We start from the raw sequence: 458,796 nt of genomic DNA, 5'->3' as shown, positions 1-458,796 counted from the left end.
GTTGGATCAAGTGATCGACCAAGGGGGTGCCGTGTGACTCGTAAGCTGGTCGCGGGCGTCTTGGTGCTCGGCCTCGTCGGTGGGCTGCCCACGCCTGCCAGCGCCGCGAGCTGGACGCCCGCCTATGACCTGGAGGGCGCTTGCGTCACCCTCCAGGCTTTCAACGGTTCGACCTCGATCGGCTATGTCTGGAAGGACTCGGTCGGGTACGGCTTCAAGAGCGCTGTCGCCAGTGCGGAGCCATTCCGGCTGGAGGCCACCCAGCTCGGCCGGTACACACTCCGCGACCAGGACGGCGCTCCGGCCTACCAGAGCGTGATGAACTGGGTGTGGGCCGGCTCCTCGTACGGCGACCGCGCCGACTGGACGGTCACCACCGACGGCAGCAGCTACAAGTTCGTCAGCACCGCGACCGGTCAGCAGGCCGGCTCCTACCTCGGTGGGCTCGGTGCCGGCAGCGCCACCTTCAAACTCGCCCCGGCCAGTGGCTGCGCCGCCAACCCGGACATCGCGACAGGCGTCAGCGGCACCCCGGCCCCCGGGGTCGACGCCAACGGCAAGCTGGTCGGCTGGATCGACGCGCACGCGCACATCACCGCCGGTGAGGCGTTCGGCGGGGCACTGCACTGCGGGGACGCGTACGCGCCGGGTGGTGTCACGGTCGCCCTCAAGGGCTGCGCCTCGCACGGCACTCTCGGCTGGGGTGCCCTGCTGGAAGCGATCATCGCCGGTACCGACCCGATCAACTCGGCCGAGGACGGCTGGCCCACCTTCGGCGACTGGCCGCAGTACGACACGCTGCTGCACGAGGCCTCCTACTTCCGCAGCCTGGAACGGACCTGGAAGTCCGGGCAGCGTGTGCTCAACGTGCTGCTGGTGGCCAACCGGGTGATCTGCGAGCTCACCCCCGAGCACACCTCCTGCAACGAGATGGACCAGATCCGAGCGCAAGCGCTCTATCTCCAGAAGATGCAGGACTATGTGGACGCCCGCAGCGGCGGTCCGGGTAAGGGCTGGTTCCGGCTGGCGAAGACCCCGGCCGAGGTACGCAGCATCGCCGCCCAGGGCAAACTCGCCGTCACGATCGGCGTGGAGAACTCCGAGATCTTCAACTGCCGGGAGATCAAGAACGTCCCGCAGTGCACCACCGCCGACATCGACGCCGGGCTGAACGAGCTGCAGAGCCTGGGAGTCAGCGGCCTCTACCCGGTGCACAAGTTCGACAACGCGTTCGGCGGCACCCGGTTCGACGAGGGGGTCACCGGCGCCGCGATCAACGTCGGCAACCTGATCTCCACCGGCCACTGGTGGCAGGCGACCAGCTGCACCGGCCCGTCCGACAACGAGCAGCCCCTGGTCAGCGACGACATCGCCAAACTCCTCGAACTCGGCGTCGGTCTGCCCGCCGGTACGGTTCTCCCGGTCTACCCGAGCGGCAAGATCTGCAACACCCGTGGACTGACCGACCTCGGCACGTACCTCATCAAAGCGATGATGAACCGCGGCATGATCATCCACATCGACCACATGGGTGTGAAGACCGCGTCAGCGGTCCTCGACCTGGCCGAGCAGGCGAAGTACCCGGGCGTCGCCTCCGTGCACACCTGGGCCGACCCGGCTCTGATCAACCGGACGCTCGGCGTCGGCGGCTTCGTCGCCAGCTACGCCTTCGCGGCCCACGACGACGGCCAGGGGACGCCGACCTTCCTGGACGAGTGGCGCACCCACCGGGCGCTCGCCAACGGCTCGAAGATCACCGGGTACGGCGTCGGCACCGACGTGAACGGTCTGGGCCCGCAGGCGGCACCCCGTCTGGACGCCGCGTCCAGCCCGCTCAAATACCCGTTCACCGCGACCAACGGCACCACGGTCGCCAAACAGGTCTACGGCACCCGCACCTTCAACCTCAACACCGACGGCGTCGCCCAGTACGGGCTCTACGCCGACTGGGTCACCGACCTGATCGACCAGGCCGGATCCGACGGCCCGCTGCTCAAGTCTCAACTGCTCAGCGGCGCCGAGGCGTACACGGTGATGTGGGAAAGGTCCCGTGCGTGACGCTTGTTGAAACACCGGTCCGCCGGTCATGGATGGTCGCTTACGCGCTCGCCATGATCGGCGTTGCCGCCGGTTGGTTCGGGCCGATCCAGATCCTGCTTCCCGAGCAGGCGGCCCACCTCGCCGGCGACGGCGGTAAAGAGGCGCTGCTCGCCCTGGTCACAGCCTGGGGCGCGGCAGCGTCCATGGTGGCCAATCCACTGTGGGGGATGCTGTCCGACCGCCTCGGCCGGCGCCGGCCGATCTTCGTGGCCGGCACCGCGATCGGTGTCGCCGGACTCGTCGTCCTCTCCGCGGCCGACACCACGCCACTGATGGTCACCGGCTGGATTCTGGTGCAGGTCGGCCTGAACGGCCCGATGGCCGCGCTGGCCGCGCTGATCGGCGACCGGGTGCCGGAGGGCCAGCGAGGCACGGTCGGCGCGCTCTTCGGCGTCGCCCAGATCATCGGCGTCATCCTCGGCACCGCGGTGGCGGTCGCCGCCGGTTCGACGACACTCGGTTACCTCGCGGTGGCCGTCGCCGTTCCCGCTCTCGGCGCCTGCCTGCTGATCATCAACCGGGAGCAGCCGCTCCGCGCCCCGGAGAAGCAGAAGTGGCACTGGCCGGGCGGGCAGTTCGCCTGGGCCTGGGTGATCCGCTTCCTGCTCAACCTGGTCAACGCCCTCGTCCTGGTCTACCTGCTCTACTACCTGTCGGACGAGGTGGGCGTCGACGACGCGGCCACCTGGGTGCTCATCGTGACCGTGGTGAACGTGCTGTTCGCCGGCGTCTTCGGCTTCGCCGGGGGAGTGTTCTCCGACCGCTGGGAGAAGCGGAAGGCCTTCGTCGCGGCCGGTGCGGTCATCCTCGCCGTCGGCACCACGCTGATGGCGTTCGTCCCGGTCGTGCCCGTGGTGCTGGTCGCATCGGTGCTGGTCGGCATCGGCTGGGGCGCCTACATCGCGGTCGACATGGCCGTGCTCACCCACGTACTCCCGGATCCCGACACCCGGGCCACCATGCTCGGCGTCGCCAACGTGGCCGGAACCCTGCCACAGATGCTCGCCCCGGTGCTGGCCGCGCCGATCGTCACCGCGCTCGGCGGCTACCGCACGCTCTACCTGGTCACCGCCGGTTTCGCACTGCTGGCGCTGGCTCTGCTACCCCGCCTCCGGGCGATCCACTGAAAGGAACCACCTTGTACCCCCAGTTCCCACCCGGATTCCGGTTCGGCATGTCCACCTCGGCCTACCAGATCGAGGGCGCGGCCGACGCGGGCGGCAAGGGCCCGAGCATCTGGGACACCTTCACCGCACAGGGCGGGACCGTTCGGAACGGCCAGGACGGCCGGGTGGCGATCGACCACTATCACCGGTACGAGGAGGACGTCGCGCTGATCGCGGCGGCCGGCGTGCAGGACTACCGGTTCTCCTTCTCCTGGCCCCGGGTGCTCGCCGGTGACCTCGACTTCTACGACCGGCTCGTGGACTCGCTGCTCGCCGCCGGGGTGCGGCCGGTGCCGACGCTCTACCACTGGGACCTGCCGCAGGAGTTCGAGGACGCCGGCGGCTGGATGAACCGGGACACCGCGCACCGACTCGCCGACTACGCCAGCACCCTCGTGCTGCGGCTCGGCGACCGGGTCCGGGACTGGATCACCATGAACGAGATGAACGTGCACACCCTTTACGGGTACGCGCTCGGCGATCACGCTCCGGCCCGCGGACTCGGACTCGGGGCGCTTCCCGCCGGACATCACCAGCTGCTCGCCCATGGGTTGGCGGTGCAGGTTCTCCGTACCCATGGAGCTCGCAGTGTGGGGATCGCCAACCAGCACTTCCCGGTGACGCCGGCCACCGACTCGCCGGAGGACGTCGCGTCCGCGACGCTCTTCTCCGACCTCACCAACTGGACCTTCTCCGACCCGATCCTGCTCGGCGACTACCCGAGTGAGCTGATCCGGGCCGGGGTCGGTGTGCCCGACGGGCAGCTCGACCGGGACCTCGAACTGATCAAGGCGCGGCTCGACTTCTACGGCGTCAACTACTACGAGCCGACGATGATCGAGGCGCCGCGAGCCGGGAAGGACTACAGCGGGGTACTGGAAGTGGACATTCCGGAGGGGATGCCGTTCTCGCCGGTGCCGGTCAAGAGCGACGAACGCACTGATTTCGGGTGGGCGATCGTGCCTTCCGGGCTAACTGAGATCCTGGTCACGCTCAAGGAGCGGTACCCGACGTTGCCGCCGGTGATCATCACCGAGAACGGGGCGTCGTTCCACGACGCCGCACCCGGGCCGGACGGCCGGGTCCACGACGAGCGGCGCATCGCTTACCTCGACGCTCACCTCTCCGCGGTGGTCTCCGCCATTTCCGCGGGGGTACGGGTGGACGGCTACTACGCCTGGTCGGCTCTCGACAACTTCGAGTGGGCAGCCGGGTACGACGAGCGATTCGGGCTCATCTACGTCGACTTCTCGGACTTGTCGCGCACGCCGAAGGATTCCTACTACTGGTACCGCGATCTGATCGCCGCTCAGGCGCGGAGCTGATCCACGAACTGGTTGGCGAGGCGGGACAGCCGGTCGGCGCGTCCCTCCTCGGCCCAACCGTCCACCAGGCTGAGCAGAGTACTGCCCTCGACCAGGATGATGAAGTCGTCGATCACCGCCTCGTCATCCACCCCGGCCCGCAACTCGCCCAGCTCCCGCGCCTCACGCAGGCAGTTGATCAGATGCACCCGGATCGCCCGATGTGAATCACGCCGCGACTCGGCCAGCCTCGGATGCGACAGTGCCGCCCCGGCGAACGCCACATTCACGTGCGCGTCCGCGGCCCGCTCCGAATCCAGCGGCAGCACCGCCTCCAAGGCCGCACGCAGACCGTCCAGCCCGAACAGGTCACCGCCTATCTCGAAGGCCCGCTCCACGATCCGGTCATAGATCGCCTTCTGCGCGGCCACCAGGATGTCGTCCTTGCCGCCCAGGAAATGCGCCAACACACTCAGCGAACAGCCCGCCTCGTCGGCTATCGCCCGGGTCGTGGTGCCCTCGACACCCCGCGCCCGAACCACACGCCAGGCGGCGGCCAGCAGCTCCGCCCGTCGCAGATCGTGGTCCACCAGCTTCGGCACGCGCACAGCTTAGCCACCGCCGAACCCCGGCCCGGCTGGACGCCGGTGCTGTCGTGGCGGGTGGGGGACGGCTCCCAGGGCCGGCCGGTGGTTCAGCCGACGGCCGGCTCGCGGGCGGTCAGGTGGCCCACGCGACGGGCCAGCGGGAGCGTCGCCACCACGGCGACCACCGGGATCAGGAACGCCCACTGCAGGCCGATCGGCTCGGACAGGGCACCCAGCAGCACCGCGCCGAGCAGTGCGCCGCCGTAGTTGAACAGGTTCACCTTGGCGATGACCTCGTCGCTGCTCTCCATCGCCGCCTCGCCGGCCGCGCTGAACGCCAGCGGCACCAGCACGCCGACACCGATGCCGGCGATCGCGAAACCGGTCACCGCGGCGCCGATCGCGGGCAGGGCCACCACCAGGCCACATCCGATCCCGCACACCAGCAGCGAGCCGATCGCGATCGGCGTCCGCCCGGCCCGCGGCACCAGATGATCGGCCACCAGGCGGCTGACCAGGACCGCGGCCTGATAGGCGGCGTAACCCAGCGGGGCCACCGAAGCGGCCGCCGCCAGCGAGTCCTGCAGGTAGACCGAACTCCACGTGCTGACCGCCGAGTCCACCAGGAACGCCGTGAAGATCAACATTCCACAGACGATCACGATCGGGCGTACGCTCCGCCCGCTCTCCGCGTGCGCGACACTGGATCGTCGTGTCCGGCCCGGCTCGAACAACCGCCAGCCGACCAGGCCGACCAGTACCGCGTACACCGCGGCCACGCCGACCGCCACGGCCGCGCCGGCGCCCGACTCCAGCGAACCCGACATGATCAGGGCGGCGGCGATGGCCGCGGCCGTGTAGGCGGCGAACAGTCGACTCATCACGCTGCGACCCAGCCGGGCCTGGACCAGGACGCCCTGCATGCTGAGTGACGCGTCGACCGCGCCGAGGCCGATCCCGTAGGCGAAGAGGATGACGGCGAAGACCGCGTTCGGTGTCCAGACGGTGGTTCCGGCCAGGCCCGCACCGGCCAGGAAGAGGCCCGACGCCAGGGCGTACCGGCTGCCCCAGCGGGCGGCCACCTGGTCGGCCAGGATCGACCCGCCGGCCGCCGCGACCACCACCAGGAGCAGGAGCGCGGACACGAACGTGTCATCGATGTGCTGTCGGTCCTTGAACGTCGGCAACGCGGTCACCACCGCGGCATAGCCCAGGCCCTGCGCGGCGTACCCGGCACCGATCAGCCGGGCCCGCGCGCCGGCCGACATGCCGCCCGCGCTCTCGTCGTCCATCGATGCCTCGTTTCGCTGTCAGCAGCACGTGGTCCCGATCACAGACCCGTCAGCGCAGCATGCCGTTCACGATCGCCGACAGCAACATTTTCCGTGTAAACGATTCGTCCAGGGCCGGAAGCGCCCAGCCAGTCCTCGCCCGGCCGTCGCCGAGGCGAAGGTCAGGGGACCGTGATCAAGGCCGGGGCGGCGGTGCGCAGGGCGGCGAAAGCGTCGCCCAGGCGCCAGGCGGCCCGGTCTCGGGGGCCGATCGGGTTGGAGACGGCACGGAGTTCGGCGAACGGGATGCCTGCTCCGGCCGCCGCGGCCGCTACGCCGTAACCCTCCATCGCTTCGGCGGCGGCCTGCGGGAAACGGGTGGCGAGGCGGTCGGCGGTCGCCGCGGTTCCGGTGACCGTGGCCAGCGTCAGGATGTCGCCGGACACCGCGTCGGGCAGGGCTTTCCGTAGGGCCTCGACCAGGTGCGGGTCGGCGTCGAGGACGCTGGTGCCGAAGCCGAGTTCCTCGATCGGCAGGAATCCGTCGGGGGACTCGGCGCCCAGGTCGGCGGCGATGCTGCGGGTGGCGATGACCAGGCTGCCGACGGGTGCGCGACCGGGGAAGCCGCCGGCGATCCCGGCGCTGACCACGGCACGGTAGGCGCGGCCGGCGAGCAGCCTTGCGGTTCCCGCGGCGGCGGCGGCCGGTCCGACCCCGACGGCCGCCACCACGACTGCGGCGGGGTCGAGGTCGGCCCGGACGGCATCGGCCTCAGCGTTCACCGCGGTCACGACCAACAGGGGGTACGCGCTCACATGTCCTCGTCTTTCGCGGGCTCGCCGTCCGGCCCGGCGGACGACGGCCGATACACGTGATACCCGGGTGGCGCGACCGGCGGCCCGGAATCCTCCCCGTCGCCGTGCCCACCGGCCCGGTCGCTGCCGCCCGACTCGCCACGAGCCCACTCCCGACCCCCGCCACCGGCCCCGCCCACGTCACGCGACCGTCCGCCGGTGCCGGGTCGGCCGCCGTCGTCCGGGCGACCATCACCGGCCCGGCTGCCGCCGGGCCCGCCGATGTCGTCGCCGGACCGGCGGGTGGTGCCGGTGACCCGGTCGACGGTTCCGGAGGTGCTCGCGGTGGGCCGGGTCCTGGTGGCCGTGCTCTTGCCCCTGCGCTGCCACCAGCGCTTGGCGTCGGGCTCGGGGTCGAGTCGCTGAGTGTCGCCGTCGCGGGACGACGTGTCGGCCGGGTGGCGCTGACCCGGAGCACCGCCGGAACGTGCGGTGCGATCGTCGCGGCGGCCGGTCCCATCGCCCGAAGCGGCGCGTTGCCGGTCCGAGCCGGCACCTGTGTGCGAGCCGGCGCGTCGCCGGTCCGAGTCGGCAGCTGTGTGCGAGCCGTCGCCACCGGCCGTCCAGGGGCCGTCGGACCAGGTCTCCTCGGCTTCCAGCCAGGCTTCCCGATCGACGTTGCGGCGGGTGCCGCGTAGGTCCGTGGTGTCGTCCGGGTTCGGGTTCGGCGTACCGCTGAGGTCGGTTGTCTCGTCCCGGTCCGCCGGGCCGGAGACGGGGGCGGTGGCCGTACCGCCGAGGGGGTCTTCGTCCGGGACCGGGACGTCGGGCCGGCCCGCCAACCTCTCGTTGTGCAGACGTGCCGCCGACCAGGCGGCTCGGGCCGCCGCGAGCACCGCGAGCAGTGCGGCGAAGGCTAGGCCGAGCCGTCCGTCGAAGGGGATCAGGCCGAGGCCGCCGCCGGCCACCCAGGCGAGCATCAGGGCCGTTTCGGAGTGGGCGAACGCGGTGGCGCGCTGACGTTCCGGGACACGTTCCTGGATGCTGGCGTCGACCGCGAGTTTGGCGATGCCGCTGAAGACCGCGGTGAGCAGGGCCAGCAGGGTGACCATCGCGAGGTTGTAGAAGATCGTGGTGAGCACCGCCACACCGGCGGTCACGATCAGGCCACTGGACTGCAGTGCCAGCGGCCGTCTGATGCGCAGACCGGTGCCGGCGGCGGTGGAGATGAACGTGCCGAGGGCCAGGGCGCCGCCGATCAGGCCGACCGCCACGTTGCGGCCGAGCTCGTTGCCGAGGATCTCGGTGGTCAGCTGGCCGCCCATGATCGCGAAGGTGAGGAAGAGCAGCAGGAAGCCGTAGAGCAGGCGCAGGCTGCTGCTGCCGATCAGGGTGGCGACGACCAGGCGGTTGGAGAGCGGACGGTCCGAGCCGCGGCCGATGCCGAGAACAGTGCGCCAGGCCCGGGGCATCGCCTCCGGCGGGTCCGAGTCGGCGCGTGGCGGCAGGCGCAGCGACACGACCATCCCGACCATGAAGATGACGGTGGCGACCCGCAGCGGCCACTGTGGCCCGAACTTGAAGGCGAGCAACCCGATCGGCGCGACCAGGGCCCCGGCGAACGTGCCGTAGACGCTGGCGCGTGCGCCCACCTGGGACAGTCCGATCCCGTCGGGTAGTAGGCGGGGTACGGCGGCGGAACGGGCCACACCGTACGCCCGGGAGAGCGCCAGCACCCCGAACGCCGCCGGGTAGAGGCCCCAGCCGAGCAGGTTGTCGGACATCACATAGGCGAGGAACGCCCGGCCCAGGAACGTGGTGGCCAGGGCGTAGCGGCGGCCGTGCCGGAAGTGGTCCAGCAACGGGCCGACGACCGGCGCCAGCAGCGCGAACGGCACCATCGTGATGAGCAGGTAGAGCGCCACCTTGCTGCGGGCCTCGCCGAGCGGGACGCTGAAGATGGTCCCGGCGAGTCCGATCGCGATGAGCGCGTCACCGGCACAGGAGACGGCGTGCAGGTCGAAGAGCCGGATCATGCCGATCTCGTTGGCCGCGCCCTTGGCACGGGCCAGGCCGACCCGGCGGGTGGCCCAGGCCCCGCCACGCACCGAGCCGCGCACCACCAGACGGCCCGCTTTGATGCCGGTGCCGACGATGCGTCCGAGCGCGGAGAACTGCGGCATGGGAACCATCCTGACTGATACGGGCGACCCTCGTCGCCTCTGACGCTCGGCTATCTGGGGAGTCGTTGCGGGTCACCCGGTTCGGTAGGCAACAATGGGCGGGTGACCTCCAGGACCACCTCCCGCGCCGCCCGACTCGACCAGGTCTGTGCCGATGCCGTCGGGGTGGCCCGTGGTGCCATCACCGAAGTGGACCCCACCGACATCGGCGAGCACCTCGAAGCGATCGCCGAAGGCGACCGTGTGGTTACCCACTTCTTCGAGAGTCATCTCGACGGTTACCGCGGCTGGCGGTGGGCCGTCACGGTGACCCGGGTGCCGCGCAGCCGCCACGTGACGGTCTGCGAGACCGTGCTGCTGCCCGGTCCGGATGCTCTGCTCGCCCCCGGCTGGGTGCCGTGGAACGAGCGGGTGCAGCCGGGCGACCTCGGCGTCGGCGACCTGATGCCGACGGCGCCCGACGACGACCGGCTCACCCCCGGTTATGTGCTGAGCGACGACGCCGCGGTCGAGGAGGTGTCGTGGGAGCTGGGTCTCGGCCGGTCCCGGGTGATGTCCCAGGAGGGCCGGATGGAGACGGCCCAGCGGTGGTATGACGGCGACTCCGGCCCGGAGGCGCCGATCTCGTCCGCCGCCCCGCGCAACGCCCGCTGCGGCACCTGCGGCTTCTACCTGCCGCTGGCCGGTTCGTTGCGGACCATGTTCGGTGTCTGCGGCAACCTCTACGCGCCCGACGACGGCCGGGCGGTCAGCGCCGACCACGGTTGCGGCGCGCACTCGGAGGCGCTGCTGAGCGCGGCCGAGCAGCCGGTCGACGAGCTGCCCACGGTCTACGACGACAGCGAGGTCGAGGCGGTGGCGGTCAGCCGTGGTCACGGCTCGGTCGAGTCGGGTGACCCGGCCGAGGATTACGGCCACAGCTAGGGCTTCTCCTCCACCACCTGGAAATCCGGGTGGGTCAGCGCCCGGCGTCGGGCGCGGCGCCGGTCGTGTAGCACCATCGTCAGCGTGCCCGGGATGCCCCACACCAGGCCCGCGACGCTGATCTGGACCCAGGACTGCGGCGCGTGGCCGAGCCAGGTGATCAGGGATGCGACGGCGAAGGCGGCGACACCGGCCAGCGCGAACGGGACCATGGGTGGGTCCAGCGGTTCGGGCCTCGGTTTCGTCCCGGTCACCACGGACAAAACCGGCAGGGGTTCGCCGGTTTGTGTGGCGGGAGACAGGTCACTCACTCCGACAGGGTACGACCATTACGGATCGCATCGGAGCAGCGCGTGAGAGTTGTAACATCACTTCGCTTTTGCGGATGTAGTTGCATCTGAAAGCATGCGCGCGTTCACCCCTGCGCCATCTTTCGGAAGGTCCCATGTCTGCTGATACCGAAGCGGCCTCCGCGTCCGGTTTCGACCGGTTCTTCGAGATAACCAAGCGCGGCTCGACGTTGAGCCGGGAGATCCGTGGCGGCTTCGTCACGTTCTTCACGATGGCCTACATCGTGGTCCTGAACCCCCTCATCCTGGCCGGCGGCGTCGACGCCGAGGGTCAGAAGCTCCCGATCACCGCTCTCGCCGCCGGTACCGCGCTGGTCGCCGGTGTGATCACGATCCTGATGGGCGTGGTGGGCCGCTTCCCGCTGGCCCTGGCCGCCGGTCTCGGTGTCAACGCGCTGGTGGCGTACGAGATCGCGCCCGAGATGACCTGGGCCGACGCGATGGGCCTGATCGTCATCGAGGGTGTGCTCATCCTGATCCTGGTGCTGACCGGTCTGCGGACGGCGGTCTTCAAGGCCGTTCCGACCCAGCTGAAGACCGCGATCGGCGTGGGCATCGGCCTGTTCCTGATGATCATCGGCCTGGTCGACGCCGGGTTCGTGCATCGCATCCCGGACGCCGCGGGCACCACCGTCCCGGTCGAACTCGGCCTCGGCGGCAAGCTGGTGACCTGGCCGACCTTCGTCTTCGTGATCGGCCTGCTGTTCACGCTGGTGCTGTTCGTCCGCAAGGTCAAGGGCGCCATCCTGATCGGCATCCTGGGCACCACGGTGCTGGCGATCATCGTGGAGGCGGTCGCGAACCTGGGCCCGGCCGTGATCAAGGCCGGTGGCTGGTCGCTGAACGTGCCGAAGCTGCCCGAGCAGATCATCGACACCCCGGACCTGTCGCTGCTCGGCAAGTTCAACGTGCTCGACTCGTGGAGCACGGCCGGCCCGCTGGTCGTGCTGATGTTCGTCTTCACGCTGCTGGTGACCGACTTCTTCGACACGATGGGCACGATGGTCGCGGTCGGACAGGAGGGTGAGCTGCTCGACGAGGAGGGCATGCCGCCGCGTACCAAGGAGATCCTGCTCGTCGACTCGGTCGCCGCGGTGGCCGGTGGCGCGGCGAGCGTCTCCAGCAACACGTCGTACGTGGAGAGTGCCTCAGGTGTCGGCGAAGGCGCCCGGACCGGTGTGGCCAGCCTCGTGACGGGCGCGTTGTTCCTGGTGGCGATGTTCTTCGCGCCGCTGGTGAAGGTGGTGCCGTTCGAGGCGGCGTCGACCGCGCTGGTCGTGGTCGGCTTCCTGATGATCACCACGGTTCGCCAGATCGACTGGTCGGACTACACCATCGCGGTGCCGGCGTTCCTCACCGTCACGTTGATGCCGTTCACGTACTCGATCTCCAACGGCATCGGCGCCGGAATCATCACGTACGTGGTCCTGAAGGCGTTCACCGGCAAGGCGCGCGAAATCCACCCGCTGATGTACGGCATCGCCGCGCTGTTCGTGCTGTACTTCGCCCGGGGTCCCCTGGAATCCTGGATCCTCTGAGGTTTCTCCAGCCGTCACCGGGTGCGCCAACGGCCCGGTGACGGCTGTCATATGGGTCAACAGATGTCGTTAGCCATGCTCATTAGCTAGGCTAAGGACCGTGACGGAGCGGGTGATGACGACGGAGCGCACGACAGCGGACACGCTGGCCAAAACGCTGCGGGACGCGATCATCCGGTTCAGCCGGCGAGTCCGGCAGGCCCGCCCGGTCGGTGACCTGACGTTCAGTCAGCTCTCCGCGCTGACCAGCCTCCAACTGGCCGGCGCGCTGACTCCGCGTGAGCTCGCCGACGTGGAACGGGTTCAGCCCCCGACGATGACCAAGATCGTGGGGAAGCTGGAGGAGCGCGGGCTCGTGGCGCGTACACCGCATCCGACCGACGGGCGCCAGGTGATCCTGGCCGCCACCGACGAGGGCCGGGCGGTCTACGCGTTGCACGAGCGGGCCCGCAACGAGTGGCTGGCCGCCGAGTTGGAGCGGCTCACTCCGGAGGAACGGGAAACCCTGGCGCAGGCCGCTGAGATCATGCAGCGAGTCGCCCGCGGCTGAGAAGCCCCTGGTCGTTCCGCTTCGTCACGTGTGTCTGACGCGTACGACGAATTAGGGGGCGGCTGCTCTGAACGCCATGTTCCGATCCCTACAGGTCAAGAACTACCGGCTCTTCACCGCCGGGCAGATGGTCAAGCTCATCGGCGTGTGGATGATGTTCACCGCCCAGGACTGGCTGGTACTCGAACTCTCCGACAACTCCCCGGGCGCCCTAGGTGTGGTGACCGCGCTCCAATTCGTACCGGTGATGCTCCTGACCCTCTGGAGTGGTCGCCTGGCCGACCGGTACGACAAGCGCAAGCTGCTGATCGCGGCGAACGCCGCCTTCGCGCTCTTCGCCATCGCCTTCGCGGTGCTGGTCGCGGCCGGGGTGGTCGAGCTCTGGCACGTGTTCGTCGCCGCGCTGTTCCTCGGCATCGCCAACGCCGTCGAGACCCCGGTCCGGCAGTCGTTCGTCTCCGAGCTCGTCGAGCTGCACCTGCTCCCGAACGCGCTGGCGCTCTCCGCGGCCACCTTCAACGTGGCCCGGATCAGCGGGCCGGCCCTGGCCGGGGTGCTGCTCGCGCTGCTCTCCACGCCGGGGGTGTTCCTGATCTCCACGGCGCTGGCGATCGCACCGGTCTTCACCTACCTGCGGATGCGTCCGGGCGACCTCTACCGGTCCGAGCGCAAGGCTCGCGGCAGCGCCCGGGTCATCGACGGCCTGCGGTACGTCGGAAGCCGTCACGATCTGCTGCTGCCGATCTGCATGATGGCCGTGATCGGCATGATCGGGTTCAACTTCCCGGTCACCCTGGCCGCCCTCGCGAAGATCGACTTCGGGGCTGGGCCGTCCACGTTCGGGCTGCTCACCACGTGTCTGGCGATCGGGTCGCTGGGTGGGGCGCTGGCCGGGACCAGGCGTCGGGCGCGCCCCGGGCCATACCTCGTGATCGGTGCCGCTCTCGCCTTCGGGGTCTTCGAGTTCGCGGTCGGGTTCGCGCCGAACTTCGTGACCGCCGCACTGCTGCTCGTGCCGACCGGCTTCTTCTCGATCTATCTCGCGCAGGGCTGCAACCACCGGGTGCAGATGGGTGTCGACGCCGAGTTCCGGGGACGGGTGATGTCGCTCTACGTGCTGGTCTTCCTCGGGACCACGCCGATCGGGGCGTCGCTGGCCGGCTGGTGGGGCGAGCGGTTCGGGGTGTCGTCGAGCATCTGGGCGGCCGGGCTGGTCAGTTTCGTGGCCGCGGTCGGCGCGCTGATCTGGCAGTTGCGGGTCAGCGGGGATCGGCTCCGGTTCTCGGTCCGCTCCCGGCCATGGGTGCGACTGGAAATCGCCCCGTCGTCGGAGGCCACCTCGTCGCCGGAAGCCACCTCGTCGTCGGAATCCGTCCCGCCGTCCGTTCTGTCCGGCCCAGAGTCGATGCGGCCCTCTCCTCGAGCGCATGCCGAACCGATGGCCCGGTCTGGTTCGGGCGTCGGCGTCTGAATCCGCACCTACCGTGATGTTGGCACGGCCGGCTCCACCGAACGGGTATTCCCGCCTGCCTGGTCAGCGCCTAGCGTCGAACCGTGGCGATCGCGCACATGGCTGTGCTGTCGGCGGCGCTGTCGGCGCTGCTCATCCTGCCGTGCGCCGCAACCATCATGATCACTGGCGGGACCGGGGATCTGCGCCGCCTGTTCACTCGCCGCGGTCGCAGCGAGTTGCGTGACGAGCATCACCGTGAGCGAGCATCCGGACGGCGGACGGTCCGGCGATACCGCCGCCGTGTCGACCGGGGTCCCCGCGGCCGCGACGACCGCGCCCACCGCCGCCTGGACCGCACGATGCGCGGGTGGGACCTCGCCTCACGCCTGGCGGCGCTGCGGATGCCACCGATCGAGCAGATCGCGTACGACCTGCGTCGCCTCGATCACCAGCGCCGCTCCGGGCCGCACGGGGAGGCCTACCGCGCGGCGGTGATGACCGCCTACGACGCCCGGTTGCGGCTGGCCTGCCGGTGCCTCGGTATCCGCGAGTTCCTGCACGGGCTGGAGGGCGTGGAGCTCGACTTCGAACGCGTCCGCGTCGAGACCCTCCTGGAGGCGGCCGGGCTGGCCGTGCGCCACGAGCCCGGTCCGGCGTTCTGACCCGCTCCGGCGATGAGCTGGTCCGCCGCGGCAGCCTTTGGTCTTGCGGTGGGCGGGCGTGGGCAGTGTGCGGGCGGGCGCGGCTGGTCACCGAGTCCAGCCCACCTCCAAAACACGCCTCGGATGGCCGCGCGTGGCGGGGTGGCGGTGAGCGGCGGCCTCAGCCCGGCGGTCGCGAATCGGCCGAGAGTGGGCAGCACCTCGCGTGGACAGCCACGGCAGGGATGGTTGTGGTTGTGGGGGACTACGGCGTACCAGATAGGGATTTTGACCAGATCGGCAGATAGTCGCCTTCGACGCTGTCGACCAGGGCGAATTCGGTCACCGGCCAGGAGGGGCCGGAGTAGCCGTCGAGGATGGCGGCCAGGCGGCGGTCGTGGCGGTAGGAGATCGTGAGATGCGGACGGAACGGGCGCGCATCGATCGGGAAGTCCGCGGCGGCCAGGGCGGTCCGGATGTCCTCGCGGAAGGCGGTCAGCTGTTCCAGTGAGCCGTGCACGCCGGCCCAGAGCACCGCTCCGAAGGTGCCCGAACCGGCCAGCCGCAGGTTGATCAGTCCGGGTAGTGGCACGTCGGCCAGGGCGGCTACGACGGACGGGACGTCAGGGCCCGGTACGTCGCCGAGGAAGGCCAGCGTGACGTGCCACTTCTCCGGGCGGCGGGCAGCCGAGGCCGGCAGATACCGACGCAGATGATCGACGGCCTCCTCGGCGGGGAAGACCGCGACGAAGAGCCGGCTCAGGAGGACTCGCGGGCCGCCGGGCCGCCGCCGAACAGCACGTCGTCCCAGCTGGGGAGCCGCTTGCGGGGCTTGTTGCTCTCCTCCACCTCGGGGCTCGCCTGGCTGTTGGCCTGGCCCACGGTGCGGCGCGGGCGCAGCACCGCGAGGGACGGCACGGCCGGCACCTCCTTGGGCAGGTCGGCGTCGTCATCGAAGGCCGAACCGGAACCGCCGCCGAGCAGGGCTGCGGCACCGCCGGCGACCGGTCGTCGGGCGGGTGACTCCAGGCTGCGGCCGGACGAACCCTCCAGCGGACGGTCCAGTGAGGCGAGCAGGGCGTCGCGGCTGGCCCGGATCGAGTCGCGGGTCGACCGTGCGGCGGCCGGGTCGGCGCTGGGCAGGCCGTGACCGCCACGGGTCGGCTCGGTGCTGCGGGCCGGGCCGGGCAGGCCGTGGCCGCCGCGCTCCGGAGCCGGCTCCTGACCGAGGATCTGGGTGGGCCGCTCGGCGCACAGATACTGCGCCATGTCGTCGTGCGGGGAGACCACCTGACGACCCTTGTCGAGGTCCCAGATGGCCTGCGCGGTGGCCTTGCCGGACGGCCAGGTGGCGACGATGCGCCAGGTGCCGTCGTCGCGGCGGAACGCATCCCACGAGATCTTCTCGGTGTCGATGCCGTGCTGCGCGAGCCGGCTGTCGACCACCTCGGCCAGCGGCTGACCGGAGTCGGACGTCTTCAGCCGAGTCCGGCGGGCGTGCTGCGCCAGCATGGCGCGCTCCTGCAGCACCGGGCCGGCGTAGCGGAGCACCCGGTCGACGGGCACACCCGCGATGCGGGCCACATCCTCCGCGGACTCGCCGGAGCGGATCCGGGCCTGGATGTCACGCGGCGACAGGCTGGGAGTGTTGGCGTCGGATGCGAGGACCGCGACCACGCTGCCGGGGGCCACAGGACCCTCGTGGAGCGCGCCCGAGATCCGGTCGTCGATGGGGAGAGCCAGGAGCCGGCCGACCTCATCGGCGAGCACCAGAGCCTGACCGTCCTCGGAAAGGGCGACGAAGCGTACCGGCCGCATGCGTTGCCTCCGTCCCGTCGCGTTGGCCTGGACATCCCGAGAGTCATCCACCCGGGCGCGTTTCGGAACACGGTACGCGCCTTGGTCACCCAATGGGGGTAAGCCACGCCGTCAAGATGCTGACCAGCGAAGATGATCTTCGTGGTGAAGACGGCGTGGCGCGTGAATCGGGCTAGCTGAGCCGTTCCACGACGTAATCGATGCAGGTGGTGAGAGCTGTCACATCGGACGGGTCGACTGTCGGGTAGAGCGCCACGCGCAGCTGGTTGCGGCCCAGTTTGCGGTACGGCTCGGTGTCGACGACGTCGTTGGCCCGCAGCACCTTGGCGATCTGTGCCGCGTCGATGCCCTCGGCGAAGTCGATGGTCGCGACGGCGGCCGACCGCAGCGCCGGGTCGGTGACGAACGGCTCGGCGAACGACGACCGGTCGGCCCAGCCGTAGATCGCCGCCGCGCTCTCCGCACTGCGCTTGACCGCCCAGGACAGGCCGCCCTGCGCGTTCATCCAGTCGACCTGCTCGGCGGCGAGGAAGACGGTGGCCAGCGCGGGCGTGTTGTAGGTCTGCTCCAGCCGGGACTGCTCGATGGCGGTCACCAGATCGAGGAACTGCGGAATGTACCGCTTCGTGGCCTTGATCTCGAACGCCCGCTCGATCGCGGCCGGCGACATCAGGGCCAGCCAGATCCCGCCGTCCGAGCCGAGCGCCTTCTGCGGCGCCAAGTAGTACACATCGGTCTCGCGGACGTCGACATCGAGGCTGCCGCCGCCCGACGTGGCATCGGTGAGCAGCAGCGCGCCCCGGTCGGCGCCCTCGACCCGCCGGACCGGGACCGCCACACCTGTCGAAGTCTCGTTCTGCACGGTGGCGTAGACGTCCACGCCGGCCTCGGCGGTCAGGTAGGCCGCCTGCCCGCCCGGCGCGCGGTGCACGGTCGGCTCGGCCAGGAACGGCGCGTCGGTGACGGCCTGCACGAACTTGGCGCCGAACTCGCCGAACTCGGCGAACTGCGCCTTCTCCCGGACCAGACCGAACGTGGCGACCTCCCAGAACGCGCTGGTGCCGCCGTTGGACAGGATCACCTCGTAGCCGTCCGGCATCGAGAAGAACTCGCCCAGGCCGCGACGCAGCCGGGCCACGTGGTCCTTCACCGTCGCCTGCCGGTGGGAGGTGCCCATGAACGTGCGGGACACCGCGGAGAGCGCCTCGACTCCCTCGGGACGAACCTTGCTCGGCCCGGAGCCGAACCGTCCGTCGACGGGTTTGATCGCGTCGGGAATCCGGATGTCAGTCACGGTCACACATTATGCGGGAGCTGATCCCAGCCCTCGACCTCCTGCGGCTTCCGCGGCTCCGGTCCCACATAGTGGAGACCGGGGCGCAGGATGCGGCCGAGCCTCTTCTGCTCCAGGATGTGCGCGCTCCAGCCGGCCACCCGGGCGCAGGTGAACATCGACGTGAACATGTGCGCCGGGACCTCGGCGAAGTCGAGCACCACGGCCGCCCAGAACTCCACGTTCGTCCACAGATGCTGATCCGGCTTGCGCTCGTGCAGCTCGGCCAGCGCGGCCCGCTCCAGTGCCTCGGCCACCTCGTACCGCGGGGCGCCCAGATCCTTAGCGATCTTGCGCAGCACCCGGGCCCGCGGATCCTCGGCCCGGTAGACCCGGTGGCCGAAACCCATCAGCCGCTCGCCGTTGTCCAGCGCGTCCTTCACGAACGCCTCGGCGTCACCGCTGCGCTCAACCGCTTCGATCATCTGGAGCACCCGGGTCGGTGCGCCACCGTGCAGCGGGCCGGAGAGCGCGCCGATGCCGGACGAGATGCAGGCCGCCGCGTCGGCCCCGGTGGAGGCGACGATCCGGGCGGTGAACGTGGACGCGTTCAGCCCGTGCTCGCAGGACGAGATGAAATACGCGTCGACGGCCTTGACGTGCCGCGGGTCCGGCTCACCGCGCCAGCGGCGCATGAACCGCTCCACGATGGTCTCGGCCTTGTCGATGTCCTTCTGCGGGACGGCCGGCAGACCCAGGCCGCGGGCCGCCTGCGCCACGAAGGAGAGCGCGGTCACCGACACCCGGGCCAGGTCACGGCGGGCCTGCTCGTCGCTGATGTCGAACATCTGGGACAGCCCCCAGTAGGGCGCCAGCATCGCGACCGCGGACTGCACGTCGACCCGGATGTCACCGGAGTGCACCGGCACCGGGAACGGCTCGGCGGGTGGCAGCCCCGGACCGAATCGGCCGTCCACCAGCAGGCCCCAGACGTTGCCGAACGAGACCTGCCCGATCAGATCCTCGATGTCGACGCCGCGATACCGCAGCGCGCCACCGTCCCGGTCGGGCTCGGCGATCTCGGTCTCGAACGCGATGACGCCCTCGAGCCCCGGCTTGAACTCGGTCACGGCACTCCCTGTGGAAACCGAACTGCGGTGGGTGATTCATATTGCCCGCCGGGTAACCGCACGGTCGACCCGTCGCGATTGTGCTCTCGATGACACCCATCCTGGTTCAACTGACGTTTCCGGGCGGGGGACTTACGGTCGTTTCCGCCCCCGGGGAGATCCCCGGAGGCGTCGAGCAGTCAGCGAAGGAGGCCGGCGTGGCCACCGAACCGCCGTCACCAGCCGGGATGCGTCGGGACTACACCGAGTGGCCGCCACTCGTCGAGGGCGGCCTGGCGACCACCTGGACCAGCCAATTCGCGGCGTGGTTCGCCGACGCGACGGCCTTCGGCCTGCCGGAACCCAATGCGATGATCGTGGCCACGGTGGGCGAGGGGGCTCGGCCGTCAGCGCGCACGGTCCTTCTCAAGGGGTACGCCGAGGACGGTTTCGTCTTTTTCACGAACTATGAGTCGCGGAAAGGTACGGAGTTGGCGCTTCACCCGTACGCGAGCCTGGTCTTTCCCTGGTTTCCGATGCAGCGCCAGGTGATCGTGACCGGGCCGGTCGAGCGGGTGAGCCGCGCGGAGACCGAGGAGTACTTCGGGTCCCGCCCGCGCGGGTCCCAGCTGGGCGCCTGGGCCAGTCCGCAGTCGCGGGTGCTGCCCGGCCCGGAAGCCCTCGACGAGGGGCTCGCCGCGGCCGCCGAGCGGTTCGGGGACGGGCCGGTGCCGGCGCCGCCGCACTGGGGCGGATTCCGGGTGCGGCCGGAGAACGTGGAGTTCTGGCAGGGGCGCAGCAGCCGGCTGCACGACCGGCTCCGATTCCGGCGCGACGGGCGGGACTGGGTCGTGGAGAGGCTCGCGCCTTGAGTCAACGCACCAGGGAACCCCGGTCCTGGATGATCGACACCCGTCCGCTGAGCGTGCCGACGTTCCGCCGGACGTGGATCGGGAACGGGGCCTCGTTCTTCGGGTTCCAGTTCACCGCGGTCGCGGTGCCGGTGCAGATGTTCGCCATCACGGGTTCGCCCACCTGGGTCGGGCTGCTCGGGGTCGCGGGTCTCGTACCCCTGCTGATCTTCGGGCTCTGGGGCGGCGCCGCCGCCGACGTGGTGGATCGCCGCAAGCTGCTGCTGGCCGGCTCGGTGATCACCTGGGTGACCACCGTGGCGCTGCTGGCGCAGGCGGTGGCCGGGGTGCGCAGCGCGCATCTGCTGCTGGCGCTGACCGCGATTCAGGCGGCCGGGTTCGCGGTCAGCTCGCCGGCCCGGCAGGCGATCGTCCCGCGGATCGTGCCGGAACCGCTGGTCCCGGCGGCGAACACGCTCAACTACACGGCCACCACGGCCGGTGGGGTGCTCGGCCCGCTCGCGGCCGGCGTGATCATGGGCGTCTGGTCGACGGGGGTCGGTGTCGAGGTGGCCTACGCGCTCGATGCCCTGCTGTTCACCGTGACGTTCTGGGCGACGTGGAAGCTTCCGGACATCCCGCCGGTGGTTCCGGATTCCGCCGAGGCGCCCGAGAAACCCGGCGTCGGCCTGCGTGGCATCGCGACCGGGTTGAAGTTCCTGGTCACCCAGCCGGTGCTGCTGCTGTCGTTCGCGGTCGACCTGGTCGCCATGGTGTTCGCCATGCCGCGAGCGCTGTTCCCGGCGGTCGCCCAGGAGCAGTTCGGCGGCGGCTCGGCGGTCGGCTGGCTGTACAGCGCCATCGCGATCGGCGCGATGATCGGCGGCCTCACCTCGGGCTGGATCGGCCGGGTCCGGCGCCAGGGGCTCGCCCTGATCGCCGCGGTGGTCGTCTGGGGGCTCGCGATCGGGCTGTCCGGCCTGGCGACGAGCCTGTGGCTGATGGTGCTGCTCCTGGCCCTGGCCGGAATGGCCGACCTGGTCAGCGCGGTCTACCGGCAGACGATCATGCAGACCTTCGCGCCCGACCACCTGCGCGGCCGGCTCCAGGGCGTGTTCACCGTGGTGGTCGCCGGCGGACCGCGCCTCGGCGACCTGCGTGCCGGCGCGACCGCCGACCTGACCAGCGTGACCACCTCGTGGGTGGGCGGTGGCCTGGTCGCCGCCGGACTGGCCGTGGTGCTCGGGCTCAGCTCGCCCGCACTCATCCGATACCGGCCCGAGCGGGACGAGGGAGACGACCGATAGTGTCCCGGGTATGAGCGCAGAGTCAGCCGCCCGGTCCGGCATTCAGTGGACGATCGAAGCGGACGGCCGCCGCGCCGTCCTGGTGGAGGTCGGCGGGACACTCCGGTCGTACTCCGTCGGCGGGGTCGAGATTCTGGACGGATTCGGTACGGACGAGATCTCCCCCGGATCGGCCGGCCAGATCCTCGCGCCCTGGCCCAACCGGATCCGGGACGGGCAGTACGAGTTCGAGGGGCAGGCCTACCAGCTCGCGCTCACCGAGCCGGCCAAGCGGACGGCCATCCACGGGCTGGTCAACTGGGCCCGGTGGCGGCTCGCCGAGCAGACCCCGGCCTCGGTCACCCTGGAGTACGAGCTGCCCGCGCAGGTCGGCTACCCGTGGTCGTTGCTGCTGCGCACCCGCTGGACGGTCTCGGCCGACGGGCTGCGGTGTGACCAGGAGGTGGTCAACACCTCGTCGGCCAACGCGCCCTGGGGTTACTCGGTCCACCCGTACTTCCGGCTGCCCGGTGTGTCGGTCGACGACACGGTGCTGCAGGTGTCGGCCAAGTCCCGGGTCCAGACCGACGCCCGCCTGCTCCCGATCGGCGCCACCAAGATCGCCGGTACCGAGTTCGACTTCTCCGAGCCGCGCCGGATCGGTGACCTGGTGATCGACACCGCCTTCGGCGACATCGACTTCGACGCCGACGGGATCACCACGCTCACTCTGGCCGACCCGGGTTCGGACCGGCGGATCGTGGTCTGGGCCGACGAGAAGTTCCGGTACTGGCAGGTGTTCACCGCCGACACGCTGCACGGCGAGCGGTTCCGCCGGTCGATCGCGGTCGAGCCGATGACCTGCCCGCCCGACGCCTACCGGACCGGCCGCGACCTCACCGTCCTCGAACCGGGTTCGACCTGGACCACGGCATGGGGCGTCCGGTACTGATGGAATTCGACGAGGTCGTCCGCCGCCGGCGGATGGTGCGCAGCTATGACCCGGATCGCCCGATCTCCCCGGAGCTGGTCGACAAGATCGTTCAGCACGGGCTGCGGGCGCCCTCGGCGGGATTCAGCCAGGGGTGGAGCTTCCTGGTCCTCACCGCCGCCCCGGACCGGGACCGGTACTGGACGTCGACCGCGGACGGCGACGGGCCGCCCGACGGCTGGCTGACCCGGATGCGGACGGCGCCGCTGATCATCGTGGCGCTGTCCAACAAATCGGCCTACCTCGACCGGTATGCCCAGGCGGACAAAGGCTGGACGGATCGGGACGAGGCTCGCTGGTCCGCGCCGTACTGGGACATCGACACCGGCTTCGCCGCCCTGCTCATGCACCTCACGGCGGTCAACGAGGAACTCGCGTCGTGCTTCTTCGGGCTGCCCGCGGTCCGGGTGCAGGCGTTCAAGGACGCGTTCGGGGTGCCCGAGGAGTTCCACCCGATCGGGGCACTCACTGTCGGGTACCCCGCACCCGACAAGAGGTCACCGTCACTGCGGCGTGGCCACCGACCGGTGGCCGATGTGGTGCATCATGGCCGGTGGGCTTCGTCTGGAGAGGCCTGACCGGCCCGCGGGTACGCTGGCTTACGGTTTTCACGGAAAGGGCGACCGTCGTGATCTTCAAAGCGGTCCGGGACGGAGCCCCGTACCCCGATCACCAGACCACGCTCAAGGAGTGGGCGGAGATTCCGCCGCGCCCGATCCGGCTCGCTGACCTGATCACCACCAAGCGTGAGCTCGCACTCGACAAGCTGCTCGCGGAGGACTCCACGTTCTACGGTGACCTGTTTCCGCACGTCGTGGAGTATCAGGGGCATCTCTACCTGGAGGATGGGCTGCACCGGGCGTTGCGGGCGGCCCTGCAGCAGCGTAACCAGATCCACGCGCGGGTCCTGGTCGTCGAGGACTGAGTCGGTCGCTCTTCTCGGTGCCTCACCTGGCCTCGACCTCGCTTCGTCCTGACCCGGTCTGACCTCGCCGGTGGCCGGCTCTTGGTAGCGCTTTGTGTGGTTTTGGATGGTTCAGCGCGGTGGGAGGCCGGTGAATGCTCTCCGGTCGCGAATTGTCGTACCCCCTCCGTACCGTTAGGGCATGGCCGAATCGCCCACCCCCGATCACCCCACCAGCGAGTACCCGGCCGTGCCCGATCGGCAGGCCGCTGTGGAGACCAGCCCCGAGCCTCCCACCAGCCAACTTCCGGCGGCCACCGACCGACCGGAGCCCGCACCCCGCCCGAGCGGTTTCGCGCGGCTGCTGATCTTCGTCGGTTTCGTCTTCGCGCTGATCGTCGCCTCCTGCCTCGGTCTGCGTGCGATGAACGTGTTGCCCACGTTCGACAACCCGTTCGCTGAGGAGACGACCGACCGCAGCCAGCCGGTCCTGCTCCAGTCCATGCGCGATCTTCAGCGTTACGTGGCGGCCGACGGCACGTTCCAGGTGATCGTCGACCTTCAGGAAAACCGTGACAACATCCCCGACTTCCTGATCAACCGACGGACGCTGTTCGTCGGCTCGGGCACCGTCGAGACCTACGTGGACTTCAGCGGCCTCTCCGGCGACGCGCTGAAGATCGACGAAGAGAAGAAGACGATCGAGCTGACACTGCCCGCCCCGCAGCAGTCGACCGCCGCGCTCGATATGGAGCGCAGCTACGTGGTGGCCGAGGAGCGCGGCCTGTTCAACCGGATCGGCGACGCGTTCCGCGACGATCCGAGCAAACAGCAGCAGGTCTACCAGCTGGCCCAGCAGCGGATCACCGAGGCGGCCCGAGCCAGCGAGCTGGACGAACGAGCCCGGGAGAATACTCAGCGAATGTTGGAGAGCCTTTTCGCCAGGCTCGGCTACACGACAGTGACGGTGTCCTTCGCCAGCCCATGATCACGGTGCCGGTCCGGAGGCGGTGGCGGTCTGGAGGCGGGCCGGTCTGGAGGCGGCGCGGGCCCAGAGGCGGTGGCGGTCTGGAGGCGGGCCGGTCTGGAGGCGGCGCGGGCCCAGAGGCGGTGGCGGTCTGGAGGCGGCGCGGGCCCGGAGACGGTGGCGGTCCAGAAACGGTGGCGGTCTGGAAGGGGACCGCTCCGGAACTGGGCCGTTCCGGCCGGTGGGGTCACGTTCATGAGCAGGTCCGGCTCTTGGGAGTTGTCTGAGTCCCTCAGCGGGGCCGGGTCCTGAAGTGCTCTGGGATCTTGAACGGGCAGGCTCCGGGGCCTGAGGCGGCTGTGCTCTCCACCGGACCGGGGCAGGATCTTGAAGCGGCTGCGCCGTCGACTGGTTCTTTGAGCGGGCCGCGCTCTTGAACGGGTCGGTTCGGGCCGCTGAGGTGGGCTGTGCTCTTGAAGGGCCGAGTCCGGGGTCTGAACGGGTCGCGCTCTTGAACGGGTCGCGCTCTTGAACGGGTCGCGCCCGGGCTAAACGGGGTCGGGCTCGGACTCCTGAGCCCAAAGGCGGGCCGCTCCCCAAGGCCTCGTTGCCCGGGGGAGCGGCCCGTCGTTTGGTTCCGGGCATCCCGTCACGGGGGCAGAGGACGGGATGCCCGGGGCTTCTGTGGCGCGGTACTTCACACCTGCCGGTTGCCGGCGGAATCTCGTCGGCTTGCAGCCAGCAGGAAGGCGCTCGGCCTCTCGCCCGGCGGGCAGCGCCTTCAGTCAGGCCGGGCTCGGCCAGGCGGGCGCCGGCCATTGAGGCCGGGCTCGGCCTGGCTCCTGCCGAAACAGGTGCGGTCGCCGGTGCCTGACTCCTGGTGGAGCGGGGCGCGATCACCGGGGCCCGGCTCCCGCCGGAACGGGCGCGGTTGCCGGTGCCTGGCTCCTGGTGGAGCGGGGCGCGGTCGCCGGGTCCTGGTTCCTGCGGGAAGGGCGCGATCACCGGGTCCTCGCTCCTGCCGGAACGGGGACGGTCACCGAGGGCCCGGATCTTGCCTGGCCTCGGTGACCGCCCGCCGACGGACTGGTGCCGGTGGGTGTCGGTCGCTCCTGCCCGCCGGAAATCAGGATCGGCTGGCCGGGTCGGGGTTACTCGCTAGGCATCAGGGCCCAGAGGATCAGGTAGATCAGGAACTGCGGGCCGGGCAGCAGACACGAGACGACGAACAGGAGTCGCACCGTCCCGGGGCTCATCCCGAAACGCTGGGCCAAGCCGGCGCAGACACCGGCGATCCGGCGGTTGTGGCGCGGGCGGGAGAACGAGCGGGTCCTGAGGGGGCTGGTCACTTCATCCACTCCTTCGGCGGTGGCCTCGGCTTTCTGCCGTTGCCACTTCGACGGTAGGTACGGGAGCAGCGCCGTCCCTCGTCCCCGAGGTGGATGCCGGCTGTTCGACTCCCGTAAGGGTCTCCCGTACCCGTCTGGGGTCCGCTGTTAACCTGACGCCGTTTCGGCCCTGGTAGCGGGCAGGATGTGGGCGTCCTCGAGCGGTCCGAGGTCGTTGAGGGACCGGGAGACTGCCTTGCGTGCGGGTTCCCGGAGCTTCGGCCGGCGCCGATGTCCGTTCGCAGCATTCGTGAGTTTCGCGGCGTTCGTCCGACAGCGACCGAAAGAGTAGCGGCCAGCCGAGCAGTGCCCGGCAGGAGCGGCACTCGGTCCGAGCGGCGTTCCGCCGGACGCGATGTTCGACAGGGCGGCCGTTCAACGTTCGACAGGGCGGCCGTTCAACCGGGCAGCGTTCAGCAGTCGGCGGCGGCCGCGTTCACGCTCGCCGCGGTGCGGGACTGGCGAGCCTCCCGCTGAGTTCCCGGCTGGTCGCCAGTGCTGTCTCGCGGGTCTCGAGACGGCTCTGAGCGCCGGCCGGGGGTTTCGGGGTGGCGGTGAGTCGGGCTACGCCCGTGAGACGCCTTGCGGTCTCGGGGTGGGACCGCGTCGCGGTGTGGTCCGGGCATGTGTGGATTGCGGTTGGATTCGGATGGTCGTACCGGATAAGGGTGTGAACGTGCACACGCTGGACCTGCAGCGTTCGGGTTCTGTAATCGATTGATCACTATGTGCGAATGGCACTTTCGTCCGATGGTGAACCATCGAAGGCACTCGCAGAGTTAGGGCCCGATCGCCGACCGTCGTGGGCTCGGGGTCGACACTCGATCGCGGGAGGTTGACGGTGTCCACCGTCGCGCTCAAAGACGTCACCAAGATCTGGCCAGACGGCACCTACGCCGTCGACAACGTCAGCCTGGAGGTGCAGGACGGCGAGTTCATGGTCCTGCTCGGGCCGTCCGGCTGCGGTAAGTCGACCGTGCTGCGGATGATCGCCGGGCTGGAGGATCCCACGCGGGGGGAGATCCTTCTCAACGGCGAGCCGGTGCTGGAACTGCCGCCGCGGGACCGGAGCATCGCGATGGTGTTTCAGGACTTTGCGCTCTATCCGCACATGACGGTGTCGGAGAACATCGGCTTCCCGCTGAAGCTGTCCGGGATCGAACCGTCGCCGCGGCAGGACCGGGTGGACGCGATCGCCGGCGCGCTCGGCATCGGTGAGGTGCTCGGGCGACGGCCCAGCCAGCTCTCCGGCGGCCAGCGGCAGCGGGTGGCGATGGGCCGGGCGATGGTGCGCCGGCCGGGGATCTTCCTGATGGACGAGCCGCTGTCCAACCTCGACAGCGGGCTGCGCGCCGAGTTGCGCGCCGAGATCAGCAGCATGACCCGTGAGCTGGGCGTCACCACCATGTACGTGACGCACGACCAGGCCGAGGCGCTGACCATGGCGGACCGGGTCGCGATCATGCGCAAGGGGGTGCTGCAGGACCTCGGCACGCCGACCGAGGTGTACCGGCGCCCGGCGACCCTCTACACCGCCGCCTTCCTCGGTTCGCCGAAGATGAACCTGCTGGAGGCGGCGGTCTACGTGCACCTGGACCGCTACATCGCGCTGAGCTTCGGCGAGCAGACCCTGTACCTGCCGTGGAGCGACCCACGCGCGCGGGCGGTGGCCCGCTATCACGGCGAGCGGATCGTGGTCGGCATCCGGGCCGAGGCGCTCACCCCGGTCACCCCCGATACACAGGGGCACGTCTTCCAGGGGCGGATCCGCTACCTGGAGCACCACGGACACGAGTCGCTGGCCTACCTCGACATCGGTGCCACGGCGATCGTCGTGGACGAGATCGGTGCCGCGGTCACCGACACCCGCGAGTCGGGTGGCGGCGCTTTCAAGCGGCTCGGCGGGGCCCTGCAGCGGCTGACGCGCCCGGGCGGCGAGAATGTGGCCCCGGAGGGCCTGGGTGGGGTGGCGACCGAAACCGCCCGGCACCATCGCAAGCCGGCCGAGTTGGCCGTTCGTCTCGCACCGTATCCGCAGGTCTCGCACGGTCACCCGCTCGCCGTGTCGGTCCGGATGGACGCCGTGCACTTCTTCGACCAGCGTGGTGATCGGATCGATGTCGGCTGGCGCTGAGCGCAACGACCCGCGCCACTTCCGGGCGCGTTCCATGATGCCTCCCGCCACCGGTCGGCCACAGCGCGTAGGCTGCACCACGGTGGAGGACAGGATCGGCCAGAGCGTGCGTTCGGCTCTCGACGGGGAGCCGAGGGTCGATGCCGCCCCGCCCCGGGAGTGGCCGGTGCTGCTGGACCGCGCTTTCGGCCCCGATGACATCGCCGTCCTACGACATGAGGCGACCCGTCTGCTCGCGGCGGTCGGCCTCGCCGGTGACCGGCAGGACGGCTTCGTGCTGGCGGTCAACGAGGTGCTCACCAACGTCGTGCTGCACGCCGGCGGCAACGGCCGGGTGGTCCTGAAGATCGAGGACGGTTCGGTGTGGTGCGTGGTGACCGACTCCGGTCCCGGCATCCCCGGCGCCTATCTGGACGACCTGCACACCCCGGAGGCGTTCGAGGTCGGCGGGCGCGGATTGTGGCTGGCACATCGGCTCTGTGACGAGGTCACCACGGCGACCGGGCCGATCGGTACGTCGATCGGTCTGCGGATCATCTTGGATTCCGCAGCTTGAACGACTTGTAAACCATCGTGGAAATGTGAAGCAGCCCTTCGCCTCTCGCCCGGGATCGGGTCCGGCTACATTGGGCGCGTGCTCGGACTTCCTTCACAGGTGACCGCTTGCTTATTCGATCTTGACGGCGTGCTTACGCAAACCGCGCTGGTTCACAACGCTGCGTGGAAACAGACGTTCGACACGTTCCTGAAATCGTGGGCCGAACGCCATGAGCTACCTTTCGTGCCGTTCGATTCCGCGACTGACTATCACCGATATGTCGACGGGCGTCAGCGTGCTGACGGGGTCCGGACCTTCCTGACCTCGCGAGGCATCACGCTGCCCGAGGGCGATCCTGATGACACCCCCGATCAGGAGACCGTCAACGGCATCGGCAATCGCAAGAACCTGCTCGTGCTACAGAAGATCAAAGAAGGCGCCGTTCAGGTCTACCCCGGATCGGTGGAGTATCTGAAGGCCGCCAAGGCCGCCGGTCTACGCCGCGCGGTCGTGTCGGCGAGCGCCAACTGCAAGGACGTCCTGGAGGCGGCTGGGATCGCCGACCTCCTGGAGGCCCGGGTGGACGGTGTCGTCGCCCGTGAGCTGGGCCTGCCCGGCAAACCGGCGCCGGACACCTTCCTCAAGGGCGCCGAGCTGCTCGGACTCGACCCGGCGAACTGTGCCGTCTACGAGGACGCGCAGGCGGGCGTGGCCGCCGGGCGGGCCGGTGGTTTCGGCATCGTGATCGGTGTGGACCGGGTGGGCCAGGCCGACGCGCTGCGGGAGCACGGCGCCGACATCGTGGTGCAAGATCTCAAAGACCTCCTCTGAAATCAGTTACGAGAGGCACGACCGTGATCCGTGAACGGGCTTATCCCGTCGACCCCTGGCACATTCGGGAGACCCGGCTCGACCTGGACCTGCTGGCCCAGTCCGAGTCGGTGTTCGCGCTCTCCAACGGCCACATCGGGATACGCGGAAACCTGGACGAGGGCGAGCCGCACGGCCTGCCGGGCAGCTATCTGAACTCGTTCTACGAGTTGCGGCCGCTGCCGCACGCCGAGGCCGGATACGGCTTCCCCGAGTCCGGCCAGACCATGGTCAACGTCACCAACGCCAAGCTGATGCGCCTGCTCGTCGACGACGAGCCGTTCGATGTGCGGTACGGCGAGCTGCGCTCCCACGAGCGCTGCCTCGACCTGCGGGCCGGCACGCTGGAGCGGGTCGTCGAGTGGGTGTCGCCGTCCGGCCAGGGCATCCGGGTGCGGACCGTGCGGCTGGTGTCGTTCACCCAGCGCGCCGTGGTGGCCTTCCTCTACGAGGTGGAGCCGCTGGACGCGTCCACCCGGCTGATCCTGCAGTCCGAGCTGGTGGCCAACGAGCAGTTGCCGCCGATGAGCAAGGACCCGCGGGTCGCCGCGGTGCTGGACCGTCCGTTGCAGGCCGAGGAGATGTTGGAGCAGCCCACCGGCGGCATCCTCGTGCACCGCACCAAGGCCAGTGACCTGCGGATGGCCGCGGCCATGGAACACCTGGTGGAGACGCCGGGCCGGCACGCCATCACCACCGAGGGCCACCCGGACTGGCTGCGTACCACCGTCGCCTGCCGGCTGGAGCCGGGGCAGAAGCTGCGGGTGGTCAAGCTGGCGGCGTACGGCTGGTCCAGCATGCGCTCGCTGCCCGCCCTGCGTGACCAGGTCGGGGCGGCTCTGGCCAGTGCCCGCCTGGACGGCTGGGAGGGACTGGTCCAGCAGCAGAAGGACTATCTCGACGCATTCTGGGACCACTCGGACGTCAAGGTCGAGGGCGACTCGGAGGTGCAGCAGGCGGTCCGGTTCGGGCTGTTCCACACGCTGCAGGCAGGCGCCCGGGCCGAGCAGCGCCCGATCGGCTCCAAGGGCCTCACCGGGCCGGGGTACGACGGCCACACCTTCTGGGACGCTGAGACGTTCGTACTGCCGGCTCTGACCTACACCCAGCCCTCCGCGGCGGCCGACGTGCTGCGCTGGCGGCACTCGACGCTGGACCTGGCCCGGGAGCGGGCTCAGACGCTCGGCCTGCAGGGCGCGGCGTTCCCGTGGCGGACCATCCGGGGCCAGGAATGCTCCGGGTACTGGCCGGCCGGCACCGCCGGGTTCCACATCGCCGCCGACATCGCCGACGCGGTCCGCCGCTACGTGCAGGCCACCGGGGACTACGACTTCGAGCGTGAGGTCGGCCTGGAGCTGCTGGTGGAGACGGCTCGGCTGTGGCGGTCGCTGGGCCACCACGACCGGCACGGACGGTTCCACATCGACGGGGTCACCGGTCCCGACGAGTACACCGCCGTGGTGAACGACAACATCTACACCAACCTGATGGCCCAGCAGAACCTGATGACCGCGGTCGAGGCCTGCAAGCGCCATCCGGACCTGGCCCGGCGGTTCGGGGTGGACGACGAGGAGACCGCGTCGTGGCGGGACGCGGCGGCCGCCGTGCACATCCCGTACGACAAGGAGATCGGGGTCCATCAGCAGTGCGAGGGCTTCACCCGGCTCCAGGAGTGGGACTTCGAGAACACCCCGCCGGAGGGGTACCCGCTGCTGCTGAACTACCCGTACTTCGACCTGTACCGCAAGCAGGTGGTCAAGCAGGCCGACCTGGTCATGGCGATGTACATCCGGGGTGACGCGTTCACACCGGAGGAGAAGGCGCGCAACTTCGCCTACTACGACGCCCGGACGGTACGGGACTCGTCGCTCTCCGCCTGCATCCAGGCCGTTCTCGCGGCCGAGACCGGGCATCTGGAGCTCGCGCACGACTATCTGGGCGAGGCCGCCCTGATGGACCTGCACGACCTGCACCAGAACGCCCGGGACGGGGTGCACGTGGCGTCCCTGGCCGGCACCTGGATCTCGCTGGTCGCCGGTCTCGGTGGCATGCGTGACTTCAACGGCCAGCTGTCGTTCGCTCCGCGTCTGCCCAGCCGGATCAACAACCTGGAGTTCTCGCTGCTCTGGCGCGGTCTGCGGCTGCGGGTGAGCGTGACCTCGGACGAGGTGACCTACTCGCTGCGCAACGGCGGCGGCCAGGCCCGGCTCACCTTGCTGCACCACGGCAAGGAGCTGGAGGTCACCCAGGTGCGCCCGGTGACGATGCCGATCCCGGCGGCGGTGCCGGCCGGTCCGGCGCCGGCCCAGCCGCACGGCCGGGCGCCGGTCCGGCGAGCGCTGCACTGAGTCGACATACGAAACGGCCCCCGTCCGTACGGACGGGGGCCGTTCTTTGTGATGTCTCTAAAGCATCGACACGTGCACGTGGTCGGTGTGGTCACTGACCCCGTGGTAGTTGCTCCAGCCGTTCGCCGGGAACCAGATCTGCTTGTTCCAGATCACGTAGTAGATGCCGAGGGCATCGGCGTTACGCACCAGGAACGCCATCAGGTTGTTGCCGTACCGGAATTCCTTGTCGGTGTCGAACGTCGAGAACCCGGATTTCTGCAGCGACCAGTCGCAGGCGCGGCCCTTGGGATGCTCGAACGGACCACCGTCGCGATGGCAGCCGACGAAGTTGTTGAAGCCGGCCTTCTTGACTTCCTTGTACATGTGCAGCGTGCGCTTGGTGACGCAGCCGTTCGTGGTCGGGTCCTTCTCGGTGCAGCCCTCGGCCGAGAAGCCGCCGCTGGAGTTGCGGGGTGCCGGGGCGGCCTCGGGTGAGTTCGCGACCACGAGACCCTTGGTCACGCCTTTACCGCCGACCAGGGCGAGCGCGTCGACCGCGGCGTCCTTCTGCTTCTTCATCGCGGCGGCGTCCTGCTGCTGCTGCTTCACCTCGGCGTCGAGCCGGACCTTGCTCTCGGTGATGGTCCGGAGTGCCTCGTTGAGCTCACGCAGCTTGGCGTCGTGCAGCCGGTTGATCTCCTCCAGGGAGACCGCCTTCTCCAGGAAGTCGCCCGAGGAGTTGGCGTTGAGCAGGTATCCGATCGAGCTGAGGTTGCCCGTCATGTACTGCTCTTTGGCGATCTTGTCGACCTCGGGGATCAGCACGTCGCGCCGGGCCTCGGCCTGCTTGATCTGGTTGGCCAGCTGAGCCTGCGCCTTCACCGACTTGTCCACGGCCGCCTTGGCGGACACATAGCGCCGGTTCGTGTTCTCGATCACATCGGAGAGAATCGCGTCTCCGCCGCCACCGTTCTGCTCCTGCTCTTGAGCAGTGGACGACGAGCCGCCGGGCTCGGCCGAAGCCGGAGCCGAGGGTGCCGCGAGCATCACGACAGCCACCAGCGGCGCCAGGGCGTGTATCAGCCACCGGCGGGGACTTGCGGTCATCAACAGTTCCTTCCGTGTCACCGCCGACCGAGTTAGCTGACGGGTTCGGGACGGAAGCAATCCCTACCGCAAACTGCGGATACACCCCAGTGACCTGGTTCCCCGGCTCGCCTTTCGACGATTGGGCGGCGGCCTGCCGGCAACTCGGGGGCGGTGCCGTCCTGGCAGGACCGGCGGTCAGTTTACCCGAGATATCGCCGTGGATCAGACCCTGGGAACGGCCAAAAGTGTTACATCGCAACGACTATCCGTAATTGCTGTCACCGCTCGTGTCGAGGCCATTGCGCGGCGTACGAGAACTGTCGATCTGTCGATCGAGTGGGTATGGTCGGTGCGGTTCCCGCACGGGAGCCGCCGCCTAATCGCCGTAAAAAGGCGAGCCGGGGAACCAATATTCCCTGGGGTGAATCCGCTCACCAGCGGTAGGGATTTCCTTCGTCCCGAACCCGTCAGCTAACCCGGCCGGCGGCCGACGGAAGGAAATGCCTGTGCAGCAGAACACTGCGCGGCGATTAGCGGCGTTGCTGGCGCTGCTCGTCGCCGCGTGCGGACTGGCCGTCGCCTCGACGCCGGCCACCGCGGCCCCCCGGCTGCTCGCCGCCCCCGGCGACTCCGGTGACGACGGTGAGGGCGGCTCCGGGTCACTGATCGACAAGCTCGAGAAGGCCTCCAAGGGTTTCGTGGAGGCGAAGGCCAAGCTCAAGACGTCCAAGGAACAGCAGGCCAAGCTGACCGCCGAGCTGAAGAAGCTGGACGGCGAGCTCGGACCGCAGCAGGACAAGCTCGACCTGCTCGCCACCCAGGCGTACACCGCGGGCCGGGGCGGGCCGATGGCCGCGCTGCTGAGCTCCGACTCTGCCGAGGGCTTCCTGGGTCGCGCCGAGACGCTGGCTCTCGTGGCCGCCGACCAGAACCGGGCGATCGAGGATCTCAAGAGCACCCGGGAGACCCGGCAGAAGGCCAAGGACTCCATTGACATCGCCATCAAGGACCAGCAGAAGCAGGTCACCGTGATGGCGAAGCAGAAGGAGCAGGCCGAGGCCGCACTGAAGGCGGCGAATCAGGGCAACGACGCCAGTTCGTCGTCCGACGGCGGCGACAGTGCCGACGCGTCGCCCGGACCGAGTGGCAGCAGTTGCAATCAGACCGACCCGACCGGCACCGGCGGCTGTGTGACCGCGACCCTCCTGCACGCCTACAAGGAGGCCCGCGCCGACGGCTTCACCAGGTTCACCAAGTGCTGGCGAACGCAGAACAGCGGTGAGCACCCCAAGGGCCGGGCCTGCGACTTCTCGGCCGAGAAGGGCACGTTCGGCGGCGACGCCACCGGAGCCGACAAGACGTACGGCGACAACCTGGCGAACTACTTCATCAACAACGCCGACAACCTGAACGTGCTCTACGTGATCTGGTATCGCCGGATCTGGCTACCGAGCAGTGGCTGGAAGTCGTACAGCGGGGCGGGCGGAGACCCGTCCAGCGACCACACCAACCACGTGCATCTGTCGGTCAACTAGCCCGGCGCAGCAGGAGTGCGGGGCCTCACCTGCGGGTGAAGGCCTCGTACTCCTTCATCACCTCGGAGGTCGGGCCGTCGGCCCGGATCACGCCTGCCTCCAGCCAGATGCAGCGCTCGCAGGTGTCCCGGATCGACTGCTCGCTGTGGCTGACCAGGAACACCGTGCCGGCCTCCTGGCGCAGCTCCCGGACCCGCGCCTCACTGCGCTTGCGGAATTTCGCGTCACCGGTGGCCAGCGCCTCGTCGATCAGCAGCACGTCGTGCTTCTTCGCCGCCGCGATGGAGAACCGGAGCCGGGCCGACATGCCCGAGGAGTAGGTCCGCATCGGCAGCGACGAGAAGTCGCCCTTGTCGTTGATGCCGGAGAACTCGATGATCGCGTCCCGCTTCGCCTCGACCTCGGCCGGCGACATGCCCATCGCGAGGCAGCCCAGCTCGACGTTGCGGTCGCCGGGCAGCTCGTTCATCAGGGCCGCGTTGACACCCAGCAGCGAGGGCTGGCCGGCCGCGTAGATCGCGCCACTGGACACCGGCAGGAGCCCGGCCACCGCGCGCAGCAGGGTCGACTTGCCCGAGCCGTTGGTGCCGATCAGGCCGATCGCCTCACCCTTGTAGGCGATGAAGCTCACACCCTTGACCGCGTGCACCTCGCGGATGTTCGCGTTCTTGCTGCGGGTGGTGAGGCGCTTGAAGCTGGCGAGCGGGCTGGCGCTGACCGAGCCGGCCTGGTGGATCTTGTAGACGATATGGGCCTCGTCGGCGATGACGGTGGGGATCCGCTCGTTGTCAGCCACGGCCGTAGCCCTTCTCTCCGCGCCAGAAGTAGAGGTAACCGAGGACGCCGACGACCAGACTCCAGACGGTCGCCTGGATCCACAGCACGGTCGGCGTGTTGGCCAGCTCCACGTCGGTGAGCAGCGCGTGCCGGGCCAGCTCGATGAAGACCAGCAGCGGGTTGGCCTCGACCACCTGGAGCTGCCAGCCGCTCAGCACGTCGCTGAACTTGGAGACCGGGTAGAGCACGGCCGAGCCGTACAGCCAGAACCGCATGATGAACGGGATCAGCTGCTTCACGTCGCGGACCTTGGAACCGTAGCGGGCGATGAACAGGCCCAGGCCGAGGTTGAAGATCGAGTGCAGGAGCAGCAGGGGCACCAGCAGCAGCCACTCCAGGTTGATCGGCACACGCGTGAGCAGCACGATCCCCATCAGGACGAACAGCGCCACGATGAAGTTGCGGATCTCGACCAGCGCGGCGGACAGCGGCAGGCTGGCCCGGGGGAAGTGCAGCGCCCGGATCAGGCCGAGGTTGCCGGTGATCGCGTTGGCGCCGGTCTGGACCACCGACTGGGTGAACTGGAAGACGAAAACACCGATGCAGAGGTACGCGATGAAGTTCGGCACGTCACGATGGCCGCCCAGGACCAGGCCGAAGATCACGTAGTAGACGCCGGCGTTGATCATCGGGGTGAGCACCTGCCACACCGCGCCGAGTTTGGTGTTGCCCAGCGACGAGGTGATCTTCGCGCTGGCGTGCGCCCGGATGAAGTGCCGGTACGACCAGAGGGTCCGCGAATACTCCGTCAGGCTGGGAAGCCGTCCGGAGGCGCTCAAACCGTGGCGCCGGGCCAGCTCCTTGAGGGAGAGGCCGGCGTCGGCCGAGGCGACCGCCGTCTCTGTCATGGGGTGGTGCTCCGATCTGGTCGGCCCTTGGGGCGCGGCGGGATCCGATGCCTGGTGCGAGGACACAGCATGCAGCATGACAGGCCCCCGGCCGCGCCGATGAAACGGGTTCGTATCGACGTCGCTGTGACGGTAGCTGACCAAACGGCGGAACGCAACCGTTACGTCGTAGCGCTATAGTGACCGGGTGGCGACGATTAAGCGCGCACCTGCCGGAGCGGCGGTGCTCCGAGGCGACATCACCGTGGCGATCCGCAACGCGGTCATGACCGAGCTGGCTGAGGTCGGTTACGGCCGGCTGTCCATCGAAGCGGTTGCCCGTCGTGCCGGTGTCGGCAAGACGGCCATCTACCGTCGATGGAGCAACAAGCTCGAAATGGTAATGGAGATAATCTCGGATGTCGCGGAACGAAAAGTTCCACTTCCCGACACCGGGAGTTTCGCCGGCGACCTGTCGCTGCTCCTGATGATCGTCAGCACGGCGCTGCGGCACCGGATGGCGTCTCAGATCATCCCGGACCTGATGGCCGAGGCCGCCCGTAACCCGCAGATCGCCGAGACGCTCCAGCGTGCCCTGCGCACCCATCAACAGGCGGTCGGCGAGAAGCTGATCGGTCAGGCGGTGGCCCGGGGCGAGCTGCCGACCGGTACCGATCCGGCCGTCGCGGTCGATCTGATCCTCGGGCCCCTCTACTGGCGCCTGGCCGTGGCCCGGGAGCCGATCGAGGAGGACTACCTGGAGAAGTTCACCGTCGCGGTCACGGCGGCGCTGCGGGCCACCGGCTGATCCCTCGCACCCGTACGCGCACCGGTTCGCTCCTGATCGCAACTCAGGAAACCCAGGAGCGCGGGCCGTCGGTGCCGACCGGAGAGGCCGACCCCGACCGAACCGGAGCCCGAAGATCATGCCCACCACCTGCGAAACCCACGTCGACTTCACCGTGCTCGACGCCGCCTCTCTGCTCGCCATCGCCCTGGGTGGCACGGTGGGCGCCCAGAACGGGCCGGCGGCCACCCGCCCCAGGGTGGTCACCGGTGCCGCCGTGGTGGGCGTCTGGCGCAGCCCGGACGGGACGGTCAAGCTTCAGCTGCGCCGGGACGGCACGTACGCGGGTGAGGTGGCCGGCCGCCGTCGCCCGGCTCGCGGCACCTACCTGGTCGACGGGGAGTCGGTGGTGCTCCGCGACGACTCCGGTCTGCAGACCCCGGTGCACGTACACGACGGCGAACTGGAGATGGCCGGGCACCGCCTCCGGCCGGCCGGTGTCTAAGGAGCCGCTCCGGCACGCCGATGGGTGGGGGACACCGACCCGGGGGGATGAATGCGGCACACCAGGATCGCGCTCGTGCTGGCGGCGGCCTCGCTGACGTTGGGCGGCTGTGCCGCGCTCGGTCTCGGCAAGGACGAGACCGGTGACTCGGCGGCGACCGTCGGCGGCGGCAAGCAGTGGATCGTGGTGGATCAGGGCCGGGCGACGCCATCGCCCTCGGAGAGTTTCGGCAAGCCGACCGCCACTCCGACGGTGTCGCTCTCCGCGCCGACGCCGGACCCGAGCTGCACCAGGATCTGGCCGCGGACCGAGCCGGTGATGATCCCGGTCGAGGTGACGCCGGGCGCCGGATCGCTGACCGTCGAATGGCCGACCCAGTACAACTCGAACTACCGGGTCACCGCGGTGCTGCAGGGTGTCGTGTCGGGCCGCCAGCCGGAGCCGGTGTGGCAGGCCGTGCCGGCCGGGACCGGATGCTCGGTGCGTACCACGATCACCGGGCTGACCTCGGGTGCCGCCTACATCGTCTGGCTCGACGCGCCGAACACCGGCCGCGAGCGGGACGGCACCAGGCACCTCTACAGCGGCCGTTCCGGCGTGGTCTACCCGCAGTAGCGGCTCACCACTGCGTGCCGGCCCGCTCGACCGTCAGCACCTCCAGACGGTCCGGGCCGAGCCGGTATTTGGTCATGCTGGTCAGCGCCGGGCCGTAGACGTGCACGCTCACCGCGGGGCGGCCGGAGCGGTTCTCGATGCGGTGGATGTGGTGGCTGCCGAACCGGCGGCTCGCGCCCTCGCCCAGTTCCCGCGACACGACACGTGGTGTGCCGCCGCCGACCGACACGGTGTCCTCGGCGAGAGTCCCGGCGTGCACGTGGAACGCGCCCGCCGAACCACCGTGGTCGTGGATCTCGGTGCCCTGCCCGGGCATCCAGGTGAGCAGCCAGACCTCATGGTCGTCGGCCACCGCGAGCCGGTGGTACCAGCGCTCGACCGGATCGAACCGGGGCGCGACGGCCCACTCGGCGGCGGCCGCGGAGAAGCGCTGAGCGATGGCGACGTGATCGAGCGTCACGGGGGTCCTCCTCTATAAACCCTATAGATCTGATAGGTTTTACCACATGATCGACCCCCGCGTGTGACGAACCCCGGGACCACGGTGTCGCGAGAAAGAAGCTTGTCGAGCTTTGCCTCTTTCAGGAGAGGGTGCGAAAAACTTCGTTCCGCAACGAGGGCGACACACTCCGTGCGCTAAATCGGTGGATGTGTCACCAGATCGGCCTAGGCCTATCAGCCGTTCCGCCGAAATACGCTGCTCAGACGGTCCCTGCCGAATAGTGAACGCTATATGGTGACCAGCGCGCCCGGAACCGGCCGCCGGAGGCCCCCTCCTCCGATGTCCCGACAACGAGGACGGACACGTGTTGAAGTCTCGCCGCGGACTGCTCGCCGCCGGCATATCCGCAGTCGTGATCGGCACCATCGGGATCGTCTCGACTCTCGACGCGGGCGCGGAGCAGATCCCGGAGAGCCCGGCCCCCGCTTCCTCCGCCCCGGCCGAGGAGCCGGCGTCGACCCCGCCGGCCCGCCTGCCGTGGGGCGCCGAGCCCGAGGACATCCAGACCGGCCGGGACGGGGCGAGCAGTGGATCGCTCAAGACGTCCGGCCTCGACGCGGCCGCTCCCGACGCGAGTGGCGCCGAGGCCGGCGAGGCGTATGCGCCGAAGGGCCGCACCTCCTCCCGCACCAGCACGCTCAAACGGGAGGAGACCAGTGTAGTGCCGCCGGCACCCCCGGGGATCAACTCGAAGGCGGCCGCCAACTCCGAGGTGCTCTACCACTACAACGTCGCCTCGCAGGACGTCGTGACCCAGGGCGCCTACGCCAACCTGACCATCCACAAGCCGACGCTGGCCAAGGACGACTTCCACACGCTCGCCGAGCTGGCCGTGGTGGCGAGCAAGGACAAGGTCGACCAGGCCGTCGAGGTCGGCTGGACGGTGGACCGGGTGGTCAACGGCGACGACGACCCGCACCTGTTCGTCTACTCCTGGGTCGACGGCGTGCCCCAGTGCTACAACGGCTGCGGCTTCGAGCAGTACAGCAAGAACATCCGGCCCGGTGACACGCTTCCGATGGACACCACGAAGCGGTTCGGCATCGAGTTCTACGACAACGCCTGGTGGATCGCCTACGACTCCGAGTGGGTCGGCTACTTCCCGGCCAAGCACTGGACCATCGACTTCTCCAAGACGACCACGGTCAAGATGTACGGCGAGGTCGCCTCGAACTCGATCAACACCGTGCCGTGTACCCAGATGGGCAACGGCACCACCGGGAGCCTGGCCAACACCACCGCCGCCCGGATCGGCAGCATCTCGCTGATCGGCACGACGACGGCGCCGGAACCGACCACCTACACCCTGGGCTCCCCCGAGTACACGCTCTACAAGCTGAGCGCCCGGACGCTGAGGTACGGCGGCGGACCCGAGACGGCGGACCGCAAGAAGGCCTGCCTGGCGTCCTGACCGACGTCCCCGTGAACAACCGATGCCCGGTCCCCGATTCGGGGGCCGGGCATCGACCTTTCCAGGTTTTCCGGGCCACGCTTGAACCGGTCCACATGCCACGATGTACATCCGGGTGGCCGGGCCGAACCCGAGGGGAGAGCTGGCGCCGATGAAGCGACGGGTGAACCCCGACGAGCAACTGATGACCGCGCTCTACACCGAACACTATGCCGTCCTGATCAACTTCGTCTCCCGGTACGTGAATGACCGGCACAAGGCGGAGGACCTGGTTCAGGAGACGCTGTTACGAGCTTGGAAGCACATCGACCACCTCGACCCGGAACCGGGACGGACCAGGTCGTACCTGCTCACCATCGCTCGCAACGTGGTGACCAACGCCTGGCGCGCCGAACAGCGCCGGCCGAAGCTGGTCGCCGATGAGAACGCGGTCAACTCGGTGCCGTCGGCAGACAATGTTGATCAGATGGTGGAAGGCTGGCTGGTGGCGGAGGCGCTGGAACGCCTGTCGCCGGAACACCGGGCGGTGATCCAGCAGATGTACTACGAGGGCCAGAGCGTGGCGGACGCGGCCCGAAGACTCTCGGTGCCGGAGGGCACGGTGAAATCGCGCGCGTATTACGCCGTACGCGCGCTGCGTACCGTCTTCGAGGAGATGGGGATGCTGCGATGAGCGACCTCGACGACCACCAGACACTGCACAGGTTGCTCGGCGGGTATCTCCTCGGTGGGCTGGACGAGACGGACACCGAACTGCTCGATGCCCATCTCGCCGACTGCGCGGAGTGCCGGGCTGAATTGGATCGGCTGTCACCCGTACCGGAGATGCTGCAGAAGATGCCGGACGCGCGGGATCTCGGTGGCAGCGCGGCGCTCGCGGTCGGTCCGGCCGCCAGGCCGAGTTCGCAGAACATCGAGACGCTGCTCAGCCGGATGCGGGCGGAGAAGTTCAAGGAGACCCGGGTCAACCGGGCCCGCTGGCTGGCGGTCGCCGCGGTGACGTTGGTCGCCGCCGCGGGTGTCACCTACGGCATCTTCACCAACGGCGCCAACCCGCCCGGCAACGACCCGGGAGCGCTGCCGACGGCCAGCGTGCAACTGCTCAACGCACAGTTCCAACCGGCACCCGGCAGCGGGCTGACCGGCGACGCCAAGATCACTCCGAAGGCGTGGGGGGTCGAGGTGTCGCTGGATGTGAGCCGGATCAGCGGCAACGGGCCGTTCCTGTGCCTGGTCCGCAACCGCAGCGGGCAGACCGAGCAGGCCGCGGTCTGGGGCGACACCCCGACCGGCGAGGCGAAACTGATCGGCTCCAGTTCGACGAAGGCGGCCGACGTCGAAGCCATCCTGATCACCGACAAGGACGGGAAGGTGCTCGGCACGGCGACGGTCTGACAGCGGAAACCCGGTTGCCGGGGCGGGTTCAATGACAGGCATGAAACTCAGCCCCGGTGACCGCGTCGCCGTCCTCTCGCCCTCGTTCGCCGCGCCGGCGCTCTTCCCGGCCGTGCACGAACTGGGCCTGCGCCGGATCCGTGACGAGCTCGGCCTGGAGCCGGTGGAGTTCCCGACCACCCGCGTGCACGGCGCGTCGCCGGCCGACCGGGCCGCCGACCTGACGGCGGCGTGGGCCGACCCGTCGATCCGGGCGGTTTTCGCCACGATCGGCGGCAACGACCAGATCACCGTGCTGCCGCACCTCGACCCCGAGGTGTTCCGGGCCGATCCGAAGCCGTTCTTCGGCTTCTCGGACAACACGAATCTGCTGAACTGGCTCTGGTTCCACGGGATCCCGGCGTTCCACGGCGGTTCGACCATGGTGCACCTGGCCCGTGGCGCCGGCGTCGATCCGGAGCACCTGACGTCCCTGCGGGCAGCCCTCTTCGAGAAGACCGAGCTGGAGATCCGCCCGGTCGAGGCGTTCTGCGAGGAGGAACTGGGCTGGGACCGGCCCGAGGCGCTCACCCGGTCACCGTCGGCGGTTCCGAGTCCGGGGTGGTTCTGGCACCAGCCGGATCGGGTGGTGACCGGCCCGTCCTGGGGCGGCTGTCTGGAGATCCTGCACTGGAACCTGGCCGCCGGCCGCTGGATCCACCCGGCCGAGCGATACGCGGAGTCGGTGCTGCTCCTGGAGACGTCGGAGGAGATGCCGTCGGCCAAGGAGGTCTTCACCATGCTGCGCAACGCGGGTGAGCGTGGGCTGTTGCGGCAGTTCCCGGCGGTGCTGGTGGCGACCGCGAAGGGCACCGCCCTGTTCGATCCGCGGCCGGTCGAGCAGCGTGCGACCTACCGTGCCGAGCAGCGGGACGCCGTGCTCCAGGCGATGGCCATGTACAACCCGGAGGCGATGGTGGTCTTCGGGGTCGATTTCGGGCACACCGCACCGCAGTGGGTGCTGCCCTACGGCGGCCGGATCACCGTCGACGGCCCGGCCCGGCGGATCACCGCGGCCTACTGATCAGGCGGTGTGCCGGTAGGGCACGGCCGAGGCCTCCTCGATGAGGGCGTGACGGGTCGCCAGCAGGGCGGCCCGAGCCGCCGCGGCCGATCGGGCGGCGGCACTCGGGCGGGTCTTCAGCAGCGCCTCCAGGCGGGCGGTGAGCTGGGCCCGACTGAACGGCTTGGGCAGGAAGTCGTCGGCGCCGGCGTGCAACGCGGTCATGATCTGGTGGCGGTGCACGTCGGCGCTGATCACCATGATCGGCAGCATCTCGGTCTCGGCCGAGCCGCGGATCTGGCGGCACAGCTCGATGCCGGAGCCGCCGGGCATCCGCACGTCGATCAGGGCGGCGTCGATGCCGCCCACGGCCAGCCGAGCCAGGGCGCCGGACGCGTCGCCGGCGGTCACCACGTCGTAGCCGAGCCGATGCAGGGCGAGTGTCAGTAACTCTCGATGGTCGACCTCGTCGTCGGCGATCAACACGGTGGGCACGGATACCTCCGAGAAATCAGCGGACTGCCGTTACTACTGTTCGGCAACCCGGCGGGGCCGCTGAGCGCGAATAGGGTGGGGGTATGCGTGCTGCCGTTTTCGCCGAACCGGGCCCCGCCTCCGTGCTGCAGATCGTCGACCGTGAGCTGCCGCTGGCCGGCGCCGGGGAGGTGCGTGTCCGGATCGTGCTGTCCGCGGTGAACCCGACCGACACCGGGACGAGGGCGGGCCGTGGCGTGCCGGACGGGGTGTCCCCACCCCGGGTGCCGAACCAGGACGGCGCGGGCGTGGTCGACGCGCTGGGGGTCGGCGTGGCCGACCTGGAGCCGGGCGATCGGGTGTGGGTGTGGGACGCCGGCTACGGCCGGGAGAACGGCACCGCCCAGGAGTACGTGGTGCTGCCCCGCCACCAGGTGGTGCGGATGAACGATGACATTCCGTTCGAGGTCGGTGCAGATCTGGGCATTCCGGCGCTGACCGCACACCGCTGTCTGACCGTGGCCGCGGACGGGCCGGACCGACTGGCGCCGGGCGCCCTGGACGGCTGGACCGTGCTGGTCGCCGGCGGTGCGGGCGCGGTCGGTAACGCGGCGATCCAGCTGGCCAAGTGGGCCGGCGCCACCGTGCTCACCACGGTCAGTTCGAAGGAGAAGGCGGTCCTCGCGATGGCCGCCGGAGCCGACACGGTGATCGACTACCGGGAGGAGGACGTGGTGGCCCGGGTACATGACGTCTGCCCGGCGGGGCCGCGCCTGATCGTCGAGGTGAACACCGACAACCTCGACACCGACCTGGACGTGCTCGCACCGGGTGGCAACATCGCGATCTACGTGGGCGGGAAGTTCAGTGTGCCCAGCTTCAAGGCGATGCTGAAGAACGCGAGCCTCGACTTCGTGCTGACCTACACGACCACGCCCGAGGAGAAGGCGAACGCGGTCGCGGCGGTCGCCGAAGCCGTCAACGCGGGCGCCTTCCGGGTCGGCGAGGAGGCCGGGCTGCCGATCCTCCGCTTCCCGCTGGAGCGGGTCGCGGAGGCGCACGAAGCCGTGGAGAACCACGCCGTCGGCAAGGTCGTCATCACCGTCACAAACCCCTGAGCAGGGCGTCCGCGACTCGTTCGACCCCACGGCCGTCGACTGCGGCCCATCCTCGGACGGCCAGGGCGGTCCGTTCGCCGGGCTTCAGCAGCAGACGACGCAGCGTGGTCACGGCGTTCTCGTCGAACGCGCCGAGACGGCCCAGGCCCGCCGCGTAGCCACGGGCGATCGTCCGCTCGTACCCCTGGATCTGATTGTCGACCACCTGGACCAGCGCGGCGGCCCGGCCCAGGCAGAGCAGTTCCCACGTCGAGGTGCCGCTGGCGCTGACCACCAGGTCGGCGTCGGCGAGCAGCTCGGGGAGCCGATCGGTCGGATCGATGATCTCGAACCGTTGGCCTTCGCCGGCCGGGACCGCGAGCAGTTCGGCGCGCAACGTCGCGTCAGCGGCGACGACGATCGCTTCGAAGGGCGCCGCGGCGGCCGTGAGCAGCCGCGCGATCTGCGGCGCGGCACGGTAGGCGTCGGTTCCACCGAAAAAGGCGACGACCTTGGGGGTACGGTCGAACGCGCTCACCGGTGCGGCCTGAGGTCGGAGCCGGCGCACCGATGAACGCAGAAGCGCATAGTCGAGCCCGGCCAGGCGGATCGTCCCGGAGTCGAGCACGGCATCGAGGTTCTGATCGACGTAGATGTCCGCGTCCTGGCCCCGCGGGTCACCGTCCACGATGGCCAGCACCGGTGTCCCGGCCGCCCGGACCGCCTTGCTGTGTGCCGGCGGCAGCGTGTACGAGTCGATCACCAGCGCGTCGAGCCCGAGCCGCTGAACCGCCGAGACCAGGCCGACCTCGTCGTACGGCGCCGGATGCCAGGGCAACCCACGCTGCTCGAGCTGCGCCTCGGCCCACGCCACCCCACCGAGATCGCTGAGGAAGTGCACGCCGACTCCGCGCGAGGTCAACTCCTCGGCGAGGGCCACACAGCGCACGAGATGACCCACCCCGGTCCGGGCCCCCGCATCACACCGGATCCCGACCGAGATCATGCTGTGCCTGCCTGGGCATGCTCTCCCGGCCCTCGTCTGCGGCGTTCAGGGATGGGTGCCGGAGGCTGCCACTCGGTGCAGTCGATCATGCCTGCTCCAGGTCCTTCTGCATGATGTGCGCGTTGAGCTCGGCCAGCTCCGGTTGGCCACCGAGCCAGTCGGCGATCTCCCGGATCGCGAGCGGCGCGTCACCGAAGTGGTCGACGATCGCCTCGATCAGCTGCCAGTCGTCCTCGGTGTCCAGGGTGAGCCGCAGGTACGACATGTCCGGCTGCACGGTCAGGCCGATCAGGTCGAAGTCCCCGGGGTGGGTGTAGATGTACGACGTCACGTGGGTGCGGTGGTGGTCGTACGCCAGCTTGTCGATCTCCTTGAGCACCGACGCCCGGACCACCTCGACGTCCAGGCCGCGCGGCAGGGTCCGCATGATCGACGTGGTCAGGTAGTCGACGTCGGCCGCCGCGAACACCCGGTAGGCCCGGGCGACCAGCCGGGGGTCGAGCAGCGGGCAGTCGGCGGTGAACCGGAGCACGTCGTCGACGGTCCGGGTCTCCAGCACGCCGAGGAACCGGGTGAGCACGTCGTCGACCGGGCCGCGGTAGCAGTCCACCCCGATCGCCGCACACTCCGCCTCGACCGCGTCGTCGTCGGCCAGGACCGTGGTCGCCACGACCAGGTCGTCGACGACCCCGCTGGCCCGGGCGGCCCGGACCACCCGGTCGAGGACGGAGCGTCCGCCCAGGTCGCGCAGCACTTTGCCGGGCAGCCGGGTGGAGCCCATCCGGGCCTGAATGATGCCGAGGGTGCTCATGATCGTCCTTTTCGGATGCGATTGCGGGCGGCGCGGGCCAGGACGAGCCCGGCCTTGGCGGCGCGATAGCCGAGGTTGCCGCTGAACGCGGCGATCTGTGTCTTGGCGCGGCCCAGTTCGGCCTCGCGCTTGGCCAGCTCGATCTCGAAGAACCGGCAGCGGTCCTCGGCGTCGGCGAGCCGTTCGCGGAGCGCGCTGAGCTGGGCCTCCTGCTCGCGCCGGCCGGGTGGTCCGGCGCTGCCCGACGGTTCCGGGACGGTGTCGAGTCCGGCCGCTCCGGCGAGCACGGCGATCATCCGGGCCACATCGGTGACGCCCGGCCACGGGTGGTGGTAGCCGCCGTCGAGGAGCGTGTGCGCGAACCGGGCCAGCGCGTCCGGCTGATCCGGTACGGCCGGGTCCAGCCGGACATACCGGTCGCCGTCCACCAGCACGTTGCCGGCGCCGGCCATCGGCAGTTCGGTCATCCAGCCGGTGAGCAGCCGGCGCAGCACCGGCAGGTCGTGCCCGAGCGCCGCGGTGAGCAACCGTTCCTCCAGCAGCCGCCCACCCGGAAGCGACCCGCCGACCACCTCGGTCACGGTGCCGGACGGGCCGGCGATCAGCGCGGGTGGCAGAGAGACGGCGGTCTGACCCGGGCGGGTGGACCGCTGGGCGACGACCAGCCAGGCCGGGGCCAGTTCGGCGCCGATTCCGCGGCGTACGGCCGCGGCGGCCAGCCGGCGTGGATCAGTGAGGACGGGTCGGCCCGGGTAGCCGGCGGAGACCGCCGCCGCGGCCAGGGCGGCGAGCGCATCGAGTGGCCCGTCGGCCAGCGCTTCCGGGGTGATCAGCAGTGATGGGCTCTGCGGGAACGGCCAGGCGGCGGCCAGGGCGGTGACCGGCAGACCCTCGGCGGCGAGCGCGGCGGCCAACCGGTCCGGGCGGCCGGGTGTGTCACTCAACTCGCCGAGGGTGTGCCAGGCGTCCGCGCTACGGGACGAGGCCGGATCGCCGGGGTCGACGAGCCGGTGCACACCCAGCTCGTTCTCGACGGTGAGCAGCAGAGTGCCGCCGGGGCGCAGGGCACGGGCCAGGACGCGTACCGATTCGGCCCAGTCGAGCGGGGTGTCCTCGGGGGAGCAGAGCCGGCCGACGCCGTCGAGGGCGATCACCACGTCGTACCGGTCGGCGTCGGTGAGCTTGGACAGGGTGCCGCAGAGCACCGGGACATCGGGGATCGCGGCGGCGTCCGGCTGGGACCGGACCAGGCAGGTCACGTCCCGGCGGCCGGCCAGCGCGCCGATCAGCGCGGGGTCGTGTGGGCCGGCGACCAGCACCCGGATTCCAGTGGGCAGGCGGTCCAGCAGGTGCCGCAGGAGGAGGCCGCCGACCGGTGGGTGCTCCTCGGCGTACTCCGGCATCTCGCCGCCGATCATCCGGATCATGCGGCCCATCCCAGGATCGCGCGCAGTTCGGCCGGCGAGGCCAGGTAGCCGTCACCCAGCTCGGCGAGCACGATCGCCCGGGCGGTCTCCGGATCGGGTGCCGCGCCGTGCAGCTCGGACCACTCCCGCCGGATCCGGTCAGCCGTGGGAGTGTCCTCTTCGTCCAGGTGCATCGGGTCGCCGTACACCGCGGGCTCGCAACCGGCCGCGACGCCGTAGAAGATCGCGGTGCTCAGCCGATTGGATGCCACCCGCCGGTGTCGCCGCAGTTCGGCGAGCTGGCCGCGGAGGAAGTTCGCGTCGGTCCGCATCCGCATGTACCCGCGGTAGCCGTGGCAGACGACTCGCCCGGCCCGTTCGTAGAGTGCCCGGATCCGGTTGTCCTCGAACTCGTTCCAGTACAGGCAGAACGTGATCGGGCCGCTCTCGTTCGCGGTGATCTCGTCGATCAGCCGGTGGTGGTCACCGCTGACCTTCTGTCCCTCCCACCCGTGGAACGGGTACCAGATCGTCCCCTCCCGGGTGCCCGTCGAGGCACCGTCCGGTTCGGAGCGCAGCAGGTAGAGGAAGGGGGCGCCGATCACGGTGGCCAGCGGACGGTTCATCGACCAGGCACGGCGGCGGGTCCGTTCGGACCACACGAAGATCGTGCTGCCCGGGGCGTACGGTGTGCCGCCGCCCAGCCCGTCGACCACGTTCCACCCGTGCTGGAGGTATCCGTCGATGCGCGGCGGACTGGCCGGGTCCAGTCCGCAGTACCCGGCCAGCACGTGCGCGTGCCCGTAGAAGTGGTTCCCGTGGTGCACCCGCTAGCTCCCGAGAATCCCGCGCAGTGTGTCGACGACGCGGTCCTGGTCGGAGTCGCTCAGGTCGTAGAAGAGGGGCAGGGACAGTTCCTCGGCGTAGAAGGCCTCGGCGACCGGGCACATGCCACGGCGGTATCCGAGGTCCTCGAAGACCGGGTGCCAGTAGACCGGGATGTAGTTGACCTGCACTCCGATCCCGGCGGCGCGCAGCCTGTCGTACACCTCGCGTCGGCGGCCGTCGAGTACTCGTACCGGATAGAGGTGTCGGATCGGGTCCACGTCGGGACGCCGCGCCGGAAGGCGCAGGCCGGGAACATCGGCGAGAAGCTCGTCGTAGCGTGCCGTCAGCCGCGCGCGCCTAGCCTTGAAGTCGCCGAGCCGGCGCAGTTGAGCCGAGCCCAGCGCGCACAGCACGTCCGGCAGCCGGTAGTTGAGGCCGAACTCCTGCACCTCGTAGTACCAGCCGCCCTCGTCGGTACGACGCAGGCGTTCCGGGTCGCGCACCGATCCGACGGTTCGGAAGTCCCGCAGCCGCTCGATCAGCTCCGGCCGGGTGGAGACGACCGCCCCGCCCTCGCCCGTGGTGAGGTTCTTGGTCGGGAAGAACGAGAACGTGGTGAGATCGGCGAGGGTGCCGACCGGGCGCCCGCGGTAGGTGGATCCGATCGAGTGTGCCGCGTCGCCGACCAGGATCGCTCCGGCGCTGTCGGTGATCTTCCGCAGCCGGTCGTAGTCGGCCGGCACACCGGCGTAGTCGACCGCCGTGATCACCTTCGTGCGGGTGGTCACCACGGCGTCGACCGCGGCCGGGTCGAGGTTGGCGGTGTCCTCCTCGATGTCCGCGAAGATCACCTCGGCGCCGAGCATGGCCGCGCCCGATGCGGTGGCCACGAACGTCATCGGCGTGGTGATCACCTCGTCGCCGCGTCCGACACCGGCCGCCGCGTACGCCGCGTGCAGCGCCGTGGTCCCGTTGGTGACGGTGACCGCGGGCGCCCCGGCGACCGCCTCGATGTCGGCCTCGAACCGCGCGACCCGGGGCCCGGTGGTGAGCCAGTCACTGCCCAGCGCCGCGACGACCGCCTCCACATCGGCGGCGTCGATCGACTGTCGTCCGTAGGGCAGCATCAGTCCTCCGCGAGGAGGTCGCGCATCTCGTCGACCGAGAGCCACAGGTCGTTGTTGTCCGAGCGGTAGTTGAAGCCGTCCGGAACCTCCTCGCCGCCGAGCGGGGTCTCGTAACCCCAGCTCGCGACGACCGGCTGGACCACGTAGCGGTCTTTGAACCGCAGCGTGCGGCGGCTGTCGTCGGCGGCGATCATCTCCTCGTGCAGTTTCTCGCCGGGGCGCATGCCCATCTCGTGGGTGCCGGCACCGGGCGCGACCGCCTCGACCAGATCCATGATCCGCATGCTCGGGATCCGCGGGACGTACAGTTCGCCGCCCTGCATCACGTCGAACGAGTCGACGACGAACTTGACCGCCTGGTCCAGGGTGATCCAGAACCGGGTCATCCGCTTGTCGGTGATCGGCAGGCTCTTGCCCTCCTCCGCGAGCTTGCGGAAGAACGGGACGACCGAGCCGCGGGAGCCCATCACGTTGCCGTAGCGGACCACGGCCAGCCGGGTCGGGTGGGTGGCCGCGTAGTGGTTGCCGGCGATCACGATCTTGTCGGCGGCGAGCTTGGTCGCGCCGTACAGGTTGATCGGGCTGGACGCCTTGTCGGTGGAGAGCGCGACGACCTTCTTGACCCCGTGGTTGATGGCCGCGTCGATCACGTTCTGGGTGCCGTTGATGTTCGTCGCGACGAATTCCGACGGGTTGTACTCGGCGGTGTCGACCTGCTTGAGGGCGGCCGCGTGCACCACGTAGTCGATGCCGTGCATGGCCCGGTCGAGACGCTTCTCGTCCCGGATGTCGCCGATGAAGAAGCGCAGACGCGGGTCGTCGCCGAACATCTGGCGGACCTCGTACTGCTTCAGCTCGTCACGGGAGAACACCACGATGCGGGACGGGTCGAGGTGAGTCAGCGCGTACTTCAGGAAAGCCTTGCCGAAGGAACCGGTCGAGCCGGTGACAAGGATCGAGGAGCCGGCGAGTTCAGACACGAGATTCTCCGGGGGTTCAGGGGGTTACGAGGCGGAAGCATAACCAGCCCGGAAGGCATTTCCAGAAGCGCGAAAAAATGCTGTGTGCAGTTCATTCTCAGTTCAACCGCGATTGGTCGAGATGACCGGGAAGCTGCGGGATCGTTGGCCTCCTCTGAACACCGCACCCTGGAGTAATACTGTGACTGAGCTGCAGAGACTACGCGAGGCGTTCCGTGCCGCCCTCGATCTTCCGGCGGACCAGCCCGTGGACGACCTGCGCTACCAGGACAACGAGAAGTGGGATTCCCTCGCCCACATGTCGCTTGTCGCGGCGATTGAAGATGAATTCTCGGTAATGATTGATACCGACGACGTCATCAATATGTCCAGCTTTACCGAGGCCGTGCGAATCCTCGGTAAATACGGAGTGGACGTCAAGTGAGCGTCGCCCTGGTCACCGGGGCGTCCCGCGGAATCGGCCGGGCGGTCGCGTCCCGCCTCGCCGAACAGGGCCACCATCTGGTGCTGCACGGCCACGACCCGGAGCGGATCGCCGCGACGGCCGGGGAGATCGCCGGCAAGTTCGGCGTCACCGTCGTGCACGCCGCGGGTGACATCGCCGACCCGGCCACCAGCAAGGCCCTGGCCCGGCTCGCCTTCGACACCTTCAAGCGGCTCGACGCACTGGTGGTCAACGCCGGCACGCACGCGGCCGGGATGCTCGGCATGACTCCGGACGCCACTGTCGAGCGGCTGTTCGCGGTCAACGCGGCGGGTGCGGCGTACACCCTGCAGAACGCGGTCCGGTTGCTCGCTCGCGGACAGCGCCCGGCGGTGGTCCTGACCGCCTCGATCACCGGCGACCAGGGTGTCGCCGGGCAGGCCGTCTACGCCGCCTCCAAGGCCGCGGTGGCCGGGCTGGCCAGGTCCGCGGCCAAGGAGTTGGGCCCGCGCGGCATCCGGGTCAACGCGGTCGCACCGGGCTTCATCGCCACCGACATGCTCGACACCCTGGACGAGGCGGGCCGCGCCGACCGGATCGCGCACACCGCGCTCGGCCGTCTCGGCGAGGCCGACGAGGTCGCCGACGTGATCGTCTTCCTCCTCTCCGAGCAGGCCCGATTCGTCACCGGCCAGATCATCGGGGTCGACGGGGGACTGACGCTGTGAACCTGCTCCACCCCTCCGCGCGGGTCGTCGACGCGGCCACCGGCGCGATCCTCACGCCGGAACTGATCGACGCGGCCGCCGCCGAGATCGCCGAGCAGCCGATCGTCTTCCTGCCGATGACGACCACGGTGGAGGCGGTGGCCCGCTATCTCGCGGCGCTGCGCCTCGCGAAGCCGGTCCTGCTGCTCGACCCGGATCTCGACCACACCGCGCTGATCGCCCGCTACACCACCGACGACGTGCACCCCGACCTGGCGCTGCTGCTCACCACCAGCGGTTCCACCGGTGATCCCAAACTGGTCCGGCTGTCCCGGGCGGCGGTGCTCGCCAACGCCGGGCAGGTGGCCGACAGCCTAGGCGTCACCGGCGAGGATGTGGCGATCACCACACTGCCGCTCTTCTACTCGTACGGGCTGTCGGTGCTGCACTCGCACCTGCTCCGCGGGGCGACCGTGGTGCTGGAACGTACCGGGATCATGCAGAAGGACTTCTGGGCCGCGATCGACGAGCACCGGGTCACCTCGCTGGCGTTCGTGCCGTCGCAGTACGAGATGTTGCGGCGACTCCGCTTCGACCCGGCCCGGTACCCGTCCGTGCGTACCCTCACGCAGGCCGGCGGCCGGTTGCGGACCGACCTCGTCACCGATTTCGCCGCCCGGATGGACGCCGTCGGCGGCCGGATGTTCGTGATGTACGGGCAGACCGAGGCCGGTCCGCGGATGGCCTGCCTGCCACCCGAGCGACTGGGCGACAAGCTCGGTTCGGCCGGCCGAGCGATGCCCGGTGGCGCCTTCACCATCGAAGACGACGAGGTCGTCTATAAAGGACCAAACGTCATGATGGGGTACGCCGAGACGGCCGCCGATCTGAGCCGAGGCGACGACCTCGCCGGCGTGCTGCGCACGGGTGACCTGGGCCACCTCGACGAGGACGGGTTCCTCTTCATCACCGGCCGGCTCAAACGGATGGCCAAGGTGTTCGGCGTCCGGATCAACCTGGACGACGTGGAGCGGCACTTCCCGGTCGCGGCCGTGGCCGGTGACGACAAACTGCACGTCTTCACCCTGGACGGCGACGTCCGTGCGCTGCGCAGCAAGATCGCGGAATGGCTCGGCACCCACTTCACCGGGGTCGACGTACGGACGATCTCGTCCCTGCCGCTGCTGCCCAATGGCAAGACCGACTATCGGGCGCTGGAGGCGTCGTTGTGAGTGTCTTCTCGCTGTCCCAAGCTGATCGAGAGAAGCGGCTGCTTCCTCAGCTGGTGGATCTCGTATCGCATCATCGTCGGCATTGTGTGCGTTATGACCGGATTCTTACCGCGGCTGGCGTTGGCTCCTTTTCGGACATCTCCGCATTACCGTGGTTGCCGGTTCGGCTCTTCAAGACGCTCGAGCTCAAGAGCATCCCGGACGACGAGGTCTTCAAGGTCCTGACGTCGAGCGGCACGACGGGTGAGGTGAGTCGGATTTATCTGGACAAAGCCGCGGCAGCCACCCAGACCCGGCAACTGGGCGCCACCCTGCAGACCGTGCTCGGCCCCCAACGCCTGCCGATGCTGATCGTCGACACCAAGTCGATCCTCAAGGACCGCCGTTCGTTCAGCGCCCGCGGCGCCGGCGTGCTCGGCATGGCCACCTTCGGCCGCGATCACATGTGGGCGCTCGACGAAGACGTCGACGGTCTTCGCAGCTTCCTGGTGAAACACGGCGACCAGCCGTTCCTGATCTTCGGGTTCACCTACCTGGTCTGGTTGCACCTCTACGAGATCGCCCGCGAGCACGGCCTGGACCTGGGCAACGGCATCCTGATCCACTCCGGCGGCTGGAAGAAACTGGTCGACCAGGCCGTCTCGCCGGAGGAGTTCCGCAACCGGCTGGCGGCCGTCGGCCTCACCCGGATTCACAACTTCTACGGCATGGTCGAGCAGATCGGAACGATCTTCCTCGAGGGCCCGACGGGTGGGTCGCTGTACTGCCCGGACTTCGCGGACGTCGTGGTTCGCGATCCGGAGACCTGGGCCGAACTACCACCCGGAAAACCCGGCCTCCTCGAGGTGGTGAGCACCCTGCCCACCTCGTACCCGGGTCACGTACTGCTCACCGAGGATCTCGGCGTCGTGCACGGTGTCGACGACGGGGACTGGCCCGGCAAGCGCTTCTCGGTGCTCGGCCGGCTGCCCCGGGCCGAGGCGCGTGGATGTTCGGACACGTATCGGAGTGCCGCATGAGGTTCCGCTTCGGTGTGGAGGGCGATCTGACCGCCCCGTCGGAGGACCGACTCACCGTCGGCGACCCGCGGATGGCCGACTTCCTCGCCAGACTGGCCCGCAGACTGCTCGCCCCCGCGGTCGCCCGGCGCCACCCGGAACTCGGGTCGCTCGGCTACTTCCTGCGGCCGGCCGAGCTCAAACGCTCGGTGGAGCGGATGACCGCCCGGCGGGACGCGCTGGTCTTCCCCAGAGGCAACGTCTTCCATCTGCCACCGGCCAACGTGGACACCATCTTCGTCTACTCGTGGGCGATCTCGGCGCTCGCCGGCAACCACAACGTGGTCCGGATCTCGTCACGGTCGGCCGGGGCGGCCGAGGTGATCCTGGACGCCCTCAACGAGACCGAAGCGGACCCGGTGATCGGGCAGACCCAGCGGATGGTCACCTACGGCCACGACGACGCGATCACCGCCGAGCTCAGCAGGTGGTGTGACCTGCGGGTGATCTGGGGTGGTGATCACGCGGTCGACACCATCCGCAAGCAGCCGCTGAGGCCGTCGGCCCGGGATCTGACCTTCCCCGACCGTACGTCGTGGGCCGTCCTGTCGGTGCCCGGCTGGCGTGCCGCCGACCCGGCCGCGCGCCGCAACGCGGTGGTCGGGTTCGCCAACGACGCGTACTGGTTCGACCAGGCCGCCTGCTCCTCGCCGCGGACCGTGTTCCTGGTCGGCGGCGGTGCGGACAGCGGCGAGGTCCGGGCCGAGTTCCTCGACCTGCTGCTCGACGTGGTCGACCAGCGCGGTTGGGTCGTCGACCCGGCGATGGCGGTGGAGAAGCGGGTCAACGCGTACGGGCTGGCCGCCACCGGAGCCGCCACGGCGCTGGACTTCCCGGACAACCGGATCACCGCGGTGACCCTGGCCGGCACCGGGCAGGCACCCCGGCGCTGGATCGGTGCCGGTGCGTTCCCGTTCGCCGAGGTGGACTCCCTGCTCGACCTGGTGCCGGCGATGAACCGGCAGGATCAGACGGTCAGCCACTTCGGGTTCACCCCGGCCGAGCTGCGCGCCTTCGCGGTGGAGCTGGGCGGCCGCGGGGTGGATCGGATCGTGCCGTTCGGCTCGGCGCTCACGTTCGGCGCCGTCTGGGACGGCTACGACCTGCCGAGCGAGTTCACCAGGCTGACCACGCTGCAGGCGTGAAGAAGGGCCCCGGCCGACCGGCCGGGGCCCTTCTCTCAGCTCCGGCGCCAGACCGCTATGTGGGCCTCTTCGCTCGCCTTGAGCAGGGTGAAACCGTGCTCGGCACCGTCCCAATGCATCTTCTCGCCCGGGTGGTAGCGGCCGATCATGACCTCGATGCCCGGCGGCGGCACGTCGTCCTCACCGACCGGCTTGAACTCGCTCCAGTACACGTCGTGGTAGAAGACGTAGTACGCCTCGTTGCTGATCCGTCTGGTGTAGGAGATCGTGTCCTCCGGCCCGACACCGAGTTCACCCAGGTCGATCGGCATGGTGAAGCGCCGGCCGATCGGCTCGACGAGCCGATCCCGCATCACCGCCATGGTCGCCAGGTTCGCCACCACGACGACGGCCATCACCGGGATGACCAGGCGGCGCACCCGGGTGGCGGCCAGAAGGACGGCCAGCGCGACCAGACCGATGGCGGTGGCGACATACGGCCGGAACTGCGACCAACCGGCGGTCATCGTCATCAGATCCGGGCCGCCGAACATGCCGTACGACAGCTGGTGGCCCCGCTCGGCGACGTAGCGCAGCCGGTAGGCGATCACCAGCCCGCCGACGACCAGGATCAGCACCGGGAGCACGGCGTACCGGGCCGGCGCACGCAGCCGCTGATCGGCCAGAACGGCGAAGCCGAAGAGGATCCAGAACGGGACGAACACCTGCACGTAGCGGGAGTAGAGCGCATCCGACTGGGTGTCCACCAGCCCGGCCAACACCACCGCCGCGCCGAGGCCGACGCCGACGGTGCTGAACAGCGCCAGCCCCGCGGTCCAGCGGAACGCCGCGTCGCGCGCCGGCCGGACCATCTCGATCGTGGTCACCACCCAGGCCAGTCCGGCCAGCCCGCCGGTGACCACGCACATGTACCAGACGTTGGTGCCGAACGAGGCGACGAAGACCTGGAGGCGCTGGATCTCGGTGAACACCGCCATGGTGCCGCCGCCGACGATGTCACCGCGCAGGTGCACGCGGTCGCCGATCAGCATGATGACCACCTGGTTCAGGATCACCGCGAACATCAGCGGGACCAGTGACAGGCCCGCGCCGGACCGCCCCACCCGCTTGCGGATCAGCATGAACGCCAGGAAGGCGAAGTAGACGATCACCAGGATCGTGCCGCGGATGTGCACCAGGTAGAGCACGCCGGTGAGCACGCCCACGCTGATCGCCGGCGCTTTGCGGTCCGGTGCGCCGACCCACCGGTGGACCGCCAGGAACCAGCCGAGCATGAGGGGCGCCATCACCGAGTCGGTCATGCCGACCAGCGACCAGAAGACACCGGCCGGCACGGTCGCGGCGACGAACGCGGCTGCCAGCGCAACCCGGGTGTTCAGCCCGAACATCCGGCGGCCCAGCAGATAGGCCAGCGGCAGCGTGAGCGCGCTGATCGCCGCGTTGATGACGTGCACGATCTTGTACGAGGTCGCGAAGTCCAGCCCGAACAGGAACGCGGGCGAGACGAGCAGCGGGTACCCGATCCGGCGGAACAGCGGCGTCTCCGAGCTGAACCCCTCGGGCCCACCGGCGATGGCCCGCGCCGCGTTCATGTAACTGTCCTCATCGGCGTGCGCGATGGGGTGGGTGATCGGGGCGCCGAGCCAGAGCCGCCACAGCACTCCCGCCAGCCAGCCCAGGGCGAGGATCGCGATGATGATCCGTCCGCGGTCGGTTCTCCCGGCGGTCGTCTCGGGCGGTGAATAGGGCAAGACCTCTGTCGGCATGGGCGTCGCTTTTCTTCCCTACTGGGGCGCCGGATGCCGGCGGCCGGCGGACAATCGGCGAAACGGTAGCAGCAACCGGAGATCATCGACGTCTCGATTTCCCGCATGACGCTCATCGACATTCTCTGGACATGTCATGTCCACATGGCACTCGCCGACTGCACACCGGCGGGCCGCATTCATCCCTGACTCTCGACCCCGCACCGAACGGGACTTCAGGGGAATCCGATGAGGCTTGTCTTCGTGACCGCGACAACCGGGCTGATCATGCTGGTTGTCATCATCGAGCTGCTGCGGCGGCGGCAACTGCGGGAGAAGTACGGCGCGTTGTGGCTGCTGGTGGCCATTGCCGTGCTCCCGCTGGCGTTCGTACCGACGCTGCTGGACGGGTTCACCTCGGTCCTCGGCATCGCGTCCGGCCTGAGTCTGTTCCTGTTTCTGAGCGTCGTCTTCCTGTTTCTCGTGGCCGTACACCTCTCCTGGGAGAGCAGCCGTCTGGAGGAGGAGACGCGCAGTCTCTCCGAGGAGATCGCGCTTCTCCGGGCGGATGTCGCCGAATTGCAGGAATCGCGGGAGAGAGTGACCACGCCGTGATGGCGACCGATGAGCGACTGCTGACCATCCTGCCCGCCTGGAATGAGGCGGAATCGATCGACGCGGTGATCAAAGAAATTCACCGGGAATTTCCCGGCACCGACATCCTGGTGGTCGACGACTGCTCGCGGGACGCCACCGCGTCGGTGGCCCGGTCGGCCGGCGCGAAGGTGGTGCGGCTGCCCTACAACCTCGGTGTGGGCGGGGCGCGCCGGCTCGGCTACCGCTACGCCGTCGAGCACGGATACGACATCGCCGTGCAGATGGACGCCGACGGACAGCACGATCCGCGGTACATCCGGGACATGGTGGCGGCACTGGCCGACGCGGACCTGGTGATCGGCGCCCGGTTCGCGGGTGAGGGCGAGTACCGGGTCCGCGGCCCGCGGCAGTGGGCGATGAAGCTGCTGTCGATGGCGCTGTCGTCGATCGCCGGCACCCGGCTCACCGACACCACGTCCGGGTTCCGGGCCTGCCGGGGCGAGCTGATCTCCTTCTACTCGACCAACTTCCCGGTCGAGTACCTCGGCGACACGGTCGACACGATCGTCCAGGCCAAGCGGTCCGGATACGTGATCAAGCAGATTCCGGTGTCGATGCGCCCGCGCCAGGGCGGCACACCGAGCGCCTCACCGGCGAAGGCGATGGTCTACCTGTTCCGTTCCGGCCTGGCGCTGCTGCTCGCCCTGGTCCGCCGGTGACCGCCGGCGCGCTCAGGTTGTACCGGAGCAGCGGTTTCCGGTTCCTGCTGGTAGGTGGCGCCAGCGTGGTGGTGGACGCCGGCCTGCTCTACCTGCTGCACGGTCTGGCCGGCCTACGCCTGGAGCCGGCCACCGCGCTGGCTTTCCTCGCCGGTTTTGTGGTCAACTTCGCCCTCAACCGGCAGTGGGCCTTCTCCTCGACCGGTCGGCTGCGTCGCCAACTGGTCGCCTATCTCGCGCTGGTGGGCGCAAACCTGCTGTTCACCGTCCTACTGATGCGGGCGCTCACGACACTGGGCGTGATGTACCTGGTGGCCAAGGTGTTCACCACGGCCGTGCTGTCGACGGTCAACTACTTCGCGTCCCGGAAGTGGATCTTCGTCTGACGGGGGTCGGGTTATCCCTACCATCGGTCCGGCAGTCCACCGGATCGTCCGGCTGGGCGCGGATGCCTAGGTTCAAGACATGACGACGACACACGCCGACACGGCGCCCACCCGGAGCCTGATCGGTCGCTACCTGCGCCAGCTGGCGATCGACACACAGTACGTGCTGCTCGGTTTCCCGCTCGGCCTGATCACGCTGGTCGTCGGCATCACCGGGTTCGCGGTCGGCATCGGCACCGCGATCATCTGGGTCGGCCTCCCGATCCTGGTCGGCACGCTGATGCTGTCCCGCGGGTTCGCCATGACCGAGCGGGCCCGGATCGGTCCGGTGCTGCGGCGCAAGAGTTCGCACCCGATCTACAAGAGCAACCGTGGCCAGGGCTTCGTCCGCCGTACGCTCGGGCCGCTGACCGACGGGCAGACCTGGCTCGACCTGGTGCACGCGATCTTCCGGTTCATCCCGAACATCATCGGGTTCTGCTTCGTCGTGGTCTGGTGGGCGATCGCCCTGGGCGGTCTCACCTACCCGTTGTGGGACTGGTCGCTGCCGCACCCGCCGGACAACTACGAACTGCACGAGCTGCTCGGCTTCCAGGACACGATGGTCAACCGGATGCTCCTCAACTTCTCCATCGGGGTGTTCTTCGCCGGCACGCTGTCCTGGGTGGTCCGTGGCGCCGCGCTGATGGAGGCGTGGTTCGCCCGTGGCCTGCTGGTCAGTGTGTACGAGCTGCGCCGGCAGGTGGCCGAGGCCGAGCAGGCACGCGATGTGGCCCAACAGCAGAAGGCGGCCGCGGTCTCCGCCGAGGCGGTGGCGCTGCGCAGACTGGAACGCGACATCCACGACGGCCCGCAGCAGCGGCTGGTCCGTCTCGCCATGGACCTGGGCCGGGCCGAGCAGCAGTTCACCGACGACCCGGAGCGGGCCCGGGCGATCGTGGCCGAAGCACTCACCCAGACCCGGGAGACCCTCGACGAGCTGCGCGCCCTGTCCCGCGGCATCGCCCCGCCGATCCTGGTGGACCGCGGTCTGCAGGCGGCGCTGACCGCGCTGGCCGGCCGGTGCACGATCCCGGTCGACCTGGACGCGCCGGAGATGGACCGACTGGACCCGGGTGTCGAGTCGACCGCCTACTTCGTGGTGGCCGAGGCGCTGACCAACGTCGCCAAGCACAGCCACGCCAGTGAGGTGCAGGTCAGCGTGCAGCGGATCGCCACCGGCCTGATCGTGACGGTCGCCGACGACGGGGTGGGCGGGGCGAGCCTGGCCAAGGGGCACGGTCTGGCCGGCCTGGACGACCGGGTGCGGGCGGCCGGCGGAGTCCTCGCGGTGGACAGCCCGGACGACGGCGGCACACGGCTCACGGCGGCGCTGCCCCTCTGACATCGAGGGGATCTGACAGCATGAGCGCATGCGGGTGGTCATTGCCGATGATGCGGTGCTGTTGCGGGAGGGCCTGATCCGGCTCGTCGAGGAGAACGGTCACACCGTCGTCTCGGCCGTCGGGGACGGGCCCTCTCTCGTTCAATCGATCAAGGACCATCGTCCGGACGTCTCCATCGTGGACGTCCGGATGCCGCCGTCGCACACCGACGAAGGACTTCGCGCCGCCGTCGAGGCCCGGGCCGCGGTGCCCGGCAGTCCGATCCTGGTGCTCTCCCAGTACGTCGAGGTGTCGTACGCCGACGATCTTCTCGCCGACCGCCGTGGGGCGATCGGCTATCTGCTCAAGGACCGGGTGTCGCTGGTCGCCGAGTTCCTCGACAACCTTCGGCGGGTGGCCGAGGGCGGCACCGTGCTGGATCCGGAGGTGGTCGCCCAGCTGCTGGTCCGGCGCCGCCGGGACGACCCGATGCGCAGCCTGACCCCGCGTGAGCGGGAGGTGCTGGGGCTGATGGCCGAAGGCATGTCGAACACCGCGATCGCCCGCAAGATGGTGGTCACCGACGGTGCGGTGGAGAAGCACGTCCGCAACATCTTCACCAAGCTGGGCCTGCATCAGGACGAGGAGCAGCACCGGCGGGTCCTGGCAGTGCTGGCCTACCTGCAACCGTAGGGCTAGCCCTACCCCCGACCGGGGTGTCCGCCGTATCGATCGGCTACTTCGGACTCCATAGCGTCTTACCCATGGAGAACAGGGAAAACGTCAAGGGGATCGCGGCTCGTGTCGCGATCTGGAGTGCCCGCCATCGGGCACTCGCGATCCTCGGCTGGATCGCTTTCGTGATCGCGACGGTGGTCCTCAGCGCCCAGATCGGCACCCGGCAGGCGGATGAGAGCACGGCCGGGCACGGCGACTCGGGTGACGCCGACCGGATCGTCGCGGCGGCCGGTTTCCCGGAGCAGCCGGCCGGTGAGATGGTGCTGATCCAGAACCGGGCCGGCACCGACCGGGTGGCCGCTGCGGAGGAGGTCACCCGGGCTCTGGGCACGATCCGGGACGTCATCGACGTGCAGGCGCCGATCGAGTCGCCGGACGGCCGGTCGACACTGATCACCTTCAACATCGCCGGTGACGCCGACACCGCGGAGGAGCGGGTCGGCCCGGCGATGGAGGCGGTCGCCCGGGTGCAGAGCGCCCACCCCGACCTGTACGTCGCCGAGGCCGGTTCGGCCAGCGCCGACCAGTTGGTCAGCGAGGAGCTGGACGGCGGCCTGAACCGGCTGGGGATGCTCTCCATCCCGGTCACTCTGGGCATCCTGCTGGTGGCCTTCGGGGCCGTGGTCGCCGCGTTCCTGCCGGTCCTGCTGGCGATCATGTCGGTGGTCGCGGCGATCGGCCTGATGGCGGCGGCGAGCCGGTACGCTCCCGCGGTCGACGAGACGACGCACGTCATGCTGCTGATCGGCCTGGCCGTCGGGGTCGACTACTGCCTGTTCTACATCCGCCGGGAGCGCGACGAGCGCCGCCGGGGCGCCGACCCGCACCGGGCACTGATGATCGCGGCGCAGACCTCGGGCCGTTCCATCTGGGTGTCCGGCCTGACCGTCATGATCGCCATGGCCGGCATGTTCTTCACCCAGGACGTCGTGTTCGTCAGCTTCGCCGCCGGGACCATCCTGGTGGTCGCCACCGCGGTACTCGGCTCGCTGACCGTGCTCCCAGCGCTGCTCTCGGCGCTGGGCGACCGGGTCGACTCGATCAAGATCCCCGGCCTGTACCGGCGCAACAGTGACGGCCGAGTCTGGAACGCGCTGCTCCGGGTCGTACTCGCCAAGCCGTTGATCTCGGCGATGGTCGCCATCGCCGCGCTTGCCGCGCTGGCCTACCCCGCGCTCGATCTGAAGACCCGTGGCCAGGCGATCCAGGACGTCTCGCCGAACGCTCCGGTGGTGCAGACCTTCGTCGCCATCGGCGAGGCCTTCCCGAGCAAGACCACCCCGGCGCAGATCGTGGTCAAGGACGACTCGGTGAAGACGCCCGAGTTCGAGCAGACGCTCGCGGCCTTCAAGACCGCGGTCGCCGCCAGCGGCGGGAAGCTGGTCGAGCCGGTCGACGTCGAGGTCAACCCGGCCGGGGATGTCGCGATCGTCTCGGTCGGCCTGGCCGGCAAGGAGAGCGACAGTGTCGCCGTCGACGCGCTGAACCTGCTGCGGGACCGGGTCGTGCCGGACACCTTCGGCCGGATCGGCGGTGCCACGGCGCTGGTCACCGGGTCCACCGCGGGTGGTGTCGACTACAACGAGCAGCTGTCGAAGACCCTGCCGCTGGTGTTCGCCTTCGTCCTCGGACTGGCCTTCATCCTGCTGCTGGTGTCGTTCCGGTCGGTCGTGGTCGCGGTCACCGGACTGCTGCTGAACCTGCTGTCGGTCGCGGCCTGCTACGGCATGCTGGTCTGGGTCTTCCAGTACGGCCACTTCGAGGAGCAGCTCGGCTTCGTCTCCGGCGGGGGCATCACGAACTGGATCCCGATGTTCCTCTTCGTGATCCTCTTCGGGCTCTCGATGGACTACCACGTCTTCGTGGTCAGCCGGATCCGTGAGGGCCACGACCGGGGCCTGTCGACCCGGGACGCGGTCCGCGAGGGCATCGGCCGGACCGCCGGTGTGATCACCAGTGCCGCCGTGGTGATGGTCGCGGTGTTCGCGCTCTTCGCCACCCTGCCGCTGACCGCCACCAAGGAGCTGGGTGTGGGCCTGGCCGCCGCGGTCCTGCTGGACGCCACGATCATCCGGGCGGTGCTACTGCCGGCGATGATGGCGCTGCTCGGCCGGGCCAACTGGTGGCTGCCGAAGTGGCTGGGCTGGCTGCCGGAGATCGCCCACGAGCCGCCCGCGCAGGACGGCCCGACCCGCGCCGAGGAGCGGGAGCTGGCCCCGGTCAGCTGAGCATGTGCCCGAGGGCGCCGCCGATCATGGCGGCGCCCATTCCGGCGGTGATGCTGAGCAACGCGTATCCGGTGGCGGCCAGGATCTCCCGCCGCCGGGACAGGGTCAGGATCTCCCAGCTGAACGTCGAATACGTGGTGAGGGCACCGCAGAACCCGGTGCCGAGCAGCGCCACCACCCCGGGTGCGAGCGGCAGCCCGAGGACCAGGCCGAGTACGAACGAGCCGGTCACGTTGACGGCGAGCGTGCCCCACGGGAAGGCCGCCCCGAACCGGGCCTGCATGATCCGGTCGGTGAGGAACCGCAGGGGCGCGCCGACCGCCGCGCCCAGCGCCACCAGCAGGACCGTCATCGGGCCAGGGCGCTTCCGGCGGCGACCGCCAGCACGGCACCGATCAGGGTGGCCGCCAGGTAGACCAGGCCGGCCTGAGAGACCTCGGCGATCGCGGTGGAGAACGTGGTGTAGCCGCCGAGGAACCCGGTGCCGAGCAGCAGCCGCGGAATCCGGCCCTGGATCCGGGTGTTGAGCACGCCGATCAGGAGACAACCGGACACGTTGATCACCCAGGTGGACCAGGGGAAACCGCCGGGATCGTGCGGCCAGGCGGTGGCGATGCCGAACCGGGCCAGGGCGCCGAGCACGCCACCGGCGGCGACCGCGGCCAGATCGGTGGGGTGCACGTCGAGATCCATCACCCGGGACGTTAGCCCACAGCCGGGTGGCCGGCCGGGGGGACGTGGCGGCGCCCACCCCGGCCGGTTCCAGGCGCTCCTGCTGGAGAGCGGGCCTGTCCGTCCACTTTAGAACACGATCTTGGGAATCGCCCACCGACCCCGGCGGGGGACGGTTGCCTGAATTCTGGTTGTCGAGGCGGTGACTTCCCGAAGGCATTGCTATCAAAAGCGCATAAAACGGCGTAGGAAAGGCTGATAACGTGCGGCTCCGCACGCGGACGGAGCGGAAGACGATGCACCACGCCAACCACCACTACGGCCACTCGCACATCCTGGCCCGCTACTGCGGGATGCCGGAACCGCTGCATCCGCCCCGGATCCAGGGGTACCTCCAGCACGGCTGGAACATCGGGGACGGGCTGGCGCCCGGTACGCCGTACGTCGACGGCGCCCGCCTCCTGGTCTGGTCCGAGGAGACCCGCCGCCGCTCCTGGTCGCAGGGCCGCCGCAATGTGGTGGTGGTCGGCGCCCCGTTCGCGTATCTGGTCGAGATGACGCCGCCGCCCGTCGAGCCGGGTGAGGGGACCATCTTCTACCCCTTCCACGGCTGGGAGGGCCAGCAGGTGCACGGCGACCACCAGCGGCTCATCGACGAGGTCAGAGAGACCGAGACCGGCCCGATCACCGCCTGCCTGTACTGGAACGAGTACCGGATGCGCCGGGTCCGGCACCTCTACGAGCGGGCCGGATTCCGGGTCATCTGCCACGGCTACCGCGGCTTCTGGTGGCGTGACCACCATCGTGACTTCCTCGTCGACCAGCTGGCCGAGCTACGCCGTCATCGCCGGGTCGTCTCCAACCGGCTGTGCAGCGCGATCTGGTACGGCCTGCTCGCCGGCCGGGAGGCGGCCGTCTACGGCGACCCGATGGTCCTGGACAACGCCGACATGACCTTCGGCGGCGAACCGCGTCTGCACCGGCAGTGGCCGGAGCTGTACGGCCGGGCGACCGACTTCGCGACCGGCCATCGACTCGCCCGGACCCAGCTGGGCGCCGACGAACTGGCCCGCCCCGACGAGCTGCGCAAGCTCCTGGGCTGGCCGAAGGAGGGGTACGTGTGATGCCGAACCTGATCCGCTCCGGCGGCGAGATGTTCAACTGGAGTGATCGGGTCGGCCGGAGCAACCCGCTGCTGCACCACCTGATCGCCGAGCTGGCCGGACCCGGGCGGACCGTGCTGGTCGCCGGTCCGCACCCGGCCGACCTGGTCGCCGCCCTCGACGCGGACGGTGCCGAGGTGACCTGGGTGCTGCGTTCGCTCACCGACGCCGAGCAGGCCGCCACCACCCACCCCACGATCACGATCCGGTCGGGCGCCTTCGGCAAGATCGATCTGACCGGGGGGTACGACCTGGTGGTCGCCACCGACGGCATCGGACGGCTCAACTCGGCCGAGGGCGATCAGCTCTCCGCCGACGAGTTGTTCCAGCTCCTCGCCGGGGCGGTGCGCCCGGGCGGCGCGCTGGTCCTGATGCACGACAACCAGCTCGGCGCCCACCACACGGTCCGTCTCGACCCGGGCGCCCGCTTCCGAGACTCCGCCGCGTGGAGCGTCGACGTCGACGGTCCGGCGTCCCGCGCCCAGCTGACCGCCCGGTTGACCGCCTCCGGCCTGGCCCCGGCCGGGGTCTGGGCCGCGTTCCCGGAGCCCGCCGATCCGGCCGTGCTGGTCGGCGGCGCAGCCCTCGGTGACGCCGCGTCCCCGCTGCGGTCCTGGCTGCAGACGGCCCTCGCGCACGCCTACACCACCGCGTTCCGCGGCCGTCCGGTGCTCGGCGACCCTCGTGAGCTCGTCGCCCGCGCGCTGCGGGCGGGCGCCGAGGAGACCGTGGCCGGTGGCTGGCTGGTCATCGCCGCCGCGCCGGGCGCCGAGGATCGCCTCCGGGTTCGAGACGACGTACTGGTCGCCGACGTCAACGGGGTCTACGCCGTCGACGCCGACGGGCCGCGGATGCTGACGCCCGCCGACACACCCCTGGAGTTCGACGGGCTGCGCCGGGTCCAGGTGCTCCAGCCCACCGCTGGATGCCTGCTGGAGGATCGGCTGCTGGCCCTCTGCGCGGCCGGCGACGTGCGCGGCCTGCGGCAGGAGATCGCCGGGTACGAGGCCTGGCTCGGAACCGGCCCGATCAGCGGCCCGGAGGCGCTCGCCGACCTCTCCGGCATCACGGTGACCGGCGACGGGCTCGCCGTGCTGTTCGCCCACTGGGCCCCGGTCGAGCCGGTCTCGGCGCAGATCGCGCTGGTCCGGGCGCTGTGGCAGTTCGCGGTCCGGCTGCTCACCTGGGGCCGCCCGCACCCGTGGCCGATCACCGCGAGCGCCGCCGACCTGGCCGCGATCCTGGTCGGGATGGCCGGTCGCAGTCTCGCCGACGAGGAGCTGCGGGCCGCGATCGACCTCCAGGTGGTGATCGACGGCGCCGAGTTCGGCCTCGACCCGGCCGGGCAGCAGGCGCACCGGCTCGCGCTGCGGGCGGTGCAGCCGGGTACCGCGCCGGTCGACGTGACGGGGTATCACCAGCTGGTGGAGGCCCTGTGGCGGCAGCGCTACCAGGCCTCGCACCTGCTGGCGATGATGGAGTGGACCGAGCGGATCATCCAGTCCCGGGACGCCGAGCTCAGCCGGATGGACTGGGAGCTCCAGCTCCTCCGCCGCGGCTGGGGTGGCCGCGGACTGATGTTGGCGAAGCGGGCGTACAAGATGGTCCGGAAGTGAAGGTCCTAGATCAGATCCCAGGTGAGCGGGGTGCCCTTGGCCGCGTCGGCGGTGAAGGTGCGCCCCAGCACCGTTCCGATCAGGTCCGGCTCGAGACCACCGGTCGGCCGGATCGAGCGCACGTTCTCCTCGGTGACCGGGTCGCCGGCCCGCACATCGGTGACGACGTAGAGCGAACGCCGGAACCGTAGGCTCTCCTTCTCCGCCTCGGTCGGGCCGATCGCCGTGGTGCCCAGCGCCTGCCAGGCCCGCTCCGACTCGGTGACCAGCAGTTTCAGCTCGGCCTGGTCGAGCGAGAAGGCCGAGTCCACCCCGCCGTCGGCCCGGTCCAGGGTGAAGTGCTTCTCGATCAGCACCGCGCCGTAGGCGACGGCGGCGATCGGCACCCCGATACCCATCGTGTGGTCGCTCAGGCCGATCGGCAGCTTGAGCGCCTCGGCCAGTACCGGGATGCGCCGTAGGTTCGTCTCCTCGGGCGGGGCCGGGTAGGAGGCGGTGCAGCTCAACACGGTGACGTCGGTGGCGCCGGCGCCCTGCGCGGCCTCGACCGCGGAGGTGATCTCGCGGAGCGTGGCCATGCCGGTGGAGATGATGATCGGCTTGCCGGTGGAGGCGGCCAGGCGGATCAGCGGCAGGTCGGTGATCTCCGAGGACGCGATCTTGTACATCGGTGCGTCCAACTTCTCCAGCAGCTCGACCGCGGTCCTGTCGAACGGGCTGGAGAACGGTGTGATGCCGTGCTCGCGGGCCCGCTCGAAGATCGGCGCGTGCCAGTCCCACGGCGTGTGGGCGCGCTCGAAGAGTTGGTAGAGGTAGTCGCCGCCCCACAGGTCGTGCCCGGCGGAGATCTGGAACCGCGGGTGCTTCACGTCCACCGTCATGGTGTCCGCGGTGTACGTCTGGATCTTGATGGCGTCGGCGCCGGCCTCGGCCGCGGCGTCCACCAGGGCCAGCGCCCGGTCGAGCGAACCATTGTGGTTGCCCGACATCTCCGCGACGATGTACGGCTTCCTACTGCTCATTTGCTTCTCTCCGTCCAGACGACCGTCTTCGGCACCCCGTCGACGAGCCGTTCGTATCTGCGTGTCTCGCGGAACCCGAATCGCCGGTGCAGCGCGAGGACCTGCGTGTTCTCGGCGAGCGTCTCGCCGCCCAGGGTGTCCAGGCCGCGTGGGCCGAAGGCGTGCGCGACGGCCTCGGACTCCAGCCGCATCCACGCGGGCAGCAGACGCCGGCCGAGCCCCTCCACGTCGAGGTAGAACGACCAGGTGGAACCGTCGAAGACGACAACTCCGGCCGGGACGCCGTCCTCCTCGTAGATCAGGATGTCGGCGCTGCGCCGGGCCCACCAGGCGGCGTGCTCGGCGGGCTGGATCTCGTGGGTGGTCAGGCTGACGGCCCGTACCGACGGATGGTTCCGCCAGGGCAGGACCAGGTCACGGTCGGAGTCACGGGCAGGTCGAAGCACGCCGTCAAGGTATGGAGGTGGTCTTGACCCGCTGTGGCGGCGAGGGGATGTCCCGGGAAACCGCAGGTGTCCGTTGGGTGCCCCGGCGGCGGAGACCGGCCACCCGGTAGCCGGTACGCAGGGCCGCGTACATCGTGTAGTTGTTCGCCGCGACCAGCCGATGCTTGAGCCCCGCGGCGCCGGCCGGCGGCAGGTAACCGGCCGGGCGGTGCCGTCGGTAGAGCGCGGCGATCTCCCGGAAGAACGCCCGGCGACGACTCGGGTGCATCCGGTTCTCGTTGCCGGCGACCACCAGCAGGTGACTGATCATCAGGGTGAAGATCCGGATGCGCAGCGCGGGGTCGACACCGGCGCCGTCCACCCAGGCGTAGAAGCGGTCCCACTGGGCGAACGCCTCGAAGTGCCGCTCACTGCGGGTCGCGGTGATCGCGCCGGTCCGGCCGATCCGGTAGTGGTAGCAGACCCGGTTCAGCACGTCGAGGTGCTCGGCGGCGATCAGTACCGGATTGCTGAACGGCACGTCCTCGTACCACCCGGCGGGGAACCGCAGGTCGTGCTTGTCGAGGAACTCGCGCCGCAGGATCCGGTTCCACGCGGTGTGCTGGAGGCCGATCAGCCGGTCCAGGTCGGGCGTGCCGGCCAGCAGCGCCGAACTCGCGTCGGTCTGGAGCCGGCCGTCCTCGTGCAACCGCAGGTGGTCGACGAGCAGCACGTCCGGCTCGGTGTCCCGGAGCCGCTCCAGCACCGCCCGGACCGAGCCGGACGGCAGGACGTCGTCGCTGTCGACGAACCAGACGTACCGGCCACGGGCCTCGGCCAGGCCGGCGTTGCGGGCCAGGCCCAGCCCGACGTTGCCGGGCAGGTGCAGGACGCGCAGATCACCGTGCCGGGCGGCGTACGCGTCGAGCATCGCGCCGCAGTCGTCAGGTGAGGCGTCGTCGACCGCGATGACCTCGACCGAGGCGCTCTCCTCCGGGGTCAGCCCGGCACGGATCGAGTCGAGGCACTGGTGCAGGTAGTCCTCGACCGCGTACACCGGCACGACGACGGTCAGCAGAACGTCCATGACGACCACCGTCGACCCCGTACGTGAACCCGAAGGGAACGCACGGGGTCGGGGGCCGGTCTACTGCTTGTCAGCCGGGAACAGCAGCTCCTGCATGGCGTCGGTGGTCAGCGGCTCGGCGAAGTAGTAGCCCTGGCCCAGCTCGCAGTTGCCGTCGGCGAGTTCACTGAGCTGACCGGCGTCCTCGATGCCCTCGGCGACGGTGGAGAGCTGGAGCGCCTGGCCGAGCTGAATGATTCCGAGCGTCAGGGCCGCGGCGGCCGGCACGTCACCGACGTCGTCCACGAACGACTTGTCGATCTTGATGATGTCGACCGGGAACCGGCGCAGGTAGGCCAGGGACGAATAGCCGGTGCCGAAGTCGTCGATCGCCAGCCGGACACCCAGGTCCTTGATCGCGTGCAGCCGCTCCAGGGTCTCCTGGCGGTGGTCCACCAGCAGCGATTCGGTCAGCTCGATGACCAGGCGGTGCGCCGGCAGCCCGCTGTCGGTCAGCGCCGCGTTCACCACGTCCGGCAGGTCGGTACGGTCCAGTTGTACCGCCGACAGGTTGACGCTCACGGTCAGCCACTGGTCCTCCGGGCGCTGCCGGTTCCAGTGGGCGGCCTGACGGCAGGCCTCACGCAGCACCCATTCGCCGATCGGGACGATCATCCCGGTCTCCTCGGCCAGCGGGATGAAGTCCAGCGGCGGAATCATCCCGCGCTCCGGGTGCTGCCACCGGACCAGCGCCTCCAGGCCGGAGATCTCCCCGGTGGCCAGCCGCACGATCGGCTGGAACCGCAGCTGGAACTCGTGCCGCAGCACGGCCCGCCGCAGGTCGGCCTCCATCTCCAGGTGCTTCTGGAAGGACTCGCGCATCGACGGCTCGAAGATCGCGTACTGGTCCTTGCCCTTCTTCTTGGCCTCGAAAAGCGCCAGGTCGGAGCGGACCAGCAGTTCCTGGGCGTCGAGTTCGCCGGGCTCGCCGAACGCCAGCCCGATGCTGCACGTCACGAACGTCTCGCGACCGTCCAGGTCGAACGGGTCACGCATCGCCGACACGATCCGCCGGGCCACCGGGACCGCGGCCTCCATCGAGCCGGTCTCCGGCAGCAGTACCGCGAACTCGTCGCCGCCCAGCCGGGCCGCGGTGTCGTCGGTCCGCAGGCAGTCCCGCAGCCGGTCGGCCACCAGGGCCAGCAACTGGTCACCGGCGGTGTGCCCGAGCGAGTCGTTGATCATCTTGAACCGGTCCAGGCCGATCAGCAGCGCGGCCACCCCACCGGGCCGGGCCGCCCCCAGGGTGTTCTCCATCCGGGTGACGAACAGCGAACGGCTGGCCAATCCGGTCAGCGCGTCGTGGAACGAGGCGTTCATCTCGCGCAGCGTCCGGGCATCGGCGACGGCCAGGCCGGCGTGTTCGGCGAAGGCCAGCAGCATCTCCTGCGAGGCCTTGTCCCAGACCCGCGGCTCGGTGTGCGATCCGGCGAACATCGCGCCGACGACCACACCGTTCTCGTGCACGGGTACGGCGATCACGCTCTGGATCCGGTTCTCCACCATCTCCGGCACGGCGATCGGGGAATTGGCGTAGTCGTCCACGGCGACCAGCTCGTCGCCCATGATCGCGAGCCCGGCGACGGCCAGCGAGGTGACCGGGATCCGCTGCATCCGGGCCAGCACCTCGTCCGGGATGCCGGCGCCGGAGACCAGGCTCATCCGGCCCGGCTCGTCGCTCTCCAGCACGGTCAGACCGGCGATGTCGACGTCCAGCAGTTCGGCGACCCCGGCGGTGACCCGGTCCAGGATCCGGCGCAGCGGCTCGCGCCGAGCGATGGCGCGCTGCACCGTGCTCAACTCGTCGAAAAGCCGCTGGCGGCGGCGCAGCGAGTCGATCAGGCGGTTGTTCTCCTCCGCCTGCCGGCGTTCGGCCTCGACCAGGTGCAGCGCCTGGAGGCTCAGCTCCAGCACCCGGGCCATGCCACGGAGCAGGCAGACCTCCTCGTCGGTGAAATCGCCGGACCGGCGGCCGAGGACCAGCATCCCGGAGGACGTCCCACCGAGCGGGGCCACCGCAAGGGAGTAGACCGTCTCTCCGGCACGCAGGGTCGCCGGACGGCCGACCTGGTAGCCGGCGGTGAGGGCGTAGACCGGGATCTCCTCGGCGGGAAGTCCGACCGCGGCGGCGATACCGCCGTCGACGGTGAGCACCGCGAGATCGGCTCCGAGGGCACGCGACGCGCACTCGACTGCCGCATGCTGGGCGGCAGCCTCGTCGGGCCGGTCGGCTACGACGGCGAGGAACTCCGTCAGTTGCTGGGTGGCGAGCACGTGGTTGCAGTCGGCCGGTAGACCGCTCAGCTGAGGGAAACGCGCAGGCGGTTCGCGGTTAGTGCCAACCTGGTCACGAACGGTCAGTGGGCCGACACGTACGGTTGTCAAAATCGATGGGCTGCGACTGAATAGATCCGTGGAGACATCCGACGCGGGTCTGGCATCCGGCCGGGTCGGCGCCGCGTCCATCGCCTTCGTCGGCCTGGCCGCGACCGCCCCGATCGTCACTCTCGTCACCGTCGTCCCGGCCGCGTTCGCCGCCGGTGCCGGCCCGTTCGTGCCCTGGTCGTTCGCCGTGGCCGGGCTGCTGCTCCTGATCTTCTGCGCCGGTCAGGCCGCGATGATCCGCCGGTTTCCCAGTGCGGGTTCCGCGTACTCACAGGTGGCGCACGGTCTCGGCCGACCCGGCGGGGTCGTCGCCGCCTGGCTCGCCCTCGCCGGCTACCACGCGATCCAGTTCGGTCTCTACGCGCTGGCCGGGCTCGCCGCCGCCCCGCTGCTGAGCGGCTTCGGGCCGGCCCCGCCCTGGTGGATGGTGGCCGCCGCCTGCTGGGCGATCGTCGCGGTCTGCGGGACGATGCGCATCGAGGTGTCCGCCGCGGTGATCGGCCTGTTCGCGGTGGCGCAGGCGGCCGTGCTGGCCGGGGTGGGCGCGGCGAACGTGCTGCAGCCCGCCGGCGGCCGGGTCACCGCCGGGTCGATCGTGGCCGCCTCCGGTCTCGACCGGCCCGCGCTCGGACTGCTGCTGGTTGTCGCGGTCCTCGCCTTCGCCGGCTTCGAGTCCTCCACCACCTTTGCCGAGGAGGGTTTCCAGCCGCGGCGTAGCGCCGGGTTCGGCGGGTACTGGGCGGTGCTGATGATCACCCTGCTGTGCGGCGGTCTCGCCTGGTCGATGATCGTGGCCGCCGGGCCGGACCGGATCACCTCGGCCGCCGGCCGGGGCCCGGAGCTGCTCTTCGATCTGGCCGACGAGCGGCTCGCCCCATGGGCGGTCACGCTCGGGCGGGCGATGCTGTTCACCGGCGTGCTGGCGGCGATCCTCGCGCTGCACACGGCCATCTCCCGGTACCTGTACGCGCTCGGCCGGGAACGGGTGCTCCCGGCCGTACTCGGAAGGGCCCGCCGACGGACCGCCGCGCCGCGAGCCGCCTCGGTGACCCAGTCGCTGATCGCGGGCGCCACCCTGGCCGGTGCCCATGCCGCCGGGGCCGACCCCGGCCCGCGTACCGCACGTTGGCTGATCACCGGCGGAGCCCTCAGCGTCCTGATCCTGTTGTTGCTGGTCGCGGTCGCGGCGCTGCTGCGGTTGAACCGGGTGCCCGGTCCGGAGGGGCCATGGGGTCGCTTTCTCGCGCCCGTTCTGTCCACAGTGTCTCTGGCCAGCCTGGCCTTCCTGGCGTTCCGCGACCTGCCCGCGCTGCTCGCCCTACCGGTCGGATATCCACTGGTCCGGGCGATTCCGGCGGCTCTCGCGGCATGCGTGCTGTCGGCCGTCGCGCACGCCCTGCTGCTGCGCCGGTTCCGGCCGGTGATCTATGCCGGCATCGGCCTGGCCGGCACTCCGGTCGTCATCACCCCGGTCACCCCACACGCCGAGCCCAAGCCCGCCACCATCCCCAGGCAACGGGATCCGGGCGCCCACCGCCCCGAGCGGGTCACCCAAAGAAGTCCTGGACCTGAGTGAGTGTCAGGTAGCCCTGAGGCTCCAGTTCGCGCGGGATCGAGGGCAGGCTCCGGGCGGTCACCGGGCCCTCGCCGGCGTCCTCGGGCGGGGCCGACGGCGTCGGGGTCGGTGGCAGATCGGCCAGCGCCATCGCCTCCCGGATCACCTCGAACATCGTGCGTACCTCGGTGGACGCCCGCCGGGCCAGCTCGTCACGGCCGGTTCCGTCGGGTGGCAGCGCGCAGGTGAAGTTGGCCCGGAGCTGATCGTCGACGCGGCGGATGTCGGCGCTCGGGCGCAGGTGGTCGAGCCGGCCTTCGGTGACGATGCCGAGCTCGCACCCGCGGTAGCCGGACTCCCGCCACCACTGCTGCCAGCGCGGGTCGGCGTCCAGGGTCCGTACGGCGTGCCGCAGCGCCCGCAGGTAGTAGCGGGGCTGCTGGCCGTCCCGAGTTGCGGTCCCCAGCCGTGGGTGGAGCCAGAACTCGTCCATGGTTCGCAATGGTCGCAAATCAGACGGCGCCCGGCAGGGATTCCGGGCTCGCGCGTCCGAGTGGATTACATAAGCACGTGATATGAATTCGGTCCGTGGACATTTTTCCAGGGGTGGCGCCGACCTTCGAACGCCTCTACGCCGGTCTGCGTCGGATCACCCCGCGCGATGAGCTCAGCCTCACCGCCGCCTCGGCCCTGGCCCGTCTGGAGCGTTACGGCCCGCAGCGCCTCAGCGACCTGCACGGTCCCGAGGGCGTCACCCAGCCGGCGATGACCCAGCTGATCACCCGCCTGGAACGGGACGGCCTGGCCGCGCGCGGCAGTGACCCCGCCGACGGACGGGCCGTGCTGGTCAGCGTCACCGACGCGGGCCGGGCCGCGGTGGCCCGCCGTCGTGCCGCCCGGGCCGAGACGATCGCGCACCGGCTCCGGCAGCTGTCCCCGGAGGACCAGGCGATCATCCTGACCGCGGGGCCGGCCCTCGACCGGCTGAGCGAGCTGATGTGAGCGACGACCACAAGTGGGTGGCGCTGTCCAACACCAGGCTCGGCAGCCTGCTGGTGGCCGGTCTCGTCGAATCGTTGCCGGTCGGATCGCGATGTGCGTACTCGGGGGATTTGCGTCTTTGATTCGTAAAAAGCACCTTATGGAGTGGAGCTCCGGCGTGGACCGGTGATCAGCCCCGTTAAGCCCTTGGAACATATGGGCTTAAACGGAAACAAGGGGCTTGGTATGAGAAGATTCTGGGCGGCCGCGACCGCGGTGGCGCTCTGTACGGCAGGTGTCGCGGTGACCGGGGCACAGGCCGGGACCGCGGCGCGCGGCGGACCCCCGTCGATCACTTGGGCCGCCTGTAGCGAGGGTTCACTGAAGGCGCAGGGCGCCGAATGCGGATACCTCGCCGTGCCACTCGACTACGCGAAACCGGACGGGGCGAAGATCGAGATCGCCCTCTCCCGGATCAAGTCCACCGTGCCCGCGGACAAGCGGCAGGGGCCGATCCTGATCAACCCGGGCGGACCCGGTGGCGCCGGCCGCGGGATGGCCGTGCTCGGTCAGCACGTGCCCAAGCAGGCGGGAGCTGCCTACGACTGGATCGGTTTCGACCCGCGCGGCGTCGGCGCCAGCAAGCCGAAGCTCACCTGCGACAGCAAGTACACCGGGTACAACCGGCCGCCCTACGTGCCGAGCACCCCCGAGATCGACAAGGCCTGGCACGCCCGGACCACGGCGTACGCGGCGGCCTGCGCCAAGGCCGGTGGCGCGCTGCTCGACCACATGCGCACCGACGACACGGTTCGGGACATCGACCGGATCCGCGAGGCGCTCGGCGTCGAGAAGATCAGCTTCTACGGCTTCTCGTACGGCAGTTACCTCGGCCAGATCTACGCCACCCGCAACCCGGAGCGGGTGCACCGGATGGTCCTCGACGGCGTCGTCGACCCGACCCGGGTCTGGTACCAGTCGAACCTCGACCAGGACATCGCCTTCGACAAGGCGATCAAGGTCTATTTCGCCTGGATCGCCAAGTACGACTCGGTGTACCACCTGGGCCGTACCGCCGCCGAGGTGGAGCGGCTCTACTACCGGCAGCTCGACGAGCTGGCCGAGAAGCCGGCCGGGCAGATCGGGCCGGCCGAGCTGACCGACGTGTTCCTGCAGCCCGGTTACTACGTCTTCGGCTGGGAGGAGACCGCCCGCGCCTTCTCGGCCTGGGTCAAGGACAAGGACCCGGCACCGCTCAAGCGGATCTTCGACGAGAACCACGAACAGACCGAGGGCGCCGACAACGGCTACGCGGTCTACCTGGCCGTCCAGTGCACCGACGCACCGTGGCCGGTCAACTGGAAGAAGTGGGCCCGGGACAACTGGCGGGTGCACCGCAAGGCACCGTTCGAGACATGGGGTAATGCCTGGTACAACGCGCCCTGCCGGCACTGGGCGGCCGACCCCGGCACCCCGATCGAGGTGGACGGCAGCAAGGCCCCGCCGATCCTGCTGATCAACGAGACGCTGGATGCGGCGACCCCGTACTCCGGCGCCCTGGAGACCCGCCGTCGCTTCCCGCGGTCGGTGCTGCTCGAAGGCGTCGGCGGCACCACACACGCCGGGTCGCTGTTCGGCAACGCGTGCGTCGACAACACGATCGCCGACTACCTGGCCGACGGCACGCTGCCCGGCCGGGTCAAGGCGGACCGCTCCGACAAGCAGTGCGAGCCGATCGCCAAGCCGACACCGTTGGCGAAGCACTCACTCGGCGAGCGCCTCCGGCTGGTCCCTCCGCTCCGGCCCTGAGGCAGCGGCCCGGTGGTGTACGCCACCGGGCCGCTGACCAGCATCTGAGGTAGGCTCGATCACGCGAAGGGGAGTAGCTCCCAATGTCGCGGTCGACATACTGACCCCGGTTCTCCGGGTTCCGGCCGCGCGGCCTCGTCATGAGGCGAGCGAGACCTTCGACCAGGCCGTATTCGTTATGGCCGGGTCGAGGTCGCCCTGCGCCAAGGCCCGGTCGTGTCACCGGGAGTTTCTTGTGGAAGCCTTCCTAGCCGCGCTGGCGATCAGCTTCGCGGTCATCTTCGTCGCCGAGCTCGGCGACAAGTCACAGCTCATGGCGATGACGTTCGCCACCAGGTTCAAGACCGTGCCGGTGCTGATCGGCATCACGGTGGCCACCGCGGTGGTCCACCTGGTGTCCGTCGGCATCGGCTACGGTTTCGGCGCCGCCATCCCGACCGGCTGGATCTCCCTGGTCGCCGGCATCGCGTTCCTCGGTTTCGGTGCCTGGACCCTGCGCGGCGACTCCCTCACCGAGGATGAGAAGGGCAAGGCCGAGCGCTCCACCGGTTCGGCGATCTGGGCCGTCGGCGGCGCGTTCTTCCTGGCCGAACTCGGCGACAAGACCATGCTCGCCACCATCACCCTGGCCACCCAGCACGGCTGGGTCGGCGTCTGGATCGGCTCGACCGTCGGCATGGTCGCCGCCGACGCCCTCGCCATTCTCGTGGGTCGATACTTGGGTAAACATCTACCGGAAAAGGTCATCAAGTACGGAGCTGCCGCACTCTTCGCTATCTTCGGCATCTGGTTGATCGCCGAAGGCGTGATCGAACTGCGATAAAAAGGAGCCGCCGTGCTGGACTACCGGGCCGAGTTCGACGCCGAAGTCACCCTCGACGGCGGGGGCGAACTGAGGGCGCGGGGCTTCCGCCTGAACATCCCGCACGCCGACGTCACCGAATCCGAGATCACCGCGCTGCTCGTCGCCTCCCTCGCTCCGCAACGGGTCGAGCACGCCGCCGTCAGCGACGTCCGGATCATCGCCGAACCGCACCCGCCGTCCGCCGACACGCAGGCCGAGCGGGTCCGGTTCGTCGAGCTCAGCCACATCATCACGGCCGGGATGATCACCTCGCCCGGCCTGCCCGGCCCGGAGATCACCCCGCACCTGACCCGGCTGGCATCCCGCGGCGTCTACGCACCGGGCACCGAGTTCGCCATCGACCGGATCAGCATGCTCGGCAACACCGGCACCTACCTGGACAGCCCGTACCACCGCTACGCCGACGGCGCCGACCTGGCCGGACTGCCCCTGGAGCAACTCGCCGGACTGCCCGCCGTGGTGGTCCGGGCGGTCGGTGGCGAACGCGGTGTCACCGCCGAGATGCTCGCCCACGTCACCGTCGCCGGACGGGCGGTGCTCCTGCACACCGGCGGAGACCGGCACTGGGCCACCCCCCGGTACGGTGTCGACGCGCCGTACCTGACCGCGGACGCGGCCCGGCTCCTGGTCGACCGCGGCGCGGCCCTCGTCGGCATCGACGCCGTCAACGTCGACGACGTCTCCCCGGCGGCCGCGGGCGCCCGGCCGGCACACACGCTGCTGTTGGCGGCCGGTATCCCGGTCGTCGAACACCTCACCAACCTGCGCGAACTGCCGCCGCTCGGCGCCCGCTTCACCGCCACCCCGCCCCGGGTCGCCGGATTCAGCACCTTCCCGGTCCGCGCGTTCGCCACCGTCCCCGCCGAGGAGCCAGAGGCGTGATGTTCCCCTTTCCGGAAAGGCTGCGGCCGTGACCGGCAATCCGGCGGCCGGCGCCACCGGCATCAGCCGCAACCTGGAACTGGCCCGGATCCAGCTCGGCCGGGGCGAACCGGCCGCCGCCGCGGAACTACTCGGCCCGGTCCTCGCCGCGGAACCCGACCACGTCACCGCGCTGATCCTGATGACCCACGCCCAACTGGCCCTCAAACGGCCCGACCTGGCCGACGAACTCGCCCGACGCGCTGTCGAACACGCCCCCGAATGGCCCGACGCACTGGCCGCGCTCAGCCGGGTCCACACCGAACTCGGTCGGCACGACGACGCCATCGCCACCGCCCGGGAGGCGGCGCTGCGGCAGCCGGAGAACCCGTACCGGCACCACCGGCTGGCCTGGGCCCTGCTGGAGGACGGCCGCCACGCCGTCGAGGCCGAACACGCCGCCCGTGAGGCGATCCGCCTCGACCCGGAGGAAGCCGACTTCCGGATCACCTACGCCATGGTGATGAAGCAGCTGAACCTCACCGACCGGGCCCGGCAGGCCCTCCGCGACGCCCTGGCCCTCGCCCCGGACAGCGCGGTGGCCCGCCACGAACTGGCCGCTCTCGACGTCGTCCACCACCATCCGTTCGCCCTCGGTCGCCTGGCCCGGGGCGCATCGGGACTGGTCGGAGCCCTGCGCGCGGACCCGAAGCAGGAGGCCAGCCGCTTCCTGCTGGACGTGGCGTTGCGGCAGTTCCTGGTCTACGCCGCGATCATCCTGGTCCTGCTGGCGTACCTGGGCTGGCGCACCGCCGAGTCGTCCCCGAACCTGGCCCGCCTCTTCGCCGCCTCGGCCGCGCTGGCCCCGGCCGCCTACGCCGGATACTTCCTCTCCCGGCTGGACCCGGCGCTGCGCACCTACCTGCGCGACCTGCTCACCCACGGCCGCCAGCGGATCGCCCTGGCCGCGGCCGTGATCGCGATCCTCCCCCTGCTGATCGCCCTACCCGCCCCGGCCGGGTGGCTGCCGCCTCTGCTGGCCACGGCGACGTTCGCGGGTTTCGCCGTTCGTCTACTGACCGCCCCGGTCGACGAGCCAGGCGAACCCACGAGAGGCCTGACCAGCCACTCCCTGCTGTTGGTCGCCGGTGTGTGCGCGGCCGTCGGGGTCGGCGTGATCACCACCGAGGCCCTGCCCCCGACCTGGCGTCTCCCGGTCGCGGTGGCCGCCTTCGCCGCCACGGCCACCTGCCTGACCGTGATAGCGCGCCGCCGCAAAACCACCCCACCCGACGCGGGCGTGTTCCTGCCGCTTTAACCCTTCCCCTGGTACGGCTTCATGCGGTGGCCGGGGGGTGGGGTGGCGGTGAGCAGGGGATTCCGCCCGAGAGTCGCCTTGTCGGGCGGGAGTGTCGCCTGCGTCGCGGTGACAGGCAGGGGGCTGCGGTGGCTCGTACCGGATGAAAGGGGTTGGGAGGCTCAGAAATCGTCTGATTCTGCCGATGTGACCCTTGTGATCCACACCCGTATCCCCGGAGCGGACCGATGACGGAATTGGGCATGAGCCTGAACCCCGGGGTCAGTGATGCGCCTGCCCGGGCGTTCGCTGATCCGAGCGACCTGGGCGTGGCGCGGGCCGCCGCCCTGTTCGAGCACATGCAACCGGAGAAGGCGGCCGAGATGCTGCACCCGGTGTTGGCCGGGCGGCCGGATTCGGCGCCGGGCTGGATTCTGATGGCTCGGATCCGGCTGGCGCTGGATCAGGTGGAGCCGGCTCTCGACGCGGCGAACCGGGCCGTCGAGCTGGCGCCGGAGGATCCGCGGCCGCTGGCGATCGCGAGCCGTGCGCTGACCCTGATGGGTCGGCACGAGGAGGCGATGAGCATGGCCTACCGGGCGGTGATCGTCGAGCCGAAGAATCCGCTGTGGCACGACCGGGTGGCGTGGGCGCTGCTGGCCGCCGACCGGCAGGTGGGTGACGCCGAGCAGGCGGCGCGAACCGCGGTCGGGCTGGATCCGAACGAGGCGCACTACTACTTCACGCACGGGGTGACCCTGGCCGCTCTCGGTCACGTCGACCAGGCCCGGCAGGCGCTGGAGACGTCGTTGCGACTGGAGCCGGAGAACCATGTGGCCCGGCACCGGCTGGACGTGCTGAACGGCGCGGCGCAGCCGGTGGTGGAGAAGAAGAAGCGGGGCTGGCGGCTGTTCGGACGCAAGGAGCAGGCCAAACCGGTTCGCCCGGAGGAGTTCCGCCCCTGAACTCCGGCCCCGGCAGAATACCGCACAAGTAATAATTCAGACATGCAATCACGGATGTCCGCTGCGGTTCTCGCGCTGGTGCCCGTCGTCGTCCCGCCCGCCCCGACCCGGGCCGGCGACCCGCCGATGGTGAGCGAGATGACCGCCCACTACGGCTTCAACGGCCGCTCCTCCAGCATCATCGACGAGTCCGGCAACGGACACACCCTCCGGGTGATCTCCTACCAGGGCGGCCGGGTCCGCGCGGTCGCGCACGGCCCGGGCACCGCGCTGGCCTTCCCCGGTAAGTGCACCCGCCGGGTCTGCCCGCACGTCGCCCTGCAGAGCGGCGACTCGGCCGACCTCAACCCCGGTGTCCGGGACATCGCCTTCGGCGCCGACGTGCTGCTCCCGCCCGGCCAGACCAGTCGCGGCCAGAACGTGCTGCAGAAGGGCTACTCGGCCACGAGCAGCCAATACAAACTGCAGATCGACGGTACGGCCGGTCACCCCAGCTGCGTGCTGGTCGACGTGGTGCGCCCGATCATCTGGATGGTCCGCAGCTCGGTGACGATCGCCGACGGCGTCTGGCATCGGGTGCGATGTCAGCGCACCGGCACCCGCCTGGAGATCCATGTGGACGGGGTGCTGCGTGGCCGCACCGCGGTCCCGGCCGACCTGAACGTCTCCAACGATCTGCCGCTCAGCATCGGGGCCAAGGGCGCCTACCGGGACAACGACCAGTTCAACGGCACCCTCGACAACGTCTGGGTACGGATCACCCGCTGAGCGTCGACTGTCCGGGTGTGCGATCGTCGGGAGGTGGCCATCAGCGGCGGAGTGCGTGCCCTGCTCAGACGAGTTCGCGCCGTGCTGCGCAGCGCCCTCACCACGTTCGTCGTACTGACGCTCACCCTGTGGCTGATGCCCGGGGTGGCCGCCTCCGACATCGTCGACACGCTCGGCCTGGTCGTGCTGGTCGCCGTGGTGGGCGCGGTGCTGCGGCCGCTGCTGCTGGTCGGCATCACGGTGCTCGGCGGCTGGGCGGCGATGCTGCTGGGTGTGGTGACGCAGATCGCCGTCATGGTGGTGGCGCTGCGTCTCGACCCGGGCAATCGGATCAGCGGCCTGCCCACGCTGGTCACCGCCGCGATCCTGGCCGTGATCGTGGCCGCCCTGCTGGACTGGATGGCCGACGCGGGCAGCGACGACACCTTCGTCCGGGAGTCGCGCCGGCTGATGCGCGGGGTGCGTCGCCGGGCCGCCGGTCGGCTGATCGATTTCCGCCGCGCGCCGGCCGGCACCGAACCGGGGCTACTGATCATGCAACTGGACGGGGTGGCCGAGCCGGTGCTGCGCTGGGCCATCCGCGCCGGGAACCTGCCGACGCTGGGCCACTGGCTGCGGACCGGCAGCCACACCGCCCGGAGCTGGCACACCGGACTGCCGTCGACCACCCCCGCGTCGCAGGCCGGGATCCTGCACGGCGCCTCCCGGCAGATCCCCGGCTTCCGCTGGTACGAGAAGGAGACCGGCAAGCTGATGGTCTCCAACCGGCCGCGGGACGCCGCGATCATCGAGTCCCGTCTGACCGACGGCCACGGCCTGCTCCGCGACGGTGGGGTGAGCATCAGCAACGCGTTCAGCGGTGACGCCACCACCAACCTGCTGACCATCAGCCACGCCGCGCTGCCCGGACGTACCGCCCGTGGCTGGGCGGCGTTCATGGCCAGCCCGTACGGCTTCACCCGCGCCCTGGTCCTGGGTGGCGCCGAGGTCGTCACCGAATTGCACCAGGCCCGCCTCCAGCGCCGCCGCAACCTGCGGCCGCGGGTCAGCCGCTCCGGCGCGTTCCTGGCCCTGCGCCCGGCCTCGATGCTGCTGCGTGACGTGAACATCTCCCTGGTCGCCGAGCAGATGGCCCGTGGCGCCCCGGTGGTCTACTGCGATCTGGTCGACTACGACGAGGTGGCGCACCACGCCGGCCCGGCCCGCCCGGAGTCGATGCGGCAGCTGGAGAGCCTGGACCGGATGCTCGGCGTGCTGGAGCGGCTGGTGCCGGAGGCGGCCCGTCACTACCACCTCGTGGTGCTCTCCGACCACGGGCAGAGCCAGGGCCCGACCTTCCGGCAGCGGCACGGCGAAACCCTGGACGAGCTGGTCGCGCGGCTCGCCGACGACGTGTTGGTGGTCTCCTCGGGCAACCTGTCGATGCTCTACCTGACCAGGTCCCCGCACCGGCTGCGGCAGGACGCGATCGAGCACGCCCACCCCGATCTGATCAGCGGACTGGCCGCCCATCCGGGTATCGGCATGGTGGTGGTGCAGGGCGGGGACGGCCCGATGGCGTACGGCTCCGGCGGCTCGCACCGGCTGCGCGACGGAGCGGTCGTCGGCCTGGACCCGCTCGCGCCGTACGGCCCGCACGCCCGCGCCGACCTGCTGCGCCACCAGAGCGCCGCACACGTCGGCGACCTCGTGGTGATCAGCTCGGTGGACCCGGAGACACAGGAGGTGTCCGCCTTCGAGGAACTGGTCGGCTCACACGGCGGTCTCGGCGGCTGGCAGACCGACGCGATGCTGGTGCACCCGGCGTCCTGGCCGGTCGCCGCCCACCTCGACGGACCGGACGCGGTGCACCGGCAACTCGTCGACTGGCTGATCATGCTGGGTCTGCGGAAGCCCGAGGTGACGTCGGTGACCACCCGGAAAACGGAACTTTCACCGGTCCGGGAGAGTTGAGCCGATGTGCGGTTCCTCCTTCTGGTAATGCTCTTCGTGCTGTCCCTGGCCACGCCCGCGCGGGCCGTCGAGTCGGAGGCTCGGGAGGCGCCGACCTTCAACGGCACCGTCCAGGCCATCGCCTACCTGGGCAGCACCGTCTATGTGGGTGGGTCGTTCACCAAGGCCGAATGGGGCGGCCGCAGCTACCCACGAAACCGGCTCGCGGCGTTCGACGGGCGCACCGGAGCACTGCTGAGCTGGGCGCCGGACGCCGACGGACCGGTTCGGGCGCTCGCCGTCACGCCGGGAGCGATCTACGTGGCCGGCGGGTTCCACCGGGTCGGCGGCGAGAAACGGGACTCGATCGCCCGGCTCAGCCTCACCGACAACACCGTGAGCGCCTTCCGACCGACCATCGAGGGCACCCCGTACGCGCTCGCGATCGGCCACGACCGGCTCTACCTCGGCGGCAGCTTCACCGCGGTGAACGGCCGGAAAGCACACAACCTGGTCGCGTTCTCGCTGCGTACCGGCAAGGTCGACCACGGTTGGCGGGCGACCGCCGACGACCGGGTGCACACCCTCGCGATCGCCGGTCACCGGGTCTACCTCGGCGGCGCCTTCGAGAAGGTCGACGCGGCGACGGGCCACCCACGGCTGGCCGCGGTGCACGCCACCACCGGCCGGCTCGACCGCCGCTTCCGGCCCACGGCACCGGCTGAGGTCAACGCCCTGGCCGTCGACGGGTCGGGGGTCTACACCGCGGGCGGCGGACAGGGTGGACGGGCTGCCGCGTACGCCGTCGACGGCGGCACCCGCTGGCAACGCGTCTTCGACGGGGACGCGACCGCGATCACCGTCGTCGGCGGAACCGCCTATGTCGGCGGCCACTTCGACCGGGTCTGCCTGACCGCCCGCAACGGCACCCAGGGCAGCTGCCTGGACGGCTCCGTTCCGCGCGTCAAACTCGCCGCGGTCACCGGCGACGGCCGCCTCACCGAATGGAATCCGCAGGCCAACGGTGTGATCGGGGTCCGCGTACTGAACACCGGACCGACCGGCGCCCTCGACGCGGGCGGCGACTTCACCATGATCGGTGGCCTGCTCCGGCCACGCTTCGCCCGATTCTGAACCCCTTCATTCGGTACGCCCGAACCCGCGCCCGGCGTTGATAAGCAGCGCCTATGGACCGCACAGCGGACGCATAGCCACGCTCGGCAATCTTCTCGTCGTCAGTGAACAACCGGACCGAGGAGAGCGCCGATGAGTCAGCACGATCCGTCCGCACCGGGCCAGCGGTACTCCCAGGGCCGGCCGCCCGGTGCACACCAGCGCACCACCCACGGGGAGACCGCGGCCTGGTCGTCCGAGGTGCCGGAACCCGCCTCGATACCCACCGACTGGTCACCGTCCGGTGCCTATGCCGGCCACCACTCCGCCGGTTACCACGGTGATCCGGGCGGCGCGCCCGCCGCCTGGCTCTCCACCCCCACGGAGCCAGGCGGCGCGCCCGTCGCCTGGGATCAGCCCAGCGGCTCGGTGCCCGGCTGGAGTGGACGGCACCCGGAACCCGACCCGGCCGCCTCCTGGAACGGCAACACCACCATGAGCAGCCACGGCTACCGCACCGACCCGGAGCCGACGGTCTGGAACGGTGGTCATGTCGACCCGGAGCCGGCCCGCCGCAGCACCGGATACACCGATGTCGAACCCACCGCCTGGAACGGCAGCTCGGTGCCCGACCGGATCCCGGCGGAATGGAACACCCCGTCCACGTCATGGCACACCTCGGCCGCCACCAGCGCCGCGCCCACGTCGCCGCCCACCGCGGCGTGGCACGCGAGCCCCGCACCGGTCGACCACAGCGCGGCTCTTCCCCGTACCGAAGAAAAGGGGGTGGCCCCGGACCGGACCGCCGGCCGTGCCCGGAAGAGCCCGAAGTTGATGATGGCGGCCGCCCTGACCGCCGCCGCCCTGGCCGGCGGGGGAGTGGGCGCGGGCCTGATGGCCGCGTTCGGGGAAGACCGCGCGGCGACCGCTCCGGCCGGCCCCGGAGCAGGCCAGATGCCGGGCGGCCAGCCGCCGGACGGGCAGGCGCCGGACGCGGCCCCGTCGCAGGCGGCCGACTGACGAAGACGTTGTTCGGGGGATGGAAGCGAGGGCGGTTCCCGCTGTGGGCGGCGGGAACCGCCCTCGTGCTCAGGCTTGCGTCTGTTCGCGGGGCTCGGCCTTCTGGATCTCGGCCGTCTCCGCCTTTTCCGCCGGCTGGATCTCGGCCACCCGGATCTCGGCGGCGACTCGCGCCCGGCGCCGCCGGATGTGCCGGACATGCAGGATCACGTAGGTGGCGACCGCGAGCACCAGCCCCCCGATGACCGGCCACTGGTAGTGGTGGATCTTGCCCATGATCGGCCCGAGATTGGCGCCCAGCTGATAGGCGAGCGTGCACCAGAACCCGACCCAGAGCGCCGCCCCGATCGCGTTGTAGAGCAGGAACGTCTTCCACGGCATCCGGGTGATCCCGGCGATCACGCCGTTGAGCTGCCGCAACCCGTCGATGAACCGGGCGATCACGATGACCCGGTTGCCGCGCTTGGCGAAGAACTGCTCGGCCTTGGCCAGCCGGGCCGGGGTGACCAGGATGTACTTCCCCCACCGGTTCACGATCTTGCGGCCGCCGCGCAGCCCGATCCAGTAGCCGATGTTGTCGCCGACCACCGCGGTCACGAAGCAGATCAGCGCGACGACCCAGATGTTCATCCGCCCATAGCCGGCGTAGACCGAGGCCGCCGCCATGATCGTCTGGCCGGGGGCGGGCACGCCGAAGCTCTCGACCACGATGATGCCGCCGATCGCCAGATAACCCCAGCGATCCAGGATCGGCGCCACGGTGTGCAGGAACCCGGGAAGTTCGGCTGAAGGTGGCATCCGTTACACGGTAGCCGCAGCGGTCATGGGCGGCCGAGCGGACCTTTCAATAAATGGCGACGGCGCCGCTCAGGCTGAGCGGCGCCGTCACTCGGCAGGGGTCGTAGCAGGGATCAGAGGACGTCCGGCGCGAGCTGGCCGCGCAGCTTGGTCAGCGCCTTGGTCAGCAGCCGGGAGACGTGCATCTGGGAGATGCCGATCTGGTCGGCGATCTGGCTCTGGGTCAGGTTGCCGTAGAAGCGCAGCGTCAGGATCTTCTGCTCGCGCTCGTCCAGGGTGGCCAGAGCGGGACCGAGCGCTACCCGGGTCTCGGCCACCTCGTACTCGTGGTCCTCACCACCGAGCGTCTCGCCCAGCTCGGTCGTCCCGTCCGCACTGATCGGCGTGGACAGCGAGGTCGCGTTGTAGGCCCGCGCGCCCTCCAGACCCTCCAGCACCTCTTCCTCGGTGATGCCGAGGTGGGTGGCGATGTCGGCGACCTGCGGGGACCGGCCCAGCGAATGGGTGAGCGTGGCGTTCGCCTCGGTGATGGCCAGGCGGAGCTCCTGCAGGCGCCGGGGGACGCGGACCGACCAGGTGCGGTCGCGGAAGTGGCGCTTGATCTCGCCGATGATGGTCGGGATCGCGTAGCCGGCGAAGTCGACGCCGCGCTCCGGGTCGAACTTGTCGACGGCCTTGATCAGGCCGACCGTCGCGGTCTGCACCAGGTCGTCGGTGGGCTCACCGCGGCCGGAGTAGCGGTGCGCGAGGTGGCGGGCGAGCGGCAGCCAGGCCTCGATCGCCCGGTCGCGAAGTGCGGCGCGGGACGGGTGGCCGGCCGGCATCGCGGCCATCGCGGAAAGCAGCTCGGCGGCACTGTCAGCCGGAGCCTGGGCGCTCGCCGTGGTCGACGGCGACACCGACGTCTTCGTCTCGGTGACGGTCATGTCGTGGTCCTTCCCTGACACCTGTTCCGGAGAGCCGGTCCCTGGTTTGGGACCCGGTCGGTCGGGCATCCATATCCGTGGGACAGGCGCAGACAACCTGTCCGGAGCACAGTTGGCCGTTCGGTTACGCAGACTCTATACGACAGGCCGAGAGAACACTAGCCGAAAGTATGATGTCTTTATCGTGACAAATCAGACATACGGCCTCACTTGCGGGCCTGATCTCGGCAAACCGGCCCGCTGGAGCGCTCAAGCCGGTAAAAGATCGGCCCTCTGCTTTTCCCCCGGGAGTGGGCAAGATAGGCACATGACGTCGCCGCCCGCCCCGGTTCCACACCCGGCAGCGACCGAGCTCCGCCACTGGGACCTCGACGACGTCGGCGCCCTGCGCGAGCTTCGGGCCGATCTGCGCGAGGCGGTCGCCGGCACTCCCCTCGACGACGAGGACGGGCTGGACCGGATCACCGTGGTCGCCACCGAACTGGCCACCAACGCGCTCCGGCACGGAGCGCCGCCCGCTCACATCCGTCTACTGCGCGAGCCGGAAGCGCTGATCCTCGACGTCGCCGACCACGATCTGGCCGGCGAACCCCGCTTCGATCAGGACCGCCCGATCGGTCTCGGCGGCCTCGGCCTTCGGCTCGCCCAGACCTTCGCGAGCGACCTGGGTTGGTATCGAACGGCGAAGACCAAGAACATCTGGGCGAGATTCGATTTCGTACGGGATTAGCGGCGCTCCCACAGAAGCAGCCACTACGCACGTCTCCACACCGCGACGTTCGCGGGCCCGGCCGCCCGGCCGCGACCGCCGGGCCGGTTGCCCGCGTCACCGCCCTACGTGTCGGTTGATGCGGGGGTGGCTCGCGCGTCGGATGTTCATTCCGTATCGGATCCACTTCGGAAGGTCATTGACCTCATTTGACCCGACGACCTCACCGGCAACGGGAGTGCGATCGCGTAGGGGGGCCGATTTGGCGTTGCGAGGACGACCGGGTAATGTTCTCCGAGCCGGCAGGGAAACGGACGAGGCAAGCGGGACCTGAAGTTAGGGCCCGGACCGGCCGTCCTGCCAAACCCCCAAGATCGAGTGGCACGAGACATCGTGTACTCTTCGCGGGTGCCTGGAACAGTTTCTGTTTTGGCGAATTCGGTTGCGAAACGCGGATTTGACACGGCGGAAACGGCGGGTAAAGTAGAGCGAGTGCCCCGGAGGGCGGGCCGCGAAAGCGGTTCGGTTTAAGGTGTGCGGTTGTTCTTTGAGAACTCAACAGGGTGCTTGATAAGCCAGTGCCAATTATGGCAATACCCCGGCTTGTCGTTTAGGCGATAAGTGGGAGATTCCTTTGGCAACATTTTTGTTGCCGGGATGAGTTTTTCAACAGATTTTGTTGGAGAGTTTGATCCTGGCTCAGGACGAACGCTGGCGGCGTGCTTAACACATGCAAGTCGAGCGGAAAGGCCCTTCGGGGTACTCGAGCGGCGAACGGGTGAGTAACACGTGAGTAACCTGCCCTGGACTTTGGGATAACCCTCGGAAACGGGGGCTAATACCGAATACGACACTCTACCGCATGGTGTGGGTGTGGAAAGTTTTTTCGGTCTGGGATGGACTCGCGGCCTATCAGCTTGTTGGTGGGGTAATGGCCTACCAAGGCGACGACGGGTAGCCGGCCTGAGAGGGCGACCGGCCACACTGGGACTGAGACACGGCCCAGACTCCTACGGGAGGCAGCAGTGGGGAATATTGCACAATGGGCGGAAGCCTGATGCAGCGACGCCGCGTGAGGGATGACGGCCTTCGGGTTGTAAACCTCTTTCAGCAGGGACGAAGCGCAAGTGACGGTACCTGCAGAAGAAGCGCCGGCCAACTACGTGCCAGCAGCCGCGGTAAGACGTAGGGCGCGAGCGTTGTCCGGATTTATTGGGCGTAAAGAGCTCGTAGGCGGCTTGTCGCGTCGAATGTGAAATCTCAGGGCTCAACTCTGACATTGCATTCGATACGGGCAGGCTAGAGTTCGGTAGGGGAGACTGGAATTCCTGGTGTAGCGGTGAAATGCGCAGATATCAGGAGGAACACCGGTGGCGAAGGCGGGTCTCTGGGCCGATACTGACGCTGAGGAGCGAAAGCGTGGGGAGCGAACAGGATTAGATACCCTGGTAGTCCACGCTGTAAACGTTGGGCGCTAGGTGTGGGGACCCTCTCCGGGTTTCTGCGCCGCAGCTAACGCATTAAGCGCCCCGCCTGGGGAGTACGGCCGCAAGGCTAAAACTCAAAGGAATTGACGGGGGCCCGCACAAGCGGCGGAGCATGCGGATTAATTCGATGCAACGCGAAGAACCTTACCTGGGTTTGACATGCACGGAAATCTCACAGAGATGTGGGGTCCTTCGGGGTCGTGCACAGGTGGTGCATGGCTGTCGTCAGCTCGTGTCGTGAGATGTTGGGTTAAGTCCCGCAACGAGCGCAACCCTCGTTCGATGTTGCCAGCGCGTCATGGCGGGGACTCATCGAAGACTGCCGGGGTCAACTCGGAGGAAGGTGGGGATGACGTCAAGTCATCATGCCCCTTATGTCCAGGGCTTCACGCATGCTACAATGGCCGGTACAAAGGGCTGCGAGACCGTGAGGTTGAGCGAATCCCAAAAAGCCGGTCTCAGTTCGGATCGGGGTCTGCAACTCGACCCCGTGAAGTCGGAGTCGCTAGTAATCGCAGATCAGCAACGCTGCGGTGAATACGTTCCCGGGCCTTGTACACACCGCCCGTCACGTCACGAAAGTCGGCAACACCCGAAGCCGGTGGCCTAACCCGTAAGGGAGGGAGCCGTCGAAGGTGGGGCTGGCGATTGGGACGAAGTCGTAACAAGGTAGCCGTACCGGAAGGTGCGGCTGGATCACCTCCTTTCTAAGGAGCATTCTTCCGCTGAAAGGCGGACAGAAATCCTGCACCAGCCGAATGTGTTGGTGAGGAGCTCACAGGCGGAGACACTGGCCAGTTTTAGCCGGCAACGGCCACATGGAGCTAGTACACGGGTTTCGGCCCGGCGGAACGTCCGGTGGTGCGGCTGGTGAGAGCGAAAAACAAGCATCCTGTTGGGTATCTGAAGGAACAACCGCCCCGGCTGAGGCCGGCGGACCAGGCGAGAGTCTGGGGTTGTTTTTCAATGCCAGGCACGGCCTGGACCTTGATATCGGCCACTGGGTGGTGCTGATTTTGGTCTGTGTGGGTTGTGGGTTGGTCGTTGGTTGAGAATTGCACAGTGGACGCGAGCATCTTGTTTTCTGTGGTTAAGTTGTCAAGGGCGAACGGTGGATGCCTTGGCACCAGGAGCCGATGAAGGACGTGGGAGGCCGCGATAGGCCTGGGGGAGCTGCCAACCTAGCTGTGATCCCAGGGTGTCCGAATGGGGAAACCTGGCACGAGTCATGTCGTGTCATCCATGCCTGAATTCATAGGGCATGTGAGGGGAACGCGGGGAAGTGAAACATCTCAGTACCCGTAGGAAGAGAAAACAACCGTGATTCCGTGAGTAGTGGCGAGCGAAAGCGGATGTAGCCTAAACCTTATACGTGTGATACCTGTCAGGGGTTGCGTATTCGGGGTTGTGGGACCTGCTCGAACGTGCTGACACGCGTTCAAGAAGTTACAAAGCTTGTGGTTAGTCGAATGGTGTGGGAAAGCCAGCCGTAGACGGTGAGAGCCCGGTAGGCGAAAACCTCAAGCCTTCTTGCAGTGTTCCCGAGTAGCAGCGGACTCCTAGAATCTGCTGTGAATCTGCCAGGACCACCTGGTAAGGCTGAATACTTCCTGGTGACCGATAGCGGACTAGTACCGTGAGGGAATGGTGAAAAGTACCCCGGGAGGGGAGTGAAATAGTACCTGAAACCGTTCGCCTACAATCCGTCAGAGCCTTTAGGGGTGATGGCGTGCCTTTTGAAGAATGAGCCTGCGAGTTAGTGGCATGTGGCGAGGTTAACCCGTGTGGGGAAGCCGTAGCGAAAGCGAGTCTGAATAGGGCGTTTTCAGTCGCATGCTCTAGACCCGAAGCGGGGTGATCTAGCCATGGGCAGGTTGAAGCGTGGGTAAGACTGCGTGGAGGACCGAACCCACCAACGTTGAAAAGTTGGGGGATGACCTGTGGTTAGGGGTGAAAGGCCAATCAAACTCCGTGATAGCTGGTTCTCCCCGAAATGCATTTAGGTGCAGCGTCGCGTGTTTCTTGCCGGAGGTAGAGCACTGGATGGTCTAGGGGGCCCACAAGCTTACTGAAATCAGCCAAACTCCGAATGCCGGTAAGTGAGAGCGCGGCAGTGAGACTGCGGGGGATAAGCTTCGTAGTCGAGAGGGAAACAGCCCAGATCGCCAGCTAAGGCCCCTAAGCGTGTGCTAAGTGGAAAAGGATGTGGGATCGCATGGACAACCAGGAGGTTGGCTTAGAAGCAGCCACCCTTTAAAGAGTGCGTAATAGCTCACTGGTCAAGTGGTTCCGCGCCGACAATGTAGCGGGGCTCAAGCACACCGCCGAAGCTGTGGCATTCACACATTAACTCCGCGACGCCCTTGAGGTTGTCGTGCAGGTGTGTGGATGGGTAGGGGAGCGTCGTATGGCGGGTGAAGCGGCGGAGTGATCCAGCCGTGGACGCCATACGAGTGAGAATGCAGGCATGAGTAGCGAATGAAGGGTGAGAACCCCTTCCGCCGGATGACCAAGGGTTCCAGGGCCAGGCTAATCCGCCCTGGGTGAGTCGGGGCCTAAGGCGAGGCCGAGAGGCGTAGTCGATGGATAACGGGTTGATATTCCCGTACCCGCAAAGAAGCGCCCAAGACGAACCCATCTGTACTAACTACGCAAAGCCGGCGAGGACTTCGGTCTGAGTCGGTGGAGTCTAGGACCTTGGGTGGTAGTAGTTTAGCGATGGGGTGACGCAGGAAGGTAGATGATCCCGGCCGGTGGTTGTGCCGGGGTAAGCGTGTAGGCCGTGCCGTAGGCAAATCCGCGGTGCATGTAGGCTGAGACGTGATGCCGAGCCGTTCTGGTGAAGTCATTGATCCTATGCTGCCGAGAAAAGCCTCTAGCGATGTTTCGAGCGGCCCGTACCCGAAACCGACACAGGTGGTCAGGTAGAGAATACCGAGGCGACGGGTGAACTGTGGTTAAGGAACTCGGCAAATTGCCCCCGTAACTTAGGGAGAAGGGGGGCCGGACGCGTGAAGCCCCTTGCGGGTGGAGCGTGGTATGGCCGCAGAGAGCAGGGGGAAGCGACTGTTTACTAAAAACACAGGTCCATGCCAAGTCGTAAGACGATGTATATGGACTGACGCCTGCCCGGTGCTGGAACGTTAAGGGGACCTGTTAGCTCTTCGGGGCGAAGCGGAGAACTTAAGCGCCAGTAAACGGCGGTGGTAACTATAACCATCCTAAGGTAGCGAAATTCCTTGTCGGGTAAGTTCCGACCTGCACGAATGGCGTAACGACTTCCCCACTGTCTCAACCACAGGCCCGGCGAAATTGCAGTACGAGTAAAGATGCTCGTTACGCGCGGCAGGACGGAAAGACCCCGGGACCTTTACTATAGCTTGACATTGGTATCCGAATTTAATTGTGTAGGATAGGTGGGAGCCGGTGAAGCTCGGACGCCAGTTCGGGTGGAGGCATTGTTGAAATACCACTCTGTTGGGTTTGGGTATCTAACTTGCGGCCCTGATCGGGTCGAGGGACAGTGTCTGGTGGGTAGTTTAACTGGGGCGGTTGCCTCCTAAAGGGTAACGGAGGCGCCCAAAGGTTCCCTCAGCCTGGTTGGCAATCAGGTGTTGAGTGTAAGTGCACAAGGGAGCTTGACTGTGAGACTGACGGGTCGAGCAGGGACGAAAGTCGGGACTAGTGATCCGGCACTTGCGTGTGGAAGCGGTGTCGCTCAACGGATAAAAGGTACCCCGGGGATAACAGGCTGATCTTCCCCAAGAGTCCATATCGACGGGATGGTTTGGCACCTCGATGTCGGCTCGTCGCATCCTGGGGCTGTAGCAGGTCCCAAGGGTTGGGCTGTTCGCCCATTAAAGCGGTACGCGAGCTGGGTTTAGAACGTCGTGAGACAGTTCGGTCCCTATCCGCCGTGCGCGTTGGATACTTGAGAAGGGCTGTCCCTAGTACGAGAGGACCGGGACGGACGAACCTCTGGTGTGCCAGTTGTTCCGCCAGGAGCATGGCTGGTTGGCTACGTTCGGAAGGGATAACCGCTGAAAGCATCTAAGCGGGAAGCTCGCTTCGAGATGAGGTATCCCACCACCTTGAGTGGGTAAGGCTCCCAATAGACTATTGGGTTGATAGGCCGGAGATGTAAGCACGGTAACGTGTTGAGTTGACCGGTACTAATAGGCCGAGGGCTTAACCACCCTATACATTGCGCTTGCGTCCACTGTGTGATTCACAGCAAACGAACGACCACCCTGAGGCTTGAGAGAGTCTGAAGGTTGCTGGTTGTACGTGAAGCTGATGGCTGTTTCGGTGGTCATAGCGGAGGGGAAACGCCCGGTTACATTCCGAACCCGGTAGCTAAGCCCTCCAGCGCCGATGGTACTGCACTCGGGAGGGTGTGGGAGAGTAGGACGCCGCCGGACTCATCGTATGGAAAGGCCCACCCGGAAACGGGTGGGCCTTTTCTTTGTCTCCATCCACTAGAGTGCTTCGCACCTACGTCGATGGAGAGAACCGTGCTCGTGTACCGGTCTTTGCCGAAGACCGCCGGCCTTCTGGTGGCCGCGTTCGCCCTGATCGCCGCCAGTGCATTCATGGCTTGGGCGAGCCGGCCCGGTCCATCCTTCAACGTGGTCCTCTTCGTGATCGGTGCCTTCGGGGTGCTGTTCTTCGGGTTCGGGGCGGTGCGGGTGGGACAGCAGTTGTTCCGGCGTGACCCGGTCGTCGAGGTGTCCACCGAGGGAGTGCGTGACGTTCGCCTGTCTTCGCAGGTCATTCCGTGGCACGTGGTACGCGGGGTGGAACAGTTGGTCGTACAGCGGCAGTGGTTTGTCGTGGTGTTGATCGACGAGGGTTTTGAGAAGCAGTATCTGACCGGCGGCAAACGGATGCTGCAGCAGGTCAACCGGCAGATCGGGTTCCTTGGCGTCAATATCGCCGTGGGCGGGCTGATGGTGTCCGTCGACGAATTGCAGCAGGCCATCGTCAAGTACTGGCAGGAGGCGACGTCCGGCCCCGCCTGGCATGAAGACCGGCGGTGAGCAGCATCGCAATGGGGTGCGGGCGCCCGGTCGGGCGCCGGTATGCTGAGGGTGGGCCGTGACTGGCGCGTTCGGATGGTTGACCATCGTGGAGCGGCTCCGTCGACATGACGTATGCCGTGCGCCTGGGCCTCTTCGCTACGTGATAGGGAGGTCCCATGCCTGAGTTGAACGCCGAGTCCATCGCTTTCCGCTCCGCCCTCGACGTGGTCCGTTCCGTCGAGCCGCGCATCGCCGACGCGATCGCGCAGGAGCTGACCGACCAGCGCGAGTCGCTGAAGCTGATCGCGAGTGAGAACTACGCTTCCCCGGCGGTTCTGCTCGCCATGGGTAACTGGCTCTCCGACAAGTATGCGGAGGGCACCGTCGGCCGCCGGTTCTACGCCGGCTGCCAGAACGTCGACATCGTCGAGTCGGTCGCGGCCGAGCATGCCAAGGCTCTGTTCGGTGCGCCTTACGCGTACGTCCAGCCGCACTCCGGGATCGACGCGAACCTGGTCGCCTACTGGGCCATCCTCGCCGACCGGGTCGAGGTGCCGTATCTCAAGAAGTTCGAGAGGCGGCAGATCAACGACCTCACCGACGCCGAGTGGGCCGAGCTGCGGCAGGCGTTCGGCAACCAGCGTCTGCTCGGCATGTCGCTGGACGCCGGTGGGCACCTGACCCACGGCTTCCGCCCGAACATCTCCGGCAAGATGTTCGACCAGCGCAGCTACGGGGTGGACCCGGCGACCGGTCAGATCGACTACGCGGCCCTCCTGGAGAGTGCCAAGGAGTTCAAGCCCGCGGTGATCGTGGGTGGCTATTCGGCGTACCCCCGGAAAGTGAACTTCGCGAAGATGCGCGAGATCGCCGACGAGGTGGGCGCGACCTTCATGGTCGACATGGCGCACTTCGCCGGCCTGGTCGCGGGCGGCGTGTTCACCGGCGACTACAACCCGATCCCGCACGCGCACATCGTCACCACCACGACCCACAAGAGCCTGCGTGGCCCGCGCGGTGGCGCCGTCTTCTGCCAGCCGGAGCTCGCCTCCCAGGTCGACCGCGGCTGTCCGATGGTGCTCGGTGGCCCGCTGCCGCACGTGATGGCGGCGAAGGCGATCGCGTTCGCCGAGGCCCGTCGGCCGGAGTTCTCGACCTACGCCCAGCAGATCGTGACGAACAGCCAGGCGCTGGCCGAGGGCCTGCTGAAGCGTGGTGTGCAGCTGGTCTCCGGCGGCACCGACAACCACCTGGTGCTGCTCGACGTGCACCCGTTCGGGATCACCGGCCGCCAGGCCGAGCAGGCCCTGCTCGACAGCGGCATCGTGACGAACCGTAACGCGATCCCGAACGACCCGAACGGCGCCTGGTACACCTCCGGCATCCGGGTCGGGACTCCGGCCCTGACCAGCCGCGGCCTCGGCGTCGCCGAGATGGACCAGATCGCCGACCTGATCCACACCGTGCTCGCGGCCACCTCGCCGGCCGAGGGTTCGAAGGCGAAGTTCAACCTGGACCCGTCGCTCGCCGACCGGATCAGCAAGCAGGCCACCGAGCTGCTGTCGCCGTTCCCGCTCTACCCGTCCGTCTCGTTGGCCTGACCCACCCGCCCTCGGCTGGTCTTCAGGGCTGTCTCGGTAGCCGCGAGACAGCCCTGGAGGCCGGCCGGGGGTTTTCGGTTTCTGGGCCGCCTTGACTGAACGGTGAAGTCAGGGGGTGCGGGGTGGGAGCCGGTGGACGATTACCTCGTGGAGGGCTCCGGCGGTGATGTCCGCGGTCATGTATGTGTGGTCGGGCTGGCGCCGGCGGTCGGTGGGTGAACCGGGGTTGAGCAGGCGCAGGCCGGTCGGGGCGGTGGTGTCCCACGGGATGTGCGAGTGGCCGAAGACGAGCACGTCAGTGTCGGGGAACCTGGCCGCGCAGCGTTTCTCGCGGCCGGCCGCCGGGCCGGTTTCGTGGATCACCGCTAGGCGGACACCGTCGAGGTCGGCTCGGGCTATCTCCGGGAGTCGGGCCCGCAACTCCGGACCGTCGTTGTTGCCGTAGCAGCCGATCAGGCGGGCGGCGCGTGTCTCGAGCCGGTCGAGCAGGCTGCCGTCGACCCAGTCGCCGGCATGGATGACCACGTCGGCCCGGTCGATCGCCGACCACAGTTCGGCGGGGAGGTCGCGGGCACGTTTCGGTAAGTGCGTGTCGCTGAGCAGAACGAGCCGCATGCTTTCCATCCTAATTGCCCGTTCAGGCGGCTCCTGGGTGTTCCTTCGTGCCCTGCCGGAACCGGTTCGAACGAGTGGTCATCGGGATCCGTCGAGATCACGTCGTCAACAGCACGGGCGGGACGGCGACCGTTCTGTCCTACGCCGGCAACTTTCCGTGACCTCCGGTTGACAGCCCGCTGACCTGAGCGTCTACTCCAAGGCAACGGTCTTCCTCGATGTCTTGGAGGGGGAATGCGCAGGTTCGTCGTGGCCGCGAGTGGTCTGCTACTGGTTTTCGCCGGTGCCGCGTGCAATCGCGGCACCGGTGAGCCCGTGGTCGGGCTGATCACCAAGACCGACACCAATCCCTTCTTCGTGACCATGAAGGTGGGCGCGCAGAGTGCGGCCGCCACCGCCGGGGTCGACCTGCAGACTTTCGCCGGGAAGGTGGACGGCGACAACGAGGCACAGGTGTTGGCGATCGAGAACCTGATCTCGTTCGGTGCCGTGGGCTTCATGATCACCCCGAACGACTCGAAGGCGATCGTGCCCGCGATCGACCGGGCACACGAGGCCGGGATGCTGGTCATCGCACTGGACACGCCGGTCGAGCCGGCCGAGGCCGCGGACGCCACGTTCGCCACCGACAACTACGAGGCCGGGCGTCTGATCGGGCAGTGGGCGAAGGCGAAGTTCGCCACCGAGGGTAAGGACGCCCGGATCGCGATGCTCGACCTCAACGCCAATCAGGTGTCTGTGGACGTACAACGTGATCAGGGTTTTCTTGAAGGTTTTGGCATCGACGTCGCCGACAAGGGGCGGATCGGGGATGAGAGTGACCCGCGGATCGCCGGGCACGACGTCACTGACGGCAACGAAGAGGGCGGGCGGACCGCCATGGAGAACCTGCTCCAGAAGGACCCGTCGATCAACCTGGTCTACACCATCAACGAGCCCGCGGCGGCCGGGGCCTACCAGGCGCTGAAGGCGGCCGGGCGGGAGCGTGAGGTCACCATCGTCTCGGTCGACGGTGGTTGTCCCGGTGTCGACAACGTCGCCGGCGGGGTGATCGGCGCGACGTCGATGCAGTTCCCGATCAAGATGGCCGAGCTCGGCGTCGCCGCCATCGCGGAGTACGCCAAGACCGGTGTGAAACCACAGAACACCGCCGGCAAGGACTTCGTCGACACCGGCGTGCAACTGATCACCGACCAACCGCAGGCCGGCGTGGAGGCGAAGGACTCCGCGTGGGGCAAACAGAACTGCTGGGGGTGAGATGACCGCCACCGCTGATTTCGAGGTACGGCGGCACGACTCGTTCGGGCTGCGACTGCAACACCTACTGCACGGCAACCCGGTCCTCGGGCCGCTCGCCGTGCTGGTCGTGGCGATCGTGGCGTTCTCGATCGTCAACGCCCGGTTCTTCTCGGCCGCGAACCTGTCGCTGGTGCTGCTGCAGGTCACCGTGATCGCGACGCTGGCGCTCGGGCAGACCCTGATCATCCTGACCGCCGGCATCGACCTGTCGGCCGGGGCGATCGCGGTGTTCTCGTCGATCCTGATGGCGCTCTTCGCGACCGACGCGGGGGTGCCGGCGCCGCTCGCGCTGCTGCTCGGGTTCGCCTGCGGCACGGCGATGGGTGCGATCAACGGATTTCTGGTGACCCGGATCAAACTGCCGCCGTTCATCGTCACGCTCGGCACGCTGACCATCTTCTTCTCGCTGAACTCGGTGGTCAGCAACAGCGAGACGGTCCGCGGCGCGGACATGCCGGGCCTGATGACGTGGACCGGTGAGGCGATCCCGATCGGGGACTTCCGGCTCAGCTACGGGTCGATCATCATGCTGCTCCTGTTCGGGTTCTTCGCCTACGCGCTGAGCTGGACGGCCTGGGGCAAGCACGTCTACGCGACAGGTGACGACGTGGAGGCGGCCCGGCTCGCCGGCATCCGGACCGGGCGGGTGCTGTTCTCGGTCTACACCACGGCCGGACTGCTCTATGCGGTGGCCGGCTGGATCCTGATCGGGCGGCTCGCCTCGGCCAGCCCGAACGTCGGCACCGAATACAACCTCGACTCGATCACCGCGGTCGTGCTCGGCGGCACCAGCCTGTTCGGTGGTCGCGGCGGGGTGATCGGCACGCTGATCGGGGCGCTGATCGTCGGGGTCTTCCGCAACGGCCTGCAACTGGCCGGCGTCGAGGTGGTCTGGCAGGGCTTCGCGATCGGCCTGTTGGTGCTGATCGCGGTCTCGCTCGATCAGTGGATCAGGAAGGTGCGGTCATGACCGACTGCACCGCAGCGGAGCACGGGCCGGGAGGGCACGACCAGGGGGGCGCAGCGTGACGACTCCGGTTCTTCAAGCAAAAGGCCTGACCAAGCGGTACGGCCGGGTGGTCGCGATCGACGGAAGTGACCTCGAGTTGCTCCCGGGCGAGATCCTCGCGGTGATCGGTGACAACGGGGCGGGCAAGTCCAGCCTGATCAAGGCGCTGTCCGGGGCGCTGGTCCCGGACAGCGGCGAGATCCTGCTGGACGGGCGGCCGGTGCACTTCCGTAATCCGATGGAGGCGCGGGCGGCCGGGATCGAGACCGTTTACCAGACGCTGGCGGTCGCGCCCGGCCTGGACATCGCCGACAACCTGTTCCTCGGCCGGGAGCAGCGGCGCCCCGGTCCGCTGGGATCGATCTTCCGAATGCTGGACCGCAAACGGATGCGGGAGGAGGCCGCCCGGCACATGAGCGAGCTCGGTGTCGCCACCCTGCAGAACATCGGCCAGCCCGTCGAGTCACTCTCCGGCGGCCAGCGGCAGGCGGTGGCGGTGGCCCGGTCGGCGGCCTTCGGCAGCAAGGTGGTGATCCTCGACGAGCCGACCGCCGCGCTCGGCGTGAAGGAGGGCAATCGGGTCCTGCAGCTGATCCGCGACGTCCGGGACCGGGGCCTGCCGGTGATCCTGATCAGCCACAACATGCCACACGTCTTCGAGATCGCGGATCGCATCCACATCCAGCGACTGGGTCGCCGGATCGCGGTGATCACCCCGGGTTCCCACTCGATGTCCGACGCGGTGGCGATCATGACCGGTGCGGCGCCGCCGCCGGAGGCACCCTGATTTCCTCAACCGGTCCCGGCCGGTGGCCGATCAGGGCCGTATGTGGAAACGCCCGGCACGGCCGCGAGTGCGGAGCACCGCCCGCCTGTTCGCGACGTTCGCCGCGGCGAGCCTCGTCCCCGTGGTCGCTCTGGGTGCCGTCGTGCTCCAGGACTACAGCCGGGACGCGGCCGAACAGGGCCGCGCCCAGGGCCTGTCCCAGGCCGAGGTCATCGCGCAGATGGTGGTCGCGCCGGCACTGAACAGCGGTGATTCGTCAGGTCTGGCCGGTGACGACCTGAGCCGGCGGGGCCTCAGCGCCGAGCAGCACGACCGGATGCGGGAGGCCACCCGGCTGGCCGTCTACAACGGGTCGGTCCAGCATCTGCGCCTGCGCGGATTCAGCGGCCGGGTGATCTTCTCCGACGACGGGTCGAGCAGCTCCGGCGTACCCGTCTCGGATCCGGATTTTCAGGCCGCCGCGAACGGTGAGCGGCGGGCGCGAGTGATCACCGGCCGGACCCAGACGATCCGGGTGATGCAGCCGATGATCGCCGGGGCGACCGGGCAGTCGGTCGGTGTGGTCGAGGTGTACCTGCCGTACCAGAAGATCGCCGACCGGCTGGAGGAGCAGGTCGAGACCACCTGGTGGCGGATCGGGGGCGGACTCGCCCTGCTCTACGTCGTGCTGGCGACGCTGGCCTGGCTGACCACCCGATCGTTGCGGCGCTATGCCGCCGACCAGCGGTACAACGCCCTGCACGACGCGCTGACCGGCCTGCCGAACCGGACCGCCTTCCGTGTCTGGGTCCAGGAGCGGCTCGACCAGGCCGCCCGGGACGGCGGTCACGGGGCCATGGTGCTCGTCGACCTGAACCGGTTCAAGGAGGTCAACGACACCCTGGGCCACCACGCCGGCGACGAGCTGCTGCGGGAGGTGTCGGCCCGCTTCCGGGCGGCGCTCGGCCCGGGCGACATCCTGGCCCGGCTCGGCGGCGACGAGTTCGCGCTGCTGCTGCCCGGCCGGGACCGTGCCGACGCGGTGGCCCTGCTGGAGCAGGTCCGGGCCCGGCTCACCGAGGAGATGGTGCTGGACGGTGTGCCGCTCAGCATCGAGGCGAGTTTCGGCATCGCGCTCTACCCGGAACACGGTCACCAGATCGAGGAGCTGAAGCAGCGGGCGGACGTCGCCATGTATCAGGGCAAGCGCGGCACGATGGACATCGTCGTCTACTCCGGCGAGCAGGCCACGCAGCCGCACCAATGGCTGGTGGTGCAGGCCGAGCTGCGGCACGCCCTGGAACGTGACGAGCTGATCCTGCACTACCAGCCGAAGGTGGGGGTGAACGACGGCGCGGTCCGTGCCCTGGAGGCGCTGGTCCGCTGGCAGCACCCGCAGCGTGGTCTGGTGCCGCCGAGCGACTTCCTGCCGGCCGCCGAGCACTCCGGGCTGATCGTCCCGCTCACCGAGTGGGTGCTGCGCCGGGCCCTGGCCGATCAGCTGGGCTGGACCGCGTCCGGACAGCCGTGGGCGGTGTCGGTCAACGTGTCCGCCCGCAACCTGGAGGTGGCCGGTTTCGCGGAGATGGTCGCCGCGCTGCTGGCCGAGCACGGCACCGCCCCGGATCGGTTGATGCTGGAGGTGACCGAGACGGCTCTGGCCGGGGACGTGGACACCGTGGCGCAGTCGATCGGTGAGCTGGTCGCGCTGGGGGTCGGCATCTCGGTCGACGATTTCGGGGCCGGTTACACCAGCTTCGCCCACCTGCGCGGATTCCCGGCGGCCGAGATCAAGATCGACCGGGCGTTCGTCAAGGACGTCGCGCACGATCCGCAGAGCCGGGCGATCGTCCGTTCGGTGATCGCGCTGGCACACGGCCTGGGCAGCCGGGTCACAGCCGAGGGTGTGGAGACGGCCGAGGTGTACCGCTGGCTCATCGACGCGGGTTGTGACGAGGCACAGGGCTACCTGATCGGGCGTCCGGTCCCGTGGCCGCAGGTGTCGCCGGACTTCTTCGTGCCGCAAACCGATTCAGAAGGGGTTGTCCGATGAGGCTTCTGCGCTATGGCATCGCCGTCCTCGGGGTCGCCGCCCTGCTGGGGGTGGGTGGATGCGCCCGTGCCGAGATGGCCGCCGAGGCCGGTCAGCTGGACGAGGTCGCTGCCGTCACCAGGGACGACGCGCTGCACAACCTGCTGCCCGACGAGATCAAGGCGCGCGGGTTCATCCGGCTGGTGACCGACGCCAGTTATGCGCCGATGGAGTACTTCGCGGCCGACGGGCGCACCATCATCGGCTTCGAACCGGATCTCGCGGCCGCTATCGGCCAGGTGCTCGGCATCCGGGTCGAGATGGTGGTGGGCACCTTCAGTACGGCCGTGGACGAGGTCAACGCCGGCACGTACGACGGAGTGCTCTCCTCGATGACCGACACCGTCGAGCGGCGGGGGCGAGTGGACTTCATCAACTACTTCTCCACCGGCTCGTCGATCCTGGTGCAGCGTGGCAACCCGCAGAAGATCGGTGGTCTCCGGGACCTGTGCGGCCAGGCGGCCGCCACCGAGAAGGGCACCTACCACGAGGAGATGCTGCTCCGGATCCAGAGCGAGTGCGGCGACCGGAAGCTGACCGTGCACAGCCTGCCGACCAACGCCGACGCCATGGTGGAGCTGCGTGGTGGCCGGGTGGCCGCCGTGCTCCAGGACTATCCGCCGGCCGCGTTCGTCACCACCGACCAGCGGACCAGCGCGTTCTACGAGCTCGCCACCGATGAGCAGTACGAGCCGGGTCTGTTCGGTCTCGCCGTGGACCGGGACAACGACGAGTTGCGGGACTGCCTGCGTGACGCACTGCAGCGGCTGATCGACTCCGGGGTCTACAACGACCTGCTGGCCCGGTGGGAGTTGACCGCGAGCGGAGTGAAGGCCGCCACCATCAACGCGGGATAGAAGGGCATGGTTTGCTACACGGGCGTGTAGTACGCTACACGCGTGAGTAGTGACAGCGACCTGACCGCCCGGGCCCGGATCCGGGACGCCGCGATCGCGCTCTTCACCGAGCGAGGCATCGCGGGCGCCACGATCCGCGACATCGCGCAGGCCGCCGGTGTCTCCTCCGGCCTGCTCCGGCACCACTTCGGGTCCAAAGAGGGGCTCCGCGACGCCTGCGACGAGTGGGCGATGGGCCGGATAGCGCAGCTGCAGATGGCGTTCACCGAGTCCGGCACGATCGGTGGCGCCATCGCCCCCGACGCCATGGCCCTCCAGCAATATCTGGTGCGGTCCCTGATGGACGGATCACCCCGGGGCGCGGCCATGTTCGAGCAGACCGTGCAGCGTGGCGAGCAGTGGCTGGCCTCGACCGGTCTGGAGACGTCCGACGGGCGTGCCTACGTGGCGGTCCTGGGCGCCATGAAGATGGGCATGTTCCTGATGCGCGACCAGTTGACGGCCGCGCTCGGCGAGGACGTCGGGACGATGCCGGGCTACCTGCGCATGATCCGGGCGTCCCTGGAGATCTTCTCGCAGCCACTCCTCACTCCTGAGCAGGCCGAAGAGGCGATGAAAGCGCTGGATCGGCTCGGAGATCAATTAGCGGGAGAGAAGGGGTCATGGCGGATGCCATCGATGTCGAAGGACTGATCAAACGGTTCGGGGCGGTCACCGCTCTGGACGGGCTCGACCTGCGGGTCGCGACCGGTGAGGTGCACGGCTTCCTCGGGCCGAACGGGGCCGGCAAGACCACCGCCATCCGGGTGCTGCTCGGGTTGATGCGGGCCGACGGCGGCTCGGTGCGGTTGCTCGGCGGCGACCCCTGGGCCGAGGCCACGGCACTGCACCGCCGGCTGGCCTATGTGCCGGGCGACGTCACGTTCTGGCCCAACCTGACCGGCGGCGAGGTGATCGACCTGCTCGGCCGACTGCGCGGCGGCATCGACCGGAGACGCCGCGACGACCTGATCGAGCGGTTCGAGCTCGATCCGCGTAAGAAGGGCCGGGCCTACTCCAAGGGCAACCGGCAGAAGGTGGCGCTGGTCGCGGCGCTGGCCTCCGATGTGGAGCTGCTCCTGCTCGACGAGCCGACCTCCGGGCTGGACCCGTTGATGGAGGAGGTCTTCCGGGAGGTGATCCTGGAGGAGAAGAGGCGCGGAGACCGTACGGTCCTGCTGTCCAGCCACATCCTCTCCGAGGTCGAGGCGCTCTGTGACCGACTGACCATCATCCGGGCCGGCCGGGCGGTGGAGACCGGCACCCTGGCCGACCTGCGGCACCTGACCCGCACCACGATCCGCGCCGAGCTGACCGGTCCGGTGAACGGGCTGGGCGCCATCGCCGGGGTGCACGACCTGATCACCGAGGACGGGCGGGTCGCCTTCGACGTCGACGCCGAGGCGCTCGAGCCGGCGCTGAAATCGCTGGTCGAGGCCGGGGTGCGCAGTCTGGTCAGCCAGCCGCCGTCGCTGGAGGAGCTGTTCCTGCGGCACTACACCGGTGACTCGGCGGCCGCCCGATGACCGGGACGGCCGGCCTGATCCGGCTGGTGCTGCGCCGCGACCGGATCATCATGCCGCTCTGGGTGCTCGTGCTGGGCATCCTGCCGTACGTCTACGTCACCGGGTTCGAGACGCTGTTCGCCACCGCGTCGGAGCGGATCCACTACGCGCAGATCAGTGCGGCCAACGCCGGGTTCATCGGTCTCTACGGCCCGCTGCACGGCGACAGTCTCGGTGAGTTGACCGTCTGGCGGGGTGGCTTCCTGCCGGTGATGATCGGTCTGGCCGCCCTGCTCATGGTCATCCGGCACACCCGGGCCGACGAGGAGGCCGGGCGCACCGAGCTGATCCGGGCCGGTGTGGTCGGCCGGTTCGCCCCACTGGCGGCAGCGGTGCTGGCCACCGTGCTGGCCTGCACGGTGATGGGTGTGATCGTGGCGGTCACGCTGATCGGCCAGGGGCAGCCGGCCGAGGGTTCGATCGCGCTGGCGGTGTCCTATGCGGTCAGTGGCTGGTTCTTCGCCGGTGTCGGGGCGGTCACCGCACAGATCGCCGACGGCGGCCGGCAGGCCCGGGTGCTGGCGGTGCTGGTCCTCGGCGTGTCCTATGTGCTGCGGATGGGCGGGGACATCTCGGCGCTCGGCGGCGGACGGCTGGACTGGATGTCCTGGCTGTCACCGATCGGTTGGGTGCACCGGGTCTTCCCGTTCGGGGCCGACGACTGGTGGCCGGTGGCGCTCGTCGTCGTCACCACCTTGGCCACGGTGGGCGCTTCGGCGTACCTCCTGACCCGCCGTGACCTGGGCGGCGGCCTGCTCGCCGGACGGCTCGGACCGGCGACGGCGGCCGCGTCCCTGCGATCGCCGATCACGCTGGCCTGGCGGCTGCACCGCGGTCTGCTGTTCAGCTGGACCGCCGGGTTCGCGGCGCTGGGCCTGGTCTTCGGCGGGGTGAGTACCAGCGTGGCCCAACTCGCCGAGGACTCCGACTCGATGAGCAAGATCTTCACCCAACTCGGCGGGACCGACTCGGTCATGGACGCCTACTTCGCGTCCATCGCACAGACCTGCGCGGTGATCGTCGCCTGCTACGCCGTGCAGGCCGCGTTGCGGATCCGTGACGAGGAGCAGACCGGCCACGCCGAGGCGGTGCTGAGCACCGTCGTGAGCCGGTGGGCGTGGGCGGCCGGCCATCTGATCTTCGCCCTGCTCGGCCCGGCCGTGGCACTGCTCGCCGAGGGTGTGGTGGCCGGAGTCGTGCACGGCGATCCCGGTCCGGTGGTGGCGTCGGCGCTGGCCCAGCTGCCGGCCGTCTGGGTGCTGGCCGGGGTCGCGATGCTGCTGATCGGGCTGGTGCCGAAACTGGCGGCGGCCGCCTGGGCGGTGGTCGCCGCGGCCTTCCTGATCCTGATCGTGGGACCGCTGGTGCAGGCCTCCCAGTGGGTGCTCGACCTCTCCCCGTTCACCCATGTCCCGCACCTGCCCGGTGGGGACTTCACCGTCGTACCCCTGCTGACCCTGACCTTGATCGCGGCCGTCCTCGGCGGCGCCGGACTGATCGCCCTGCGCCGTCGCGACCTCCCTGTGTAGCAATTCGGTGCGGCCTGGCCGAAAGGTCAGGTCGTTGCCGGGGAAGCCGACTGATGTGCTCGTGAACGCGAGTGCATCGACCGGCCGGACCGGACCACGAACGCGGTGGGGACGACTGCTGGCCCGCCGGTCCACCGCCCGGTCCGCAGTCGCGGGCACCGCCCTCGGCATCGTCACCCTGGCCGCCTCGGCCGTGCTCGCCGCGGGCGGCACGGCCGAGGCGACCCAGGAGGTCCGGCGGGCCCAAGAGGTCACCCGGGTGCTCAACGACGTGTCGGTACGCCTCAACACGCAGGACGCCGCACTGCGGGAGTACCTGGCCACGGGTGGCACCGAGTACCGCAGTGAACAGCTGGCCGAAACCCTCGACTCGGCCGGCGGGAGCCTGGACTGGCTGCAGGCGCACGGTGGGATCGACCGGTTCGAGCTGGACGCGATCCGCGGCGCGTACGCCAACTACAACCGGATCGTCGTCGAGATCATGACGCAGACCGAGCGAGGCGCGAAGGTGCAGGGCTACGCCGAACTGGCCGCCCTGGCGTTCGCCCCGCTGCGCGACGAGGTCCTCGCCAACGTCCGCCGCAACCAGGAGGCCCTGGCCGGATACCTGACCGACGTCGACCGCCAGGCCGTCACGCTCCAGCGGGTGGCCGAGGTGACCATCCTGATCGTCTCGGTGCTGTTCGCGGTGTGCGCGCTGGTGCTGGTCGGATACCAGCGCCGGGCCGAGCGGCAGGCCGCACGTCGCCTGCACGAGGCCACCCACGACTCGCTGACCGGCCTGGGTAACCGGGCCATGCTGCACGACGAGCTGGACGCCGCGGTGCACCACGGCGAGCAGACCGGCGAACCGTTCAGCCTGCTGCTCATCGACCTCGACCGGTTCAAGGAGGTCAACGACACCCTCGGCCACCACGCCGGCGACGACCTGCTGGTCGAGGTGGCCCGGCGACTCGACCAGGGCTGCCGGGGCGACGACGTGGTGGTACGCCTCGGCGGCGACGAGTTCGCGCTGATCCTGCCGACCACCCCCGACCAGCCGGAGGCGGTGGCGGCGGGCCACCGCATCCTGGACGCGCTGCGCCGGCCGATCCAGCTGAGCGGTCTGACCGTCGACATCGACGCCAGCATCGGCGTCGCGATGTACCCGGCCGACGGTGCCGACGCCGCCGAACTGCTCCAGCACGCCGACGTGGCGATGTACGCGGCCAAGCGTCGACACGGCGGAGTGACCGGCTACGACGCGTCGCTGGACGAGGGGGCCGCGAGCCGCCTGACCCTGCAGAGCGAACTCCGGCACGGCATCGAACGCGGTGAGCTGGTCGTCTTCTACCAGCCCAAGGTGGACGTGGCCACCCGGATGCCGTGCGGCGCCGAGGCTCTGGTGCGCTGGCAACACCCCACCCGCGGCCTGCTCGCGCCGGACGCCTTCATCCCGCTGGCCGAGGAGACCGGTCTGATCGACCTGGTCACCGCCGAGGTGCTGGACCAGGCCCTGGCCCAGATCGCCCGCTGGGCCGAGCTGGACCACGAGCTGCCGGTGTCGGTCAACATCCCGGCCCGGTCGCTGTCCGACGACGGGTTCCCGGCGACCGTCGCGGCCGCCCTCGAACGCCACCGGGTACGTCCGGAGCTGCTCACCCTGGAGATCACCGAGAGCGCCGTGATCGCCGACATGATGCGTGCCGGCGAGGTGCTCGGTGAATTGCGCGAACAGGGTGTCAACATCTCGATCGACGACTTCGGCACCGGTTACTCCTCGATCGCCCACCTGCGGGACATGCCGCCGCACGAGCTCAAGATCGACCGGAGTTTCGTGATGAAGATGTGTGAGAACAGCCGGGACGAGACCATCGTGCGGGCGGTCGTCGACCTGGCCCGGAACCTGCGGCTGCGGGTCGTCGCCGAGGGTGTCGAGACCGAGTCGGCTCTCCGGGCGCTGGACGAGCTCGGCTGCCACGAGGCGCAGGGCTATCACATCAGTCGTCCGCTGCCGGCCGCCGATCTCACCGCCTGGCTGGCCGGGGCCGGATCCGGAATGGCGATAAGCGCGGTCTGAGGTTTTCGGCTCGATTACCGTGGGGGCTGTGGATCGTCGATCCCTGCTTCTGCTGACGGCCGCCGGGCTGGCCGCCGGGTGCGCCCGGTCGAGCACGTCCACCGGGCCCGGCGCGTCGGTGGACGTGCAGCTCGCCGAGCCGGTGCAGCGGACCAGCCCGATGGTGACCGCCGAGCACTACTTCGCCGAGCAGTTGGCCGAGCTCACCGACGGGCGATATCGGGTGACCGTGATGCCCGGCGGTGTGCTCGGCGACGACAACCGGGTCACCGAGATGGTTCGGACCGGTCAGGTCGCCTTCTGCAAGACCCTGATGGCGAACCTCACGGCGTACGACAAACGACTCGGCGTGGCCAGCCTGCCCTACGCCTTCGCCAGCCGGGAGCAGTGTCTGCAGAGCCTCGACGGTGACCTCGGTAAACGCTGTGCCGCCATCCTCGCGGAGCACGGTCTCGTGGTGCTCACCTATTTCTATGGCGGCGACCGGAGCATCTACAACCGGATCCGCCCGATCCGTACCCCGGCCGACCTGACCGGGCTGCGCATCCGGGTGCCGCAGAACATCGTGTCGATCGACATGATCAACACGCTCGGCGCCGACGCGGTGCCGATGGCCACCAACGACATCATGTCCGCGTTGCAGCAGAAACTCGTCGACGGCGCGGAGAACAGCATCGTCTTCTACGTGACCGAGCAGCATCTGCCGTACGCGCCGTACTACTCCTGGACCCGGCACCAGCACGCCGTCGACGCTCTGATGGTGAGTCAGAAGTGGCTGTCCGAGCAGCCGTCCGCGGTGCGGGACGCGGTCGTCGAGGCGGGCCGACTCGCCGGAGAGGAGGAGCTGCGGTTGTGGGCGGCGGCCACCGATCAGAAGACCGATCTCGCGACCCGGCAGGGCGGGCACCTCGACGAGGTCGACGTCGAGGCGTTTCGGGCGGTGCTGGCCCCGGTGATCAGGTCGCATCGGGGAACCTTCGGCGACCTGACCGCCCTGCTGCCGGACGGGGGCTAATACTGCCGGTTGGGCAGTACGGCCTTCGCCGCCTCCCGGTCGAAGGCGGTCTCGTCGACGACCACCCGGCGCGGGATGGTCTGCCCGGTCGTCACCTTGCCGACCAGCTCCATCAGCTGCGGGCCGAGCAGGGGGTTGCACTCGATGACGTAGTTGAGCCGGCCCTCGGCCAGCGCGGTCAGCCCGTCCCGGCTGGCGTCCACAGTGATGATCTTGATGTCCTGGCCGGGGCGCTTGCCGACCGCCTCGATCGCCTTGACCGCACCGAGGCCCTCGTCGTCGTTGTGGGCGAACACCACGTCGATGTCGGGGTGTTGCTGAAGGAACCCGGCCATCACCTGCTCACCCCCGGCTCGGGTGAAACCGCCGTCCCGAGAGACGATCACCTGGAGGTCGGGATCGTCCTTGATGGCGTCGGCGAAGCCGGCCCGGCGTTGGTTGGCCGGCGCCGAGCCGGTGGTGCCCGCGATCTCGGCGATCCGGACCGCCCCGTTGAAGTCCCGGTAGTGCTCGACCAGCCACTCGCCGGCCTTGCGACCCTCGGCGGTGAAGTCGGAACCGAGCATCGTGGTGAACAGCGAGGTGTCGGTGGTGTCCACCATCCGGTCGGTCACGATCACCGGGATGTCGGCGTCCTTCGCCTCCTGGAGAACCTTGTCCCAACCCGATTCGACCACCGGCGAGAAGGCGATGATGTCGACCTTCTGGCTGATGAAGTCGCGGATCGCCGCGGTCTGGTTCTCCTGCTTCCCGTCCGCGACCCGCAGATCCAGCCGCACCCCGGCGTTCGTGGCCGCGTGCTCGATCGACTGGGTGTTCGCGAGCCGCCAGGCGCTCTCCGCACCGACCTGGGAGAAGCCGAGCCGGACCCCGTTCTCGGGGGTGGTCCTGGGGGCGGCGTCCTCGCCGCCCCCACACGCCGTCAGCAGGCCGACGAGGACCAGGGCCAGGAACGTCGGCGGTCTGCGCATTTTTTCAACCTAATACGGATGTATCAGTCCTTTGGTCGCTTCGGCAGGACCAGCTCCTCATGGTCCAGTTCCCGGTTGAGCACCCGCAGGCTCTCGTCGGCGAGCCGGCCGGCATCCCGCCAGCGCAGCAGCTCCTCACGCTCGGCATCGATGACCGCCTGCCGGACCATCAGCGCCGCCTCGTATTGCGGTGACTTCGGCAGCTCGGTCGACTCGACCTGTTCCAGCAGGTCCAGCCGCCGCCGGTAGCGGTCCAGCCGGAACTGGAGCTGACGCCGCATGGTCTCGATCGCCTCGTCCTCGACGTGGTCGTGCTGCTCCTCCTGGATGTCGTCCAGCCGGTTCAGAGCGGCCTGCACCGCGGCCGAGCGAGCCTCGTTCCGCAGCCGGGCCTTGTCCTTCTGGTTGGCGCGCAGGCCCAGCCAGCGGACCAGCGGGGCGAAGGTGAGACCCTGGCCGACCAGCGTGACCAGCACGACCACCAGGGCGCAGAGCACCATCAGGTCGTGGTTCGTCACGCTCTCCGGGATGATCCAGACCGCCGCCAGCGTGATCACGCCACGGGTGCCCGCCCAGCTCAGGGCGGTCACCTCCCGGCCGGAGAGCGGTTCCTCCTTGGTCTTGCCCTCGGGCACGTCCATGTCGTCGTCCTGCTGGCCACCCAGGCGCAGGTGCAACTGCCGGGGCAGGAGCTGGGTGAGGATCAGCCAGAGCGGGCGGACCAGCAGCACCACGCCGAGCGTGATGCCCACCGGGATGGCGATCTCGGCCCAGGTGTAGTCGCCGAGTCCCTTCAGGGTGTCGCTGACCTGCATGCCGATCAGCAGGAAGACCGCGCCCTCCAGGATGAAGTCGATCAGGCGCCAGACCGCGGCGGTCTGCAGCCGGCTCGCCCCGGTGGTGTAGCGCGGAGTGTCGTGGCCGACGATCAGACCGGCGACCACCACGGCGAGCACGCCGGACAGGTGATAGTGCTCGGCCAAGGCGAAGGCGGCGAGCGGAGTGATGATCGACAGAGCGTTGGCGTTCAGTGGATCGGCGCGGAACGGCTTCAGGAACCGCACGATGTAGGCGGTCGCGATACCGATGACCACGCCGCCCGTCGCGCTGGTGAAGAACTTGAGGATCGAGCCGCCGACCGAGAAGTTGCCGTCCTGGTGGGCGGCGATCGCCACGGTGAGGACGGTCAGCGCGGTCGCGTCGTTGAGCAGGCCCTCGCCCTGGATCAACGTGATCAGCTTGCCCGGCAGCCCGGCCTTGCGCCCGACGGCGAGCGCCGCGACCGGGTCGGGCGGGGCGACCACGGCCCCCAGCGCGATACCGCTGGCGAGCGTCGCCCCGGCCACCCAGAACGAGAAGCCGAATCCGACGAGCAGCGCGGTGACCAGCACCAGCACCACCGAGAGGCTGATCACCGTGCGAATGTTGCGTCGGATGTCGAGCAGGGACGAATCCAGCGCCGCGTTGTAGAGAAGCGGCGGCAGGAGGAACATCAGGACGATCTCAGGTTCCAGCCGGAGATTCTGCAGCTGGGGTATATACGAGTAGATGACGCCGACCACGGTCAGCAGGACAGCAGCGGGGAGACCGGTTTTCTCCGTGACCCAGTGGACCACGATGATCACCGCGATCGCCGCGAGCGCGAACAGCAGGATCTTCTCGTAGCTCATTCGATCATTGTCGCCGCTGCTCCTTGGCCAGTCGGTCGCGGGCTGCGGTCAGGGCGAGGCGGTTCTCCTCGATCACCGGGCTCGCGTTCTCGACGATTTTCGCGATCGACGGGTCGGTGCTGACCGCCGACACGAGCCTGGCGAGCTTGGCCGCCCGCTCATAGGCGGCCAGCTGGGTGTCGACGAACAGGGTGTCGAAATCGGCGACGGCCGCGGTCCGGTACTGCCCGACGAGCCCGAGCTGCTCCGAGTTCGGCTCCTCCGGCAGGCGCACGTCGAGAGCCTCGGCAGCCAGCTTGACCTGGGCATCAAGCTTCTTGTGGTACGCCGCGAACCGCTTGCCGAGCCGGCGTACGGTCCGGCTCTCGCTCCTGTGTGCGGCCAGCTTCCCGGCCGCGATCTGGGCCAGGTTGCCCTGGTGCACGGCGATCAGGAACTCGGCCTCCGGGCTGGCCGGGCGGGCCGCGACGCCGGTCGGCCGGGTGCCCTCCGGGTGGGTTGGTGCGGCGGTCGCGGGGCCGGCGGAGAGGCCGATGAGGGCCACCACACTGAACGTAAAAATCTTGTGACAGAAAGACATAATCGCAGCATAAACGGGCTAAAAGGGACGCGCCCGGCCATCGGGCGATGGTCGGGCGCGTCGTGGTACGGAAGATCAGTACCGGTAGTGCTCCGGCTTGAACGGGCCCTCGACGTCGACGCCCAGGTACTCCGCCTGCTTCTTGGTGAGGGTGGTCAGCCGGACGCCGAGCGCGTCCAGGTGCAGCCGGGCCACCTTCTCGTCCAGGTGCTTCGGCAGCACGTAGACCTGCTTCTCGTACGCCTCCGGCTTGGTCCAGAGCTCGATCTGGGCCATCACCTGGTTGGTGAACGAGTTCGACATCACGAAGCTCGGGTGACCGGTCGCGTTGCCCAGGTTCATCAGGCGGCCCTCGGACAGGACGATCACCGAGTGGCCGTCCGGGAAGCGCCACTCGTGCACCTGCGGCTTGATCTCGACCTTCTCGATGCCCGCGACCTTGGCCAGACCGGCCATGTCGATCTCGTCGTCGAAGTGGCCGACGTTGCCGACGATCGCGTTGTGCTTCATCGCCGACAGGTGCTCGACGGTGATGATGTCGGTGCCGCCGGTGGTGGTGATGAAGATGTCGGCCTCACCGACCACGTCCTCGAGCCGGACGACCTGCATGCCGTCCATCGCGGCCTGCAGCGCGCAGATCGGGTCGACCTCGGTGACCACGACACGGGCGCCCTGGCCACGCAGCGTCTCCGCCGAGCCCTTGCCGACGTCGCCGTAACCGCAGACCACGGCGAGCTTGCCGCCGAGCATCACGTCGGTCGCCCGGTTGAGGCCGTCGACCAGCGAGTGGCGGATGCCGTACTTGTTGTCGAACTTGCTCTTGGTGACCGCGTCGTTGACGTTGATCGCCGGGAAGAGCAGGGTGCCCTCCTTGGCGAGCTTGTAGAGCCGGGCCACACCGGTCGTGGTCTCCTCGGTCACGCCCTTGATCTCGGCCGCGATCCGGGTGAACCGGCCCTTGTCCGAGGCGAGGCTGGCACGCAGCGACTCCAGGATGATCGAGTACTCGTGGTTGTCCTCGGCCGTGGTGGCCGGAACCGCGCCCGCGCCCTCGAACTCGACGCCCTTGTGCACGAGCAGGGTGGCGTCACCGCCGTCGTCGAGGATCATGTTCGGGCCCTGGCCGTCACTGAACTCGAACAGGCGCATCGTCGCCCACCAGTACTCCTCCAGCGTCTCGCCCTTCCAGGCGAAGACCGGGACACCGGCCGGCGCGTCGACGGTCCCGTTCGGACCGACGACGACCGCGGCGGCGGCCTCGTCCTGGGTGGAGAAGATGTTGCAGGACACCCAGCGGACCTCGGCGCCGAGTGCGACCAGGGTCTCGATCAGGACGGCGGTCTGCACGGTCATGTGCAGCGAGCCGGCGATCCGGGCGCCGCTCAGCGGCTTGCTGTCACCGAACTCGGTGCGCAGCGACATCAGGCCGGGCATCTCGTGCTCGGCGAGACGGAGCTGGTGGCGGCCGGCCTCGGCCAGCGAGAGGTCGGCGACCGCGAAGTCGAGACCGTTGACGGATCGAAGTTTGTCGCTCATGGAAAGAGGGCTCCTCCCTCTCAGGAGGCGCCCTTGCGTCACGAAACCCGACCGAGCGTGGCGGGCTTCTGGAGCCCGTTGCAGCGCCTCTCGGCAGAGCCGGGAACTACTCTAACGCCCGCCCGGCAAGATCACATCCGCCGGAGTGTTCCGTCGGTGTCCGTAATCACGTACGTTCCGTCACCGAGCACATCCAGGTCGTATTGGTTGATCGTGGTGATCTCGAGTTCGCCGAGGACCTCGCCGGTGCGGGCGTCCACCCGGAAGTGCCGCCACCAGTCGGTGTCCTCCTCCTCGTCGACCCCGAGGACGACCGCGATGACCGTGTCGTCGTCCAGGAAGCCGGGACTCCACTCCAGGAACAGGTCGTCCTCGTCGTCGGCGAAACCGAAATCCGGCAGCGTGACCGTGAACAGGGTGTCCCCGCTCGGGAAGGCGTGCACGATCAGATCGTCGGTGTCGTGGCCGACGGTGACGAACCTGGTCTCGTCCGGGGAGACGCCGTGCAGCGAACGGTCGCCCCAGCCGTAGTCGTGTGGTGGGGTGCCCGGTCCGGCCAGGTAGATCTGGACACCGTCCTGCCCCTCGCCGACCTCCAGCAGCATCCGGCCGTCACTCAGCGCCACGTGGTCACCGCCGTGCCCGACGGTCGGCAACTCGTGCCGGGTGAGTGGCGCACCCGTCGCGGCGTCCAGCACGATCCACTCGTCGGGCCGGCCGCGATCGGCCATCGCGTTCGGCGCGTAGACCCAGAGCCGGGTGTCGTCGGCGGAGAGCGCCACGTCGGTGTAGGAGACCCCGCAGTTCGGGCCGCGGGCGCCGAGCTCGAAACGCCACTGTTCGCGCCCCTCCGGATCGACCTTCAGCACCGCCGTGTCGGTCGCGTAGAACAGCCGGTCACGCGAGGCGGGCACGGCGTGCCCCTCGCTACCCGGCTCCTTGTAGGTGCTCCGGGGCGGAACGGCGAACGTCCGGACCAGGTTCAGCTCGGCGTCGTAGACCTCGACACCATGGTCGTTCTTACGGGAGAACACGCGCACGCGGGCAGCGTAACGCGGGTTCAAAGGGTCACGCGAAGGGGCGAGAAAACATCAAGAACCTTCCATGCAACCTCAGAAAACCATCATTCTGTACGGCGTGAAGCACCCGTACCGGATCCGGGAGATCGCCGCGCGTGCCGGGCTCAGCCACGCCACCGTGGACCGCGTGCTGCACCAGCGCGGCGGGGTCCGGGAGAGCACCGTCCGCGCGGTGCACCAGGCGATCGCCGACCTGGACCGGCAGGAGCACGCCCGGTCCGGCCGCCCGTTCGTGATCGACGTGGTGCTCCAGACGTCCCGCCGGTTCAGTGCGGCGATCCGGGCCGCACTGGAGGCGGAGGCACCGGAGTTCGCGCCGGTGGCCGTGCGTACCCGGACGCACCTCACCGACGACCCGGCCGGCGCACTGGACCGGGTCGGCCGCTCCCGGTCGCACGGGTTGATCGTGCTGGTCCCGCCGGTGCCCGAGGTCGCCGACGCGGTGGCCCGGCTGAGTGTCCCGGTGGTCACCCTCAATCACGACCTGCCGGCCGGCAAACGCATCGCGCACGTCGGAGTGGACGGCTTCGACTCCGGGGCGACAGCGGCGTATCTGGTCGAGCGGCTGCTCGCGGACCGGGCCGGTGATGTGCTGCTGATCAACGGGCGGGGTGCGCGGGAGGAGGGGTTCCGCTCGGTCCTGCCGGCCCGGCGATTGCTGACCGTGGCGAGCGCGGAGGAGGGTCCGCTGCGGGCCGTCCTCGCCGCGAATCCCTCGATCCGGGCCGTCTACTCGGCCGGCACCTGCGGGAACGCGGCCGTGGTGTCGGCCTTCGCGGTCGAGCACCGCAACTACGACGTCTTCGTGGCGCACGGGCTGGACCGGGAGAACGCGGCGCTGCTGCGGGAGCACCGGATCTCCGCGGTGCTGCACCAGGATCTCCGTGCGGACGTCCGGCACGCCTGCCGGGCGATCCTGCGGGCCCAGGGTGTGCTTCCCGGCCCGATCGGTTCCCATCCGTCGGCGGTGCAGGTGATCACACCGTTCAATGTTCCACCCGCGCTGTTCTGAAGACGTTCATCTTCCGGTAACTCAATCCCTTCTCCGAAGCACCGATTGATCTTTATCGGGGACGAACGAGAAGAGGAACGGCCATGGCGGGTGGGCTGGGGCAGTGGGCCCGGAACCGGAAGGTCTCCACGAAGGTGCTCGCGGTCGCCGGGGTGGCGATCGCCGGCACCACCGCGATCGGAGTGCTGAGTGTCGTCGGCATCGATCAGCTCCAGCACGACCGCAACACCGAGATCGCCTCGACCCTGCCGTACAGCACGAACCTCAACCAGGTCGCGGTGAGCGCGAAGTCGGCCGCCAACGACGAGCGTGGCTTCCTCCTCAAGGGCAACCCGGACTTCAGCGAGGAGGCGCTCGGCCGCAAGGAGAAGATCGACGCCGCGCTCGCCGCGGCCCGGGCGGTGGCCGACTCCGGTGAGTCCGCCGCCCGTATCGACGCGATCCAGGCCGCGGTCGACGCCTGGTTCACGGCCTTGGAGTCCGAGTTCACCCTCTATCGGACCCGGCCCCAGGCGGCGATCGATCTCGCGCTCGGCGACAACCGGGACCTGCGCAAGACCTACGAGGGCCTGCTCAACGAGGAGATCGCCTACGCCGATACGGCGCTGCTCCAGGGCCGTGAATTCGACGCCAAGGCCGAGCGGACCCGGACCACGATCATCGCCGTGCTGGCCGGGGTGCTGCTGGTCGCGATCGTCGCCGCCCTCTACGTGTCCCGGCTGATCGTGCAGCCGCTGCGCCGGGTCGGCCGGGTCCTCGACCAGGTGGCCGAAGGAGACCTCTCCGGCGACCCGAGGGTCGAGCAGCGCGACGAGGTCGGGCAGATGGCGAGCGCGCTGCACCGGGCCAGCGACACGCTGCGGCAGACCGTCACCGACCTGACCGCGCACTCGCAGAAGCTCGCGGAGGAGTCCGACGGACTGGCCCGGACCAGCCGGAACAGCTCGCACAGCGCGGACCTGGGCGCCCGGCAGGCGGCCGAGGTAGCCGAATCGGCCTCGATCATGTCGTCGAACATCCACACGGTCGCGGCCGGTGCCGAGGAGATGGGTGCCTCGATCCGCGAGATCAGTGAGAGCGCCACCCAGGCCGCGCAGGTCGCGTCCCGGGCGGTGGACGTCACCGCGAACACCAGCACCGTGATGGCGAAGCTGGGGGAGTCCTCGTCGGAGATCGACAGTGTGGTCAAGACGATCACCGCGATCGCCGAGCAGACGAACCTGCTGGCGTTGAACGCGACCATCGAGGCCGCCCGCGCCGGTGAGCTCGGCAAGGGCTTCGCCGTGGTGGCGAGTGAGGTAAAGGAGTTGTCCCAGGAGACCGCCCGGGCGACCGAGGACATCGGTCAGCGGGTGGCCGCGATCCAGGCCGACACGGCCGGCGCGGTCGCGGCGATCGCCGAGATCAGCGAGATCATCGCGCGGATCAACGACTTCCAGACCACGATCGCCTCCGCGGTGGAGGAGCAGACCGTGACCACGAACGAGATGAGCCGCAACGTCACCGAGGCCGCGGACGCCGGTGCCCGGGTCTCGGACACCATCAGCGCGGTGGCCGCCTCGGTGCGGGAGACCACCTCGGGGGTGGCCGAGACCGACCGGGCCGCCACCGACCTGGCCGGGATGTCAGGCGACCTGCGCCGGATCGTGGACCGATTCAAGCTGTGAACTTGCGGGGCATTGCAATAACTCGGCAGGTTGACGAAAGATTGCGACAAGTCATTGTGAGTTAGATCTCGGTACATCTATCGTCGGCTCACTTCCTCAGAGAAAAGAGCCTTCGATGTCCTCTGACGAGAGGCGGGCCGGCGTTCCACCGCGCTGGTCCGTCCTTCTTCTCGGCGTGGTGCTCGGCGCCACCGGCATCCCGTACGCCGCCGAGGCCGCTCCCGCGGCCACCAAGGTCACCCGGGCCGCTCTCGACCCGGCCCTGGTCGCCGGGCGTGGCGCCGACGTCGCCTTTCTGGAGCAGGAGGCCGAGCACGCCGCCACCAACGGGACCGTGATCGGGCCGGACCGCACCGCGTACACCCTGCCCGCCGAGGCTTCCGGCCGCTCCGCGGTCACCCTCGACCCGGGCGAATGGGTGGAGTTCACCCTGCCCCGGGCAGCCAACGCGATCACCGTTCGGTACAGCATCCCGGACGCGCCGAACGGTGGCGGGATCACCGCGCCACTGACCGTCGGCACCAAGCACGGCACCCGCACGATGACGCTGACATCGCAGTACTCGTGGCTCTACAACCAGTACCCGTTCACCGACGATCCGGCGGCGGACCTGCTGCACCCGGACTGGTGGATCACCGAGTGCCAGTGTGTGCCGGCCGCCACCACCCCGGCCCCGGTGATCACCAAGCCGTTCCGTCCGGCCCACTTCTACGACGAGCAGCGGCTGCTCCTGGGGCACACGTACCGGGCGGGCGACAAGGTGCGGCTCACCGCCCGTTCCGTGCCGACCACCATCGACCTGCTCGACTCGGAGCTGGTCGGACGGCCGAAGGTCGATCTCCGCGGCGTCGACCCGGTGCTCTTCGGCGCCGACCCGACCGGGCGGCGGGACTCCGCCCCGGCCATCGAGCGCGCCATCGCGTACGCCAGGAAGGTCGATCGGAAGGTCTACCTTCCGCCGGGTGTCTTCCAGGTCAACCGGCACATCGTGGTCGACGACGTGACCATCGTCGGAGCCGGCAACTGGTACACGATCATCAAGGGCCGGCAGGTGGCCCTCGACGTGCCGGCCCCGGACGGCTCGGTGCACACCGGCGTCGGCTTCTACGGCCGGAGCGCGGCCGCGGGTGGTAGCCGCAACGTGCACCTGTCCGGTTTCGCCATCCAGGGCGACGTGCGCGAGCGGATCGACACCGACCAGGTGAACGGGGTCGGCGGTGCGATGAGCGACTCGACGATCGACGGCCTCTACATCCAGCACACCAAGGTGGGCCTCTGGTTCGACGGCCCGATGTCCAACACGAAGGTGACGAACAACGTCATCGTCGACCAGATCGCCGACGGCCTCAACTTCCACACCGGGGTCACGAACTCGCTGGTCCGCAACAACTTCATCCGCAACACCGGGGACGACGCGCTGGCCATGTGGGCGGAGAAGACCACGAACACCGGCAACACCTTCGACCGCAACACGGTTCAGTCGCCGACCCTGGCCAACGGCATCGCGATCTACGGCGGCCGGGACACCACGGTGTCGAACAACCTGGTCGCCGACCCGGTCCGGGAGGGCAGCGCGCTGCACGCCGGCACCCGGTTCTCGGCCGAGCCCTTCACCGGTTTCCTGCGGTTCACCGACAACACCACGGTGCGGGCCGGGACGTTCGAGCTGAACTGGCGGATCGGCCTCGGCGCGATCTGGTTCTACAGCCTCCAGGGCAGCTTCGACGCGGACATCCGGGTCACCGGCGACCACTACCTGGACAGCACCTACAACGCGATCATGCTGGTCGCCGAGTGGGGCGTGAAGGATCTCCACTCGATCGACGGAATCAAATTCAAGGACATCCGAGTCGACGGTACGGGCACCAGCGTGCTGAGTGCACGAGCAGGCGGCTCCGCGTCCTTCGAGAACGTCGACGCCCGTAACGTCGGCGCGGTCGGGGTGAACAACTGCGGCCGGTTCGGATTCCCCGCGACCGGTTCCGAGTTCGGCCTGACCGACCTCGGCGGCAACGACGGTGGCTGGCTCGCTCCGTTCGTGCCGAACACGATCACGTGTGACGACCGTCCCCCGGTAGTGGCGCCCCCGGCTCCCTCGAAATGGTGAACTGAGCCCGGCCATGGCGACCACAGAGTGTCGCCATGGCCGCTCCGGGTAATACCGGGTCGAGCGGTTGGTTTCCGGGCACCTACCACAGGTAGCCTGGTCGGCGCTGCGCGGACCGGAAGATGGGAAGTACGTTGAGCCGAACCCTGTTGGTCACCGGTGGTGCCGGATTCGTCGGTAGCTCCTTGATCAGGTCGCTGCTGAACGACTTCCCGGACGCCGCCGTCGTCTCGCTGGACAACTACTTCACCGGCACCCCGGAGAACCACGTCCACGACCCGCGCGTCACGTATGTCGACGGGTCGACCACCGACATCGCCAAGATCTGGGCCGACCGGGGTCTCCCGGGGCCGGAGCTGGTGTTCCACCTCGGTGAGTATTCGCGGATTCCCCAGTCGTTCGAAGACCACGACCTGACCTGGGACTTCAACCTCCTCGGGACCAAGGAGGTGGTCAAGTTCACGGCCGGGCACGGCGCCAAGCTGATCTACGCGGGTTCCAGCTCGAAGTTCGGCAACGACGGTGAGGACGAAAACCTCAACCCGTATGCCTGGACCAAGGCGAAGAACATCGAGTACATCAAGAACTACTCGAACTGGTACGGGTTGGACTACGCGATCGCGTACTTCTACAACGTCTATGGTCCCGGCCAGATCAGCCAGGGCAAGTACGCCACGGTGATCGGCATCTTCGAGCGCCAGTTCCTGGCCGGTGAGCCGCTGACCGTGGTGTCCCCGGGCACGCAGACCCGTGACTTCACCCACATCGACGACATCGTCCGCGGCCTGGTGCTGGTCGCCCATGGCGGCACCGGCGACGGCTACCTGCTCGGCACCGGCTGCGAGTGGCCGATGGCCAAGGTCGCCGAGCTGTTCGGCGCCGAGTTCACGCTCATCCCGGAGCGGCGCGGCGAGCGGGTGCGCGGCCAGGCCGACACCACCAAGGCCAACGGGCTGGGCTGGCGGCCGGAGAAGCGCCTCGACGAGTACATCGCGGAGTTCGTGGCGAACCACGCTCGCTGATCGGAGTTCCGGGCTTCGAGGAATGAATCGGCGCCGACTGGGCATGCGGGGGCCATGCGGAACGGGATCAGGATCGTAGTGGTGTCCGGCCATGCACCTCTGGTGCGTGGTCTTGAACAGTCGATTCCCGAGGTCACCGGGGGGCGGGCCGTCATCGCCGGAGCGGGCGACGGGTCGGATGTGGCCGGGCTGGTGCGGGAGCCCGTACCAGATCTGATCTTGGTGGATCTGATGTCACCGGCCGGAGTCGCGGCCGTTGCCGCCGCCCGAGCCGCGGCCCCGAAGACCCGGATCCTGGCGGTGGACGGCGACGGTGACCCGGCCGCCGAGCTGGAGGCCCTGCGAGCCGGCGCGTCCGGGATCCTGCCGCGCGGCGACGAGGCCATCCCGCCGCTGCTGGCGGCCCTGGAGGGCTGGGCCGTCGTGCCGCCCTCGCTGCTCGCCGCACTGGTGGAGCGGCCCGGTCAGAGCCGCCCGGCCGCACAGGCCGCGACGACCCAACTCGACGAGAGCGACCAACGACTGCTGCGGCTGATCGCCACCGGATCGTCGACCAGCGAGATAGCCGGCGTGCTGCACGTCTCGGACCGTACGGTCAAGCGCCTGACCGCCGCCCTGCTGCGGAAACTGCACGTCTCCAGCCGTACCGAGGCCGCCGCTGTCGCCGGCAGCGCCGGCCTCGTCTGAGCCGGGTCTCTCGGATCACCCGGTGGCGCGTGGCCGCGTCGTGACCGCCGACAGCGGCGTGGCCACCTCCTCCAGCGACTTCCCCTCGGCGTCGATGCCGATGACCGCCTCGACGATGCCGCCGACTGCCATCACCGCCGCGCCGATCAGGAAGCCGAGGAACAGCTTGTTCGGATCCTCGCCCTCGCCGATCAGCCAGCCGTAGAACACCGGCCCGATGGCGCCGAAACACTGCGCGATGGCGAAGAACACCGCGATCGCCTGCGCGCGGATCTCCAGCGGGAAGATCTCACTGACCGTGAGGTACGCCGAGCTGGCTCCCGCGGACGCGAAGAAGAAGATCACGCTCCACGCGATCGTCTGGGTGATCGCGTTCAGCGCCCCCTGCTGGAACAGCACCGCGGTGATCGCCAGCAACACTCCGGACAGCAGGTAGGTGCCGGAGATCATCTTGCGCCGTCCGACCGTGTCGAAGAGGCGGCCGATGGTGAGCGGCCCGATCAGGTTGCCGATCGCGAACGCCACCAGGTAGAGCGGCGCGGCTTTCTCGCTCACCCCGAAGAACTTCGTGAGCACCAACGTGTAGGTGAAGAAGATCGCGTTGTAGAGGAACGACTGGGTGATCATCAGGGTCGCGCCCAGCGTCGACCGGGCCGGGTAGACCCGGAACAGCACCTTCAGCAACGACAGATACCCGTGCGGTTCGGTGGGCCGGATCTCGATCGCCCGGGAGTCGTCCAACGGCTCCAGCGTCTGGCCGGACGCCTCGGCGGCCCGCTCGATCTGCGCGATGTTCTCCTCGGCCTCCGCCTCCCGCCCGTGCATGATCAGCCAGCGGGGGCTCTCCGGCAGGTGCCGGCGCAGGCCCCAGATGGCCAGGCCGATGACCGGGCCGATCAGGAAGCCGATCCGCCACGCCCAGTTCAGGTCCATGTTGTTCAGCAGGATGTAGGTGCCGAGCGTGCCGATGATCGCGCCACCCCAGTAGGTGCCGTTCACACCGATGTCGACCCGGCCGCGATACTTGGCCGGCATCATCTCGTCGATGGCCGAGTTGATCGCGGCGTATTCTCCGCCGATGCCGGCGCCGGCGATGAACCGGGTGAGATACAGGAAGACCAGGGCGGCCGTGCTGTTTCCCCAGGTCAGTGCGGTGAGTGCATTGCCCGCGAGGTAGACGCCGAGGGTGACGATGAACAGATTCTTCCGGCCGAGCGCGTCGGAGAGCCGGCCGAAGAACAGCGCACCGAACACCTCGCCGAGTAGATAGACGGTGGCGATCAGGCCGACCTGTGCCGAGCTCAGGGCCAGGGTCTCCTGCTCGGCCAGGACCGGGCCGACCGCGCTGGCCACGGTGATCTCGAGTCCGTCCAGCACCCAGGCGGTACCCAGGGCCAGAATGATGCGAGTGTGGAACGGCGACCAGCTGAGCCGGTCGATCCGCGCCGGAATGAGACTGCGGATGGTCTCCGATCCGGAGGCCGGGACGGTTTGCGCCATGGGCGCTGGATACCCAGCGATCTCACAGCTAGACCTCGATATTCATGATCCTCCCAGTCTCACGTCGCGTCGCTACGGGACCGACTCATCCGTTCGTATGATCAACAAACCTTCGTTTCCCGCTTAGGCTGCCGCGTGGGGCCATCTGCCGAAATCGATGTTCGGGGCCTTTGAGCGATCCAGGAAGTCGGGGGACTTTTGATGCGTACCAGGATTGCGGCCGCCACCGCGGCCGCAATGCTCGGCTCGGTCGTGCTCGTGACCGGCGCCACTCCGGCCCGTGCCGATTCGGCCGTGGCCCTCACCGCCAAGGGCGCGAGCGACCTCGTCGCCGACAGCGTCCACAAGCGACTGTTCTTCAACGACCACACCCGCGGCGAGATCGTGGCGATCGGCTACGACGGCACTCCGTTCGGCAGCTACTCGCTGCCGTCCCTCACCGACATCACGTTGGCACCCGACTCATCGGTCCTGTACGCCGCGGCGCCGAACTCCCACAAGATCGTCGCCCTCGATCCGGTGACCCTCGACCTCATCGGGGAGTACAAGCTCGGCGACACCATCTCGCCCTACTACCTGGCCGTGGTCGGGACGAAGGTCTGGTTCGGACACACCGACGGCTGGACCGGCGAGATCGGCTCGCTCGACCTGTCCGGCGAGAACCCGGTGACCACCCTGGAGACCGAGGCCGGCGACTGGCTGTTCCGGGCACCGCGACTGGCGGCGTCGGCCAACGGCCGGCTGGTCGCGACCGCCCGCGGCCAGTACGCCTCGTTCGACGTCAGCGACGGCACCCCGAAGCTGCTGTCCCAGCGGGCCCAGGACGACGACGCACCCTACGACGTGGCGATCACCGCTGATGGCGAGCGGTACGTGACCGTCGACTCCCGCGCCGTCCTCACCGTCCGGCAGGTCGCCGACCAGACCGAGGTGCGAACGCTCGGGGTCGACCACTACGCCGAGGCAGTGGACATCGCCGAGGACGGGACCATCGCGGCCGGCTCCGACAGCGCCTACGGCCCCGACATCGCGACGTTCGCGCCCGGCACGAACGAGAAGATCCGGGAGTACGACTTCCCGAACACCGGCTACAACAGCGGTGGCGACGGGATGGACGCGCAGGCGCTGGCCTGGGAGCCGGGTGGCAACCGCCTCTTCGTGATCACGTCCAACTCCGTGCAGCAGTACTCACTGCGGAGCTACGACCAGCCGCGGAGCAACCGGCCCGTCCTCACCCTGACCGGACCGTCCTCGGCGCCGCGGGCCCGGGCGCTGACGATCGGCGGCACCCTGAAGGCGACGGTCACGCTGCCGGCCGGCACCCCGGTCAGCGTCACCCGCACCGACATCGAGTCGCCGGCCGGCCGTTCGCTCGGCACCCGGACGATCAACGCGTCCGGCGGGTTCTCGTTCACCGACACCCCGCCCGCCGGTGGCAGGGTGGTCTACAAGGTCAGCTACGCCGGCGACGCGACGCACTACCCGGTGAGCGCCTCCCGGACCGTCAACGTGGCCCGCGCGACCACCTCGCTGACGCTGACCAACAACGGCAAGGTCTACAACTACGGCCAGACGGTCACCTTCACCGCGCATCTGGGTACCACCTACAAGAACCGGGTCGTCGAGATCTGGGCCGACCCGTACGGCGGCGACCTCGGCCGGCGCCTGCTGCGCCGGGCCACCGTCGACAGCCGGGGCGACGTCGTGGTCTCGCTCAAGCTGTACCGCAACACCGCGGTCCAGGCGGTCTTCGCCGGCGACGGTCGGTACACCGACCGCACCGTGGGGTCCACCGTGTACAGCCGGGTGCCGGTCTCGCTGAAGCTGGGCAAGTACTACAAGACCGGCAAGATCAGTGGTCGGACCTTCCGGTACTTCAAGAAGAGCAGCAAGCCGACGTTCACGGTCGCCATGCCCAGGTACCCGAACCGGGAGGCGTACCTGCACGTCGACATCTGGTACCAGGGCCGGTGGCGGACCGCGTTCTACGGTGACGTCCCGGTCAACAGCAAGGGCCAGGCCGTCGCGAACATCTCGGCCCAGGGGCTCACCGGGTACAAGTTCCGGGTCCGCGCCGCCTACCGCAAGGGCTACTCCGGCGACAGCGTCAACTACTCGACGTACACCACCTACCAGTACTTCACCGTCAACTGACAACCCACGGGGGACATATCACCATGCGAACCACGATTGCGGTCGCCTCGGCGGCCGCGGTTCTCGGGTCGGTCGTCTTCGCCGGCGCCTCGCCGGCGGTCGCCGACTCGACCAGGATCCTGCCGATCAAGGCCGCCGACAACCTGCTCGTCGACAGCGGACGCCGGCAGCTGCTGTTCAGTGACAAGACGACCGGGATCGTGGCCCTCGACTACGAGGGCGCGGTCCTCGGACGGTACGCGCTACCCGGGGTCAGTGACCTCTTCCTGACCCGCGACGCGGCCCGGCTCTACGCCGCGGTCCCGGCCGCACACAAGATCGTGGCGCTCGACGCGGCGACCCTGCAGCCGGTCGGTGAATACCCGGTCGGCGACACGGTCCAGCCGTACTACCTGGCCGCCACCAGCGGAAAGATCTGGTTCGGCTACAGCGACAAGCCGGCCGGCGGGTTCTCCGCCAAGGAGAACATCGGCTCGCTGGACGTATCGGGTGAGGCCCCGGTCGTCGCCCTGGAACTGGGCGACGAAAGGTGGGACGACCCGTGGTATGACAAGGCGCCCCGGATCGCGGCCGCCGCCACCGACACCACCCGGATCGCCGTCGCCGGTGTGCAGCAGGATGCCGTCTTCGACGTGTCCGACGGCACCGCGAAGCTGATCGCCCGAGTCAACGCCACCAGCAGCAGCAGCGAGAAACAGGACGTGGCGCTCTCCCCGGACGGCGAGGTGATGGCCACCACGGTCTTCGGCGATGGACACGTCAAGCTCCGGCGCACCTCGGACCTGGACGAGGTACGCCGGCTGACCCTCGGTGACCACGCCTTCTCGACCGCGATCGACATCGCCGCGGACGGCACGGTGGCCGCCGGCGTCGACGGCTGGTACGACCCGGACATCTGGGTCTTCCCGGCCGGGTCGAGCTCGGAGGTTCGCAACTACGACTTCCCGAACACCGGCTCCACCAGCGGTGCCGACACCCTGGCGGAGAACTCCCTGGCCTGGGAGAACGGCGGCAACCGGCTCTTCGCGATCTCCGGTAACTCCAACGGCGTCTACAGCCTGCGGGTCTTCACCGAACCGCGGATGTCGCAGCCCACCCTGACCCTGACCGGCCCGCAGTCGACGGCCCGGGCCACGGCGATCACCGTGAGCGGCACTCTGCAGGCGTCGCTGGCCCTGCCCGCCGGCACCCCGGTGACCGTCACCCGTACCGACGTCGAGGCACCGGGCGGCGTCTCGCTCGGCACCCGGACGATCAACGCGTCCGGCGGGTTCTCGTTCACCGACACCCCGCAGGCCGGTGGCCGGGTCACCTACCGGGTCGCCTACGCCGGTGACGCGACCCGCTCTTCGGTCAGCGCCACGCACGCCGTGGACGTCGCCCGGAGCACGCCGTCGCTCTACCTGAACAACAACGGCAAGGTCTACAACTACGGCCAGAACGTCACGTTCACCGCGTACCTCGGCGGCACCTACAAGAACCGGGTCGTCGAGTTCTACGCCGACCCGTGGGGCGGCGACCTCGGCCGGCGTCTGATCGGCAGGGCGACGGTCAACGCCAAGGGGTACGCCTACGCGTCCCTGAAGGTGTACCGCAACACCGGTGTGCAGGCGGTCTTCACGGGTGACGCCCGGTTCGCGGCGCGGAGTGTCGCGGCCACCGTGTACAGCCGGGTGCCGGTCTCGCTGAAGCTGGGCAAGTACTACAAGACCGGCAAGATCAGTGGTCGGACCTTCCGGTACTACAAGAAGACCAGCAAGCCGACGTTCACGGTCGCCATGCCCAGGTACACGAACCGGGAGGCGTACCTGCACGTCGACATCTGGTACCAGGGCCGGTGGCAGACCGCGTTCTACGGCAACGTCCCGGTCAACAGCAAGGGCCAGGCCGTCGCGGGCATCTCGTCGGTCAAGGGACTCGCCGGGTACAAGTTCCGGGTCCGCGCCGCTTACCGCAAGGGCTACTCCGGCGACAGCGTCAACTACACGACGTACACCGCCTATCAGTACTTCACCGTCAGTAAGTAATTTCGCGAAACGAAATGCGGCTCTCCCCGGCAGGGGAGGCCGCATTTCGGCTATCTGGAAGACGTCATGTCACTCGCCCGACAGGGGACCCCTCGATAGCGTTCACCTGAACGCGGCCTCCCTCAGCGAGGGAGGCTGTTGTTTGCTGGGAGTCGACCGGGTCAGGCCGGGAGAGGGGGACGTAGTGGGCGAGAAGATCTACGCCGCGTCGTTCGATGCGCAGGCTGCCGAGTGGCTCCGGTCCGGAGAGCCCGGCAAGGAGTATGTGGAGATCGCGCGTCTGCCGGACGGTGGCGCCGCGATGCGTAACTCGACCGATCCGGCGACGATCCTGTTCTTCACCAAGGCGGAGTGGGACGCGTTCACCGGCGGTGTGAACGACGGTGAGTTCGACCTCTGAGAAAGCCGCTGCGGGGTGGTAAGGAAAGGCGGACCGGCCGTGGTGACCGGCCCGCCTTCCTCAATGGACCGGATCGGCCGCGCTGCCTGGCGGGACGGCACGGCCGATCCGGGGTCTTCACGCCGGGTCGAGGGCCAGCGCGTCGAAGATGAAGTTCGGACTGAGGAACGTCTCTCCGCTGCTACCGCTCACCACCGAGATCGACAGGGTGTTGCTGCCGGCCTTCAGGGCGCTCGCCGGGATCGTGAAGGTGTAGGTGGTGTTGATGCCGCGCCACGTGCCCCGGGTGACGTTGCGCGAGTTCAGGTTGGCCGGGGCCGGCGACGCCGAGGCCGGTGAGGTGAAGCTCCCGATCGCCACGGCCGGACGCCCGCCGGCGAAACTCGACGTGGTGGCGATCCGCAGCTTGACGCCGCCGGCCGGCACCGACGCGAGGTTGAAGCTGAGCGCGGCCGGCGAGTTGACCGACTTGAACGCGGCCATCGGGAACTTCGCCGCACCGCCGCCGACCGAGTAGGAGCTCGACTTCCACGCCGACATCCGGGAGTCCGACGGGTGCATCGTCTCGATCTTGTCGGCGTTCAGGAAGCCGGCCGGGGTGCCGTCGAACGTGCCCAACTGGAAGAGCGTGCCGGCGGCCGGGACGCTACCGGTCATGGCCAGGGCGGTCGTGGCGCCGGCCGACACGGTGATCGACTTGGTGGCGCCGACGGCCAGCTCACCGGCGTAGAGGGTGGCCGTGTAGGTGCCCGGCTTGACGTGACCGATCACGAACTTGCCGGACTTCACCTGACCCCAGTACTGCCCGTTGGTCCCGGCCAGGGCGACCGTCGCGGGCAGGCCGTTCCAGGTGCCCGACGCGGTGCCACTGACCCCGCCACGCTGCGCGTTGGAGAGCATTCCGGGAATGAAGGCGGCCAGGAAGTCCATGCTGCGGGCGGTCGGTGCCGCACCGTCGGTGAGGGCGAGCGCGTACGGCCCGTGCAGCCCCAGGCGCAGCGCCTCGGTCTGCTGGTGTCCGCTGTACATGTAGTGCGTGATGTTGACGGCGCTGCCGGTGTCGTTCACCTCGATGTCCCGGAAGAACGGTCCGCCGGAGGTCATGTCGGTGTACGCGGGCAGGATGAACGCCCCGTGTCCGGAGCCGCCGGCGCCGAACGGTTTCTGCGCGATGAGCCGCTGCGAGCTGTAGAACTTCGACGCGGTCCGCCCGGAGCCGTCGGCGAAGACGTCCGAGCCCTCGACCGTGGTGCCGAATCCACCGGTCTTCGCCGCGGTCGGGGAGGTGGTCAGCAGCGACGGCTTGAGCCGGGCGATGAACCGGGCCTCACCCGGGTTCAGGGCCTTGCTGATGTTGGTCGCCATGTAGACGGTGTTGTCGTTCTTGCGGGCGAAGTAGTACTGCGTCACGCCCGTCGACGCGCTCGCCACACTGACCAGGATCGAGCTGCCGTTGTTGAAGGTCTTACTGGTCACGGTCGCGGTGGAGAAGCCGGATTCGAACTGGCCGGCGGCGAAACCGGAGGCGGTCAGCTCGGTGCCGTCGTGCTTCAACGACGTCATGTTCCCGTTGGTGCCGTTGATCGTGAACGCCATACCCGTGCCGGTGTCGAAGCTGACGTTCGCGGCCGCGTTCGCCCAGGGCTGGCCGACACCCAGGAGGCCGGCGCCGACCAGGACCGCCACGGACGCGAGGCCGGCGGCCAGGGCCTTGCGGGGCTTCCGGGAAGCGGGGCGACGGTGTGCGGGGAGGGACATGCGACCACCTATACAAGTCGGGGGGACATGGCATAGGTGATCGCCAAGCGCCGGAAGGTTGCTCGCGATCGGAAAGATTTTTTCAGAGCTGTTCTCGCGTTTGACAGGGATTTGGGAGCGCTCCTACATTGACGGCGCTTCCCCTTCCGGCCGGCTCTGCTCCACCCGGCACGAGCCGGTCGTGATTGTCGACAACCTGGTCGCCGCTGCGCCGATGACCTTTTCCGGGGGGTAAAGAAGAAGGGCCGCGGTGGCCATGCCGCGGCCCTTCTTTGTGTGTCCAGTCTGAGGAACCTGTCGATCTCCTTTGACCTCCGCCGGATCCCTTGTGCCACCTCTCCAGCTTTGTCAACAATCTTGTTGCGAATCGGCGGGGGCCTCATCGCAAGGGAGAAATGCGTGAAACTGAAGACCCGGTGGCGCGGAGCCGTCACCGTCGCCGCGGCCGTCGCGCTGGTCGGCGCCGGCATCGCCACAGCGAACGCGAGCACGGCGGACAAGGGCACCGGACCGACCCGGACGAACGCGATCAAGGACCCGACCGGCGGCCGGACCGGGCTGCCGGGCCTGGTCAACGCGGCCAACGCCTTCCTCGCGACACTCAGCGACGACCAGAAGGCCGAGGTACTGCTCGAGTTCACCGAGGAGAACGCGACGGCCTGGTCCAACCTGCCGTGCGCCGGAACCTGCCGGCCCGGGATCGAGCTCGGCAGCCTCACCGAGGAACAGCTCGCCGCGGCCGACGCCGTGCTGAGAGCGGCCGCGGGCACCGGCCAGGGGACCGGTTTCGATCAGCTGCAGGACATCGTGGCGGCGGACGACATCCTGGCCGCCGACTCCAGCGGCAGCGTCGGCGGCGGCGCGCCGCCCACCTCGACCGACCCCTCCGCGGCGCCGTCTGCCGACGCCTCCGCGGCCCCGGCACCCTCCGGCTCCGCCGGCGGCCCGCCCGCCGGTGGAGGCGGCATGACGCTCACTTACGGTAGCGGCTATTACTATCTCGCCTTCCTCGGTACGCCGTCCGTGGACGGCACCTGGCAGCTCGACTTCGGTGGTCACCACCTGGCCACCCACCTCACCTACACGAAGGGGCGCGCGGTCGGCGCCAGCCCGTTCTTCATCGGCGTCGAGCCGATCAGTTACACCGACGAGTCAGGAGCCACCGTCGAGTCGATGAGGGCGCAGAAGACCGCGATGGCCGCACTGACCGCGAGCCTCACCGAGAAGCAGCTGGCCACGGCCACGCTGGACCAGTCGTTCGGTGATGTGCTGGTCGGACCGGGCGAGGACGGTCAGTTCCCGGAGACGAAGGTCGGCATCTCGGTCAAGAGCCTCACCCCGAAGCAGAAGAAGCTGGTGCTGGCCGCGATCAAGCCGTGGGTGGCGAACGCCGACGACGCGACGACCCAGCAGCTGCTCAAGATCTACGAGAAGGAACTGGACCAGACCTTCGTGGCCCTGTCCGGCGGAACCGCGCTCGACACGCACGGTGACTATGTCCGGATCGACGGGCCGAGCGTGTGGGTCGAGTTCATCTGCCAGACCGGTGTGGTCTACAACGACCAGATCCACTACCACACCGTCTACCGCGACCACACCCGCGACTACGGCGGCGAATTCGATTTCTGAGGCCGACCGCTGCCGAGTCCGGCCGCTTTGAGGACCGGCCGCGGCCGGGGAACTGGTGTCCGCCTCCGCGGAGCCCACGCCGGCCTCGGGTGCGGCGCCGGCCGGTGACGCTCATGCCGGAGCGTCACCGGCTTCAGGCCTGCTGGTCGGGATGGGGGAGACGCGGAGAAGGGCTGCCTCGACGGCGGCGCGTGGACTGGTGAGAACCGGCAGGTCCGACAGCAGCGTGGCCGCCCCGGCCATGCCCGCCTGGGCGAGCACGATCGCGTCGGCCTCCCCGGCGAGGGCCCGGACGTGCTCGGCGATCTCCTTGTCGTAGGTGGCGATGTCACCGGCCTCGAAGTGCCGCCAGGCCGTCAGGCACGGCGAGGCGGTGACGACGACCGGCCGCCCGGCCGACGCGGCGGCCGCCCGGATCAGCGCGACCGTCGGCTCCAGAGTGGACTCGACGGTGGCGACCACGACGATCCGGCCACCGGTCGAGACCGCTGCCTCGGCCATCGGCCGGTCCAGGCGCATCACCGGCACGCCCACCTCGGGAGTCGCCTCCGCGTCGGCGCCGATCGTCGAGCAGGTGCAGACGATGAGGTCCGCGCCGGCGGCGGCCAACTCACCGAGTCGTTCGGCCAGGCCCGGTGCCGAACCGGTCCGGCGGGCGTCGGCGAGTAACGCCTCGTCCACCAGGTGCAGGTCGTCGAGGCCCGGCGGCGCCAGCTCGGCGAAGAGCCCTCGGAACGTGGCGACATGCACCTCGGCCGTGTGCAGGAAACCGATCGTGGTCACTCGTGGATCACCCGTGCCTCCGCCGCACCCCGTGCGCCCGCCACCCGAACCGCCTCCTCCTCGACCAGCGCGATCTGCGCCCTCGACAGTTTCTCGAACGCGGTCACCGTGAGATCGACCCGTTTGCGGCCGGCCATCCGGGCCCGCCACACCCCGGCGATCTCGCCGTCGACCAGCAGCGCCCCCGGATTGCCGAGGATGCGCCACACCTCCCTCTGCCGCTCCCGGCCGGGAACCAGCAGGTCACGGTCGCGAGCCTGAAGCAGCGGGTCCATCGGCGGCAGCCAGCGCACCCCACGCGGTGCCGGCGCCGACTCGAGAAGATCGGCCGCCGACGAGGGCAGCCAGGCCCGTCGCCCCGCCACCCGGACCTCGGTGAGCCGGTCGGACGGCCACACCGCCTTGATCACCGCGGTGGTGGAGCCCAGATATCTCGCCACCTCACCCGGACCGGCCGGGCCGAGGAAACGCAGATAGGTCTCGATCAGCCGGTCGATGCCCCGGTTGGCGGACGGGATCGGTGGTGCGTCGACAAGAGGGCCGAGCATCGCATCCCTGCCTCGGGACAGCACCTCGACACCGCCGGCCAGCCCGGCGTGCTGCCACACGCCGCCGGAGACGTGGCGGGCCGCGCAGGATCTGCAGTCGTAGGTGAGCTCGGTCGGGACCAGCCGGCTGACCGCCGTGCTGACCTCACCGCGGGGCATCGGGCCGCCGGTGAGCACCTCCCGGAAGGCGGTGGCGGTGGCGGTGAACGCCGACACTCCGAGCCGGGCGGCGTCGGGGATCTGGCCGCTCTTGATCCGGGCCGCGGCGTCGACGTCATCGACCGGCCACAGCTGCTCGACCAGCTCGGGCAGATCGGCGCGGCGATGCAGATGCGGGGCGCCACGGGCGGCCCACACGGTGATCAGCCGGTCGTCGTCGGGCTCGGCACCGCTGCGGGCGGCCAGGGCGATCCGGGTGGAGTCAGGTGTGTACTCCTGGACGCCGAGATCCAGCACGGGCAGGTCGGCGGGCCGGTCACCGGTGCGGTCGGCCAGGCTTTGAGCAGCGATCCGGTACGCCATGACGCGCTCACGATCCACGTCGATCATCAGCACCTCCTCAGCGCCGACCGTACCGCCGGGCTGCGACATTTTTCCGGCGATCCTCCTGTGGCCCGGAGCGGTTCTCCACGTACTCCCAGGTGTCCAGCGTGGCCGGCCCGTACGGCCCGTCCTGCTGAATGGGCGGCTCGGCCGCCGGCCGGTATCCGCAGCGGCGCGCCACCGAGGTGCTGGCGGTGTTGCCCCGGTCGATGCGCAGCAGCAGCCGGCGCAGCCCGAGGGTGTCGACCGCATAGCCGGTGAGCAGGGACAGCGCCGCCGTGGCGAGCCCGCGGCGCCGAAAGGGCAGGCCGACCAGGTAGCCGAGCTCGGCCTCGTGGGCCTCGGACCGAACGTTGAAGAGCAGCACCTCACCGAGCGGCGGGCCACCGTCGGTGGTGATCGCGAGCTGGATCCGGCTGCCGCCGATGCGGCCCTGCTGGGCGCGGCGCAGGTAGGCGAGCCCGGCCTCGATGTCGAACGGCGAGGGCATCAGCGTCCAGCGGGCGATGCCCGGTTCGTCGAGGAGCGCGACCAGGTCGTCGAGATCTTCCCATCGCCATTCCCGCAGGATGACGGCGGTCCCCGTCAACCTCAGCGGGTATGGCAACGGGCTGACGGTCACCTGTCCAATCGTGCCGGTAAGACCACCTTTGGTGCTAGTGGCGATCGATATGAAGCCGTGCACGATTCCTTACCGCGTGCCGGTCGGATCACGGACACCATTTCGCGGTGCAAAATCGCACCATGTCCACACCGATGCGCACTGATGAGCACTGGGCGAATTACAACTCGCGTCAGGCCGCCCGCCCGATCCGCGAGTCGTGCCAACGGGTGCTGGCGCTCGCCGGGCCGGGCGCCGGGCGTACCGCCGTCGATCTCGGCTGCGGCGCAGGCCGCGAGACCAGGGCGTTTCTCGACGCGGGCTGGCGGGTGCTGGCTCTGGACGGCGAGCCGGGGACCGAGGCCCGCCTGCTGCGCACCATCGGCGGCCGCCATGCGGCCTTGACGATCAAAACAAGCAGATTCCAGGATTTGTACGATCTACCGCCCGCCGATCTCGTCCATGCCGGTTACTCGCTTCCGTTCCAGACCCGCGCTGAATTCGATCGGGTGTGGACACTGATCCGGTCGGTGTTGCGTCCCGGCGGGCGGGTCGCCGTGGACCTGTTCGGTGACCGGGACAGCTGGGCCGGCGACCCGAACCTGACCTTCCTCACCGAACCGGAGGTACGCGCCCTGTTCGACGGTCTGACCATCGAGCGGTGGGAGGTGGAGGACGAGCCGGGCCGGGCGTTCAGCGGCCCGAAGCACTGGCACGTCTTCCACGTGGTGGCTCAGCGCCGCTGATCAGAGCCGCTGAGCCGTGATCTCGAACCCGGCGTCGCGCAGCCGCTTGACCAGGGCGTCACCGATCGCCGTCGCCGGGGTGAGCACACCACCCTCGACCTCCGGCAGCGCCTCGTCGTCGAAGGCGAGCGCGAGAGCCGATTCGCCGAGCATGACCGCCGTTGCGGCGTACCCCGGATCGCCTTTGGCCTTGACCCGCGCGCGATAGCGCGCACCGGACGTGGTGGTGGTGAACAGATCCATGGTGAAGTGACCGTTGCGCTGGGTGTCCTCGCTCGGCCCGGCACCGGGCGCGGGCAGGAAGCGGTCCAGGACGAAGCGCAGTGGCGGCACCGCGAAGCCGATGACCAGCGCGTTCATCCCCGTTTTGACGACCGTGGCGGCGACCTTGCTCTTCACCCGCAGGACCTCGCGGTACCGGAACGTGCGGCCGTAGGCCCAGCCGCGCAACGCGTTGCTACGCCGCACCACCCGGGTGTTGTAGGACGCCATCACGAACGGCGCGAGATGCCCGCGCACGCTGGTGTCCACGTCGGACCCCGGCAGGGTGAGCATGTCGGGCTGGCGGCCGAGGTCGGGCTCGGCCTGCCGGTCCGGGCTCAGCGAGTACGGGCTGGCGCCGACCTTGCGCAGCCGGGTGTCCTTCTTCATCACGTCGACCTGATGGCGCATCGAGTCGATGGTGCCGCCACTGACACCGCCGCGCATGCTGGTCACCACGAGTGTCGTGTCGGTGAGCTCACCGGCGCCGTCCCGGCTGATCTGTTCATGCAGGACGTGCACCCCGATATCGGACGGAATCGAGTCGAAGCCGCAGGAGTGCACGATCCGTGCGCCGGTACGCCGTGCGGTCTCATGGTTCTCGTCGATGCTGTCCCGGGCGAAGAGCACCTCACCGGTGAGGTCCACGTAGTGCGTGCCGGTTTCGGCGCATGCGCGGGCGAGCGGCTTGCCGTACTTCGCATACGGCCCCACCGTGGTGATCACCACTTTGGCGCGGCCGGCCATCGTGGTCAGGGCTTCCGCGTCGTTCGCGTCGGCGACGACGATGGGCTGGTCCAGGCCGAGACCCTCCAGTTTCGCCCTGGAACGGCCGCCGAGGGCCAGGCGTGCGCCCGCTGGAGCGTGTTCGGCGAGGTATCGCGCCACCAGCACACCGACGAAACCCGAGGCGCCGTAGACGATCACGTCGAACTCACGCTCTGACTCACTCATGGGTGAGGATTGTGCACCCTCGGTGGAGGGTTCCGCACCTGTTGCGCCACGCCGAATTCAGCACGTTAGCCGCACAAAGGAAGATCAAAGCGGCTAATTTGTGACTTACAACTCCATTGCCGCGTCTCGCATAACCAACCAGCAGCGCGGCATCTCGACAGCCCGCAACAGAGTGGGCACCGTGGTCGGAACGCCGAGTCCAGCCGCCGACCACGGTTCGACGAAACCCAAGGCATGGAGCGGGGGACCCAAGAGTTCCTCGGCGCTACGGCGCCTCGGGGTGAAGCCGCGAACGCGGCCGGGCACCTCTGCCCGAACCCGACAGCTGACCTCGTAGGCGTGGAGGACAAGCTCATGGCTCAGATCGGAAGACAACTCCATCGCGCGGTCGGGATGCTGGCCGTCGGACTCGCCGGAAGCGTGGCCCTCGCGGGGCCGGCGCACGCCGACATCAACTGGGAGGCGATCGCGCACTGCGAATCCGGGGGCAACTGGAGCATCAACACCGGAAACGGCTACTACGGGGGACTCCAGTTCAGCCGGAGCACGTGGCGCGCCTACGGCGGCGGAAAGTACGCAGACACCGCGAACCGGGCGTCCAAGTCCGAGCAGATCCGGATCGCCGAACGGGTGGTGCGCGGGCAGGGCATCGGTGCCTGGCCGACCTGCGGCCGGCGGCACGCCTACACGGCGGCGTCCCGCGGCAGCGTACGAAAGGTGCACCGGTCGACCGGACGCTACGTGGTCCGGCCGGGTGACACGCTGGCGCGGATCGCGGCGCGGCACGATGTGCGGGGCGGCTGGCGAGCGCTCTACCGGGCGAACTCGGATGTGCTGAGCAGCCCACACCGGCTGCGGGTGGGGCAGCGGTTGAAGATCTGAGAGTGGGCCCGGCGCGATTTGAACGCGCGACCTACCGCTTAGGAGGCGGTTGCTCTATCCACTGAGCTACGAGCCCGACGTTGCTGAGGGTACCAGCAGGCGAAGCCCGGGTCGGTGCGGCCGACCCGGGCCCGATGGAAACCGCCTGACCGGTCAGGCCAGGTCGAAACGGTCCAGGTTCGCGACCTTGACCCACGCCTTGACGAAGTCGGTGACCAGCTTCTCCTTGGCGTCGTCGCTGCCGTAGACCTCGGCCTGGGCACGCAGCACCGAGTTCGATCCGAAGATCAGGTCGGCCCGGGTGGCGGTCCACTTGACCGCACCGGTCCGGCGGTCGCGGCCCTCGAAGGTCTCGCCGTCGGAGTCGGTGGCCGTCCAGGTGGTGCCGAAGTCGAGCAGGTTGACGAAGAAGTCGTTGGTCAGCACGCCCGGGGTCTCGGTGAAGACGCCGTGCGGCGAACCGGCGGTGTTGGCGCCCAGCACCCGCAGGCCGCCGACCAGGACGGTCAGCTCCGGCGCGGTCAGGGTGAGCAGCTGCGCGCGGTCGACCAGCAGCGCCTCGGTGGGGCGGTCGTGGCCCTTGGCGAGGTAGTTGCGGAAGCCGTCGTGGGTGGGCTCCAGCACCGCGAACGACTCGGCGTCGGTCTGCTCCTCGGTGGCGTCGGTACGACCCGGGGTGAACGGCACCTCGACGTCGAACCCGGCGTCCTTCGCGGCCTTCTCCACGGCGGCCGAACCGGCCAGCACGATCAGGTCGGCGAGGGAGATCTTCGCGCCACCGGCCGCGTCGAACTCGGCCTTCACACCCTCCAGCACACCGAGCACCCTGGCGAGCTGAGCCGGGTCGTTGGCCTCCCACTGGTTCTGCGGGGCGAACCGGATGCGGGCGCCGTTCGCGCCACCGCGCTTGTCGGTGCCGCGGAACGTCGAAGCCGAGGCCCACGCGGTGGCGACCAGCTCGGCGACCGACAGGCCGGAGGCCAGCACGGTGGCCTTCAGCGCGGCGACGTCCGCCGGGCCGACCAGCTCGTGGTCGACCGCGGGCAGCGGGTCCTGCCAGATCAGCGGCTCGGACGGGACCTCCGGACCGAGGTAACGGGTGATCGGACCCATGTCACGGTGGGTCAGCTTGAACCACGCCTTGGCGAAGGCCTTGCCGAACTCCTCCGGGTCGTCGTGGAACCGCTTCGAGATCGGCCCGTAGATCGGGTCGAAACGCAGCGCCAGGTCCGAGGTCAGCATCCGCGGCTCCTGCCGCTTCGACGCGTCGAAGGCGTGCGGCACCAGGTCCGAGCCGGCGCCGTTCTTCGGACGCCACTGGTGCGCGCCGGCCGGCGACGTGGTGAGTTCCCAGTCGTACGCGAACAGGATGTGGAAGAACTCGTTGTCCCAGCGGGTCGGGTGGTAGGTCCAGGTGACCTCCAGACCGCTGGTGATCGCGTCGGCGCCGACACCGGTGCCGAAGCTGCTCTTCCAGCCCTGACCCTGCGCCTCGATCGGGGCGGCCTCGGGCTCGGGACCGACGTTCTCGGCCGGGCCGGCACCGTGGGTCTTACCGAAGGTGTGACCGCCGGCGATCAGTGCCACGGTCTCCTCGTCGTTCATGCCCATCCGGCCGAACGTGTCCCGGATGTCCCGGGCCGAGGCCAGCGGGTCCGGGTTGCCGTTCGGGCCCTCCGGGTTGACGTAGATGAGGCCCATCTGTACGGCGCCGAGCGGCTTGGCCAGCTCACGGTCGCCGCTGTAGCGCCGGTCGTCCAGCCAGGTGTCCTCGGTACCCCAGTTGACCTCCTCGGGCTCCCAGACGTCGGGGCGGCCGCCGCCGAAGCCGAAGGTCTCGAAGCCCATGCTCTCCAGGGCCACGTTGCCGGCCAGGATCATCAGGTCGGCCCAGGAGATGTTCTTGCCGTACTTCTTCTTCACCGGCCAGAGCAGCAGCCGGGCCTTGTCCAGGTTGCCGTTGTCCGGCCAGCTGTTCAGCGGCGCGAAGCGCTGCTGGCCGGAGCCGCCACCGCCGCGGCCGTCGAAGGTCCGGTAGGTGCCGGCGCTGTGCCACGCCATCCGGATCATCAGCGGGCCGTAGTGACCGAAGTCGGCCGGCCACCAGTCCTGCGAGTCGGTCATCAGCGCGTTGATGTCCGCCTTGACCGCGGCCAGGTCGAGGCTGTTGAAGGCCGCGGCGTAGTCGAAGTCACCGCCGTTCGGGTTGCCCGCCGGAGAGTTGGCGTGGAGAACGCCGAGGTCGAGCTGGTTCGGCCACCAGTCCCGGTTGGCCCGGCCGCCGTGCGAGCCGGAACCACCGTGCGCGACGGGGCACTTTCCTTGAGCTGCGGCGAGTTCGTCTGCCACGAAATCCTCCGGGTAGCGAGCGATCGAGAGTCGGCTCGCAGTCTGCCCTGCTTTTCTGGAATGAGTCAAGAAAAGGGGGAGGGGTGTTCGACACCCGACGGCCGGAGATTCCGGCGATTTTTCCGGTGAAGTTATCGTGGCTGCCGGATCGGCGACGATAGGCGGGGGAGGTAACAGAGCGTGCGCGTACTGGTGGCTGACGACGAACGGATACTCGCGGACACGGTGGCGGACGGCTTACGCCAGTTCGCCATGGCCGTCGACGTGGTCTACGACGGTGACAGCGCGTTGGAGAAGATGAGCGTGCACCGATACGACGTCGCGATCCTGGATCGCGACATGCCGGGCATCACCGGCGACGAGGTGTGCACCCGCGTCGTGGACTCCGGGCTGGGCACCCGGCTGCTACTCCTCACCGCCGCGGCCGGGATCCGGGACCGGGTGGAGGGCCTCGGGCTCGGTGCCGACGACTACATGACCAAGCCGTTCGCCTTCGCCGAACTGGTGGCTCGGGTACAGGCGCTGGCCCGGCGCTCGACCGCCCGGCTGAAACCGGTGCTGGAGCAGGACGGCGTGGTCCTCGACACGATCCGGCACTTCGCCTCCCGGGACGGACTGACGCTCAACCTGACCCCCAAGGAGTTCGCCGTCCTGCGGGTGCTGCTACGTGCCGGCGGCCAGGTGGTCAGCGCCGAGGAACTGCTGGAACAGGCCTGGGACGAGAATGCCGACCCGTTCACCAACTCGGTCCGCGTGACGATCATGACGTTGCGCAAGAAGCTCGGCGAGCCGCCCGTCATCCACACCGTGCCGCGCGTGGGTTACCGGCTGGGGCGCTGAGGATCGACCACAGTGGTGGCGCCGGGTCGGGCCGGGCCATCACCCGAGCTCACGACGGGGTCATCTCGGCGCACTCGACCGGGCGCGACGGATTGCGGGTCGAGGTCTCGTTCGACTCGACCGAGTAGTGGACCCGGGGCACCCGCGTCCCGATGCCGGTCAGGATCTCGTGCGCGTTCGTACCCGCCCAGTCGGCCCACTCGTCGACCGTCGGCTCGCCGCCCTCACCGGTGCCGAAGATCACCACCCGGTCGCCGGGCACCACCGGGTGCTCACCGACGTCGACCACCACCTGGTCCATCGCCACCCGGCCCACGATCGGGCAGCGGACCCCGCCGATCGCGACCGAGGCCCGATTGCCGGTGATGCGGGGCACCCCGTCGGCATAGCCGGCCGGCACCAGGGCCAGTGTCGTCTCCCGGTCGGTCACGAACTCGGGGCCGTAGGACACCCCGGTGCCCGGGCCGACCCGCTTGGTCAGGATGACCGTGGACTCCAGCGTCATGGCGGGACGCAGCCCGAACACGCGACCGGGGATCGGCTCGGCGCCGTAGAGGGCGATTCCCGGCCGTACCAGATCGAAGTGGGCCTCCGGCAGTTGAAGAACGGCGGCCGAGTTGGCCAGATGCGTCAGCGGCGCCTCGATGCCCGCCTCCCGGGCCGCGGCCCGGGCCTGGCCGAACGCCTCCAGTTGCCGCCGCAGGCCCGGGTCGGCCGGATCCTCGGCATGGGCCAGATGCGACCAGACGGCACGGATCTCGATCAGCCCGGCATCGCGCAGTTTCGCCGCGGTGGCCAGCACATCCGGCCACTCCGCCTCGGTCGCGCCGCCGCGGGACAGGCCGGTGTCCGCCTTCAGATGCACGACCGCGACCCGGCCGGTGCGCTCCGCCGCCCGTGCCAGGGTCTCCAGCCCGGTGGTCGACGACACCGACACGTCGACGTCGGCGAGCACCGCCTCGTCCAGAGTCTCGAACGGGGCATACAGCCACATCAGGATCGGCGCCGTGATGCCCGCCGACCGCAACTCCATCGCCTCCCGCAGCGAGGTGACGCCGAGCCAGGAGGCGCCGCTCGCCAGGGCCGCCCGGGCCACCGGAACGGCGCCGTGGCCGAACCCGTCGGCCTTGACCACGGCCATCACACCCGACCCGGTCGCGGCACCGGCCAGCAGCCTGGTGTTGTGCGCGATCGCGTCGAGGTCGATCAGTGCCCTGGTCATGGCCGCGGTCACGATCGGCGCGGTCCCGCTGCGAGCGCGGTGGTGAACAGGCGGTCGAGCAACTCCGGGTACTCGACGCCGGCCGCCCGCCACATCTGCGGGAACTGCGACAGCTCGGTGAACCCGGGCAGCGTGTTGACCTCGTTGAGCACCGGCACGGTCCGCCCGTCGATCTCGGCCAGGAAGAAGTCGGCACGGAGCAGGCCGGCGCAGCCGAGCGCCCGGAAGGCGCGACGGGCGGCGTCGGACAGAAGCTCCAGGTGAGCCGGGTCGAGCTCGGCCGGGATGCGGAACTCGACCATGCCGGAAGTGTACTTCGCGTCGAAGTCGAAGAAGCCCTCCTGGGACTTCAGGTTGATCTCCAGCGCCGGGCCGACCTCGATCGAGCCGTCCGGGTTCTGCAGCACCGAGAGATCCACCTCACGGCCCACCACCGCCACCTCGATCAGCACCTTCGTGTCGTGCTCGCGGGCGTGCCGGACGGCGCGCGGCAGATCCGCCCAGTCGTCGACCCGGGAGACGCCGACGCTGGAGCCGCTGCACGACGGCTTCACGAAGACCGGCAGACCCAGCCGGGCCTTGTCCTCGGGGCTGATGTCCTCGGCGTCGCCCTCGCGGAGCACCACACCGTCGGCCACCGCGATGCCCTCGGCGGCGACGATCTTCTTGGTGAACTCCTTGTCCATCGAGGCGGCGCTGGCCGGCACGCCACTGCCGACGTACGGCACGCCGGCCAGGTCGAGCAGCGCCTGAATGGTGCCGTCCTCGCCGTACGGCCCGTGCATGACCGGGAACGCGGCCTGAACCGACTTGAGGGCTTCCAGCGCGTCGGTGAGGGTGCTGATCGGCGACCGGCCGTCCGCCTCCGGGTAGGCCGCTCCGGACACGATGGCGTCCGCGGTGTCCGGGCCGGTGTCCACGCCGACCTGCCAGCGGCCGTCCCGGGTGATCCGGATCGGCGTCACTTCGTACCGTGAGCGGTTCAGGAAGCGGAACACCGATGCGGCCGAGCGGCAGGAGACCTCGTGCTCCGCGCTCTGACCTCCGAAGATCACCGCGACCCGTACCTTGGAACTCTGCATCCGGGCATTGTCCGGCATGGGCCGTCCGGTGATCGTCAGCGATGTCCTTATGTTTTCTTTAAATCGGGCGATATCAGACACCTAACGGTCACTAAGGGTGATGGTCCGATATCGGCGTCCGGGCTGCCGGTGAGTTAACCGATCGATACCTGTGAAATCTCCCGGTAACACGGCCGTGGCGGGGATATCAGGCCGCAATCCCGGCGATCCTTCGTTTCTGTGGTTTGGGCGACAGAACGGACCTTTCCCGTCCCGTCGTGCCTGGATCCCCTGGTGGGCGGGGTCCTGGTCGGAGAGACGGGTCGGTTTTACGGGGCATGACGAGGGGTCTACTATTCGGCGACTGTACAAATGCGAACAATGAACGGCCGGAAAACCCTTGATCGCAAGGGCTGTCCATGGCCTTTCCGTTACCTTCCCGAGCTTTTTTCGTCACCATCGATACCTACGCTCCGGCGGATCTACTTCGTTCGGAGGGTCCACCTCGATGCGTTCCTATATACGCAGCGTGGGTGCCGCCGGATGGTCTCTCCCCGTACCGAGCCCTGCCGGGTTCCGTGCGCTGGGTGCTGCCGTCATGGCGACCGCGCTTGGTCTCAGCCTCACCGGCCCGGTGTCCGCGGCCACCGATGTGCCGTTCATCAGCGAGATCCACTACGACAACACCGGCACCGACGCTGGCGAGGCCGTTGAGATCGATGCCCCGGTCGGCTACGACCTGAGTGGCTGGCAGCTGTACCTGTACAACGGCAACGGCGGCGCCACCTACACGCCCACCACCACGCTCAGCGGCGTCGTTCCGGCCGCGGGTGTGCAGTCGTACTCGATCAGCGGTCTGCAGAACGGCGCGCCGGACGGCATCGCGCTGGTGAAGCCGGACGGCACCGTCGCCGAGTTCCTCAGCTACGAGGGCTCGTTCGTCGCGTCGGGCGGCCCGGCCGCCGGGCAGACCAGTGTCGACATCGGAGTCTCCGAGTCGGAGGCCACCCTCGTCGGACAGTCGCTGCAGAAGATCGACGGTGTCTGGAAGGCCGCGGCCACCAACAGCTTCGGCGCGAAGAACACCGCGTCGACGCCGGAGGAGCCGGACCCCGAGGAGCCGGGCGCCGGCTGCGCCGCCACGGTCACCCACTCGATCGCTCAGGTCCAGGGCACCGGAACCGCCACCCCGCTGGCCGGCTCCGTGGTGACCGTCGAGGGTGTCGTGACCGCCGACCACCGCACCGGTGGTTACAACGGCATCTACATCCAGACCGCCGGCAGCGGCGGCGACCGGCCGGTCGCCGCGGGCGCCGCGTCGGACGGCATCTTCGTCTACCTGACCGCGACCGCCGCGAACCACCCGACGGTGGCGATCGGCGACGTGGTCCGGGTGACCGGCACGGTCAGCGAATACAACGCGCTCACCCAGATCACCATCGGCGCGAAGACCGACGTGCAGGTCTGCTCCACCGGAGCGACCCTGCCCGCCCCGGTCGCGCTGACCCTCCCGCTGTCCGACGACGCCCGCGAGTCCGCCGAGGGCATGCTGGTCGCGCCGGTCGGCACGTACACCGTCTCGGACGTCTACAACACCAACCGGTACGGCGAGGTCATCCTCGCGGCCGGCAGTGTCCCGGCGCGGATCCCGACCGACATCGCCCGCCCCGGCAGCGACGCGGCGACCGCGCAGAAGGCCGCCAACAAGGCCGGCCGCATCCTGGTCGACGACGCCAAGACGACGAACCTCGCGTCGGCCGGTCTGCCGCCGACGTACATCACCAAGGACCAGCCGCTGCGGGTCGGCGACACCGTCGAGAAGTTCAGCGCCGGCGTTCTGAGCTACGGCTTCAGCGAGTGGCGTCTCCAGCCGGCCACCCCGGTCGACGCGACCACGCCGGCGATCTCCCGTACCACCTTCAAGGCCTCCAACCCGCGCACCAGCGCGCCGGCCGAGGTCGGCGGGGACATCCGGGTCGCCAGCTTCAACGTGCTGAACTACTTCGTCCACTTCGGTGGCGAGGCGCGCGGCGCGACCGACGAGGCGGCGAAGGAGAAGCAGGAAGCGAAGATCGTCTCGGCGATCAGCGCCCTGGACGCCGACGTCGTCGCGCTGATGGAGATCGAGAACTCGGTCCGCTTCGAGACCGTCGAGACCCAGCTGGCGCTCAAGACGCTGGTCGGCGAGCTCAACGCGGTCGACGGCGCGGGCACCTGGGACTACGTCCGGTCGCCGGCCGAGCTGCCGACGCCGGCCGAGCAGGACGTGATCACCAGCGCGATCATCTACAAGCCGGCCAAGGCCACGCCGAAGGGCGCGTCGAAGTCGATCAACGACGAGACGGTCTGGGGCAACGCCCGCGAGCCGATCGCGCAGACCTTCCACTCCGGCACCATCGACTTCACCGTGGTGGCGAACCACTTCAAGTCGAAGAGCGCCTCGGTCACGCCGACCGGCGACAACGTCGACACCGGTGACGGGCAGGGCGCGTACAACGGCGACCGGAAGCGTCAGGCGGCCTCGCTGGCCACCTTCGTCGAGGGCCTGGGCACCGACAAGGTGATCCTGCTCGGCGACTTCAACGCGTACGGCCAGGAGGACCCCCTCCAGGTCCTGTATGACAAGGGCTACTCGGACGCGCACGCCACGCACGCGCCGGACAAGTCCTCGTACGTCTTCGGCGGCGAGTCCGGCTCGCTGGACCACGCGCTGGTCACCGGCGAGTTCGCGAAGCGGATCACCGGCGTCGACATCTGGAACATCAACTCGGTCGAGTCGTTCGCCTTCGAGTACGACGGCTACGCGCCGTTCTACGAGAACGGCCCGTTCCGTTCCAGCGACCACGACCCGGTGGTCGTCGGCCTGGAGACCGGCCTGACCGCGCCGGTCAACCTGCAGCTGCTGAACATCAACGACTTCCACGGCCGGCTCGAGTCGCCGTCCACCGTCAACGGCCAGGCCGTCGGTGGCGCCGCTCAGCTCGTCGGGCTGATCGACCAGTTGCGGGCCGCGAACCCGAACACCGCGTGGATCTCGGCCGGTGACAACATCGGCGCCTCCACGTTCATCTCCGCGATCGACAAGGACAACCCGACGATCGACGCGCTGAACGCGGGCGGTCTGGCCGTCTCCGCGGTCGGCAACCACGAGTTCGACCAGGGCCTCGCCGACCTGACCGGCCGGGTCAGCGACCGGGCGAACTTCCCGCTGCTCGGCGCGAACGTGTACACCGAGGACGGCAAGCGCGTCCTGCAGGCCTACGACGTCCAGAACCTGGGCGGCGTGCGGGTCGGCTACATCGGTGTCGTCACCGAGCAGACCGGCTCGCTGGTCAACCCGGACGGCATCAAGGGCATCAAGTTCCGCGACCCGGTCGCCGAGGCGAACACCCTGGCCGCGCAGCTCTCCGACGGCGACGAGGCCAACGGTGAGGCTGACGTCCTGGTGCTGCTCGCCCACGAGGGCGCCCCGACCGAGCACATCGGCTCGGCCGAGGACCTGCAGGCCGACCCGGTCTTCGGGCCGTTCACCAAGGTGAGCGCCGAGATCGACGCCATCGTCAGTGGTCACACCCACCAGCCGTACGCCTTCCAGGTGCCGGTTCCCGGTGTGCCCGGCAAGACCCGCCCGGTCGTCCAGGCGGAGGACTACGGCGAAAAGCTCGGCAAGATCGTCCTGACCTACGACCCCGCCGTGGGTGAGGTCACCGCCTCGACGTCCGAGCTGATCACGGTCACCGGCTTCCCGGCGAACACCGCTGTCGCGAACATCGTCGCCGCGGCCAAGACGAACGCCACCGAGCTGGGCAAGGCCGAGCTGGGCAAGATCTCCGGGGACATCCTCCGGGCGTACACCAGCACCGGCGCGGAGAACCGTGGCGCCGAGTCGGTCCTCGGCAACTTCATCGCCGACGCCCAACTGGACCAGACCAAGGACGCCGGACGTGGTGGCGCGCAGATCGCCTTCATGAACCCGGGTGGTCTGCGAGCCGACCTGAAGTACGGCACCGACGGCACGATCACCTACTCGCAGGCCTTCGCGGTGCAGCCGTTCTCCAACGACGTGGTGACCCGGACCCTCAAGGGCTCGGCGATCAAGGCGGCGCTGGAGGAGCAGTGGCAGCCGGACGGTTCGGCTCGTCCGTACCTGCACCTCGGTGTCTCGAAGGGCTTCACCTACTCCTTCGACGCGAGCCAGCCGCGAGGCCACCGGATCATCGCCTCGTCGATCAAGCTGAACGGGGTCACCATCGACCCGAACGGCGACTACCGGGTGACGACCAACTCGTTCCTCGCGGGTGGCGGCGACAACTTCCCGTCCCTGATCAGCAAGGTCGGCGTGGTCACCACCGGTGACAACGACCTGACCATGCTGGTGAACTACTTCGCCCAGAACACCCCGATCACCGCGGACACCGTGTTCCGCGCCACCCCGGGTGTCCTGGACGGCACCGCCCCGACCGGCACCTACGCCTTGAACACCACGGCGATCTGGACCGGCCAGACGGTGACGCTGACCGAGACCGCGCTCGACGACGACGTCAGCGACAACTCGAAGATCACCCGGGTGGTCGACTGGGGCGACGGCAGCGCGACCCAGACCCTGGCCGCCGGTTCCACCACCGCGACGCACACCTACGCCGCGGCGGGCAGCTACCAGGTCACCGTCAAGCTGACCGATGAGGCCGGCAACAGCGGCACGGTCTCCGCGCCGTCCGCGGTCGTCGTCTCCACGCAGGCCGGCACCTTCAACCTCAACGCGAAGTCGATCTGGGTGTCGCAGTCGGTCACCCTGACCGTCGCCGGTGTCGCCGGCGCCACCGACCTCGCGGTGAACTGGGGCGACGGTGTCACGACCACGACCTCCGCGAACAACGGCACGGTGTCGCACGCGTACACCAAGGCGGGCCGGTTCACCGTCACCGTCACCCCGCGGAACGCGGCCGGCGCGGGCAAGCCGGTCACGGTCGGCAGCGTCGACGTCGTCAAGGACGTCTACAAGCCCACCGTCCGGCTCGACGTGCCGTGGTTCAAGGCGCTGAAGTCGTCCTGGAAGAGCGTCGGCGGAACGGTCGCCGACAAGGGCGTCGGCGTCGCTTCGGTGAAGGTCAAGCTGGTCCAGGAGCGTTCCGGCAAGTGGTACTACTACTCCGCCGGGAAGTGGACCAGGGCCACGTCGAAGTCGGTCGCCTCGGCCAAGGCGGCGGTGCTGGTCGTCACGCCGGATGCCAAGGGCAACTGGAAGACGGCGATCAGCGGTGTCGACCGGGGCACGCTGCAGATCAGCTACTGGGCCGTTGACAAGGCGGGCAACAGCTCCACCGCCGCCTACTACGCGGTTCGTATCACCAGGTAACACCGGCTAGCGAAGGCCCCCGCCGAAAGGTGGGGGCCTTTTCGCGTCCAACTACTGGCTGTATAACGCTTTCGCCACGCATACGGCCGACGCCCGCACGCCGTCCGTATCACCTGCCGTAACCAGTATCTTGATCACCGGGCTGGAGGTGTGTGGGCGATGGGCACTCGGACGGTTCGATTCTCATGGATCGTTCTTCTTGTCGGACTTGCGGTTCTCGTCGTCGGTATCGGACTCTCGGTCGGCGGCAGCGCGGACTGTGCGGACGTCGAAACACGCGCTGGCAACAAGTGCATCACTTACGGTGACGGGGCGGCCCGGACGCTCGACGAGGCGGCGGCCGAGGAGCACCCGGCCGCGCCGCTCACTCTCGGTCTAGGGGGGCTGCTCGCCGCCGCCGGTGTCTGGCTCGTCTTCTTCGCCGACCGCTCGGTCCGCCCGGCCACCGGTGTCGGCGACCGGATCGAGCTGGCCCGCCGACACGGCTGGCGGTTCGCCGACGTCGACCGGGAACTGCTCGCCGACTGGGCCGACAACCCGGACTTCGGTGCGGACCAGCCGGCGTACGCGGTGCTGCGCGGCTCCTTCGAGGACCTGGAGTTCGTGGTCTTCGACTTCCGTCGGCCGGGTTCCGGGTCGACCGGTACGGCATGGGTCGTCTACCTGCCGCACCCGTCCCGGACGTTCGTCGAATGGGCGACGGCCCAGCAGCCGCTGTACCGCCGCCCGCTCCACAAGGTCGGCGTCCGCGCCGACGCGATCGTCGACATCGGTCGGGAACAGCACCGCTCCACCGAACCGGACGCCGTCCTGCGGCAGATCCGCGCCCTGGCCGAGATCGTCCACCGCTTCGAGGCTCAGGCCGCCGCCAGCTCCTGAGCCGGTTCCGGTGGCCGGTGCCGGTCGGGAACCGACAGCGAGGTCCCCTCGACGTCCACGTCCGGCAGTACCCGGTCCAGCCAGCGGGGCAGCCACCAGGCGGAACGTCCGAGCAGGCTGAGTACGGCGGGCACGATCGTCATCCGTACCAGGAAGGCGTCGATCGCGACACCGAAGGCCAGTGCGAAGCCGAGGCTCTTGATGATCGTGTCGTCGGCCAGGATGAAACCGGCGAAGACGCTCATCATGATCAGCGCGGCGGCGGTGACGACCCGGGCGCCGTGCCGCATGCCGGTGACGATCGCGTCGTCCGGTGCCGCGCCGTGCACGAACTCCTCCCGGGTGCGGGTGACCAGGAAGACCTCGTAGTCCATGGCCAGACCGAACAGGATCCCGATCAGGAAGATCGGCATGATGCTGACGATCGGCCCGGTGGAGTCCAGCCCGATGAGCCCGGCCAGATGCCCGTTCTGGAAGACCGCGACCAGCGCGCCGAACGCGGCCGCCACACTCAGCAGAAAACCGGTGGTCGCCTTGATCGGCACGAGCACGCTGCGGAACACCAGCATCAGCAGGACGAACGCCAGACCGACCACGATCGCCAGGTACGGGATCAGCGCGCCGGACAACTTCTCCGAGACGTCGATGTTGATCGCGGTGGCGCCGGTGACCGCCAGGGAGGCGATACCCAGGTCCCGGATGTCGTGCACGAGCCGCTTGGTGGCCTCACTGGTGGGCGCGCTGGCCGGGACGACGGTGAGCATCGCGGTCGCACCGGCCGGGTCGACGACCGCTGGGGTGACCAGCACGACGTCGTTCAGCGCGGACACCGCCTTCTCCACGGTGGCGGCCACACCCGCGTCGGCGACCAGGATCAGCGGGCCGTTGAAACCCGGTCCGAATCCGGCGGCGAGTTGGTCGTACGCCTTGCGCTGGGTGGAGTCGACGGCGGCGGTGCTCTCGTCGGGCAGGGCCAGCCGCAGGTCGACGGCCGGAATCGCGACCGCGGCGATCACACCGAGGGCGGCGATCAGCGCGATCCAGCGGTGCCGTAGCACCCCACGGGCCCAGCGCTCGCCGAACGGGGTGCCGACGCTCGGCGCCTTCCGGGGCAGCACCCGGCGGCCGGCGAACCCGAGGATCGCGGGCACGAAGGTCAGTGTGACGAGCACGGCGACGGCGACGGTCCCGGCGGCGGCCAGCCCCATCGCGGTCAGGAACGGGATGCCGGTGACCGACAGCGCCGCCAACGCGATGATCACGGTGAGGCCGGCGAACACGACAGCCGATCCGGCGGTGCCGACCGCACGTCCGGCGGCCTCCTCGGCGTCCTCGGTGTGCGCCCGCTCGTGCCGGTAGCGGGAGATCACGAACAGCGCGTAGTCGATGCCGACCGCCAGGCCGAGCATGGTGGCCAGCGCCGACGTCGACGACGACAGGTCGAAGAAGCCGGTGGCGATCTGAATGGCGAGCATCCCGGCGCCGACCCCGATCAGGGCGGTGAGCAGCGGCAACCCGGCCGCGATCAGGGAGCCGAAGGTGATCACCAGAACCAGGGCGGCCACGCCGATGCCGATCGCCTCGGCCGCGTGGTTCTCCTCGGCGTTGACGGTGACCTCGCCGGAGAACTCGACGCCCACACCGTCGCCGGCGCGGACCGCGAGCAGGGCGTCCTTGGCCTCGGCGGTGACTTCGGCGACCGTTCCCGAGTAGGTGACGGTCGTGTATGCGGTCCGCTGATCGGCCGAGAAGACCGGATCGGCGACCGCGGCGACCTGCGGGGCCTGCCTCAGCCGGGCGACCGCGCCGGCCAGGCTGTCCGCGGTCAGCGGCGTGGCGCCGGTGAAGACGACCTTGGCCTCGGCTCCGCCGGACCCGCCGCCGAACTTCTCCTCGAGCACCTGAAGGGCACGCGACGACTCACTGCCCGGAATGGAGAACTCGCCCGTGGTCGGCCCGGAGAGCATCGCCGCACCGACCCCGAGTAGGGCGAGAACAGTCACCCAGACCGCGAGGGTCAGCCGGCGTCGCCGGAAGGAGAACCGGCCCAGCCGGTACAACAGGGTCGCCACGGGTGTTTCCTCCTACGACGGGCGCCGGACATACCGGGCTGTCCCATCGGACGAAACACCTGACGGATGAGGCCCCCTCAGGCCTGCCGGTAGGCGATGTCGGCGCGCTGCCGGCGCCACCTGTAGACGGCGGTGGCGAGGGTGATGACCGCCCAGGTGGCGACGATCGAGGCGGCGATCCACCAGCCGACCGCACCGAGCACGACGGCGGCCACGGTGATCACGGCGGCGAGGATGAAGAGCGGTAGCGCAGGGCGACTGGTTGATGACACGCTGAAGTTGCCGCCGCCCATGCGGGCGCAGAAATCGGGATCGTCACGCTGGAGCTGACGTTCGAGCTGGGCCAGTCGCCGGGTGTCCTCTTTGCTGAGCATGTCCGCTACCTTCCGGTCCGCCGCGCCGGTGAAGCATGGATCGAGATGGGGCGATCTCGATCTGGAGCCCATTGTTACCTGTGAGTTGCCGCTGTGATACGTCTTCGTGTGCCGAATTTTCGGTCCGTTCCGTTCCGGACAACAGGACCTGTAGAAATCCCCCGACTTCGGGTACAACGGTCCGGCTGATCAGTGGTGGCGGCCGAACTGTGCACGCAGGGTGCCGAGCGGAAGGCGCCGCGTGACGAGAGACCGGATCAATCGGACGATGCCCCGCAGATCATCCAGGGCGGTCGGCACGATGTCGACACGACTGTCCGGATCGTCCACCCAGTCGACCGGTACCTCGTGGATCCGCAGACCGGCCCGCTCGGCCAGGACCAGCAGCTCGGTGTCGAAAAACCAGGACGTGTCCTCGACCAGCGGCACCAGGCGATGTGCCACGTCGGCCCGGATCGCCTTGAATCCACACTGTGCGTCACTGAATCGCGCACGCAGCGTCACCCGCAGGATCGCGTTGTAGATCCGCGAGATGATCTCCCGCTTCGGGCCGCGCACCACCCGCGCGCCACGGGCCAACCGCGACCCGATCGCCAGATCCGAATGCCCCGAGAGCAGCGGCGCCACCAGCGGGAACAGTGCGCCCAGATCGGTGGAGAGATCCACGTCCATGTAGGCGAGGACCGCCGCGTCAGACCGCGTCCAGACATGCTTGAGAGCCCGGCCCCGGCCCTTCTCGGCCAGACGGACCACCCGGACCTCGGCGAACGCCGCGGCGAGGCGTTCTGCCACGGCCGACGTGCCGTCGGTGCTCGCGTTGTCGGCGATGGTGATCCGGAACCGGTAGGGCAGATGTGCCGCGAGATGACCGTGCAGCCGGCGGACGTTCGGCTCCAGATCGATCTCCTCGTTGTGGACCGGGACCACCACATCGAGCACCGGCGCGACGACCCGGCTCGTCCCCTCGTCCCGCGAGGCCAGCGTCGAAAGGCTCATGCGACAAACCTCCGCCACCCGCCTTTGCCGCCGATATAACCACCCTAAGAAGCGCCTGTGATTCCACATCAGAAGGTGGTACGGCTACGACTTCCACCAGCGCAGACGACCCCGAACCCCGCCTTCGGCGGCGACCGCGGGCGGGGCGGGCGGCTCCCCGGGACCGGGAGCCGCCCGCGAGTTCAACTCCGGGGCGCCGTCAGGTCGTACAGCGTGGTGCCGCCCACGGTTGTCGCGGTGTAGTTGGCGGTCACCCACTCGGAGATCCGACCGCTCTCGTCGCTGCCACCGTTGCCGCCGTTGCGGGCGAACCCGCCGCCACCGATGAAGTAGTGGATCTTTCCGTCGGCGACGTACTGCTGGAATCGAGCGAGCGTCGGCGACGGATCGGTGCCGTTGAACCCGCCGACCGCCATCACCGGCTTCTCGGTGGCCAGCTGGTAGCCGGACGCGTTCTGGGACCCGATCGCCGCCGCCACCCAGGTGTACCGATCGGCGTCCTGTTCGAGCAGGGCCTTCACCTCGTCGCTGACCGAGCCGGCGTTGAGCAGACCAGCCATGCCGCCACCACCACGGGCGCCCTGGCTCCCGCCGCCCGGCCGCGTCATCCCGCCGCCGTTCTGCGTGCCGCCGTTCTGCGTGCCGCCGTTCTGCGTGCCGCCATTCTGCGTGCCGCCGTTTTGTGCAGTGCCGTTTTGGCCGTTTCCGTTCGGCCCGCCGCCGGGGAACCGCTGGCCGCCGCCGTTCCCGCGACCGCCGCCGCCGGGCATGCCGCCACCGCCGGGCATACCGCCCCGGCCACCGGACGTCGCGGGCCCCGCTGTCGGGATCGACCCGGTGTGCGGTTGCGACGCGGTCTGTACCGCGTACGCCGCCGGCCCGGCCAGACCCACGATCACCGCGACCGTCGCGCCGACCAGGGCCGACCGCGCCGTGACCCGGACCGAGGCGACCACCGCGACCGCCGCCGACAGGCCCGCGACGAGCACCGGCCACCGCAGCCACGGGACGAAATCGCCGGTCCGCCCGAGTAGCGTGAACGACCACCACGCGGTTACCGCGATCGCCGCCGCCAGGGTGCCCGCCGCGTACGGATTCCTCCGGCGCTCCCACAACAGGGCCGCGCCCATGCCGGTGACGGCGCCGATCGCCGGCGCCAGCGCGACCGTGTAGTACGCGTGGAAGATGCCCTGCATGAAGCTGAAGATCAGCCCGGTGACCAGTAGCCACGTGCCCCAGACGACGAGCCCGGCGCGCTGCCGATCGGTGCGCGGTCGTCGTGCCGTGATCACCAGACCGGCCACCAGCAGGATCAGCGAAGCCGGCAACAGCCAGGAGATCTGACCGCCCTGCGCGCTGTTGAACAGCCGGTCCCAGCCGATCTCGCTCGTCCGGCCGGCCGCGTTGCCGACACTGCCGGTCTCCTCACCGTTGAGCCGGCCCAGCCCGTTGTAGCCGAGGGTGAGTTCGAGCAGGCTGTTGTTCTGCGACCCGCCGATGAACGGCCGCGCCGACGCCGGGATCAGGTCGACGATCGCGATGTACCACCCGGCCGACACGACCATCGCGACCAGCGCCAGCAGCAGTTGGACGAACCGTTTGAGGATCTTCGGCGGACCGGCGATGAGGTACGCCAGACCGAACGCCGGAACCACCAGGAGCGCCTGCAACTGCTTGGCCAGGAAGGCGAACCCGACCAGCGAGCCGGTCAGCACCACCCACTTGGTGGCGCCGGACTCGACCGCGCGCAGGATCGTGTACGTCCCGGCGACCATCAACAGCACCAGCAACGCGTCCGGATTGTTGAACCGGAACATCAGCACGGCGACCGGGGTCAGTGCCGAGACCAGCCCGGCGAGCAGTCCGGCGGCCGGGCCGAACCCGCGGCGCACGGTCGCGTAGAGCAATCCGGTCGTGGCCACACCCAGCAGCGCCTGCGGCACCAGGATGCTCCACGAGCTGAGCCCGAAGATCCGCACCGAGATCGCCATGATCCAGAGCGCGGCCGGGGTCTTGTCGACGGTGATCGAGTTCGACGCGTCGGACGAGCCGAAGAAGAACGCCTTCCAACTCTCCGATCCGGCCTGTACGGCGGCCGAGTAGAACGCGTTGGCCCAGCCCGACTCGCCGAGCCCCCAGATGTAGAGGACCCCGGTCAACAGCAGAAGGGCGTAGAGGGAGGGCCGGATCCAGGCGGCGTCGGTGCGGCCGAGCAGATGGCGTGCCACCCCGGAGCGATCACGGGGCGGGCCGGTCACGGGCGCCGCCGGTTCCTCGGCGGGCGCCTCCGGCAACAGCAGGGTCATCGGGGTACTCCAGAGCTGGCGGACTCGTACCGTCTGAACGGTTGTCGCTCGCGCTGTCGCTCTGTTGTGGCCTCCCTGTGGGACCCCTGTCAAACCCGGCTGATCCTCAGTGCTGTCTCAGCGACGCTGAGACAGCACTGAGAGCCGGCCTGCCCTTCAGCGGGAGCGGCGCTTCGCGGCGGCCGCGGCCAGGCGCTCCAGGACGCTGACCGTCGCGTCCCAGCCCATGCAGGCGTCGGTGACCGACTGGCCGTAGGTGAGCTCGCCGCCCAGGTCCTGCCGGCCCGGCTCCAGGAAGCTCTCCAGCATGACGCCGCTGATCGCGCGGTTGCCGGCCTCCATCTGCTGGGCGATGTCCTCGGCCACGATCGGCTGGCGCTTGTGGTCCTTGTTGCTGTTGCCGTGCGAGCAGTCGATCACCAGGCGCTCCGGCAGGCCCGCCTTGCGCAGCAGCGCCAGCGACGACTCGACGTCCTCGGCGCTGTAGTTCGGCTTGCCGCCGCCACCACGCAGCACCAGGTGACAGTCCGGGTTGCCGGTGGTGTGCAGGATCGCCGGGGTGCCGGAGTAGTCGATGCCGGGGAAGACGTGCGTCGCCTCGGCGGCCTGGATCGCGTCGACCGCGGTCGAGACGCTGCCGTCCGGGCGGTTCTTCATGCCGATCGGCATCGACAGGCCGGAGGAGAGCTGGCGGTGCACCTGCGACTCCACGGTCCGGGCGCCGATCGCACCCCAGGCCACGGTGTCGGCGATGTACTGCGGGGTGATCGGGTCGAGGAACTCCACGGCCACCGGCAGGCCCCGCGCGACGACCTCGAGCAGCAGCTTGCGGGCGATCCGCAGACCGGTGCCGACGTCACCCGAGCCGTCCAGCGCCGGGTCCATGATCAGACCCTTCCAGCCGACCGTGGAACGCGGCTTCTCGAAGTACACCCGCATCACGATCAGCAGGTCCTCGCTGAGCCGCTCGGCCTCCAGCTTGAGCCGGTCGGCGTACTCACCGGCGGCCTTCGGATCGTGCACCGAGCACGGGCCGACGACCACGATCAGGCGCTGATCTCGGCCATTGAGCACGTCCTCGACCTGCTTACGCCCGGCCAGCACGGTGTCGTGCAACTCGGTGGTCAGCGGCAACTCGTGGTGCAGGAGCGCCGGGCTCATCAGCGGAACGACCTTCTCGATCCGCTGGTCACGGACTCGCTGCACCTCAGGGGCGGTCATGGTGGTCTCTCTCCTTCGACCGGCCCTGGGTCAGAGCCGGTTTGCTCGGGGCAAACAAAAAGGCAGCGACGTCGTCGCTGCCTCAGCCGGCTCTGGCGGGTGTCTCAGGTCATGCGGTCATGGCCGAGGCACCGGCTTGAGCCGGCCTCGTAAACCAATAGAACGACCACGTGCGAGACATGCCCGCCAGCATAGCCACTTCAGCCGACCGGGTGCAGCATCTGGGGCCGCTGTTCAGCTGTTGGGACGACAGGCGGCGGCCCGAGCGGGAGCATCACGGTGAAAACGGTCTGACCGGGACGACTCTGCACACCCACCTTGCCCCGGTGCGAGGTGACCACGGCGTGCACGATCGACAGGCCCAGACCGGTGCTGCCGGCGGCCCGCGAACGGGAACTGTCCCCACGCGCGAACCGCTCGAAGATCCGCGGCACCACATCCGCCTGGATGCCCGGGCCGTTGTCGATGACCTGGATCACCGCGGCATTCGGCACCGCGCCCACCTTGACCGTGACGGTCGAACCCTCCGGGGTGTGGGTACGCGCGTTGGCCAGCAGATTCGCCACCACCTGATGCAGGCGGGCACCGTCGCCGATCACGGTCACCGGCTCGTCCGGCAGATCCAGCTGCCAGTAGTGCGACGGGCCGGCGGCGTGCGCGTCACTCGTCGCGTCGACGGCCAGCATGGTCAGGTCGACCGGGTCCTGGGCGAGCGGGCGGCCGGCGTCCAGGCGGGCCAGCAGCAGCAGGTCCTCGACCAGGGCGGTCATCCGTTTGGCCTCGGACTCGACCCGGTTCAGCACGTGCGAGATCTCGTCCGGGACGACCTGGCGACTGCGGCGGCTCAGTTCGGCGTACCCACGGATCGCGGCGAGCGGGGTGCGCAGCTCGTGGCTGGCGTCCGCGACGAACTGGCGGACCTGCATCTCCGACGCGTGCCGCGCCTCCAGGGCGTTGCCGACGTGGTCGAGCATCCGGTTGAGGGCGGCGCCGACCTGCCCGACCTCGGTGCGTGGATCGGTGTCGGACTCCGGGACTCGCTGCGCGAGCCGAACCTCACCGCGGTCCAGCCGCAATTCCGACACGCGCGTCGCGGTCGCCGCGACCCGATCAAGGGGCTTGAGGGTACGGCGGACGATGAGCGCCCCACCCCACCCGGCGATCAGCAGCGAACCGGCGATGACGCACCCGGTGAACGCAGCGACGGTGAGCAACGTGCCGTTGACCTGCTCCAGAGAGATCCCGATGTAGTAGACGCTGCCGTCCTGCTTGACGACTCTCGTCATGCGGTACTGCGGGAGGCTGCTGCCGAGGTTGACGTCGACCTTTTCGCCGCTGTCGGGCACATCCTCCAGAACGGCCGCCTGCGCCTCGGCATCGAGCTCGATGACTTGGTCAGGTGTCGCGGAATACGAGAGGTCGACCTTGCCGCCGTCGAGCGTGTTCCCGGAGAGCAACTCCAGGACGATGGCGTCGTCCGGGATGCCGCCGAAGTTGTTGCCGTCGTTGTCATTGTCGTTGGGCGTGGGTGTGTCGCCCTTCGTCGAGTTCGACGGCTTGAACTTGCCGCCCGGTGGCGGCCGGAATCCGATCCGCTTGCTGAGATCGTCGAGTTCGGTGTCGATCTGCTTGTGCAGCGAGGTGTACAGGTAGAGCTCGGCAGTGCCGCCGACGACCAGGCCCAGTACCGTGAGAAGGCTGATCATGATGGCGACGATCCGGGTACGCAACGGCCAGCTCGCGGGATCGCGCCAGCGGGCGGGGCGTTGGGCTCGGGTCGGGGCGGCGGAGGGCATGGTCAGTCGGCCGGCTTCAGGACGTAGCCGGCGCCGCGCATGGTGTGGATCATCGGCGCGCGGCCGGCGTCGATCTTCTTGCGCAGGTAGGAGATGTAGAGCTCGACCACGTTCGCCTGCCCTCCGAAGTCGTAGTTCCAGACCCGGTCGAGGATCTGCGGCTTGCTCAGCACTCGCCGCGGGTTACGCATGAGGTAGCGCAGCAGTTCGAACTCGGTCGCGGTCAGCGTGATCAGGTCGCCGCCGCGGCGCACCTCGTGCGAGTCCTCATCGAGTGTGAGGTCACCGACGACCAACTGCGACTCCGTACGCATCGGGGCGTGCCCCATCCGCCGCATCAGACCACGCAGCCGGGCCACCACCTCCTCGAGGCTGAACGGCTTGGTCACGTAGTCGTCGCCGCCGGCGGTGAGGCCGGTGATCCGATCTTCGACGGAGTCCTTGGCGGTGAGGAACAGGACCGGCACCTCGGGGGACTCGCCACGCAGCCGGCGCAGGACCTCGAGACCGTCGATGTCGGGCAGCATCATGTCGAGGACGACGGCGTCGGGGCGGAAGTCGCGGGCGGTGCGGACGGCGGTCATGCCGTCACCGGCGCTCTTCACATCCCAGCCCTCGTAGCGGAGCGCCATCGAGAGCAGCTCGGCCAGGGTCGGTTCGTCATCGACCACGAGCACCCGGACCGGGGTCCCGTCGGGCCGGCGGAGCTCGGTGCTGGGTTCTGCGTTCGCCATCGTCATGCCCCCAACTGTGGTGCCTGACGCTCAGCGCCGGCTTTCCGTTTCCTGTGTACCAGCTGTGCCTCTGACACAGCCGCGGCAGACGAACCGCACAGTTGGTACACATCCGTTTTCGGCACGGTGAATCAGGTGCATGAGGATCGGAGCGGAGCGGCGTAACGAGCAATAACAATAAAACGGACATAATGTACGGGTGATGCTGTGGCGTCGATTCCTGGCCGTGTTGTCCGCCCTGGTCCTGATGGTGATGATCCTGCTCGCGCCGTCGATCCGCGCCGACCCGGCCGAGCCCCGCCGCCCGGAGAGCACCGGCTGGGTCCCGGAGCCGCCGGGCTCGAACGAGCTACCCGGCGGCGGCCTGAGCCCGATGCTGCTCGCCGCACTCGGCGGCTACCTCCTCACCGGTGGCCTGGCCCTGCTCCTGCTACGTCGCTGAGGCCGGCCGGCTCTCCGGGCCGTCCAGCGCCGGCGCAGAACGGCCCGGAGAACCGGCCGGGTTGTTGACGATCTCTTATCGGGGGAACACTCGATGTTGGGGCGATGTTGTGCGAGCGTTGGTCAAAGCGCGGCGCGAGCGTCGGTGAGCGTAGAGGAGTTGCACGATGGATCTTCTCGAGGACTACCGCAGGGCCACCTTCTTCTTCGAGTCCGGCGACCCGCTCGGTGCCGCCAGACTGCTCGAGCCGATAGTCGAGGCGGAACCGCACAACACCGCGGTCCGCCAGCTGCTGGCCCGGGCCTACTTCAACTCGGCGCAGCTGAATGGGGCGGAAACCCAGCTCAGGGTGCTGGTCGAGCATGATCCTTCGGATCACTACGCGCACCACGTGCTCGGCCGGACCCTGGAGCGGGCCGGCCGTTTCCGTGAGGCCTTACCGCACCTGCGCCTGGCCGCTGCGATGAAGACACAGACCGACTACCAGGAGGCGGTCCGCCGGGTCGAGACATGGCTCGGCAAGTCGTCGGCGGCGTAGGGTCTCGATCGTGAAGCTGAAGCTGGACCTGCACGACATCTTCAACAAGGGTCACGAGATCGACCGCGCCCTCCGGGGAATCATCGACGAGGCCATTCAGAAGAAGGCCGCCATGGTCGAGATCATCCCCGGCAAAGGCAGCGGGGCCCTGAAGAAGAAGGTCATCCGCTTCCTCGACCAGAAAGAGATCAAGCAGCTCTACCACCGGGTCGAGAAGGACGGCGACAACTGGGGCCGGCTCTTCGTGCACTTCCGCCATGACGCACCCACCGGGCGACGCGGCCGAGGCCGTTGAGAGCGGCGGCCGTGGGGAAAAGCGGCCGCCGAAAGCGGAGAAGTCGGAAAGCGGCTAGCCGACGCTGAACCACAGGGCGTTGGCCAGGGGCGACTCGGCGCTCCGCAGCCGGGTCAGGGTCACCTCGGCGCCGCCCGGCAGGTCGTAGAGACGAGTGCCGTCGCCGAGCAGCACCGGAGCGATGAAGACCAGGATCTCGTCGAGCAGCCCGGCGGCCAGTGCCTGCCGGGCCACGTCGGCGCCGAGCACGTTGACGTAGCGGTCACCGGCCGCCTGCCGGGCGGCGGTGACCGCCTCGTGCAGGTCGGACCCGAACGTGACGTCGGGCGGCGACTGCGCGGGCGGGTTGTGGGTCAGCACGAAAACCGGACCGTGCCAGGCGCCCGACATCGCGCCCTCCTTGTCGGTGCCCTTGTTCGGATCGTCGCCGCCGAACGTGCGGTTGCCGACGAGCATCGCGCCGATCTCCGGCACCAGCGCTTCGGCTGTCGGGTTCGGGCCGAGGAACGGGGTCAGCCACGACATGTCGCCGCCCGGGCCGGCGATGAAGCCGTCGAGTGACATGGTCACCGAGTACAGGGTTTTCGCCATGACTCCACCTTTTACCCGAATCGGCCGCGGGTAGCCGTACCCCTCAAAGGGTGTAGGTCTTGGCGACCGCGACCAGCTCGCTGCTGTGCGAACCGAGAACGCCGACCCCCGGAGGCCTGGGCTGGAAGCCCGGAAGGGCGGAGAGATCGTCGCTGCCGTCCATGGCGCGGAAGGTGACCGGTCCGGCGGACCGGACCGTGAGGCTGATCTCGATGCCCTCGTCCGGCGGCGCGTGAAAGACGAAACCCCAACCCGACGGGCCACCCTCGAGGGTACGGCTACCGATCCGCGCCGAGACCACCTCGGCCGACACGTGCAACGTGGTGAAGCGGACCGCACGCTGCGGGTCGAGGCGCAGCCGCATCGTGCGCTCGTCACCCGCCCGATCATCCGAGAGCAGAGTGAGCGCCGGCGCGGGCAGGGTGGCCGCCTGAGCCGGGCCGGACCGCAGTTCCTCCGCGCCGAAGGCCGGCAGGGTGTCGGTGACCGTGGCCGGATCACCGTCGAGATACTGCGCGGTCCACTCCTGCGGGTTCGTCTCCTCGCTCAGCCAGCGGGCCGTGCCGTTGTCGGCGTCCAGCGCGTACATGAGGTGGGTCAGCGACGGGTGCTCCGCGTCGAACCGGTCGACGACCAGACCGGTCACCGTGCATCCGAGCGCTGCCACCGCCGCGACCAGCGTCGGTACGGCGCCGAGGCGGCGCGCCTTCAGCGCCTCCATGCCGCGGGCGCCGCTCGGCGCCGGGTGGAGCAGGTCGAGGACCGGCAGCAGCGACAGGCCGAGCAGCACGGTGAGGAACGCGCCGACTCCGGCCATCGGCATGCCGAGCGCGGGGAAGAGCATCACCACGGTCGGCAGCAGGATGACCGTCGGGATCAGCGCGCCGACGATCAGCACCGCCACCGCGGTCTTCGCGCCGACACGGGTCGCGATCAGGGCCGACACCGCGACCGACAGGGCCGGCAGTGCGGCCAGGTAGGAACCGCCGGGCGCCAGCGCGGCCAGCCCGACACCGAACACGGCGAGCCAGGTCAGGCCGCCGACGGCCATCGCGGCCGGGCCGATCCGGCGACGCAGGAGGGCATACCAGGACAGGACGATTGCCGCGGAAAGGGCGATCACCGCAAGGCGGTACCACATCGGACGGTACGGGTCGATCGGCAGTCCGGCGTACTCCGGTCGGACCAGTTTCAGCAGCGCCCACAGGCCCTGCGCGAGCACCGGCGCCGCGATGATCGGCAGCAGGGCCAGCCCGATCGCGCCGGCCACCCGGCGCCGCACCACCCAGCCCAGCGCGGCCACGGCGACCAGGGCCAGCAGAGCCAGCGGCCACACCAGACCGCCCGGGTAGCGCACCAGCAGCCCCGGCACCGGGAAGTAGGTGGCGTCGCCGCTCTCCTTAAGCTCCCGCAGGTCGAGGGCGCCGAATTCACGGGCCAGGGCGAGCGCGTTGGCACCGTGGTGCTGGAGGCTGTCCCGGTCCATCGACTCCGGCTTGTCGGTCGGCGCGTGATAGACCGCCGCGCCGTCGATGTAGGCCGTGTTCAGGCCCTGGAACAGCGCCGACTCCCGGAACGGGGTGAAATCGGTGTCGTTCGGCAGCAATCGGTAGATCTCCACGGCGAAGGACGTCCCGACCGGGTACGGCGTCTTCGCGTACGTCTCGACCAGCCGCGCATTACCGGCCGACGTCTCGAACATGATCGCCGGACCGCTGCTGCCACGCGCCTCCAGGTTCAGCGCCACCCCGCCGTTACGGGCCAGCGGATGCTGCTCCACGAACGCCTTCGCCCCGCACAGACACGCCTCCTCGGCGTCGGTGAGCACCAGCACCACGTCGTTGCGCGGCCGCTCACCGGCGATCAGCGCCCGGGCCGTCTCCAGGATCGTCGACGTGCCCGCCCCGTCGTCGTTGGCGCCCGGTGCGACCTGGGCCGAGTCGTAGTGCGCGACCAGGAACACCCGTCCGGTCGACGCCGTGCCGGGGATCACCGCGACCACGTTGCGGACCCGGGCCAGGCCGGTGCCGCCGGCCGACGAGGACAGGCCGGCGCCCTGCTCGGACACCACGTCCTGCACCTCGGGGGACAGGCCCAGGCTGGTCAGCGTCGTGATCAGGTGATCCCTTACCCGATCGCCGGCGGGGCTGCCGGCCGGGTGGGGGGTGGCGGCGATCGTGCGTACCGTCTCGAAAGCGCGCTCCGCGCTGAACTCGCCCGCCGCGTCCGTCGCCGGGCGTGCCGCCGGCGGTTGAACCGAACGGACCGCGGCGAGCCCGGCCAGCACCAGAACGGCCAGGACCGCCGCCGCGGCGAGACCGCGATGAGCCGGCCGGGAGAGAGCGGAGTCACGCATGGGGACATCTAACAGTCCGGGTACGCCCGGCGGGTACCCCGAAGATCCATCGGAACGTGCAATAGCGTGTGCCGGGTGACTACGCCGCTTGACCCAGCCGCCGTCATCGCGGAGTTCATCGACCGGGTGTCGCCCTACAACCCGCACCCGGACGTGCCCCCGGTGGCCGTCGTCGGCCTGCGCACCGCGTTCGGCGAGGATGTCTTCACCCTCAGTGAGCACGTGATCCGGGCGATGTGCCGGGCCCTGGAGTCCTATCGAGACCCGGAGGACCGTGGGAACTGCACCAACTGCGGCGGTCGCCACCTCGACGAGAACCTGCACTGCCGGGACTGTGGGCAGCTGCACGGCATCCTCGGGCAGGTGATGGCCGAGCACGCACGACGGGTCGCCGCCACCGGCGAAGACTCCCCGTGATGTCCGAAGTTGTGCAGCGCGGCGGAGTGGTACACGATTTGCGGGTCACCTATGCGTCGAGTGGGGAATCGGAATGACGGAGCGGTCGCTCGCGCCCCGCACATATGCGACCGAGCAGCTGGAACGGTTGCGGATCCTGCTCGTCGAGGACGACGAGGGTGACGCCTTTCTCGTTCGTGAGCTGCTCACCGAAGCGGGCGCGCCGTTCGAGCTGACCGTCGCCACCACCCTGCGTGAGGCCCGCGGTCTGCTCGTCGGCGTCGAGTGTGTGCTCCTCGACCTCGGCTTGCCCGATGCCGAGGGCATCGACGGCCTGCGTCGGCTGCTCGCCCTCGCCGGCAGCGCCGCGGTCTGCGTGCTCACCGGTCGCTCCGACGAGCACCTCGGTGTGCAGGCGGTCGCCGAGGGTGCGCAGGACTACCTGGTCAAGGGCCAGGTCGACGGGGTCCTGCTGATCCGTTCGCTGCGTTACGCGGTGGAGCGGAAACGCGCCGACGAGAACGCCCGCCGGCTGCGTGAGGCCGAGCTGCGTGAGGCCGAATCGGCCCGCCTCGAACGCGGTCTACTGCCGAAACCCCTCAAACGCGACGACTTCGGGCTCTCGGTCGAGCCGTTCTACCGCTCCGGGCGGGCCATGGGCCTGCTCGGCGGCGACTTCTACGACGTGGTGCAGGTCGGTGACGACCGGCTGCACGTGATCGTCGGCGACGTCTGCGGGCACGGCGTCGACGAGGCCGCCCTCGGTGTCGAGCTGCGGGTCGCCTGGCGTGCGCTCGTGCTGGCCGGGGTGCCGGAGGAGCAGGTGCTGTCCTCGCTGGAGCAGGTGCTGATGTCCGAGCGGCGGGCCCGCGAGGTGTTCGCCACGGTCGCGTCGGCGGTCATCGACCTGCCCGCCAACCGGGCGACCGTCCGGGTCGCCGGGCATCCGCCGCCCGTCGTGCTCTCCGGTGGCCGTGCCGCGCCGGTGGCCGTGCGTACCGGGATCGTGCTCGGGGTACGTCCCACACCCACCCCGGCGACCGACTTGGAGTTCGACGGACATGACTGGTCCCTGCTGATGTACACCGACGGACTGATCGAGGGCCGCACCGGCGCCGGTAACGAGCGACTCGACGTCGGCGGCCTGTGCAAGCTGCTCGACGAGCCGGACGCGCGTGACCTGCCGCTGCCCGCCCTGCCGAAATGGCTGGTGGCCCGGGCCGACCAGGACAACGGCGGCCCGCTCACCGACGACGTGGCGATGCTGCTGATCTCCCGTGGTGGTGGCCGGTGACCCGGTCGGGCATCCGCGGCTGGACGCTCCGCGGACGGATCTTCGCGCTCTGCCTCGCGGCCGGCCTGCTGCTCGGCGGGCTCGGTGTGGTCGCCGCGATCACCGCCGCCTCGGCCAACCACGCGGTCGACGTCGTCCTCGACCGGGCCGGCCCGCTCCGGGTCGCCGGGCAGAACCTGGGAACCGCGCTCGTCGACCAGGAGACCGGGATCCGCGGCTACGCGATCACCGGACTGCCGAAGAACCTGGAGCCCTACGACAACGGTGTGGCCGCCGAGCAGCAGCGGGTCGCCGAGATCCGCAGACTGCTGGAATCCGGCGACACGGAGATCAGGGCCTCCCTCGAACGGGTCGAGCAGCTCGCCGCCAAGTGGCGTGCCGAGGTGGCCGGACCGCTCATCGATACGGTCCGGACTCAGGGTGCCGAAGCGGCCCAGCAGCGCATCGAGGCCACCGACACCAGGGACTTCGATCAGATTCGCGGCGCGATTGACAGGTTGCAGGCGGACATCCTGACGATGCGGGACCGGACCGCGGCGGCAGCGCGCAGTTCCAGCAGTAACCTGGTCGCCGTCGAGATCGCCGCGGCCATCGTCATCCTGGTCACCGGCATCCTGCTGCTGATCCTGCTGGATCGCCTGGTCAGCCGCCCGATCCTGGATCTGGCCGGCCAGGTTCGCAAGGTCGCGGCGGGCGACTACGAACGGCACATCGAGAGCAACTACGGCTCACCCGATCTGGTCGCCCTGGCCGAGGACGTGGATCGGATGCGGCAGCAGATCGCCAACGAGCTGAGCGAGGTACGGATCGCCCGCCAGCAGGTCGAGTGGATCAACCAGCAGCTCCAGTCCCAGGCCGAGGAGCTCACCAGGTCCAATCGTGACCTGGAGCAGTTCGCCTACGTGGCCTCGCACGACCTCCAGGAGCCGCTGCGCAAGGTGGCCAGTTTCTGCCAGCTCCTGCAGCGCCGCTACGCCGGACAGCTCGACGACCGTGCCGACCAGTACATCGGCTTCGCCGTCGACGGCGCCCAGCGTATGCAGCGGCTGATCAACGACCTGCTCGCCTTCTCCCGGATCGGCCGGCTCACCAGCGGTTTCACCGACGTCGACCTGGACCGGGTGCTCGGCGACGTGAAGTCGCAGCTGGAAGCCCGGGCCGGCGAGGACGCCGAGATCATCTGGTCCGGACTGCCCACCGTGGAGGGTGAGGAGCCGCTGCTCACCACACTCTTCGTGAACCTGGTCGGCAACTCGCTCAAGTTCCGCCGCCCGGACGTGCCACCCGTCGTGACGATCACCGCCACCCGGGAGGAGAAGGAGTGGCGGATCAACGTCCGGGACAACGGCATCGGGATCGAGGCCGAGTTCGCCGACAAGGTCTTCGTGATCTTCCAGCGGTTGCACGCACGGGACGCGTACGAGGGGACCGGCATCGGATTGGCGATCGTCAAGAAGATCGTCGAATACCATGGCGGACGGATCTGGCTGGACGTCGACGTCACTCCGGGCGCATCGATCTGGTTCACGCTTCCGGTCATGCCAGGTTCGGCCTCGGACGAGGTCACTTCTCAGGAGGGCGTGGCATGAGTGTGGAGCGCGAGAACGGCACACCGATCGAGGTGTTGCTCGTCGAGGACGACCCCGGCGACGTGCTGATGACCCAGGAGGCCTTCGAGGAGCACAAGGTCCGCAACCGGCTCAACGTCGTCTCCGACGGGGCCGAGGCGCTGGCCTACCTGCGGCGCGAGGGGCAGTATGCGGACGCGGTCCGCCCCGACCTCATCCTGCTCGACCTCAACCTGCCCCGGCGCGACGGCCGCGAGGTGCTCGCCGAGATCAAGAAGGACGACGACCTGGGTCGCATTCCGGTCGTCGTGCTCACCACGTCGTCCGCCGACGAGGACATCCTGCGCAGTTACCAGCTGCACGCGAACGCGTATGTCACCAAGCCCGTCGACTTCGAGCGGTTCATCGCGGTGATCCGCCAGATCGACGAGTTCTTCGTCAGCGTCGTGAAGTTGCCGCCGCGTGCTTGATCAGGTAGCTGACTTGATCCGTGAGGTGGCGCACACCGTCGTCCTGCCGCGTTTCCAGCGGCTGGCCGCCGACGAGGTCCACCAGAAGTCTCCCGGCGACCTGGTCACCGTCGCCGACCAGGAATCCGAGCGGGCACTGACCCGCGGTCTCACCGCCCTGCTGCCCGGCTCGGTCGTCGTCGGTGAGGAGGCCGTCGCCGCCGATCCCTCGGTCCGTGACCGGCTCGGTGGCGGCGGTTCGGTCTGGGTCGTCGACCCGGTCGACGGCACCAACAACTTCGCCGCCGGGCGGACCCCGTTCTGCGTGATGGTCGCCCTGGTCCGCGACGGCGAGACCGCGGCCGCCTGGATTCTCGACGTGGTCGCCGACCACCTGACCGTCGCCGAGGCGGGCGCCGGTGTCTACCGCGACGGCGAACGCGTCAAGGCCCGCACCGACGACCCGGGCGCGGCCGCGCTGCACGGCGTGATCGCCGGTAAGTACTTCCCCGACGAGTTGCGCACCGAGGTGTTCACCAACGCGGTCGGCCTCGGCGGCTACACGGGCGGACGGCACTGCGCGGGATACGAGTATCCGGCCGTCGCCATCGACGAGCAGCAGTTCGCGATGTTCTGGCGGATCCTGCCGTGGGACCACGTGCCCGGGACGCTGATCGTCCGCGAGGCCGGCGGGGTGGTGCGCCACCTGGACGGCGCCGAACACCGACCGACGGGCCATCAGCGTGGCCTGCTGGTCGCCGCGAACGAGGACATCTGGCACACCGTGCACCGCACCCTCTTCCCGTCCGGCCCGCCCGCCTGAACTCGCTTCTCGCCCCTTCCTCGCCCACCCGGTCGGGTGAGAGTGCGGTCACATTCGGATGGGGCCCCGCGGGGCGGTCTCGTGGATCTAGGGTGCGGGCATGGCGTCGTACCTCGATGATCTCTTTGGGTTGAGCGGCCGGCTCGCGGTGGTGACCGGCGGCAGCTCCGGCATCGGCCGCACGATGGCGCTCGCGCTCGGCCGGGCCGGCGCGCGGATCGTCGTGGTGGCCCGGCGCGAGGGCCCGATGGCCGAGGTCGTCGACGAGCTGCGCGCACACGGCGCGGAGGCGGACGCGATCTCCGCCGACCTCACCGACCGCGAGGCCGTCAAGATCGCCATCACCAAGATCATCGAGGGGTACGGCGAACCCGACATCCTGGTCAACTCGGCCGCGGTCAACCTGCGCCCGCCACTCGCCGAGCTCTCCGACGAGGTGTGGGACGTGACCGTTTCCGCCAACCTGACCGCCCCGTTCCTGCTCGGTCAGGCGTTCGCCCCGGCGATGGCCCGGCGCGGCTGGGGCCGGATCATCAACGTCGTCTCCCAGCAGGCGTTCCGTGCCTACGGCAACAGTGGCGCCTACGGGGCCGCGAAGGCCGGACTGGTCGGGCTCACCCGCTCGCAGGCCGAGGCATGGTCCCGCGACGGCGTGCTGTGCAACGCGATCGCGCCGGGAGTGGTGCACACGCCACTCACTGAGCCGGTTTTCGCCGATCCCACGAAAGTGGCGGCGCACGCCGGCCGTACGATGATCGGTCGCAACGGTGTCCCGGACGATTTCGCCGGGTGTGTCGTTTTCCTGGCGAGCAATGCGAGTCAGGCAGTCACGGGGCAGACACTCTTCGTCGACGGTGGATACTCGGCCACCTGATCGATCTCCCTTTCGCCTGCTCCGACACGGTAAAGTACCGGCGCTCACGACTTGGAGGTATCTGTGGCGGCCAGTCTCTTGCGCCGGTGCACCGCCCTGCTCGCGCTCTTCGCCGCGGCTGTCGCGCTGGTGCTCGTCGCACCCGCGTCGCCTGCTTCCGCCGCCGATCCGGAGGGCGGCACCAAGAAGCTGCGCGCCACGCTGGAGAACGCCGCGAAGGGTTACGACGCGGCGAAAACCAAGCTGGCCAACTCGAAGAAGCGGCAGAAGCAGCTCACCGAGGCGCTCGCCCGCTCCGAGACCAACGCCACCGCTCTCACCTCCCAGGTGAACGAGGTCGCCACCCGCGTTTACCAGATGGGCCGGGTCAACACGGTCAGCCTGCTCCTCGGCAGCGGCTCCGCCAACAACTTCATGGAGCGGCTGCAGAGTCTCGACATGCTGGCCAAGATGGACAGCACCACGCTCTCCGGATACCGCGCCGAGATCGACACCGCCAAGAAGGCCAAGGTCGCGCTGGAAGCCGAGATCATCGAGCAGCAGCGCCAGGTCAACGTGATGGCGAAGAAGAAGCGGGAGGCCGAACTGGCCCTCGCCGAGGTCGGCGGCGGCGCGGCCGGCGGGTTCGTCGATCCGAACTCGGCCGCGGCCAAACCGGCGCCCCGCAACTCCGACGGGTCGTGGCCGAAGGAGTCCTGCACGGTCAAGGACCCCACGTCCAGTGGCTGCATCACGCCGCGGACGCTGCATGCCTACCAGGAGGCACAGGCCGCCGGGTTCAAGCGATACACGGTGTGCTTCAGCGAGCGGTCCTCCGGTGAGCATCCGAAGGGGCGGGCCTGCGACCACTCGGCCGCCGCGGGCGGGTTCGAGAACGCCGCGGCGACCGGCGGCGACAAGACGTACGGTGACCGGCTCGCCGCCTTCTATGTGAAGAACGCCGACGAGCTCGGAGTGATGTACGTGATCTGGTATCGCCAGATCTGGATGCCCAGCACCGGATGGCGTGCCTACAGCGCGAGTGGTGGTCCGGCCGCGGTGCACACCAACCACGTCCACCTCTCGATGCTGTAACCGCCTCGGCCTCGCTCTCGTGGGGCTGAGGGTTGTCTGAGAGCGGCCTGTCGATGTGTGGGCGGGCCGCCGGACGCCGGTAGCATGCCGCCGGTGGAAACGAAGCCCCGCGCCCTGCCCTCGGCTCTGGCCACCGCCCTGGCCTTCGGCGCCAGCGGGGCCGTCCTGGTCCTCGAGATCGTCGCGTTGCGCCTGGTCGGGCCCTATGTCGGCGTCACCCTTCAGGTCAGCAGCTCGGTCATCGGCGTCTCGCTGGCCGCCATCGCCTACGGCGCCTGGATCGGCGGCCGTCTCGCCGACAGGTTCGACCCGCGTGCCCTGCTCGCCCCGGCGCTGATCCTCGGCGCGATCGGCACCGCGGTCACCCTGCCCCTGGTCCGGTGGGGTGGCGAACTCCTGCGTGGCGGGGCCGCCCCGGCCGTACTCCTGCTCGCCGCGCTCGCCGTCTTCCTGCCTGCCCTGGTCCTCTCCACGATCCCCCCGATGGTCGTGAAGCTCCAGCTCGCCGACCTGAGTCAGGCCGGCACCGTGGTCGGCCGCCTGTCCAGCATCGGCACCCTGGGCGCGATCACGGCCACCCTGGTGACCGGGTTCGTGTTCGTCGCGGCGATGCCGAGTAGCGTGATCATCCTGAGCCTGGCCGTGCTGCTGGCGATCGCCGGTTTCGCGCTGGGCTGGCGGTTGCGCAACGACCTGCCCGGCACGCCCAAGATCCGGGCATCGCTGGTCGCGGTCGGTCTGGTCGGCGCCGGGCTCGGGGCGATCGCGCCGACCCCGTGCGACGTGGAGACCGCCTACCACTGCGCCAGCGTCGTCGACGACCCGGCGCGGGCCGGTGGGCGGACGCTGATGCTCAACTCGGCGCGGCACTCGTACGTCGACCTGAACGACCCCACCCATCTGGAGTTCGAGTACGTCAAGTGGATCGGCGCGGTCACCGAAGTGCTCGCCCCGAGCGGAACCGCGATCGACGCCCTGCACCTCGGCGGCGGCGGTTTCACCGTCCCCGAGTACCTGCGCGCCACCCGTCCCGGCAGTGACCAGCTCGTCTTGGAGCTCGACGGCGGCCTGGTCGACCTCGACGAACGTGAGCTCGGCCTGAAGCCCGGCCCCGACCTGCGGGTCCAGGTCGGTGACGCCCGGGTCGAACTGGCCGGACAGGCCGACGACGCCTATGACCTGGTGGTCGGCGACGCCTTCGGACACCTGGTCGTCCCGTGGCACCTGGCCACCCGGGAGATGGCCGACGACATCGCCCGGGTGCTGCGACCGGGCGGTGTCTACGCCCAGAACGTGATCGACTACCCGCCCAACCGCTTCATCCGCGCCGAACTGGCTACCGTCGCGGCGGCCTTCCCGAACGTCGCACTGATCGCCCCGCCCGCCTCCATCGCCGGGGAACGCGGCTCCAACTTCGTCATCCTGGCCTCGCACGAGCCGCTGCCGATCGAGCGGATGTGGCCCCGGTTGGCCGCCATCGAGGAACCGGTCACGCTGCTCTCCGGCCCTGAGCTCGACGCCTTCGTCGGTGATGCCCGGGTGCTCACCGACGACTACGCCCCGGTCGACCAGCTCCTGGCCGGCTGACCCGCCGACCGGGCTTTCGGTACCGGTTTTGGAGTGCGGCACCAGACGACGAGCCGGTCGGGCGAGAATCGGCGCATGGGGCGTACGGAGCGAAACGGACAGTCTGGCTCGCTCCGTCTCGCCGGCCGGTACCGCCTGCACGAGAAACTCGGAACCGGTGGCATGTCGGTGGTCTGGCGTGGCTACGACGAGATCCTCGGCCGTGACGTGGCGGTCAAGGTGCTCTCGCCCCGGCTGGCCGAGGACCGCGCCTTCCGTGACCGTCTGCGCCAGGAGGCCCTGGCCGCGGCCCGGCTCTGCCATCCGCACATCACCGGCATCCACGACTTCGGTGAGGCGCCGATCTCGGAACACCTGACCGTCCCCTACGTGGTGATGGAACTCAACGACGGCGAGTCCCTCGGGGCCCGGATCGGCCGACAGGGCTCCCTCGAGTGGCGGGAAGCCGTCGTGATCACCTCCGAGGTCGCCTCCGCGCTGGCCACCGCACACGCCCGCGGTCTCGTGCATCGCGACGTGACCCCGGCGAACGTGATGCTCACCGGCGCCGGCGCGAAGATCGTCGACTTCGGGATCTCCGCCGTCGTCGGTCAGCGCGACGCCGCCGCGGACGGCAGCCTGCTCGGCACCCCGGCCTACCTGGCGCCGGAACGACTCGGTGGCGCCACGGTCTCGCCCGCCACCGACGTCTACGCCCTCGGGCTGCTGCTCTACCGCGCCCTCACCGGCCGTCTGCCGTGGCCCGCGGGCAACACCGCGGAAGCCCTCCGGGCGCACCTCTACGCCGACCCCGACCCCATCCCGGAACTCGCCGGAATGCCCGCCGCCGTGGCCGACCTGTGCCTGCGGTGCCTCGCGAAGAGCCCGGCCGACCGTCCCGCCGCCGCCGAGGTGGCCCGCGCGCTGGCCGCCTCGGTCGGGGTGCGGGCGATCATCCCGCCACTGCGAGCAGGGGAGCGGCATGCGGCGCCGGCGGCCCGGGCGGTCGTTCCGGTCCCGGCCCGAGGCACCGGATCGGGGGTACGGCGGATGCTGCGCGCGTGCCTCGGCCGGCCGGCGAGCGCCGTCACGACCGTACGGCTGCGGGCTGGTCTGCGAATCGGAGCCGCGCTGCGCCTCGGTCCGGTGCGGCCGCTCGGTGGCGGACTGTTCGTCGGCCGGCGCCGCCGCCGTGACGTGCTCCGCCTCCCGGGCCATCGGCGCCGCACCCACACGATCGTCGTCCTGGCCACGGCGACCCTGCTCGCCGCCACCGCGATCAACTGGACCGCCCGTCGTGCCACCGACGCCGCCGAACGCAGCCAGAACATCGCGACCGGTGTCGGCGCACCGGCCGCCGCCGGCCCGGAACGGGTCCACTGCCGGATCCGCTATCAGGTGCGCCGGGACTCCGGCTCGTACTTCGAGGCCCGGCTCAGCGTCGTCACGTCGGAGACGTCGGGCTGGCGCGTCGAGTTCGCCTACCCCGGCACCCAGCGGCTCGCCGCGACCCCCAAAGCCGTGACACAGCACGGCCGCCGCGTGGTCGTGAACGGTCAGGGCCGCTCGCGTGCGGTCGTGCTGCAGGGCGGTTATCGCGCGCACAACCCGCTGCCCCTCTCGTTCGCGCTGAACGGCCGCCCGTGCCGTGCCGAAGTGCTGGGCGGCACCACCGGGGACACCCGCCGCGGTTCATTCGACGCCGGGGAGAACTCGGTCAACGCCGCCAACATCGAGGACCAGCGGGGCGGTGACCGGAAACGGCGCGGCGGGAACCCGCGCCGGAATCCGCCGCCGATCGAGCGACTGCCGGAGCCGACCGTCAAACGCCGACCGGGCGGCCTCTCGCTGGCTCTGTGATCGGGTGGTGCGGCACCCGGTGTCCGGTTCGTCGATAGGGTCGGAGTCATGACAAGACTCGCAGTGGTGACCGGCGGCGGAACCGGGATCGGAAAGGCGACGGCCGGCATGCTCGCCGGCGAGGGCTTCGACGTGATCATCGTCGGACGTCGTGCCGAGGTGCTCGCCGACGCGGTGAAGTGGATCGGGCCGCAGGCCACCGCCGTCACCGCGGACGCCGCCGACCCGGCCCAGGTCCCCGCTGTCGTCGAGGCGGTGGCCGGGCGCCCGCTCGACGTGCTGGTCAACAACGCCGGGGCGTTCATCGGTGGCGACGACGACAGCCTGGCCGGGGTGGTCGCCCGCTGGCGGGCGAACCTCGACTCGAACGTGCTCTCCGCCGTACTCATGACCACCGCGCTCCTTCCGCAGCTGCGTCGCCCAGGCGGCAAGATCATTTTGACCAGCTCGATCGCCGCCCAGCGTGGTGGCGGCGGGCCCTACTCCGCGGCCAAGGCGGCCCTGCACGGGTACGGGCTCGACCTCGCCACCTCACTCGGCGCCGAAGGGATCACGGCCAACGTCATCTCTCCCGGCTACGTCACCGAAAGCGAGTTCTTCGACGGGCGGATGACCCCGGAAGGCCACCAGAAGCGCGTCGACGCCAGCGTGCTCAAGCGGGCCGGCACCCCGGACGACATCGCCGAGGCCGTTCGCTGGCTGGTCGGTCCCGGTGGCGGGTTCGTCACCGGGCAGATCATCAACGTCAACGGTGGGTCCGTTCTGGGGCGTTGACTCAGCCGCTCACGGCTGCCCCCGGCTCATTCGGTGCCCCCGGCTTATTCGGTGCCCCCGGCTCATTCGGTGCCTCCGGTGAATCGGCCCTCGCCTGGCCGGTTGGTGCGGAAACGCAGCCCCGACCAGCGCTCGTCGATGGCGACCTGCCCGCATGGGCGCATGTCGAAGTCGGCGACGATCGGCCACAACGAGTCCCGGTTGATATCGGCCTTGTTGCCCTTCGGGTAGGCGATCCAGAAGGCGGCAGGTTTGTCCAGGTCAGCGCGATGCTGTTCGAGCTGATCCCGCACGGTGGCGGCGTCGTCGGCGAACAGCACCGCGGTGCTCGCGGTGGCCAGGGCGCCGCTCTCCCGTACGCCCTCGGGCATCGGGGTCAGCAGCGGGAGCCGAGCCGGCTCGTTCAGCCACACGGTGGAGTTCGGCTTGATCAGCAGCTTCTCGGCGATCGTCTTGGTCATGTCCCTGAGGTTTCCATTCACGCGGGGATAGTTCGTCGGGTTCGGTGAAGGCCACCCACCTCGGTGCCGACCCCTTGGTGTCGCTCCGGACCGAGTGCAGCCTCGAGTGCCACCCCGGGTTTCGGGTTGCCGCCCGGCCGGGGTGGCACCCGCCCGGCTGCCACCCGTCCGGATGGCGACCGCCACCGGACCGGGGAGCCACCGATCCGGGGTGCGGCCGGCACCTGTCACCGCAGGCGCCGGCCGCTGGGGCAGCGGGCCGGTCCGAAACCGGCCCGCCCTGGTGGTGGCCGCGGCCCCGCCTCCGACGGCTTGACTCCGTTGCGCGCCGGAACGATGCGGGCGGCCGCTCGCCCACCGGTGCGCGGCCCGGTCCGCCGGGCCGTCCATCCGCGTTTCGCCTGCATGTCGACCCCTCCCGAACGCCGATCCCGATGGACGGAAGCGAGCATGGCCGATTCGCGACCGGCGTTTTTGGCGGGCTGTGGACAACCCTCGGCTGTGGATAACTCCGGGCTGATCTTCGCGGGCTGATAGACATGCCGGGTGACTGATACGACGCGAACGGCAGCCGAGCGGGCGGTGGTGCGGGAGCGGGCCGAGGAGGTGCTCCGGCGCCTGGCCGGCGAGCATGCGGTCCTTCGGGAGGACCAGTGGCGGGCGATCGAGGCCCTCACCGTCGACCGGCGACGCGTGCTCTGCGTGCAGCGCACCGGGTGGGGCAAGTCGGCGGTCTACTTCGTGGCCACGGCATTGCTCCGATCCGGGGTCACCGCCGAGCCGGGCGACCTGCCGGCCGGTCCGACGGTCATCGTGTCGCCGCTGCTCGCCCTGATGCGCAACCAGGTCGAGTCGGCCGCCCGCGCCGGGATCACCGCGCGCACCATCAACTCGGCGAATCTCGACGAGTGGTCCCTGATCGAGCAGGAGATCCGGGCCGGTGCGGTGGATGTGCTGTTGATCAGCCCCGAGCGGCTGAACAACCCCGACTTCCGGGACAATGTGCTGCCCGGTCTCGCCGGGAGCACCGGCCTGCTGGTGGTCGACGAGGCCCACTGCGTCTCCGACTGGGGGCATGACTTCCGGCCCGACTACCGGCGATTGCGGACGTTCCTGGCGGGGCTTCCGGGGCGTACACCGGTGCTCGCCACCACCGCCACCGCGAACGCCCGGGTGACCGCCGACGTCGCCGACCAGCTCGGTGACGCGCTGGTCCTGCGTGGCCCGCTCGATCGTGACTCGCTTCGCCTGGCCGCGCTGCGCCTGGAGAATCCGGCACACCGCCTGGCCTGGCTCGCCGACCATCTGGAGCGGCTGCCGGGCTCCGGCATCGTCTACACGCTGACCGTCGCCGCGGCCACCGAGACCGCCGACTTCCTCCGGTCTCGCGGCTTCGAGGTGGCGTCCTACACGGGCCAGGTGGAGGACGCCGAGCGCCGGGCCGCCGAGCAGGACCTGCTGACCAACAAGATCAAGGCGCTGGTGGCGACGTCCGCGCTCGGGATGGGCTTCGACAAGCCCGACCTGGGGTTCGTCGTCCACCTGGGAGCACCGCCGTCGCCGATCGCGTATTACCAGCAGGTCGGCCGGGCCGGCCGGGCCGTCGAGCACGCCGAGGTGGTGCTGCTACCCGGCCCGGAGGACGCCGCGATCTGGCGCTACTTCGCCTCGCTGGCCTTCCCTCCGGAGGATCAGGTGCGGGCCGTGCTGTCCCGGCTCTCCCCGGACCAGCCGATGTCCACCCAGGCCCTGGAGCCACTCGTGGACCTCCGCCGTACCAGGCTGGAGTTGATGCTCAAGGTCCTCGACGTGGACGGCGCGGTCCGTCGCACCCGCGGTGGCTGGCTGGCCACCGGACAGCCGTGGACCTACGACGAGGCCCGGCTGCGGCGCGTCGCCGAAGCCCGCGACAACGAGCAGAAGACCATGATCGAGTACGCCGACACGGCCACCTGCCGCATGGAGTTCCTCCGCCGGTGCCTCGACGATCCCGAGGCCGTTCCGTGCGGGCGATGCGACAACTGCGCCGGGCCGCTGTTCGACGCCGAGGTGTCCGCCGCATCCTTGGCCGCGGCCGACGCCTTCCTGGGCCGGCCCGGCACCGAGATCGCGCCGAAGAAGATGTGGCCGACCGGCCTGGCCGCGGTCGGCATCTCACTGAAGGGGCGGATCACGCCGGCCGAGCAGAGCGAACCAGGCCGTGCCGTCGGTCGCCTGTCCGATCTCGGGTGGGGCAACCGTCTGCGTGCCGCGGTCTCGCCGGAGGCGCCCGACGCGTCCATCCCGACCGACCTGGCCGCCGCGGTGATCGAGGTGCTCAAGGCCTGGGCCAGGGGAGACGACGCCTGGAAACAGCGCCCGGCCGCCGTCGTCGCCCTTTATTCACAGCGTCATCCACAACTTATCCACAGCCTTGCGGAGCACATCGCGACGGTTGGTCGGCTCCCGATGCTCGGTTCCCTGGAGTCGGCTCATCCCTTCAATCGCTCGGGTGAGCCCGGTGCCTACCGGGGTAACAGTGCACAGCGGGTCCGGGCCCTGCACGATGCCTTTGAAGTCCCCGAGCATGTGGCTTCTGAGCTGCGAGAACTCTCCGGGCCGGTGCTACTGGTGGATGATCTGACCGACTCCGGCTGGACGCTGGCGCTGGCCGGTCGCGCCCTCCGGCGGGCGGGTGCGCCGGGCGTCCTGCCGCTGGCTCTCGCGGTAGCAGGCTGACCACCGTCCACACCCACACCGGTGCCCATCGCCCGGCCTGTGGATAACCGATCGGACGAAGTTATCCACAGGCCGGGGCTCGGACTGGGCTGGCGCGGCTCTGCGGAAGGAGGCCGGCGGGTCAGGGCTTACCGAGAATGGCGTTACGGGTGGGGCGGCGGTCGATCTCCATGAAGCGGTGAGCGCCGGCCAGATCCTCGAAGCCCGAGCGACGGTAGACGTCGTGCGCGTCCCTGGTCGCCAGGAGGAAGCGGAGGATCCCGCGGTCGGAGAGGTCGGCGACGATCGTGTCGATCATCCACTGGCCCAGGCCTCGGCCCCGGTGGGTCTCGTCGACGAAGACGTCGCAGATCCAGGCGAAGGTGGCGCCGTCGGTCACCGCGCGGGCGAAGGCGACCTGCTCGGCGCCGTCGGTGGTGAAGACCGAATAGGGAAGTGAGCCGTCGATGGACCTGGCCACCAGGTCGTAGGAGCGGCCGGCGGCCCAGTACGACTCCTCGGAGAGCCAGCGGTGCACCCGGGTGAAGTCGACGCGTTTCGGGTCTGCGGTCAGGACATATCCATCGCGTACCAGATCTTCCATCAGCTCCTCCTTCGTCACGTTTCCGCAAGGGGCCGGTCGCATGGTGTCACAGCCCTCGCTCCGCCCGATCGCCGAGTCGGACGTGTCACAGCAGATGGGCGGCGGCGAGGCGGACGTGTCACAGCGGATGGGCGGCGGCGAGGCGGACGTGTCACAGCGGATGGGCGGCGGCGAGGCGGACGTGTCACGGCAGGCGGGTGGTGGGGAGCGGCCCGGTGCGCGGTCAGGCGAACCAGCCGGCGTCCAGGGCCAGGTTGTCGTCGATGAGGACCCACTCCTCCTCGACCTCCGCGATCTCCCAGCCGGCGCCGGTCAGCGCGCCGGTCAGCGTGGACAGGCGGGCCCGAGCGACGGGCAGGCCGACCTGATGGCAACGCTGGGTCACGAACCTCTCCTGCACACCGTCCGGACGGACCCGCCGGGCGTTGCGGGACAGGCGGGCGTCGTGCTGAACGGCGATTCGGCGGACCCCCTCGAGGTCTGTGCCCGCCGGAATCAGCAGCTTGACGTGATGCTCGAAGTAGAGACCGGGCAGCGTGGCGGCCGCCGCCGCGGCCGCCTCCACCTTGAGCCGGGTGACCGGAAAGTCCAGGGTGGCCGCGACCCGGCGGGCGTCCGCCTCGGCCGAGGCCGGTGTGCCGTCGGAGAGCCAGCTCAGCATCGGTTGGCTGGCGTGGTCGCCGCGGTCGAGCAGGATCCGGGTGTACTTGACGCCGTGTGACGCCGCCCACGATCGAAGCTGATCGTCTGAAGCATCGGCGGACACCGTCAGATGGATCTCATATCGGCTCACCGGCGCACCGTAACCGCAAGGTATGACATCCCGTAGGCTCAGGGCAGAAGTCAGACCGGCTGAAGGGATCGTATTGTGGCCGTGACCAGCACTTTCACCGTGACGGGCATGACCTGCTCGCACTGCGTTCAGTCGGTCACCCAGGAACTCTCGGCGCTTCCCGGCGTCACCTCGGTGCAGGTTGATCTCGCCTCCGGCGGAGTGACGGTGGCCAGCGAGGAGGCACTCTCCGACGAGGCGGTGCGCGCGGCCGTCGACGAGGCCGGGTATGAGTTGGCGGATGCCTGACGAGGGGATGCCTGGAGAGCAGGAGGCCGAGCCGGAGTTCGGGCTGTCGAGGAAGACGACCACCGACGAGGGTTCGGGTTTCCGCTTCGCCGCGATCGGAGCGTTGCTGATCGTCGTGCTGTTCGCCGGTTACGGCCTGGGCCGGCTCAACAGCGGGTCCGGCGGGAGCGGCACCCCGGCCGCCGCGACCACGGCGTCGACTCCATCGGCGAGCCCGTTCGACGAGAGCGGGCCGCACGTCCACGGCACCACCGGCCCGATCACCGCGAGTGGTGGCGGCGCCCCGGTCGGCGGCCTCTCGCTCAGCGGCGGCGGCCTCACCCTCACCCCGTTCAGCACCGTCTTCGAAGCGGGTGTGCAGCAGCGACTGGAGTTCACGATCAACGGACCGGGCGGTGCTCCGGTCACCACGTTCGCTGTCGTGCACGACAAACCGCTGCATCTGATCGTCGCTCGCCGTGACCTCACCGGCTTTCAGCATCTACATCCGGTGATGGCGGCCGACGGCACGTGGAGTGTCGACCTCAGATTCGCCGAGCCCGGTGCGTACCGGATGTTCGCCGATTTCACCGCGCAGGTCGGCGGCGCCCAGGTGGTCAGCACGCTGGGCAGCGACCTGACGGTCCCGGGCGAATACCTCCCGGTCACCGCGCCCGATCCGGTCCGGGCCGCGACCGCTGACGGTTTCCAGGTGGGGTACGAGGGAACGCCCGTCACCGAGTCGACCCAACCCCTGCTGATGACCGTGACCGACGCCGCCAGCCGGCCGGTGACGCTGGAGCCGTATCTGGGCGCCTTCGGCCACCTGGTCGTGCTCCGGCAGGGTGACCTCGGCTACGTCCACGTGCACCCGGAGACGCAGCTGGTCGACGGCAAGATCAAGTTCTGGCTGGCCGCGCCGAGCCCCGGCACCTACCGGATGTTCCTCGACTTCCAGGTCGCCGGGAAGGTCTCCACGGCGGCCTGGACGGTCGTGGTCAGCTGATCATCCCGGCCAGCGCCGGGCTGACCCCCCACTGGCCGGTCAGCGAGTCGTACTCGGCCCGCTGATCGGGGGTGGGCGCGGCCCCGGTCCGGCGGGCCCGCAGCATCAGATTGCGCGGGGTGTGTGCCGAGTCGATGAACTCGACCACCTCCACCCGGTATCCGTGCAGCCGCAGCAGGGCGGCTCGCAGCGAGTCGGTCAGCACGTCGGCGAACCGCTCCCGCAGGATGGCGTGCCTGATCATCTCCCCGTACGGCTCCGGCGCCGAACCACGTTTGAGCTGCGCCGCGATGTCGTGGTGGCAGCACGGGGCGGCCAGCACCCAGCGGGCCTGCCACTCGACCGCGCGAGCCAGGGCCTGATCGGTCGCCGTGTCGCAGGCGTGCAGCGCGAGCACCAGATCCGGAGCGAACGGCAGTTCGGCGTCCTCGATGGTGCCGGCCACGAAGGTGACGTCGTCGGAGCAGCCGAGTTCGGCGGCGACGGCGCTGTTGCGTACCCGTTGATCCTCGCGAACGTCGACCCCGACGACCTGGACCTGAACGCCCCGCCCGGCCAGATATCGATAGGCGGCGAAGGTCAGATAGGCATTGCCGCAACCCAGGTCCACGACGCGGAGCGGCGTCGGAAGGTCGTCGGGCAGGGTCGCGGCGAGCGCCCGCAGGAAGGCGTCGATCTGGCGGCGTTTCGCCGCCGTGCCGCCGACCACCGAGAACAGCGGGTCACCCGGATCGAGCAGCCACTGCTTGGCCCGGTCGTGCGCGGCCGGGGTGGCCGGCGCCGCGACGGCGGCCGCACGGTGCACCTGCGCGTCGCCCTTCTTCGTCACCCGGACCTGCACGGTCGCCGCGTCGGTCTCCACGTGCCAGTTGCCGAACGGCTCGGCCAGCAGGGCGTCGACCGCCGCGGCCGCCTCGGCGCCGTCGACGTTCCGGGTGTACGGCCGGGCACCGTCGTCGGTGACGATCTGGAGTTTCCGCCCCTGCTTCAACGTCACCGGCCGTAGCTGCGCCCGGGTGACCGTGGGCGTGTGTCCCCGACGCCGGCCGGCCGCGACGGCCCGGGTGAGGCCCGGCGCGAGCAGAAGCTCCCGCACCTCGGCGAGGACTGATTCGAGCGGTTCTGGCATGACTTCCATTCTGCGCTGCGGCCGAAATGACGGCCGAGATGGCCCTTCGTCGGTGCGGGCCGGCCCTTCGGGGCTATGTCGCCCGTACTGGCGCGGTTAAGTTGGTCGGCGATGTCCACGCTTCTCTCCGACCGTCTGTGGGAGATCAACCGCGACAGTGCCGGGTCCGGGCAGAGCCCGTTCGTCACCCACCTGGCGTCCGGTCGGCTGCCCCTGGCCGCATACGCCGAACTGCTCGGTCAGTACTGGTTCATCTACGAGTCGCTGGAACTGGCCGCCACCGCGATGGTGGACGACCCGGTGGCCCGTACGTTCGTCTACCCGGAACTGTTCCGGCTGCCCGCGCTCGAGTCCGACCTGCGGTTCCTGTTCGGAGCACGCTGGCAGACCCGGATCACCGCACTGCCCGCGACCACCACGTACTGCACCCGGATCCGTAGTGCCGCCTTCGGCCGGGCCACCGAGTACGTCGCCCACCACTGCACCCGCTACCTCGGCGATCTGGCCGGCGGGCAATGGCTGGGGCAGGCGGTCGTGGAGGCGTACGGATTCCGGCGTGCGGGTTTCCGGTTCTTCGTCTTCGAGGGGATCGATCCGCCGCTGTTCCGGGCCCGTTACCGGGAACGGCTCAACGCCTTGCCGTGGGCCCGCCGCCAGCAGGACGCATTCCTCCGCGAGGTGGACGCGGCCTACCGGCTCAACATGGACCTGCTGGCCGAGCTCTGGCAGAACTGGGCCTGAAACCATCGTGGGACCGGTGTGCCCGGTCCCACGAGGTGGAGCGATCAGACGTCGGCGGTGGTGCCCACGCCGGCCTCGGAGCCACCCGACAGGTCGGCTCCGGCCGGCCGGGTGGTGCGGCGACGACGGCGGCGCGGGGCCGCGGCCTCGCCATCGCCGGTCTCGACGGGTGCGGCGGGAGCCGCCGTCTCCTCCGTGGGTGCGTCGGAGAAGGCCACCGTGGCCGCCGGGGTGCGGCGGCGACGGGTCCGGGTGCGGGGAGCGGCGTCCTCCGCCGGCGCCTCCGACACGGCCGGAGCCTCGGCGACGGCGCCCTCGACGGGTGCGGCGCCCTCGATCGGTGCGGCGCCCTCCTCGACCACCCCGCGGCGGCGACGCTGACGCTGACGGGCGGGCCGCTCGGTGGTCTCGCCGGACGAGGCGGCGTCGGCGGACGGCCCGGAGTCGCCACCGCGGGACCGGCCACGGCCGCCCCGGTCGCGGTCACCACGCCCACGGCCGCGGCGCCCGACGGTGCCGAGGTCCTCCTCGACCTCCGCGGAGAGCCCGGCCCGGCTGCGCGAGGCGGTCGGCAGGGTGCCCGAGATGTCGGTCGGGATCTCCAGGTCCGCGTAGAGCGCGGGCGACGTGTGGTACGTCTCCGGCGGCTCCGGCATGGAGAGGCCGAGCGACTTGTCGATCAGCACCCAGCGCGGCATGTCCTCCCAGTCCACGAAGGTGACCGCGACGCCGGTGGCGCCGGCCCGGCCGGTCCGGCCGATCCGGTGCGTGTACGTCTCCGGGTCCTCCGGGCAGTCGTAGTTGATCACGTGGGTGACACCCGAGACGTCCAGGCCACGGGCCGCCACGTCGGTTGCCACCAGCACGTCGATCTTGCCGCTGCGGAACGCCCGCAGGGCGCGCTCACGGGCGCCCTGGCCGAGGTCACCGTGCACGGCGGCGACCGCGAACCCGCGGAAGTCGAGGTCCTCGGCGACCCGGTCGGCAGCCCGCTTGGTCCGCGTGAAGATCATCGTGAGGCCGCGGTCCTTGGCCTGCAGGATCCGGGCCACCATCTCCACCTTGTTCAGCGGGTGGGTGCGGTAGACGACCTGCTTGGTCAGCGGGGACGGGCCGCTCTCGGTGGTGTGCCCGGCGTGGATGGTGACCGGGTTACGCAGGAACCGGCGGGACAGGGCCACGATCGGGTCCGGCATGGTGGCCGAGAACAGCATCGTCTGACGCTGCTCCGGGATCATCGCCAGGATCTTCTCGACGTCTTCCAGGAAGCCCAGGTCGAGCATCCGGTCGGCCTCGTCGAGCACCAGCGCCCGGATCGAGCCCAGCTTCAGCTGCTTCTGCTTGCAGAGGTCGAGCAGGCGGCCGGGGGTGCCGACGAGGATCTCGACACCCTTCTTGAGGGCTTCGACCTGCGGTTCGTACGCCACGCCGCCGTAGATCGGCAGAACCCGGACGCCCCGGGTGCTGCCCGCCGCGGCGAGGTCACGGGCCACCTGGAGACCGAGCTCACGGGTGGGAACGACGATCAGGGCCTGGGGCTGGCCGTCGGCGCCCTCGGACGGAGCGAGGACGCGCTCCAGCATGGGCAGGCCGAAGCCGAGGGTCTTGCCGGTGCCGGTGGGGGCCTGGCCGATCAGGTCGGTGCCGCGCAGCGCGATGGGCAGCGCGTACTCCTGGATCGCGAACGCGTGGGTGATGCCGGCCTTGGCCAGGGCCTCGACGGTTTCGGCGCGGACGCCCAGCTCAGCGAAGGTGGGGCTGTCCGGGCGGACCGGTGCGCGTGTGGTGACGGGGACTAGAGCTTGCTCGTTGTCGGTCATGAAGTTTTACGGGTGCCCTCTCGTGGTGCGCCCGTCGGAAGTCTTTGGGCGCGGTCTCGTATAGGCGCGGGCCGCACGCTCGAAAGCGGGCCACACGCGGGCCGTCGACTCGACAGATCGACGGTTACGCAGGCCACTCTACCCGACCTGGTAGCAGACGCACCGAGAGAGAGTTACGGGAGGGAGCCCTGAGACCAGGGCACCCTCCCGTTACCAAGAAATCCCGTTCCGAGAAATTCAGCGGGTGGTGAAGCCGAAGGGGCGGTGCGACGCCTCGGCGATCTCCACGTAGGCCACCTTGGCGACCGGGATGATCACCTTGCGGCCCTTCTCGTCAGTAAGCGTCAGGACGCCGTCCTTGGCCAGAGCATCCGTCACGGCCTGCTCGACCTCCGCCGGGGTCTGAGCGCTCTCCAGCACAAGCTCGCGCGGCGACTGCTGCACGCCGATCTTGACCTCCACGGAGTCCCTCCTAAAAAGATCCGTCTACCCGATCGAAAGGCTATCCGATTTCGGGGGCCATACCGGCCGTTGAACCGCCCTGGAGCGGGAAGCTGGCGATCCCACGCCAGATCAGCGCAGCTACGAGCGCTTCGGCTTCAGCTTTGGGCGTACGACGTCCGTTGGCGAGCCAGAACTGTGCGGCCTGTCCGGCCGCCCCGGCGAGGCCCGAGGCGAGCAGCTCGGCCTGGTCCGGCCGCAGGCCGGTGTCCGAGATGATGGTGTCCGTCACAGCGGCGATACAGCCCTGCTCGACCCGTTCCACCCGCTGGCGGACCTGGGGGTCGTTGCGTAGGTCGGACTCGAAGACGAGCCGGAACGCCTCGCTCTCGTGGTCCATGAAGTCGAAGTACGCCCGGACGGCGCCCTTCACACGGTCCTTGTTGTCGGGAGACGCCAGCATGGCCCCGCGCACCTTGGCGATTATCGCGTCGCAGTGCGTGTCCAGCAGGGCCAGGTAGAGCTCCAGCTTGCCGGGGAAGTGTTGGTAGAGAACGGGCTTCGAGACGCCCGCCCGCTCCGCGATGTCATCCATCGCGGCGGCGTGATAGCCGTGCGCGACGAAGATCTGCTGCGCGGCGGCCAGCAACTGCTTGCGTCGCGCCGAACGGGGCAGGCGGGTGGGTCGTGCGGTCTGTGGCCCGCCGGACGCAGCGGTCATTTCTGTGAACCTCCAGGGGGGTCGGGTCCCCGCGGTTTGTCGTCTCGGATTGCCCGGATCGGCGCATGTCGCGGTCGTGCGGGCAATTGTCGCGACGCTGCAACTTATCGCCACTGCAACGACACGGTAGCCTCAGCGGGGGCGAGCGAGGAGCGCGCGGTGGATGAATCAGGGCATTCCGGAGACACGGGAGCCTCAGCGGGTGGCAACGGAGCCGACTCGCATGACCGCACAAGGATGAACGGCTGGGCCGACGACGACAGTTCGTGGCCCCATACGGGAGCGGCATTGGAGCAGGGAGTGGACACGCCACCATGGCGTCGCCCGTCTGACGGGCGCACCTTCGGACGGCAGCAGATCCCGGCGGAACGTCCCTTCGGGGCCGCGCCCGCGTCCGGGGTTCCCGCGCCGGCGGCGAGTTCCGAGATTCCCCCGTCCGGGTCCACCGATGAATGGTCCCCCGAGCGGAGCCGTCTCGCCGACATTCTGGGCCATCACCGTCGTCCGCCGACGGCTCCCGCGCCGAGCAGCGCGCCGCCTTTTCCGTACGAGGGTGACCTCGACGACGCCTACCAGCCCCGGGCCGCCGTGCCGCAGCCCCGGCCGGACTGGGTGCCCGAGCCGGTCCAGGGGCCGCCTCCGGTCGCGCCGGTCTCCGGCGAGCCCGGCCGCTCCCGGCACGCGCTGGTCACCGACACTCTGGCCCAGGGGCTCCCGCAGCTCGACGGGCCGGCCGGCTCGTTCGATCCGCCGGGGTTCTCCCGCCGGTCGTACGATCCGGTGGAAACACCGCCCTACGCCCCGCCCGGTGACGCCGACAACGACGGCGACCAGCGCGGGACACTCCCGCAGCGCGTCCCGGCCCAGCCGGACGTCCCGAGAGTTCCGGAGCCGCCCTCCGTGGAACCGTCGGCCGAAGCGCCCGCATTGGCCCGCATCGCGACGCACCTGCGCCGCGGCGATGTCGTACCCGCTCAGGAGCGCCAAGAGGGCTTCGACGTCCAGGACATCCTGGCCGCGGTCCGCGAGGTGCCCGGTGTCCGGGACGCCTCGCTGCGGGCCACTCCCGCCGGCGCGCACAGCCTCCGCCTCGACCTGTCCGACGGCGCCGACGCCGCCGAGGTGAGCCGCCAGGTGGCCCGACTGCTGCAGGAGCGGATGGGTCTGGACGCGGCGATGCCCGCCGACTCGCCGTTCCGGCCGTCCACCGCCCCCGTCGCCACGCCGCGCAGTACGCCGCTACTGCCCAGCCAGCCCACCCGGCCGGCCCGGGCCGCGGTGCCGGTCGCCCCGGTCTCCGCCAGTCCGGTGGCGCCGGTGTCGAGTCCGGCCCGCCCGGTGTCGAGTCCGGCCCGCCCGGTGTCGAGCCCGGCCCGCCCGGTGTCCTCGATGCCGTCGCCGGTCTCCGCGGCGCCGGTCTCCGCGATGCCGCAGCCGCCGCTGGAGAAGCGCCAGCCGGGCGTCAACGCCGGCGCCGCGCTGGTCCCGGCGGACGCCTCCAAGCCGCGGCCACTGGACCCGGGCGACAACCCGGGCCCCCGCGTGATCATCGAGAACGTGCACGTCAACACGTTCGGTGCGGACGCCACCGTCGAGGTACGGCTGCGGGCCGGCGGGCGCAGCGCCGCCGGTGTGGCCACCGGCCCGGCGGTGGACGGCTACCTGCTGCGCCTGTGCGCCACGGCCACCGCGGGTGCGGTCGACGAGTTGCTCTCCACCTCACAGCACGAGGACGGCCCGGCTCGATGCTTCGTCGAGCACGCGGCGTCGGTCTCGTTCGGGCAGATGCAGGTCGCCGTGGTGGTGCTGCTGCTGTCCTGCGGTGGCGGCTGGGTCGAGCAGCTGGCCGGTTCGGCGGTGGTCACAGGTGACGACCGGCACGCCATGGTGCGCGCCACACTGTCCGCTGTGAACCGTCGTCTCGAGGCACTCTTGGCCTGATGAAGGGCGCGATTCTGGCCGACGACAGTGCGCTGTTGCCGGAAGGGGAGGTTCCGCCGCCATGGCCCGCACGCCGGGTCACGGTCGGCGGGTCGATGATGCACGTCCGGGACACCCCGGCGCTGAGCGACACCGCGGAGCCCGCCGTCTACGTGCACGGCCTGGGCGGCTCCTCGCAGAATTTCACCGATCTGGCCGGCCTGCTCGCCGACCGGCTCGACGGCCAGGCCGTCGATCTGCCCGGGTTCGGCTACAGCGATCCGAGCCCGCGTTACTCGATCGCGGCGTTCGCGGCCACGCTCGTCGACTACCTGGAGCACTCCGGCCGCGGCCCGGTCCACCTGATCGGCAATTCGCTCGGCGGCTCGATCTCGGTGCGGGTGGCGGCGCTGCGCCCCGATCTGGTGCGCACCCTCACGCTGATCTCCCCGGCCATGCCGTTCCTCGATCCGCGCCGCACCGCGCAGGGCCCGGTCCTGCCGCTTCTCGCGATGCCCGGCGCCGAGCGCCTGATGGCCTGGGCGCTGACCCGGGTCACCGCGGAGGAGATGGCCGAGCAGGTGCTGGAGGCGTGTTTCGGCGACACCACCAAGGTCCATCCGCAGCGGCGGGCCGAGGCGATGGAGGAGATTCAGCTCCGCTACACGGTCGCCCACTACCCGAAGGCCTATCTCGGTACGTTGCGCGGCCTGGTCGGCAGCTTCCTGCGGGCCTACCTGCCAGGGGCCGACTCGCAGTGGCGCCTGGCCGCTCGGATCCAGGCGCCGACGCTGGTCATCGGTGGTCTCAACGACAGGTTGATCGACCCTCGGGTGCCGGCCCAGGTGGCCCGCGTGATCCCGGACGGGCGGCTGCTCATCCTTCCCGGGGTCGGCCACGTCGCTCAGATGGAGGTCCCCCGTCTGGTGGCCCGGGCCGTGGTGGGCATGCTCGACGACGTGCACGGTGACGTCCGAGCGGCCTCGCCGGAGCGCTAGAGACGCTCGACCGGATGGATCGGTTGCGCGATGTAGTGAACCGCACAAGATCCTTTCGGGGTGGGAGCGGTGACCGGTTTCGTGCGAGTCTGGACCGCGATGACCACTCCCGCCGGCCCCGCCCCTGAGCCACGACCACTGTCCCCGGGAGACCGGTGGCGTCAGACCTGGCTGGTCATCCTGGCCGCGGCACTGGTGCTGCTCACCGTGGTCGCGGTCGGCCGTCCGTTCGACTCGCGGACCGATCCGCCCGGTCACGCGGCGGCCGCGGCGTCGCCCGCCCAGTCGCCGAGTCCGTCGCCGTCGCCGTCGGCGGTCGTCACCGACGAGGTGAAGGCGCCGACCTCGATCTTCCCGGCCGCCGGCCTGATGAAGCTGGACGGGCCGGTGCCGGTGAAGGGTTCCGGTCGGTTCGAGTATGCGAACGAGCGCGGTCCGGTCGCCGGGTCCGGTGGCCGACTGCGGCGGTTCAAGGTCGCCGTGGAGAAGGGCAGCGGGGAGGACGTCGCCGCGTTCGCCGCACAGGTGCGGGCGATCCTGGAGGACGAGCGGAGCTGGATCGGCTCCGGGTCGGTCCGGATGCAGATGGTGGCCGGGTCGGACCAGGCGGACTTCACCGTCTACCTGGCCACCCGGGACACGGCCGGCCGGATGTGCGAGGTGGGTGGCACGAACATCCGGATCGGCGGGGTGCCCTTCACGTCGTGCCGGGCGGTCGGCAAGGCGATCATCAACCTGGATCGCTGGCGGTTGTCGGCGCAGCCCTATCTGCGTGCGGGGACCGATCTCGCGGCCTACCGGCAGTATGTGATCAACCACGAGGTCGGGCACGAGCTCGGCCACCGGCACGAGGGCTGCCCGCAAGCGGGTGGTCGAGCCCCGGTGATGGTCCAGCAGACGCTGACCCTGCGTGGCTGTGTGCCCTGGTCCTGGCCGCGGAGCAACAACCGCGACCTGGCCGGACCCCGGCTCTGAGCCGTCCTCCGGGTACGGAAATCCGAAAGTCCTGTGACAGACGGTGAGTCGTGGCAGGCTGACGCTTGCTATGGCAAACGCGACAAATGGCCCCGTTGACCCGGACGCCGGCACCGACCGGCGTGGCCGGGCCGCGCGCTCCCGGGCCGAGGCGGAGCAGCCGCCCGCCGACGAGAAGCCGGCCCGGCGGCGCACCGTAGCCGCGTCCACGGCCACCACCCGGTCACCGCTCACCGCGCCGGCCGAGCCCGCCCGCAAGAGCATCCGACGGAGCCCCGCCACGGAGAGGCCGAGCACGGCTACGGAGAGGCCGAGCACTGGCACGGAGAGGCGGAGCACCGGCACGGAGACCGGCCGAAAATCCGGCGAGCCCCCGGTCAAGTCCACCTCGTCGCGGACCGCCACCGGTCGCGCTCCGGCCCGCAAGACGGCCACCGCGCCGATCGAGCCGCCACTGCCCGCGGAGGAGAAGCCACCGCGACGCCGGCGGGCCGCACCGTCGTCCGAGGCACAGCTGTCGGTGGAGCAGACACCGGCCCGCCGCAGGACCGCACCGTCGTCCGAGGCACAGCTGTCGGTGGAGCAGACACCGGCCCGCCGCAGGAGCACCCCGACACCGATCGAGCCGCCGCCGCCCGCGGAGGAGAAGCCGGCCCGCCGCCGGAGCACCGCGAAGGCCCGGCCGCAGTCGGAGCCCCCCACGCCCGCCCTGAGCGAGCCACAGAGCCACGCAGTGCCGCCACCGCTGACCCGGGGCATCCTGGAGCTCGCGGCGGAACGGGTGGCCGCCTCCCGCCCCCGTCCGGCCGAGCCCGAACCGCCCATTCCGGCGGACGACGACCCGATGGCCGCGCCCGGTGCGTACCTGAACCCGCGTGCCACCGCCCCGCGGCGGACCCGGGCCACCGCCCGCCGGACGGAGACCACCCCGTCGGCCGACAACGGCTGGCTCGGGGCGCCCGCGGAGCACGCCGTCCCGCACCGGGTGGAGTCCGAGCCGGATCCCGAGCCGCCCGCGGTGTTCCTGCCGGGTACGAGCCCCGACGAGCAGTACCCGCGAACCATGAACCGGGGCCTGCCGCCGAGTGTGCGCCTGCCCGCCGAGTTGCCGGACAACCTGTGGCCGCCGAAGTCGCTGCTGGAGCGCAACCTCGCCGAGAACATCCACGTCCCGGCGACGGTGCCACCACGGGTGGAGGACCCGTGGGAGGCCGAGGAGCCGGAGCCGCCGGAAGCGGTGGCCGACGAGCACCTCTACGTGGTGCCGCCGGATCGGAACCGGTCCACCGTCGAGATCCACCGACAGGTGGAGGCGGAACCCGAGTTCCTGCCGTCGGTGCTGGAGCACCCGGAGCCGGAGAACGAGTACGTGCCCGCGCACTCGCGGGCCGCCGGATCGGCACGGCACGCGGTGACCGAGACGGCCGCCGGCCGTCGGGTCCGTCGTCGCCGGAGGGCGGTGCTGGTGGCGTACCTCCTGCTGGTGATCTTGGTGTTGATCGTCGGTCATGAGCTGCGCGACGACGAGCGACCGCTCGCTCCGGGTAAGGAGGCCGCGCAACGCGCGGACGAGCCGGCGGGCGTCGGCCCGGCGGCCGGACCGGTGCCGCAGGCGACCGGGGACGTGCCGGCCAAGACCGATGCGGACGGCGGCGGCGAATCCGCCGGCAAGGGCAAGGCCGGAGAGTTCGGGTACGCCCAGGAGCGCGGCCCGATGCTCGGCGACGGCGGCCGGCTCTACCGGTTCCGGGTGGCGGTCGAGAAGAACGTCGACGACACGTCGCCCACCGGGTTCGCCGAGGCGATCGACGAGACTCTCGGCGACGAGCGGAGCTGGATCAACGACGGGCGCCTGCGGCTGCGGCGGGTGCCGAAGTCGAGTGACGCGGACTTCACCATCTACCTGGCCTCGGCGAAGACGTCGGAGAAGATGTGCGCGACGGGTGGGCTGGACACCGAGGGCTACACCTCGTGCCGGGTCCCCGGTCAGGTGATCATCAATGCCGACAGGTGGGCCGACGCGGTGCCGGAATACGACGGCAAGCTGGACACCTACCGCCGTTACACGATCAATCACGAGGTCGGGCACGAGCTCGGGCACGGGCACGAGGCCTGCCCCGGCGAGGGCGAGAAGGCCCCGGTGATGCAGCAGCAGACCTTCGGGTTGAAGGGCTGTACACCGAACGCGTGGCCCTATCTGGACGGCGAGCGTTACGCGGGTAAGCCGATAGCCTGAATTATTCCGCGATCCCGCATGTCGGGCCCGTGGCCAACGTCATGGATTCGCGCCTGCGAATCGAGCAACAATGGGCGGCGATCCTTACCACCGAACCCGGGGAGTGAATGTGGCTCTGCCCCCGCTCGTCGAGCCGGCCGCTGAGCTGAGCGTCGACGAGATCCGCCGCTATTCGCGTCACCTGATCATCCCCGATGTCGGGATGGACGGGCAGAAGCGGCTGAAGAACGCCAAGGTCCTCGCGGTCGGCGCGGGCGGCCTCGGCTCGCCGACGTTGCTCTACCTGGCCGCGGCCGGTGTGGGCACGCTCGGCATCATCGACTTCGACACGGTCGACGAGTCCAACCTCCAGCGCCAGATCATCCACGGCGTCTCCGATGTCGGCACGCCCAAGGCGGAGTCCGCGGCCCGGAGCATCGCCGAGGTGAACCCGCTGGTCAACGTGGTCATTCACAACACCGCGCTGGACCGGGACAACGTCAAGGAGATCTTCAGCCAGTACGACCTGATCGTCGACGGCACCGACAACTTCGCCACGCGGTACATGGTGAACGACGCCGCGGTGCTGCTCGGCAAGCCGTACGTCTGGGGCTCGATCTACCGTTTCGACGGCCAGGCATCGGTCTTCTGGGAGGAGCACGGTCCCTGCTACCGCTGCCTCTACCCGGAACCGCCGCCGCCCGGCATGGTCCCGAGCTGCGCCGAGGGCGGCGTCCTCGGTGTGCTCTGCGCGTCGATCGGGTCGATCCAGGTCAACGAGGCGATCAAGCTGATCACCGGCATCGGTGAGCCCCTGGTCGGGCGCCTGATGGTCTACGACGCCCTGGAGATGGAGTACCGCAAGATCAAGGTCCGGAAGGACCCGAACTGCGCGCTCTGCGGAGAGAACCCGACGGTCACCGACCTGCTCGAGGACTACGAGGACTTCTGCGGCGCGGTCTCCGAGGAGGCGCAGGAGGCGATCACCGGCTCCACGATCTCGGTCCGTGAGCTCAAGGACTGGCAGGACAGCGGCAAGGACATCTTCCTGGTCGACGTCCGTGAGCCGGCCGAGTGGGAGATCAACCGGATCCCCGGCGCGACCCTGATCCCGAAGGGCGAGATCCTCTCCGGTGCGGCGCTCGCCAAGTTCCCGCAGGACAAGCAGATCGTCCTGCACTGCAAGTCGGGCGTGCGCTCGGCCGAGGCCCTCGCCGCGCTCAAGTCGGCCGGGTTCAAGGACGCCGTGCACGTCCAGGGCGGCATCGTGGCGTGGGTCAACCTGATCGACCCGTCACTGCCGTCGTACTGACGGATCTCTGTCCGGGGGGTCACCATCGGGTGACTCCCCGGATGGAACAGGCCTGCGATTCACAGATCCGGCGCGTACCGTCGTCACTGTGATCGATATAGACGCCGCGATCGGCTATGTGGTCGCCCATGGTGATCCGGTGGAGCGGGCGCGGTTGTCCCACCTCAGGACGGGGCAGCCGGCGCCGTCGGAGGCCGTCGAGCGGATCGCCGAGGGCCAGATGGCCGCCGGTGGCTGGTCCGCCTCGGCCGAGGGCGGCATCCCCTCGATCGACGCGACCTGTTACCGCCTGGCCGAGCTCGACGGGATCGGCGCGCTGAACAGTCCGGTCGGGGTCCAGGCGTTGCAGTGGCTGGCCGCCGCGCAGCGCGGCGACGGCACCTGGCAGGAGCACGAGTCGCTGGCCGATGAGGCGCCGGCCTGGGCGCTGCCCGGTGATCCCGAGGCGACCCTCTACCAGACTTCGGTGGCCGGTTTCTGGCTGACCGCCGCGTCCGTCGAGATCGATCCCTATCAGACCCGGTCGCCGTGGAGCGAGGTGTTGCGGTCCGCCGCGGGCTGGGTGGTCACCCAGATCCGGCCGGACGGGACGTGGCCGTCCTTCCTGGCCGCCGGCTGGCACGCCGCCGTTCTCCTGCACCAGCAGCAGTTCTACTACGAGTCCGCGCGAGTGCAGCAGGTCCTCGGCGACCGGTTGCCGGACATGTCGCCGGCTGACGTGGCGTCGATGGCGACGGCGCTGCGCCGGGTCAATCTCGCTGACGACTGGCTGTTGCAGAGCGCCCGCAAGCGGCTGGCGGAGACCCAGCGTTCGGATGGCGGCTGGGACAGCAACGAGGGTCCGCTCTTCGATGTCAACACCACGCTGACCGCCCTGCGGGCCTTCCGCTGATAGCCGTTCGGATCACTCCGCACCGGCAATTCGGGCGATCCGGAAAAGTCTGGATTTGGTGGCAAACTGGTTGCAGGCCCGACGGGCCAGGGCGAGACAGGGATCCGCTGGGCGATAACGATGGTCGCTCCAGTCCGGCGGGGAGTCAGTAGCGAAACCGGCGCCTACGAAGACTTCTTCGAGGAGCCGCGATCATGCGCAAGTCCATCAAGCGTGCCGTCGTCATCGGAACCGCTCTCGCCGTCACCACCGGCGCGACCGCTGCCTACGCCGCCTGGGTCGCCCGGGGCACCGGCGAGGCGAAGGCCCAGGCGGTCACCGCGGCGCCGCTGACCACCGGCAGCGTGACCCTGGCGGCCGACCTCTACCCGGGCGCGACGGGCGACGCCAAGATCACGATCAACAACCCGAACTCGTACAAGGTGAAGGTCGCCGACATCATCGGCAGCACCGTCACCGCCAGCGGCGGCATCGGCGACTGCGCCGGCACCAACGTCGTCTTCGCGAACCAGACCGGCAAGGACATCGAGGTGCCGGCCAAGGGGAACGTGCAGGTCACCCTGACCAACGCCGTCTCGATGATCGCCGACGCCGAGAACGGCTGTCAGGGCGCCACCTTCACGGTCGCCGTTTCGCTCGTCGGCGCCAGCGCCGCCTGATTCAAGATCGAAGAGCCGGTGGGGGTACGCCCCACCGGCTCACCGGTGACCGCGGGAGAGGAGAGGCCGTGCGCAAACCACTGTCGATGGTGCTGTCCGTGGCCCTGCTGGTCACCGGCGCCGTGATCGCCTACCCGGCCGACGACGCGCTGGCGGTCGACGTCACGCTGGCGGCGCAGGGCGGCCCGACCGGTCTCGGGGTCTCCGGTACCGCGGTGACCGGCCTCTACCCCGGCAACAAGGGAAAGCTCACGGTCGTGGTGAAGAACCCGTACCGTTTCCCGGTCTCGATCACCGCGGTCTCCGCGAATCTCGTCGCCACCTCGCGTCCCGGCTGCAAGGCCACCTACGCGAACCTGACGATCGGCCGTTACGCCGGCCGACCCGCGCTGCCCGCCCGGATCGCTGCCGGCAAGCAGGTATCACTCGGCTACCTGCCGGTCTGGATGCCAGCCAAGACCGTGGCCGACGCCTGTCAGGGCGCGACGTTCACGCTCCGGCTCAACGCCACCGCCCGGAAGGCCGGCCGATGACCATCCGCTCCGCGCAAGCCGTCACCGGTGCCGGACTGGCCATCGGGGTTCTGTTGTGCTCACCGGGGGTCGCCCAGGCCGGCTGGGCCGTCGCCGGCAGTGGCACCGTCCCGGTCAAGGCCGGCCGGATGCCCGTGGTGAGCGGGGTCGGCACCCAGGTCGCCGGAGCGGCGGTCACCGTCGACTGGTCGGCGGCCACCGCCGCCACCGGTTATCAGGTGGTCCGATACAACGCCGGGACCAGCACCACAGCCGTCGTCGGTGCCGGGTGCGCAGGTGTCCGCACCACCACGACCTGCACCGAGACCGGTGTGCCGGACGGGGCCTGGGAGTACGCGGTCCGAGCCGTCCACGGCAACTGGTCCGGCACTCTCAGCGGCCGGGCCGCGGCCACCGTCGCGACCGCCGCCACCGTCACCACGACCTTCCCGGCGGACCGGGCCACCTACACCGCCGCGACCTGGACCGGATGCGCCACCGCCGGATTCTGCGGCACCAGCACCCCGGCGGCCGGACAAACCGTGACCAAGGTCGAATACAGCATCCAGGCCGGCACGAAGTTCTGGAACGGCAACAACTTCAACTCCGGCTCCGAGCGCTGGTTCACCGTCTCCGGGAACCTCGCGAGCTGGTCGGTCCCGTTCGCCATGGCGAACTTCCCGGTGGGGCCGAACCCCTACACCCTGCGGGTACGGGTCACCGACAGCTCCGGGCAGACGGCGACCAGCACCACGACTTTCACCGCCGGGCGGTGAACACGGCGGAACGGCTCAGCGGGTGTGCCCGTTGCCGGTGACCACGTACTTCGTGGAGGTCAGCTCGGGCAGACCCATCGGGCCGCGGGCGTGCAGTTTCTGCGTACTGATGCCGATCTCCGCGCCGAAACCGAACTCGCCACCGTCGGTGAACCGGGTCGACGCGTTCACCATCACGGCGGCCGCGTCCACCCCGGCCACGAACCGGCGGGTGGCACCCATCGACTCGCTGACGATCGCCTCGGTGTGGCCCGTCCCGTACCGCCGGATGTGGTCGAGCGCGTCATCCAGCCCGTCGACGACCGCGACCGTGATGTCCAGCGACAGGAACTCGGTGCCCCAGTCCTCCTCGGTGGCCGGCACCACGTCGTCGCTGTAACCGGCCACCCGCGCGTCGCCGTGCACGGTGACCCCGGCGTCGGCCAGTGACGACAGCACCAGCGGCAGGAACGTGTCGGCGATCTCGGCGTGCACCAGCAGCGACTCGGCCGCGTTGCACACCGAGGGCCGCTGCGCCTTCGAGTTGATCGTGATGGCCAGCGCCTTCTCCAGGTCGGCGGCCGCGTCGACGTAAACGTGGCAGTTGCCCACCCCGGTCTCGATCACCGGCACCGTCGACTGCTCGACCACGGTCTTGATCAGGTCGGCGCCGCCGCGCGGGATCAGCACGTCGACCAGGCCGCGGGCCCGCATCAGCTCCTTCACCGAGTCGCGGGTGGTCGCATCCAGCAGCTGGATCGTGTTCGCCGGGAGGCCCGCGTCGGCGACCGCCTTGCGGAGCACCGAGACGATCGCCGCGTTCGACGAGAAGGCCGAGCCGGAACCGCGCAGCAGTGCCGCGTTACCCGACTTGAGGCAGATGCCGGCGGCGTCGGCGGTCACATTCGGCCGGCCCTCGTAGATCATCCCGACCACCCCGAACGGCACCCGGATCTGCCGCAGCTCCAGGCCGTTGGCCAGGGTGGACCCGCGCACCACGTCACCGATCGGGTCGGGCAGGGCGGCGAGCTGGCGCAGGCCGTCGGCCATCGCGGCGACCCGCTCCGGAGTCAGCAGGAGCCTGTCGATCATCGACTCGGACGTGCCGTTCGCCCGGGCGGTCGCGACGTCGACGCCGTTGGCGTGCACGATGTCGTCGGTCCGCTCGACCAGGCGGTCGGCCATCAGCAGCAGGGCCGCGTCCTTCTCGGCGCGGGTGGCCGCGGCCAGATCGAACGACGCGATGCGGGCGGCCGCGGCCTGCTCCAGCACACTCATCAGGAAGCCTCTCTACAGCAGCACCAGGTCGTCGCGGTGGACGACCTCTCGTTCATATCCCGGCCCCAGTGCCGCGGCCAACTCGGGAGTGGACCGCCCGAGCAGCGCGGGCAGTTCGACCGCGTCGTAGTTGACCAGGCCGCGTGCCACCGGCGTACCGGATCCGGCATCGATCAGATCCACCGGATCGCCGGCGGCGAACGAACCGTCGACCGCGGTGATGCCGGCCGGCAGCAGCGATTTGCGTCGGGCCACGATCGCCGCGACCGCGCCCTCGTCGAGGTGCAGCCGACCGCGTGGCGCGGTCGCGTGGGCCAGCCAGAAGAGCCGCGCGGCCGGCCGATGGTCGGCCGCCTCGAAGAGGGTGCCGACCTCCTCGCCGGACAGCGCCGGCCCGGCCAGCGGGGCCGCGGTCAGCACCACCGGGATGCCGAAACCGGTCGCTATCCGGGCCGCCTCCACCTTCGTCACCATGCCGCCGGTGCCCACCCCGGACCGCCCGGCCGAGCCGATCGCGATCCCTTCGAGGTCGGTGTCGTCGCGAACCAGCGGGATCCGCCGGGACGTCGGGTCGGCCGGATTGCCGGTGTAGAGCGCGTCCACATCGGAGAGCAGAACCAGCAGATCGGCGTCGGCGAGCGCGGCGACCAGCGCGGCGAGCCGGTCGTTGTCACCGAACCGGATCTCCTCGGTGGCGACCGTGTCGTTCTCGTTGACGATCGGCAGGGCGCCCAGGTCGAGTAGTTTGCGCAGCGTCCGGTACGCGTTCCGATAGTGCGCCCGGCGTGTCACGTCGTCCACGGTGAGCAGCACCTGTCCGACCGTGAGCCCGTGACGGGCGAACCCGGCCGTATACCGCGCGATCAGCAGACCCTGACCGACCGAGGCGGCCGCCTGCTGGGTGGCCAGGTCACGTGGTCGCCGGCGCAGCTGGAGTGGAGCGAGCCCGGCGGCGATCGCGCCGCTGGACACCAGAACCACCTCACGCCCGCCAGTCGCCAGCGAGCCCAGCACGTCGACGAGGGCGTCGACCCGTTGCTCGTCGATGCCACCCGTCGCGGTGGTCAGCGAGGACGACCCCACTTTGACCACGATCCGGCGCGCACCGGTCACCACTTCCCGCACCTGGCCCATTGTGCTCGGCCGGGCCGCGTCGACAGTCCTCCGATCCCATATCGTGGCGGGTTGTGACACCGCAGGAGTACGTCGAAGAGGTCCTGGCGCTGGTGGAGAGCATCCCGGCAGGGCGGGTGATGTCGTACGGCGCGATCGCCGACGCGCTGGCCGACCGGTCCGGCCGCAACTCGCCCCGGCAGGTCGGCCGGATCATGGCGTTGCACGGCGGGGGCATCCCGTGGCACCGGGTGTGCAGCGGTGGCGGCCGGCTCCCCCCGGGTCACGAGGCCCGAGCGAAGGCGCTGCTCCTGGCCGAGGGCGTGCCGATGCGCGGCGACCGGGTGCTGATGGCGGACGCCGGCTGGACGCCCGTCATTCGATGAGCCCGGCCAGGTTCGCCGCGGCCCGTAACTGGTAGTCGAAGAAGCCCTTCCGGTCCTCTTCGATCGTGTTGTTGAGCTGGCCGAAGAGCTCGAAACTGATGGCACCGCAGATCTGGAAGAACGCCGCGATGGTGTCGGCGATGACACGGGCGCCGAGGTCCGGGAGGTAAGCGCTGGCGACACCCGCCAGTTCCTCCGCGAAACGGCCGGTGAGCGGCGGCCGGACGGTGATCTCGTGGGAGCGGTGCGCCTCGGCCAGCGTCGCGCCGAGCAGGAGCATGACCCGGGTCGCGGGCTCGACGGTGTCCCGGGGCGCCGAGTACCCGGGCACCGGGCTGCCGTAGATCAGCGCCCACTCGTGCGGGTTCGCCAAGGCCCACTCCCGTGCCGCGTGCCCGATCGCCAGCCACTTCTCCAATGGTGTCGCCTTGTCGGCGGCGGCCTGCTCGGCTGCGTCGCCGACCGCGCCGTACGCATCGATGATCAGTGCCGTGAGCAGTTCGTCCCGGCTGGCGAAGTATCGGTAGACCGCGGACGAGGCCATCCCGAGGTCCCGGGCGACAGCGCGAAGCGACAGGTTCGCCCCATCGGTGGCCAGGTGACGTTTCGCCACCGACTTGATCTCTTCGGTCATCTCGGCCCGGACCCGGGCTCGAAGGTTTGCGGCGCTCATGAGGCCAGTGTGCCACAACGAGAGCACTGCTCTTGTCTTTTCGGGGGATCGTGTGCGATCGTTGTTCTCAACAGAGAGCACTGCTCTCCAAAGTGAGCAAGGAGAACATCATGCACCTCGTCATCGGTTCCGGCCCGATCGGCTCCACCGTCGCCAACCTGCTCGCCGAGCGGGGCGAGCGGGTCCGCATCGTCACGCGCAGCGGCAGCGGCCCGCAGCATCCGCTGATCGAGCGGGCCGCCGCCGATGCGGCCGACGCCCGTCGTCTCACCGAGCTGGCCCAGGGCGCGGAGGTCGTCTACAACTGCGCGAACCCGAAGTACACCGAGTGGGCTGAGAAGTGGTTCCCGATGAACGACGCGATGATCGCCGCGGCCAAGTCGGCCGGCGCGGTCTATGCGATCACCGGCAATCTGTACGGCTACGGCCCCCAGCCCGGCGGCCTGATGACCGAGGACACCCCGCTCGCCGCGACCGGCCGCAAGGGTCGGATCCGGATCAAGATGTGGCAGGACGCTCTGGACAGCGGCGTGCGCACGATCGAGGCCCGCGCCTCCGACTACCTGGGCGCCGGAGCGGTGGGCGTCTTCTCCAGCGTGCTGCTGCCGGCCATGGCCAAGGGTCGCACCGCCTGGGGCCCGGCCGACGTGGACGCCCCGCACACCTTCTCCTACACCGGCGACATGGCCCGCACGCTGGTCGAGCTGGCCCGCGACGAGCGCGCGTGGGGTAGGGCCTGGCACGTCCCGTCCCCGCCGGCCGTCTCCATCCGCGAGCTCGCCACCCGGTACTGCGCCTTGACCGGCCAGCCGCCGCTGAAGGTGCGCAGCATGCCGCGCTTCGTGATGCGCACGGCCGGCGCGGTGATCCCGATGGCACGTGAGATGGCCGAAATGGATTACCAGTTCTACGCGCCGTTCGTCCTCGACTCGACACTGACCGAGCGCACCTTCGGCCTCACCGCCACCAGCCTCGACGTGCCCCTGCGCGAGACCGCGGCGGCCGCCTCGGCCACCGCCGCCCGCACGATGTGACCGGGGCCTACAGCAGCAGCCCCACGCCGCCGCGCCGTGGGTCGCCGGCCGCGCCGGTCCGGCCCACGGCGGTGACTCCGCCGAAGTAGTGGTTGATCTCCGGCCACTCGACGATCTGCCAGCCCTCGCCGGTCAGTTCAGCCAGCTCGGCGTCCGGGTATCCGGCCTCCACGTGCACGGTGTCCTCCACCGCGTGGAAGCGCGGCCGGGCGATCGCCTCCGGCACGCCGAGCCCGTCGACCAGCACCCCGAGCAGCGTGTCGACCAGGGCGGTCCGGATCCGGGACGCTCCGGCCGAGCCCGCCGCCACGGCGAGATCCCCATCCGGGCCGGTCACCACGAGCGGGCACATGTAGGACGACATCCGCTGCCCGGGCACCAGGTCCTCGGTGAGCAGCTCGCCCTCGCCGAGCATCGAGTTCAGGTTGATCCCCAGGCCCGGCAGCCACACCCCGGCGCCCAACCCGAGCGTCGTGGTGATCACGCAGGCGTTGCCGGCACCGTCCACCACCGAGACGTTCGTGGTGTCGCCGAGCCGCTGCCGGCCCCGGTTCACCAGAGCCGTCGCCACCCCCGGCGCGCGACTCGGCCGGGAGAGATCGGCGGGAAGCGCACCAATCGTGTCGACTGTCCGATTCAGATCGCGCCGGGCGTGTACCTGGTAGCCGGCCAGCGACGCGTGTTCCACGGGTACCGACTCGACCCGGTACGAGGCGAGGTCCGCCGGTCCGATGTTGCCGCCAGCTTCCCGTACCGTGTCGATGAGCAGTTTCCCGTACTCCCCGGTGTAGAAGACCTCCGGCCCGTCGGCGGCCAGGGCGTCCATCGCGGTCGCCAGCCCCGGGTGAAAGAGCAGCTCATCGCCCTGCAGCAGGCGCCCCCCGGGTTGGTAGAGAGCAGCCCCCTCGCCGTAGGCCAACGCCGGCGCGCACGACTCCAACGTCCGGGCGTGCGCATCAGGCAGCAGCACCCCGGTCCGGGCCAGCCCGGCCGCCGGTGCCACCACCTCCGGCCAGGGCAGCCGCCCCCAACGCCGGTGCACCTCACCGAGCCCGGCGGGCACCCCCGGCACCGCGACGCTGGCCCCGCCGATCGAATAGATCTGCGGCAGCCCACCGAAGAACACGTCCACCGCCACCATCGCCGACGCATCCCGGTCCCGGTCCAGACCCGGCACCGCGACGAAGAAGTCGAGGCAGGTGACCTCCCCGGAGCCCGCGTCGAAGAAGGTGGCGAACCCGCCGCCGCCGAGCCCCGTGTAGACCGTCTCGGCGACACAACAGGCCAGCACGGCGGCCACCGCCGCGTCGGCCGCGGTGCCGCCCGACTCGAGGATCCGCAGTCCGGCGCGGGCGGTCGCCGGATGACTGGCGGCGACGCCTGCCGCAACGCTTTTCATGCGGCCGAGCGTAGGCGGAGCGGGCCGATCTTGGTTACGATGCGCGTCGATGACGACCGGTGGTCCCTCTCCCGTGGTAACCCCGACGAGTGTCCTGCCGCGCGGTGTTTTGGCTGGATATGCGCTTGGGTCACTGGTCACTGGCGCCTTCGGTACGGTGCCCGGTTTGCTTCTTCTGCCTTATCTGACCGACACCCTGGGTGTCGCCGCCGGTGTGGCCGGATTACTGGTTCTCCTACCGAAGGCATGGGACGTCATCGTCAACCCGGTCGCCGGCCGGATCTCCGACCGCCGGGGTTCGCGCCGGCCGTTCCTGTTGGTTGCCGGGCTACTTCTCGGACTCCTCTTCGCCGCGATCTTCGTGGCCCCCTTCCCGAGCGGTGCCGCCTCCGGCGCGTACGTCGCGGTGGCCTTCCTGACCGCCGCCACCGCTTTCGCGTTCTTCCAGGTCCCCTACGTCGCGATGCCGGCCGAACTCACCGACGGCTATGCCGAGCGCACCCGCCTGATGACCTGGCGGGTCGCCGTCCTGGCCCTCGCCATCCTGGTCTCCGGCGCTCTCGCGCCGCTCGTCGTCGAACTCACCGGCGGCGGCCGGGAGGGACACCGATGGTCCGGCGCCTTCGTCGGCGCACTCATCGTCGTGGGCACGCTCGCCACCTTCTTCGGTACGCGCAAAGCCCAGTCCCGCCAAGCCGGCGAATCCGAGCCGAGCCTCCGGGCCCAACTCCGCGTGGCCAACGGCAACGCACCCTTCCGTGCCCTGCTGATCTGCTGGATCGTCCAGGCCGCGGGCATCGGCACCATGCTCGCCGGAGTCAAATACTTCGCCGACCATGTCCTCGTCCAGGAGTCCGGCGCGACCTTCCTGTTCGCCGCGTTCGTCGGCCCGGCCCTGCTGGTGATGCCGCTGTGGACCGCGGTCGGCCGCCGGCACGGCAAACTCCGCTCCCTGGCCGCCGCCTCGCTGCTCTTCGCCCTGGCCGCGCTCACGCTCGTGGCCGCCCCGTCGCTACCCGCGGTCGCCGTCTACCTGATCGTCGCCGTGGTCGGCGCCGGATATGCCGGCCAGCAGGTCTTCGCCATGGCGATGCTGCCGGACTGCATCGCCCACGACACCGAGCGCACCGGCCGTCGCCAGGCGGGCGTCTTCACCGGCCTGTGGACCGCGGGGGAGACCTTGGGTCTGGCTCTCGGGCCCGGTATCTACGCATTGATCCTCCAAATCTTCGGTTACGCCTCCTCGGCCACCGGCGAATCGGCAGCTCAGAGCGACAGCGCACGGCTCGGGGTACTGCTCGGTTTCACGGTCCTGCCGGCCGTCCTGGTCGGTGTCGCCGTGGTGCTGCTGCGACGCTACGACGATCGTCCCGACGCCGGCGGTGACCCTGTGGACAAGTCGGCGCTGTGGACAACCGACGGTTCGGCGCCCGAGAGGGGATAGCGTCTCCGGCATGACTGATGCGCTGCCGGAGAAGGGCGTCGCGGGCGAGCAGATCCTCGCCGAGCTGCGCGAGCTGCGGGCCGGTGACCTGCCGACGCACGGTGGCCGCCTGTTCGCGTATGTCTACGATCCGGCCCTCGACGGCCTGGACGATCTGGCCCGCGCCGCCCACGCCACGTCCGCGCACGTCAACGGCCTCGACCCGACCGCCTTCCCGTCCCTGCTGGCGATGGAGAATGCGTTGGTCGGCGCGGCCGCGAGGATCCTCGGCGGCGGTCCGGCGGCGGTCGGCAGCGTCACCAGCGGCGGCACCGAGTCCCTGATTCTGGCGGTCAAGGCGGCCCGCGACGCCCACCCGTCGATCCGTTCACCCCGGCTGCTCGTTCCGGCCAGTGCGCACGCGGCGTTCGCCAAGGCCGCCCACTACCTGCGCGTCGAGTTGGATGTCGTGCCGGTGCGCGACCTGCGGGCCGACCCGTCGGCGATGGCCGCGGCGGTCACCCCGGAGACGGTGCTCATCGCGGCGTCGGCCCCGAGCTATGCGCACGGCGTCGTCGACCCGATCCCGGAGATCGCCGCGATCGCCGCCGAGCGAGGGGTGCGGTTCCACGTGGATGCCTGCTTCGGTGGCTGGATCCTGCCGTACCTTCGCCACCTCGGCACCGACCTGCCCGGCTTCGACCTCTCCGTGCCCGGCGTCACCAGCCTCTCGGTCGACCTGCACAAATACGCCTACGCGCCGAAGGGTGTCTCGATCCTCCTGCACGCGACCGAGGAGTTGCGTCGCCCGCAGTATTTCGCGCACGCCGACTGGCCCGGCTACACCATGGTCAACCCGGTGATCTCGTCCACCCGCTCGGGCGGCCCGATCGCCGCCGCCTACGCCACGCTCCGGAGCATCGGCGACACCGGTTACCTGGACCTGGCCCGAAAAACCCGCGAGTCGGTCCAGATCCTGGCCGCCGCGGTCGAGGCCACCGAGGGGATCCGTCTATACGCCCCCGCCGAGACCAGCGTCGTCTGCCTGGCCTCCGACGGTGTCGACCTCTTCGTGCTGGCCGACGAACTGGCCGCCCGAGGCTGGCACACCCAGCCCCAGATGTCCCATGCCGGCCACCCGCCGACGATCCACCTGACGGTGACCGCGGCCGTGCATCCCACCGCCCCCACTTTCGCCCCCGACCTGGCCGCCGCCGTTGCCGCAGCTCAAGCTCGTGGCCCGATCGAGTTGCCGCCGCTGCCACCCCTGACTCCCGAGATGATCACGCCGGAGCTGATCGCCTCCCTGGCCGAGGGCCTGGGTCTGGGATCCGGCGACTTCACCCAGATGGCCACGGTGAACACGATCCTGAACGCGGCTCCGCCGCCTCTCCGCGAGGCGCTTCTGACCGGCTTCCTCAGCCTTCTCCAACGACCCGCTGACGTGACGCGATGACGCAATGATTGCGTTGTAAGGTTGACTTCATGCTTCACCCCACACCCGCCCTGACCTCAGTCGACGAAGAGGTGCTCGGCAGCCTGGAGGAGATGCGGCAGAACCTGCGGCATCAAGTGCAGGCCAACCCCGCCAAGTGGGTGATGGGCATGCGGAAGTTCCTGACCGCTGATGCGGTTGCCGCGTCGAACACCATCGAGGGCTTCCGCGTGTCCACGATCGACGTTCAGGACCTCATGGAGGGCGAGAAAGACGTCGACGTCTCCGATGAGAACCGGGAGGAGACGCTCGCCTACCAGCGGATGGTGACCTACATCCAGACGCTGCATGACGTCGCCGACTTCGAATACAGCAAGGGCTTGCTGAACGCTTTGCACTGGATGTTGCAGGGCCACCGATACACCCGTAACAAGGTCGCCGGCCAGTGGCGACGTGGCCCGGTCTACGTCACCGACTCGGAAAATGCAGAAGTCGCAGCCTATACAGCGCCGGAAGCCGCCGAAGTCCCCGGTTTGATGGCCGAGTTGGTGGACTGGCTCAATGGCGATCACACCGGTCATCCATTGGTTCGGGCGGCCATGGCTCACCTCCACCTGGTATCGATCCATCCCTGGCCGGACGGCAACGGCCGGATGTCGCGATCGTTGCAGACCCTGATGATCGCTCGGGAGGGAGTCCTGGCCCCCGAGTTCTCCTCAATCGAGGCGTGGTTGGGCCGGTCTCGGAACACCTGGGCCTACTACCAAGAACTCCAGCGTAAGGGTTCCCGCTATCGACCGGACCAGGACGTCTCAAGCTGGATTCGGTTCAATCTGACCGCTTATCACCAGCAGGCACAGGCGGTTCAGAATCGCGCGAGCCGCTCGGCCTCAGTGTGGGAGCTGCTTCTGCCGTTCGCCGAAGGTGAGGGACTGGAGGAGCGGATGGTCTCCGCCTTGCACGATGTCGCGGTGAGCCGACGGCTTCGGCGGGCTCACTATGAACAATCCGAGAGCTTGACGCTTCAGCAGGCGCAGCGCGACCTGAAGGCTCTTGCCGCCGCCGGGCTGCTGGAATCGGTCGGCCGCACGCGGGCCCGGTACTACGTCGAGGGGCCGAACTTTCCGGCTCGGGTGCTTGAGGTGGCTCGCACGCCCATGACGCTGAGCCAGCCGTACCCGGATGCGTTAGGTTGACCGGATGGCCGGTCTGCCAGGAGTGCTCGGGGAACCCATCCGGTTCGTGCTGAACTGGGGGCGCCGCTACTCCCTCTGGGTGTTCAATTTCGGGCTCGCGTGCTGTGCCATCGAGTTCATCGCGTCCAGCATGGCCCGGCATGACTTCATGCGGCTCGGGGTCATCCCGTTCGCGCACGGGCCCCGGCAGGCTGACCTCATGGTGGTGTCCGGCACGGTCACCGACAAGATGGCGCCGGCCATCAAGCGGCTCTACGACCAGATGCCCGAGCCGAAGTATGTGATCTCGTTCGGTTCCTGCTCGAACTGTGGTGGGCCCTACTGGGATTCGTACTCGGTCACCAAGGGCGTCGACCAGATCATTCCGGTGGACGTCTACGTGCCCGGATGCCCACCCCGGCCGGAGGCGCTGCTGCACGGCATCCTGCGGCTGCAGGAGAAGATCGCGGCCGAGCAGTCCGGCCCGGGCGGCGTGCACCGCCCCGACCCGCTGGCTCTGACCGCCCCGCTGGTGAAACCGCCGGCGAGGTGAACCCGCCCCGCTGGTGAAGCCGCCGGCGAGGTGAACCGGCGTGGCTAGCCGAGGATCTCCCGGGCACCCTGCCGGAGCAGGGACGCGGCGACCGACGTGCCCAGCACGACCGGATCGGTGGCCCACTCGTGGGCGTCCAGCACCGTCTTGCCGTCCAGGCTGATCACCCGGGCCCGCAGGCTCAGTCGCCCGTCCGGTTCGGTACGGGCGTAACCGCCGATCGGCGAGCTGCAACTCCCCTGGAGGATGTGCAGCATGGTGCGCTCGGCCTCGGTCTCCCGCCCGGTCCGGTGGTCGGCGAGCACCCCGGCGATCTCCAGTGCCGCCTCGTCGTCCTGCCGGCACTGCAGCACCAGCGTCCCGCTGCCGACGGCGGGCACGAACGTGTCCACGTCGATGATGTGTCCGATGCGTTCCGGCAGGCCGATCCGGTGCAGGCCGGCGACGGCGAGGAGCAGTACGTCGTAATCCCCGGCGTCGAGGCGTGCGAGCCGCGAGTTGGCATTACCGCGGATCGGCACGGCGGTGAGGTCCGGCCAGTGCAGGGCGAGCTGGGCGATCCGCCGGACCGCCGAGGTGCCGACCCGGGTGCCGGCGGGCAGTTCGTCGATCCGGCGCCCGACCGAGCCGCGCGAGCCGTCGCCCCCGACCGGGGCGACGAGACAGTCCCGCACGTCGTCGCGGGCCAGATAGGCGGCGAACACGGTGCCGGCCGGGGCGGGCCGGTCGCCCGGAACGTCCTTCACGCAGTGCACGGCGAGGTCGGCCCGCCCGTCGAGGAGCGCCTGATCGACCTCTTTGGTGAACGCGCCCTTGCCACCCAGCTCGGACAACGCTCCTTGCCACCGGTCGCCGCTGGTGCTGAGCGGGACGACCTCGACCGCCACGTCGGGCCGTCGGTCGGCGAGCATCCGCCGGACACGCTCGACCTGGGCGAGGGCCATGGGGGAGGAGCGGGTGCCGATACGCAGCAAGCGTGAAGCGGACATAGCGGAAAGGGTAACCGCCGGCCCCTCAGGGCTGAGTACCGTGACCCCTATGAGGGCCGACTTCATCATCGACGTACTGACCCGCGAGTTCGGCGAGCTGATGGCGCTCGACCCGGCCGCCTTCCGCCGTAAGTTCCGGAAGATGGCGGCCTCGCCGTTCGCCTTCTACCGGGGCAGCGCTTCGCTCTTCTACGCCGATCTGAGCGGCGATTTCCGCGACGACAGCTTCCTCGACGAGCGCACGAGCCGAGTGTGGATCCACGGTGACCTGCACGCGGAGAACTTCGGGACGTACATGAACTCGTCCGGCCGCCTGGTCTTCAACGTCAACGACTTCGATGAGGCGTACGTCGGGCCGTACAGCTGGGATCTGAAGAGATTTTCGGCGAGTATCGCGCTGATCGGGTATTCGAAGGCGCTCTCCGACGACAACATCACCGCGCTGGTGACCGAGTTCGCCCAGTCCTATCTGACCGAGTTGCGAGCGATCGCACGTGGCGGTGACGACGCGATCGGCTCGATCACGTTGGAGAACGCGACAGGTGTGCTGCGCCGGGTGCTCCAGGAGGCTCGGTTGAACACCCGGGTCGACCTGCTCAACGAGCAGACCACGATCGACGAGTACGAGCGCCGGTTCTCGATCGGTGACGGCGTCTACGACGTGGACGCGACCACCCACGCGGCGGTCCGGGAGGCGTTCGACCGTTATCTGGCCACCCTGCCGCAGGCGTCCCGGCCGGTGTCGCTGCACATCAAGGACATCAAGCTGCGCAAGGGCGTCGGCATCGGATCGGCCGGCCTGCCCTCCTACAACCTGCTGCTGGAGGGGCACACCGAGGCGCTGGAGAACGACGTCGTCATCTACATGAAGCAGGCGCAGGTCCCGGCCGTGGCCCGCTGGATCGACGACGATCGGGTCAGGGGCTACTTCAAACACCAGGGCCACCGTACGGCCGAGTCGCAGCGGGCCCTGCAGGCACACGCCGACCCGTGGCTCGGGTTCACCGAACTGAACGGCGTGGGGCAGTTGGTGGCGGAGGTCTCCCCGTACGCCGCAGACCTTGATTGGTCTGACGTGAACGAACCGGAGGAGCTCTCCGGGGTGATCGCCGACCTGGGCCGAGCGGTGGCCCGGATGCATTCGGTGGCCGATGACGAGTCCAGCCACGACCTGGTGGACTTCTCCACCGAGGAGGCGATCGTCGCGGCCGTCGACAAGGACGAGCCCGGTTTCCTCCAGCACCTGGTCGAGTTCGCGCACAAGTACGGTGACCAGGCCCGCGAGGACCACCAGGACTTCGTCGACGTCTTCCGCAACGGCCGCCTCCCCGGCCTGTGACGGCTATTCGCGGCTGACCAGCGACCAGGCGACGGTGCCCGTCGTGTCTGTCGTGTTCTCGTAGTCCTCCCAGATCGTCACGCCTGTCCCGATTGCACCGGAAACGGGCCACGAGTACCGCTGCGGCGCGGCCGTACACGGGATGGTCTGTGCCACCACCGGCGGTCCGGTGGGCTGAACGTTCTGGACGTCAGTCATGTCGGGCTGGGCGCCGAGTCGGAGCTCCAGCGTGTAGGTGCCCGCGCCGCGGCAGGCCATGACCAGGTCGTACGGCCCGTTTCCGTCGACTTCCGTCCAGCCGCTCGGGCCGAGTCCGTGACCGGGTTCGAAACTGGGCACCCCGCCACCGGCTCGCACCACGCGGCCGTCGTCGAGTTCGCCGCTCGGGCCGCCGACCAGGGATTCGATGTCGAGCCGTTTGTCGTCGGGGGCGAACTCCTCGTCGCCGGTGCCAAGTAGGGAGAACGCGAAACCGGATCGCCCGGCGCCCTTCGCATCCGTCAGCCGGACGGTCAGGCCGACGCCGATGGGGGTCATCAGTTCCGCGCGCACCGGTTCGGGCGACGATGTACAGAGCACCTTGATCGGCATGTCATGCGTCTTGAACCGATTGTGGTCGAGAGGTGAGCCGCCGGTGACCGTGAGGGTGATCTCGCCGGTGCCGGCGCACGCCGCGGTGAACTCGACCACCGGAGGGTAGATCTTCTTCGCCCACTGGTATCCGGCGACCACGGGCGAGGTGACCGTCACCATCGGGCGGCCGTCGGCGATCGCGTTCAACGCGGTGCGTTCCGGCCCGGTGAGTTGCGGCGCGGTGCGTTCCGGCCCGGTGGACGCGGACGCGGCCGGGGGAGCGGGGGTCAGCCGGGGCGCCGGTTCGCGGTGTCCGGCCACGACGGTGATGCCGCCGGCGATCGCCACGACCGCCGCCGCGGCGGACACGGCCGCGGTGGTGGCACGGCGCCTGCGCAAGGTACGTCGGGCCGCCGCGGCGCCGGGTGGCCGTATCGTCGGCACCGTCTCTTCACGCAGTTCGTCGAAGAGGTCCTTCAGCTGATCGGTGGTCACGACGCACCCCCGTGCGACTCGGAAGACTTGAGCCGGGCGGCGAGCGCGGCCCGCCCCCGGTGCAGGTGGGAGCGGACCGTCACCTCGGTGACGCGTTCCCGCAGGGCGATCTCGGCGACCGGCAGATCGGCCAGGTAATGCAGCACGATGGCTCGGCGCTGAGCCGGCGGCAGCGTTCCGAGCGCGGCGACCAGGGCGACCCGTTCCGGCCCGGGTCCTTCGGTCCGCGGTTCGTCCGGGCGCTGCCTGCGCAGGAAGTTGAGGGCGGTTCGGGCGCGACGCCACCGGCTGACGGCCAGATTCCAGGCGACCCGGCGGATCCAGGCGACCGGATCGTCGTACCTCGCTATGGTGTTCCACCTGGCCAGGGCGCGACAGAACGCCTCCTGGGCGACGTCCTGCGCCTCCTGCCGGTCGCCGAAGTACGCGTACAACTGCACGGCGAGGTCGGCGTACGCGGCGGCGTACACATCGTCGAAGCTGGGCGGATCGGCATCGGCCCGGATGGGTGTCTCCAGTGCGGATCTGGGGGTCACGGGGACTACACGCGGCCGCCCGGCGAAACGTTGCACCCCGGCCCCGGATCATAGGATGACTCGCATGACGCCCGAAGAGGTCGGTGAACGCCTGGTCCACCTGCTGGCGACCGACGATCCGGATAAGGGCACGGTCACGTCCGAGGTCTCCGGCGGTGGCCCCGGCCACGCCCGCGCGGTGGTCGACGTGCCTGTCGCCCGCTGGTGGTTCGCGGCCGAGGCGGCCCGTGACGCCGGTGCTCTGGGCTGCGACTTCTTCGACTGGCTCTCCGCGGTGGACGAGCTGGACGGCGGCTTCTCGGTGGTGGCGCACCTCTGGTCCACCCGCCGTCGGCACGGGGTGCTGTTGCGCACCCGGGTGTCGCGCGCGGATCCGGAGGTGGAGTCGCTGGTGGACCTCTACCCGGGTGCGGCCTGGCACGAGCGGGAGACGTTCGAGATGTTCGGCATCACCTTCGCCCGCCATCCCGACCTGCGCCCGCTGCTGCTGCCGCCGGAGTTCGAGGGCCACCCGCTGCGCAAGGAGTTCGTGCTGGCGGCCCGGGTGGCGAAACCGTGGCCGGGTGCCAAAGAGCCGGGCGAATCCGAGGGGGGTCCGGCCAAACGAGCCCCGATGCGCCCGCCAGGTGTCCCCGCGCCGAACGAGTGGGGCCCGCTCAAGGAGGAGAGGCAGTGATGGAACTCCTCATCCGGGTTCTCGCCGTGCTGGCCGGTTTCCTCGTGCTGCCGCTGGTCGTCGGTCAGGCCGAGCACAAGGTGATGGCGCACATGCAGGGCCGGGTCGGCCCGATGTATGCGGGCGCCTTCCACGGCTGGGCCCAGCTGATCGCGGACGGGGTGAAGTTCGTCCAGAAGGAGGACATCACCCCGCGTGACGCCGACCGGACGGTGTTCCGGCTGGCCCCGCTGGTGGCCCTGTTCCCGTACCTGGTGGTCGTGATGACCATCCCGATCGGCCCCGGCCTGGTGGCGCAGAGCCTGGACATCGGCCTGTTCCTGGTGCTCGCGGTGCTCGGCATCGGCGTGGTCGCGGTGCTGATGTCGGCGTGGGCGTCGGCCAACAAGTACAGCCTGCTCGGCGGTGTCCGGGGCGCCGCTCAGCTGCTGGGCTACGAGCTTCCGCTGGTCCTGGCCGCGGCGAGCGTCGCGATGGCGGCCGGCACGCTGAGCCTGCCCGGCATCGTCGAGGCGTGGCAGCCCTGGTGGCTGATCTGGCAGGCCCCGGCCGCCCTGGTCTTCTTCATCTCCGGTCTGGCCGAGATCCGCCGCCCACCCTTCGACATGCCGATCGCCGACTCGGAGCTGGTCTTCGGCTACATGACCGAGTACACCGGCTTGCGGTTCGCGTTCTTCCTGCTCGCCGAGTACGTCGGCATCGTCGTGATCGCGGCCTTGACCACGGTTCTGTTCCTGGGCGGCTGGCACGGGCCGATGGAGGACCAACTCGGCTGGCTGTGGACGTTCCTGAAGATCGGCGTCCTGTCCTTCGTGATCATCTGGCTGCGGGTCACGTACCCCCGCATGCGTGAGGACCAGCTACAACGCCTCTGCTGGCTGATCCTGGTCCCGGTCGCCCTGGCCCAACTGGTCCTCACGGTGGCCGTGAAGTCCCTTCTCTGAAACGCCGGGGCAAGGTCGCGCCGGAAGAGCCGAGCGGGCAGGATGGTCCCTTGTGAGTGACAACGGTGAGCGCATCGTGCCCGGCAAGGGCCTGCTCGACGGGCTCGCCGTAACTCTGAAGACCCTGACACGGCGATCCACCACCCAGCAGTACCCGGACGTGCAGCCTGACCTGCCGCCACGCTCCCGCGGCGTGATCGCGCTGTCCGAGGAGAACTGCACGGTCTGCATGCTCTGCGCGCGAGAGTGCCCCGACTGGTGCATCTACATCGACTCGCACAAGGAGGAGGTCGTCGTCCCGGGCGCCGCGCGCGCCCGCCAGCGCAATGTGCTGGACCGGTTCGACATCGACTTCTCCCTGTGCATGTACTGCGGGATCTGCATCGAGGTCTGCCCGTTCGACGCGCTGCACTGGACGCCCGAGTTCGAATACGCCGAGACCGACGTCCTCGACCTGCTGCACGACAAGAACCGGCTGGGCGAGTGGATGCGCACGGTGCCTCCGCCGCCCGCGCACGACGTCCTCGGTGAACCTTCCAAGGAGGAGGCCACCGCGGCGCGCAAGGCAGCCGGTCCGGGCGCGGCCACCGCCGCGAAGACCGCAAGACCGGCAGCGGTACGCGCCACACCCCGGACAACCGCACCCGCCGCCGCCCCGCCCGCGCCGGCCCGCCCGGCCGAACCACGACCCTCGGCGGAAGCACCCGCCCCAGAAGCGAAGGCGGAGGCACCAAAGCCGGATCCCCGACCGGAGGCGGATCAGTGACCGTCGCCGACGTGCTTCTGCTGGCGCTCGGCGCGGTCGCCGTAGGCGCGGGCTTCCTGGTGGTGACCAGCGCCCACCTGGTCCGCTCCGGCCTCTACCTGGTGGTCAGCCTGGGCGCGATGGCCGGCCTCTACCTGGTCCTGGGCGCCGAGCTGGTCGCCTGGGTCCAGATCCTGGTCTATGTGGGCGCCGTGGTGGTGCTCCTGCTGTTCGCCGTGATGCTGACCCGGGCTCCGATCGGCCCGTCCACCGACCTGGACCGGCCGGCGCTCCCGGCGGTCCTGATCGGGGGAGGCGCCGGACTGGGCCTGGCCGCCCTGTTCGCCGACGCCTTCCGCTGGGTCCACTACCCGGCCCCCGAGCCGGGCACCGCCGAGCGGGTCGGCGAGCAGATCTTCGGCGCCTGGGTGCTGCCGTTCGAGGTGCTCTCGATCCTGCTGCTGTCCGCCCTGGTCGGCGCGATCGTGCTGTCCCGCCCGGACATCGGCGCACGCACCCACATCGCCGCCGGGCAGCACGAGCGGGAGGCCTGATGCACGTCGTCATTCCGTACGTCGTCGGCGCCCTGCTGTTCGGCCTGGGCGTCTACGGCGTCCTGCGACGGCGCAACGCGATCCTGGTCCTGATGGCCGTCGAGTTGATGCTGAACGCGGTCAACCTGATCCTGATCACCGCCGACGTGTCGCTGCGCTCGGCATTGACCGGTGTGGCGATCGAGTCGTGGGCCCGCCCAGGTTCGGCCGCTCCGGGCACCGGCGGGGTGCTGGCCCTGTTCGTGATCGTGCTGGCCGCCGCCGAGGTGGGCGTGGGCCTGGCGATCATCCTGCAGTTCTACCGGATGCGTAAGGCGGTCGTGGTCGACGACGTACGGCTGGAAGCGGACGAGGAACGGGTGGCCGGGTGAGCATCGACGTCGCCGGGCCGCTGCTTCCGCTCGTACCCCTGCTGGTCGGTCTGCTCGGTCTGACCCTGCCGCCGGGCGACGGTGACCGGAACCGTCGGCGTCTCGCCGCAGCCTTCGGGGTATCCGGCGCCGCGGTGGCGCTGCTTCTCGCGTTTCGCCTGGTCCTGGAACCGGCCCAGCCGTCCGACGGTTGGGATGCCGGCCTGACGCTGGCGACGATCGGTGACCTGGAGGTCCGGTTCAGCACGTTCGTCGACGCCGCGGCCGCCTACGTGGCGCTGGCCGTCACGGTGGTCGCGCTGTTCGTGCAGATCTACTCGATCACCTACCTGCACGACGACCCCCGCTACGCGCCGTACGCGGCCCAGGTCAGCCTCTTCACCGGCGCGATGCTGCTGGTCGTCACCGGTAGCGACCTGATCCTGATGCTGATCGGCTGGGAGGTGATGGGCGCCTGCTCGTACCTGTTGATCGGCCATGATCGGCGGCTGCCGGAGGCGCCCGCCGCCGCGGTGAAGGCGTTCCTGGTCACCCGGGTCGGCGACATCGGTTTCCTGCTCGGCATCGCCGTCCTGGTCGCCGACGCGAAGAGCACCTACCTGCCGGACGTGCTCGCCCACGACTACTCGGCCGGCACGCTGACCGCCGCGCTGCTGTTGATCCTGGCCGGGGTGGCCGGCAAGAGCGCCCAGTTCCCGCTGCACACCTGGCTGCCCGACGCGATGGCCGGCCCCACTCCGATCTCGGCGCTGATCCACGCGGCCACGATGGTCGCGGCCGGCGTCTACGTGGTGTTCCGCCTGTACCCGCTCTACACGCAGTCCCCTGCTGCGCTCGCCACCCTCGCCGTGATGGCCGCGATCACGATCCTGATCGGCGCCCTGTCGGCGACCGTCCAGGATGACCTGAAACGGGTCCTGGCCTGGTCGACCGTCTCGCAGATCGGCTACATGACCGGCGCCCTGGCCGTCGGTTCACCGGCCGCCGCACTGTTCCACCTCCTCACCCACGCCGCGTTCAAGGCGCTGCTGTTCCTCGCGGCGGGCGCGGTGATCCACGCGGTCGGTACCAACCTGATGTCCCGGATGGGCGGCCTGCGCCCGCACATGCCGGTGACGTTCTGGTCGTTCGCGATCGGGCTGGGCGCGCTGGCCGGGCTGCCGCCGCTCTCCGGTTTCTGGTCGAAGGAGAACGTGTTGACCGCGGCCGCCCACGCCACCGAGGGCGGCGAGACCGCTCCGGCCTGGGCCGCCTGGCTGGTCTGGCTGGCCGCGCTGCTGTCGGTCGGGGTCACCGCCTGGTATGCGACCAGGTTGTTCCTGCGCGCGTTCTTCGGCCCGTCCCGGGCGTACGGCCCGTCCGGCCCGGCCTGGGAGGTCGGTTTCGACGACGGTCGCTACCAGGTCCCGGACCGTCCGCACGACCCGCCGGCCCCGATGCGTTGGCCGCTGATCCTGCTCGCCGTCCCGGCCGCCCTGCTCGGTCTGGCCGCGTTCGCCCCGGGGTTCCGGACCGCCCTCGAACTCGAAGACCCGCACCTGGGAGTGGCCGTCGCCCTGCCGATGCTGCTGCTCACCACCGGTGCCGGCACGGCCTGGTGGCTGTGGTGGGCGGTTCCCGGCACCGATCCGGCTCTCGTGTTCGGCCGGGCCCGGCCGTTCCTGGCCGCGGGTTTCCGCCTCGACGACGTCCAGCACCGGCTCGTGGTCCGCCCGGCCGAGGCGCTGGCCCGGTGGGCCACCATGGGCGACACCCGGATCGTCGACGCCGCCGTCACAGGCACCGGAACCGGCGCGACCCGGGCCGGTGACGCGCTCAAGGAGGCGCACCGGCTGCCGCTGCCGGCCGCCGCGGTCGCCGTCTGCGCCGCGGCCCTGCTGCTCGGCGCCATCGCCTGGTGGGGAGCCTGATGTACCGCGACTACATAGAGCCCGCCTGGTCCTGGCCGCAGGTCCTGCTGATCGCGCTGCTCGTGGTGCCCGCTCTGGGCGCGATCGTGGTGGCGCTGCTCCCGGCCACCCGGACCAGGCCCGCCGCCATCACCTTCGCCGCGGTCACGTTCGTGCTCTCGGTGCTGCCGGTTCTGGCCCGTCCGGCCGACGGCGGCTGGTTCGCCTACACGCCCACGGACCACACGCCGCTGGTGCCGTGGATCGACCTGGACCTACCGTGGGTGCCGGCCCTGGGGCTCGAGTTCCACCTCGGCGTCGACGGGGTGTCCTACCCGCTGATCGTGCTCACCGGGCTGCTCACGGTGCTCTGCTGCGCGTACACGCCGAAGAAGGGCCTGGCCGCGCTGCTGCTGATCCTCGAAGTGGGTGTGCTCGGCACCTTCCTGGCCCTCGACCTGATCCTGTTCTTCCTGTTCTTCGAGGTCGTGCTCCTGCCGATGTACGCGGTGATCGCCGGCTGGGGCGGCCCGAACCGCCGTGCCGCGGCCCGCAAATTCGTCCTCTATACCCTGGCCGGCTCGGTCCTGCTGCTGCTCGGTGTCCTGCTCGTGGTCACCGAGGCGGGCACCGGCGACCTGATCGAGCTCACCGGCTTCCCGCACCTCGACCGGACCACCCAGTGCGCGGCGTTCGCGCTGCTGGCGATTGCGTTCGCGGTGAAGGCCCCGCTCTGGCCGCTGCACACCTGGCTGCCCGACGCGCACACCGAGGCCCCGACGGTCGGCTCGGTGATCCTGGCCGGGGTGCTGTTGAAGATGGGCACCTACGGCCTGATCCGGGTCGGCCTGGGTGTCGCCCCCGACGGCGCCGCCTGGGCGTCCCCGGTGCTCGGCATCCTGGCCGTCATCGCGATCATCGCAGGTGCCCTGATCTGCCTGCGCCAGACCGAGCTGAAACGCCTGATCGCCTACTCCAGCGTGGGCCACATGGGTTTCGTGCTGCTCGGCATCGCCACCCTGTCGATCGCCGGCATCCAGGCCGCCCTGCTCGGCAACGTCGCGCACGGCCTGATCACCGGCCTGCTGTTCTTCCTGGCCGGAACGATCAAGGAACGGGCCGGTACCGGTTCCCTCAACCAGTTGAGCGGCCTGCGGGAGACCGCCCCGCGCCTGGCCGGCCTGTTCGGGTTCGCCGCGATCGCCTCGCTGGGGCTGCCCGGCCTGGCCGGTTTCTGGGGCGAGGCGTTCGCGGTGATCGCCGCCGTCGACCGGGGCGGCCCGCTCTGGCTGACCCTGGCCGCGATCGCCGCGATCGGCGGCGCCCTGACGGCCGCCTACTTCCTGCGTCTGCTGCGCCGCGTGACGCACGGTCCGGCCACCCCGGAGGTACGGTTGGTGGCCCCCGCCATCAGCGGCACCGAGTGGCTGGCCTGGTCTCCGCTGATCCTCCTGACCCTGGCCGTCGGCGTCGCCCCCGCCCTGGTCTTGTCCGGCACCGAACTTCCGCTGACCACCCTGCTGGGAATCCGCCCATGAGAAGCCAGGCCGTCGACCACATCGCGTTGCTGCCGCTCTACCTGGCCGCTGGGACCGCGGTCCTGGCCCTGCTGGCCGACCTGTTCACCGGCCGTCGACCGGTGATCATCGGCGTGACGGTCCTCGGCGCGCTCGCCACCGCAGCCGGCGCGCTCTCGGTGGGCCGGTGGGATCCGACGTTCTGCGCCACCGGCGGCTGTTCCTGGGTGCCGACCTGGCCGGCCGCCGTGACCGCGGCCCTCTTCGGTGTCCTGACCGCCGGAGTCCTGGCCCTGTCGGTGCCCACGCTCCGGATCGGCGCCGCTCCCGCCGGCGAGTATTGTTTCCTGCTCGCGTGTTCGATGACCGGTGGCGTGACCGTCGCCTACGCGGGTGACCTGCTGACCCTGATCGTCGGCCTGGAGACCCTGACCATCCCGCTGTACGTGCTGGTCGGCCTCCGCCGCTATGCCCCGATCGAGCGCCCGGATCTTCGGCCGGCCGCGGCCTCGCTGACGTTCTTCGTGGTCAGCGTCGTCTCGACGGCGATCGCTCTCCTCGGAATCGCCCTGAACTACGCCGCCACCGGCACCGTCCACCTGGCCCTGCTCGGCCCGGCCGCCACCCCGTTCGCCGCGTTGGCCGGGGTCGGCGCCGCGCTCCTGGTGATCGGCCTGGCCTTCAAGGTCGCCGCGGTTCCGCTGCACGCCTGGGCCCCGGCCACCTACGACGGCGCCCCGGTGCCGATCGCCGCCTACCTCTCCACCGCCTCGAAGCTGGGCGGCGTCCTGGCCCTGGCCGCCGTGGTGGCCCACCTGGACACCGGCGCGGTGATGTCGGCCCTGGCCGTCCTGACGATGACGGTCGGCAATCTGGTGGCACTGCGGCAGACCCGGATGGTCCGCCTGCTCGCCTGGTCGTCGGTGGCCCAGGCCGGCTACATCCTGGCGGCGTTGGCGATGGGCGCCCCGGGTGTTCCGGCCGCCCTGGCCTACGCCGTCTTCTTCGTGGTCCTGGAGCTGATCGCCTTCGGTGTGGTGGTGGCGCTACGCCCGCCGACGACCCTGATCCCCACCGCCGAGCAGGCCGAGGCCGACGGCGGTACGTTGGCGGACTTCCGCGGTGCCGCCCGTCGTCACCCATGGCTGGGCGCGGTGTTCGTACTGGCGATGGCCGGTCTCGCCGGCCTACCCCCGGGCTTGGCGGGCTTGTTCGCAAAGGTCTCGGTGGTCGAAGCCCTGGTGGCGGAGGGCTGGATCTGGCTGGCCGCGGTGGTGGTCATCAACGCGGTGGTGGCCCTTGCCTACTACGTGCGGGTGGCCGCGTTGCTCTACACGGTCCCCGACCACCCCGGTATCCACGTGGCGGATCCGGGCCTGATCTACGACGCCACCCATCCCCGCCACCGGGTGGACGTCCCGGTGGCCGCCGCATTGACCGCTGCCACCGCGCTGGCGGTCTTCCTGGGCTTCGCCCCCCAGCTGCTACTGAACGCCCTCACCTGATTTTACGGGGGCGACGACGGAACGGTTTCGTCCTACAATCCACGCGTGTCCATGATTCGTACACAGTGGCTGCTCCGTAGCGGCCTGGCCGTACTCACCACCGCCTCGGCCATTCTCCTGGCCTCACCCGCCCAGGCCGCGAGCACCGGCGCCGCCACGGCGAACGCCGACCAGGTGACCTTCGTCGCCGCCGCCAACCAGGCGAACAGCGTCAACATCACCCGCAGCGGACGTACCGTCACCTTCGACGACCGGGTCGCCATCCGCGCCGGCAAGGGCTGTAAAGCCGTCAAGGGTGACAAGACCAAGGTCCGCTGCACCACCACCAAGAACCCCGCCTGGATCCGGGTCTCCCTCGGCAACGGCCACGACGCCGTGGTCAACCGCACCGATGTCCGGATGGCCGTGTGGGCCGGCACCGGCGACGACCGCATCTGGGGCGGTACCGGCGCCGACATCCTGTGGGGCCAGGCCGGCAACGACCGCATCGCGGGTGGCAAGGGCAACGACACCATCGGCGACATCATGGGCGACACCGACAGCAGTACCGGTAACGACCTGATCTGGGGACAGGACGGCAACGACTCGATCAACGGCGGTTCCGGCAACGACGGCATCGACGGCGGCGCCGGCGACGACTACATGTTCGGCGGGCCGGGCGGCGACACCGTCTACGGACGCGACGGCCACGACACCGTCATGGGCCACGACTGGGCCAGCGGTGGCGTCGACACCGTCGATCACCTCTACGGTGGCAACGGCAACGACAGCATGGCCGGATTCACCGGTGACGACACCCTGGACGCCGGCAACGGCGACGACATGGTGTACGGCGGTGACGGTGCCGACAAGATCTACGGCGGTCCGGGCGCGGACGAGGTGAGCGGCGGCCTCGGCAACGACCGGGTCGACGGCGGCCCCGGCGGGGACGAGTTCCGTGAGTGGGACTACCGGCGTGGCTGGTCCGACTCCGACACCCTGATCGGCAGCGGCGGTGACTGGGTGACCTACCGCGAGCGCACCCTGCCGGTCACCGCCGACGCGGACGGGGTGACCGGGGACGACGGTCAGTCCGGTGAGCGCGACACGATCACCGCCGGCTTCGTCGGCTTCACCGGCGGCAAGGGCGCCGACCACCTCTACGCCTCGGCGCAGGGTTCCATGTTGGAGGGCGGAGCCGGTGACGACGTCCTCATGGGCTCACCCGCGACCGACCACATCTCCGGTGGACCGGGTCGTGACCAGATCGACGGCAAGGCCGGCGACGACATCCTGCTCGGCGACAACGTCGAATCCACGGTCGAGCCGATCGCCATCGCCGCCGACGTGATCATCGGTGGCGACGGCCGGGACCGTGTCGAGTTCACCACCTACGACCGCCCGATCACCATCGACCTGGACGGTGCGCAGGGCGACGACGGTGCGGCCGGCGAGGGCGACACGCTCGGCGCGGACATCGAGGACGTCTGGGGCACGCCGTTCGCGGACCAGATCACCGGGACCGACGCGGACAACGAGATCAAGGGCTACGGCGGCGGCGACAAGATCTACGGCCTGGGCGGTGACGACCGCCTCGACGGTGTGGGTGGCGCCGCCTTCCTCTACGGCGGCCCCGGCGACGACATCCTGTGGGGGCACGCCGGGTCGGGCCCGTCGGTCTACATGGACGGCGGACCGGACCGCGACCGCTGCCTGCTCGGCTCCACCGAGCCGGCTCCGGACATCTACCTCAACTGCGAAGAGGTCTTCTGACGGCCTTCAGCGAAGTCACAGCGCGCACACGGATGAACACGTAGGAAACCGATGTTCCTTGGAATGCGGGTCACGAGCCCGCATTCCGAAGGAGTCGAAGTTGTCCAGCCATCACAACGGCCTCAAGACGGCCGCCCTCCTGGGTCTGCTCACCGGCCTCATCCTGGCCGTGGGGTTCTGGCTCGGCGGCAGCACCGGCCTGGTGCTCGCCGTGTTCGTCTCGCTGGTGGCCAACGCTGTCAGCTACTTCTATTCCGACCGGATCGCGTTGCGGGCGATGGGCGCCCGCCCGGTGACCGAGGCGGAGCTGCCGGGGCTCTATGCGATCGTCCGTGAGCTCGCCGACACTGCGGGTCAGCCGATGCCGAGGCTCTACGTCTCGCCGACGATGCAGCCGAACGCGTTCGCGACCGGCCGTGATCCGCAGCACGCCGCGGTGGCGGTGACCACCGGCATCCTGAACCTGCTGGAGCCGCGCGAGATGCGGGCGGTGATCGGTCACGAGCTGTCGCACGTCTACAACCGCGACATCCTCATCTCCAGCGTCGCCGCGGGCCTGGCCGGCATCGTCACGATGCTCGCGAACCTGGCGTTCTTCCTGCCGTTCGGCGGTGACGACGAGGACAGCCCGAACCCGGCGGGCCTGCTGTTGATGATGATTCTCGGCCCGCTGGCCGCGTCGATCATCCAGCTGGCGATCTCCCGTAACCGCGAGTTCCAGGCGGACGCCTCCGGCGCCACGCTTACCGGCGACCCGCTCGCCCTGGCCAGTGCCCTGGAGAAGATCCATTACGGTACGGCCCGCGTACCCCTGCCGGCCGACGGCCGCCTGGCGAGCGCCGCCCACCTGATGATCGCCAACCCGTTCGCCGGTGGCGGGCTGGCCGCCCTGTTCAGCACGCACCCGCCGATGCAGGAGCGGGTCCGCCGCCTGCACGAGCAGGCGGCCCTGACCCGGCACCGGTGAGACGCTGCCCATAAACCGGATGAGCCTCCGGCACGCCGAGGTTAGCCTCGAAGAGCGTTTCGCTCGTTACCGATCTTGGCAGCCGGAGGCTCTCTGTGACCGCATTGCGTCAGTACCTTGGCGTGTGGCAACTGCCGGGAGCGAAGGTTCTGCTGGGCATCGGCATCCTGGCCCGGCTGGGCATCGGCATGACCCCGCTGGCGCTGCTCCTGCTGGTGGAGCAGACCACCGGGCGGTACGCGGCGGCCGGTCTGGCCGGCGGCGTCTATGCCCTGGCCGGTGCGGCGCTGAGCCCGGTCGCGGGCCGGTTGGCCGACCGGATCGGCGCCGGCCCGATCCTGCTGGCGACCGCGATTCTGCACCCGTTGGCCCTGGCCGGCCTGCTGCTGGCGAGCCGAGGTGGCGCGGACAACCTGGAGTGGATCTTCATGGCGTCGGCGGCGGCCGGTGCCACCTACCCGCCGTCGACAGCCGCGATCCGTCGCGCGTGGACGGACATGACCGCCCCCGGCACCGGCCGGCTCGAGCTGCGGTCGGCCGCGATCGCCGCCGAGACCTCCCTGTTCGAGCTGGTGTTCGTGCTCGGCCCGATGCTTGTCGCGGCGTTCCTGGTGGCCACCGCCGACCCGGCCGCCGCACTGATCTGCGCCGGTGTGGTGACGCTGGTCGGCACGGCGTGGGTGGCCCGGCTGCCGGTGATGCGGCATCGCGGCACCCATGATCCGGAGACCGCGGCGAAGGGCCTGGGCCCGCTGCGGACGAGGGGGTTCCCGGCGTTGCTGCTGTGTGTCACCGCCCTCGGCACGGCGTTCGGCGCGGCCGGTGTGATCGTTCCGGCCTACGCGGCCCAGCACGGTGGCGGCGAAGCCCTCGGCGGCGTGCTGCTGGGTGTCTGGGGGATCGGCAGCACGATCGGCGGCATCTGGTTCGGCACGCGCCGCCCGGCGATGGCCCTGTCCCGGCAGTTCGCGTGGCTGCTGGGTGCGGTGTCGGCGAGTTTCCTGGTGCTCGCGTTCATGCCGAGCCCGATCTGGCTGGGTGCCGCTCTCGTGCTGGGTGGCGCCACCATCGCGCCCGCACTGACCGTGGAGAACAGTCTGGTCGGCCGGATCTCCCCGGCCGGCATGCTGAACGAGGCGTACACCTGGATGGTCACCGTCTCGGTCAGCGGCAGCGCGGCCGGCGGTGCCCTGGCCGGTGTGATCGTCGACCAGCCGGGCGGTCTGCCCTGGTCGTTCGTGTTCGCGTCGGCGGTTCTGCTGCTGGCCACCGGGGTCGCCGCGATCCCGGAGGGCTCGATGGCCCGGGCCGACCGGCATGCCGGGGAGCGGCTGGCCACGGAGCTCGTCTGAGGGGCCGTCGCGATAGCCTGACGGGAAGAGCGTGACGAGGGGGCGGCGATGTCCAAAGAGGTCGAAAACCTGCGCGCGGCGGACACCGACCGCCAGCAGATCGCCGACCGGCTGAAGTTCGCGCTCGACGAGGGCCGTCTGTCGTTGCATGAGTATGACGAGCGCATCGGTCTGGCGTACGCCGCACGCACCCACGCCGAGTTGCTCGTCCTCGTGAAGGACCTCCCTCGTCCCGGATCGCGCGCCGGTCGGACCCGTCGTCTGCCGACCGCCCTGATCGTTCTCTGGACGATCTTCGGCGCCCTGGCGGCGGTGAACGTCGTGGTTTATGCCCTGGTCACCGTCTCTAACGGCGGCGGCATCTACCCGTGGCCGATCTGGCTGCTGGTGCCCGGTGTCGCGCTCGGCGCGGTGACCGTGGGCGTGCAGGCGATCCGCTCTCCGAACCGGAAAGATTGAGCCCCGCATGACCGCACCGAAACGCGTTCCGTTGTCCGTGCTCGACCTGGCCACCGTTCGCGAGGGCCACACCAGCGCCGATGCGCTGCGCGGCACCCTGGAGATCGCGGCGGCCGCCGACCAGTTGGGCTTCTCCCGGTTCTGGGTGGCCGAGCACCACAACATGCCGGCGGTCGCGTCGACGTCACCGCCGGTGCTGATCGGCGCGGTCGCGGCGCACACCCGTGACATCCGGGTCGGTTCCGGCGGCGTGATGCTGCCCAACCACATGCCCTTCGTGGTGGCCGAGCAGTTCGCCCTGCTGGAGGCGCTCTACCCGGGTCGTGTCGACCTGGGCATCGGCCGGGCGCCGGGCACCGACCAGGCGACCGCGGCCGCGTTGCGCGGCGTTTCGCCCTATCTGACGGTCGAGCAGTTCCCCGACCATCTGAAGACGCTGCTGGGCCTGCTCGGCGACGAGCGGGTGCCCACCGACCGGCTGTCCGCCACTCCGGCCGCCGAGTCGTTTCCCGAGGTCTGGATCCTCGGCTCGTCCACCTACGGTGCGCAGATCGCGGCCGCGCTGGGGCTGCCGTTCTGTTTCGCGTACCACTTCTCGGCGACCTCCGATGTGGATGGCGCGCTGCGGCTGTACCGGGACGGTTACCAGCCGTCACCACGGTTCCCGTTGCCGTGGGTGATGGTCAGTGCCTCGGTGTTGGCCGCCGAGACGACCGAGGAGGCCCACTACCTGGCCGGTCCGAGCCGGGTGATGGCGCTCAGTCTGCGTACCGGCCGCCTCGGCCCGATGGTCTCCCCGGAGACGGCCGCCCAGCGGCAGCTGTCCGACATGGACCGCGCGGTGCTGGAGTCGCTGCCCGGCACCCAGTTCGCCGGTACCGCCGACGAGGTGGTGGCCGCCCTGACGGATCTCGCCGACCGCACCGGCGCGGACGAGCTGATCCTGGCGGGCGCGGTCTTCGACCCGGCCACCCGCATCGACAGCCTGGCCCGCATCGCGAAAGCATGGACCCGATGACCTGGCACATCACCTCCGACGTCTCGGCTTTCGCCGAGTACGCCGGTCCTTTCCTGCGTTCGTCGCCGGTCCGGCACACGGTTCTGCTCACGGTCACCGCCTCCCTGCTTTCCAAGGGCCCACATGTGTACGGGGAAAGCGATCCGATTCTGGGCTGGTGGACCGACGACCGTACCGATGAGGTGTCCGGTGCCCTGCTGCAGACCCCGCCCTATCCGCTCACGTTGACCGAAGTGCCACCCGAGGCCGTTCCGGAGGCCGTCGCAGCCCTTTCGTCGCACCGACCCGCCGCCGTCAACATGCTGGTCCGTGACATCCCGGCGTTCACTGCGGCCTGGACCGCACAGCACGGTGGCACAGTTCACACCGGCCTGCAGACGCGCCTGTTCGAGCTGGCCGAGCTCACTCCGCCCGACCCGCTCCCACCGGGCGCGGCCCGCCTGGCCACGCCGGCCGACCGAGCGTTGTTGATCGACTGGTTCCGGAGCTTCCACGAGTACATCGGCGAGAAGCCGAACGATGTGGAGGCCTCGGTCGACGACCGGATGAGCCACGGCGGCGTAGCCCTCTGGGAGACGGACGGCGCACCCGTGTCGATGGCCGTCTACACCAGGCCGGAGGCCGGCATGGTCCGCGTCCAGTACGTCTGGACCCCACCCGAGCATCGCCGGCAGGGTTTCGCCGGCGCCGCGACGACCGCCGCGACCCGAAATGCGTTGGACGCCGGAGCGACGGACGTGGTCCTCTTCACCGACCTGGCGAACCCGACAAGCAACGCCCTGTACCCCCGGCTGGGCTACCGGCCGATCGAAGACCGAGCGGTGGTGGAGTTCTCCCGATGACCCTCTCTCCCGGTGTGGGCCGGCTGGTCTCGCTGAACGTCGGCGGCGCCGAGCCGAACCCGGCCAAGGACTCCGGCATGACCACGGGCATCGGCAAGCGCCCGGTCGACCACCCGCTGACGGTCCGCCGCCCCGGCCCGAAGACCACCGGCCTGCACAGCGGCGTGGTCGGCGACTTCATCGGCGACACCAAGCATCACGGCGGCGACGACCAGGCGGTGTACGCGTACTCACTGGAGGACTACGCCTGGTGGTCCGCCGAGCTCGGCCGAGAGCTGGCCCCCGGCCTGTTCGGCGAGAACCTGACCACCGAGGGCCTGGACCTCTACAACGCGCTGATCGGCGAACGCTGGCAGGTCGGTGACGAGGTGCTCCTGGAAACCACCTTCGGCCGCATCCCGTGCTCCACATTCCAGCACCGGATGGCCGAGCCGCGCTGGATCAAGCGTTTCGCAGCCGCCAACCGCACCGGCGCCTACCTGCGAATCGTCCGGGAGGGCACGATCACCCCCGGCGCCCGCATCGAGGTCGTGTCGCGCCCGGCACACGATTTGACGATCGCCGAGGCCTTCGACATCTACATGCACAACCCCCAGCATCTGTCCCGCCTGCTGGTGGCCGAGGCCTTACCGCCCCAGCTACGCACCGACATCGAGAAGCGCCTGGCCGACACCCCGTCCTGATGCTCCGGGGCGAAAGTCGCACAATGATCGTCTCCCTCGGAGGTCCTGTCCGGACCGATGGGTAGCAGAGCCGGCGGCACAGGCCTTCACACCTGTGCCGCCGGCGCTATTCCGGGAGGCCGGCAACCCATCGATCTGTTTCGCGGTTCGCCGCGAGCAGCGCGGTACCGAATTCCTCCGCCAGATGCTCCAGCCGGCCGGGCTCCTCGCACACGATGCCCGCTCATTCGGCAGGGATGCCGGACTCCGGGGACAGGGCGGCGGCGATTTCGCCCATCGATGTCACCACGACGTCGGCGGCGGCGAGGGCGTCGATCTTTCCGGCCTTACCGGCATAGCCGATCGAGGCGACCCCGGCGGCGTGAGCGGCTCGGATGTCGGAGGCGGAATCCCCGACGAGCACGCAGGACCGCGGATCGGCCCGGAGGGCACGCACGGCGTCAAGAACGGGTCCGGGAGCAGGCTTCATCAATTCGGGTTGCCCATACGCCCGGCCGACGATCACCGCGACAGAGCTGAAAAGACTATGAGCTTTGAGATACGCCGTGATCGCCACGGCCGAGTTGTTACTCACCACGGCGACGGGTAATCCACGGTCAGACGCGCCGAGGATCACCCGATGCCCGTACGGAGTCGGCGCGGCAACACCGACAGCGTGCAGTTCGGCGGCACACAGCGCGTCCTCGACCTCGATGAGCAGGTCTTGGGAGCACTTCTCACCGACCCATCGGAGGACAGCGAGAGGGTCGTGCATGTCCGGGGGCACGACCACACCCTTGCCGTTGAGCAGCGAGACGAGCTCACCCGCGACGCGAGGCGCCGGATACCCGGCGAAGACCGAGCAGACCGGCCCGTCGAAGTCCAGGAGCAGCGGCCCCGCACCCACCAGACCGAGCAGGCCCGACCGGCTCACAAGCCCCACCCACGCGCGACGACCGATCTGAGCACCTTCTCCTCCGGCCTGCCGGCTGGTCCGGAGACCACCGGATTTTGCCGAACTCCCAGGTCACAAACGAGAACGGCCCCGGGCAGCGTTTCCGCTGCCACCGGGGCCGTTATCAACGCCTGTGGCGGGTAGAGGATTCGAACCTCTGTAGCTTTCGCGACGGATTTACAGTCCGCCTTCTCCACGCTCTCTACCTGGTCAAATACCCTTGACTGGCTGGTTGCCGACACGTGTTCGACAGGAGTCGGGCGAGAAGAATCCGGTAAGGCGTCCGGAAGCAACAACATGGGGTGTGTCTGTTTTAGCAGTACACGCCACGGGCAGGTTAGATGTACTCAGGGCTTACAGCGTCTCGACGCTCGGTAGTCGACGATGGTTCAATGAGTCCATGCCGACCGTGCTAGTTCCGATCACTGGCTCGGTGCTGGCCTGGGCCATAGGCGAGGCGGGGCTCAGCAACGCTGAGGTGGCGAGCCAACTCGGCGTGAGCCAAAGCCAGATTGCTGACTGGATCGCGGGCACGGCGCATCCGAGCAAGACGAAGTTCGACCAGCTTCGAAAGCTGCTCGACCGGCCTGAGTCGGTCTTCTTCCTCGCGAGTCCGCCGCCGTCGTCCTCCAGCGCGACGCGATTTCGAAGTCATGCGAGCCGGACTGGGCCGCACACCCCTACTCCCGAAGACCTTAAAGCGATCAAGCTTGCTCAGAATCTCCAACGTGTCATGCGGTGGCTGGGGGAGGACCGCAGGGTCCTAGAAATTCCGCGTGCATCGATTGGCGACCCGCCTGAGGCCGTCGCTGAGGAAGCTCGGGCGTGGTTAGGCTGGTCGACTCGGGAGCAGATAAAGGCGAAGGACCACGAGGTAGCCAAACTCCTTAGGGCCCGGATCGAGCAGCGAGGAATCATCGCGCTCAACTTGACCTTAAGTGACGGCGGATTTCGTGGATTCTCGCTGCCGGATTCGATTGCTCCGGTGATCGCTATCAATACGCGAGATGACATTAGGGCGCGATCATTTTCCTACATTCATGAGTGTGGTCACCTCATGCTTGGCATCGAGTCAATTTGTGACGCCTCGCCGGCAAGTGGAACGGACACGTGGTGCGACAACGTAGCTGCGGCTTTTCTCATGCCGCGCCCAGTTCTCGCGGACTATATGCTTCGGAAGTTTCACGTACAGGAAGTTGATTCTCTCGAAGAGGTCCGTTGGGCGGCGAATCAGCTCAACGTTAGTTACCGCGCAATGGCTCGACGTTTTGAGTCGCTTGGCATGGGAGTGCCAGGTCTCTATGGCAAAATCAATAAGCTAATTTCCAATCAGTCCAGAGGCGGCGGCGTCGGGGGCCCGCCTCAGACGCGAGCCAGGCGAAAGTTGCAGCGGTATGGTGCCGGTTTTGTCGGGCGCCTTATGGCGGCTGAGGAAGAAGGTGAACTAGAGAACGCTGATCTGGTTGACCTCCTCAACCTGTCGAGAGCCGAGTTGAAGGAATTGCGGGGGCTACTCAATGAGGGTGCCGAGTAATGGCGGGCCGAGTCTATCTGCCCGACGACCGCGCCATGTTCGCCCTGATCGACGGATTTCCGCAGCGGCGTCAGGTGGCCTTCTGTAAAGCCATGACGCAATTAGTTCGCGCGAAGGAGTTCCGTTTCCCGCCGGAGGTGGCTGTCGATGTAGAGCGCCGCGCTGATCCTGAGACGGACACTCAGTTGCTTATCTGGCTTGAGGCGGTTCAGGGCAGCATGAGCTGTTCTGTCGCTTACGGATACAAGCGGAAGGCTCAGGGGTGGGCTCAAGCGAACGGCTATGCTGACGGTTTGGATTTCGTCGTCGAGGGCCGCGACGGAACGTGCATCGTTGCTGTCGTGGGCTACGTGCTTGAGCTTCAAGATGCTGGCGTCGAATGCTCAGTAATCACGAACGACCACCGCCCGCGCCCAGGGCGCGCACCCCTCGGCGAAGTCTGCAAAAAACTTACGATTCCGACCATCAGTCCAGCCGACTTCATCTCCAATGTTCTTCGGCCCATGACTATGCCGCCGCCAATTCCGCCTACAACGCGAGTGCGCTAGGGCGGACTCGCCCTTTAGACTTGTTCGATGTCACGAAATGGTGGCTTCAAATAGTGGCTTAGTGTTGGCGGCTTGCTAGTGGTTCCTGCGATAGTCATTCTGATCAAAATCTCACAGAATAGAAGTAGTGCGCGTGAAGGATCTGCCAGGGCAACTCCTCCGGCGAAGTCGACAACCGGGTACAGGGCTCCTTCGTGATGTTGCTTTAGCAGATTTCCGGTGGGATCGCCGCGAATATACCTGCCGCTTGCTCGATTGCCGTCCTTGTCCAATTCGTGCAATAGGGTGACGCCGTAGGTGAAGTCCTCGGAGTCGGCAGTGGGGTCTAGGAGGTTGCGAGGTCCGGCGATAAATCCTGGGTCGAGAACGCAGGTAAGATCCGGCCTGACCGAGATATCTAAGTCTTGGAGGTTACGCGCCACCGCCTGGGGGGATGACGCAGCATCGTATGCGAAGAGAACGAATGCTGGACGGTGAGTTCCGCCGATCGGGGCTAAGTCGTTTATGGACGATCGTTTCTTTCCGGCGTCGTTGATGCCGTCGACGGTAAGTCGGCTCTTGACCTCTATTGCTAGCTGTATCTCCTCAATGGGATGGAGTAGCTGATTCGTCTGCGCGAGGATGGTGGGGGAGTCTATTCGATCATAAAGCAGCAGGTCCATCTGCTTCGAATACTTACCGGCTGAGTCGAATAGTAGGCCGGTCCCTACCCCCAGCCGGCCTGGAAGCAGCCGCTCAAGGATTCTTGCTAAGGCAAGTTCATTTTCCCTCCCGCGCTCGCCTTGATGTGCTATCAGTCGGTTGAAAACCTCAACTTCGGCATGTAACCGATGGAGCGCGCCTGCCCAGTACTGGTCTATGATTCCCACTTGGTCCCCTAAGTCGTAATCATCAATGTAGGGCTCGAAAACGTGCTGTGACCAGGCATTCCATTCCACTGACTCACGTTGCCTGACGCTGCCTTACACCGCCAGGTGTCGCGGATGTGTCCCCGTCTCCTCCCGCGCGCCGGGGATGTCCCGGCTCTCAACCCGGCCGGCCGATGGCCAGTAGATGAGAGCTAGCCGCAAGCAGTTCGGGGTAGGGCTCGGCCATCCGAGCCGCCGTCAGGGCGGACTCAAAAAGTCCCTCACTGGGCTCGGTGCCCGACTGTTCTACCGCCTTGAGAAGCGACCATGCAGGTCCCTCGATCCCGATCACGGTCACGTCCACAAGGCCGGCGTCGCGCATTTCATCAGCAAGCTCAGTGGCGCGATGAAAGTAGGCAAGCGTGAAGCCCCGGACCCCGTCATGGACAGACGTGCTGAGGATCGCGGAGATAGACGCCTGCAATCGCGCGGAATGTAAGTGCGCAAGAGCGGCATGCTCGAACAGTGAGGCGTACCGGTTAATCGCCGCAGCTGCGACAAGGCCACCGGGACGCACCACCCGCCGGGCCTCGCGGAGTGCTTGAATCCGATCGGCTTGATCAGGGAGGTGGTAAAGCGGACCCAGGAGTTGCACAACGTCGTAGCTCGCGTCAGCCGCCTCCAGCGAGCGAGCGTCGCCCAGCGACGCAGAACAGACCGTTGCGGCTTGTTCGACATGTCGGGCAACTGGATCGATCAAATCGACGTGGTATCCGTCGGCAACCAGCCATCGGGCATGCACGCCCGTCCCTCCCCCGACATCCAGCACTTTGGCTGGCGTCGACGGCAGGAATCGCCGGAGAATCTCCTGCGTTCGAAGCAGCTCAAGTCGGCCGTCTGCGGACATGCTCAGTCGGAGGCTTTCATCGATGATCCGCGTGTAGAACCGCTCGATCTCCGGCGCTAGCTCTGGGTTCGCCATCGCAACAGGCTATCCTGTGTACCGGTGGACCAGTCCAACATCACTATCGATCGGGGCACAGCTACCGGAAAGAGGGTCCATGGCGCTGTTGAAGTACGAGGAGATCGCAGAGTCTTTGCGGTCTCGGATTGCAGCCGGGGAGTTCGCGCCCGGTGAGACCATCCCCTCTGGGCGTGACCTGGCCGAACAGTGGTCCGTCGCGCGAGCCACCGTCGTCAAGGCGATGGATGTCCTCCGAGCCGACGGCGTGGTGGAGGCTAAGCAGGGGACGGGTTTCATCGTCACCGAGACACCTGTCGCACGCCCTTCGGGCGGTCGCAGAGCCGGATCGACGCGTGTAACAGGCGGCATGCCGTTCCTGCGCATTGGTGTGCCCGACTGGAGTGCTCCGCCGGCGCACATAGCCTCAGCGCTCGGTCTTGCGGCCGGGGTAGAGGCCCTGCGCCGCGTGCGTGTGCTGCAGATGCCTGATGGCACCCCTCACAGCTACGTGCAAGCCTGGTTCCCGCCCGACGTGGCCGAGCCGTCGCCCCGATTGGCTCAAACCGCTCCGATCGCGGAAGGCACCACTCGGTACGTGAGTCGGCAGACCGGCCGATTCCCCGTTGAAGGCGTGGACGTAACCACGGTGCGACTTGCAACGGCGGAGGAAGCAACCCACCTCGCGCTGCCGGAACCTGTCGCCGTAGCCGTGGTCCGACACACGGCGTTCGACAAGGATGGGCGACCGCTGGTCTGCGAAGAAGGCGTCACGCCGGGGTCGCTGTTCGAGCAGGTGGACACCTACTCGATGTAACGCAAGACTCGCCGATCAAGCTGGACCAGTCCACTGGTCCAGCTTTTTTATTGCTCCTGTAGGCGCATCTAGCAGGGAAAACGCTTGGCCGCATCACTCTCTTAAGCCGCAAGACACTTGACTGGACCGGTCCACCGGTCCAGTCTTTGTTTGTACCCGCTAGCTCGGTTAGCCGAGCAAGGCGGGATCGCCGGTCGGGCTCCGACACGGCGGAGGTGGCCTCGGCTACACCGTTCGTGATCGTCCCGCCGCGCACACGTTCTCTGAGAACTCCATAGAGCCGCTGGGTCGCACCTCCCCAGGGACGGAATCCCGAAAAGGTCGCCGCGCATGGGCGCTGGTCACCCATGCACCTTCTTCGTCATCTTCGCTGGTCAGCGCCGCGTCGGCCGCTCGTGTCGGTGTCGCGCTGACCCTTCCTATGGAGGAACATCCCGTGAGCGATCACGACTTCTACGCCGAGCCGACCGCCGCCGACCTGGCCGCGATCGAGTTCGAGGCGCCGCTGATCAACGCCCAGTTGGTCTGGCTGGACGCCGAGATCACGCTGTTGAGCGCGGCCGAGCGCGGTCGGGTCAGTGAACTGGACGTGCGCCGAGTGCGCCGCGCTGAGCGCGCGGTGATCCGCGAGACGTTCGCCCACGTGGCCCGGCTGACCCGCTCGCCGAGCCCGCGCCGCGCGGCCTGATGGGCCGTATCCGGGCCGCGTTCTACGACCCGACCGGCGACCGGTACGGCATCCCCACCTTTTGGTGGTGGGGTGCTCCGGCCGGTTACGCCACCCGCCGTCAACTGCGCGAACGCGGTCTCTGCCCCGGTGGTCAGCCGATCGCCGCTCAGATCATGTGGCGCGGCGTCGGTGGCGTCCGTGCCGCTTACCTGTACCGGCTCGACCTGGCCCGGCCGAAGCGCACCGCGACGCCGGCCGTCCGCGCGGCGCTCGACAAGGCGATGACGGCCCGCCGCACCTGCTCGACCTGCCGCACCGTCCGGCCCTACTGCATCCCGCGCTCGCTCGGCGAATGCCTTGAGTGTGCGTGACCTGCCCTTATCCCTGCTCCGAGAGGAACAGCCGATGACCGCCACGACCGCCCCGAGCGCCTACCCGCGCACTGTCGACGAACTGATCCCGCACGCTCGCGACCTGGCCAACCGGCTCGGCACGCTGCCGAGCCGCAACCAACTCATGAAGGCGTTCAAGGTCGGTGGACCGAAGGCAAACGCCCTGCTCGCGGCCCTCACCCAGTCCCCGGCCGCCCCGGTCGAGCCCGAGCCGGTCGAGCCGCCCCCGGCGGACGACACCCCGGAGGTCGAGCTTGAGCCCATCGCCGCCGAGCCGGTCGCCGAGCCCGCGGTGACCCCGGCGCCGCCGGTGCTGCCGTCGATCCACCCGGCCGACGAGATGGCGTGGGTTGGCATCACCCGGCCGCCCGCCGAGCCGGTCGAGCCGCCGGCGCCCGAGCCGACCCTGGTCGAGCCGGTCGCCGAGCCCGAGCCGAAGCGGCGCCGGCCGGTCGTGTGGCCGGTGCTGATCCTGTGTCTGCCCGCGTTCGTCGCGATCTGGGGCGGCTGGGTGGAGATGGGACGGCTGACCGGCTTCGGCATGGTCACGCTGCTTCCCGGGATCTCCGACTTCCAGATCAACACGGCGATCACGCTGCCGATCGGCATGGAAACCCTCGCCGCGTATGCGCTGTACGTGTGGCTGTCCGGCATGGTCACCGGCTCGGCGCTGCGGTTCGCGAAGTGGTGCGCGCTGACGTCGCTGACGCTCGGAGCGCTCGGGCAGATCGCCTATCACCTGATGGCCGCGTGGGGCTGGACGTCGGCTCCGTGGCCGATCACCGCCGCCGTGGCGTGCATCCCGGTCGCCGTGCTCGGCATGGGCGCCGCGCTGGCGCACCTGATGCATAAGTCCCGCTGATTTCGCCCGACGGCACGGCCCCAGGCCTGCAAGCACGTGCCGTGCCGTCGGCCTCCCATCCAGTCACCAGACCTTCAGGAGGTCACCAGTATGGCAAGCAACGTCATGGGTGCCGGGAACCGGCCGTACGTGGGCCGCACCGCCGCCGAGATCAAGGCCGATCAGGACCGGGCTCGCGCCGAGGACGCGGCCCGCGCCCGTACCGGCTCGGCCGCCGGCCGCGACCGCCGCTCGATCGGTAAGGGCGGTGGCCGCTGATGTCGGACAAGTGGATCAACGCCCAGCACGCCGAGGTTCAGGAACGCAACCGCCGCCAGCGCGAGGAGCAGATGCGCGAGGCTCAGCGCCTCGCCGACGAGCGCCGCGCCAAGCAGGGTCGGTGATCGCCGATGCCTCGCACCGGTGAGACCGCGATCGAGTACGCCCGCCGGGTCGCCGCCCGGCACGCTGGTGACCTGTTCATCGTGCGCCGGATGACGCTGACCACGGCGATCATCGCTCGGGCGCACGAGATCGGGATGCCCCGGGATCGGTGGCTGCCGGTCCTCGACGCCGCTCAGCGCCGCGCCCACCGGGAGTGGTCGCGGTGAGCGCCGCGACGTTCGCCGCCGTGTTCATCGCCCTGTGGGTTGCCCACCAGGTCGCCGATCACTGGGTCCAGACCCAGCATCAGGCCGACTGCAAGGGCGCCCCCGGGTGGACCGGCCGCATCGCGTGCGCCGCTCACGTGATCACGTACACCGCGACGGCGCTGGTGGCGGTGGCCGGTATGGCGGTCTCGCTCGGGCTCGCGCTGAGCCCGTGGCGGGTCGCCGCCGGGCTCGCCGTCTCGGCGATCACGCACTACGTCGCCGACCGGCGCACGCCGCTCAAGCGGCTCGCCGCGCTGTGCGGTGCCGACCGGTTCTACGCGCTCGGCGCTCCCCGGCCCGGCCGCGACGACAACCCGACGTTGGGCGGCGCCTACGCCCTCGATCAGTCCTTCCACTACGCGTGGCTGTTCGTGGCCGCGCTGATCATCGCCTGACCGGAAGGGGTCCGCTGATGGCCTCCCACGATCTGTCCACCGGAACGGCGGCCGAGCCTGCCGTCTACCCGATGCCCGCGCCGGGCGACGACGCCCGGTTCACGGTGGGCCTGACGATCGATGTCGGAAAGGTGCTCACCGAGCACGGCTACCCGCCGATCCGGTCCGGCGCCGACTACGTGCGTCTCCAGTCCGCACTGTTCGACTTCCTCTACACCTTGACCCCGTCCGGATCGGCGCTGCTCACACCCGTCGCAGACCCGGGCACGCCCGACCGGCTTCCGGCGGTGGCGTGATGGCGTCGGTCCTCGATCAGGCGACCGCGAACGTGCGGCGCCGCAGGCGCCGGGCGCTACAGCGGTGGCTGGAGCGGCACCCGACGGCCCGGGTCGCGGCCCGGGGCGGCCGGTGGGCCTGGCGACGCCGGGACCGGGTCGCCGCCGCCGCGCGGTGGACCGGCCGGGGCTTCAAGGCGACCGAGGCGAACGCGATCGACTGCGGCTACTGCGGCCGGTCGGTGCCGGTCGCCGACGCCGAGCGGCACATCGAGCGGCACAACCGCGCCGCCGAGCGCGACGCGAACCGTACGGACCCCCGGCAGCCTGCCACCCGGCGCAAGCCGTCACCCCGGCCGCGCCCGGCCACCGACCCGGCGCCGGCCCGACCGGCGCCGCGCCCTACCGCTTCGACCGGAAGGACCGCCACTGTGGCAACCCAGGAAACGATCGCGCTCTCCCGCGCCGCGCGCACGATCGGCGAGATGGACCCGCGTACCGCGTGGGACCTCGACGCCGAGCTGGCCGGGATGGCGACCGCCATGCTCACTTTGGCCGAGAACGTTGGTCAGTGGGTCGAGCGCCTCGACGTGATGCGCGTCGACCCCCGGGTGACCGGGCCGACCGCCGACGCCATCGCCCAGTTCGCCGAGGCGTCCGGCACGTTCTCCCGCTCCCGGCTCGTCTTCCGGCGCCTGTACGCCGCTCAGTTCGAGGCGGCCGAGACCAACGTCCGGCAGATCCGCCGTGACGACTTCTGGAACCAGCAAGCCGCCTGACACACCGCTGCTCAACCCCCGTCCGGGGCCGGTCACCGCCGCTGGTGACCGGCCCCGGCTCGTCTTCCCGCACCGCTCGTCTGTCTGGAAAGGACACCCGCTGTGAAGCGCCGCAAGTCGCAAGACCTGTACGTCGGGCTCGGTCCGACCACGCACCGGCACCCGGTGCTGCACGCGCTCGGCGCGGCGGCGTACCGGTGGCGGTGGCAGCTCACCCCGCTCTACGTCGCCCTCCCTCTGCCGATCGTCGGGTGGGGCCTGGCCCTGATGTGGGCTCACCTGGCCGGCGGCTGGTTCATCGGCGTGTACGCCGTCGCGCTGGCATGCCTGGTGGCGTGGCTGCTGATCGGCATGCACCGCCTCTACGACCGGATCTACACCAGTGCCGTCGCCCTGGTGGCGCTGGCCTGGCTGTTCGCCCTGGCCGTGCACCCCGGCACCGGCTACCTGTACGGGCTGTGGGCGCTCGGCTGGCCGCTGGTCGGTCTCGGCTGGTGGTGCGGCCCGACACTGCGGTCGGCCGCCGCGCTGGACCGCATGCGCAAGCGCTGGGACTCGGTCGCTGAGCTGGCCGGGATCGCCGGCGCGAAGCTCACCGGCGTCAAGACCACCGCCGTCGGCCGGGTGCTGTCGGTCGTGCTGCCCGGCAACAACACCGCCAAGGACGTCAACCGCGACCGCATCGAGTCCGGCTACCAGTACCGGCGCGGCTCGGTGACGGTCGTGCCGGACAAGACCAACGCGCGCCGCGTGAGCCTGCACATCGTCGACCGCGACCCGTGGGAGTCCGGCCGCACCATCGCCCACCCAGCCATCGCCAACCTGCCCCAACCCGAGACGACCCGCGACGAGAACGGCCCGGAGGCTGCCTGATGAAAACCACCACGACCCGTCCGCTCGACCGGCTGACCCTGTGGACGCCGGGCAAGCGCCGCATCACCGACGGCATCCCGTTCGGCGAGCGCGCCGACCGGTCGCCGATGATGCTCGACCTGTGGACCCGCGAGCACGGCGCGCGTCACCCGCTGATGGGCGGCGCGTCCGGCTCGGGCAAGACCAACACCCTCAACGTCATCACCTGCGGCCTCGCCGCATGCGGAGACACGGTGATCTGGGCCATCGAGGTCGCCAAAGCCGGCCAGGGACAGGCCGCGTGGCTGCCCTGCTTCGATTGGCTGGCCACCCGCCTCGAAGAGGCCGTGGCCATGCTCGAAGCGGCGGTCGCCATCATCGACGCCCGCTCCCGCATCCTGGCCGCAGCTGCGGCACTCGGCAAGGGCGACGACAAGGTGGTACCGACGCCCGACCTGCCGCTACTCGTCATCATCATCGACGAAGCCGCGGCGCTGTTCGGGATCAAGACCGGCGACTCGAACCGGGTCGAGCTGGCAGCGCAGGCAACCGAACTGGCCCGGCAGGTTGCCCAGACCGGCCGGTCGGCCGGCGTCTCGGTGCTCGTCACCACCCAGCGGCCGACCGTCGCCGCGCTCGGCGACGACGGCGACTTCCGCTCGCAGCTGCACCCGAACCTGTGTCTGCGGATGAACCGCCGCGCCGACGTCGGCTTCGTCCTGCAGAACGTCGACCTCGACACCGTCGACACGACGCTGTTCAACGTGCCGGGTCTGCTGTATGTGCAGGACGGTCCGGACGTCGACCCGCTCCCGGTCCGCTCGTACGCGCTGTTCCAGCCACCGATCGTCAACCGGCTCGCCCGGGCATTCGCGACCGCCCGGCCGTCCCTGGAGGCGGTGGCCCTCGACGCGGCCGGAGAGGCGTACGCCGAGCGGCCGGCCGACCCGTTCCAGACGCCCGCCACGCGGCCAGCGCCCCGACCGGCCGACCGGGGTGGAGACAACGCGGCCAAGCCGCGCCGTGGCCGCGCGGCGGCCGGCGAAGCCCTCGACGCGGCGCGTGCGGCGGTCGGCGCCGACCTGGCTGACCTTCCGGCGGTGCCGCTGACCGACCTGGCAGCCGATAGCACGCAGATCGAGGCCGACGACGCGCCGGTGATCGACGCCATCACGGCTGTGCTGGCCGATGCCGGACCTAACGGCCTGACCGCTACCGAGATCACCGCCGGGGTGAAGAAACGGCGCGGCGCCGCTCACCGGGGCAGCGTCCACCGCGTTCTGCGGACGCTGGTCGACGGCGGACAAGCCCGCCGCGTACCGGTCGGCAAGGGCTACCGCTACCACCCCACCACCACCCCGGAGAGTAACGCGGCGTGACTGTCGCGTCGTGTCGCGTGGGGTGTCGCGGACCGTCGCACGGGAGGCGTTCTAGCTCTCCTACGCGCGCCCGCGCGCCTGCACGCACGCGCTCGCGCGCATTGGGCGCCCTCTCGCGCGCCGGCACGCGACCGCGCGACACAACACGCGCACGCGTCACGCTACGTAACCATACGAGGAGATGGATCATGCCCGTCCCGCGCGGTCCGAGCGGTCGCCCGGACCGACCGAACTTCCGCAACGACGCGCCGCTGAGCGGACTGGAGATCTGGCTCAACGGCACGCACGACGAGTTGGACGCCGCGCTGACCGCCCTCGACAGCGCCGGGCGGCTGGTCTGGCGTTCCGAGCGCCGGCGGCTGCACGGCGCGGGCGACGCCGGTCGTCACAGCGTCTACATCCGGATCGCGGTCGCCGAATCCGCACGGCCGGAACCGCGCCGTCGACCGGCGCCGGCGGGTGACGTCTTCGATCTGGAGATCGCCTGATGAGCCGCGCTGTCCCGTGCGGCCACTGGATCGGTGGCGAGCGCCGCTACTGCCTTGCCACCGACCACGTGCGCCCCTACCTGCCCGGTCCGCGTTGTCCCGCGCACACCCCGGCCGCGCTGGTCGGCCGCGCGGACGCGCCGTCCGTGATCAACCGTTGGGAGCAGACCATGCCCGACCACGTCCCGACGCTGCCCGCCGCGCTCGCGCTGGCCGCCGAGGGCTACCCCGTCTTCCTGCTCGGCCGCTCCAAGCGGCCGGTCGCCAACTGCGCTCTCTGCCCGAAAGCCGAGATCGACCCCGACCGGGCGCACGACCCGCAAGCGTGCGATCACCTGACCTGTCACGGCTTCTACGCCGCTACCCGCGACCCGGCGCGGATCAACGCCATGTACCAGCGCGTGCCGGGCGGCCTGCTCGCGATCCGGACCGGCCGGATCTGCGACCTGTGCGTGATCGACATCGACCCGCGCAACGGCGGCACGATCGACCGCGACCTGATGCCGCCGACCCGCGCCGTACGGACCGGGTCGGGCGGGTGGCACCTGTACTACCGCCACCCCGGCGGCGATCTCTCTAGCAAGCTGCGCGACCACCCCGGCGTCGACATCAAGGCGTGCGGCGGCTACATCGTCGCCCCGCCCTCGATCCACCCCGACACCGGTGAGCCGTACCGACGCGTCGGCGACCGGCCCGTGATCGAGATGCCCCGCGCGCTGGTCGGGCTGGCCCGGCCGATCGAGGCGCCCAGCGCGACACCCGCCGGCACCGTCACTCCACTCCATCGGGGGGAGGGCATCTCAGACCCGGCCGCCCTGCTCGCCGCCAACCTGGCCGCCATCGCCCACGCCCCCGAGGGCACCCGCCGCAACACGATCTACGGCGCCGCCCGTGGCGTGGCCCGCATGGTCGCCGCCGGCGCACTCACCGCCGACGCCGCACACGCCGCGCTCTACCAAGCCGGACGCACGGCCGGGCAGTCAGACCGTGACACCCGCGCCGCCATCACGGGCGGATTCCGGGCCGAAGGCGTCGCACTGCTGGCGGTGGCAGCATGATCCGCCACGTCCGCCGACAGGGCCGGCCGCTGCTGCTCGATCTGTTCTGCTGCTCCGGCGGGGCAAGCTCCGGGTACCACGCGGCCGGGTTCGACGTGACCGGCGTGGACATCGCCGACCGGCCGCGCTACCCGTACCGGTTCGTCCGTGACGACGCGTTGACCCACCTGCACCGCCTGATCCGTACCGGTGAGGTACGCCGGTATGCGCTGATCCACACCTCGCCGCCCTGCCAGGACGGCTGCACGCTCACCGCCGGTACCAACCGGGCGATGGGCTGGGGCCGCGATCACGTCCAACTCATCCCTGATCTGCGTCGACTGCTCGACCGCTCCGGCGTGCCGTACGTCATCGAGCAACCCAACGGCACCGCACCGGTCCGCAAAGACATCACGCTCTGCGGGGAGATGTTCGGGCTCGGCGTGATCCGCCACCGCAACTTCGAGTTGGGCGGCTGGACGACCGCCCGACCGGCGCACGTGCGGCACCGGGGCCGGGTGCGCGGATGGCGGCACGGCGTCTACCACGACGGCCCGTACGTCGCCGCGTACGGCGACGGCGGCGGCAAGGCGTCCGTGGCCGAGATGCAGGCGGCGATGGGCATCGACTGGACCGACGTACGAGAGGAACTGACCGAGGCCATCCCGCCCGCCTACGCCGCGTGGCTGGGTAGAGCCTTCCTCAAAACCGCAGGATTTACGGCGGACCCCCGCGAACTCCACGCACTCCACGGAAAATCCTTCGGCACGAGGGCAGCGGCATGATCGCCGTCCGATCACCACTGCTGTTCCTCGGCAGCCACCAACCCGGATGGCTCGGCAAGGCCGGGGTACCGCTGTTCGTCTCCGACACCCGGCTACGGGTCTACAAGACGCTGCCTCGCGCAGCTGCGCCGTGGGCGTGCGACTCCGGCGGCTTCACCGAACTCCAGAAGTTCGGCCGCTGGACGATCAGCACCCGCGACTACATCGCCCGGCTCCGCCGCTACCGCGACGAGATCGGCCACCTGCGATGGAACGCACCCCAAGACTGGATGTGCGAAGACATCGTCATCAACGGCGGACAAGCCGGCCCGATCCGCTTCGCCGGCACCGGCCTTTCCGTGGCCGAACACCAGCGCAAGACCGTGCTCAACTACGGCGACATGCTCGACCTGGCCCCTGACCTCGACACCATCCCGGTAGTCCAAGGACAGGCCCCGGACGACTACGTCCGGTGCGTCGATCTCTACTGGCAGCTGTTGCGGATCGACCTGACCACGCTACCGCTGGTCGGGGTCGGCTCGGTGTGCCGCCGCCAGGGCACCAAAGAGGCCGGCCGCATCCTGCGAGCCCTGCACATGCGCGGCGTGCGGCGCCTGCACGGGTTCGGCTTCAAGACCCTCGGGCTGACCGCCTACGGCCATCTGCTGACCTCCGCCGACTCCCTCGCGTGGTCGGACGTGGCCCGCAAGATGCGCCGTCCTGCACTACCCGAATGCGTCGCCGCCGCTCGGCACAAGAACTGCGCGAACTGCCTGCCCTACGCGCTGCACTGGCGCACCAACGTCTTGTCCGCCGCAGCTGCGCGACGGGCGGAACCTGCCCTATTCGACCTGGAGGCCGCAGCATGACGAAACCCCACCGGGTGATCGAGGGACCGGCGATCCTCGACCGCCTACACGCCGCACTCACCAAGTACGTCGTGCTCCCGTCGCCGGAAGCGATCGACGCCACCGTGTTGTGGATCGCCGCGACGCACGCACAGCAGGCGTGGGCGCACGCGCCCCGGCTGGTGATCCGCGCCCCGGAGAAGCGCTGCGGGAAGTCGCGGCTGCTCGACATCGTGGAAGGCACGTCGTGCAACCCGCTGATCACGGTCAACGCGTCCACGGCGGCGGTGTACCGGTCGATCGGCTCAGACGACCCGCCGACCCTGCTGGTTGACGAAGCCGACACGATCTTCGGTGGCAAGGCGGCCGAGGCCAACGAGGAGTTGCGCGGCCTGCTCAACGCCGGTCACCAGCGCAACCGGCCCACGATCCGGTGGGACAACGCCAACCGCAAAGTCGAGAAGATCGCCACGTTCGCCATGGCCGCGCTCGCCGGGATCGGCCAGATGCCCGACACCATCGAGGACCGGGCCGTGGTGATCCGGATGCGCCGCCGCGCGCCGGGGGAGACCGTCTCGCCGTACCGGCACCGCCGCGACGGGGTAGCGCTTCGGCAGGTCGCCAACGACCTCAACGAGTGGCTACGCGGCAACCTGGCCGCGCTGGAGAAGGCCGAGCCGGAGATGCCGCTGGAGGACCGGGCGGCGGACACGTGGGAACCGCTGATCGCCGTCGCCGACCTGGCCGGTGGGGAGTGGCCCGACCGGGGCCGCGAGGCGGCGCTGACCCTGACCGCCGAGCGGGACAACAACACCGTGGCGTCCGAGCGCATCCGCCTGCTGATGGACTGTCGGCGGGCGTTCGGTCACGCGGACGAGATCCCGTCGGTCGTGCTGCTCGACCGGCTCAAGGCCGACCCGGAAGCGCCATGGGCCGAGTACAACAACGGCGCCGGCCTTACGCCGATGAAGCTCGGGATGCTGCTCAAGGAGTACGAGATCACCTCCGGCAACATCCGCTTCACCCCGGAACAGGCCAGGGCCTACAACCTCACGTCTGACCAGGCCAAGGGCTACAAGCGCGAGGACTTCCACGACGCGTGGCAGCGCTACTGCCCGCCGCCTGGCCCGGAGACAGAGGCAAGCCGTCCCGAGCCGTCCCAGCCGTCCCAGCCCAGCTCAGGCCCGGGACGGCTTGTCCTCGTGGGACGGCTTGAGCCGTCCCAACTCGCCATCGACACCGAGATGCCCCCGCCGCTAGTTGATGTCCGTGGGACGGCTTAAGCCGTCCCAGCCCCGCAAGCCGTCCCAGGGCTGACCTGCACTGGGACGGCTGGGACGGCTTGGGACGGCTTCACGCCCACAACGGGACATCACCCGCCAGCCCTCACCGAAATCCCGACCGCCTGAAAGCCGCACAGCCGATCCGAGCCATGTCCTACCCCTTAGACACCCCGGATGTTGGCTCTACGGCGCTCTCAACGGGCCGATGTACGGCCCTCTCTCGCTAACCAGCAACACACCCATGGAAGGAGGTCCGCCGCTCCCGTTCGGCGGTCAGCGCCGCCATGGGTTGCCCCAACATGCCCTCTCCCAGGGAGGCCGGACCCCATGGCACGCACCTTTCTGACCTTGACTGACTTCCTCGCCGAGCTGGACGTTCCGAAGTCGACCTTCTTCCGTTGGAAGGCACTCGGCCAGGCACCCCGTACCTACAAGCTGCCGAATGGGCAGCTCCGCATCCGCCGTACCGACTTCGACGCGTGGCTGTCGAGCCGTGAGGAGCAGCAGGCCGCATGAGCACTTTCGATGTCCGCGTTCACAGCGTGCTGGTCAACAAGCTCGCGAAGGGCACCTCATATACCGTCCGATGGGTCGTCGCCGGCAAGCCGTTCCGGGACACGTTCGCGACTCGGGCACTCGCCGACAGCTTCCGATCGAAGCTGGTCGTCGCTCAGCGAGAGGGCGTCGCGTTCGACGAGACGCGCGGTCTGCCCGAGCCGATGGCCCGCGCTCTCAACGCCCGATCGTGGTACGACCACGCGACCGCCTACGTCGATGTGAAATGGCCCCGCGCCTCAGCCAAGCATCGCAAGGGCATCGCCGAGTCGCTGGCCACCGTCACGCCCGTGCTGCTCTCGACCACCAGGGGGGCGCCGAGCGACAAGGCCATCCGCGCCGCCCTTTACGGCTGGTCGTTCAACAAGGCGCGTCGCGACGCCGGAGACCCGCCCGCCGAGTTGGCGACTGCCGTTCGGTGGCTGGAGTCCAATACCGTCGACCTGTCCGCTCTGACCGATGCCGCCCTGATCAGGAAGTGCCTCGACACGATCGCGCTTCGCACGAAGGACGGCGGACCGGCATCCCCGAGCACCATCGCCCGGAAGCGCGCGATCTTCTCTGGCGCTCTCAAGTACGCGGTCGAACTGCGGTTACTGGAGGTACACCCGCTGTCGCTCGTGAGTTGGATCGCCCCGAAGCATGACGACGAGGTCGATCGCAAGGCGGTGGTCAACCCGACGCAAGCTCGCGCGCTGCTCGCCGCCGTTCGCGACCGTACGCCCGAACTGGTGGCGTTCTTCGGCTGCATGTACTACGCGGCGCTGCGGCCCGAGGAGGTGCTGAACCTCAGGGAGGACGAGTACGAGCGACCCAAGGTAGAGGGTGGGTGGGGCGTCTTGAACCTCACCGGTTCGACGGTCGCCGTTGGGCACGGGTGGGGCGACGAGGCCGGCACCATCGAGCGTCGCGGGCTCAAACACCGGGCCAAGAGCGCGACGCGTCCGGTTCCCGCGCCGCCGCCTCTTTGCGCCCTGCTCGACCACCACATCGGCAAGTACAAGCCCGCACCGGACGGCAGGCTGTTCGTCACCCGGCGCGGCCCCGGCGGGCGCTACGTGCCGACGCTCGGCCAGCCCATCCCCAGCAACTCCTACGGCAAGGCGTGGCGCGATGCACGCGAGGCCACCCTTACGCCCGTTCAACTCCGGTCGCCGCTCGCGAAGCGTCCCTACGACCTGCGGCACGCCGCTGTGTCGCTCTGGCTGAACGCGGGCGTCCCCGCGACCCAGGTCGCAGAGTGGGCCGGACACAGCGTCCACGTCCTCATGCGGGTGTATGCGAAGTGCATCTACGGGCAGGACGAGGCGTCCCGTCGGCGGGTCGAAGCGGCACTCGGCCTGACACAACCGGCCGCTCAGAACGCCGCCTGATCGCCGACACGTATACGACACGACCAGTGAGATCGAGCGGTTCCGGGTGAGACCCAGTGGGACCAACGAAAGAAGCCCTTCACCGGCGTTTTCGCTGGTGAAGGGCTTCTTTTGCCTGCCTGTGGCGGGTAGAGGATTCGAACCTCTGTAGCTTTCGCGACGGATTTACAGTCCGCTCCCATTGGCCGCTCGGGCAACCCGCCTGGGCAACCACCCCGGTCTCCCGCGGCGGCGGACATAAGAATAGCCGTAGCGCGAACCGCATCAACAACCGGGTACGGTCGGCATGTCGCGGGCCCTCGGGAGCCCGCTGTAGAGCATCGACAAGCATCCAGTCGCAGGAGTCTGATCATGGCAGCCAACCCGTCGTTCGACATCGTGAGCAAGGTCGACCGGCAGGAGGTCGACAACGCTTTCAACCAGGCGGAGAAGGAGCTCGGGACCCGGTTCGACTTTCGGGGTACCGGGACGAGTGTCGCCAAGTCGGGGGAGGCGTTCACGATCACCTCGGAGACCGAGGAGCGGGCCACGGCCGCGCTCGACGTCTTCAAGGAGAAGCTGGTGAAGCGCAACATCTCGTTGAAGTCGCTGGACGCGGGGGAGCCCCGGCAGTCCGGCAAGACCTGGAAGATCGACCTGAAGGTGGTCGAGGGCATCGAGGCCGACAAGGCCAAGGCGATCAGCAAGAAGATCCGTGACGAGGGGCCGAAGGGTGTGCAGGCGCAGATCCAGGGCGACCAGCTCCGGGTCACCGGTAAGAAGCGTGACGATCTGCAGGCCGTGATCGCCCTGCTCAAGCAGGAGGACTTCGGCGTCGCCCTGCAGTTCAACAACTACCGCTGACGGGGGATCGGCCGGCCAGACCGGGCGGCCGTACCTCGAAAGACGCGCCGATCGGCGAAAAGACGCGCAGACTGGGGCCATGAGCACGGCGGCGGCCCTGATCGGGTTGGTGCTGGCGGTGTTCGGGGCCCGGATGCTGGTGACCGGCACCGCTCCCGGCATGATCGCCCGCTCCTTCCGCACGCCCCGGCAGGCCGGTGGTTATCACCTGCTGTTCGGTACGGCCGTGCTGGTCTTCGTCCTGGGCGCGACCCAGCTCACCGAACTGGCGGCGATGATCGCGACGCTGGTGGCGGTGGCGATGGTCGCGGTGGCGGTGGTCTACTTCCGGCCCGGCAGTCGCAGCCGCGACCACGAGGAGTGATCTCGGCCACAGACGCCCGAATCCGGGCCGCCTAGGAATGAGACATGGACCTGACCGATGCCGTTCTTTCGTTCGCCGTGCTCGGGGCGCTGCTGACGATCACGCCGGGACTGGACACCGCGCTGGTGCTGCGGGCCGCGATCACGATGGGCCGGGGCCCGGCGTTCGCGACCGCGCTCGGCATCAACGCGGGTGCGCTGGCCTGGGGCGCGGCGGCCGCGGTGGGTGCGTCGGCGCTGCTGGCGGCGTCCGAGGTGGGCTACACGTTGCTGCGGCTGGCCGGTGCCGCCTACATGATCTACCTGGGTGCGCGGATGATCTGGGGCGCGTCGAAGAACGGCCCGGAGGTCGAGGTGCAGGTGGCGACCGCCACCTTCTGGAGCACGTTCGGCCGCGGTCTGCTGACGAATCTGCTGAACCCCAAGGTGGGCGCCTTCTATCTGGCGGTGCTGCCGCAGTTCGTGCCGCCGCAGGCCGATCCGCTGACGACCGGCCTGCTGCTGGCCCTGGTGCATGACGTCGAGGGCCTGCTCTGGTTCACGATGATCATTCTGGGCGCGCAGGCGGCCCGGCGTTTCCTGGCCCGGCGGGCGGTTCGGCGTACCGTCGATGCCGGGACCGGGGTGGTCCTTGTCGGTTTCGGCGTGCGGCTGGGGCTGTCCAGCCGGTAGGGGGCTGTGGTGATCGACCCGGTGGTGGACGCTTCGTGGATCGCGGATCGCCAGGTGGTGCTCGCCGACGTCAGGTGGTATCTGGACGGAAGGTCCGGCCGGGAGGCCTACCAGCGCGGACATCTGCCGGGCGCGGTCTTCGTCGACCTGGACAGGGCACTCGCGGGCCCGGCGTCGCCGGCCGAGGGCCGGCATCCGCTGCCGGATCCGGAGGTGTTCGCGGCGGCGATGGCGGCGGCCGGAATTCAAGATCAAGATCAGATCATCGCGTACGACGACGCGGGCGGAGTGGTGGCGTCGAGGTTGGTTTGGTTGCTCCGGGCGACGGGGCATGACGCAGCGCTGCTGGACGGTGGCTTGACCGCCTGGTCGGGTGAGCTGACCACGGAGATTCCGGTCCGCCCCGCGTCGAAGTTCACCGCCCGCCCGTGGCCCGCCGACCGCCTGGCCTCGCTGGAGGAGACGGTGTCCTGGGCGGGCCCGGTGCTGGACGCCCGGGACGCGCCTAGGTTCCGCGGTGAGACGGAGCCGGTCGACCCGCGGCCCGGCCACATCCCCGGCGCGCGAAACGTGCCCTGCCGTGACAATGTCGGCCCCGATGGGCGTTTTCTGTCCCCGGCCACGCTGCGCGAGCGGTTCGCCGCCGCGGGCGTGGAGGCCGCCGCCGACGTGATCTCGTATTGCGGCTCAGGCGTGACCGCCTGCCACAACCTGATCGCCCTGGAGCACGCCGGCCTGGGCGCCGGCCGCCTGTTCCCGGGTTCCTGGTCGCAGTACAGCCACACCGACCGCCCGGCCGCCACCGGCGACTGACTCAGTCGGCGGCTCGGCCACCCGCGTCGGCGGCCCAACGCTGGTGCGACTCCCAGGCGGCCTGCTTGGTGGTGCCGAGGGCGGCCCCGATCCGGGTCCAGGAGGCGCCGGCCGCGCGGGCCGCACGCATCATGGCCTGCCGCCCGTAGCCGGCCTTCCGGATGATCACTTCGCTGAGCGCGAGCATCTCCAGGATCTCATCGGCGGAGAGGGCGGGCTCCACGTCGGGATCCATCGCGGCGAGGGCGTCACGCATACGCAAGGCGTCGAATCTGGTCGTCGCCGTCGTAAGGGTGTGTTGCTGCTCCAACTCGTCCGGAGTACTCATTTCGAACAGCCTTCCGTCAGGATGCCCTGACGTCAATGCACCTTGACGGTTCCGAAAGAATTTGTCCGTCTTTACCGCCTAAATCGCCTGTAAAGCCGCCAATTCTTCAGTAGGAGGCCGGAGCCCTTGCTCAACCGTTCGGCCAGGATTTGCCGGAGCGTCGACGCGACCCGCCGATGAACGCTCCCTGTCGCACAACCGGTGTGGCACCATCATGTGACCCCCACCTGATACGCATACATCCCTACAAGAGGAGCGAGCCATGTTTGCAAGAAAACTGAGCCGCCTCGCCGGCTTGGTCTTCGTGCTCGCAGTTGTCATCGGTGGCACGGGCGTTGGGGCGGCTGTCTCCTACGACACCAGCGCCGTGGTGCTCAACTCCACTCAGTTCGAGTGGGACTGAGGTCTTAGCCGACGTCTACAGACCCGGGCGGACTGAGCCGGCGGGAGAGGTTCTCAATGGTCAAGCGTCCCCCGGCTCCGCGAGGTGGTGCACAGCGGGCTTGGCTCATCACTTACCCGCTGGCCGTATTCGCCGTCGTCTGCTTCAGCAGCTTCTGGATCGATTCGTTCGCTGACCCAGACTGGGACTGGTCCCGGTCCTGGCTCCTCGCCATACCTTTCTTCATCGCGTATCACGTTTCCTACCGTGACGTCTTCAACATCGTCATCTGGCGGACCACGTTCGTCGTCTCGGTGACCGACGTACCTCTGGTCCTCGCGTTCTTCTTCCTGCCGCCGCCGATGGTGATCCTGGTGGTCAGCGGTGCGATGCTGGCGCATCAGCTCCGATCCCGCGTCCCGGTCACCAAGCTCTCCTTCAATGTGGCGAAGTCGGCTGCCGGCACGTCGGCGGGGTTGCTCCTGATTCTGGCCATGCCGGACATCGACCACGCCCGGGCGGACCCCTCCGCGTGGGCGATCCTGGCCGGGGCGGTCATCCTGTCCGCGCTGGTCGAACTCTTCAGCCTCGTCGGCGTGTTCTGTCTGGTCCAAGGCCTCCGCACCGGCCGTGACGCCCTCCGCGCCGGGTTGTCCGCGATGACCGTGACCGGCATCAACGTCGTGGTCGGCCTGGTGTTCCTGGTGGCGTTGAAGGCCAATCCGTGGTCCGCGGTGCTGCTGGCCATCCTGGTCGCCGCCCTGGTGATGATCCTCAGGTCGTATGCCGAGTTCTTCCGGCGCCACACCACCCTTGCCGACGTCTACGAGCTCACTCAGGCCGTGCGTGATCAGAGCGCCCAGAGCGGCCTTCCGGACGTGTTGCTCGGCCGGGTCCGGTCGCTCATGCAGTCCGAGTACGCGACGCTCTGGTTGGCTCCACAGGGTCGGCATCCCGAGGTCATGCTCACCGCCCGGGTCGAGCACGCGGGGTTGCTGGACATCGCGCCCACGCCGGACGAGATCCGCCAGCGCGCCGTCCAGGCGAAGACCGCGCTCGGTGTCGGCGCCCGTTTCCCCGGCGCCGCGGATCTACGGCCTCGACTGCAGGCGGCGAAGGTCAAGGACGTCATCGTGATCCCGCTGCGATCCGGGCAGGCGATCATCGGGACTCTCGAGGCGGTGAACCGGATCGGCGACACCCGTACCTTCCGCGAGACCGACGTGCAGGTGCTGGAGACGATCGCCGCGCACGCCGCGGTCGCGGTGGAGAACTCGCGGCTGGTCGACCGGCTGCGCTACGACGCGTACCACGATCGGCTGACCGGCCTGCCGAACCGCCGTCGGGTGATCGACGCGCTCGCCGAGGCGATCACGGTTCGGGCCGAGGACGAGGTCGTCGCGATCATGCTGTTCGACGTCGACGGCCAGCGGAACGTGAACGAGTCGATGGGTCACGCGGCGGGCGACAAGCTGCTGGTCGAGACGGCCGACCGGATCCGCGGCATAGCCGACCCGGGCGCGCTGGTCGGCCGGATCGGCGGTGACGAGTTCGTGGTCACGCTGCGGGCGCCGAGCATCGACGCGACGATCGAGATCGCCACCCGGATGCGCGAGCGGCTGCGCGGCCCGATGGCCGTCGGCTCGCTGACCCTGGATGTGAACACCGCGGTGGGCGTCTCGGTTTACCCCGACCACGGCAGTGATCCGGAGTCGCTGCTGCAGCGGGCCGAGTTGGCCGCCAACGCCGCCAAGGTCCTGCCGTACGGTGTGCAGCCCTTCCACCCGGCGCTGGAGTCCCGTGCCGTCCGTCGACTGGGGATCGCCGCCGACCTGCGCCGGGCTCTCGACAACGACCAGCTGGAGGTCTACTTCCAGCCGAAGGTGACACTCGCCGACCGGCACGTGGTGGGTGTCGAGTGTCTGGCCCGCTGGGTGCATCCGGCGCACGGTGAGGTCGCCCCGGAGGACTTCGTGGCGGTGGCCGAGCACACCGGTCAGCTGGCCCGGCTCACCGAGTCGGTGCTGGTGGCCGGTTTACGCAGATGCCGGGCGTGGGCCGACGCGGAGCGGCCGTTCGCGATAGCGGTGAACCTGTCGGCCCGGATCCTGCTGGACTCCCGCTTCCCCGAGCTGGTCCGGGAGCTGCTGGAGGAGCATCGGGTGGATCCGGGGCTGGTCACTTTCGAGATCTCCGAGCCGGGCATGCTCAGCGACATCGAGCGGGTCCTGCCGTCCCTCTACCGGCTACGTGACCTGGGTGTCCGACTGAGTGTCGACGACTTCGGCACCGGCGCCTCCTCGCTGGCCTATCTGCGGCAGTGGCCGGTGCACGAGGTGAAGATCGACGACAGCTTCGTGCAGGGGATGGCGACCGACTCCGGTGACCTGGCGATCGTCCGGGCGGTGATCGGGCTCTCCCGCGAGTTCGGTCTCACCGTGGTGGCCGAGGGCGTGGAGAGCGAGCTCACCCTGGAGCTGCTGGAGGAGATGGGCTGCGAGATCGGCCAGGGTTACCTGTTCAGCCGGCCGCTTCCGTTCGAGCGGCTGGAGGCCTGGCTGAACGCTCAGACCGAGCCGGAGTCCACTCCGACCGGTGAGGTCAGAAGGCTACGAGCGGTGATCTGACCAGGTATTTCAGGGGAAGGGGGGTACTGATTTCACCCCCGCTCCAGGGCCGTGTAGTCTTACTCCTGCAGCAAGCGAGAGATCGCAATCAAGCGGTTGATCGCACGCGGCAAGCCCCCTTAGCTCAGTCGGCAGAGCGTCTCCATGGTAAGGAGAAGGTCTACGGTTCGATTCCGTAAGGGGGCTCTACCGGGTTCGTTCCGCCTTGCCTGGCGCTGGACATGTGAGCCTGGCTCGGCGGTGTAGCTCAGATGGCAGAGCAAGCGGCTCATAATCGCTGTGTCGCCGGTTCAAGTCCGGCCACCGCTACTTTCCTGTGGAACCCCAACCTGGGGCACCACTTTGCGAAGCGGCGGACCGAGCGTCTACGCTGGTTCGTCGTCAGTAAGTAAACCGTTAGCAGGAAGGCACCCCGCCGTGGCCAAGGCGACCGACGTCCGTCCGAAGATCACCCTGGCGTGCACGGAGTGCAAGGACCGGAACTACATCACCAAGAAGAACCGGCGTAACGACCCGGACCGCGTGGAGCTGAAGAAGTTCTGCCCCCGCGACGGGAAGCACACCCTGCACCGCGAGACGCGCTGAGCGTACCGCCAAGATCCTCAACACCGCGCCGTCCGGATTCGTCCGGGCGGCGCGGTGCTGTTTGTGCAGCCTGTGAGATATTTTTGCACTGGTAGTGCTATATCTTCGCGGTCTCTGACAGGTAGTTTGTGGACATGCCTCTGGACCAATCCTTCGTGGGCCGCAGCTGGCCGCCCACCGAGCCCTACCTGGTCGGCCGCGAGAAGATTCGCGAGTTCGCCCGCGCGATCGGCGCCACCGACGCGGAGTATCACGATCCCGAGGCGGCCCGTGCGCTCGGCTACGCCGATGTGGTGGCCCCGCCCACCTTCCCGGTCGCGATCACGATGCCGGCCAGCCGTGAGGTCGTCGCCGACCCCGCGCTCGGCGTCGACTACAGCCGGGTCGTCCACGGCGACCAGCGTTTCCTGTACACCCGTCCGGTCGTCGCCGGTGACGCCCTGGTCTGCGTCAACACGGTCGAGGAGATCCTCAGCCGGGGTGGGCACGAGTTCCTCACCACCCGCACCGACGTGACAACCGAGGCCGGCGAACCGGTCGTGACCGTCTGGTCGAAACTCGTGGTGCGGGGAGAAGACTGATGAGCGCAGAGCTGGAGCCGCAGACCTTCCGGATCACTCGGGCCGATCTGATCCGCTACGCGGGCGCCTCGGGCGACTTCAACACCATCCACTGGAGTGACCGCATCGCCACCGGAGTGGGACTGCCCGGGGTCATCGCGCACGGCATGTTCACGATGGCTCTGGTCGGCCGTGCGGTGACCACCTGGGCCGGTGCCGCGGACGCGGTCGTCGAGTTCAGCGTGCGTTTCAGCCGACCCGTTCCGGTGCCCGACACCGACGAGGGGACCGAGGTCGTCGTCTCCGCTTCGGTGAAGGAGGTCACCGACGAGGGACACACTCGGCTGAGCCTGACTGCGACGTGCAACGGGGACAAGGTACTGTCCATGGCACAGGCGCTCATCAGGAAGCGGTAGCCCGGGTTGGGATAACAGCGGGCGTACCCGTACACTGGTGCGCCGTGGGGCTCTGAAGTCGTGAGACGACAGGTTCCGCAAAGGGGTGTAGCTCAATTGGCAGAGCAGCGGTCTCCAAAACCGCAGGCTGCAGGTTCAAGTCCTGTCACCCCTGCGCAATCCTCCTGACGTGCCCGCCCGGTGCGCGGTCCGCACTGCTTCCGCGTCCGGTCGGGTTCTGACAGGACCATCCAGAACCACCGACGACGGAAGTAGGGCGAAGTGGCCGAGAAGGACCGCCCCGGTGACGACGTCCCCGGCGACGACGAGGTTTTCGCCGACGCCGTCGACGGTGACGTGCCGGATGACGACGCGCTGGTGACCAGTGGCGCCGGCGGTACTGCCGTTGCCGAGCGCACGAAGGACGACAGCCCCAAGGCCAAGAAGTCCGGCCGTGGCCCGTTCGGTCGGATCGGTGGTTTCTTCCGCGAGGTCACGAGCGAGCTCCGCAAGGTCATCTGGCCGACTCGCAAGGAGCTTCTGACCTACACCGGCGTGGTGATCGTCTTCGTGGTGATCATGACCGCCCTGGTGGCCGGTCTGGACTACGGGTTCGGTAAGGCGATCCTCTGGGCGCTGGGCTGATCCGCGACACCGGAGCCCGGCCCCGAACCGTAGAGACTTATTTGGAAGTGAGCGAGCGTGCCTGAGTACGACGACGAGACCACTGACGAGCAGTCGTCGCTGGACATCGACGAGTCGGTTGAGACGGCCGACGAGTCGGCCGTGGCCCAGGCGCCCGAGGTCGACGAGGACTACGACCCGGTCAAGGAGCTGCGGCAGAAGCTGCGGTATGCGCCCGGCGACTGGTACGTGGTGCACTCCTACGCCGGTTACGAGAACAAGGTCAAGACCAACCTCGAGACCCGGATCACGAGCCTCGACATGGAGGACTTCATCTTCCAGGTCGAGGTGCCGACTCGCGAAGAGGTCGAGGTCAAGAACGGCAAGCGTAACCAGGTGCAGGCCAAGGTCTTCCCCGGCTACATCCTGGTCCGGATGGACCTGACGCCGGAGTCGTACTCCTGCGTGCGCAACACCCCCGGCGTGACCGGCTTCGTGGGCGCCACCGACCGGGTCGACCGGCCGGCGCCGCTCTCGCTCGACGAGGTGCTGAAGTGGCTGGCACCGGCTGTCCAGGCCGAGGAGAAGAAGGCGAAGCCCGAGGTCAAGGTGCTCGACTTCGAGGTGGGTGACTCGGTCACCGTCACCGACGGCGCGTTCGCTTCGCTGCCGGCCTCGATCAGCGAGATCAACGCCGACCAGCAGAAGCTCAAGGTCCTGGTGTCGATCTTCGGCCGGGAGACCCCGGTCGAGCTGAACTTCAACCAGGTCACCAAGATCTGATCGCCGGATCCCCGGCGATATCAGTGGGAGGGGCCTCCGTCGTGGGGCCCCGCCATCAACCACAGGAGTAAGTAGTCATGGCACAGCGCAGCAAGGCGTACCGCGCCGCCCAGGAGAAGATCGACGCCAACAAGCTCTACGAGCCGAAGGACGCGATCACTCTCGCCAAGGAGACCAGCCCGAGCAAGTTCGACGCCACCGTCGAGGTCGCGATGCGCCTCGGTGTCGACCCGCGTAAGGCCGACCAGATGGTCCGCGGCACCGTCAACCTGCCGCACGGCACCGGTAAGACCGCCCGCGTCATCGTGTTCGCCCAGGGCGCGAAGGCCGAGGAGGCCGTCGCGGCCGGCGCCGACGAGGTCGGGACCGACGAGCTCGTGGCCCGGATCCAGGGTGGCTGGCTGGACTTCGACGCCGCGATCGCGACGCCGGACCAGATGGCCAAGATCGGCCGGATCGCCCGGATCCTCGGCCCGCGTGGCCTCATGCCGAACCCGAAGACCGGCACCGTCACCGTCGACGTGACCAAGGCCGTCAACGAGATCAAGGGCGGCAAGATCACCTTCCGGGTGGACAAGCACTCGAACCTGCACCTGATCATCGGCAAGGCGTCCTTCTCGCCGGAGCAGCTGATCGACAACTACGCCGCGGTCCTCGACGAGGTCCTGCGGTCGAAGCCGTCGGCGGCCAAGGGCAAGTACCTGAAGAAGGTCACCATCGCCACCACGATGGGCCCCGGCGTCCAGGTCGACCCGAACGTGCAGAAGAACCTGCACGGCGAGACCAACGCCTGACATACCGCTTCACGTCGAGCCCCCGGGGGACCTCTCCGGGGGCTCGACGCATTTCCGGCCTGCGTTCGGGGCACGGTCTGTGGCAGGCTGTCGGCCGTGCGTTTCGACGATGTCTGGTTCCGGTACGCCCGCCGCGCCCCGTGGACACTGCACGAGGTCGACGCCACCATCGAACCGGGCCGGACGATCGTGGTCCTCGGCCGCAACGGGGCCGGCAAGTCCACGTTGCTCCAGCTGGCCGCCGGTGTGCTGCGCCCGACCCGCGGCGCGGTCCGCGACCGGCCGGCTGTCGTCGGCTGGGTCCCGGAGCGTTTCCCGGCCGCCCAGCCGTTCACCACGTTCGGCTATCTGAGCGCGATGGCCGAGGTCCGGGGCCTGCCACCGACCACCGCCGACCCCTGGATCGACCGTCTGGGGCTCACCGCGCACGCCGACACCCCGCTCGCCGAGCTGTCCAAGGGCACCGCGCAGAAGGTCGGCCTCGCCCAGGCGCTGCTCACCCCGCCGGGTCTGCTGGTCCTGGACGAACCCTGGGAGGGCCTGGACGCCCCGTCCCGAGAGTTGATCCCGCAGATCGTCGCCGAGGTCACCGCCGTGGGCGGAACGGTGCTGGTCAGCGATCACCGCGGGGAGATCGCCAACCTGCCCGGCGCGCTGCACTGGACGGTCGCCGACGGCGCCCTTCAGATCGACGCGACGCCGGCGGAGACCGACGAGGTGGTGATCGAGGTCGCGGTGCCGCGACAGGACGCGACCACCGCGGTGGACCGGCTTCGTGCGGCCGGTCACCGTGTCCTGCGGGTCCGGGAGTTCCATTCGGCAGCGGTACGGCCGGAGCACCCCACAACGGTGTCGGAGCGGACGGGGGAGCAGTGGTGATCGCGCTTACCCGAATGCGGCTGAACGGGTTCGTGCACGGCGGCCGGGCCACCGCACCCCTGATCGCCGTGCTGGCCGTCCTGTTCATCCTGTACAGCGGCGGCCCCTCGTCGGCCTCGGCCGCCTACAGCTACTCCGCGGCCTGCCTCTTCCCGATCCTGGCCTGGCTCACCAAGCTGGTGCTGGACACCGAGCCGGACGCTCAGCGTCGACTGGCCCGCCTGGCCGTCGGTCCGGTCCGGGAGGCCACCGCCGGCCTGCTCGCCGCCGCGGTCCTCTGCGTCGGGGTGTGCGTGCTGGGGATGCTGGCGCCGCTGCCGTTCCGCGCCATCCGGGGCCCCGAGCCGGGCTCGCTGGAGCCGAGTCTGCCCGTGGGCGTACTCCTCGGCGTCCTGGCGCATGTCCTGGCCGTCGTCGCCGCGGTGGCGCTGGGTGCCCTGGCCAGCCGGGCCGTCACCCGCCGGATCCTGCCGGGCGTGGCGATCCTGGTGAGCGGCTCGATCCTGACGGTCGTGCTGGGCCTGAGCGGCTCGATCGCCCCCTGGCTGGCGCCGCCGGTGATGGCGACGTCCCGGGCACTGAGCGGCCGCGTCGCCCCGACCGCGGTGGACCTGACCATCCTGGTCCTGTGGGCGGCCCTGTGGTGCACCGCAGTCCTGACCGGCTACGCCCGCCTACGCCGCGACCGTTCCTGACCGGCCCACCTGACCCCGTCCCGTCCTCTCCGCGACGACGCGCGGTCGGCTCTTCCTTGCTCGTTTCGGGCGGCGCCGACCCTCCGGGAAGGGCGGGACGGGGTCGATTTGGTTTTCGGCGGCGGGTCCGCGTACTCTTTCGTCTTGAAGTTCCACCCATAGACCGCTGGTCGCCGCAGCGACCGTCATCACGACGGACGCCGCGGCCGAAGGTCCCGCTGAAAGCGGGCGACCCGTGCAGGGGAGAACGGTTCGTGATCGTCGGCCGCGCCCGTGCGCGTGTGTTCGAGTCCGCCCCGTGCCCTTGTGCCGGGGCGTTTTGCTTTTTCTTGCGGACCCTCTCGACCAGTGGCTGAAGCACTGAGAGAGGAGGGACATGGCGGACAAGCCGGTCCGGGCCGACAAGGCTTCGGCCGTTGCAGAGCTCACGGATCACTTCCGTGACTCGGCGGCCACCGTGTTGACCGAATACCGCGGCCTCACCGTGAAGCAGCTCACTGAGCTGCGGCGGTCGCTGGGCGGCGAGAACAAGTACGCCGTCGCCAAGAACACGCTGGCGAAGCGTGCTGCGAACGACGCGGGTATCGAGGGTCTCGACGCGCTGTTCACCGGTCCTACCGCGCTCGCCTTCGTGAACGGTGACGTGGTCGAGGCGGCCAAGGGCCTTCGTGCCTTCGCCAAGGCCCACCCCGTTCTGGTCATCAAGGGCGGTGTCTTCGAGGGCAAGGCCATCACGGCGGACGAGGTCAACAAGCTTGCTGACCTCGAGTCCCGTGAGGTGCTGCTGGCCAAGCTGGCCGGCGCCATGAAGGCGAACCTCAGCAAGGCCGCTGCCACGTTCCAGGCGCCCCTCACCAAGACGGTGCGCACGGTCGAGGCTCTGCGGGCGCAGCGCGAGCAGGCCGGTTCTGCCGAGGCCTGAGGCCTCGCGCGAACCGTTAAACGTCAAAGTTCTTAGGAAAGGTTGCCATCATGGCGAAGATCAGCACTGAAGACCTGCTCGAGGCCTTCAAGGAGATGACCCTCATCGAGCTCTCCGAGTTCGTGAAGCAGTTCGAGGACGTCTTCGACGTCAAGGCTGCCGCTCCCGTCGCGATCGCCGGCCCGGCCGGCCCCGGCGCCGTTACCGACGCTCCCGAGGAGAAGGACTCGTTCGACGTTGTCCTCGAGGGCGACGGTGGCAAGAAGATCCAGGTCATCAAGGTCGTGCGTGAGCTGACCGGCCTGGGCCTCAAGGAGGCCAAGGACGCCGTCGAGTCCGCCCCCAAGGCGATCCTCGAGGGTGTCAACAAGGAGAAGGCCGAGGCCGCCAAGGCCAAGCTCGAGGGCGAGGGCGCGAAGGTCACCCTCAAGTGATCTAACGCTCCACAGCGTTCTGCTTCAATGGCGGGGATCCGTAACGGATCCCCGCCGTTGTCGTTCGCAGAGTTTGTTCAGGCAGCTCAGGGCTGCCCGCTGGCAGGGCTGTCGACCTCGACGGCAAAGACTGCCAAAGCTCGCAAATCATGCGCTAAGGTCCGTTTGGTGTGTCGGGCGGATGACCGCGGCCGTCCGACCCGCGGCACAGCCCTTGACTGTGTGTCGGCGGGCAGGCACGCTGACATCAGCAAGTTTCCGCGCTTGCGACAGCCGCCCTATGGGTAACGGGGGTTCACCACCGATACCCGTCGGACCGGCACCAGAGGAGATCGCCGCGTTTCTTGAGCGGCCCCGTCACGGCACTGACCGCGGATGCGCAGGTCAGCGGCGATGGGGACACGTTCCGCAGGCAACCTCGGGTGTGGGGCTGGACAGCGGTTAGCCGAGCGGCTACACTGCTAGTTTGCGCTGCCTTCTGCCTTGCCTTCGACTGAGATATCCATGTGGATAACTCTCTTGGGGGCTCATTGGAGTGCACGCAGACCAGTTGCACCAGCAACTCAGCCGCATAGCAGCACCGGTCCTCGGAAGGACGCATCTTGGCAGCTTCCCGCCCTGCGAAGACCAGCCGTACGTCGAGCGCTTACGCACCCCGCCGGGTCTCTTTCGGCCGGATCACCGAGCAGCTAGAGGTCCCCAACCTCCTCGCCCTCCAGACGGAGTCGTTCGACTGGCTGGTCGGCAACGAGGCTTGGCAGGCCCGGACGACGGACGACCCGCACGCCCACTCGGGCCTCGCAGAGATCCTCGAAGAGATCAGTCCCATTGAGGACTTCTCCGGCACCATGTCGCTGTCCTTCTCATCTCCGCGCTTCGACGAGGTCAAGGCCTCGATCGAGGAGTGCAAGGAGAAGGACCTGACCTACTGTGCCCCGCTGTTCGTGACCGCGGAGTTCACCAACAACACCACTGGCGAGATCAAGAGCCAGACCGTGTTCATGGGTGACTTCCCGATGATGACCCCCAAGGGGACGTTCGTCATCAACGGCACCGAGCGGGTCGTGGTGAGTCAGCTCGTCCGTTCGCCGGGCGTGTACTTCACCAAGGAGCCGGACAAGACCTCCGACCGCGACCTCACCAGCGTCAAGGTCATCCCGAGCCGGGGTGCCTGGCTGGAGTTCGACATCGACAAGCGCGACACCGTCGGTGTCCGCATCGACCGTAAGCGCCGGCAGGCCGTCACCGTCCTGCTGAAGGCGATCGGCTGGTCCGCCGACCAGATCCGTGAGCGGTTCGGCTGGTCCGAGCTTCTCATGACGACGCTGGAGAAGGACCACATCGCGGGGCAGGACGAGGCCCTGTTGGACATCTACCGCAAGCTGCGTCCTGGCGAGCCGCCGACGCGCGAGAACGCCCAGACCCTGCTCGACAACCTCTTCTTCAACCCGAAGAGGTACGACGTCGCCAAGGTCGGCCGTTACAAGTTCAACAAGAAGCTCGAGATCGACGTCCCGATCGTCCGGGGCACGCTCTCCGAGGAAGACATCGTCAAGACCGTGGAATACCTCTGCCGGCTGCACGCCGGTGAGGACGGTTACGAAGCGGACGACATCGACCACTTCGGCAACCGGCGTCTGCGTACGGTCGGCGAGCTCATCCAGAACCAGGTCCGCGTGGGCCTCTCCCGGATGGAGCGCGTCGTCCGCGAGCGGATGACCACCCAGGACGTCGAGGCGATCACCCCGCAGACCCTGATCAACATCCGGCCCGTCGTGGCCGCGATCAAGGAGTTCTTCGGCACCTCGCAGCTGTCGCAGTTCATGGACCAGACCAACCCGCTCGCGGGTCTGACCCACCGCCGCCGTCTGTCGGCGCTGGGTCCCGGTGGTCTGAGCCGTGAGCGGGCCGGCTTCGAGGTTCGCGACGTGCACCCGTCCCACTACGGCCGGATGTGCCCGATCGAGACGCCCGAAGGCCCGAACATCGGTCTGATCGGTGCCCTCTCGACGTTCGCGCGGGTCAACCCGTTCGGCTTCATCGAGACGCCGTACCGGAAGGTCGACAACGGTGTCGTCAGCGACGAGGTGCACTACCTCACCGCCGACGAGGAGGACCGGTTCATCAAGGCCCAGGCGAACGCCGTGCTGTCCAGCGACGGCACCTTCGCCGAGGACCGCGTCCTGGTCCGCCGTAAGGGCGGTGAGGTCGACTACGTGCCCGGCACCGAGGTCGACTACATGGACGTCTCGCCGCGACAGATGACCTCGGTCGCGACCGCGATGATCCCCTTCCTCGAGCACGACGACGCCAACCGTGCCCTCATGGGCGCGAACATGCAGCGTCAGGCCGTTCCGCTGGTCAAGGCCGAGTCGCCGCTGGTCGGCACCGGCATGGAGTACCGCGCCGCGGTCGACGCCGGTGACGTGGTCGTCGCCGAGGTCGGCGGCGTGGTCGAGGACCTGTGCGCCGACTACGTGACGGTCCACCAGGACGACGGCCACCGCCGTACCTACCTGCTGCACAAGTTCCGCCGCTCGAACGCCGGCTCCTGCGTCAACCAGAAGCCGATCGTGTTCGAGGGTGACCGGGTCGAGGCCGGCCAGGTCATCGCCGACGGTCCCTGCACCGACGAGGGTGAGATGGCCCTCGGCCGCAACCTCCTGGTCGCGTTCATGTGCTGGGAAGGCCACAACTACGAGGACGCGATCATCCTGTCGCAGCGCCTCGTGCAGCAGGACGTCCTCACCTCGATCCACATCGAGGAGCACGAGGTCGACGCCCGTGACACCAAGCTCGGCCCGGAAGAGATCACCCGCGACATCCCGAACGTCAGCGAAGAGATGCTGGCCGACCTGGACGAGCGCGGCATCATCCGGATCGGTGCCGAGGTCGTTCCCGGCGACATCCTGGTCGGCAAGGTCACGCCCAAGGGTGAGACCGAGCTGACCCCGGAGGAGCGCCTGCTCCGCGCGATCTTCGGTGAGAAGGCCCGGGAGGTCCGGGACACCTCGCTGAAGGTTCCGCACGGCGAGACCGGCACCGTCATCGGTGTCCGGACGTTCTCCCGCGAGGACGGCGACGAGCTGCCCCCCGGCGTGAACGAGCTGGTCCGGGTCTACGTCGCCCAGAAGCGGAAGATCCAGGACGGTGACAAGCTCGCCGGCCGGCACGGCAACAAGGGCGTCATCTCCAAGATCCTGCCGGTCGAGGACATGCCGTTCCTGGAGGACGGCACCCCGGTCGACATCGTGCTCAACCCGCTCGGTGTGCCCTCGCGTATGAACATCGGCCAGGTTCTGGAGACCCACCTCGGGTGGATCGCCAAGACCGGCTGGGAGGTCGAGGGCGAGGACGAGGACTGGAAGCGCCAGCTCCGGTCGATCGAGGCCCACGAGTCCCCCGCCGACAGCAACGTCGCGACCCCGGTCTTCGACGGTGCCCAGGAGGAGGAGATCAAGGGTCTGCTCGAGTCGACGCTGGTCAACCGCGACGGTAAGCGGCTGGTCAACGGCGACGGCAAGGCGCAGCTGTTCGACGGCCGCTCCGGTGAGCCGCTGCCGGACCCGATCTCGGTCGGCTACGTCTACATCCTCAAGCTGAACCACCTGGTCGACGACAAGATCCACGCTCGGTCGACCGGCCCGTACTCGATGATCACCCAGCAGCCGCTTGGTGGTAAGGCGCAGTTCGGTGGCCAGCGGTTCGGCGAGATGGAGTGCTGGGCCATGCAGGCCTACGGGGCGGCGTACGCCCTGCAGGAGCTGCTCACCATCAAGTCCGACGACGTCCTCGGCCGAGTGAAGGTCTACGAGGCCATCGTCAAGGGCGAGAACATCCCGGAGCCGGGAATCCCGGAGTCGTTCAAGGTGCTTCTCAAGGAGCTCCAGTCGCTGTGCCTGAACGTCGAGGTGCTGTCCAGCGACGGTGTGGCGCTCGAGATGCGTGAGACCGACGACGAGGTCTTCCGGGCCGCGGAGGAACTCGGTATCGACCTGTCGCGTCGCCCGAACGAGGGCGTCAGCAGCGTCGAGGAGATCTGACGGAAGGCGGCCCCCGGCTCTATGAGCCCGGGGCCGCCACCCGCCGGCCTTGAATTCACCCGAGCAACGAAACACGAGGGATAGTCCAAGTGCTCGACGTCAACTTCTTCGACGAGTTGCGCATCGGCCTTGCTACCGCTGACGATATCCGGCAGTGGTCGCACGGCGAGGTCAAGAAGCCCGAGACGATCAACTACCGCACCCTCAAGCCCGAGAAGGACGGACTCTTCTGCGAGAAGATCTTCGGTCCGCAGCGGGACTGGGAGTGCTACTGCGGTAAGTACAAGCGCGTCCGGTTCAAGGGCATCATCTGTGAGCGCTGTGGCGTCGAGGTGACCCGCTCCAAGGTCCGGCGTGAGCGCATGGGCCACATCGAGCTGGCCGCATCCGTCACCCACATCTGGTACTTCAAGGGCGTCCCCAGTCGGCTCGGGTACCTGCTCGACCTGGCCCCCAAGGACCTCGAGAAGATCATTTACTTCGCCTCGTACGTGGTCACGAGCGTTGACGCCGAGTCGCGTCACCGTGACATGTCCACCATCGAGAACGAGATCTTCGCCGAGAAGCGCCAGTCCGAGAACGGCCGTGACTCGGAGATCGAGAAGCGGGCCGCCAAGCTGGAGCAGGATCTCGCCGAGCTCGAGGCCGAGGGTGCCAAGGCCGACGTGCGCCGCAAGGTCAAGGAAGCCGGCGAGCGCGAGATGCGCCAGATCCGGGACAAGGCCCAGCGCGAGATCGACCGCCTCGACGAGGTGCTCGACACCTTCCGCAAGCTCGACTCCAAGCAGCTGGTCACCGACGAGCTGCTCTACCGCGAGCTGCGCGACCGCTTCGGTGAGTACTTCACCGGTGGCATGGGTGCCGAGGCCATCAAGGCCCTGCTCGAGAACATGGACCTGGACGCCGAGGCGGAGAACCTTCGGGAGATCATCCGCACCGGTAAGGGCCAGCGGAAGATCCGGGCGCTCAAGCGGCTCAAGGTCGTCGCGGCGTTCCTGAACACCCGCAACTCGCCGCTCGGCATGGTCCTGGACTGCGTCCCGGTCATCCCGCCGGACCTGCGCCCGATGGTGCAGCTCGACGGTGGCCGTTTCGCGACTTCCGACCTGAACGACCTGTACCGCCGGGTCATCAACCGGAACAACCGCCTCAAGCGACTGATCGACCTCGGCGCGCCCGAGATCATCGTCAACAACGAGAAGCGGATGCTCCAGGAGGCCGTCGACGCGCTGTTCGACAACGGCCGTCGTGGCCGGCCGGTCACCGGTCCGGGTAACCGCCCGCTGAAGTCGCTCTCCGACATGCTCAAGGGCAAGCAGGGCCGGTTCCGTCAGAACCTGCTCGGCAAGCGGGTCGACTACTCCGGTCGTTCCGTCATCGTCGTCGGCCCCCGGCTCAAGCTGCACCAGTGCGGCCTGCCGAAGCAGATGGCGCTGGAGCTGTTCAAGCCGTTCGTGATGAAGCGCCTGGTCGACCTGAACCACGCGCAGAACATCAAGTCCGCCAAGCGGATGGTCGAGCGGCAGCGCCCGGTCGTGTGGGACGTCCTCGAAGAGGTCATCAGTGAGCACCCGGTTCTGCTGAACCGTGCGCCCACCCTGCACCGCCTCGGCATCCAGGCCTTCGAGCCGCAGCTGGTCGAGGGCAAGGCCATCCAGATCCACCCGCTCGTCTGCACCGCGTTCAACGCGGACTTCGACGGTGACCAGATGGCGGTCCACGTGCCGCTGTCGGCCGAGGCTCAGGCCGAGGCCCGGATCCTGATGCTGTCGTCGAACAACATCCTCAAGCCGGCCGACGGCAAGCCGGTCACCATGCCCACCCAGGACATGGTCATCGGCCTGTACCACCTGACCCACCAGACGGCGGGTGCCAAGGGTGAGGGCCGGGTGTTCAGCTCGGACGCCGAGGCCCGGATGGCGTTCGACAACGGCGAGCTGCACCTGCAGGCGTCCATCAAGGTCCGCCTGCGCGAGGTCATCGGAGTCGACAACGGCGCCAAGGGCGAGACCTGGGTCGCGCCCGAGGACTGGGTGGAGGGCGACCAGGTCCTGGTCGAGACCACCCTGGGCCGGGTCATCTTCAACGAGACGCTGCCGCCGGGGTACCGGTTCGTCAACTACGAGATCCGCAAGGGTCAGCTGTCGGCGATCGTCAACGACCTGGCCGAGCGCTTCCCCAAGGTCGCCCTGGCCGCGACCCTGGACGCGCTCAAGGAGGCCGGCTTCCACTGGGCCACCTGGTCCGGTGTGACGATCGGCATGGGCGACGTCATCGGCCCTCCGCGCAAGCCGGAGATCCTGCAGCGCTACCAGGGCGAGGCCGACCAGATCGACAAGCAGTACCAGCGCGGTCTGATCACCTCCGAGGAGCGTCGTAGCGAGCTCATCGACATCTGGACCAAGGCGACCAACGAGATCTCCAAGGAGATGGAGACCGCGCTGCCGCAGGAGAACCCGCTCTGGGTCATGATCAACTCCGGCGCCCGCGGTAACCTCCTCCAGCTCCGGCAGATCGCCGCGATCCGTGGTCTGGTGGCCAACCCCAAGGGCGAGATCATCCCGCGCCCGATCACCTCGTCGTACCGTGAGGGTCTGACCGTTCTGGAGTACTTCATCTCCACGCACGGTGCCCGTAAGGGTCTGGCCGACACCGCGCTGCGTACCGCCGACTCGGGTTACCTGACCCGTCGTCTGGTGGACGTCTCGCAGGACGTCATCATCCGCGAAGAGGACTGCGGCACCGAGCGCGCGATCCCGATGCAGGTGGGCGAGCGCGAGGCGGACGGCAAGCTGGTCGTGCACGTGCACGCCGAGACCGGTGTGCACGCCCGGACGCTGGCCGACAACATCAGCGACCAGAACGGCAACCTCGTGGTGCCGCGGGGCGCGGACCTCAACTCGATCCTGGTCGACCAGCTGGTCGCCGCCGGTGTCGAGACGGTCCGGGTCCGCAGCGTGCTCACCTGTGAGTCGAAGCTGGGCGTCTGCGCGGCCTGCTACGGCCGCTCGCTGCCGACCGGCAAGTCGGTCGACATCGGCGAGGCCGTCGGCATCATCGCGGCCCAGTCCATCGGTGAGCCCGGCACGCAGCTGACGATGCGAACCTTCCACACCGGTGGTGTCGCGGGTGAGGACATCACCCAGGGTCTGCCTCGTGTGCAGGAGATCTTCGAGGCCCGCGTGCCGAAGGGCAAGGCGCCCATCGCCGACACCCCGGGCCGCGTGCGGATCGAGGACGGCGAGCGCTCGCGCAAGATCATCGTGGTGCCGGACGACGGCAGCGAGGAGATCGTGTACGACAAGATCTCCAAGCGCGTCAAGCTGCGCATCCCGGACGGCGGCCACGTCGGCGTCGGCGAGAAGCTCACCGAGGGCACCATCGACCCGCACGAGCTGCTGCGCATCATGGGCCCGCGCGCGGTCCAGGTCCACCTGACCAGTGAGGTCCAGGAGGTCTACCGCTCGCAGGGTGTGCTCATCCACGACAAGCACATCGAGATCATCATCCGCCAGATGCTCAAGCGGGTGACGGTCATCGACTCCGGCGCGACCGAGTTCCTGCCGGGCATCCTGGTCGACCGGGCGCTCTTCGAGTCGGAGAACCGCCGGCTCGTGGGCGAGGGTGGCGAGCCCGCCGCCGGTCGTCCGGTGCTGATGGGTATCACCAAGGCCTCGCTGGCGACCGACTCCTGGCTCTCGGCGGCCTCCTTCCAGGAGACCACCCGGGTGCTCACCGACGCTGCGATCAACTCGCGCAGCGACTCGCTGGTGGGCCTCAAGGAGAACGTCATCATCGGTAAGCTCATCCCGGCCGGTACCGGTATCTCCAAGTACCGCAACATCCGGGTCGAGCCGACCGAGGAGGCCAAGGCCAAGGTGTACTCGATGACCGGGTACCCGGAGACCGACTACGGCTTCGGGCCGGCCAGCGGGCAGGCTGTGCCGCTGGACGACTTCGACTTCGGGTCGTACCGCTAAGGGTTCTCCACATGGGGCGGTCGCGCATGGCGCGGCCGCCCCATGGGCGTTCCTAAGATGGGTTGGTGACTCTTCCCGTCGTACCCACCCGTCACCCGATGGACCCGGAGCCGGTGCCGTCGACCAAGGCGCGGGCCGTTTTCGCGCTCGGCCTGGTGGGTCTACTCACCGGCCCGTTCGTGGGCGGGGTGATCCCGGCCACCCTGGCGCTTCTGCTGGCCCGCCAGTCGGCCCGTCAGGCCTATGCGGCGGGCGGCTATCTGACCGGCTCGGCCTGGATCCGACGTGGGCAGCGACTGGCCTGGGTCGGCCTGGTGCTGGCGCTGACCGCGCTGGTGGTGCTGCTGATCGCCGGGCTGCTGCACCTGGCCGCCGCGCCGGCCGGGCAGGACTTCGCACCCGGCACCGACTGAGACGGGCGCCCGGCCGCACAGGGTGGGCTGCAGCGCGGCCCGTATGGGTGACATGCTTTCGATATGACGTATCCACCGGGCCCGCCGTACCAGCCGTCGTTCGGCCCGCCGTCGCCGTACAGCGCGCCCCCCGCTCCGTATGGATCGCCCTACGGCTACGTGCAGCCGCCACCGCCCGCCTCGACGTCGTGGCAGCCGGAGCGGGTGGACCAGGTGACCGGGACGGGGTTCGGTCTGGTGCACCTTCAGGTGCCGCCGATCACCTCGGGTGCGGCGATCGGGTCGCTGGTGGCCGGCATCGGTGCGATCCTGGTCTCGTTGGCGGTGTTCTGCTTCGGGCTGACCGGCGCGGAGGAGGGCTGGGGCGGCTGGACCGCCGGGGCGTTCACGTTGCTCAGCGTGATGGCCTGCGCGGGTGCGGTGACTCTCGGTGTGGTGGCTCGCCGGCAGATCAGCAGGCCGCCGGTGCCCGGCCGGGTTCGGTTCACCGGGCGTGGTCTGAGCACGTCCGGCATCGTGTGCGGGATCACCGGTGCCGCACTGTCGGTGCTGGCGCTCGGGTTGGGTCTGGCGGTGCAGCTGTCCTGAGTGCTCAACGCTGTTGTGACAGTGCGGAAAGCGCAGATCCGGCACCGCAGGGATGGCACGCAGGAGTACCCGGTACACTGGTATACGGAGATGTCCATCGTGGGAGCCTGGGCTCATTTTGACCTGGGTGCGCAGGGTGGGTAGTCTTTCCCCTCGTGCCCGGGCTCGCCCGGGCAACTCGTGCGTGCACCCGTTTCGGAACGTGCGACGGGTTACAGCACCACGACGGGCAGGGCTCATGAAGAGCTCTGTTCACACAGACAACATCCGGGGCGCGTGAACCTTTCACGCGCGTCGGGACCGTGAGCCGGACGACACGCCCGACCGCGGGTGCGGGACACTCCCCACCGGGGAGAGGTCCGCACACAGAGGCAGAAATACACGGTGCGGCCGTATTACAGGAAGCGGCCGAAGGGAGCGGAGAAACCCGGTGCCCACGATCCAGCAGCTGGTCCGCAAGGGCCGCCAGGCGAAGACGAGCAAGACGAAGACGCCGGCGCTGAAGGGAAGTCCTCAGCGGCGCGGCGTGTGCACGCGCGTGTACACCACTACCCCCAAGAAGCCGAACTCTGCGCTGCGCAAGGTCGCTCGTGTGAAGCTCAGCAGCCAGATCGAGGTGACGGCGTACATCCCGGGCGTCGGCCACAACCTCCAGGAGCACTCGATCGTGCTCGTGCGTGGTGGTCGTGTGAAGGACCTTCCGGGCGTCCGCTACAAGATCGTTCGTGGTTCGCTGGACACCCAGGGCGTCCGGAACCGCAAGCAGGCCCGCAGCCGTTACGGCGCGAAGAAGGAGAAGAGCTGACATGCCGCGTAAGGGACCCGCTCCGCGCCACCCTGTGGTCGCTGACCCGGTGTACAACTCCCCGCTGGTAACGCAGCTGGTCAACAAGATCCTGATCGGCGGCAAGCGTCAGCTCGCCGAGCGCATCGTGTACGGAGCCCTGGAAGGCGCCCGCGAGAAGAGCGGCACCGACCCCGTGGTGATCCTCAAGCGGGCCATGGACAACGTCAAGCCGACCCTCGAGGTTCGCAGCCGCCGTGTCGGTGGCGCGACCTACCAGGTTCCGGTCGAGGTCCGTACCCCGCGTCAGACCACTCTCGGTCTGCGCTGGCTGGTCCAGTACTCCAAGGCCCGCCGTGAGAAGACCATGATCGAGCGCCTCCAGAACGAGCTGCTCGACGCCAGCAACGGCCTCGGCGCCGCGGTCAAGCGTCGCGAGGACACTCACAAGATGGCGGAGTCCAACAAGGCCTTCGCGCACTACCGCTGGTAAGACCCTGCTGAGGCCCGGCACATCGCCGGGCCATGGCAGTCGTACCGGTCCACGAGACGACGACGAAGAAAAGTAGGGATGGAAGTGGCCGCCGCAGACGCGCTCGCCAAGGTACGCAACATCGGCATCATGGCGCACATCGACGCTGGTAAGACCACGACGACCGAGCGAATCCTGTTCTACACCGGCATCACGTACAAGATCGGTGAGGTCCACGAGGGCGCCGCCGTCATGGACTGGATGGAGCAGGAGCAGGAGCGCGGTATCACCATCACTTCCGCCGCCACCAAGTGCGAGTGGAAGGGTCACACGATCCAGATCATCGACACGCCCGGCCACGTCGACTTCACGGTCGAGGTCGAGCGGTCGCTGCGCGTGCTCGACGGCGCGGTGGCGGTCTACGACGGCGTTGCCGGCGTGGAGCCCCAGACCGAGAACGTCTGGCGTCAGGCGGACAAGTACAACGTCCCCCGGATGTGCTTCGTCAACAAGCTGGACCGGACCGGCGCGGACTTCTTCCGCTGCGTTCAGATGATGATCGACCGGCTCAACGCGACTCCGCTGGTCCTGCAGATCCCGATCGGGCTCGAGGGCGACCACATCGGTGTCGTCGACCTGATCGAAATGCGTGCCCTCACCTGGCGTGGTGAGACCCAGAAGGGTGAGGACTACGCCATCGAGGAGATCCCGGCGGACCTCGCCGACCAGGCCGCCGAGTGGCGCGAGAAGCTCATCGAGACCCTCGCGGACGTCGACGACGCCGTGATGGAGAAGTACCTCGAGGGCGAAGAGGTTTCGGTCGAGGAGATCAAGGCCGCCACCCGGCGCGCCACGATCGCCAGCAAGGCCAACCCGGTCCTCTGTGGCTCGGCGTTCAAGAACAAGGGTGTGCAGCCGATGCTGGACGCCGTTGTCGAGTTCCTGCCGTCGCCGCTGGACATCCCGGCCATCGAGGGCACCGCGACCGACGGCGAGACGCCGATGCAGCGGAAGCCGTCGAACGACGAGCCCTTCTCGGCGCTGGCCTTCAAGATCCAGACCGACAAGCACCTCGGCAAGCTGACCTATGTCCGGGTCTACTCCGGCACGCTCGAGACCGGTACCCAGGTGGTCAACTCCACCAAGGACCGCAAGGAGCGGATCGGCAAGATCTACCAGATGCACGCGAACAAGCGTGAGGAGCGCAACACCGCGCAGGCCGGCGACATCATCGCCGTCCAGGGTCTGAAGCAGACCACCACCGGTGACACGCTCAGCGACCCGGCCAAGCCGGTCATCCTGGAGTCGATGACCTTCCCGGAGCCGGTCATCCAGGTCGCCATCGAGCCGAAGACCAAGTCGGACCAGGAGAAGCTGGGCACCGCGATCCAGCGTCTGGCCGAGGAGGACCCGACCTTCCGCGTCTTCAACGACGAGGAGACCGGGCAGACCATCATCGCCGGCATGGGCGAGCTCCACCTGGACATCCTGGTCGACCGGATGCGTCGCGAGTTCAGCGTCGAGGCGAACATCGGTAAGCCGCAGGTGGCGTACCGCGAGACGATCCGCGGCACCGTGGAGAAGCTCGACTACGTCCACAAGAAGCAGACCGGTGGCTCCGGCCAGTACGCGAAGGTCATCGTCAAGGTCGAGCCCCTGGGCCTCGAGGCTGACGGCCCGACCTACGAGTTCGTCAACGCCGTCACCGGTGGCCGTATCCCCAAGGAGTTCATCCCCTCGGTGGACGCGGGCGCGCAGGACTCGCTGCAGTACGGCGTTCTCGCCGGCTACCCGCTGGTGGGCGTCAAGTTCACGCTGCTGGACGGTCAGTACCACGAGGTCGACTCGTCCGAGATGGCGTTCAAGATCGCCGGCTCGATGGCGATGAAGGAAGCGGCCCGCAAGGCCGACCCGGCTCTCCTCGAGCCGATGATGGCCGTCGAGGTCACCACCCCTGAGGACAACATGGGTGACGTCATCGGCGACCTCAACTCCCGGCGTGGCATGATCCAGTCGATGGAGGAGCGCCACGGCGCCCGCGTCGTCAAGGCTCTGGTCCCGCTCTCGGAGATGTTCGGCTACGTCGGCGACCTCCGGTCGAAGACTGCGGGCCGGGCGAGCTACAGCATGCTGTTCGACTCCTACGCCGAGGTTCCTCAGAACGTGGCTAAGGAGATCATCGCTAAGGCCACCGGCGCCTGACGCGTTGAGGCACGTGCGGCCTGTCGAGGGCCGCACGTGCACTAGCAGTCGACAGAGTCCTGAGCGCCTTACTGGGCGTGCCGGGCGAAAAGTATTGATCAGTCCACAGGAGGACACCAGTGGCGAAGGCGAAGTTCGAGCGGACTAAGCCGCACGTCAACATCGGCACCATTGGTCACATCGACCACGGTAAGACGACGCTGACTGCGGCCATCACGAAGGTCCTGCACGACGAGTTCCCGGACCTGAACCCGTACACCCCGTTCGACGAGATCGACAAGGCGCCTGAAGAGAAGGCCCGTGGTATCACGATCTCGATCGCGCACGTCGAGTACCAGACCGCGGCGCGCCACTACGCGCACGTGGACTGCCCCGGCCACGCCGACTACATCAAGAACATGATCACCGGTGCCGCGCAGATGGACGGCGCGATCCTGGTGGTCGCCGCGACCGACGGCCCGATGCCGCAGACCAAGGAGCACGTGCTTCTGGCCCGCCAGGTCGGCGTTCCGTACATCGTCGTCGCCCTGAACAAGAGCGACATGGTCGAGGACGAGGAGCTCCTGGAGCTCGTCGAGCTCGAGGTCCGCGAGCTGCTCAGCACCTACGAGTTCCCGGGCGACGACCTGCCGGTCGTTCGCGTCTCGGCGCTCAAGGCCCTCGAGGGTGACCCCGAGTGGACCGGCAAGCTCCTCGAGCTGATGAACGCGGTCGACACCGCGATCCCGCAGCCCGAGCGTGAGACCGAGAAGCCGTTCCTCATGCCGATCGAGGACGTGTTCACGATCACCGGTCGTGGCACCGTCGTCACCGGCCGGGCCGAGCGTGGCATCCTCAAGCCGAACGAGGAGGTCGAGATCGTCGGTATCCGCGAGAAGTCGACCAAGACCGTCTGCACCGGCATCGAGATGTTCCGCAAGCTGCTCGACGAGGCCCGCGCGGGTGAGAACGTCGGTCTGCTGCTCCGCGGCATCAAGCGCGAGGACGTCGAGCGCGGCATGGTCGTCGTGAAGCCGGGCACCACGACTCCGCACACGGAGTTCGAGGGCCAGGTCTACATCCTCTCCAAGGAGGAGGGTGGCCGGCACACCCCGTTCTTCCAGAACTACCGGCCGCAGTTCTACTTCCGTACCACGGACGTCACCGGCGTCGTCACGCTGCCCGAGGGCACCGAGATGGTCATGCCCGGCGACTCCACCTCCATGTCCGTGAAGCTGATCCAGCCGATCGCCATGGAGCAGGGCCTGAAGTTCGCGATCCGTGAGGGTGGCCGCACCGTCGGCGCCGGAACGGTCACGAAGATCAACAAGTGATTGAGGGTTCTGCCCTCAGGTGACCCCGATTAGCATTGCCGGATTCAATCCGGCATACTAGTCAGGTTGCGTCCGCGCGGGGTGGGTAGCTGTCCGAGGTAACACTGCTCGTTCAGTTACCCACCCTCGCCGGGTGTCCGGGTGTGTTCTGTTTGCCGCCCGACACCACAGATCCCCGTGATCGACTGGAGTGCCTATGCACTCTGCCCGGGCTCCATCGGCCCAGGGGCGCGACACGCCCGACCGCGGGGGTCGGACAACGCAGGACCAACCGTCCTGCGGGCATGCGGAGGTTACCCGCTTCCGCAGGTAGCGGCATCGAGAGAAGGAAACAGAAGCCACCATGGCGGGACAGAAGATCCGCATCCGGCTCAAGGCCTATGACCACGAGGTCGTCGACTCCTCGGCGCGGAAGATCGTCGAGACGGTGACGCGTACCGGGGCGCAGGTCGCGGGCCCGGTGCCGCTGCCCACGGAGATCAACCGTTTCTGCGTGATCCGTTCGCCGCACAAGTACAAGGACTCGCGCGAGCACTTCGAGATGCGCACGCACAAGCGTCTGATCGACATCATCGACCCGACTCCGAAGACGGTCGACTCGCTCATGCGCCTCGACCTGCCGGCTGGCGTCGACATCGAGATCAAGCTGTAGGGACCGGACAATGGACAGGCAAGTTAAGGGGATCCTGGGCGCCAAGCTCGGCATGACCCAGGTCTGGGACAACAACAAGGTCGTCCCGGTAACCGTGGTTCAGGCCGGCCCTTGCGTCGTGACCCAGGTCCGTACCGATGAGAAGGACGGCTACGCGGCTGTCCAGCTGGCGTACGGCGCCATCGACCCGCGGAAGGTGAACAAGCCGGAGAGCGGCCAGTTCGCCAAGGCCGGCGTTTCGCCGCGCCGTCACGTCGTCGAGCTGCGCACCGTCGACGCGAGCGAGTACGAGCTCGGGCAGGAAGTCACCGTTGAGGCGTTCGCGGCCGGTCAGCCGGTCGACGTCACCGGTAAGACCAAGGGCAAGGGCTACGCCGGTGTCATGAAGCGGCACGGCTTCCACGGTCTGCGCGCGAGCCACGGTGTCGAGCGCAAGCACCGCTCGCCCGGCTCGATCGGCGCCTGCGCGACCCCCGGTCGCGTCTTCAAGGGTGTCAAGATGGCCGGTCGCATGGGTGGCAAGCGCTTCACCGTGCAGAACCTGGTGATCCAGGCGGTCGACACCGAGCGCAACCTGATCCTGGTCCGTGGCGCGGTGCCCGGTCCCAAGGGCGCGCTGATCCTGGTCCGCACCGCCGCGAAGAAGACCGCGAAGGGTGGTGCCAAGTGAGCTCGGTTGACGTGATCAACGCGGAGGGCACCAAGGCCGGCTCTGTCGACCTGCCCTCGAACGTCTTCGACGTTCAGGCGAACATCCCGCTGATGCACCAGGTCGTCGTGGCGCAGCTGGCTGCGGCCCGTCAGGGCACGCACAAGGCCAAGACGCGCGGCGAGGTCGCCGGCGGCGGCAAGAAGCCGTACAAGCAGAAGGGCACCGGTCGCGCCCGTCAGGGCTCGATCCGCGCGCCGCAGTTCACCGGCGGTGGCGTCGTGCACGGTCCCGTGCCGCGCGACTACAGCCAGCGGACCCCCAAGAAGATGAAGGCCGCCGCTCTGCGTGGCGCCCTCTCCGACCGGGCTCGTGACGGCCGCGTCTACGTGGTCGAGGCCTTCGTCACCGGCGAGAAGCCGTCGACCAAGGCCGCTCTGGCGACGCTGCGGAAGGTCACCCAGACCACCAAGGTCCTGGTCGTTCTGGACAGCCAGGACGAGCTGAACTGGGTGTCGCTGCGCAACGAGCCGTCCGTGCACCTCATCGAGGCCGGCCAGCTCAACACGTACGACGTGCTGGTCGCCGACGAGGTGGTCTTCACGAAGGTCGCGCTCGACGAGTTCCTCGGCGGGACCGAGAAGTCCGAGGAGGGCGACAAGTGAGCACGATCGCCGACCCGCGCGACATCATCTTCGCGCCGGTGGTCTCCGAGAAGAGCTACAGCGTTCTCGACCAGAACTGGTACACGTTCGAGGTCAGCCCGACCGCGAACAAGACCCAGATCAAGATCGCGATCCAGCAGATCTTCAACGTCCGCGTGCTGACCGTGAACACGGCGAACCGCGAGGGCAAGCGCAAGCGCACCAAGACCGGTTGGGGTCAGCGCAAGGCGACCAAGCGCGCCATGGTGAAGCTGGCTGACGGTGACCGTATCGAGGCCTTCGGCGGCCCGGTCAGCTAAGGGGTTTGTGAATCATGGCAATCCGTAAGTACAAGCCGACCACTCCGGGCCGTCGTGGCTCGAGCGTCGCCGACTTCGCCGAGATCACTCGGTCGACGCCGGAGAAGTCGCTGCTGGTCCCGCTGCCCAAGAAGGGCGGCCGCAACGTCCACGGCCGGATCACCACCCGGCACCAGGGCGGTGGCCACAAGCGGCAGTACCGGCTGATCGACTTCAAGCGGAACGACAAGGACGGCGTGCCGGCCAAGGTCGCTCACATCGAGTACGACCCCAACCGCACCTCCCGCATCGCGCTGCTGCACTACGCCGATGGTGAGAAGCGCTACATCCTGGCGCCGAAGGACCTGAAGCAGGGCGACCGCGTCGAGTCGGGCGTGGGCGCGGACATCAAGCCGGGGAACAACCTTCCCCTGCGCAACATCCCGGTCGGTACGACGATCCACGGTGTGGAGCTTCGTCCCGGCGGTGGAGCCAAGCTGGCCCGCTCGGCCGGCGTCGGCATCCAGCTGCTCGGCCGTGAAGGTGCCTACGCCACGCTGCGTATGCCCTCCGGTGAGATCCGTCGCGTCGACATCCGCTGCCGCGCGACGGTCGGCGAGATCGGCAACGCCGAGCAGTCGAACATCAACTGGGGTAAGGCCGGCCGTATGCGGTGGAAGGGCAAGCGCCCGACCGTCCGTGGTGTCGCCATGAACCCTGTCGACCACCCGCACGGTGGTGGTGAGGGTAAGACCTCCGGTGGTCGTCACCCGGTCAACCCGGCTGGTAAGCCGGAGGGCCGTACCCGCCGCAAGGGCCAGGAGAGCGACAAGCTGATCGTTCGCCGCCGCTACGCCACCCGCAAGCGCGGGTAACGGGAGTTAAAAGATGCCTCGCAGCCTGAAGAAGGGCCCGTTCGTCGACGACCACCTGCTCAAGAAGGTGGAAGTCCAGAACGAGAAGAACTCGAAGAACGTCATCAAGACCTGGTCGCGGCGTTCGACCATCATCCCCGACATGCTCGGGCACACGATCGCTGTGCACGACGGACGTAAGCACGTCCCGGTGTTCATCAGTGAGGCGATGGTCGGGCACAAGCTCGGCGAGTTCGCTCTGACCCGTACGTTCAAGGGTCACGAGAAGGACGACCGCAAGAGCCGTCGTCGCTAAGCAGATTCACGGATTAGAGGATTTAGGAGCTACAGCGATGCCAGTTAAAGGCGACGCTCCGGTGCTTCCGGGCGCGCGGGCGGTTGCGCGGCACGTGCGCATCTCGCCGAACAAGGCGCGCCGGGTGATCAACCTCGTTCGTGGTCTGCCCGCGAAGGAGGCGCTGGTCGTCCTGCAGTTCGCGCCGCAGGCCGCCAGCGAGCAGGTCTACAAGGTGCTTGCCAGCGCTATTGCGAACGCGGAGAACAACGAGCGGCTCGACCCCGACGCCCTGCTCGTGAGCGAGGCGTTCGTGGACGAGGGCCCGACCCTCAAGCGTTTCCGTCCGCGGGCCCAGGGCCGTGCGTACCGGATCCGCAAGCGCACCAGCCACATCACCATCGCGGTCGAGGCGGTCCAGACGGCCCGCCCGGCGAAGAAGGCCACAGCCAAGAAGGCTGCGCCGAAGGCCGAGTCCCAGAGCACGGAGGGTGCCGAGTAATGGGTCAGAAGGTTCACCCCACCGGGTTCCGCCTCGGCATCTCCACCGACTGGAAGAGCCGCTGGTTCGCGGACAAGCTCTACAAGGACTACATCGGCGAGGACGTCAAGATCCGCCGCATGATGTCCAAGGGCCTCGAGCGCGCCGGCATCTCCAAGGTGGACATCGAGCGGACCCGCGACCGGGTACGTGTCGACATCCACACCGCCCGGCCGGGCATCGTCATCGGCCGTAAGGGTGCGGAGGCCGACCGGATCCGCGGCGAGCTGGAGAAGCTCACCGGCAAGCAGGTCCAGCTGAACATCCTCGAGGTGAAGAGCCCCGAGTCGGACGCTCAGCTGGTCGCGCAGGGTGTCGCGGAGCAGCTGTCCTCCCGGGTCAGCTTCCGCCGCGCGATGCGCAAGGCCATGCAGTCGGCCATGAAGAACCCGATCTGCAAGGGCATCCGGGTGCAGGTCTCCGGCCGTCTCGGCGGCGCGGAGATGAGCCGCACGGAGTTCTACCGTGAGGGTCGCGTTCCGCTGCACACCCTCCGCGCCAACATCGAGTACGGCTTCTTCGAGGCCCGTACCACGTTCGGCCGGATCGGTGTGAAGGTCTGGATCTACAAGGGCGACGCCGTTCCGGGTCGCGAGGTCGTCACCGAGGCGCCCGCGCGTCCGCGCCGGGACCGGGCTGACCGTCCCGAGCGTCCGCGTCGTGGCCGTTCCGGCTCGTCCGGCACGACCGCGGGCGGCACCGAGGCCGGCCGGGCCGCTCAGGCCGCGGCGACCGCCGATGACACCGCCGCTGCTCCGGCTGCGGCTGAAACGCAGCAGGAGGGCTGACCTGTGCTGATGCCCCGTAAGCCCCCGAAGGGCTTCCGTAAGCCGCACCACCCGGACCGCAGTGGCGCGTCCAAGGGTGGCAACCGGGTCGTCTTCGGTGAGTTCGGTATCCAGGCTCTCGAGCCGGCGTACGTGACGAACCGTCAGATCGAGTCGGCTCGTATCGCCATGACCCGTCACATCAAGCGTGGCGGCAAGGTCTGGATCTCGATCTTCCCGGACCAGGCTCTGACCAAGAAGCCGGCCGAGACCCGCATGGGTTCCGGTAAGGGTTCTCCCGAGTGGTGGGTGGCGAACGTCAAGCCGGGACGCATCCTCTTCGAGATGTCGTTCCCGAACGAGACGGTCGCGCGTGAGGCGATGCGCCGCGCGATCCACAAGCTCCCGATGAAGTGCCGCATCGTGACGCGCGAAGTGGGTGAAAGCTGATGGCAGCGGGCGTTAAGGCCGCCGAGCTCCGCGAGCTTCCTGAAGAGGAACTGGTCGCGAAGCTCCGGGAGGCCAAGGCTGAGCTGTTCAACCTTCGTGTGCAGCGCGCGACCGGGCAGCTCGACAATCACCGTCGGCTCCAGGTCGTCCGCAAGGACATCGCGAAGATCTACACGATCATGCGTGAGCGGGAGCTGGGCCTCTCGGTTGCGCCGGATGAGGTGACGGCATGAGTGAGAACACCACCACCGCTCCGCGCGCTCAGCGCAAGGTGCGTGAGGGCCTCGTGGTCAGCGACAAGATGGACAAGACCGTCGTTGTCGAGGTCGAGGACCGGGTCAAGCACGCCCTGTACGGCAAGGTCATCCGCCGTACGCGGAAGCTGAAGGTGCACGACGAGCAGAATGCTGCCGGCGTGGGCGACCGGGTTTCGATCATGGAGACTCGTCCGCTCTCCGCCACCAAGCGGTGGCGCATCGTGGAGATCCTCGAAAAGGCCAAGTGAGTGCGCTGGGCCGACTCCGGTCGGCCCAGCGGACCATCGTTCCGCCAAGCTTCGGGCCTGCGGCCCGGAGAACTGGCAGACATAGGAGACAGACGTGATCCAGCAGGAGTCGCGACTCCGCGTCGCCGACAACACGGGTGCCCGGGAGATCCTGTGCATCCGCGTGCTCGGCGGTTCCGGTCGCCGTTACGCGAGCATCGGCGACGTCATCGTGGCCACGGTCAAGGACGCCATTCCCGGTGCCGGTGTGAAGAAGGGTGACGTCGTCAAGGCGGTCGTCGTCCGCACCAGCAAGGAGCGGCGTCGTCCGGACGGCTCGTACATCCGTTTCGACGAGAACGCCGCCGTCATCATCAAGGACGGCGGGGACCCCCGCGGTACCCGCATCTTCGGCCCGGTCGGGCGCGAGCTGCGCGACAAGCGGTTCATGAAGATCATCAGCCTGGCGCCGGAGGTGCTCTGACCGTGAAGATCAAGAAGGGCGACACGGTCGTCGTCATCGCCGGTAAGGACAAGGGCGCCAAGGGTAAGGTCATCGCGGCCTACCCGGCCCGGGACAAGGTCCTGGTCGAGGGCGTCAACCGGATCAAGAAGCACGAGCGCATCCGTACGAACCAGCGCGGTTCGAAGACCGGTGGCATCGTCACTCAGGAAGCCGCCATCCACATCTCGAACGTGCAGGTGCTGGACCAGGACGGCAAGCCGACTCGCATCGGTTACAAGATTGACGAGAACGGCAACAAGGTCCGGATCGCGCGCACGACCGGTAAGGAACTCTGATGACTGCCGCTACCGAGCCGAAGACGCTGCCGCGTCTCAAGCAGAAGTACCGCACCGAGGTTGTGCCGGCGATCCAGGAGCAGTTCAAGTACGGCAACCCGATGCAGATCCCCGGTCTGGTGAAGATCGTGGTCAACATGGGTGTCGGCGAAGCTGCCCGGGACGCCAAGCTGATCGACGGCGCGGTCCGCGACCTGACCACCATCACCGGTCAGAAGCCGCTGGTTCGCCGGGCGACCAAGTCCATCGCGCAGTTCAAGCTGCGTGAGGGCATGCCGATCGGCGCGAAGGTCACCCTCCGCGGCGACCGGATGTGGGAGTTCCTGGACCGGCTGCTGTCCATCTCGCTGCCGCGTATCCGCGACTTCCGCGGGCTCGACGGCCGGAAGCTGGACGGCCACGGGAACTACACCTTCGGTCTGACCGAGCAGTCGGTGTTCCACGAGATCGACCAGGACAAGATCGATCGGCCGCGGGGCATGGACATCACCGTGGTCACCACCGCGTCGACCGACGACGAGGGCCGGGCGCTGCTCAAGCTCCTGGGCTTCCCGTTCAAGGAGAACTGAGCATGGCCAAGAAGGCGCTGATCCTGAAGGCTGCCGCGAAGCCGAAGTTCGCCGTTCGTGCCTACACCCGCTGCCAGAAGTGCGGACGTCCGCACTCGGTTTACCGCAAGTTCGGCCTCTGCCGCGTTTGCGTGCGGGACATGGCCCACCGCGGTGAGCTCCCCGGCGTGTCCAAGGCCTCCTGGTAACTTTCCGCCCCGGCCCGTCCTCGTGACGGGCCACCAGGCGGACCCGAATGTAATGCCGCTTCGCCGTAGGCCTGAGTCCTGCTCGGGAACCCCGGCGAGAAAGGTTGACGAATACCCATGACGATGACGGACCCGATCGCAGACATGCTCACGCGTCTGCGTAACGCCAACCAGGCGTACCACGACAAGGTGACGATGCCCTACTCGAAGATCAAGGCGAACATCGCCGAGGTCCTCAAGGCCGAGGGTTACATCGCCGCGTGGACGTCTGAGGAGCCCGAGGAGGGCGCGGTCGGCAAGCGTCTGGTCGTTGAGCTCAAGTACGGCCAGAACCGCGAGCGCAGCCTCGCCGGCATCAAGCGCGTCTCGAAGCCGGGCCTGCGGGTTTACGCCAAGTCCGACGAGCTGCCGCGCGTGCTCGGTGGTCTCGGTGTCGCGATCATTTCGACGTCCCAGGGACTGCTGACCGACAAGCAGGCCCGCAAGCGGAGCGTTGGCGGGGAAGTCCTCGCCTTCGTCTGGTAACTGGAGACTTAGACATGTCGCGAATCGGACGTAAGTCGATCCCGGTCCCGGCCGGCGTCGACGTCACCATCTCGGGCCAGACCGTCAAGGTCAAGGGCCCCAAGGGCGAGCTCTCGCACACCGTCGCCGAGCCGATCACGGTCGCGCAGGACGGTGGCGAGCTGGTCGTCAACCGGCCCAACGACGAGCGCAAGGCCAAGGAACTGCACGGCCTCTCGCGGACCCTGGTCGCCAACATGATCGTCGGCGTCACCGAGGGCTACAAGAAGGTGCTGGAGATCAACGGCACCGGTTACCGCGTCACCGCGAAGGGCAAGGACCTGGAGTTCGCTCTGGGCTTCTCGCACCCGGTGCTCGTGGTTCCCCCGGCCGGCATCACCTTCTCGGTCGAGAAGCCGACCCAGTTCACTGTCACCGGTATCGACAAGCAGCTGGTGGGTGAGGTCTCCGCGAACATTCGCAAGATCCGCCCGCCGGAGCCCTACAAGGGCAAGGGTGTCAAGTACCAGGGTGAGGTCATCCGCCGCAAGGCTGGAAAGGCAGGTAAGAAGTGACCGCCACGCTGCTCAAGCGCCGCAACGGCGGCGGGGTTGCCGCCAAGCGTGCCGTCGGCAAGGCGCGTCGGCACTTCCGGGTCCGCAAGAACGTCCGTGGTACGGCCGAGCGTCCGCGCCTGGTCGTCACCCGGTCCGCGCGGCACATCTCCGCGCAGATCATCGACGACCTCAAGGGCCACACGCTGGCTTCGGCCTCCACGCTCGACGCCTCGATCCGGGGCAACGAGGGCGACAAGACCGCGCTGTCCGGCAAGGTCGGCGCTCTGCTCGCCGAGCGGGCCAAGACCGCGGGGATTTCCAAGGTCGTCTTCGACCGGGGTGGCAACAAGTACGCGGGGCGGATCGCCGCGCTTGCGGACGCCGCTCGCGAAGCCGGACTCGAGTTCTAGGAGGAATTGACCAATGCCTGGTCAGCAGCGCCGAGGCGGCGGGTCCGGCGGTAACACCGAGGGTGGCAACCGCAGGGACAACCGTCGCGAGGGCGGCCGCGGCAACGCGCCCGTCGAGAAGACCCCGCACCTGGAGCGGGTCGTCGCGATCAACCGTGTCGCGAAGGTCGTCAAGGGTGGTCGTCGCTTCAGCTTCACCGCCCTGGTGATCGTCGGCGACGGTGACGGCACCGTCGGTATCGGCTACGGAAAGGCCAAGGAGGTGCCCGCGGCGATCGCCAAGGGCGTCGAGGAGGCCAAGAAGCACTTCTTCAAGGTCCCGCGGATCGGTGCGACCATTCCGCACCCGATCACGGGTGAGGCTGCCGCGGGTGTCGTCCTGCTCAAGCCGGCTTCCGCTGGTACCGGTGTCATCGCCGGTGGTCCGGTGCGTGCCGTGCTGGAGTGCGCCGGTATCCACGACATCCTGTCGAAGAGCCTCGGCTCGTCGAACCCGATCAACATCGTGCACGCGACTGTGGCCGCTCTGAAGGGCCTCGAGTCCCCGGAGATGGTCGCGAAGCGTCGCGGTCTGCCGGTCGAGGACGTCGCGCCGGCGGCCATGCTTGCAGCGCGTGCGGAAGCGGCGGTGCACTGATGGCACGCTTGAAGGTCACCCAGATCCGGTCCGGGATCGGCCGTAAGCAGAACCAGCGGGACTCCCTGCGGTCGCTCGGCCTGAAGCGGATCAACGATGTGGTGGTCAAGGAGGACCGCCCCGAGATTCGGGGCATGATCTTCGCGGTGAACCACCTCGTCACTGTCGAGGAGGTCGAGTAAATGGCGATCAAGGTTCACCACCTGCGCCCGGCGCCCGGTGCGAAGACCGCCAAGACCCGCGTGGGTCGTGGTGAGGGTTCCAAGGGCAAGACCGCCGGCCGCGGTACCAAGGGCACCGGTGCACGTAAGAACACCCCGGCGTCGTTCGAGGGTGGGCAGATGCCCATCCACATGCGCCTGCCGAAGGTGAAGGGTCTGGGCAACCGGCCCCGCAACAAGGTCGTCTTCCAGGTCGTGAACCTGGACCGGCTCGCCGAGCTGTTCCCCAACGGCGGCTCGGTCGGTCCGGCGGAGCTGGTCGAGGCCGGCGCCGTCCGGAAGAACCAGCCGGTCAAGGTGCTGGGCTCGGGCGAGCTGGGCGGCGTCGCGCTGACCATCTCGGCGCACGCGTTCAGCGAGTCGGCCAAGGAGAAGATCGCGGCCGCGGGTGGCTCTGTCACCGAGCTGTAAGTCGGTCGCTGTGCGGCCACCTGGTGGTTGACACGCGCTGAAGAATGCCCGCAGGACATTGTCCTGCGGGCATTCTTTGTTGCGGCTCATCCTTTTCTTTGCGCTTTCGGAAGTGCATTCTGCTCGCCCCCGTCAGCCGCTCCCAGGCGTATTCTTCAGCCTATTCAGGTCGGGTCTAAGGGCTGATGAAGAGCCTCGTGAACGGTGCTGTGCCGGCTCTGGAAAGACCGTCAGTGGATGCCCCTGAGCTGTGGAAAAACGGTTCGGATCAGGGTTCCGGAAAAGTCACCGATCGGGCGCTGTCGGCTTGTTGACACGCAATTCGATCAGACGTCGGTGCGGCGATCGATCCCAGCCCCGGCCGGGGCGCCGCGCTGCTTTCGGGAATGGCGAACTCGGCTGGCCCGCGCAGTCGTTCACGAGTTTCGGCGGCGCGGTGGACCCGCGTCACGAGAGCGTGGGTGCCCCACGTATCGCGTTCGATGTGCCCGTGCTCGGTATGGTCGGCGGTCGCGTGCGGCTAGGCCGCCAACAGACTTAAGATATCGAATGTCATTACATTCGTAACTAAAAGGACCTGGGACGACGTCTTCGGCTCGGCGGGAGCGGTGCCCGGCCGGCGATCCCGGTTGCTCGGCGGGCTATTCTCAGGCGCTGTCGACGTCGTACACACCCGTGCTTGGCTGGGCCTTCGCTCGGCCGCCCCGGGGCTGGACCGGTCGGCTTAAGCTATGTCGGGAGCCCGCGCACCGGTACCGATCGTCGCGTGACGGTGCTCGTCGATGCCTCATCCGCGTAGCGTCTGGTCAACTGAATCTAGCGATGGCAGTGTCCTGGGGGGCGGCGCAACTCCGGCGGCTGATACAGTGCTCGGCTGGCGGCCAAATCTGGCTGTCCGGTATTTGGTGCCCTTGTTCTGGGCGCGGGGCCGCCGCGGTCTGACTCGGCAAGCATGCAGGAGGATCAGTTGTTGTCCGCCTTCACGAGTGCGCTTCGGACGCCTGACCTGCGGAAGAAGCTGCTCTTTACGGTAGCGATCGTTGGGATCTACCGTCTCGGTGCCACATTGCCCAGCCCCGGTGTGTCCTACGCCAACGTCCGGGCTTGCCTCGAAGTCGCCAAGTCCGACACGAGCGGCATCCTGAATCTCCTGAACCTGTTCTCCGGCGGCGCGCTGTTGCAGCTGTCCGTCTTCGCGCTGGGCATCATGCCCTACATCACCGCGTCGATCATCCTGCAGCTGCTGACCGTGGTCATCCCGCGTCTGGAGCAGCTCCGCAAGGAGGGTCAGAGCGGCCAGGCGAAGATCACGCAGTACACCCGCTACCTGACGCTCGGTCTGGCCGTTCTGCAGGCCTCGGCGTTCGTGGCGCTCGCCCGGACCGGTCAGCTGTTCAACGGTCTGTGCGACCAGGACGACCCGACCTACCAGATCATCCCCGAGGGCACCGGCATCCCGATGTGGCTCACGCTGAGCATCCTCGTGATGACGATGACCGCCGGTACCGGCATGGTCATGTGGCTCGGCGAGCTCATCACCGACCGGGGCGTCGGCAACGGCATGTCCGTCCTGATCTTCACCTCGATCGCGGCTCGCCTGCCCGGTGAGGGCTGGAGCATCAAGGAGTCGACCAGCACCGGCAAGTTCATGCTGGTGATCGGCCTGGTCGTGGTCATCATCGCGCTGGTGGTCTTCATCGAGCAGGCGCAGCGCCGGATCCCGGTCCAGTACGCGAAGCGCATGATCGGCCGGCGGATGTACGGCGGCACCTCCACCTACATCCCGCTGAAGGTCAACCAGGCGGGTGTCGTCCCGGTCATCTTCGCGTCGTCGCTGCTCTACCTGCCGCAGCTGTACTTGCAGTTCTTCGACAAGAACAACTACAAGCCGTACCAGGTCTGGATCCAGAACCACCTGGCCGACCCGGTCAGCCCGCTGTACATCGGCGTGATGTTCCTGCTGATCATCTTCTTCACGTACTTCTACGTGTCGATCACGTTCAACCCGACCGAGGTCGCGGAGAACATGAAGAAGTACGGTGGGTTCGTGCCGGGTATCCGCCCGGGCAAGCCGACCGCCGACTACCTGGACTTCATCCTCAGCCGGATCACCCTGCCGGGCGCCCTGTACCTTGGCTTGATCTCGGTTCTGCCGAACTTCTTCTTCATCTGGCTGAATCAGTCGCAGTACCAGAACTTCCCGTTCGGTGGTACCGCAGTGCTGATCATGGTGGGTGTGGGTCTGGAGACGGTCAAGCAGATCGAGAGCCAACTCATGCAGCGGAACTACGAAGGGTTCCTCCGGTAGTGGGTACGCAGGGCCGGGGGGCTCTGGCGTCTACGGTGGGCGTGGTTCTTCCTGACCGAAGCGAGGCGATGTAGGTGCGGCTGGTACTGGTGGGCCCTCCGGGGGCCGGCAAGGGGACCCAGGCTGAGTTCATCGCCGCCCATCTCGCCGTACCGAAGATCTCGACCGGGGACATCTTCCGGGCGAACGTGTCGCAGGGGACGCCGCTGGGCGTCGAGGCCAAGCGCTACATGGACGCCGGGCAGCTGGTCCCGGACGAGGTCACCATCAACATGGTCCGGGATCGGCTCGCCGAGCCGGACGCCGGCGACGGCTTCCTGCTGGACGGCTTCCCACGGACCGTGCCGCAGGCGTCGGCGCTGGACAAGCTGCTGGCCGACCTGGGCACCGCGCTGGACCTGGTGATGGAGCTCGTGGTCGACGACGACGAGGTCATCCGTCGGCTGTCCGGCCGCCGGACCTGTCGTGGTTGCGGAAAGATCTGGCACGTCGAGTTCGACCCGACGAGCAAGGAGAACATCTGCGACCGCTGTGGCAGCGAGCTGTTCCAGCGTGACGACGACAAGGCCGAGACCATCGGTAACCGCCTCGTCGAGTACGCGGACAAGACGGCGCCCCTGGTCGACTTCTACGGCGCTCAGGGCAAGCTGGTGGGCATCGACGCCACCGGGCCGGTCGAGGACGTCACCGTCCGCGCGATCGACGCCCTACGGTCGTACGGCGGCTGATTCCGCCCCCCAATAGTCGGACCGACGCCGCCCCGGGTGCATCCCGGGGCGGCGGCATATTTGAGACCCAGAGAGTTAGGCTCACCGCCATGCGCCGCCAAGAGCTGAACATCCAGCTGAAGACTCCCGAGCAGATCGAGTTGATGCGGGCGGCCGGCCTGGTCGTCGCGGCGGCGCTGGACGCGATGCGCGCGGCGATCGCCCCCGGCGTCTCCACTGCGGACCTGGACGCGATCGCTGAGAAGGTGATCCGTGACGCGGGTGCGGTGCCGTCCTTCAAGGGCTATCACGGCTTCCCGGCGTCGATCTGCGCTTCGGTGAACGAGCAGGTCGTGCACGGCATCCCGAGCGCCACCCAGGTGCTGCGTGAGGGTGACCTGATCTCGCTGGACTGTGGCGCGATCCTGGACGGCTGGCACGGCGACTCGGCGATCACCGTCGGCGTGGGCGAGACCGACCCGGCGCTGCTGAGGATGGCCGAGGTCGCCGAGGACGCGATGTGGGCCGGGATCGCGGCGGCGGCCCGGGGCATCCTCAACGGCCGGGGCAAGCAGACCGACATCTCGTTCAACATCGAGCGGTCGATCCGCAAGGCCGGGCGGTACGGGATCGTGGACGGCTACGGCGGCCACGGCATCGGCACCGAGATGCACCAGGACCCGCACATCCTCAACCACGGGAAGCCGGGTCGCGGCATCAAGCTCCAGTCGGGCCTGGCCCTGGCCATCGAGCCGATGATCACGATGGGTTCGCCGCGGACCGTCGAGCTGGAGGACGGCTGGACGGTGGTGACCCGGGACAACTCGTTCGCGGCGCACGTCGAGCACACGATGGCGCTGCTGCCGGACGGGGTGTGGGTCACCACGGCACCGGACGGCGGACGGGCCCGTCTGGGCGAGCTGGTCACCGCTCGTCAGCCATAGGCGTCGATGGTGTCGTCCTGCCATGCTGATGCGCATGGTGCACGAGGGGATGCGGGCTGGCGACGGTGACCGCGAAACGGTTGCCGAACAGCTGAAACAGGCGCTCGACCAGGGTCGGCTGGATCTGAGCGAGTATGACGAGCGGGTCCAGAAGGCGTATGCGGCGAAGACGTACGGTGACCTGGAGGGCCTGCTCGCCGACCTTCCCGGCACGGTCCCGGTGGAGAAGGCCCAGGTGGAGCCGCACCGCAACGCCGTAGCGCCGGAGCCGGAGAATCGCCGCCGGCCGGGCCGGTCGGCGTTTCCGGGGATGCTCGGGGTCTTCCTGGTCTGCGTCGTGGTCTGGGCGATGAGCAGCCTCGGCTCGGGGGAGTGGCACTACTTCTGGCCGGGCTGGGTGCTGATCCCCGTGGTGTGGGCACTTGTGGCGCACTTCAGAGACCGGGGCAATCGAGGCCACTGAGACGGATATGGTCGAGTTGTCCGGTCAGAACACGCCCGACAGCGGGTTACGGAACCCTCGGTTTGGCGTCGCTGTTACGGGCGCGTAGACTGGCTCGCTGGCGCGTAGCGTCCACTCCTTCATGTCCTCAAGCGCTTCGAGGACACGCGGGAGCCGCGGCTGGTTCGGGCCCCATCGTGGGCCCGGATGTGACGTTGCGCAAGCCTGCCCTAAGAACCCGATGTCAGGTAGCGGAGGACATGCCTAAGAAAGACGGAGCCATCGAGATCGAAGGCCGAGTGATCGAGCCTCTACCGAACGCCATGTTCCGAGTGGAGCTCGCCAATGGTCACAGGGTCCTGGCACACATCTCCGGGAAGATGCGTCAGCACTACATCCGTATCCTTCCCGAGGACAGGGTCGTCGTCGAGCTTTCGCCGTACGACCTGACCCGTGGGCGAATCGTCTACCGCTACAAGTAAGCGGGTCGCGGGGAATCACCAATCCCGTCTGACTGAGAGTTAAGGCAAACCGTGAAGGTCAAGCCGAGCGTCAAGCGGATCTGCAACAACTGCCGGGTCATCCGGCGGCACGGCCGGGTCATGGTCATCTGCTCGACCGACCCGCGCCACAAGCAGCGCCAGGGCTGAGTCCCGCGCCGCAAGGATCCGCACCACTGAACAAGCTCGTCCCGGCCGTGGGTAACCGCGGCTGTACCCCCGGTCGGAGGCCGGGGCCCGTCTTTGCAGACGGGATGGGTCGGGCACAGACCTCCGGGATCACGAACGAGGAGTACCGCCAGTAATGGCTCGTCTCGTCGGCGTCGATCTCCCCCGCGAGAAGCGGTTGGAGATCGCGCTCACCTACATCTACGGCATCGGGCGTACCCGTGCCGTGGAGACACTGACTGCTACCGCGATTGACCTGAACAAGCGCGCCAAGGACCTCACGGAAGAGGAGCTGGTTCAGCTCCGCGACTACATCGAGGCCAACTTCAAGGTTGAGGGCGACCTGCGCCGCGAGGTCGCTGCGGACATCCGCCGCAAGGTTGAGATCGGTTGCTACGCCGGTATCCGCCACCGCAAGGGCCTGCCCGTGCGTGGTCAGCGGACCCGGACCAACGCTCGTACCCGTAAGGGTCCGAAGCGGACGGTCGCCGGTAAGAAGAAGCCCGGTCGGAAGTAATAGGAGCGCACTGACTTATGCCACCGAAGGCACGCGCTGGGGCCGCAGTAAAGAAGGTCCGGCGCAAGGAACGCAAGAACGTCGCCCACGGGCAGGCGCACATCAAGAGCACCTTCAACAACACCATCGTGTCGATCACCGACCCGACCGGTGCGGTCATCTCCTGGGCCTCTTCCGGCCAGGTGGGCTTCAAGGGCTCCCGCAAGTCGACCCCCTTCGCCGCGCAGCTCGCTGCCGAGGCGGCCGCCCGTCGTGCCATGGAGCACGGCATGCGCAAGGTCGACGTTTTCGTCAAGGGTCCGGGCTCCGGCCGGGAGACCGCCATCCGTTCGCTGCAGGCCGCCGGCCTCGAGGTCGGTCAGATCTCCGACGTCACGCCGCAGCCGCACAACGGTTGCCGCCCGCCGAAGCGTCGCCGGGTCTGAGGGGGATACAGAGATGGCTCGTTACACAGGTGCGGACTGCAAGCGCTGCCGCCGCGAGAAGATGAAGCTGTTCCTCAAGGGCAGCAAGTGCGATGGGCCGAAGTGCCCGTTCGAGTCGCGTCCCTTCCCGCCCGGCCAGCACGGCCGTGGTCGGACCAAGGAGACCGAGTACCTGCTCCAGCACCGCGAGAAGCAGAAGGCCCGTCGCGTGTACGGCGTGCTCGAGAAGCAGTTCCGCGGTTACTACGAGGAGGCTGTCACCAAGCCCGGCAAGACCGGTGAGGTGCTGCTGCAGATCCTCGAGTCGCGTCTCGACAACGTCGTCTACCGGGCCGGCTACGCCGCGTCCCGTGACGCCGCCCGCCAGCTGGTCAAGCACGGCCACTTCCTGGTGAACGGCGTCAAGGTCGACATCCCGTCGTACCGCGTCCGGGACAAGGACATCGTCACGCTGCGGGAGAAGTCGAAGGAGCTCACGCCCTTCGTCGTCGCCCAGGCCCAGGCCGGCTCGAAGCCGGTTCCGGCGTGGCTGGAGCCGATCCCGAGCGAGATGAAGATCCTGATCCACTCGCTCCCGGCCCGCGCTGTCATCGACACGCAGGTCCAGGAGCAGCTGATCGTCGAGCTCTACTCGAAGTAACGAATCGCCCGGCGCTTACCAAGGCGCCGGGCGACTCCGACGGCCATCAAATAGCGGGTGGCCTGACAGAAAGAAGAACAGCGTGCTCATCAGCCAGCGGCCGACCCTCTCGGAGGAGTCGCTCAGCGAGACCCGGTCCCGGTTCACCATCGAACCGCTGGAGCCGGGCTTCGGCTACACCCTCGGTAACTCTCTGCGGCGGACCCTGCTGTCGTCCATCCCGGGCGCGGCGGTCACCAGCATCAAGATCGACGGCGTGCTGCACGAGTTCACCACGATCCCCGGTGTCAAGGAGGACGTGGTCGAGCTCGTCATGAACGTCAAGGAGCTCACCGTCAGCTCCGAGCACGACGAGCCGGTCAGCATGTACCTGCGCAAGCAGGGCCCGGGCGACGTCACCGCCGGTGACATCCAGCCCCCGGCCGGTGTGTCCGTGCACAACCCCGATCTGAAGCTGGCGACCCTGAACAGCAAGGGCCGGCTGGACATGGAGCTGACCGTCGAGCGCGGTCGTGGCTACGTCACCGCGGCGCAGAACAAGAACGCCGGCGCCGAGATCGGCCGTATCCCGGTCGACTCGATCTACTCGCCGGTGCTCAAGGTCACCTACCGCGTCGAGGCGACCCGTGTCGAGCAGCGCACCGACTTCGACCGCCTGATCATCGACGTCGAGTCGAAGGCGTCGATCTCCCCCCGGACCGCGCTGGCCTCGGCCGGCTCGACCCTCGTGGAACTCTTCGGCCTCTGCCGTGAGCTCGACGAGACCGCCGAGGGCATCGACATCGGCCCGTCGCCGCAGGACGCGCAGCTCGCTGCCGACCTGGCCCTGCCGATTGAGGAGCTGGACCTCACCGTCCGGTCGTACAACTGCCTCAAGCGCGAGGGCATCAACAGCGTGGGCGAGTTGATAGGGCGTACGGAGGCCGACCTTCTGGACATCCGGAACTTCGGCCAGAAGTCGATCGACGAGGTCAAGATGAAGCTCGCCGGGATGGGCCTGGGCCTGAAGGACAGCGCGCCGTCCTTCGACCCCGCGCACGTGGTCGACTCGTTCGGCGACGTGGACTACGACACCGACGACTACCGCGAGACCGAGCAGCTCTAAGAGCTCGGCTGCGCCCCATTTCAAGGAGCAATTGAAATGCCCACGCCCACCAAGGGTGCCCGCCTCGGCGGCAGCCCGGCCCACGAGAAGCTCATCCTGGCCAACCTGGCCACTGAGCTCTTCCGGCACGGGAAGATCAAGACCACCGAGTCGAAGGCCAGGCGGCTGCGTCCGCTGGCTGAGCAGCTCGTCACGAAGGCCAAGCGCGGCGACCTGCACGCCCGTCGCCGGGTGCTGGCCACCGTGAAGGACAAGGACGTCGTGTACGCCCTGTTCGAGCAGATCGCTCCGCGGTACTCCAACCGCCCCGGTGGGTACACCCGGATCACCAAGATCGGCCCGCGCAAGGGTGACGCCGCTCCGATGGCCGTCATCGAGCTGGTCGAGGAGCTGCAGGTCGCGGCCAACACCGGCCCGTCCAAGGAGGCCCGCAAGGCCGCCGCGCAGCAGGCCAAGGTCGAGGCTCTCGCCCCCGAGGACGAGACCCCGGTCGCCGCCGCCAAGGCCGACGACGTCCAGGACGACCAGGACGCCGAGGCTCCGGTGAGCGCCTCCGGTGACAAGCCCGGCGACAAGGCCGAGGGCGAAGACACCGACAAGGCCTGATCCACACGGATCGGATCCACCACGGGCGAGGCCCGGCATCCTTCGGGGTGCCGGGCCTCGGCCATATCTGGAGAGAGCATGGACACCATTCGGCTGCGCCTGGACGTGTCGTATGACGGCACCGACTTCTCCGGCTGGGCGGCTCAACCGGGTCGCCGTACCGTCGCCGGGGTCTTGATCGAGGCCTTCGCCCGGTTGATCGGGGCCGAGACGCCGCTCGGGCTGACCGTCGCCGGGCGAACCGACGCCGGGGTGCACGCCACCGGACAGGTCTGCCACGTCGATCTGCCGGTGGAACGCTGGACCGAGCTGGACGGCTCGCTGCTGCGGCGGCTCGCCGCGGTGCTGCCGGCGGACGCCCGGGTGCGGGCGATCACGCCGGTGCCGGACACCTTCGACGCGCGATTCTCGGCGACCTTCCGGCGGTACGAATACCGCGTCACCGATGCACAGTGGGGACCGGAGCCGCTGCGCCGACACGACACGCTGGGCTGGATGCGGCCGCTCGACCTGGACCGGCTCAACGTCGCCGCGGCCGGGCTGGTCGGGGAACACGACTTCGCCGCGTTCTGCAAGCGCAAGGAGCACGCGACCACGATCCGGGCGATCAACCGGCTGGACTGGCGGCGCGACCCGGACGGGGTCTGTGTGGCGACCGTGCAGGCGGACGCGTTCTGCCAGGCCATGGTCCGCAGCCTGGTCGGAGCGATGCTGACCGTCGGGGACGGCCGGCGGCAGCCGGAGTGGCCGGCCAAGCTGCTCACCATGCGCGAACGGTCGAGTGAGGTGATGGTCGCCGCAGCGCACGGGCTCACGCTGGTCGCGGTCGGCTACCCGGACGAGGCCGAGTACGCGGCCCGGGCCGACGCCACCAGGCGCCTGCGCGCCTGAACGCCCGGCGTCACGACGCTCGGCGGATCAGGACCGTGTCGTGCAGGTGGGTGTCGAGGATGTCGTGGGCGAGCTGGGCCACCTGCGGGGCGTCCGGGGCGACCAGCTCGCCGGACGGGCCGGTGATCACGCAGTACATGACGTAGTGGCCGCGGGTACGCCACAGGACCGGGGTACCCGGGCCGGTCGCCGAGCCGGACATGTCGGTGAAGCTGCCGTCCCCGGTCTCCACCAGGTAGCGGACCTGGTCGCCGACGGCCATCGCGCTCGTCGTGTCGGGCAGGTTCAGCAGACCCGCGGTGATCCGGTAGTCGGCGTACGGGACGGTCAGAGCGGCCCGGACCGCCTGCGAGCAGCCGTACCGCTGAAGGGTGGTGCGTAGGGCGCCGCCGGCCGCGAGGGAACAGTCGACGGTGAGGTCGGATCGGGTGACGCCGAAGGCGGTGCCGCCCGCGGGGAACACCTCGTCCGCGCGCAGCGGCGCCGGATCCACCTCGCGCGTCGCGATCCGCGCGTCGACCTCGGCCGACGCGAGCTGGGCCGGGGACCGGCGATCGTCGGCGACGATGAGGACACCCAGCATCACCACGATGCCGAGCACGATCAGGCCGGCCAGGCCCCGGGTGAACAGATGGGTGGTCAACGGCTCGCGCCGCAGGTGCCGCCGGGACCGGCGTCGATGCTGGCCACGGGCGGGAAATCGGATCGGGAGGGGCAGACCGCCCGCCGGTGCGGCGCGGTGGGCGGAGCGCGTCGGGGTGACGTACCGCATGGGCTCAAGCTAGGCGCGCACGCTGATCTATGAACGCACACGGTGTCCGCCACCCCGGCGAGGTGCTCGCCGGGGCGCGGCGCGACACTTGTCGGGTGACCGCCGACCACTACTTCACCGCCGATCCCGACGCGCCCCTGCGCCGTGGCGAGATCGAGTTCACCGTTGCCGGCCGCGACTACCGGCTGGCCGTGGCCTCCGGGGTCTTCTCGGCCGGCCGTCTCGACCCGGGCACCGCCGTGCTGCTGCGCAAGGCCGGGCTGCCCGACAGCCGGGCCGAGGGTGCGTTCCTCGACCTCGGGTGTGGCTATGGCCCGATCGCCTGTGTGCTGGCCACTGAGGCCCCTCAGGTGACCGTCTACGCGGTCGACGTCAACTCCCGGGCCCGTGATCTGGCGGTGGAGAACGCCGGTCGGCTCGGCCTCGGCGAACGGGTGCTGGTCCGGGCACCGGACGAGGTGCCGGCGGACGTGACGTTCGCGGAGATCTGGAGCAACCCGCCCACCCACATCGGTAAGGCCGAACTGCACACCCTCTTGGAGCGCTGGTTGCCCCGGCTCGCGCCCGGCGGCACGGCCTGGTTGGTGATCAACCGCAACCTCGGTGGTGACTCGCTGCACACCTGGCTGGTCGGTCTCGGCTGGACCGTCGAGCGGACGGCCAGCCAGAAGGGGTTCCGGGTCCTGCGGGTCACCGGAAAATCGGCTGACTGAACGCATCACTGACAGGGAGGATGCCGCCATGGGTTACGTGGATGTCGCCGGCGCCGGTTTTGTGCTCCCGGACGGGCGGGAGCTGTTCGCCGACGTGTCGTTCCGGGTCGGCGAGGGGCAGAAGGTCGCGCTCGTCGGTCCCAACGGGGCGGGTAAGACCACGCTGATGCGCATGGTGGCCGGTGACATACCGACCCAGAGCGGCACCATCGCGCGGGCCGGAGGGCTCGGAGTGATGCGCCAGTTCATCGGCATGATCGGCGACGACCGTACCCTCGAAGATCTTGCTCTGTCGCTCGTCTCACCCGCGTTGCGCGAGGCCGGCGAGCGGTTGCGGGCGGCTGCCGCGGCCCTCGGCGAGACCGAGAAGACCCAGATCGCGTACGCCAACGCGCTCGCGCACTGGGGTGAGGTCGGTGGGTACGACGCCGAGGTGCTCTTCGACACGGTGACGGTCGCCATCCTCGGCAAGCCGTGGGAGGAGGCTCGCACCCGGATCGTGCGGACCCTCTCCGGTGGTGAGCAGAAACGGTTCGCCCTCGATCTGCTGCTGCGCGGCAACGACGAGGTACTGCTGCTCGACGAGCCGGACAACTTCCTCGACGTGCCGGCCAAACGCTGGCTGGAGCAACGGCTGCGCGAGTCGAACAAGTCGGTGCTCTACGTCTCACACGATCGCGAGTTGCTGGCCGAGACCGCGAGCCGGGTCGTCGCCGTCGAGGGTGGCGGCGCCTGGACCCATCCGGGCGGGTTCGCCTCCTGGCACGAGGCTCGGATGAACCGGCACGAGCGGATGGAGGAGCTGCGCCGCCGCTGGGACGAGGAGCACGAGAAGATCAAGGAACTGGTCTTCATGCTCAAGAACAAGGCCGCCTACAACGACGGCCTGGCCTCCCGCTATCAGGCCGCGCAGACTCGGCTCCGCAAGTTCGAGGAGGCCGGCCCGCCGCCGCTGCCACCGAAGGACCAGGCCGTCAAGATGAACCTGCGCGGTGGCCGCACCGGCAAGCGCGCGGTCATCTGTGAACAGCTCGAACTCGAGAACCTGACGTTCCCGTTCGACCTGGAGATCTGGTATGGCGACCGGGTCGCCGTGCTCGGCGCGAACGGCACCGGCAAGTCGCACTTCCTGCGCCTGCTCGCGGCCGGCGGCACCGACCCCGACCTGGAACACCGGCCCGTCGACGGGGCGCCGCTCGCGAAGGTCTCGCACGACGGCAAGGCACGGCTCGGGGCGCGGGTCCGGCCCGGCCACTTCTCGCAGACCCACGACCGGCCGGAACTCGTCGAGAAGACCCTCGTCGAGATCCTCTGGCGCGGTGACGAGCATCGGTCCGGACAGGACCGGGCCGGTGCCATGAAGCACCTCAACCGGTACGAGCTGGCCGCCCAGGGCGACCAGCGGTTCGGCACCCTCTCCGGTGGGCAGCAGGCGCGGTTCCTGGTGCTCCTGCTCGAATTGTCCGGGGCGACGGTGCTGCTCCTCGACGAGCCGACCGACAACCTGGACCTCGCCTCCGCCGAAGCGCTCGAGGAAGGACTGAAGGCGTTTGACGGTACGGTGATCGCGGTCACCCACGATCGGTGGTTCACCAGGTCTTTCGATCGCTTCGTGCTGTTCAGAGGGGACGGAGAAGTGGTCGAGGTTCCCGAGCCGGTCTGGGACGTCCGCTAGTTTTCTCGTCACGGACCGGTTAGGGTCCGGTTACAGACACAACCCACGGGAGTCCGGGCACCGGGCTGAGAGGGGGGCTGATGCGGCCCCCGACCGTCGAACCTGATCCGGGTAATGCCGGCGCAGGGAGGAGTTCTCCATGGGCGCATCCTTCCCCCGTATCCACGTCATAACCGATGACATCGACGTTGTTCGCGGTGTCGCCGGGCTTCCCGACGTGGCCGTCCAGATCAGAGTCAAGAGCAACGACGCTTCGGCGTACGCGTTGACCTGCGCCGCGATTGCGGTGTGCCGACCGGCCGGCACGATCGTGCTGGTCAACGACCGGGTCGGGGTCGCCCTCGCGGCTCAGGCGGACGGCGTACACCTCGGGGCCGACGACCTGCCGGTGTCCGCCGGACGCCGCGTCCTCGGCCCGACCGCGATCGTCGGCGCGACCTGCCGTGACCCCCGAGCGGCGCGAGCCGCCGTCGACGCCGGGGCGAGCTATCTCGGCGTCGGACCGGCCTTCCCCACGTCCACTAAGGACGGACTGCCGCCACCACTCGGGCCGGCCGCGATCGCGGCCGTCGCCGACGCGGTGCCGGGCACTCCGGTTCTGGCGATCGGCGGTATCACCGCGGAACGGGTGCCGCAGCTCGCGGTGCACGGGGTCGCGGCTGTCTCCGCCTTCGCGGCGGATCCGAAGGGGGCGGTCGCGGAATTCCTGGCGGTCCTGCCGTGAACCGCGATCTCGCAGCCTCTTCCGCCGCCGGCCCCGACGCGGTCCCCGACCGTGCCCCGACTCCTGACCCCGTTGCCGGCACCGACGGCGCCTCGACCCCCCTCTCTGCCGCGCCTCGCCGGATCGCGGTCGTCGGCGGCGGGATCATCGGGCTCGCCATCGCAGCGGAGTTGTCGGGCCGCGGCGCCGACGTCGTCGTTTACGAGTCGGCGCCGGACGGGACGGGCGGAGCCTGGCATGTCGCGGCCGGGATGCTCGCACCCGGTGGGGAGTCGGCCTTCGAGTATCCGCACCTCACCCGGCTGTTGGAAGCCGGGCAGGAGCTGTGGCCCTCGTTTGCGGCGGGCCTCGGAGACGTCGGCTACGACAGGACGGGGACGCTTTCGCTGGCGTTGACGGCGGATGACGTGGCCGAGGCGGCGAGGGAGTGGAAGCACCAGAAGTTGACGCCGCTGACCGGTTCGCAGGTGCGTGATCTCGAGGCGGCGATCTCACCTCGGGTTCGGGCGGGGGCGTTCGCGGCTGCTGAGCATCAGGTCGACCCGCGCAAGGTCGTCGCGGTTCTCCGGGATCGGTTGGCGGGCCGGATCATCACTCGCGAGATAACGGATCTATCCGAACTGGACGCTGACGGTGGGAGCGGGACGGGCGCTTCGGCAGGCCGGCCCGACGTGATCATCGTGGCCGCCGGGCATCGGACCGGGGCGCTCACCGGGCTGCCGATCCGGCCGGTCAAAGGGCAGGTGCTTCGGCTGCGCGGCGAACCCGGCCTGCTCGAGCACGTGATCGACGGCGCTGCCGACGGGCGGCACGTGTACCTGGTCCCGCGGGCCGACGGTGAGGTCGTGGTCGGCGCCACCCAGGAGGAACGTGCCGACCGGATGCCCACCGCCGCCGGTGTCCACGACCTGTTGCGCGCCGCCCTCGATCTGGTGCCGGGTCTGGCCGAACACGAACTCGCCGAGGTCACCGTCGGACACCGGCCGGGTACCCCGGACAACGCACCGATCCTCGGGTATCTCGACGACGACCGCCGCGTGGTGGTCGCGGCCGGACACTTCCGCAACGGCATCCTGCTCGCCCCGATCACCGCACGACTCATCGCCGACCTGGTGCTCACCGGCTCGGCCGATCCGATTCTCGACGCGTTCGGTCCCGGGAGGTTCCGATGAAACTGACGATCAACGGCCAGGCCCAGAGCCGGTCCGGTACCTGTTCGGTCGCGACCCTGGTCGCGGAGATCATCGCCGCCCAGCGTGGGGTGGCGGTCGCGGTCAACGGCACCGTGGTTCCACGTTCGACCTGGTCGGAGGTGGACCTCGTGGACGGCGACCGGATCGAGGTGCTCACCGCCGCGCAGGGAGGTTGACATGACGTTACTTCCGGAGAACGGGCTGATCCTCGGCACCGGCGGGGCGAACAGCCTCACCGCGCTGGAGGAGGCCATCGCCGCGTCCGAGTCGACCCTGGTCACGGTGGCGCTGCGGCGGGTGGACGCGGCCGGGCCGGGTCTGCTGCCGATGCTGGACCGGCTCGGGGTGCGGGTGCTGCCGAACACGGCCGGCTGCTACACCGCCGGTGACGCGGTCAAGACGGCGCAGATGGCGCGGGAGGCCTTCGAGACGGATCTGATCAAGCTCGAGGTCATCGGGGACGAACGGACCCTGCTGCCGGACGGGATCGAACTCCTGCGAGCGGCCGAGGTACTCGTCGCCGATGGGTTCGTCGTTCTGCCGTACACCAGTGATGATCCGATCCTGGCCCGACGCCTCGCCGACGCCGGATGTACCGCGGTGATGCCGGCGGGGTCGCCGATCGGTTCCGGCCTGGGGATCTCCAATCCGCACCACATCGAGTTGATCGTGCAGAGCGTGGACGTGCCGGTGGTGCTCGACGCGGGTATCGGCACCGCCTCGGACGCGGCGCTCGCGATGGAGCTCGGCTGTGACGCGGTTCTCATCGCCAGCGCGATCACCCGGGCCGACGATCCGGTGGCGATGGCCACGGCGATGCGGCACGCGGTCACGGCCGGCCGGCTCGCCCGCTCGGCCGGGCGCATCCCACGGCGGTTCCATGCGGTCGCGTCCACCGCCGACGACGGCATCGCGCAATGGTGACCCCGGGCGGGCTCGTCGTGCTCACCGATCGGCGGTCCGCATCCGGTTCGCTGATCGAGGTGGTCCGGGCGGCGGTCCGCGGCGGCGCCGCGTGGGTCATTCTCCGCGAGAGGGATCTTTCGTACGGCGATCGTGCGGCCCTGGCCACGAGGCTCCGGTCGGTCGTCCCGGCGCATCGGTTGATCATCGCGGGGCCGGATCCGCTCGGTGGGGAGGCCGTGCATCTGTCCGGTTCTGATCCCCTCCCGTCCGGGGTTCCGCTGATCGGGCGTTCGTGGCACGGCACCGAGGATCTGTCGGGTGTGGACTACGTGACGGTGTCCCCGATCCACCCGACCTCGTCGAAGCCGGGGTACGGGCCGGCGCTCGGGGTCACGGGGGCCGCCGAGCTGCGCGCGCCCGTACCCTGGCTGGCTCTCGGTGGTATCGAGACCCCCGCGCAGGCGGCTGAGTGTGCAGCGGCCGGCGCGGCCGGAATCGCCGTGATGGGTGCCCTGATGCGTTCCCCGGACCCCGAAGGCACCACCCGCGATCTGTCCTCCGCCTTCCACAAGGCAGCCGGCTCTCACGGCTGTGTCACGTCGCTTCGGACAGCTCCAGCGACCAGCCGGGGTTTGGTGGCTGGTGGGGCGCCGGGGCTTGGGGGTGGGCGGTGACTCCTCCGGTGGTGTTGACGATTGCCGGGTCGGACTCCGGGGGCGGGGCCGGGATTCAGGCGGACCTGAAGACGTTTGCCGCGCTCGGGGCGTTCGGGACGTCGGTGATCACGGCCATCACGGCGCAGAACACGCTCGGCGTCACGGCCATTCACCCCGTACCCGTCGATGTTGTCGCTGCTCAGCTTGATGCCGTGCTGTCGGATCTGCCGGTGGCCGCGGTCAAGGTCGGGATGATCTCGGATCCGGCGGTGGCGAAGCTGATCGCGTCGCGTGTGGACGATCTGCCCAACCTGGTCGTCGACCCGGTTCTGGTGGCCACCGCGGGCAGCCGGCTGGGGGAGGCTGCGGTTGTCGGGGTGCTTACGGCGTACCCCTGCGTGTTGACTCCGAACCGGCACGAAGCCGGCGCCCTCCTGGGGCGGCGAGTGGAGACCACCGAGGAGATGATCTCGGCGGCGGCCGAGCTGGCGGCCCTCGGGCCGCGCGCCGTCGTGGTGACCGGAAGTGAGCTGGCGCTGGACGTCCTGCATGTCGCGGGGGAGACGACGCTGTTGCGCGGCGAGCCGGTCGTGACCGGAAACAACCATGGCTCGGGGTGCACGTTCTCGTCCGCGATCGCGGTCCGGCTGGCGGCCGGTGACCAGGTGCCGGACGCGGTGGCGGCGGCCAAGGATTACGTCAACCGGGGGCTGCGCGGCGGCAGCTCCTGGCGGCTCGGCGCCGGGCCGGGCCCGCTGGACCACTTCGGGTGGTCCATCTAGATCCCCGGCGGTACGGCCGGTGGCTCAATGCTGCCGTCCGTCGCCGGTTTTATCCAACTTTGGGGAGGAATGGTCATGCGGCGCAAGGTCTACGTGGAAGGTCCCCGCCCGGACATCCGGGTGCCGTTCACCGAGGTGGTGCTGACCGGCGACAACCCGCCGGTACGCCTGTACGACACGTCCGGTCCCGGCAGTGAACCCTCGGCCGGGCTGCCCCCGCTGCGGAAACCGTGGCAGACCGGGCGGACCCAGCTCGCCTCCGCGCGCGCCGGGATCATCACGCCGGAGATGGAGTACGTCGCCATCCGCGAGGGAGTCCCGGCCACCCTCGTGCGCGACGAGATCGCCGCGGGACGGGCCGTGCTGCCCGCCAACATCAATCACCCCGAATCCGAACCCATGATCATCGGCTCGCGGTTCCTGGTGAAGGTCAACGCCAACATCGGCACCTCGGCGGTCACCTCGTCGATCGACGAAGAGGTCGAAAAACTCACCTGGGCCACCCAGTGGGGCGCGGACACCGTGATGGACCTGTCCACCGGACCGCACATCCACGAGACCCGGGAGGCGATCGTACGGAACTCGCCCGTCCCGATCGGCACGGTGCCGCTCTATCAGGCGCTCGAGAAGGTCAAGGGTGACCCGCTTCGTCTCAGCTGGGAGATCTTCCGGGAGACCGTCATCGAGCAGGCGCTCCAGGGCGTGGACTACATGACGATCCACGCGGGTGTGCTGCTCGAATACGTGCCGATGGCCGCTGAGCGGGTCACCGGGATCGTCTCCCGCGGCGGGTCGATCATGGCGGCGTGGTGCCTCGCCGAGCACCGGGAGAACTTCCTCTACACCCACTTCCGGGAGCTGTGCGAGATCTTCCGGGAGTACGACATCACGTTCTCCCTCGGCGACGGGCTCCGTCCCGGATCGATCGCCGACGCCAACGACGAAGCCCAGTTCGCGGAGCTGCGCACCCTCGGCGAACTCACCCATATCGCGTGGGAGTACGACGTCCAGGTGATGGTCGAGGGGCCCGGGCACGTACCCATGCACAAGATCAAAGAGAACGTGGATCTGCAGGTTTCACTGTGTGGCGGGGCGCCGTTCTACACGCTCGGGCCGCTCGCGACCGACATCGCGCCCGCCTACGACCACATCACCTCGGCCATCGGAGCCGCCATGATCGGGTGGTTCGGGACGGCGATGCTCTGCTACGTCACGCCCAAGGAACACCTCGGGCTGCCCAATAAGGAAGACGTCAAAGCCGGGATGATCGCCTACAAGATCGCGGCCCACGCGGCGGACATCGCCAAGGGGCATCCGGGTGCTCAAGAGTGGGATGACGCGCTGTCCCGGGCCCGGTTCGACTTCCGGTGGGAGGACCAGTTCGAGTTGGCGCTGGACCCGGCCACCGCGCGGTCTTACCACGATGAGACGTTGCCGGCGGCGCCCGCCAAGACGGCGCATTTCTGCTCCATGTGCGGGCCGAAGTTCTGCTCCATGAAGATCAGCCACGAGATCCGGGCGGCCGGCATGAAGGCCAAGTCGACGGAGTTCGTGGACGCCGGTGGACGGGTCTACCTGCCGGTTACGCCTACCGCCTAGGACGACGATTCGGCGCCGTTGTCGCTCTCGCCGTCGTTGCGGTCGCCGGGCGGGCGCGTGGATCTTGCGCGAAACTCCACATCTGATTTGATATGGCGAACTTTTCAGTTCTGGTCGGTATTGGCCCGCAAGGTCCGCACAGCCAAGTGGATCTTGCGGCCGATTCGCTGCTGGGAAGAATTCGGCAAGGTCGTAGAGGCGGGGAGAATCGTGCAAGATCCGCTCGGCCCTCGGCTGCCTGTGCAGGTCAAGCTTCCGGCTCGTCTTCAGGGTCTGGAGGGCTCGGGGCGCGCTTCGCCGCCGGCAGGAAGTCGTAGATGGGTTCGCGCTTCGGCTCGGGCTGAGCCTCGGGTTCCGGCTCTGGCGTGGTGATGGGGCGGTTGCGGTCGGCCAGGTCCTTCATTGCCTCGCGCGCCTCGTTGGCCGGGGCGTCGGGAATTACTGCGGTCGGTTGCTCGACGGGCTCGTCCGCCGACGCGGGTCGGTCTGCGGTGGGTGGCTCGTCCATGGCCGGCTGCGGGGAGCGACGCGAGCGGCCCTTTCGGCGGCTGGTCCGCTGCTGACTCCGCGAAGGCCGGGAATCCGTCGCCTCGGGCCGGGCCGTCTCCGGTGCTGTGGTGGATTCCGCCTGGGTGGTTTCGGTCATAGCCGACGGTTCTAGCCGGATCGCTTCCGGAGCGGGTTCGGGTTCGATGCCCTCTGGACCCGCGGGTTCGGTCGGCGCAGGCTCGGCCACAGTGCTTTCGGATTCGGTCGTTGGTCGTCCGGGCCCGAGGGCGGTGGCATCTGGTTCTACCGTTGACTGTCCGGGCGCGGCGGTCTGGGCCTTCGGACCCGTCGTTGAATGTTCGGGCTTGGCGGCGTGGCCGACTGGTTCTGCGGCTTCCGCGCCCGGTGAGGGGGTGATCACCTTCGCCTGAGCGACGGGGTGCTCCGTTTCGGCCGCATCTCGGTCCGGGTCCTCGGTCCCGGCCGTAACCTGGCCCCGCTCGAAGGGGAGTAAATCCGCCTCGACTTTTAGTCCTTCCGGGTGCGCGGACGATGTGTCCTCGGGTATGTGCGTTTCCGGTGGGATGGCGAGCGCCGCCGGGTCCTGTTCCGGCTGCCCGGAATCGGACGTAGATTCTGGCGACGTCTTCAGTTCGGGTTCGGCGGCCAGACTGGTGCCGGATTTGTCAGTGGTCGACCCAGGCAGGGGAGTGCTGGCGGAGGCTTCGTCCGTCGGAACCCGTTCCGGCTGCAGATCCATCGCTTCGACAATGGCCTCGGCGGTAACGCCGGTCCCGGGACTCTGGGCGGCATCGGTGGTCACATCCGGCCCACCTGCTTCGAGACCGCCGGCGTCGAAGGCCGATTGCGTCGGCTCGTCGGGGGAGAACGCGATTTCGGATGCCGCCGTCATGGCTGCCTCGGGAGCGGGAGCGCTGGGGGTCTTCGCCTGTGCGCGGGTGCGTTTCGCGGGGGCTTTCGCCGGAGCGCGTTTCGTGGGGGCAGCCTTCGTGGCGGTCGTCTTCGCGGCGGCCTTGGCGGCTGCGGTACGAGAGGCGCGTTTGCGGGGCGCCGTCTTGTTCACCGGGGCGCCTTCGAGCCTGGCAGGGTCTTCGGCTTCCCGCAGATCGGCTTGCAATTCTGGTGGCGTCTCGGGAACCGGCGGCAGTTGCAGAGGCGGTACAGTCCCGGCCCCGGGGGCGACCCGCCCCGAGGGAGAGGAGGCGGCCGGCTGCCTCTCAACCTTCGCCGGGACGACCGGAACCAAGTTCGGCTCGATCCGATACCGGTAGAGGATGCCTTCATCCCGAACCACGAAGTCGTCCGCACCATCAGGCCGAGTCCAGGTGAGGATCAGTTGCCCGTATTTCTCAGCAAGCTTCACCAGCGCCGGGAAGGTATCGACAACGACGACAGGCTTACCAGGAGGGCTGGCCATCGGCTCCACCGGAACGATCAGGTGTGGGTAGCGGCGCTGGATCTGGGTGCGAGTTCGCAAGGGCACGTGCCCCAGCGCCATCCATGCCACGATTCCGGCTCCGGCCAATGCAGCGAGGATCAGATAGACGGCATACTTCCGAGCAGAGGCCGCGGTGACCAGGTCGTAGCCGAAGGCGCCGATCTGACGATCCTGAATCCTGCTGCCTACCGAGGCGCTCGATTGATCCACCACTAGTGACTGTGGGCCGCTGGTGAGCGTGAGGAGAAGCGGAGAAACGTTCAGGGAGATCTGCGGCTCGAAGACGGTACCGTCGTTGTGCTCTACGCGAGCGGTGATCGCGAGGGTAGTTCCGGTCATATCTGCCCCGATCGCCGTGCCGGCGGCTGCAATGCGCTGATCGATGGCTTCAAGATTGATTTGAACCGTCCCGGTATATCGGTCAGTCATGAACTGTTGTGGCTGGGACAACTGAAGGGTCTTGTGCCAGCCGTTTTGGGCCGCGAGGCGACCGGTAACCTCGATCCGGCCTGCCTCTCCCCGATAGTTCAGGTGGAGATCGATCAGCCCGGCAAGTTTCCGAAATACCGGATCCGGTGAGTAGACGGTCGTTCCGTCGTAGGCCGCAGAGTGCGGTACTTCGGCAGAGTAGGCGAAGGTCATCGATTCGCCGGGTCTTCCAGTTCCCGTAACGATCTCGGTGACCGGCTTAATCCATCCAAGTGAGCCGAGTGCGAGGCCTAGGACGCCACACACAACGGTGACTGCGGCTAACACTCGAAGGGCGGGGTGTAGACGGCTGACCGCCTTGAACACGGCCGCTGCGGTTGCCCAAGAGCCGCCTCCGCCAGACATGCCCTTCACTCTCTTCCTGCTGCGACCACGCAGTATGTCGCGCCTCGACTTGGCGCGGGCCGCTCCACCACTGACGAACAAGAAGCCGAGCATCCCCAGCCCGGTAGGACTGAGCAGGGGCTGGATCCAGGTGCCAGCCTTGGGGATATGCAGGACGGCACGTCCGATCAATTCATCGGACTTGGGCTGGGCATGGTCGATCGACTTGTTGTTGTCCCCTTGCAAGACAAACCCAGTATCGGCACTGCCGCCGATGATCCGGTGCAAGACTTCTACGCCGTCCGTGCCATCGTATGCGGCAATCTGTCCCACCTCGTATGAATCGAACTTGAGGAGGATTACGAGATCGCCAGCGTGGTACGTGGGTTGCATGCTGATGCCGTGGGTTACGACATATGACAGTTGTTCAGTTTTGATGCCCCACGCACCGATGGCCGCCGTCGCAAGGACGGCGGCCATGACTAGACGACGAATCGACGGGCGAATGTTGACTCCGTCAAACGATGAGTCGGGTGGGTCTCGACGAGACCCACCCGAACCGAGGCTCGTTATTCAGCCTCTCATGAAACCTGAACGGCGACGTTGGTAAGCGCCGTGAAGTAGGCGCTGCTGCCATCGGCATTGCACTGCCACGTGTTGGTGGTGCGAACGCAAGTGGGCGTGGCATCGGTGGCGTTGGTTACATCACCCGTGACCGTGACCACGACCGTGGGCTGCGGGCTCGTTGACAGGGCAGCGCCGGCGTCGTCCATGAGGTTGAAGTGCAGGCCGGTGATCTTGTTCGGGTCGGAGCCGTCGAAGTCAAATGCAAAGGAGGACATGACCGCACCCTTGACGCCGAGCGAAGCCTTTCCGCCGACGAAGGTGGACGCAGGCGCCCCACTAAGGCCTGAAGCGGTGAAGGCGGTGGAACCGGCGGCGACGGCGCCGGCGACGGCGACGCCGCCCAGCAGCTGGATCATGTTGCGCATATGTGTGTCTCCCCTTGGTCGGTAGCCCAGCCGGCCTCGTGGGCCCTGTGGCTTTGCGTCCCCGGCTTGCGACGGGTTTGCGTTTGTCGGCCGAGCGGGTGCTCGTTGCTTGCGCCAGTTGTTTCGGTCGGGGAGGGGGCCTGCTGATGGTTCGGGGGACGGTTTTTCGCGGGACTTTCAGGATTTCGCTGCCTTAGATCAGCGGCGGTGTTATGCGGTTGCCGGTTGGTTGCGGGGAACGGGCAGCCATGCGGTAACAGCCACAAACGCAAGCGCGGCGGTCGTCGGGGGACGGCCGCCGCGCGTACAGAAGAAGAGGGTTTAAAGCTTGTAGAAGGTCACGTAGTGGTCGGGGGTGAAGTAGGCGACCCGGGTGCTGCGGTTGACCACGATGCGGTAGGCGTCGCGGGAAGCGCCTCGGGCGCGGGAGTAGACGTCGTATTCGCTGTATGTGGCGGTGGGGAGCTGGCCCTCGCGGTTGTAGAACTGGCCGCCGGTGTAGTTGTAGTTGCCGTAGGGCCAGGAGTACCAGCCGGCCGACGTGGGCCAGCCGAGGGACTGCCAGCCGGTGAAAGCGGTACGCGCGGCCGAACAGCGACTGATCGTGCAGGTGCTGTAGACGGCCGCCTGAGCCGCGTCGGTCGACGTCGGTGACACGACCGCGGGGGCGATGAGGGCGGTCCCGGAGAGGGCCAGGACCAGGGCCAGGCCGGAGAAGAACCGGCCGATGCGGGTGATCATGTTCGGACTCCCGATGTTCGGTGGGGGATGAACCCGGACATCGACAATCGTCACTTCTTTGAGTGCTTCGCGGTACCTCCCGATCCCATCATTCCATCGGCGTTTGCCGATGTTTTACGGCGGCGAAACTCCGGCGGCAGGGCTCTGGCCAGGAGTTCACGACGATGCAACCGGGGGAGAGGGCGGCGGCAACGTCGATGTGACGCGGTGGGCGGCGGCAGGTGATGACGAAGGCCCGGACACGTGATCGTGTCCGGGCCTTCGACGTTTCTGGTCAGGCTCCGCCGAGGCCGTTGACCCAGTTGACGTACTCGTCTTCCTTGCGGCCCTGCGCGCTGGGCGCGGTGGGCGGTGGCGCGATCGGCGTCGGCTGGGGCAGTGGGGCGCTGATCGGCGTCGGCTCCGGGGTCAGCGGGGCCCGCTGTGCGACCCGCGGGTGTTCGGCGGTGTCGATTCCGGTGCGTGGGCCGGGCTGGGTGGCGGCGAAACCGTTGAATGATCCGGTGTCGCCGGTCAGTGCCGGCGACGGCGAGGCGGGCTGTGGCTCGGGGGGCTGTTTACGCGTACGCCATCCGCGTCGCAGACCGCCTGAGGCCTTGGCGGGCGCCTGCTGCTGTTGCCCGGAGAAACGTGGCTCCGCGGAAGCCTGGCTGTAGGAGCCGGGGGGATAGACGGTGGCCGGCGCGACACCGCCGGGCAGGGGTGCCGGGGGATGGGTGACGGCCGGTGCGACGCCGCCCGCGGAAGGAGTCGGAGGGTAGGCGGTGGCCGGCGTGGCGCCGCCCGGTAGGGGCGCCGGGGGGTACGCGGCGAACCCGGACGGGGCCGAGCTGCTCAGGTCCTGCAGCGGGTGTGGGCGCTCGGCGACCGCCACTGGGAGGACGCCGGTGTCCGAAGGACGCAGCTCGTTTTCCGGGCGGCGGGCCGCGACCGCCGCGGCCTGCGCGATGGCGGACTGCACGGGTACGTCCCGGCGGGGCAGCGTGGCCCGACCGGAGGCGGTGACGGGTCCCGGCTCGGGCTTGGCGTCGGTGGGTGTGTCGGCGACCGGGGTCTCCGGCTCAGGGGCCCGGGCCGGCTCAGGTGTGCTGCGGATGATGGCGGCCAGCACCGAGCCGAGCACGCCGGCGCCGGCCGCGGTCATCGCACCCCAGTAGGGGTCGAGGCGGAAGCCGCCGGCCGCGGCGGGGCCGGCGATCAGATAAGCCACGGTCAGCAGTGCCGGACCGGCGAGTCCACTGAGGGCCACGGTGATCGTCGGCATCTTTCGGCCGCGGGCGACCCATCCGACGATCAGCCCGGCCAGCAGCGCGATGACCGGCATGGTGGCGAACTGGGTGTGCTCGACGACCGCGCCGGGGATCAGGTCGCCTTCGAGGACGCCGAGACGGGCGGCGTCCTGGGTGCGGCCGGGCAGCAGGGACGGCGCGAGCGAGATCAGGGCGACGGACCAGACGGCGACGGTCAGGGTGGCGACGCTCCAGCGGGCGACGGCGCGGGCCGCCGCGGCGTAACCGGCGAAGATGCCGGTGGCCGCGCCCAGGCCGGCGCAGATGCCGATGACCAGGACCGGCTGCACGCCGGCGATCTGGGCGGCGCGGGCCGGTTGCATGGTCAGCGGTAGTACCGCGAGGGCGCCGAGACCCGCCGCCAGGCCCATCCCGAGTGCGCCGCCGGCGCTGACCGGGCGCGCTGACCAGCGGGGACGCAGGCCGGTCGCGACCACGGCACCGATGGCGGCGGCGGTCATGGTGATCCATGCGACCCAGGCCAGTTGCGCTGTCCATTGGTCACGCTGAGTGAGTTCCAAAGTCTGGTCGAGCCGCACCATGCCCAGCCCGTAGGCGATGCCGAGTTGACCGGCCCCGACAACCGCGGCCGCCATGGTGGTGGCGGCCAGCAGCTTCAGCCAGCTCCGAAATGCCATGGTGGGCACGTTACGGAATGTTCCACATGATGCGCCAGTCCGGGGTCGTCTTCTTAAGGCAGCCTAAAGTCGCGTGCGTCTATGATCGACGTTCATCGATCAAAAATCGGTCACTTACGGTGACTTGCGGGCAACTCCCGAGCGACTTGCCAACTGTTGAGTCCAGAGTGGACACTGTCGCGCACGGACAACGAGTCCGTCATGTCACGCCAAACCTTGTCAACGTGTTCATCGAGGTCGCGGGACAGAACTCCCACATAGTGGTTGGAATCCTGATGGTGTCCGGTGATCATGACCTCACGGACGGTTGTGCGTGACGTATTCGTGCACGTCAACACCGGGCGAGTTGACGCCGGGCGAAGTCGCGCGCACTTATCACCCGGACAGCGGAGCCTTTTACAGGAGGATCCAGACTTCCCAAAAGGCCTGGCGTTCTGATGAAATCGCCGCCGTGCCGGAAACGGCGCGGGCCTTGCTGCGGCCATCGGACGGGGCCGGACCGCGGCCCGGAAGGGGCCGCCTCCCGCCGTGGCGCGGAGTGGGGACGACCGTGAAGGAGATGTCGTGAGCACGGGATCCTCGCCCCTGGCTGCGCGACGGGGCCTACGGAGTCAGCGGCGGCCACGACTTCGGAGCCGGCTCGCCGGCATGCTGGTCCTCCCCCTGCTCGCGGTGGCCGGTGTCTCGTCGATGCGGCTGCTCCAGGTCGGCCAGGAGGCGAGTGACGCCGAGCGGGTCGCGCAACTCGCCGAGCTGGGTACCGACATCTCCAACCTGAGCCGACTGCTGCACGACGAGCGGATGGCCGCCGTCGAGTTCCTGGCCACGCCGGACGGGCCGGTCACCGGCTTCCGTGAGGCGGTCAAGGCGGTCGACTCGCAGGCGCGGGAGTTCCGTACCGACCGGGCCGCGATCGTACTGATCCCGGAACGGGTCGAGACCCGCCTCACCGCCATCGAGGCCCAACTGGGCAGCCTGACCGACCTGCGGACCGCGGTCGACGCGCGCAGCGTGCCGGGGTTGGCCGACGTGGCGCAGCGCTACGGCGCCGTCCTGGCCGGCCTCGACGGGTACGAGAACCTGCTGAGCCAGATCGCCGAGCGCGGTGAGGTCGCCGACGGCCTGCGTACCGTCGCCGCGTTCACCGAGTTGGAGAGCGCCGCCACCGAACAGGCCGCGTTGGCGTACATCGCCCGGGCCACCGACAGCCTCGACGCCGAGCGGCAGCGGGCGCTGATCGCGGCGCAGGCCACCCGCGCCTCGGCCCTCGCCGACCTCCGTGAGGTGGCCACCCGCGACCAGGTCGCCCTGGTCGACTCGGTGCTCGCCGATCCGGCGATCGCCCGTGCCGACGAGCTGAGCGCCCGCCTGACCGGTGACGGAGCAGCCGGTCTGGACGAGGTCTCGGATGCCTTCGGTGACGTGACGGTGCTGTTCCGTGGCGTGGAACGGCAACTGGAGGAGCAGACCGTCACCCTCGCCGAGGACGCGCGGACCTCCACCACCCGCCTGGCCACCGTCGAGTTCATCACGGTGCTGGTGGTCCTGATCGCGACCGTCACGATCGCCGTCTATCTGGGCCGGTCACTGCTGCTCTCGGTGCGCCGTCTGCGGGAGGGCGCCCTCGCGGTGGCCAGCCGGGACCTGCCCGAGGCGGTCAGCCTGCTCCAGGACGTGGAGAGCCTCGGTGAGGGCGGCGTCGACCGGATCGTGGCGCAGAGCCGTGACCCGATCAACCTCGCCGACCGTGACGAGTTCGGCGAGGTGGCCGAGGCGTTCAACATGGTCCACCGGGAGGCCATCCGGGTCGCCGCCGAGCAGGCCGCCCTGAGGATCAGCCTCTCCACCATGTTCCTCAGCCTGGCCCGGCGTAGCCAGTCGCTGGTCGACCGGATGATCGGCGAGCTCGACCAGATCGAGCGGATGGAGGAGGACCCGAAGCGGCTGGCCCGCCTCTTCGAACTCGACCACCTCGCCACCCGGATGCGCCGCAACGACGAGAACGTGCTGGTGCTGGCGGGCGCCGAGGTCGGCACCCCGCGCCGCGAGGACGCGCTGCTGATCGACGCGCTCCGGGCCGCCCAGTCGGAGATCGAGCTCTACCACCGGATCGAGTTCGGCACCGTCGACACCGACGTACTGATCACCGCGGCCGCCGTCAACGACGTGGTCCGGCTGATCGCCGAACTGCTCGACAACGCCACCCGCTTCTCCGCGCCGGACACCGTGGTGATGGCGCAGGCCGGGCGGCTCGGGGAGCACGCCGTGATCCGGATCGAGGACCGCGGCCTGGGCATCTCCGCCGAGCAGATGGAACAGCTCAACATCAAGCTCAGCGAACCGGCCGATGTGGACGCCTCGGTGTTCCGGCTGATGGGTATCGCGGTGATCGGCCGGCTGGCGTCCCGGCACGGCATCCGGGTCGAGCTGCGACCCGGGCCGGAGGGCGGTGTCGTCGCCGAGGTGACGCTGCCCGCCGACATCATCGTCATGCCGGGCGCGCCGAGCCCGCTGCCACCGCGGGCGGCCAGCTGGACCCGGCCGGGACCGCCGCCCCAGTTGCCGATCGGGATCCCCCGCAGCCCGGAGGCACGGCCGGTGGTGCGTACCGCTCCACCGCCGGCCCCGGCTCCGGTGCGGACGGCGCCTTTGGGCGTACCCATGTCCGAATTGGATTTGAACCCGACGCCGAACCGCCCGAAGTTGCCGACGCGGGTTCCGAAACCTGTGGATCCGGTTCCCGCCGCCGAAGCGGCACCGGAGCCCCCGCCCCCGCTGGCGCCGCCCGCGTCCATTCAGATGGAGATGCAGCACAGCTGGTTCGAGGGTGAGGACGAGAAGGCCGACAGCCACGGCATGCCGACCGCAGGGTACGCCCCGCCGCCGACACCGCCGACCGCTCCGGCCCAGCCCGCCCCGAAACCGCGCCCGACCAACGGGGACGAGCGCTGGCGGACCGCGGCCGACGAGGGCTGGCATCGCGCCATGGCGGCGTCCGACCCCAAGGATGCCGGTATCACCCGGTCCGGGCTCCCCAAACGGATCCCGCAGGCCCAACTCGTCCCCGGCGGAGTGGAGGCCACCCCGCGGGCGCAACAGCGGCGCAGTCCGGATGAGGTTCGCGGGCTACTTTCCGCGTATCACAGAGGAGTGCAACGAGGGCGGACGGACGGCGTTGCCGAGACCGCCGCCGCGGCAACACAGGCTCCTAAGGAGAACGAACAGTGACCAGGCCCCCCACCATGCACGACATGGGCTGGCTGCTCAGCAACTTCGCGGACAGTGTCGCGGGCATCGCGCACGTGATCGCGGTCTCCGCCGACGGGCTGCTGCTGGCCTCGTCCCGGGACCTGCCAGGTGATCGCGCCGACCAGCTCGCCGCCATCACCTCCGGCGTGGTCAGTCTCACGGACGGCGCGTCCCGGATGTTCAACGCCGGCGCGGTGCAACAGACCATCATCGAAATGGACAGCGGCTATCTTTTCCTGATGTCCATCAGCGACGGTTCATCGATGGCGGTCCTGGCAGCGCGCAGTTGCGATGTCGGTCAGGTCGGCTACGAGATGGCCCTGCTGGTGGAGCGCGTCGGCGCGGCATTGTCGCCAGCGGCGCGCGAGGCCGTCAGCCACTAGTCGCCGGGGTTGATCGCCCTGGCGGAGACGAGGTGACCGCGACATGACACAGCCGCATGATCCCCGGGGCAACCTGGTGCGGCCGTATGCGGTCACGCGCGGCCGGACCGAACCGAGCCGGGACATCCCGATCGAGGCGCTCCTGTTCGCGAGTCCGGCGGCCGTGCAAGAGGCGCGGTTCGCCGGACACGACAAGTACCGCATCGCCGTGCTGTGTGAGCCGAAAGCGATTTCGCTGGCCGAGCTCGCGGCGCACACCCGGTTACCACTGGGGGTAACCCGGGTGCTCGTCGCCGACATGGTCGCCGACGGATTGCTACAGCTGCACAGTGCCGCTCCCAAGACCGGCTTCACGGAGCGGATGGACCTGCTGGGAAGGGTGTTGGGTGGACTTCGCAAGCTCTGAGGAGCGGACGCGGCCGAATCCCGCCGAGATCACCTCCGCGAAGATCGTGGTCGCGGGTGGCTTCGGCGTGGGTAAGACGACTCTCGTCGGGGCGGTCTCCGAGATCGAGCCACTCACCACCGAAGCGGTGATGACGGTGGCCGGCCAGGGGATCGACGACGCCTCCAAGGTGCCGGAGAAGGGCAGCACCACGGTCGCCATGGACTTCGGCCGGATCACCATGGCCGAGGACCTGATCCTCTATCTGTTCGGCACACCCGGGCAGACCCGGTTCTGGTTCATGTGGGACGAGCTGATCCGTGGCGCGGTCGGCGCGGCCGTGCTGGTGGACACCCGCCGGCTCACCGACGCGTTCGCGCCCCTCGACTACTTCGAGAACCGGCATCTGCCGTACCTCGTCGCGGTCAACTGCTTCGACGGCGCACCGCGCTACGAACCGGAGGAGGTCCGGGAGGCGCTGGCCATTCCGGCTCGGGTGCCGCTCGTGATGTGTGACGCCCGCCACCGCGACTCGGTGAAGTCGGTGCTGATCAGTGTGGTCGAGCACGCGATGACGACGCTGGTGGCCGAGCACGAGCGGGCCACGCCCGTCGGCTGATCCCCTCAGAGGGGGATCCGGTAACCGCGTTTCACGACGGTCTGCACGACTCCGGGCACGGCCAGACCGGCCCGGAGTCGGGCCACCGCCATCTCGACGGCGTGCTCGTCGGCGCCACGGGGCAGGGCGTGGAGCAGCGCGGCGCGGGACAGGACCCGGCCGGGGGAGTTGGCGAGCGCCCGGAGGACCGCCATCGGGGCGGGCGCCAGCGGACGGAGCTCGCCGTCTACCACCGCGGCATGGCCGCGGAGGGTGATCGAGTGGCCGGACACCTGGAACGTCACGGCCCGTTTCGGCAATTCATCCACGATGGTACGAACCAGCGCGCTCAGCCTGGCCCGGTGGGGAGTGGCCACCGGGATGCCGAGGCGACGCAACGGAGCCGAGGTGACCGGACCCACACACGCGGCCATCACGTCGTCCCGGAGAGCGTCCAGCAGACTGTCCGTACCGGGCCCGGCCGCACGCAGCACGGCCTGCACGGCGGCGGCTGAGGTGAACGTCACGGCATCGACCAGTCGCCCCATGATCAGATCGGTCAGCCGGTGCAGCGGTGCCGGATCGGTCGGCGGCGCCCAGCGGTAGACCGGCAGCTCGATGACCCGGGCGCCGGCCGACTCCAGAGCCTCGGTGTACTCCGGCTGGCTCTCCCCGTGCAGTTGCATGGCGACGGTCAATCCGGCCACCCCGCGGGCGGTCAGATGCTCGACGACCTCCTCGTAGCCCTCGCCCTCGGGGGACCACCGGTCCTGCAGCCCGGCGGCGCGGACCGCGGCCCGTGCCTTCGGCCCGCGGGCCACCAGGTAAGCCCGGGAGAGCACGGTGCGAAGCGGCTCGCCGAGACCCCAGTTCTCCGCCGCCTCCAGCCAGCCGCGCATACCGATACCGGTGTTGACCAGCACGATGTCGGGTGGGGTGTCGAGGCAGGCGCGGGTGGCGGCGCGTAGCTCGGCGTCGTCGGAGATCGGAACGATCCGCAGGGCCGGGGCCAGCACCACCCGGGCGCCGCGCGCCTCCAGGAGGGTGGCCAACTCGTCCTTGCGACGGTCGGCGGTGACGCCGATCGTGTAGCCGGACAGCGCGGAGGCCGGCTCCGCCAGAGCGGCCGCCGTCAGCACCGCCCGTCGGGCGCCCGGGGTCCGGTCGGTCATCCGATCCCCGGGTCGAGAAGTCGCGGCGTGGCCGAACGGTCCACCGAAGGGCACGCTCGAAGCCCGCCGTCCTCAGCGTAGACCCGCTCCCACGTCACGCTTGCGTTCCTCGCCATGCCTCCGTCCGGGGCACGCCGCGACTCCTCTGCACCGAACCGGCGAGCCGGCTCGGTGAACACCGTCAGGTCCGTCCTCAACCCTGACGATGGTCTCTCCATGGTGCGCCAGAAGGCGCGGCTTCGGCCAATGCCGGGCCGCGTCGTCCTGAGGTCCGCACCGTTGGCCATGCACCGAAGCGTGCCGGGGTGGAATTTCCTATGAGCGTCCCATTTGTTTCGAGCCTGCTAAGTCGGCCCGGTCTTCCGGGTGCGACCCGCTGTGAGGGGGTCCGCGGTGCGGAGTATGCTGGGCTCGTTTGGAGTTCATCGGGCTGAGGGTTTGCAACCAGAACCTTCGCCGGATGTTTTATGCCCTGAACACTGCCTGTTTTGACCACACGCCGCGCAGCCGGGTATCGTTGCCTGCTGTTGTGCGACTGATGCGAGTGGTCCCTCTGCGGGGTTGCTTGACGCATCGGCTCGATGCGGCCAGCGCGCACCCTCAGACCGACGACGAGACAAGGTAATTCTGTGCGTACGTACAGCCCGAAGCCGGGTGAAATCGAGCGTCAGTGGCACATTATCGACGCTTCTGACGTCGTTCTGGGTCGCCTGGCCACCCACACCGCGAACCTTCTGCGTGGCAAGCACAAGCCGACGTTCGCCCCGCACGTCGACACCGGCGACTTCGTAGTGATCATCAACGCCGGCAAGGTCGCCCTGACCGGCAACAAGCGGCAGACCAAGGTCGCCTACCGCCACTCCGGCTACCCGGGTGGTCTGAAGCAGGTCGGCTACGAGGAGCTGCTCACCAAGCGCCCCGAGAAGGCGATCGAGCTGGCCGTCAAGGGCATGCTCCCGCACAACAAGCTCGCGCGGCAGATCATCAAGAAGCTGAAGGTCTACCCGGGCGCTGAGCACCCGCACGCCGCTCAGCAGCCCCAGCCGTTCGAAATCAAGCAGATCGCGCAGTGAGCGCGGGAGAAGGCAGCAGCATGTCCGACATCATCGAGCCCGAGGTCGTCGAGACCGTCGAGGAGCCCGCTGAGACGGTCGTCGTCGTCGAGACGGCCGCGCCGGCCCCGGTCCGCGCCCCGCGCCCCGGTGGACGTCCGATCCAGACCGTCGGCCGCCGCAAGGAGGCCATCGTCCGGGTGCGTCTCGTGCCCGGCAACGGCAAGATCACCTGCAACGGCCGTGACCTCGAGAACTACTTCCCGAGCAAGGTCAACCAGCAGCTCATCCGTGAGCCGCTCGTCACCGCTGAGCGGACCGAGCAGTTCGACGTGATCGCCAACCTCCGTGGTGGTGGCATCACCGGCCAGGCCGGCGCCCTCCGCCTCGCCATCGCCCGTGCCCTCATCGAGAGCGACCCGGACGACCGTCCCGCTCTGAAGAAGGCCGGCTTCCTGACCCGTGACGCTCGGGTCAAGGAGAGCAAGAAGTACGGTCTCAAGAAGGCCCGTAAGGCTCCGCAGTACTCGAAGCGCTGATTTTTGCGCCTCGGTCCGTATCGACGGCCGAGTACGCCCCTTTTCTCAAGGGGTGTGCTCGGCCGTCGATGTTTAGGTTCGACTCCCTCCCCAACTAGCCGTTCCGGTACTCGTGACCAGCCGAACACTGATGCAGGCTTGAGGTCGCAATCACCGGTGAAAGGAAGCCGCCATGGGGCGACTCTTCGGCACGGACGGCGTTCGCGGCCTCGCGAACGGCGATCTGCTCACTCCGGAACTGGCCCTGTCGGTCGCCGTAGCGGCGGCCCGGGTGCTGGTCGAGACCGACGGCAGTCACCCGCCGCTCGCCATCGTGGGGCGTGACCCCCGGGCCAGCGGCGAGATGCTCGAAGCCGCCGTCGTCGCGGGGCTGGCCAGCGCCGGAGCCAACGTGGTCCGGGTCGGGGTACTTCCCACACCGGCTGTCGCCTACCTCGTCGGGCAGACCAACGCCGACCTCGGGGTGATGATCTCCGCGTCGCACAACCCGATGCCCGACAACGGGATCAAGCTGTTCGCGGCCGGCGGCACGAAGCTGCCGGACGAGCTCGAAGAGCGCATCGAGAAGGCGATCGAGGACGGCCACGGACTGGTCGGACGCCCCACCGGCGCCGGGATCGGCCGGGTCAACGACCTGCTCGACGGCGCCGAGTACTACATCAAGCACCTGGTCGAGTCGATCCCGCACCCGCTCAACGGGCTCAAGGTCGTGGTCGACTGCGCCAACGGGGCGGCCAGCGAGGTCGGGCCGGTGGCATACCGGGAAGCCGGCGCCGAGGTGATCGCCATCCACGCCGAGCCGGACGGGCTCAACATCAACCTGGACTGCGGCTCCACCCACCTCGACTCGCTCCGGGAAGCGGTCCTCCGGGAAGGTGCCGACCTCGGCATCGCCCACGACGGCGACGCCGACCGCTGCCTGGTCGTCACCGCCGCCGGCGAGGTCGTCGACGGCGACCAGATCATGGCGATCCTGGCGCTCGCCATGCGCGACGCCGGCACGCTCACCGACGACACCCTGGTCGCCACCGTGATGAGCAACCTGGGGCTGCGCATCGCGATGAAGCAGTCCGGCATCCGGCTGCTGGAGACCAAGGTCGGCGACCGGTACGTGCTGGAGGAACTGCAGAACGGCGGCTACGCCCTCGGCGGCGAGCAGAGCGGTCACATCGTGATGCCGGCCTTCGCCACCACCGGCGACGGCGTGCTCACCGGCCTGCACCTGATGTCGCAGATCGCCGCGTCCGGCAAGTCGCTCGCCGACCTGGCCGCCGTGGTGCACAAGCTGCCGCAGGTGCTGATCAACGTGAAGGTCGGCAACCGGGACGCGGGCGCCTCCGCCCCGACCGTGCAGGCCGCCGTCGCGCTCGCCGAGAACGAGCTCGGTGAGACCGGTCGGGTGCTGCTGCGTCCGTCCGGCACCGAGCCGCTGGTCCGGGTGATGGTCGAGGCCGCCACCGAGGATCAGGCCCGCGCCGTGGCCGAGCGGATCGCCGACGAGGTCCGGTCGGCCAGCCCGGCCTAGCCCGTCGAACCCGCCTAGCCCCGCAACCTGCGAACCGCCTCGTCGATCACGTCGAGGCGTTTGCAGAAGGCGAAGCGGATCAGGTGCCGGCCCGCGTCCTGATGGTCGTAGAAGACCTGGGTCGGCACCGCCACCACCCCGGAGCGGGCGGGCAGCGCACGGCAGAACTCGACGCCGTCCGTTCCGCCCAGCGGCCGGATGTCGGCGGTCACGAAATACGTCCCGTAGGACGGGAACACCCCGAACCCGGCGTCGCGTAGTCCGGCCGTCAGACGATCCCGGTTCGCCCGCATCCTGGCGTTGAACTCGGTGAAGTAGGCGTCCGGGAGCCCGAGCGCGACCGCCACGGCCGGCTGCAACGGCGAGGCGTTCACGAATGTCAGGAACTGCTTGACCCGCTGCACCGCGGAGACCAGTCGCGCGGGCCCGGTGGCCCAGCCGACCTTCCACCCCGTGCAGGAGAAGGTCTTGCCCGCCGACGAGATGCGCAGCGTGCGGTCACGCATCCCGGGCAGGGTCGCGAGCGGGATGTGCTCGCCGTCGAAGACCAGGTGCTCGTAGACCTCATCGGTGACGGCGAACGCGTCGTACTCCTGGCAGAGCTCGGCGATCAGCGTCAGCTCCGCACCCGAGAAGACCTTGCCGGTCGGGTTGTGCGGGGTGTTGAGCAGTACCAGCCGGGTGCGCGGCCCGAACGCCGCCCGCAGTGCCGCCTCGTCGAACTCGTACCGCCCGCCCATTTCCGGTCGCAGCGTCACCGGCCGCCGGACCGCCCCGGCCAGTGTGATCGAGGCGGCGTAGGAGTCGTAGTACGGCTCGAAGCACACCACCTCGTCACCCGGCTCGCAGAGCGCCAGGATCGCCGCCGCGATCGCCTCGGTGGCTCCGGCGGTGACCGTCACCTCGCTGTCCGGATCCCGTTCCAGACTCCAGAACCGCTGCTCGTGGGCGGCGATCGCGTGCCGCAACACGGGAATGCCGGCCAGCGGAGGGTACTGATTGGCCCCGCTCGCCAGGGCCTCGGCGGCCGCGGCGAGCATCTCCGCCGGTCCGTCCGTGTCCGGGAAGCCCTGACCGAGGTTGACCGCCCCGGTCCGGACCGCGAGCGCCGACATCTCGGTGAAGATCGTCGTGCCGAACGGGCGCATCCGCTCGACGAGGGGATCCGCCGGGATCGAGGTGGTCACCGTGCTCCCTGGTTGCCGTGGGATCAGTAGAGCGTGAGGTCAGTAGAGGACGAGCTCGTAGCAGTTGGCGGTGGCCAGGCCGCCCTCGGCGGTGTGCTCGGTGACCGTCTTGCCGTCGACCGTGGCCCGGCAGCTGATCGAACCGGAGTCGACGCTGGTGCGCACCGCGATGACCGAGACCACCGACGGGTTCTTCATCGTGGTCGTGATCTTCCAGGGCAGCTTGGCGTTGGCGACCCGCTTCGGTGTGCCGTCCAGCTTCTCCATGTAGAGGATCTCGGCCGGACCGTCGCCGCTCACCTCATACGTCACGGTGATCTCCTTGCCTTCGCCGAGGCCCGGAAGGTCGGTCGGCAGGGCCGGGAAGTCGGTCGGCAGGCCCGGTAGGCCCGGCACGCCGGAGGGCAGCAGGTCGGGGAAGGTCGGCTCGGTGAGCGGCTCGGCGGCCTTCTTGGCGTCGTCGGTGACCTCGTTGACCTTGTCGACCGTCCGGTTGACCAGGAGCACCGAGGCCGTCACCACACCACCGCAGAGCAGCAGTGTGATCGCCAGGACCAGGGCGATCAGCGGCGCCTTGCTGCGCCGTGGCGGTCGGGGCGGCGGACCGTAGCCGGGCTGCGGCGGGTAGCCGGGCGGCGGGGAGTAGCCGGGCTGTGGCGGGTAGCCGCTGTTCGGGTCGTACGGCGGCGGCTGCGCATAGCCGGGATCGGGGCCGACCGGCGGGAACTGAGCGGTCGGGGGGTAGTCGGGCGGCGGCGTGAAGTGCGGTGGGCGGGGTGGCTGCCGCGGCTCGCTCGGATCGCTCATCTTTCCTCCCGGTGGGGGCACCGTCTTCCGACGGTACGCCAGCGCCGCACGGCGAGGATCAACCACCCGTACGGCCTACAGAGGTGACGACCTGGTTGGACTAGGCTTCCGATCACATGCGATGCTCATAAGTGGTCCTCCCGAGCATGACGGATGAGCGAAAGTCGGTTAGGCTGCCCGTCATGTGTGGGATCGTGGGTTACGTAGGTAATCGTCCGGCATTGAGTATCGTCATCGACGGGCTCCGCCGCCTTGAATACCGCGGTTACGACTCCGCGGGCGTCGCCATCGTCGACGGCGGCCTGCTCAAGACCGAGAAGAAGGCGGGCAAACTCGCCAACCTGGAGAAGGCGCTGGCCGAGCGGTCCGGCGACGGCATCGAGGCCGGCGTCACGGGCATCGGCCACACCCGCTGGGCCACCCATGGCGGGCCGACCGACCGTAACGCCCACCCCCATGTCTCCGTCGACGGCCGGGTCGCCGTCATCCACAACGGCATCATCGAGAACTTCGCCCGTCTGCGCGTCGAGCTCGAAGCCACCGGCGTCGAGTTCCGCAGCGACACCGACACCGAGTGCGCGGCCCACCTGCTCGCCGCCGAGATGCGCAAGCTGCGCGAGTCCGGTGCGGAGGACGGCCCGGCCATGCTCGCCGAGGGCATGCGCCGCGTCGCCAACCGGCTCGAAGGCGCTTTCACCCTGCTCGCCGTCGATGTCGACGTACCCGACGCGGTCGTCGCCGCCCGGCGCAACTCGCCGCTCGTGGTCGGCCGTGGCAACGGGGAGAACTTCCTGGCCAGTGACGTCTCCGCGTTCATCGAGCACACCCGCGAGGCGATCGAGCTGGGCCAGGACCAGGTCGTCCTGATCACCCCGGCCGGTATCGAGATCACCGGCTTCGACGGCTCGCCGGCCATCGGCACCGAGTTCCACATCGACTGGGACGCCTCGGCCGCGGAGAAGGGCGGCTACGAGTACTTCATGCTCAAGGAGATCGCCGAGCAGCCGCAGGCGATCGCCGAGACCCTGATCGGCCGGCTCTCCGAGCGCGGCGAGATCATCCTGGACGAGGTCCGCCTCACCGACCAGGACCTGCGCGACGTGGACAAGGTGTTCATCGTCGCCTGCGGTACCGCCTACCACGCCGGCATGGTCGCCAAGTACGCCATCGAGCACTGGGTGCGCATCCCGTGCGAGGTGGAGCTGGCCAGCGAGTTCCGCTACCGCGACCCGATCCTGGACCGGTCCACTCTGGTCATCGCGATCAGCCAGTCCGGCGAGACCATGGACACCCTGATGGCGATCCGGCACGCCAAGGAGCAGAAGGCCCGGGTCCTGGCCATCTGCAACACCAACGGCTCCACCATCCCCCGTGAGTCGGACGCCGTCCTTTACACCCACGGCGGCCCGGAGATCGCGGTGGCGTCCACCAAGGCGTTCCTCACCATGCTGGTCGCCTGCTACCTGATCGGCCTGCACCTGGCCCAGATCCGCGGCGTCATGTACGCCGACGAGGTCGCCGCCGTGGTGTCGCGTCTGCGCCGGACCCCGGACAACCTGCGTGACCTGCTCGGCCGGATGGAGGAGGTGCGGGCCCTGGGCCGGGATCTCAAGACCGCCTCGACGATGCTCTTCATCGGCCGGCACGTCGGCTTCCCGGTGGCGCTGGAGGGCGCGCTCAAGCTCAAGGAGCTCGCCTACATCCACGCCGAGGGTTTCGCCGCGGGCGAGCTCAAGCACGGCCCGATCGCCCTGATCGACAAGGGCACCCCGGTGGTCTGCGTGGTGCCGTCCCCGCAGGGGCGCGGCGTGATGCGGGACAAGGTCGTCTCCAACATCCAGGAGGTACGGGCCCGGGGCGCCCGCACCATCGTGATCGCCGAGGAGGGCGACGAGGACGTCCGGCAGTTCGCCGATCACCTGATCTATGTGCCGCACACGCCGACGCTGCTCGCCCCGCTGATGACCACGGTGCCGTTGCAGATCCTCGCCTGTGAGATCGCCTCGGCCCGCGGTTACGACGTGGACCAGCCCCGCAACCTGGCCAAGTCGGTCACCGTCGAGTGAAGAGCCGCTGAGGCGCCGGCTCACGGCGTCCCGCCCAGGGTGAGTCGGGCGAGGGCGTCGAGAGCCGGCCCGCCCCGGTCCCAGTAGCCCAGGTGGCCCGCGTCGAACTGGCTGGGGAAGACGCGGGCACCGAAGCCCGGCTCGCTCGGGTCGCGGCCGAACCACAGATGCCTCTGCCCGTCCGGTAGGAGGTCCTTGGGGGCGACCGCGAACTGGATCGGGTCGGTGAACGACGTCGTCGACCACACCCGGTCGGCGGGGAACCGCAGCTCGGACGCCGAGTCCACGCCGATGCCGGGTGAGCCGACGAAGACCACGGTGTCGGCGGACAGCCCACCGGCGGCCGCCGCCGCACCCACCACCAGCGAGCCGTAGCTGTGCCCCAGCACCGTCTGATGCGCGGGCCCGCTCTCATGGGTGGCCCGCAGCGCCTCCTGGAACCGGATCAGTTCCGCGGCGCCGTCCCGCGCCGGACGGTCCGAGGCGGCCTCGTGCACGAAATCCGGGGCGTCGTAGTCGAGCCACAGCACCGCGCTCGCCGACTCGGCCGGGCCCAGCTCACCGGCGCGCACCGCGACCCGCTCGGCCCGGGTCAGCTCGCCGCCCAGCGACTTCAGATCCGAGGTCATGCCGGGAACATGGGTGAGGACGTGCGCGGAGCGGTCCGGGTCGCCGAGGGCGACCACGGCACGGCCCTCACCATCAAGACCGAGACCGATCAGGTACGCCCGGGGCGCGCCCTCCTCCTCCAGGCGTGCGGTCAGCCGGTCCAGCCCGTCGCGCAGGTCACGGACCCGGTCGCGATCGGTGCCGGCGGCCCGCATCCGGTCCAGTTCGACCCGGGCGTCGTCGAGCAGGAGCCGGTTCGCGATGTCGCGGTCGGCGACCGGGATGCCGTCGGCCCCGGCGAACGCGGCCGGGGAGGTGACCAGCAGCCACGTGCGCTCGGCCGGGGAGAACCGCTCCCACCAGCTGCGGACCTCGCCGGCGGTCGCGGTGCACGGCGGGAACGTGGCCGGGGCCGGGTGCGGTGGGATCTCGGCCAGGGCGGTGAGCCTGGTGGTGGCGGTGCGGTCGGCCTCGGCGGCGACGGCCAGGGCGCGGGACAGAGCACCGGTGACGGCTCTGACCGCCTCTTCCGAGCCGGGGTGGCCGTGGACCGTACCGTGATCGTCGATTTCCAAGCCTGAACCTCGCGCCGCCGCGCTTGCCCGGTCGAGAAGGGCGCGGGCCCGGCCGAGGGCCGCGGCGAACTCGCAGAGTGCCTGGTCGGCCCGCCAGCAGACCACCCGGAAGAACGCCGCGCGGCGGCGCAGCCCGCCGAGCCGGGCCAGGGCGGCCTCGGCCGCGGCGCCGGACCAGGACGCGGGTAACCGGCTCAGCAGCGTGCCGAACTCGGTGCACAACGCCCCGGCCAGGGCCGCCCATCGGCGCCAGGAGAGCGCGGTGGCCAGCCAGCGGCCCGGATCGGTGGCCCGGAGCCGGGCGTAGGTGACGGCGGGCGAGTCGACGGTGTTCATCGGCCCCGCCGGGTGCCGCCGAGGCGGGTGGCCGCACGGGCGTCGGCCTCCTCGTAGGCCGCGGCGGCGGCGTCGGTCCGGGACGCGGTCTCGGCGGTGTCCCGGCCGATGAGGCCCACCATGCGGCGGGCGGAGTCGGCGGCGAGAAGGTTGGCGGTGGTGGTCGCCCAGTGCGGGGCCGGGTCGGCGACCGGGGCGGAGGCGGCGGCACCGGTGACCCGCTCGGCGAAGGCGGCGATGGCCGTCGCCTCCCGGTGCAGGCCCGCGGTGTCGACCTCGAAATCAGGATTCATCGGGCAAACCTCCTAGGGGCGAGGGGATGCGACGACGTTAGAGGCCCGCGAGGGTCGTCCGGGGCGGCCTGTGGACGACCGTGCACAGGCCTTGCGCCCGCAGACAGCGTCCTGATAGGCGGGCGGGCCCGGGAAAGTGACCGGATGCGCCGATAGGGTGACGTTGTGATCGTGTCTGTCGGCATCGACGTCGTCCTGGTGGAACGCTTCGCCCGTGCGCTGGACCGGACCCCGCTGCTCGCGGACCGGCTCTTCACCGAGGCCGAGCGGCTGACCAGGTCCGGGAACCCGAGGTCGGCCGAGTCGCTGGCGGCCCGGTTCGCGGCCAAGGAGGCGGTCGCCAAGGCGCTCGGCGCACCCGTCGGCATGCGCTGGCACGACTGCGAGATCGTCACCGATCCGGACGGCCGGCCGTGGTTGACCGTCTCCGGTACGGTCGCCGCCGCAGCGACCGAGCGTGGCATCGGTCGATGGCATCTGTCCTTGTCACACGACGGCGGGATCGCCTCGGCGATGGTGGTCGCCGAGGCGGGCAGCGAGTGATCGCCGACAACTAGGAGGAACCTTGCGCCAGGCATGGCGGGTCAGCGATGTGCGGGCGGCCGAGAAGAACCTGATGGCGACCCTGCCCGAGGGCACCCTCATGCAACGGGCGGCCGCCGGTCTGGCCCGGCGCTGCGCCCTGCTGTTGGAGAAGACCGGCGGGGTGTACGGAGCACGCGTCCTGCTGCTGGTCGGAAGCGGTGACAACGGCGGCGACACGCTCTACGCCGGAGCCGCGCTGGCGAAGCGGGGCGCCCAGGTCCGGGCCCTGCTCCTGACCCCGGGGCGGGTGCACCTGGCCGGCCTGGCCGCGCTGCGCCAGGCGGGCGGCTTCACCACTCGTGACCTGCCGGCCCGGGCTGACCTGGTGCTGGACGGCATCGTCGGGATCGGGGCCGGCGGCGGGCTGCGGTCCGAGGCGGCGGCGATCGTGCGGGAGATCGGCGGCCTCCGGGGCCGGACCGGTGACCGGGCCGTGGTGGTGGCCGTCGACGTCCCGAGCGGTGTGACCGTGGACACCGGCGACGTGCCGGGCGAGGCGGTGACCGCCGACGTCACGGTGACCTTCGGCTGCCTCAAGCCGGCCCATGTGCTCGGCCCGGCCACGGTCCGCTGCGGTCAGGTGGACCTGGTGGACATCGGCCTCGGCCCGGCGCTGACCGGGGACCCGGCGGTGCGGGTGCCGGACGCCGCCGACATCGCCGCCTGGTGGCCCCGGCCCGACGCCACCTCGGACAAGTACAGCCGCGGCGTGGTCGGCCTGGCCACCGGCTCGGCGTTCTACCCCGGCGCGGCCCTGCTCTCCACCGCGGGCGCGTTGGCCGGCCCGTCCGGCATGGTGCGGTACGCGGGCAGTGCGCACCGTGAGGTGGTCCGCGCGCACCCGTCGGTGGTGGTCGCGGACCGGGTCGCCGACGCCGGTCGGGTGCAGGCCTGGGTCTGCGGCTCCGGGCTCGGCTCCGGTGACGAGGCCCGCACCGAGCTGCGCAGTGTCCTCGCCACCTCGTTGCCGGTGCTGCTGGACGCGGATGCGATCAACCTGCTGGTCGGGGGTGAGCACGCCGACGACCTGCGGCGGGACGCTCCGCTGGTGCTCACCCCGCACGACGGCGAGTTCAAGCGGCTGGCCGGGGAGGCGCCAGCCGCGGACCGGGCCGGTGCGGCCGCGCGACTGGCCGTCTGGACCAACGCCGTGGTGCTCCTCAAGGGCGACCGGACCATCGTGGCCACCCCGTCCGGGGAGATCTGGGCCAATCCCACCGGTAGCCCGGCGCTCGCCACGGCCGGGAGCGGGGACGTGCTGGCCGGGCTGCTCGGGTCGCTGCTGGCGGCCGGGCTGCCGGCGGCTCGGGCCGCGGTCGCCGCCGCCTACGTGCACGGGCTGGCCGGTCGCCGGGCCGCCGAGGACGGGCCGGTCACGGCGTCGGACGTGGCCGCCGCGCTGCGTCCGGTGCTGGCCGATCTGTCGGCTCACCCGGCCTGAGGACTGTCCGGCGGAAATTGTCGTACGCCTCAGTAGGGTGGAGGCATGTGGCAGGCCGAAGTCCGTGTCGATCTGGACGCGATCCGGGACAACGTCGCGATGCTGCGCGCCCGCACCTCCGCCGAGGTGCTGGTGGCGGTCAAGGCCGACGGCTACGGTCACGGCCTGGTGCCGGCCGGTCGGGCCGCGCTGGCCGGCGGCGCCACCTGGCTCGGCGTCGCCACTCTCGACGAGGCGCTCACGCTGCGCCGGGCCGGTGTCGAGGCACCGGTCCTGGCCTGGTTGCTCAGCCCCGGCCTGCCGTTGCACGAGGGGGTCGAGGCCGGCGTCGATCTGGGCGCCGCGACCACCGGCCTGGTCGACGAGCTGGTGTCGGCCGCCCGCCGGGCCGGGCGTCCGGCCCGCGTGCATCTGAAACTCGACACCGGCCTGGCCCGTGGCGGCGCCGGCCGGGCCGACTGGCCGGCCCTGCTGGAGGCGGCGGCCAAGGCCCAGGCCGACGGTGACCTCGAGGCGGTCGGGGTGTGGAGCCACTTCGCCTGCGCCGACGAGCCCGGTCACGAGTCGATCGACAGGCAGTTGGCCGCGTTCCACGAGGGGTTGGCCCTGGCCGCGACCTACGGCATCACACCGCGCTATCGCCACATCGCCAACTCGGCGGCCACACTGACCCGGCCCGACACACATTTCGACCTGGTCCGGGCCGGGATCGCGGCCTACGGTCTGTCGCCGGTCGCGGGGGAGACCTACGGGTTGCGGCCGGCCATGACGGCCCGGGCCCGGGTGACCCTGGCCAAGCGGGTTCCGGCCGGTCAGGGTGTGTCCTACGGGCTGACCTACTCGACTTCGCGGGCGACCACACTGGCCGTGGTCCCGCTCGGCTACGGCGACGGTGTGCCCCGGCACGCGTCGAGCGCCGGTCCGGTGCGAGTCGGCGGCACGACGGCCCGGATCGCCGGGCGGGTCTGCATGGATCAGTTCGTCGTCGACGTCGGTGACGAGCCGGTGGTGCCGGGTGACGTGGCGATCCTGTTCGGCCCGGGTGACGACGGTGAGCCCACCGCCGACGACTGGGCGGCCGCCACCGGCACCATCAACTACGAGATCGTCACCAGGTTCGGCAGCAGCCGCGTGCCACGCCACTATGTCGGGGAGGTCGCCCGGTGAAGCGGTCACGCGTCGTCAAGGGCGCGGGCATATTCGGGGCCGCGGTGGGTGTCGCCGCGGCCGGTCTGGCCACCGCGTTCGCGGTGGAGCGGGCGCTGGTCCGGCGCTCGGTCAACGCGCCGGGCGACCCGTTCGTCGACGAGCCGTTCGGTGACCAGCCGTTCGACCGGGAGCTGACGGTCACCGCCGCCGACGGCACCGACCTGCATGTGGAGATCATCGAGCCGGCCGGTGCGCCGGGTGAGCCGACGATCGTCTTCGTGCACGGGTTCGCGCTGGACATGGGCACCTTCTACTTCCAGCGCAAGGCGCTGGCCGAGCGGGGCTCACACCGGATGGTCTTCTACGACCAGCCCGGTCACGGCCGGTCCAGCAAGCTCAAATCCGGGACGTATGACCTGGCGGCGCTCGGCCGGTCGCTGGCCGCGGTGCTGACCGAGGCCGTGCCGGAGGGCCGGATCATCCTGGTCGGACACTCGATGGGCGGCATGACGATCATGGCGTTCGCCGAGCAGTTCCCGGCCTGGTTCGGTAACCGGGTGACCGGCGTGGTGCTGATCTCGACCTCGGCCGGTCTCTTCGACAAGGCGAAACTCGGTATCACCAACGTGGTGGCCCGGGTGAGCGCCCCGTTCTTCCCGCTGTGGGACAAGGCGGCCCAACTCGGCGGCGGCACCATCGACCGGGCCCGGGTGGCCTCCTCCGACCTGGCCTGGCTGCTGACCAGGCGCTATGGGTTCGGTGAGGCCAAGCCCAGCCCGTCGCTCGTCACGTTCGTGGAGAGCATGAATTCGAAGACGTCCGCGGAGACCCTGACCAAGTATCTGCAGACGCTCTACACCCACAACCGCATCCCGGCGCTGTCCGCACTGCGCGGCGTCCCGGTGTTGGTGGTCGTCGGCGACCGTGACTACCTCACCCCGGTGACCCACTCCGAGCAGATCATCGAGAATCTGCCCGAGGCCGAGCTGTTGAAGATCGAGAACAGCGGGCACGTGGTGATGCTGGAGAAAGCCGATCAGGTAAACGCGGCGCTCATCCCCTTCCTGGAGAAACTGACGTGAAGCTGGCGACCGTCGAGGACACCCGTGAGTTCGGGCGGCGGCTGGCCGGTCTACTCCGGCCCGGCGACCTGGTGCTGCTCACCGGTCCGCTGGGGGCCGGTAAGACGGCCCTGACCCAGGGCATCGGCGCCGGGCTCGGCGTGCAGGGCCCGATCACCTCACCGACCTTCGTGATCGCCCGGGTGCACCGCGGCCCGGTGCCGCTGGTGCATGCCGACGCGTATCGGCTGGGCGACCGCCCGGACCCGCGCGCCGAGATCGACGACCTGGACCTGGACGCCTCGGCCGACGACGCGGTCACCGTCGTCGAGTGGGGCGTGGGCTTGGTCGAGCAGCTCAACGACGAATACCTGCAGGTCCGGCTGGACCGGCTGGACGACGACACCCGCACTGTCGAACTGTTGCCGCACGGCGGCGACTGGGCACACCGACTGGAGACCATGTGAACCTGATCGAGCAGCTGCCGGCCGAGTGGCGCGCCGAGCTGTCCCCCACCTCGACGCCGCCGCGACCACCGCCCTGGGTGAGTGGGTGGCCGGGGAGTACGCCACGGAGACGATCTACCCACCGGTGGAGGACCTGTTCGCGGCCTACCGGCTGTGCTCCCCGGCGCAGACCCGGGTGCTGATCCTGGGGCAGGACCCGTATCACGGTCCCGGCCAGGCGCACGGGCTCAGCTTCAGCGTTCGTGAGGGGGTCCGCCGGCCGCCGTCGCTGAGCAACATCTTCAAGGAGCTCAACGAGGACCTGAATGTGCCGAAGCCGCCGGGTGGCGACCTGACCGGCTGGGCGAAGCAGGGTGTGCTGCTGCTCAACGCGGTGCTGACGGTCCGGGCGGGCAAGGCCGGGTCGCACGGCAACAAGGGCTGGGAGGCGTTCACCGACGCCACCATCAAGGCCCTCAACGAGCGCGACGAGCGGATCGTGTTCCTGCTCTGGGGCAGTTACGCGAAGAAGAAGGCGGCGCTGGTCACCAACCCGGTGCACGCGGTCCTGGAGGCGGGCCACCCGAGCCCGCTGAACCGGGTCGGTTTCCTCGGCAGCCGTCCGTTCAGTGCCGCCAACAAGGCCTTGGCCGACGGTGGACGGCCGGTCATCGACTGGGACCCGCGGGCCACCGTCTAGGGTTTCGCTGTGCTGGTACTGGCCTTGGACACCGCAACTCCCGCGTCGACGGCGGCGCTCGTCGAGGTGACCCCGGACGTGTTGTCCGGGATCGCCGAGCGCCGCACCGTCGATCCACGCGCGCACGGGGAGCGCCTGGCCCCGGAGATCGCCGCCGTGCTGGCCGATGCCGGGCTGCGTCCACGTGACCTCACCGCGATCGTGGCCGGGCTCGGACCGGGGCCGTTCACCGGTCTCCGGGTCGGGCTGGCCACCGCGGCGAGCATGGGGCAGGCGCTGGGCGTCCCGACCTACGGGGTGTGTTCGCTGGACGGTCTGGGTCGGGCCGCCGGTCCGGGTCGGGTGCTGATCGCCACCGATGCGCGGCGGCGTGAGGTGTATTTCGCGACGTATGCCGACGGGGAGCGGGTGACCGGCCCCGAGGTGGCGAAACCGGCCGATGTGGCGGGCCTGCTGCACGGCGCGGTGGGCGGGTCCCTCCCGTCGGGGCTGCTGGTCGGCGCGGGGGAAGCGGCAGGTGGGCCGGCCCGCGGCGGGGACGATGCGGGAGCCTCGGTGGCCGGGCTCGTTGATCGGGCCGCGGGCGAGGGTGCCTTGAAATACGGGGACCTGTTCGGCGTACCGGTCGAGGAGCATCTGCTGTATCCGCCGGGCGCCGCGCTGGTCGCGTTGGCGGCCGATCGCATTCGCGAGGCCGCGCCGAGCGAGATCCTGACGCCGTTGTATCTGCGGCGGCCGGACGCGGTCGAGCCCTCGGCCCGCAAGCCGGTGCTGACGTGATCGGCGACGTCTCCGACGGCGGCGGGCAGCCGGCGGCGCTGATCGAGCGGTTCCGGTGGTGGCACATCGAAGAGGTGCTGCCGATCGAGGAGGATCTCTTCGGGCCGGAGAAATGGTCCGCCGCGATGTTCTGGAACGAGTTGGCGACCGGCCAGTTTTATTTGGCGGCGCTCGACGGTCAAGAGGTCGTCGGATATGCCGGACTGTCCGTCGTGGACGAGCACGAGTCCTGGGTGCAGAACATCGCGGTCCGGCGCGACGCCCAGCGGCACGGCCTCGGCCGGCGGCTGCTGGAGGCGCTGCTCGCCGAGGCGGCCCGGCGCGGCACCCGCAAGACGCTGCTCGAGGTGGCCGTCGACAACGCGCCGGCGCAGCGCCTCTACGCGAGTCATGACTTCGAGCCGGTCGGCATCCGGCGCGGCTACTACCAACCCAGCAACACGGACGCCCTGGTGATGATGCGCGATGCGTGACGAACCCCTGGTCCTCGGGATCGAGACCTCCTGCGACGAGACGGGTGTCGGCATCGTGCGCGGGCACACCCTGCTCGCTGACGCGCTGGCGTCCAGCGTGGATCAGCATGCCCGGTTCGGTGGGGTGGTGCCCGAGGTGGCCAGCCGTGCGCACCTGGAGGCGCTGGTCCCGACCATGCAGCGGGCGCTGGACGAGGCCGGGGTGACCCTGGCCGACGTCGACGCGATCGCCGTGACGAGCGGTCCCGGCCTGGCCGGTGCGCTACTGGTCGGGGTGGCCGCGGCGAAGGGGTATGCGCTGGCCGCCGAGAAGCCGATCTACGGCGTCAACCACCTGGCCGCGCACGTGGCGGTGGACACCCTGGAGCACGGGCCGCTGCCCGAGCCGGCGGTGGCGATGCTGGTCTCCGGCGGCCATTCGTCGCTGCTGCTGGTCGACGACCTGACGGCGGGGGTGACGCCGCTCGGCGCGACCATCGACGACGCGGCCGGTGAGGCGTTCGACAAGGTGGCCCGGCTGCTCGGGCTGGGTTTCCCGGGCGGGCCGATCATCGACCGGTCGGCGCGCGACGGCGACCCCGCGTCGATCGTCTTCCCGCGCGGGTTGACGGCGGCGAAAGACCTGGTGGCGCACCGGTTCGACTTCTCCTTCTCGGGGCTGAAGACAGCGGTGGCCCGCTGGGTGGAGGCGCGCGAGCGAGCGGGCGAGCCGGTTCCGGTGGCCGATGTGTCGGCGAGTTTCCAGGAGGCGGTCTGTGACGTGCTGACCGCGAAAGCGATCGACGCGTGCCTGTCGAACGGAGTGCAGACCCTGGTCATCGGTGGTGGGGTGGCGGCCAACTCGCGGCTGCGGGTGCTGGCCGAGGAGCGGGCCGCGAAACACGGGATCGCGGTGCGCGTACCCCGGCCGGGTCTGTGCACCGACAACGGCGCCATGGTGGCCGCGCTCGGCTCGCACCTGGTGAAAGCCGGCGTGGCACCGAGTCGTCTCGATCTGCCGGCGGATTCGTCCATGGGTTTGACCGAGGTCAGTGTCCCGGGGTAGGAAGCCTTCATGATCGCGCGGATGTGGGAGGTGCGGGCCTCGCGCAGTGGCTTCAACGAGCTGCTGGCCTGGGTCTGCGACACGGCGGTGCCTGCCCTGGAGGTACTGCCACAACATGTGTCGAGTGACGTCTATTCGTCCACCGATCAACGCATCGTCGTCATCACCAAATGGCGCAACTCCCCGGAGAACCTGCGTACCCCGCCGGAAAACCTGGTGGCACGCGCTCCACACGTCTGGGATTTCCACCCGGTCGATCGCTGACCAGTCGCAGTAGTCGCACCTCGGCCTTACCGTCGGGGCCTGATGCGAAGACTGCCTGTGCACGATCCCGGTATTCCCGACTTTCGATCTGCCACCCGATATCTGCTCTGGCTGATCCGGCGTTCGCGCCTGACGGTCGCCGTCGCGGCGCTGCTGGCGATCGCCTGGATGGGTTGTCAGGCGCTGGTGCCCGCGGTCGTCGGCCGGGCCGTGGACGCCGCCGTCGACCGGGACACGACCACCCTGGCGGCCTGGGCGGCGCTGCTGCTCGGGGTCGGGCTGGTGCAGGCGGTCACCGGCATCGCCCGGCACCGGTTCGCGGTCACCAACTGGCTGTCGGCGGCGTTCCGGACCGTGCAGGTGGTGGTCCGGCAGGCGAACCAGCTGGGCTCCACGCTGCCGCGCCGGCTCGACGCCGGTGAGGTGGTGGCGATCGGCACCTCGGACATCACCCACATCGGCAGCGCGGTCGACATCACCTCGCGGGGCATCGGCTCGCTACTCGCGGTGATCACGGTCACCGTCGTGCTGCTACACACCTCGGTGCCGCTGGGGCTGGTGGTGCTGCTGGGCGTACCGCTGCTGATGTCCGTCGTCGCGATGTTGATCCTGCCCCTGCACCGGCGGCAGCGGGTCTACCGGGAGCGGCAGGGCCATCTCACCGGGCGGGCCGCGGACCTGGTCGGCGGCCTGCGAGTGCTGCGCGGGGTGGGCGGCGAGGCGACCATGGCGGCCCGCTACCGGGTCGAGTCGCGGGCGCTCGGCGCGGCCGGGGTGCACACCGCCCGGATCGAGGCGCTGCTGGAGGCGGCCCAGGTGCTGCTGCCCGGGCTGTTTCTGGTGCTGGTCACCTGGCTGGGCGCGCGGTTCGCGGCGGACGGGCGGATCACCGTGGGGCAGTTGGTGGCGTTCTACGCATATGCCGCGTTCCTGGTCGCGCCGCTGCGGCAGCTCACCGAAGCGATCGACAAGCTGACCCGTGGGCACGTCTCCAGCCGCCGGGTGGTCACCATGCTGCGCGAGCGCAGCGATCTTCCGGACCCGCCGGTTTCGGCGCCACTCCCGGCAGGTGATCTCTTCGATCCCGTTTCGGGGGTACGGGTGACGCCCGGCCGCCTGACCGCGATAGCCGCCACGGCCCCCGCCGATGCGACCCGGATCGCCGATCGACTGGGCCGGTACGCCGACGGTGCCACCCTGGGCGGTGTCCCACTGGCCGACGCCGCCCGGTTCGACGTGCGCGCACGGATCCTGGTCGCCGACAACGAGGCCCGCCTGTTCTCCGGCCGTCTTCGGGCGGACCTCGACCCGTACGCCGCCGAAGGTCTGGAAGTCGCTCTGGAAGTCGCGGCGGCCACCGAGATCGTCGAGGGACTGCCGGACGGCCCGGACGCCGTGGTGACCGATCGCGGCCGCTGCTTCTCCGGCGGCCAGCAGCAGCGGCTGCGCCTGGCCCGAGCCCTGATCGCCGACCCGGAGGTGCTGGTCCTGGTGGAGCCGACGAACGCGGTCGACGCGTGGACCGAGGACCGGATCGCCGAGCGGCTGCGGGTCGCCCGGACCGGCCGGACCACGGTGATCTGCACGAACAGCCCGCTGCTGCTGAGCCGGGCCGATCATGTCTGCTTCGTCGAGGACGGCCTGGTGACGGCGACCGGCACCCACGCCGACCTGCTGACCGCCGCACCCGGCTACGCCCGTCTGGTCCGCCGCGGGAACGGGGCGGCGTCCGACCCGGAGGACGCGGAGAAGTGACCCGGCTGCTCCCGGTTGCGAGCGCCGCGCAGGCCCGTCGCTACGCCCGTGACCTGATTCACCAGTACCCGGGCCTGTTCCGGGCCACGATCAGCCTGCACGTGGCCGCCGCGCTGGCCGGCCTGGCCGCTCCCCGCCTCCTCGGTGAGCTGGTGCAGGGCGTCCACGACCGGGCACCGATGTCCGAACTGGACCGGTTGGCCCTGGCGATCGGCGGGTTCGTGCTGGTGCAGACGGTACTGATCAGGTTCGCGCACGTGGCATCGGCGCGGCTGGGGGAACGGGTGCTGACCCGGCTGCGGGAGGAGTTCGTCGGCCGGGTGCTCGCGCTGCCGCTGTCCACGGTGGAGCGCGCAGGTTCGGGGGACCTGCTGACCCGCACCACCCGGGACGTGGACGCACTGTCCAAATGCGTCAGGTTCGCGGTGCCGGAGACGCTCATCGCCCTGATCACTCTGGGGCTCGTGGTCGGGGCGTTGCTGCTGGTCAGTCCGGTCTTCGCGGTGCCGTTGCTGATCGGGGTACCGATCATGGCGGCCGGAACCCGGTGGTACCTGCGGTACGCGCCCCGCGGCTACCTGCGACAGAACGCCGCCTACTCGGACGTGACCGAGGGACTGACCGAGACGGTGGACAGCGCCCGAACCGTCGAGGCGCTCGGCCGGCAGCGGCAGCGGGTCGCCCGTACCGACCTGGACCTGCGGCGCTCCTGGCGGGCCGAGCGGTACACGCTGCACCTGCGGACCGTGTGGTGGCCGGTGATCGAGATCAGCTACGTGGTGCCGATGGTGCTGACCCTGCTCATCGGCGGCCGGCTCTACCTTGACGGCCGGGTGACCCTCGGTGCGCTCACCGCCGCGTTGATCTACGTGCAGCAGTTGGTCGACCCCCTGGACCGGCTGGTCGGCTGGCTCGACGAACTGGAGGTCGGCGCGGCCGCCCTGGCCCGGCTGCTGGGTGTCACGGCCGATCCGGCGCCGGCGATCACCGACGTCCCGAAGCCGGTCGGCACCCGGATCGAGGTACGCGACGTGCGGTTCGCCTACGAACCGGGACGTGAGGTGCTGCACAGCGTCGACCTGGTGCTGGAACCGGGTGAACGGCTCGCCGTCGTCGGGGTCTCCGGGGCGGGCAAGTCCACCCTGGGCCGGCTCCTCGCCGGAGTGCACCGGCCCACGTCGGGCAGCATCACGATCGGCGGCGTGCCGTTGGACGCGCTGCCGCCCGACCGGCTGCGTACCGAGGTCGCCCTGGTCACCCAGGAGCACCACGTCTTCATCGGCACCCTGCGCGACAACGTGGCGATGGTCCGGCCCGGCGCGCAGGAGGGCGAGATCCGGGCCGCGCTCACCGCGGTCCAGGCCCTCACCTGGGTCGACGCGCTGCCGGACGGGCTGGACACGGTGGTCGGCTCGGGTGGCCGGCCACTGACACCGGCACAGGCGCAGCAGGTGGCACTGGCCCGGCTGGTGATCGCCGACCCGCACACGCTGGTGCTCGACGAGGCGACCGCGATGCTCGACCCGCGGGCCGCCCGGGATCTGGAACGCTCCCTCGCCGCCGTGGTCAGCGGGCGGACCGTGGTGGCGATCGCGCACCGGCTGTTCGCGGCACACGACGCCGACCGGGTCGCGGTGATGGCCGACGGGCGGATCGTCGAGCTGGGGTCACACGACGAGCTGGTGGCGGCGGGTGGGGCGTACGCCGAGCTGTGGAACTCGTGGCAGGGCGACGGCATGAAAAAGGCGCGCCCGGAAGGCGCGCCCTTTCCCTGAACCGATCGACCGATCAGAAGCCCGGACCGTGCTGGTGGCCGTGCCCGTGACCGCCGTGGCTGTGGCCGTGGCCACCGGCGGCGGCCGGAGCGGCCTCGGCCGGCTTCTCCACCACGAGGCTCTCGGTGGTCAGCAGGAGCCCGGCGATCGAGACGGCGTTGGCGACCGCGTTACGGGTCACCTTCACCGGGTCGATGATGCCGGCCGCGGCCAGGTCGACGTACTCGTCGGTGGCGGCGTTGAGGCCGTGGCCCCAGCCCAGCTCGTTGACCTTGCCCACCACGACGTAACCGTCGTGACCGGCGTTCTGAGCGATCCAGCGCAGCGGCTCGACGAGCGCCTTGCGGACGATGCCGACGCCGAGCGCCTCCTCGCCGGTGAGGCCGAGGTTACCCTCGAGCTCCTTGGCGACCTGGGCGAGAGCGGCGCCGCCACCCGGGACGGTGCCCTCCTCGACGGCCGCCTTGGTCGCCGCGATGGCGTCCTCGATGCGGTGCTTGCGCTCCTTCATCTCGACCTCGGTCGCGGCACCGACCTTGATCACCGCGATGCCGCCGGAGAGCTTGGCCAGCCGCTCCGAAAGCTTCTCGCGGTCCCAGTCGGAGTCGGACGCCTCGATCTCCTTGCGGATCTGCGAGACCCGGTCGGCGACGTCGGAGGAGTTGCCGCCACCGTCGACGATGGTGGTGTTCTCCTTGTCGACGACGATCCGCCGGGCGCTGCCCAGCGACTCGAGGCCGACCTGGTCGAGCTTGTAACCGAGCTCGGGGGCGATCAGCTCGCCACCGGTCGCGATCGCGAGGTCCTGCAGGATCGCCTTGCGGCGGTCACCGAAACCGGGCGCCTTCACCGCGACGACCTTGATGGTCTTGCGCAGCGAGTTGACCACCAGGGTGGACAGGGCCTGGCCCTCGACGTCCTCCGCGACGATCAGCAGCGGCTTGCCGGTCTGCAGCACCTTCTCCAGCAGCGGGAGCAGCTCCTCGATGCTGGAGATCTTCTGGGTGGTGAGGAGGATGTGCGCGTCCTCCAGCACCGCCTCCTGCGCCTCGGCGTCGGTCACGAAGTTCGGCGAGATGAAGCCCTTGTCGAACTGGAGACCCTCGGTCACGTCGAGCTCGGTGTGCAGCGCCGAGCCCTCCTCCACGGTGATGACACCGTCGCGGCCGACCCGGTCCATCGCGTCGGCGATCAGCTCGCCGATGTTCGCGTCCTGGGCCGAGATGGTGGCCACGTTGGCGATCGCCTTGTGGTCGGCGACCTCGACTGCCTTGGCCAGCAGAGCCTTGGACACGACCACGGAGGCCTGGTCCATGCCGCGCTTGAGACCGATCGGGTTGGCGCCGGCGGTCACGTTGCGCAGGCCCTCGCGGACCAGCGCCTGCGCGAGCACGGTCGCCGTGGTGGTCCCGTCGCCGGCGACGTCGTTGGTCTTGGTCGCCACCTCCTTGACCAGCTGGGCGCCGAGGTTCTCGTACGGGTCGGTGAGCTCGATCTCCTTGGCGATGGTGACGCCGTCGTTGGTGATCGTGGGCGCGCCGAACTTCTTGTCCAGAACGACGTTACGACCGCGCGGACCGAGGGTGACCTTGACCGTGTCGGCGAGGGTGTTGACGCCGTGCTCCAGGAGGTGCCGGGCGCTGTCTGAGAAGCTGAGGATCTTCGCCATGAATGGTCCCTTCACGCACCAGCGCCCTGCCCCGAGCTATCGGAACAGGGCGCAAGCGCAATCAGTTGGTCTTACTTCTCGATGACCGCGAGGACGTCGCGGGCGGAGAGCACCAGGTACTCCTCGCCGGCGTACTTGACCTCGGTGCCGCCGTACTTCGAGTAGAGGACGACGTCGCCGACCTTCACGTCGAGCGGGACGCGGTTGCCCTTGTCGTCGATCCGGCCGGGGCCGACGGCGAGGACGGTGCCCTCCTGGGGCTTCTCCTTGGCGGTGTCGGGGATCACGATGCCGGAAGCGGTCGTGGTCTCAGCCTCGTTCGCCTGGACCACGATGCGGTCCTCGAGCGGCTTGATCGCAACCTTGGTCGCGGTAGTCACGGGCATACCCTCCTGGGTACAGGTTTCGCCGGCCATGAACCAGGCCGGTCAATGCCTCATGCCACCGGGCGGGGCCGTCGTCGCGGGTGCCGGTCCGCCTGGTGCCTAACCGCCACGGAGGACCCGGGCGGCTGGCACCCTCATGTCGAGAGTGCTAACCGGAGACTATGCCGGAACTAGCACTCCGTCAACCAGAGTGCCAACCTGTCACGCCAGGGAGAATGCCTCTCGTGACCCCCGAGTTGTTGCAACTGTTGCGTACCCCTGAAGGGTTGAAAGCCCTGGCCGCGGCGGCTGAGGTGACCGGCGGTGAGCCGCTCGCCGCGGCCTCGGCCCTGCGGGCCCGGGGCTTCGGCGCGGAGCTCTCCGCGGCCGCCTTGACCCAGGCTAGTTTGCGCGAGCGCGCCGCGATGAAGTTCGGCCCGGACGCTGCCGGGATGTTCTTCACCCGGGCCGGCCTGGAGCAGGCGACCCGAGCCGTGGTCGCCGATCGACGGGCCGCGCGGCTCGCCGCGGCGGGTGTCGAGACGCTGGCCGACCTGGGCTGCGGGCTGGGTTCGGACGCGCTCGCCGCGGCCCGGCGGGGCATCACCGTGTACGCCGTGGACGCCGACCCGGTCACCGCGGCGATGGCGACCGCGAACGCGGAGGCGGCCGGGCTCGCCGACCGGATCACCGTGGCCTGCGCCGACGCCACCACGGTCCCGGTCGAGCGGTACGACGCGGTCTTCGCCGACCCGGCCCGCCGCCAGGTCGGTCGCGGCCGGGTGTTCGACCCGAAGGCCTACTCCCCGCCCTGGGACTTCATCGCCGGGCTGCCCGGGCGGACCCCGCGCACGGTGCTGAAACTCGCGCCGGGCATCGATCACGCGCTGCTCCCGCCGGGCGCCGAAGGGGAGTGGGTGAGCGTCGGCGGCGACCTCGTCGAGGCCGCGTTCTGGTGCGGCCCGCTCGCCGAGGCGCCCCGGCGGGCCACGCTGCTCGGCCCGGACGTCGGTTTGACCGGGTCCGGCAACAAAACCGCGGCGGTCGGCCCAATTGGTGCCTGGATCTACGACCCGGACCCGGCGGTGGTCCGCTCGCATCTGGTGGCAGAGTTCGCCGAGTCGATCGGCGGCCGGCTGGCCGACCCGGAGATCGCCTACGTTTACACCGACGACCCGGTGGACACGCCGTTCGCTCGCCGGCTCGGGGTCACCGAGGTACTGCCGTTCTCACTGAAACGGCTGCGTGCGCTGTTGCGCGAGCGTGGCGTCGGTGTCCTGGAGATTCGCAAGCGCGGCTCCGCGCTGGTGCCCGACCAGCTGCGCAAAGACCTCCGGTTGTCCGGGCCGAACACCGCCGGATTGGTGTTGACCCGGGTGGAGGGCGCCCCTGTCGCCTTGATCACCACGGCGGCGATGTAGTTCCCGGCACGGCGACGACAAGCGGAAGTCTGCCGCGAGGTAGTTTTCCGCGCATGGCCAAGAAGGCGGCCGGAACGCCGGCGACCGTGCTGCTGACCACCGAGCGGGTGGCGCACGCCCTGCATCCGTACGAGGTGTCGCCGGACGCCCCCAACTACGGCGCCCTGGTCGCCGAGGCCCTGGGTGTCGCGCCGGAGCGGCTGTTCAAGACCCTGGTGGCCGAGGTGGACGGCGGTCTCGTGGTCGGTGTCGTGCCGGTCACCGGCGACCTGGACCTGAAGGCGTTGGCATCGGCCGCGGGCGGCAAGCGGGCCGCGTTGGCCGACCGGGCCGCCGCGGAGCGCAGCAGCGGTTATGTCCGGGGCGGGATCAGCCCGCTCGGACAGCGCAAGCGACTCCCCACCGTGATCGACGACACGGCGGCCGGGCTCGACCTGATGTATGTGTCGGCCGGCCGTCGCGGACTGCAGGTGTCGCTCGCCCCCGCCGACCTGATCCGGCTGACCAGCGCGATCGTCGCCCCGATCCGGGCGGGCGCATCCTAGTACGGGTGGATAAAAGTCTGTTCTTCTGGTTTCCGCCAACTTCTTAGGCTGAAACTACTTAGCGTTACTTTGTGCGGAACGCCAGGCGAATCCGGCAACCCTGCCGCGACCTCGGGGAACGGCCATGTTGCCGGATTGTTATCCCTCGTTACGAGATAGACCGTCGTTGCCGCTTGTGTTCTCCGCCACCATGGGAATACGTTGCCGGGCACAACAAACCGGTACCTGATCCATCGGCGTCATGGCTCAGCAGTGGTTCTCCCAGGCGCTGCTTGTCCTGACAAATCCGAACAAGGCTCCGGATTTACCCCCCGAAAGGACATATAGGGATGCGTAAGGGAATGTTCGCCCTTGCCGCGGCCGGCCTGCTGGCCACGGGAAGCCTGTCCGCCTGCGGCACCGAGAGCAACTCCGGCACCGGCACCGGCTCCTCGGGCGGCGGCGCCACGGTCGGCGTGATCCTGCCCGATACCAAGAGCTCGGCCCGCTGGGAGACGGCGGACCTGAAGTACCTCACCGACGCGTTCAACGCCGCGGGCGTCAAGGCCGACATCAAGAACGCCCAGGGCGACAAGGCCTCGTTCCAGACCATCGCCGACGGCATGATCCAGAGCGGCGTCAAGGTCCTGATGATCGTCAACCTGGACTCCGGCACCGGCAAGAACGTGCTGGAGAACGCCAAGAAGGCGGGCATCAACACGATCGACTACGACCGTCTCACGCTGAGCGGCGGCGCCGACTACTACGTCTCCTTCGACAACGTCGAGGTCGGCAAGCTGCAGGGCCAGGGCCTGGTGGACTGCCTCACCGAGAAGAAGGTGACCAAGCCGGTCGTCTCCTACCTCAACGGTTCGCCCACCGACAACAACGCCACCCTGTTCAAGGAGGGCTACGACTCGGTTCTCAAGCCGAAGTTCGACTCGGGCGAGTACACCAAGGGCCCGGACGACGCGGTTCCGGACTGGGACAACGCCAAGGGCGGCACGATCTTCGAGCAGCAGCTCACCAAGGACAACAAGATCGCCGGCGTGCTCGCCGCGAACGACGGCCTCGGCAACGCGGCCATCGAGGTCCTGAAGAAGAACAAGCTGAACGGCACCGTCCCGGTCACCGGCCAGGACGCCACCGTTCAGGGCCTGCAGAACATCCTCGCGGGCGACCAGTGCATGACCGTCTACAAGGCGATCAAGAAGGAGGCCGACGCGGCCGCCGCGCTGGCCATCGCGCTGGCCAAGGGTGAGACCCCGACCACGGCCACCGGTACCGTGACCGACCCCGAGTCGAAGGCCACCGTCAAGTCCGTGCTGCTCAAGCCGGAGGCGATCACCAAGGCGAACGTCAAGGCGGTCGTCGACGACGGCTTCGTCACCAAGGCCGAGCTCTGCACCGCCGCCTTCACGAAGGCCTGCACCGACGCGGGCATCAGCTGATCCTCAGCACCCCCCGCTGAATTCGACGACGGCGTCGCCCACGTCACCACGTGGGCGGCGCCGGAGTCGGTTCCGCGGACGGAACCGGTCGGTCACCGAACGAAGGAGAAACATCCGTGGCCGCGACACCCCTACTGGAACTGCGCGGGATCGACAAGAGCTTCGGTCCTGTCCAGGTGCTGCACAATGTCGGCCTCAGCGTCTACCCCGGCGAGGTCACCGCGCTGGTCGGTGACAACGGCGCCGGCAAGTCGACGCTGGTCAAGTGCATCAGCGGCATCTACACCATCGACGCGGGCACGGTGACCTTCGACGGCAAGCAGGTCTCGGTCCACAGCCCCCGGGACGCCGCCGACCTCGGCATCGAGGTCGTCTACCAGGACCTCGCGCTCTGCGACAACCTGGACATCGTCCAGAACATGTTCCTCGGCCGGGAGAAGAAGCGCGGCATCGTCCTGGACGAACCGACCATGGAGCAGATGGCCGGCGAGACCCTCGCCAGCCTCTCGGTACGTACCGTGAAGTCGCTGCGGCAGCTCGTGGCCAGCCTCTCCGGCGGCCAGCGGCAGACCGTGGCGATCGCCAAGGCGGTGCTCTGGAACAGCCGGGTCGTCATCCTCGACGAACCGACCGCGGCGCTCGGCGTGGCACAGACCGCCCAGGTCCTGGAGCTGGTCCGCCGCCTGGCCGACAACGGTCTCGGCGTGGTGCTCATCTCGCACAACATGAACGACGTCTTCGCGGTCTCGGACCGGATCGCCGCCCTCTACCTCGGCCGGATGGCCGCCCAGGTGAAGGCGAGCGACGTCACCCACGCCCAGGTCGTTGAGCTGATCACCGGTGGGCGCAGCGGCAACCTGGGCCTTCCGCCGGAGCACCCCACCGACTTCGCAGACATCACGCCGGGAGTTTCGAAGTGACCACGACCCTCGAGACCGCCGGTGGCGTCAAGGTAGTCAAGCCGACCGTCGCCAGCCACTTCCGCGACTACGTGGGCCGGATACGTGGCGGTGACCTCGGCGCCATGCCCGCCGTGCTGGGCCTGGTCATCCTCACCCTGATCTTCGGTACCGCCCGGCCGGAGACGTTCTTCAGCGCCGGCAACTTCGCGAACCTGTTCAACCAGGCCGCCGGCCTCACCATGATCGCGATGGGCCTGATCTTCGTCCTGCTGCTGGGCGAGATCGACCTCTCCGCCGGTTACGCGGCGGGCGTCTGCGGCGCGGTGATGGCGATCCTGCTCACCGAGAAGAGCTACTCCGAGCCCGTCGCGCTCATCGCGTCGCTGGCCGCCGGTGCCGTGATCGGCCTGGTGCTCGGCTTCCTGGTGGCGAAGGTCGGCATCCCGTCCTTCGTGGTCACGCTCGCGGCGTTCCTCGCCTTCCAGGGTGTTCTGCTGAACCTGCTCGGCGAGGGCAAGAACATCTCGATCCCGGACGGCTTCATCAAGTCGCTGAACAAGGACAGCCTTCCGGTCGGCTGGAGCTGGGCCCTGGCCATCGGTGCGGTCGCCGTCTTCGCCCTGATCCAGTTCCTGCGTTACCGCGGCCGGGCCGGGCGCGGCCTGGTCAACGAGCCGATCGGGATCATCCTGCTCCGGATCGGCGGCATCGCGGCACTGCTCCTGATCACCACCGCGATCCTCACCCAGGAGCGGGCGATCAACCCGAACGTCGCCTCGCTCAAGGGCGTCCCGATCGCCGCGCCGGTGATCGGCGGCTTCCTGGTGCTGTGGACGTTCGTGCTGGGCCGCACCTCGTACGGCCGGCACGTCTACGCGGTCGGCGGCAACGCCGAGGCCGCCCGCCGGGCCGGCATCCCGGTCGACCGGATCCGCATCTCGGTTTTCGTGATCGGCTCGTTCATGGCCGCGGTCGGTGGCATCATGCTGGTCAGCCGAGCCGGGTCGGTGGACCCGAACACCGGTGGCAGCAGCACGCTGCTCTACTCGGTCGGCGCCGCGGTCATCGGTGGCACCAGCCTCTTCGGCGGCAAGGGCAAGGTCATCCACGCGGTGATCGGTGGCGCGGTGATCGCGGTCATCGACAACGGCATGTTCCTGATGGACTTCTCCTCCGGGACGCGCTACATCTTCACCGGTGTGATCCTGCTCATCGCCGCGGGTGTCGATGCGCTGGCCCGTCGCCGCGCGGCGGCGACCGGCAACCGGTAACCAGGGCCCGATGGAGACGATGGGGCAGAGGGCGGGGCGCTGATGCGGGCCGGCCCGAGTCAGGAAGAGGTACGCAAGCACAACCTCGGTACGTTGCTGCGTTACGTGCACATGCACGGCGCGACGTCCCGGGCTGAGCTCACCACCCGGCTCGGCCTCAACCGCAGCACGATCGGCGCGCTCACCGCCGACCTGATCGGCGCGGGCCTGGTCAGCGAGGCGGCTCCACGCGAGACCGGCCGGGCCGGACGACCGTCACTGGTCGTCCGGCCCGAGTCCGGGCGGGTGTACGCCTACGCGCTCAGCATCGAGGTGGACCGGCTGCGCGCGGCCCGGGTCGGGCTGGGCGGCCGGATCCTGGAGCAGTACGAGACCGAGCGCCCCCGAGGCATGAGCGCCGGCGAGGCGGTCCGCCCGCTGGCCCGTTACGTCCGCACCATGCGCTCCGGCGTGCCCGCCGACGGTCGGTGCGTGGGCAGCGCCGTCGCCGTGGCCGGGATGGTGCGCCTGGAGGACGGCATGATCCGCCTGGCGCCGACGATCGGCTGGGTGGACGAACCGATCGGTGCGGCGCTGCGTTCCGAGCTGGAGGAGTTCGGCCCACTCAGCGTCGGCAACCACGCCGACGTGTGCGCGCTCGCCGAGCATTCCCGCGGGGCCGCGGTCGGCTCGGACAACGTCATCTACCTGTACGGCGACGTGGGTGTCGGGGCCGGGATCGTGGCCGGTGGACGTCGGGTGCACGGGCACGGCGGCTACGGCGGCGAGGTCGGCCACATGGTCGTCAACCCGTACGGCCGGACGTGCAGCTGTGGCTCCCGGGGCTGCTGGGAGACCGAGATCGGCGAGCACGCGCTGCTGCGCCTGGCCGGGCGGGAGGACCGCAGCGGCCGGGAGGCGGTGCTGGCCGTGGTGGACGCCGCGATGCGCGGAGACAGTTCGGCCCAGCACGCGTTGCGGCAGGTGGGCGACTGGGTCGGGTTCGGGGTCGGCAACCTGGTGAACATCTTCAACCCGGAAGTCGTGATCTTCGGTGGCACGCTGCGGGACGTCTACCTCGGCGCGGCGGCACAGATCCGCAGCCGACTCAACGCGGTCGGGCTGCCCGCCTGCCGTGAGCACGTCCGGTTGCGTACCCCTGAGCTGGGCCCGGACGCGGCCCTGATCGGTGCGGCCGAACTGGCCTTCGAGCATCTGCTCGACGATCCCCTCGTGCCCTGACGATTCTGGTTCTACGCTGCGGCTATGCTGCTGCGCCCACCGGTGATGGATCCGGCCGCCGCCTACCCGAAACTGACCACGCTGCGGACCGGGCTGCGTGCCGGTGACTGGGCGGCCTGCCGGGCGGTTCTGGACTCGGCGGAGCCGGTGGAGCGTACCGAGCTGATCCGGTCCGCTTCGGACACCGACGGCATCGAGCCGTTGCTGCGGCAGGTACTCGACCGGGACCCCGAGGACAGCACCGCCGCCGCCGTGCTCGGCTCGTACCTGGTCCGCGTCGGGTGGGAGATCCGTAGTTCGTACCGGGCCCGGCACGTCAGCCGTAAGCAGTTCGAGGCGTTCCACGAGAAGCTGCGCCAGGCCGAGCATGTGCTGTATCCGGCGACCGAACGGCGGCCCGACGACCCGGCCCTGTGGGTGATCCGCCTCACCGTCGCCCGAGGTCTGGAGTTGGGTCAGGACGAGGCCCGCCGCCGCTACGACAGGCTGGCCGAGATCGATCCTCAGCACCTGCCCGGCCAGCTCCAGCTGCTGCAACAGCTCTGCCCGAAATGGGGCGGCTCGTGGCCGGCGGTGTGGGACTTCGTCGGTCGGGTGGCCGGCACCGCCCCGTTCGGCGCACACAACCACATGATCATCGCCGAGGCGCACATCGAGGAGGCGACCGATGACGACTGGGGCAGCGCCCGGCGCCGGCTCTCGGTCGCCGGCGTGCAGGCGGTGATCAAGGAAGCGGCGAACCGGTCGGTGTGGCATCCCGAGTTCCGCCGCAGCCACGGCTGGGTGCTGGTGCTGAACACGTTCGCGGCGGCGTTCAGTCTGGGCGGCGATCTGCGCTCGGCCAAGTCGATGTTCCGGATGCTCGGCGACTTCGGTAGCGAATACCCGTGGGGCAGCCTCGCGCCGAGCCCGGCCTCCACCATCTGGCTGCACAAACTCCGTACCGCCTTCGTCCGCGAGTCCTGATCGGACGGTCGAGGACCACCGTCGTGAGTGGGCGCTCGCACCGAAGATCTATGCTGCCCGCCATGCTCCCGCGACAACCAGTTCTGGACCCGGCGGCCGCCTACCCGCGGATCACCGGTCTGCGGGATGCCCTGGACTCCGGGGACTGGCCGGCCTGCCGTGCCGTCCTCGACGCCGCCGAGCCCGTCGAGCGCACCGAACTCACCATGATCGCTTTCGCCGAGCCGGGCCTGGAGACGTTCCTGCGCGGCGTGCTCGACGGGGATCCCGGCGACGGCGCGGCCGCCGCGCTGCTCGGTCAGCACCTGATCGGCGCGGCCTGGCGGATCCGGACCAGCGCCCGGGCCGAGCAGGTCAGCCCGGAACGGCTGGCCGCGTTCACCGACGGGCTGGTGACCGCCGAACGGCTCCTCGTCGACGCCGCCGCCCGCAGCCCGCACGACCCGGCGATCTGGACGGCCCGGCTGATCACCGCGCGCGGCCTGCGGCTCGGTCTGTCCGAGGCGCACCGCCGATACGCCCGGCTGGCCGAGATCGACCCGCACCACCTGCCCGGACAGTGGCAGTTCCTCCAGCAGTTGTGCCCGAAGTCGGGCGGTGACTGGGCGCGGGCGCACGCCTTCGCCCGGGAGACCGCCGAGGCCGCACCGCGCGGGTCGTTCGGGCCGGTGCTGATCGCCGAGGCGCATCTGGAGCACTGGCTGGAGGCCGGCGTCCGCTATCTCACCGCCGACCAGGTCCGGGCCGATCTGCACGAGGCGGCCCGCCGCTCGGTGTGGCATGCCGACTTCCGGCACACCCACGGCTGGGTCCGGGTGGTGAGCACGTTCGCGATGGCGTTCGCGCTGCTCGACGATCGGCCGGCGGCTGATTCGCTCTTCACCGAGCTCGGCGATCTCGGTTCCGAACGTCCCTGGGACTACCTCGGTGACCCGGGATCGGTGATCGTGAAGTATCGGAAGCGGGCGGCGGGAGGCGGCACATGAGACGGATGGAGGTCGACGGCATCCCGGCGGTGCTCGCGCAGGTGACCGGCCCGGCCCACGCCGGTCTGGTCTTCCGGGTCGGCACGGCGGACGAGCCGCTGGCCCGGCGTGGCATCACCCGCCTGGTCGAGCACCTGGTGACCGACGGTCTCGGCGCGACCGGACAGACGAGCTGGACGACCGGGCCGGAACACACCTACTTCCACGTGCAGGGTTCGGCCACCGAGATCACCGAATTCCTCACCGGCGTCTGCGACGCGTTGCGTGACCCGCCGACCGGGCGGCTCGCCGAGGTGCGCGACCTGGTCCAGGGTGCTCAGCCGGAGCGTGACCCGCTGCCGATGTGGCGGCACGGCGCCCGTGGATTCGGTGTCGTCAGCTATCCCGAGTGGGCACTGCCCGGGCTCACCGCCGACCACCTCCGGGAGTGGATCGCCCGCTATTTCACCAGGGAGAATGCGGCGCTCTGGGTGGCCGGCGACGAGGTCCCCGAAGGGCTGAGCCTGAATCTCCCGACCGGCGAGCGGCAGCCGCCACCGTCCGTCGCCACCACCCTGCCGGTCACACCGGCCTGGTTCACCGGCGGGGTCGGCTGGGACACGGTGATCGCCCGGAGTCCGGGTGCGGCGGTCTTCGCCAACGTTCTGGAGCGCCGGGTCCGCCGCGATCTGCGCGACCTCACCACCCACACCCGTACCGAGTACGTCCCCCGGGCCGACGGCACCGCGCGGATCCTGACGATCGCCGAGCCGCTGCCGGCGGAGCCGGAAGCCGCCCACGGCGGTCTGGTCGACGTGCTGGCCTCGATGCGGGCCGGCCGGATCGACCCGGACGAGGTGGCCGCCGTGGTGAAGCTCACGTGCGAGGGCCTGCGCCAGTCCGAGTCGCGTGGCGCACGCCTGCCCGGCCAGGCGTTCAACCTGCTCGCCGGACGCGAGGTGCAACCCCTGGAGGAGGCGCTCGCCGAGGTGCGGGCGGTCACCGCGGCCGAGGTGGCCCGGGTCGCCGAGGAGGCGTACGACGCCGGCCTGCTGATGACCCCGCCCGGCAGCACCGCCGAGTGGGCCGGGTACACCGCCGCCCCGGCGATGTCCGACAGCGTGCCGGCCGGCCGGGTCCATCGTGGCCGTCGGGACCGGTCCCGACGGCTGATCAGCGGCTCCGAAGGGATCGGCGTGACCGGCCGCGACATGGTCGCCGCAGTCCGCTGGGACGCGTGCGCGGCCCTGCTGGCCTGGCCGGACGGCGGCCGCCACCTGATCGGCGAGGACGCCGTGACGGTCCGGGTCGAGCCGACCCTCTATCGGCACGCCGACCGGGTGGTGCGCGAGGTGGACGCCCGAATCCCGGAGCGACTGCGGATCGAGATGCCGGCCCGCGACCGCGACCGGATCCCGCAGCCGGAGCCCGCACCCCGGGACGGCGTGGTGCGGCGATACGTCGCGGCGATCCTCTGCGGTCTGCTCGCGCTCTTCTTCGTCAGCGGTGGTGTCTGGATCCTGACCCAGTTGCTGGCCGGTCCGGGCACCGGCAACCCACGCGGCGAGGACCTGCTGGCACTCGGCGGATCGGTCGTCTTCGGCATCCTCTTCGGCCGCTACAGCTGGGCCGCCGCACGGGAACTGGGCAGCCGCCGCGGGTGAAGTGGCTCTATAGTGCGCGCCATGATCGGATCCAGCGACGTGGTGCTCGACGGGGCGGCCGCGTACCCGGAGATCGCCGGGCTGCGGGCGGCGCTCCACCGCCGAGACTGGCCGGGCGGCCGGGCCCTGCTCGACCAGTTGGAGCCGATGGCCCGCAGCGCCGCTCTGCAGGCCTGCGCGGGTGAGCCCGGGCTGGAGGAGTTCCTCCGTGGTGTGCTCGCCGCCGACGTCACCGATGCCGCCGCCGCCGCGCTGCTCGGCCACCACCTGATCCACAACGGTTGGGAGATCCGCTCCGGGCGGTATGCCGAGCACGTGAGTTCCGGGCAGTTCCGCATGTTCCACGACTGGTTGCGCAAGGCCGAACTGGTCCTGATCGACGCGGCCGCCCGCCATCCGAGGGACCCGGCGATCTGGACCGCTCGGCTGCTCACCGCACGCGGCCTGCAACTGGGCCTGGCCGAGTCGCGTCGCCGGCTGGACCGGGCGCTGGCCGCCCAGCCCCACCACCTGCCGGCCCAGCTCCAGTTCCTGCAGACCGCCTGCCCGAAGTGGGACGGCACCTGGGAGCTGCTGCACGAGTTCGCCCGGGACGCGATGCTGGCCGCCCCGCCCGGTTCGCCGCACGCGGTACTGGTCGTCCACGCGCATGTCGAGCACATCTTCGGCGACGACGACACGGACGTCTTCCGGTATCTGGCGGGCGACGCGGTCCGTACCGAGATCTACGAGGCGGCGCACCGGTCGATCTGGCATCCGGAGTTCCGGACCGGGCCGGGCTGGGTGCAGGCGTTGAACGCGTTCGCGCTGATCTTCACGATGCTCGACGATCGGCGGTCCGCGGCGACCGCGTTCACCCGGCTCGGCAACCTGGCCGCGGAGTACCCGTGGAACCAGATCGGCAATGACGTGAATGCGCAGATTCGGGAGGCTCGGGCTTGGGCGTACGAGGGGACACCATGACACTTCGGCAGGAGGTGGACGGCGTACCGGTGCTGATCGCGCCGACCACCGGGCCGATGACCGCCGGCCTCGCCTTCCGGGTCGGTTTCGTCGACGAGTCACTGTCCCGGCGCGGCATCACACACCTGATCGAGCACCTGGCACTGCACTCGCTCGGGGTCGCCGACTACCACTTCAACGGGGCCACCGGTGTCGAGCACACCGTCTTCCACATGCAGGGCGCCGAGGCCGACATCGTGGCGTTCCTGCACGGCGTCTGCGCCGGCCTGGCCGATCTGCCGATGCAGCGGCTCGCCGTGGAGAAGGAGATCCTGCGGACCGAGCAGAACTCCCGGGGCGAGGGCCCGGCCGGGCGGCTGGCCCTGTGGCGGCACGGCGCCCGTGACTACGGCCTGGCCAGCTACCCGGAGTGGGGCCTCGCGGCGATCACCCCCGACGATCTGCGCGCCTGGGTGGCCCGCTACTTCCATCGGGGCAACGCGGTGCTCTGGATCGCCGGGCCCGGCGTACCCGCCGGCCTGCGGCTCGATCTGCCGGACGGCACGCGTCAGCCGGCCCCGGTGCCTTCTTCGATCCTTCCGGTACGCCCGGCGTACTTCCCCGGCTCCGAGGACGCGGTCGCCTGGGACGCCGTGGTCGACCGCGGTGAGCCGGCGGCGGTCTTCGCCGAGGTGCTGCGCCGGTCGATGTTCCGCTCGCTGCGGCAGGAGGGTGGCCTCTCCTACAACGTGGTGACCGACTACACACCTCGGGCCGACGGCCGTGCCGTGATCATGGCGGCCGCCGACTCGCTGCCCGAGAAGCAGGGTGCGGTACTCGGCGGGTTGATCGACGTCCTGGCCGCGGTCCGCCTCGGCATGATCGACGAGGCCGAGGTGACCGCGGTCGTCAACAAGCGCCGCGAGGAACTCAGGCAGGCCGACACCACCGGGGGACGGCTGCCCGGCCAGGCCTTCGATCTGCTCGACGGCCGGCCGGTGCGCGAGCTCGACGAGGTGCTGGCCGAGCTGGACGCGGTCACGCTCGGCGATGTGGTCACGGTCGCCGCCGAGGCCTACGCCGACGGCCTGCTGATGACACCGGGGGAGACCCAGGCCGACTGGGCCGGGTTCGTCGACGCGCCGGTCTCGTCGGTGCCGCTGGTCGACGGGGTGACCTACCGGGCGCTCGGGGGTTCGGCGCCGAGCCTGGTCGCCGGTGAGCGCGGGTTCAGCCTGATCCGACAGGGCTCGACGATCACCGTGCTCTTCGACGAGTGCTCGGCCGTGCTCGCCTGGCCGGACGGCGGCCGGATCTTCATCGGTCACGACGCCGCCCAGCTGCGGGTCGAGCCGACCCTCTACCCGGACGGGCCGGCGCTGGTGGCCGCCCTGGACGCACGGACCCGGCCGGAGCTGCGGATCCCGATGCCGGCCCGCGAGCCGGACCGGATCCCCCGCCCGCCGGAACCGGAGCCGACCGCGCCCACCGGATCGGTTCTCGCCCGTGCGCTGCGCCGGATCCGGGGCGGCTGAGGCACGGCGACGTCACGAATCCGTAAGGACCGCGGAGGTATCCGCCGCGGCGATCAGCGTGGACGATGGCAGGGTGAAGGCGTTGATCAGGTCCGGGCTCGGCGGAGTGGCGGCGGCCGCGGCCGCTCTCGGGGTGGCCGAGCTGGTCGCCCTCGCGACCGGGGCGCGCTCGGCCCCGATCGTCGCGGTCGGCGGCGTGGTGGTCGATCACGTGCCGGCCCCGGTCAAGGACTTCGGCATCGCCGTCTTCGGGGTGCACGACAAGACCGCCCTGATCGTCGGTACGGTCCTGCTGCTCGCCGGCTACGCCTTCGGGGTGGGTGTGCTGGCCCGGCGCCGATGGGCACCGGCGGTCGCCGGGGTCGTGCTGTTCGGACTGGCCGGAGCGGTGGCCGCGGCGACTCGGCCGGGTGCCGGCGTCACCTCGGTGATCCCGTCGGTGGTCGGTGCGGCGGTGGCCGTGCTGGTGCTTCATCACCTCCGGGGGCGGGCCGGCGCGGCCGAAATCGACGACGGGGCCGGGCAGCCGTACCAGATCGAGGAAAGCCGTCGCCGTTTTCTCCGTGACCTGGGGATCGTCGCCGCGGCCGCCGCGGTGGCGGGTGTCGCCGGCCGGATGCTGACCTCGCGCCGCGCGGTGACCGTGGCCCGGCAATCGGTCGCGTTGCCCGCGGCCGCCGAGCCCCGCCCGGTGCTGCCGACCGGGGTGGACGTGCCCGGTACCACCCCCTATGTCACCCCCAACCGGTCCTTCTATCGGATCGACACCGCCCTGGTCACGCCGCAGGTCGACCCGGAGGCCTGGCAGTTGCGGATCCACGGGATGGTTCGCAACCCGATCACCATCACCTGGGCCGACCTGCTGAAGCGGCCGATGGTCGAGCGGTACGTGACGATCGCGTGCGTCTCCAACGAGGTCGGCGGCGACCTGATCGGCAACGCGCTGTGGCTCGGCACCCCGATCAAGGACCTGCTCGCTGAGGCCGACCCGCTGCCCGAGGCCGATCAGGTGGTGCAGCGGTCGGTGGACGGTTGGACCTGTGGCGCGCCGACCGCGGTGCTGCGTGACGGCCGGGACGCGCTACTCGCGATCGGGATGAACGGCGAGCCGCTGCCGGTCGATCACGGCTTCCCGGCCCGGATGATCGTTCCCGGACTGTACGGCTACGTCTCCGCCTGCAAGTGGATCACCGAGATCGAGCTGACCCGGTTCGCCGACTTCGACGCCTACTGGGTGCCGCGTGGATGGTCGGCACTGGCCCCGGTGAAGACCCAGTCACGAATCGACAGCCCCCGCGACGGGAGCCGGAAACCGGTGGGCGACGTGACGGTGGCCGGAGTCGCATGGGCGACACATCGAGGGATCGCCACGGTCGAGGTGCAGGTCGACGACGGTCCCTGGCAGACCGCTCGACTCGCCGAGGCGGTTTCCGCGGACACCTGGCGGCAGTGGAGCCTGACCTGGGCCGCCTCCGCCGGGCGGCACACCCTTCGGGTACGTGCGACCGATCTCGATGGGGTGACTCAGACCCCCGTGGAGGCGCCGCCGGCCCCCGACGGAGCCACCGGACTGCACCAGGTGACCCTCGACATCGGGTAGTTGAAAGCCGCACTTTCGGTCCGACTCGGGAAAGCAAGTCGCTCATACGGTGGCTTGCATGTCCACCAATGCGGTTGAAGAACCGCTGAACCACTCGACACGGTCCTCGTTGGAGGACCGTGCCGGAAGCCGTGTGGTGATGCCGCGTGCCGGGCGGCGTCAGGCCGCTGGTGCCTGCCGTTGTGCGGGCACCGCCGTCTTGTGGGGCCGGCCGAGGCGCGCCTCGAGCCGGAGCAGGTCGACCCGTCCGTGACGGTCCGCCAGATCCTCCCAGCCGACCGCGAGCAGCCGCAGCCGCTCCGATTCGCTGAAACCTCCCCATACTCCGTACGGCTCGCGAACGGCGAGGGCGTGCGCGGCACACTCCGCCCGGACCGGGCAGGCGCCGCACATGGTCTTCGCCTTGGCCTCCCGGCGATTGCGGGACGACCCGCGTTCGCCGTCGGGGTGAAAGAACTGCGCGCTGTCCCGGCCCCGGCAGAGCCCCAGTCTCTGCCAATCCCAGAGATCGGCGATGGGACCGGGCAGCCTGCGAACGTTCGACATCAACACCCTCCTCCCGCGCGGCACCGCGGAGCGTTCGTCGTGAGGGGCCAGGAACCGGCCTTTTGCCGGTGTACCCAGGCAACACCAACCTCACACGCACCATGTCGATGTCTTCGCGAGCGGTATGGCAAAGGGGTGGCAAGTCATACCTTTCTTTCCCGTTTTTTCCATCTAAAGCGCGTAATGCTGCGGCCCTCGCGTGATCTCCTCTGAGAGAGAAGGAGGATCACTGTGCGTACCGTCCTCGTGTGCGTCCGAACCCCGCTGGCGGCCCAGACCGTCGCGTCCACCGCGGCCCGGCTCGGCATGACCGGCGTCGTCCGGACAGCGGTCAGCGAGACCGAGGCCATGATCCGACTGGCGGAACGGCCCGCCGAAGTGGTCCTGGCCGACACCGCCGTGACCCGGCCCGACAGCGTCGGTTTCACCCGACGTGTGCTCGCCCGTGCCCCCCAGGCGCAGGTGGTGCTCTTCGGAGCGGAAGACCCGCGGGTCGCCGCCGCGGCGGTCGCCGCCGGTGCCCGAGGCGTCATCCGTGGCGTCGAACATGACCTGGTCAGCGTCGTAGCCAAGGCGCTGCTCCTACTACTGTTGCCGGTCCGCCCGCAGGGCATGCCGATCAACGGCGCCAACGCTCAGCCGGCCACCGTGGCCGGCGGTGTGCGCAACAACAACTCCCCGGCGGCCCGGGGGCAGTATCAGCAGGGCGGCATCGGCGTGCACAACGCGGCTGCGGTCCCGGCCATGCTCGGGCCCAATGCACCGATGGTCCCGGCCCAGCGTGGCGACGCACCCATCGACCCGGCGACCGGCCGGCCGATGGTGGCCTGGCCGGGCAACGAGGCGGGCGTCGGCATGACCGACGCGCAGCCGGCCGGGCGGCGGCTGACGCTTACCGAGCGTGAGCTTCAGGTGCTGCGCGGGATGGCGGACGGTAAGAGCAACGCCGAAATCGGCCGCGAACTCTTCGTCTCCGAGGACACCGTCAAAACCCACGCACGGCGTCTCTTCCGCAAACTCGGCGCCCGAGACCGGGCACACGCGGTTGCGGCAGGTTTCCGGGCAGGGCTTGTCGCATAACCAGATTTTTGTACGAACTACGCAGAGCGCCGTGGCAATCGCCGCGGCGTTTCTGTCTGCCCGGACCGAAACGCGACCGCCGGGCTGAATGCGGTGGCTCTAATTCTCGTCGTCACTACCCTCAGTGAGGGTGTCGTGGACGCCGTCCGCGTAACCCCGCGCATACTCCCACGTGACGTAGTGGTCCGGGTCGGGGTCGTAGGCGGGCTCGTGCACCCGCGGCCGCCCGCTACTCAGCAGGTGACGCAGGTTGCCGCGCAACAGATCCCAGTCGAAGTAGTGCGGCTCGTGGCAGTCCTCGCACTCGATCACCAGCCCGCGGATGCCCGTCGGACTGAGCAGCGCCTGGTAGATCTCCAGGTCGGAGAGGTCCTCCAGGACGTCCTGCCGCTCGTCCTCGGTCAGCGGTTCGGACTCGGCGTCCTCGTTGAGGTCGTCGAGACCGGCGGCCGGGTCGGTCGGGTCGCCGTTGAACGGGTCGATCGGCTCATCTTGCACCCCCATACCGTACTCACCTCCCGAGCGTGTGTGCTGGCCCGCACGTTCTGTCCGCCACCCGGGTGCCCCGCCCGGGATGGGTAGGATGATGAACTCCGCCTCTTCTCTAGGGAATGATCTGTGGAAACTGACAGCGCTCGCACCGTTCCTCTCGGCCTCACGTTCGACGATGTGCTGTTGCAGCCAGGCGAATCGGACGTGGTGCCCAGCCGGGTGAACACGGTCACGCGCCTGACCCGTAACGTCGAGCTCACGATCCCGCTGCTGTCCGCGGCGATGGACACGGTGACCGAGGCACGCATGGCGATCGCCATGGCGCGCGAGGGCGGCATCGGCGTGCTGCACCGCAATCTCTCCGCGGAGGACCAGGCAGCCCAGGTCGACCTGGTCAAGCGGTCCGAGTCCGGCATGATCACCAACCCGATCACCTGCAGCCCGGACGACACCCTCGGCCAGGTCGATGCCCTGTGCGCGAAATACCGCATCTCCGGCGTCCCGGTCGTCGACGGCGGGGGCAGGCTCGTCGGCATAGTGACCAACCGTGACATGCGCTTCGTCACCGACGCGGACACCAAGGTCCGTGACGTGATGACCAAGTCGCCGCTGATCACCGCCCCGGTCGGGGTGAGCAAGTCCGAGGCGCTCGACCTGCTCCGCCGGCACAAGGTGGAGAAACTGCCGCTCGTCGACGAGCAGGGCCGGCTCCGTGGGCTGATCACCGTGAAGGACTTCACGAAGTCCGAGCAGTACCCGGACGCGACGAAGGACGAGCAGGGCCGCCTGCGGGTCGCCGCCGCGGTCGGGGTCGGCGACGACTCGTACAAGCGGGCCCGTGGCCTGATCGACGCCGGCGTCGACGTGATCATCGTGGACACCTCGCACGGTCACCAGCGCCAGGTGCTCGACATGATCGCCCGGCTGAAGAAGGACACCGTCACCGACATCGTCGGCGGCAACGTGGCCACCTACGCGGGCGCCAAGGCGATGGTCGAGGCCGGTGCCGACGCGGTGAAGGTCGGTGTCGGCCCGGGTGCGATCTGCACCACCCGGATCGTCGCGGGCGTCGGCGTGCCGCAGATCACCGCGATCATGGAGGCCGCCCGGGCGTGCAAGCCGGCCGGGGTCCCGGTGATCGGCGACGGCGGTATCCAGTACAGCGGTGACATCGCCAAGGCTCTGGTCGCCGGGGCCAACGCGGTGATGCTCGGTGGTCTGCTGGCCGGCTCGGAGGAGAGCCCCGGTGAGCTGATCTTCGTGAACGGCAAGCAGTACAAGTCGTACCGGGGGATGGGCTCGCTCGGCGCCATGCAGTCGCGGGGCCAGGCCAAGTCCTACTCGAAGGACCGCTACTTCCAGCACGACGTGCCGGAGGAGAAGCTGGTTCCGGAGGGTGTCGAGGGCCAGGTGCCCTACCGGGGTCCGCTCTCCCGGGTGGTCGGCCAGCTGGTCGGCGGGGTTCGGCTGGCGATGGGTTACGCCGGTGCCGAGACGATCCCCGACCTGCAGGAGCGCGGTCAGCTCATCCGGATCACGGCGGCCGGCCTCAAGGAGAGCCACCCGCACGACATCCAGATGACCGTCGAAGCCCCCAACTACCACTCGCGGTAATTCCCCGCGCCCTCCATCGAAGGACTGCCCTCCAACCGCCCCACCCGCCACCCGAAAAAAGGATTGAAGGCGTTCGATCATGCGTGACGTCGTGGAGATCGGCCTCGGTAAGACCGCCCAGCGCGGCTACCACCTGGACGACATCGCCATCGTTCCGAGCCGTCGGACCCGCGACGTCGACGACGTGTCGACCGAGTGGAAACTCGACGCGTACCCCTTCAAGATCCCCTGCGTCGCGCACCCCTCGGACGCCACCCAGAGCCCGGATTCGGTGATCGCCCTGGGCCGCCTCGGCGGACTGGGCGTGCTCAACGCCGAGGGCCTCTGGACACGGTATGAAGACCCCACCAAGATCCTCGAAGAGCTGGCCTCGCTCGACGAGGACGCCGACGCCACCCGGCGTCTGCAGGAGGTCTACGCCGAGCCGATCAAGCCGGAGCTGATCGCCGAGCGGGTCCGTGAGATCCGCGCATCCGGCGTCACCACCGCGGTCCGGGTGTCGCCGCAGCACACGCTGGCCCTCGCGCCGGTCGTGCTGGACGCCGGCGTCGACCTGCTGGTCATCCAGGGCACCCTGGTGTCGGCCGAGCACGTGTCCACGACGGACGAGCCGCTCAACCTCAAGGAGTTCATCGCCGACCTCGACCTGCCGGTCATCGTCGGCGGCTGCACCGACTACAAGACGGCGCTGCACCTGATGCGGACCGGGGCGGCCGGCGTCATCGTCGGTGTCGGCGCCGACGAGTGGTCCACGACCGACACCGTCCTCGGCATCCGGGTGCCGATGGCCACCGCGATCGCCGACGCCGCGGCCGCCCGCCGCGACTACCTCGACGAGACCGGTGGCCGTTATGTGCACCTGATCGCCGACGGCGGCATCGCCACCAGCGGTGACATCGCCAAGGCGATCGGCTGCGGCGCCGACGCGGTCATGCTCGGCGAGCCGCTCTCCCTCGCCGAGGGTGCCCCGGCCGGTGGCGCGTGGTGGCACTCGGCGGCGTCGCACCCGGCGCTGCCGCGTGGCGGTTTCTGCATCGCCGGCGAGCCGGACGGCACGCTGGAGGAGGTCCTCTACGGTCCGGCCAACAGCGCCAACGGCCAGCTGAACCTCTTCGGCGGCCTGAAGCGGGCGATGGCCAAGTGCGGTTACCGGGACGTCAAGGAGTTCCAGAAGGTCGCCCTGGTCCTCGACCACTGAATCGCCTGAGGAATCGGCGGGCTCCCTTCTTCGGGAGTCCGCCGATTTCGTCTTCGGAGACCACCGAGGCCCGGTGCGGGTCGACGGGGTTCATCTCGGCGTCCTCCAGACGCTGCTCCAGGGCTTCGAGATCGTTCTGATGGCGGTAGATCTTCTCAGCCTCGGTGATCGGCAACAGCCACAGCACCCGGGCGTGCCCGCCCGGGAGTTCGCACTCCTCCAGCTCGGGCCCCCACGGATAGGGCAGGCTGACCAACAGGTGGTCGCAGGAGGAACCGGGCAGCCAGGGGCGGCCGATCGGGACGGTGTGGCCGAGGCCGAGCTCGTGGTCGCCGCCGAGAGCGTGATACCAGGCGGTCATCGTCAACGTCTCGACGTGCAGGTCGTCCTCGGGAATCGAGGCATAGAGCACGAACTCCAGGGCATGCCCGTGCTTTTGAGTGGCGTCCCACAGCCCGGTGGTGGCGTAGATCCATCCGAACCGCGGCAACTTCAGCCGGGCCACATGCAGAGACATCCGCCCACTGATCGGGCCCGGGGTGGGCGGCAGCATCGTCAGCTCAGCATCGGGAAACTGTGCGGCCAGATGGTCACGCGTCGCCTGTGCGGCCGGTGACAGTTCGTGATCCACGGCGGCAGTGTGTCATGGGTGAGAGCCGCATCCGGCCCGGCGGTCGCCGGACGGTCCGGTGCCGGGACCGCGTCGCGTGGACAGGCTCGGGACTTTGCGTAGCCGTACGAAATCAGGGTTTCGGGGGTTGGGTCTTCGCCGTGAGCCAGGCGTTGAAGAACGGGCTCAGATCGCGGCCCGCAGCGGCGGAGGCCGCCTTGATGAACTGGTCCGTGGTGACGTTTCCGTCGCGGTGTTCGGTGGTCCAGGATTTGACCAGCTTGAAGAAGGCCTCGTCGCCGAGAGTCTTGCGGAGCGCGTGGACGGTCATGCCGCCCCGCTGGTAGACGGCGTTGCCGAAGAGGCCTTTCGGCGTCGGGTCGCCCGGTGCCTCGGACCAGTTGAAACCGTTGTAGCGCCGGTCGAAGAGCTGTTGGGCGGTCAGTGAGCCGATGTGTTCCGACCAGAGCCACTCGGCGTACGTCGCGAAGCCCTCGTTGAGCCAGATGTCCTGCCAGCGGGCGAGTGCGACGCTGTCGCCGAACCACTGGTGGGCGAGTTCGTGCGCGACGACGCCGGTGTTCTCGCCGGAGAGGAAGAACGTGTTGCCGTAGACCGGGCGGGACTGCGTCTCCAGCGCATAGCGGATCCGCTCCTCGTCCACGACCACCCCGCCGTTGGCGCTGAACGGGTACGGCCCGAACTGTGTCTCCAGGAAGTCGGTGATCTCGCCGGTCCGGGCCAGCGACTTGGCGGCCGCACCGCCGGCCGGCATCGACTCGGGGACCGCGATGACCATCGGGCGTCCGGCGTGGGTGCTCTCGGTGATCCGATACTGCCCGATCACGACCGTGGCGAGGTAGCTGGCCATCGGCGACGACTCGGTCCAGCGCCAGGTGGTCCGGCCGTCCACGGTGTCCTTCGGGCCGGGTGCGCCGTTGCTGATCACCTCGACACCGTCCGGCACGGTCATCGCCAGCTTGAACGTCGCCTTGTCGGAGGGGTGGTCGTTGACCGGGAACCAGGTGCTCGCCGACTCCGGCTGGCCGAGGGCCACCGCGCCCTTGCTGTCGCTGTCGCGTAGCCAGCCGCTGGTGCCGAGCGTGTCGTTGCCGGCGGGCGCGGGGGTGCCGCCGTAGGCGACGACGACGGTGAAGCCGGTGCCCTTCGGGATCCCGGCGGCCGGGGTGATCACCAGCTCGGCGTCCTCGGTGGTCGAGGTGGCGGCGGAACCGTCCACAGTGACCTTGGTGACACGGAGGCCGTCCAGGTCGAGGTTGAACCGGGACAGGTCCTGGGTGGCGGTCGCGGTGATGGTCGCGGCGCCCTCCAGTCGGCCGGATGACGGGTCGTAGCTCAGCGCCAGGTCGTAACCGCCGACGTCGTAGCCGCCGTTGCCGTACTTCGGGTAGTACGGGTCGCCGGCCCCGTCGGCGCCCGGACCGAACACCGGGGTGACCGGGGCGGGCGCGGAGGAGCAACCCACCAGCAGCAGAACCAGCCCGTACATCCAGACCCTCATGTCATCGAGGGTACGGCCATCACTTGTCGACCAGTTTGGGGTGTGCTGCGAGGTATGCGCGGTGGGTGCCCTTGGCGAGCGCCTTGACGAACCCGCGGCCCTCCTCCTTGAGCTGCTCACCGAGGTAGCCGCCGCCACTGCCGACCCCGGCGCCGGGCAGCGTCACCGTGGTGATCTTGTCGGGGGCGAGGTCACGGAGCGCGTAGGCGTACTCGAACGGGGTACGCCCGCCCACGTAGACCAGTGACTTTCCGAGCGCGTTGATCACCGAGCCGAGTCTCGCCGGGTCGCTCAGCCCCTGGGTCAGGGCCTTGGCCAGGATCGCCTCGACCATCTGCCGCTGGTGCCGCTGCCTGTCGTAGTCGCCGTTGGGCAGCCCGTACCGCTGCCGGGCGTAGTCGATCGCCTGCCAGCCGACCAGGTGCCGGGTGCCGGGCTGATAGGTGGCCTGCGGTCCGATGTAGTCGCCGCCGGAGAGGGTCCGCATCGAACCGTCCGGCTTGCGGTGCCGGGACTTCACCTTCTGGTCGATCTTCATGTCGATGCCGCCGAGTTGGTCGACCAGCTTGTCCAGGCCGCCGAAATTCAGGATCGCGCCGCCGTGGAAGGTCTTGATCCCGGTATACGCACTGAGAGTTTTCGTGAGCAGCTCGTAACCCTGCTCGACGCTTTTCTTCGGCGACCCCGGAATCCGGGAACCTCGACTCATCGCCTCGGTGATCTTGTGTTTCCCGCCGCCGAAACCCGCCTTTTTGTACGCCGGAATGTCCACCCGCAGGTCTCGAGGCAGCGAATACAGATACGCGGACTTGAGATCCGCCTCCACGTGCAACAGCATGATCGTGTCGGCGTGCGGCTCCCAGTCGGGGATGCTCACCCGGGTGTCGACGCCGATCAGCACCAGATCGAGCGGTCCCTTGATGTCCGCGCCGGGCGACGGCGCCGGGGCGGCCGACACGCTCGGTGTGCCGCTCGGCAGCGGGACGACACTGGCCGATACGGCAGGCGCGGCAGCCGGTTCGGACGAACCTCGGCCCACCGCGATGGCGACACCGATTCCGACGATCAGGGCCAATGCGACGCCGGCCACGATCGACCAGGTGATCTTGCTGTTCCGCATAGCGCGAACCATAAATGACATCGCGGTAACGCTCAATGCCGTGGGCTATTGCCAAATTCAAGATCACCGGTACGCTGGCTCGGCGATTCGCCGGTCCGCGGCGGGTCGCCTACGGGGAGGCAGTCCGAGAATGAAATCCACTCGACGGCGGGTCATCGTAGGCCTCGCCGCCGTCACCACGCTGACCGCCGGAGTCGTTCTGGCCCCGGTCGCGGGAGCGTCGGTGACCGGTTCCGCCCGCGCACTTCCGGTTCGTCTCCTGGTCGGCCTGCGCTCCGGCGTGGCCACCGACGTCGCTCTGCCCAGCCTTCAGCGCCTCGGCCTGCCGACGGCCGACGGCGACAGCACCACCCGCCGCCTGCTCGGTGAGATCCGGGCCAAGGCGATCGAGGTGCCCGGCGCCCGCGCGGCCGCCGTGACCGCGGCCCTCAAGGCCGACCCGAACGTCGAGTACGTCCAGGTCGACCCGCAGGTGGAGAAGGCCGACGTCACACCGAACGACCCCTGGATCACACAGAACCGGCAGCCCGAGCTGGCGCAGATGAACGTGCCCGCGGCGTGGGACACCACGACCGGGTCGGCAGTGACCGTCGCGGTCGTGGACACCGGCGTGAACGCGGTCGGTGACCTGGCCGGCAAGGTCCTGCCCGGGTACGACTTCCACAACGGCGACGCGTACCCGAGCGACGACGAGGGCCACGGCACCATGGTGTCCTCGCTGATCGCCGCTACGCCGAACAACGGCAAGGGCATGGCCGGCGTCTGCGCCCAGTGCAAGATCCTGCCGGTGAAGGTGCTCAGCGCGACAGGTGTCGGGTACCACTCGAACATCGCCAAGGGCATCATCTGGGCCGCCCAGAACAACGCGAAGATCATCAACATGTCGCTCGGCGGTTACAGCACCTCCGCCGTGCTGCAGGACGCGGTGGCCTACGCCAACGGCAAGGGCGCCCTGGTGGTCGCGGCCGCCGGCAACGAGAACACCAGTCAGAAGAGCTACCCGGCGGCGTACGCGGACGTGCTCGCCGTCGGTGCGACCGACACCCGCAGCACGGGTGGCCGGGCGCGGGCCGAGTTCTCCAACTACGGCAGCTGGGTGGACGTCGCGGCCCCGGGCATCACCGCGGCCATGAAGTCCAACGGCACCTACTGCTACGACGACCCCATCTCCTGCTGGGTCTACTGGACCGATCCGGTGACCGGCCGGCTGATGGACGACTACGAGGTGCAGGGCACGTCCTTCTCGGCGCCGTTGGTGTCCGGTGTGGCCGCGCTCGTGGCCTCGGCGCACCCGAACTACTCGGGCGGTGGCCTGCGTTACGCGATCACCAACTCCGGCCGTCGGGACAACACCTGGACCCAGTTCGGCTCGGTCGACGCGGTCCGTGCGATCAACACCGGCAGCGACACCAAGGCGCCCACCGCCACCGGCTTCTGGCCGTCGGCGAACGCCAAGGTCCGCGGCAACGTGACGATGAGCCTGTACGGGCTGACCGACGACTGGTCCGGCGTCCGCAACGTGAACCTCTACGTCGACGGCAAGTGGCACAACTGGGACTACGTCGCCCCGTTCACCCCGGTCCTCAAGACGGGCACCCGTAACGGCGCGATGAAGGTCCAGCTGCTGGTCTACGACAAGGCCGGCAACCACCTCTGGCTGCCGGCCCGGTGGTATACCGCGGACAACCTCGCGCCCTCGGTCTCGATCACCAAGGCTCCGGCCAACAAGGCCAAGGTCAAGGGCACGGTCAAGGTGTACGCCAAGGCTGCCGACAAATCCGGGATCAGCAAGGTCGAGCTGATCGTGAACGGGAAGGTCGTGGCGACCGACCGGACGGCGGGCTACGTGCTCAGCTTCAAGGTCGCGAGCCAGAAGAAGACCATGAAGGTCCGGATCCGGGCGTACGACATGGCGGGCAACGTGAGGTACACGACGATCCGCACGTACTACCGAGCCTGACCGGTTCGGGGTGCTCACCCGTCGGTAAACTCGCCGGGTGAGTACCCCGCGTCCCGTTCTCGTCGTCGACTTCGGCGCCCAGTACGCTCAGTTGATCGCCCGCCGGGTCCGCGAGGCCCGTGTCTACTCCGAGATCGTCCCGCACTCGATGCCGGTGGCCGAGATGCTGGCGAAGAATCCCGCCGCGATCATCCTCTCCGGTGGCCCCTCCAGCGTTTACGAGCCCGGAGCGCCCACGCTCGACGCCGGCCTGTTCGACAGTGACGTGCCGGTCTTCGGCATCTGCTACGGCTTCCAGGCGATGGCCCAGGCGCTCGGCGGCACGGTGGCCCACACCGGTTCCCGGGAGTATGGGCGGACCGTCCTGTCGGTCGAGGGCGGCACCCTGCTCCGCGAGCTGCCCGCCGACCTGCCGGTCTGGATGAGCCACGGCGACAGCGTCTCGATCGCGCCGTCGGGTTTCGAGGTCACCGCCTCCACCCCCGGCGCCCCGGTCGCCGCCTTCGAGGATCTCGCGTCGAAGCGTGCCGGTGTGCAGTTCCACCCCGAGGTGGCACACACCGAGCAGGGCCAGGAGATGCTGAAGCGATTCCTCTACGACATCGCCGGCATCGAGCCCACCTGGACGCCCGGCAACATCATCGAGGACCAGGTCGCCGCCATCCGCGCCCAGGTCGGTGACAAGCAGGTGCTCTGCGCGCTCTCCGGTGGCGTCGACTCGGCGGTGGCTGCGGCCCTCGTGCAACGCGCGATCGGCGATCAGCTCACCTGCGTCTTCGTCGACCACGGCCTGCTGCGGTCGGGCGAGGCGGAGCAGGTCGAGAAGGACTACGTCGCGGTGACCGGCGTCCGGCTCGTGGTGAAGAACGTCGAGGAGCAGTTCCTGGGTCACCTGGCCGGGGTGACCGACCCGGAGCAGAAGCGCAAGATCATCGGCCGGGAGTTCATCCGTACCTTCGAGGCGGCCGCTCGTGAGCTCGACGCCGAGCGGCACATCGAGTTCCTCGTCCAGGGCACGCTCTACCCCGACGTGGTGGAGTCCGGTGGCGGCACCGGCACGGCCAACATCAAGTCGCACCACAACGTGGGCGGTCTTCCCGACGACCTGCAGTTCTCGTTGATCGAGCCGCTGCGCACCCTGTTCAAGGACGAGGTGCGGGCGATCGGCAAGGAGCTCGGCCTGCCCGACGAGATCGTGCAGCGGCAGCCGTTCCCCGGGCCGGGTCTGGCGATCCGGATCATCGGCGCGGTGGACCGCGAGCGGCTCGACATCCTTCGTCAGGCCGACCTGATCGCCCGCGAGGAACTCACCGCGGCCGGCCTCGACCGTAGTGTCTGGCAGTTCCCGGTGGTGCTGCTGGCCGACGTGCGCAGCGTGGGTGTGCAGGGTGACGGCCGGACCTATGGGCACCCGGTGGTGCTGCGGCCGGTGTCGTCCGAGGACGCCATGACCGCGGACTGGTCGCGTCTGCCGTACGACCTGATCGCCAAGATCTCGAACCGGATCACGAACGAGGTTCGGGAGATCAACCGGGTCGTCCTGGACGTCACGAGCAAGCCTCCGGGCACCATCGAGTGGGAGTGACGGTCAGTAGTGGATCAATCGCCCAGGGCGGCGTAACCCGCCCTGAGCTGCGATTACTCACCGCTATCCCACTGTCAGGAATTTGACAGAAGTTCTTGAGAGGTAACAAATCGCGGGCAGAATTGCGGCCCGTGACCCCCGCACTCGAACCGCTCCGCCGGATCGCCGCCTACGCCGTCGCCCGCGACGGCGATGGCCGCGTGCTCCTGGTCCGGGCATCGTCCAAATCCGGTACCCCCGGAGTCTGGTCGCTGCCCGGAGGCGCCGTCGACCACGGCGAAGATCCCAACCACACCGTCGTCCGCGAGACCGCGGCGGAGACCGGCCTCTCCGTCGCCGTCTCGGGGCTACACGACGTGCTCGCCGACATGCGCTCGATGCCGCACCGCGGCGTCACCATCCACACCGACCGGCTGATCTACTCGGTGTCGGTGCGCGGCGGCAACCTGATCGACCGGGTCGGCCACAACACCGACCTGGCCCGCTGGCACACCCTCGAAGAGGCCGAGAAGCTCAAACTCCGGCCGTTCACCGCGGCCGCGCTCGGGCTCTCCGCCGACGCCGGTGACCTGCGGCCCGAGGAGGCGCCGGTCTTCCCGTCCTTCTACGCCTACGAGGGACCGGACGGCCTGCACCGGGCACAGCGCTTCGCGGCCTACGCGATCGCCACCGACCCGTACGAGAACCTGCTGCTCACCCGGATCTCCGACGGCTACCCGGGGGCCGGTTGCTGGCATCTGCCCGGCGGCGGCACCGACTACGGCGAACAGCCCGGCACCGCCCTGATCCGCGAACTCGTCGAGGAGACCGGCCAGGAAGGCCACCTCGTCGAGTTGCTCGGCGTGGCCAGCCACCGCGACGCCGCCTCCCTCGGCCCCGAGGGCTACCCGATCGACTGGCACGGTGTCCGGGCCTTCTACCGGGTCGTCGTGGACAAGCCGACCGAGGTCACCATCCACGACGTCGGCGGCTCCACCTCCGAGGCGCGATGGATGCCGCTGACCGAGGTCGCGGCGCTCGGCCCCGACCAGATCACCGAGGTGACGGCCGATGCGCTCCGGGCGGCGAAGCTAATCTAGAGCGGGTGAAGATCAATAGACGGGCGGCGGCGTACGGGGTGAGCCGCTCCGCCGACGGCGGTGTCCTGCTCACCCGCGGATCCGACGCCAGCGCGTTCCCCGGCGTGTGGTCCCTGCCCGGCGGCGGCATCGACCACGGCGAGCACCCGGATGACACGGTCGTCCGGGAGTTCGCCGAGGAGACCGGCCTCACCGTCCGGATCACCGGGCTGCGGACGGTCGTCGCCGACCTGGCCCGCCTGCCGGACGGCACCATCGAGCACACCGACCGGATCATCTACGACGTAGAGGTGACAGGCGGCGAGCTGACCCCCGAGACGGCGGGCACCACCGACCTCGTCGATCGGGTCGCCCCCGCCGAGGTGGCCGTACTGCCTCTACTGCCCTTCACCGCCGGGGTCCTCGGCGTCGGTTTCGAGTCGGCCGACCCGGCTTTGCGCGCCGCCCCGTTTCCCGTCGCGTCGGACCGGACCGGCCCGGTGCAGCGATTCGGAGCATATGCCCTGGCCACCGACCCGGACGGGCGAATCCTGCTGACCCGGATCGCTGACGGCTATCCCGGCGGCGGCCTCTGGCATCTGGCCGGCGGCGGCACCGACTTCGGCGAGACACCCGAAGACGCCCTCGCCCGCGAGCTCTACGAGGAGACCTCCCAGCGCGGACGGATCACCGGGCTGGTCGGCGTCTCCCATCGGTACGACCCGGCCGCCGTCGGACCCGAAGGGGTGCCCCTCCAATGGCACGTGATCCGGGTCGTCTACCAGGTCACGGTGCCTGAACCGACCCCCGCCGCGGTCACCGAGGCGGCCGGCGGATCGACCTCGGAGGCCGCCTGGTTCACCCCTGAGCAGGTCGGCAACCTACCCCTCACCGAGCTGACCCGGGCTGCGCTCGGCCGGACGGGCTAAAATCGAAACTCGGAAGGTTGAGGACGTGTCCGTCGATCCGCTCGGGGAATGAAACCGTCAGGTCTCGCGGTTGAACCTCTGGATCGTTCGACCTCTCGCCAAGGCCGTCCGGCTGTGCGATGGTGTAACCCGCAATTTCGCCGGGCTCGCGAGTCCCCGGCGGAACAACCGAACTCCATGGAGGAAGCACGTGCCGAGTACCCCTTGGCGCCGGCGTCGATCGACGGATAGTCCTCGTCCCGCCGGACGTCGTTGGGCTGGCCGGCTGCGCCGGGGCGGAAGTCTCGCCCGGCAGGCCCTGATGGTTCGGGTGGGCCGCCGCTCCGCCGAAACCGGGCGGGCCGCAACCGCGACCCGGGCCGAGGTGCTGCACATCGGTTCCGACCCGGTGCGGACTCTCACGATTCCCGCGCCGGGGGTTCCTGTGGACGTCTCCGTCGCCGAGCCAGACCCGGCGCCGGCTTCCATTCCCCTGCTTCCCGGTGAGCGCACCATGTCCCGCCGTGCGAGCTTCGCGCTCGTCAACGCCTGCACCCTGTCCAGCCTCGGCCTCGGCCTGCTGGCGATCTTCCTGGCCATGGACGGTCAGGTGCAGATCGCCGCGGCCTGCCTGGTCGCCTGTGTCATCTTCGACGGCCTGGACGGCGCGCTCGCCCGCAAGCTCGGGGTGGCCAGCCCGTTCGGCGCGCAGATGGACTCGCTCGCCGACATGTGCTCGTTCGGTCTCGCCGCGCCCGTCGTGGTCTACGCCTCGCTGGCCGACCAGGTGCCGCAGGCCGCCGCCGCCATCGCGACCGCCCTGGTCGCCGGTTGCGCCGCGATCCGGTTGGCCCGGTTCAACGTCTCGCCGAAGGACGGGCGCTTCTTCTGCGGCGTCCCCACCACGATGGCGGCCGCGGTCCTCGCCCTCACCGTGCTGATCGGCCTGCCGCTCCCCGGCATGGTCCAGCTGGCCGGGGTGACGCTGCTCGCCTTCGCGATGGTGTCCAGCTTCCCGTACGCGAAGCTCGCCCGTCTCCTGAAGCTCCCGCCGTGGCTGTGGCTGCTCCCGATCGTCGGAGCGCTCCTCCAGCCCCGCATGACGTTCGTGCTGATCGTCGCGGCATACCTGGCCAGCGGCCCGATCCTGTGGATGCGCACCCGCCGCACTGTTTGATCCCAGCCATCCGAAAGGCCGGCTCCCTGCTTTAGGGAGGCGGCCTTTCGCCTTGTTCCGCCCCACGGCACGGACCCGCAAAGCGGTTGCGGCTCGATATTGCAGCGCGGCTCGAACCGCGGGTCACCCCGCTGGTGCGGTCGAGCCACCGCGCTGGCGGGGTCGAGCGTTCCCCGCGGTCTAGACCCCTGCGGTGCGTTGCCGGACCGCTCGGTGTCCGGGTGCTTCCGTTCACGGCTCCCGAAGGTTTACTGACCAGGGTGTCTCGATGTCATCCGGTCCAGCCTCGCCCGCAGCGGATTCGCCATGCCGGAAGCCGCTAAGCGGATAAACCTCGCCCACGCTATTGATCTTGTGAGCTTGTGGTCGGGCAGGGGATCTCGAGCTTCTCCTCCTCCACGAGAAGGTTGGGCCCTCATCCGAAGTGAATCTTGCGAATTGCCTGGTCGAGGCGAAGTCCCAAGAAACTCCAGCGTGACGCCGGGAGGCGATGTGAGCTGGGTCGACGCTCAAAGCCGTGCGAGGTGGCACCTTCGAGGCGGCGAAATGTCAGGCGGGTGTCGGTGGGGCGCTTGCAAGGAGGCGCGGTCCGGGGTGGGGTGCCTGCACGGAGGCCGGGTGTCCGGGATGGGATGTTGGTGAGGCACCTGCGAGGTTGGCGGGCGTCCGCAATCCGCGTCGGAGCGGTGCCCCGAGGCGGCGGCCGTGAGTGAGGTGTGGGTGGGTGTCTGGAAGGTGGCGGCCGGCGGGGTGGGGTGGTGGGCACCGGATCAGCCCGGCGGTCGCGGTTTGGTCTTGAGACGAGAAGGCGGCCGCGGGGTAGCCACGGCCGCCTTACTGGTCGTACCGAATGTCAGTTTTTGAAGCGGGCGATCACGGTGGAGCCGCCCACCACGCGCTCGCCGACGGAGACCAGGGATTCGGCGCGGTCGGCGGGGAGGTAGACGTCGGTGCGGGAGCCGAATCGGATCAGGCCGTAGCGCTCGCCCTTCGCCAGGAGGGTGCCGACCGGCGCCCGCTGGACGATTCGGCGGGCGATCAGACCGGTCCGCTGCGCGATCGCGACCGTGCCGTGTTCGGTGTCGAGCACCGTGTAGGCCGCCACGTTGTGCTCGGCCGCCGCGGTCGCCGCGTTGGCGTAACCGCCCTCCTCGACGAAGTAGTCGGCGACCCGGCCGGCCACCGGCGCCCGGTTGACGTGCACGTCGAAGACGGAGAGGAAGACCGCGATCCGGAGGAACTCGTCGGGGCCGAAGCGCTCGTCACGCATCCGCTCGACCGAGAGGACCTTGCCGTCGGCGGCCGAGGTGATCGCCGTCGGGTCGCCCGGGACGTCCCGCTCCGGGTCGCGGAAGAACGCCGCCACCGGAGCCGCGAGCAGGGCCGGAACCAGCCAGAGCTTCGATTTCGGCCGGGCGCGGCGGGTCAGTGCGGCGAGGCCGAGCGCGATGCCGGCGGCGGCGACGCCGTTGGAGTCGATGTGCATGGTGCGGGTCAGCGGCACGCTCGACGTGCGGAAGGCGGGAGCCAGTTTCGCCGCGGTGGACACCTCGGCCGGACTGAACCGCAGCTTGTGCACGCGCAGCGGCGGCTGGTTGCGGACCACCAGGTCGGAGCCGACACCGAACAGGGCGCCCTGCCGGAACAGCTCGGCGGCGGCACCCTGGGTGCGGCCCGGGCCGGCCGGAGCGGCCAGCGACAGGACGGCACCGTCGGCGAGGTACTTACCGAGCCGGTCGATCAGGCTGCGGGCCTCCTCGGCGGTGCCGGTCAGCGGCTCGCCGACGATCACCACGTCGGCCGGCTGGGCCTCGTCGAGGGACTCCACGACCTTCACCCGGTCGGCGACCCAGCTGCCGAGGCCGGTGATGTGGCCACGGAGCAGATCGGTGCTGCTGTTGACGCCGGGAACGAGGGTGAGCGTGTCACCCGGAAGCAGGGCCTCGACGGCCACGGCCACCACGGTCGAGGCGTGGTCGGCGCCGACCAGCAGAGCGGACGTGGCCGCGTTCTGCCGGGCGAACTCGGCGGTCAGGGCGCGGGCGGCCCGGTCACCCACGCCGGGGACGGGCGCCACGGAAACGGTCGGAAACGCGGTCATTAAGCGAGCATATTGCCCCGCCCACGGATGGTCGTCCCGTGGGCGGGGCCTTGCCCTGTCGAAAAGCTCAATCCCGGCGGGGCTGCTCGGTGGAATGCTGCTCCCGGGCGAACCTGTCGGCCGGGTCGTCGAGCAGCTCCTGCACGATCTCGGCGTGCATCTCGGGCGGCAGATCACCGTGTGTCTCGACCGTGGCGGTGGCCGGGACCGGGGCCGGCGGCATCTCGCGACGGCCCGAGCGGATCGCCCCGAGCAGGCCGACCACGCCGAAGAAGATGAGCCCACCGGCCACGATCCAGCCGACCGCCGGCAACTGCAGGGTGATCACCTGGGAGGCCGCCCACCAGAGCGGGATCAGCAGGAAGATCAGGCCGAAGGTCAGCGACACCCCGTCCATCCGGTGCGGCTTCATCGGATCACCTCCACGTTTCCGGCCTCGAGACGGATGTCCAGGTTGAGAGTGCCGCCGCCGGCGCCGTCCCGACCCAGGTCGGTGGCCTGACGGTACGAACTGTCGGCGTACTCCTGGTTGAAGAGCACCAGCCGGCCGCCCTCGACACCGGCCTCGACGGTGGCGTCGACATTCGCCGGCAGCAGCACCTTGAGCTGGCCGAGCTTCATGTCGATGGAGGTGGCCTGGGTCTGCCCGGTGAAGTCGACCTGACGCAGGTCCAGGGTGACGTTGCCGACATCGAACTGGTAGCCGTCGGCGACCCCGGCCAGCGTGGTCGGCCGGTAGACACTCGGCGCCCAGTCACTGCCGAAGCGCTCCAGCCCGGACGACACGCCCAGCGCGAAGCTCAGCACGATGGCAAGCGCGATCAGCCCGCGGGCCCGGCCGAACCAGGCGCCGACGATCAGCCCGAGCGCGGTGGTGACCAGCGCGGCCGCGAAGTAGGCGGAGATGTCCACATCCACCCCGCTCATGTCCACCGCACCGATCAGGCCGGTGACCATGACGACGGCGAAGAACGTGAGGCGGCCGAGGATCGACCGCTCCTTCGGCGGTTTCGGCGGGCGGGGCGGTGCGGGTGGCGGGGGCGGCGGTGGGGTGGGCCCGGCGAACGGGCCGTGCGGCGCGAACGGCGGCCGGAAGCCTCCGGTCGGCGGGGGCGGCGGCGCGGGCGGGATGTACGCCGAAGGCGGGCTCACCTGTTCACCGGCCGGTGCGGCCGCGGGCGCCGCCACGAACGCCACCGTCGGCTCCTCGGCGCCCGGCGCCGGCGGGGCGGGTGGTGCGCCGGGCGGCGGTGGAGCGGCCGGGGAGGAGGGCACTGCACCCCTTTTGACCAGCAGGAACGCACCCACGATCACCGCCGCGGCGAGCACGACGGACTGCGCTGTGGTGTTGACGATGAAGGCGAAGGTGATCAGTGCGGCCCCGCCGAGCAGCATCACCGAGAGCGGTTGCATGCCGGAGCGACCCTTGCCGAGCAGTGACTCGACGGGTGAGGCGGTGTCGCCCTCGGACGGCATGATCAGCCAGCCGATCAGGTAGAGCAGGACACCGCTGCCGCCGAGGACGGCCAGAACGCCGAGCAGGACCCGCCACAGGATCGGGTCGGTGTTGGTCGCCCGGGCCACGGCGCCGCAGACGCCTGCCACGTATCGCCCCTGCCGGGGACGGATCAGCTGCTGGCGGGCCCAGGCGGCGGAGGCCGCGGAGACCCAGGGGGGAACGTTGGATCCGGGCGGGAAGCCGCCGCCGGGCTGGTCGGAAGGCGCCTGGTCATCCTTCTTGGGACCGGCACCGGACGGTTCGTCGTTCATGTTCTCGATCCTGCTCGCCCGACCACCCCAGCCGCTTCCGGCACCGACCCTGAGGGCACCCTGAGATATCCGGCGCGAGTACCCGGGATGTTCCCCGTGGCCCGCTCTTGCCTCACGTGTGACGATCGGAGGGTGAGTACCGCTGCCGCACCACCGCCGCGCCGGCTGTACCGGCCGCGTGACCACCGCATCGTGGCCGGGGTCGCCGCCGGTCTGGCGCGCCACCTCGGCGTGCCGGTGCTGGCTGTCCGGATCACGCTCGTCGTCCTGCTCGGTTTCAACGCCCTCGGCCTGCTGCTCTACGCGGCCTACTGGGCGGTCCTGCCGCAGGAGGCGCGTAACCAGGAGGTGCCGGCCCGCCGTGACCTGGGTGCGCTGATGCCGTTCGCGGCGATCGGCATGGGCGTGATCCTGTTGCAGGCCCAGCTCTTCGAGGATCAGGGCGCCACCACGGCCGGCTGGATGATCGCGGTGATCGCGGTCGGTGCCGGTGTGATCTGGCACCAGTCGGACCCGAGCCGCCGCGACGCGCAGTCGGAGAATCTCGCTTCCACCCCGTGGTTCACGGCGATGGTGTCGGAGACCGACAGGCGTTCGTTCGTCTTCCGGTTCATCGGCGGCGGCATCCTGGTCGCCGTCGGCATCATCGGCGTGGTGGCGGTCTATTCGCCCACCGACTCGTTCTCCGCCGTCTTCAACGGTGTGATCTTCGCCTTCGTCGGGTTGCTCGGTGTCGGTGTGGTGGTCGCGCCGCTGGTCTGGCGTACCTTCGGCCAGTTGCGCGCCGAGCGTGAGGGCCGGATCCGGGAACAGGAGCGAGCCGAGCTGGCCGCCATGATCCACGACCAGGTGCTGCACACGCTCGCCCTGATCCAGCGCAACTCCACCGACATCAAGGAGGTGCAGCGCCTGGCCCGCGGGCAGGAGCGCAGCCTCCGCAACTGGCTCTACAAGCCGACCGCCTCGCCGACCGAGCGGTTCGCCGCCGCGCTGGAGCAGGCCGCCGCCGAGGTGGAGGACACCTACGCGATCACCGTGGAGACCGTCGTGGTCGGTGACACCCAGTGCGACGAGCGGGTGGCCGCACTGGTCGCGGCGGGGCGGGAGGCGCTCGTCAACGCCGCCCGGCACGCGGGTGTGCAGACGGTTTCCCTCTACGCCGAGGTGGAGGAGGATGAATTGAGCGTCTTCGTACGGGACCGCGGCGCCGGCTTCGATCTCAGCGGCGTGGCGGACACCCGGCACGGGGTGCGGGGGTCGATCATCGGGCGCATGCAGCGTCACGGTGGGCGAGCCGAGATCCGCAGCGCCCCCGGAGACGGTACGGAGGTGCGGCTCATGCTTCCCGTGTCGCGGGAGAGTGTGACCGCTGGTAAGGAGTCTGTGCGATGAGCGAGCCCGTGACCGAGCCGGAAGCCCGTCGGCTCAACGTCTTCCTGGTCGACGACCACGCGATGTTCCGCGCCGGGGTGCGCGCCGAACTGGGCGTGCACGTCGACGTGGTGGGGGAGGCGAGCACGGTGAGCGAGGCGATCAGCCGGATCGCCGCGGTGCAGCCGGATGTGGTGTTGCTCGACGTGCACATGCCCGATGGCGGTGGCCGGGCGGTGCTGGAGTCGGTGCGCCGTTCCCACCCGCAGGTCAAGTTCCTGGCTCTGTCGGTGTCCGACGCCGCGGAGGATGTGATCGGTCTCATCCGGGCCGGCGCCCGTGGTTATGTGACCAAGACGATCTCGCCGGACGAGCTGGCCGCCGCGGTGCGCCGGGTGGCCGACGGCGACGCGGTGTTCAGCCCGCGGCTGGCCGGGTTCGTGCTGGACGCGTTCGCCTCCCGGCCCGACGTGCCGGTGGCCGACCCGGAGCTGGACCAGCTCACCAACCGCGAGCGTGAGGTTCTGCGCCTGCTGGCCCGGGGGTATGCGTACAAGGAGATCGCCAAGGAGTTGTTCATCTCCATCAAGACCGTCGAGACGCACGTTTCGAACGTTCTGCGTAAATTGCAGATGAGTAACCGTTACGAACTGTCACGATGGGCCGCCGATCGGCGTCTGGTCTGACCCTTCCGGGCAGGTTTCTTGAGGGTTTTTCAGATAGGCTGCGCTCCGTGCTGCGCTGGAAGCCGCATGGAGTTATCCCTGTTCAGAGTGGGTAAACCCGCCTAAACGGTCGCTCATGCGGATTTCTGCGCACGTAGACGCCCAATATCGGCTTGGTAACGGCGCTCCGGGTTTTGATGCCTCTGTGTCACAGTGGCTGCTACTCACACACCCCTCGTGAGCGCCCCTGAAGGAGGCTCTCCCATGCTTGGGAAACGCCCGTGGAAGATGGCGGCCGTAGCGGCCGCCATCTCCTTGTTGGTCGCAGGTTGTGGCGGTGGGGACTCGGAGGATCCGACGAACACCGCCAACACGGTCGTGATCGGCATTGCTGAGCCGCAGCACCTTCTTCCCACCAACGCCACCGACAGCAGCAGCGCGCAGGTGCTCAACTCCCTCTTCTACCCGCTGGTCAGCTTCGACGCGGAGAAGAAGCCGGTCGAGATCGCGGCCGAGAAGATCTCGGTGACGAAGAACAACCGGGTGTGGACCATCAAGCTCAAGCCGGGCTTCACCTTCCACAACGGCGAGCCGGTCACCGCGGACAACTACATCAACGCGTGGAACTACGGCGCCTACAAGCCCAACGCCCAGGGCGGCGGCTACTTCTTCGATCGGATCGCCGGGTACACCGACCTGAACCCGCTCGACCCCGACGGTGATGGTCCGGAGAAGGCGCCGGAGCCGACCACCAACAAGATGTCCGGCCTGAAGAAGATCGACGACCTGACCTTCAGCGTGACGCTCTCCGCCCCGTTCGCCAGTTTCAAGTCGGTGATCGCCTACTCCGTGTTCTACCCGCTGCCCAACGCGGCCTTCTCCTCTGACGGCGTGATCGCCAAGGGGTTCGAGGAGAAGCTGATCGGCAACGGTCCCTTCAAGATGAAGGGCAGTTGGGAGCACGACGACAAGATCGTCGTGGAGAAGTACGCCGACTTCAAGGGTGTGGTCCCGAAGATCGACGGCGTCACCTGGAAGATCTACGGCGACCAGATGGCGGCGTACGCCGACCTGGTCAGCAACAACCTCGACGTGCAGACCACCATCCCGACGGACGCCCTGGCCAACGCGCCGGCCGACCTCGGTGAGCGGTTCCAGAAGAGCGAGAACTCGGTCTTCGAGTTCATCGGCTTCCCGACCTTCCTCCCGCAGTACAAGAACGCCAACGTGCGTAAGGCGATCTCGATGGCGATCAACCGGGAGGAGATCGCGTCGCAGATCTTCCTCGGGTCCCGTACCGCCGCGAAGTCGTTCGTCTCGCCCGTGGTGGCCGGCTTCCGAGAGGGCAGTTGCGGCGAGGCCTGCGACTACAGCCCGACGAAGGCCCGTGATCTGTACCGGGAGAACGGCGGCCCGGAAGAAATCAAGATCACCTACAACGTCGACGGTGGTCACAAGTCCTGGGTCGACGCGACCTGCAACCAGATCCGTGCGTCGCTGCAGGTCAAGTGCATCGGCGAGCAGGAGCCGAAGTTCGCGGTCATGCAGGAGAAGCTGCAGAACCACCAGGACATCGGGCTGATCCGTCTCGGCTGGATCATGGACTACCCGCTGATGGAGAACTACCTCAACCCGCTGTACGGCACCAACGGCGGCTCGAACTACTACGGCTGGTCCAACACCGCGTTCGACACCCTGGTCAAGCAGGGCTCGGCGGCGCCCACCCCCGAGGCGTCGATCAAGAAGTGGCAGGCGGCCGAGGACATTCTCGCCGAGGAGATGCCGGTCATCCCGCTGCGGTACGGCCAGAACGTGTTCGGCTACTCCGAGCGGGTCGCGAACGTCGAGATGGACCTGTTCAGCAAGGTCGACCTGTACGAGATCGAAACGGTCGCCTGATCTGACCGATTGCACACTGGTGGCGTCACGGAGCGTATGCGACCGTGACGCCACTACTGTGTGACCCGACCTTTCCCGTCGCCGGCTCACGAGGCCGGCGCTCCCTCCGCGGAAGAAGTTCGAATCCGTATGTTCCGCTACATCGTGCGGCGCCTACTGCAGATGATCCTGACGTTCTTCGGGGCCACCTTCGTGGTATTCGCGCTGATGTTCGCCAACCAGGACGACCCCATCCAGGCGCTGGCGGGCGAGAAACCAGTCAGTGACTCTCTGCGAGAAGCCCTCACTGAGCGTTACCATCTCGACGAGGGTTTTCTCGGTCAGTACTGGCACTACATGACGAACCTGCTCACCGGTGATCTCGGCGAGTCGATCTCCGGGCGGGAGATCTCCGCCCTGCTCGAGACCGCCTGGCCGGTGACCGTACGGCTGGCGCTGATGGCCCTGGTCATCGCGGGTGTACTCGCGCTCGCCGCCGGCGTCTGGTCGGCCATCCGCCGCGGCGGCGTCTTCGACAACGGCGCCCTGGCCTTCACGCTCCTGCTGCTGGCCCTGCCGATCGTCGTCCTCGCCCCGGTCGCCCAGTGGATCTTCGCCATGGAACTGGACTGGTTCCCGGCCACCGCGTCCCGCAACGCCTCCTTCTACGCACTGCTGCTGCCGGCCATCGTGCTGGCCACCACGGTGGTGGCCACCCAGCTCCGGGTCACCCGTACCTCGGTGGTGGAGAACCTGGGTGCCGACTACGTCCGGACCGCCCGGGCCAAGGGCCTGGCGCCACGCCGGATCATCTGGGTGCACGTGCTGCGCAACTCGCTGATCCCGCTCATCACCCTGATCGGTGTCGACCTGGGTGTGCTGATGTCCGGCGCGCTGGTCACCGAGGAGGTCTTCAACATCCCGGGCGTCGGTTCCAAGCTCGCCCAGGGGATCCGGACCGAGGATGGGCCGATGGTGGTCGGCTTCGTCAGTGTCCTGGTGATCGTCTTCCTGGTGATGAACCTCGTCGTCGACCTGCTCTACGCCGCCCTCGACCCCAGGATCCGCTATGAGTGACCCGACCACGCTCGACAGCCGCCCGCGTAGCCTCGCCGGCGACGCGTGGAATGATCTGCGTCGCAACAAGATCTTCTGGGCCTCCTCCGCACTGGTTCTGTTGCTGCTGCTGATGGCGCTGTTCCCGACGCTGTTCACCTCGGCCGATCCCACCGACTGTGTCCTGTCGCGGCAGCATGACGGTCCCTCCGGCGGCGCCCTGTTCGGGTACGACTTCCAGGGCTGTGACGTGTTCGCCCGTACCGTGCACGGCACCGGGAACTCGATCCAGGTCGGACTGTTCTCCACCCTGCTGGCCGGACTGATCGGGCTGGCCTTCGGGATGGCCGCGGGCTATTTCGGCGGTGCGATCGACGCCGTCCTGTCCCGCGGCATCGACATCGTGCTCGGCATCCCGGTGCTGCTCGGCGCCGTGGTCTTCTCCGCCCGGCTCTCCGGCTCCGGCGACGACGGCGTCACCGCGGTGACCCTCACCCTCGGTCTGCTGACCTGGACCTCGGCCGCCCGGGTGATGCGCTCGTCGGTGGTCGCGGCGAAGGGGCAGGACTACGTGGCGGCGGCCCGGATGCTCGGCGCGAGCCCGGCCCGGCTGATGTTCCGGCACATCCTGCCGAACGCGATCGCCCCGTTCATCGTGGTGTCGACGGTGCTGCTGGGCGCCAACATCGCGGCCGAGGCGACGCTGTCCTACCTCGGGGTGGGGCTGAAGGGTGACGCGATCAGCTGGGGGCTGCAGATCGCCGACGCCCAGAAACACGCCCGGGTGGCGGCCGCCCCACTGGTCTGGCCGTCCGTCTTTCTCGCGGCCACCGTGTTGGCCTTCATCATGCTGGGCGACGCGATCCGCGACGCCTTCGACCCGAAGCTGCGGTGATACCGGTATGACCGACATCAAGGCGCATCTGGACGTCCTACCCGGACTGGATCCCCGCGCGCCCCTGCTCCAGGTCAACGACCTGCACGTGGAGTTCCGCACCCGGGACGGCGTGGCGAAGGCGGTGAACGGGGCGAGCTTCTGGCTGAACCCCGGCGAGACGCTGGCGATCCTCGGTGAGTCGGGCTGCGGCAAGTCGGTGACCGCTCAGGCGATCATGGGCATCCTGGAGACTCCACCCGGGCACATCACCCGCGGTGAGGTCCGGTACCGCGGCGTCGACCTGCTGAAACTGCGGGAGGAGGAGCGCCGCCGGGTCCGGGCCAACAAGATCGCGATGATCTTCCAGGACGCGTTGTCCGCTCTGAACCCGGTCTACTCGGTCGGCTTCCAGTTGGCCGAGTTGTTCCGGGCGCATCGCGGCACGTCCCGGGCGGACGCCAAGAACAAGGCCATCGAGCTTCTTGATCAGGTACGGATACCCGCCGCCCGATCCAGGTTCAGCGACTACCCGCACCAGTTCTCCGGAGGTATGCGCCAGCGCGTCATGATCGCCATGGCGCTGGCCCTCGACCCCGAGGTGCTGATCGCCGACGAACCCACCACGGCGCTCGACGTGACCGTGCAGGCGCAGATCATGGGCCTGCTCGCCGAGTTGCAGCGGCAACGCAACATGGGCCTGGTCCTGATCACCCACGACATGGGCGTGGTCGCGGACGTGGCCGACCGGATCTCGGTGATGTATGCGGGCCGGGTCGTCGAGGAGGCCCCGGTCTACGACATCTACGAGCGGCCCGGGCACCCGTACACGCGGGCGTTGCTCGAGTCGATTCCCCGGCTCGACCGCAAGGGGCAGCCGCTCACCGCGATCCGCGGCCTGCCGCCCGCGTTGACCGACATCCCCACCGGCTGCGCGTTCAACCCGCGGTGTGGTTATGCCAAGGAACCGTGCCGGCAGGATCCGACGCCACCGGCGTACGCGATCGCGCCCCGCCGCACCGCCCGCTGCCACTTCTTCCGGGAGGTCCTCGGTGAGTGACGTCGTTCTCGAGACCCGCGACCTGGTCAAGCACTTCAAGGAGGTCCGGGCGGTCGACGGGGTGAATCTCCAGCTGCGTCGGGGCGAGACGCTCGGCGTGGTCGGTGAGTCCGGCTGCGGCAAGTCGACGCTGGCCAAGATGCTGGTCGGGCTGGAGAAGCCGACCTCCGGGGCGGTCGCGGTGCGCGGCCAGGACATCACCCGGCTCAAGGGCGGCGACCTGCGCCGGGCCCGCCGCAACATCCAGATGGTGCTGCAGGACCCGTACACCTCGCTCAACCCGCGGATGACCGTCGGCGACATCATCGGCGAGCCGTTCGAGATCCACTCCGAGGTGGTGCCGAAGGGCAAGCGGCAGCAGGCGGTACAGGACCTGCTCGACACGGTCGGCCTGAACCCGGACCACATCAACCGCTACCCGCACCAGTTCTCCGGTGGCCAGCGGCAGCGCATCGGCATCGCCCGGGCGCTGGCGCTCAAGCCGGAGATCATCGTCTGCGACGAGCCGGTGTCGGCGCTCGACGTGTCCATCCAGGCGCAGGTGATCAACCTGCTGGAACGGCTGCAGGACGACTTCGGGCTGTCCTACATCTTCATCGCCCACGACCTGTCCGTGGTCCGGCACATCTCCGACCGGGTCGCCGTCATGTACCTCGGCAAGATCGTCGAGCAGGGGCACGACGTGGCCATCTACGACCAGCCGACTCACCCGTACACCCAGGCTCTGCTCTCGGCCGTGCCCGTCCCGGACCCGCGCCTGCGTGGCCACCGCAAGCAGATCATTCTGGACGGCGACGTTCCGTCGCCGGCGAATCCGCCGTCCGGATGCCGGTTCCGTACCCGCTGCTGGAAGGCGCAGCACGTCTGCTCCGAGCAGGAGCCGGTGCTGCAGATCAGGGAGCGGTCACCGCACCCGAGCGCCTGCCATTTTGCTGAGATCGGCGGTGTCCTCCGCGGACGTTGAGTAAGAAAATGTGAAAATTCGGGCCGGGAGATCGCAGATCTCCCGGCCCGATGTGTCTCCACAACGAGAACGGGTTGTCGATCGACGCTACGTTCGGGGTCGAGTGAAAGCTCATAATTTGCTAGACGAAAGCGCTACTTCAGGGTCTTTGACTAGTTAGTCCGATATGGCACCGTCTGTTTACCGAGTTACCTACCTGAGAGGAAAACGGTAAACAGCATGAACAGGACTATGCGTTCGGTGACGATGGCCGGGCTCGGCCTCCTTGCCGGTGCCACTGTCGCGACCGCGCCGGCGCTGGCCACCGGCAGCACCACCACCGGTGTGGCGAAGCCGGAGAAGACCGGGGTCCAGCAGTACATCCCCTACGGCAACACCGTCGTCGGGTATTACGGCTCGCGTTCCGGCTGCAACCAGGCCGCCGTGTTCGGTGCGCGCCGTAGCTTCTGGGCCACCTCGGCCTACAGCTGCAACACCGTTTCGGTCGTTCCGGTCGGGGTTGTCGGGGTTCGCGTGGGCTCGTACGCCCTCGCGGTCGACCCGGACGACTGCAACTGGGGTGCGGCGGGCTTCCAGAGCTACTACACCAGCCAGTCGTTCCGCTTCGCCGGTGACACCTTCCTGGCGTACGGCCCGGTGTGGCGTTCGTGGGTCGCGAGCCCGATCGGGATCAGCCCGTTCGGCTACCGCGTCGGTGGGTTCAACCACTGGTGGCGGTTCGGTAACCGTGGCCACGGCTGGGGCGGTCGCTGGGGTCACCCGGGTGGCTGGGGCCACGGTGGCGGCTGGTACGGCGGCGGCTTTGGCGGCGGCCACCACGGCGGCGGCTTCGGCGGCGGCCACCACGGCGGCGGCTTCGGTGGTAACCGTGGCGGCGGCTTCGGCGGTGGCCGTGGCGGCGGCAACGGTGGCGTGATCGCCGGTGCGATCGGCGGCGGCAACGGCGGCACCATCGCCGGTGCGATCGCCGGTGGCCGTGGCGGCGGCGGCAACAACGGTGGCGGCAACAACGGCGGCTTCGGCGGCGGCCGTGGTGGCAGCAACTAAGGAGGTAGCAACGGGATAGAAGTCACGGAGATGGCGTCAAAGCCGGAAACCTCGGCCTGACGCCTCTTCCGTGAGTACACCTTCAACGGTGGTTGCTTGCTGCAGCCGGGTCCTCAGGGCCCGGCTGCAGTCGTTTCCGCCGCTCAGAGCGGGCCGCGGCCGGACCGCAGCAGAAGCAGCGCGACCTGGGTGCCGTCCGGCCCCAGCGCCTCGCGGAAGTGCTCGATGATCTCCCGCTCCCGGGCCAGCACGAGGCGGGTGCCGCCGCTGGCCATCCGGGTCTTGCCGACCTCCTGGGAGAGGGCGGCGCGTTCCTGCCACAACTCGATGATCGTCTTGTCGATCTCGTTGATGCGCTCGCGAATGGCAAGGATCTTCGTGGCGGCCTCGTCCTCGCCCGCGCCTGTGGTCTGGTCCATCACGTCGGCGGTCATGTCCTGCTCCTCGGGTGCTGGGGTCCCGGCCACCCCGGCCCGGACAGCATCAAGCCCCGGGCTGGGAGGCCCGGGGCTTGATGTAGGTCTGGGGTTCAGGAGCGACCTACGGCTGCCGGGCGTCCGGTGCCATAGGTAAAAAATCGCGCCTGCTGGATCACGAGCCGAGTATGCCCCCGGCTCGGACGGTCCCGCAAGGAAACCGCCCGAGTGTTGGGACGAAAGTCGGCGCTGATCAGGAGGTCGTCGAGATCCGGTCGGCCGGCCCCGGCGCGATCGGTCCGGTGGCCAGGTGCGCCACGAGCGCGTCCACGTCGAACCCGGGTGCGGTGACCCGGCCGTCCGGTCCCTGGTTCAGGTTGGTGAACCCGTCACCGCCGTTGGCCAGGAAGTCGTTCGTGGTGACCAGGTAGTTCGCGGCCGGGTCGATCGGCGTCCCGTTCAGGGCCAGGTTGCTGATCTTGGAGCCGGGCGCCGCCGATGCGCTCCAGGTGTAGGTCAGGCCGGCCGACACCTGCAGGATCCGCTGGGTGGTCTGCCCGGCGAAACCGACGAACTGCTGCTCCAGGACCTCCTTGATCTCGGCGCCGGTGAAGGTCTGAGTGACGACCAGGTTGTTGAACGGCTGAACGGTGAACGCCTCGCCGTACGTCACCTGGCCGTAGACCTCGCCGCCGCTGGACTGGTCGGCGTCCAGGTCGGCACGGATGCCACCCGGGTTCATGAACGCGATCTGTGCGCCGGCCGACTGCGTGTAGGCGAGCTGAGCGTCGGCGATCACGTCACCGAGCGGGCTCTCACCAGCCGCCGTCGTGGTCCGGACGATGTCCGCGCTGATGCTGCCGACCAGTTTGTTCGCGATCGGGGCGACCGCGGTGCGGTACTTGTCGGCCACCTTCTTGGTGGCGGCGTCGACGGTGTCCGGGTTCTTCAGGAACGCCCCGGCGGCGTCCCGCTTCCAGCCGCCGTTGCCGTCCGGCACCCCGTTCTCGACGATCACGTTCTTCGCGGTGATCTCGGTGAACCGGCCGGTCCGCCGGTCCAGCGTGTAGTCGATGTCGGTGATCAGCTGCCCGTTGCTGCCGGCACTGGTGACGACGGTGTCGGCACCCTTGCTGTTCGGCAGCTTGCACGAGTAGAAGCGGTGCGTGTGACCGGAGATCACCACGCTGATCTCCGGGTTGAGCCCGGCCACGATCGGCACCAGCGGTCCGGTGAAGTTGTTGCAGTCCGACACGCCGGGCGTCGGCGTGGCCGAACCCTGCGAGCCGCCCTCGTGCAGCAGCAGCACCTGCGCCTTAACCCCGAAGAGCCGCAGCACGGAGCTCCACTTGTTGGCCGTCTCCACCTCGTCGGTGAAGGTGACGTCCTTGATCCCGGCCGGGTTGACGATGCTCGGCGTACCCTCCAGCGTCATGCCGATGAACCCGACCGGTACGCCGTTCACATACCTGATGTCGATCGGCGGCAGGATCGGCAGCTTCGTCTTCTTGCTGATCGTGTTGGCGGCCAGGTAGGTGAACTTCGCGCCCCGGTAGGGGTCGCCGTCCTGGCACCCGTCGACCGGATGGCAGCCGCCCCGCTGGATCCGGAGCAGCTCGGTCACGCCCTCGTCGAACTCGTGGTTGCCGACCGAGCTCACCTGGAGCCCGACCTGGTTCATCAGCTCGATCGTCGGCTCGTCGTGGAAGGCGGCACTGACCAGCGGCGTGCCACCGATCAGGTCGCCGGCGCCGGCGGTGATCGTCGACCGCCCCTCGGCCTGAGCCTCGGCGCGCAGCTTCTTCAGGTAGGTGGCCAGGTACTCCACGCCACCGGCGGGCGTGCTGGTGCCGCCGGCGTTGACCACCGCGCCGCTGCCGGTCGGTGGGTCGATGGCGCCGTGGAAGTCGTTGTAGCTGAGGAACTGGCCCTTCACGGTCGCGCCCTTCGGCACCCCGTAGGACGCCGAGACCGGAGCGAACTCGGGTGGCGGCGCGGCGGCCGCGGTCTGCGCCGGTGTGACGGTGGTGAGCAGGGCGGCCGCGGCCAGCAGGGCTATCGGCGCGGCGAGTTGCCGACGCTTCGGAAGTTGCATGGGATCGATCCCCCGATCGGAGAGACTTCTTCACCAACCGGGTCAGCCTAAAGGGATGACATGCATAGTTCACCGCTGATGTACGGGCCGGTCGGTGGCGAATTCGTGTCGGGGGTGCGGCATACACTGTTCCCCGCGATGCGACCTTCCTCAGAACCTTCCGACGCCCTGTTCCCCCTGCCCGCGGTGCGGACTCCGGAGGCACCCCGGCCGACGCCGCGCCCAGCGGCGCCCCGGCTCGATCCGGAGGCACTGCTGACCGGCCTGAACGGCCCTCAGCGGGACGCGGTCACCCACTCCGGGGGGCCGCTGCTCATCGTGGCCGGCGCCGGTTCGGGCAAGACCCGGGTGCTGACCCACCGGATCGCCTACCTGCTGGCCGAGCGCAACGTGCATCCCGGCGAGATCATGGCGATCACGTTCACCAACAAGGCCGCCGGTGAGATGAAGGAGCGGGTCGCCCATCTGGTCGGGCCACGTGCCCGGATGATGTGGGTGTCGACCTTCCACTCGGCGTGCGTGCGCATCCTGCGCGCCGAGCACGAGCACGCCGGGCTGAAGAGCACGTTCTCCATCTACGACGCCGACGACTCGCGCCGCCTGATGACGCTGGTGGCCCGTGAGCTCGACCTGGATCCGAAGCGGTACACCGCACGGGGCCTGGCCGCCCAGGTGTCGAACCTGAAGAACGAGCTGGTCGAGCCGGACGAGTACAAGGCGAACGCGAAGGGGCCCAACGAGCGGGCCGTCGCCGAGGCGTACGAGTTGTATCAGCGCCGGCTGCGTGAGGCGCACGCGCTGGACTTCGACGACATCATCATGACCGTGGTGCACCTGTTCCAGTCGCACCCGCACGTCGCCGAGGCGTATCGTCGCCGGTTCCGGCACGTCATGGTCGACGAGTATCAGGACACCAACCACGCGCAGTACACGTTGATCCGCGAGCTGGTCGGCCTGGAGAACCCGTCCGAGCTGTGCGTGGTCGGTGACGCCGACCAGTCGATCTACGCGTTCCGGGGCGCGACCATCCGCAACATCCTGGAGTTCGAGCGCGACTACCCGGCCGCCCGGACCATCCTGCTGGAGCAGAACTACCGGTCCACCCAGACCATCCTGACCGCCGCCAACGCGGTGATCGACCGGAACACGTCACGCAAGCCCAAGCGGCTCTGGAGCGACCAGGGCCAGGGCGAGCAGATCGTCGGCTACGTGGCCGACACCGAGCACTCCGAGGCCGACTGGGTGGCCCGCGAGATCGACCGGCTCACCGACAACCACGACGTGCGCCCCGGTGACGTGGCGGTCTTCTACCGGACCAACGCGCAGTCCCGGGTGTTCGAGGAGGTGTTCATCCGGGTCGGCCTGCCCTACAAGGTGGTCGGCGGGGTGCGCTTCTACGAGCGCAAGGAGGTCCGCGACGCGTTGGGCTACCTGCGCGCGATCGTGAACGACGACGACACCGTCAGCATCCGGCGGGTCCTCAACACGCCGAAACGCGGCATCGGCGACCGGGCCGAGGCGTGCATCGAGGCGCTGTCGTCGCGCGACCGGGTCTCCTTCGGCCAGGCGCTGCGCCGAGCCAAGGACGCGCCGGGCATCTCCACCCGAGCGGTGAACAGCATCAACGACTTCGTGCAGCTCCTCGACGACCTGCGGGCTCTCACGCTGACCGCCCCGCCGGAGGAGGTGCTGGAGGCGGTGTTGCAACGCTCCGGCCTGCTCAGCGAGTTGGAGGAGAGCCTCGACCCGCAGGATCAGGGCCGCGTGGAGAACCTTCAGGAGCTCGTCAGCGTCGCCCGGGAGTACACCGAGCGGGTCGAGTCATTGGCCGACGAGGGGGAGGAGCAGGTCGCGACCCTGGCCGGGTTCCTGGAGCAGGTGGCGTTGGTCGCCGACGCCGACCAGATCCCCGACGACGACCCCGACCACCAGGGCGTGGTCACTCTGATGACCCTGCACACGGCCAAGGGCCTGGAGTTCCCGGTGGTGTTCCTGACCGGCCTGGAGGACGGCGTGTTCCCGCACATGCGGGCGCTCGGCGACAACTCCGAGCTGGAGGAGGAGCGCCGGCTGGCCTACGTCGGGATCACCCGGGCCCGGCAGCGGCTCTACCTGTCCCGGGCGGTGACCCGGTCGGCGTGGGGTCAGCCGCAGTACAACCCGCCGTCCCGATTCACCGACGAGCTACCGGCCGAGCTGGTCCGATGGGAGCGGACCGGTGGGTCGTACACGTCATGGTCGGGGACCGGCGGCGGGGTGGGCGGTCGCGGCGGTGGTTACGGCACCGGCGACCGCCAGCGCGGCGGCGGTTTCTCCGGCGGCACACCGAAGGCGCAGCGGATCGCCGAACGGCTCGGCATCGACGCCAGCAAGCTGGCCACCGCCAGCGATCTGAAGCAGGCGCCGAAGGTCGACCCCGGAGACCGAGTCAACCATCAGCGGTACGGCCTGGGCCGCGTCCTGGCGGTCGAGGGGCAGGGCCCGGGCACCCGGGTCCAGATCGACTTCGGTGACCAGGTGATGTGGCTGATCCTCCGGCACGCCCCGATCGAGAAGCTCTAAGACGTACAGCCGGGGATCTCCACCCCGTGCCCACGCATCCACCCGGTCGGCTCGACCGGGTTCGGGAAATGTTCCCGGTGCACCTCGAAGTGCAGGTGCGGGCCGGTCGAGTGTCCGGTCGAGCCCTCGTCGCCGAGGTGCTCACCGGGCTTGACCCGCTGACCGATCTGGACGCTGATCGTGGACAGATGCCCGTAGTGGGTGAGCCAGCCGTCGCCGTGGTCGATCAGGATCGCATTGCCGTACCCGCCGTTCGGTCCGGCCGCGACGACCACCCCGGCGCCGGCCGCGACGATCGCCGTCCCGTGTGGCGCGGCCAGGTCGACCCCGGCGTGCAGGCGGCCCCAACGCTGTCCGAAACAGGACGTGACCTGGGCCGACGGGTTCGGGTGAGTCCACTCGGCACGAGGGCTGGGCCGGGTCTTGCGGCGTGCGGGGGCGGCGTCCGGGCCGGCGTTCGCCTGGATCGGGGCCGGTCGGTCGTACTTGCCCGGTGCCTCGTCGCCCGGTGGCGGCACGATCGGCAGGGTTCCCGGGGCGTGCGCGGCGGTCGGTAGACCGTCACTCACCACACCCATCGGGGCGGCGGAGGCGGCCATGCTCGCGGCGCCGATTCCGGCGGCCAGCGTGGCGCTCAGGGCGGTCACCGACAGGGCGGTACGGCTACCGGTGGCGAAGAGGGCGGGGAAGGCGGGGGCGCGGTGCCGGCGCAGGTTCTCCTGCCGGTGGCGTCCACCTCGTCCGGATGACGAATGCTGCCCCACGCGGATGCTCCCCCGACTGCCGTGACGTCGTGCTGTCACGTACCTGGTCGGTACCGGAGCCTGGGGCGCTGATGGCTGAACTGTCGGTTCAACCGAGATGCAACCGGGTAATGCGGAAAGTCAGGAAGCCTCGGCGTCGAGAGCCGCATACACCGACTCCATCTGGAGCTTGATGCTGACGCCGCGCTCCTCGAGGAAGGTGATCGGGTCGACCGGGGTGCCGTTGACGTGCACTTCGAGGTGCAGGTGCGTCCCGTACGAGTACCCGGTGTTGCCGACCTCGCCGATCACCTGGCCGGCCTTGACCACGTCGCCCTTGTTCACCAGCGTGCGCCGGGAATGGGCGTAGATCATCTCGGTGCCGTCGTCCTGCCGGATGGTGATCGAGTAGCCGTACCCTCCGGCGTAACCGGCGGCGGTCACCGTGCCGCCGTGCACCGCCTTGTAGGGCGTGCCGTCCGGGGCGGCCAGGTCGATGCCGGCGTGCAGCTTGCCGAACCGGACACCGTAGGCCGAGGTGAACTCGTAGTCGTCGAGCGGCAGCAGGTAGATGTCCTGTGCGGCGTCCTCGGCGCTGAGCTGAGTGTTGGCCTCACGGTTCTCACCGCGGGAGGCGGCGTTGTCGTCCCGGTTCTCCAGGGCGTCGGTGGTGATCGACGAGCCCTTGGACAGACTCGACAGGACGTCGGGGTCGACTGCCTTGTTGTCCGGAAGGTTGGAGGCCGCGCCGAGAGCGACGACACCGGCTCCGACGAATGCTGATGTGACGACGACTGCGTAGCGGCTGCGCGGGGGTGTCGGCACTCGGCGCCGACCGCGATAGCGATCGGGCTCAGACGACAAGCGCTGGCGCACGAAGAATCCTCCGTCAGTGGCATTGCGGCGACGGATCCGCAGTTCGAACCCCGGGAAATTGGGTTGACCCGGTTCGAAACAGTGGTCCGCCGGACTGCCGTTGTGGGGGGAACCTGTGCGACAGCCGTGGCCACGGTAACGAAACGGCAGCCGGGTCACAAGTCGCAGCGCCAATTTCGTGACAGTTCCTGGTCAGCATTGATCAGCTATTGTCCGAATTGGTGGGCTTTCCGGATCCCCCCTGTGGCGACACTCTGTAATTGCCCGAGAAGCACTCGGTAATGTGACCGATTGAACAATTCTCCGTGGCGGTCGGCCGTCACCTCCGGGTACCGAGGCCCGGCGCGGCGGGTTACCGTTCGTTAAGGTGACCGCGGACGGTGGCCCGCAGCGGCGGCTTACACCGGGGTCGGACAGCCCGAAGGGGTCAGCATGCAAGCACGGATCAGGGTCGTCGTCGCCAAGCCCGGGCTGGACGGGCATGACCGCGGAGCCAAGGTGATCGCGCGGGCGCTGCGTGACGCCGGCATGGAGGTGATCTACACCGGGCTGCATCAGACGCCCGAGCAGATCGTCGAGACCGCGATTCAGGAGGACGCCGACGGCATCGGCCTGTCGGTTCTCTCCGGAGCGCACATGACACTCTTTCGGAGAGTGCTGGAACTGTTGGCGGAGCGTGACGCCTCGGACATCGTGGTATTCGGCGGCGGCATCATTCCCGACGACGACATCACGGAATTGCAATCACTCGGGGTAGCCGGTCTATTCACGCCCGGTGCATCGCTGGAATCCATCGTCGAATGGGTCCGCGCCAATGTGGCGACGCCCGTCGCCTGATTCCGGAGAGCCTTTCGGCTGGTCGTCAGTGCTGTCCGCGCATCGCTGAGACGGCTCTGGGAACCAGCCGGGGTTCGGCCCCCGCGCAAGGGGAGAGGCCGGACGCACCCCTCACACGTCCGGCCCCTCTATGCGCGATGCCCCGCCGCCACCCCTCGACCGACAGGGCATCGGCCGTCTTCCTTGCGAGCGCCGTAGCGCTCCGACACCACACTCAACGACCCCCTCCCAGGCCGGTTACGCGCGCCCGCGTGATTTTTCCGGCGGTACCGCGACAGTGGCGCCGACCGGCGCGAGATGCGCCACCACATCGCCGTCCACCGCTGAAGTGAGTTCTCTGTGTGCACACTGTGCGCGGTCGCCCCAACCGTCCCGGAGCTGCGCTTTCGTCACTCCAGTGTGTGGTCTTGCACACCGCGCACCCGCGCGCTCACCGGGGTCGTTCCGGTCGCTAGTCTGCGGATGAAGGCCGTTTCGCACATGTGAAAAGGCCTGACGATCCTCACGCTGGCGGCGCGGCCGCGCTGCCCCGCGCACACAGGTCGGGACGCAATGGTGCGGCTTGCCGGCGCTTGGCGTCGCGAGCGAAAGGAGACACGTGGACCTGTTCGAGTATCAGGGGCGCGACCTGTTCGAACGGCACGGGCTGCCCGTGCTGGGCGGCGGCGTCGCCGAGACCCCGCAGGAGGCCCGGGCGATCGCCGAGCGGCTGGGCGGCAAGGTCGTCGTCAAGGCGCAGGTCAAGGTCGGTGGCCGCGGTAAGGCCGGCGGTGTGAAGCTGGCCGACGGCGCCGACGAGGCCGAGGCCCGCGCGACCGACATCCTGGGCATGGACATCAAGGGCCACACGGTCCACAAGGTGATGCTGGCCGAGACGGCCGACATCGTGGAGGAGTACTACTTCTCCTACCTGCTGGACCGGGCCAACCGCACGTTCCTCTGCATCGCCAGCGTCGCCGGCGGTATGGAGATCGAGACGGTCGCCGAGGAGGACCCGGACCGGGTCGCCAAGATCGCGATCGACGCGAGCAAGGGCGTGGACGAGGCCAAGGCGCGGGAGATCGTCGCCGCCGCCAAGTTCCCGGCCGAGGTCGCCGAGCAGGTCGTCGACATCGCGGTGAAGCTGTGGGCCGCGTTCGTCGCCGAGGACGCCACCCTCGTCGAGGTCAACCCGCTCGCCAAGGTCGGCGACGGCCGGGTGCTGGCGCTCGACGCCAAGGTCACCCTGGACGAGAACGCCGGCTTCCGGCACCCCGACCACGAGGCCCTCGAGGACAAGTCCGCGGTCGACCCGCTGGAGCAGGCCGCCAAGGCCAAGAACCTCAACTACGTCAAGTTGGACGGCGAGGTCGGCATCATCGGCAACGGCGCCGGCCTGGTCATGTCGACCCTCGACGTGGTCGCCTACGCGGGCGAGCAGCACGGCGGCGTCAAGCCGGCCAACTTCCTCGACATCGGTGGTGGCGCCAGCGCCCAGGTGATGGCGAACGGCCTGGAGATCGTCCTCGGCGACCCGGCCGTCAAGTCCGTCTTCGTCAACGTCTTCGGCGGCATCACCGCCTGCGACGCGGTCGCCAACGGCATCATCCAGGCCCTGGCGCTGCTCGCCGAGCGCGGCGAGACTGTCACCAAGCCGCTCGTGGTCCGCCTCGACGGCAACAACGCCGAGGCCGGCCGGGCCATCCTCGACGGAGCGAACAACCCGCTGGTCGAGCGGGTGGACACGATGGACGGAGCGGCCCAGCGCGCCGCCGAGCTCGCGGCTGCGGGGAAGTGAACTAATGGCGATCTGGCTCACCAAGGACTCCAAGGTCATCGTCCAGGGCATCACCGGTGGTGAGGGCTCCAAGCACACCAAGCGGATGCTCGCCGCGGGCACCCAGGTAGTAGGCGGTGTCAACCCGCGCAAGGCCGGCACCAAGGTGGACTTCGACGGCACCGAGCTGCCCGTCTTCGCCACCGTCGCCGAGGCGATCGCCGAGACCGGCGCCGACGTGTCGGTCATCTTCGTCCCGCCGGCGTTCACCAAGGCCGCGGTCATCGAGGCGATCGACGCCGAGATCCCGCTCGCCGTGGTGATCACCGAGGGCGTGCCGGTGCAGGACTCGGCGGCGTTCTGGGCGTACAACGTGGCCAAGGGCGAGAAGACCCGCATCATCGGTCCGAACTGCCCCGGCATCGCGTCGCCCGGCGCCTCCAACGCCGGCATCATCCCGGCCGACATCACCCCGCAGGGTCGGATCGGTCTGGTCAGCAAGAGCGGCACGCTGACCTACCAGCTCATGTACGAGCTGCGTGAGTTCGGCTTCTCCACCGCGGTCGGCATCGGCGGTGACCCGATCATCGGCACCACCCACATCGACGCGCTGCGGGCGTTCCAGGACGACCCGGAGACCGACGCGATCGTGATGATCGGCGAGATCGGCGGCGACGCCGAGGAGCGTGCGGCCGAGTTCATCAAGGCCAACGTCACCAAGCCGGTCGTCGGCTACATCGCCGGCTTCACCGCGCCGCCCGGAAAGACGATGGGCCACGCCGGCGCCATCATCTCCGGCTCGGCCGGCACCGCCGACGCCAAGAAGGTCGCCCTCGAGGCGGCCGGGGTCAAGGTCGGCAAGACGCCGTCCGAGACCGCCCAGCTCATGCGCGACATCTTGAGCTGATCACGGCTGTGGAGACGGCGCGCTGTCGATCGGGAACCGACCCGATCGGCGGCGCGCCGTCGTTTCTGCATCGCCGACCCGGCCACGGCATGGAAAAGTAGGCGCCGATGTCCAGCACAACCGACCGGCCAGGCGGCTCGGAGGACCCGTTCGCGGTCGCCGAGGCGCTCCAGTCCGTCGTGCGCGACACCGCAGCCATCGATCGGCAGCGACCCGGAGCCCCACCCGAGGACCGGCCCACCGAGGCCATCCCCGCCGGTGACCGCCCGACCGGCGACGACCCGACCGAGGCCGACCGGCGCGACACCGTCGTCGTGGACGACGCGATGCTCGGCCGCCGCGAGACCGTGCGTGTGCCCATCCAGCGCCGCCCACCGGCCGGGCGCGGCGCCCCACTGCCGGTGGCCGCGCTCTTCGCCACCGTCTGGGCGGCCCTGATCACCTACCTCCCGGTCGCCGCGGTGATCGGGCTGGCCCGCACCCTCGAAGGCTCCGGTGGACTCGTCGCCGCCGCACACGCCGGACTGGCCGGCTGGCTACTCGGGCACGGCGTCCCGATCGGCACCTCGATCGGGCCACTCGCGCTCGCGCCGCTGCTGCTCACGGTGCTGATCCTCTGGCGGCTCAACCGCGCCGGACTGCACGTCACCCGCGCCATCGGGGCCCGGCGCACCGGGTCGCTCGGCCGGGCGCTCCTGGTCGCGGTCGCCGTCGGTACGGCGTACACCCTGATCGGGGTCTCGGCGGCCCAGCTCACCGACGGCCGCGGCACCGAGATCTCCACCGGACGCGCCGCGTGGCACTTCCTCGCCCTCGGCGTGACCGGGGCCCTGCTGGGCGCCCTGCGCGGCACCGGCGCCGTCAGCACGCTCGCCCGCCGGCTGCCCCCGGCGCTGCGCCACGGCATCCGGACCGGGCTGGTCGCCGCGTTCCTCGTCGTCGGTGCCGGCGCGGTCGTCGGAGGCCTCGCCGTCGCGCTCGGCGGCGCCCAGGCCGCCGAGATCATCGCCAACTACCGGACCGGCGTCGCCGGCCAGGCCGGCATCACCCTGATCAGCGTCGGGTACGCGGTGAACGCCGCCATCTGGGTGACCGCCTACCTGCTCGGTCCCGGGTTCGCCATCGGCACCGACACGGCGGTCCGGTTGACCGAGGTCACGCTCGGCCCGCCCCCGATGGTCCCGCTCATCGCCGGCCTGCCCGAAGGCCCGATCGGCGCCGCCGGAACCGTCCTGCTCGCGCTGCCGGTGATCGCCGGAGCGGTCGCCGGCTGGACCCTCACCCAGCGGCTGCGGTTCGGGCGGGAGAGCGCCTGGCGGCACACCCGGCGCAAGTCCAAAGGCAAGGTCACCGTCGCCGACGTCGAACCGCCGTGGCTGCTGGTGATCATGTCGAGTCTGCTCGCCGGGCCCGTCGCCGGAATCGTCCTGGCCGGGCTCGCGTGGGCCTCCGGCGGGGCGCTCGGGTCCGGGCGGCTGTCCCGGATCGGGCCCGACCCGATACAGACCGGCATCGTCGCCGCGATCGTGGTGGCGGTCGCGGTCACCGTCGGCGCCGCCGCCACCCGGGCGTTCCGCCGCGGGTGAAACGCCCCGGTTGCCGGGCGTCCGCCGAGGCGACGATAGGGTGCACAGGTGACTGACCCCGCGCCCGCCCGCCTGGTCGTTCTCATCTCCGGGTCGGGCAGCAACCTGCAGGCTCTTCTCGAAGCGACAGCCGATCCGGCGTATGGGGCGACAGTCGTCGCCGTCGGCGCCGACCGGGACGGGATCGCCGGACTGGACCACGCCACGGCCGCCGGGATCCCCACCTTCGTCGACTCGGTGAAGTCCTATCCCACCCGTGACGACTGGGACGCCGCACTCACCGAGCACGTCGCCGCCCACCGGCCCGACCTGGTGATCTCGGCCGGCTTCCTCAAACTCGTCGGCAAGCAGTTCCTCGACGCGTTCGGCGACCGGTACATCAACACGCACAACGCGCTGCTCCCCGCCTTTCCCGGCATCCACGGGCCGCGGGACGCGCTGGCGTACGGCGTGAAGGTCGCCGGAGCGACGCTCTTCTTCGTGGACGCCGGTGTCGACACCGGACCGATCATCGCGCAGACCGTGGTCCCCGTGCTCGACGACGACACGGAGGAGACGCTCACCGAGCGCATCAAGGTGGCCGAGCGGGCCCAACTGGTCGACCACGTCGGCAAGCTGGTCCGGGACGGCTGGACCATCGAGGACAGGAAGGTACGGATCCCGTGAGCACCTCAACAGAGGGGCGTCGTCCGATCAAGCGGGCGCTGCTGAGCGTCTGGTACAAGGACGGCATCGTCGAGTTGGCACAGGCGCTGCACGCCGCCGGAGTGCAGATCGTCTCCACCGGCTCGACCGCGTCGACCGTGGAGAAAGCCGGCGTGCCGGTGACCCGGGTGGAGGAGCTGACCGGGTTCCCGGAGATCCTCAGCGACCGGGTCAAGACCCTGCACCCCAAGGTGCACGCCGGGCTGCTCGCCGACCTGCGGCTCGAAGGTCACGTGCAGGAGCTCGCCGACCTCGGCATCGAGCCGTTCGACCTGCTCGTCAGCAACCTCTACCCGTTCACCGAGACGGTGGCCTCCGGCGCGGGCGTCGAGGACTGCATCGCGAAGATCGACATCGGTGGGCCGGCCATGGTGCGGTCGGCGGCCAAGAACCACGCGTCGGTTGCGGTCGTCACGGCCGTCTCGGCGTACCCCCTGATCGTCTCCGCCCTCGCCGAAGGCGGATTCACCCTGGCCCAGCGACGCGCGCTGGCCGCACAGGCCTTCGCGGACATCGCGGAGTACGACGTGGCCGTCGCCCGGTGGACCGCCGCCACCCTCGCCGACGCCGCCGCCTGGCCGGCCTTCGACGGGCTCGCGCTCCGGCTCGAGAACACCCTTCGGTACGGGGAGAACCCGCACCAGCAGGCCGCGCTCTACCTCGACCCGGCCGCGCCGGCCGGCCTCGCCCAGGCCGAGCAGTTGCACGGCAAGGAGATGTCGTACAACAACTACGTCGACGCCGACGCCGCCTGGCGCAGCGCCAACGACTTCACCGAGCCGTGCGTGGCGATCATCAAGCACGCCAACCCGTGCGGCATCGCCGTCGGCACCGACGTCGCCGACGCGCACCGCAAGGCGCACGCCTGTGACCCGGTCTCGGCCTTCGGCGGTGTGGTCGCCGTCAATCGGGAAGTGACCGCGGAACTCGCCCGGCAACTCGGCGAGATCTTCACCGAGGTCATCGTGGCGCCGTCCTACGAGGCCGAGGCGCTCGAAGTCTTCCGGGAGAAGAAGAACCTCCGGGTCCTCGTCGCCCCCGCCTGGAACCCGCCGGCCACCGAGATCAAGCAGGTCAGCGGCGGTGTGCTGGTGCAGGCGGCAGACCGGATCGACGCGTCCGGCGACGACCCGGCCAACTGGACCCTGGCCACCGGTGACGCCGCCTCGGCGGACGTGCTGGCCGACCTGGCCTTCGCGTGGCGGGCGATCCGCAGCGTGAAGAGCAACGCGATCCTGCTGGCCAAGGACGGTGCCACCGTCGGCGTCGGCATGGGGCAGGTCAACCGGGTCGACTCGGCGCACCTCGCGGTCAACCGGGCCGGCGAGGAGCGAGCGGCGGGGAGTGTGGCGGCTTCGGACGCGTTCTTCCCGTTCCCGGATGGGCTCGAAGTGCTGATCGCGGCCGGGATCAAGGCTGTGGTGCAGCCGGGCGGCTCGATTCGGGACGAACTGGTCATCGAGGCGGCGGCGAAGGCGGGCCTGACCGTCTACTTGACCGGAACCCGCCACTTCTACCACTGACCACCCGCTTCCATCAGCGGCCGGCACTCTGTGGGTGCCGGCCGCTTTGGCGTTCGGCCGCTTCCGCCAGGGCCGCCGACACCGTCGCGACCAGACGACGTGGGTGGCGCAGCACGTCGTCCGCGGTGAACCGGAGCACCGTCCAACCGGCCGTCCGCAGGGCGTTCAGCCTGGTCACGTCGTGACGGAACTGCGCCCTGTCGCGGTGCTGGTCGCCGTCATACTCGGCGATCAGGTCGGACTCCGGCCAGGCCAGGTCGGCGCGAGCCAGGAAACCGCCACTCCGATCATGGATCTCCAGCTGGGGTATCGCGGGTGGCAGGCGGGCGTCGATGAGCAGAAGACGCAGGTGTGACTCCATCGGGGACTCGGCACGCGGATCGGCGATCCTGATCAGGTCGGCCAGCTCGGCGCCTCCAGGCCAGGTGAGGCGTTGCTCGGTCATCGTCCGGACGGCATCCAGCCCGAGTATGTGGCGATGCAGCATCGCATCCAGAAGGCCGAGAGCGCCCGCCCTGCTCAGTCGGCGGCCCAGGTCGAATGCGGTGCGCTCCGGTGTGGTCACCGGGATGCCCTCATGGACGGTCAGGTCGGCCGGCACCAGTGTCGTGCGGTGCGTCACCAGGTGCGGGTGAGGGCGGAACGATCTGCTGCGCGGCAGGACCACGGAGACTCTCGCCTCCCGGATCTCCAACCCCCACAGGTGGGCGGCGCTCAATCCGCCTATCGCCGCTCCGGGCGGCAGGACCAGCGCGGCAGCTCGGCACCACACGCGGTGGTCCAAGCGTGCGTCGCGGTGGATGTACACGTCGTGCAGCAGGCGTTGCCAGGCCGGGCTGCGGAGCATCGGCCTGGTGAGAAAGCCCTCGCTCACGGCGGTGGAGCCTCGGAACGGCTGGCTGCGGAGTTGTTCGGGGATTGTCGGGTGGCGGGGCATCGGCTCAGCTTGGTGGCCGTTGGAGCGCCGTGCTGGTCGCCCTGTGGACGGTCGGGCAGTGTGGACGGGTTTGCGTTCGGGTCGTCCTGGTGCTGGCGGCCTCGCGACGATCGCCGAGCGTCTTTCTCAACCGCCGGTCGTCAGCGAGCGGCACGCCAAGCACCTTTCGGCTTCCGGTCGTCAGCGGGCGGCACCTTTTCCGGCTACCGGTCATCAGCGAGCGGCACGGCAGGAACGCTTCCCGACTTCCGTCCAGCGGCGAGCGGTACAGCAGGCACCCTTCCCGCGCCCGGAAGGGTGCCTGCTGTGCCACTGGGCGCGTGTTCCGGGGCGGGAAGGGTGCCTGCCGTATCGCTGGGTCAGCGTCCCGGGGTGGGGAGGGTGTCTGGCGTGTCGCTGGGTGACGCCCGGAGGTGGGAGGGGTGCATGGGGCACCGCTGGGAAGGGCCCGCCGCAGTGGGTTATCTCCCGTTCAGCCGACCGGCTGGTAATCGGCCGTTAACCGGCTGATACGGTCGCGAAAAGTCGCCCGGACACTGGGAGTGCAGAGCTATGGGCAAGAAGGTAACCGTCGTAGGCGCCGGTTTCTACGGGTCCACGACCGCGCAGCGTCTCGCCGAGTACGACATCTTCGAGACGGTGGTTCTCACCGACATCATCGACGGCAAGCCGGCCGGTCTCGCGCTCGACATCAACCAGTCCCGGTCGATCGAGGGCTTCGAGACCAAGGTCGTCGGCGTCTCCACCGGCCCGAACGGTGAGGGTTACGAGGCCATCGAGGGCTCGGACGTCGTGGTGGTCACCGCCGGTCTGCCGCGTAAGCCGGGCATGAGCCGGATGGACCTGCTCGAAGTCAACGCCAAGATCGTGCGCCAGGTTGCGGAGAACATCGCGAAGTACGCGCCGAACGCCGTCGTCATCGTGGTCTCCAACCCGGTCGACGAGATGACCGCGCTGGCCCAGATCGCCACCCAGTTCCCCAAGAACCGGGTGTTCGGCCAGGCCGGTGTGCTCGACACCGCCCGGTTCACCAACTTCATCGCCGAGGAGCTCAACGTCCCGGTGAAGAGCGTGAAGGCGCTGACCCTGGGTTCGCACGGCGACACCATGGTTCCGGTTCCGTCCCGCTGCACGGTCGACGGCAAGCCGCTCTCCGAGCTGCTCCCGGCCGAGAAGATCGAGGAGCTGGTCGTCCGGACCCGTAACGGTGGCGCCGAGGTGGTCGCGCTGCTGAAGACCGGTTCGGCGTACTACGCCCCGTCGGCTGCCGCGGCCCGGATGGCCAAGGCCGTCGCCGAGGACTCGGGCGAGGTCGTTCCGGTCTGTGCGTGGGTCGACGGGGAGTACGGCATCTCCGGCGTCTACCTGGGCGTGGAGGCCGAGCTGGGTGCCACCGGTATCCGCAAGGTCGTCGAGGACAAGCTGACCGACAGCGAGCTGGCCGGCCTGAAGGAGGCCGCCGAGGCGGTCCGCGCCAAGCAGGCGGACGTCGCCGACCTCTGAGTCGCATCGTGAAGGCCGGGGCCGGGTGGCCCCGGCCTTTTCACGTTGTCAGCGGGGCGGCGACCAGAGCGAGGAACACGCAGAGTCCGGTGATCATCGTGACCGGGCCGCGCGCCTCCTCCTTGACCAGGGCGAACGGCGCCAGCAGTAACGTGACGAGCACGGCCGGGGCAGCCAGGCGCATGCCGTGGACGAAGGCGCCACCACCGGGACCGCTGATCAGGTGGACGATCGGGAAGCCCTCCATCGGGAACAGCGTCAGCGCGGTCGGCGACACCGCGACGGCCGCCGCGCCGATCGCGTAGAGCCATCCCCGGTGCACTCGCTTCCGCATCAGCATCAGCGCCCAGGCCAGCCCGAACGCGGCAAAGATGGTCACCCAGCCGGCGATCGCCATGCCCCGCGCGTCGCCGCCGGTCAGGCTGCGCGCACCGTCGACCCAACCCCGCGCGGTGGTCTCACGAACGGCGAAGAGCAGGAAGTACGCGACACTGCCGGCCAGCCAGACGAGGGCCCCGAGCGTGATCCGCCCGAGCGACGGCTCGGCCGGTGGCGGGGGCGGTGGTGGCGGTGGAGCGAGGGTGGCGCGACGCTGCCGCCGCCGGCGCTGTTGACGCCGGTTGGGCCGGTTCATGACGCGGCCAGGATGACGGCGGCGACCAGGGTCGAGGCGAGCAACGCGCCGACCGGGGCGACCAGCATCCAGCCCAGGGTTCGTAGGCCGAAGTGGTCGCGCAGCCGGTCGTTGGCGAGCACGAACGGGACGGTGAACGACGTGATGATCCCGGCCAGGGCGCCGTTGCGCATGCCGACCACGAACGCGTTGCCGCCGGGGCCGCTGACCGCCTCCGCGAGCCAATAGTTGGTGTCACCCGGGAACATGCTCAGCGTGACGGGCGTGAGGAACACCAGGATCACGAGGCAGTTCTTCGCCCGGCCGGAGGTCAGGATGACCGTCCACACCAGGGCGAACGGGATCATGTAGAACACCCAGCCGGCGGCCGACATGACGGCCGTGTCACCCCCGCTGACCAGTCGGAACAGCTCGACGAAGGCCTTCACCGTCCACCGCCCGGTGAAGAACAGGCCGATCAGCAGCACGGTCAGTGGATACGGAGCCCAGGTGCGGTTCCGCTCCCACCAGGCATAGATCATCGCACGATGTTAGTGGCCCGCCCGGGCCGCCGGGGGGCCGGGACGGGACCGGATGACGTCGTCGCGGAAAAGGGCACCCGTGACGAGCGACACGACGATTCCGGTTGCGTCGGGTACGACAGAGCCGACGTGCGCCGCTGTTTCGCGGAGATTGTCCGTACGCGTACCACCGTGACGAGGTTCGTAATGCTTATCGCCGCGCCGGTTCTTCATTCCCTGGGATGGTAGAGGGGGTCGGACAGGGCGAGGCCGCTCGGCGATCTTCGGCGGGCGGGCAGTACGCTCGTACTGCTAAGCATGTGTTTCGGGAGAGGAGCGCCGGCCGATGGCGAAAATCAAGGTCAAGAACCCGGTCGTGGAGATCGACGGCGACGAGATGACCCGGATCATCTGGAAGCAGATCCGTGAGCAGCTGATCCTGCCGTATCTCGACGTGAACCTCGAGTACTACGACCTGTCGATCCAGTACCGGGACGAGACCGACGACCAGGTCACGATCGACTCGGCCAACGCCATCAAGCGGCACGGTGTGGGCGTCAAGTGCGCCACCATCACGCCCGATGAGGCGCGGGTCGACGAGTTCGGCCTGAAGAAGATGTGGCGTTCGCCGAACGGCACGATCCGTAACATCCTCGGCGGCGTCGTCTTCCGCGAGCCGATCATCATGAAGAACGTACCCCGGCTGGTACCGGGCTGGACCAAGCCGATCATCATCGGCCGGCACGCCCACGGCGACCAGTACAAGGCGTCCGACTTCGTCGCGCCGAGCAAGGGCAAGATGACCGTCACCTTCACCCCGGAGGACGGTTCCGCGCCGATCGAGCTGCACGTGGCCGACTTCCCGGCCGGTGGCGTCGGTATGGCGATGTACAACTTCGACGAGTCGATCCGCGACTTCGCGCGCGCCTCGTTCCGCTACGGCCTGGCCCGCAACTACCCGGTCTACCTCTCGACCAAGAACACGATCCTGAAGGCCTACGACGGGCGTTTCAAGGACCTGTTCGCGGAGATCTTCGAGACCGAGTTCGCGGACAAGTTCAAGGAAGCCGGCATCACCTACGAGCACCGGCTGATCGACGACATGGTCGCCGCCGCGCTCAAGTGGGAGGGCGGCTACGTCTGGGCCTGCAAGAACTACGACGGTGACGTGCAGTCCGACACCGTGGCCCAGGGCTTCGGCTCGCTCGGCCTGATGACCTCGGTCCTGATGACCCCGGACGGTCAGACCGTCGAGGCCGAGGCCGCCCACGGCACCGTCACCCGGCACTACCGGCAGTGGCAGAAGGGCGAGAAGACCAGCACCAACCCGATCGCCTCGATCTTCGCCTGGACCGGTGGCCTCAAGCACCGCGGCAAGCTGGACGGCACCCCCGAGGTGACCGAGTTCGCCGAGAAGCTGGAGCGGGTCTGCATCGAGACCGTCGAGGGCGGTCAGATGACCAAGGACCTCGCGCTGCTCATCGGCCGGGACGCCCCGTGGCTGTCGACCGACGAGTTCATGAACGCGCTCGACGAGAACCTGGCGCGCAAGCTCGCCGCCTGATTCCTGACCACTACGGAGCCCGTCGACCTGGGTCGGCGGGCTCCGTGCTTTATGCCCCCTTCGGGACCTTGGTCCCTTCGGATCGTGCCTTTACGCAGCGTGCCGGCGACGGTGAGTCGCCGAAGATTGAGGTGACGAAGGGGAGTGAGATGAACGAGATCGACGGCTTGGTCGGCAACGCCGCGAAGGCGCTGATCGCCTACGCGGACTTCACCCAGGAGCAGGTCGACTACATCGTCGGCAAGGCTTCGGTGGCAGCGCTGGACAAGCACGGCGAGCTGGCCCGGCTGGCGGTCGACGAGACCGGCCGGGGCGTGTTCGAGGACAAGGCCGTCAAGAACATCTTCGCCTGTGAGCACGTCACGAACAGCATGGCCGGGATGAAGACGGTCGGCATCATCCACCGCGACGACATCAACGGCATCACCGAGATCGCCGACCCGGTCGGTGTGGTCTGCGCGGTCACGCCGGTCACCAACCCGACCTCGACGACGATCTTCAAGGCGCTGCTGGCGCTGAAGACCCGCAACCCGATCGTCTTCGCCTTCCACCCGAACGCGCAGCAGTGCAGCACCGAGGCGGCCCGGGTGGTTCGGGACGCCGCGATCGCGGCCGGGGCCCCGGAGAACTGCATCCAGTGGGTCGAGCAGCCGTCGATCCAGGCCACGTCGGCCCTGATGAACCACCCGGGTGTCGCGACGATCCTGGCCACCGGCGGCAACGCGATGGTCCGGGCCGCGTACTCGACGGGTAAGCCGGCTCTGGGTGTCGGCGCCGGTAACGTGCCCGCCTACGTCCACCCGTCCGCCGATGTGGTCCGTGCCGCGCACGACATCGTGCTCTCGAAGACCTTCGACAACGGCATGATCTGCGCCTCCGAGCAGGCGGTCATCCTGGACCGGAAGATCGCCGCCCAGGCGATCAAGGAGTTCAAGCGGCTGCACGCCTACGTGGTGAGCGCCAAGGAGAAGAAGCTCCTCCAGGACTTCATCTTCCCGCCGGACGGCGAAGGCAAGGACTGCGTCGGGGAGAAGCTCAACGCCGCGGTCGTCGGCCAGTCGCCGGTCTGGATCGCCGAGCAGGCCGGTTTCAGCGTCCCCGAGGACACCTCGATCCTGCTCGCCGAGATCAGCGAGGTCGGCCCGGCCGAGCCGCTGAGCCGGGAGAAGCTGTGCCCCGTGCTCGCGCTGCTCAAGGCCGAGGACGAGGAGCAGGGGATCCGGTACGCCGAGCAGATGGTCGAATTCCACGGGCTCGGGCACAGCGCGGTCGTACACGCCAAGGAGGCGGGCCTGGCCGAGCGGTTCGGGCAGCGGATGAAGGCGGTCCGGATCATCTGGAACGCACCCGCCTCGCAGGGTGGCATCGGCGACATCTACAACGGCTTCCGCCCGTCGCTGACCCTGGGATGCGGCAGCTACGGCCACACCTCGGTCTCCGACAACGTCTCAGCTCTCAACCTGCTCAACATCAAGCGCATCGGCCGTAGGACGAACAACATGCAGTGGTTCAAGGTGCCGGCGAAGATGTACTTCGAACCGCACGCCATCCGTTACTTCCGGGACATGCCCGACGTCAGCCGGGTCACCATCGTCACCGACCACACCATGACCAAGCTCGGGTACGTGGACCGGATCAGCAACGTGCTGCGGGAGCGCCCGGAGCCGGTGACCATCCAGATCATCGACGGGGTGGAGCCGGAGCCCAGCATCGAGACGGTCCGGTCCGGTGCCGCCCTGATGCGCTCGTTCCGCCCGGACACCATCATCGCTCTCGGCGGTGGCTCGCCGATGGACGCGGCGAAGGTGATGTGGCTGCTCTACGAGCACCCGGATGTCGATTTCGCGGACATGAAGGAGAAGTTCTTCGACGTCCGTAAGCGGGCCTTCAAGTTCCCCACCCTGGGCAACCTGGCCCAGCTGGTCTGCGTGCCGACCACGTCGGGCACCGGCGCCGAGGTGACCCCGTTCGCGGTGATCACCGACACCGCCACCGGGCAGAAGTACCCGCTGGCCGACTACGCGCTCACCCCGAGCGTGGCGATCATCGACCCGCACCTGACCAAGGATCTGCCGCCGGTGGTGACCGCGGACAGTGGCTTCGACGCACTGACCCACGCCACCGAGGCGTACGTGTCGGTCTACGCCAGCGACTTCACCGACGGCCTGGCCCTGCACGCGATCAAGCTGATCTTCCAGAACCTGGAGCGTGCCGTTAAGCAGGGTGGGGACGACCCGCTGGCCCGGGAGAAGATGCACAACGCGGGAACCATCGCCGGCATGTCGTTCGGCAACGCGTTCCTCGGCATCGTGCACGCCATGGCACACACCCTGGGTGCCAGTTTCCACGTGGCGCACGGCCGGACCAACGCGATCCTGCTGCCCCACGTGATCAGGCACAACGGCACCGTGCCGGCCAAGCTCAACAGCTGGCCGAAGTACGAGCGCTACATCGCCCCGGAGCGTTTCCAGGACATCGCCCGGCACCTGGGCCTTCCCGCCGACACTCCCGAGCAGGGCGTCGAGTCGTACGCCCGCGCCGTGGAGAAGTTGCGGGACGCCGTCGGGATCCCCCCGTCGTTCAAGGGTGCCGGTGTCGACGAGGAGGAGTTCCTGGCCGCGCTGCCGCAGCAGGCGATGAACGCCTACCTCGACCAGTGCGCGCCGGCGAACCCGCGGATGCCGATGCTGGAGGACATGAAGCGGATCATGCGGAACGCCTACTACGGGGAGTGACCCCGAGGTGACATGACTCGTTGAGATGATGGGGAGGCCTTGTCCCGGGCCTCCCCATCGACGTCTTTGATGCCGCGCGTGTCAGATGTCGCGCAGCCGTTGGGCCGCGGCCTCCGGGACGATGTCGTTGACGAAGGCGCCCATCGCCGACTCCGACCCGGCCAGGTATTTCAGCTTGTCCGCTGCGCGCCTGATGCTGAACAGCTGCAGATGCAGATAGCCCAGCTCACGGCCCTCGCCGGTGACCGCCTGGTGCCACGCCGAGATGTACGGCATCGGCTTACCGAACAGGCCGTCGAAGCGGCGCAGCACATCCAGGTAGAGCGGGGCGAACGCGTCCCGCTCGTCGTCGGTGAGCGCGGGCAGGTCGGGCACCTGCCGGTGCGGGGCCACGTGCACCTCGAACGGCCAGCGCGCGGCGGCCGGCACGTAGGCGGTCCAGTGCTCGTTGGCGGCGACCACCCGTACCTTCGCCTCCTGCTCGGCGGCGAGGACGTCGGCGTACAGATTGCGCCCGGTCTTCTCGAAATGCCGCCTCGCGGCCCGAAGGTAGGCGGCGGTCTTCGGCGTCACCGTCGGGTAGGCGTAGATCTGGCCGTGCGGGTGGTGCAGCGTCACACCGATCTCGACACCCCGATTCTCGAACGGGAAGACCTGCGCGACCTCCGGCAGGGCGGAGAGCTCCGCGGTCCGGTCGGCCAGGGCATCGACGACGGTACGGACACGCGACACCGGCAGCGAGCCGAAGGCACTGTTGTGATCGCTGGTGAAGCAGACCACCTCACACCGGCCGTGCCCGGGCCGAACCGGCACCAGGTCGGTGACCTGGGTGATCTCGTCGGGCACGATCCGGTCGGAGAACGACGGGAACTGGTTCTCGAAGACCACCACGTCGTAGTCCGGCGCCGGGATCTCGCTGGCGAACCGCTCGCTCGTCGGGCACAGCGGGCACGCGTCCGACGGCGGCAGGAACGTCCGCGTGTTGCGGTGCGCGGCGACCGCGATCCACTCGTCGGTCAGCGGGTCGTAACGCAGCTGCGAGGCCGGCGGAGGCGGCGGGAGCTGCCGGGTGTCCTGGAACGACGAACGGCTGCTGCCGGGGGATTCGTCGAAGTAGATCAGCTCACGCCCGTCGGAGAGACGGACGCTCGAGCGGGTCGGGGTCACTGGGGGTTCACCACCACGAGTTCAGGGACGGTTTCCGACAGCAGGGCGCGGGCGTCGTCGTCCAGCCCGTCGTCGGTGATCAGGACGTGCGCGCGGGACAACGGCACGATCGAGGAGATGCCGACGGTGCCCCACTTGGTGTGGTCGGCCAGCACGACCAGGCGCTCGGCCGCCTCCACCAGTGCCCGATTGACATCCGCCTCCATCAGGTTGGGCGTGGTGTAGCCGGCGCGCTCGCTCATCCCGTGCACCCCGAGGAAGAGCACGTCCAGGTGCAGCGTGCCGACGGCGGCGACCGCGACCGGACCGACAAGAGCATCCGAGGGGGTACGAGTACCGCCGGTCAGCACGACTGTCTGGTCGGGCCGGCCGGCCCGGTAGAACACGTCGGCGACCGGGATCGAATTGGTCACCACGGTCAGCGCCGGGACGTCGACCAGGCGCTGCGCCAGCTCCGCGGTCGTGGTGCCGGCCGACAGCGCGATGGCGTCGCCGGGGGAGACCAGGGCGGCGGCGCGCTGGGCGATCGCCGCCTTCTCCCCGCGCTCGCGCACCGACTTCGCGGTGAAGCCGGGCTCGTGGGCCGAACCGGGACTGACGGTGGTCGCCCCACCATGTACCTTCGCGAGCAACCCGCGCTCGGCGAGTGCCTCGAGGTCGCGCCGGATCGTCATGTCGGAGACGCTGAACTCGTTGGCCAGCTCGGTGACCCGGACGCCGCCGGAGGCGCGCACCCGGTCGAGGATCGCAGCCTGTCTCTGCTGTGCCAGCATCAGTTGGACCGCACTATTTCGAACACACTCGAACAGTACCGCGTGATCGGGTGCGTGCGAAAGGGTGAGTTCAGATACCCCGTCCTCGCTTGTGCAGCGCTGAAAGGACGTTCTCCACCTTGACCGCTCCGGTCATCGCCGCCAAGGCGATGGCCGCACGAGGTTCCCGCCAATTCGCCCGCACCGCCTCCCGGGTGTACCGCCAGGCGGCGCCCCGATTGCCGGACGCCGCCGACCAGCACGCCAGCTGACCGTAGACCCGGGCCGCGCCCGGCCGACAGCCGCTGATCTCCGGGTGCCGTTGCATCATCCAGCGCAACGACGAGATCTTGGTGGCGTACTCGTACGCGTAGTGCGAAGTACGGCCCCACAGCACCCGGACCAGCGGCTCGTCCAAATGCACGATCGGCGCGCGGCGGGCCGCCCTGAGCAGAAGATCCCAATCCTCGTTCTGGCTACCCGGTGCGTCCTCGGCGACCAGCCCGATCCGCTCCGGATCGAGCGCCTCCCGCCGGATCAGGAACGACGAAGAGTGCAGCATCGACATCCGCGAACGGGCCAGATCGTCCACCGTCACCCGAGGCCGGCCGGCCAACCGCGAGGTGCACCTTCCCTCGTACTCCACCTCGATCGCACATGTGGCGAACTCGGCCTCCGGCTCGGCCAGCAGCGCGGCCACCTGGCGGCGTAACTTGTCCGGCCGCCACTGGTCGTCGTCATCACAGAAGGCCATCAGCTCGGTGTCCAGCGCCAGCAGTCCGGTGTTCCGGGCGCCGGCCAGGCCCGAGGCCCGCCAATTCGTCAACACCAGCACGGGTACGCCGTCCGTCGACGCCAGCAGGTAGTCGGGTTCGGTCTGGTCGTACACCACCACGATCTTCAACTCGCCCGGATAGCGCTGGGCGCGAACCGCCGCGATCGAGCGGCGCACCAGTTCGGGACGGTTCCGGGTGGGGATCACTACCCCTACCGACGGCCAGTTCATCACGCCTCCGATGTGATGTTGAGCGGGTAGCCGTACGCCCGGAGAAGGGGTCCGCAGACCGCGCCCACCAGCCTGCGCTGCGCCCGCGGTAGGGCGGCGACCCAGGCATCGTCCCTGCGCAGCGGCAGGCGGCCCACCGTGAACCGCATCGGATTGCCCGCCGCGCTGTGCCCGGCCCGCAGGTCCGCGTGGCCGCGCCGGAGGAACTCCAGGTCCTCCGGGTGCAGCGGGATCCCGGCGAAGTCGGCCAGCCGGATCAGGCCGGCCCGCGGGTCGGCGAGGAACTCCTCGTAGCGGATCCGCCGAACCGGCACGCCACGCCGGGCGAGCAGGCCGAACGCGGCGTTGTGGGCGTTCCAGAGCAACGCTGAACGGCCTGGGGAGTAGCGGGTCATCTCGTCCGTGCCGTCGGTCTCCGGCCGGGTCACCGTCTTGGTCCACGAGTAGGCCACCCCGCGGGCGTCCCGGACCACATGCACCACTTTCAGGTCGACGTCGTCGGCCCAGCGCAGCACGTGGGCCAGCGCCGAATGCTTGGAGGAGTCGATCACCACGCGGGCGCCGGCGGCCTCGGCGGCGGCGGTGTAGACCCGGGCGTAGTAGGACGCGTACTCGCGCACCTCGTCGGAGGCGGCGTTCGCCGAGGCCAGCCGGGGGATGTGCCGGGTTCGCTCGACCGCGTCGCGGAGCGCGCGCACCCGGTCCACGTCGACGTTCGCCCAGCCGTTGAAGGCCAGTTCGCCGACCCGTCTCCAGAATTCGCAACCGGAGAACCGGTCTCCGCAACCGCAACGTTCGTCGTCTCGGACGTCGCGTTGCCAGAGATGGACGACTTCACCGAGAGCGCAGATGCCGGGCAGTTCACCGAGTAGACGTTCAACGAGAGTCGTACCGCTTCGTCCGAATCCACCCAGAAACAGCACTTGTGCCACTTTGGCCCACCTTTGCTCGTTTCGCTCTGGTAACGAGTGAATCAGGCAAAAGGAGGCGCTAGGTGGCTATCGAGGCTTTCGAGCGTGTGCACCTTGATGGCACCGGCATCGACCGCATCACCGAGGACGAAGTCGTCGCAGTGGTCCGCGAATCGCTGGCCCGCGGCCGGGGCGGCCGGATCATCACCCCGAACGTCGACATCCTCCGCCGAGTCGCCGCCGACCCCGGCGCCCGCCGGCACCTGGACGACGCCGACCTGATCGTCGCCGACGGCATGCCCCTGATCTGGGCCAGCCGCCTCGGCGGGGTGCCCCTCCCCGAACGGGTCGCCGGAAGCAGCCTGATCTGGTCCCTCTCCGAGGGCCTGGGCCGAGATGCCCGGTCCGTCTTCGTGGTCGGCGGGGCTCCCGCCGGTCGGCCCTCCGCGCCATCGGGGAATCCGGGCGCACCTGTCTCGCGAACCTCCACAGGATCGCGGTCGGCCGACGAGGGCGGCGGCGCGCGAACCGTGGCGAAGGTCCGAGGTGCCAAAAAATCCGACAAGCCGGGCGTCGGCAGGGCGGGTGGTGCCGGGAAGTCCGACAAGTCGGGCGTCGGCAGGGCAGGTGGTGCCGGGAAGTCCGATAAGTCTGACAAGTCCCGCGCGGGCAGGGCGGGTGGTGCCGGGAAGTCCGACAAGTCCGGCGTTGGCAGGGCAGGTGGTGCCGGGAAGTCTGACAAGTCCCGCGTCGGCAAGGCCGGGGGTGCCGGGAAACCCGACAAGTCCGGTGTCAGTGAGGTCGGTGGTGCCCGGAAATCTGACAAGCCCGGTGTCAGTTCGGCTGCGGTCAAAGCGGCGCTCAGTGCCGCGGCCGCCGCGAAGGCCGCCCGCGTGGCCGGCCGGGACGGGGCGGCCCGGGCCGCCGCCCGACTCGCCGAAGCGTTCCCCGACCTGCGGATCGCCGGCACCCTCAGCCCAGAGTTCGGCTTCGAGGAGGACGAGACCACCTACGCCGACTTCTGCGCCACGGTCGTCGCGGCCCGCCCCGACCTGGTCTTTGTCGGGCTCGGCTTCCCCAAACAGGAACTGGTCATCGAACGCCTCCGCCCCGAACTGCCGGGCACCTGGTTCGTCGGTTGCGGCGCCGCGGTCAACTTCGTGGCAGGCGACATCGAACGGGCCCCCCGCTGGATGCAGCGAACCGGCCTCGAATGGGCCCACCGCCTCGGCGTCGAGCCCCGCCGCCTGGCCGGCCGATACCTGCGCCACGACGCCCCCTACGCCCTCCGCCTCCTGGCTCGAGCCCCCCGCCGCCGAGCCCGCCGCCCCTGACCCCGGGAACCCTCGTGACGCTCACCCGCTGTCGAAGGGGACATGAAAGCGATCGCCGCCGTCCGCCTGCGGCCCGTGGGACGATCGCGGTTGTTCGCCTGCGGCCCGTGGGGCGATCGCGGTTGTTCGCCGTGGGGCGATCGCGGTTGTTCGCCCGCGGGCCGTGGGGCGATCGCGGTCGTCTGCCCGCAGGCCGCGGCTGGGCCCGTGAGCCCACAGGCAGATGCCCGTGGCGCCCTCCCGCCGATTGTGTCTGTTGAGGTGGGGGTGGCTGGTTGTGGGTGCTGTTTTGGGAGGGTTGCGGCAGCACTCACGACCAGTCGGTTTTTCGGTCATGCGGAAGATCGGCCAGAAAGTGGACCGCAGGGATCGGCCGTCGGGTGGCGGGTCGCGTGGGCTCCTCCTTCGCCTCGGGGCCGGCGGCGCGAAAGCGAAGCGCCGGGAGCAGCGGTCTGCGACCGCCTGTCGAGGCCGCCGATCCGGGCGCGACGTCGATGACTCGAGCAGTCGATGGAGTCGGCGTGACGCCAGTGCCCCGAGCAGCCGCGGTGGTGAGCGGGATCGCAGCGGCGGCTGCGGTGGTGAGCGGGGTCGCAACGGTGGGTGCGGTGGCGAGTGGGATCGCAGCGGTGGGTGCGGCGTTGGCCCAGGCGGGCGGAACGGCCCGAGCGGGCGGAACGGCCGGGGCGGGCGGAACCGCCGGGGCGGGCGGAACGGCCCGGGCGGCCTGGATGGGCGGAACGGCCGGGGTGGGTGGGGCGGTGAACAGCAGGATGGTGGGCATCTCAGTCCTCACGGTTGCCCTCCCTCGCCGCCCGGCGACGGAGGTGGGGTGAACGGGAAGTCGTGTCGGCGGGACCGGGCCGCCCGGTGGCGCTGGGCCCGTCGCTGCTGGGCGCCGGGCAGGCCGCGGGGCATGCCGCAGCGACGACCGGCCCGGGTGAGCGGGACGCCGATCGTCGGCTGCGGGTAGTCGAAGGCGTCGTAACCGCTCTGCCAGGGGAACCGGTCGGCCGGATCAGGCCAGGCCAGCTGCAGGAGCCGGACCCGGTCGTCGCCGTAGCGCATCAGCGCCGCCCCGGGGAACAGGGTCTCCGAGATCTCACCGGACACCACCCGGACCTCCTGCCCGTTGAGCAGGCCGCGCAGCCGGTGCCCGTGGCGCAGCAGCAGACCCTCGTCGCAGACCCGGCCGGCCACCTCGTTGAGCAGCACGTGCCCGGTCTCCGGTGGCAGGCCGGCGATGGTCAGCTCGGGAAACCCGTAACCGGTGAGGCCCACGGTGTACGCGAAGGCCACCGTGTCGGGAGGGTCGTCGTCGGTGGGCACGACGTGCACGACGGCCCACCCGAATTTCTCGATGATCTCGCTCTGCTCGTCGAAGAAGTCGTCGAGGTAGGACACCGCGGACACCCCCGTTGGGCTCGGCCTGGCTGACTGAGCTCACTATGGAACACACGTACGACATTTTTCGGCGCTGGTTAACCGTACGGCCGTACTGTTAAGGTTTGGTCATGGGGTTTCGAATCGACGACCTGCATCATGTGCAACTGCTGATCCCGCCGGGTGGCGAGGGTGAAGCCCGAGCGTTCTACAGCGGGGTCCTCGGCATGGCGGAGATCATCAAGCCGCCGGTGCTGGCCGCCCGGGGTGGTTGCTGGTTCCGTGGCGGCGGCTGGGAGGTGCACCTGTCCCCGGTCCCGGATTTCGGGCCCGCCCGCAAGTCACATCCGGGCGTGCTGATCACCGGCCTGGATGCGCTGGCCACGACGCTGGAGGCCGCCGGCCACCCGGTCGAGTGGGATCCACATTTCCCGGGTCACCGGCGGCTCTACTCGGCAGACGGCCACGGAAACCGGCTGGAATTCCTGGAAAAGATCAGGGATTGAAGTACGGGTCCCGGCCCAGTGACTTGAGCGCCCGGAAGGCCCGCTTGTCCCCGCTGAGCTGGAACTGCTGGTTGGGCCCGTTCCCCTCCGGATCGGACTCGAAGTAGGCGACGGCCTTGATCTGCCGGTTCACCTTGAAGGTCCGCTCGGCGTCCTTGAGCCAGGCGGCCCGCTGTTCCGAGCCCCACGCCTTGGCCACCCCGAACTCGCCGATGATGATCGGTTTCGGTCGCTGGGCGGCCCAATCGAGGAACGGTCCCATCAGTTCCCCGATCGGCTTGAACTCGAAGCCGGCGTAGACGTCGACGCACGTCCAGTCGACCTGGTCGTCGCCGGGGTAGAAGGCCGGCGCGTCGCCGCGGATGAAACCCTCGGCGGTCGGGCACCACACCCAGGACACGTTGTCGGCCCGCTCCTCGCGGAACTTCTTCCGGACGTACCGCCAGGCCGCGATGTAGTCCTCGCCGGACCACATGGTGGCCTGGAGGTTGGGCCGGTCCATCTCCCAGCGCATCCGCAGCAGCACCGGCTTCTTGATCTTCCGAATCGCGACCGCCTGTTTGCGGATCAGGTCGTCGTGCTCCCCGGCCAGGATGGACCGGTTGTCACCGGTCGCCCAGCTGATCATCAACGACGCTCCGTCGGCGAGGAACGCCTGGTCCGACGGGGTGCCCATGATCTGGTCGAAGCGGCGGTACGTGTTGATGAAGTCGAGCCGCCGGCCCATCGACTCCTCCAGCCCGCCGACCGCGGTGAGCCGCCCCACATGGGTCAGCTCGTCCGGCTTGATCCACGCCCCGAAGTAGGCACCCTTCGCCGGTGGCTGGTACGGCCCGGCTTCGAACGGCCCGGCGTCGACCGCGACCGCGCGCGGCGGCGCCGACAGGTCGGGTACGGGTGGTGGAGGTGGTGGCGGCGGCGAGGAGCAGGCGGCCAGCAGGAGAACCGCGAAGAGCGGCGACGACCACCTACGCATGGACGCGTCGGGCCGTGTAGAGGACGTTCACCGCGTACCCGTCGCTGCCGGGCACCCGCCGGGCCGCCGCGTCCGCGATCCGGGCCACCCGGCTGTCGTGCAGGGACGGCGTGAGCATGGAGAACCCGCGCCGCTCCACGATCTCGAAGCCGTGCCGGGCGAGCAGCTTCTCCACCTGGGTGTGCGACAGTTCGGCGAACCAGCGCTCCCCGCTGTGCCGCCGGGCACGTAGGTGCCGTACCGATCCGGCATTGCCGTGGTTCTCCACCACGAGCACTCCGGAGCCGCGGTGAGGCAGCACCTTGGCCGCGAAGGCCAGCGCCCGGTCGCGGATGCCCTCGTCGACGTTGAGCAGCAGCCGGAAGATCGTCACGATGGCCGGGAAGCCGGCCGCCACCGGCTGCGGGACCGGACCCTCGCCCGGCACCCGGTGCCAGTAGGCGCGCGACCCGACCTCGGCCGCCTTCGTCATCATCTCGGCCGACGTGTCGTACCCGTGCGCCTCCCGGACCAGGCCGTGCAGCGCGCGGATCGCCCGCCCGGTGCCGCAGGCGAAGTCGTGGTGCACGGGCGGATGTTCGACGAACTCCCGGCGCACGAGAGACCGCAGGTATTCGCGTTGCCGGTCGTTGATCCGCGACGCGTAGCTGTCCGGGGCGTAGGTCACGGTCTCGTACTTCTCGACCGCCTCGGTGTCCTGGAACACCTGGGTGTAGTCGCCTGTCAAGTCTTCCTCCTGAATGCACCGAGCATCAACGGGCCGCGGAGCAGCCACGCTCCCGCGGCATAGGCCGGGACGGCGGCGACGACAGCCGCCGGAACGAGAACGACGAAGCCGAAGCACCCGATCGCCAGCGCGGCCGCACTGAGGGTGCCGGTTCCGAACGGGTGCAGCCGGGTGCTCCGGTAGACCTGCGCGAGCGGCAGCAGATTGTTCACCAGCATCGCCCCGGCCAGGCCGACCGCGGCGCCCAGCGCACCCCAGCGCGGGATCAGCAGCACGTCCAGGCCGATCGTGACGGCCAGGGCGATCAGCACGTTGCCGAGGTTCGCCGAGGTGCGCCCGGCCATCGCGAGCACCATGTCGACCATGCCGCAGCCGGTCGCCACCAGCATCGCGGCGGCCAGTACCGACACCACCGGCACCCCGGCGGTGTACCCGTCGCCGAACAGCCGCAGGTACCGGGGCGCGAACGCGATCACCAGCAGGCAGATCGGCCAGGTGACCAGCACCAGCCAGCCGGTGGCGATCTGGTAGAGCCGCCGGGCCGCGGCGTGGTCACCGGTGCTCAACGCCTCGGCCAGGCGCGGTTGCACCGACTGGGACAGCCCCTGATTGGCGAACTGGATCAGCACCACGAACCGGCCCGCCACCGCGTAGATCGCCGCCGCTGCCGGCCCGCTCAGCGCCGCGACCAGCAGCACGTCCACCCGTTGCAGGGCGAGCTGCGCGACGGCGGCCAGCGCCCGCGGGGCGGTGAAGATCCAGAAATCCCGGCGCAGCCGCCGTCGATCGGTCCGGCTGATCTCGGCGACGACCAACCCTTTCCGGTACGCCGTACGCGCCGACAACCCGGCTAGGACGACGACCGGCAGGTACGGGGCCGCCCAGGCGAACGCGAAGACCGGCAGCGAGGCGGTGGCCCACAGCGCGGCCACCCCGGCCGCGGTCACCGCGAGCAGTTGCAGCACGCTGCGCAGGATCCGGTCCAGCAGCACGGTCGGCCGCATGCTGCGATAACCACGGGTCACGGTCAGCAGTACATCGGTGAGCGCCTGCAGCGGGACGAAGACGGCGAGCACCCGCAGCCCGGTGGTGTGATCCGCGATCAGCCGCGGCGACTCACCGGCGGTGAGGTGCGCGATCCACGGCGCCGCCAGCCACATCGCCACTGCCAGGACCAGCGAGAACACCATCACCGGCGGCAGTCCGGTGCGCAGGCAGGCGCCCAGCAGATGATCCTGGCCGGTGGCCCGCAACCGGGCCGGCCAGTAGACCAGCCCGGTGTTCGTACCGAGTTTGGCGAGCCCGCCCACCAGCACGAACGCGGCCGTGGCGGCGAAGAAGGCGCCGGCCTGCTCGGGCCCGAGCGCCCGCGCCACGATCCACGTGACCACTACCCCGGCGCCACCGGCCAGCGCCGATCCGGCCATGTTGGCCAGCCCGCCCCGGGCCGCGCCCCGGGCCGCCCGCTCCGGAACCGCCGTGGTGGTGGTCGCCGTCACGCGCGGCGCCACACCGGGGTGTGGCCCAACCACCCAGCCAGTGCCTCGTCGTGCGACTTGTAGTAGTCCCGCAGGTCACGACGCAGCCCGGGGTCCATGTCGGACTCGCGCGGGCGGGCGTTGTGCTGCTCGAACTTCGGCCGTTGGAGCCCGGACGGCAGCCCGAGGAACCGGCACACCTCGTCGTAGACGTCCTCCGGCTCGGAGAAGAACCGCTCGCTCTCCACCACGTGGATGCGTTCCCGCCCGACATGCTGGGCCATCACGCTCAGGTAGCGGGCGTACTCGCCGCGGGCCCGGTAGGCGTGATGCTGGTGGGCGAAGCTGTAGTAGGTGGGATCGAGGGCGAGCCGAACCTCCTGACGGTGCAGCCGGGCCGGTTCCAGGGTGAGCGCCGACCCGAAATCGGGTTCGGTCTCGTAACCCCGGGCCACCTCGTGGTGGTGCTGCGAGTAGGCGCGTTCCACCGGATCCCGGACCAGCACCACCAGCTTGGCGTACGGCAGATCGCTCGCGATCCGGGCGGCCGCCTGCGGGTGGTACATGTAGTACGGGCTGGACTCGAAGGTCTGCGCGCGTACCCCGTGCTTCTGCGCGATCCGTTCCGCGCTGCGCAGGGTCGGGAAGTGCCCGCGGTACCAGTCGGGCCCCCGCCGATAGGACGTGTCGAAGTAGTGCACGCCCTTGTGCAGCACCGCTTTGAGTACCACCGGGTGCCCGGCCATCGCCCGGTACAGCGATGTCGTCCCGCAGCGCTGCCCGCCACAGATCAGGAACGACGGCAGCATCCGGCTCTCCGCGGTGAGTCGCCCGTACGAGCGGGAGCCCAGGTGCACGACGCGTTTCACCGGCGCCGGCAGGTTGCGAACATGCATGGTCTAGAGCTCCTCAACGCGCCGGATCAGCACCGGCAACAGCCAGGTCCCGAGCACGCCCAGCCGGGCGCCCGCCTCGGCCTGCTTGTCGGTCAGATAACGAACCGCGAGGTCGACCAGGTAGAGCAGGGCGGTGATCTCGCGGGCCACCGGGGCCACGCCGAACGGGGCGAGCAACTCGTCGGCCCGGTGTACGGTCGCCTCGACCGCGGCCCGGGCGTCCCCGGTGGACTGGATGCGCCTCTGCAACTCGTGGTGGATGGCGTCGAAGCCGAGCGGCACCCCGACGGCGAACCGTTCCCAGTCCCAGACGAGCAGCGTGTCGGCGAGGTTCGCCATGTTCCACGGGGCCCAGTCGCCGTGCCACGCGCCGTACCGCAGCGCGGTCTCCCCGCTGTGCGCGGCCAGCACGTCGACCGCGGCGGCCAGCCCGGAACCCTCCGGCCGGTCCGCGACCGTGGCCAGTCGCCCGCGCAGGTCGTGCCAGTACCCGCTGCCGGTCAGCGGCCCGGTGGTGATCCCGCAGCAGTTCGCGATGTCGACCATGGCCGCGGTCAGCCGGCGCGGGGTGAGCGGGGCCCGCGGCAGCCACACCGGCAGCGCCGATTGGACCAGCACCTGCAGACCGCGCCAGGTCCCGGCGTGCAGCACCCGCGGCACGGTCAGCTTGGTCAGCCCGCTGCCGGCGAGCGCGGTGAGCGCCGCCGTCTCCGACTTGACCAGGCTGCGGGTCAGCGGGCCGGTGCCCAGCTTGCCGAAGGCGAAGGTGTCGCCGTCCGGGCTGAGCAGTTGGAGCACCGGCTTGCGGTTGGCCCGCGCCGGACCGATGTGGATGCTCAGCGCCAGGTCGCGGCGCAGCGCGTCGCTCAGGTACCCGTCGATGCCCGCGGACACCGGGCCGGTCACCCGGATCCGGTCGCGGAAGAGCAGGCCGGTGGCGCGGGCGTGGACGGCCGCGACGACGGCGTCCCGTTTCAGCCGGGCCATCCGCGACTGCGGTTCCGCGTAGCGGCGGACCGCGGCCGCCGACACGGTGGGGGAGAGCGTCGGGACCAGCAGGCGGGGCCGGTGCAGGTTGGGCACCACCAGGTACTCGGCCACCAGCGGGCCCGGCGTTCCGTCGGTGCGGTTCGGCTCCGGGTAAAGCAGGGCGAGCACCTCGGAGAGGTACTGGGCCCGGAGGGCGGCGTCTCCGGCGGTCAGTGCCGCGGGCGCGGTCTTTACCGGGCTCAAGCTCTCTCCCCATCTGTCGCGTTACGCCAGAGCAGCGCGTATGCCAGAACCATGAAGGCCAGAGGGGTGACCAGCGAGTTGTACCAGAGCATCGCGGAGAACGAGGTCACCAGCGCCGCGCTCCCGGCGATCCCGATCGGGCTCCGGTCGCGGCGGAACCGCCACAGGCCGTACCCGAAGAAGCCGAGATAGCCGATCGCGCCGGCCGCGCCGTGCGCGTAGATCAGCTGCCAGAACTGCCCGTTGCCGCCGACCGTGAAGTTGCCGCAGCGCTCGCAGCCGGCGCTCTCGCCGACGGTGATCGAATTGCGCCCGCCGAGGGTGTTGCGGGTGCCGCCGTAGCCGATCACCGGTGAACCGGTGAAACCGTCGAGGGCCTTGTCGATCAGGAACGAGCGGACCCCGTTGGACTTGCCGTTGTCCAGCCGGGCCTGCACGGTGTCGGCGAGCGGGGTGGCGGTCATCACCACCGCCAGCGCGGCCGTCGCCACCGGCAGGGCGGCCAGGATCCACAGCCGACCGGCCAGCACGTAGCGGAACGCCACGTAGGCGATCAGCAGACCGACCCCGATCCACAGGCCCCGGTTCAGCGATGCCACGGCCGGGACCACCGAGACGGCCAGGCAGAGTACGGCCAGCAGCTTCCGGCCGGAACCGCGGCCCCACCAGGCGGCCACCAGCAGCCACGGCGCGAGCAGGCAGAAGTTGTTGCCCCAGGTGTTGGTGTAGCCCCACGGCGCGGCCGGGCGCGGTTTCTCCCCGCCGACCAGGTCCATGATCTGCGCGGCGTACGGGTGCACCAGCGACCGTACGAATCCCTTGTTGCGCACCCCGGACGGCAGCAGCCACTCCACCGGTGAGGTGAACTCGAAGGTCCCGGCCACCATGCCGAGCAGCCCGCCCGCCACGGTCAGCACGAACATGCCGGCGAGCAGTCGCACCAGCCGGCGACGGGACAGTTCGGCCTCGGTCAGGTTGCCGGCATAGACCAGTAGGACGGTCAGGGACACGTACATCGAAAGCTTGTAGACGACCGCGACCAACCGTTCGGTGGCGCGTTCCGGCACCGTGCCCGCCGGGTCCGCGCCCAGCGCGGCGATGCTCACCACCACCGCGATCAGGAAGATCGCCCACCAGGCGAAGCCGGGTGGCATGCGCAGCGGTCGGCCCGCCGCCCGCCGGCGGACCAGCAGGAACAGCATCGCCGCGGCGGTGATCGGGAAGATCAGCACCCCCAGGCCGAGTGCCCACCACAGTGGGTAGAGCAGCAGGGGGCCGGCCACCGGCCAGGACGGCAGCGAGCGGTTCTTGGCGGTTCGCGGAGCGGGCCCGGCGTGCGCTGCCGCCGCGACCGTGGTCACTTGTCGTCGCCCTCCGTGGCGCCCGCGCTGGTGAGGTCGGTGACCGAGACGGGTTCGTCGTCGTCGCCCGGCCGCTGCCGCCCGGCGTAGGGCAGCGCCTGTGTCGGGCCGTCCGGCACGTCAGCCGTTTCCGGTGCGTCCTCGTCGGTGACGTCGGAGAGCGCCGAGGGCACCGGCAGCGCCACCGCGGGCGCGGCCAGGTCACCCGGCTGGATCGGGGCGAGCCGCGGCATCACCACGGTGCCCAGCAGCTTCGTGCCGACCCGGCGCAGCTGCTCGGTCGCGTCGACCAGGGCGGGCCGCTTGGACCGGCGCAGCTCGACCGCGAGGATCGCCGCGTCGGCCAGGCTGGCCAGGCTCTGTGCGTCGGCACTGCTGCTCGTCGACGGCGCCTCGATGACCACGTACCCACCCTGTTCGCGCAGCGTCTGAAGGGTGTCCTTGAGCCGCTGCGACTGCATCAGTCCGGCCGCGGCGGCCGCGCCCCCGGCGGTGATCACCCGCAGCGACGGGATGCGCGGGGCGCGCTGCAGGGTTCCGGACAGGGTCTCCCGCCCGGCCAACAGGTCGGAGAGACCGGGCAGGGCGGAGACCCCGAACATCCGGGCCAGCGGCGCGGTGTCGATCACACTGTCCGGCAGGTGCGCGCCGATCAGCACCACATCACTGCCGGTACGGGCCAGCGCCGCCGCCAGGTTGGCCGCGACCAGAGTGCTCGCCGAGCCGCGGCTGATCCCGGTAACCACGATGATCCGGTCGGTCTCGTGGAGGGACGCGAGCACCTCGTTGCGCAGCCGGTTGAAGACCCGGCCACCCGGCCCGTACGGTTGGAGCACGTCGTCGAAGTGCGGGGTGCTGCGGTCGTCCAGGGCGGCGAGTACCGGCACCCGGCCCCGATCGCGGACGTCGGCCGGGGTGACCAGCCGCCTGTCGAACCGTTCCCGCAGGTAGGCGAGCCCGAGTCCGAGCAGCAGCCCGAGCATGCCGCCGGTGCCGATGTTGAGCCACGCGTTGGGACTGGTCGGTTCCTCGGGCAGGCGCGAGTCACTGATGATGCTGCCGCCGCCGACCATCGTGGTGGTCAGCTCGTTGAGCCGCCCGGTCAGCGAGTTGAGCTGGTTCTGCGAGTTGTTCCGCAGACTCTGCAGGTTGCCCTCGGAGGAACTGCCCTTGGCGGCCGCCGCCAGCTTGGCGTTGATCCCGGCCAGCATCGTTGTCAGCTGCCGGACCTTGAGGTTGAGCGAGCGGATCCGCTTGTCCAGTTGGGCGCGTGCGGTCTCCTCGCGGTTGCGCAGGTACGCCTCGGCGAACGCGTGCGACCCGGCCTGCGCCGCCCGCGGGTCGTCCGCCTTGAACGTGATCACCAGCACCGTGGTGTTCGCCGGGACCTGTACCGTCACCGACTTGGCCAACTCGATCGGGGACACGCTGCTGCGCAGGAGGGTGGCCGCCTTCACCGCGACCGCACCGGACCCGACCAGCTGCGCCTCGGTGTCCAGGTTGACGGTGCCCTTGGTGCGCCCGCCCTCCGCGTTGGTGTCCTGGCTGACCGATTCCACCAGCACCGATGCGGACGACTCGTACACCTTCGGCATGGCCTGCGTCAGGACCGCGCCGCCGCCCAGGCCGGCACCCGTGGCCACCAGGGCGATCCACCAGTGGCGGCGGAATGCACCGAGGTAGTGCGAGAGATCGGACGAGGGGCGAGACGGTTCCATCAGTCTTCGGCGGCCCTTCCGGGAAAGAGTGTTGGTTTGGGCGTTTCGCCCCGAAGGGCTAACGTCACACTCCCGCCGCAAGTGATGGGTTTATCCCATTTTGGGCTCCACCCAACCGTTCTCGACCAGGTAACCGAGCACCATCTCGACCGCTTCCGGAACCGTCATCGTGGTGGTGTCCACGGTCAACTCGGCATCGGTCGGCTCCTCGTAGGGGTCGTCGATACCCGTCATCCCGCGCAGCTGGCCGGCCCGCGCCCGCGCGTACAACCCCTTGCGGTCGCGGCTCTCGCACACCTCCAGCGGTGTGGCCACGTGCACCAGCACGAACCCGGCGCCGGCCTCGACCGCCATCTGCCGGGCCGCCGCCCGGGCCGCCTCGTAGGGGGCGATCGGACAGGCCACCGCCATGCCCCGGTGCCGGCCCACCTCGGCCGCCACCCAGCCGATCCGGCGCACGTTACGGTCTCGATCGGCCTTGCTGAAGCCCAGCCCGGCGGTCAGCTCACGGCGCACCACGTCGCCGTCGAGCAGGGTGATGGTGCGATCCCCGTTCTCCCGCATGGCGTCGGCCAGGTTGCGGGCGATGGTCGACTTGCCGGAGCCGGACAGGCCGGTGAAGAACACCACCAGACCCCGGTGCCGGCGCGGCGGCCGCACCCGGGACAGCTCCTTGGCCACCGCCGGTGGGGTGTGCCACTCGGGCAACGGGAAACCCCGGTCCAGCAGGTCGTCGATCTCGGTCGGGCTCATCGCCAGACGACGGTTGCGTGGCGGGATGTCGTCACGCCAGCGCCACTGGCCGTCCCGATTGTCGTAGGCCAACTCGCGTGGCACCAGCACCCGCAGGCCGGCGCCGGAGAGGGTGTCGCCTGTGGACAGCACGTGGCTCACCCCGTAGGCGGCCGCCACCCGGGCCCGCAGCAGCGCGTCACGCATCTCATCGCCACGAGTCAGCAGGGGCACGGCGACCACGGTCGCCGGCGGCATCCGATCGCGGGCCGCGAAAATCGAGCGGACCAGCGACTCCGGCGGCAGGCCGTCCGGTCCCGGTCCACTGACCGGAATCAAGATCAAGAGATGAGCCGCAAGGGTGCGGGCGGCGTGCGCGATCTGCGCCAGTTGCGGCCGGTGCAGTGGCCGGTCGGCGATGACGCCCAGCACCCGGCCCGGCGGGATCAGCGCCCGGACCTCCTCCGGTGTGCGTCGCAGCCGCTGGAACGGGCCGTGCCCACCGTCGCCCATGCGCCGCACCGGGCCGCCGATGCCGAACCTGTTCTCCCCGATCGGCCACACGTCGGTGGCCTCGATCGCGGCGACCGGCGCACCCTCCATGTCGGTCAGCACCAGGGTGCGGCGACCGGGGTCGGCCGGGTCCAGAGCGGACGCCACCTCGCCGGGGATCTCGCATGTCACCGGGACCGGCCACGGCGTGTCGTCGGCGAGCCGACCGCGTCGGGCCAGCGAGGCCAGGTCGGTGCGACCCAGGAAGCCGGTCAGCGGAGCGTAGGCACCGGAGAGCAGAAGCTCGAGATCGGCCAGCTCATAGGGGCGCGGGGTGAAGGAGGGCGCGTCCCGGAGGACGTCCTCGGGCAGTACCGAACCATTCACTTCGAATCCCCCTGAAGCTGTTTGGGGGACAGTTTCCCAGGCGCTGTCGAACCGGTCGAGTCGGGATCTCAGTCCAATCCTGATCTTTCCCCGGTAAGGATGAAAGCCTGCAAACATCCTTTTTGGGTTTAAATCATGATGTTACTGGACATTGCGCCGTGATCCTTTGATACTCGGCGCTTGTGAGAAAGTCCCTGCAACTAGTCGCGCTGACCACGGCCTTCACCATGACGACCACGGCGACATTCGCCTGGGCGTACACCGGAGGCCCGGGCCGGCTCGGCGCACCGCCCGAGTCGCCCGCCCCGGCCGAGCCGTCGGCGTCGCCGGTCGCCCGTGTCGTTCGAAAGGCCCCGGCACCGGTCCGGGATGTGGCCACCGTCTCCACCCCGGTCCCGACGGCGTCCGCCACGCCCGCCCCGGTGGCGACCACCACTCCGATCCCGATGGCGAGCGACAAGGGCGTCGACCGGCCGGCCGACCAGCGGGTCGATCAGCCGGTGGCGCCCGCCGCCCGACAGGCCTGCCGCACCGCGTCGAGGCTGGTCCCGACCTGCGGCATCCTGTGGGGTGTGGCACCCGGCGCGCGTACCGAGGCCCGTGGCGTGCAGGCGCTCGCCGAGTTCGAGCGCAAGACCGGTCGGCACCAGGCGATCTTCCACGCCTACCACCGCGGTATCCGGCAGGTGTTCCCGACCGAGCAGGAGATCGCCATCTCCCGGGAGTCCGGCCGCAAGCGGATCCTGCTGCTCAACTGGAAGCCGGAGAGTGCCACCTGGGCCGAGATCGCCCGGGGCGACCAGGCCACCGACGATTTCCTGGACCGGCTGGCCACCCACATCCGGCAGAACTACCGGGAGAAGTTCTTCTTCGCGATCCACCACGAGGCCGAGGACCAGGTCCGCGAGCAGGCCGGCTCGGGCTACACGGCGCGCGACTACGCGGCCATGTTCCGGCACGTGGTGAAGCGGCTGCGAGCCAAGGGCGCCCACAACGTGGTGACCGTTCTCGTGCACATGGCGTACGTCCCGCACACCACCAAGAGCTGGTTCCAGCACATGTACCCGGGCAACGACGTGGTCGACTGGATCGGCTTCGACACCTACTCCTACAGCGACCCGGGGTACGGCCACGGCGACTTCGACGAGCTGCTCAACCGCCGGTCCGCGAGCAAACCGAACTGGCCCGGCTTCTACAACTGGGTGACCCGTCGGCACCCCGGCAAGCCGCTCATGGTGGCCGAGTGGGGTGTCTGGTTCTCCAAGCGCAACCCGGACCACATGGCCGAGTTCTACCGTGAGGTCGGCGAACAGATCAGCCGGTTCCCGAAGATCAAGGCGATGGTGCACTTCGAGACCCCTTCGAACCACAAGGGCCAGGACTCGTCGGTGGACAGCACACCCGACGCGCTGCGCGAGTACCGTCGTCTCGGCCGGCTTCCAGTTTTCCAAGTCTCGCTAAGCTGAGAGCGCGCTGAGAAACCCTGAGTGCCCCTCAGGGGTTTTCCGGATCCATATCCGTGCGGCGGGTTTCTAGGCTGAGCCCGTGACCATCATCGTTACGGACGGGCTGACCAAGACGTACGGCGGCGGGGTGACCGCCCTCGCGGACCTGACCGTCGCCGTCGATGCCGGCGTCATCGGACTGGTCGGCGCCAACGGCGCCGGCAAGAGCACCTTCATCAAGATCATGCTCGGATTGCTGCCGCCCAGCAGCGGCAGCGTCCGGGTCTTCAACCTCGACCCGGTCACGCAGACCGACCAGGTCCGCGCCCGCGTCGGCTACATGCCGGAGAACGACTGCCTGCCGCCGGACGTCTCGGCCGCCGAGTTCGTGACCCATCTGGGCCGGATGAGCGGGCTGCCGAAGACCACCGCCCGCGAGCGCGCCTCCGAGGCGCTGCGGCACGTCGGCCTCTACGAGGAGCGCTACCGGCAGATCGGTGGCTACTCGACCGGCATGAAGCAGCGGGTCAAGCTGGCCCAGGCCCTCGTGCACGACCCCGACCTGCTGCTGCTCGACGAGCCGACGAACGGCCTGGACCCGGCCGGCCGCGACGCGATGCTCAACCTGGTCCACCGGATCGGCAACGAGTTCGGCATCTCCGTGGTCGTCTGCTCGCACCTGCTCGGCGAGGTCGAGCGGATCTGTGACTCGCTGATCGCGATCGAGGGCGGCCGGCTGCTGCGCGCCGACCGGATCTCCTCGATGACCGAGGCGTCCGACATCCTGGCGGTCGAGGTCGCCGACGGTACGGACGAGTTGGCCACCGCTCTCGCCGAGCGCGGCCTGGCGGTCACCCGTGAGGGTCGGCTGCTGCTCGTGCCGCTGGAGTCGGACGAGGCGTACGACCGGATCCTGCACGCCGTCACCGACCTCGACCTCAACCTGCACCGCCTAGACCAGCGTCGGCACCGCGTCGCCGAGCTCTTCACCACGAAGGAGACGGCCGATGTCTGAGGCCGGCGTCATCCATGACATCGGATACCAGCGTTACGACGGCCCGCGACTGGGCCGGTTCGCGATGCAGCAGGCGCTCTATGTGCACGGGCTGCGCGCGGCGTACGGTCTGGGCCGCTCCGCCAAGGCGAAGATCTTCCCCTGGCTGGTCTTCGGCATCATGCTGCTGGTCGCGGTGATCGTGGCCGCGATCCGCTCGATCGCCGGCGAATCGGTGCTCAGCTACCTCGAGTTCGCCGGCCAGATGAGCTTCCTGATCATCTTCTTCACCGCGATCGTGGCGCCCCAGCTGGTCTCCCGCGATCTGCGAGCCGGCACCCTGCCGCTGTACTTCAGCCGACCGCTGCGCGCCGCCGACTACGTGTCGGCCAAGTTCGCCGCCATGGTCAGCGCGATCTGGCTGCTGCTCGGCGTGCCCCAGTTCATCATGTTCCTGGGCGCGGCGTTCACCACCAAGGAGGGCGTCAAGGGCGTCTTCAACGAGATCGGCGACCTGCTGCCGGGCTGGGGTTACAGCCTGCTCTGGGCACTGATGTTCGCCGCCATCGGCCTGCTGGTCGCCTCCTTCACCGGTAAGCAGGCGTTCGCCGCCGGCGGCATCGTGGCGGTCTTCCTGGTGACCACCCCGATCGTCGGCGTGCTCAGCTCCCTGCCCTCCACCACCGCCAACCAGTTGGCCTTCCTGGGCAGCCCGATGACCCTGCTGGCCGGCGTCGGCGACTGGATGGGCGGCGAGTTCGGCATGGAGCTGGGCCGGTTCGGTCCGATCTACGGCATCGAGGCGGTCTGCCTGATCGCCGCCTGCCTCCTCATCCTGCTGGCCCGCTACCGGAAGGTGGCCTCGCTGTGACCACCCAGACGCTCCCGGCCGAGACTCCGACCACCACGGGTGTGGTCGAGCTGTCCACCGTCTCCCGGTGGTACGGCAACGTGGTCGCGGTCAACGACATCTCCATGTCGCTGAACCCCGGCGTCACCGGCCTGCTCGGCCCGAACGGCGCCGGCAAGACCACCGTGCTGCACATGATGGCCGGCTTCCTGTCACCCTCCCGGGGCACCGTGACCATCGACGGCAAGCCCACCTGGCGCAACCCGTCGATCTACCGCGACCTCGGTCTGGTCACCGAGCGGGAGTCGGTGCACGGCTTCCTCACCGCCCGCCAGTTCGTGACCGCCTGCGCCAAGATGCAGAAGCTGCCCGACCCGGCCGGCGCCGCTCAGCGCGCGCTGGAGCTGGTCGAGATGACAGGTGCCGCCGAGCGCCGCATCGAGACGTTCTCCAAAGGCATGCGCCAGCGCACCCGGGTCGCCGCCGCGCTCGTCCACGAGCCGCGGGTGCTGCTGCTCGACGAGCCGTTCAACGGCATGGACCCGCGCCAGCGGATGCACATGATGGAGCTGCTGCACCGCCTCGGCGACAACGGCCACACCATCCTGTTCAGCTCGCACATCCTGGAGGAGGTCGAGCAGGTCGCCGGGCTGGTCCAGGTGATCGTGGCGGGCCGGCTCGCCGCCTCCGGCGACTATCGCAAGATCCGCCGCCTGATGACGAACCGGCCGCACATGTTCGCCGTGCGCAGCTCCGACGACCGCCGGCTGGCCGTCGCGCTGATCGCCGAGAAGTCGGTCGCCGGCATCGAGGTCGAGGCCACCGGCCTCACCGTGCGGGCCTCCGACTACGGCAGCTTCACCCGCGCGCTGCCCCGTATCGCGCTCGACCAGGGCATCCGGCTGCGCCAGGTGGTGCCGTCCGACGAGTCCCTGGAGAGCGTCTTCTCCTACCTGCTGGAGGGCTGATGTCCACGGTTGCTTTCATCACCGCGCGCGGCCTCTTCGGCCGCCGGCGAGCCCTGCTGCTCCTGCCGCTGCCCGTGCTGCTGATCGGCCTGGCCGCGATCTGCCGGGCGTGGGGTGTGTCGCCCGACATGTGGGGCCAGGCGGTCATCGTGGGTCTGGGCCTGGTCGTGGTCCTGCCGGTGGTGGCCCTGATCGTCGGTACCGGTGTCCTCGGCTCCGAGGTCGACGACGGCACGATCGTGCACATCCTGACCAAGCCGCTGCCCCGTTACGAGATCATCCTGGCCAAGTACGCGGTGGCCGCCTCGGTCACCGCCGTGGTCGCGGCCGTGCCGCTCTTCGTCACCGGCGTGCTGGCCGGCTCGGCCAAGCTCGGTGTCGCCCTGGCCGTCGCCAGCGTGGTCGGCGCGTTCGCCTACTCCGCGCTGTTCCTGCTGTTCAGCCTGCTCAGCCGGCGCCCGGTGCTGGTCGGCCTGGTCTACATCCTGGTCTGGGAGGGCCTGCTCGGAAACTTCGTCAGCGGCACCAAGAACCTGGCCATCGGTCAGTACGTGATCACCATCGCCGACAAGATCGCCCCCTCGGCGATCCTCCAGTCGACGATCGGCCTGACCACGGCCGTCGTGATGAGCGCGATCTTCATCGTGCTCGGCACGCTGGGCGCGGTGAACCGGCTCGCCTCGTTCAGCGTGGCCGGCGAGACCAGCTGACGTCGCACGCACCGCGGCCCGCGTCACCACCCGGTGACGCGGGCCGCCGTCATTCGAGTCTTCGATAAGCGCATTCTCGGGCGTGGATATCTCGATACGGTCGTGTTCCAGTCGTTCAGACCGAGAGGAAACGCTCGTGAATCGCATGTGGAATGCCCGGATCGCCGCCGTCGCCTCGGCGATTCTGCTGTCCGCCGCCGTTTCCGGTCCCGCGCAGGCGGCACCGGTTTCCTGGAGTGTCGTCAACGGGGCGGCCAGTGCTACCGGGACGCTCGAATACCGGTCGGTGACCGCCGGGCGATATGCCGACGTCGTCGGCGCCATCTCGGTCGCCGAATCCGATGGGCAGTGCTACTACCTGCGCTATTACGTCCCCGCTGATCTGCTCGGACGGGGTTTCAACTCGGCTCGCCAGTGCGGTGAGGGCGTTCTGCCGGTCGAGTCGCACACGTTCCTGTCGCTGTTCGGGACCTACGGTTTCCGGTTCGGCCTGTGCCGGGTCGCTCCCGGAGCTCCCGAGGAGGTGTCATTCGCGGACCTCGGCGCCAGTTGCGTCCGGGTGTGAATCGGCCGGGGCCTCTCGGTCGGCCCCGGCCGATTTCCCGACCTATTCGGTGATGCGGATGTCGTCGATGTAGCCGCGATATCCGCCGGAGTTGAGCGCCTGGTCGTACCCGACGTCCAACTCGGTGATCTGCTTACCGTTCACCGCGCCCAGCGAGATGGTCACCTCGTTCCAGGCGTCCATGGTGAGCTTGCCGCACTGGTGCGTCGGGTGCGCGCGGTCGCCCTTCTGGTCCAGGGCCTCCGTGGTGTCGCGCATGTTCGTCTTCTTGGCGTCCCACTGGTCGACGAACAGCAGGTCGACCGAGACGCAGGTGCTGTTGGAGCCGCTGACGGCGCTGTTCGTGGCCGTACTCTGCGGGAAGATCCGGTAGGTCAGCTTGGTGGTGGGCTTGATGTACACCTCGTTCAGCTGGAAGGCCTTCAGGTAGGCGTACGACGTGCTGGTGCTGTTGTCCCTACCGGAGTACATCAGCGCGTTCGTCCCGGTGGCCGCCTGCTCGGCGCGGGAACCGAGTTCCGGAATGGTGACCGCGCAGCACAGGCCGCCGACCTCGGCCAGCCCACCGCCGGCGCCCGGCAGCTTGGCCGAGACCGTGTTCGTCCACGTCGGAGCGGTCTCACCGGTTTCCAGCCCGGAGGCGAACTGGGGCGACTCCAGGACGTCGGTGATCCGGATGTCGTCGACGTAACCGCGGTAGCCGCCGGTGTTGACGGCCTGGTCGTACCCGATGGAGAGGGTGTCGATCTGCCGACCGGCGCGGAGCGTGCCGATCGGGACGATCACCTGGTTCCAGGTGTCCAGGGTGAGCTTGCCGCACTGCCCACCCGGGTGGATGCTGTTGCCGCGCTGGTCGAGGGCGCCGCTGTCGCGCAGGTTGGACCCGTCGACGAAGGCCAGGTCGACCGCCACGCACGTGCTGTTCGAACCACTGACCGCCGAGCTGGTGGTGCTGCTCTGCGGGTAGATCCAGTACGACAGCACCGATCCGGCGCGGAGCTTGGTGTTCCGCAGACCGAAGGCCTTGAGATAGGCGTACGACAGGGTCGCGCTGTTGTCCTTGCCGGAGTACATCAGCGTGTTCGAGCCGCTGTGCGGGTTCTCCGGGCGGACGCCGAGCTCGGGTGCGGTCAGCGAGCAGCAGGCGCCGATGATGTTGGCCGATCCGGCCGGGCCGACCGTGTTCTGCCAGTTCGGCCGGACGTCGGCCGTTTCCAGACCGCTGGCGAAGCCGGGCAGGTTGTCGGTGACCCAGGTCCGCTCGGTGTCGATCCGGGTCTCGGTCGCGGCGGGCGTGCCGGACGGCTCACCGACACAGCCGGCCTGGTTGGACGAGTGGTGCAGGCCCACCAGTTGGTAGGTGCCGTTGCTCGACTTCAGCGCGGGACCGCCGGAATCGCCCCGGCAGACGCCCGCCCCGGACGTGCCGCTCGGCGCGACGTCGAACGTCGCCGTCCCGGCCGCCCGCACGGTGAATTCGGCCGCCTTCAGCCTGCCCGGGATCCATTCGGTTCCGGTACGCCCGAAGCCGGCCAGGGTGAGCAGGTCACCCGCGGCCGGGGCGGTCGACGCGATCGGTACCGGAGCGACCGTGGTGATCGTGCTGTCCAGGCGGGCCAGCACGAGGTTCTTGGTGGGATGCGCCACGATCCGCGACACCGTGCTGACGGCACCGCCCACGGTGACCTTCGTGGCCAGGGGCGGCGTGCCGGTGGTGGTGGTGCCGCCCGGGCCCGCGAAGCAGACCGCGGCGGTGAGTACGACCTGTGGATGCACCAGGACTCCGGTGCAGGAGCGCTCGGTGGTGCCCAGATCCAGGCGGGCCACGAACGGCAGTGTTCCCGTTGTCACATCGGTTCCCCCGGTGATCGCTGTCGCCGGCGTGTTTCCGGACAGCGCCACCGCCAGGACGATTCCGGACAGCATTGACGCACGCCGCAACGGGCGTGATCGGTTTCGCATGTAAAGATCCGTTCCCCGTGATGAACTTTCACGATCTTCGATGCCCCCGAAGCATCATGCGCCGACTGCGGCGTCGTGACAATACGCATCCCGGTGAACGCTCAGCGTCGATCGAAGTGGGGTCGCGGCGCGGTCTATCTCGCAGTTCTAATGAGCGCCGTGAAGATCTCCCGATTGGGTCTGGCGCTGTTCAGCCTGTTCTCCCTCGTCAGTCCGGTTCTCCTAGCGCCCGGCCCGGCCCGCGCCGCGGACGTGCCACACCTGCGGGTGCTTCCGCTCGGCGACTCGATCACGGTCGGTGTCGGCGGCTCCGGTGGCGGTTATCGGCTTCCACTGTGGAATGCGATTCGCGGCCAGTCGGCGTTCACGATGGAATTCGTCGGTACGCAGCGCAGTGGTCCGGTTCCGGATCCGAGGCACGAGGGCCACAGCAGCTACCTGATCGACGGGATCTCCGGGCAGATCGACAACTGGATGGCCACGGCCGCACCCGATGTCGTACTCCTGCACATCGGCATCAACGACCTGGACCGGAGTGACGACAAGGAGCACGCGCCGGACCGCCTCGCGGCCCTGGTCTCCCGGATCTTCGCCGACCGGCCAGGCGTCACGGTCGTGCTCGGCGGTCTCCTCGCCACCTCGCCGAGGCTTGCCGACGCCGTCGCCGGATACAACGCCGCGGCCCGTCGGATCGTCGCCGACCTCGCGGCGAACGGGGACCGGATCCGGTACGTGAATTTCGCCGTCACCTCCGGTCAGATGGCTGATGAACTGCACCCGGCGGACGCCGGTTACGCCGTGATGGGCGAGACGTTCCGCGTTGCGCTGGAGCGGGTCGTCGCCGACGGTGGGGTGACGTCCTCACCCGCGCCGGCCGGTAGTGCGTCGGAGATCACGAGCAGAGTGCGGTGGGCCGACTTCGACGGTGACGGGCGTGACGACTACTGGCTGCTCGTCGACGGCGGACCGGTGCAGGTCTGGCTCAACCGTGGGGACGGCACCTGGACCGGTCTCGGTGAGGTCGCGCTCGGTCTGACGGCGGACCGCAGCCGGGTGCGGATCGCCGACTTCGACGGTGACCGGAGGGCGGATTATCTGCTGTTCAGTACGACCGGCGCGGTGACCGTGTACCTGAACCGGGGCGGCGACGGCTACGGCGGCTGGTCGAACCTCGGCAAGGTCGCGGTCGGCGTGACCACCGACGCCGGCCGGGTCCGGCTGGCCGACTTCGACGGCGACGCCAAGGCGGACTATCTGCTGCTCACCGCGAGCGGAGCGGTGCAGGCTTGGCTGAACCGAGGCGGTGACGGGCACGGCGGCTGGTCGTCGCTGGGGCAGGTCGCCTCGGGTACCACGACCGACCCGGGTCAGGTGCGGTTCGCCCGGGCCGGCGGTGATGCGCGAGCCGACTACCTGCGGGTGAACCGGATCGGCTCGGTGGACGCCTGGATCAACGAGGGCGGCTCCTGGGCCGGCCCGCAGCGGATCACCGAGGGTTCCATCATGGAATGACACGTGACAATGTGACCGCTATCACTTAATTTCTCCGGCTGGGCCGACTGTCGTCGGCGGGCGGACGGCTGCCTGTTCAGGCCGGTCGGCCGAGCGCCCGGGACGGCTCGGTCGGTCCGGTGGGCCCTGCTCGCCGCCCCCCTCTCGATCGAGGTTCTTCACTATCATTCGGTCGACGCCGGTCGATGGTCACCGGTTTCGGCTGCGGCATGTCAGTGAAGACACGGGGAGTGAGATGCGCAGACGTATACGTTCATGGGGTTCCGCCGCCTTGGTGGCGGGCCTCACCGGAGGCCTCCTCAGCGGAGGTACGGCGTTGGCGGTGGCCGGCGCGCAGGAGGTGCCGGACGGCTCGCTGCCGTTCGTCGCCAAGGTGAGTTTCGGCGACGTCGGCACCTGTACCGGCGCACTGGTGCACGCCCGATGGATCGTCACGGCGAAGTCGTGCTTCGCCGACGGCACGACCGCCGTCACGGCCGGTGCACCGACCCGGCCGACCACTGTCGTTCTCGGTCGCGCCGATCTGGAGACGGTGAGCGGGCACCGGCTGTCGGTGGTCTCGCTGACACCGCACGCCGGCCGCAACATCGTCCTCGCCGAGCTGTCCGCGCCGGTCAAGAACATCACGCCGGTGGCGCTGGACGGCGGCGCGCCGGTCGAGGGCGAGACGCTGCGCATCGCCGGCTACGGCCGGACCCGCAACGTCTGGCTGCCGACCCGGATGCACGCCGGTGACTTCACGGTCGGGGCGGTGGCCGCCGACTCGTTCGCGGTCAGCGGTGTCGGCAGCGGCGCGACCCTGTGCAAGGGCGACGCGGGCGGGCCGGCGTTCCGGGAGACCTCGGGCGGGGTGCAACTGGTCGGGATCAGCGACACGTCCTGGCAGAACGGGTGCATCGGGGAGAGCGAGACCCGGGAGGGCGCTTTCGAGGCCCGTACCGATGATCTCGCCGATTGGATCCGGGCCGGCGTCGCGACCGTGCCCGACGGGCTGCGCGAGCAGGTCACCGGCGAGTTCAACCGGGACGGCATCGAGGACCTGATCGGCGCCGACGCGTCGGGCAACCTCTGGCTGCACCCGGGGACCAGGACCCGCAACGTGTACGGCGACCGCGTCCGCATCGGTACCGGTTGGGCCGGGATGCGCGAGTTCGTGGTCGGCAAGGTCAACCGGGACGCGTACGACGACCTGGTCGTGATCGAGACGTCGACGAACATCCAGTGGCTCTACCCGGGTACCGCCGCCGGTGGGGTGTTCGGCACCCGGGTGCAGATCGGTTCGGGTTGGTCGACGGATCTGCGGGACGTGGCGATCGGCAAGGTCGACCGTGACCAGTACGACGATCTGCTCGTGGTGAAGTCCTCCACCCAGCAGTTGCTGCTGTACAAGGGCAACGCCGCCGGTGGCAGCTTCAGTGCCGGGGTCGTCTACGGCACCGGTTGGGGCTGCTGCAAGCAGGTCCAGGTGGGTAGGTTCAACAACGACGACTACGACGATCTGCTGACCGTCGTCACGTCGACGGGCGCGATGAACATCTACCCGGGCACCGCCGCCGGTACCCAGTTCGGGCCCGGTGTCGACGCCGGTGCCGGAACCGGCTGGAACTACGCCGCCAACCTCATCAAGGGCACCGTCGACGACACCGGCCTGCAGGGCCTGATCGGTGTCGACGCGACGACCGGCCGGACCTGGCTGCACCCGCGCACCGCGGCCGCCGGCTGGGCGACCCGGATCCAGCCCGGCGGCCGGATCTACGTGCCGCAGCCGTCCGACCTGACCAACCTGGTCACCGGCAAGTTCAACCGGGACGCGTACACCGACGTCATCGGCACCGACAGTGCCGGTGTGCTGTGGCTGCACCCGGGGACCACGGCCGACACGTTCGGTCCGCGGGTGCAGATCGGCACCGGCTGGAACGCCATGCGGGAGTTCGCGGCCGGCAAGGTCAACCGGGACGCGTACGACGACCTGGTCGTGATCGAGACGTCGACGAACATCCAGTGGCTCTACCCGGGTACCGCCGCCGGTGGTGTGTTCGGCACCCGTGTCCAGATCGGTTCGGGTTGGTCGACGGATCTGCGGGACGTGGCGATCGGCAAGGTCGACCGTGACCAGTACGACGATCTGCTCGTGGTGAAGTCCTCCACCCAGCAGTTGCTGCTGTACAAGGGCAACGCCACCGGTGGCAGCTTCAGCGCCGGGGTCGTCTATGGCACCGGCTGGGGCTGCTGCAAGGAGGTCACCCTCGGCAGCGTCAACAACGACGACTACGACGACCTGCTCACGGTCGTGACGTCGACCGGCATCGTGAACCTCTACCCGGGCACCGCGGCCGGCACCCAGTTCGGCCCGGGCGCCGACGCCGGTGCCGGCACCGGATGGGCCGGTCGCAGCAACGTGACCCCGATCGTCCTCGGCCAGGAGACCCGGGCCGGGATCCTCGCCAAGGACAGCACGGGCGCCCTGCTGTTCTTCACCGTCCGGGACCACAAGGCGATCGACTGGTCCGACCCCATCCGATTCGGTCCGCGCGACTGAGAGCGGCTACCGCCCCCTGTCTGCCCGCCTCCGGTGTCACCGCACATCCCCGTCCACGGAGATGTGCGGTGCCCGGCATGGGCGCGAAAGGAAGATATTCATGTCCTCCCATAGTCGACGCCGGATCGTCGTGGCGGGTCTGTCCGCCTCGGTGATGGTGGCGGGCCTGCTCGGCGGCGCGGCCGCCCGGGCGGTCACCGGTGACACGGTGGCCGACACCGTCCATCCCTTCACCGCCCGTGTGAACGTCGGTGAGCCAGGCGTCGGTAAGGCCTGCAGCGGTGCGCTCGTGGCGCCGTCGTGGGTGCTGACCGCGAGCGCCTGCTTCGGGCAGACCGCCGCCGGTGCACCCGCTCAGCCGACGACCGTCACGCTCGGCCGGTCGATCACCGCCACCTGGGTCGTGCCCCATCCCGACCGGAACCTCGCGCTGGTCCGGCTGCTCACCCCGGTCGCCGACATCGCGCCGGTGCCGCTCGCCACCACCGCGCCGAGCGCCGGTGACGTGCTGCAACTGGTCGGCTATGGCCGTACCGCCACCGATTGGATCTCCGTCCAGAAGCACGCCGGGACGGTCGGTGTCGAGACGGTCGGTGCCACCACCCTGAGCGTCGCCGGCACCGATCCGGCGACCGTGACGACATGCAAGGGTGACTCCGGCGGGCCGGCGCTGCGTACCGTCGGCGGCACCGTGGAACTCGTCGCCGTGCACCACACGTCCACCCAGCGCGGCTGCCTGGACGCGGGGGAGGTCACCGAGTCTGGAGCGGAGGAGACTCGGGTCGACGACCTGTCCGGCTGGATCCGGGGCATCGCGGTGAACACGTGCAACGCCGCGGGCACGGCGGTCCCGACCGCCCAGACCGGCGCCGTGATCTACACGGCCGACGTCACCGGTGACTGCAAGTCCGACATCATCCACCAGAACACCGTCGGTGACCTGCAGGGCTGGTACTCCAAGGGCGACATGACCGCGGACTCCGGGCTCTTCAACGGTGCCTCGCGTCTGGTCGGCAGCGGCTGGACGACGACCAACATCCAGCGGATCCTGACCGGCGACTTCAACGGCGACGGCAAGGCCGACATCATCGGCCAGGACTCGACCGGACAGTTGCGGGCCTGGCCGTCCACAGGCGACATGTCGGCCGACAGCAGGCTGTTCACCGGGGCCGCGCGGATCGTCGGCACCGGCTTCTCGACCACCGCCTTCCCACGGCTGCTGACCGGTGACTTCAACGGCGACGGGCGTACCGACCTGCTCGGCCAGAACGCCGCCGGGCAGCTGAAGGTGTGGGGATCGACAGGAAACCTGAACGGGGGCGTCCTGTTCCCGGGGTCCGGTGTCGTCACCGGTGCCGGATACACGACCACCGCCTTCCCGCGGATTCTGACCGGCGACTTCACCGGCGACGGCCGGACCGACGTCATCGGCCAGGACTCGACCGGTCTGCTGAAGGCCCTGGGGTCCTCGGGTGATCTGTCGGCCGACAACAAGCTCTTCCCCGGCCCGGCCCGTACCGTCGGCGGCGGCTGGACCACCACGAACATCCCGCGGATCCTGACCGGCGACTTCAACGGCGACGGACGGCAGGACATCATCCGGCAGGACTCGACGGGTCTGCTGCGTATCTGGGCGTCCACCGGCAACCTGTCCGGCGACAACCTGATGTTCGCCGGGCAGTCCCGGATCGCCGGCGGTGGCTGGACCCAGGCCGCGTACCCGCGAATCGTCCTCGGCGACTTCAACGGCGACGGCAAGCAGGACATCCTCAACCAGAACACCGCCGGTGAGCTGTACGGGTGGGCCTCGACCGGCGATCTGTCGGCCGACAACACCCTCTTCGCGAGCGGTACCCGGCACCGCTTCGGCGTCGGCTGGACCCTCGCCTCGTACCCCCGGATCCTCTGACCGTCCCACCGCGAAAGCCGAGGCCCCCGCACCGGAATCCGGTGTGGGGGCCTCGGTCCTGTTCGTGCCGGGCGGGTCAGCCGGTGTTGCGCATCCCGGCGGCGATGCCGTTGACCGTGGTCAGCAGGGCTCGTTCCAGGGCCGTCGAGTCGGACGGGCCTCGGCGGGCACCCGGCGCGGTCGGCAGCTGGCGGCCCGCCTCGTCCAGGTCGCGGTACTGACGGAGCAGCGCCACCTGCAGGTGGTGCAGCGGCTCCAGGTACGTGTCACGGACGCTCAGGGTGCGGGAGAGCTCCGGCTGGTTCGACAGGATCTCGGTGCCGCCGGTGATGGCCAGCACCTCCTGGACGGTCAGCGCGTACTCCTGCTCGATCTTGTCGAAGATCGGCCGCAGCTCCTCGGGGACCAACGTCTCCACGTAGCGGCGCGCGATCGACAGGTCGGTCTTGGCCAGCATCATCTCCACGTTCGACAGGAACGTGCGGAAGAACTGCCAGTTCTCGTGCATCGCGTCGAGCTCGTCGCCCAGACCGGCGGCGCGAACCGCGGCCAGGCCGGTCCCGACCCCGAACCAGCCGGGGACGATCTGCCTGGTCTGGGTCCAGCCGAACACCCACGGGATGGCGCGCAGACCGCTCAGGCCGGCGTCCGCGTTGGGGCGCTTGGCCGGGCGGGAGCCGATGTTGAGGGCGCCGAGCAGCTCGGTCGGGGTGGCCGCCCAGAAGTAGGCGGCCAGGTCCGGGTCCTCGACGAGCGAACGGTAACGGTCGAACGCCGCGTCCGAAGCGGTGTCCATGACCGAGTCCCACACCTCGAGGCGGACCGGGTCGACCGAGATGCTGGTGTGCAGCAGCGTCGCCTGGAGCACGGCGGCCACCGTGAGCTCCAGGTTCTCCCGGGCCAGGGCGGGGACCGTGTACTTGTCGGAGATGACCTCACCCTGCTCGGTCACCTTGATCGCGCCGTCCAGCGTGCCGTACGGCTGAGCCAGCACCGCCTCGTGCGTGGGGCCGCCACCGCGCCCGACCGTACCGCCGCGGCCGTGGAAGAGCCGCAGCCGGACGCCGTGCCGGGCCGCGACGTCACGCAGCGACCGCTGGGCCTTGTGGATGCGCCACTGGCTGGTGGTGATCCCGGCCTCCTTGTTGGAGTCCGAGTAGCCGAGCATGATCTCCTGCACGTCGCCGCGGGCGCGGACGATCTCCCGGTAGGCCGGGATGGAGAGCATCTCGTCGAGCAGGTCGCCACCGGCGTCGAGCTCGGCCGGGGTCTCCAGCAGCGGGATGATGTCGACCTGGGCGCGGCCGGTGTGGATGTCGACGAGACCGGCCTCACGGGCCAGCACGGCCGCGGCGAGCACGTCGTCGACACCGAGGGTCATCGAGATGATGTACGACTCGATGACGTCGTCGCCGAACCGGGCCTGCGACTCGCGGATGGTGTGGAACACGTCGAACGTCTTGCGGGCCGAGTCGGTGAGCGGGGTGTCCTTGTTGGACAGCGGCCGCCGCCCGGTCAGCTCGGCGGCGAGCAGCTTGGTGCGCGACGGCCGGTCCAGGTCGGCGTAGTCGTCGACCTCGCCGACCTGCGCGTACATCTGCTGGAGCACCTCGTGGTGCTTCTCGGCGTGCTCCCGCACGTCGAGGGTGGCCAGCTGGAGGCCGAACGCGGACGCCTGCCGGATCGCGGTGGCGACGACACCGACCGCGGGCAGCTGACCGGAGTTGCGGGCCAGCGACGCGCGCATCAGCTCCAGGTCGGAGATCAGCTCGTCGGAGCCGAGGTAGTCGCGGCCGGCCACGTGCGGGGTGCCGTTGATCAGCCGGGCCCGGGTGTTGGCCAGCTTGGCCTTGATCGCCCGGACCTTCAGACGGTAGGGCTCCTCGGCGTTGACCCGGCGGAAACGGGACGCGACCTCGGGCAGATTGTCCAGGTCCTGGGCGAGGCTGGCGGACAGGTCGAGGGACACGCCGCGCAGCCGCCGGGAGACGGACAGCTCGTCGATCAGCCGGTCCATCGCCTTCTCGGTGGCCTGGATGCCGTGCTCGTGCTGGATGAGCAGCACCTCACGGGTGACGGTGGGCGTGACGAACGGGTTGCCGTCCCGGTCGCCGCCGATCCACGAGCCGAAGGTCAGCGGCTTCGAGGTGGGTGCGGTCTCCACCCCGAGGCGGCGCAGCGTGTCGGCCAGGTCGTCGAGCACCTGCGGGGCGGCGTCGGCGTACAGATCCTTGAGGTAGTAGACCGCGTTGCGGGCCTCGTCGGTCGGGTCCGGCCGGTCCAGGCGCAGCTCGTCGGTCTGCCAGAGCAGGTCGATCAGCTCGGCGAACCGCTTGGTGGAGGCGGTGGTGTCGGTGGCGCCGTAGAGCGCGGCGGCCGCGGACTCGGCGTCCAGTGAGTCGGCGACCTGGCGCAGCTTCGACAGGATCGAGCGGCGGGCCGCCTCGGTCGGGTGCGCGGTGAAGACCGGGCGGATCGCGAGGCGGCGGGCGGCGGCGGCGATCTCGTCGGCCGGCACACCCTTCTCGGCGATCCGCTTGGCGGCCTGGTCCAGCCAACCGCCGTTCTTGGCCCGGCGGCGGCGCAGGTCACGGGCGCGGTGCACCTGCTCGGTGATGTTCGCCAGATGGAAGTAGGTGGAGAAGGCGCGGGCCAGCTTGGTACCGGTGGTGATGTCCATGGCGGCGAGCCGGTCGGCGGCGGCCGGGGCGTCCTGACGGACCAGGGCGCGGATCTCCTCGACCAGGTCGAGAAGAGGGCGACCCTCCTGCCGGGCCAGCGTCTGACCGAGCAACGTGCCGATCCGGCGGATGTCGGCACGTAGTGCGGCGTCGGATCCCTCTCGCTCGTCGAGGGCAGGCTGCTCTGTCATCGGGGCGCTCCTTTGCTCGGATGGCTCCAGGACGGCGCTGTCCCGACTTCGCCGATGTTATCGGCGTACCCCGGTCAGGGGGTGAATTGAGTCAAGAGTCTCATGACCCGGTCAGTGAACGCGCATAGGCGGGGTACCACTGACCTGCGGGGGGAGCTCCGGCGCCACAGGCACCGTCCGATTCGCCGGGGCGTTTCACCCAGAGGTACGCATCGACGAGATCCCGCCCGGTACGCAGGGTCGGCACGCGCCCGAGTCGTCGTCCGGGTGGGTTGCACCACTGCCGGTCGCCCCTGAGTCGGCGGGCCGGGCCGTTGCCGTTGCGGCTGGTGTCGATGACGAAGTGCCGTCCGGCGAGCAGACGGGACAGCTCCGTCCCGTACCGCAGATTGGTGTCGGTGGTCTGGAAGTTGGCGACGTTGAGGGCGAACCCGCGGGCGCGGGTGGCGCCGGACCGTCGCAGTGCCGGCGCCATCCGCGCGGCGGAGACCCATCCGGGGTGGCCCGCGTCGAGGTAGACCGCGACGCCCGGCTCGGCCCGCAGCGTGTCGACCGCGTGCGCGAGCAGGGCGTAACGAGCAGCCGAGGCGCGCGGGCCGAGGCAGCCGGAGACGGCGTGCGCGACCGCGTCCGGTTCGAGGATCACCAGGGCGCGGTGCCCGCGCATCGCGGCGGCCATCGAGGAGATCCAGTTCCGGTACGACCGATCGTCGCGCGCGCCGCCTGCCGAGTACTGCTTACAGTCCCGATGCGGGATGAAGTACAGCGTGACGACCGGTACCCGCCCGGCCGCGCTCGCCGCGGTGACCAGCCGGCGGGCCCGGTCGGCGAACCCGGGCCGGGCGTCGGTGAACCAGGTCGAGGCCGGCTGGTCGGCGATCCGCCGGATCACCGCGGCCTCCGCGTGTCGCCCCGAACCGCGGAGATTGCGCAGGTAGCGCGGTGCGAGCCCGCCCGGGTCGAGGTAGAGCCCGGCGACCGGGCCGGTGTCCGGCGGGATCCGCAGCGGCGCCGGTTCGGCCGGGTCGTGCGCCAGCGCGACGGCACCGGCGGTGGTCACGCCGAGCAGGGCGGCGAGCATCTGGGCCCGGCGGCCTCTCCGGTAGCGGTGCCGTGCCATCGACCTCAGCGCACCCGCACCCAGCGAGCCACCGACGGTACGCCCTTCTCGTTCATGAAAAACAGCATGTACCACCCAGACGGCACTAGACCGGACTTTTCTGGCACCTTCACCTCAACGGCGTTGCCGAGACTGCGCAGCCCGAGTGCCACCGACCGCTGGTCGACATCCGTGACGTGGGTGACCGCGCTGGGTCGCAGCAGTCGGGCCGACACGATCCGGCTCGCCTCCGAGACGCCGAACACCGCCGCGCCACCCCGATCCACCGCGCCCGGACCGCTGGTGATCGTCGGTCGGTCACCGCGGAACAGGTAGGGCGGACTGTAGATCTCGATCCGCTTCTCGAAGGTGCCGGCGTTCTTTCCGGTCGGGTCGTAGAGCGGGTCGCCGCCCATGGTGATCACCCGGCCGTCCGGCAGCAGGATCGCCTCGGAGTGGTAGTTGCGGCCGACCGTCGACTCGGCCGCGGTCTCGAAGACGTTCCGGTTCGGGTGGTAGATCTGCGAATTGAACAGGTCACTGCGCGGCTCGCCCCGATACGACCCGCCCCGGTACCCCGACGAGCCGCCGGTGGTCAGCACGGTGTCGTCCGGCAGCACCACAGTGGACAGGTAGCGGGCCGGTTTCGGCAGGTCCGGGCCGGGCGCGTACCGGGGGTTCGGCTCGTCCAGGTCGGCGATCCCGGTCCGGGCGGTCGAGTGCTCCGACTCGCCGACCCCGCCACCACCGAGGATCATCACCTTCTGGTCCTGGGCGGGCGGCAGCAGCACCGACGAACTGGTCTCGTTCATCCCGGCGTCGGCCAGGCCCGGTACCGGCTGGAAGGTGTTGCGCTCGACGTTCCACAGGCCCGGCGTACGACCCTCGGTGTCCGAGCCGTAGCCGGAGTTGGAGCCGGAGTAGAAGACCCGCCCGTCGGCCATCAGGTGCAGGCCCGGATAGGTGGGGAAGTAGCGCTTCAACTCCGGCGCGGCCACCCATCGCCGCTGCTCCGGCAGGTAGCGCTCGTTGCGTCCGGGCAGGATCCGACCGAACTGGTCCAGCCCGGAGACCGCGATCACGTCACCGCCGGTCAGGCCGATCAGGGTCGGGTACCAGCGGTGGTCGCGCATGTTCCCGGTCCGGACGTAGCGTTCGGTCAGCGGGTCGAACTCGTACGAGGTGCGGTCCCCGCCGTACTCCTGCTTCTCCCGGGTGATCTTCTCGGCGATGCCGTAGAGGTTGCGTGCGTCGGGACCGGTCAGGCCCTCGATCGTGTACTGGGCGGGGTCGCCGACCACCGGCCGATCGCCCTTCGCCTCCGCGTCGGCCCACACCTCGGCCTCGCCGGCGTGCACCATGACCTGCCCGTTGTGGGCGACCTTGCGCGCGGCCGGGACGGTCACCTTCGACCTGGTCCGGTACGCCTCACCGGTCGCCGAGAGCAGGCGGGTGCCCTTCGGGAAGACCCGCGGGCCGCCGTCCGGTGACTCGTTCTTGAACTTCATCACCCCGGCCGCGTGCTCGACGTCGGCTTCCAGCACCTCGTACGACTTGGTGCCCCCGGCCACCAGCAGATTGCCGTCCGGCAGGAAGGTGTGCCCCGCGCAGAACACGTCGGTCGGCGTCGGGACGTCGGTGAACTCGTCGTCGCGGGGGTCGTACAGCACGGTCCGGAACGACTTCGCCTCGAACGCGTCCTTGTTGTTGCCGCTACCCGCGATGATCAGCACCTTGCCGGTGTGCAGCAGCGCCGCGTGGATGGCGTTGACCTTGAAGCCGCGGGGCACCGGCAGGCGGGCCCAGTGGCCGTAACGCTCCTTGTAGGACTGACGATTGATCTGGTACGCGTGCAGCGCCTCACCCGCCACCGCCACCATCGGCCGGTTCGCGACGGCCAGTACGGCCAGCACCACGAGCGTGACCAGACCGCTCACCAGACGGCGGGCGAGAGAGGGCCGCGAACGGGGCTTCATACAGCGGTTTCCTTCCTGGAACGGAACAGCCACAGGGCGGCCGGGGTGAGACAGATCGCGAGATTGAGGGCGGGCCAGGCGTACATCGCCGGGTCGACGTGGTCGACGAACGGCGAGAAGATCAGCAGCGCCGCGTAGAGGGCGGCCCACCGCAGGCCCGGTGCGAAGGTGGCCAGCCGGTCCGGGCTGGTCGAGTCGCCCTTCGGGGTGACCACGAAACCCGACTTCCGGCGCAGCACCGCGGACAGGAACGACGACACGTAGACCGGCGTGCACAGGGTCGAGGCGAGCATCCCGGCCAGCCCCGACGACCCGGACTTCTCGTGTGGGCTGACGTTGTGTCGCCGGTTGAACAGGTAGAGACCGACCTGGAATAGCGCGGCGTCCACATAGAGCATCAACCAGACCTCACCCGGCACCTGTACGCCCTTCGCGCCCAGCAACAGGAAGCCGGCCGCGTTCAGGGCGCCGAGCAGCCATGCCACCGCGGTCAGCGGGTAGTACGACATGAGCAGGCCGTACTGCAGCGCGCGAGCCGGGCCGAGTCGCAGCAGCAGCGCGGCGAACCGCCTGACCACCACCTCGTCGGTGCCTCGCGACCAGCGGTGCTGCTGGGTGAAGTAGTCGGTCCACGACGACGGGCCCTCACCGACGGCGAGCACGTCGGGCGTGTAGACCGAGGTCCAGCGCCGTCCGGTGGCCGGGTTACGGGTGGCGTGAATCTCCACGCTCGTCGCCATGTCCTCGGTGATCGAGTCCTGGAGACCGCCGATCTGCTCCAGTGCCGAGATCCGGACCGCGTTGTTGGTGCCGACCAGCATGGCGATGCCCCGCCGGTTCCCGGCCCGCTGCAACAGGGCGTGGAAGAGGTACTGCTGCGACTCGGCCCAGCGGGTCACCCGGTTGTCGTAGTTGCCGTAGATCTGCGGCCCGACCACGAACGCCACGTCCGGGTCCCGGAAGTAGCCGATCAGCCGTTCGCAGAAGTTCGGCGCCGGCACGTGGTCCGGGTCGACCGAGACGAACACGTCGTACGCGTTCCCGTGCGTGGTCAGCCAGGCGTTGTAGTTGCCGTGTTTGGTCCGCGTCTTGTAACGGCCCTTCGCGGTGTTGAAGTCGAGGTTCCCGTGCCTGGTGAAGTGGTGCACGCCGAGTCGCCGGCACATCAGCTTGACCACCGGATCGTCGCCCTCGTCGAGCAGCCACACGTCGAAGTGGCCGTCGTATCTGATCTGCTGCGCGGCCCGCAACGTCCGCTCCACCATCTCCACCGGCTCCTTGCCGGGCACGATCGTGGTCAGGAACGCGACCCGCAGCGAGGTGTCCGGGACGACCGGCTGCGGGTCACGTGCCCAGAGCGTCGCGAGACACAGCGTCACCACGTTGACCAGCCGGAACAGCTCGATCGCGGCGGTCGCCACGATCATGAAGCCGGTCGCCAGGTAGAGGGTGGTGTGCAGGTCGTGGTCGGGCATCTCGATCGAGGTGACCAGCCAGCCGAAGAACGTGCTCTCGAACGCGAAGGCGAACAGCGTGATGAGCAGCGTCCGGATCGGACGGCGGCGGGCCAGCCGGCGCATCCCCACCCGGTACGGCCCGTCCGGTGCCGGTTCGGCCGGTCCGGCCAGCACGCTGTACGCGCTGTAGGCGGACTGCCGCGGCAGGAGATGGGTGCTGTTCATCTCGTCGGCCGGCATCGGAGTCCGGCCGGTCGGTGGCCGTTGCGGCGGCACCTTCCCGGTCGTTATCGGGACGGAAGCAGGGATGATCTGCGTGGCCCCGGGATCATGCCGCACGTCTTGTCCTCCCCGATTCACGTGCACAACGTCCGGGGACTCTTCCACGGGAGCTTGGTCCACATGTCGGACATGCTGTGCGATAAGGCGCGGGGTGCGCGATCTGTCGGTGGGCCGGACTAAGCTGAGGGCACACCCCCGTCCACCACCTGGATCGGGGCTGTTCGTCGTGCCCTCGGGGGGTCACTCGTCATGCAACTGTCCGGTCTGGTTCCCGCCGCCCTGCGCGACCGTGGTCTCGCGCGCGCCCGCGACCTCGCGGCCAAAGGCTTCGTCGACTCGGACTCGCTCGACCTGACCGCGCCGGTCTCGTTGCGCCCGTTCGTGGTGGCCACCGTCGCCGGCCCGGCCGACCTCGGCGGCGCCCAGCGGCCGGTGCTGGCCGTCACCGCCACCTCGCGGGAGGCCGACGACCTGGCCGACGCGCTCGGCTGCCTGATCGACCCCGATCTGGTCGCCGTCTACCCCTCCTGGGAGACGCTGCCGCACGAGCGCCTGTCACCCCGCTCCGACACGGTCGGCCGCCGTCTGGCCGTGCTGCGCCGGCTCGCCCACCCCGGCGACGCGCCGCTGCGGGTGGTCGTCGCACCGGTCCGGTCGCTGCTGCAGCCACAGCTCAAGGGCCTCGGCGACCTGGAGCCGGTGGAGCTCGTCACCGGCCGTGAGGTGGAGCTGGAGGAGGTCGCGCGACGGCTCTCCGACATGGCGTACGCGCGGGTCGACCTGGTCACCAAACGCGGCGAGTTCGCGGTCCGCGGCGGCATCCTGGACGTGTTCCCACCCACCGACGAGCACCCGTCCCGGGTCGAGTTCTGGGGCGACGAGGTCGAGGAGATCCGCACCTTCGCGGTCGCCGACCAGCGGACCATCGACCAGGTGCCGCGCCTGTGGGCGCCGCCCTGCCGTGAGCTGCTGCTCACCCCGTCCGTCCGGGCCAAGGCCGCCTCTCTTGCGGCCGAGCATCCGGAGCTCGCCGAGATCCTCGACAAACTGGCCGAGGGCATCCCGGTCGAGGGCATGGAGTCCCTGGCCCCGGCCCTGCTCAGCGGCACCGACAGCATGGAGCTGCTGGTCGACTGCATGCCGGCCGGGACACACGTCCTGCTCTGCGACCCGGAGCGGATCCGGACCCGGGCGCACGACCTCACCCGTACCTCGGATGAATTCCTCGAGGCGTCCTGGGCCGCGGCCGCCGTCGGCGGGCAGGCGCCGATCGACGTCGGCGCCGTGGCCTTCCGCACTCTGGCCGATGTCCGGGCGCACGCCGCGGTCCTGCACCAGCCGTGGTGGTCGATCTCACCCTTCGGGTTGGCCGAGACCCCCACGGAGGCGCTCCCCTGGGAGGACGCGCCGAGTGTCGAGGTGTCACCGGACCTCGGTGACGCCATCGCGCTGGCCGCGCAGCCCGTCCCGCTCTACCACGGCGACACCGGCCGCCTCGCCGGTGACCTGGCCGGATGGGCCGGTCAGGGCTGGGCCATCGCACTGGTCTTCGAGGGCAAGGGGACCGCGCAGCGCGCCGCCGAGCTGCTCCGCGACGCCGGTCTGGGCGTCACCGTGGTCGATTCGATCCCGGCCACCATCGAGGACGGGAGACTGCTCGTCACCTGCGGCGGCCTGAACCACGGGTTCGTCGACGAGGCGTCCCGGCTCGCGGTGATCACCGGCAACGACATCTCCGGCGGGCGCGGCGCGTCCACCAAGGACATGCGCAAGCTTCCGGCCCGGCGGCGCAACACGATCGACCCACTCGAGCTCAAGACCGGTGACTTCGTGGTGCACGAGCAGCACGGCATCGGCCGCTACATCGAGCTGGTGCAGCGCGTCGTCAACGGTGCCGAGCGGGAGTACCTGGTCATCGAGTACGCCGCGTCCAAGCGCGGCCAGCCCGGGGACCGGCTCTTCGTGCCCACCGACCAGCTCGACCAGCTGTCCCGCTACGTCGGCGGCGAGTCGCCCACCCTGCACAAGATGGGCGGCGCCGACTGGCAGAAGAGCAAGGCCCGCGCCAAGAAGGCGGTCAAGGAGATCGCCGCCCAGCTGATCCAGCTGTACGCGGCCCGTCAGGCCTCCTCGGGACACGCCTTCGGGCCGGACACGCCGTGGCAGCGTGAGCTGGAGGACGCGTTCCCGTACACCGAGACGCCGGACCAGATGGCCGCCATCATCGAGGTCAAACACGACATGGAGCTGCAGGTCCCGATGGACCGGCTGATCTGCGGCGACGTCGGTTACGGCAAGACCGAGATCGCGGTACGGGCGGCGTTCAAAGCCGTGCAGGACGGCAAGCAGGTGGCCGTGCTCGTGCCCACCACACTGCTCGCCCAGCAGCACTTCAACACGTTCACCGAGCGGATGAGCCAGTTCCCGGTGCAGATCAAGCAGCTGTCCCGGTTCCAGACGCCGAAGGAGACCACCCTCACCCTGGAGGGCGCCGCCAACGGCACCGTCGACATCATCATCGGCACCCACCGGCTGCTCGCCAAGTCGACCCGTTTCAAGAACCTCGGCCTGATCATCGTCGACGAGGAGCAGCGCTTCGGCGTCGAGCACAAGGAGCAGCTCAAGGCCCTGCGCGCATCGGTCGACGTGCTGACCATGTCGGCCACCCCGATCCCGCGGACCCTGGAGATGGCGATCACCGGCATCCGGGAGATGTCGACCATCGCCACCCCGCCGGAGGAGCGGCACCCGGTCCTCACCTACGTCGGCGCCTACGACGAGAAGCAGGTCGCCGCGGCCATCCACCGCGAGCTGCTCCGCGACGGGCAGGTCTTCTATCTGCACAACCGGGTCGAGTCGATCGACCGGGCCGCCCGCAAACTCCGTGAGCTGGTGCCCGAGGCCCGGGTCGCGGTGGCGCACGGCCAGATGAGCGAGGAACAGCTCGAGAAGGTGATGGTCGGCTTCTGGGAGAAGGAGTTCGACGTCCTGGTCTGCACCACGATCGTCGAGTCGGGCATCGACATCCCGAACGCCAACACCCTCATCCTGGAACGCGCCGACCTGCTCGGCCTGGCCCAGTTGCACCAGATCCGCGGCCGGGTCGGCCGGGGACGCGAGCGGGCGTACGCCTACTTCCTCTACCCCCGGGAGAAGCCGCTCACCGAGCACGCCCACGAGCGGCTGGCCACCATCGCCCAGCACACCGAGCTCGGCGCGGGCATGTACGTGGCGATGAAGGACCTGGAGATCCGCGGCGCCGGCAACCTGCTCGGCGGCGAGCAGTCCGGCCACATCGAGGGTGTCGGCTTCGACCTCTACGTGCGAATGGTCGGCGAGGCGGTCGCCCAGTTCAAGGGTGAGCGCCAGGAGGAGGAGCCGGAGGTCAAGATCGACCTGCCGATCGACGCGCACCTGCCCACCGAGTACATCTCGGTCGAGCGCCTCCGACTGGAGATGTACCGCAAGCTCGCCGAAGCCCGCGACGACGCCCGCCTCGACGAGGTCGTCGGCGAGATGAAGGACCGGTACGGCGAACCGCCGGCCCCGGTCGTCAACCTGATCGCGGTCGCCCGGTTCCGGCAACTGGCCCGCACCTACGGCCTCACCGACGTCTCCATGCAGGGTAAACACATCAGGTTCTCGCCGCTGGCGCTGCCCGACTCCAAGCAGCTGCGACTCAAGCGCTACCACCCGGACTCGGTCTACAAGACCGGCACCGACCAGGTCAGCGTGCCCCGACCCAGCACCCGCCGGATCGGGGGCGAACTCCTGCGCGACCAGGACCTGCTCCAGTGGTGCGGGCAGCTGCTCAAGGACGTCCTCGGCGAGCCGGTGAAGACCGGCGCGGGCCGGGCGACGTAAATCACAGTGCGCGTGAGAGAGTGTTGACCATGCTGCATGCCCGCCGACTCGCCTCCGCTGTTGTCGTCGCGTCTCTCGCCCTGGCCGGCGTGTCCGGCTGCCGCTCGGAGCCATCCGTGGCCGCCTATATGGGAAGCGCCGGTGACATCTCCGAGAAGGAGGTCGACGAGGTCTGGACCGAGGCCTATGACGCACTGACCGCGCAGGCGAAAGCCGAGGCGTCGGCGGCCGAGCGGGCACAGCGGGAGACCGAGGCCACGCGCAAGGCGGCCGGCGAGGAGATCACCCCGGCGCCGACCGTCACCGCGGAGCGGGCCCAGGTGCCGTTCACCCGGACCGACGTCCTCCAAGCGCTGGTCGGGCAGGAGATCTACGGCCGGCTCGCCACCAAGCACTCGGTCCAACTACCCGCCGATGTGCCGTACGCGGAGTTCGCCGCCCAGCGCAAGCTGCCCGCCGACTCCACCTTCGCGAAGCTCTACATCGACAACTACTACCTGCGCGGTCTGCTCACCCAGTCGCTGGTCTCCACCGGCGCCGCACCGGCCGACGAGGACATGCGCTTCGTCTACGACCAGCTCGCCGCCAACGGCGGGGTTCAGCCCGGTCAGGACTACGCCGCCTGGAAAGCCGCCCAGGGCGAGCAGAACCTGCAGGCCGTCGCCGCCGCGGCGAAACTCCGCGAAGAGGTCGAGGCGACCGCCGACGAGCTGCACGTCAAACTCAACCCGCGGTACGCGTTCGACCTGACCGTGCTCGGGATCGAGGCCGAGGCCGGCCCGCTCGACCTGCTCACCGCCGACTTCGACGACCAGTGGGCGGTCCCGGTGGACGACAAGTCTTGAGTACCCGGATCGTTCTGCTGGTCACCTCGCCCCGGCTGCCGGCCGGCCTGCTGACCGCCGAGGCGTGGGATGCCGTCCGGGCGTACCCGGTCTACGCCGCCGCGGACAGCGCCCAGGCCGACGCCCTGCGGGTCACGGGTGTGCCGGTCACCGTCCTCGACACCGACGCACAGGGGCTGCTGGACGCGGTCGCCGGGCAGCCGGCCGCCGTCTGGCTCGCCGGGCCCGACGGCGACCAGGCCTTCGCCCGGCAGCTCGGCCTACGTCTGGCCCGTGAGCCCGGTCTGGCCGAGATCGAGCTGATGTACGGCTCCTGGGACCCGCCCGGCGCCCGGCTCCTCGACGCCGTCACCGTGATGGACCGGCTCGTCTCACCCGGCGGCGACCCGTGGAAACGCGAGCAGGACCACGCCTCGCTCGCCACCTATCTGCTCGAGGAGAGCTACGAGGCGTACGACGCGATCAACTCCGGGGATCTGCAGGCCCTGCGTGAGGAACTCGGCGACGTGCTCCTCCAGGTCGTGCTGCACGCCCGCCTCGCCGAAGAGCACGAGGAGGGCGACCGGTGGACCATCGACGACGTCGCCGGCGGCCTGGTCGAGAAGATGATCCGCCGCAACCCGCACGTGTTCGCCGGTGAGCAGGTCGCCGACATCGAGGAGATCACCGCCAACTGGGAGCGGATCAAGCGCGAGGAGAAGGCCCGTGACTCGGTCCTCGACGGGATCGCGCTCAGTCAGCCGGCCCTGGCCCTGGCCGCGAAGATCCTGCACCGGGTCGAGCGGGGCGGACTGTCCGTGCCACTGCCCGCCGCCGACGACCTCGGTGGCCTGCTGCTGGGAGCGGTCGCCGAGGCCCGGGCCGCCGGCCTGGACGCCGAGGCCGCGCTGCGGGCGGCCACCCTCACCTACGCCGAAGCGGTCCGCGCCGCCGAGCGTCACCGCTAGATCCGGCTGGTTCCCAAGGCCGTCTCCGACGCCTGAGACAGCCCGGACGACCAGCCGTTGATCGGGGCCGCCCGGCGCCGCGAAAATGTCAGTCCTCACGAGTAGGTTTCACGGCATGCCGGAGTTCGTACCGCTTGCCGAGCGCATCGTCGACGCCCTCCTGGAGAGCGACCCCGCCACCGCCTCCTACTCGGGTGACCACCGCTTCGACGACCGCCTGCCCGACCACTCCGCCGCCGGTGTGTCCGGTCGTGTCGCGATGCTGCGCGACGCCGGTGACGCGCTCAGCGGCGTCGACCCCGATGGTCTCGACCCGGAGGATCAGATCGACCACGCGATCCTGGCCGCCCGGGTGGAGCGTGCGCTGTTCGAGTTGACCGAGATCCGCGAGCACGAGTGGAACCCGCTGGAGCACAACCCGGGTCCGCTACTGCACGGGCTGATCGCCCGTCCGTTCGCGCCCCTCGACGAGCGCCTCACCAGCCTGGCCGGTCGGCTCGGCGCGATTCCGGACGCACTGGCCACCGCCCGCGCCGTGCTGAGCGATGTGCCCCGCGTCCACACCGAGACCGCGATCGGCCAGTTCGCCGGCACCGCCCGGCTGATCCGCGACGAGGTGCCTCGCCTGCTGGCACAGGCGCCCGGCCGGCGAGCCGACGTGGAGCCGGTCGCCGCCGCGGCACAGGCGGCGTTCACCGAGTTCGACGGCTGGCTGCGGGCCCGGCTGGAGGGCGACGATCCGGGCCGTGATCCGCGGCTCGGCCGCCGCCTGTGGGAGGCGCGGCTCTGGCACACCCTCGACACCGAGCTGCCCGCCGCCGAGATCCTCGCCCGCGCGTGGGCCAACCTCGACCGGGTCAGCGAGGCGCTGCGGGCCGCCGCGGCCGAGCTGACCGGTGGTCCGGCCACCGACGAGACGGTCCGCCGCGCCCTCGACGCCATCGCCGAGAAACACCCCGACGACACCACCATCGTCGGCCTGGCCCAGGTCACGATGGCCGAGGCCACCGAGTTCGTCCAGCGGCACGACATCCTCTCGCTGGTCGACGATCCGTGCGTCATCGAGGAGATGCCGGAGTTCGCCCGGGGTGTCGCCGTCGCCTACTGTGACCCGCCCGGCCCGCTCGAAACCGCCGACGTGCCCACCTTCTACTGCATCGCGCCGGCCCCCGCCGACTGGCCGGCCGAGCGGATCGCCAGCTTCTACCGTGAGTACAACGACGAGATGCTGCGCAACCTCACCGTCCACGAGGCGATGCCCGGCCACTTCCTGCAGATCGCCCACTCCCGGCGATTCCGGGCCGTCACCCGGGTGCGTTCGCTCGGCTGGTCCGGCCCGTTCGTCGAGGGCTGGGCCGTCTACGCCGAGGAGTTGATGGCCGGCCTCGGTTTCGGTGGCCTGCCGGTCCGGGTGCAGCAGCTCAAGATGCAGCTCCGGATGAGCCTCAACGCGATCATCGACCAGCTCACCCACTGCGAGGACCTGCCCGAGTCCGAGGCGATGGCCCTGATGACCGGGCGAGGCTTCCAGGAGGAGGGTGAGGCGGCCGGCAAGTGGCGGCGCGCCCTGCTCACGTCCACCCAGCTCTCGACGTATTTCGTCGGTTACACCGAGGTCGCGGCGATCGCGGCGGCCCGCCCGTTCGGCGCCACCCCGAAGGCGTGGCACGACGCGATGCTGGCCCACGGTTCCCCGCCGCCCCGCCACCTGCGAACCTTGCTGGGCGTCTGACTCACCACACCACGTCTCACCACGCGGCCCGAGGCATCCGGACAGGTGCCACGTTGCGGTTCGTCCCGCGCCGCTGATCGGCGCGTCGGGCGGCGTTCCTGGTTGTGCCGCGTTGCGGTTCGCCCCGCGCGGCGTGCCTGGTTGTGCCGCGTTGCGGTTCGCCCCGCGCCGCGGGTCACGACGCGGAGTGGGGTCAGGTGGGGCGGCGGTCGTTCAGGTGGGCGTTCGGCGGGAGGGTGAAGTCGGACTCCTCGGTGTCGGCGCGATAGTCGGTCAGCAGCATCTCGACCGGGGTGCCGTCGACGGTTCCGGTGAAGGCGGCGACGGTGCCCTCGACCGTCACGCACACCTCGTAACCGGTGCTGCCGTCGAACTTCAGGCAGGACGCATATCGGCCGGCGATCGTGGTCTCCCGGGGCACCACCTCCACACCCGGGTCGATCGCGGCGACCTCCAGCATGTCGAGGATCTCGCCCGGGGTGATCAAGCCGGTCGAGGCCGGGATCGTGTCGTCGGCGCCCGGTGACGTGGCGGTGCAGACGGCCTTCTCATCGGCGCCGTCGCACCGGGTGACGGCGTCCGGGGTGCTGATCAGGCTTCCGGACGGCCAGCTGTAGGCGATGCGGGACGGTGCCTGCGAGCGGACCACCCGGGCGGTGGCCCCACCGGCCAGCCGATACGTGGTGGTCCAGGTCAGCGCATCGGCGGCGGCGACCCGATCGGCGGCCTCGGAGACCAGTGCCTCATCGGCGATGCCGGCCGCGCTCGCCTGGTCGAGACCGGTACAGGCGGTCGTTGTGGCCATGGCCGTGACGAGGAGGGCGGCGATCCGGATCGCGCCCGCTCGCCTGGCATGTCCGATGAACCGGATAAAACGGATGAGGCGGTGCGACGAGAGGCAGGGATGAGCGGACGGTGGAGGGCGGCCTGGGAGGTGGGGGTGGCCGGCGGGTATGCGGCGCGGGGTGGCGGGCACGGAGACCACCCTGACGTACCCGCGCAACCCCGCGCAATCGAGTATCCGGCGACCGGCGTCGATGATTCGAGGGCTTTCGGCACCACAATTAACCGGCCGGAGGTCCTCCATTCACGGGGCTCTCCGGCCGTATTTCAATTCGAATTTCCGGATTTATCGAGCGGCCAGACCGGCGGCCTCCGCCATGGCCTCCTCGGCGAGGGCCGCGGCCGCTGCCGCTTCGCGTCGCGCCTGCAACTGGAGGCGCATCACGTACCGTCTGATGATCTTCGCCTGTCGCTCGTCCTGCTCGAAGATCGCGACCATCTCGGTGACCAGCGGGCCGCGGACCGGAACCTGCTGGCGGATCTGGGCCACCCGGTACGCGATGGCCGGGAACTGCACGACCTCGTCGCCCAGCTGAAGCCGGAGCAGCATCTCCTCGCCGGGCCGCAGATCGACGTCGCCGAAGTAGGCGCGCACCGAGCGTTCGCTGAGGTCGTGCACCCGCCCGACGCGCTGTGGCTCGTCGGCCCGGACCAGCAGGATGCTCTCGCCCCCGCCGCCGCGCACGAAGTTCCGCAGCTGTTCGATCTCCGGCTCGCCGAGCAGCGTGATGTCGATCCGGTTCTCGTCGGTCTTCCGCACCGTGCCCTGCTGGGTGTACCGGCCACGAGGGCCGGCCGGCCAGCGTAGGAGCACCAGGGTGCCGGCCTTGAGCCCGGCGTCGGCGAGCGGCAGGGACAGGGTCACGGTGGTCTCGGTGACCCGGACCACGCGGACTTCCGTGAGGGTCTCGGCCCCGTTGTCCAACTCGACACGCGACCCGTCTGGTGGAAACAGGCTACTGGTCATAGTGCTCATCGCTTCGGCAGGTACGCCGCAGGTTTGAGGCGATCCGGCGGGGGAGTTCACCGGCCGCGCGAACGCGTCATGGCCGGACTCGATACGCTCTGCGGTGTGGTCGGCCCGCAGGGTCGCGGACCGAAACTGTATTCGTACAAACGTTAGGGAGCGACACGACCAATGGCCACCATTGAAGCAATCGTCGCCCGCGAGATCCTCGATTCCCGGGGCAACCCGACCGTTGAGGTCGAGGTCGGCCTGGACGACGGCTCGGTCGGCCGCGCGGCGGTGCCGTCCGGCGCCTCCACCGGCGCCTTCGAGGCGCTCGAGCTTCGCGACGGCGACAAGGGCCGCTACCTCGGTAAGGGTGTCGAGAAGGCGGTCGCCAACATCGAGGAGCAGATCGTCGAGGAACTCGTCGGTTACGAGGCCTCCGACCAGCGCCTGATCGACCAGAAGATGATCGACATCGACGGCACGGACACCAAGTCCTCGCTGGGCGCCAACGCCATCCTCGGTGTCTCGCTCGCGGTGGCCAAGGCCGCGGCCGCCTCCGCCGAGCTGCCGCTGTTCCGCTACCTCGGTGGGCCGAACGCGGCTCTGCTGCCGGTCCCGATGATGAACATCCTCAACGGTGGCGCGCACGCCGACTCGAACGTCGACGTGCAGGAGTTCATGATCGCCCCGATCGGTGCGCCGACCTTCCGCGAGGCTGTCCGCAGCGGCGCCGAGGTCTACCACGCGCTCAAGTCGGTGCTGAAGAAGAAGGGCCTGTCCACCGGCCTCGGCGACGAGGGCGGCTTCGCGCCGAGCCTGTCGGCGAACGTCGCGGCCCTGGAGCTGATCGCCGAGGCCGTCCAGGCCGCCGGGTACACCCTGGGCAGCGACATCGTCCTGGCCATGGACGTCGCGGCGACCGAGTTCCACAAGGACGGGGCGTACGTCTTCGAGGGCACCCCGAAGTCGACCGACGAGATGATCGCGTACTACGCGAAGCTGGTCGCCGACTTCCCGATCGTCTCCATCGAGGACCCGCTGGGCGAGGACGACTGGGCCGGCTGGACCGCGCTGACCGCCGAGCTCGGTGACAAGATCCAGATCGTCGGCGACGACCTGTTCGTCACCAACCCGCAGCGCCTGGCCCGTGGCATCGCCGAGAAGTCGGCGAACGCGCTGCTGGTCAAGGTGAACCAGATCGGTTCGCTCACCGAGACGCTGGACGCCGTGGACCTGGCCCACCGGGCCGGCTTCAAGACGATGATGTCGCACCGGTCCGGTGAGACCGAGGACGTCACCATCGCCGACCTGGCCGTCGCGGTCGGCTCCGGCCAGATCAAGACCGGCGCCCCGGCCCGGTCCGACCGGGTCGCGAAGTACAACCAGCTCCTGCGTATCGAGGAGCAGCTGGAGAGCGCCGCCCGGTACGCCGGTGCGGGCGCGTTCCCGCGTTACCGCGTCGGCTGACCGTCCGGCGAGGATCATCGAGTTTGTGACACCCGTCCCCGGAGGCATAGGTTTCCGGGGACGGGTGACATGACTCAGGGCTGACGGGAGGGCGGAGATGGCGGAACGCCGCACACCGAGTGGCCAGGGCCCGACCCGTCGCCGCACCGGAGCGGGTGGCCGACCCGCCCCGTCCCACACCAGAAACACCGGCCCGATCCGGGTGCCGTCGGCCCGGCGTACACCCGGGGGGTCCTCGGGCGGCGCAGCCGCTCAGCGCACCGACGCTCCCCGCCCACGCGCGTTGACCGGCCGGGCCACCGTCCTCATCGCGCTCGTCGTCGTTCTCGCTCTCGCCTACACGTACCCCCTCCGGGTGTATCTGGAGCAGGAGTCGCAGATCGCCGAGATGGAGGCGGCGGTGGCCGCGAAACGGGCTCAGATCGCCGCCTCCGAGAAGCAGTTGGCGAAGTGGAAAGACCCGGAGTATCTGCGCATTCAGGCTCTGGAGCGGTTCTCCTATGTGCGTCCCGGTGAGACACCGCTGCTCGTCGTGCCGAACGAGGGTGACGAGGCCGCCGCCGCTGAGCAGACCCCGGCGGCCGCCCCCGACAAGTGGTACGACACGCTGTGGAGCAGTGTTCAAGCGGCCAACGCCGAGCCCGACCACGCGAAAACCCAGGACTGATCCGGACTGATGGACGAACCCACACCCGCCGACCTCGACATCGTGGCGGCCCAGCTCGGCCGTCGCCCCCGCGGCACCCGGGCGATCGCGCACCGCTGCCCGTGCGGCAACCCCGACGTGGTGGAGACCTCCCCGCGTCTGGACGACGGCACGCCGTTCCCCACCATGTACTACCTGACCTGCCCGCATGCGACCGCGGCGTGCAGCCGGCTGGAGTCGGCCGGCGTCATGCGCGACATGCAGGAGCGGCTCAGCACCGATCCCGAGCTGGCCAAGAAGTATGCGGCCGCGCATGAGGACTATCTGGACCGGCGCACCGCGATCGAGGACGTGCCGGAGATCAAGAACGTCTCGGCCGGTGGCATGCCGGACCGGGTGAAGTGCCTGCACGTCCATCTCGGGCACGCGCTGGCGGCCGGGCGGGGCGTCAATCCGTTCGGTGACGAGGTGCGTGACGCGATCGAGCCGTACTGGGCCGGCGGCCCGTGCGTGCGACTGACGGACGGCGAGTGAACGTCAGGCGGGCGCGGACCGGGGACGTCCGGGCGATCCGGTCCCTGGTGGACACCTATACGACCGATCGCCGGCTGCTCAGCAAGGCCACCGTCACGCTTTATGAGCAGGTCCAGGAGTTCTGGGTGGCGGAGGCGGCGGACGGGCGGGTGGCCGGCTGCGGCGCGCTGCACGTGATGTGGGAGGACCTGGCCGAGATCCGTACGGTCGCGGTCGACCCCACGCTGCGCGGTCAGAAGATCGGCCACCGGATCGTGTCGGCGCTCCTCGATCAGGCCCGTGAGCTCGGGGTGCGCCGAGTGTTCTGCCTCACTTTCGAGACCCGGTTCTTCGGGTCGTTCGGGTTCACCGAGATCGACGGGGCGGCCGTGCCGCACGGTGTCTACGAGCAGCTGCTGCGCTCCTACGACGAGGGTGTCGCCGAATTCCTCGACCTGGAACGGGTCAAGCCGAACACGCTGGGGAACACGAGAATGCTTCTGCACCTATGAGCGTCCGGGTGGCCGCCATCGACTGCGGTACCAACGCGATTCGTCTGCTGATCGCCGACGTGGCTGGGGACAAGCTGGCCGACGTCGCCCGGCGGATGGAGATCGTGCGGCTGGGGGAGGGCGTGGACCGTACCGGCATGCTCGCCCCGGCCGCGATCGAGCGCACCCGCCAGGCCCTGCTGGGTTACGCCGCGGAGATCGCCGAGCTGGGTGTCACCCGAGTGCGGATGTGCGCCACCTCGGCCAGCCGGGACGCGTCGAACGCGCAGGAATTCCGGGACATGGTCCGCGGTGTGCTCGGCGTCGACCCCGAGGTGATCACCGGCGAGCAGGAGGCCGAGCTGTCCTTCCTGGGCGCGGTGAACGGTCTGGACGCTGAAGGCCCCTACCTGGTCTACGACCTGGGCGGCGGTTCGACCGAGTTCGTCACCGGCACCACGGGCGTGGAGAAGTCGATCTCGATGGACATCGGCTGCGTCCGGATGACCGAGCGGCACCTGCACAGTGATCCGCCGACCGCGGCGGAGCTGGCGGCGGCCGAGGCGGACATCGTGGCGGCCGTCGACACGGCCTTGGCGGCCGTGTCCGGAAGATCGGCGAGGACGTTGGTCGGCCTGGCCGGGACGGTCACCACGGTCGCCGCTCTGGCTCACGACCTCGAGGTGTACGACTCCACGCGCATCCACCACAGCCGGATCGACGCCCCGACAGTGGCCCGGGTGACCGACGAACTCCTGGCCATGACCGTCGCCGAGCGGCTGGCCGAGCCGGTGATGCACCCCGGCCGGGCCGACGTGATCGGCGCCGGCGCCCTGATCATGAAGGTGATCCAGGAGCGCTCCGGCCACGACTTCGTGATCGCCTCGGAGCACGACATCCTCGACGGCATCGCCTTCGGCCTGGCCGTCTGATCTTCCTTTGCAAGGGGACCGGTACCGCGCTGTTGACGGTACTTCGGATTGCGCAGTAGTGTGCTCCGCGTGGATGCGACGCAACTACTCAAAGGGGTGCTCGACCTGGCCGTCCTGGCGGTGCTGCGCGACGAGGACGGTTACGGCTACGACATCCTGCGCCGCCTGCGCGCGGCCGGCCTGGAGGAGGTCGGTGACGCCTCGGTCTACGGCACGTTGCGCCGACTCTTCAACAACGGCCTGCTGAACAGCTATGTGGTGCCCAGCGACGAGGGTCCGCACCGGAAGTATTACGCACTCAACGAGGCCGGCCGCGCCGAGCTGCAGAGCTCGGGCAAGGTGTGGCACGGCTTCGCGTCGATCATGGAAGATCTGCTTCGCGAGCGGGGGAAGGCGTGAACCTCACGGCACAGGACGAGATCGCCGTCTACGTCGAGGGTGTCCGGGAGGCGCTCGCCGGTCTGCCGGCCGCGACCCGTGACGAGTTGCTCGAAGACCTGCCGGAGCACCTGGCCGAGGTGCTGGCCGAGGGCGGCGGATCGTTGTATGAGCGGCTCGGCCCACCCGCCGCCTACGCGGCCGAGCTGAGCGCGAGCGCCGGTTTCACCGCCACCGCACAGCCGGAGGGGGAGCGGTCGCGGATCGCCGAGACCGCCGCCCGCCATCGAGCCCGGATCGATCGGGCGCTGCGCCGGTTCGACGAGCGGGTCGGCCCGGTGCTCGGCTATCCGCGGGCCAGCGAGTTCCTGGTGCTGCTACAGCCTGCCTGGTGGGTGCTGCGGGGTTATCTGGCCGCCATGGCGGTCGCGTTCATGCTGCACGATCACGGCACCCCGCTGGGCCTGCTGCCCCGGCCCGGTGGCGACGATCTGGCCGCGGTCCTGCTGCTCGGCCTCGGCCTGCTCGGCTCGATCTGGTTGGGGCGCCGGGAGCGACCGGCCGGTTCCTGGTCGCGGCGTCTCCAGCGGCTCGGCACCGGCTTCCTGGTGATCTTCGCGGTGATCGGGTTCTTCGAGGTCGACTCGGCGGCGCAGCGTGACTATTACTACAACGTCGGCTACACCGACGAGCGCCCCGACCCGACGAGCAACATCCGTGACGTCTTCGTCTACGACGCCGACGGCAAGCTGATGGTGGGTGTCCAGCTCTACGACCAGGATGGTCAGCCGATCCATCTGGGGGAGCCGTCGTGCTACGACTCCTATGGCGACCCGATCCCGATCGCCAACCCGGGATATCCGTATTGTCCGGGTCAGGCGCCGTTCCAGGCGGGCGAGCCATCGTTGTCCACAGCTCCATCCACAGGCCCGTCGGCTGGCTCGCCGTCACCGAGTCCCAGCAGGTGACGCCGTCGATGGTTGCGGCTCGGCCACGGTGATGAATCAGGCTGCAAAGGGGATCGCGCGCGAGCGATGGCTGTCGCTATCCTCGCGTGCCGGCCGATGCCGGCCGTACCCCTTGAAAGGAAAGCCCGATGACAGACCCGGTCGTGCCGCCCTCATCCGGTGGCCAGTTCCCGCCGCCGAACGCGGGATCCCAGGGTTACCCGCCTCCGAACGCCGGTGGCCAGTTCCCGCCGCCGAACGCGGGCGCTCCGGGCTTCCCGCCGCCCGCGGGGGCTCCGGGCTTCCCGCCGCCTGCAGGGGCTCCGGGCTTCCCTCCGCCGAACGCGGGAGCCCCCGGCTTCCCGCCGCCGCCCTTCCCGGGCACCGAGGGCAAGAAGAAGAGCAAGCTCGGCCGCAAGATCCTCGGCATCGTGGGCGCCATCATCGTCGCTGTGATCTTCATCTTCATCAAGGTCGGGATCCGCGACGTCCTCACCGAGGACCCGACCAAGGACGCCAAGGCCGGTAGCTGCCTCGGTGTGTCGCAGGAGGTCAAGGAGACCACCACCCAGGTCGACGCCGAGATCGTCGACTGCTCGTCGGCCGACGCGAAGTACACCGTGCTCGGCCGGGTCGAGGGCATCAAGGACGAGAACAGCCCCGCCTGCGACGACATCATCAACAACGGCCTCAAGGAGGGCGAGGCGGGTGCCGTCATCGCCTCCCAGGAGGGCGCCGGTTACCTGCTCTGCCTGAAGGTCAACTGACCGGCACGACGAGTTCCGGTCCGGGTCGGTCACGGGCATCCGATGGGGTGCCCGCGGCCGACCCGGTTGCGTTCCGTCGGGCGCCGGGATGCTGTGCTGGACGCGTGCTTCCGTCCGGCGCCTCCGCGCGTACCCCCGCCATGGTCGTCGCCCAGGCGGCCGAGGCGGCCTCGCTGACCGCGCTCGACGCCCATGTCGCGGACTGTTTCGCCTGCCCCCGCCTGGTCGCCTGGCGCACCGACGTCGCGGTGACCAAGCGGGCGTCGTTCCGCGACCAGGAATATTGGGGCCGCCCGGTCCCCGGGTTCGGCCCGGCCGACGCCGAGATCGCGATCCTCGGTCTGGCGCCCGCCGCGCACGGCGGCAACCGCACCGGTCGCATCTTCACCGGCGACCGTTCCGGCGACGTGCTCTTCGCCGCCCTGCACCGGGCCAGCCTGGCCAACCAGCCGACGAGCGTCGCCGCCGACGACGGCCTGGAGTTGCGGCACACCCGGATCTTCGCCGCGGTCCGCTGCGCCCCGCCGGACAACAAACCGCTGCCCGAGGAACGCGACACGTGCGCCCCGTGGGTCCGGCGCGAGTTGGAGCTGATCCGGCCGACCCTGCGGGTGGTGGTCGCGCTCGGCGCGTTCGCCTGGGCCGCGTGGTGGCCGGCGATGATCGCGGCCTACGGTGTCCGCCCGCCCGTGCCACGCCCGAAATTCGGGCACGGTGCCCTGGTCAGCGTGCCCGGCGCGCCGGTTCTGCTGGGCAGTTTCCATGTCAGCCAGCAGAACACTTTCACCGGCCGGCTCACCCCCGCCATGCTCGACGACGTGTTCGGCCGTGCGAAGGATCTGGCGGGCCTGGCATGATGCGAGCGCCGACAATCCCCGAGCCACGGATCTGAGCCGTTATGGACTTCGCCGCACTGCGCCGATGGTGGCCACTCGCCGCTGTCCTCGGACTGCTCTTCGTGACCTCGCTCGCCGCGACCAGATCCGCCCCGCAGCTCGACCAACTGGAGCCGGATGCGACGCCCACCCGGCCGCCACTGCTGCCGCCCGAGCCGTCGGCGCGGCCGAGTTTCCAGGAGAGCATCCCGGAGCCGGCCCGGGTCCTGCCCGAGTGGGTGGGCACTGCCACACTCGTCGTGCTGATCATCGGGGCAGTGCTGATGGTGGTCGGCCTGACCTGGGCGCTGGTTCGTGACCATCTGCGCCGCCGACCGGCCCGCTCCGGCAAGCACCAGCCGCGCCGGGCCCGGCAGACCGCCGATGACCTGGTCGCCGCCCTCGACGCCGGTCTGGAGGAGCTGTCCGACACCGACCGTGACCCGCGCCGGGCGGTGATCGCCTGCTGGGTTCGCCTGGAGGACGCCGCCGGGGCGGCCGGCACACCGCGGCACCCGGGCGACAGCCCCACCGACTACGTCGGACGGTTGCTCGCCGAGCAGCGGGTCGACGCCGGGGTGCTCGCCGCGCTGCTGGAGGTCTACCGCGAGGCGCGCTATGCCACGCACACCGTCGACGATCAGATGCGACAGCAGGCGCGGTCCGCCCTGGAGCGGCTGCGGGCCGACCTGGGCGCCGCCCGGAGCGGAGCGCCCGCATGAGCGACGGTGGCCTGGACGATCTCTTCGGCATCGCGGACACGCCGCGTACCGCCGAGGAGACCGAGAGTGTCGCCAAGCGACGCTCGATCGCGGTCACGCTGATCGGCAACGGGGTGGTGATCGGCCTCGCCGCCGTCGTGATCACCGCCGGGCTGCGCGCGCTGGACACCAGCATCTCGCTGTTGCTCCTGGTCAGTCTGCTGATCGGGCTGCGCATGGTGATCTACGCGGCCACCCTGGTCGCCCCGCCGCCGGCACCCCGACTCCGATCGCGGATCGGCGCCGGTACGCAGCCGACCGGTGACGCGCTCCGGGCCGCGGTCCGTCGCTGGGAGCAGAACCTGGACCGGGCCCACTCGGACCCGGATCTGTATGCGCGTAACGTTCTGCCGGTGCTCGCGGAACTGGCCGACGAACGATTGCGTCTGCGGCACGGCTTCACCAGGGCCGGTGACCCGCGCCGGGCCAGGGAACTCCTCGGTGACGACCTCTGGTCGGCGCTGTCCGAGCCGGGCCGCCGCGCGCTCAAAGCCCGCGACGTCGAGACTTACCTAGACGCCATGGAACGACTGTGAGAAAGGTGCGCCGGTGACGCAGGCTCTTCCCCCGTACGAGGTCGGGCGGCTGGCCGGGGCGGTTCTCGACTCGGTCGGCTCCGTCCTGGTGGGCAAGCGGGATTCGCTGGAGCTGGTGCTGGCCGGGATCCTGGCCGGCGGTCACGTGCTGTTGGAAGACATGCCCGGGCTGGGCAAGACACTGACCGCCCGTTCGTTCGCCCAGGCGCTCGGCCTGGACTTCCGCCGGCTCCAGTTCACCCCCGACCTGCTGCCCGCGGACGTCACCGGCTCGTTCCTCTACGACCAGCGCAAGGGCGACTTCGCCTTCCGGGCCGGCCCGGTGTTCACGAACATGCTGCTGGCCGACGAGATCAACCGGACACCGCCGAAGACCCAGTCCGCCCTGCTCGAGGCGATGCAGGAGAAGCAGGTCTCGGTCGAGGGCGTCACCTACCGGCTGGACCCGCCGTTCCACGTGATCGCGACAGCCAACCCGATCGAGTACGAGGGCACCTACCCGCTGCCCGAGGCCCAGCTCGACCGGTTCCTGCTCCGAGTGTCGTTCGGTTATCCGACGGCCGAGGAGGAGTGGACGGTGCTCCAGCGCCGGATGTCGCGCCGTCAGGAGGAGGCGACGCTCGCCCCGGTGGTGGACTCGCGGACGCTCCAGTTGATGCAGGCCGCGCTGGAGTCGGTGGCGGTCGAGGATTCGATCGGCCGGTACATCGTGGCCCTGGCCTCAGCGACGCGCGAGCACAGCGCGGTCCTCGTCGGCTCCTCACCCCGTGGCTCGCTCGCCCTGCTCCTGCTGGCCCGGGCCCGCGCCGTGATGGCCGGCCGTGACTACGTGGTGCCGGAAGACGTGAAGGACGTCGCGATCCCCGCCCTCGCACACCGGATAACGCTGCGGCCGGAGATGTGGCTGCGCCAGGTCAATCCGTCCTTCGTGGTCCAGGAGGTGCTCACCGCGGTGCCCGCCCCGGCCAGCGGGGCGCTCCCGACGTACGCCCGGCATGACTGATCTGCTGCGCCTCCGGCCGGCCGTGCCCGGAGCGGGCACGGCCGAGTCGTCGTCCGGCCCGGTCTGGGCGCCCACCCGGGCGCTCGGCCGGACGGTCCTGCTCACCGGCCTGCTCCTGCTGCTCGGCGTGGCTCTGGGCCGGGTCGACCTGGTGCTGCTCGCGGCGCCGTTCGCGATCGGCGCCGCGATCAACCTGCGCCGCACTCCGGTCTCCGCCCCCGAGATCACGATCAGCGCCGACGAGTCCCACCTGGTCGAGGGCGGTGAGGTGGAGGCCGGGCTGACCGTCGCCAACCCGGACTCGATCGACTACGACCTGGTCGTCGTCCGGACCCGGACGTCGCCGTGGCTGAAATTGGAACACTCCGACCGGCCGTTCGCGATCACCGTGAGCGCCGACGGCTGGGCCGCGATCGACCTGCCCGGCGAGGCCCTGCGTTGGGGCCGGCAGGACGTCGGCCCGGCCGCCGCCCGCGCCGCGGCCTGCGGCGGCCTGCTGGCCTGCCGACCGGTGGTCACCCCGGCGCGGGGGGTCCGGGTCTATCCGGTCACCGAGCCGTTCAAGGCGACGGAGGCGATGCCGGCCGCGGCCGGCCTGGTCGGGGCACATCGCTCCCGGCGACCGGGTGAGGGCGGAGAGCTCGCGGGGGTACGGCAGTTCGCGCCCGGCGATCGACTCCGACGCATCGACTGGCGCGTCTCACTACGGACCCGTGACCTGCATGTCGCCTCGACCCTGTCGGACCGGGACGCCGAGGTGCTGCTCCTGCTCGACGTGCTCGGTGAGATCGGTCTCTCCGGCGGGGTCCGAGGCGGCTCGTCGGTGCTGGACACCACGGTCCGGGCGGCGGCCGCGATCGCCGAGCACTACCTGCACCGGGGCGACCGGGTGTCGCTGCTGGAGTACGGCTCGACCGCCCGTCGGCTGCGCCCCGCCTCCGGCCGCCGGCAGTACCTGACGGTTCTGGAGTGGCTGCTCGACGTACGGCCCGAACCGGCCGGGACCGAGCAGTACGACAACATGATCAGCGCCCACCACGTCTCGTCCACGGCGCTGGTCGTGGTGCTCACCCCGCTCGTCGATCCGCGGGCCGCCGACATGCTCGCCCTACTCACCCAGTCCGGCCGGTATGTGGTGGCGGTCGACACGCTGCCCGCGGGGGCCAAGCCGCCGGTGCGCAATCAGTGGACACCCGCCGCCACCCGGCTGTGGCGGATGGAGCGGGAGAACGTGCTGGGCCGGCTGCGCGAGCACGGCGTACCGGTGGTCGCCTGGGCCGGCGCCGGCAGCCTGGACCTGGTGCTGCGGGACGTCGCCCGGCTGGCCTCGGCACCGAGGGGACGCTGACATGCTCAACGGGGTGAACCGCCGGATCGACCGGTGGCGGACGGCGGCCGGGCGGGCGACCGTGGTGCCGTTCACGGTTCGTCTCGGCATCGCGCTCACCGGTCTGCTCACCGTGGGCGTGTCCTGGCCGGCCGACCTGATGGCCGATCCGAAGTTCATGCTGCCCGCCCTGGCCGCGGTCTTCTGGCCGGTGGCGGCACCGCGGGGCCGGGGTGGCACGGCGGTGGCGCTGACCGCGATCGCCGGCTGGCTGATCGACACCGCCGGGTTCGGCTCCCCGGTCGAACTGTGGCGGGTGCTGGCGCTGGCGACACTGCTCTACCTGGGGCACACGCTCACCGCTCTGGCGGCCGTCCTGCCGTACGACGCGATCGTGAATTTCGACGTCCCGGCCCTGTGGCTGGGCCGTGCCCTGCTGGTCGTACTGCTCTCCGCGGTGGTCATCGTCCTGGCGCTGGGGCTGACCGCCGACCTGGGTGGAGAGGCGTTCCAGCTGGCCACACTCGTCGGACTTGTCGCTGCAACCACTGTGACAATGGTCCTAACCCGTATGGCCCGCCGCGAGTGAATTCTGAGTGTTTCGTCACTTGACTTAAGCCGTTGTGATCGTCACAGAACGGCGCATGAAAGGGGCCCCGCGCGCGACAATAGGGGCGTGAATCCGCCGCGCATAGTCGTCGTTGGAGCAGGTCACGTCGGGCTTTACGCCGCCCTCCGCCTGTCCAAGAAGCTGAACCGGAACCGGGCCGAGATCGTCGTCATTGACCCTGTTCCGCACATGACTTACCAGCCGTTCCTGCCTGAGGCAGCGGCCGGTAACATTTCGCCGCGACACGCTGTGGTGCCGCTGCGCCGGGAGCTGAAGAAGTGCCGCATCGTCTCCGGTGAGGTCACCAAGGTCGAGCACGCTCGCAAGACCGTCATGATCCAGCCGATCGACGGCCCGGCCTACGAGATGGAGTACGACCACATCATCGTGGCGCCCGGCTCGGTCTCGCGCACCCTGCCCATTCCCGGTCTCAGTGACCGGGGCATCGGCCTCAAGACCATCGGTGAGGCCATCTACCTGCGCAACCACATCCTCGACCGGCTGGACGTCGCCGCCGCGACCCCCGACGAGGACGTGCGCAAGGCCTCCCTCAACTTCGTGTTCGTCGGTGGCGGCTTCGCCGGTATCGAGGCGCTCGCCGAGATGCAGGACGTGGTCGCCGACGCGCTGAAGTACTACCCGGAGCTGGACCCGAAGGAGGTCCACTTCATCCTGGTCGAGGCCAGTAACCGGATCCTCCCCGAGGTCGGCCCGGAGATGGGCGCCTACACCGCCCGCCAGCTCGCCGGCCGTGGTGTCGACCTGCGCCTGAGCACCTTCCTGCAGTCCTGCGTCGACGGCCGGATCGTGCTCTCCGACGGTGACACGTTCCGCGCCGAGACCCTGGTCTGGACGGCCGGTGTGAAGCCGTCGCCGATGCTGGCCAACACCGACCTGCCGCTCGGCCCCAAAGGTCACGTCAACTGCCTGCCCACCCTCCAGGTCGCCGATCTGGAGACCAACGAGGTGTGGGAGGGCGCCTGGTCCGCCGGTGACTGCGCGCAGGTCCCCGACCTGACCAACCCGGGTGGCTACTGCTCGCCGAGCGCGCAGCACGCGGTCCGCCAGGCCAAGGTGCTCGCCGACAACATCGCCCAGGTGGTCCTCGGCGGTGCCCCCAAGGACTACCGCCACAAGCACGTCGGCGGCGTCGCGGGCCTCGGCATCAACAAGGGTGTGGCGCACGTCTACGGCATCAAGGTCAAGGGTTACCCGGCCTGGCTGATGCACCGCTTCTACCACGTCAGCCGGATCCCGTCGTTCAACCGCAAGGTGCGCGTGGTGGCCGACTGGGTGCTCGCGTTCGTGCTCAAGCGGGAGACCGTGGCCCTCGGCCAGCTGCACAGCCCGCGTGAGGAGTTCACCGAGGTGACCCCGCCGGTCGAGCTGCCCGCCGAGAAGAAGGTCGGCGCCGGAGCCCGCTGATCCGGCCAATGCCGTTTCCACTGCCTGGGCGGCACCAGCTACGGTGTTCGCAGGCCGCCCGGGTGGTGGAATGGCAGACACGGCCGCCTTAAAAGCGGCTGCCCAAAAGGCGTGCGGGTTCGAGACCCGCCCCGGGCACCATCGCCAGCGGTCGCGGCAGGTTCGCCGCGACCGTGATCGTTATCGCACGCGCTCTGAGCAGCACTAAAACCGAGTTTTTCAGCCTGCTCACAGCTTTCGGGTGCGGCGCGAACGGCCCTCACCGCTTACCCTTGAACACAGGCATCGCGCCTGTAACCTCAAGGGAGGCTGGAAACAGTGAAGACATCTAACCCGGTGCTCTCGCGCCTCGGCCAGGCGGCTGAGCGGGAGCGAGCGGCCGGGTACGGGCCATACGGGCCGGCCGCGCAGCCGGGTTACGGTCAGCCGGCATACGGCGATCCCTACCCCACGGCGACGGGCTACCCCGCTGCTCCTCCGGCCGTCCAGCCGATGACCATCGACGACGTCGTCGTCAAGACGGTCACGCTGCTCGGCATCACCGGCGCCACGGCGGTCGCCGCGTGGGCCCTCATCCCGGATGCGCTGGTCGGTCCGGCCTGGATCGGCGCCGCGCTGACCGGGCTCGTGCTCGGCCTGGTCATCTCGTTCATGCGGATTGCCAACCCGGCCCTCGTGCTCGCGTATGCGGTCGTCGAGGGTGTGTTCGTCGGCATGGTCAGCAAGTTCTTCGAGTCGCTGTATGACGGCATCGTCCTCCAGGCGGCCACAGCGACGTTCGGTGTCTTCTTCGTGATGGCGGCGCTCTACAAGGCGCGTGTCATCCGGGCGACGCCGAAGTTCGTGCGAGGCATGGTCGCGGTGATGGCGGGTCTCTTCGCCGTCATGCTGATCAACTTCGTGCTGGCGATGTTCGACATCAACACGGGTCTGCGTGACGGCAGCCCGCTGGCCATCGGTTTCAGCCTGGTCTGCATCGTGGTCGCCTCGTTGAGCTTCATCCTGAACTTCAACGAGATCGAGGAGGGCGTGCGGATGGGTCTGCCGGCGCGCTACTCGTGGACCGCGGCGTTCGGCATCCTGGTCGGCCTCGTCTGGCTCTACATCGAGATCCTCCGCCTGCTGAGCTACTTCCAAGGCGACGACTGACGGTTCGTCCGTCGTCACGAGCAACGCCCGGCCCGCCTCCCCGCGGACCGGGCGTTGCCCCGATCTCACGCGAATGCCCGCCCCGCGCTCCAGCGCGAGGCGGGCATTCGCCTTCCACACTTGCACGCCGTCCGCTGTTCCACCGCGCCGCCCGGGTCGTTCTTTCGCTGCGCCGGTCGGCTCGCGGCCGCGACAGCCCCGCCGGGTATCGTCGCCGGGTGCCCGACTTCGCCGCTGCCATCGAGCGCCTGCTGACCCAGATTCACCATTGGGACGAGCCGCGCTGGCGGGCGGCTTCGGCATCGGCGGGGCTGTCGCGCTCGAAGCTGGTCCAGAGCCTCGTCCAACAACTGGCCGACCTGGGTGCCGAGGCCGAGAAGCGCCCGGCCCGCCCGGTTCCGCACCTTCACGACCTGGTCCTCCGCGACCAACTGCGGGTCCTGGCCGACGACATCCTCGCCGCCGACCCCACCGACGACCTGCTCGAACGCGCCACGCAGGCGACAGACGACACCCGCACCTCTCTGGTACGGACCTGACCGCCCCGCCGAACCACCCCGTCCCGTCATCACGACGCGACGCCGACCCGGCGCGCCGGACCGAAACGCGGCCACCGGGCTGAATGCGACCCGCACCGTTAGATCAACGCCGGCTGGTTCTCAGAGTCTGCTGGGTGAAGGGCGTCGGCCGGAGAGCGGGCAGCTGGGGAGCGGGCGTCGGCTGGGGAGCGGGCGGCGCGGGCTCGGGGAGCGGGGGCGTCGGTTGGGGTGTGGGCCGGGGCATGGAGCGGGCTCGGCACGTGGTGCGACGTGCCGAGCCCGAGCAGAGGGTGGTGCGGTCAGCTGAGGCGTTCGAGGATCAGCGCCATGCCCTGCCCGCCACCGACGCACATGGTCTCCAGACCGATGCTCTTGTCGTGCCAGTCGAGCGAGTTCAGCAGGGTGCCGGTGATGCGGGCGCCGGTCATGCCGAACGGGTGGCCGACCGCGATGGCGCCACCGTTGACGTTGAGCTTCTCGATCGGGATGCCGAGGTCCTGGTAGGAGGGGATCACCTGGGCGGCGAACGCCTCGTTGATCTCGACCAGGTCCACGTCACCGATGCTCATGCCGGCCCGCTTGAGAGCCTGCTTCGACGCCTCGACCGGCCCGAGACCCATGATCTCCGGAGACAGCCCGGTGACACCGGTGGAGACGATCCGGGCGAGCGGGGTGATGCCGAGCTCGCGGGCCTTCGTGTCGCTCATGATGACGACCGCGGCCGCACCGTCGTTCAGCGGGCAGCAGTTGCCGGCGGTGACCCGGCCGTCCTCCCGGAAGACCGGCTTGAGCTGGGAGACCGCGTCGATGGTGACGCCGGCGCGGGGCCCGTCGTCCTTCGACACCACGGTGCCGTCGGGCAGGGTCACGGGGGTGATCTCCCGCTCCCAGAACCCGTTGGCGATCGCCTTCTCCGCGAGGTTCTGGCTGCGTACCCCGAATTCGTCCATCTCCGCGCGGGAGATGTTCTTGATCTGCGCCAGGTTTTCGGCGGTGTAGCCCATCCCGATGTAGATGTCCGGGGTCAGGCCGTCCTCGCGCGGGTCGTGCCAGGTGGTCTGGTTCTTGGCCGACGCGATGGTACGGGCCTGGGCGTTCGCGAAGGCGGGGTTGGTCCACGGCCCGCCGACGAGCTCCTGCGCGGCTGACGGCAGACCGTCCGAGCTGCCGCGGGCGAAACGGGACACGGTCTCGACACCGGCCGAGATGAAGATGTCACCCTCGCCGGCCTTGATGGCGTGGAAGGCCATCCGGGTGGTCTGGAGCGAGGACGAGCAGTACCGCGTGACGGTGGCGCCGGGCAGGCCGTCCAGGCCCAGCTTGGTGGCGATCACGCGGGCCATGTTGAAGCCCTGTTCGCCGCCGGGCAGACCGCAGCCGAGGTACAGGTCCTCGATGAGTGTGCGGTCGAGCTGCGGCACCTTGGTGAGGGCGGCGTCGACGATCGTGGTGGCGAGATCGTCGGGGCGCAGGTCCTTCAGCGAGCCCTTGTGGGCGCGGCCGATCGGGGAGCGGGCAGTGGCGACGATGACAGCTTCCGGCATGCGCCCAGTTTACTCATCGGTAACATGGTCGGAAGCGCGAATTTGTCACACGCCGTGAAAAAACCCGGCGGGCCGGCTTCCAGCACTGTCTCGGCGTCACCGGGACAGCACTGAGGGCCGGCCGGGGACCGTCAGACGCCGGTCATCGCGGCCTTGGCGACCGCCGGATAGAGGGCGTGCGCCCACACTCGATAGCCGTCGGCGGACGGGTGGAAGCCGTCGTAGCAGAGCGTCCCGGCGTCGGCCCGGAACACCGCGCCCGTCTCCGAGGCCAGATCGACCACCACACCACCGGCCTCGGCCACTGCCTTGGCCTGCGCTTTCGCCAGCCGCCGGCCGATCAGCCCGGCGATCTGCCGCAATGGTGGCGCCATCGACCGGGAGGCACCCAGGTCGGGGCAGGTGCCGACGACCACCTGGACACCCGCCGAGCGCAGCCGGCGAACGGCCTGCCCGAGGTGCCCGGCCGAGTCGTCCGCGGCCCGCCCGGAACCCGCGTCATACGACCCGATGAGGATGACCGCCACGTCCGGACGGTCCCCGAGCAGCGCCCGGGCCACCTGGGTGGCGAGGTCGGTGGACCGGGACCCGGCCACGCCGACGCTGGAGAGCAGCACGTGCCGCTGCCCGTTGCCCGGGGAGCCGTCGGCCAGCAGCCGCGCGAGCTGGCCACCGACCGTGTCGGACAGCCACTCCACACCGACCCCGACCGCCGCCGAGTCACCGAGCAGCACGAGGCGCAGCGGCGGAGCGCTCTGCGGGCCCATCGAGGTACGCAAGGCCAGCCCCATGGTGGGCTTGGCATACCTCCGGGCCTTCGCCGCGAGCATCTCGCCGGCGAGCAGGGCGACCCCGCCCACCACGCCGGCCAGCAGGCTCGTGGTCGCGGCCCTGGTCAGACGTTCCGGCAGCCCAGCCATGTCCCGCCTCCCTGCGTCAGCCGACCTGATGATCCTCTGAGGTATACCCTACGATCCCGTCGCTGGGATCACCGCTGGGAACGGGGGCCGCGGTCACTGGGCGCGAACTGAACCAGCGGTAGCGTCGCATCCGGGCCCACCGGCCGGCCGGGGCGACCTCGGTGCCCGGGGCGCGGACCGCCTCGTCGGCGGCCTCCGGCAGGGCGCGCACGTCCTCGGCCAGCGGTAGCGCCGCCCGGTCGTCCGTGCCGAGGACCGCCATCACGGTCGGCATCATGACGGATACGGCTCTCGCGTACCCCTCGACCGACGGGTGGAAACGATCCTCGCTGTACATCCGCGCCGGGTCGGCCTCGAACATCGGGCCGAGCAGGTTGCCGATCGACACCGTCCGCCCGCCGGCCTCGACCACGGCGATGGTCTGTGCGGCGGCCAGCTGACGGCTCCAGCGCCGGGCCAGCCAGCGCAGCGGCGGTTTGATCGGCTGGATCGCGCCGAGGTCGGGGCAGGTGCCGACGACCACGCGGCAGTCGGCGGCCCGCAGTCGGCGGACCGCGTCACCCAGGTGGCGGACGGCGGCCGGCACCCCCGAACGGTGCGTGACGTCGTTGCCGCCGATCAGGATGATCGCCAGCTCGGGGCGGTACTCCAGGGCGGCGTCCACCTGGTACGGAAGTCCGGCCGACACGGAACCGACGACGGCCAGCCGATGCAGACGGACCGGGCGGCGCAGACGGCGTGAGATCCCCGTGGCGAAGAGCGCGCCGGGCGTCTCTCGGGGACGGTGCACCCCGTACCCCGCGGCCGACGAGTCACCCAGGATGACCAGCTCCAAGGCCTTGCCGCCGAACTTGGCGCCGTAGACGCCGTCGCCACGCGGCGGCGGCGCCTCGGCCATCGGGATGACCCGGCGGGCCTCGGCGGCCTGGCGCATCAGCAGGCCCGCGGACAGGGCGGTCAACCCCGCGGCTGCTCCGGCGACCCGTCCGGCGTTCTTGATCCATCGCCACTGGGTACCAGTTACATCGATGCTGCTCATAGTCTCCCTCGCTGTCGCTCGAAGGGAACCATCCGGCTCGCCCATGATCGGCGTGTGGGGTCGGGATTCGAGGCTAACTCGCGGCGGCGAGAGGCAATCATGGCGCGCTCCCGTCATGCTGGAGTTGCGGAAAGGGGAACAGAAATGGCCAAGACGTTGAAACGTGCGGCGGCGTTCACCGCGCTGGCCCGGGCGCTCACCGCGGGTAGCCGTGGCGGGCCCTCGGTGGCCCAGCGGCTCGGCGCACTCCCGCGCATGATCAAGGCGAGCACCAGGGGTGAATACGACGGCGGGATGCGCCTGGCGCTGATGGCGGCCGCCACAGCGTACGTGGTGTCGCCGATCGACGCCGTCCCGGAGGCGTTCGTCTGGGTGTTCGGGCTCATCGACGACGCCGTCGCGGTGACCTGGCTGGCCGGTGCCGTCCTGGCCGAGACCGACAGGTTCCTGGAGTGGGAGAGGACCGGTCGGCCCGCGGTCGTAAAGTAAGACGTGCGCTATTACGACAACGTAGTCGAGATCATCGGCAATACCCCCTTGGTCCGATTGAACAGCGTGACCGAGGGCATCAGTGCCACCGTGCTGGCCAAGGTCGAGTACTTGAACCCCGGCGGCTCGGTCAAGGACCGGATCGCGCTGCGGATGGTGGAGGACGCCGAGAAGGCGGGCCTCCTCAAGCCGGGCGGCACGATCGTCGAGCCGACCAGCGGCAACACCGGCGTCGGGCTGGCCCTGGTGGCTCAGCGGCGTGGTTACAAGTGCGTCTTCGTCTGCCCCGACAAGGTCAGCGAGGACAAGCAGAACGTGCTCCGGGCGTACGGCGCCGAGGTGGTGGTCTGCCCGACCGCCGTGGCCCCGGAGGACCCCCGTTCCTACTACAACGTGTCCGACCAGCTGACCCGGGACATCCCGGGCGCCTGGAAACCGGACCAGTACAGCAACCCCGCGAACCCGCGGTCGCACTACGAGGAGACCGGGCCGGAGCTCTGGGAGCAGACCGGCGGCAAGATCACCCACTTCGTGGCGGGGGTCGGCACCGGCGGCACGATCAGCGGCGTCGGGCGTTACCTCAAGGAGCAGGGGCCGGTGCGGATCATCGGCGCCGACCCGGAGGGGTCCGTCTACTCCGGCGGCACCGGGCGTCCCTACCTGGTCGAGGGCGTCGGTGAGGACTTCTGGCCGACGGCGTACGACCGGGA

General features: G+C 69.4%; 425 protein-coding genes, 7 tRNA genes, 3 rRNA genes, 3 pseudogenes and 7 riboswitches (1 of these 445 cut by a window edge). Of the genes and pseudogenes, 312 read left to right on the top strand and 126 right to left on the bottom strand.

The annotated features are described in order from the left end of the window. The first annotated feature begins 33 nt into the window (after positions 1–33). Genes Q0Z83_RS41890 through Q0Z83_RS41880 form a run of 3 tightly spaced genes read left to right on the top strand, consistent with a single transcriptional unit; the run spans position 34 to position 4,591 of the window. On the top strand, positions 34–2,058 hold the full coding sequence (locus Q0Z83_RS41890) for an amidohydrolase family protein (RefSeq protein WP_317788979.1): 2,025 nt from the start codon (positions 34–36) through the stop codon (positions 2,056–2,058). Next, positions 2,055–3,227 (top strand): MFS transporter, encoded by a 1,173-nt coding sequence (locus Q0Z83_RS41885; protein WP_317788977.1) that lies wholly within the window; start codon positions 2,055–2,057, stop codon positions 3,225–3,227. Before Q0Z83_RS41890 ends, Q0Z83_RS41885 begins: the two co-directional genes overlap by 4 nt. 11 nt (positions 3,228–3,238) lie before the next feature. After that, positions 3,239–4,591, top strand: coding sequence for a GH1 family beta-glucosidase (locus Q0Z83_RS41880; RefSeq protein ID WP_317788976.1), 1,353 nt, complete (start codon positions 3,239–3,241; stop codon positions 4,589–4,591). Here the strand turns inward: Q0Z83_RS41880 and Q0Z83_RS41875 are convergent. The 4 genes and pseudogenes from Q0Z83_RS41875 to Q0Z83_RS55980 all read right to left on the bottom strand — a co-directional run. Continuing rightward, entirely contained in the window at positions 4,576–5,172 is a 597-nt protein-coding gene (locus tag Q0Z83_RS41875; protein ID WP_317788975.1) for a TetR/AcrR family transcriptional regulator, read from the bottom strand. The two genes, Q0Z83_RS41880 and Q0Z83_RS41875, sit on opposite strands and share 16 nt — an antisense overlap. A 92-nt stretch (positions 5,173–5,264) precedes the next feature. Then, a complete protein-coding gene (locus tag Q0Z83_RS41870) occupies positions 5,265–6,449 on the bottom strand; it encodes an MFS transporter (protein WP_317788974.1) in 1,185 nt (394 codons plus the stop codon). A 161-nt stretch (positions 6,450–6,610) separates the two neighbouring features. After that, positions 6,611–7,243 carry a futalosine hydrolase gene (locus tag Q0Z83_RS41865; protein ID WP_317788973.1) on the bottom strand — a complete coding sequence of 211 codons (633 nt, stop codon included), beginning with the start codon at positions 7,241–7,243 and terminating at the stop codon, positions 6,611–6,613. 728 nt (positions 7,244–7,971) lie between these two features. Continuing rightward, positions 7,972–9,414: pseudogene (locus Q0Z83_RS55980) on the bottom strand (MFS transporter); the annotation flags it as partial. 30 nt (positions 9,415–9,444) lie between these two features. Between Q0Z83_RS55980 and Q0Z83_RS41855 the strand changes: the two are divergent. Continuing rightward, the gene (locus Q0Z83_RS41855; RefSeq protein ID WP_317797266.1) at positions 9,445–10,329 is read left to right on the top strand and encodes a DUF3027 domain-containing protein; all 885 of its coding nucleotides are present in this window, start codon (positions 9,445–9,447) and stop codon (positions 10,327–10,329) included. Here the strand turns inward: Q0Z83_RS41855 and Q0Z83_RS41850 are convergent. Next, positions 10,326–10,541 carry a DUF2530 domain-containing protein gene (locus Q0Z83_RS41850; protein WP_317797265.1) on the bottom strand — a complete coding sequence of 72 codons (216 nt, stop codon included), beginning with the start codon at positions 10,539–10,541 and terminating at the stop codon, positions 10,326–10,328. The two genes, Q0Z83_RS41855 and Q0Z83_RS41850, sit on opposite strands and share 4 nt — an antisense overlap. 233 nt (positions 10,542–10,774) lie before the next feature. Here Q0Z83_RS41850 and Q0Z83_RS41845 point away from each other — a divergent pair, with 233 nt between their 5' ends. The 4 genes from Q0Z83_RS41845 (at position 10,775) to Q0Z83_RS41830 (ending at position 14,882) form a co-directional block, all read left to right on the top strand. Then, positions 10,775–12,217: an NCS2 family permease gene (locus tag Q0Z83_RS41845; RefSeq protein ID WP_317788972.1), complete on the top strand. Its 1,443-nt coding sequence runs from the start codon at positions 10,775–10,777 to the stop codon at positions 12,215–12,217. A 100-nt stretch (positions 12,218–12,317) separates the two neighbouring features. Continuing rightward, positions 12,318–12,767 carry a MarR family winged helix-turn-helix transcriptional regulator gene (locus tag Q0Z83_RS41840; protein ID WP_373871126.1) on the top strand — a complete coding sequence of 150 codons (450 nt, stop codon included), beginning with the start codon at positions 12,318–12,320 and terminating at the stop codon, positions 12,765–12,767. A 76-nt stretch (positions 12,768–12,843) separates the two neighbouring features. Continuing rightward, positions 12,844–14,238, top strand: coding sequence for an MFS transporter (locus Q0Z83_RS41835; RefSeq protein ID WP_317788970.1), 1,395 nt, complete (start codon positions 12,844–12,846; stop codon positions 14,236–14,238). An 83-nt stretch (positions 14,239–14,321) separates the two neighbouring features. Further along, positions 14,322–14,882: a hypothetical protein gene (locus Q0Z83_RS41830; protein WP_317788969.1), complete on the top strand. Its 561-nt coding sequence runs from the start codon at positions 14,322–14,324 to the stop codon at positions 14,880–14,882. Between the two features lie 244 nt (positions 14,883–15,126). On the opposite strand, the gene thpR is transcribed toward Q0Z83_RS41830, so the two are convergent. The 4 genes from thpR to Q0Z83_RS41810 all read right to left on the bottom strand — a co-directional run bounded on the left by thpR (position 15,127) and on the right by Q0Z83_RS41810 (position 19,082). Continuing rightward, positions 15,127–15,624 carry an RNA 2',3'-cyclic phosphodiesterase gene (gene thpR, locus Q0Z83_RS41825; RefSeq protein WP_317797264.1) on the bottom strand — a complete coding sequence of 166 codons (498 nt, stop codon included), beginning with the start codon at positions 15,622–15,624 and terminating at the stop codon, positions 15,127–15,129. After that, a complete protein-coding gene (gene sepH / locus Q0Z83_RS41820; protein ID WP_317788968.1) occupies positions 15,621–16,679 on the bottom strand; it encodes a septation protein SepH in 1,059 nt (352 codons plus the stop codon). Before sepH ends, thpR begins: the two co-directional genes overlap by 4 nt. A 172-nt stretch (positions 16,680–16,851) precedes the next feature. Then, a complete protein-coding gene (gene serC / locus Q0Z83_RS41815; protein WP_317788967.1) occupies positions 16,852–17,979 on the bottom strand; it encodes a phosphoserine transaminase in 1,128 nt (375 codons plus the stop codon). After that, complete coding sequence (locus tag Q0Z83_RS41810) at positions 17,976–19,082, bottom strand: citrate synthase 2 (protein ID WP_317788966.1); 1,107 nt, start codon at positions 19,080–19,082, stop codon at positions 17,976–17,978. Before Q0Z83_RS41810 ends, serC begins: the two co-directional genes overlap by 4 nt. Positions 19,083–19,309: 227 nt before the next feature. Here Q0Z83_RS41810 and pdxH point away from each other — a divergent pair, with 227 nt between their 5' ends. The 6 genes from pdxH to Q0Z83_RS41780 all read left to right on the top strand — a co-directional run bounded on the left by pdxH (position 19,310) and on the right by Q0Z83_RS41780 (position 24,081). After that, positions 19,310–19,933: a pyridoxamine 5'-phosphate oxidase gene (gene pdxH / locus Q0Z83_RS41805; RefSeq protein ID WP_317797263.1), complete on the top strand. Its 624-nt coding sequence runs from the start codon at positions 19,310–19,312 to the stop codon at positions 19,931–19,933. A 29-nt stretch (positions 19,934–19,962) separates the two neighbouring features. Continuing rightward, positions 19,963–21,219, top strand: coding sequence for an MFS transporter (locus Q0Z83_RS41800; protein ID WP_317788965.1), 1,257 nt, complete (start codon positions 19,963–19,965; stop codon positions 21,217–21,219). A 10-nt stretch (positions 21,220–21,229) separates the two neighbouring features. Next, the gene (locus Q0Z83_RS41795; protein ID WP_317788964.1) at positions 21,230–22,150 is read left to right on the top strand and encodes an aldose 1-epimerase family protein; all 921 of its coding nucleotides are present in this window, start codon (positions 21,230–21,232) and stop codon (positions 22,148–22,150) included. Then, entirely contained in the window at positions 22,150–22,767 is a 618-nt protein-coding gene (locus tag Q0Z83_RS41790; RefSeq protein WP_317797262.1) for a nitroreductase family protein, read from the top strand. Before Q0Z83_RS41795 ends, Q0Z83_RS41790 begins: the two co-directional genes overlap by 1 nt. A gap of 50 nt (positions 22,768–22,817) precedes the next feature. After that, positions 22,818–23,114: a type II toxin-antitoxin system VapB family antitoxin gene (locus tag Q0Z83_RS41785; RefSeq protein WP_317788963.1), complete on the top strand. Its 297-nt coding sequence runs from the start codon at positions 22,818–22,820 to the stop codon at positions 23,112–23,114. A gap of 181 nt (positions 23,115–23,295) precedes the next feature. Beyond that, positions 23,296–24,081: a DUF4230 domain-containing protein gene (locus Q0Z83_RS41780; protein WP_317788962.1), complete on the top strand. Its 786-nt coding sequence runs from the start codon at positions 23,296–23,298 to the stop codon at positions 24,079–24,081. Positions 24,082–25,211: 1,130 nt separating this feature from the next. Here the strand turns inward: Q0Z83_RS41780 and Q0Z83_RS41775 are convergent. Further along, a complete protein-coding gene (locus Q0Z83_RS41775) occupies positions 25,212–25,409 on the bottom strand; it encodes a PspC domain-containing protein (RefSeq protein ID WP_317788961.1) in 198 nt (65 codons plus the stop codon). Positions 25,410–26,289: 880 nt separating this feature from the next. Between Q0Z83_RS41775 and Q0Z83_RS41770 the strand changes: the two genes are divergently transcribed. From Q0Z83_RS41770 to Q0Z83_RS41755, 4 genes are all read left to right on the top strand, one after another. Next, entirely contained in the window at positions 26,290–27,582 is a 1,293-nt protein-coding gene (locus Q0Z83_RS41770; RefSeq protein ID WP_317788960.1) for an ABC transporter ATP-binding protein, read from the top strand. Between the two features lie 82 nt (positions 27,583–27,664). After that, complete coding sequence (locus Q0Z83_RS41765) at positions 27,665–28,138, top strand: ATP-binding protein (RefSeq protein WP_317788959.1); 474 nt, start codon at positions 27,665–27,667, stop codon at positions 28,136–28,138. Positions 28,139–28,216: 78 nt separating this feature from the next. After that, positions 28,217–28,951 (top strand): beta-phosphoglucomutase family hydrolase, encoded by a 735-nt coding sequence (locus Q0Z83_RS41760; protein WP_317788958.1) that lies wholly within the window; start codon positions 28,217–28,219, stop codon positions 28,949–28,951. Positions 28,952–28,974: 23 nt separating this feature from the next. Then, a complete protein-coding gene (locus Q0Z83_RS41755) occupies positions 28,975–31,338 on the top strand; it encodes a glycoside hydrolase family 65 protein (RefSeq protein ID WP_317788956.1) in 2,364 nt (787 codons plus the stop codon). Positions 31,339–31,395: 57 nt separating this feature from the next. Here Q0Z83_RS41755 and Q0Z83_RS41750 read toward each other — a convergent pair whose 3' ends face one another. Beyond that, the gene (locus Q0Z83_RS41750) at positions 31,396–32,427 is read right to left on the bottom strand and encodes a coiled-coil domain-containing protein (RefSeq protein WP_317788955.1); all 1,032 of its coding nucleotides are present in this window, start codon (positions 32,425–32,427) and stop codon (positions 31,396–31,398) included. Between the two features lie 6 nt (positions 32,428–32,433). After that, positions 32,434–32,565, bottom strand: a riboswitch (cyclic di-AMP (ydaO/yuaA leader). A gap of 207 nt (positions 32,566–32,772) precedes the next feature. Then, a riboswitch (cyclic di-AMP (ydaO/yuaA leader) is annotated at positions 32,773–32,911 on the top strand. Between Q0Z83_RS41750 and Q0Z83_RS41745 the strand changes: the two genes are divergently transcribed. Next, positions 32,910–33,944 carry a coiled-coil domain-containing protein gene (locus Q0Z83_RS41745; RefSeq protein ID WP_317788954.1) on the top strand — a complete coding sequence of 345 codons (1,035 nt, stop codon included), beginning with the start codon at positions 32,910–32,912 and terminating at the stop codon, positions 33,942–33,944. Its footprint overlaps the riboswitch before it by 2 nt. Before the next feature lie 25 nt (positions 33,945–33,969). Here Q0Z83_RS41745 and Q0Z83_RS41740 read toward each other — a convergent pair whose 3' ends face one another. Then, a complete protein-coding gene (locus tag Q0Z83_RS41740) occupies positions 33,970–34,740 on the bottom strand; it encodes an ABC transporter ATP-binding protein (RefSeq protein ID WP_317788952.1) in 771 nt (256 codons plus the stop codon). Next, positions 34,733–35,629, bottom strand: a complete 897-nt coding sequence (locus tag Q0Z83_RS41735) for an ABC transporter permease (RefSeq protein WP_317788951.1) — start codon at positions 35,627–35,629, stop codon at positions 34,733–34,735. Before Q0Z83_RS41735 ends, Q0Z83_RS41740 begins: the two co-directional genes overlap by 8 nt. A 223-nt stretch (positions 35,630–35,852) precedes the next feature. On the opposite strand from Q0Z83_RS41735, the gene Q0Z83_RS41730 reads away from it, so the two are divergent. The 3 genes from Q0Z83_RS41730 to Q0Z83_RS41720 all read left to right on the top strand — a co-directional run bounded on the left by Q0Z83_RS41730 (position 35,853) and on the right by Q0Z83_RS41720 (position 37,515). Continuing rightward, positions 35,853–36,416: a TetR/AcrR family transcriptional regulator gene (locus Q0Z83_RS41730; protein ID WP_378079330.1), complete on the top strand. Its 564-nt coding sequence runs from the start codon at positions 35,853–35,855 to the stop codon at positions 36,414–36,416. A gap of 118 nt (positions 36,417–36,534) precedes the next feature. After that, the gene (locus tag Q0Z83_RS41725; protein WP_317788949.1) at positions 36,535–36,900 is read left to right on the top strand and encodes an Atu4866 domain-containing protein; all 366 of its coding nucleotides are present in this window, start codon (positions 36,535–36,537) and stop codon (positions 36,898–36,900) included. 51 nt (positions 36,901–36,951) lie between these two features. Then, a complete protein-coding gene (locus Q0Z83_RS41720; RefSeq protein WP_317788947.1) occupies positions 36,952–37,515 on the top strand; it encodes a hypothetical protein in 564 nt (187 codons plus the stop codon). Between the two features lie 4 nt (positions 37,516–37,519). On the opposite strand, the gene Q0Z83_RS41715 is transcribed toward Q0Z83_RS41720, so the two are convergent. Beyond that, on the bottom strand, positions 37,520–37,975 hold the full coding sequence (locus Q0Z83_RS41715; RefSeq protein ID WP_317788946.1) for a cysteine dioxygenase: 456 nt from the start codon (positions 37,973–37,975) through the stop codon (positions 37,520–37,522). Positions 37,976–38,321: 346 nt separating this feature from the next. Here Q0Z83_RS41715 and Q0Z83_RS41710 point away from each other — a divergent pair, with 346 nt between their 5' ends. The 4 genes from Q0Z83_RS41710 (at position 38,322) to Q0Z83_RS41695 (ending at position 41,886) form a co-directional block, all read left to right on the top strand. After that, a complete protein-coding gene (locus Q0Z83_RS41710; protein ID WP_317788945.1) occupies positions 38,322–39,428 on the top strand; it encodes a neprosin family prolyl endopeptidase in 1,107 nt (368 codons plus the stop codon). A gap of 151 nt (positions 39,429–39,579) precedes the next feature. After that, positions 39,580–40,101 (top strand): sigma-70 family RNA polymerase sigma factor, encoded by a 522-nt coding sequence (locus Q0Z83_RS41705; RefSeq protein WP_093620254.1) that lies wholly within the window; start codon positions 39,580–39,582, stop codon positions 40,099–40,101. Then, complete coding sequence (locus Q0Z83_RS41700) at positions 40,098–40,823, top strand: zf-HC2 domain-containing protein (protein WP_317788944.1); 726 nt, start codon at positions 40,098–40,100, stop codon at positions 40,821–40,823. The genes Q0Z83_RS41705 and Q0Z83_RS41700 overlap by 4 nt, the downstream gene beginning before the upstream one ends. Before the next feature lie 40 nt (positions 40,824–40,863). Further along, positions 40,864–41,886, top strand: coding sequence for a S66 family peptidase (locus Q0Z83_RS41695; RefSeq protein WP_317788943.1), 1,023 nt, complete (start codon positions 40,864–40,866; stop codon positions 41,884–41,886). On the opposite strand, the gene Q0Z83_RS41690 is transcribed toward Q0Z83_RS41695, so the two are convergent. Then, positions 41,887–42,360 carry a response regulator transcription factor gene (locus Q0Z83_RS41690; protein WP_317788942.1) on the bottom strand — a complete coding sequence of 158 codons (474 nt, stop codon included), beginning with the start codon at positions 42,358–42,360 and terminating at the stop codon, positions 41,887–41,889. An 83-nt stretch (positions 42,361–42,443) separates the two neighbouring features. On the opposite strand from Q0Z83_RS41690, the gene Q0Z83_RS41685 reads away from it, so the two are divergent. Beyond that, entirely contained in the window at positions 42,444–43,457 is a 1,014-nt protein-coding gene (locus tag Q0Z83_RS41685; RefSeq protein WP_317788941.1) for an NADPH:quinone reductase, read from the top strand. On the opposite strand, the gene Q0Z83_RS41680 is transcribed toward Q0Z83_RS41685, so the two are convergent. The 6 genes from Q0Z83_RS41680 to pseB all read right to left on the bottom strand — a co-directional run bounded on the left by Q0Z83_RS41680 (position 43,444) and on the right by pseB (position 49,594). Further along, complete coding sequence (locus Q0Z83_RS41680) at positions 43,444–44,442, bottom strand: PseG/SpsG family protein (protein WP_317788940.1); 999 nt, start codon at positions 44,440–44,442, stop codon at positions 43,444–43,446. The two genes, Q0Z83_RS41685 and Q0Z83_RS41680, sit on opposite strands and share 14 nt — an antisense overlap. 85 nt (positions 44,443–44,527) lie before the next feature. Next, positions 44,528–45,256 (bottom strand): glycosyltransferase family protein, encoded by a 729-nt coding sequence (locus Q0Z83_RS41675; RefSeq protein ID WP_317797261.1) that lies wholly within the window; start codon positions 45,254–45,256, stop codon positions 44,528–44,530. Further along, positions 45,250–46,680, bottom strand: coding sequence for a methyltransferase domain-containing protein (locus Q0Z83_RS41670; protein WP_317788939.1), 1,431 nt, complete (start codon positions 46,678–46,680; stop codon positions 45,250–45,252). The genes Q0Z83_RS41675 and Q0Z83_RS41670 overlap by 7 nt, the downstream gene beginning before the upstream one ends. Then, a complete protein-coding gene (locus Q0Z83_RS41665) occupies positions 46,677–47,486 on the bottom strand; it encodes a hypothetical protein (RefSeq protein WP_317788937.1) in 810 nt (269 codons plus the stop codon). Before Q0Z83_RS41665 ends, Q0Z83_RS41670 begins: the two co-directional genes overlap by 4 nt. 3 nt (positions 47,487–47,489) lie before the next feature. Then, the gene (locus Q0Z83_RS41660; RefSeq protein ID WP_317788936.1) at positions 47,490–48,614 is read right to left on the bottom strand and encodes a DegT/DnrJ/EryC1/StrS family aminotransferase; all 1,125 of its coding nucleotides are present in this window, start codon (positions 48,612–48,614) and stop codon (positions 47,490–47,492) included. Next, positions 48,614–49,594 carry a UDP-N-acetylglucosamine 4,6-dehydratase (inverting) gene (pseB, locus tag Q0Z83_RS41655; RefSeq protein ID WP_317788935.1) on the bottom strand — a complete coding sequence of 327 codons (981 nt, stop codon included), beginning with the start codon at positions 49,592–49,594 and terminating at the stop codon, positions 48,614–48,616. Before pseB ends, Q0Z83_RS41660 begins: the two co-directional genes overlap by 1 nt. A gap of 181 nt (positions 49,595–49,775) precedes the next feature. Between pseB and Q0Z83_RS41650 the strand changes: the two genes are divergently transcribed. Genes Q0Z83_RS41650 through Q0Z83_RS41630 form a run of 5 tightly spaced genes read left to right on the top strand, consistent with a single transcriptional unit; the run spans position 49,776 to position 54,160 of the window. Next, positions 49,776–50,018, top strand: a complete 243-nt coding sequence (locus Q0Z83_RS41650; protein WP_317788934.1) for an acyl carrier protein — start codon at positions 49,776–49,778, stop codon at positions 50,016–50,018. After that, on the top strand, positions 50,015–50,746 hold the full coding sequence (locus tag Q0Z83_RS41645; protein WP_317788933.1) for an SDR family NAD(P)-dependent oxidoreductase: 732 nt from the start codon (positions 50,015–50,017) through the stop codon (positions 50,744–50,746). The genes Q0Z83_RS41650 and Q0Z83_RS41645 overlap by 4 nt, the downstream gene beginning before the upstream one ends. After that, complete coding sequence (locus tag Q0Z83_RS41640) at positions 50,743–51,957, top strand: AMP-binding protein (RefSeq protein WP_317788932.1); 1,215 nt, start codon at positions 50,743–50,745, stop codon at positions 51,955–51,957. The genes Q0Z83_RS41645 and Q0Z83_RS41640 overlap by 4 nt, the downstream gene beginning before the upstream one ends. Then, positions 51,954–52,976, top strand: coding sequence for a LuxE/PaaK family acyltransferase (locus Q0Z83_RS41635; RefSeq protein WP_317788931.1), 1,023 nt, complete (start codon positions 51,954–51,956; stop codon positions 52,974–52,976). Before Q0Z83_RS41640 ends, Q0Z83_RS41635 begins: the two co-directional genes overlap by 4 nt. Beyond that, positions 52,973–54,160 (top strand): acyl-CoA reductase, encoded by a 1,188-nt coding sequence (locus tag Q0Z83_RS41630; RefSeq protein WP_317788929.1) that lies wholly within the window; start codon positions 52,973–52,975, stop codon positions 54,158–54,160. The genes Q0Z83_RS41635 and Q0Z83_RS41630 overlap by 4 nt, the downstream gene beginning before the upstream one ends. A gap of 35 nt (positions 54,161–54,195) precedes the next feature. Here the strand turns inward: Q0Z83_RS41630 and Q0Z83_RS41625 are convergent, their stop codons facing one another. After that, positions 54,196–55,926, bottom strand: a complete 1,731-nt coding sequence (locus Q0Z83_RS41625; protein ID WP_317788927.1) for a fimbrial protein — start codon at positions 55,924–55,926, stop codon at positions 54,196–54,198. A gap of 243 nt (positions 55,927–56,169) precedes the next feature. Here Q0Z83_RS41625 and Q0Z83_RS41620 point away from each other — a divergent pair, with 243 nt between their 5' ends. The 6 genes from Q0Z83_RS41620 (at position 56,170) to Q0Z83_RS41595 (ending at position 61,937) form a co-directional block, all read left to right on the top strand. Beyond that, complete coding sequence (locus tag Q0Z83_RS41620; protein WP_317788926.1) at positions 56,170–56,520, top strand: DUF2304 domain-containing protein; 351 nt, start codon at positions 56,170–56,172, stop codon at positions 56,518–56,520. Continuing rightward, the gene (locus Q0Z83_RS41615; protein ID WP_317788925.1) at positions 56,520–57,221 is read left to right on the top strand and encodes a glycosyltransferase family 2 protein; all 702 of its coding nucleotides are present in this window, start codon (positions 56,520–56,522) and stop codon (positions 57,219–57,221) included. The genes Q0Z83_RS41620 and Q0Z83_RS41615 overlap by 1 nt, the downstream gene beginning before the upstream one ends. After that, positions 57,218–57,607: a GtrA family protein gene (locus Q0Z83_RS41610; RefSeq protein WP_317788924.1), complete on the top strand. Its 390-nt coding sequence runs from the start codon at positions 57,218–57,220 to the stop codon at positions 57,605–57,607. The genes Q0Z83_RS41615 and Q0Z83_RS41610 overlap by 4 nt, the downstream gene beginning before the upstream one ends. Positions 57,608–57,686: 79 nt before the next feature. After that, positions 57,687–58,991 carry a sensor histidine kinase gene (locus Q0Z83_RS41605; RefSeq protein ID WP_317788923.1) on the top strand — a complete coding sequence of 435 codons (1,305 nt, stop codon included), beginning with the start codon at positions 57,687–57,689 and terminating at the stop codon, positions 58,989–58,991. Between the two features lie 28 nt (positions 58,992–59,019). Beyond that, positions 59,020–59,664, top strand: a complete 645-nt coding sequence (locus Q0Z83_RS41600) for a LuxR C-terminal-related transcriptional regulator (RefSeq protein ID WP_317788922.1) — start codon at positions 59,020–59,022, stop codon at positions 59,662–59,664. Positions 59,665–59,735: 71 nt separating this feature from the next. After that, positions 59,736–61,937, top strand: a complete 2,202-nt coding sequence (locus Q0Z83_RS41595) for an MMPL family transporter (protein ID WP_317788921.1) — start codon at positions 59,736–59,738, stop codon at positions 61,935–61,937. Here the strand turns inward: Q0Z83_RS41595 and Q0Z83_RS41590 are convergent. Both Q0Z83_RS41590 and Q0Z83_RS41585 read right to left on the bottom strand, forming a co-directional pair. Beyond that, on the bottom strand, positions 61,930–62,289 hold the full coding sequence (locus Q0Z83_RS41590) for a fluoride efflux transporter FluC (protein WP_317788920.1): 360 nt from the start codon (positions 62,287–62,289) through the stop codon (positions 61,930–61,932). The two genes, Q0Z83_RS41595 and Q0Z83_RS41590, sit on opposite strands and share 8 nt — an antisense overlap. Next, positions 62,286–62,630 carry a fluoride efflux transporter FluC gene (locus tag Q0Z83_RS41585; RefSeq protein WP_317788919.1) on the bottom strand — a complete coding sequence of 115 codons (345 nt, stop codon included), beginning with the start codon at positions 62,628–62,630 and terminating at the stop codon, positions 62,286–62,288. The genes Q0Z83_RS41590 and Q0Z83_RS41585 overlap by 4 nt, the downstream gene beginning before the upstream one ends. Before the next feature lie 275 nt (positions 62,631–62,905). Here Q0Z83_RS41585 and Q0Z83_RS41580 point away from each other — a divergent pair, with 275 nt between their 5' ends. Further along, on the top strand, positions 62,906–63,733 hold the full coding sequence (locus Q0Z83_RS41580; RefSeq protein ID WP_317797260.1) for a hypothetical protein: 828 nt from the start codon (positions 62,906–62,908) through the stop codon (positions 63,731–63,733). Further along, positions 63,733–65,388 (top strand): methyltransferase domain-containing protein, encoded by a 1,656-nt coding sequence (locus tag Q0Z83_RS41575; protein ID WP_317788918.1) that lies wholly within the window; start codon positions 63,733–63,735, stop codon positions 65,386–65,388. Before Q0Z83_RS41580 ends, Q0Z83_RS41575 begins: the two co-directional genes overlap by 1 nt. A gap of 5 nt (positions 65,389–65,393) precedes the next feature. Here Q0Z83_RS41575 and pseI read toward each other — a convergent pair whose 3' ends face one another. From pseI to Q0Z83_RS41555, 4 genes are read right to left on the bottom strand one after another with little or no spacing between them, the layout of a single operon-like run. Continuing rightward, the gene (gene pseI / locus Q0Z83_RS41570) at positions 65,394–66,410 is read right to left on the bottom strand and encodes a pseudaminic acid synthase (RefSeq protein ID WP_317788917.1); all 1,017 of its coding nucleotides are present in this window, start codon (positions 66,408–66,410) and stop codon (positions 65,394–65,396) included. Next, on the bottom strand, positions 66,407–66,856 hold the full coding sequence (locus Q0Z83_RS41565; RefSeq protein ID WP_317788916.1) for a GNAT family N-acetyltransferase: 450 nt from the start codon (positions 66,854–66,856) through the stop codon (positions 66,407–66,409). Before Q0Z83_RS41565 ends, pseI begins: the two co-directional genes overlap by 4 nt. A gap of 4 nt (positions 66,857–66,860) precedes the next feature. After that, positions 66,861–67,922, bottom strand: coding sequence for a glycosyltransferase family 2 protein (locus Q0Z83_RS41560; protein ID WP_317788915.1), 1,062 nt, complete (start codon positions 67,920–67,922; stop codon positions 66,861–66,863). Between the two features lie 60 nt (positions 67,923–67,982). Beyond that, complete coding sequence (locus Q0Z83_RS41555) at positions 67,983–70,235, bottom strand: putative bifunctional diguanylate cyclase/phosphodiesterase (RefSeq protein WP_317788913.1); 2,253 nt, start codon at positions 70,233–70,235, stop codon at positions 67,983–67,985. 139 nt (positions 70,236–70,374) lie between these two features. Between Q0Z83_RS41555 and Q0Z83_RS41550 the strand changes: the two genes are divergently transcribed. Further along, positions 70,375–71,922, top strand: a complete 1,548-nt coding sequence (locus Q0Z83_RS41550; RefSeq protein ID WP_317788912.1) for an APC family permease — start codon at positions 70,375–70,377, stop codon at positions 71,920–71,922. On the opposite strand, the gene Q0Z83_RS41545 is transcribed toward Q0Z83_RS41550, so the two are convergent. After that, positions 71,894–72,394 (bottom strand): hypothetical protein, encoded by a 501-nt coding sequence (locus Q0Z83_RS41545; RefSeq protein ID WP_317788911.1) that lies wholly within the window; start codon positions 72,392–72,394, stop codon positions 71,894–71,896. The two genes, Q0Z83_RS41550 and Q0Z83_RS41545, sit on opposite strands and share 29 nt — an antisense overlap. 95 nt (positions 72,395–72,489) lie before the next feature. Here Q0Z83_RS41545 and Q0Z83_RS41540 point away from each other — a divergent pair, with 95 nt between their 5' ends. The 10 genes from Q0Z83_RS41540 (at position 72,490) to Q0Z83_RS41495 (ending at position 83,512) form a co-directional block, all read left to right on the top strand. Further along, positions 72,490–72,903, top strand: coding sequence for a MarR family winged helix-turn-helix transcriptional regulator (locus Q0Z83_RS41540; RefSeq protein ID WP_317788910.1), 414 nt, complete (start codon positions 72,490–72,492; stop codon positions 72,901–72,903). A 225-nt stretch (positions 72,904–73,128) separates the two neighbouring features. After that, positions 73,129–74,691: an alpha/beta hydrolase gene (locus Q0Z83_RS41535; protein ID WP_317788909.1), complete on the top strand. Its 1,563-nt coding sequence runs from the start codon at positions 73,129–73,131 to the stop codon at positions 74,689–74,691. Positions 74,692–74,926: 235 nt separating this feature from the next. Continuing rightward, positions 74,927–75,514, top strand: coding sequence for a TMEM165/GDT1 family protein (locus Q0Z83_RS41530; protein ID WP_317788907.1), 588 nt, complete (start codon positions 74,927–74,929; stop codon positions 75,512–75,514). A gap of 12 nt (positions 75,515–75,526) precedes the next feature. Continuing rightward, the gene (locus tag Q0Z83_RS41525; protein ID WP_317788906.1) at positions 75,527–76,438 is read left to right on the top strand and encodes a cyclase family protein; all 912 of its coding nucleotides are present in this window, start codon (positions 75,527–75,529) and stop codon (positions 76,436–76,438) included. A gap of 28 nt (positions 76,439–76,466) precedes the next feature. Continuing rightward, positions 76,467–77,735, top strand: a complete 1,269-nt coding sequence (locus tag Q0Z83_RS41520) for a tetratricopeptide repeat protein (protein ID WP_317788905.1) — start codon at positions 76,467–76,469, stop codon at positions 77,733–77,735. Positions 77,736–77,977: 242 nt separating this feature from the next. Then, a complete protein-coding gene (locus Q0Z83_RS41515; protein ID WP_317788904.1) occupies positions 77,978–78,679 on the top strand; it encodes a tetratricopeptide repeat protein in 702 nt (233 codons plus the stop codon). 42 nt (positions 78,680–78,721) lie between these two features. Beyond that, positions 78,722–79,447: a LamG-like jellyroll fold domain-containing protein gene (locus Q0Z83_RS41510; protein WP_317788902.1), complete on the top strand. Its 726-nt coding sequence runs from the start codon at positions 78,722–78,724 to the stop codon at positions 79,445–79,447. Between the two features lie 33 nt (positions 79,448–79,480). Next, the gene (locus Q0Z83_RS41505; protein ID WP_317788901.1) at positions 79,481–81,400 is read left to right on the top strand and encodes an alkaline phosphatase family protein; all 1,920 of its coding nucleotides are present in this window, start codon (positions 79,481–79,483) and stop codon (positions 81,398–81,400) included. Between the two features lie 27 nt (positions 81,401–81,427). Next, complete coding sequence (locus tag Q0Z83_RS41500) at positions 81,428–82,513, top strand: NHL repeat-containing protein (RefSeq protein WP_317788900.1); 1,086 nt, start codon at positions 81,428–81,430, stop codon at positions 82,511–82,513. 132 nt (positions 82,514–82,645) lie between these two features. Then, positions 82,646–83,512 (top strand): hypothetical protein, encoded by an 867-nt coding sequence (locus Q0Z83_RS41495; protein ID WP_317788899.1) that lies wholly within the window; start codon positions 82,646–82,648, stop codon positions 83,510–83,512. A 69-nt stretch (positions 83,513–83,581) separates the two neighbouring features. Here the strand turns inward: Q0Z83_RS41495 and Q0Z83_RS41490 are convergent, their stop codons facing one another. Continuing rightward, positions 83,582–84,310: a DedA family protein gene (locus tag Q0Z83_RS41490; protein WP_317788898.1), complete on the bottom strand. Its 729-nt coding sequence runs from the start codon at positions 84,308–84,310 to the stop codon at positions 83,582–83,584. A 113-nt stretch (positions 84,311–84,423) separates the two neighbouring features. Then, on the bottom strand, positions 84,424–85,143 hold the full coding sequence (locus Q0Z83_RS41485; RefSeq protein ID WP_317797259.1) for a SigB/SigF/SigG family RNA polymerase sigma factor: 720 nt from the start codon (positions 85,141–85,143) through the stop codon (positions 84,424–84,426). A gap of 400 nt (positions 85,144–85,543) precedes the next feature. On the opposite strand from Q0Z83_RS41485, the gene Q0Z83_RS41480 reads away from it, so the two are divergent. The 6 genes from Q0Z83_RS41480 to Q0Z83_RS41455 all read left to right on the top strand — a co-directional run bounded on the left by Q0Z83_RS41480 (position 85,544) and on the right by Q0Z83_RS41455 (position 94,054). Next, positions 85,544–85,966, top strand: coding sequence for an ATP-binding protein (locus Q0Z83_RS41480; RefSeq protein ID WP_317788897.1), 423 nt, complete (start codon positions 85,544–85,546; stop codon positions 85,964–85,966). Positions 85,967–86,621: 655 nt separating this feature from the next. Beyond that, positions 86,622–88,139, top strand: a 16S ribosomal RNA gene (locus Q0Z83_RS41475). 381 nt (positions 88,140–88,520) lie between these two features. After that, a 23S ribosomal RNA gene (locus tag Q0Z83_RS41470) occupies positions 88,521–91,628 on the top strand. 108 nt (positions 91,629–91,736) lie between these two features. Beyond that, a 5S ribosomal RNA gene (gene rrf / locus Q0Z83_RS41465) occupies positions 91,737–91,853 on the top strand. The 16S, 23S and 5S rRNA genes sit together here, the layout of an rRNA operon. A 93-nt stretch (positions 91,854–91,946) precedes the next feature. Then, positions 91,947–92,471, top strand: coding sequence for an STM3941 family protein (locus Q0Z83_RS41460; RefSeq protein ID WP_317788896.1), 525 nt, complete (start codon positions 91,947–91,949; stop codon positions 92,469–92,471). Positions 92,472–92,519: 48 nt separating this feature from the next. Further along, positions 92,520–92,609: riboswitch (ZMP/ZTP riboswitch) on the top strand. Positions 92,610–92,629: 20 nt separating this feature from the next. Continuing rightward, positions 92,630–94,054: a glycine hydroxymethyltransferase gene (locus tag Q0Z83_RS41455; RefSeq protein WP_317788895.1), complete on the top strand. Its 1,425-nt coding sequence runs from the start codon at positions 92,630–92,632 to the stop codon at positions 94,052–94,054. Positions 94,055–94,162: 108 nt separating this feature from the next. On the opposite strand, the gene Q0Z83_RS41450 is transcribed toward Q0Z83_RS41455, so the two are convergent. Continuing rightward, positions 94,163–94,669, bottom strand: coding sequence for a metallophosphoesterase family protein (locus tag Q0Z83_RS41450; protein WP_317788894.1), 507 nt, complete (start codon positions 94,667–94,669; stop codon positions 94,163–94,165). Positions 94,670–94,903: 234 nt separating this feature from the next. On the opposite strand from Q0Z83_RS41450, the gene Q0Z83_RS41445 reads away from it, so the two are divergent. From Q0Z83_RS41445 to dctP, 10 genes are all read left to right on the top strand, one after another. Continuing rightward, complete coding sequence (locus tag Q0Z83_RS41445) at positions 94,904–95,926, top strand: sugar ABC transporter substrate-binding protein (RefSeq protein ID WP_317788893.1); 1,023 nt, start codon at positions 94,904–94,906, stop codon at positions 95,924–95,926. A 1-nt stretch (position 95,927) separates the two neighbouring features. Beyond that, entirely contained in the window at positions 95,928–96,938 is a 1,011-nt protein-coding gene (locus Q0Z83_RS41440) for an ABC transporter permease (protein WP_317788892.1), read from the top strand. Positions 96,939–96,993: 55 nt separating this feature from the next. Further along, positions 96,994–97,764, top strand: coding sequence for an ATP-binding cassette domain-containing protein (locus Q0Z83_RS41435; RefSeq protein ID WP_317788891.1), 771 nt, complete (start codon positions 96,994–96,996; stop codon positions 97,762–97,764). Positions 97,765–97,831: 67 nt separating this feature from the next. Further along, positions 97,832–99,796 carry a putative bifunctional diguanylate cyclase/phosphodiesterase gene (locus tag Q0Z83_RS41430; RefSeq protein ID WP_317788890.1) on the top strand — a complete coding sequence of 655 codons (1,965 nt, stop codon included), beginning with the start codon at positions 97,832–97,834 and terminating at the stop codon, positions 99,794–99,796. Then, positions 99,793–100,692, top strand: a complete 900-nt coding sequence (locus Q0Z83_RS41425; protein ID WP_317788889.1) for an ABC transporter substrate-binding protein — start codon at positions 99,793–99,795, stop codon at positions 100,690–100,692. The genes Q0Z83_RS41430 and Q0Z83_RS41425 overlap by 4 nt, the downstream gene beginning before the upstream one ends. A 42-nt stretch (positions 100,693–100,734) precedes the next feature. Then, a complete protein-coding gene (locus Q0Z83_RS41420; protein WP_317788888.1) occupies positions 100,735–101,385 on the top strand; it encodes a TetR family transcriptional regulator in 651 nt (216 codons plus the stop codon). Then, complete coding sequence (locus tag Q0Z83_RS41415) at positions 101,355–102,257, top strand: ABC transporter ATP-binding protein (protein WP_317788887.1); 903 nt, start codon at positions 101,355–101,357, stop codon at positions 102,255–102,257. Before Q0Z83_RS41420 ends, Q0Z83_RS41415 begins: the two co-directional genes overlap by 31 nt. Next, on the top strand, positions 102,254–103,825 hold the full coding sequence (locus tag Q0Z83_RS41410; protein ID WP_317788886.1) for an ABC transporter permease: 1,572 nt from the start codon (positions 102,254–102,256) through the stop codon (positions 103,823–103,825). The genes Q0Z83_RS41415 and Q0Z83_RS41410 overlap by 4 nt, the downstream gene beginning before the upstream one ends. Before the next feature lie 61 nt (positions 103,826–103,886). After that, positions 103,887–105,884, top strand: a complete 1,998-nt coding sequence (locus tag Q0Z83_RS41405) for a putative bifunctional diguanylate cyclase/phosphodiesterase (RefSeq protein WP_317788884.1) — start codon at positions 103,887–103,889, stop codon at positions 105,882–105,884. 28 nt (positions 105,885–105,912) lie between these two features. Further along, a complete protein-coding gene (gene dctP / locus Q0Z83_RS41400) occupies positions 105,913–106,899 on the top strand; it encodes a TRAP transporter substrate-binding protein DctP (RefSeq protein ID WP_317788882.1) in 987 nt (328 codons plus the stop codon). On the opposite strand, the gene Q0Z83_RS41395 is transcribed toward dctP, so the two are convergent. From Q0Z83_RS41395 to Q0Z83_RS41375, 5 genes are all read right to left on the bottom strand, one after another. Continuing rightward, positions 106,896–107,870: an ABC transporter substrate-binding protein gene (locus Q0Z83_RS41395; RefSeq protein WP_317788881.1), complete on the bottom strand. Its 975-nt coding sequence runs from the start codon at positions 107,868–107,870 to the stop codon at positions 106,896–106,898. The two genes, dctP and Q0Z83_RS41395, sit on opposite strands and share 4 nt — an antisense overlap. A 23-nt stretch (positions 107,871–107,893) precedes the next feature. After that, positions 107,894–109,540 (bottom strand): Na+/H+ antiporter, encoded by a 1,647-nt coding sequence (locus tag Q0Z83_RS41390; RefSeq protein ID WP_317788880.1) that lies wholly within the window; start codon positions 109,538–109,540, stop codon positions 107,894–107,896. A 4-nt stretch (positions 109,541–109,544) separates the two neighbouring features. Then, a complete protein-coding gene (locus Q0Z83_RS41385) occupies positions 109,545–110,084 on the bottom strand; it encodes a DUF4142 domain-containing protein (RefSeq protein WP_317788879.1) in 540 nt (179 codons plus the stop codon). A gap of 111 nt (positions 110,085–110,195) precedes the next feature. Beyond that, entirely contained in the window at positions 110,196–111,656 is a 1,461-nt protein-coding gene (ahcY, locus tag Q0Z83_RS41380) for an adenosylhomocysteinase (RefSeq protein ID WP_317788877.1), read from the bottom strand. 18 nt (positions 111,657–111,674) lie between these two features. Then, positions 111,675–111,754: riboswitch (S-adenosyl-L-homocysteine riboswitch) on the bottom strand. Positions 111,755–111,787: 33 nt separating this feature from the next. After that, positions 111,788–112,696, bottom strand: coding sequence for a hypothetical protein (locus Q0Z83_RS41375; RefSeq protein WP_317788876.1), 909 nt, complete (start codon positions 112,694–112,696; stop codon positions 111,788–111,790). Positions 112,697–112,760: 64 nt separating this feature from the next. Between Q0Z83_RS41375 and Q0Z83_RS41370 the strand changes: the two genes are divergently transcribed. From Q0Z83_RS41370 to Q0Z83_RS41350, 5 genes are all read left to right on the top strand, one after another. Continuing rightward, entirely contained in the window at positions 112,761–113,747 is a 987-nt protein-coding gene (locus tag Q0Z83_RS41370) for a LacI family DNA-binding transcriptional regulator (RefSeq protein ID WP_317788875.1), read from the top strand. A gap of 83 nt (positions 113,748–113,830) precedes the next feature. Then, complete coding sequence (locus Q0Z83_RS41365) at positions 113,831–115,414, top strand: methyl-accepting chemotaxis protein (RefSeq protein ID WP_317788873.1); 1,584 nt, start codon at positions 113,831–113,833, stop codon at positions 115,412–115,414. A 115-nt stretch (positions 115,415–115,529) separates the two neighbouring features. Continuing rightward, a complete protein-coding gene (locus Q0Z83_RS41360; protein WP_317788871.1) occupies positions 115,530–117,521 on the top strand; it encodes a glycosyl hydrolase family 28-related protein in 1,992 nt (663 codons plus the stop codon). Between the two features lie 122 nt (positions 117,522–117,643). After that, a complete protein-coding gene (locus Q0Z83_RS41355) occupies positions 117,644–118,543 on the top strand; it encodes an NAD-dependent epimerase/dehydratase family protein (RefSeq protein ID WP_317788869.1) in 900 nt (299 codons plus the stop codon). 102 nt (positions 118,544–118,645) lie between these two features. Continuing rightward, on the top strand, positions 118,646–119,230 hold the full coding sequence (locus tag Q0Z83_RS41350) for a response regulator transcription factor (RefSeq protein WP_317788868.1): 585 nt from the start codon (positions 118,646–118,648) through the stop codon (positions 119,228–119,230). A gap of 15 nt (positions 119,231–119,245) precedes the next feature. Here the strand turns inward: Q0Z83_RS41350 and Q0Z83_RS41345 are convergent, their stop codons facing one another. Continuing rightward, the gene (locus Q0Z83_RS41345; RefSeq protein ID WP_317788866.1) at positions 119,246–120,730 is read right to left on the bottom strand and encodes an MFS transporter; all 1,485 of its coding nucleotides are present in this window, start codon (positions 120,728–120,730) and stop codon (positions 119,246–119,248) included. A 201-nt stretch (positions 120,731–120,931) separates the two neighbouring features. On the opposite strand from Q0Z83_RS41345, the gene Q0Z83_RS41340 reads away from it, so the two are divergent. The 3 genes from Q0Z83_RS41340 (at position 120,932) to Q0Z83_RS41330 (ending at position 125,311) form a co-directional block, all read left to right on the top strand. Next, positions 120,932–122,884: an NHL repeat-containing protein gene (locus Q0Z83_RS41340; RefSeq protein ID WP_317788865.1), complete on the top strand. Its 1,953-nt coding sequence runs from the start codon at positions 120,932–120,934 to the stop codon at positions 122,882–122,884. 23 nt (positions 122,885–122,907) lie between these two features. Continuing rightward, the gene (locus Q0Z83_RS41335) at positions 122,908–124,911 is read left to right on the top strand and encodes a WD40 repeat domain-containing protein (protein ID WP_317788863.1); all 2,004 of its coding nucleotides are present in this window, start codon (positions 122,908–122,910) and stop codon (positions 124,909–124,911) included. 184 nt (positions 124,912–125,095) lie between these two features. Then, positions 125,096–125,311: a DUF397 domain-containing protein gene (locus Q0Z83_RS41330; protein ID WP_317788861.1), complete on the top strand. Its 216-nt coding sequence runs from the start codon at positions 125,096–125,098 to the stop codon at positions 125,309–125,311. A gap of 117 nt (positions 125,312–125,428) precedes the next feature. On the opposite strand, the gene Q0Z83_RS41325 is transcribed toward Q0Z83_RS41330, so the two are convergent. Beyond that, positions 125,429–127,069, bottom strand: coding sequence for a rhamnogalacturonan lyase B N-terminal domain-containing protein (locus Q0Z83_RS41325; RefSeq protein ID WP_317788860.1), 1,641 nt, complete (start codon positions 127,067–127,069; stop codon positions 125,429–125,431). A 399-nt stretch (positions 127,070–127,468) separates the two neighbouring features. On the opposite strand from Q0Z83_RS41325, the gene Q0Z83_RS41320 reads away from it, so the two are divergent. Continuing rightward, positions 127,469–128,698 (top strand): DUF3500 domain-containing protein, encoded by a 1,230-nt coding sequence (locus Q0Z83_RS41320; RefSeq protein WP_317788858.1) that lies wholly within the window; start codon positions 127,469–127,471, stop codon positions 128,696–128,698. Between the two features lie 111 nt (positions 128,699–128,809). Here the strand turns inward: Q0Z83_RS41320 and Q0Z83_RS41315 are convergent, their stop codons facing one another. From Q0Z83_RS41315 to Q0Z83_RS41305, 3 genes are read right to left on the bottom strand one after another with little or no spacing between them, the layout of a single operon-like run. Beyond that, positions 128,810–129,481: an aspartate/glutamate racemase family protein gene (locus tag Q0Z83_RS41315; protein ID WP_317788856.1), complete on the bottom strand. Its 672-nt coding sequence runs from the start codon at positions 129,479–129,481 to the stop codon at positions 128,810–128,812. Further along, positions 129,478–130,578 (bottom strand): DNA glycosylase AlkZ-like family protein, encoded by a 1,101-nt coding sequence (locus tag Q0Z83_RS41310; protein ID WP_317788855.1) that lies wholly within the window; start codon positions 130,576–130,578, stop codon positions 129,478–129,480. Before Q0Z83_RS41310 ends, Q0Z83_RS41315 begins: the two co-directional genes overlap by 4 nt. A gap of 10 nt (positions 130,579–130,588) precedes the next feature. Next, a complete protein-coding gene (locus Q0Z83_RS41305; protein ID WP_317788854.1) occupies positions 130,589–131,194 on the bottom strand; it encodes a GNAT family N-acetyltransferase in 606 nt (201 codons plus the stop codon). A gap of 122 nt (positions 131,195–131,316) precedes the next feature. On the opposite strand from Q0Z83_RS41305, the gene Q0Z83_RS41300 reads away from it, so the two are divergent. Continuing rightward, the gene (locus Q0Z83_RS41300) at positions 131,317–131,919 is read left to right on the top strand and encodes a class I SAM-dependent methyltransferase (RefSeq protein WP_317788853.1); all 603 of its coding nucleotides are present in this window, start codon (positions 131,317–131,319) and stop codon (positions 131,917–131,919) included. On the opposite strand, the gene Q0Z83_RS41295 is transcribed toward Q0Z83_RS41300, so the two are convergent. Continuing rightward, the gene (locus Q0Z83_RS41295; protein ID WP_317788852.1) at positions 131,920–133,134 is read right to left on the bottom strand and encodes a saccharopine dehydrogenase family protein; all 1,215 of its coding nucleotides are present in this window, start codon (positions 133,132–133,134) and stop codon (positions 131,920–131,922) included. A gap of 208 nt (positions 133,135–133,342) precedes the next feature. Further along, a riboswitch (cyclic di-AMP (ydaO/yuaA leader) is annotated at positions 133,343–133,489 on the top strand. Here Q0Z83_RS41295 and Q0Z83_RS41290 point away from each other — a divergent pair. Further along, a complete protein-coding gene (locus Q0Z83_RS41290) occupies positions 133,489–134,016 on the top strand; it encodes a LysM peptidoglycan-binding domain-containing protein (protein WP_317788851.1) in 528 nt (175 codons plus the stop codon). It overlaps the preceding riboswitch by 1 nt. A gap of 3 nt (positions 134,017–134,019) precedes the next feature. Here the strand turns inward: Q0Z83_RS41290 and Q0Z83_RS41285 are convergent. Together Q0Z83_RS41285 and katG are read right to left on the bottom strand one after the other, a co-directional pair. Next, a tRNA-Arg gene (locus tag Q0Z83_RS41285) sits at positions 134,020–134,092 on the bottom strand. A 77-nt stretch (positions 134,093–134,169) separates the two neighbouring features. Then, the gene (gene katG, locus Q0Z83_RS41280) at positions 134,170–136,365 is read right to left on the bottom strand and encodes a catalase/peroxidase HPI (protein WP_317788850.1); all 2,196 of its coding nucleotides are present in this window, start codon (positions 136,363–136,365) and stop codon (positions 134,170–134,172) included. Positions 136,366–136,545: 180 nt separating this feature from the next. Here katG and Q0Z83_RS41275 point away from each other — a divergent pair, with 180 nt between their 5' ends. Further along, complete coding sequence (locus Q0Z83_RS41275; protein WP_317788849.1) at positions 136,546–137,205, top strand: response regulator transcription factor; 660 nt, start codon at positions 136,546–136,548, stop codon at positions 137,203–137,205. A gap of 49 nt (positions 137,206–137,254) precedes the next feature. On the opposite strand, the gene alr (Q0Z83_RS41270) is transcribed toward Q0Z83_RS41275, so the two are convergent. Both alr (Q0Z83_RS41270) and Q0Z83_RS41265 read right to left on the bottom strand, forming a co-directional pair. After that, a complete protein-coding gene (gene alr, locus Q0Z83_RS41270) occupies positions 137,255–138,427 on the bottom strand; it encodes an alanine racemase (protein ID WP_317797258.1) in 1,173 nt (390 codons plus the stop codon). An 8-nt stretch (positions 138,428–138,435) separates the two neighbouring features. After that, positions 138,436–139,509, bottom strand: coding sequence for a D-alanine--D-alanine ligase family protein (locus Q0Z83_RS41265; RefSeq protein WP_317788848.1), 1,074 nt, complete (start codon positions 139,507–139,509; stop codon positions 138,436–138,438). A 577-nt stretch (positions 139,510–140,086) separates the two neighbouring features. Between Q0Z83_RS41265 and Q0Z83_RS41260 the strand changes: the two genes are divergently transcribed. Both Q0Z83_RS41260 and Q0Z83_RS41255 read left to right on the top strand, forming a co-directional pair. Continuing rightward, complete coding sequence (locus Q0Z83_RS41260; RefSeq protein WP_317788846.1) at positions 140,087–144,844, top strand: ExeM/NucH family extracellular endonuclease; 4,758 nt, start codon at positions 140,087–140,089, stop codon at positions 144,842–144,844. Positions 144,845–145,003: 159 nt separating this feature from the next. Then, on the top strand, positions 145,004–145,723 hold the full coding sequence (locus Q0Z83_RS41255) for a hypothetical protein (RefSeq protein ID WP_317788845.1): 720 nt from the start codon (positions 145,004–145,006) through the stop codon (positions 145,721–145,723). On the opposite strand, the gene Q0Z83_RS41250 is transcribed toward Q0Z83_RS41255, so the two are convergent. The 7 genes and pseudogenes from Q0Z83_RS41250 to Q0Z83_RS41220 all read right to left on the bottom strand — a co-directional run bounded on the left by Q0Z83_RS41250 (position 145,702) and on the right by Q0Z83_RS41220 (position 155,228). Next, positions 145,702–147,795, bottom strand: coding sequence for an MMPL family transporter (locus Q0Z83_RS41250; protein WP_317788844.1), 2,094 nt, complete (start codon positions 147,793–147,795; stop codon positions 145,702–145,704). The two genes, Q0Z83_RS41255 and Q0Z83_RS41250, sit on opposite strands and share 22 nt — an antisense overlap. A 77-nt stretch (positions 147,796–147,872) precedes the next feature. Then, entirely contained in the window at positions 147,873–148,169 is a 297-nt protein-coding gene (locus tag Q0Z83_RS41245) for a DUF3040 domain-containing protein (RefSeq protein ID WP_317788843.1), read from the bottom strand. Between the two features lie 198 nt (positions 148,170–148,367). Continuing rightward, positions 148,368–149,165: pseudogene (locus Q0Z83_RS41240) on the bottom strand (dolichyl-phosphate beta-glucosyltransferase); the annotation flags it as partial. 182 nt (positions 149,166–149,347) lie between these two features. Then, complete coding sequence (locus tag Q0Z83_RS41235; protein ID WP_317788842.1) at positions 149,348–151,471, bottom strand: ArnT family glycosyltransferase; 2,124 nt, start codon at positions 151,469–151,471, stop codon at positions 149,348–149,350. A 156-nt stretch (positions 151,472–151,627) separates the two neighbouring features. Continuing rightward, positions 151,628–152,692: a 3-deoxy-7-phosphoheptulonate synthase gene (locus Q0Z83_RS41230; protein ID WP_317788841.1), complete on the bottom strand. Its 1,065-nt coding sequence runs from the start codon at positions 152,690–152,692 to the stop codon at positions 151,628–151,630. Between the two features lie 200 nt (positions 152,693–152,892). Beyond that, positions 152,893–154,398, bottom strand: a complete 1,506-nt coding sequence (locus Q0Z83_RS41225; RefSeq protein ID WP_317788840.1) for a HAMP domain-containing sensor histidine kinase — start codon at positions 154,396–154,398, stop codon at positions 152,893–152,895. A 92-nt stretch (positions 154,399–154,490) separates the two neighbouring features. Then, the gene (locus Q0Z83_RS41220; protein ID WP_317788838.1) at positions 154,491–155,228 is read right to left on the bottom strand and encodes a response regulator transcription factor; all 738 of its coding nucleotides are present in this window, start codon (positions 155,226–155,228) and stop codon (positions 154,491–154,493) included. Positions 155,229–155,424: 196 nt separating this feature from the next. Between Q0Z83_RS41220 and Q0Z83_RS41215 the strand changes: the two genes are divergently transcribed. The 3 genes from Q0Z83_RS41215 (at position 155,425) to Q0Z83_RS41205 (ending at position 156,497) form a co-directional block, all read left to right on the top strand. After that, a complete protein-coding gene (locus tag Q0Z83_RS41215) occupies positions 155,425–155,664 on the top strand; it encodes a hypothetical protein (protein ID WP_317788836.1) in 240 nt (79 codons plus the stop codon). A gap of 166 nt (positions 155,665–155,830) precedes the next feature. Next, positions 155,831–156,202, top strand: coding sequence for a tetratricopeptide repeat protein (locus Q0Z83_RS41210; protein ID WP_317788835.1), 372 nt, complete (start codon positions 155,831–155,833; stop codon positions 156,200–156,202). 10 nt (positions 156,203–156,212) lie between these two features. Continuing rightward, positions 156,213–156,497, top strand: a complete 285-nt coding sequence (locus Q0Z83_RS41205) for a Smr/MutS family protein (RefSeq protein ID WP_317788834.1) — start codon at positions 156,213–156,215, stop codon at positions 156,495–156,497. 54 nt (positions 156,498–156,551) lie between these two features. Here the strand turns inward: Q0Z83_RS41205 and Q0Z83_RS41200 are convergent, their stop codons facing one another. After that, positions 156,552–157,088 (bottom strand): dihydrofolate reductase family protein, encoded by a 537-nt coding sequence (locus Q0Z83_RS41200; RefSeq protein WP_317788832.1) that lies wholly within the window; start codon positions 157,086–157,088, stop codon positions 156,552–156,554. A gap of 43 nt (positions 157,089–157,131) precedes the next feature. Continuing rightward, positions 157,132–159,444, bottom strand: a complete 2,313-nt coding sequence (locus Q0Z83_RS41195; protein WP_317788831.1) for a M28 family peptidase — start codon at positions 159,442–159,444, stop codon at positions 157,132–157,134. Positions 159,445–159,519: 75 nt separating this feature from the next. Here Q0Z83_RS41195 and Q0Z83_RS41190 point away from each other — a divergent pair, with 75 nt between their 5' ends. The 10 genes from Q0Z83_RS41190 (at position 159,520) to Q0Z83_RS41145 (ending at position 170,122) form a co-directional block, all read left to right on the top strand. Beyond that, complete coding sequence (locus tag Q0Z83_RS41190) at positions 159,520–159,861, top strand: hypothetical protein (protein WP_317788830.1); 342 nt, start codon at positions 159,520–159,522, stop codon at positions 159,859–159,861. A 73-nt stretch (positions 159,862–159,934) separates the two neighbouring features. Then, on the top strand, positions 159,935–161,134 hold the full coding sequence (locus tag Q0Z83_RS41185) for a PP2C family protein-serine/threonine phosphatase (protein ID WP_317788829.1): 1,200 nt from the start codon (positions 159,935–159,937) through the stop codon (positions 161,132–161,134). After that, positions 161,131–162,723, top strand: a complete 1,593-nt coding sequence (locus Q0Z83_RS41180; protein ID WP_317788828.1) for a sensor histidine kinase — start codon at positions 161,131–161,133, stop codon at positions 162,721–162,723. Before Q0Z83_RS41185 ends, Q0Z83_RS41180 begins: the two co-directional genes overlap by 4 nt. Beyond that, positions 162,720–163,172, top strand: a complete 453-nt coding sequence (locus Q0Z83_RS41175; RefSeq protein ID WP_317788827.1) for a response regulator — start codon at positions 162,720–162,722, stop codon at positions 163,170–163,172. Before Q0Z83_RS41180 ends, Q0Z83_RS41175 begins: the two co-directional genes overlap by 4 nt. Next, the gene (locus tag Q0Z83_RS41170) at positions 163,165–163,974 is read left to right on the top strand and encodes an inositol monophosphatase family protein (RefSeq protein ID WP_317788826.1); all 810 of its coding nucleotides are present in this window, start codon (positions 163,165–163,167) and stop codon (positions 163,972–163,974) included. The genes Q0Z83_RS41175 and Q0Z83_RS41170 overlap by 8 nt, the downstream gene beginning before the upstream one ends. A 100-nt stretch (positions 163,975–164,074) precedes the next feature. Then, complete coding sequence (locus Q0Z83_RS41165) at positions 164,075–164,848, top strand: SDR family NAD(P)-dependent oxidoreductase (RefSeq protein ID WP_317788825.1); 774 nt, start codon at positions 164,075–164,077, stop codon at positions 164,846–164,848. A 63-nt stretch (positions 164,849–164,911) separates the two neighbouring features. After that, a complete protein-coding gene (locus Q0Z83_RS41160; RefSeq protein ID WP_317788824.1) occupies positions 164,912–165,922 on the top strand; it encodes a coiled-coil domain-containing protein in 1,011 nt (336 codons plus the stop codon). 84 nt (positions 165,923–166,006) lie between these two features. Then, positions 166,007–167,509 carry a fused MFS/spermidine synthase gene (locus Q0Z83_RS41155; RefSeq protein ID WP_378078861.1) on the top strand — a complete coding sequence of 501 codons (1,503 nt, stop codon included), beginning with the start codon at positions 166,007–166,009 and terminating at the stop codon, positions 167,507–167,509. Between the two features lie 75 nt (positions 167,510–167,584). After that, complete coding sequence (locus Q0Z83_RS41150) at positions 167,585–169,348, top strand: protein kinase domain-containing protein (protein WP_317788822.1); 1,764 nt, start codon at positions 167,585–167,587, stop codon at positions 169,346–169,348. Positions 169,349–169,396: 48 nt separating this feature from the next. Beyond that, positions 169,397–170,122, top strand: a complete 726-nt coding sequence (locus Q0Z83_RS41145; protein ID WP_317788821.1) for an SDR family NAD(P)-dependent oxidoreductase — start codon at positions 169,397–169,399, stop codon at positions 170,120–170,122. A 62-nt stretch (positions 170,123–170,184) separates the two neighbouring features. On the opposite strand, the gene Q0Z83_RS41140 is transcribed toward Q0Z83_RS41145, so the two are convergent. Then, a complete protein-coding gene (locus tag Q0Z83_RS41140; protein WP_317788820.1) occupies positions 170,185–170,583 on the bottom strand; it encodes a hypothetical protein in 399 nt (132 codons plus the stop codon). Between the two features lie 546 nt (positions 170,584–171,129). Between Q0Z83_RS41140 and Q0Z83_RS41135 the strand changes: the two genes are divergently transcribed. Further along, a complete protein-coding gene (locus Q0Z83_RS41135; RefSeq protein ID WP_317788818.1) occupies positions 171,130–173,301 on the top strand; it encodes a RecQ family ATP-dependent DNA helicase in 2,172 nt (723 codons plus the stop codon). Between the two features lie 121 nt (positions 173,302–173,422). Here the strand turns inward: Q0Z83_RS41135 and Q0Z83_RS41130 are convergent, their stop codons facing one another. Then, the gene (locus tag Q0Z83_RS41130) at positions 173,423–173,884 is read right to left on the bottom strand and encodes a GNAT family N-acetyltransferase (protein WP_317788816.1); all 462 of its coding nucleotides are present in this window, start codon (positions 173,882–173,884) and stop codon (positions 173,423–173,425) included. Positions 173,885–174,107: 223 nt separating this feature from the next. Then, the gene (locus Q0Z83_RS41125; protein ID WP_317788815.1) at positions 174,108–174,677 is read right to left on the bottom strand and encodes a hypothetical protein; all 570 of its coding nucleotides are present in this window, start codon (positions 174,675–174,677) and stop codon (positions 174,108–174,110) included. A 75-nt stretch (positions 174,678–174,752) separates the two neighbouring features. Between Q0Z83_RS41125 and Q0Z83_RS41120 the strand changes: the two genes are divergently transcribed. Next, positions 174,753–174,965, top strand: coding sequence for a heavy-metal-associated domain-containing protein (locus Q0Z83_RS41120; RefSeq protein ID WP_109598495.1), 213 nt, complete (start codon positions 174,753–174,755; stop codon positions 174,963–174,965). Continuing rightward, a complete protein-coding gene (locus Q0Z83_RS41115) occupies positions 174,958–175,950 on the top strand; it encodes a hypothetical protein (RefSeq protein WP_317788813.1) in 993 nt (330 codons plus the stop codon). Before Q0Z83_RS41120 ends, Q0Z83_RS41115 begins: the two co-directional genes overlap by 8 nt. Here Q0Z83_RS41115 and Q0Z83_RS41110 read toward each other — a convergent pair. After that, positions 175,943–177,079 (bottom strand): class I SAM-dependent methyltransferase, encoded by a 1,137-nt coding sequence (locus Q0Z83_RS41110; protein ID WP_317788812.1) that lies wholly within the window; start codon positions 177,077–177,079, stop codon positions 175,943–175,945. The two genes, Q0Z83_RS41115 and Q0Z83_RS41110, sit on opposite strands and share 8 nt — an antisense overlap. Before the next feature lie 111 nt (positions 177,080–177,190). Between Q0Z83_RS41110 and Q0Z83_RS41105 the strand changes: the two genes are divergently transcribed. Then, positions 177,191–177,820 carry a biliverdin-producing heme oxygenase gene (locus Q0Z83_RS41105; RefSeq protein ID WP_317788811.1) on the top strand — a complete coding sequence of 210 codons (630 nt, stop codon included), beginning with the start codon at positions 177,191–177,193 and terminating at the stop codon, positions 177,818–177,820. Between the two features lie 44 nt (positions 177,821–177,864). Here the strand turns inward: Q0Z83_RS41105 and Q0Z83_RS41100 are convergent, their stop codons facing one another. The 3 genes from Q0Z83_RS41100 to Q0Z83_RS41090 form a co-directional block, all read right to left on the bottom strand. Continuing rightward, positions 177,865–179,640, bottom strand: coding sequence for a DEAD/DEAH box helicase (locus Q0Z83_RS41100; protein ID WP_317788810.1), 1,776 nt, complete (start codon positions 179,638–179,640; stop codon positions 177,865–177,867). Positions 179,641–179,877: 237 nt separating this feature from the next. Then, positions 179,878–180,102, bottom strand: coding sequence for a DUF3107 domain-containing protein (locus tag Q0Z83_RS41095; RefSeq protein ID WP_093618831.1), 225 nt, complete (start codon positions 180,100–180,102; stop codon positions 179,878–179,880). Between the two features lie 40 nt (positions 180,103–180,142). After that, complete coding sequence (locus tag Q0Z83_RS41090; protein WP_109598501.1) at positions 180,143–180,802, bottom strand: TetR/AcrR family transcriptional regulator; 660 nt, start codon at positions 180,800–180,802, stop codon at positions 180,143–180,145. Positions 180,803–181,102: 300 nt separating this feature from the next. Between Q0Z83_RS41090 and Q0Z83_RS41085 the strand changes: the two genes are divergently transcribed. From Q0Z83_RS41085 to Q0Z83_RS41045, 9 genes are all read left to right on the top strand, one after another. Then, positions 181,103–182,743, top strand: a complete 1,641-nt coding sequence (locus Q0Z83_RS41085; RefSeq protein ID WP_317788808.1) for a Daple — start codon at positions 181,103–181,105, stop codon at positions 182,741–182,743. Further along, on the top strand, positions 182,743–183,720 hold the full coding sequence (locus Q0Z83_RS41080) for an alpha/beta fold hydrolase (RefSeq protein ID WP_317788807.1): 978 nt from the start codon (positions 182,743–182,745) through the stop codon (positions 183,718–183,720). Before Q0Z83_RS41085 ends, Q0Z83_RS41080 begins: the two co-directional genes overlap by 1 nt. A gap of 60 nt (positions 183,721–183,780) precedes the next feature. Next, positions 183,781–184,695 (top strand): DUF3152 domain-containing protein, encoded by a 915-nt coding sequence (locus tag Q0Z83_RS41075; RefSeq protein WP_317788806.1) that lies wholly within the window; start codon positions 183,781–183,783, stop codon positions 184,693–184,695. A 70-nt stretch (positions 184,696–184,765) separates the two neighbouring features. Then, positions 184,766–186,931 carry a DUF3152 domain-containing protein gene (locus tag Q0Z83_RS41070; RefSeq protein ID WP_317788805.1) on the top strand — a complete coding sequence of 722 codons (2,166 nt, stop codon included), beginning with the start codon at positions 184,766–184,768 and terminating at the stop codon, positions 186,929–186,931. Between the two features lie 109 nt (positions 186,932–187,040). After that, the gene (moeZ, locus tag Q0Z83_RS41065) at positions 187,041–188,222 is read left to right on the top strand and encodes an adenylyltransferase/sulfurtransferase MoeZ (RefSeq protein WP_317788804.1); all 1,182 of its coding nucleotides are present in this window, start codon (positions 187,041–187,043) and stop codon (positions 188,220–188,222) included. Positions 188,223–188,310: 88 nt separating this feature from the next. Continuing rightward, the gene (locus tag Q0Z83_RS41060; protein ID WP_317788803.1) at positions 188,311–189,114 is read left to right on the top strand and encodes a prenyltransferase/squalene oxidase repeat-containing protein; all 804 of its coding nucleotides are present in this window, start codon (positions 188,311–188,313) and stop codon (positions 189,112–189,114) included. A 194-nt stretch (positions 189,115–189,308) separates the two neighbouring features. Next, positions 189,309–189,773, top strand: coding sequence for a hypothetical protein (locus tag Q0Z83_RS41055; protein WP_317788801.1), 465 nt, complete (start codon positions 189,309–189,311; stop codon positions 189,771–189,773). A 68-nt stretch (positions 189,774–189,841) separates the two neighbouring features. Next, positions 189,842–190,306 (top strand): hypothetical protein, encoded by a 465-nt coding sequence (locus tag Q0Z83_RS41050; RefSeq protein WP_317788800.1) that lies wholly within the window; start codon positions 189,842–189,844, stop codon positions 190,304–190,306. Then, positions 190,303–191,061, top strand: coding sequence for a hypothetical protein (locus tag Q0Z83_RS41045; RefSeq protein ID WP_317788798.1), 759 nt, complete (start codon positions 190,303–190,305; stop codon positions 191,059–191,061). The genes Q0Z83_RS41050 and Q0Z83_RS41045 overlap by 4 nt, the downstream gene beginning before the upstream one ends. 15 nt (positions 191,062–191,076) lie before the next feature. Here Q0Z83_RS41045 and Q0Z83_RS41040 read toward each other — a convergent pair whose 3' ends face one another. Continuing rightward, positions 191,077–192,318 (bottom strand): glutamate-5-semialdehyde dehydrogenase, encoded by a 1,242-nt coding sequence (locus Q0Z83_RS41040; RefSeq protein ID WP_317788796.1) that lies wholly within the window; start codon positions 192,316–192,318, stop codon positions 191,077–191,079. A gap of 12 nt (positions 192,319–192,330) precedes the next feature. Further along, positions 192,331–193,443: a glutamate 5-kinase gene (gene proB, locus Q0Z83_RS41035; RefSeq protein ID WP_317788795.1), complete on the bottom strand. Its 1,113-nt coding sequence runs from the start codon at positions 193,441–193,443 to the stop codon at positions 192,331–192,333. A 62-nt stretch (positions 193,444–193,505) separates the two neighbouring features. Here proB and Q0Z83_RS41030 point away from each other — a divergent pair, with 62 nt between their 5' ends. After that, entirely contained in the window at positions 193,506–193,817 is a 312-nt protein-coding gene (locus Q0Z83_RS41030) for an MGMT family protein (RefSeq protein ID WP_317788794.1), read from the top strand. Here the strand turns inward: Q0Z83_RS41030 and Q0Z83_RS41025 are convergent. After that, positions 193,807–194,490 (bottom strand): TetR/AcrR family transcriptional regulator, encoded by a 684-nt coding sequence (locus Q0Z83_RS41025; RefSeq protein ID WP_317788793.1) that lies wholly within the window; start codon positions 194,488–194,490, stop codon positions 193,807–193,809. The two genes, Q0Z83_RS41030 and Q0Z83_RS41025, sit on opposite strands and share 11 nt — an antisense overlap. A gap of 110 nt (positions 194,491–194,600) precedes the next feature. Here Q0Z83_RS41025 and Q0Z83_RS41020 point away from each other — a divergent pair, with 110 nt between their 5' ends. After that, positions 194,601–195,524, top strand: coding sequence for an NAD-dependent epimerase/dehydratase family protein (locus tag Q0Z83_RS41020; RefSeq protein ID WP_317788792.1), 924 nt, complete (start codon positions 194,601–194,603; stop codon positions 195,522–195,524). Between the two features lie 7 nt (positions 195,525–195,531). Here the strand turns inward: Q0Z83_RS41020 and Q0Z83_RS41015 are convergent, their stop codons facing one another. Next, on the bottom strand, positions 195,532–196,923 hold the full coding sequence (locus Q0Z83_RS41015; RefSeq protein WP_317788791.1) for a gamma-glutamyltransferase: 1,392 nt from the start codon (positions 196,921–196,923) through the stop codon (positions 195,532–195,534). Between the two features lie 49 nt (positions 196,924–196,972). On the opposite strand from Q0Z83_RS41015, the gene Q0Z83_RS41010 reads away from it, so the two are divergent. Genes Q0Z83_RS41010 through Q0Z83_RS40995 form a run of 4 tightly spaced genes read left to right on the top strand, consistent with a single transcriptional unit; the run spans position 196,973 to position 201,509 of the window. Then, positions 196,973–198,367 carry an MFS transporter gene (locus Q0Z83_RS41010; RefSeq protein ID WP_317788790.1) on the top strand — a complete coding sequence of 465 codons (1,395 nt, stop codon included), beginning with the start codon at positions 196,973–196,975 and terminating at the stop codon, positions 198,365–198,367. Positions 198,368–198,377: 10 nt separating this feature from the next. Then, the gene (locus Q0Z83_RS41005) at positions 198,378–199,802 is read left to right on the top strand and encodes a pyridoxal phosphate-dependent decarboxylase family protein (RefSeq protein WP_317788788.1); all 1,425 of its coding nucleotides are present in this window, start codon (positions 198,378–198,380) and stop codon (positions 199,800–199,802) included. A gap of 29 nt (positions 199,803–199,831) precedes the next feature. Continuing rightward, positions 199,832–200,977 (top strand): Fic family protein, encoded by a 1,146-nt coding sequence (locus tag Q0Z83_RS41000; RefSeq protein WP_317788786.1) that lies wholly within the window; start codon positions 199,832–199,834, stop codon positions 200,975–200,977. 4 nt (positions 200,978–200,981) lie between these two features. Further along, entirely contained in the window at positions 200,982–201,509 is a 528-nt protein-coding gene (locus Q0Z83_RS40995) for an NADH-quinone oxidoreductase subunit B (protein ID WP_317788785.1), read from the top strand. A 44-nt stretch (positions 201,510–201,553) separates the two neighbouring features. Here Q0Z83_RS40995 and hemC read toward each other — a convergent pair whose 3' ends face one another. Beyond that, a complete protein-coding gene (gene hemC, locus Q0Z83_RS40990) occupies positions 201,554–202,498 on the bottom strand; it encodes a hydroxymethylbilane synthase (RefSeq protein WP_317788784.1) in 945 nt (314 codons plus the stop codon). Positions 202,499–202,547: 49 nt separating this feature from the next. Between hemC and Q0Z83_RS40985 the strand changes: the two genes are divergently transcribed. Then, positions 202,548–203,837, top strand: a complete 1,290-nt coding sequence (locus Q0Z83_RS40985) for a DUF2252 domain-containing protein (protein ID WP_317788783.1) — start codon at positions 202,548–202,550, stop codon at positions 203,835–203,837. A gap of 3 nt (positions 203,838–203,840) precedes the next feature. Here Q0Z83_RS40985 and Q0Z83_RS40980 read toward each other — a convergent pair whose 3' ends face one another. Together Q0Z83_RS40980 and Q0Z83_RS40975 are read right to left on the bottom strand one after the other, a co-directional pair. After that, entirely contained in the window at positions 203,841–204,905 is a 1,065-nt protein-coding gene (locus tag Q0Z83_RS40980) for a hypothetical protein (RefSeq protein WP_317788782.1), read from the bottom strand. Continuing rightward, complete coding sequence (locus tag Q0Z83_RS40975) at positions 204,902–205,441, bottom strand: RNA polymerase sigma factor (RefSeq protein ID WP_317788781.1); 540 nt, start codon at positions 205,439–205,441, stop codon at positions 204,902–204,904. Before Q0Z83_RS40975 ends, Q0Z83_RS40980 begins: the two co-directional genes overlap by 4 nt. Positions 205,442–205,505: 64 nt before the next feature. Here Q0Z83_RS40975 and Q0Z83_RS40970 point away from each other — a divergent pair, with 64 nt between their 5' ends. The 15 genes from Q0Z83_RS40970 (at position 205,506) to Q0Z83_RS40900 (ending at position 220,715) form a co-directional block, all read left to right on the top strand. Next, positions 205,506–206,117 carry an NADH-quinone oxidoreductase subunit C gene (locus Q0Z83_RS40970; protein ID WP_317788779.1) on the top strand — a complete coding sequence of 204 codons (612 nt, stop codon included), beginning with the start codon at positions 205,506–205,508 and terminating at the stop codon, positions 206,115–206,117. Then, complete coding sequence (nuoH, locus tag Q0Z83_RS40965) at positions 206,117–207,061, top strand: NADH-quinone oxidoreductase subunit NuoH (RefSeq protein ID WP_317788778.1); 945 nt, start codon at positions 206,117–206,119, stop codon at positions 207,059–207,061. The genes Q0Z83_RS40970 and nuoH overlap by 1 nt, the downstream gene beginning before the upstream one ends. A gap of 52 nt (positions 207,062–207,113) precedes the next feature. Continuing rightward, positions 207,114–207,827 carry a NuoI/complex I 23 kDa subunit family protein gene (locus Q0Z83_RS40960; RefSeq protein ID WP_317788777.1) on the top strand — a complete coding sequence of 238 codons (714 nt, stop codon included), beginning with the start codon at positions 207,114–207,116 and terminating at the stop codon, positions 207,825–207,827. Next, the gene (locus Q0Z83_RS40955; protein WP_317788775.1) at positions 207,824–208,360 is read left to right on the top strand and encodes an NADH-quinone oxidoreductase subunit J family protein; all 537 of its coding nucleotides are present in this window, start codon (positions 207,824–207,826) and stop codon (positions 208,358–208,360) included. Before Q0Z83_RS40960 ends, Q0Z83_RS40955 begins: the two co-directional genes overlap by 4 nt. Continuing rightward, the gene (gene nuoK / locus Q0Z83_RS40950; protein ID WP_317788774.1) at positions 208,360–208,731 is read left to right on the top strand and encodes an NADH-quinone oxidoreductase subunit NuoK; all 372 of its coding nucleotides are present in this window, start codon (positions 208,360–208,362) and stop codon (positions 208,729–208,731) included. The genes Q0Z83_RS40955 and nuoK overlap by 1 nt, the downstream gene beginning before the upstream one ends. After that, entirely contained in the window at positions 208,728–210,641 is a 1,914-nt protein-coding gene (locus tag Q0Z83_RS40945; RefSeq protein WP_317788773.1) for an NADH-quinone oxidoreductase subunit 5 family protein, read from the top strand. The genes nuoK and Q0Z83_RS40945 overlap by 4 nt, the downstream gene beginning before the upstream one ends. After that, positions 210,641–212,158, top strand: a complete 1,518-nt coding sequence (locus Q0Z83_RS40940) for a complex I subunit 4 family protein (protein WP_317797257.1) — start codon at positions 210,641–210,643, stop codon at positions 212,156–212,158. The genes Q0Z83_RS40945 and Q0Z83_RS40940 overlap by 1 nt, the downstream gene beginning before the upstream one ends. Beyond that, complete coding sequence (locus tag Q0Z83_RS40935) at positions 212,155–213,642, top strand: NADH-quinone oxidoreductase subunit N (protein ID WP_317788772.1); 1,488 nt, start codon at positions 212,155–212,157, stop codon at positions 213,640–213,642. Before Q0Z83_RS40940 ends, Q0Z83_RS40935 begins: the two co-directional genes overlap by 4 nt. Positions 213,643–213,693: 51 nt before the next feature. Beyond that, positions 213,694–215,394: a calcium-binding protein gene (locus Q0Z83_RS40930; protein WP_317797256.1), complete on the top strand. Its 1,701-nt coding sequence runs from the start codon at positions 213,694–213,696 to the stop codon at positions 215,392–215,394. A 100-nt stretch (positions 215,395–215,494) separates the two neighbouring features. After that, positions 215,495–216,361: a zinc metalloprotease HtpX gene (gene htpX, locus Q0Z83_RS40925; RefSeq protein ID WP_317788771.1), complete on the top strand. Its 867-nt coding sequence runs from the start codon at positions 215,495–215,497 to the stop codon at positions 216,359–216,361. Between the two features lie 95 nt (positions 216,362–216,456). Then, entirely contained in the window at positions 216,457–217,713 is a 1,257-nt protein-coding gene (locus tag Q0Z83_RS40920) for an MFS transporter (RefSeq protein ID WP_317788770.1), read from the top strand. A gap of 48 nt (positions 217,714–217,761) precedes the next feature. After that, a complete protein-coding gene (locus Q0Z83_RS40915; protein WP_317788769.1) occupies positions 217,762–218,172 on the top strand; it encodes a DUF1707 SHOCT-like domain-containing protein in 411 nt (136 codons plus the stop codon). 7 nt (positions 218,173–218,179) lie between these two features. Continuing rightward, on the top strand, positions 218,180–219,190 hold the full coding sequence (locus Q0Z83_RS40910; protein ID WP_317788768.1) for an LLM class flavin-dependent oxidoreductase: 1,011 nt from the start codon (positions 218,180–218,182) through the stop codon (positions 219,188–219,190). Further along, the gene (locus Q0Z83_RS40905) at positions 219,187–220,032 is read left to right on the top strand and encodes a GNAT family N-acetyltransferase (protein WP_317788767.1); all 846 of its coding nucleotides are present in this window, start codon (positions 219,187–219,189) and stop codon (positions 220,030–220,032) included. The genes Q0Z83_RS40910 and Q0Z83_RS40905 overlap by 4 nt, the downstream gene beginning before the upstream one ends. 14 nt (positions 220,033–220,046) lie before the next feature. Further along, a complete protein-coding gene (locus tag Q0Z83_RS40900; RefSeq protein ID WP_317797255.1) occupies positions 220,047–220,715 on the top strand; it encodes an MOSC domain-containing protein in 669 nt (222 codons plus the stop codon). Between the two features lie 223 nt (positions 220,716–220,938). Here the strand turns inward: Q0Z83_RS40900 and Q0Z83_RS40895 are convergent, their stop codons facing one another. Further along, on the bottom strand, positions 220,939–221,628 hold the full coding sequence (locus Q0Z83_RS40895) for an HAD family hydrolase (protein ID WP_317788766.1): 690 nt from the start codon (positions 221,626–221,628) through the stop codon (positions 220,939–220,941). Positions 221,629–221,783: 155 nt separating this feature from the next. Beyond that, positions 221,784–221,869, bottom strand: a tRNA-Tyr gene (locus Q0Z83_RS40890). Between the two features lie 180 nt (positions 221,870–222,049). Between Q0Z83_RS40890 and Q0Z83_RS40885 the strand changes: the two genes are divergently transcribed. Continuing rightward, on the top strand, positions 222,050–223,183 hold the full coding sequence (locus Q0Z83_RS40885; protein WP_317788765.1) for an XRE family transcriptional regulator: 1,134 nt from the start codon (positions 222,050–222,052) through the stop codon (positions 223,181–223,183). Between the two features lie 35 nt (positions 223,184–223,218). Next, on the top strand, positions 223,219–223,731 hold the full coding sequence (locus tag Q0Z83_RS40880; protein ID WP_317788764.1) for a hypothetical protein: 513 nt from the start codon (positions 223,219–223,221) through the stop codon (positions 223,729–223,731). Positions 223,732–223,745: 14 nt separating this feature from the next. On the opposite strand, the gene Q0Z83_RS40875 is transcribed toward Q0Z83_RS40880, so the two are convergent. Together Q0Z83_RS40875 and Q0Z83_RS40870 are read right to left on the bottom strand one after the other, a co-directional pair. Continuing rightward, positions 223,746–224,669, bottom strand: a complete 924-nt coding sequence (locus Q0Z83_RS40875) for a DUF6602 domain-containing protein (RefSeq protein ID WP_317788763.1) — start codon at positions 224,667–224,669, stop codon at positions 223,746–223,748. Between the two features lie 88 nt (positions 224,670–224,757). Beyond that, entirely contained in the window at positions 224,758–225,561 is an 804-nt protein-coding gene (locus tag Q0Z83_RS40870) for a class I SAM-dependent methyltransferase (protein WP_317788761.1), read from the bottom strand. 79 nt (positions 225,562–225,640) lie between these two features. On the opposite strand from Q0Z83_RS40870, the gene Q0Z83_RS40865 reads away from it, so the two are divergent. From Q0Z83_RS40865 to Q0Z83_RS40775, 19 genes are all read left to right on the top strand, one after another. Continuing rightward, positions 225,641–226,357: a GntR family transcriptional regulator gene (locus Q0Z83_RS40865; protein ID WP_317788760.1), complete on the top strand. Its 717-nt coding sequence runs from the start codon at positions 225,641–225,643 to the stop codon at positions 226,355–226,357. Positions 226,358–226,793: 436 nt separating this feature from the next. Next, positions 226,794–227,045: a DUF6284 family protein gene (locus Q0Z83_RS40860; RefSeq protein ID WP_378078864.1), complete on the top strand. Its 252-nt coding sequence runs from the start codon at positions 226,794–226,796 to the stop codon at positions 227,043–227,045. Beyond that, positions 227,045–227,398: an RRQRL motif-containing zinc-binding protein gene (locus tag Q0Z83_RS40855; protein ID WP_317788756.1), complete on the top strand. Its 354-nt coding sequence runs from the start codon at positions 227,045–227,047 to the stop codon at positions 227,396–227,398. Before Q0Z83_RS40860 ends, Q0Z83_RS40855 begins: the two co-directional genes overlap by 1 nt. A 34-nt stretch (positions 227,399–227,432) precedes the next feature. After that, positions 227,433–228,281, top strand: coding sequence for an ABC transporter permease (locus tag Q0Z83_RS40850; protein WP_317788755.1), 849 nt, complete (start codon positions 227,433–227,435; stop codon positions 228,279–228,281). 90 nt (positions 228,282–228,371) lie between these two features. Further along, on the top strand, positions 228,372–228,539 hold the full coding sequence (locus Q0Z83_RS40845) for a hypothetical protein (RefSeq protein WP_317788754.1): 168 nt from the start codon (positions 228,372–228,374) through the stop codon (positions 228,537–228,539). Then, the gene (locus tag Q0Z83_RS40840; protein ID WP_317788753.1) at positions 228,539–228,664 is read left to right on the top strand and encodes a hypothetical protein; all 126 of its coding nucleotides are present in this window, start codon (positions 228,539–228,541) and stop codon (positions 228,662–228,664) included. The genes Q0Z83_RS40845 and Q0Z83_RS40840 overlap by 1 nt, the downstream gene beginning before the upstream one ends. Before the next feature lie 6 nt (positions 228,665–228,670). After that, entirely contained in the window at positions 228,671–228,871 is a 201-nt protein-coding gene (locus Q0Z83_RS40835; protein WP_317788752.1) for a hypothetical protein, read from the top strand. Beyond that, positions 228,868–229,308, top strand: a complete 441-nt coding sequence (locus Q0Z83_RS40830; protein ID WP_317788751.1) for a DUF3307 domain-containing protein — start codon at positions 228,868–228,870, stop codon at positions 229,306–229,308. Before Q0Z83_RS40835 ends, Q0Z83_RS40830 begins: the two co-directional genes overlap by 4 nt. Positions 229,309–229,325: 17 nt before the next feature. Next, complete coding sequence (locus Q0Z83_RS40825; RefSeq protein ID WP_317788749.1) at positions 229,326–229,604, top strand: hypothetical protein; 279 nt, start codon at positions 229,326–229,328, stop codon at positions 229,602–229,604. Then, a complete protein-coding gene (locus Q0Z83_RS40820) occupies positions 229,604–230,362 on the top strand; it encodes a hypothetical protein (protein WP_317788748.1) in 759 nt (252 codons plus the stop codon). The genes Q0Z83_RS40825 and Q0Z83_RS40820 overlap by 1 nt, the downstream gene beginning before the upstream one ends. 102 nt (positions 230,363–230,464) lie before the next feature. Next, positions 230,465–231,235, top strand: coding sequence for a G protein-coupled receptor family protein (locus Q0Z83_RS40815; protein ID WP_317788747.1), 771 nt, complete (start codon positions 230,465–230,467; stop codon positions 231,233–231,235). Next, on the top strand, positions 231,235–232,593 hold the full coding sequence (locus Q0Z83_RS40810; protein WP_317788746.1) for a cell division protein FtsK: 1,359 nt from the start codon (positions 231,235–231,237) through the stop codon (positions 232,591–232,593). Before Q0Z83_RS40815 ends, Q0Z83_RS40810 begins: the two co-directional genes overlap by 1 nt. Before the next feature lie 188 nt (positions 232,594–232,781). Next, positions 232,782–233,081 carry a hypothetical protein gene (locus Q0Z83_RS40805; RefSeq protein WP_317788745.1) on the top strand — a complete coding sequence of 100 codons (300 nt, stop codon included), beginning with the start codon at positions 232,782–232,784 and terminating at the stop codon, positions 233,079–233,081. Next, positions 233,081–234,139, top strand: coding sequence for a bifunctional DNA primase/polymerase (locus Q0Z83_RS40800; RefSeq protein ID WP_378078865.1), 1,059 nt, complete (start codon positions 233,081–233,083; stop codon positions 234,137–234,139). Before Q0Z83_RS40805 ends, Q0Z83_RS40800 begins: the two co-directional genes overlap by 1 nt. After that, entirely contained in the window at positions 234,136–234,903 is a 768-nt protein-coding gene (locus Q0Z83_RS40795) for a DNA cytosine methyltransferase (protein ID WP_317788744.1), read from the top strand. The genes Q0Z83_RS40800 and Q0Z83_RS40795 overlap by 4 nt, the downstream gene beginning before the upstream one ends. Then, on the top strand, positions 234,900–235,751 hold the full coding sequence (locus tag Q0Z83_RS40790; RefSeq protein WP_317788743.1) for a deazapurine DNA modification protein DpdA family protein: 852 nt from the start codon (positions 234,900–234,902) through the stop codon (positions 235,749–235,751). The genes Q0Z83_RS40795 and Q0Z83_RS40790 overlap by 4 nt, the downstream gene beginning before the upstream one ends. After that, the gene (locus tag Q0Z83_RS40785; protein ID WP_317788742.1) at positions 235,748–237,013 is read left to right on the top strand and encodes a DUF3631 domain-containing protein; all 1,266 of its coding nucleotides are present in this window, start codon (positions 235,748–235,750) and stop codon (positions 237,011–237,013) included. The genes Q0Z83_RS40790 and Q0Z83_RS40785 overlap by 4 nt, the downstream gene beginning before the upstream one ends. 348 nt (positions 237,014–237,361) lie before the next feature. Next, the gene (locus Q0Z83_RS40780; RefSeq protein WP_378078866.1) at positions 237,362–237,529 is read left to right on the top strand and encodes a helix-turn-helix transcriptional regulator; all 168 of its coding nucleotides are present in this window, start codon (positions 237,362–237,364) and stop codon (positions 237,527–237,529) included. Continuing rightward, positions 237,526–238,941 carry a tyrosine-type recombinase/integrase gene (locus Q0Z83_RS40775; RefSeq protein WP_378078868.1) on the top strand — a complete coding sequence of 472 codons (1,416 nt, stop codon included), beginning with the start codon at positions 237,526–237,528 and terminating at the stop codon, positions 238,939–238,941. Before Q0Z83_RS40780 ends, Q0Z83_RS40775 begins: the two co-directional genes overlap by 4 nt. Before the next feature lie 122 nt (positions 238,942–239,063). Here Q0Z83_RS40775 and Q0Z83_RS40770 read toward each other — a convergent pair. Next, positions 239,064–239,144: transfer RNA gene (locus Q0Z83_RS40770), tRNA-Tyr, on the bottom strand. 148 nt (positions 239,145–239,292) lie between these two features. On the opposite strand from Q0Z83_RS40770, the gene Q0Z83_RS40765 reads away from it, so the two are divergent. The 4 genes from Q0Z83_RS40765 to Q0Z83_RS40750 all read left to right on the top strand — a co-directional run bounded on the left by Q0Z83_RS40765 (position 239,293) and on the right by Q0Z83_RS40750 (position 241,632). Continuing rightward, a complete protein-coding gene (locus Q0Z83_RS40765) occupies positions 239,293–239,784 on the top strand; it encodes a YajQ family cyclic di-GMP-binding protein (protein WP_317788741.1) in 492 nt (163 codons plus the stop codon). Between the two features lie 79 nt (positions 239,785–239,863). Further along, positions 239,864–240,148, top strand: a complete 285-nt coding sequence (locus tag Q0Z83_RS40760) for a hypothetical protein (protein WP_317788740.1) — start codon at positions 239,864–239,866, stop codon at positions 240,146–240,148. Positions 240,149–240,192: 44 nt separating this feature from the next. Next, positions 240,193–240,819, top strand: a complete 627-nt coding sequence (locus tag Q0Z83_RS40755; protein WP_317788739.1) for a LysE family translocator — start codon at positions 240,193–240,195, stop codon at positions 240,817–240,819. A 9-nt stretch (positions 240,820–240,828) separates the two neighbouring features. Beyond that, on the top strand, positions 240,829–241,632 hold the full coding sequence (locus Q0Z83_RS40750; RefSeq protein WP_317788738.1) for a sulfurtransferase: 804 nt from the start codon (positions 240,829–240,831) through the stop codon (positions 241,630–241,632). A gap of 1 nt (position 241,633) precedes the next feature. On the opposite strand, the gene Q0Z83_RS40745 is transcribed toward Q0Z83_RS40750, so the two are convergent. Then, positions 241,634–241,960, bottom strand: a complete 327-nt coding sequence (locus Q0Z83_RS40745; RefSeq protein WP_317788737.1) for a hypothetical protein — start codon at positions 241,958–241,960, stop codon at positions 241,634–241,636. 262 nt (positions 241,961–242,222) lie between these two features. Here Q0Z83_RS40745 and Q0Z83_RS40740 point away from each other — a divergent pair, with 262 nt between their 5' ends. From Q0Z83_RS40740 to truA, 56 genes are all read left to right on the top strand, one after another. Then, positions 242,223–242,363, top strand: coding sequence for a hypothetical protein (locus tag Q0Z83_RS40740; protein WP_317788736.1), 141 nt, complete (start codon positions 242,223–242,225; stop codon positions 242,361–242,363). A gap of 56 nt (positions 242,364–242,419) precedes the next feature. Then, the gene (locus Q0Z83_RS40735; protein ID WP_317788735.1) at positions 242,420–244,969 is read left to right on the top strand and encodes a putative bifunctional diguanylate cyclase/phosphodiesterase; all 2,550 of its coding nucleotides are present in this window, start codon (positions 242,420–242,422) and stop codon (positions 244,967–244,969) included. 113 nt (positions 244,970–245,082) lie between these two features. Beyond that, positions 245,083–245,155 (top strand) — tRNA-Thr (locus Q0Z83_RS40730). Between the two features lie 50 nt (positions 245,156–245,205). Next, positions 245,206–245,278 (top strand) — tRNA-Met (locus Q0Z83_RS40725). Positions 245,279–245,386: 108 nt separating this feature from the next. Further along, positions 245,387–245,554, top strand: coding sequence for a 50S ribosomal protein L33 (rpmG, locus tag Q0Z83_RS40720; protein WP_014687739.1), 168 nt, complete (start codon positions 245,387–245,389; stop codon positions 245,552–245,554). A gap of 134 nt (positions 245,555–245,688) precedes the next feature. Further along, on the top strand, positions 245,689–246,135 hold the full coding sequence (locus tag Q0Z83_RS40715) for a MaoC family dehydratase N-terminal domain-containing protein (RefSeq protein ID WP_317788734.1): 447 nt from the start codon (positions 245,689–245,691) through the stop codon (positions 246,133–246,135). Further along, positions 246,135–246,530, top strand: a complete 396-nt coding sequence (locus tag Q0Z83_RS40710; RefSeq protein ID WP_093618772.1) for a MaoC/PaaZ C-terminal domain-containing protein — start codon at positions 246,135–246,137, stop codon at positions 246,528–246,530. Before Q0Z83_RS40715 ends, Q0Z83_RS40710 begins: the two co-directional genes overlap by 1 nt. Positions 246,531–246,611: 81 nt before the next feature. Next, positions 246,612–246,684: transfer RNA gene (locus tag Q0Z83_RS40705), tRNA-Trp, on the top strand. A 107-nt stretch (positions 246,685–246,791) separates the two neighbouring features. Continuing rightward, on the top strand, positions 246,792–247,154 hold the full coding sequence (gene secE, locus Q0Z83_RS40700; protein WP_317788732.1) for a preprotein translocase subunit SecE: 363 nt from the start codon (positions 246,792–246,794) through the stop codon (positions 247,152–247,154). A 57-nt stretch (positions 247,155–247,211) separates the two neighbouring features. Next, on the top strand, positions 247,212–247,916 hold the full coding sequence (gene nusG, locus Q0Z83_RS40695; RefSeq protein WP_317788731.1) for a transcription termination/antitermination protein NusG: 705 nt from the start codon (positions 247,212–247,214) through the stop codon (positions 247,914–247,916). A gap of 77 nt (positions 247,917–247,993) precedes the next feature. Then, positions 247,994–248,710: a 50S ribosomal protein L1 gene (gene rplA / locus Q0Z83_RS40690; protein ID WP_317788729.1), complete on the top strand. Its 717-nt coding sequence runs from the start codon at positions 247,994–247,996 to the stop codon at positions 248,708–248,710. A gap of 96 nt (positions 248,711–248,806) precedes the next feature. After that, positions 248,807–249,589 carry an ATP-binding cassette domain-containing protein gene (locus Q0Z83_RS40685; RefSeq protein WP_317788728.1) on the top strand — a complete coding sequence of 261 codons (783 nt, stop codon included), beginning with the start codon at positions 248,807–248,809 and terminating at the stop codon, positions 249,587–249,589. Continuing rightward, positions 249,586–250,284, top strand: a complete 699-nt coding sequence (locus Q0Z83_RS40680; protein WP_317788727.1) for a hypothetical protein — start codon at positions 249,586–249,588, stop codon at positions 250,282–250,284. The genes Q0Z83_RS40685 and Q0Z83_RS40680 overlap by 4 nt, the downstream gene beginning before the upstream one ends. Before the next feature lie 376 nt (positions 250,285–250,660). Continuing rightward, positions 250,661–251,206 carry a 50S ribosomal protein L10 gene (gene rplJ / locus Q0Z83_RS40675; RefSeq protein ID WP_317788726.1) on the top strand — a complete coding sequence of 182 codons (546 nt, stop codon included), beginning with the start codon at positions 250,661–250,663 and terminating at the stop codon, positions 251,204–251,206. Positions 251,207–251,256: 50 nt separating this feature from the next. Then, on the top strand, positions 251,257–251,640 hold the full coding sequence (gene rplL, locus Q0Z83_RS40670) for a 50S ribosomal protein L7/L12 (protein WP_317788724.1): 384 nt from the start codon (positions 251,257–251,259) through the stop codon (positions 251,638–251,640). 602 nt (positions 251,641–252,242) lie between these two features. After that, positions 252,243–255,683, top strand: a complete 3,441-nt coding sequence (rpoB, locus tag Q0Z83_RS40665; RefSeq protein WP_317788722.1) for a DNA-directed RNA polymerase subunit beta — start codon at positions 252,243–252,245, stop codon at positions 255,681–255,683. An 89-nt stretch (positions 255,684–255,772) separates the two neighbouring features. Continuing rightward, positions 255,773–259,663, top strand: coding sequence for a DNA-directed RNA polymerase subunit beta' (locus Q0Z83_RS40660; protein ID WP_317788720.1), 3,891 nt, complete (start codon positions 255,773–255,775; stop codon positions 259,661–259,663). A gap of 98 nt (positions 259,664–259,761) precedes the next feature. Next, the gene (locus Q0Z83_RS40655) at positions 259,762–260,076 is read left to right on the top strand and encodes a hypothetical protein (protein ID WP_317797253.1); all 315 of its coding nucleotides are present in this window, start codon (positions 259,762–259,764) and stop codon (positions 260,074–260,076) included. Positions 260,077–260,139: 63 nt separating this feature from the next. After that, positions 260,140–260,664, top strand: coding sequence for a hypothetical protein (locus tag Q0Z83_RS40650; protein ID WP_317788719.1), 525 nt, complete (start codon positions 260,140–260,142; stop codon positions 260,662–260,664). 430 nt (positions 260,665–261,094) lie between these two features. Beyond that, the gene (rpsL, locus tag Q0Z83_RS40645; RefSeq protein ID WP_014440718.1) at positions 261,095–261,469 is read left to right on the top strand and encodes a 30S ribosomal protein S12; all 375 of its coding nucleotides are present in this window, start codon (positions 261,095–261,097) and stop codon (positions 261,467–261,469) included. Between the two features lies 1 nt (position 261,470). After that, complete coding sequence (gene rpsG, locus Q0Z83_RS40640) at positions 261,471–261,941, top strand: 30S ribosomal protein S7 (RefSeq protein ID WP_043531103.1); 471 nt, start codon at positions 261,471–261,473, stop codon at positions 261,939–261,941. Between the two features lie 84 nt (positions 261,942–262,025). Beyond that, positions 262,026–264,122, top strand: coding sequence for an elongation factor G (gene fusA / locus Q0Z83_RS40635; protein WP_317788716.1), 2,097 nt, complete (start codon positions 262,026–262,028; stop codon positions 264,120–264,122). A 119-nt stretch (positions 264,123–264,241) separates the two neighbouring features. After that, positions 264,242–265,435: an elongation factor Tu gene (gene tuf, locus Q0Z83_RS40630; protein ID WP_093618762.1), complete on the top strand. Its 1,194-nt coding sequence runs from the start codon at positions 264,242–264,244 to the stop codon at positions 265,433–265,435. Positions 265,436–265,778: 343 nt separating this feature from the next. Beyond that, positions 265,779–266,087 (top strand): 30S ribosomal protein S10, encoded by a 309-nt coding sequence (gene rpsJ / locus Q0Z83_RS40625; protein WP_007073037.1) that lies wholly within the window; start codon positions 265,779–265,781, stop codon positions 266,085–266,087. A gap of 10 nt (positions 266,088–266,097) precedes the next feature. Continuing rightward, entirely contained in the window at positions 266,098–266,757 is a 660-nt protein-coding gene (gene rplC / locus Q0Z83_RS40620) for a 50S ribosomal protein L3 (RefSeq protein ID WP_317788701.1), read from the top strand. After that, positions 266,754–267,401, top strand: coding sequence for a 50S ribosomal protein L4 (gene rplD, locus Q0Z83_RS40615; protein WP_317788700.1), 648 nt, complete (start codon positions 266,754–266,756; stop codon positions 267,399–267,401). The genes rplC and rplD overlap by 4 nt, the downstream gene beginning before the upstream one ends. Beyond that, a complete protein-coding gene (gene rplW / locus Q0Z83_RS40610; RefSeq protein ID WP_317788699.1) occupies positions 267,398–267,700 on the top strand; it encodes a 50S ribosomal protein L23 in 303 nt (100 codons plus the stop codon). The genes rplD and rplW overlap by 4 nt, the downstream gene beginning before the upstream one ends. Before the next feature lie 14 nt (positions 267,701–267,714). Beyond that, complete coding sequence (gene rplB / locus Q0Z83_RS40605) at positions 267,715–268,554, top strand: 50S ribosomal protein L2 (RefSeq protein ID WP_317788697.1); 840 nt, start codon at positions 267,715–267,717, stop codon at positions 268,552–268,554. A gap of 13 nt (positions 268,555–268,567) precedes the next feature. After that, positions 268,568–268,849 (top strand): 30S ribosomal protein S19, encoded by a 282-nt coding sequence (gene rpsS, locus Q0Z83_RS40600; RefSeq protein WP_067696121.1) that lies wholly within the window; start codon positions 268,568–268,570, stop codon positions 268,847–268,849. Positions 268,850–268,886: 37 nt separating this feature from the next. Further along, positions 268,887–269,330, top strand: a complete 444-nt coding sequence (rplV, locus tag Q0Z83_RS40595) for a 50S ribosomal protein L22 (protein ID WP_317788695.1) — start codon at positions 268,887–268,889, stop codon at positions 269,328–269,330. Then, a complete protein-coding gene (gene rpsC / locus Q0Z83_RS40590) occupies positions 269,330–270,157 on the top strand; it encodes a 30S ribosomal protein S3 (RefSeq protein ID WP_189329196.1) in 828 nt (275 codons plus the stop codon). Before rplV ends, rpsC begins: the two co-directional genes overlap by 1 nt. A 3-nt stretch (positions 270,158–270,160) precedes the next feature. Continuing rightward, positions 270,161–270,586: a 50S ribosomal protein L16 gene (gene rplP / locus Q0Z83_RS40585; protein WP_014440729.1), complete on the top strand. Its 426-nt coding sequence runs from the start codon at positions 270,161–270,163 to the stop codon at positions 270,584–270,586. After that, a complete protein-coding gene (gene rpmC / locus Q0Z83_RS40580) occupies positions 270,586–270,819 on the top strand; it encodes a 50S ribosomal protein L29 (protein WP_183222837.1) in 234 nt (77 codons plus the stop codon). Before rplP ends, rpmC begins: the two co-directional genes overlap by 1 nt. Further along, positions 270,816–271,091: a 30S ribosomal protein S17 gene (rpsQ, locus tag Q0Z83_RS40575; protein ID WP_317788691.1), complete on the top strand. Its 276-nt coding sequence runs from the start codon at positions 270,816–270,818 to the stop codon at positions 271,089–271,091. The genes rpmC and rpsQ overlap by 4 nt, the downstream gene beginning before the upstream one ends. 94 nt (positions 271,092–271,185) lie before the next feature. Beyond that, complete coding sequence (gene rplN, locus Q0Z83_RS40570) at positions 271,186–271,554, top strand: 50S ribosomal protein L14 (protein ID WP_093618755.1); 369 nt, start codon at positions 271,186–271,188, stop codon at positions 271,552–271,554. Then, positions 271,551–271,871, top strand: coding sequence for a 50S ribosomal protein L24 (gene rplX / locus Q0Z83_RS40565; RefSeq protein ID WP_317797252.1), 321 nt, complete (start codon positions 271,551–271,553; stop codon positions 271,869–271,871). The genes rplN and rplX overlap by 4 nt, the downstream gene beginning before the upstream one ends. Then, on the top strand, positions 271,871–272,440 hold the full coding sequence (rplE, locus tag Q0Z83_RS40560) for a 50S ribosomal protein L5 (protein ID WP_317788689.1): 570 nt from the start codon (positions 271,871–271,873) through the stop codon (positions 272,438–272,440). The genes rplX and rplE overlap by 1 nt, the downstream gene beginning before the upstream one ends. A 2-nt stretch (positions 272,441–272,442) precedes the next feature. Continuing rightward, positions 272,443–272,628 (top strand): type Z 30S ribosomal protein S14, encoded by a 186-nt coding sequence (locus tag Q0Z83_RS40555; RefSeq protein ID WP_020513598.1) that lies wholly within the window; start codon positions 272,443–272,445, stop codon positions 272,626–272,628. A gap of 117 nt (positions 272,629–272,745) precedes the next feature. After that, positions 272,746–273,153, top strand: a complete 408-nt coding sequence (gene rpsH / locus Q0Z83_RS40550) for a 30S ribosomal protein S8 (protein ID WP_093618752.1) — start codon at positions 272,746–272,748, stop codon at positions 273,151–273,153. A 14-nt stretch (positions 273,154–273,167) separates the two neighbouring features. Then, complete coding sequence (gene rplF / locus Q0Z83_RS40545) at positions 273,168–273,707, top strand: 50S ribosomal protein L6 (RefSeq protein WP_317788687.1); 540 nt, start codon at positions 273,168–273,170, stop codon at positions 273,705–273,707. Then, on the top strand, positions 273,704–274,099 hold the full coding sequence (gene rplR, locus Q0Z83_RS40540) for a 50S ribosomal protein L18 (RefSeq protein WP_449701848.1): 396 nt from the start codon (positions 273,704–273,706) through the stop codon (positions 274,097–274,099). Before rplF ends, rplR begins: the two co-directional genes overlap by 4 nt. A gap of 13 nt (positions 274,100–274,112) precedes the next feature. After that, a complete protein-coding gene (rpsE, locus tag Q0Z83_RS40535) occupies positions 274,113–274,736 on the top strand; it encodes a 30S ribosomal protein S5 (protein WP_106315548.1) in 624 nt (207 codons plus the stop codon). After that, on the top strand, positions 274,736–274,918 hold the full coding sequence (gene rpmD / locus Q0Z83_RS40530; protein ID WP_043531070.1) for a 50S ribosomal protein L30: 183 nt from the start codon (positions 274,736–274,738) through the stop codon (positions 274,916–274,918). Before rpsE ends, rpmD begins: the two co-directional genes overlap by 1 nt. Next, positions 274,919–275,368, top strand: coding sequence for a 50S ribosomal protein L15 (rplO, locus tag Q0Z83_RS40525; RefSeq protein WP_317788686.1), 450 nt, complete (start codon positions 274,919–274,921; stop codon positions 275,366–275,368). Between the two features lie 967 nt (positions 275,369–276,335). Beyond that, positions 276,336–277,676 (top strand): preprotein translocase subunit SecY, encoded by a 1,341-nt coding sequence (gene secY / locus Q0Z83_RS40520; protein WP_317788684.1) that lies wholly within the window; start codon positions 276,336–276,338, stop codon positions 277,674–277,676. 74 nt (positions 277,677–277,750) lie between these two features. Beyond that, positions 277,751–278,404 (top strand): adenylate kinase, encoded by a 654-nt coding sequence (locus tag Q0Z83_RS40515; RefSeq protein WP_317788683.1) that lies wholly within the window; start codon positions 277,751–277,753, stop codon positions 278,402–278,404. Between the two features lie 89 nt (positions 278,405–278,493). After that, the gene (gene map, locus Q0Z83_RS40510; RefSeq protein ID WP_317788682.1) at positions 278,494–279,327 is read left to right on the top strand and encodes a type I methionyl aminopeptidase; all 834 of its coding nucleotides are present in this window, start codon (positions 278,494–278,496) and stop codon (positions 279,325–279,327) included. Between the two features lie 22 nt (positions 279,328–279,349). Continuing rightward, on the top strand, positions 279,350–279,790 hold the full coding sequence (locus tag Q0Z83_RS40505) for a DUF1707 SHOCT-like domain-containing protein (RefSeq protein ID WP_317788681.1): 441 nt from the start codon (positions 279,350–279,352) through the stop codon (positions 279,788–279,790). A 239-nt stretch (positions 279,791–280,029) separates the two neighbouring features. Then, positions 280,030–280,251, top strand: coding sequence for a translation initiation factor IF-1 (infA, locus tag Q0Z83_RS40500; RefSeq protein WP_018347787.1), 222 nt, complete (start codon positions 280,030–280,032; stop codon positions 280,249–280,251). A gap of 51 nt (positions 280,252–280,302) precedes the next feature. Beyond that, positions 280,303–280,419, top strand: coding sequence for a 50S ribosomal protein L36 (rpmJ, locus tag Q0Z83_RS40495; protein ID WP_014440745.1), 117 nt, complete (start codon positions 280,303–280,305; stop codon positions 280,417–280,419). A 154-nt stretch (positions 280,420–280,573) separates the two neighbouring features. Then, entirely contained in the window at positions 280,574–280,954 is a 381-nt protein-coding gene (gene rpsM, locus Q0Z83_RS40490) for a 30S ribosomal protein S13 (RefSeq protein ID WP_317788680.1), read from the top strand. Between the two features lie 17 nt (positions 280,955–280,971). Then, the gene (rpsK, locus tag Q0Z83_RS40485) at positions 280,972–281,379 is read left to right on the top strand and encodes a 30S ribosomal protein S11 (protein ID WP_014440747.1); all 408 of its coding nucleotides are present in this window, start codon (positions 280,972–280,974) and stop codon (positions 281,377–281,379) included. A 13-nt stretch (positions 281,380–281,392) separates the two neighbouring features. Next, on the top strand, positions 281,393–282,019 hold the full coding sequence (gene rpsD, locus Q0Z83_RS40480) for a 30S ribosomal protein S4 (protein ID WP_093618744.1): 627 nt from the start codon (positions 281,393–281,395) through the stop codon (positions 282,017–282,019). An 82-nt stretch (positions 282,020–282,101) separates the two neighbouring features. After that, positions 282,102–283,124, top strand: a complete 1,023-nt coding sequence (locus tag Q0Z83_RS40475) for a DNA-directed RNA polymerase subunit alpha (RefSeq protein WP_093618743.1) — start codon at positions 282,102–282,104, stop codon at positions 283,122–283,124. Between the two features lie 36 nt (positions 283,125–283,160). Next, complete coding sequence (gene rplQ / locus Q0Z83_RS40470; protein WP_317788678.1) at positions 283,161–283,730, top strand: 50S ribosomal protein L17; 570 nt, start codon at positions 283,161–283,163, stop codon at positions 283,728–283,730. A 78-nt stretch (positions 283,731–283,808) separates the two neighbouring features. Then, positions 283,809–284,621 carry a tRNA pseudouridine(38-40) synthase TruA gene (gene truA, locus Q0Z83_RS40465; RefSeq protein ID WP_317788677.1) on the top strand — a complete coding sequence of 271 codons (813 nt, stop codon included), beginning with the start codon at positions 283,809–283,811 and terminating at the stop codon, positions 284,619–284,621. Positions 284,622–284,631: 10 nt separating this feature from the next. On the opposite strand, the gene Q0Z83_RS40460 is transcribed toward truA, so the two are convergent. Further along, positions 284,632–285,393, bottom strand: a complete 762-nt coding sequence (locus Q0Z83_RS40460) for a hypothetical protein (protein WP_317788676.1) — start codon at positions 285,391–285,393, stop codon at positions 284,632–284,634. A 95-nt stretch (positions 285,394–285,488) separates the two neighbouring features. Between Q0Z83_RS40460 and Q0Z83_RS40455 the strand changes: the two genes are divergently transcribed. From Q0Z83_RS40455 to thiC, 9 genes are all read left to right on the top strand, one after another. Continuing rightward, positions 285,489–286,106 carry a class I SAM-dependent methyltransferase gene (locus Q0Z83_RS40455; RefSeq protein ID WP_317797250.1) on the top strand — a complete coding sequence of 206 codons (618 nt, stop codon included), beginning with the start codon at positions 285,489–285,491 and terminating at the stop codon, positions 286,104–286,106. 28 nt (positions 286,107–286,134) lie between these two features. Beyond that, the gene (locus Q0Z83_RS40450; protein WP_317788675.1) at positions 286,135–287,781 is read left to right on the top strand and encodes an ABC-F family ATP-binding cassette domain-containing protein; all 1,647 of its coding nucleotides are present in this window, start codon (positions 286,135–286,137) and stop codon (positions 287,779–287,781) included. A gap of 35 nt (positions 287,782–287,816) precedes the next feature. Further along, positions 287,817–287,927, top strand: a riboswitch (TPP riboswitch). Beyond that, positions 287,921–288,505 (top strand): thiamine phosphate synthase, encoded by a 585-nt coding sequence (locus tag Q0Z83_RS40445; protein WP_317788674.1) that lies wholly within the window; start codon positions 287,921–287,923, stop codon positions 288,503–288,505. It overlaps the preceding riboswitch by 7 nt. Beyond that, positions 288,502–289,677: a glycine oxidase ThiO gene (gene thiO / locus Q0Z83_RS40440; protein ID WP_317788673.1), complete on the top strand. Its 1,176-nt coding sequence runs from the start codon at positions 288,502–288,504 to the stop codon at positions 289,675–289,677. Before Q0Z83_RS40445 ends, thiO begins: the two co-directional genes overlap by 4 nt. Beyond that, positions 289,674–289,874: a sulfur carrier protein ThiS gene (thiS, locus tag Q0Z83_RS40435; RefSeq protein ID WP_317788672.1), complete on the top strand. Its 201-nt coding sequence runs from the start codon at positions 289,674–289,676 to the stop codon at positions 289,872–289,874. Before thiO ends, thiS begins: the two co-directional genes overlap by 4 nt. A 1-nt stretch (position 289,875) precedes the next feature. Next, entirely contained in the window at positions 289,876–290,622 is a 747-nt protein-coding gene (locus Q0Z83_RS40430) for a thiazole synthase (protein WP_317788671.1), read from the top strand. Continuing rightward, positions 290,616–291,278, top strand: coding sequence for a thiamine phosphate synthase (locus Q0Z83_RS40425; RefSeq protein ID WP_317788670.1), 663 nt, complete (start codon positions 290,616–290,618; stop codon positions 291,276–291,278). Before Q0Z83_RS40430 ends, Q0Z83_RS40425 begins: the two co-directional genes overlap by 7 nt. Then, entirely contained in the window at positions 291,275–292,042 is a 768-nt protein-coding gene (gene thiD, locus Q0Z83_RS40420) for a bifunctional hydroxymethylpyrimidine kinase/phosphomethylpyrimidine kinase (RefSeq protein ID WP_317788669.1), read from the top strand. Before Q0Z83_RS40425 ends, thiD begins: the two co-directional genes overlap by 4 nt. Before the next feature lie 69 nt (positions 292,043–292,111). Next, positions 292,112–293,641, top strand: coding sequence for a phosphomethylpyrimidine synthase ThiC (thiC, locus tag Q0Z83_RS40415; protein WP_317797249.1), 1,530 nt, complete (start codon positions 292,112–292,114; stop codon positions 293,639–293,641). Between the two features lie 247 nt (positions 293,642–293,888). On the opposite strand, the gene Q0Z83_RS40410 is transcribed toward thiC, so the two are convergent. From Q0Z83_RS40410 to Q0Z83_RS40395, 4 genes are all read right to left on the bottom strand, one after another. Next, positions 293,889–296,882 (bottom strand): DUF5305 family protein, encoded by a 2,994-nt coding sequence (locus tag Q0Z83_RS40410; protein WP_317788668.1) that lies wholly within the window; start codon positions 296,880–296,882, stop codon positions 293,889–293,891. A gap of 101 nt (positions 296,883–296,983) precedes the next feature. After that, positions 296,984–297,394: a hypothetical protein gene (locus tag Q0Z83_RS40405; RefSeq protein WP_317788667.1), complete on the bottom strand. Its 411-nt coding sequence runs from the start codon at positions 297,392–297,394 to the stop codon at positions 296,984–296,986. A gap of 17 nt (positions 297,395–297,411) precedes the next feature. Continuing rightward, a riboswitch (cyclic di-GMP riboswitch) is annotated at positions 297,412–297,486 on the bottom strand. 229 nt (positions 297,487–297,715) lie between these two features. Further along, a complete protein-coding gene (locus tag Q0Z83_RS40400) occupies positions 297,716–298,135 on the bottom strand; it encodes a ribonuclease domain-containing protein (RefSeq protein WP_317788666.1) in 420 nt (139 codons plus the stop codon). Positions 298,136–298,409: 274 nt separating this feature from the next. After that, positions 298,410–300,062 carry a hypothetical protein gene (locus Q0Z83_RS40395; RefSeq protein WP_317788665.1) on the bottom strand — a complete coding sequence of 551 codons (1,653 nt, stop codon included), beginning with the start codon at positions 300,060–300,062 and terminating at the stop codon, positions 298,410–298,412. A gap of 648 nt (positions 300,063–300,710) precedes the next feature. Here Q0Z83_RS40395 and Q0Z83_RS40390 point away from each other — a divergent pair. The 4 genes from Q0Z83_RS40390 to Q0Z83_RS40375 are packed head-to-tail and all read left to right on the top strand — an operon-like array spanning position 300,711 to position 304,698. Next, positions 300,711–303,290, top strand: coding sequence for a sensor histidine kinase (locus Q0Z83_RS40390; protein ID WP_317788664.1), 2,580 nt, complete (start codon positions 300,711–300,713; stop codon positions 303,288–303,290). Then, the gene (locus Q0Z83_RS40385; protein ID WP_317788663.1) at positions 303,287–303,694 is read left to right on the top strand and encodes a roadblock/LC7 domain-containing protein; all 408 of its coding nucleotides are present in this window, start codon (positions 303,287–303,289) and stop codon (positions 303,692–303,694) included. The genes Q0Z83_RS40390 and Q0Z83_RS40385 overlap by 4 nt, the downstream gene beginning before the upstream one ends. Before the next feature lie 43 nt (positions 303,695–303,737). Then, the gene (locus tag Q0Z83_RS40380) at positions 303,738–304,100 is read left to right on the top strand and encodes a DUF742 domain-containing protein (RefSeq protein ID WP_317788662.1); all 363 of its coding nucleotides are present in this window, start codon (positions 303,738–303,740) and stop codon (positions 304,098–304,100) included. Next, complete coding sequence (locus tag Q0Z83_RS40375) at positions 304,081–304,698, top strand: GTP-binding protein (protein WP_317788661.1); 618 nt, start codon at positions 304,081–304,083, stop codon at positions 304,696–304,698. The genes Q0Z83_RS40380 and Q0Z83_RS40375 overlap by 20 nt, the downstream gene beginning before the upstream one ends. Before the next feature lie 5 nt (positions 304,699–304,703). On the opposite strand, the gene Q0Z83_RS40370 is transcribed toward Q0Z83_RS40375, so the two are convergent. Then, positions 304,704–305,849 carry a uroporphyrinogen-III synthase gene (locus tag Q0Z83_RS40370; protein ID WP_317788660.1) on the bottom strand — a complete coding sequence of 382 codons (1,146 nt, stop codon included), beginning with the start codon at positions 305,847–305,849 and terminating at the stop codon, positions 304,704–304,706. A gap of 629 nt (positions 305,850–306,478) precedes the next feature. Here Q0Z83_RS40370 and rplM point away from each other — a divergent pair. The 3 genes from rplM (at position 306,479) to glmM (ending at position 308,965) form a co-directional block, all read left to right on the top strand. Beyond that, on the top strand, positions 306,479–306,922 hold the full coding sequence (rplM, locus tag Q0Z83_RS40365; protein WP_014440773.1) for a 50S ribosomal protein L13: 444 nt from the start codon (positions 306,479–306,481) through the stop codon (positions 306,920–306,922). A gap of 20 nt (positions 306,923–306,942) precedes the next feature. Then, complete coding sequence (gene rpsI, locus Q0Z83_RS40360; protein ID WP_093618721.1) at positions 306,943–307,440, top strand: 30S ribosomal protein S9; 498 nt, start codon at positions 306,943–306,945, stop codon at positions 307,438–307,440. A gap of 172 nt (positions 307,441–307,612) precedes the next feature. Then, entirely contained in the window at positions 307,613–308,965 is a 1,353-nt protein-coding gene (gene glmM / locus Q0Z83_RS40355) for a phosphoglucosamine mutase (RefSeq protein WP_317788658.1), read from the top strand. 14 nt (positions 308,966–308,979) lie between these two features. On the opposite strand, the gene Q0Z83_RS40350 is transcribed toward glmM, so the two are convergent. Beyond that, entirely contained in the window at positions 308,980–310,140 is a 1,161-nt protein-coding gene (locus tag Q0Z83_RS40350) for a pyridoxal phosphate-dependent aminotransferase (RefSeq protein ID WP_317797248.1), read from the bottom strand. Positions 310,141–310,191: 51 nt separating this feature from the next. Next, positions 310,192–310,959, bottom strand: a complete 768-nt coding sequence (locus tag Q0Z83_RS40345; protein WP_317788657.1) for an MmpS family transport accessory protein — start codon at positions 310,957–310,959, stop codon at positions 310,192–310,194. 146 nt (positions 310,960–311,105) lie between these two features. Between Q0Z83_RS40345 and glmS the strand changes: the two genes are divergently transcribed. Beyond that, entirely contained in the window at positions 311,106–313,025 is a 1,920-nt protein-coding gene (glmS, locus tag Q0Z83_RS40340; protein WP_449701847.1) for a glutamine--fructose-6-phosphate transaminase (isomerizing), read from the top strand. A gap of 20 nt (positions 313,026–313,045) precedes the next feature. Here the strand turns inward: glmS and Q0Z83_RS40335 are convergent, their stop codons facing one another. Then, a complete protein-coding gene (locus Q0Z83_RS40335; RefSeq protein WP_317788655.1) occupies positions 313,046–314,545 on the bottom strand; it encodes an alpha/beta hydrolase in 1,500 nt (499 codons plus the stop codon). Further along, on the bottom strand, positions 314,542–314,838 hold the full coding sequence (locus Q0Z83_RS40330) for a hypothetical protein (protein WP_317788654.1): 297 nt from the start codon (positions 314,836–314,838) through the stop codon (positions 314,542–314,544). Before Q0Z83_RS40330 ends, Q0Z83_RS40335 begins: the two co-directional genes overlap by 4 nt. 165 nt (positions 314,839–315,003) lie before the next feature. On the opposite strand from Q0Z83_RS40330, the gene Q0Z83_RS40325 reads away from it, so the two are divergent. The 12 genes and pseudogenes from Q0Z83_RS40325 (at position 315,004) to Q0Z83_RS40270 (ending at position 326,312) form a co-directional block, all read left to right on the top strand. Then, entirely contained in the window at positions 315,004–315,381 is a 378-nt protein-coding gene (locus tag Q0Z83_RS40325) for a holo-ACP synthase (protein WP_109598675.1), read from the top strand. A 22-nt stretch (positions 315,382–315,403) separates the two neighbouring features. After that, entirely contained in the window at positions 315,404–316,864 is a 1,461-nt protein-coding gene (locus Q0Z83_RS40320; RefSeq protein WP_317788653.1) for an NAD(P)H-hydrate dehydratase, read from the top strand. A gap of 45 nt (positions 316,865–316,909) precedes the next feature. Next, positions 316,910–318,031 (top strand): alanine racemase, encoded by a 1,122-nt coding sequence (alr, locus tag Q0Z83_RS40315; protein ID WP_317788652.1) that lies wholly within the window; start codon positions 316,910–316,912, stop codon positions 318,029–318,031. Further along, on the top strand, positions 318,028–319,095 hold the full coding sequence (locus Q0Z83_RS40310) for an alpha/beta fold hydrolase (RefSeq protein ID WP_317788651.1): 1,068 nt from the start codon (positions 318,028–318,030) through the stop codon (positions 319,093–319,095). Before alr (Q0Z83_RS40315) ends, Q0Z83_RS40310 begins: the two co-directional genes overlap by 4 nt. Further along, positions 319,092–319,541 carry a tRNA (adenosine(37)-N6)-threonylcarbamoyltransferase complex ATPase subunit type 1 TsaE gene (gene tsaE / locus Q0Z83_RS40305; protein WP_317788650.1) on the top strand — a complete coding sequence of 150 codons (450 nt, stop codon included), beginning with the start codon at positions 319,092–319,094 and terminating at the stop codon, positions 319,539–319,541. The genes Q0Z83_RS40310 and tsaE overlap by 4 nt, the downstream gene beginning before the upstream one ends. After that, positions 319,538–320,220 (top strand): annotated as a pseudogene (ung, locus tag Q0Z83_RS40300) (uracil-DNA glycosylase). Before tsaE ends, ung begins: the two are co-directional and overlap by 4 nt. A 9-nt stretch (positions 320,221–320,229) precedes the next feature. Continuing rightward, positions 320,230–321,000 (top strand): tRNA (adenosine(37)-N6)-threonylcarbamoyltransferase complex dimerization subunit type 1 TsaB, encoded by a 771-nt coding sequence (gene tsaB, locus Q0Z83_RS40295; RefSeq protein ID WP_317788649.1) that lies wholly within the window; start codon positions 320,230–320,232, stop codon positions 320,998–321,000. Further along, the gene (rimI, locus tag Q0Z83_RS40290) at positions 321,000–321,473 is read left to right on the top strand and encodes a ribosomal protein S18-alanine N-acetyltransferase (protein WP_378078903.1); all 474 of its coding nucleotides are present in this window, start codon (positions 321,000–321,002) and stop codon (positions 321,471–321,473) included. Before tsaB ends, rimI begins: the two co-directional genes overlap by 1 nt. Then, a complete protein-coding gene (tsaD, locus tag Q0Z83_RS40285; RefSeq protein ID WP_317788647.1) occupies positions 321,466–322,518 on the top strand; it encodes a tRNA (adenosine(37)-N6)-threonylcarbamoyltransferase complex transferase subunit TsaD in 1,053 nt (350 codons plus the stop codon). The genes rimI and tsaD overlap by 8 nt, the downstream gene beginning before the upstream one ends. A 9-nt stretch (positions 322,519–322,527) precedes the next feature. Continuing rightward, the gene (locus tag Q0Z83_RS40280; RefSeq protein ID WP_317788646.1) at positions 322,528–322,782 is read left to right on the top strand and encodes a hypothetical protein; all 255 of its coding nucleotides are present in this window, start codon (positions 322,528–322,530) and stop codon (positions 322,780–322,782) included. A 42-nt stretch (positions 322,783–322,824) separates the two neighbouring features. After that, positions 322,825–324,537, top strand: a complete 1,713-nt coding sequence (locus Q0Z83_RS40275; RefSeq protein WP_317788644.1) for an ABC transporter ATP-binding protein — start codon at positions 322,825–322,827, stop codon at positions 324,535–324,537. Further along, a complete protein-coding gene (locus tag Q0Z83_RS40270; RefSeq protein WP_317788642.1) occupies positions 324,534–326,312 on the top strand; it encodes an ABC transporter ATP-binding protein in 1,779 nt (592 codons plus the stop codon). Before Q0Z83_RS40275 ends, Q0Z83_RS40270 begins: the two co-directional genes overlap by 4 nt. Before the next feature lie 13 nt (positions 326,313–326,325). Here Q0Z83_RS40270 and groL read toward each other — a convergent pair whose 3' ends face one another. Together groL and groES are read right to left on the bottom strand one after the other, a co-directional pair. After that, positions 326,326–327,981: a chaperonin GroEL gene (groL, locus tag Q0Z83_RS40265; RefSeq protein WP_317788640.1), complete on the bottom strand. Its 1,656-nt coding sequence runs from the start codon at positions 327,979–327,981 to the stop codon at positions 326,326–326,328. Positions 327,982–328,052: 71 nt separating this feature from the next. After that, positions 328,053–328,367 (bottom strand): co-chaperone GroES, encoded by a 315-nt coding sequence (groES, locus tag Q0Z83_RS40260; protein WP_014440794.1) that lies wholly within the window; start codon positions 328,365–328,367, stop codon positions 328,053–328,055. Positions 328,368–328,582: 215 nt separating this feature from the next. Between groES and Q0Z83_RS40255 the strand changes: the two genes are divergently transcribed. The 12 genes from Q0Z83_RS40255 (at position 328,583) to Q0Z83_RS40200 (ending at position 342,808) form a co-directional block, all read left to right on the top strand. Next, complete coding sequence (locus tag Q0Z83_RS40255; protein ID WP_317788637.1) at positions 328,583–329,767, top strand: class I SAM-dependent methyltransferase; 1,185 nt, start codon at positions 328,583–328,585, stop codon at positions 329,765–329,767. 53 nt (positions 329,768–329,820) lie between these two features. Then, positions 329,821–330,312, top strand: a complete 492-nt coding sequence (gene ybaK / locus Q0Z83_RS40250; RefSeq protein ID WP_317788636.1) for a Cys-tRNA(Pro) deacylase — start codon at positions 329,821–329,823, stop codon at positions 330,310–330,312. 329 nt (positions 330,313–330,641) lie between these two features. Then, positions 330,642–331,742 carry a sugar ABC transporter substrate-binding protein gene (locus tag Q0Z83_RS40245; RefSeq protein WP_317788634.1) on the top strand — a complete coding sequence of 367 codons (1,101 nt, stop codon included), beginning with the start codon at positions 330,642–330,644 and terminating at the stop codon, positions 331,740–331,742. 116 nt (positions 331,743–331,858) lie between these two features. After that, on the top strand, positions 331,859–332,662 hold the full coding sequence (locus Q0Z83_RS40240) for an ATP-binding cassette domain-containing protein (protein WP_317788632.1): 804 nt from the start codon (positions 331,859–331,861) through the stop codon (positions 332,660–332,662). Further along, a complete protein-coding gene (locus tag Q0Z83_RS40235; protein WP_317788630.1) occupies positions 332,659–333,915 on the top strand; it encodes a sugar ABC transporter permease in 1,257 nt (418 codons plus the stop codon). Before Q0Z83_RS40240 ends, Q0Z83_RS40235 begins: the two co-directional genes overlap by 4 nt. A gap of 42 nt (positions 333,916–333,957) precedes the next feature. After that, positions 333,958–335,136, top strand: a complete 1,179-nt coding sequence (locus tag Q0Z83_RS40230) for an ROK family transcriptional regulator (protein ID WP_317788629.1) — start codon at positions 333,958–333,960, stop codon at positions 335,134–335,136. A gap of 24 nt (positions 335,137–335,160) precedes the next feature. Beyond that, the gene (locus Q0Z83_RS40225) at positions 335,161–336,102 is read left to right on the top strand and encodes a tetratricopeptide repeat protein (protein ID WP_317788628.1); all 942 of its coding nucleotides are present in this window, start codon (positions 335,161–335,163) and stop codon (positions 336,100–336,102) included. Positions 336,103–336,164: 62 nt separating this feature from the next. Next, positions 336,165–337,088: a hypothetical protein gene (locus Q0Z83_RS40220; protein WP_317788627.1), complete on the top strand. Its 924-nt coding sequence runs from the start codon at positions 336,165–336,167 to the stop codon at positions 337,086–337,088. After that, on the top strand, positions 337,085–338,731 hold the full coding sequence (locus Q0Z83_RS40215) for a peptidase M16 family protein (RefSeq protein ID WP_317788626.1): 1,647 nt from the start codon (positions 337,085–337,087) through the stop codon (positions 338,729–338,731). Before Q0Z83_RS40220 ends, Q0Z83_RS40215 begins: the two co-directional genes overlap by 4 nt. Before the next feature lie 21 nt (positions 338,732–338,752). After that, positions 338,753–339,694, top strand: a complete 942-nt coding sequence (locus tag Q0Z83_RS40210) for an MBL fold metallo-hydrolase (protein ID WP_317788625.1) — start codon at positions 338,753–338,755, stop codon at positions 339,692–339,694. Continuing rightward, complete coding sequence (locus Q0Z83_RS40205; protein ID WP_317788624.1) at positions 339,691–341,208, top strand: M16 family metallopeptidase; 1,518 nt, start codon at positions 339,691–339,693, stop codon at positions 341,206–341,208. Before Q0Z83_RS40210 ends, Q0Z83_RS40205 begins: the two co-directional genes overlap by 4 nt. Before the next feature lie 73 nt (positions 341,209–341,281). Beyond that, positions 341,282–342,808, top strand: a complete 1,527-nt coding sequence (locus tag Q0Z83_RS40200; protein WP_317788623.1) for a molybdopterin-dependent oxidoreductase — start codon at positions 341,282–341,284, stop codon at positions 342,806–342,808. A gap of 159 nt (positions 342,809–342,967) precedes the next feature. Here the strand turns inward: Q0Z83_RS40200 and Q0Z83_RS40195 are convergent, their stop codons facing one another. After that, entirely contained in the window at positions 342,968–343,354 is a 387-nt protein-coding gene (locus Q0Z83_RS40195; RefSeq protein ID WP_317788622.1) for a WhiB family transcriptional regulator, read from the bottom strand. 231 nt (positions 343,355–343,585) lie between these two features. On the opposite strand from Q0Z83_RS40195, the gene Q0Z83_RS40190 reads away from it, so the two are divergent. Next, positions 343,586–344,434, top strand: coding sequence for a response regulator transcription factor (locus Q0Z83_RS40190; RefSeq protein ID WP_093618693.1), 849 nt, complete (start codon positions 343,586–343,588; stop codon positions 344,432–344,434). Positions 344,435–344,533: 99 nt separating this feature from the next. On the opposite strand, the gene Q0Z83_RS40185 is transcribed toward Q0Z83_RS40190, so the two are convergent. Then, the gene (locus tag Q0Z83_RS40185; RefSeq protein WP_317797247.1) at positions 344,534–344,932 is read right to left on the bottom strand and encodes a DUF5319 domain-containing protein; all 399 of its coding nucleotides are present in this window, start codon (positions 344,930–344,932) and stop codon (positions 344,534–344,536) included. Between the two features lie 120 nt (positions 344,933–345,052). Between Q0Z83_RS40185 and guaB the strand changes: the two genes are divergently transcribed. Further along, on the top strand, positions 345,053–346,540 hold the full coding sequence (guaB, locus tag Q0Z83_RS40180) for an IMP dehydrogenase (RefSeq protein ID WP_317788621.1): 1,488 nt from the start codon (positions 345,053–345,055) through the stop codon (positions 346,538–346,540). Positions 346,541–346,619: 79 nt separating this feature from the next. Beyond that, on the top strand, positions 346,620–347,738 hold the full coding sequence (locus Q0Z83_RS40175; protein ID WP_317788620.1) for a GuaB3 family IMP dehydrogenase-related protein: 1,119 nt from the start codon (positions 346,620–346,622) through the stop codon (positions 347,736–347,738). On the opposite strand, the gene Q0Z83_RS40170 is transcribed toward Q0Z83_RS40175, so the two are convergent. The 3 genes from Q0Z83_RS40170 to Q0Z83_RS40160 form a co-directional block, all read right to left on the bottom strand. After that, on the bottom strand, positions 347,698–348,369 hold the full coding sequence (locus tag Q0Z83_RS40170; RefSeq protein WP_317788619.1) for a suppressor of fused domain protein: 672 nt from the start codon (positions 348,367–348,369) through the stop codon (positions 347,698–347,700). The two genes, Q0Z83_RS40175 and Q0Z83_RS40170, sit on opposite strands and share 41 nt — an antisense overlap. Before the next feature lie 112 nt (positions 348,370–348,481). Further along, entirely contained in the window at positions 348,482–349,870 is a 1,389-nt protein-coding gene (locus Q0Z83_RS40165) for a M1 family metallopeptidase (protein WP_317788618.1), read from the bottom strand. Positions 349,871–349,889: 19 nt separating this feature from the next. After that, on the bottom strand, positions 349,890–350,990 hold the full coding sequence (locus tag Q0Z83_RS40160; RefSeq protein ID WP_317788617.1) for an LCP family protein: 1,101 nt from the start codon (positions 350,988–350,990) through the stop codon (positions 349,890–349,892). A gap of 130 nt (positions 350,991–351,120) precedes the next feature. On the opposite strand from Q0Z83_RS40160, the gene Q0Z83_RS40155 reads away from it, so the two are divergent. The 5 genes from Q0Z83_RS40155 (at position 351,121) to Q0Z83_RS40135 (ending at position 357,678) form a co-directional block, all read left to right on the top strand. Continuing rightward, entirely contained in the window at positions 351,121–352,950 is a 1,830-nt protein-coding gene (locus tag Q0Z83_RS40155) for a S8 family serine peptidase (protein WP_317788616.1), read from the top strand. A 37-nt stretch (positions 352,951–352,987) separates the two neighbouring features. Continuing rightward, complete coding sequence (gene guaA / locus Q0Z83_RS40150) at positions 352,988–354,535, top strand: glutamine-hydrolyzing GMP synthase (protein ID WP_317788615.1); 1,548 nt, start codon at positions 352,988–352,990, stop codon at positions 354,533–354,535. Between the two features lie 131 nt (positions 354,536–354,666). Further along, entirely contained in the window at positions 354,667–355,614 is a 948-nt protein-coding gene (locus tag Q0Z83_RS40145) for an NUDIX hydrolase (protein WP_317788614.1), read from the top strand. A gap of 5 nt (positions 355,615–355,619) precedes the next feature. Next, positions 355,620–356,522 carry an NUDIX hydrolase gene (locus Q0Z83_RS40140; RefSeq protein WP_317788613.1) on the top strand — a complete coding sequence of 301 codons (903 nt, stop codon included), beginning with the start codon at positions 355,620–355,622 and terminating at the stop codon, positions 356,520–356,522. Positions 356,523–356,712: 190 nt separating this feature from the next. Further along, a complete protein-coding gene (locus tag Q0Z83_RS40135; protein WP_378078875.1) occupies positions 356,713–357,678 on the top strand; it encodes a CDP-alcohol phosphatidyltransferase family protein in 966 nt (321 codons plus the stop codon). A gap of 853 nt (positions 357,679–358,531) precedes the next feature. Here the strand turns inward: Q0Z83_RS40135 and Q0Z83_RS40130 are convergent. The 3 genes from Q0Z83_RS40130 to Q0Z83_RS40120 form a co-directional block, all read right to left on the bottom strand. Next, a complete protein-coding gene (locus Q0Z83_RS40130; protein WP_317788612.1) occupies positions 358,532–359,779 on the bottom strand; it encodes a phosphatidylserine decarboxylase in 1,248 nt (415 codons plus the stop codon). 67 nt (positions 359,780–359,846) lie between these two features. Next, positions 359,847–360,191 (bottom strand): phage holin family protein, encoded by a 345-nt coding sequence (locus Q0Z83_RS40125; RefSeq protein ID WP_317788611.1) that lies wholly within the window; start codon positions 360,189–360,191, stop codon positions 359,847–359,849. After that, positions 360,188–361,549 (bottom strand): PspC domain-containing protein, encoded by a 1,362-nt coding sequence (locus Q0Z83_RS40120; protein ID WP_317788610.1) that lies wholly within the window; start codon positions 361,547–361,549, stop codon positions 360,188–360,190. The genes Q0Z83_RS40125 and Q0Z83_RS40120 overlap by 4 nt, the downstream gene beginning before the upstream one ends. A 165-nt stretch (positions 361,550–361,714) precedes the next feature. Here Q0Z83_RS40120 and Q0Z83_RS40115 point away from each other — a divergent pair, with 165 nt between their 5' ends. From Q0Z83_RS40115 to Q0Z83_RS40080, 8 genes are all read left to right on the top strand, one after another. Then, positions 361,715–362,941 (top strand): PspC domain-containing protein, encoded by a 1,227-nt coding sequence (locus tag Q0Z83_RS40115; protein ID WP_378078904.1) that lies wholly within the window; start codon positions 361,715–361,717, stop codon positions 362,939–362,941. After that, positions 362,938–363,606 carry a response regulator transcription factor gene (locus tag Q0Z83_RS40110; RefSeq protein ID WP_317788608.1) on the top strand — a complete coding sequence of 223 codons (669 nt, stop codon included), beginning with the start codon at positions 362,938–362,940 and terminating at the stop codon, positions 363,604–363,606. Before Q0Z83_RS40115 ends, Q0Z83_RS40110 begins: the two co-directional genes overlap by 4 nt. 243 nt (positions 363,607–363,849) lie before the next feature. Further along, the gene (locus Q0Z83_RS40105) at positions 363,850–365,484 is read left to right on the top strand and encodes a peptide ABC transporter substrate-binding protein (protein WP_317788607.1); all 1,635 of its coding nucleotides are present in this window, start codon (positions 363,850–363,852) and stop codon (positions 365,482–365,484) included. A 129-nt stretch (positions 365,485–365,613) separates the two neighbouring features. Beyond that, entirely contained in the window at positions 365,614–366,540 is a 927-nt protein-coding gene (locus tag Q0Z83_RS40100) for an ABC transporter permease (protein ID WP_317788606.1), read from the top strand. Then, a complete protein-coding gene (locus tag Q0Z83_RS40095) occupies positions 366,533–367,414 on the top strand; it encodes an ABC transporter permease (RefSeq protein ID WP_317788605.1) in 882 nt (293 codons plus the stop codon). Before Q0Z83_RS40100 ends, Q0Z83_RS40095 begins: the two co-directional genes overlap by 8 nt. A gap of 7 nt (positions 367,415–367,421) precedes the next feature. After that, positions 367,422–368,453, top strand: a complete 1,032-nt coding sequence (locus tag Q0Z83_RS40090) for an ABC transporter ATP-binding protein (protein WP_317788603.1) — start codon at positions 367,422–367,424, stop codon at positions 368,451–368,453. Next, a complete protein-coding gene (locus Q0Z83_RS40085; protein WP_317788602.1) occupies positions 368,446–369,417 on the top strand; it encodes an ABC transporter ATP-binding protein in 972 nt (323 codons plus the stop codon). Before Q0Z83_RS40090 ends, Q0Z83_RS40085 begins: the two co-directional genes overlap by 8 nt. A 219-nt stretch (positions 369,418–369,636) precedes the next feature. Next, a complete protein-coding gene (locus tag Q0Z83_RS40080; protein ID WP_317788601.1) occupies positions 369,637–370,464 on the top strand; it encodes a hypothetical protein in 828 nt (275 codons plus the stop codon). A 143-nt stretch (positions 370,465–370,607) separates the two neighbouring features. Here Q0Z83_RS40080 and Q0Z83_RS40075 read toward each other — a convergent pair whose 3' ends face one another. Both Q0Z83_RS40075 and Q0Z83_RS40070 read right to left on the bottom strand, forming a co-directional pair. Continuing rightward, positions 370,608–370,898 carry a chorismate mutase gene (locus tag Q0Z83_RS40075; RefSeq protein ID WP_317788600.1) on the bottom strand — a complete coding sequence of 97 codons (291 nt, stop codon included), beginning with the start codon at positions 370,896–370,898 and terminating at the stop codon, positions 370,608–370,610. A 235-nt stretch (positions 370,899–371,133) separates the two neighbouring features. Then, the gene (locus tag Q0Z83_RS40070) at positions 371,134–372,975 is read right to left on the bottom strand and encodes a bifunctional metallophosphatase/5'-nucleotidase (protein ID WP_317788598.1); all 1,842 of its coding nucleotides are present in this window, start codon (positions 372,973–372,975) and stop codon (positions 371,134–371,136) included. Between the two features lie 138 nt (positions 372,976–373,113). Here Q0Z83_RS40070 and pcrA point away from each other — a divergent pair, with 138 nt between their 5' ends. Continuing rightward, on the top strand, positions 373,114–375,537 hold the full coding sequence (pcrA, locus tag Q0Z83_RS40065; protein WP_317788597.1) for a DNA helicase PcrA: 2,424 nt from the start codon (positions 373,114–373,116) through the stop codon (positions 375,535–375,537). On the opposite strand, the gene Q0Z83_RS40060 is transcribed toward pcrA, so the two are convergent. Together Q0Z83_RS40060 and Q0Z83_RS40055 are read right to left on the bottom strand one after the other, a co-directional pair. Continuing rightward, positions 375,534–376,301, bottom strand: coding sequence for a M23 family metallopeptidase (locus Q0Z83_RS40060; RefSeq protein ID WP_317788595.1), 768 nt, complete (start codon positions 376,299–376,301; stop codon positions 375,534–375,536). The genes pcrA and Q0Z83_RS40060 overlap by 4 nt on opposite strands. 120 nt (positions 376,302–376,421) lie before the next feature. Further along, complete coding sequence (locus Q0Z83_RS40055; protein ID WP_317788594.1) at positions 376,422–377,156, bottom strand: M23 family metallopeptidase; 735 nt, start codon at positions 377,154–377,156, stop codon at positions 376,422–376,424. 432 nt (positions 377,157–377,588) lie between these two features. Between Q0Z83_RS40055 and Q0Z83_RS40050 the strand changes: the two genes are divergently transcribed. The 6 genes from Q0Z83_RS40050 (at position 377,589) to purH (ending at position 384,470) form a co-directional block, all read left to right on the top strand. Next, the gene (locus Q0Z83_RS40050; RefSeq protein ID WP_317788592.1) at positions 377,589–377,993 is read left to right on the top strand and encodes a cobalamin B12-binding domain-containing protein; all 405 of its coding nucleotides are present in this window, start codon (positions 377,589–377,591) and stop codon (positions 377,991–377,993) included. Positions 377,994–378,591: 598 nt separating this feature from the next. Beyond that, complete coding sequence (gene sucC / locus Q0Z83_RS40045) at positions 378,592–379,770, top strand: ADP-forming succinate--CoA ligase subunit beta (protein WP_378078878.1); 1,179 nt, start codon at positions 378,592–378,594, stop codon at positions 379,768–379,770. Between the two features lie 4 nt (positions 379,771–379,774). Next, positions 379,775–380,656 (top strand): succinate--CoA ligase subunit alpha, encoded by an 882-nt coding sequence (gene sucD / locus Q0Z83_RS40040; RefSeq protein WP_317788590.1) that lies wholly within the window; start codon positions 379,775–379,777, stop codon positions 380,654–380,656. 107 nt (positions 380,657–380,763) lie between these two features. After that, positions 380,764–382,242: a cell division protein PerM gene (locus Q0Z83_RS40035; RefSeq protein ID WP_317788589.1), complete on the top strand. Its 1,479-nt coding sequence runs from the start codon at positions 380,764–380,766 to the stop codon at positions 382,240–382,242. 48 nt (positions 382,243–382,290) lie between these two features. Continuing rightward, a complete protein-coding gene (purN, locus tag Q0Z83_RS40030; protein WP_317788587.1) occupies positions 382,291–382,908 on the top strand; it encodes a phosphoribosylglycinamide formyltransferase in 618 nt (205 codons plus the stop codon). Then, complete coding sequence (gene purH, locus Q0Z83_RS40025; protein ID WP_317788586.1) at positions 382,905–384,470, top strand: bifunctional phosphoribosylaminoimidazolecarboxamide formyltransferase/IMP cyclohydrolase; 1,566 nt, start codon at positions 382,905–382,907, stop codon at positions 384,468–384,470. The genes purN and purH overlap by 4 nt, the downstream gene beginning before the upstream one ends. A gap of 13 nt (positions 384,471–384,483) precedes the next feature. Here purH and Q0Z83_RS40020 read toward each other — a convergent pair whose 3' ends face one another. Continuing rightward, the gene (locus Q0Z83_RS40020) at positions 384,484–385,344 is read right to left on the bottom strand and encodes a DUF559 domain-containing protein (RefSeq protein WP_317788585.1); all 861 of its coding nucleotides are present in this window, start codon (positions 385,342–385,344) and stop codon (positions 384,484–384,486) included. A 615-nt stretch (positions 385,345–385,959) separates the two neighbouring features. Between Q0Z83_RS40020 and mdh the strand changes: the two genes are divergently transcribed. Continuing rightward, the gene (gene mdh, locus Q0Z83_RS40015; RefSeq protein WP_317788584.1) at positions 385,960–386,910 is read left to right on the top strand and encodes a malate dehydrogenase; all 951 of its coding nucleotides are present in this window, start codon (positions 385,960–385,962) and stop codon (positions 386,908–386,910) included. Positions 386,911–386,950: 40 nt separating this feature from the next. On the opposite strand, the gene Q0Z83_RS40010 is transcribed toward mdh, so the two are convergent. Beyond that, a complete protein-coding gene (locus tag Q0Z83_RS40010) occupies positions 386,951–387,544 on the bottom strand; it encodes a hypothetical protein (RefSeq protein ID WP_317788583.1) in 594 nt (197 codons plus the stop codon). Continuing rightward, complete coding sequence (locus tag Q0Z83_RS40005; RefSeq protein WP_317788582.1) at positions 387,541–388,065, bottom strand: hypothetical protein; 525 nt, start codon at positions 388,063–388,065, stop codon at positions 387,541–387,543. The genes Q0Z83_RS40010 and Q0Z83_RS40005 overlap by 4 nt, the downstream gene beginning before the upstream one ends. Before the next feature lie 325 nt (positions 388,066–388,390). Between Q0Z83_RS40005 and Q0Z83_RS40000 the strand changes: the two genes are divergently transcribed. Beyond that, on the top strand, positions 388,391–389,608 hold the full coding sequence (locus Q0Z83_RS40000; protein ID WP_317788581.1) for an NADP-dependent isocitrate dehydrogenase: 1,218 nt from the start codon (positions 388,391–388,393) through the stop codon (positions 389,606–389,608). Between the two features lie 131 nt (positions 389,609–389,739). Continuing rightward, positions 389,740–392,343: a bifunctional acetaldehyde-CoA/alcohol dehydrogenase gene (gene adhE, locus Q0Z83_RS39995; protein WP_378078879.1), complete on the top strand. Its 2,604-nt coding sequence runs from the start codon at positions 389,740–389,742 to the stop codon at positions 392,341–392,343. Positions 392,344–392,424: 81 nt separating this feature from the next. Here adhE and galT read toward each other — a convergent pair whose 3' ends face one another. The 4 genes from galT to Q0Z83_RS39975 form a co-directional block, all read right to left on the bottom strand. Continuing rightward, the gene (gene galT / locus Q0Z83_RS39990) at positions 392,425–393,510 is read right to left on the bottom strand and encodes a galactose-1-phosphate uridylyltransferase (protein ID WP_317788579.1); all 1,086 of its coding nucleotides are present in this window, start codon (positions 393,508–393,510) and stop codon (positions 392,425–392,427) included. Further along, positions 393,507–394,283 carry a DeoR/GlpR family DNA-binding transcription regulator gene (locus Q0Z83_RS39985; RefSeq protein WP_317788578.1) on the bottom strand — a complete coding sequence of 259 codons (777 nt, stop codon included), beginning with the start codon at positions 394,281–394,283 and terminating at the stop codon, positions 393,507–393,509. The genes galT and Q0Z83_RS39985 overlap by 4 nt, the downstream gene beginning before the upstream one ends. A gap of 70 nt (positions 394,284–394,353) precedes the next feature. After that, positions 394,354–395,268, bottom strand: coding sequence for a glycosyltransferase family 2 protein (locus Q0Z83_RS39980; protein ID WP_317788577.1), 915 nt, complete (start codon positions 395,266–395,268; stop codon positions 394,354–394,356). Next, on the bottom strand, positions 395,268–396,200 hold the full coding sequence (locus Q0Z83_RS39975; protein WP_317788576.1) for a sulfotransferase family protein: 933 nt from the start codon (positions 396,198–396,200) through the stop codon (positions 395,268–395,270). Before Q0Z83_RS39975 ends, Q0Z83_RS39980 begins: the two co-directional genes overlap by 1 nt. Before the next feature lie 62 nt (positions 396,201–396,262). Between Q0Z83_RS39975 and Q0Z83_RS39970 the strand changes: the two genes are divergently transcribed. Next, positions 396,263–397,513 (top strand): WecB/TagA/CpsF family glycosyltransferase, encoded by a 1,251-nt coding sequence (locus tag Q0Z83_RS39970; protein ID WP_317788575.1) that lies wholly within the window; start codon positions 396,263–396,265, stop codon positions 397,511–397,513. A 792-nt stretch (positions 397,514–398,305) separates the two neighbouring features. Here Q0Z83_RS39970 and Q0Z83_RS39965 read toward each other — a convergent pair. After that, positions 398,306–398,917: a DUF4262 domain-containing protein gene (locus Q0Z83_RS39965; protein ID WP_317788574.1), complete on the bottom strand. Its 612-nt coding sequence runs from the start codon at positions 398,915–398,917 to the stop codon at positions 398,306–398,308. A gap of 110 nt (positions 398,918–399,027) precedes the next feature. On the opposite strand from Q0Z83_RS39965, the gene Q0Z83_RS39960 reads away from it, so the two are divergent. Then, the gene (locus tag Q0Z83_RS39960; protein ID WP_317788573.1) at positions 399,028–399,402 is read left to right on the top strand and encodes a VOC family protein; all 375 of its coding nucleotides are present in this window, start codon (positions 399,028–399,030) and stop codon (positions 399,400–399,402) included. Here Q0Z83_RS39960 and Q0Z83_RS39955 read toward each other — a convergent pair. The 8 genes from Q0Z83_RS39955 to cysC all read right to left on the bottom strand — a co-directional run bounded on the left by Q0Z83_RS39955 (position 399,392) and on the right by cysC (position 409,402). Continuing rightward, the gene (locus Q0Z83_RS39955) at positions 399,392–400,378 is read right to left on the bottom strand and encodes a glycosyl hydrolase (RefSeq protein ID WP_317788572.1); all 987 of its coding nucleotides are present in this window, start codon (positions 400,376–400,378) and stop codon (positions 399,392–399,394) included. The two genes, Q0Z83_RS39960 and Q0Z83_RS39955, sit on opposite strands and share 11 nt — an antisense overlap. After that, positions 400,371–401,105 (bottom strand): class I SAM-dependent methyltransferase, encoded by a 735-nt coding sequence (locus Q0Z83_RS39950; RefSeq protein WP_317788571.1) that lies wholly within the window; start codon positions 401,103–401,105, stop codon positions 400,371–400,373. Before Q0Z83_RS39950 ends, Q0Z83_RS39955 begins: the two co-directional genes overlap by 8 nt. Beyond that, positions 401,102–402,604, bottom strand: coding sequence for a lipopolysaccharide biosynthesis protein (locus Q0Z83_RS39945; protein WP_317788570.1), 1,503 nt, complete (start codon positions 402,602–402,604; stop codon positions 401,102–401,104). Before Q0Z83_RS39945 ends, Q0Z83_RS39950 begins: the two co-directional genes overlap by 4 nt. Further along, positions 402,601–403,479, bottom strand: a complete 879-nt coding sequence (locus Q0Z83_RS39940) for a sulfotransferase family protein (RefSeq protein ID WP_317788568.1) — start codon at positions 403,477–403,479, stop codon at positions 402,601–402,603. The genes Q0Z83_RS39945 and Q0Z83_RS39940 overlap by 4 nt, the downstream gene beginning before the upstream one ends. A gap of 3 nt (positions 403,480–403,482) precedes the next feature. Next, positions 403,483–404,712, bottom strand: coding sequence for a hypothetical protein (locus Q0Z83_RS39935; protein WP_317788566.1), 1,230 nt, complete (start codon positions 404,710–404,712; stop codon positions 403,483–403,485). Continuing rightward, entirely contained in the window at positions 404,709–406,073 is a 1,365-nt protein-coding gene (locus tag Q0Z83_RS39930) for a hypothetical protein (RefSeq protein ID WP_317788565.1), read from the bottom strand. Before Q0Z83_RS39930 ends, Q0Z83_RS39935 begins: the two co-directional genes overlap by 4 nt. Next, positions 406,070–407,716, bottom strand: a complete 1,647-nt coding sequence (locus Q0Z83_RS39925; RefSeq protein ID WP_378078880.1) for a lipopolysaccharide biosynthesis protein — start codon at positions 407,714–407,716, stop codon at positions 406,070–406,072. The genes Q0Z83_RS39930 and Q0Z83_RS39925 overlap by 4 nt, the downstream gene beginning before the upstream one ends. A gap of 165 nt (positions 407,717–407,881) precedes the next feature. Then, positions 407,882–409,402 carry an adenylyl-sulfate kinase gene (gene cysC / locus Q0Z83_RS39920; protein ID WP_317788563.1) on the bottom strand — a complete coding sequence of 507 codons (1,521 nt, stop codon included), beginning with the start codon at positions 409,400–409,402 and terminating at the stop codon, positions 407,882–407,884. Between the two features lie 182 nt (positions 409,403–409,584). Between cysC and Q0Z83_RS39915 the strand changes: the two genes are divergently transcribed. The 6 genes from Q0Z83_RS39915 (at position 409,585) to Q0Z83_RS39890 (ending at position 414,934) form a co-directional block, all read left to right on the top strand. Then, positions 409,585–410,868: a glycoside hydrolase family 26 protein gene (locus Q0Z83_RS39915; protein WP_317788561.1), complete on the top strand. Its 1,284-nt coding sequence runs from the start codon at positions 409,585–409,587 to the stop codon at positions 410,866–410,868. Positions 410,869–410,947: 79 nt separating this feature from the next. After that, a complete protein-coding gene (locus Q0Z83_RS39910) occupies positions 410,948–411,862 on the top strand; it encodes an ABC transporter ATP-binding protein (protein ID WP_317788560.1) in 915 nt (304 codons plus the stop codon). Beyond that, a complete protein-coding gene (locus tag Q0Z83_RS39905; protein WP_317788559.1) occupies positions 411,855–412,712 on the top strand; it encodes an ABC transporter permease in 858 nt (285 codons plus the stop codon). The genes Q0Z83_RS39910 and Q0Z83_RS39905 overlap by 8 nt, the downstream gene beginning before the upstream one ends. Next, positions 412,709–413,659, top strand: a complete 951-nt coding sequence (locus Q0Z83_RS39900; protein ID WP_317788558.1) for an ABC transporter ATP-binding protein — start codon at positions 412,709–412,711, stop codon at positions 413,657–413,659. Before Q0Z83_RS39905 ends, Q0Z83_RS39900 begins: the two co-directional genes overlap by 4 nt. After that, the gene (locus Q0Z83_RS39895; protein WP_317788557.1) at positions 413,659–414,369 is read left to right on the top strand and encodes an ABC transporter permease; all 711 of its coding nucleotides are present in this window, start codon (positions 413,659–413,661) and stop codon (positions 414,367–414,369) included. Before Q0Z83_RS39900 ends, Q0Z83_RS39895 begins: the two co-directional genes overlap by 1 nt. 136 nt (positions 414,370–414,505) lie before the next feature. Further along, positions 414,506–414,934 carry a hypothetical protein gene (locus Q0Z83_RS39890; RefSeq protein WP_317788556.1) on the top strand — a complete coding sequence of 143 codons (429 nt, stop codon included), beginning with the start codon at positions 414,506–414,508 and terminating at the stop codon, positions 414,932–414,934. A 42-nt stretch (positions 414,935–414,976) separates the two neighbouring features. Here Q0Z83_RS39890 and Q0Z83_RS39885 read toward each other — a convergent pair whose 3' ends face one another. Continuing rightward, positions 414,977–416,896: a S1 family peptidase gene (locus tag Q0Z83_RS39885; RefSeq protein ID WP_317788555.1), complete on the bottom strand. Its 1,920-nt coding sequence runs from the start codon at positions 416,894–416,896 to the stop codon at positions 414,977–414,979. Positions 416,897–417,055: 159 nt separating this feature from the next. Here Q0Z83_RS39885 and Q0Z83_RS39880 point away from each other — a divergent pair, with 159 nt between their 5' ends. From Q0Z83_RS39880 to Q0Z83_RS39870, 3 genes are all read left to right on the top strand, one after another. Then, positions 417,056–418,408, top strand: coding sequence for an FG-GAP-like repeat-containing protein (locus Q0Z83_RS39880; protein WP_317788554.1), 1,353 nt, complete (start codon positions 417,056–417,058; stop codon positions 418,406–418,408). Positions 418,409–418,730: 322 nt separating this feature from the next. After that, positions 418,731–420,947, top strand: a complete 2,217-nt coding sequence (locus Q0Z83_RS39875; RefSeq protein ID WP_317788553.1) for a S1 family peptidase — start codon at positions 418,731–418,733, stop codon at positions 420,945–420,947. A gap of 100 nt (positions 420,948–421,047) precedes the next feature. Then, positions 421,048–422,856, top strand: coding sequence for an FG-GAP-like repeat-containing protein (locus Q0Z83_RS39870; protein WP_317788552.1), 1,809 nt, complete (start codon positions 421,048–421,050; stop codon positions 422,854–422,856). 76 nt (positions 422,857–422,932) lie between these two features. On the opposite strand, the gene ppc is transcribed toward Q0Z83_RS39870, so the two are convergent. The 4 genes from ppc to Q0Z83_RS39850 form a co-directional block, all read right to left on the bottom strand. Continuing rightward, positions 422,933–425,728 carry a phosphoenolpyruvate carboxylase gene (gene ppc / locus Q0Z83_RS39865; RefSeq protein ID WP_317788551.1) on the bottom strand — a complete coding sequence of 932 codons (2,796 nt, stop codon included), beginning with the start codon at positions 425,726–425,728 and terminating at the stop codon, positions 422,933–422,935. Positions 425,729–425,828: 100 nt separating this feature from the next. After that, positions 425,829–426,848, bottom strand: coding sequence for a glycoside hydrolase family 6 protein (locus tag Q0Z83_RS39860; RefSeq protein WP_317788549.1), 1,020 nt, complete (start codon positions 426,846–426,848; stop codon positions 425,829–425,831). 5 nt (positions 426,849–426,853) lie between these two features. After that, entirely contained in the window at positions 426,854–428,803 is a 1,950-nt protein-coding gene (locus tag Q0Z83_RS39855) for a radical copper oxidase GlxA (RefSeq protein WP_317788548.1), read from the bottom strand. Next, positions 428,800–430,599, bottom strand: a complete 1,800-nt coding sequence (locus tag Q0Z83_RS39850; protein ID WP_317788547.1) for a glycosyltransferase family 2 protein — start codon at positions 430,597–430,599, stop codon at positions 428,800–428,802. Before Q0Z83_RS39850 ends, Q0Z83_RS39855 begins: the two co-directional genes overlap by 4 nt. Before the next feature lie 192 nt (positions 430,600–430,791). On the opposite strand from Q0Z83_RS39850, the gene mfd reads away from it, so the two are divergent. From mfd to Q0Z83_RS39830, 4 genes are all read left to right on the top strand, one after another. Next, a complete protein-coding gene (gene mfd, locus Q0Z83_RS39845) occupies positions 430,792–434,406 on the top strand; it encodes a transcription-repair coupling factor (RefSeq protein WP_317788546.1) in 3,615 nt (1,204 codons plus the stop codon). Between the two features lie 29 nt (positions 434,407–434,435). After that, positions 434,436–435,251: a hypothetical protein gene (locus tag Q0Z83_RS39840; RefSeq protein ID WP_317788545.1), complete on the top strand. Its 816-nt coding sequence runs from the start codon at positions 434,436–434,438 to the stop codon at positions 435,249–435,251. Next, positions 435,248–436,198, top strand: a complete 951-nt coding sequence (locus Q0Z83_RS39835) for a nucleoside triphosphate pyrophosphohydrolase (protein WP_317788544.1) — start codon at positions 435,248–435,250, stop codon at positions 436,196–436,198. The genes Q0Z83_RS39840 and Q0Z83_RS39835 overlap by 4 nt, the downstream gene beginning before the upstream one ends. 115 nt (positions 436,199–436,313) lie before the next feature. Continuing rightward, entirely contained in the window at positions 436,314–437,930 is a 1,617-nt protein-coding gene (locus Q0Z83_RS39830) for a DUF885 domain-containing protein (RefSeq protein WP_317788543.1), read from the top strand. A 193-nt stretch (positions 437,931–438,123) separates the two neighbouring features. Here Q0Z83_RS39830 and Q0Z83_RS39825 read toward each other — a convergent pair whose 3' ends face one another. Both Q0Z83_RS39825 and Q0Z83_RS39820 read right to left on the bottom strand, forming a co-directional pair. Next, positions 438,124–438,735: a hypothetical protein gene (locus tag Q0Z83_RS39825; protein WP_317788542.1), complete on the bottom strand. Its 612-nt coding sequence runs from the start codon at positions 438,733–438,735 to the stop codon at positions 438,124–438,126. 324 nt (positions 438,736–439,059) lie between these two features. Further along, positions 439,060–439,740 (bottom strand): hypothetical protein, encoded by a 681-nt coding sequence (locus tag Q0Z83_RS39820; RefSeq protein WP_317788541.1) that lies wholly within the window; start codon positions 439,738–439,740, stop codon positions 439,060–439,062. Between the two features lie 171 nt (positions 439,741–439,911). On the opposite strand from Q0Z83_RS39820, the gene eno reads away from it, so the two are divergent. The 18 genes from eno (at position 439,912) to Q0Z83_RS39730 (ending at position 454,094) form a co-directional block, all read left to right on the top strand. Then, positions 439,912–441,195, top strand: a complete 1,284-nt coding sequence (eno, locus tag Q0Z83_RS39815; RefSeq protein WP_317788540.1) for a phosphopyruvate hydratase — start codon at positions 439,912–439,914, stop codon at positions 441,193–441,195. A gap of 97 nt (positions 441,196–441,292) precedes the next feature. Further along, a complete protein-coding gene (locus Q0Z83_RS39810; protein ID WP_317788539.1) occupies positions 441,293–441,862 on the top strand; it encodes an FtsB family cell division protein in 570 nt (189 codons plus the stop codon). Positions 441,863–441,871: 9 nt separating this feature from the next. Beyond that, complete coding sequence (locus tag Q0Z83_RS39805; protein ID WP_317788538.1) at positions 441,872–442,375, top strand: DUF501 domain-containing protein; 504 nt, start codon at positions 441,872–441,874, stop codon at positions 442,373–442,375. Beyond that, positions 442,372–442,866, top strand: coding sequence for an amino-acid N-acetyltransferase (locus tag Q0Z83_RS39800; RefSeq protein ID WP_378078883.1), 495 nt, complete (start codon positions 442,372–442,374; stop codon positions 442,864–442,866). Before Q0Z83_RS39805 ends, Q0Z83_RS39800 begins: the two co-directional genes overlap by 4 nt. Continuing rightward, positions 442,863–443,777: a Ppx/GppA phosphatase family protein gene (locus tag Q0Z83_RS39795; RefSeq protein WP_317788536.1), complete on the top strand. Its 915-nt coding sequence runs from the start codon at positions 442,863–442,865 to the stop codon at positions 443,775–443,777. The genes Q0Z83_RS39800 and Q0Z83_RS39795 overlap by 4 nt, the downstream gene beginning before the upstream one ends. Before the next feature lie 69 nt (positions 443,778–443,846). Then, complete coding sequence (locus tag Q0Z83_RS39790) at positions 443,847–444,176, top strand: PadR family transcriptional regulator (RefSeq protein ID WP_317788534.1); 330 nt, start codon at positions 443,847–443,849, stop codon at positions 444,174–444,176. Beyond that, positions 444,173–445,123 carry an HAAS signaling domain-containing protein gene (locus tag Q0Z83_RS39785; RefSeq protein ID WP_317788533.1) on the top strand — a complete coding sequence of 317 codons (951 nt, stop codon included), beginning with the start codon at positions 444,173–444,175 and terminating at the stop codon, positions 445,121–445,123. The genes Q0Z83_RS39790 and Q0Z83_RS39785 overlap by 4 nt, the downstream gene beginning before the upstream one ends. Before the next feature lie 128 nt (positions 445,124–445,251). Next, a complete protein-coding gene (locus Q0Z83_RS39780; protein WP_317788532.1) occupies positions 445,252–445,869 on the top strand; it encodes an LppU/SCO3897 family protein in 618 nt (205 codons plus the stop codon). 140 nt (positions 445,870–446,009) lie between these two features. Beyond that, entirely contained in the window at positions 446,010–446,726 is a 717-nt protein-coding gene (locus Q0Z83_RS39775) for a uracil-DNA glycosylase (RefSeq protein ID WP_317797245.1), read from the top strand. Between the two features lie 41 nt (positions 446,727–446,767). Continuing rightward, positions 446,768–447,466 (top strand): DUF4129 domain-containing protein, encoded by a 699-nt coding sequence (locus tag Q0Z83_RS39770; RefSeq protein WP_317788531.1) that lies wholly within the window; start codon positions 446,768–446,770, stop codon positions 447,464–447,466. Then, positions 447,463–448,041, top strand: coding sequence for a hypothetical protein (locus tag Q0Z83_RS39765; RefSeq protein WP_317788529.1), 579 nt, complete (start codon positions 447,463–447,465; stop codon positions 448,039–448,041). Before Q0Z83_RS39770 ends, Q0Z83_RS39765 begins: the two co-directional genes overlap by 4 nt. A gap of 13 nt (positions 448,042–448,054) precedes the next feature. Beyond that, a complete protein-coding gene (locus Q0Z83_RS39760; RefSeq protein ID WP_317788528.1) occupies positions 448,055–449,044 on the top strand; it encodes an AAA family ATPase in 990 nt (329 codons plus the stop codon). Continuing rightward, positions 449,037–450,392, top strand: coding sequence for a DUF58 domain-containing protein (locus Q0Z83_RS39755; RefSeq protein ID WP_317788526.1), 1,356 nt, complete (start codon positions 449,037–449,039; stop codon positions 450,390–450,392). Before Q0Z83_RS39760 ends, Q0Z83_RS39755 begins: the two co-directional genes overlap by 8 nt. A gap of 1 nt (position 450,393) precedes the next feature. Next, positions 450,394–450,960 (top strand): hypothetical protein, encoded by a 567-nt coding sequence (locus Q0Z83_RS39750; protein ID WP_317788525.1) that lies wholly within the window; start codon positions 450,394–450,396, stop codon positions 450,958–450,960. An 87-nt stretch (positions 450,961–451,047) separates the two neighbouring features. Next, positions 451,048–452,406 carry an NAD(P)/FAD-dependent oxidoreductase gene (locus Q0Z83_RS39745; RefSeq protein ID WP_317788523.1) on the top strand — a complete coding sequence of 453 codons (1,359 nt, stop codon included), beginning with the start codon at positions 451,048–451,050 and terminating at the stop codon, positions 452,404–452,406. A gap of 56 nt (positions 452,407–452,462) precedes the next feature. Beyond that, positions 452,463–452,547 (top strand) — tRNA-Leu (locus Q0Z83_RS39740). A gap of 177 nt (positions 452,548–452,724) precedes the next feature. Continuing rightward, positions 452,725–453,555: a Bax inhibitor-1/YccA family protein gene (locus tag Q0Z83_RS39735; protein WP_317788522.1), complete on the top strand. Its 831-nt coding sequence runs from the start codon at positions 452,725–452,727 to the stop codon at positions 453,553–453,555. Between the two features lie 218 nt (positions 453,556–453,773). After that, on the top strand, positions 453,774–454,094 hold the full coding sequence (locus Q0Z83_RS39730) for a hypothetical protein (RefSeq protein WP_317788521.1): 321 nt from the start codon (positions 453,774–453,776) through the stop codon (positions 454,092–454,094). 299 nt (positions 454,095–454,393) lie between these two features. On the opposite strand, the gene Q0Z83_RS39725 is transcribed toward Q0Z83_RS39730, so the two are convergent. The 3 genes from Q0Z83_RS39725 to Q0Z83_RS39715 all read right to left on the bottom strand — a co-directional run bounded on the left by Q0Z83_RS39725 (position 454,394) and on the right by Q0Z83_RS39715 (position 457,597). Continuing rightward, a complete protein-coding gene (locus Q0Z83_RS39725) occupies positions 454,394–455,638 on the bottom strand; it encodes an acetyl-CoA C-acetyltransferase (protein ID WP_317788519.1) in 1,245 nt (414 codons plus the stop codon). 131 nt (positions 455,639–455,769) lie between these two features. Beyond that, a complete protein-coding gene (locus Q0Z83_RS39720) occupies positions 455,770–456,558 on the bottom strand; it encodes an SGNH/GDSL hydrolase family protein (RefSeq protein ID WP_317788518.1) in 789 nt (262 codons plus the stop codon). Positions 456,559–456,574: 16 nt separating this feature from the next. Beyond that, positions 456,575–457,597, bottom strand: coding sequence for an SGNH/GDSL hydrolase family protein (locus Q0Z83_RS39715; RefSeq protein ID WP_317788517.1), 1,023 nt, complete (start codon positions 457,595–457,597; stop codon positions 456,575–456,577). A gap of 144 nt (positions 457,598–457,741) precedes the next feature. Between Q0Z83_RS39715 and Q0Z83_RS39710 the strand changes: the two genes are divergently transcribed. Together Q0Z83_RS39710 and Q0Z83_RS39705 are read left to right on the top strand one after the other, a co-directional pair. Continuing rightward, positions 457,742–458,086, top strand: a complete 345-nt coding sequence (locus Q0Z83_RS39710) for a YkvA family protein (protein ID WP_317788516.1) — start codon at positions 457,742–457,744, stop codon at positions 458,084–458,086. Positions 458,087–458,089: 3 nt separating this feature from the next. Beyond that, a protein-coding gene (locus Q0Z83_RS39705) for a cystathionine beta-synthase (RefSeq protein WP_317788514.1) crosses the window boundary here: on the top strand, positions 458,090–458,796 show its 5' portion. Its footprint extends 652 nt past the window's final position; the window shows 707 of its 1,359 coding nt (coding positions 1–707); the start codon lies at positions 458,090–458,092; the stop codon falls past the right edge of the window.

This window comes from Actinoplanes sichuanensis (assembly GCF_033097365.1).
GTDB lineage: Bacteria > Actinomycetota > Actinomycetes > Mycobacteriales > Micromonosporaceae > Actinoplanes > Actinoplanes sichuanensis.
The sequence above is the reverse complement of the archived record's forward strand: the minus strand, read 5'-3'. Positions and strand labels throughout refer to the sequence as shown.

Excerpts from the sequence above, each read along its gene's own strand:
- Q0Z83_RS41870 (WP_317788974.1), bottom strand. The coding sequence starts at position 6,449 with ATGGACGACGAGAGCGCGGGCGGCATGTCGGCCGGCGCGCGGGCCCGG.
- Q0Z83_RS41850 (WP_317797265.1), bottom strand. The coding sequence starts at position 10,541 with ATGGTCCCGTTCGCGCTGGCCGGTGTCGCCGCCTTCGCCGTCGCATCC.
- Q0Z83_RS41845 (WP_317788972.1), top strand. The coding sequence starts at position 10,775 with ATGTCTGCTGATACCGAAGCGGCCTCCGCGTCCGGTTTCGACCGGTTC.
- Q0Z83_RS41835 (WP_317788970.1), top strand. The coding sequence starts at position 12,844 with ATGTTCCGATCCCTACAGGTCAAGAACTACCGGCTCTTCACCGCCGGG.
- sepH (WP_317788968.1), bottom strand. The coding sequence starts at position 16,679 with ATGCGGCCGGTACGCTTCGTCGCCCTTTCCGAGGACGGTCAGGCTCTG.
- pdxH (WP_317797263.1), top strand. The coding sequence starts at position 19,310 with ATGCGTCGGGACTACACCGAGTGGCCGCCACTCGTCGAGGGCGGCCTG.
- Q0Z83_RS41800 (WP_317788965.1), top strand. The coding sequence starts at position 19,963 with ATGATCGACACCCGTCCGCTGAGCGTGCCGACGTTCCGCCGGACGTGG.
- Q0Z83_RS41795 (WP_317788964.1), top strand. The coding sequence starts at position 21,230 with ATGAGCGCAGAGTCAGCCGCCCGGTCCGGCATTCAGTGGACGATCGAA.
- Q0Z83_RS41790 (WP_317797262.1), top strand. The coding sequence starts at position 22,150 with ATGGAATTCGACGAGGTCGTCCGCCGCCGGCGGATGGTGCGCAGCTAT.
- Q0Z83_RS41780 (WP_317788962.1), top strand. The coding sequence starts at position 23,296 with ATGGCCGAATCGCCCACCCCCGATCACCCCACCAGCGAGTACCCGGCC.
- Q0Z83_RS41750 (WP_317788955.1), bottom strand. The coding sequence starts at position 32,427 with ATGACCGCAAGTCCCCGCCGGTGGCTGATACACGCCCTGGCGCCGCTG.
- Q0Z83_RS41745 (WP_317788954.1), top strand. The coding sequence starts at position 32,910 with ATGCCTGTGCAGCAGAACACTGCGCGGCGATTAGCGGCGTTGCTGGCG.
- Q0Z83_RS41735 (WP_317788951.1), bottom strand. The coding sequence starts at position 35,629 with ATGACAGAGACGGCGGTCGCCTCGGCCGACGCCGGCCTCTCCCTCAAG.
- Q0Z83_RS41725 (WP_317788949.1), top strand. The coding sequence starts at position 36,535 with ATGCCCACCACCTGCGAAACCCACGTCGACTTCACCGTGCTCGACGCC.
- Q0Z83_RS41720 (WP_317788947.1), top strand. The coding sequence starts at position 36,952 with ATGCGGCACACCAGGATCGCGCTCGTGCTGGCGGCGGCCTCGCTGACG.
- Q0Z83_RS41705 (WP_093620254.1), top strand. The coding sequence starts at position 39,580 with ATGAAGCGACGGGTGAACCCCGACGAGCAACTGATGACCGCGCTCTAC.
- Q0Z83_RS41700 (WP_317788944.1), top strand. The coding sequence starts at position 40,098 with ATGAGCGACCTCGACGACCACCAGACACTGCACAGGTTGCTCGGCGGG.
- Q0Z83_RS41695 (WP_317788943.1), top strand. The coding sequence starts at position 40,864 with ATGAAACTCAGCCCCGGTGACCGCGTCGCCGTCCTCTCGCCCTCGTTC.
- Q0Z83_RS41685 (WP_317788941.1), top strand. The coding sequence starts at position 42,444 with ATGCGTGCTGCCGTTTTCGCCGAACCGGGCCCCGCCTCCGTGCTGCAG.
- Q0Z83_RS41680 (WP_317788940.1), bottom strand. The coding sequence starts at position 44,442 with ATGATCTCGGTCGGGATCCGGTGTGATGCGGGGGCCCGGACCGGGGTG.
- Q0Z83_RS41670 (WP_317788939.1), bottom strand. The coding sequence starts at position 46,680 with ATGATCCGGATGATCGGCGGCGAGATGCCGGAGTACGCCGAGGAGCAC.
- Q0Z83_RS41660 (WP_317788936.1), bottom strand. The coding sequence starts at position 48,614 with ATGCTGCCCTACGGACGACAGTCGATCGACGCCGCCGATGTGGAGGCG.
- Q0Z83_RS41630 (WP_317788929.1), top strand. The coding sequence starts at position 52,973 with ATGAGGTTCCGCTTCGGTGTGGAGGGCGATCTGACCGCCCCGTCGGAG.
- Q0Z83_RS41625 (WP_317788927.1), bottom strand. The coding sequence starts at position 55,926 with ATGCCGACAGAGGTCTTGCCCTATTCACCGCCCGAGACGACCGCCGGG.
- Q0Z83_RS41615 (WP_317788925.1), top strand. The coding sequence starts at position 56,520 with ATGGCGACCGATGAGCGACTGCTGACCATCCTGCCCGCCTGGAATGAG.
- Q0Z83_RS41605 (WP_317788923.1), top strand. The coding sequence starts at position 57,687 with ATGACGACGACACACGCCGACACGGCGCCCACCCGGAGCCTGATCGGT.
- Q0Z83_RS41600 (WP_317788922.1), top strand. The coding sequence starts at position 59,020 with ATGCGGGTGGTCATTGCCGATGATGCGGTGCTGTTGCGGGAGGGCCTG.
- Q0Z83_RS41595 (WP_317788921.1), top strand. The coding sequence starts at position 59,736 with ATGGAGAACAGGGAAAACGTCAAGGGGATCGCGGCTCGTGTCGCGATC.
- Q0Z83_RS41590 (WP_317788920.1), bottom strand. The coding sequence starts at position 62,289 with ATGACGGTCCTGCTGGTGGCGCTGGGCGCGGCGGTCGGCGCGCCCCTG.
- Q0Z83_RS41585 (WP_317788919.1), bottom strand. The coding sequence starts at position 62,630 with ATGGATCTCGACGTGCACCCCACCGATCTGGCCGCGGTCGCCGCCGGT.
- Q0Z83_RS41580 (WP_317797260.1), top strand. The coding sequence starts at position 62,906 with ATGCACCACGCCAACCACCACTACGGCCACTCGCACATCCTGGCCCGC.
- Q0Z83_RS41575 (WP_317788918.1), top strand. The coding sequence starts at position 63,733 with ATGCCGAACCTGATCCGCTCCGGCGGCGAGATGTTCAACTGGAGTGAT.
- pseI (WP_317788917.1), bottom strand. The coding sequence starts at position 66,410 with ATGAGCAGTAGGAAGCCGTACATCGTCGCGGAGATGTCGGGCAACCAC.
- Q0Z83_RS41560 (WP_317788915.1), bottom strand. The coding sequence starts at position 67,922 with ATGGACGTTCTGCTGACCGTCGTCGTGCCGGTGTACGCGGTCGAGGAC.
- Q0Z83_RS41545 (WP_317788911.1), bottom strand. The coding sequence starts at position 72,394 with ATGGACGAGTTCTGGCTCCACCCACGGCTGGGGACCGCAACTCGGGAC.
- Q0Z83_RS41535 (WP_317788909.1), top strand. The coding sequence starts at position 73,129 with ATGAGAAGATTCTGGGCGGCCGCGACCGCGGTGGCGCTCTGTACGGCA.
- Q0Z83_RS41515 (WP_317788904.1), top strand. The coding sequence starts at position 77,978 with ATGAGCCTGAACCCCGGGGTCAGTGATGCGCCTGCCCGGGCGTTCGCT.
- Q0Z83_RS41510 (WP_317788902.1), top strand. The coding sequence starts at position 78,722 with ATGCAATCACGGATGTCCGCTGCGGTTCTCGCGCTGGTGCCCGTCGTC.
- Q0Z83_RS41500 (WP_317788900.1), top strand. The coding sequence starts at position 81,428 with ATGCTCTTCGTGCTGTCCCTGGCCACGCCCGCGCGGGCCGTCGAGTCG.
- Q0Z83_RS41495 (WP_317788899.1), top strand. The coding sequence starts at position 82,646 with ATGAGTCAGCACGATCCGTCCGCACCGGGCCAGCGGTACTCCCAGGGC.
- Q0Z83_RS41490 (WP_317788898.1), bottom strand. The coding sequence starts at position 84,310 with ATGCCACCTTCAGCCGAACTTCCCGGGTTCCTGCACACCGTGGCGCCG.
- Q0Z83_RS41485 (WP_317797259.1), bottom strand. The coding sequence starts at position 85,143 with ATGGCCGCGATGCCGGCCGGCCACCCGTCCCGCGCCGCACTTCGCGAC.
- Q0Z83_RS41480 (WP_317788897.1), top strand. The coding sequence starts at position 85,544 with ATGACGTCGCCGCCCGCCCCGGTTCCACACCCGGCAGCGACCGAGCTC.
- Q0Z83_RS41455 (WP_317788895.1), top strand. The coding sequence starts at position 92,630 with ATGCCTGAGTTGAACGCCGAGTCCATCGCTTTCCGCTCCGCCCTCGAC.
- Q0Z83_RS41450 (WP_317788894.1), bottom strand. The coding sequence starts at position 94,669 with ATGCGGCTCGTTCTGCTCAGCGACACGCACTTACCGAAACGTGCCCGC.
- Q0Z83_RS41445 (WP_317788893.1), top strand. The coding sequence starts at position 94,904 with ATGCGCAGGTTCGTCGTGGCCGCGAGTGGTCTGCTACTGGTTTTCGCC.
- Q0Z83_RS41440 (WP_317788892.1), top strand. The coding sequence starts at position 95,928 with ATGACCGCCACCGCTGATTTCGAGGTACGGCGGCACGACTCGTTCGGG.
- Q0Z83_RS41425 (WP_317788889.1), top strand. The coding sequence starts at position 99,793 with ATGAGGCTTCTGCGCTATGGCATCGCCGTCCTCGGGGTCGCCGCCCTG.
- Q0Z83_RS41415 (WP_317788887.1), top strand. The coding sequence starts at position 101,355 with ATGGCGGATGCCATCGATGTCGAAGGACTGATCAAACGGTTCGGGGCG.
- Q0Z83_RS41410 (WP_317788886.1), top strand. The coding sequence starts at position 102,254 with ATGACCGGGACGGCCGGCCTGATCCGGCTGGTGCTGCGCCGCGACCGG.
- Q0Z83_RS41395 (WP_317788881.1), bottom strand. The coding sequence starts at position 107,870 with ATGCGCAGACCGCCGACGTTCCTGGCCCTGGTCCTCGTCGGCCTGCTG.
- Q0Z83_RS41390 (WP_317788880.1), bottom strand. The coding sequence starts at position 109,540 with ATGAGCTACGAGAAGATCCTGCTGTTCGCGCTCGCGGCGATCGCGGTG.
- ahcY (WP_317788877.1), bottom strand. The coding sequence starts at position 111,656 with ATGAGCGACAAACTTCGATCCGTCAACGGTCTCGACTTCGCGGTCGCC.
- Q0Z83_RS41370 (WP_317788875.1), top strand. The coding sequence starts at position 112,761 with ATGCAACCTCAGAAAACCATCATTCTGTACGGCGTGAAGCACCCGTAC.
- Q0Z83_RS41365 (WP_317788873.1), top strand. The coding sequence starts at position 113,831 with ATGGCGGGTGGGCTGGGGCAGTGGGCCCGGAACCGGAAGGTCTCCACG.
- Q0Z83_RS41360 (WP_317788871.1), top strand. The coding sequence starts at position 115,530 with ATGTCCTCTGACGAGAGGCGGGCCGGCGTTCCACCGCGCTGGTCCGTC.
- Q0Z83_RS41355 (WP_317788869.1), top strand. The coding sequence starts at position 117,644 with ATGGGAAGTACGTTGAGCCGAACCCTGTTGGTCACCGGTGGTGCCGGA.
- Q0Z83_RS41345 (WP_317788866.1), bottom strand. The coding sequence starts at position 120,730 with ATGGCGCAAACCGTCCCGGCCTCCGGATCGGAGACCATCCGCAGTCTC.
- Q0Z83_RS41340 (WP_317788865.1), top strand. The coding sequence starts at position 120,932 with ATGCGTACCAGGATTGCGGCCGCCACCGCGGCCGCAATGCTCGGCTCG.
- Q0Z83_RS41335 (WP_317788863.1), top strand. The coding sequence starts at position 122,908 with ATGCGAACCACGATTGCGGTCGCCTCGGCGGCCGCGGTTCTCGGGTCG.
- Q0Z83_RS41325 (WP_317788860.1), bottom strand. The coding sequence starts at position 127,069 with ATGTCCCTCCCCGCACACCGTCGCCCCGCTTCCCGGAAGCCCCGCAAG.
- Q0Z83_RS41310 (WP_317788855.1), bottom strand. The coding sequence starts at position 130,578 with ATGATCGACGTGGATCGTGAGCGCGTCATGGCGTACCGGATCGCTGCT.
- Q0Z83_RS41300 (WP_317788853.1), top strand. The coding sequence starts at position 131,317 with ATGTCCACACCGATGCGCACTGATGAGCACTGGGCGAATTACAACTCG.
- Q0Z83_RS41295 (WP_317788852.1), bottom strand. The coding sequence starts at position 133,134 with ATGAGTGAGTCAGAGCGTGAGTTCGACGTGATCGTCTACGGCGCCTCG.
- Q0Z83_RS41290 (WP_317788851.1), top strand. The coding sequence starts at position 133,489 with ATGGCTCAGATCGGAAGACAACTCCATCGCGCGGTCGGGATGCTGGCC.
- alr (WP_317797258.1), bottom strand. The coding sequence starts at position 138,427 with ATGACCAGGGCACTGATCGACCTCGACGCGATCGCGCACAACACCAGG.
- Q0Z83_RS41265 (WP_317788848.1), bottom strand. The coding sequence starts at position 139,509 with ATGCAGAGTTCCAAGGTACGGGTCGCGGTGATCTTCGGAGGTCAGAGC.
- Q0Z83_RS41260 (WP_317788846.1), top strand. The coding sequence starts at position 140,087 with ATGGCGACCGCGCTTGGTCTCAGCCTCACCGGCCCGGTGTCCGCGGCC.
- Q0Z83_RS41255 (WP_317788845.1), top strand. The coding sequence starts at position 145,004 with ATGGGCACTCGGACGGTTCGATTCTCATGGATCGTTCTTCTTGTCGGA.
- Q0Z83_RS41245 (WP_317788843.1), bottom strand. The coding sequence starts at position 148,169 with ATGCTCAGCAAAGAGGACACCCGGCGACTGGCCCAGCTCGAACGTCAG.
- Q0Z83_RS41235 (WP_317788842.1), bottom strand. The coding sequence starts at position 151,471 with ATGACCCTGCTGTTGCCGGAGGCGCCCGCCGAGGAACCGGCGGCGCCC.
- Q0Z83_RS41230 (WP_317788841.1), bottom strand. The coding sequence starts at position 152,692 with ATGACCGCCCCTGAGGTGCAGCGAGTCCGTGACCAGCGGATCGAGAAG.
- Q0Z83_RS41225 (WP_317788840.1), bottom strand. The coding sequence starts at position 154,398 with ATGATCAGCCTTCTCACGGTACTGGGCCTGGTCGTCGGCGGCACTGCC.
- Q0Z83_RS41220 (WP_317788838.1), bottom strand. The coding sequence starts at position 155,228 with ATGACGATGGCGAACGCAGAACCCAGCACCGAGCTCCGCCGGCCCGAC.
- Q0Z83_RS41215 (WP_317788836.1), top strand. The coding sequence starts at position 155,425 with ATGCTGTGGCGTCGATTCCTGGCCGTGTTGTCCGCCCTGGTCCTGATG.
- Q0Z83_RS41210 (WP_317788835.1), top strand. The coding sequence starts at position 155,831 with ATGGATCTTCTCGAGGACTACCGCAGGGCCACCTTCTTCTTCGAGTCC.
- Q0Z83_RS41200 (WP_317788832.1), bottom strand. The coding sequence starts at position 157,088 with ATGGCGAAAACCCTGTACTCGGTGACCATGTCACTCGACGGCTTCATC.
- Q0Z83_RS41195 (WP_317788831.1), bottom strand. The coding sequence starts at position 159,444 with ATGCGTGACTCCGCTCTCTCCCGGCCGGCTCATCGCGGTCTCGCCGCG.
- Q0Z83_RS41185 (WP_317788829.1), top strand. The coding sequence starts at position 159,935 with ATGACGGAGCGGTCGCTCGCGCCCCGCACATATGCGACCGAGCAGCTG.
- Q0Z83_RS41175 (WP_317788827.1), top strand. The coding sequence starts at position 162,720 with ATGAGTGTGGAGCGCGAGAACGGCACACCGATCGAGGTGTTGCTCGTC.
- Q0Z83_RS41165 (WP_317788825.1), top strand. The coding sequence starts at position 164,075 with ATGGCGTCGTACCTCGATGATCTCTTTGGGTTGAGCGGCCGGCTCGCG.
- Q0Z83_RS41155 (WP_378078861.1), top strand. The coding sequence starts at position 166,007 with ATGCCGCCGGTGGAAACGAAGCCCCGCGCCCTGCCCTCGGCTCTGGCC.
- Q0Z83_RS41150 (WP_317788822.1), top strand. The coding sequence starts at position 167,585 with ATGGGGCGTACGGAGCGAAACGGACAGTCTGGCTCGCTCCGTCTCGCC.
- Q0Z83_RS41145 (WP_317788821.1), top strand. The coding sequence starts at position 169,397 with ATGACAAGACTCGCAGTGGTGACCGGCGGCGGAACCGGGATCGGAAAG.
- Q0Z83_RS41140 (WP_317788820.1), bottom strand. The coding sequence starts at position 170,583 with ATGACCAAGACGATCGCCGAGAAGCTGCTGATCAAGCCGAACTCCACC.
- Q0Z83_RS41130 (WP_317788816.1), bottom strand. The coding sequence starts at position 173,884 with ATGGAAGATCTGGTACGCGATGGATATGTCCTGACCGCAGACCCGAAA.
- Q0Z83_RS41115 (WP_317788813.1), top strand. The coding sequence starts at position 174,958 with ATGCCTGACGAGGGGATGCCTGGAGAGCAGGAGGCCGAGCCGGAGTTC.
- Q0Z83_RS41110 (WP_317788812.1), bottom strand. The coding sequence starts at position 177,079 with ATGCCAGAACCGCTCGAATCAGTCCTCGCCGAGGTGCGGGAGCTTCTG.
- Q0Z83_RS41105 (WP_317788811.1), top strand. The coding sequence starts at position 177,191 with ATGTCCACGCTTCTCTCCGACCGTCTGTGGGAGATCAACCGCGACAGT.
- Q0Z83_RS41100 (WP_317788810.1), bottom strand. The coding sequence starts at position 179,640 with ATGACCGACAACGAGCAAGCTCTAGTCCCCGTCACCACACGCGCACCG.
- Q0Z83_RS41090 (WP_109598501.1), bottom strand. The coding sequence starts at position 180,802 with ATGACCGCTGCGTCCGGCGGGCCACAGACCGCACGACCCACCCGCCTG.
- Q0Z83_RS41080 (WP_317788807.1), top strand. The coding sequence starts at position 182,743 with ATGAAGGGCGCGATTCTGGCCGACGACAGTGCGCTGTTGCCGGAAGGG.
- Q0Z83_RS41070 (WP_317788805.1), top strand. The coding sequence starts at position 184,766 with ATGGCAAACGCGACAAATGGCCCCGTTGACCCGGACGCCGGCACCGAC.
- Q0Z83_RS41055 (WP_317788801.1), top strand. The coding sequence starts at position 189,309 with ATGCGCAAGTCCATCAAGCGTGCCGTCGTCATCGGAACCGCTCTCGCC.
- Q0Z83_RS41045 (WP_317788798.1), top strand. The coding sequence starts at position 190,303 with ATGACCATCCGCTCCGCGCAAGCCGTCACCGGTGCCGGACTGGCCATC.
- Q0Z83_RS41040 (WP_317788796.1), bottom strand. The coding sequence starts at position 192,318 with ATGAGTGTGCTGGAGCAGGCCGCGGCCGCCCGCATCGCGTCGTTCGAT.
- Q0Z83_RS41025 (WP_317788793.1), bottom strand. The coding sequence starts at position 194,490 with ATGAGCGCCGCAAACCTTCGAGCCCGGGTCCGGGCCGAGATGACCGAA.
- Q0Z83_RS41020 (WP_317788792.1), top strand. The coding sequence starts at position 194,601 with ATGCACCTCGTCATCGGTTCCGGCCCGATCGGCTCCACCGTCGCCAAC.
- Q0Z83_RS41015 (WP_317788791.1), bottom strand. The coding sequence starts at position 196,923 with ATGAAAAGCGTTGCGGCAGGCGTCGCCGCCAGTCATCCGGCGACCGCC.
- Q0Z83_RS41010 (WP_317788790.1), top strand. The coding sequence starts at position 196,973 with ATGACGACCGGTGGTCCCTCTCCCGTGGTAACCCCGACGAGTGTCCTG.
- Q0Z83_RS41005 (WP_317788788.1), top strand. The coding sequence starts at position 198,378 with ATGACTGATGCGCTGCCGGAGAAGGGCGTCGCGGGCGAGCAGATCCTC.
- Q0Z83_RS41000 (WP_317788786.1), top strand. The coding sequence starts at position 199,832 with ATGCTTCACCCCACACCCGCCCTGACCTCAGTCGACGAAGAGGTGCTC.
- Q0Z83_RS40995 (WP_317788785.1), top strand. The coding sequence starts at position 200,982 with ATGGCCGGTCTGCCAGGAGTGCTCGGGGAACCCATCCGGTTCGTGCTG.
- hemC (WP_317788784.1), bottom strand. The coding sequence starts at position 202,498 with ATGTCCGCTTCACGCTTGCTGCGTATCGGCACCCGCTCCTCCCCCATG.
- Q0Z83_RS40985 (WP_317788783.1), top strand. The coding sequence starts at position 202,548 with ATGAGGGCCGACTTCATCATCGACGTACTGACCCGCGAGTTCGGCGAG.
- Q0Z83_RS40970 (WP_317788779.1), top strand. The coding sequence starts at position 205,506 with ATGACGCCCGAAGAGGTCGGTGAACGCCTGGTCCACCTGCTGGCGACC.
- nuoH (WP_317788778.1), top strand. The coding sequence starts at position 206,117 with ATGGAACTCCTCATCCGGGTTCTCGCCGTGCTGGCCGGTTTCCTCGTG.
- nuoK (WP_317788774.1), top strand. The coding sequence starts at position 208,360 with ATGCACGTCGTCATTCCGTACGTCGTCGGCGCCCTGCTGTTCGGCCTG.
- Q0Z83_RS40940 (WP_317797257.1), top strand. The coding sequence starts at position 210,641 with ATGTACCGCGACTACATAGAGCCCGCCTGGTCCTGGCCGCAGGTCCTG.
- Q0Z83_RS40935 (WP_317788772.1), top strand. The coding sequence starts at position 212,155 with ATGAGAAGCCAGGCCGTCGACCACATCGCGTTGCTGCCGCTCTACCTG.
- Q0Z83_RS40930 (WP_317797256.1), top strand. The coding sequence starts at position 213,694 with ATGATTCGTACACAGTGGCTGCTCCGTAGCGGCCTGGCCGTACTCACC.
- Q0Z83_RS40915 (WP_317788769.1), top strand. The coding sequence starts at position 217,762 with ATGTCCAAAGAGGTCGAAAACCTGCGCGCGGCGGACACCGACCGCCAG.
- Q0Z83_RS40910 (WP_317788768.1), top strand. The coding sequence starts at position 218,180 with ATGACCGCACCGAAACGCGTTCCGTTGTCCGTGCTCGACCTGGCCACC.
- Q0Z83_RS40905 (WP_317788767.1), top strand. The coding sequence starts at position 219,187 with ATGACCTGGCACATCACCTCCGACGTCTCGGCTTTCGCCGAGTACGCC.
- Q0Z83_RS40885 (WP_317788765.1), top strand. The coding sequence starts at position 222,050 with ATGCCGACCGTGCTAGTTCCGATCACTGGCTCGGTGCTGGCCTGGGCC.
- Q0Z83_RS40880 (WP_317788764.1), top strand. The coding sequence starts at position 223,219 with ATGTTCGCCCTGATCGACGGATTTCCGCAGCGGCGTCAGGTGGCCTTC.
- Q0Z83_RS40870 (WP_317788761.1), bottom strand. The coding sequence starts at position 225,561 with ATGGCGAACCCAGAGCTAGCGCCGGAGATCGAGCGGTTCTACACGCGG.
- Q0Z83_RS40865 (WP_317788760.1), top strand. The coding sequence starts at position 225,641 with ATGGCGCTGTTGAAGTACGAGGAGATCGCAGAGTCTTTGCGGTCTCGG.
- Q0Z83_RS40855 (WP_317788756.1), top strand. The coding sequence starts at position 227,045 with ATGGGCCGTATCCGGGCCGCGTTCTACGACCCGACCGGCGACCGGTAC.
- Q0Z83_RS40850 (WP_317788755.1), top strand. The coding sequence starts at position 227,433 with ATGACCGCCACGACCGCCCCGAGCGCCTACCCGCGCACTGTCGACGAA.
- Q0Z83_RS40845 (WP_317788754.1), top strand. The coding sequence starts at position 228,372 with ATGGCAAGCAACGTCATGGGTGCCGGGAACCGGCCGTACGTGGGCCGC.
- Q0Z83_RS40840 (WP_317788753.1), top strand. The coding sequence starts at position 228,539 with ATGTCGGACAAGTGGATCAACGCCCAGCACGCCGAGGTTCAGGAACGC.
- Q0Z83_RS40835 (WP_317788752.1), top strand. The coding sequence starts at position 228,671 with ATGCCTCGCACCGGTGAGACCGCGATCGAGTACGCCCGCCGGGTCGCC.
- Q0Z83_RS40825 (WP_317788749.1), top strand. The coding sequence starts at position 229,326 with ATGGCCTCCCACGATCTGTCCACCGGAACGGCGGCCGAGCCTGCCGTC.
- Q0Z83_RS40820 (WP_317788748.1), top strand. The coding sequence starts at position 229,604 with ATGGCGTCGGTCCTCGATCAGGCGACCGCGAACGTGCGGCGCCGCAGG.
- Q0Z83_RS40810 (WP_317788746.1), top strand. The coding sequence starts at position 231,235 with ATGAAAACCACCACGACCCGTCCGCTCGACCGGCTGACCCTGTGGACG.
- Q0Z83_RS40805 (WP_317788745.1), top strand. The coding sequence starts at position 232,782 with ATGCCCGTCCCGCGCGGTCCGAGCGGTCGCCCGGACCGACCGAACTTC.
- Q0Z83_RS40800 (WP_378078865.1), top strand. The coding sequence starts at position 233,081 with ATGAGCCGCGCTGTCCCGTGCGGCCACTGGATCGGTGGCGAGCGCCGC.
- Q0Z83_RS40795 (WP_317788744.1), top strand. The coding sequence starts at position 234,136 with ATGATCCGCCACGTCCGCCGACAGGGCCGGCCGCTGCTGCTCGATCTG.
- Q0Z83_RS40790 (WP_317788743.1), top strand. The coding sequence starts at position 234,900 with ATGATCGCCGTCCGATCACCACTGCTGTTCCTCGGCAGCCACCAACCC.
- Q0Z83_RS40785 (WP_317788742.1), top strand. The coding sequence starts at position 235,748 with ATGACGAAACCCCACCGGGTGATCGAGGGACCGGCGATCCTCGACCGC.
- Q0Z83_RS40775 (WP_378078868.1), top strand. The coding sequence starts at position 237,526 with ATGAGCACTTTCGATGTCCGCGTTCACAGCGTGCTGGTCAACAAGCTC.
- Q0Z83_RS40765 (WP_317788741.1), top strand. The coding sequence starts at position 239,293 with ATGGCAGCCAACCCGTCGTTCGACATCGTGAGCAAGGTCGACCGGCAG.
- Q0Z83_RS40760 (WP_317788740.1), top strand. The coding sequence starts at position 239,864 with ATGAGCACGGCGGCGGCCCTGATCGGGTTGGTGCTGGCGGTGTTCGGG.
- Q0Z83_RS40755 (WP_317788739.1), top strand. The coding sequence starts at position 240,193 with ATGGACCTGACCGATGCCGTTCTTTCGTTCGCCGTGCTCGGGGCGCTG.
- Q0Z83_RS40745 (WP_317788737.1), bottom strand. The coding sequence starts at position 241,960 with ATGAGTACTCCGGACGAGTTGGAGCAGCAACACACCCTTACGACGGCG.
- Q0Z83_RS40740 (WP_317788736.1), top strand. The coding sequence starts at position 242,223 with ATGTTTGCAAGAAAACTGAGCCGCCTCGCCGGCTTGGTCTTCGTGCTC.
- Q0Z83_RS40735 (WP_317788735.1), top strand. The coding sequence starts at position 242,420 with ATGGTCAAGCGTCCCCCGGCTCCGCGAGGTGGTGCACAGCGGGCTTGG.
- Q0Z83_RS40715 (WP_317788734.1), top strand. The coding sequence starts at position 245,689 with ATGCCTCTGGACCAATCCTTCGTGGGCCGCAGCTGGCCGCCCACCGAG.
- Q0Z83_RS40710 (WP_093618772.1), top strand. The coding sequence starts at position 246,135 with ATGAGCGCAGAGCTGGAGCCGCAGACCTTCCGGATCACTCGGGCCGAT.
- rplA (WP_317788729.1), top strand. The coding sequence starts at position 247,994 with ATGGCACAGCGCAGCAAGGCGTACCGCGCCGCCCAGGAGAAGATCGAC.
- rplJ (WP_317788726.1), top strand. The coding sequence starts at position 250,661 with ATGGCGGACAAGCCGGTCCGGGCCGACAAGGCTTCGGCCGTTGCAGAG.
- rplL (WP_317788724.1), top strand. The coding sequence starts at position 251,257 with ATGGCGAAGATCAGCACTGAAGACCTGCTCGAGGCCTTCAAGGAGATG.
- Q0Z83_RS40655 (WP_317797253.1), top strand. The coding sequence starts at position 259,762 with ATGGACCCGGAGCCGGTGCCGTCGACCAAGGCGCGGGCCGTTTTCGCG.
- Q0Z83_RS40650 (WP_317788719.1), top strand. The coding sequence starts at position 260,140 with ATGACGTATCCACCGGGCCCGCCGTACCAGCCGTCGTTCGGCCCGCCG.
- rpsG (WP_043531103.1), top strand. The coding sequence starts at position 261,471 with ATGCCGCGTAAGGGACCCGCTCCGCGCCACCCTGTGGTCGCTGACCCG.
- rpsJ (WP_007073037.1), top strand. The coding sequence starts at position 265,779 with ATGGCGGGACAGAAGATCCGCATCCGGCTCAAGGCCTATGACCACGAG.
- rplC (WP_317788701.1), top strand. The coding sequence starts at position 266,098 with ATGGACAGGCAAGTTAAGGGGATCCTGGGCGCCAAGCTCGGCATGACC.
- rplB (WP_317788697.1), top strand. The coding sequence starts at position 267,715 with ATGGCAATCCGTAAGTACAAGCCGACCACTCCGGGCCGTCGTGGCTCG.
- rpsS (WP_067696121.1), top strand. The coding sequence starts at position 268,568 with ATGCCTCGCAGCCTGAAGAAGGGCCCGTTCGTCGACGACCACCTGCTC.
- rplV (WP_317788695.1), top strand. The coding sequence starts at position 268,887 with ATGCCAGTTAAAGGCGACGCTCCGGTGCTTCCGGGCGCGCGGGCGGTT.
- rpsC (WP_189329196.1), top strand. The coding sequence starts at position 269,330 with ATGGGTCAGAAGGTTCACCCCACCGGGTTCCGCCTCGGCATCTCCACC.
- rpmC (WP_183222837.1), top strand. The coding sequence starts at position 270,586 with ATGGCAGCGGGCGTTAAGGCCGCCGAGCTCCGCGAGCTTCCTGAAGAG.
- rpsQ (WP_317788691.1), top strand. The coding sequence starts at position 270,816 with ATGAGTGAGAACACCACCACCGCTCCGCGCGCTCAGCGCAAGGTGCGT.
- rplE (WP_317788689.1), top strand. The coding sequence starts at position 271,871 with ATGACTGCCGCTACCGAGCCGAAGACGCTGCCGCGTCTCAAGCAGAAG.
- Q0Z83_RS40555 (WP_020513598.1), top strand. The coding sequence starts at position 272,443 with ATGGCCAAGAAGGCGCTGATCCTGAAGGCTGCCGCGAAGCCGAAGTTC.
- rpsH (WP_093618752.1), top strand. The coding sequence starts at position 272,746 with ATGACGATGACGGACCCGATCGCAGACATGCTCACGCGTCTGCGTAAC.
- rplF (WP_317788687.1), top strand. The coding sequence starts at position 273,168 with ATGTCGCGAATCGGACGTAAGTCGATCCCGGTCCCGGCCGGCGTCGAC.
- rpsE (WP_106315548.1), top strand. The coding sequence starts at position 274,113 with ATGCCTGGTCAGCAGCGCCGAGGCGGCGGGTCCGGCGGTAACACCGAG.
- rpmD (WP_043531070.1), top strand. The coding sequence starts at position 274,736 with ATGGCACGCTTGAAGGTCACCCAGATCCGGTCCGGGATCGGCCGTAAG.
- rplO (WP_317788686.1), top strand. The coding sequence starts at position 274,919 with ATGGCGATCAAGGTTCACCACCTGCGCCCGGCGCCCGGTGCGAAGACC.
- map (WP_317788682.1), top strand. The coding sequence starts at position 278,494 with ATGCGCCGCCAAGAGCTGAACATCCAGCTGAAGACTCCCGAGCAGATC.
- Q0Z83_RS40505 (WP_317788681.1), top strand. The coding sequence starts at position 279,350 with ATGCTGATGCGCATGGTGCACGAGGGGATGCGGGCTGGCGACGGTGAC.
- infA (WP_018347787.1), top strand. The coding sequence starts at position 280,030 with ATGCCTAAGAAAGACGGAGCCATCGAGATCGAAGGCCGAGTGATCGAG.
- rpsM (WP_317788680.1), top strand. The coding sequence starts at position 280,574 with ATGGCTCGTCTCGTCGGCGTCGATCTCCCCCGCGAGAAGCGGTTGGAG.
- rpsK (WP_014440747.1), top strand. The coding sequence starts at position 280,972 with ATGCCACCGAAGGCACGCGCTGGGGCCGCAGTAAAGAAGGTCCGGCGC.
- rpsD (WP_093618744.1), top strand. The coding sequence starts at position 281,393 with ATGGCTCGTTACACAGGTGCGGACTGCAAGCGCTGCCGCCGCGAGAAG.
- rplQ (WP_317788678.1), top strand. The coding sequence starts at position 283,161 with ATGCCCACGCCCACCAAGGGTGCCCGCCTCGGCGGCAGCCCGGCCCAC.
- truA (WP_317788677.1), top strand. The coding sequence starts at position 283,809 with ATGGACACCATTCGGCTGCGCCTGGACGTGTCGTATGACGGCACCGAC.
- Q0Z83_RS40460 (WP_317788676.1), bottom strand. The coding sequence starts at position 285,393 with ATGCGGTACGTCACCCCGACGCGCTCCGCCCACCGCGCCGCACCGGCG.
- Q0Z83_RS40450 (WP_317788675.1), top strand. The coding sequence starts at position 286,135 with ATGGGTTACGTGGATGTCGCCGGCGCCGGTTTTGTGCTCCCGGACGGG.
- Q0Z83_RS40445 (WP_317788674.1), top strand. The coding sequence starts at position 287,921 with ATGGGCGCATCCTTCCCCCGTATCCACGTCATAACCGATGACATCGAC.
- thiS (WP_317788672.1), top strand. The coding sequence starts at position 289,674 with ATGAAACTGACGATCAACGGCCAGGCCCAGAGCCGGTCCGGTACCTGT.
- Q0Z83_RS40430 (WP_317788671.1), top strand. The coding sequence starts at position 289,876 with ATGACGTTACTTCCGGAGAACGGGCTGATCCTCGGCACCGGCGGGGCG.
- Q0Z83_RS40425 (WP_317788670.1), top strand. The coding sequence starts at position 290,616 with ATGGTGACCCCGGGCGGGCTCGTCGTGCTCACCGATCGGCGGTCCGCA.
- thiC (WP_317797249.1), top strand. The coding sequence starts at position 292,112 with ATGGTCATGCGGCGCAAGGTCTACGTGGAAGGTCCCCGCCCGGACATC.
- Q0Z83_RS40410 (WP_317788668.1), bottom strand. The coding sequence starts at position 296,882 with ATGGCCGCCGTCCTTGCGACGGCGGCCATCGGTGCGTGGGGCATCAAA.
- Q0Z83_RS40405 (WP_317788667.1), bottom strand. The coding sequence starts at position 297,394 with ATGCGCAACATGATCCAGCTGCTGGGCGGCGTCGCCGTCGCCGGCGCC.
- Q0Z83_RS40400 (WP_317788666.1), bottom strand. The coding sequence starts at position 298,135 with ATGATCACCCGCATCGGCCGGTTCTTCTCCGGCCTGGCCCTGGTCCTG.
- Q0Z83_RS40395 (WP_317788665.1), bottom strand. The coding sequence starts at position 300,062 with ATGGCATTTCGGAGCTGGCTGAAGCTGCTGGCCGCCACCACCATGGCG.
- Q0Z83_RS40390 (WP_317788664.1), top strand. The coding sequence starts at position 300,711 with ATGCTGGTCCTCCCCCTGCTCGCGGTGGCCGGTGTCTCGTCGATGCGG.
- Q0Z83_RS40380 (WP_317788662.1), top strand. The coding sequence starts at position 303,738 with ATGACACAGCCGCATGATCCCCGGGGCAACCTGGTGCGGCCGTATGCG.
- Q0Z83_RS40370 (WP_317788660.1), bottom strand. The coding sequence starts at position 305,849 with ATGACCGACCGGACCCCGGGCGCCCGACGGGCGGTGCTGACGGCGGCC.
- rpsI (WP_093618721.1), top strand. The coding sequence starts at position 306,943 with ATGTCCGACATCATCGAGCCCGAGGTCGTCGAGACCGTCGAGGAGCCC.
- glmM (WP_317788658.1), top strand. The coding sequence starts at position 307,613 with ATGGGGCGACTCTTCGGCACGGACGGCGTTCGCGGCCTCGCGAACGGC.
- Q0Z83_RS40345 (WP_317788657.1), bottom strand. The coding sequence starts at position 310,959 with ATGAGCGATCCGAGCGAGCCGCGGCAGCCACCCCGCCCACCGCACTTC.
- glmS (WP_449701847.1), top strand. The coding sequence starts at position 311,106 with ATGACGGATGAGCGAAAGTCGGTTAGGCTGCCCGTCATGTGTGGGATC.
- Q0Z83_RS40335 (WP_317788655.1), bottom strand. The coding sequence starts at position 314,545 with ATGAACACCGTCGACTCGCCCGCCGTCACCTACGCCCGGCTCCGGGCC.
- Q0Z83_RS40330 (WP_317788654.1), bottom strand. The coding sequence starts at position 314,838 with ATGAATCCTGATTTCGAGGTCGACACCGCGGGCCTGCACCGGGAGGCG.
- alr (WP_317788652.1), top strand. The coding sequence starts at position 316,910 with ATGTGGCAGGCCGAAGTCCGTGTCGATCTGGACGCGATCCGGGACAAC.
- tsaD (WP_317788647.1), top strand. The coding sequence starts at position 321,466 with ATGCGTGACGAACCCCTGGTCCTCGGGATCGAGACCTCCTGCGACGAG.
- Q0Z83_RS40280 (WP_317788646.1), top strand. The coding sequence starts at position 322,528 with ATGATCGCGCGGATGTGGGAGGTGCGGGCCTCGCGCAGTGGCTTCAAC.
- Q0Z83_RS40275 (WP_317788644.1), top strand. The coding sequence starts at position 322,825 with ATGCGAAGACTGCCTGTGCACGATCCCGGTATTCCCGACTTTCGATCT.
- groL (WP_317788640.1), bottom strand. The coding sequence starts at position 327,981 with ATGGCGAAGATCCTCAGCTTCTCAGACAGCGCCCGGCACCTCCTGGAG.
- groES (WP_014440794.1), bottom strand. The coding sequence starts at position 328,367 with ATGCCCGTGACTACCGCGACCAAGGTTGCGATCAAGCCGCTCGAGGAC.
- Q0Z83_RS40255 (WP_317788637.1), top strand. The coding sequence starts at position 328,583 with ATGCCTCTCGTGACCCCCGAGTTGTTGCAACTGTTGCGTACCCCTGAA.
- ybaK (WP_317788636.1), top strand. The coding sequence starts at position 329,821 with ATGGCCAAGAAGGCGGCCGGAACGCCGGCGACCGTGCTGCTGACCACC.
- Q0Z83_RS40245 (WP_317788634.1), top strand. The coding sequence starts at position 330,642 with ATGCGTAAGGGAATGTTCGCCCTTGCCGCGGCCGGCCTGCTGGCCACG.
- Q0Z83_RS40230 (WP_317788629.1), top strand. The coding sequence starts at position 333,958 with ATGCGGGCCGGCCCGAGTCAGGAAGAGGTACGCAAGCACAACCTCGGT.
- Q0Z83_RS40225 (WP_317788628.1), top strand. The coding sequence starts at position 335,161 with ATGCTGCTGCGCCCACCGGTGATGGATCCGGCCGCCGCCTACCCGAAA.
- Q0Z83_RS40220 (WP_317788627.1), top strand. The coding sequence starts at position 336,165 with ATGCTCCCGCGACAACCAGTTCTGGACCCGGCGGCCGCCTACCCGCGG.
- Q0Z83_RS40215 (WP_317788626.1), top strand. The coding sequence starts at position 337,085 with ATGAGACGGATGGAGGTCGACGGCATCCCGGCGGTGCTCGCGCAGGTG.
- Q0Z83_RS40210 (WP_317788625.1), top strand. The coding sequence starts at position 338,753 with ATGATCGGATCCAGCGACGTGGTGCTCGACGGGGCGGCCGCGTACCCG.
- Q0Z83_RS40205 (WP_317788624.1), top strand. The coding sequence starts at position 339,691 with ATGACACTTCGGCAGGAGGTGGACGGCGTACCGGTGCTGATCGCGCCG.
- Q0Z83_RS40195 (WP_317788622.1), bottom strand. The coding sequence starts at position 343,354 with ATGTCGAACGTTCGCAGGCTGCCCGGTCCCATCGCCGATCTCTGGGAT.
- Q0Z83_RS40175 (WP_317788620.1), top strand. The coding sequence starts at position 346,620 with ATGCGTGACGTCGTGGAGATCGGCCTCGGTAAGACCGCCCAGCGCGGC.
- Q0Z83_RS40165 (WP_317788618.1), bottom strand. The coding sequence starts at position 349,870 with ATGAGGGTCTGGATGTACGGGCTGGTTCTGCTGCTGGTGGGTTGCTCC.
- Q0Z83_RS40160 (WP_317788617.1), bottom strand. The coding sequence starts at position 350,990 with ATGCGGAACAGCAAGATCACCTGGTCGATCGTGGCCGGCGTCGCATTG.
- Q0Z83_RS40155 (WP_317788616.1), top strand. The coding sequence starts at position 351,121 with ATGAAATCCACTCGACGGCGGGTCATCGTAGGCCTCGCCGCCGTCACC.
- Q0Z83_RS40130 (WP_317788612.1), bottom strand. The coding sequence starts at position 359,779 with ATGACCGCGTTTCCGACCGTTTCCGTGGCGCCCGTCCCCGGCGTGGGT.
- Q0Z83_RS40125 (WP_317788611.1), bottom strand. The coding sequence starts at position 360,191 with ATGAAGCCGCACCGGATGGACGGGGTGTCGCTGACCTTCGGCCTGATC.
- Q0Z83_RS40120 (WP_317788610.1), bottom strand. The coding sequence starts at position 361,549 with ATGAACGACGAACCGTCCGGTGCCGGTCCCAAGAAGGATGACCAGGCG.
- Q0Z83_RS40110 (WP_317788608.1), top strand. The coding sequence starts at position 362,938 with ATGAGCGAGCCCGTGACCGAGCCGGAAGCCCGTCGGCTCAACGTCTTC.
- Q0Z83_RS40105 (WP_317788607.1), top strand. The coding sequence starts at position 363,850 with ATGCTTGGGAAACGCCCGTGGAAGATGGCGGCCGTAGCGGCCGCCATC.
- Q0Z83_RS40100 (WP_317788606.1), top strand. The coding sequence starts at position 365,614 with ATGTTCCGCTACATCGTGCGGCGCCTACTGCAGATGATCCTGACGTTC.
- Q0Z83_RS40095 (WP_317788605.1), top strand. The coding sequence starts at position 366,533 with ATGAGTGACCCGACCACGCTCGACAGCCGCCCGCGTAGCCTCGCCGGC.
- Q0Z83_RS40090 (WP_317788603.1), top strand. The coding sequence starts at position 367,422 with ATGACCGACATCAAGGCGCATCTGGACGTCCTACCCGGACTGGATCCC.
- Q0Z83_RS40080 (WP_317788601.1), top strand. The coding sequence starts at position 369,637 with ATGAACAGGACTATGCGTTCGGTGACGATGGCCGGGCTCGGCCTCCTT.
- Q0Z83_RS40075 (WP_317788600.1), bottom strand. The coding sequence starts at position 370,898 with ATGACCGCCGACGTGATGGACCAGACCACAGGCGCGGGCGAGGACGAG.
- Q0Z83_RS40070 (WP_317788598.1), bottom strand. The coding sequence starts at position 372,975 with ATGCAACTTCCGAAGCGTCGGCAACTCGCCGCGCCGATAGCCCTGCTG.
- pcrA (WP_317788597.1), top strand. The coding sequence starts at position 373,114 with ATGCGACCTTCCTCAGAACCTTCCGACGCCCTGTTCCCCCTGCCCGCG.
- Q0Z83_RS40050 (WP_317788592.1), top strand. The coding sequence starts at position 377,589 with ATGCAAGCACGGATCAGGGTCGTCGTCGCCAAGCCCGGGCTGGACGGG.
- sucD (WP_317788590.1), top strand. The coding sequence starts at position 379,775 with ATGGCGATCTGGCTCACCAAGGACTCCAAGGTCATCGTCCAGGGCATC.
- Q0Z83_RS40035 (WP_317788589.1), top strand. The coding sequence starts at position 380,764 with ATGTCCAGCACAACCGACCGGCCAGGCGGCTCGGAGGACCCGTTCGCG.
- mdh (WP_317788584.1), top strand. The coding sequence starts at position 385,960 with ATGGGCAAGAAGGTAACCGTCGTAGGCGCCGGTTTCTACGGGTCCACG.
- Q0Z83_RS40010 (WP_317788583.1), bottom strand. The coding sequence starts at position 387,544 with ATGAACCGGCCCAACCGGCGTCAACAGCGCCGGCGGCGGCAGCGTCGC.
- Q0Z83_RS40005 (WP_317788582.1), bottom strand. The coding sequence starts at position 388,065 with ATGATCTATGCCTGGTGGGAGCGGAACCGCACCTGGGCTCCGTATCCA.
- Q0Z83_RS40000 (WP_317788581.1), top strand. The coding sequence starts at position 388,391 with ATGGCGAAAATCAAGGTCAAGAACCCGGTCGTGGAGATCGACGGCGAC.
- Q0Z83_RS39985 (WP_317788578.1), bottom strand. The coding sequence starts at position 394,283 with ATGCTGGCACAGCAGAGACAGGCTGCGATCCTCGACCGGGTGCGCGCC.
- Q0Z83_RS39980 (WP_317788577.1), bottom strand. The coding sequence starts at position 395,268 with ATGAACTGGCCGTCGGTAGGGGTAGTGATCCCCACCCGGAACCGTCCC.
- Q0Z83_RS39960 (WP_317788573.1), top strand. The coding sequence starts at position 399,028 with ATGGGGTTTCGAATCGACGACCTGCATCATGTGCAACTGCTGATCCCG.
- Q0Z83_RS39955 (WP_317788572.1), bottom strand. The coding sequence starts at position 400,378 with ATGCGTAGGTGGTCGTCGCCGCTCTTCGCGGTTCTCCTGCTGGCCGCC.
- Q0Z83_RS39940 (WP_317788568.1), bottom strand. The coding sequence starts at position 403,479 with ATGCATGTTCGCAACCTGCCGGCGCCGGTGAAACGCGTCGTGCACCTG.
- Q0Z83_RS39905 (WP_317788559.1), top strand. The coding sequence starts at position 411,855 with ATGTCTGAGGCCGGCGTCATCCATGACATCGGATACCAGCGTTACGAC.
- Q0Z83_RS39895 (WP_317788557.1), top strand. The coding sequence starts at position 413,659 with ATGTCCACGGTTGCTTTCATCACCGCGCGCGGCCTCTTCGGCCGCCGG.
- Q0Z83_RS39885 (WP_317788555.1), bottom strand. The coding sequence starts at position 416,896 with ATGCGAAACCGATCACGCCCGTTGCGGCGTGCGTCAATGCTGTCCGGA.
- Q0Z83_RS39870 (WP_317788552.1), top strand. The coding sequence starts at position 421,048 with ATGTCCTCCCATAGTCGACGCCGGATCGTCGTGGCGGGTCTGTCCGCC.
- ppc (WP_317788551.1), bottom strand. The coding sequence starts at position 425,728 with ATGACAGAGCAGCCTGCCCTCGACGAGCGAGAGGGATCCGACGCCGCA.
- Q0Z83_RS39860 (WP_317788549.1), bottom strand. The coding sequence starts at position 426,848 with ATGGCACGGCACCGCTACCGGAGAGGCCGCCGGGCCCAGATGCTCGCC.
- Q0Z83_RS39855 (WP_317788548.1), bottom strand. The coding sequence starts at position 428,803 with ATGAAGCCCCGTTCGCGGCCCTCTCTCGCCCGCCGTCTGGTGAGCGGT.
- mfd (WP_317788546.1), top strand. The coding sequence starts at position 430,792 with ATGCAACTGTCCGGTCTGGTTCCCGCCGCCCTGCGCGACCGTGGTCTC.
- Q0Z83_RS39840 (WP_317788545.1), top strand. The coding sequence starts at position 434,436 with ATGCTGCATGCCCGCCGACTCGCCTCCGCTGTTGTCGTCGCGTCTCTC.
- Q0Z83_RS39830 (WP_317788543.1), top strand. The coding sequence starts at position 436,314 with ATGCCGGAGTTCGTACCGCTTGCCGAGCGCATCGTCGACGCCCTCCTG.
- Q0Z83_RS39825 (WP_317788542.1), bottom strand. The coding sequence starts at position 438,735 with ATGGCCACAACGACCGCCTGTACCGGTCTCGACCAGGCGAGCGCGGCC.
- Q0Z83_RS39820 (WP_317788541.1), bottom strand. The coding sequence starts at position 439,740 with ATGACCAGTAGCCTGTTTCCACCAGACGGGTCGCGTGTCGAGTTGGAC.
- eno (WP_317788540.1), top strand. The coding sequence starts at position 439,912 with ATGGCCACCATTGAAGCAATCGTCGCCCGCGAGATCCTCGATTCCCGG.
- Q0Z83_RS39810 (WP_317788539.1), top strand. The coding sequence starts at position 441,293 with ATGGCGGAACGCCGCACACCGAGTGGCCAGGGCCCGACCCGTCGCCGC.
- Q0Z83_RS39805 (WP_317788538.1), top strand. The coding sequence starts at position 441,872 with ATGGACGAACCCACACCCGCCGACCTCGACATCGTGGCGGCCCAGCTC.
- Q0Z83_RS39795 (WP_317788536.1), top strand. The coding sequence starts at position 442,863 with ATGAGCGTCCGGGTGGCCGCCATCGACTGCGGTACCAACGCGATTCGT.
- Q0Z83_RS39780 (WP_317788532.1), top strand. The coding sequence starts at position 445,252 with ATGACAGACCCGGTCGTGCCGCCCTCATCCGGTGGCCAGTTCCCGCCG.
- Q0Z83_RS39775 (WP_317797245.1), top strand. The coding sequence starts at position 446,010 with ATGGTCGTCGCCCAGGCGGCCGAGGCGGCCTCGCTGACCGCGCTCGAC.
- Q0Z83_RS39770 (WP_317788531.1), top strand. The coding sequence starts at position 446,768 with ATGGACTTCGCCGCACTGCGCCGATGGTGGCCACTCGCCGCTGTCCTC.
- Q0Z83_RS39765 (WP_317788529.1), top strand. The coding sequence starts at position 447,463 with ATGAGCGACGGTGGCCTGGACGATCTCTTCGGCATCGCGGACACGCCG.
- Q0Z83_RS39755 (WP_317788526.1), top strand. The coding sequence starts at position 449,037 with ATGACTGATCTGCTGCGCCTCCGGCCGGCCGTGCCCGGAGCGGGCACG.
- Q0Z83_RS39750 (WP_317788525.1), top strand. The coding sequence starts at position 450,394 with ATGCTCAACGGGGTGAACCGCCGGATCGACCGGTGGCGGACGGCGGCC.
- Q0Z83_RS39725 (WP_317788519.1), bottom strand. The coding sequence starts at position 455,638 with ATGCCGGAAGCTGTCATCGTCGCCACTGCCCGCTCCCCGATCGGCCGC.
- Q0Z83_RS39720 (WP_317788518.1), bottom strand. The coding sequence starts at position 456,558 with ATGGCTGGGCTGCCGGAACGTCTGACCAGGGCCGCGACCACGAGCCTG.
- Q0Z83_RS39715 (WP_317788517.1), bottom strand. The coding sequence starts at position 457,597 with ATGAGCAGCATCGATGTAACTGGTACCCAGTGGCGATGGATCAAGAAC.
- Q0Z83_RS39710 (WP_317788516.1), top strand. The coding sequence starts at position 457,742 with ATGGCCAAGACGTTGAAACGTGCGGCGGCGTTCACCGCGCTGGCCCGG.